Origin of the sequence: Luteimonas sp. 22616 (assembly GCF_052044325.1) — a bacterium.
Lineage (GTDB): Bacteria > Pseudomonadota > Gammaproteobacteria > Xanthomonadales > Xanthomonadaceae > Luteimonas.
The window spans coordinates 460,802-840,244 of the sequence record NZ_JBQEMW010000002.1 but is presented as its reverse complement, the minus strand read 5'-3'; the positions used below and the strand labels follow the sequence as shown (position 1 = coordinate 840,244).

Here is a 379,443-nt window from a genome sequence, read left to right as displayed (position 1 = left end):
CCCTCCCCCCCCCCCCCCCCCCCCCCCCCCCCCCCCCCCCCCCCCCCCCCCCCCCCCCTCCTGCGCGATTCCTGCCAACGCGCCGCCGACGCCGGGCGAGGTCGCGCTCAGCCAGCCGCCTTCTTGCCCGCTCGCTTGCGCGGCGGTGCGGCCTTCTTCGCCCGCACCGACAACGATTGCCCGTTCTTCTGCACCTCGAACAGCCCCGTTGCTTCGATCAGGTCGCTGAGCTTGCGATAGCCGTAGTTGCGTGAATCGAACGAGCCCTGGTTGCTGATGTGGCTGCCCACCGCGCCTAGATGCGACCAGCCGTCGTCGCCCTGTGCAGCGTCGACCGCGTTGCGCAGGATGCGCGCCAATGCGGCGTCGTCCTGCAGGTCGCGCGTGCTGCGTGCGCGCGGATTGGCGGCGCTCGCGTCGCGCGTTTCCTCCGGCGCGCCGAGCTTCTCCAGGTACAGGAACACCGAACACGCCTTGACGAAGGGCTCCGGCGTCTTCTCCTCGCCGAAGCCGTACACGGCCACGCCGTCGTTGCGCAGTCGCATCACCAGCGGGGTGAAGTCGGCGTCGCTGGAGACGATCGCGAAGCCGTCGAGGTTGCGCGCGTACAGCAGGTCCATCGCGTCGATCACCATCGCCATGTCCGAGGCGTTCTTGCCGGTGGAGTAGGCGAACTGCTGGATCGGCCGGATCGCGTAGGTGTGCAGGACCTTTTCCCAGCCGTTGAGGTGCTGGCTCTTCCAGTTGCCGTAGGCGCGGCGCACGTTGGCCACGCCGTGGCGCGCGATCTCGGCGAGGATGACGTCGATCTTCGATGCCGGCGCGTTGTCGGCGTCGATCAGCAGCGCGATGCGTTTTTCGTTGTCGGGCATGGCCGGGTTCCAGCGGGTGTTGCGGCGAAGCCTAGCGCAACCGGCAGCGATGCATCGCGACAGCCGATCGCGGCGTCGGGCGTCGACACGGGCCCCGGCGCCCGGCGATCTCCATGCACGCTTCGTGACGCGCCATCCGGCATCATTCGCGCATTCCCCGTGATCGCGAGTGGCCATGGACAGCGTTCCGAATCCGGACGGGACCGCGCTCCCGCACGTCGTCGTCATCGGCGGCGGCTTCGCCGGCCTGTGGGCGACCCGCGCGCTGGCGCGCGCACCGGTGCGCATCACCCTGGTCGACCGCGGCAACCACCATCTGTTCCAGCCGCTGCTGTACCAGGTCGCCACCGCCGGGCTGTCGGCGCCGGACATCGCCGCACCGCTGCGCCACATCCTGCAGTGGCAGCGCAACGTCACCGTGCTGATGGAAACGGTGGCCGGCATCGACAGCGAGGCGCGCGAGGTGCGGCTCGAACGCGGCGACACGCTGCGCTACGACTTCCTGCTGCTGGCCAGCGGCGCCACCCACGCCTACTTCGGTCACGACGAGTGGGCCGCGCATGCGCCGGGGCTGAAGACGCTCGACGACGCGCTGCACATCCGCCGCCGCATCCTGTCCGCGTTCGAGCGGGCGGAAGCGGAAAGCGATCCGGTGGCGAAGCGCGCGCTGCTGACCTTCGCCATCGTCGGCGGCGGCCCCACTGGCGTGGAGCTGGCCGGCACGCTGGCCGAGATCGCGCGGCACACACTGAAGCGCGAGTTCCGCAACATCGAACCGCGCGATGCGCGCGTGCTGCTGCTCGAAGCCGGGCCGCGGGTGCTGTCGACGTTCCCAGAATCGCTGTCGGAGAAGGCGCGGCGACAGCTGCAGGGCCTCGGCGTGGAAGTGCGCACCGGCACGCCGGTCAACGCCATCGACGCCGACGGCGTGCTGCTCGGCGACGAGCGCATCGCCGCGCGCACCGTGCTGTGGGCCGCTGGCGTGGCCGCATCGCCGCTGGCGCGCGCGCTCGGCGTACCGCTCGACCGCGCCGGCCGCGTGCCGGTGCAGCCGGATCTATCCGTGCCCGGCCGGCCGGACGTGTTCGTCGCTGGCGACCTCGCCTCCGTGCAGCAGGACGGCAGGCCGGTGCCCGGTGTTGCGCCCGCGGCCAAGCAGATGGGCCGCCACGTCGCCGCCGCGATCCGCGCGCGCATCGATGGCAGGCTGGCCGCGCCGTTCCGCTACCGCGACTACGGCAACCTCGCCACCATCGGCCGCATGGCCGCGGTGGTGCACCTGGGCAAGCTGAAACTTTCCGGCGCGCTGGCGTGGTGGTTCTGGCTGACCGCGCACATCTTCTTCCTGATCGGCTTCCGCAACCGGCTGGTGGTGATGCTCAACTGGACCTGGGCGTACTGGAGCTACCAGCGCGCGGCGCGGATCATCCTGGGGCGGGATGCGTGAGTTGATCCGGAGGCGCGGTGCTCTTGCAGGAGCGGCTTCTCAGCCGCGCGCTTGATGTGACCCCTCCCCCCGCGAAGGCAGGGGGAGGCTGGGAGGGGGTGTCCACAGATCACGGTGCTGCCTGAAGGCACCCCTCCCCAGCCCTCCTCTGCCTTCGCAGGGGAGGGAGCAAAGGCATCGCGGCTTCCGTCGCTCCTGCAAAAGCAAACGGCCCGGTTGCCCGGGCCGTTTTCAATCATCAATCATCAATCACCAATCACCAATCACCAATCACCAATCACCGCCTAGGCGGCAAACAGCGCCTTCATCTTCTTCAGCGCATTGGCCTCGACCTGGCGGATGCGTTCGGCGGAGACGCCGTATTCGTCGGCCAGTTCCTGCAGGGTGATCTTGTTCTCGTCGTCCAGCCAGCGGCGCTTGATGATGTCGCGCGAGCGTTCGTCGAGGCGGCCCAGGCCTTCGCGCAGCAGCTGCAGCTGGTGGTCTTCGCTGTCCATGCGCTCGTATGCCTGCGAGGGATCTTCCTCGTTGGTCATCAGGTACGCGGCCGGCGACGGCGGGGCGTGATCGTCGTCCTCGTCGGCGGGCGCGTCGAAGCCGATGTCGCGGCCTGACAGGCGCGACTCCATCTCCAGCACTTCGCGCTCGGAGACGTTGAGGTCCTTGGCCACGGCGGTGACTTCGGCGGCATTCAACCAGCCCAGGCGCTTTTTGCTCTTGCGCAGGTTGAAGAACAGCTTGCGCTGCGCCTTGGTCGTGGCGACCTTGACGATGCGCCAGTTCTTGAGGATGTACTCGTGCATCTCGGCGCGGATCCAGTGCACGGCGAAACTCACCAGGCGCACGCCGACTTCCGGGTCGAAGCGCTTCACCGCCTTCATCAGGCCGATGTTGCCTTCCTGGATCAGGTCGCCGAGCGGCAGGCCGTAGCCGTTGTAGCCGCGGGCAACGTGCACGACGAAGCGCAGGTGCGAATGCACGAGTTCGCGCGCCGCATCGAGGTCTTCCTCGTTGCGGAAGCGGTGGGCCAACGCCTGTTCGTCCTCGACGGAGAGCACCGGGATCTGATGCACCGCGCCGATATAGGCATCCAGCGAGCCGAGCGCGCTAGGCACCGGCAGGTTGTTGGCGACGAGGGGATAGGAGAGCGTGGTTGCGGTCATGGGCGTCATTTTAGCAGTGTCCATATGTGACTGCTAAGTCACGGCGAAGTTCCCGAGTGTTCCATCCGTGGAATGGATGCCCGAAATCCCCGCCAACCCGCGGCGACGTTCAGGCGCCGGAAAACCATTCAGCTTGCCTGGGCCTGCGGTTCCGGAAGTCTACCGTTGAGGGCGCCTGCAGGCGCTCAATCAAGGGAGTCGATCATGCCTGAATCAACGCGCTGAATATTCACGTAAATGTATGCGTGCGGATGCACATTTCCGCCTATTTATCCTGAATTCCCGGGACCTGCCCGGTAAAGTGAAGTGAAGAGGATGTGAAGCCTCTTGCCGATGCCAAGCGTCCTTTGGGGCGCTTTTTGCTGAGTGCAGCCGGCATTTCCGAAGGAGCCCTGTTACCACCCGAACGCTGGGGACACCATGACCATTACAGAGCGCGCATCCGACGCGCATGAGACTTCACTGCCCCGCAGGAGCTTCCTGCGCAGTTCCATCCTCCTCGCCTTGCCCGTGGTCGCGACCGCCACGCCCGCCGCGGCGGCGCTCATGAGCTCGCCGTTGCCGGCCTCGGTGGTGGCGGCCTTCGTCCCGCCCACCCGCGCACGCGGCAGCACCGAGATCAACGTCCGCAACCGGGGCGCGTATGGCGACGGCGTCCGCGACGACACCACCGCAATCCAGAACGCCATCAACGCCCTCCCCGCGGGCGGCGGCACCATCTACCTTCCCGCGGGTACCTACCTGGTCGACCCCACCCGGCGGATCAACCTGCGCAGCAAGATGCACCTGCGCCTGGCGTCGGGCGCCGTGCTCAAGGCCAAGGCCAACTCCGCCGAACGGGCCTACGTGCTGATGGTGCACAAGGTCAGCGACGTGGAAATCTCCGGCGGCGAGATCGAAGGCGATCGCGACCGGCACCTGGGCACCACCGGCCAATGGGGCCACGGCATCATGGTGCGCGGCGCATCGCGGGTCACGATCCGCGACATCCTGATCCGCCAGTGCTGGGGCGACGGCATCTCGATCGCGGCCACGTCGGACCAGATCGCCAGCGTCGACGTCGCGATCTCCAACATCGCCTGCATCAACAACCGCCGCCAGGGCATGTCGCTGGGCCAGGCGCGCGGCGTCAGGGTGTACGACTCGGAGTTCAGCTACACATCGGGCATCACGCCCGGTTGCGGCATCGACATCGAATCGGACTTCACCAATCCCGGCGCGTCCGACACGCACATCGAGAACTGCGTGTTCCGGCACAACCAGGGCAACGGCATCCAGGTCTACAAGCGCAGCGTGAACACCAGGATCCTGCGCTGCACGATCGAGAACAACCAGGGCTATGGCGTGCTGACGATGGGCGCCAGGAATTGCCTCGTCCGGCTCAACCGGATCAACAGCAACGGCTTGATCGGCGTCGGGATCCGCGCCAGTAGCAACGGCTGCAACGTCAGCCAGAATCATTTCTACAACAATGCCAGGCGGTTCCGTTCCCGCGACCTGACGAAACTGTCGCCGCCGAGGGAGCGCACCGGGAACGTCCTGGACCGGCACACCGAAGTGGCGGCCAGCTATGACATCAACATCTGGACCAACTTCTACTACGACAAGTGAGCAGGCACGCGCCGCACCCGGCGCGTGTCCGCAGCCATGGCGGAAGTGTTCCAGCGATCGACTCCATGCCCCGCCGACCAGGCGGGGCTTTTTTGTGGCCGAAGGCAGCTCCGGGGCCGCGTGTCGACTCGTCGGCGCCGGTGGCCGATCCGGTCCGGGGACGCCGGACGAACCAACCTTCCGCTTTCGCACCGCGGACACTGCGCCACCGCTAACGTTTGCCCGCTCCGGCGCCCCACGTCGCAGGGAATCGATCGATGAAGTTCGTGTTCTTCGCCAATACCGACTGGTACCTGTACAACTTCCGGCTGGCGACCGCGCTGCAGCTCAAGGCGCGCGGGGACGAGGTGGTGATGCTGTCGCCGCCGGGCGAGTTCGGCGCGCGCTTCGCCGCGCACGACATCCGCTGGATCACCCTTCCGATGGACCGCGCCAGCCTGAATCCCGCGCGCGAAGCGTGGACGCTCAATGCGCTGGTGCGGGTATTGAAGACCGAACGCCCCGACCTGCTGCACAACTTCACCGTGAAGTGCGCGGTGTACGGCGCGCTCGCCGCCCGGATCGCCGGCGTTCCTGCGGTAGTCAATGCGGTCGCGGGGATGGGCTATGTGTTCACCAGCGACCGTCCCAAGGCGCGGGCGTTGCGACCGATCGTCCGGGTCCTGATGCGCGGCACGCTCGGCAGCGGGCAGACGCGGTTGATCCTGCAGAACCCGGACGACGCGGATGCCTTCGTGTCGTCGCGGCTGGTTCCCCCGCGGATGATCCGCGTGATCCGCAGCTCCGGCGTCGACACCCGTCGATTCCGCCCGGCCGAGGCAGCGACCGCCGACCGGCGCCCCCTGCGCGTCCTGCTCGCCGCGCGGCTGGTGTGGGAGAAGGGCATCCGGGAATTCGCCGACGCGGCCGCCCTGCTCAAGGCGCAGGGACGGCAGATCGAATTCCTGCTTGCCGGCATGCCGGACCCGGGCAATCCGCGCTCGGTCGGGCGCGAACACGTGGAGCGCTGGCAGCAGCAGGGCCTGGTGCGCTGGCTCGGCCACGTCGACGACATGCCGGCGCTGTTGCTGGGCGTGGACGTGATGGCACTGCCCAGCTATTACCGCGAAGGTGTCCCCAGGAGCCTGCTGGAAGGCGCGGCGTGCGGACTCGCCCTGGTCACCACCGACCTGCCCGGCTGCCGCGAGATCGTGGCCCGCCACGGCATCGACGGCCTCCACGCAACGCCCCGCGACCCGGAGTCGCTGGCCACGCTGCTGGCCAGCCTGGACGATGATCGCGACCTGCTGCGGACACTTGGCGACAACGCCCGCAGGAACGCGGTCGCGCAGTTCGACGAGCGCCGGGTCATCGCGGACACCCTCGCGGTCTACGCCGAACTGCTTGGCGCGCCGCACCTGCATCCGGCCACGCCGTGACGCCGAGCCTCCGCCAAACTGCCACTGGCCGGCCGTCAATGCCGTGCGCTGGGTGCCAGGTATCCGAACTTGTCGACGAGCAGCCTGTCCCTGTCGCCGACCAGCTTCTCCGTGTCGGCATCGTAGTAGTATCCGGGCCCGTGCCTCTTCGATGAGGTGTTCGTCCTGGGGCGCGACCTCATCCCGGCGGCCACCCCGTCCGGGATCTCGACCTTCATCGAATGCAATGCATCGAGCAGGTCGGACTCCAACCGCTCGTTCCGGATGAAGTGGTCGATGAAGCAGTGCTCCCTTTCGTGCGCCGCCAGCTGTTCCGGCGTCGAGATGGAGCGCAGGTTGTCGAGCTCGCCCTTCCGGCAGGTGAAGATCTTCATGTAGCGGTAGGTCAGCAGCCCCGCGAACCGGTTCAATCCATACCGCCAATAGCCCTCGCCGACGTCGCGCCAGTAGGCCTCGTCATGCAGCATGTGCAGCCATTCCCTGAACGCCCCTGCGTCGTTGGCGTCGCGGAAGGTGCGCTTCCATTGTTCCGCATGCCAGTTGGGCCGGCTCTCGAGGAGCTCGATGAACAGCGAGACCGGATGCGCCTTCCAGCCGCGGTTCCTGAGCCGGATGCCGGTGGTGGTCACGTTGCTGAAAAAATCGCCGCGGTTGTCGCAGCCATAGGCCCAGAGCGAGACGTGCCAGTCCCATGGATCCCGGACCGACCCCAGGAAGACCCGGTCGTCCACGAACAGACGTGGATCGGCCTGGATATGCCTTTCGACGAACTTCCCGCCGACGACCTCCATGAGCAGGTTGCGGATGTGCGTGCATCCGGTCTTCTGCAGTTCCATGAACACGATCTTCTCGGAAACGAACATATCAACTCCGTCTTTGCCATCCTCGTTCGGCGAGCCATGCGCGCACGGGGGATTCACGCGTCGCGTGCGCGCGCCGGCATGAGGCCGGCGATGCGTTTTGTCAGCAATGCCACCGCATCGGCCAGCACCGCGCGACGCACTGAAATGAAGGTCCAGATGCCAAGGTGCCGGCGTGCCGCCATCAATCCGAGCACGTTGCCGGCAAGCGAACCCGCGCAGGAACCGAGCGCCACGCCGACCACGCCCGCGGTGTAGCCGCCGATGCTGCAGCAGAGCAACTGCACGGCCCCGGCCCCCATGGTGACGTGCAGGGTCTGGCGGCGCAGCCCGGTCATCGGCAGCACGACCTGCCAGGAGCCGGTCACGATGTTCGCGACCTGGCCGACGCCGAGGATCACCAGGATCGGATACGCGGCCTCGTAATGGTCGCCGAAGAGCAGCCCGAGCACCGGGCGCCCGGCCAGCACGATCAGCACCAGCACGACGATGCACGGCAGGCTGGCCAGGCCGCCGACCGCCTGGACGACGCGTTCCATGCGCTTGTTCTCGCCGCGTGCGTACAGCTCGGCCACGACCGGGGGCAGGAGCATGTTGACGATCGTCAACGGCGCCGTCATCAACAGCACGAAGCGCTCGGCGATCGCGAACAGCGCGACGTTCTCGGCGCTGTCGAAGCCGGCGGCGAACCAGCCATTGACCTGCGCGCGCACCACCGCGAGCAGGCTCGCCAGCCACAGCGGCCAGCTCTCGTGCAACAGTCTCGCGGCGCTCCAGTCTTCGTCGGGAACAGCCGGCGGCGGGAGGCCATCCATCGCGTGCAGGCGCCGCCATAGCGTCCAGGCCGCGACGATCACGACCAGCAGCGAGGCACACACGGTCGTTGCGAAGGCGGCGACGAGCGTCATCGCCCCCATCGCCCACAGGATCAGCACCGCGCAAGGGGTGACCAGGCTGATGAGGATGCCGTTGTTGCGGAAGCCGCCGAACAACGTGGCGCCGCGGATGTCGTTCAGCCCGCGGAAGGTTTCGGCGAGCTGCCGCTGCAAGGTGGAGAAGAACAGCCACAGCACCATCAGGCCGCTGAGCGCGATGGCGGATGGCATCTTCACGACCCGCGTGAAGAACCATGGGGTCAGCAGGTAGAAGACCACGCACAGCACCGCGGTCGACGCGAGCACCATCAACAGGCAGCGCCTGACCACCGCGCGCACGCCGTTCCAGTCGCCCATCGCCTTGCACGCGGCGATGAAGCGCACCGTCACCCGGTCCATGCCGAGGGCAGCCACCGTGGCGAGGATGATCATGGTGCTCATGACCACGAAATAGACGCCGTAGTCGGCGGGCGTCAGGCTGCGCGCCAGCACCAGGTTCAGCACGAACGCCGCTGCGATGGCGACGAGCCTGCCACCCGTTGCCCACAGGCCGCCATCGACCATGCTCTGCTTGAGCTCGTGACTCATGCGCCGCTCATCCGGTGCTGGTCCGCGTTCGCACAAGGCCGCCTGCGGCCCGCGCTTTTCATCTGTCCGGCGTGCCGCATGCAGGCGAGGAAGGCGGCAATCCTTGCCCACGGCCGCTGGTCTTCAGGTCGCACAATGGCTCGGGAGGATACCTATCCGGTTCGTTACAACGTGATGATGACGCACCACCAGGACGCACGTTCCGCGTCCCCGGCTGCGCTGCTTCCCGTGACCGACTGCTTTGGGCAAACGCACGATCCTGCCGGCAGGTCCGTGCGGTTCCAGCGTGCACTGCTGCTGTCGACGGGCACGGGCCACCTGTCCGCAGGCCGGCGATACGCGCCAGCCTGCGCGCATTAATGCAGGCGTCAACGGTCGCTTAAGGTTCGCCCTGCAATGCTCGCGAGGCATTTGTCGCGGGACTTCGAAGCTGACATGAATTCGAACCGGACATGAACATGAGGACGCCAGCGGTCGCGCACGACAATGCGCCTGGCCATGGCGGCCACGCGAAGCCCGCCCCGGTGAGCGTGGTCGTTCCCTGCTTTCGCTGCGCGGCGACGATCGACGATGCCGTCGCCACGATTGCGGCGCAGTCGTTGCGGCCCGCCGAAGTCCTGCTGGTGGACGATGGCAGCGGCGACGACACGCTGGCGCACCTGCACCGGGTCGCCGCCACCCACGAGCCCGGCTGGGTCAAGGTGGTCGCGTTGACGGCCAACGGCGGCCCGTCGCGTGCACGCAATACGGGCTGGCAGCAGGCCGAGCAGCCTTACATCGCGTTCCTCGACGCCGACGACAGCTGGGCGCCGCGCAAGCTCGAGTTGCAGATGGCGGCCCTCGACGCGGACCCGGAGATCGCACTGATCGCGCATCCGATGATCGTGCGCAAGCGCGGCAGCGCGTTTCCGGCGCTTCGGTCGCGCGTGCGGACGCAGATCGTTGGCCGGCGCAGGCTGCTGCTCCACAACCCGTTTCCGACCGCCTCGGTCGTCCTGCGCCGCGACCTGCCGCTGCGCTTCGACGAAAGCTTCCGGCGCTCCGAGGACTTCCTGCTGTGGTCGCAGATCGTCTTCTCCGGCTACCGCTGCGCCCGCATCAACCAGGTGCTGGCGATCTGGAACCGGCGCGCCGATGGCGCCAGCGGCCTGAGCGACGACCTCGCCGCGATGCGCCGCTCCAACCACGAGGCGCGCCACAAGCTGATGCGCCAGGGGTTGCTCAGCCGGCCCGAATACGAGTTCACCCGCGCCGTCAGCGTGCTGCGCTGGACGCGCCGCGACCTGATGTTGCGCCTGCGCCAGCAGGGCCCCTATCGGCCCACGCCTGCCTGATTCCATTTGCATTGCATCGCATCGAGACCTGCCCGTGCCACGGATCGCGTTCGATTCCAGCAAGCCAGCCGCCCGCAGACGGGCGCGGATGCGATCGGTTCGGGCCCCGTCGTGAAAAGCTTCTATTTCTCCGGCCAGCGGACGTTCGGCAACCGGGGCTGCGAGGCCATCGTGCGCAGCACCGTCGGATTGCTCAGGGCGCAGTTCGGCGAAATCCGGGTGCTGGTGCCGTCCGTCCACATCGAACGCGACCGCGCGCAGTGGCCGGATGCGGCCGCGGCAGGCGTCGAGTTCGTCAGCGCTTACCTGCCTCGCCACGCCCGCTACTGGGTCAATCTCCAGCGCCTGCCGCTGCCGCCGCTGAAACGCATGGGCTGGCCGTTCGCGATGCCGGGCTGGCTGAAGGAGCAGATCGCCGGCGTGGACGCGGTGCTGGCGCTGGGCGGGGACAACTATTCGCTCGACTACCGCATCCCCTCGCCGGTCATCGGCCTGGACAAGCTGGCGATGGACCTGGGCAAGCCTGTGATCCTGTGGGGCGCCTCGGTCGGGCCGTTCGAAAAGGAGCCGGACTTCGTGCAGCCGGTCACCCGCCATCTCGCACGCATGGATTTCGTCGCCGTCAGGGAATCGGCCAGCTACGGCTATCTCACGCAGACGCTCGGCCTGGACAACGTGGTGCAGATGGCCGATCCGGCGTTCACGCTCGACAAGGAAGCGATCGATCTGGCCGGCTTCTGGCCCACCGGCACGAACGGGATCCTGGGCGTCAACGTCAGCGCGCTGATCGAGCGCTACAAGCGCAAGGAGCAGGACCTTCGCGCCGAGGTCGCGGACTTCATCCGCCACGCGGTGCGCGAGCATGGCCTGGGCGTGCTGCTGGTGCCGCACGTCAATCCACTGAAAGGCCAGCATGCGGGCGGGGACGCCATCTACATGGCCGCGCTGCTGGCGCGGCTGCGCGATCTCGGCAGCGCGGTGACGATGATGCCCAACGGGCTGAACGCGTCGCAGGTCAAGTACGTCATCGGCCACCTGCGCTTTTTCATCGGGGCGCGCACGCATGCCACCATCGCCGCGCTTTCCAGCGGCGTCCCGACGGTGTCGATCGCGTACAGCGTGAAGGCCCGCGGCATCAACCGGGATCTGTTCGGACACGAGGACGCGGTGCTGGATACCCATGACCTGTCCATGCCGTCCCTGCAGGGGCGGCTGGAATGGCTGCTGCGCGAGGAGCCGGCGCTCAAGGCGGTGCTGGCGGCCCGGATTCCCCAGCTCCAGGATGCGGCCAGGCAGGCGGCGGCACGGATCCCGGGCGTGCTCGCATGACAACGCCGCGACGACTGCCGCGCGTGTCGCCGTTGGCCCAAGGGGCGTGACGATGAGCATGCAGGCGACGGACGAAACCAGGGCCGCGGGGCGTGGGCACGATGCCGGCGACGTCGCGCTTGCGCCGGTCAGTGTCGTCATTCCCTGCTTCCGCTGTGCGGGCGCGATTGCCGAGGCGGTGGCTTCGGTCGCCGCGCAGACCCTGCGGCCGGCCGAGGTCCTGCTGGTCGACGACTGCAGCGGCGACGACACGCTGCAAGCCCTGCACCGGGTCGCTTCGCAGCACGAAGATGGCTGGGTGAGGGTCTTCGCCCTGCCGCAAAACGGCGGGCCGTCGCGCGCGCGCAACGTCGGCTGGAAACACGCGAACCAGCTTTATATCGCCTTCCTCGACGCCGACGACAGCTGGCATCCGCGCAAGCTGGAGCTGCAGATGGCGGCACTGGACGCCGATCCGTCGATCGCGCTGATCGCGCACCGGATGACCGTGCGCGATCGCGATTCCGCGCTGCCCGCGTTGCGGCCACCGGTGCGCACCGCGATCGTGGGCCGGCGCAGGCTGTTGCTGAACAATCCGTTTCCGACCGCCTCGGTGGTGCTCCGCCGCGACCTGCCCTTCCGCTTCAACGAGAACTTCCGCCGCGTCGAGGACTTCCTGCTGTGGGCGCAGATTGCGTACTCCGGCTATCGCTGCGCGAAGCTCAACCAGGTCCTGGCCTCGTGGCACAAATCGAACTACGGCGCCGGCGGGCTCAGCGGGGATCTCGCCGCGATGCACGCGGCCGGACGCGAGGTCGGCCGCGAGCTGCTGCGCCAGGGCCTGGTCAGCCGCCCGGAACACTGCGTTGCCCGGGTGCTGGGCGCGGTGCGCAGGACGCGCCGCAACCTGTTGATGCTGGCGCGACGCCAGGCCGACCGCATCCGGCACCAGCGAACGGCATGACCATGACCACGCGACCCGTCGCCCCGCCCCCCCGCTATGGCAGCGCCACGACCGCGAATGCCGGCTTCGTCCTGAGCCTGATCCTGCTGTTCGCAGCGGCCGCGTTCGGCTGCTGGGTAGTGGGAACGCGCGGGCTGGACATCGGCACCGACACCAGCACCTACGCGGCGTTCTTCGAACGACTCGGCCAGGGGCCTTTCGACACCCGGTTGGAGCCCGGCTTCGTGTTCGTCAGCTACCTGCTGAGCCGGATCGGCCTGGGCGTAACCGGATACCAGGCCGCATTGTTCGCCCTGCTTCTGCTCACCGCCTGTCTGTCGACCCGCAGGTATTTCAACTACCTAGGCGCGACGCATGGCTACCTCACCTTCCTCAGCGCGTCGCTGATGCTGCTGTTCCTGTCGCCGATGTTCGTCAACGCGTCGATCAACGCGGTGCGGCAAGGGCTGGCGGCGCTGCTGGTCTTCGCGGCGCTGCTCTCGTTCCAGCAGCGCAGGTGGGTGCTGTTCGCCGTGTACGGGCTGGTCGCCGCGAGCCTGCATGTGTCCTCACTGCTGTACCTGGCGTTCGCTCCCGCGTTGTTCATGAGCGCACGCCTGCTGCGCTACGGCGCGGCGCTGGCCTTCGCGCTGTACTGCACGGGCCTGTCCCTGCTGCTGGTGCAAGCGCTGGTTCCCACGCTGTATACCGCGGTGATGACGTACACCGTCAATCCCGAGTACCGGGCCGGGGTGCGCATCGATTTCGCGGTGTTCTCGCTGTTCTGGTACGCGTTGCCGCTGCTGCTGGCGCCACTGGTGCAACCGCGATTCCGGGAACGGATCACCGACAGCACCGCGGTGTACCTGGTGATGCTGCTGCCGTTCTTCGCGATCGGCTGGGGGTACTACTCCAATCGCTACCTGCTGCCGGCCTGGCTGGCGACATCGTTGATCGTCGCCGCGATCCTGTGCCACAGCCGCCTGGCGGTATTGCGCAATCCATTGCTGATACGCCTTGGACTCGTCGCTGCGTGCGGCGTCTTCTATTTCTACGTGACCCGGGTGATCCTGATCTGAGACCGCGCACCGGGCCGACGTTGGCGCGCGCACGCGCCGTGCCGTCCCGCGTGCGCCGCTTCGTGCACGATCACCCCGGTCGTCTTCCTTTCCCGGCATCGCCTGCGCTGCCGGCAGAATCTCCCTGCAGTCCGGATGCCCATGTTGTCAGCCATCAGCGAATTCCTGGTCTCGCTCACGTATCCACCATTCCTGTCGCTGTGCCTGTTGCTGTGCGCCGCGGCTGCCGTGGCCCTGCGCTGGCGCAGGTCGGGGAAAATCCTGGCCGCGCTTGCGATCGCCTGGTCGTCGCTGTGGTCCATCCCGCAATGTGCGCAGTGGCTGCGCGCGCCGCTCGAGCTGCGCTATCCACAGATCGAGGCGAATGCCTTGCCGCGCGCCGACGCCATCGTGGTACTGGGCGGCGGCAGCTATGCCTGGCTCCGCCGCGCCGAGATCCGGCTGGAAGATCTCAAGAACAGCCGCCTCGCCACCGGTGCACGCGCCTGGCTCGCCGGGCGCGCACCGGTCGTTGTCCTTTCCGGCGGACGCGGCGGGAACGGCACGAGCGAGGCCGCCCTGATGGCGACTGCAATGGCCCGCATCGGCGTGCCGGCCTCGGCGCTCATGCTCGAGGAGCGCAGCCGCGACACGCGCGACAACGCCCTGTTCACCGCGCAGCTGGCCGGGCAGCACGACATCCGTCGTGTGCTGCTGGTGACTTCCGCAGTGCACATGCCCCGGGCTAGTTACTGGTTTCGCGCGGCCGGACTGGACGTCGTCCCCGTTCCCGTCCCCGAACCGCGGATCCGCGGGAGCTGGACGCGTCGCTGGCTGCCGTCGCGCGATGCTTTGTGGCGCAGCGGACGCGCATGGAAGGAGTACGCGGGTCTGCTGGAAGCGCATCTCGAGACCGCATTCAAAGGCCTGCCGCCGCACGATTCGCCGCAACCGTGAATCTGAATGCAAGCCATGTCCGGGCGGGCATTCTGCACGCGGATTTCACACGACCATCCGGCGGTCGCCGTAGCCTTTCGGACGTCATGTCGCCCCGATTGTGCTTGCCACAATTCCGGCCTGCCAGGAGCCGCCCCCATGCGAAGGCCATCCGCACGCCCGAGTGATTCATTAATTCCCTCCGTAATAGCAGAGCGACCGCCCGCACATCGCCTCGTCCATGCCGGCACGCTCGCTGCAGTCGTGGCGGTTGCCAGCTTCCTCGGCGGCTGTGCCAGCGGCGGGGGTTCCGGTGCGAGCCCCGGCGTCGGCGACCTGATCGACAGCGGCGATGTCCGGTTGGTGCAGATCACGCCCGAACTGGTGGCGGCGAACCGCCAGATCGAGCGCGATCCGGTGCCGAAAGAATTGCTTGATTACCGTCCCGAGTCCTATCGCATCAATCCCGGCGACACGATCAAGGTCACCGTCTGGGACCATCCCGAGCTCGACACCGGCGGCGGGGGCGGCCAGGACGTGCTGGCCAATGGTCGCCTGGTGCATCCCGATGGCACCTTCTACTACCCCTACGTCGGCACGCTCAAGGTCGACGGCATGAAGATCGAAGACCTGCGCAGCGCCATCACCAGCCGGCTCGCGCATTACCTGCAGTCCCCGCAGGTCGACGTCAACGTGGTCGGCTATGGCAGCCGCGTCACCCTGCAGGGCGCATTCAAGGACACCAGTTCGCAAAGCATCACGACCGTGCCGCTGACGCTGTCGCAGGCCGTCGGCGCGGCGGTCGTCGACGCCGAGCAGGCCGACCTGTCGGGGCTCGTGCTGACGCGCGACGGCAAGAGCCATCGCATCGACATGGACGCCCTGAGCAGCCATGGCAGTGCGATCCCGAACATCTACCTCAAGCCCGGCGATCGCCTGTACATGCCGTTCAACGATCGCAAGGAAGCCTACGTGATGGGCGAAGTGCTGCGGCCGCAGGCGATCACCTTCAAGACCTCCGACCTGACCCTGACCCAGGTGCTGGGACGCGTCGGCGGCCTCAATCCGGTCACCGCCAAGAGCGAAGCGGTCTACGTCATCCGCGGCGTCGACCTCGACAACATGGAACACAAGCCCGCGACGGTCTACCAGCTCGACGCCAGCACGCCGGCCGCCTACGCGCTGGCCGACGAGTTTTCGGTGAAGCCGGGGGACGTGGTGTTCGTCGGCGAAGCGGGGGTGACGCGCTGGAACCGCTTCCTGAGTCAGCTGCTGCCCTTGTCCGGCATCATCAGGAACGCCGCGGCGCCCACGGGCAACTGATGCGCACGCATCGCTCCGTGCCAACGCATGCAACGCGCCATGGGCCAGCCAGGCAGCGATAGCAGCGGCGTGCCCGGGCGCGTCCTGCTGGTCTGCGTCGGCAATGTCTGTCGCAGCCCGATGGCCGAATGCGTGTTGCGCGACCGGCTCGCGGATCCGGCCATCGTGGTCGAGTCCGCCGGCCTGTCCGCGCTGGCCGGCCAGCCGATCGATCCATGCGCCGGGTCCGTGCTCGAAGCGCATGGCCTGGATGCAACCCTGCACGTCGCGCGCCAGGTCGACGAGGCAATGGTCGATGCCGCGGACGTCGTACTGGTGATGGAGAAGGCGCAGATCCTCGCCGTGCACGCATTGGCGCCCAGCGCCGTCGGCAAGACCTTCCTGCTGGGCAAGTGGCTGGGCGCGGTCGACATCCCCGATCCGTTCCGGCGCAAGCAGGAACACTTCGAACATGTGTACCGGATGATCGAACTGGCGATCGGGAGCTGGTGCGAACGCTTTTCGTCCCGCGCCACGGACGAGGCCTCCGACCCCGCATGAGCACGGTGGCATCGAGCGCGCCAGATGAATGCGATGCGCTGACGATGCCGATTGCTGCGTGAACGGATCCGTCGATTAAGGTCGATTAAAAATGAATGGAGGTGCGGTGTCGTACCTTCATTTCCCGGTCACTGCGCGACCCTGATATTGCTACCCCCGCCGCACTTTTAATGTGCTCGCCGTTGCTTTCTGACCGGAGAAGTCGAGAAGCAGAAACCCTTGTGTATTTCGGCATTCTGGAACCCGACGTCGAGGTACAGCTGCTTTCCCGAGGTGCCGTATGGACCAGAGGTTTGTCGCAGCCGGTGCGTTCGCTGCCCTGGTCACGCTGTTCACGATCTTCAGCCTGCGTCGCCTGGCGCACCGTTTCGGGCTCGTCGACCGGCCGGACGAACGCAAATGGCATCGCGGCCGCGTTCCCGTCATCGGCGGCCTCGCCTTCCTGCTCGGTACCATCGTCGGCCTGGCGTACTTCGATTCGCTCGATCGCTTCCAGGTGTGCCTGCTGGCCACCGGTGCCCTGATCTTCCTGGTCGGGCTGATCGACGACATGGAGGAGATCAGCGTCCGCACCCGCCTGCTGGTGCAGGCCGCAACGGCCGGCATGGTGATCGCCTCCTCCGGCATCTACGTGGATCAGTTGGGCCACCTGTTCGGCATGGATGTTCGCCTGCATGCCCTGGGCATTCCGCTGACCATCATCGCCGTGGTCGGCCTGGTCAACGCGTTCAACATGCTCGACGGCATCGACGGACTCGCCGGCAGCATGGCCCTGGTCAGCATCCTGTTCACCCTGTCGTTCGCGAGCGCCGGCTGGCCTACGCCGGGCGTCGCATTGCTGCTGCAGATCCTGTCGGTGAGCCTGATTCCCTACCTGCTCGTCAATCTCGGCTGGCCGGATGGGCGCAAGATCTTCATGGGCGATGCCGGCAGCATGTTCATCGGGTTCCTGCTCGCGTGGAGCCTGATCTCACTCAGCCACCGGAGCGTTGCGCGGATCGCGCCGGTCGACGTGCTGTGGTGCATCGCGGTCCCGGTCATGGACACGGTGGCGGTGATGGTCCGGCGCATCAGTAGCGGTTGCTCTCCCTTCCATTGCGACCGGCGCCACATCCACCACCTGCTGATCGACTCCGGCTTTTCGGCCCGCGAGACGCTGGGGCTCATCGTCAGCGCCGGCATTCTCCTGGGCACGAGCGGCTACGCGCTGCGTCGCCTCCCCGAGACGGTGAGCCTGGTGGCGTTCCTGGTCCTGCTGGTGCTTTACGTCTGGCGACTGCCGCGCCTGCTGGAGCGCCTGGGCGCGAATCGTCCGGCAGCGCGCGCCCCCGTGGGCCATCCGCTGCGCGCCGCGAGTACGGCGGGCCACGCCGCGCACGCGGACCAGGTAGCCGGCGCGGCGGCGGCGGGAACGGCGCCGCAGAACGCCGCAGCAGCCGCGGCGCACCCGGCCCCTCCTGTGCCGGCGCCTGCGGCCGGCTCGATCACGATGCCGGTCTCCGCTCCGAAGGCCCGCGCGGCGCCGGTACCCGCGCGCTTGAAGGCGTTATGCGTGCTCGGCGCATCGTCGGGCGACATCGCACTGGCACCGGTCCTGCAACAGCTTTCCCGGGACGCGCGCTTCGAGGCCAGGGTCTGCGTGACGGCGCAAAGTCCGCGGACGATGCAGATGCTGCAGTTGTTCGGCATCCAGCCGGACCTAGATCTTGAGCTCGATCCCGGCATCGATGTCGCCACAGCGGATCCGGCGGGCCTTGCATCCGCGGCCCTGGCAAGGATGTCGCGCGTGCTGAACGAGTTCCAGCCGGACGTGGTGCTGATCCACGGCGACGCGCCGACGATGCTGGCCACGGCGATGGCGGCGCGATACGAGCAAGTGCCATTGGCGCGCGTGGATACCTGGATGCCGTTCGAAAAGCACTTCGCTCGGCGTATGGACGACCCGGGCCGCAGGCTCATCAGCACGCTGGCGTCGCTGCGCTCCGCATCCGCGCAGCGATCGGGGCGAATCCTGGTATCCGCCGGCATCCCCGAAGAGCGGATCACGGTCACGGGCAATTTCGCGGTTGATACCTTGCGCACCTCGGTGGAGATGATCGAGCGGGACGAGGCGTTGCGACGCGACCTGGCGCAGCGGTTCGCGTTCCTGCGTGCGGGCAGCCCGCTGCTGCTCGTGGTCAACCAGGCACCGCGCGACACCAACCGGGAGCTCGTCGACAGCGCGCTGCGGCAGCTGGCAAGCCAGCGTCCCGCACTGGACATCGTCTACCCGGCCGACGCGGTTCCGGCCGATGCGGAAGCCGCGGCGCGCAGGCCGCTCGATCCCCCGAACCTGCACCGGGTGGAAGCGCTCGACTACGTGGCCTTCGCCTACCTGCTCGACGCGGCGTACCTCGTCCTCACCAACTCCGAGGAGATTCGCGCGGAGGCAGCGATCCTCGACAAGCCGGCCATCGTGGTGCGCGATACCGGCGCCTCCGCGTCGCCCGATCCCGCGCCGTGGATCGTCGGCGACGAAAGCCAGATCGTGGAACGCGTGATGGCGTTGCTGACCGACGAGCGCGCCTACGCCGCCATGCGGGACACCACCGGGGTCGACGACATCGACGGCATGGAAGCGTGCCCGCCGTTCGTCGACGCACTGGCCAACCTCACGCACCGCGCGGCTTCCCTCGCAGCATGACACCCACCCCTTTCCCGCCCGCATCCACCCGGGATGCGGCAGATCCGATCCGGCCCCGCGGCCGCTGGAGGCTCCTGTGAACGAACTCATCGCGACCCAAGGCAAGGAGATCTCGTCGTTGCGCGAAATGCCGATGCAGCGCGACGACGACATCGACGTGCGCGCGCTGTTCGGGACGCTGTCCGACCACAAATGGCTGATCCTGGCGGGAACCGGGCTGTTCTTCCTCGCCAGCGTCCTCTACGTGCTGATGGCGACGCCGATCTACGAGGCGAGCGCCATGGTGCAGGTGGAAAAGAGCATGCCCAACGTGCCCGGCCAGCAACGGACCACGACCCCGATGGACGGACCCACGGGGTCGCAGGCGGTGACCGAGATCCCGCTACTTACCTCGCGCAGCGTCCTGGGCGCGGCGGTCGAGAACCTCTCGCTCGACATCCGCTCCAGCCCCAGGCGCTTTCCGCTGATCGGCGACTTCGTCGCCCGCCACTTCGCGTCGTCCCGGCCGGGCGAAGTGATGCCACCGTGGTTCGGCCTGGACCGCTATGGATGGGGCGGCGAACAGCTCGAGATCGCCCGGCTCGACGTACCCGATAGCCAGCGCGACGTGCCGATGCTGCTGGTGGCCGGGGCGCCCGGCGCTTACTCGCTGCAGGACGCCGAGGGCAACCTGGTGCTGCGGGGACGGGTGGGGCAACCCGCCAGCGCGCAGGGCGTGACGATGCTGGTGCGCAAGCTGCAGGCGAACCCGGGCACCCAGTTCGACGTCGTGCACCGCAGCGAACTTGCGGCCATCAACGAACTGGCCGGCAGCATCAGCGCGGTGGAGCGCGGCAGGGATTCGGGCATCGTGGCCCTGACCTACCGCAACACGTCTCCGCAGCTGGCGGCACGGGTGCTCGACCAGATCACCTCGGCCTACCTGCAACGCAACATCAAGCGCACCTCCGCGGAAGCGGAAAAGAGCCTGGCTTTCGTCAACGAGCAGCTGCCGAAGGTGCGCGCCGAACTGAACAAGGCGCAGGCGGCGCTGAACGAATTCCAGAAGCAGGTGGGCACCGTCGACATCAACCTGCAGACCAGCGCCCTGCTCAACCAGGTGGTGGCGCTCAACGGCAGCATCCAGCAGCTGCGCACGCAGCAGCCCGAGATCGCGCGCCGCTTCACCCCGAACCATCCGGCCTACCAGTCGCTGCAGAAGCAGATCGGCGGCCTGGAAGGCGAGAAGTCCCGCCTTCAGGCGCGCATCGCCGAGCTTCCCGACATCCAGCAGGGCCTGTTCCGCTATACCCGCGACGTCGAGGTGACCAACCAGACCTACACCAACCTGCTCGACCAGGCGCAGCAGCTCGACATCGCCCGCGCCAGCGCCGTGGGCAACGTGCGGCTGATCGACCAGCCGGCGGTGGATGCGATCAATCCGGTCTGGCCGCTGAAGCTGCCGGTGGTGGCCGGCGCCACCTTGCTGGGCGCGCTGGTGATGATCGGGTTCGTGTTCCTGCGCCAGATGCTCGATCGCGGCGTCGAGGACCCCGCGGACATCGAGCGGCTCGGCCTGCCGGTGTATGCCTCGATCCTGCTCAGCGCCCAGGAGCGCGCGAACGCGCTGCCGTCGCATCGGCGGCGGCGCCACCTGCGCCCCAACCTGCTGGCGCTGAGTGCACCGGCCGACCTGGCGATGGAGGCGCTGCGCGGCCTGCGCACCAGCCTGCACTTCGCGCGCAACGAGCCCAAGAACAACCTGCTGATGATCACCGGGCCGAGTTCGGGCGTCGGCAAGAGCTTCGTGGCTTCCAACCTCGCCGTCACCACCGCCCAGGCCGGCCAGCGGGTCATGCTGATCGATGCGGACATGCGCCGCGGCACGTTGCACCAGGTCGTGGGCACGCGTTGCGAAGACGGGCTGTCGGAGCTGATCGCGGACCGGATCACGCTGGAAACGGCGATCCGGCGCGTGGCCGGCACCGAGAACCTGTCGTTCATCCCGCGCGGCGAACTGCCGCCCAATCCGTCCGAACTGCTGATGCATCCGAACTTCGCCGCGCTCCTGGAACAGGTCGCGGCACGCTACGACCTGGTCATCATCGATACCCCGCCGGTGCTGGCGGTGACCGATGCGGTGGTGATCGGCAACCACGTCGGCACCAGCCTGCTGGTGGTGCGGTTCGGCTACAACCAGCAGCGGGAAATCGCGCTGGCCAAGCAACGACTCGAGCAGAATGGCGTGCAGGTCGAAGGCGCGATCGTCAACGGCGTCGAGAAGCGCGCCGGCGGGCTCTATTCCTACGGCTACTACGGCCATCGCCCGAAGGCGGCCTGAGCACGCGGAGGGCACGATGAACCAGCGCACGACCACCATTGCCGGTGGCTTCGGCTTCCCGCTCGCGCCGGAATCCAGCGTGGAAGACGCGCCGCGGCCGGCGCCACGCGTTGGCTCCGGGACCGCCGCGCACCGCCTCCAGATCGTCACCTCGCCCTACTACGGCTCGCCGGATTTTTCCGCGCTGGACGATGGCCACGCGGCCCGGGCCAGCATCGACCAGGTCTCGGTCGCCGACCTGCTGCGCAACGGCTTCGTCTACGCGCCGCACTCGATCTACAAGGACGTGAAACTGGTGACCACCGGCTTCGACCCACACCACGACATGCATGTCGCGCCGGAGTTCCGCTACCTGTTCCGCGACAGCGGGCATCGCCAGGCACGCAGCTCGCCCGGCACCGCTTGGGTGGAGAAATACCACCAGCTGCTGTGCGAGGCGTTCGAGAACGCCTGCGCGGAGATCACCTCGCCGTGGCTGCTGCAGAGCGGCGGCAAGGACTCCACGCCGCTGGCGATCGTGGCCGCCGAAGTCCGGCCCGATACGCGCTGCATCACCTATCTCGGCGGCAGCGAGGAGAACGAGGTCGATTCGGCGACGCTGGTCGCGGCCAAGCTCGGCCTGCGGCACGACACGCTCGAGTGCGACCCGGGGCGCGCCTACGACCGCTACCTGGCCATCATCGATCGCCTGCCGCTTCTGACCGCGGACTTCGCGCTGCTGTCGTACGTGGACCTGGCAACCGAGATCGCCGCCGACGGCGCCGACGGCGTCGTCGACGGCATGGGCGCGGACGGCTACTTCGGCCCGACCGTGCACGGGCGCGAGCGGGTGCTGTCATCGCTGGCGCGCAACCTGAGGCTGGCGCGCGCGATGACGGAACTGCCGTTGCTGGGACGCAACTTCGAGTTCTGCTATCTGCTGTCGACGCTGCAGATGGACCCGGTCGAGCGCGCCTTCCCCGGTTCGCGCTTCACCGACGCCGAGGTGGACGCCCTGTTCGGCCGCGCCATCGCACGCGAGTCCAAGGCGCGGCTGGAGTTGTTCCGGCCCGAGATCGCATCGGCGTCCAGCCTCGACGAACGCTGGGCGATGGCGAACTCGATCGCCGGCGTGAGCGGCAGCTTCGCCAAGGGCCTGTACACCGCGCGTGCGCTGTCGTTGCGCGCCGCGTATCCGTTCTGCGACTGCAACCTGCGCGAATGGGTGTACCGCCAGGTACCGTCGGACCAGCTGGTCGACCCGGTGACGCGCGCCAACAAGGTGCTGGTGCGCCGGCACATCGAAACGCGCTTCAAGCAGCTGCCCTACGTCGCGCGCAAGGGCAGCTTCCGGTTCGACCTGTGCGGGCTGGCACGCCAGCGTTTCGACGAAGTGCATGCGTATGCCGTGCAGGCAAGCGACATGCTGCCCGGCGCGACGGCGTGGCTGGAGCGCAACCGCGGCCGCCTGGACAACAAGTACCACGCCTCGAAGTTCTACCTGCTGGCGATCGTGCTGCCCTGGCTGGTGCGACACCGCGAGCGCTCGGATTCGCACCAGCAGCGCGTGCAGATCACGATGTCGCCCTACTACGGCAAGCCGGATTTCTCAGCGCTCGACGACGACATCAAGGGCCGCGCACGACTGGACCCGGTGTCGATGGCCGACCTGCTGCGCAACGGCTTCGTCTATCCGCCGCATTCGGTCTTCGAGGACGTCAAGCTGGCGACCTTCGGCTTCGATCCGCAGCACGACATGCACGACGCGCCGCAGTTCCACTTCGGATTCCGCGACAGCGGCAAGCGTCCCGATGGCGACGAGACGGACGCTGCCGTCGCCACCTACCACCGCCTGCTATGCGAGGCGCTCGATCGCTCGTGCGCGAAGATCCGCGCCCCGTGGCTGCTGCAGAGCGGCGGCAAGGATTCGACCACGCTCGCGATCGCCGCCGCGGAGGCGCGCCCCGACACGGTGTGCTTCACCTACCTCGGCGGACGCGAGGAGAACGAGATCGGGTCCGCGCATGCGGTCGCCAGGACCCTCGGCCTGCGCCACGAGGTCCTGGCCTGCGATCCCGGCCGCGCCTACGACCGCTACCTGGCGATGCTGCCCAGGATGCCGCTGCTGACCGCGGATTTCGCGTTCCTGTCCTACGCCGACATGGCCACGACGATCGCCGCGAGCAATGGCGACGGCACCGTGGATGGCCTGGGTTCCGACATCTACTTCGGCACGCCGATGCATTCGCAGCACTGGTTGCTGTCGTCGCTGGCGCGTGGCGTGCGCCTGCCGCGCTGGGCCACCGAGCTGCCCGGGATCGGGCACAGCTTCCGCCTGTGCTACCTGCTCTCGACGCTGCAGATGGATCCGAGCGAACGGCTGTTCCCCGGCTCGCGCTTCACCGACACGGAAGTCGACGCGCTGTTCGGCCTCGACATCGCGCGGCTGTCGAAGGCGCGCCTGGCGTCGTTCCGCTCGGAGATGGCGTCGGTGGCCAGCGGCGACGACTGGAAGGCGATCACCCTCACGATCTCCGAGGCGGCCGGCGGCTTCGCCAAGGGGCTGTACACGGCCAGCGCGCTGTCGCTGCGCGCGGCGTATCCGTTCTGCGACCGCGCCCTGCGCGAGTGGGTCTACCGCCAGGTGCCGTCGGACCAGCACATCGATCCGGTCACCCGGGCCAACAAGGCCCTGGTGCGGCGGCACATCGCGACCCGCTTCGAGCGGCTGCCCTATGTCGAACACAAGGGCTGCTTCCGCTTCGACCTGTGCGGGCTGGCGGAGCAGCGTTTCGACCAGGTCCATGCGATCGCCGCGCAGTCGCGCGACATGCTGCCCGGCGCGGTGGCGTGGCTGGAACGCAATCGCGGCCGCCTCGACAACAAGTACCACGCCTCGAAGTTCTACCTGCTGGCGGTGGTGTTGCCGTGGATCCACCACCACGGCGCCGAAGCCGTCGGCAGCGCGGAGGACGCGCGGTGAGGCACCGGACAGCCGATCCGTTCGCGCACGTGGTCGCCTCGCGCCGCGCATTCCTGCGCGGCAGCATCGGCGCGTCGGTGTCGCTGGCGCTGCTCGGCGGCGCGGCATGCACGATGTCCGCATCGGCGGCGACGCTGGTTCCGCCATCGCGCGCACGCGGCAGTGCGCGGACCAGCGTCCGCGACCACGGCGCGCGCGGCGACGGCGTGCACGACGACAGCGCCGCGTTCCAGCGCGCGATCGACGCCCTGCCCGACGATGGCGGCACGGTCGAGGTGCCGGCCGGCACGTATCTGATCGACCCGACACGGCGGACGAGCCTGCGCAGCCGGATGCACCTCCAGCTCGCGCCCGATGCGCAGCTCAAGGCGAAGCCCAACGCGGAGCAACGCGCCTACGTGCTGATGGCCGCCCTGGTCAGCGACGTCGAGATCTCGGGCGGACGGATCCTGGGCGATCGCGACGCGCACCTGGGCAGCACCGGCGAGTGGGGCCACGGCATCGCGCTGTACGGCGCCAGCCGGGTCACCGTGCGCGACATCCACGTCTCGCGCTGCTGGGGCGACGGCATCGGCATCGGCGGCAAGCGTCCTGGCGGGAAGAAGAAGCTGGCGCCGGTTCCCAGCCAGGACATCGTCCTGTCCGGCGTGACCTGCACCGGCAACCGTCGCCAGGGTCTCACCATCGGCCATTCGCGCGATGTCCGCGTCCACGACTGCGAGTTCAGCGACACCGCCGGCACCCTGCCGCAGTGCGGCATCGATATCGAGCCGGACGCGCCCGGCACGGCGGTGCGCGCGCACATCGAGAATTGCGTCGTGCGCGGCAATCGCGGCAGCGGCATCCAGATCTACAAGCGCAGCAGCGAGGTCACGGTCAAGGGCTGCACGATCGAGGACAACCGCGGTTACGGCGTGCTCGCGATCGGAACCACGGACGGCCTGATCGTCGACAACCTGATCCGCGGCAACGGGCTGAAAGGCATCGGCCTGCGCGGCGGCACCCGCAACTACCAGGCCAGCCGCAACGATCTTGCCGGCAACCGGCTGCGGCAGCGCAATCCGCCCGATGCCGAGAGGGGGAACGAGTGACCGCGATGACATCGACAACCGCGCCCTGACGCCGGCGTGCACACCGAAATCCTGAAGACTCTGGCACTGAAGCAGGCGCTAGACGCTGGGGGCTCAATGTCGTGATCGGCGGGGCGCCGGAAAAAAAACCCCGGGCGAACCCGGGGCCAAGGAAAAAAGAACGCGGCCCGCGTCGCCGGTGGCCATGCCGGGAGAAGGCCTGGCCGGCCGGAGGCGTGCGTCGCGCCGCCGGGGGAGCCGGCGACGCGGGCCGCGCAGGGGTTACAGGTCGACGCCGAAGCCGATGCCGGCCGAGCTGTCGTCGCTGCTGAAGGCGCCGCCGATCGAGAACGACGCGCGTTCGCCGATCTGCTTGGAGTACCCCACCGACAGCGCGCTCTCGCCGTTCTGCCAGCCGGCACCCACCGCCACCCGGCCGCGCTCGCTGCGGCCACCGGCGGCGTTCATCGCCATGTTCATCATTGCCGAGCTCATCGCTCCCATCCGGTCGATCCGCTTGTCCTGCTGGTTCAACCGGTTGCCGAGGTTGTCGCTGAGCTGCTGGAACTGGTCGTCCAGCGCGGTGAACTTGCTGTCGGTGTAGGCATTGGCCGAGGCCAGGGTCTTGGTCGCGGTGGTGTCGGTGTAGGCGTTGGCCGAGTCCAGCGTTTCCTGGTCGAGCGCTGCCGGGTTTGGCGCCTGCGCCACCGGGGCCGACTGGCCGCCGGTGACCGGGCCACCGGTGGATGGCGACGGGGTGCCGGTTGGTTCCGCGTCGCGCGACGGACCGGCTTGCGCATTGTTGCCGGCGTCATTGCCCGCGACACGGTCGTCGACCTGCTGCGTACTGCCGCTGGAAGCGGTCGCCGGTGCGGCGGCGTCCGTGGCCGTGGCGCCGTTCTCCAGCGCGCCCAGGCGGCTGTCGATGCCGCTGATCGCGCCGTCCAGCGCACCCAGTGCGTCGCCGACGTTGTAGTAGCTGCCGCCCTGGATCAGGTAGGTGGGGCCGCTGAAACCGTTCGCCCCCATCGACGCGCCGCCGCCGAGCGATTGCGCCATCGAATCGCCCATCCCGAACAGCTGCGCACCGTTCACAGCCTCGGTGCTGGTGGCCGACAGCGCGCCGGCGGCGACGTTGGCGATCGTGGTTCCACCCTCGCCTTCCAGGGTCAGCGTGGTCTTGTCCTCGTCGTCGTATTTCACCGTGCCGGCAAGATCCGCATCGACGTTGGCAAGCGCCGAGTTGAACTGGCCGAGGTTGACCGCATCGGTGTCCTGGGTGCCGGCGGCGACGTTGGTGATCTGCCGCTCGCCACCCACCGTGCCGACCGACACGCTGTCGGCGCGATCGGCGACCGAACCGGCGCCGAGCGCAACGCTGTTGCCGGCCGTGACCTGGGCGCGTGCGCCCAGCGCGGTGCCGTCGGTGGCTGCGTCCAGCACGCGGGCGTCGTAACCCACTGCACTGGAACCGGCGGCACGTGCCTGGGCGTTGGAGCCGATCGCCGACGATGTCGCCGCCAGTGCCTGGGTGTTGGCGCCCAGCGCAGTGGCGTTGGTACCGGCCGCGTTGGCGTTGCTGCCGAACGCCGAGCCGCTGACTTTCGCCGCCTTGCTGTTCGCGCCCACTGCGGTGGTGCCGTTGGCGTTGGCCACGCTGTTGGCGCCGGCTGCCAGCGCGCCCTGGCCGTTGACCAACGCATCGTCGCTGCCATCCTGCGCACCGCTTGCGGCGAAGTAGTGATTCGCCTCGCTGGCGCCCGCGGCGACTTCGTCAAGCTGCGCCTTGTTCACCGCATCGTTCGCCTCGGTACCGGCGGCGACGTTGGTGATCTGGCGCGTCAGGCCGAGCGCTTCGGAGCCCACCGACACCGTGTCGGCGCGCGTGGTCTCGGACGACGCGCCCAGCGCGACCGAGTTGTCGGCCGCCGCCCAGGAATGGGCGCCGAGCGCGACGCTGTCCAGGCCGCGCGACACCGACAGCTTGCCGATGGCGATCGCATTCTCGGCCTGGGCGAAGGTGCCGTTGCCGATCGCGATCGCCGAGACCGACTCGGCCTGGGCCCAGGTGCCGACCGCGAGCGCGTTCTGCGACTGCGCCGCGCTGCCCGCACCGACTGCCACGGCGTTGATGTCCATCGCCCGGCTGTTGCGGCCGATCGCCATGCTCCATTCGCCGTAGGCGCTGCCCCCGATCGCCAGCGACAGGTCGCCGGCCGCATACGAGGTGCTGCCGAACGCGACCGACGCGTAGCCCAGCGCCTGTGCGCCGGCACCGAGCGCGGTGCTTTCCTGCCCGGAGGCGAGCGTGGGCACGTTCTCGATCTCGCCGGTGTTGCCGTTGAAGATCTGCGCGTAGCCGCCGATCGCGGTCGAGCTGGTCCCGCTGGCTTCGCTGCCGGCGCCATAGGCGGTCGAACTGCTGCCGCTGGCGACGCTGTTGAAGCCACCCGCGGTGGTGTACTCGCCGACCGCCATCGCGCCGCTGCCGAAGGCCGAGGTGCCCAGCCCGATCGCGTTGGCGCCGTCGCCTGCGGCGGTGGCGTACTCGCCTTCCACATACGCACCCGCGCTGCCCTCGTCGCCGTCACTGGCCTTGAAGAAGTAGTCGGTGTTGTCCGCGGTCTTCTGCACCTCCTGCAGCTGGGCGAGGTTCACCGCGTCGGTGTCCTCGGTACCGGCGGCGACGTGGGTGATCTGCCGCTCCTCGGCGAAGCCGTCGATGTTGGGGCCGGCGCCGACCGAAACCGAGTTGGCGCGATCGGCAACGGCGCCCGCGCCGAGGGCGACGCTGTTGTCGCCCATGGCCTGCGCGTAGAAACCCACCGCCACCGCGCTGTCACCAGCGGCGAAGCTGGAGCCGCCGAGTGCGGTCGACCAGTGCGCGTAGGCGAATGCGGATTCACCGACCGCGGTAGCGCTGGTTTCGGTGGCGAAGCTGTTCCAGCCCAGTGCGGTGGACTGGATCCCGGTGGCCTGCGCCGACGAACCGAACGCGGAGGCGCGCTCGGCCGATGCGACGGTGGCGACGTGGCCCAGGTTCGGGCCAGCCGGGCGGCTGCCGCCGACCGCGGTGCTCTGGTCGCCGGTGGCCTGGGCGCTGTCGCCGACGGCCACCGCGCTTTCGCCTTCGGCATTCGCGCGCGAGCCCACGCCCGTGGACCACAGGCCGCTGGCACTGGCGTTGGCGCCGAGCGCGGTCGCAAGATCGCCGCCCGCCTGTGCACCGGCGCCGAATGCGCTGGCACCGATCCCGGTCGCCGCGGTGGTGCCTTCGATGGTGACGTCGCGCTTCAACTCCGCGTCGTAGTAGGTGTAGTGCAGTTCGCCGCCGGCGGCGGTGGACGAATCGCCGGCCGCCAGTGCGTTGAATCCGACCGCGGTGGCGTTGCCGGCAATCGCGTTCGCACCGCTGCCGAATGCCGACGCGCCCGCGCCGGTGGCATTGGTGGCCTCGCCCGCCGCGATCGCGTTGTCGCCTTCGACATACGCGCCGGCATCGCTGTCGTCGCTGCCGCTGGCCTGGAAGTACTTGCTGGTTTCGCCGGCCGTGTCAGCCACCTCGTTGAGCTGGGCCAGGTTCACTGCATCGGTGTCCTCGGTGCCGGCAGCCACATTCGTAATCTGGCGCGTGAGGCCGCGTTCGACCGAGCCGACCGAGACCGTGTTGGCGCGAACGGCGTCCGACAACGCGCCGAGCGCCACCGAGTTGTCCGCCAAGGCGAACGCCTCCGGCCCGAGCGCCATGCTCGATGCGCCGGTCGCGAAGCTCAGCGTCCCCAGCGTGATGGCATGGTCGCCGGACGCGAAGCCGCCACCGAGCGCGATCGAATACGCGCCGCTTGCCTGCGCGCCCGCGCCGAGCGCGATCGCGGTCTGGCCGGACGCTTCCGCGCCCTTGCCAATGGCGGTGCCGTAGCTGCCTGCGAAGGTGTTGCGGCCGACCGCCGTGGCACTGTCGCCGAGCGCGTTGCCCCCGACCGACACCGCCATCTCGCCGCCCGCATAGGCGCTGCTGCCGACCGCGACCGACGCGTACTCCAGGGCGTTGGCGCCGTTGCCGATCGCGGTGCTCTCCTGCCCCGAGGCGATGGTGGCGAAGCGTTCGAGTTCGCCGGTGTTGCCGTTCCAGACATAGGCGTAGCCGCCCAGCGCGGTCGAGCCGTCGCCCGTCGCCTGGCTGCCGGCGCCATAGGCGGTGGCGTCGGCGGCGCTGGCCACACTGCCCAGGCCGCTGGCGATGGTGTATTCGCCGATCGCGTTGGCGCCGCTACCGAATGCCGACGCGCCGAAGCCGATCGCGCTGGCGCCGTCGCCGGCGGCGGTGGCGTACTCGCCTTCCACGTAAGCGCCGGCGCTGTTCTCGTCGCCGTCGGTGGCCTTGAAGAAGTAGTCGGTGTTGTCAGCGGTCTTCGCCACCTCCTGCAGCTGCGCGAGGTTCACCGCGTCGGTGTCCTCGGTGCCCGCGGCGACGTTGGTGATTTGCCGCTCGTGGCCCGCGCCACCGACCGAGACGGTATTGGCGCGATCGGCCAGCGAGCCCGCACCGAGGGCGACACCGTTCTCGCCTTCCACGCGACTGCCGACGCCGAGGGCGACGCCGCTGTCAGCGGCGACCGCCGAACCGGTACCGATGGCGACGCCGTGTTCGGCCGCCACGCTGGTCGCATAGCCCAAAGCGATGCCGTAGTTGCCGCCGACCACGCTGCGACTGCCGATGGCGGTCGCGTAATCCGCGTCGACCGCGCTGATCGCGCCGAGCGCCATGGACATGTGGCCTTCGGCGACCGCGCCGGCACCCAGCGCCGAGGTCAGCGCGCCATTGGCGTAGGCGGCCGGGCCGAAGGCGCTGGCGCCCAGGCCGACCGCGGTGGTGCCGGTGAGATAACCGCTCGGGAATGCGCCGCCGCTCTGGAACAGCACGATGTCGCCGGGGCTGCCGACGGCGACCGAATAGTCGCCGGTGGTGTTGCTGCCGTAGCCGTAGGCGGACGAGCCCACGCCCGCGACCTGCGCGTAGCCGCCGGTGGCGGTGCCGAGATCGCCGGCGCTGCTGCGGTAGCCCATCGCCGTGGCCTGCACGCCGGTGGCCGCGGCCTCGACGCCGAATGCACTCGCGTATTCGCCGCTCGCCGATGCACCCGCGCCGGCCGCAATGGTCCAGGTGCCGGTCGCGCTGGCGCCCGCGCCCAGCGCGGTGGCGTCTTCGCCCGAGGCGACGGTGTTGGTCGTGACTTCGTTGCCGTCGCCGTCCTGCGTCGTGCGCGTGCCGCCCATGGCCACGCTCGATTCGCCGCTGGCCTCGGCATTGCTGCCATAGGCCGACGCATCGACTCCGCTGGCGGTGGCGCCGTAGCCGGTGGCTGTGGCGAAATCGGCCATCGCGGCTGCGCCGCTGCCGTAGGCCGACGCGCCCTCGCCGATTGCGTTGGCCGCTTCGCCTGCCGCGATGGCGTTGTCGCCTTCGACGTATGCGCCCACACCCGGGTTGTCCGGATCGTCGCTGGCCTTGAAGAAGTGGTCGGTGTTGTCCGCGGTCTTCGCCACCTCCTGCAGCTGCGCGAGGTTCACCGCATCGGTGTCCTCGGTGCCCGCGGCGACGTGGGTGATCTGGCGGTCGATCGCGGCGATCTCCTCCGGCCACTGGCCGTTGTGCGTGCGCGCCGGTGAACCGACCGAGATGCTGTTGTCGCGGTCGGCGTAAGAGCCGGCGCCCAGCGCCACCGCGTTGGTCACACCGGGCGCGACCTCGCTGTTGGCGCCCAGCGCCATGCTGCCGTCGGCGCCGGGGAAGACGATGCTGTTCCAGCCCAGCGCGACGCTCTGCACGCCGCCGGTGGCCGAGAGCCCGCCGAAGGCCAGGCTCTCGGTGCCTTCGGCCACCGACAGTCCGCCCATGGCAATGGTGCGGTCGCCGCGCGCCTGCGACCAGTTGCCGACCGCAGTGCTGAACACGCCATAGGCGCGCGCCTGCCCACCGATCGCCACGCTGTCGTCGCCGCGTGCGGTGGCGGCCTGGCCGAGCGCGGTCGCGCTCTGGCCGCTGGCCTCGGACACCACGCCCAGCGCGGTGCTGCCGTACTCGGTGGCGCGCGCGGCGGTGCCGATCGCGGTGGATTCCTGGCCGGACGCCGTAGTCGACCAGATCTCCTCTTCCCAGGTGTCGCCGTTGATCACCACCATCTGCCCGCCGATGGCGGTCGCGCTCTGGCCGGTGGCCTGGCTGCCGACGCCGTAGGCGCTGCTCCACTTCTCCGTGGCCACCGCGTTGTAGCCGGAAGCGGTGGCGAACTCGCCGACCGCGACTGCGCCGCTGCCGAACGCCGAGGCGCCCAGGCCCAGCGCACTGCTGGTGGCGCCGATGGCGGTGGTGTAGTCGCCTTCGGCCAGCGCGTCCGAACCCAGCGCGGTGCTGTCCTCGCCCAGGGCCGCGCTCTGGAAGCCGTTGGCGGTGCTGTCGAGGCCGTCGGCCACGCTCAGCGCGCCGGTGGTGGTGGCATTTTCGCCACTGGCCTGCGCGCCAGCGCCAACCGCGGTGGCGCCCTCGCCATCGGCGCGGGTCAACACGAATTCGCCGCTGCCATCGTCGAGATAATAGGCGCCACCCAGCGCCGTGCTGCCGGCCTGCGTGGCCCGCGAACCGGCGCCCAGCGCCGTGGCGGCGCGGCCGTCGGCAATGGCTTCGATGCCCAGCGCCGTGCTCTGGTCGCCTGCGGCAACCGCATTGCTGCCCAGCGCGCTGGCGTGATTGCCCAGGGCCGTCGCGCCCGGGCCAACCGCGAGGCTGCCCTCGCCTTCGGCGGTGCTGGCGATGCCGACCGCGACGCTGAACGCGCCGCTGGCATAGGACGCCGCGCCGAGCGCGGTGGCGTTGTCGGCGCTGGCCAGGGCGAAGTTGCCGACCGCGGTGGTGGCGAAGCCGGTCGCGCGCGCAACCGAACCCAGCGCCGCGCCGTAGTCGCCGCTGGCCTTGGCACCGGCGCCGACCGCGACGCCTTGGGCGCCGGTGGCGGCGGTGTATTCCCAGCCGGCAAAGGTATTGAACGCACCGCCGATCGCGACGCTGGAGCCGCCCTCGGCCGTGGCCTTGGCGCCCATCGCGACATCGCCCAGTCCGCTGGCCGTGCTTTCGCTGCCGACGGCGACCGACCACTGGTCGCCCGCATTGGCCTGGTGGCCCGTGGCGACGGAGCGGTAGCCGCTGGCGACGCTGCCGGCGCCGCTGGCCACCGCGTTCTCGCCCTCGGCCAGCGCGTCGTCGCTGCCGTCGGCAGCGCCGTTGGCGGCGAAGTAATGATCCGCGGCGGTGGCGACACGCTTCGGCGGCAACCTGCCGGCGCCGGGGGCAGAAGTGCCCGGTGCCGGCTTGATCGCGGCGGCGCAGTCGTCGTCCACCGGCTTGCGGCCATCGCGGCCGTCGGCTTCGGCCGTGAGGCAGGCATCGGCGGCGGACGGCGCAGGCGTTGCCGGCGTCGTCGCCGGGGTGGCGCGGGAGGTCTGCGACGCGGGGGACTGGGCCAGGGCGGGCTGCGACAGGACCAACAGCAGTGCGGCGTACAGCGGCGTACGGATCATCGTGTCTTCCCTCGGAATGGAACGTCAGGGGCCTGCGGGGGCAGGCGGGCTGCAACGAATGGCAACCACCGGACGCTGCCCGGCGACTCGCGGGCTGTCATTCCAGTTACATGACGATCTTGTTTCCGGGAGATTTCCCGAATCCGATCAGCCGCTTACAGGGCGGCGGCGGAGCTTGGCGGAAGCGGCGCCAGCAGTTCCGACGGGATCGGGCGCTCGCCCGCCAGCGCCCGCGCGCGCGCCAGCGCCGCTTCCCACTGCTCGTGCTGGCCGAGCCGGGCGTACAGCGCCACCTGCAGCAGCGCGAGTTCGAAATCCTGTTCCGCCCAGGGCGCGGTGCGGCCGGCCAGGCCGCCGGCTTCGGCAGTCTGGCCCCGGTCCAGCCGCCAGCGCGCGTAGGCGTCGACGGCCGCGGCGATCTCCTGCGGGATCGCGCGCTGCTCGGCCAGGTCGAGCGCGGCCCGAAAATCGGGCTCGCCGCCCGGGCCGGCCTGCAGCGCGCGCAGCAGCCGCTGCGGGACGTCGTCTCCGGCCAGTGCGCCACCGGCCTGCCCCGCGTCGGCAGGCGGCAGGTCGAGGGCCTGCGCGGCCTGTTCGCGCCGCAGCTGCAACCAGGCGCGCAACTGCGGCCGGCGGGCGGGCGGCCAGTCCGCGAGCGCGGCGTCGGCGATCTTCACCACCGCGCGCGGGTCGCCGGCCTGGCGCGCCAGTTCCATGCGCAGGTAATCGCGGCGCTTGTAGTCGCCGGGGACCACGCGCGCGGCCTCCGGCATCGCCAGCAGCCGGCCGGCCTCGGCCAGCCGGCCCACGGCCAGCAGCGCCTCGGCGCGACCGAGCAGGATGTTGGCGCGCTGGGCCGGGTCGCGGATCCGCGGCAACAGCGCCCATGCGCGGTCGCTTTCGGCCAGCGCGGCCTCCGGCTTGAGCAGCTGCAGCTGCGCGCTGAGCAGCATGCCGCTGATCCCGGCCAGTTCGTTGACCGCGCCCATCGATTCGAAGTCGCGCGCGGCTTTCTCGAAGTAGCCCACTGCCTGCGCCGGCCGTTCGCGATCCATCCCCAGATTGCCGAGGTTGGCGTCCACCCGCGCCACCGCCAGCGCATCGCCGCTGCGCAGCAGCTGCACCCGGGCGCGGCCCAGATCGGACAGCGCCTCGTCGAAGCGCCCCTGCGAGGAGCGCGTCACCCCGCGACCGTTGAGCGCGTGGCCCAGTTCGACCGGCGAGCCGTTGCGTTCGAGCAGCGCAATCGAGGCGTCGTAGCTGCGCTCGGCCTCGGCGTAGCGGTCCAGGCGGATCAGCATCGCGCCGCGCGAGTTGAGCAGGCGTGCGCGGAACATCGGATCGTCGCGCGCGGCGTCGCCGGCGAGCAGCGCGTCGAGCGTGGCCAGCCCGCGCTGGTACTCGCCGGCGCGGAAATCCACCTGCGCCAGCCGGTAGCGCAACTGCGGCTGCGCGCGCTGCAGCTCCGGCGCCTCGTTGAGGATGCGGCGCGCGGTGTCGAGTTCGTTGGCCAGCATCGCCGACTGCGCGCGCTGCAGGCGCTCGTCGAGGCCCGGCTCGGGCTCGCCTTCGGCGACGGTCGTGTCGCCGCCGAGCGCGGCCAGCAGGCGGTCGCCGGCGATGCGGGTGGCTTCAAGCAAGTCGCCGCCCTGCGCCTGGCCGCGCTGCACCAGGCCATGGCGATCGGTCGCACGCAGGCGCACCGTCCAGCGGCCATGGTCGCCGCTGGCGCGGCTCTCGACGATCCAGTCCACGCGCGCGGCGCGGCGCAGCTGCTGCACGTCCGGCGCCTGCTGTGCGCCGCCGGCGTCGCGCAGCAGGTTCAGCGTGGTGTCGCTCGGCAACGCCGGCAGGCCGCCGCGACGGATGCGGTCGGCGAGGTAATCCATCAGCCCGAGCCGCGCCCAAGCCACGTCGCCCGGGCCTTCGACGCGCGTGGGCAGCACCATGATCGCGCGCTGCGCCGCCGCGTCGGCGACGGCGGCAACCGCGGCCGGCTGCGCACGCCGCTGCCAGGCGAATGCGGCGACCAGCGCGACCAGGGCCAGCACCACCGCCGCGGTGGCCAGCGTCGTGAAGGGCGGCCTGCGGACAGGCCGCGGCACGGCCACGGCCAGCGGGCCGGCCGGCACGGCCTGTGCAGGTTCGGATCCGGATCCGGATTCGGGTCCGGCTTCCGGCGACGCCTGCGACAGCGGCGACGGCGCGGATGGCGCGCTGTGCGCGGGCGACCCGGCGAGAGGCGAAACCGGCTCCGCTTCGGCCACGCCGGGCGTGTGCTCCACCGTGGTCTGCGCGACCCAGCGGAAGCCGAAGCGCGGCACCGTGCGGATCATCCGCTGTTCCTGGCCGTCGTCGCCGATCGCACGCCGGCTGCGCAGGATGATCTGCGCCAGCTGCGCATCGGACACGTCGCTGCGCGAGAACACCGCGCGTGCGAGTTCGTCGCGGTCGACCGCGCGCGCGCGGTGTTCGATCAGGTGGGCGAGGCATTCGAACACCCGCGCCGGCAGCGCCACCGGCACCGCGTCGTGCAGCAGTTCGCGCTTGGCAAGGTCCAGCGCATGGCGCCCGAAGCGATAACGCACGTTCGTCATGGGATCAGGATGCCGCACCGGGCCTGCGCACGCATGGGCCGAACATCATCCCCCATTCGCGGCGGGGGCTGCGCGGGTCGTTCAGCGGGCAGGGTGGGTCCAGGATTGGGAACTGGGACTGGGAACTGGGGGAGCAGAACGCGGCATCCGCTCTCCCCTGCTGTCATCCGTGAACATAGCCCTCCCCTTCAAGGGGAGGGTTGGGTGGGGATGGGTTTCCCCGCAGCGCGAGCGGCACCACGCAATCCTCGCGCAGAGGATCCTGCCGGATCGCCACCAGTGCAGATCCCATCACTGCGCCGAGGCGACAAGGCCGGCCGCGGCGCGCCCTGTCGGCTGCCATTTGCGATCCGCTATTCCCGCCTGCCGCTTCCCGCTTCCCGGGCCCCGATTACCCGCACCATGCGGTCCAGCAGCGTCTCGACGATCGACGCGGGATCGGCGCTGCGCCCGGTATGCACCGGCGACATCTGGATGATCGAGCTGCGCCGCGCGGTCAGCCAGTGGAAGCGCGCGCGTGGCGGCAGTGCACCGATCGGCCCGCTGCCGGGGCCGCCGCGGCAGATCGTGGCGATCGCCTGCAGGTGCGCGCGCAGGGTGTCGAGGTCGATGTGCGGATCGAGCGCACGCACGCGCGCGGCGTCGAGCTCGATCCCGGCCTCGAGCAGGCCCGTCTGCTGGCACGACACCACCACGCCGACGTTGACGAACTCCTCGCGCTCGACCCGCGGCACCACGCGGATCACCGCATAGTCATAGATGGCCATGGGCACGGAGCGCCTCCTCGACGAATGCGCCGCGTTGCCGCAGCCGCGCGCGGAAATGTTCGACGTAGGCGCGGCGATGCGCGTGGGCATCGGCGAACGCGGACTCGCCGGCCAGCCAGGCGTCGGGCACCAGCGCGACGATGCGTTCGATGTCGTCGTCGGCGATGCGCGCCGACAGCGCCGCGTCGGCTTCGCGCAGGCGCGTCGCCAGCGGCAGCAGCACGTGCTGGGCGATGTGCGTGAACGGCGAACCGGCCGCCTGCGCGGCGCTGGCCCAGTCGTGGTGGAAGTACAGCGCGGCGCCGTGGTCGATCAGGTGCAGCTTGCGATGCCACATCAGCAGGTTGGTGTTGCGCGCGGTGCGATCGACGTTGCTGGTGAAGGCGTCGAACCACACGATCGACGACGCCAGCAGCGCGTCGGGGTGTTCGACCAGCGGGTCGAAGTTGATCGACCCCGGCAGGTAGTCGAGACCGACGTTGAGTCCGCCGCTGGCGCGGATCAGGTCCTGGATTTCCGGGTCGGGCTCGGTGCGCGCCAGGTCCGGGTCGAGTTCGACCAGCACGATCTCCGGGATCGGCAGGCCGAGCAGGTGCGCGAGTTCGCCGGCGATGACTTCCGCGACCAGCGCCTTCGCGCCCTGCCCCGCGCCGCGGAACTTCATCACGTACATGCCGTCGTCGTCGGCCTCGACCACCGCCGGCAGCGAACCGCCCTCACGCAGCGGGGTGACGTAGCGGGTGGCGATCACCGTCCTCACGGCAGCTGCAATTGCGCGCGCGGCGGCAGCGACCAGTCGATCGGCGCTAGGCCGTTGCGCGACAGGTAGTCGTTGGTGGCGGAGAAATGCCCGCAGCCCAGGAAGCCCCGGTGCGCCGACAGCGGCGATGGATGCGTGGTCTTGAGCACGCGATGGCGGCGCGGGTCGATCACCGCGCCTTTCTTCTGCGCGTAGCTGCCCCAGAGCAGGAACACCAGCCCTTCGCGCTCGCGGTTGAGGGTGTCGACGACGTGGTCGGTGAAGCCTTCCCAGCCCTTGCCCTGGTGCGAACCCGCGCGGCCTTCCTCGACCGTGAGCACCGAGTTGAGCAGCAGCACGCCGCGCTGGGCCCATGGCATCAGGTAGCCGTGATCCGGCCGCGCGATCCCGAGGTCGCGCTGGATTTCCTTGAACATGTTGTCCAGCGACGGCGGCACCGGTACGCCCGGCAGTACCGAAAAGCACAGGCCGTGTGCCTGGCCGGCACCGTGGTACGGATCCTGGCCGAGGATCACGACCTTCACCGCGTCGAACGGCGTGGCGTCGAACGCGGCGAAGATCTGCCGGGCGGGCGGGAAGATCCGTGCGCCGGCGGCGTGGCGCTCGCGCAGGAACCGCGACAGCGCCTGCATGTCGTCGCGCTGCAGCCAGTCGCCGATGCGCGCCTTCCAGGACGGTTCGAGCCTGATGCGGTCGTCGGGCATCAGGCTTTCCTCCACGCCCTTGCAGGAGATCCGGGTGCCGCGCCCATCACTCCGCGCCCGACCCGGCCAACCCCGCCAGCCGCAGCTGGAACAGCGTCTTGGTCACCAGCAGCCGCTCCTCGATCGGCTTGAGCACCAGGTCGTTGGCGCCCTCGCGCAGCAACGTCGACTGGTTGACGCGATTGAAATCGCCGGTCATCACCAGCACCGGCAGGCGGCGCTTGCCGTAGCCGAATTCGTTGCGGATCGCGGCGAGCAGGTCGTGGCCGCTGAGCTCGCCCTTCAGGTACACGTCGGTCAGCACCAGGTCGGCGCCGGGCGCGTCATCCGTCGCCGCATGCGCGTGCAGGAACTCCAGCGCGTCCTCCACGCTGGGCACGTGCGTGACCCGCATCTGCTGGGCCTGCAGCATGCGCGTGGTGGCGATGGCCACCGTGCGGCTGTCCTCGACGTACAGCACGTGCGCGCCCGGGATCGGCGCCGGCTGCACGTAGCCGCGGATGAACGCGGCCAGCGCCTGGTGGCCGTCGGCCTTGTCGAAATAGTCGGTCACATCCTCGGTGAAGCGCCGCGCCTCCAGGTGCGCCTGCGCGTCGCCCGACACCACGATCACCGGCACGTAGCGCTGGCCGGTGGCCTCGCGCACCGCGTGCGCCAGCTGCAGGCCGTCACCGTCGGGCAGCACCAGCGAGGTGGTGACCAGGTCTACCGGCGCGCCTTCCAGCGCCTGGCCCGCTTCGGCCAGCCCGCTGCAGCCGACGACTTCGACGTCCGGGAGCTCCTTGTGCAAAACGTCGCCGATCAGCCGGCGCACCAGCTTCGAACCGTCGACCACCATCACCCGCGGTGCGTCGCTGGCGACATGGCGCAGGTCGTGACTCCGTTTTTCGCGCGGCGCGCTGTTGCCGGGCACGCTGTCGCCGGGCCCGCTCATGTCTCGGTGGGTCGCGTCTGGCGCAGGTAGTGGCCGGTGACGAAGCCGGCGCCGAGCCAGCCCAGCACGGTGGCGCCGGCCAGCACCGCCAGCGCGACCATCGGCGTGAAGCCGGTCAGTTCGAACCGGCTGCCGTAGCTGGTGGCCAGTTCCGCCAGCGGCGCACGCAGCGCATGCCCGGCGGCGGCCAACAGCGCCAGCGCGATCGCACCGGCCGCGACGCCATACCACGCGCCCAGGTACAGGAACGGCCGGCGAATGAAGCCGTCGGTGGCGCCGAGCAGCTGCAGCACGCCGATCTCCTCGCGCCGCGACTGGATGTCCAGGCGCACCGTGTTGCCCACCACCAGCAGCGCGCCGAGGCCGAGCAGGAACGCCAGCACCCAGGCCACCCGGCCGCCGAAGCGCAGCCAGCCGTCGAGCCGTTCGCGCCATTGCGTGTCGTGCTGCACCAGTTCGGCCTCGGGCAGCTGCGCCAGGCCGGCGGCGAGCAGGGCCTCGTCGCCGGCCGGGGTCACGACCAGCACGTACGGCAGCGGATTCTCGCCGGCGGCATCGATGGCGTTCGCCGGCACGCCCTTGTCGCGCAGCGACTGCAGGCCCTGCTCCGGCGTGCGCAGTTCGACCTTGCCGACGTTGCGGCGCGCACGCAGCGAATCGGCCAGTGCGGTGGCGCGCGCGGCGGCGACGTCGGGCTTCAGGAATACGCTGATCTCGCGCGACTGCTGCACGCTGCTGGAGAAGCGCTCGACATTGCCCAGCACCAGCCACAGCCCCAGCGGCAGGGCCAGCGCCACCGCCATCACGCCGACGGTGAGCATCGTCGCCCACGGCTTGCGCAGCACGCGGCCGAGGCTGGCGACGAAGCTGTAGACGTGGTGGTCGAACCAGGTGCCGATGCGCGAGTTCCCGCCCTTGCTACTCATCCGCCAGTTCCTCCGGCGAGATGTCGTCGGCGAGCACGCCGTGGTCGAGCACCAGCACGCGCTTCTTCATGCGCTTGACCAGGCCCAGGTCGTGGCTGGCGACCAGCACGCTGGTGCCGCGTTCGGGCAGGGAGGCGAACAGCGCCATGATCTCGGCCGACAGCGTGGGGTCGAGGTTGCCGGTGGGTTCGTCGGCCACCAGCAGGCGCGGCTCGCTGACCACCGCGCGGGCGATGCCGATGCGCTGCTGCTCGCCGGCCGACAGCTGCGTGGGCAGCGCGCGTTCGCGCTCGCCCAGGCCCAGTTGCTCGAGCATCGAACGCACCCGCCGGCCGATCTCGCCGCGACGCATGCCGCGCAGGATCAGCGGCAGGGCGATGTTGTCGAACACGCTGCGGTCGGTGAGCAGGCGATGGTCCTGGAACACCACGCCGACATCGCGCCGATGCAGCGCGACGCGGCGGCCGCGCACCTTCATCAGGTTGCGCTCGGCAAGCAGCACAGCGCCTCGGCTGGGCCGCTCGGACAGGTGGATCAGCTTGAGCAGCGTGCTCTTGCCGGCGCCGGAATGGCCGGTGACGAACAGCATCTCGCCGTCCGCGACCTCGAAACTCACGTCCGACAGCGCGACATGGCCGCCCGGATATTGCTTGCTGACGTTATCGAAACGCAGGACGCTCATGAGAAGCCGGGAAGGGGGAGTCGGGCACAGGGTATCGGAAGGCTAATGCTTCCTCGCCCGATCCGCCACGTCGCCCCCGCACTTCGCGGGATCAACCGTCGCAAGCGACGATCATCACGGCGAACCGGGTGGCGAACCGGGCGTTCGCTTGTCCGGTTCCCCCGGCGCTGTCAGTGCTGCGTGTGCGGCGGCCGCGTGACCAGCTTGCGCAAGCCACGGCCGATGCGCGAGAACAACGACGCCTGCGCGCCCTTCGCCTCGCCTGCCGCTGGCGGCTGCGCCGGTTGCGCCGGCTTGTTCGCCGCGCGTGCGGGCCTGGCCTGGACCTGGCGCGGGCCGGCCGGTTGCGCGGGTGCGACTGGATGTTCGCCGCCGGCGGCCTGCTGGACCGCCTCGCCACCTTCGACGCGACGGCCGCCACGACGACGGCGACGCTTGCGCGGTGCGCGCGCGGGGTCGCCGCCAACATCGGATGCTTGCGTCGCACTGTCCGCATGCACGACCGTCGCTGCGGCGGCCGGCTCGGGGGCAGCAACGGCGCCTTCCCCGGCCTGGCGCGGCGGGCGCGGCGGCCTCGGGCCACGCTGGCCTTCGCCGGTGCCACTGCGGCCACCGCTGCGACCGCGGCCACTGGGCTTGATGCCGCGACGCGCGTCTTCGGCCGCGCGCTGCTCGCGCGCCTCGCGGAAGATCTCGCTGACGCTCTCGCCTTCGGCTGCGTCGGCCTCGACGCCTTCGCGCGGCTTGCGCGGCAGCGCCACCAGCAGGTCCTCGGTCACCGGTGCGGACGGGATCTTCTGGTCGATGTAGGCCTCGATGTCCGGCAGGCCCATCGCGTAACGCTCGCAGGCGAAGCTGATCGCGTCGCCCTCGGCGCCCAGCCGCGCGGTGCGGCCGATGCGGTGCACGTAATCCTCGGCGTCGAACGGCAGGTCGTAGTTGTAGACGTACTGCACGCCGTCGATGTGCAGGCCGCGCGCGGCCACGTCGGTGGCGACCAGGATCTCGAGCTGTCCGGCCTGGAACTTCTTCAGCAGCGACTCGCGCTTCTTCTGCGGCACGTCGCCGCTGAGCACGCCGACCCGGTAGCCGGCGCGCTCCAGCGCCCGCGCCACGCGTTCGACGAACGCCTTGGTGTTGACGAAGATCATCGTCCGCGCGCCTTCGCTGCGCGACAGCAGACCCAGCAGCAGCGGCAGCTTTTCCTCGTCGGACGGGTAGTACAGCTTCTGGCGCACGCGCGCGGCGGTGATCGTCTCGGTCTCGACGACGATCTTCTCCGGCTCGTTCATGTGCTCGTAGGCCAGCTCCAGCACGCGGTGGCTGAGGGTGGCCGAGAACAGCATCGTCTGGCGCTCGGTGCGCGCCGGCATGCGCCGCAGCAGGAAGCGGATGTCCTTGATGAAGCCGAGATCGAACATGCGGTCGGCCTCGTCCAGCACGCACACCTCGCAGGCGTGCAGCGAGACGACCTTGTGCTGCTTGACGTAATCGATCAGGCGGCCGGGGGTGGCGATGATGACGTCGGCGCCTTCCTGCAGCAGCTGGCGCTGCTTGTCGTAGTCGACACCGCCGTAGACCAGGGCGAACTTCAGGCCCAGCTCGGACCCGAACTTCACCGCGTCCTTGTGGATCTGGATCGCAAGCTCCCGGGTCGGCGCCAGGATCAGCGCGCGCGGGTCCTCGGGCTTGCGGTCGGCCAGCGCCGGGCTGGTGAGCAGGCGGTTCACCACCGTGACCAGGAAGGCCAGGGTCTTGCCGGTCCCGGTCTGGGCCTGGCCGGCAACGTCGCGCCCGGGCAGGGTGATCGGCAGGGTCAGCGCCTGGATCGGGGTGCAGCGGGTGAAGCCGGCGGATTCGAGCCCGGCCTGCAGCGCCGGATGCAGCTCGAACGAGGAGAAGGTGATGTCGGTAAGGGGCTTGTCGCTCATGCGTCAGATAGGGTCCGCGCGGCGGTGCGCGCTTGCGTGGGATGCGGTGGCCGAGCAGACTGCCGGCACCGGAAGGGAGTGCGGTCGCGGCCCCGAACGGTCCCCGTGCGGGCCATGGGCGTGTCCTTGAATCGACCGCGAATCGCCCCAGTTTATCAGTTAACCGGCGCCACCATGGCGCCGCCGGGCCCCCGGCCCGCATATTTGGTCCATCAGGAGATTTCCGTGAGCGAAAAGGTCATCCACGCCACCGACGCCGATTTCGACAGCGCAGTGCTGCAGTCGTCCGAACCCGTACTGGTCGATTTCTGGGCCGAATGGTGCGGCCCCTGCAAGATGATCGCGCCGGCGCTGGACGAACTGGCCGAGGCCTACGACGGCAAGGTCAAGATCGCGAAAGTGAACGTCGACCACAACCGCGGCACGGCCATGAAGTACCACGTGCGCTCGATCCCGATGCTGCTGCTGTTCAAGGACGGCCAGGTCCAGGCCACCCAGATCGGCGCCGTCGGCAAGGCGCAGCTGGCACAGATGATCGACAAGGCGCTCTGATTCGCTTTCCCGGCCAATGAGATGTCGCCGTGGGAGCGGCCGTGGCCGCGATCGGCATGAAGAACATCGCGGCAATGGCCGCTCCCACCAACCTGAATCGCGCCCGGCCGACCCGCGGCCCGGGCCGACATCGCTTGCCGTGGCCACGCATACGGTGCTAGTTTCTGTCCGACCCGGCGTGTTGTTTGCCTGATCCAGGCCCGCCGCACCCTTCTGAAGAACCCACTTCTCCCATCCCGCCCGCATTCCGTGGGCGCTCGCAGCTAGCGAGGAATTCGCACTTGTCCGACAACACCCCCGATTCCGGCGATACCGCCGAGAAGCGCGTGCGCAAGCCGCGCGCCACCAAGGCCGCCAAGGCCGCAGAAGCACCGGCAGCGCCTGCCGCGCCGACTCCGACGCCCCCCTCCAATCCGCCGCCGGCCCCCGCGCCCGCCGCCGAACCGCGCGCGGCATCCCCGGCGCCCTCGCCTTCCTCCTCACCCTCCTCCTCCCCGGCACCGGCCGCGGAATCCGGCGGCGGCAACCAGCCGAACGACGGCGGCGAGCCGCGCCAGCAGCAGGGCCAGGGCGGCGGCGGCCAGAACAACAACCGCCGCGACCGCTTCCGCAACCGCCGTGACCGCGACCGCGGTGGTGGCGGTGGTGGCGGTGGTGGCGGGCGCCACCGCGACGACGGCCTGCCGCGTGACGACAATGGCGACCAGGGCCAGCGCCTGCCGCCGCCCAACATCCCCGAAGGCTTCCCGCAGTACTCGCTCGGCGACCTCAAGCGGATGCCGGCGCAGAAGCTGCTCGACATCGCCGAACAGCTGAACATCTCCGACGGCGTCGCCCGCGCCCGCAAGCAGGACGTGATCTTCGCCCTGCTCAAGGTGCTGACCCGCACCGGCGAGGGCGTGCAGGCCGACGGCGTGCTGGAAATCCTGCCCGACGGCTTCGGCTTCCTGCGCGCGGCCGAGGCCAGCTATCTCGCCGGCCCGGACGACACCTACATCTCGCCCAGCCAGATCCGCCGCTTCAACCTGCGCACCGGCGATCATCTTTCCGGCCGCATCCGCTGGCCCAAGGACGGCGAGCGCTACTTCGCGCTGAACGTGGTCGACACGATCAACGGCGAGCCGCTGGAAGCGTCGAAGAACAAGGTGCTGTTCGAGAACCTGACCCCGCTGTTCCCGCGCAGGCGCTTCAAGCTCGAGCGTGGCGACGGCTCATCCGAAGATATTGCGGGCCGCATCCTCGATCTGATGGCGCCGCAGGGCAAGGGCCAGCGCGCCCTGATTGTGTCGCCGCCGAAGGCGGGCAAGACGATCATGATGCAGCAGGTCGCCACCGCGATCACCACCAACCATCCCGACGTGCACATGATCGTGCTGCTCATCGACGAGCGGCCCGAGGAAGTCACCGAGATGCAGCGCACCGTGCGCGGCGAGGTGATCAGTTCCACGTTCGATGAACCGGCTGCGCGCCACGTGCAGGTCGCCGAGATGGTGATCGAGCGCGCCAAGCGCCTGGTCGAGCACAAGCGCGACGTGGTGATCCTGCTCGACTCGATCACCCGCCTCGCCCGCGCCTACAACAACGTCGTGCCGAGCTCCGGCAAGGTGCTCACCGGCGGCGTCGACGCCAACGCCATGCACCGCCCGAAGCGCTTCTTCGGCGCCGCGCGCAACGTCGAGGAAGGCGGCTCGCTGACGATCATCGCCACTGCGCTGGTCGACACCGGCAGCGCGATGGACAAGGTGATCTACGAGGAGTTCAAGGGCACCGGCAACTCGGAAATCCACCTCGACCGCCGCATCACCGAGAAGCGCGTCTACCCCGCGATCAACGTCAACCAGTCCGGCACCCGCCGCGAGGACCTGCTGATCGAGCCGGAGCTGCTGCAGAAGATCTGGATCCTGCGCAAGCTGCTGCACCCGATGGACGAGATCGCAGCGATGGAATTCCTGCTCGACAAGATGAAGAGCACCAAGAGCAACGACGAGTTCTTCGCTTCGATGAAGCGATGAGCCCGGAGCCAGGCGCAATCGCCTGGCTACCGCTCGCACGAAAACGGAAAGCCCCGCAATGCGGGGCTTTTTCGTGGCCACGTGCATCTACAACATGAACCTGCCCGTGAATACGCCCCAGGTGAAGAACAGCGAGACCAGCATCCAGGCCACCAGCCGCGCGCGATCCGCCCGGTCGCTCCCGGTGGTCCGCAGCGCCATTCACAGGGCGAAGGGAATAATCGAATAGCGGTTCTCGACCAGCCATGACGAGGCGAGGTAGAGGATCGAGAACGGATAGACCAGCCAGGCCTGCGGAAGCGTGAAGCGGACGAAGGCGATGCTGCAGGCGGACAGCGCGACCACCGCGGCAAACGCCCATCGCTCCCAGCCACCGTGGCGCACGGTCTCGATGACCCAGTTGCGGATGAAGTAGTCGGTGAACTGGGTGTTGTCGTAGCTCCCCTTGAGTTTCACCAGCGCGAGCAGGGCGAGCGGTACCAGCAGCCACCACGGATTGCGGCGAACCGCCGCCGCGAAACGCTGCAGGCCCTTCCAGATATCGTTCGGGAAGAACACGAAGAACAGGAACAGCGAGAAGTACAGGTTGCCCACGTGCAGCCTGAGGTCCGGATGCCCGGCCGCCACGGTTTTCGACAGCGAAATCGTTCCGTTCCACGCCCAGTAGGCCAGGAACGCCACTACCGGCAGCAGGTATGGCCATGCAACTCGGGAAACCGTGGCGGCGCAATGCCAGGGACGCCATTGCGCTTCCTTGAGCGTCGGCCACAGCGCGAACAGCGGCATGAAGCCCGCCCACACCACATTGTTCTGGCGCACGCAGATCGCAAGGGTGAGGGCGAACGCCGCCAGCACGTGCCGGCGCTGCAGCGTCGCCAGCAACGCGCACAGGACGAACAGCAGCGACAGCACGTCGGTGTAGACCAGGAAGTAGTAGGGAAAGAGGAACGGCAGGAACAGCAGCAACAGCGCCGAACTGCAAGGCCGTGGATCGCCGACTTTCCGCCGGATGAAGAAGAACACCAGCGCAGCCACGATACCGAGGCCCAGGCCGATCGCGCGCATGGCTGCAATGGAATCCATCGCAAGCACTTTCAGCACCACCGCTACCAACAGGTGGTAGCCGGGAATCGTGGTCAACAGCGGATGGGCGTCGAACCGCCCCTGCAGAAACCATCGGATCTGCGGAACATGGACGCTTTCGTCGGCCACCAGCTGGCTCGCCGATTGCGCGAACAGCAGGGCAAGCAGGCAAAGTGCCCCGGCCACCGTGATCAGTGCTGCTTCTTTTTTCGTCGGCATCAGAATCCTGGCGCCCTTGTCATGCCGGACTGCATGCAATGCGCTGGATTCCCGCCTGCCTCACGCCCGCTATCGCATGCATGGCTGTCGACAGGACGGGGAGGTGCGGCCGACCGCAGGAAAGCCGCAGAGCCTTTTCCACGCTCAGCCCTGTAGCGGCGTCAGCAGCCTCGGGCCGGTTCCCACCATCTGCAACATACCGCTGGCCAGCGCATCGTTGCCGGCTTCGCCTTCGCGGCCTTGCAACCACGGCGCGCGCCGCTGGGGCCCCGGGAGATAGCCTTCCCACTGGCCATAGGCGACTTCCTTCTCGCCCCGGTAGCCGAAATCAACCGGCACCCGAACCGACCAGGACGCGTCACCTGCATGCTCCCCCGTACTCGGCGGACGGAAAGTCCACTCACGCGCTTTCTCGATCGCGGCCTCGGCAAGGCTGCGACGGAAACGCTCCATCTGGCGGTCGCTGGCGTACGTGGTGAGGTTTACCTGCTCGGCGACGACGTCCTCGACCACGCCCTGGCGGCCGACCTTCAGGACAAGGTACACGACGCCTTTTCCGCCCACGCGGGCGACATCCGGCGGGAACCTCGGCGGCTGCATTTCCAACTTCGTGATCGAATCCGTAGACGGTCCCTGGCTTTCGCCGAAACTCGCCCCGGCTATGTACAGCGAGAACTTGTCGTCACCGGAAGGCTCGGCGCGCATGCGCAAGCTCATCTTCGCCCGCGCCGGCACCGGCTTGCCGTCCACCAGCACCGGGCTGAAGCGCCAGGTCGGCACCCACTTTCCGATATTTGACAGGACGTACTCCGGCACCTTGTCCTGGTCGTCGATGTTGTAGCCACGGACACTGCCATCGGCCTCGATACTTATCGTGCCGGTGAGCAGCATGCTGGCCTCGACCTGCTTGCGCACTTCCTTGGGTGTTGCGGCAGTCGCGATATCCGCCATGCACAGCAGCGCCAGCCCGACGCCTGCCAGCCATGCGCGTGTCGATGCGTGGAATGAATTGCGGCTCATCGGCCCCCTCCTCCTGCCGGCTTCCCCGGCGCAATGATGTCGTCCTTCCTGGCAGCGCCCCCACTGTCCAGCGGTATTGGCAGGTTCGATGCTGCCGGCCCACACTCTAGCAAGCGACCTCGAGTGCCGCCCGGCGGTGTCCCTGCCAGCACCGCGTGCCGGTCCCGAGGCAGCGCTCAATCGCCGCCTATCGGCGTAAGCAGACGCAACTCGTGATCCACCTGGAACACGCCGGACCCGGGGAGCGCGTCGGGACTGCCGGCCAATCGTGTACCGGCCCACGGGGCCGGGCGGTACGGGCCGGGCACGTATGTCTCCCAGCGGCCGTAGTCGTCTTTGCCGGGGCCTGGTGCGCGTTCGAGCGTGTAGGAGATGGGCACGCGGACCTGCCAGCCATCGTCATCGGCCCCGGCACCGGCCACCGGGGGCCTGAATGTCCAGTTCTTCGCCGCCGCGATAGCGGACCTGGCAAACACGTCGCGCCAGCGTGTCATGGCGTTCTCGCTTGCAATGAAGGTGAGGTTCACCTGCTCGGCAACCACATCCAGCACTCGTCCGTCGCGACCGATTCGCGCCAATGCAATGACCGTGCCGGAGGCGCCGGCCTGCACCGCGCTCATCGGATAGTGCGGTGGCGGCATGCTCACCGCGCTGACGCTTTCACCAGGCTCTTGCTCCTGGTCGAACCTGGCGCCGCGGATCGACACCTGGAAACTGTCCTTGCCCATCCGCTTGGCCACGACGCGAACGCTCATCCGTGCGCGCACCGTGGCCTGCCTTTCATCTGCCTGCACCGGCTCGAACTTCCAGCCCGGAGCAAACCTGGCGAGCAGTTCGCGCACGCCGGCGGGAATCTCGTCCGCGCGATCGACGCTGTAACCGGACACGCTTCCATCCGGAGCGACATCGATCGTGCCGGTCACGACCATGCTCGACTCGATCTGCTTGCGCACCGCGCCGGGCCCCTGGGCCAGCGCCAGCGCCGGTATCGCGAGCAGTGCCGCGAACCACCATGCGAACAATGCCTTCATTCCCGTCTCCCCTTCGGTCCGGCGCACTCTAGCAGGCGCATGCGGCACATGGCCCCGCACGGGGACTCCTGCCTTGCTGGCCACGGCAATCAGGGGTTCTGGACGCAATCCCTTCCCTTTGGCATTTCACCAACGGCCGACAGCAGCCCCGGACCCTTCATCCAAGCCGCTCGAACGAGAACAACTCCGCCAGCGGATGCCGGCGGCGCTCGATCAGCGCCCGCAGCAGGCCGGCTCCAAGCATGCTGTAGGTGATGCCGTTGCCGCCGTAGGCCATCGCGAACTGCACTCGCGGGCCGTGCTGCGGATGCGGGCCGAAGAACGGCAGTCCGTCCGCGGTCTCGGCAAAGGTTCCGGCCCAGGCGAATGTCGGCTGCAACGGCAACTCCGGGAATCGCTTCCGCACCTTCTTCATCAGCATCCGCGCCTTGCGGTCCACCATTGCGTCGCGGCGCGCCGGGATGTCGATCGCGTCGTCCTCGCCGCCGACCAGCAGGCGGCCGTCATCGGTGGTTCGCAGATAGAGATAGGGACGCGCGGTCTCCCAAAGCATGATGTCGCGCAGCGGCCCGAGCGTGGCGGCGTCGATCGGGTCGGTCACGAACGCGTAGCTGCTGCGGTTGCGCGCGACCCGCTTGCGCAGCCATTGCTGGTTGGCATAGCCAGCCGCGAGCACCAGGTGCTTCGCGCGCACGACGTGGCCTTCAGTGGTCCGCAGCTGCACGCCGCGCGGCGCGACTTCGATGGCTTCGGCGCGGGTGCGGTCGAACACGCCCACGCCCTGCTTCGCCAATCGCGCGAACAGGCCATAGGCCATCCGGTAGGGATCGACCGTGGCCGCCAGGCGGCTGAGGATGGCCGCGGGCGCTTTGAATCCGTAGCGCGCCTGCACCGCGTCGGCCGGCAGCCATGCGACGTCCAGCCCGTGGCGCAGGCGCAGCGCGAACTCCTCCTCCAGGTCGTGGACATCGCGCCGCCGGCTGGCGAAGTACAGGCTCTGCATGCGCGCGAACCCGGTCCCGCGCAGCTGTCCCGCCAGTTGCCCGAGCATCGGGATCGCCTCGGCGCACGCACGATAGGCCAGCACCGCCGCCGCCTCGCCATGGCGTTTGGCCAGCTCGACCATCGGCGCGTCGATCTCGTACTGCAGCAGCGCCGTGCTCGCCGCGGTGCTGCCCCAGGCGATGTCGCGCTGTTCGAGCACCGCCACGTCGTGGCCGTGCCGCGCCAGTTCGTCGGCGACCAGCGCGCCGGTGATGCCGCCGCCAAGGACCGCGACGTCGCAGCGCAAATCACGCTGCAGCGGCGGGAACGCGCGCAACAGCCCGTTGCGGATCGCCCACCATGGATAGCCGCTCTTGAGATCCATGTCTCTTCGCCAACCGGGGAGATCCACATGGCGCCATCTCACGCGTCGCGGCAACGTGAGCGGGCATAATCGCCGGGGAGGTGCGCATGCACGGAAGTGGTCTCGAACTGGCGCTGGTGTTTCTGCTGGCCGCGGTCATCGCGGTGCCGGTGTTCAAGAAGCTCGGCCTCGGCGCGGTGCTGGCGTACCTGGCGGCTGGCGTGGTGCTGGGCCCGGACGGGTTCGGCCTGGTCCGCGACACCGACCGGATCCTCAACGCCGCCGAAATCGGCGTGGTGATGCTGCTGTTCGTGATCGGGCTGGAACTCTCGCCGGCGCGGCTGCGGGTGATGCGCCGGCCGGTCTTCGTCTCCGGCGGGCTGCAGGTGCTGCTCAGCGCGCTGGCGCTGGGTGCGATCGCGATGGCCGCGCACCTGTCATGGAAGGCCGCGCTGGTCATCGGACTGGGCCTGGCGCTGTCGTCCACCGCGGTCGGCCTGCAGCTGCTGGGCGAACGCAAGGAACTCAACACCGACTACGGCCGCCTCGCGTTCGCCATCCTGCTGTTCCAGGACCTGGTGGCGATCCCGCTGCTGGCCGCGATCCCGCTGCTCGGCGGCGCCAAGGAGCAGACCCTGACCTGGGCGATCGCGATGCAGGCCGTCGGCGCGGTGGCGCTGGTGGTGATCGGCGGCCGCTACCTGCTGCGCTACGTGTTCCGGGTGGTCGCGCGCACCAAGATGCCCGAGGTGTTCACCGCCACCGCATTGTTCGCGGTGCTGGGGTCGGCGTGGTTCATGCAGGAAGCGGGCCTGAGTGCGGGCCTGGGCGCGTTCATCGCCGGCGTGCTGCTGGCCGATTCGGAATTCCGCCACGAGCTCGAATCGCAGATCCAGCCGTTCGAGGGCCTGCTGCTGGGCCTGTTCTTCATCGCCGTGGGCATGGGCATCGACCTCGACCGCGTGGTCGCCGAACCGCTGCTGATCGCCGGCGGCGTGCTGGCGCTGCTGCTGGTGAAGTTCTCGATCCTGTTTGTGGTCGGCCGGCTGTGGCCGGGGCGGCTGCCGCCGCGCGAGGCGCTGGCGCTGGGCGGGGTGCTGTGGCTGGGCGGCGAGTTCGCCTTCGTGGTGTTCAACGAAGCCACGCGCGTGCGCCTGATCGACTCCGTGGTGCATGACCGCCTGGTGGCGATGGTCGGCATCTCGATGGCGCTCACGCCGCTGCTGCTGATCGGCATCAGCCGCCTGCTGCGGCGGATCCCGGTCGCGCCCGGTGGCAGCGGCGGTGGCCCCGACTTCGACGACATCGAGGATCACCGCCCCAAGGTGCTGGTCGCCGGCATGGGCCGCTTCGGCCAGATCGTCGCGCGCCTGCTGGTGGCGCAGCGGATTCCCTTCGTCGCCCTGGAAAGCAACCTCGATACCGTCGAGGGCCTGCGCCGGCTCGGCAACGAGCTGTACTACGGCGACCCCACCCGCCCCGACCTGCTGCGCGCCGCCGGCGGCGAGCGGATCAAGGTGTTCGTGATGGCGATGGACAACCCCGACACCAACACCAAGGCGGTGCGGCTGGTGCGGCGCATGTACCCGGATGCGAAGGTGTTCGCGCGCGCGCGCGACCGCCAGCACGCCTGGCGGCTGATGGACATGGGCGCGACGGTATTCCGCGAACTGTTCGGCTCCAGCCTGACGATGGGCGAAGAGGTGCTGGTGGCACTGGGCATGTCGCCGGAGATGGCCGCCGACCATGCCCGCCGCTTCCGCGAGCATGACAACAAGCTGCTCAGCGCCCAGCACCTGGTATACGACGACGACGTGGCGCTGCGGCAGACCTCACGCGAGTCGCGGGTGGAGCTGATGCAGCTGTTCGCGGCCGACTCCACCGGCTCCGACGATCCGGCGCAGGTGCCGCTGCCGGAGCCGCCGACGCGCGGTTGACGCGCCAACGGCACGTATCCGGACGGCCTGTATTTGTAGGAGCGGCTTCAGCCGCGAGCTGCTACTCCCGTCCAGCGCCCTCCTGCCCGCGCATGCGGAGGGCGGAATCGAAAGCTCGCGGCTGAAGCCGCTCCTACAGGAGCCGGGGCTCGCGGGGCGGCCTAGCCGCGGTCGCGCAGGAAGCGCGCCATCGACACGCCCGACTGCAGCGGCGCGAACTCGGCGGCGACGTCGACAAAGCCGCGCATCACCGCGATTTCGCGCGGGGTGCGGTTGAGCGCATCGCGCAGGTCCGGGTCGCAGCCGGCGCGCAGCAGGCGCTGGGTCATGCGCAGCTGGCCGTGGAGTGCGGTCAGGTGCAGCGGGCCGAAGCCGCGCGGGTCCTGGGCGTCGAGGCCGACTTCTTCGTCGAGCAGGTGGTCGAGCCCGGCCATCACCACGTCCTCGTCGCAGGCCGTGCCCGGTTCGGCGCGCGCGCCGAGCAGCAGCAGCAGCGGGGTCACGCCGCTGGCCGCCGGGGTGTCGGCATCGGCGCCGGCCAGCAGCAGGGTGTCGAACAGCGCAAGCAGGCGCGCGCGGTCGCGGCTGGTGAAGCCGTAGAGCGCGGCGCAATGCAGCGGCGTCAGGCCCTGCGCGTCGGCGGCCTGCACGTTGGCGCCGGCGGTGAGCAGGCGCGCGCACAGGTCTGGCAGGCCGAGCGCGGCGGCCAGCATCAGCACGGTGACATCGCCGGGAAGGCGCTGTTCGAGGGTGGCGCCGGCCGCCAGCAGGCGTTCGACGATCTCGCCCTGGTGCATGCTCACCGCCGCCGACAGCGGCGTGGCGCCGGTGTGCGCGGCGCACTGCGGGTCGGCGCCGTGTTCGAGCAGCCATTCGACCGTCTCGCGATGGCCGCCGCCGGCCGCGCGCAGCAGCGCGGTGCAGCCCTGCACGTCGACCGCGTCCACCGGCAGCCCGAGGCCGAGCAGGCGCCGCACCGCGTCGGTGTCGCCGACGATGGCCGCGGCCGGCAGGTCGGTGTCGCGCAGTGCGCGCCCGGGCAACGGCCAGCCGCGCCAGTCGAGCCAGTCGGCCAGGTCGCGGCGGCCGCCCGACAGCGCCACGCCCAGCGGCGTCTGGCCGTCGGCTGCGCGCACCGCGGGCGAGGCGCCGCGGCTGACCAGCAGTTTCAGCGCCGCCTCGCGCGACAGCGCCGCGCACAGGTGCAACGCGGTCATGCCGTGGGGGTCGCGCGCGTCGAGGTCGACGCCGCAATCGACCAGCCGTTCCAGCAATCGCATCCAGCCCAGCCGCACCGCCAGGGCCAGCGGCGGATCGCCTTCCGGCGAGGCCGCGAACGGATCGGCGCCGTGTTCGAGCAGGTCCAGCGCGCACTGCTCCAGCGCGCGCCCGGCCTGGTCGCCCCCGGCGCAGGCCTCGAGGAATCGCGCCAGCCCGCCCGCACCGGCCGGGGAGGCGCCGCGCCGCAGCAACAGCTGCAATGCCGGCAACGCTTCGTGGCCGCGGGCGAGCAGCGTGAACACCGGCGTGTCGCCATCGCCTGCGCGCACCTCGGGATCGGCGTCGTGGTCCAGCAGCCACTCGATCCGCGGCAGCGAAAGCGGCGCTTCGTCGTCGAGCAGGAGGCTGCCCAGTTCCCGCGGCGACAGCAGCGACAACAGTCGCTCATGGCCTTCGAAGCGCTCTTCGCGCAGCGCGTCTCGCAGCAGCGCGAGCGGCGCGCGGTCCGGCGGCGGCGTGTCGCCCGCATCCGCGGCCACCGTCGACGGCAGCGGGTAATCCGGGTCGAGCACCGCGACCAGCGACCAGCGGCCGGCGGCGGCGGCGTGGTCGATCGCGCGCTTGCCGTCGGCGTCGCTGCGGCCGGGATCGGCGCCGAGTTCGAGCAGCCGCCGCACCAGCGCCGACGACACCAGTTCGGCGCGACTGGCCAGCAGCAGCGCATCGCGGCCTTCGCCGTCGACCGCGCCGGCATCGGCGCGCGCGCCGACCAGCGCTTCGAGCGTGGCCAGATGGCCGCCGCGCGCGGCCTCCAGCACAGGCGTGCGGCCGGCGGCGTCGCAGGCATTCACGTCCGCGCCGGCATCGACCAGCACCGCGACGATCTCGGCATGGCCGGCGAACGCGGCCTGGTGCAGCGCGCTGCGACCGTCGCGATCGCGCGCGTCGGCCTTGGCCTTGTGCTTGAGCAGCAGGGCGACACCGGCCGGATCGTCCTCGTCGCCGCCGGCCGCGGCCAGCAGCGCGGGCGTGGCGTCGGCGGGTTCGGGATAGGCGCCGCGTTCGAGCAGGAAGCGCGCCAGCCGCCAGTTGCCGGCGGCGCAGGCCACGCCCAGCGGAGTCAGGCCCTCGTGGTTGAGCGCGGCCATCTCCGCCGCCGCGTCGCGCAGCAGCGCGGCCACGCCAGGGTCGGAACTGCGCGCGGCGTGGTGCAGCGGCGTGTTGCCCTCGGCATCGGCGGCGCGCGGATCGGCGCCGTTGGCCAGCAGCGTCATCACCGCTTCCGGGCGGCCATGCCAGCTGTCGCGAGTGGCCGCGAGCAGCGGGGTCATGCCGTGGTGCGCGGCGTTGACGTCCACGCCGCACGCGATCAGCGCACGCAGCAGGCGCAGGTCCGGCAGCACCGCTGACAGCACCGGCAGGCTGCGCTGGTCGCGTTCGTCCGCGGCCGGTAGCGCATGGGGTTCGGCGCCGGCGTCGAGCAGTTCCAGCGCGCGGTCGACACGGCCGCGGCGCGCGGCGTCGTAGAGCATCGCCTGCAGGTCGCCTTCGAACTCGACCGGCTGCGTCGCATCCATGCCGGCCATCTCGACGATCGGCATCGCCATCGGCAGCTGGTCCGGCGCCGGCATGCGCTGCAGGGCCGCGTGCAGCAACGGCCACGACACCACCGATACCGCGGCCAGCACCCAATGCATGGCCGGCGACAGCACGCCCGGCCACGCCTGCAGCAGCACCATCGCCAGCAGCGCGGCCACGCACGCGGCCGCGGCCACGCCGCGCCAGCCGCTGGTGTCGGCATCGCCCAGCGCGTGCCAGTGCCCGGGCAGCGCGCCGCCCTCGCGTTCGACCGCCCGCCACAGCGGCCAGGTCCGCCACAGCCCGATCACGCAGATCCCGGCCACCGTGCTCAGCGCCAGCGCCGCGCCCAGTCCGCCGCTTTCGAGCAACGCCGAGAGCGGCCAGGCGACCAGCAACACCGCGATCACCAGCCCACCGCCCCACAATCCGGCCAGCGCCAGGGTGTCGCTTTGCATCGCGGCGCGGTCGGGCGCCTGTGCGCCGCGCCGCCAGCGCAGCGCGAGCGCGAGCGCCGGCTGCGCCAGCCAGCCCGCCAGCGCCGCGAGCACGCCGCCAAACCCGCCGAGGGCCGCCAGCGCGAGGCCGATGGCCGCCGTGATGACCCACCGCCGCCGCTGCAGCAAGGACTCAGGCATCGGTGCCCCAGTCCTGCGACATCGGGTCGACGTCGAGTTTGGGCGGCAGCTGCAGGTGGAAGCCGCGCACGACCAGGTTTTCGCGCACAGTCGCCGCGTCCTCGCGCGCCAGCCTGCGTTCGGGCGTCAACGCCACGTCGAGCACGAACTCCAGCGCGCCCAGCTGTGCGCGCAGCTCCCCGGGGAGGCGTTCGAAATCATCTCGCGCGGCCAGATAGACGTAGGTGTCGGCCTTGCGCAGGCTCTTGTAGACGTAGGCATGCATCGGTGGAGCGGGGATTCCGGAGTGGGGATCGGGGATTCGGAACGGCAAAAGCACGGTTTCCGCATTCCCGGTGAAGCATAAGGCACCGCAGCCCGGGATTCCCCGAATCCCAGATGTCGAATCCCCACTCCCGATTCACGCCTGTTCAGTGATAGCCCGAATCCGCCGCCACCTTGCCGCGGAACACCGAGTACGACCAGTACGTGTAGCCCAGGATCGCCGGCAGCAGGATCACGATGCCGACCAGCAGGAAGCCCTGCGACGACGGCGGCGAGGCGGCCTCCCAGATCGACAGCGACGGCGGCACGATGTTGGGCCAGATGCCCAGCACCAGCCCGGCGAAGCCGAGCACGAAGAAGCACAGCGTCAGCACGAACGGCGCGGTGTCGCGGCCTTCGCGCATCGCCGCGCGCCACAGCGCGAACGCATTGGCCAGCGCCAGCAGCGGCACCGGCGCCAGCCACCAGAAATTCCCGCTCTCGAACCAGCGCGCCATGATCCGCGAGTCCAGGAACGGCAGCCACGCGCTCACCAGGCCCATGAACGCCACCACCACCAGCACCAGCGGCCGGGTCAGGGTGCGCGCGGTCTTCTGGGTGCCGCCTTCGGTCTTCAGGATCAGCCAGCACGAGCCGAGCAGCGCGTAGCCAAACACCACCGCCACCCCGGTCAGCATCGAGAACGGGCTGAACCAGCCGAACGCGCCGCCCAGGTACTTGCCGTCGGTCAGCGGCATGCCCTCGACCAGCGCGCCGAGGATCAGGCCCTGCGCGAACGCGGCGAAGATCGAACCCAGCGCGAACGCCGCGCCCCAGAACCGCTTCGCGCGCGTGGCCTTGAAGCGGAATTCGAACGCCACGCCGCGGAAGATCAGCGCGATCAGCATCAGCAGCACCGGCAGGTACAGCGCCGACAGCACCAGCGCGTAGGCCTTGGGGAACGCCGCCAGCAGTCCGGCGCCGCCGAGCACCAGCCAGGTCTCGTTGCCGTCCCAGATGGGCGCTGCAGTATTCATCATGTGGTCGAGCTGGCCCTCGTCCTCGGCGAACGGGGCGAGGATGCCCAGGCCCAGCACGAAGCCGTCGAGCAGCACGTACATCAGCACGCCGAAGCCGATCACCCCGAACCAGACCACCGGCAGCACGAGTTCGAGGGTCATGGCGCACCTCCCTGAGATGCGGGCGCCGCATCATCGGACTCATCGTCGCCCACCGACAGCGGCCGCGCCGCGGTCTGTTCACCGCCGGCGTGCTCGGGCGGCGTCTCGTCCGGATGCGGGCCGCGGCGGATCATCTTCAGCAGGTACCAGATGCCGGCGCCGAAGATGATCGCGTACGCGCAGGCGTAGGTGATCAGCGAGGACATCACCGCCGCGGCGGTGATGTTCGGACTGACCGCCTCGCTGGTGCGCAGCAGGCCGTAGACCACGTACGGCTGGCGACCGATCTCCACCACGTACCAGCCGGCCAGCAATGCCACGAAGCCGGCCGGACTGAGCAATCGCCAGCCCTGCCACAGCCAGCGCGCGCGGCCGGACTCGTCGAACATCCAGCCGCGCCACCACGCCCACAGCGACGCCAGCGTCAGCAGCAGCATCAGCACGCCCAGGCCCACCATCACCCGGAACGCCCAGAACACCGGCGCGACCGGCGGGCGCTCGTCGGCGGGCACCGCGGTCAGCGGCTGGATCGTGCCGTCCCAGCTGTGGGTCAGGATCACGCTGCCCAGCCGCGGCACGGCGACTTCATAGCGGTTGCGCTCGCCGTCCTGGTCGGGCAGTGCGAACAGCACTAGCGGCACGCCTTCGCCGGGCGCGCCCTCGTGCCAGTGCGCTTCCATCGCCGCCAGCTTCACCGGCTGGTGCTTGCCGACGTTGAGCCCGTGCAGGTCGCCGACGAAGATCTGCAGCGGCACCGCGATCGCCGCGAACGCCACCGCCAGCTTCAGCCCGCGCCTGCCGGCCGCGAAGTGGTCGCCGCGCACCAGGTACCACGCGCTGACCCCGCCGATCACGAAGCAGGTGGTGATGAACGCCGCCAGCACCATGTGCGCGAGCCGGTACGGGAACGACGGATTGAAGATCACCGCCCACCAGCTGGTGGGTTCGAACATGCCGTCGACGATCGCGTAGCCCTGCGGCGTCTGCATCCAGCTGTTGGCCGAGATGATCCAGAACGTCGACAGCAGCGTGCCCAGCGCGACCATGCAGGTGGCGAGGAAATGCACCTTGTGCGAGACGCGTTTCCAGCCGAACAGCATCACGCCGAGGAACGTGGCCTCGAGGAAGAACGCAGTGAGGACTTCATAGGAAAGCAGCGGCCCGAGGATGTTGCCGGCCCGTTCGCTGAGCACCGCCCAGTTGGTGCCGAACTGGAAGCTCATCACGATGCCCGACACCACGCCCATGCCGAACGACACCGCGAAGATCTTCAGCCAGAAGAAATACAGGTCGCGCCACAGCGATTCGCGGGTGCGCAGCCAGCGCCATTCGAGGAAGGCCAGCCAGTGCGCCAGGCCGATGGTGAAGGCGGGAAACAGGATGTGGAACGAGATCACGAATCCGAACTGGACGCGCGAAAGGAAAAGCGGCGACAGCAGGAGGTCATCCACGTGACGCGACTCCGCGGCGCGGGGGGATTGCCGCCGCGCGTATTGTGCGCCGCGACGGCAGGGTTCGCAAAAGTCGAGAACCGGGCATCCATGACCCGTGGCCCATGCACAGCGGTCCCCGCCTGCTACGCTGCGCGGGATTTTTCCCGCGGAATTCCACACCATGCGCCACCTGCTTGCCTGCCTTGCCCTGCTCCCGCTCACCGCCGCGTTCTCCGGCAATGCCCACGCGCAAACGACACAGCCGCTGACGCTGGCGCAGGCGATGGCCGATCCCGACTGGATCGGCAGCGGCGTGGAGGGCGCGTGGTGGTCGTGGGATGGCAAGCACGCCTACTACACGCGCAAGCGCGACGGCGGCAACATCCGCGACACGTTCTCGCAGGCTGTCGATGGTGGCGCGGCCGCGCGGCTCGACGGCACCGCACTGGCCGGCATCGACGGCGCGCAGCAGGTGGTCGACCCGCAGCGCGCACGCATGGCGTTCGTGCGCAACGGCGACATCTTCGTGCGCGACCTGTCGAGCGGTGCACTGACCCAGCTCACCCGCACCGACGCCGGCGAATCGCGCCCGCAGTGGGGCAGCGACGGCGCGCTGGTGTGGCGCGCCGGCAACGACTGGTTCCGCTGGACCGCGGCCGGCGGCGCCGCACAGGCCTCGCTGCTCAAGGCCGAGGACAGCCCGGACAAGAAGCCGGAAGCCGACGACCTGCGCGATCGCCAGTTCGACATGCTGCGCACCCTGCGCGACGACCGCGCGCGCCGCGACGCGGTGCGCGAGCAGAACCAGCAGTGGCGTCGCGCCGACCCGACCCGCGCGCCGGCGCCGGCCTATCTCGGCAAGGGCGTCGACATCGTCGACAGCGCGCTCTCGCCCGACGGACGCTGGCTGATCGCCGTGACCCAGGCCAAGGACGCCGACGGCGGCCAGGCCGGAAAACTGCCGAACTACGTGACCGAATCGGGCTACGAGGAGCTCGAGGAAGTGCGCACCCGCGTCGGCCGCAACGCACCGCTGCCGCAGAAAGTCTGGCTGGTCGATATCGCCAACGCCGGCGTGCGTGAACTCAAGTACGACCGCCTGCCCGGCATCGCCGACGATCCGCTGGCCGCGCTGCGCAAGGCTGCGGGCAAGGAACCGCTGAAGGGCAACCGCGACGTGCGGATCGAGACCGACGGCGACGGCATGGGTCCCGCGATCCACTGGAGCAGCGATGGCCGCAACGTCGCGCTGCTGGTGCGCGCGGTCGACAACAAGGACCGCTGGATCGCCAGCGTAGACCTGGCCAACGCAACGCTGCAGTCGCGCCACCACCTGCACGACGACGCCTGGATCAACTGGAACTTCAACGACTTCGGCTGGATGCCCGACAACCGCACGCTGTGGCTGCTGTCGGAGCAGAGCGGCTACTCGCAGCTGTATCTCGCCGACGGCGGCAAGGTGCGCGCGCTGACCTCGGGCAAGTGGGAAGCGTCGTCGCCGGTGCTGTCGCCAGACGGGCGCACGTTCTACTTCTTCTGCAACCGCAGCTGGCCGGGTGACTATGAGGTCTGCTCGGTGCCGGCGGCCGGCGGCGACGTGCGCGAGGTGACCGCGCTCGACGGCGTCGAGGGCTTCACCCTGTCGCCGCGCGGCGACCGCCTCCTGGTGGCCCATTCGACCAGCTACCTGCCGATCCAGCTGGCCGTGGCCAACGCCGACGGCAGCGGCGTGCGCGAGCTCACCGATACCCGCAAGCCGGAATTCAAGGCGATCGACTGGATCCAGCCCGAGTACGTGCAGGTCCCGTCGAAGCACGGCGCCGGCACCATCTGGGGCAAGTACTACGGTCCGAAGCAGCTAGAACCCGGCCGCGAGTATCCGATCGTGATGTTCGTGCACGGCGCGGGCTACCTGCAGAACGTCAGCGCGCGCTATCCGAACTACTTCCGCGAGCAGATGTTCCACAACCTGCTGGTGCAGCAGGGCTACATCGTGCTCGACCTCGACTACCGCGCCAGCGAAGGCTACGGCCGCGACTGGCGCACCGCGATCTACCGCAACATGGGCACGCCGGAACTGGAGGACTACCTCGACGGCCTCGACTGGATCGTGGCCAACAGGCAGGGCGACCGCGACCACGCCGGCATCTACGGCGGCAGCTACGGCGGTTTCATGGCGTTCATGGCGCTGTTCAAGCAGCCCGGCGTGTTCAAGGCCGGCGCCGCGCTGCGCCCGGTGTCGGACTGGTCGCAGTACAACCACGAGTACACGTCCAACATCCTCAACACGCCCGAGATCGACCCGGAGGCCTACGCGAAGTCCTCGCCGATCGAATACGCCGAAGGCCTGCAGGACCACCTGCTGATCGCCCACGGCATGATCGACGACAACGTGTTCTTCAAGGACTCGGTGATGATGGCGCAGCGCCTGATCGAACTGCGCAAGGACAAGTGGGAGATCGCGCCGTATCCGATGGAGCGCCACGGCTTCACCCATCCCGACGCGTGGTACGACGAGTACCGGCGGATCTACGAACTGTTCGAGGACACCCTGAAGTAATCGGGTTCACCGGCTCACCGGCGCATCCCGTGGGAGCGGCGACGGCTGCGACGCCATTCACGGGCAGCGATCGCGGCCATGGCCGCTCCCACAGGGCAACCGTCTTCGCGACCGGCATGACAGCGCGCCCGGGGGAGCCACGCCCGAATCGACGGCCGTCCGCTGCCGCTGTCGCCGGCTGATCCTGATCAACCGGCGTGGCGCGGTCGCCGCCTACAATGCGCCGCATGGAAGACATCGACCGCGTCCGCGACTACCTCACCGGCCTGCAGGACCGCATCTGCACCGCCATCGAAACCGCCGACGGCAGCGCCCGGTTCGCCGAGGACAACTGGGCGCGAGAGGAAGGCGGCGGCGGCCGCACCCGCATCCTGCGCGAGGGCGCGGTGTTCGAGCAGGCCGGGATCGGCTTTTCCGACGTTTCCGGCACGAAGCTGCCGCCCTCGGCGACCGCCGCGCGGCCGGAGCTTGCCGGCGCCTCGTGGCGCGCGGTCGGCGTGTCGCTGGTGTTCCACCCGCGCAACCCGCACGTGCCGACCACGCACGCCAACGTGCGCCACTTCCGCGCGGTGCGCGACGGCGAAACAGTGGCCTGGTGGTTCGGCGGCGGCTTCGACCTGACGCCGTTCTATCCAGCCATTGATGACGTGCTGCACTGGCACCGCACCGCGCGCGACCTGTGCGCGCCGTTCGGCGATGACCGTTACGCCGCGCACAAGCGCTGGTGCGACGAATACTTCTTCCTGAAGCACCGCAACGAGACGCGCGGCGTGGGCGGGCTGTTCTTCGACGACCTGCACACCGACTTCGACAACGACTTCGCCTACCTGCGCGCGGTCGGCGACGGCTTCCTCGATGCCTACCTGCCGATCGTCGAGCGCCGCCGCGATGCGCCCTACGGCGAGCGCGAACGCGCATTCCAGCTCTACCGACGCGGCCGCTACGTCGAGTTCAACCTGCTGTGGGATCGCGGCACCCTGTTCGGCATCCAGTCCGGCGGCCGCAGCGAATCGATCCTGATGAGCCTGCCGCCGCTGGTGCGCTGGGAATACGGCTATGCGCCGGAAGCCGACAGCCCGGAAGCGCAACTCCAGGACTGCCTGCGCCCGCGCGACTGGCTGGCCGAACTTTCCGCCTGAAAGGGTCGTCCGCCGGTGGCAGGGAAGGAATCCGGCTGTCGCCGCCCAGAAGAATTTCCTAGTTCGAGCCGCCGCCTCCGCCGTCGTTGACGAGGATGCTGATGCGGCCGTTGGTTTCCAGCATCGCCAGCTTGATGTGCTCGACCTCGTCGCAGCCTGCCTCGCGCATCGCCTCGCGGAAATCCGACTTGCTCACCAGTTCGCGCCGGAGCACGTCGCGGAAGATCCGGCCATCGCGCGCCAGCTCCACCGGATTGCCTTCGACCACGCGACGCATCCGCGGATACCGCGCGGTCGCCCACGCCACCACGTAGTTCAGCACGATCAGGCAGACCGCGAGGATCAGGGCACCGGTCAGCGAGTTGTCGCCGCCGTTCATGCCGTTCTGCACCGCGTTGCCGATCAGGATCAGCAGCACCAGGTCGAACGGAGTGAACTGGCCCACCGCACGCTTGCCGGACACCCGGACCAGCACCATCACGCCGAGATAGACCACCACCGCGCGCAGCACGAATTGCCACCACGGCAACGAAAGATCGAACAGGTCGGACATGGACGTCTCCCGGCAACTGCGGCGACCGTAGCGCACCGCCGCCGACGCCCATGTCGACGGGCGCCCGGGGCCGTGCATCGAACCCTCTCCGGATGCTGGAGAAAGACCATCAAGTCGCCCCGCAGGCGGGAGAGGGCTTCGTCAACCCGCTGGCGCTTCGCATCGATGGACAGCCGCCCCGGAAAACGGGCATAAAAAAGCCCCGCAGGCAGGGGGGCCGGCGGGGCTCGGGGAACGGGGCCTGGGGAGTGGCCTTCGTTCCCGGGGATCACTCCAGGGGAGGGAGAGATCAGTGACGGACGTTGCATCCGTCACGGGCTATATGACCACCCGCCGCATGGATAGTTCGTGAAGCCCGCGGTTAAGTTTCTGTTGGATTCAGCCGGCGTTTACTCCGTTCAGAAAACCCCCGTTTTTAGCGGATTTCCCGCAGGTTCCGGGCCTCAATGGGCCTCGTCCCAGTTGTTCCCGACCCCGCTGTCGACCACCAGTGGAACACGCAGTTCCGCCGCTGCGGACATCAGCCGTGGGGCTTCGGCCAGCAGGGTGTCGACGAAGTCCTCGTCGGCCTCGAATACCAGTTCGTCGTGCACCTGCAGGATCATCTTCGCTCGCTCCGCGTGCGGGGCTAGCCAGGCGTCGATGGCGACCATCGCGCGCTTGATGATGTCGGCCGCGGTGCCCTGCATCGGCGCGTTGATCGCGGCGCGCTCGGCACCGGCGCGCTGGCCCTGGGTGCCCTTCTGGATGTACTCCAGGTACAGGCGGCGGCCTGACACGGTTTCGACGTAGCCGCGCTCGCGCGCCTCGTTGCGGGTGCGTTCCATGAAGTCGCGCACGCCCGGATAGCGCGAGAAGTACAGCGCGATGTAGTCCTGCGCCTCGCCGCGGCCGATGCCGAGGTTGCGGGCGAGCCCGAACGCGCTCATGCCGTACATCAGGCCGAAGTTGATCGCCTTTGCCGCGCGGCGTTCGTTGCCGGTCACCTCGTCGAGCTTCCTGCCGAACACCTCCGCGGCGGTGGCGCGATGGATGTCGGCGCCCGAGGCGAACGCAGACAGCAGGCCCGGATCTTCCGACAGGTGGGCCATGATCCGCAGCTCGATCTGCGAGTAGTCGCAGGCAAGCAGCTTGCGCCCGGGCGGCGCCACGAACGCCTTGCGGATGCGGCGGCCGTCGTCGCTGCGGATCGGGATGTTCTGCAGGTTGGGATCGCTGGACGCCAGCCGCCCGGTGGCCGCGCCCGCCTGGTGGTAGCTGGTGTGCACGCGGCCGGTGTCCGGGTTGACCATCTCCGGCAGCTTGTCGGTGTAGGTGCTGCGCAGCTTGGCCAGCGCACGGTAGTCGAGGATCACCCGCGGCAGCTCGTGCTGGTCGGCGATCGCCTCCAGCGCTTCCTCGTTCGTCGACGGCTGGCCCTTGGGCGTCTTGAGCACCGCGGGCAGCTTCAGTTCGTCAAAAAGGAGCGCCTGCAGCTGCTTGGGCGAATCGAGGTTGAAGCTGCGCCCGGCCAGCTCCGTGGCGCGCTGCTGCGCGGCCAGCATGCGCCTGGACAGGTCGGCGCTCTGCCGGCGCAACTCGTCGGCATCGATCATCACGCCGTTGGCCTCGACCCGCGCCAGCACCGGCACCAGCGGCATCTCGATGTCGCGGTACACCGACGCAAGTCCCGGCTCGGCCGCCAGTTTCGGCGCCAGCACGCGGTGCAGGCGCAGGGTCACGTCGGCATCCTCGCCGGCATAGCGCGTGGCATCGTCGATCGCCACCTGCGAAAACAGGATCTTCTTGCTGCCCTTCCCGGCCACGTCTTCGTACTTCATCGTGGCGTAGCCGAGGTAGCGCGCGGCCAGCGAGTCCATGTCGTGGCGGGTGCGGCCGGATTCGAGCACGAAGCTCTCGAGCATGGTGTCGTCGGCATAGCCGGCCACTTCCACGCCGTGGCGCCGCAGCACGTGCAGGTCGTACTTGCCGTGCTGGCCGAGCTTCTTCCGCGACGGATCGGCGAACAGCGGCGCCAGCGCGGCCAGCACCTCGGCACGGTCGAGCTGCGCCGGGACGCCGGGATAGTCGTGCGCCAGCGGGATGTAGCAGGCGGTCCCCGGTTCGACGCAGAAACTCATGCCGACCAGGTTGGCGCGCATCGCGTCGAGCGAGTCGGTTTCGGTGTCGAAGGCGAACTCGTCGGCCGCGTGCAGGCGCTCGATCCAGGCGTCGAGCTGCGCCCGTTCCAGCACCGTCTCGTACGTGCCCGGCGCGGACAGCGCCGGGTCCAGCTCGGCCACGGGCTGCGGCACGGTGATGAACGACGCCCCGCGCGCGGCCTTGCCCGCCCCTGCCGCCGGCGCGGGCAAGGCGGCCGCATTGCCGTCGAGCTCGCGCAGCGCCTGGTTCATGGCGTAGCGGGTGAACATCGCGCGCAGCGTTTCGGCGGCGCGTTCGCGCAGCTTCAACGCTTCCGGGCCCACATCGAGCGCGACATCGGTCTTGATCGTCACCAGGTCGCGGTTCAGCGGCAGCCGTTCGAGCGCGCCGCGCAGGTTGTCGCCGATCTTGCCCTTGATCCCGGGCGCGGCCGCGATCACGCCATCGAGCGAGCCGTGCTCGCCCAGCCACTTGGCGGCGGTCTTGGGGCCGCACTTCTCCACCCCGATGACGTTGTCGACCGCATCGCCCATCAGCGCCAGCAGGTCGACGATCTGGTCGGCGCGCACGCCGAACTTGGCGATCACCGATTCGTCCGAATCCATGCGGCTGCCGCTCATGGTGTTGACCAGCGCCACGCTGCCGCCGGCATCGGAGCGGGCATCGTCGGAGCTGCGCACCAGCTGGGCGAAATCCTTGTCGCCGGTGGAAATGGTGACGTCGATCCCGGCGCTTGCGCCCTGCAGCGCCAGCGTGCCGATCACATCGTCGGCCTCCACCCCCGGTACGCGCAGGATCGGGATGCCCAGCGCCTGCACGATCTCCATCATCGGTTCGACCTGCGCCCGCAGATCGTCGGGCATCGGCGCGCGGTTGGCCTTGTAGTCGGGATACATGTCGTCGCGGAAGGTCTTGCCGGGCGCGTCGACCACGAAGGCGATGTACTCGGGTTGCTCCTTCAGGTGCGCGCGCAGCATGTTGACCACGCCGAACAGCGCGCCGGTCGGCTCACCAGCGGCATTGGACAGCGGCGGCAGCGCGTGGAAGGCGCGGTACAGGTAGGAAGAGCCGTCGATCAGGACCAGTCGTGTCATGCGCCGATTCTACCGGCGTGGCCTGTCGGCATGCCTCGCGGCTGCCCAATCAGGCGCCGCGGCGGCACGCGGCGAAGCCCGCCGAGGTGATCGCGCTCACCGCGTGGCGACCGCGCCGCGGTGCATACTGCCCGTGGTCCCCCGAGGAGCCGCGCCATGGCCCCGATCCATCCTGTCCCGCTGCGCATCGCCCTGTTGTCCACCCTGCTGGCCCTGTCCGCCTGCGCGGCGCTGCCCGCCGGCGACCCGGCCGCGGACATCCCGCCCGACGCCGTGCCGACCATCCGCACCGAAGCCAACGGCGACGTCGTCACCGAATACCGCGTCGCCGGCCAGCTGCGGGTGGTCAAGGTCGAACCCTCGCGCGGCCCGGCCTACTACCTCTACGACCGCGACGGCGACGGCCTGCCCGACAAGGAAGGCGACAACCCGCCGCAGACGTATTTCAAGCTGTTCGAGTGGAACTAGGACGCAAGGAATGGCGTGGGTCGGGCCTCGGGCGATACCCGTCATCGCAGCCTCGCTGGCCACGACACGATGGGAAGTCCCTCGCGGCTCAAGCTGTCCTGCACAGGCGCCTGGCTCGACCTAGCCGGTAAATGCCGGCAACGCCTGCTCGAGCTCGTCGAACCCGGCCCACGGATCCCTGCGCAGCCGCGCGGCGCGCTGCTTCGCCTTCGCCAGGTCGAATGCGTCGGGCCGCTGGATGCCGCCCAGGTCTTCCCAGCGCAGCGGCACCGCCACCGGCGCGCCCTTGCGCGCGCGCAGCGACCATGACGCCACGCTGGTCGCGCCGCGCGTGTTGCGCAACCAGTCGATGAAGATCTTCCCCGGCCGCTTCGCCTTCGACATCGTGGCCACGTAGCGCTCCGGCGCGTGCTCGGCCATCGCGCCGGAGAATGCCTCGCAGAATGCATGCACGGCGTCCCACGACGGCCCGCGCGCGATCGGAGCGACGACGTGCAGGCCCTTGCCGCCGGACAGGCGCACGAAGGACTGCAGGCCGGCCTGTTTGAGCTTGCCGCGCATGTCGCGCGCGGCGGCGACCACCGCCGGCCAGCGCACGCCCTCGCCGGGGTCGAGGTCGAACACCAGCCGGTCGGGCTGCTCTGGATCGTCGACGCGTGCACCCCAGGGATGGAACTCCAGCGTGTTCATCTGTACCAGGTCGATCACGCCCTCGATCGAATCCACGTACAGGTATTGCTCGCTGCCGCTCTTCTGCTTCAGCGCGATGGCGTGCACGTCGTCACCGAGGCTGTCGGCATGGTGCTTCTGGAAGAAACATTCGCCCTGGCTGCCACCGGGGCAGCGCAGCAGCGACAGCGGGCGATCGATCAGTTCCGGCAGCAGCCATTTGGCCACGCTGCGGTAATAGTCGGCGACGTCGCCCTTGGTATACGCCGCGCCCTCGAACACGATGCGTTCGGGGTGGGTGATCCGCGTGTTGTCCTTCGCTGGCTTGCGCTTCATCGGCGGTTCCTCGACTTGGATGTTCGATCCTGCGACCTGCGGCCCGACGTCGCGCGGCCGCTTGTCCGCGCGCAGGCGCTTAAAGCTGGCCTGGCGCAGCAGCCCTTCCTTGGCCCAGCCGCGGAACGCGACCTCTGCCACCAGTTTCGGCGCGACCCAGTGCACGCTGCGTTGCGGGAACGGCACGTGGGCTGGCAGTGCGACCGTCGCGGTCTTGCGCTCGATTGCCTGCAGGCGCTTGTGGATGGTGCGCAGGGCTTCGGCATCGAATCCGGTGCCGACGCGGCCGACGTAACGCAGCTTGCCACCCTCGTGTGTCGCCATCAGCAACGATCCGAAGGCGCTGCGCGCGCCCTTGGGCTCGGTATAGCCGACGACGACGAACTCGTCGGTGTCTTCGTGCTTGGCCTTGACCCAGTCGCCACTGCGACCGGCCCGGTAGCCGCTGTCGGCGCGTTTGCTGACCACGCCCTCGATGCCCTGCTGCCCGGTCTGCGCGAACACTTCCGCGCCGTGGCCGGTGACGTGGTCGCTGAAGGCGAGCACGCCGACCTTGCGGCCCAGCAGTTGCCTGAGCAACGCCTTGCGTGCCTGCAGCGGCGCCTTGCGCAGGTCGACACCGGCGAGTCCGGGCAGGTCGAACACCAGGTAGCGCAACGGCGCTTTCGACGTCCCGTCGATCACGCGCTGCAGTTCGGAGAAGTCGCTGCGGCCCTCCTCGCCCAGCACCACCAGCTCGCCATCGAGGCAGGCGTCGGCAACCGGCAGCGCCGCCACCGCCTTCGCCACTTCCGGAAACGTGTCGTCCCACTTCAGGCCGCCGCGCGAACGCAGCTTCGCGACGCCATCGACCAGGTCGACCATCAGCCGGTAGCCGTCCCACTTGATCTCGTGCAGCCAGTCGTCGCCGGCGGGCGGCGCCGCACGCAGCACGGTGAGTTCGGGGGCGAAGCCAACCGGCATGTGGCCGTCGCGCGCGCCATCGAGTGCGAGCGCACGCTTGTGCCAGGTCGAATTCGTCTTCGCCGTCTTCCTTGCGACCGCGGTCTTCTTCGCGTCGGCCGCCCTGCGTTTTCCCGGCTTCATTGTCGTGGCCGGCGTTGCGACGAGATCATCGGCCTCGCGGTCGGCGGCATGCGCGTCGTCGCGCTTGATCAGCAGCCACTGCTTCTGCTTGCCGCGCATGTTCGTGCGCACCAGCTTCCAGCCGCCCTGCAGCTTGTCGCCGCTGAGGGTGAAATCGAGCTTGCCGGCCGCAAGCGCTTCGAGCGGATCGCCGTCGCAGGCCCAATGGCCGTGGTCGAACACGTCGACGTGGCCGGCGCCGTAGTTGCCTTCCGGGATGTCGCCCTCGAAGGTGGCGTAGTCGAGCGGATGGTCCTCCACCTCCACCGCCAGCCGCTTCTCGCCCACGCGCAACGACGGCCCCTTCGGCACCGCCCAGCTTTTCAGCGCGCCGTCGATTTCAAGGCGGAAGTCGTAATGGCGCGAACGCGCGTGGTGCAGCTGCACCACGAAGATCGGGCGGTGGCCCGGGGCGCGGCCGGCGTCGGCAGCCGGTTCCGGCGTTCGATCGAAGCGACGCTTTCGCGTGTAGTCGCGCAGGCTCATGGCGGGTCACCCATGGCCAACATGGCGTACCACCCTAACCCGTCGTCTTGCGCTTCGCGGATTTTTTGGCTGCCTTGGCAGTCTTCTTCACGGGCGCCTTCTTCTTCGCGACCTTCCGGCCCGCCTTCTTCGCCGCCCCCTTCTTCGCCGGCGTGCGCTTGTTGCTGGCGATGCTCTTCTGCAGCAGCGACATGAAGTCGACCACGTTGGTGGCGGTGTCCTCTGCGGCCTCCGGCTCGTTGTCCTCGGCCTTGGCGAGCGCACCCTTCGATTTCATCTTCTTCTTGATCACCGCTTCCAGGCGCGCGCGGAATTCATCATGGTAATCGTCCGGCACCCACTTCCCCGACATGGAGCCGATCAGTTGTTTGGCCATGTCCATTTCCTTCGCGGTGATGCGATACGTCGAAGGCTTGCCTTCCGGCAGCTTGTAGTCGGCCGGGTCGACCAGTTCCTGCGGGTAGCGCAGCAGCATCAACAGCAGTGCATCGTCCTGGGGCATCACCGCCGCGAGATACTCGCGGGTGCGGATCACCACGCGCGCGATGCCGACCTGCCTGGTCGCCTTCAGCGTCTCGCGCAGCAGCACGTAACCCTTCTCGGCCTTCTTCGCGGGCACCAGCACGTAGGGCTTCTCGAAGAACTGCGGCGGAACCACGCCGGCGTCGACGAAGGCCTCCACCTCGACGGTCTCGTGGCTCTCCGGCGCGGCCGACTTGATGTCCTCCTCCTCGACCACGACGTAGCTGCCCTTGTCGTATTCGAATGCCTTGACGATGTCCTTCCACGGCACTTCCTCGCCGGTTTCGGCGTTGACGCGCTCGTAGCGGATCGGCTTCCTGTCGCGCGAATCGAGCATGCGGAAATGCAGGTCGACCTTGCGCTCGCCGGACATCAACGACACCGGGACGTTGAGCAGGCCGAACGACAGGGTGCCGGTCCAGATCGGGCGTGCCATCTCAGCGCTCCTTGCGTGGCGGCTGCGGCCGCCCGGCGATATCTGCAGGACATTGCGGGAACGTGGCCACGACGACCTCCGATTGCGACCGGGTTCCCGACCCTACGGCGGCAGCGGTGAGATCATGGTGAAGCGCCGCAGGTTCACGGGGCATGCAAGGCGCCCACGCGAGAATGCGCGCAGCGACCATCGACAGGACACGATATGTACGGCCGCGAACGACGCCAATCCGAAGACCTGGACACCGCCGCGCTGCGCGCGGGACTGACTCCCGCGCAACTGAATGCGCTGGAGACGCTGGAACAGTTCGGCTGGACCCTGCGCTTCGTGCGCAGGCCGATGTTCCGCGATCCGATCCCGGTGCTGTTCCACCGCGACGGCAAGCGCTTCGTGGTGCTGGAAGCCGACGGCACGCTGAACGAAACCCCCGACCTGGTGATCCGCGACTAGGCCATCGGCCTGTGGGAGCGGCCATGGCCGCGATTGCCGGCGGCAAGCCAAGCGGCTTGTCCGCCGCCATCACGCAGGTTTGCCCTCGACTTAACCCTGGCCGCCGCATCGTCGACGCAACGTCTGAAGACGATGCAACAGGAGGCCACCATGCCCTACGACCGCATCAGCGAACTGCCCGAATCGGTGCGCGACCACGTGCCGAAGCACGCGCAGGAAATCTACAAGGAAGCCTTCAATAGCGCGTGGGACCAGTACAAGGACGCCGACGACCGGCGCGGCGATGCCTCGCGCGAGGAAACCGCGCACAAGGTCGCCTGGGCCGCCGTCAAGGAGAAGTACGAGAAGGGCGACGACGGCGACTGGCACGCGAAGTAGCCCGCGCTCTTGTAGGAGCGGCTTCAGCCGCGAGCTCTTCCAGATAACGCCGGATCCGAGACAAAGAGCTCGCGGCTGAAGCCGCTCCTGCAAGATCAATCTACGCCGGCTGCAGGTTTGCGTACGCCAGCACCAGCCACTTGCTGCCGGCTTCGTCGAAATTCACCTGCACCCGCGCGTGCGCGCCAGCGCCTTCGATGTCGGTGATGATGCCGCTGCCGAACTTGGCGTGGGTGACGTTCTGGCCGAGCCGGATACCCGGATTCTCGTCGACCACCGCGTGGCCGAAGTTGCGCCGCGGCGTGCTGGCGTACATCGGCCGCGAGACCTGCACCTTCGGCCGCACCTCGTGGAGCAGCTCGGCGGGGATCTCGCGCAGGAAGCGCGACGGGATGCCGTACATGTCCTGGCCGTGCAGGCGTCGCGATTCGGCGTAGCTGAGCACCAGCTTCTGCCGCGCGCGGGTGATGCCGACGTAGGCCAGCCGGCGTTCTTCTTCCAGCCGCCCGCTCTCTTCCACCGAACGCGCATTCGGGAACAGGCCTTCCTCCATCCCGGCCAGGAACACCAGCGGGAACTCCAGCCCCTTGGCGCTGTGCAGGGTCATCAGCTGCACGCCATCCTCGCCGGCCTGGGCCTGGCCTTCGCCGGCTTCCAGCGCGGCGTAGGCGAGGAACGCGACCAGCTCGCTGAGCCCCGCGCTCTCGTCCTCGTCGCCGCGGACGAAGCGCGATGCCACCGACACCAGTTCGTCGAGGTTGTCGACGCGCGAATCGGCGGCGCCCTTGGATTCGTTGGTGTAGTGCTCGCGCAGGCCCGAGCGGACCAGCACGTGGTCGATCTTGTCCTTGAGCGGCAGCTCGGTGACCTCGCCGTCGAGCGCATCGATGAGGGCATGGAAGCTCGCGAGCGCGTTGCGCGCGCGTGCGGCCAGGAGGTTTCCGTGCGCGACGCGGATCGACGCCTCCCACAGCGACACGCTGTCGGCGCGCGCGCGCTGGCGCACTTCGTCGAGCGTGCGCTCGCCGATCCCGCGCGTGGGCGTGTTGACCGCACGCTCGAACGCGGCGTCGTCGGCGCGGTTACTCACCAGCCGCAGGTAGGCGAGCGTGTCCTTGATCTCGGCGCGCTCGAAGAAGCGTACGCCGCCATAGACCCGGTACGGGATCTGCTCGGCCAGCAGCGTCTCTTCGAACGCGCGCGACTGCGCGTTGCTGCGGTACAGGATCGCGCAGTCGCCGTGGCTGCCGCCGTCGCGCACCCACTGGCCGATGCGCTCGACCACGAAGCGCGCCTCGTCGACCTCGTTGTAGGCCGCGTACAGGTCGACCGGCTCGCCCTCGCCGCTGTCGGTCCACAGCTGCTTGCCCATGCGCGCGGGGTTGTGCGCGATCACCGCGTTGGCGGCGCCCAGGATGTTGGCGCTGGAGCGGTAGTTCTGCTCCAGGCGGATGGTCTGCGCGCCGGGGAAATCGTGCAGGAACTTCTGCACGTTCTCGACCTTGGCGCCGCGCCAGCCATAGATCGCCTGGTCGTCGTCGCCGACGACGAATACCTGCCCCGTGTCGCCGGCGAGCAGGCGCACGAAGCCGTACTGGATGCTGTTGGTGTCCTGGAACTCGTCCACCAGCAGCTGGCCGAAGCGCTGGCGATAGTGCGCCAGCAGCGCCGGGGTGTCGCGCAGCAGTTCGTGCGCGCGCAGCAGGATCTCGGCGAAGTCGACCAGCCCGGCGCGGTCGCAGCGCTCCTGGTACAGCGCGTAGCTTTTCAGCATCACGTCCGACCATTCGTCGCGGTCGGACTGGATGTGCTGCGGGCGGCGGCCTTCGTCCTTCTGCGCGTTGATCCACCACGCGATCTGCTTGGGCGGAAAGCGCACCTCGTCGAGTTCCAGCTGCCGCACCACGCGCTTGACCAGGCGCAGCTGGTCGTCGCTGTCGAGGATCTGGAAGCTTTCGGGCAGTTTCGCGTCCTGCCAGTGCAGGCGCAGCAGCCGGTGCGCGAGGCCGTGGAAGGTGCCGATCCACAGCCCGCGCGAGCCGTTGCGCAGCAGCGCGTCGGCGCGATGGCGCATCTCGCCGGCGGCCTTGTTGGTGAAGGTGACGGCGAAAATGCCGTGCACCGGCACGCCGAACACCTCGTTCAACCAGGCGATGCGGTGGGTGAGCACGCGGGTCTTGCCGGAACCGGCGCCGGCAAGCACCAGGTAGTGGCCCGGCGGCGCGGAAATGGCCTCGCGCTGGGCGTCGTTGAGCCCGTCGAGCAGGTGGGAAACATCCATCGCGGCATTCTACGCGAGGCGCCTTCGCAGCCTTGGCGACGGGTTCGCGCAATCCTGCAGGAGCGGTTTCAGCCGCGGGCTCTGTCCTGACGCCGGGGACAAGCCGGAAGCTCGCGGCTTAAGCCGCTCCCACAAGATGCTGTGTCAGTGCGCGGCGATCTGCTCGCGCTTGCTCGAAGTGCCGGTCATCAGCTTGTCGGTCCAGGCGATGCCGATCGCCGAGAGGATGAACACGCAGTGGATGATCGTCTGCCACATCACCCCGGCCTCGGTGAAACGGCTGCCCGGCGTGCCGAGCGTGCCGATCTCGATGAAGGTCTTGAGCAGGTGGATCGAGCTGATGCCGATGATCGCCATCGCCAGCTTCACCTTCAGCACGCTGGCGTTGACGTGGGAGAGCCATTCGGGCTGGTCGGGGTGGCCCTGCAGGTTCAGGCGCGAGACGAAGGTCTCGTAGCCGCCCACGATCACCATCACCAGCAGGTTGGAAATCATCACCACGTCGATCAGGCCGAGCACGATCAGCATGATCGCCACTTCCGCGGTCTGCTCGGCGCCGGTGGCTCCCGGCTGGGAGTGGCCGTCGAAGAACACCTGGTCGACCAGGTGCACCAGTTCGAGGCCGAACTGCCAGACGTAGATCGCCTGGGCGACGATCAGGCCCAGGTACAGCGGCAGCTGCAGCCAGCGCGAGCTGAAGATCAGGGCGGACATGGGGCTGAGGCGGGTCGAGCGAACCTGGGTCATGCGGGGGGGTCTGGCGAAAAAAGGAGGCGAAGGTTACCACCGCCCCGTATCACCGCTACCGGCGTCCCCCTTGCCGCGTTCCGGGGCCGGGCGGGTATCGAAACCCGTGCGCTCTGGCCCCGGATTTCGTCGCCGGACTGCCGCGGCGGCGAGGCCCGAATCGGTCCCGTCGTGCCTGCGTCTTGCCGTTTTCTTCGGCAGGTGTTGCCGTCTCTCCGGGGCGTTCCCGCTTCGCGCCAGACTTTGCCTCGTCGTCATCCCCGCCTGCGCGGGGATGACGGCCGTTGGGGTGATGGTCCGACTGGATGACCGCCGGCTGGACAATGGCCGATTGGCATCGCCGCAGCGGGGCGGAGGCCCGACCTACGGCTTGGCCGGCTTGATGGCGTAGCCCGCTGGCGGCTCCGCGTCCAGCAGGTGGCGGACGAAATAGTCCCAGCGCCGCCGCGTGACGTACATGCCGACCTGTCCGCTGCCGTAGCCGTGGCGTGCGTCGGGCAGCAACAGCAGGTCGAAATCCTTGTTGGCGTCGACCAGCGCCTGCACCACCAGCAGGGTGTTGGTGGGCGGCACGTTGTCGTCCATCAGCCCGTGGATCAGCAGCAGGTGGCCCTTGAGCTTGCCGGCGTGGTTCTGGTTGGCCTGGTCGTCGTAGTTGCTCGACCCGTCCTTGCCCACGATCGGCAGGCCCTGCCACTTCTCGGCCCAGTCGTCCTCGTAGCTGCGGTTGTCGTGGTTGCCGCTCTCGGCAATGCCGACCTTGAAAAAATCCGGGTAGCGGAACATCGCGCCGGCGGTGGCGTTGCCGCCGCCGGAATGCCCCCAGATGCCCGCGCGGTCGAGGTCGATCCACGCAAAGCGCTTCGCCAGTTGCTGCATCCCCGTGACCTGGTCGGGCAGCGTGTTGTCGCCGATGTCGCCGAAGTAGGCGTCGTGGAACGCCTTCGAGCGCCACGGCGTGCCCATCCCGTCGATGGCGACGACGACGAACCCGAGCTCGGCCAGCGCCTGGTTGTCGCCGTGCGAGGCGAGGAAGCTGCGGCTGCGTACCGAGCCCACCTGCGGGCCCGGGTAGATGTAGTTGATGATCGGGTACCGCTTCGCCGGGTCGAAATCCGACGGCTTGAACATCAGGCCGTACAGGTCGGTCCTGCCGTCGCGCGCCTTGACCGTGAACGGTTCCGGCGCCACCCAGCCGGCCGCCAGCAGGCGCGAGATGTCGCCGCGCGCGACCTCGCGGACCAGCGCACCATCGGCTGCGCTGCGCAGCAGCGTCACCGGCGCGGTGTCGGTCGTGGAGTACGTGTCGATGAAGTACGTGCCATCGGGCGAGAGCTCGACCTTGTGGTCGGCGTCCTCCGGCGTCAGCAGCACCGGCGAGCCGCCATCGAGCGACACCCTGTAGAAGTGCTGGTAGTACGGATTGCGGCCCGCTTCCCTGCCGACGCCGCGGAACCACACCGTGCGCGTCTCCGGATTCACGCGCAGCACCTCGGTGACGTTGCCCTCGCCCGTGGTCACCGCGTGCCTGAGCTTGCCGCTGGCCGCGTCGTACAGGTACAGGTTGCCCCAGTTGTTGCGCTCGCTGAACCACAGGATCTCGTTAGAGGCCGGCAGGTAGCGCCAGTTGACCGCGCCGTTGCCGCTCTCGAAGTACGTCTTCACCTTTTCGTCGAACACCGTGCGCACCGCGCCGGTGGCGGCGTCGGCGATCCGCAGCCAGGTCTGGCGATGGTTGCGCGAGGTGGAGGCGAAGGCGAGGGTGCGGCCGTCCGGCGCCCACTGCACGTCCTCCCAGCCGCCGCTGCAGCTGACGTCGTCGCACAGGGTGGAGCGGTGCTGGTCCGGCGGCATCTGCAGCCGCACGACCTTCCGCGCGGGTACGTCGATGATCACGCGCTCGATCATGGTCACGTGTTCGTCGCCGACGAAGGGATACTTCCAGCGTTCGACCTTCGGCGCGCCCACGTTCGTGCCGACCAGCACCATCTCGCTGGTCCTGCGCTGGTCCTGCCGGAACGTGGCGATCCTCATCGAGTCCGGCGACCACACCAGGATCGCCTTGTCGGTGTGCTTCCAGCCCGCGTTGTCGGTGGCGTAGCCGTAATCGGTCGCGCCGTCGGTGGTCAGCTGCGTTTCCGCGCCTGTGGCGAGGTCGCGGACCCAGAGGTTCCAGTCGCGGATGAAGGCTTCCCGCGTCCCGTCGGGCGAGCGCACGCCGGGCTCGCCGGTCTTCTCGACGCATACGCCCTTGCCGGACAGGTCGCAGCGATAGTCCTTGTCGAATGCGGACAGCGCGACGCGGCCGTCGTCGTCGATCGACCAGCGCTTGAGCGGCAGCTTGTCGGCCTTGACCGGCTTGCCGGCGGCCTTGCCCAGCGCGCGCGCGAGCTTGACGTGGTCGAAGGCCGGCACCACGCCTCCATTGGCCGCGTCCACGCGCAGGAAGCGGTCGCCTTCGGCGTCATGATCGCGATAGACGAACTGGCGGTCGTCGAGCCACGCAAGCAGCGTCGGCACGTGGTCCACCAGCGGCGCGGTGTTGTGCGGCAGGAATGTCTCCGCGCGCGCGTAATCGCCCGCATCCACCGCCTGTGCCTGTGCGGACGCGGATGCCGATGCCACCAGCCCCGCGACCATCCAGCCGGCCGTCTTCGCCAACCGCGCAGCGCGTGCGCGCCCGTCCCCGCCCATCGAATGCATGCAGTCCGTCCCGTGTCGAAAGTGGCGCATTCCACGTGCCATGCGCCGTCGCGGCCAATGCTAACCCGCTGCGGCATGACTTGCGGCCGATTGCCCGCGTCCGGTGCGCGGCGTAGGGTCGCGCAGACATTTCCTCGAGACCGACGCCATGAAGCCCCTCGTCCTTGCCATCGCCTTCGCGCTCGCCCTGCCCGCCGCCGTTTCCGCGCAGGCACCGGCGCCGCAGCCGGCGTCCGCGGCAGCCACCACGCCGGCGTGGGTCCAGAAGAGCAACGCCGACGCGCAGGTGTTGATCGCCGCGCAGGCGCAGTTCCAGCCCGAGGGCTTCTCGTTCTTCGGCATCCCCGGCTACGACGACAAGGTGGCCGACCTGGGCCCGGACAACGGCAAGCGCTTCCGCGCCGCGATGGCCGATGCGAAGGCAAAGCTCGAAGCGAAGCTGCAGGTGGAACGCGATCCCAACGTGCGCCAGGACCTGCAGATCATGATCCACGCCGCCGACGAGAACATCGAGGGCAGCGCGCTCACCGAACGCCTGCTGCTGCCGTGGACCGATGCGCCGCAGCTGGTGTTTTCGGGCATGCAGGGCCTGCTCTCCGACCAGACGCCGCCGGCGCGTCGCGCACGCGCGCTCGACCGGCTCAAGGCCTATGTCGGCATGGCGCCGGGCACGACTCCGATCGCGGAACTGGCGAAGGCCCGCTACACCGAGCGCGCCGGCGACAAGGCGCTGCTGCGACCGACCAGACTCGAGGTCGAACAGGCGCTGGGCAACGTCGACACCTACATCGACGGCATCCGCAAGCTGTTCGCGAAGTACCAGATCGCCGACGCCGAACCCGCGCTCGACGCGATGGCCACGCAGTTGAAGGACTACCAGGCCTGGGCGCGCAGCACGGTGCTGCCCGAAGCGCGCACCGACGCGAGGCTGCCGCCGGAGCTGTACGCATTCCAGCTCAAGCAGTTCGGCATCGACATCGATCCGCAGCTGCTGATCGATCGCGCGCAGGTCGAGTTCATGGAAACCCGCGCCGCAATGGGCCAGCTGGCGCCGCTGGTGGCGAAGGCCAAGGGCCTGACCGGCATCGACGACAACGATTACTTGGCGGTGATCCGCGCGCTGAAAAAGGACACGATTCCCAACGACCAGCTCGAGGCGCGCTACCGCAAGGTAATCGACGCGATCGACCCGATCATCCGCAAGCGCGGCATCGTCGACGTGCCGAAACGGCCAATGGTGATGCGCCTGGGCAGCGAGGCCGAATCCGCGGCGCAGCCGGCGCCGCATTTCCTGCCCGCGCCGCTGGTCGGCAATACCGGGCAGCAGGGGCAGTTCGTGCTGCCGGTGGCGGTGCCGAATCCCGATGGCTCGTCGCTGCAGTACGACGACTTCAACTTTGAATCCGCGGCATGGACGCTGTCCGCGCACGAAGGGCGCCCGGGCCACGAGCTGCAGTTCACCGCGATGGTCGAACGCGGCATCTCGCTGGCGCGCACGCTGTTCGCGTTCAACTCGGTCAACGTCGAGGGCTGGGCGCTGTATGCCGAGGCCGAGATGGTGCCGTACGAACCGCTCGACGGGCAGATGATCGCGCTGCAGCTGCGCCTGTTGCGCGCGGCGCGCGCGATGCTCGACCCGATGCTCAACCTCGGCCTGATCGACCGCGTGCGCGCCGGGCAGGTGCTGGAAAGCCAGGTCGGGCTGTCGAAGGCGATGGCCAAGCAGGAACTCGACCGCTACATGTTCAACGCACCGGGCCAGGCCGGCAGCTACTTCTACGGCTACAGCCGCATCCTGCAGCTGCGCATGGACACCGAGCTGGCGCTTGGCGACAGGTTCAGTCGCCTGGAGTTCAACAATTTCCTGCTCGACCAGGGCCTGTTGCCGCCTGACCTGCTGGCGAAGGCGGTGGAGGAGGAGTTCATCCCGGCGCGCAAATAGCGGTTTTTGTAGGAGCGGCTTCAGCCGCGAGCTTTTTCGATGGTCGCACGCGATTTCTGATCGCGATCGGCCTCGCGAATTGCCGGTCACGATTCAAGAGCTCGCGGCTGAAGCCGCTCCTACAAGGGCACGGGCGCCGTCAGAACGGCAGCTGCAGCTCCGGGTCCAGCGCCAGCAGCTGCTCGCGGAACGCCTGCTGGATGCGCTCGAGCGCTTCAGCCGAGTCGCCGTCGAAGCGCAGCACCAGCACCGGGGTGGTGTTGGAGGCGCGCACCAGGCCCCAGCCGTCGGGCCAGTCGACGCGCAGGCCGTCGATGGTCGACAGGCGCGCGTCATCGAACTGCGACCGCGAAACGAAGCGCTCGACGAACGCATGCGGGTCGCCATTGGGCGCGTCGACCTTGATTTCCGGCGTCGACATCCCGTTGGGCAGCGCATTGAGCACGTCGCCGGGCGACTGCGGGTCGGTGGCGAGGATCTCCAGCAGCCGCGCGGCGGCATAGATGCCGTCGTCGAAGCCGTACCAGCGCTCGCCGAAGAAGAAGTGGCCGCTCATCTCGCCGGCCAGCTCGGCCTCGGTCTCGCGCATCTTGGCCTTGACCAGCGAATGCCCGGTCTTCCACATCAGCGGGCTGCCGCCGTGGCGCAGGATGTAGCCGGGCAGGCGCCCGGTGCACTTGACGTCGAACAGGATCACCGCGCCCGGGTTGCGCTCCAGCACGTCGGCGGCGAACAACATCAGCAAGCGGTCGGCGAAGATGTTCTGGCCATCGCGGGTGACCACGCCGAGGCGGTCGCCGTCGCCGTCGAAGGCGATCCCGAGGTCGGCGTCGAAGCGCGCCACCGTGTCGATCAGGTCCTTGAGGTTCTGCGGCTCGCTGGGATCGGGGTGGTGGTTGGGGAAGTTGCCGTCGATCTCGCAGAACAACGGGATGACTTCCGCGCCGACCGCCTCGAGCACGCGCGGGCCGATCTCGCCGGCCACGCCGTTGCCGGCGTCGACCACCACCTTCAGCGGGCGCGCGATCTGCACGTCGGAGGCGATGCGGTGGATGTAGTCCTCGGCGATGTCGCGCTGGCTGTGGCCACCGGGCGACGACGCCTGGTGCAGGCGGTCGTCGGCGATGCGTGCATGCAGGTCGGCGATGGCGTCGCCGTAAAGCGTCTCGCCGCCGACCACGATCTTGAAGCCGTTGTAGTCGGGCGGGTTGTGGCTGCCGGTCACCGCGATGCAGCAGCCGGTATTGAGGTGGTAGGCGCCGAAGTAGACCACCGGCGTCGGCGCCATGCCGATGTCGATGACGTTGCGGCCGGCCTTGCGCAGGCCGCGCGCGAGGCCCTCGACCAGGTCCGGACCCGACAGCCTGCCGTCGCGGCCGACGACGATGTCCTCCAGCCCCTTTTCCTGCATCAGCGAACCGATCGACTGCCCGATCAGCTCGGCCACGCCGGTGTCGAGTGTCTGCCCGACCACGCCGCGGATGTCATAGGCGCGGAAGATGCCGCGGTCGATCCGCACCGGTGCGCGTTTGGGCGCGTCGCGCACGGCGACCGGCGCCGGCGCCTGGTCTTCCGGGGGGCCATCGACCAGCACCTGCGACAGCGTCGGCGCACTGCCGTCATCGGCGTGCTGCAACCTGCCGAGCCGGCTCGGCAGCCGCCACGACACGTAGGCCAGCAGCAACAGCACCAGCGCGGCGATGAACGAGCCGGCCACGCCGAGCCCGAACGGGCTGATCACCGCGGTCGGCACCGCCGCGGCGATGCGCAGCCCGGTGCCCGCGATCGGGACCGCGCGGCGCTCGGCGCGCTGCGCCAGCGCCGCATCGCCGCGCTCGATCAGGGTGAAGCTGCCCTGGCGCAGGGCCAGGTAGCTGTCGTCGGAGAGGCTGGCGTTTTCCAGCCCGGCGGTGGCGCGGGCCAGCGGCAGGCGCACGAGGGCGATGCCGGCCACCACGCCGTCCACCTCGGCCGGCGCGGCCAGCGCGATCACCGGCTTGCCGCGGTCGCGGATCGCCCACAGCACCGGCTTGCCGTCGGTCATCGCCGCTTCGGTCGCAGCGATGCGGCCGAAGCCGCTCTTCGGCAGGCCGGCATAGGCGTCCTGCAGGTCCGGCGGCAGCACCGCCGCGTCCTCGATGCCCTCCCAGCCCGCGCCGAGCGCGGTGCCGGCGGCGGCCAGGTCGCCGGCCTTGAGCGCCGACTGCACTTCTGTCGACGCCAAGCGCTGCGCGAGCTTGTCGAGGTCGCCTTTGAGCACATGCTGGATGGATTGCGCGACCGCGTCGCGGCCCTGCTCCAGGGTCGCGCGGCGGCTGTCGTCCTGGATCTGCCGCCAGCCGCTCCAGGCCAGCCACAGCGCCAACAGCGCCAGGATCGCCGCGAGGATCGGCAGGTACGGCCGCGCATGCGCCAACGCGGCGCCCAGCTTCCCCGGTTCGTGTTCGTCATGCATGGCCTGCCCCCCGACTGCCATTTTCAACGCACCCCGGTGTGGCCGAAGCCACCCGCCCCACGCGCGCTTTGCTCGAAAGTATCCACTACTTGCAGCGTTGCCCGCACGATCGGCGTCACAACCAGCTGCGCGATACGGTCGCCGGGTTCGATCGTGTAGGCCTCGCGGCCGCGGTTGAAGACGCTGATCATCAGCGGCCCCTGGTAATCGGCATCGATCAGCCCGGTGCCGTTGCCGAGCACGATGCCGTGCTTGTGGCCCAGGCCGGAGCGCGGCAGCACCACCGCGCACAGGGTCGGATCGTCGATGTGGATCGCCAGCCCCGAGGGCACCAGCGCGGCGTCGCCGGGCTGCAGCACCAGCGCAGTGTCCAGCGCGGCGCGCAGGTCGAGCCCGGCGCTGGCGTCGGTGGCGTAGGCCGGCAGCGGCCAGTCGCTGCCCATGCGCGGGTCGAGGATCTTCAACTGCAGGGTGTGGTGCATCGCAGGCCTGTGGCGGGGTGGATCGTGGCCCGCGAGCGTAACGCAAGTCGTGGCAACGCCTGCAGGAGCGCCCCATGGGCGCGAAGGCCTTGCCGGCGAAACGCAATCGCGCCCATGGGCGCTCCTAGAGGCGCTCGGCAACCAGGTCCAGCAGGTGGTCGGCCAGCTCGGTCTTCGGCGCCGGCCCCAGCGCGCGCTCGCCGCCGTTCCAGTAGACGACCAGCGCGTTGTCGTCGCTCTCGAAACCGCTGCCTTCGACGCCAACCCGGTTGGCCGCGATCAGGTCGAGCCGTTTCTTCGCCAGCTTGGCGCGCGCGTTGCTTTCGACGCTGCCGGTCTCGGCGGCGAAGCCGACCACCAGCCGCGGCCGCGCCGCATGCGCGGCGACGTCGGCGAGGATGTCGCGCGTGCGCACCAGTTCGAGCACCAGCCCGTCCTCGCCTTCGCGCTTCTTGATCTTTTCCGGCGCCACCCGGCGCGGAGTGAAGTCGGCGACCGCGGCCGCACCGATGTAGACGTCGGCCGGCAGCTGGGCGAGGACGGCATCGTGCATCTGCGCGGCCGAGCGCACGTCGATGCGCTGCACGCCGTCGGGCGTGGCCAATGCGCCCGGCCCCGCCACCAGCACCACCTGCGCGCCACGACGCGCCGCGGCGGCGGCGATCGCGAATCCCATCTTGCCGCTGCTGCGGTTGCCGATGAAGCGGACCGGGTCGAGGTCCTCGTAGGTCGGCCCGGCGCTGACCACGATGCGCAGGTCCGCCAGCGAGCCGGCGGTGGCCATCAGCGCAGTGCCGCGGCCAGTTCGGCCACGATCGCCTCGGGCTCGCGCAGGCGGCCGGGGCCGGATTCGCCTTCGGCCAGCGGGCCGTCGTCGGGGCCGATCACCTGCACCCCGCGTTCGCGCAGGGTGGCGATGTTGGCCTGGGTGGCCGGGTGCAGCCACATGCGGTGGTTCATCGCCGGCGCGACCGCGATCGGCGCGGTGGTGGCCAGGCACAGGGTGGTGACCAGGTCGTCGGCGAAACCGTGCGCCAGCTTCGCCAGGGTGTCGGCGGTGGCCGGGGCCACCAGGATGCGGTCGGCCCAGCGCGCGAGTTCGATGTGGCCCATCGCGGCCTCGGCCGCGGCGTCCCACAGGCTGGTGCGCACCGGCAGGCCGGACACGGCCTGGAAGGTCGCGGTGCCGACGAAATGCTGCGCGCCGTCGGTCATCGCCACCTGCACTGTGGCGCCGGCGTCGCGCAGGCGCCGCACCAGTTCGGCGGCCTTGTAGGCGGCGATGCCGCCGCATACGCACAGCAGGATCCGGCGTCCCTGGAGCTTGTCGCTGGCCTCGGCCATGTCAGGAAATCCCTACGCGCGAACAGGGCGCCAGCTTACCCGAACGGCCTCCGCGGCCCGACTGCGCCGGCGCGTGCGATGCGCTGCAATACCCCCATCGCCACCGACTGCAGCGGATCGCGCTTCTCCCCTGGAGCGAGCCGCGGCAGTCGGCGGCGAACCCCCTGCGCAAGGAGCCCCCCATGCACATCCGCGACTGGCCCGCCGGCGAACGCCCCCGCGAGAAGCTGCTCAAGCGCGGCGCGGTGGTGCTGTCGGACGCCGAACTGCTGGCGATCTTCCTCGGCTCCGGCCTGCGCGGGCTGGATGCGGTGGCCACCGCCCGCCAGCTGCTGGCCGAACATGGCCCGCTGCGCCGGTTGCTGGAACACAGCCCCGCAGACCTGGCGAAGCTGCCCGGCCTGGGGCCGGCGCGCGCCTGCCAGCTGTCGGCGGCGTTGGAACTGTGCAACCGCTACCTCGCCGCCGGGCTCGAACGCGGCGACGCGCTGACCGACCCGGCCGCCGCCGGCCGCTACTTCGCCCAGCGCCTGCGCGGCCATCCCAGCGAGATCTTCGCCGCCCTGTTCCTCGACACCCGCCACCGCGCGCTGGCATTCGAGGAGCTGTTCCGCGGCACCGTCGACGGCGCCGAGGTGCATCCGCGCGAAGTCGTGCGCCGTGCGCTGGCCCACAACGCCGCGGCGATCATCGTCGGCCACAACCACCCCAGCGGCAGCGCCGAGCCCAGCGCCGCCGACCGCGCGGTCACCACCCGGCTCAAGCAGTCGCTGGCGCTGGTGGACGTGCGGCTGCTGGACCACTTCGTGATCGGCGACGGCGCGCCGGTCTCGCTGGCCGCGCGCGGCTGGGTGTGAACGGCGCGCGGCGTCACCGTCTGGTTCACGGATGAAGCACGGAAACGTGCGGCACAAGGACGTGCCACCTCCGCTTTCCATGCACCCGTTTCCATGCACCCGCCCCGGCCACGCGGGCCTTCATCGCGCTCACGTACAATGCGGGGCCATTGAAACGCGACACCCCGTCCCCGTGAAATCCCAGCTCCGCGCCCTGATTGCCCAGGGCATCGATGCCCTCCGCGCCGCCGGAACCCTGCCCGCCGATCTCGCCGTGCCCGACTTCGTGGTCGAACGCCCGAAGGATCGCAGCCACGGCGACTTCTCGACCAACGCCGCGATGCTGTTGGCCAAGCCGGCCCGAAGCAATCCGCGGGCGCTGGCGCAGGCCCTGGTCGACGCGCTGCCGCTCAACGACGACATCGCCGCGGTCGAGATCGCCGGCCCGGGCTTCCTGAACTTCCGTCTCACCGCCGGCGCCTGGCAGCGCCAGCTGCGCGCGCTGCACGCCCAGGGCCACGCCTACGGCCGCAACGACAGCGGCCGGGGCCGCACCGCAGGCGTCGAATACGTCTCGGCCAACCCGACCGGCCCGCTGCACGTCGGCCACGGCCGCGCCGCGGTGATCGGCGACTGCATCGCGCGCGTGCTCGACGCCAACGGCTGGGACGTGAGGCGCGAGTTCTACTACAACGACGCCGGCGTGCAGATCGAGAACCTCGCGAAATCCGTGCAGGCGCGCGCCAAGGGCCTGACGCCGGACGACGCCGGCTGGCCCGAGGACGGCTACCGCGGCGACTACATCGCCGACGTCGCCCGCGCCTTCCTCGACCGCGCCAGCGTCGAGGTCGAGGGCCACGTCGTCTCCGGCACCGGCGATGCCGACGACCTCGACGCGATCCGCCGCTTCGCCGTGGCCTGGCTGCGCAACGAGCAGAACGGCGACCTGGCCGCGTTCGGCGTGTCCTTCGACGTGTACTTCCTCGAGTCGTCGCTGTACGCCGACGGCAAGGTCGAGGAAACGGTGCGCGAGCTGGTCGCCCACGGCCACACCTACGAGGACGGCGGCGCGCTGTGGCTGCGCACCACCGATTTCGGTGACGACAAGGACCGCGTGATGCGCAAGTCCGACGGCACCTACACGTACTTCGTGCCGGACATCGCCTATCACCTCTCCAAATGGCAGCGCGGCTACGAGCGCGCGATCACCGAGCTGGGCGCCGACCACCACGGCTCGCTGGCGCGGGTGAAGGCCGGCCTGCAGGCGCTCGATGCCGGGATCCCCGCCGGCTACCCGGAATACGTGCTGCACCAGATGGTCACGGTGATGCGCGGCGGCGAGGAGGTGAAGCTGTCCAAGCGCGCCGGCAGCTACCTGACCCTGCGCGACCTGATCGAGGAAGCCGGGCGCGATGCCACGCGCTGGTTCCTGGTCGCACGCAGGCCGGATTCGCAGCTGGTGTTCGACATCGACCTGGCGCGCAGCCAGTCGCTCGACAACCCGGTCTACTACGTGCAGCTGTCGCATGCGCGCATCTGCGGCCTGCTGCGGCAGATGGACGAACGCGGCCTGGCGTTCGACCTCGACCACGGCCTGGCGCAGCCGCTCGATCCAGCCGACGCCGCGCAGCGCGACCTGCTCACCGACCTGGCGCGCTGGCCGGAGGTGGTGGCCGCCGCCGGCGAGCAGCTCGAACCGCACCTGGTGACGACCTACCTGCTCGAACTGGCGCAGGCGTTCCAGACGTACTACAACGACCACCAGTTCCTGGTCGACGACGCCGGCGTGCGCGATGCGCGCCTGGCGCTGGCCCTGGCGGTACGCCAGGTGCTGGCCAACGGCCTCGAACTCATTGGCGTACACGCCCCGGAGAAAATGTAAGTGGCAGCAAGACGCGGCAAGTCGCAGGCGCGACGCAACTCGGGCAATACCGGCGGACTGCCGGGCTGGGCCTGGCTGATCCTCGGCATCGTGATCGCGCTGCTGGCGATGCTGGCCCTGCCGCGGGTGTTCAAGTCCGACGGCAACGACGGCTTCATCCTGCCGCGCCCGAACCCGGACGCGCAGCCGTCCGCGTCCAGCAACGCCGGCGACGACGCCGACCTGCCGGCGCCGGTCGCCGACGCGCCGAAGGCCGGCGCGAAGGGCGCCGACGACCGGGGCACCGACGAGGAGAGGCAATACGACTTCTACACCGTGCTGCCGGGGCAGGAAGTGGCGATGTCCGACGCCGAACTCGCCGCCAGCGCGCGCGCCGAAGCGGCACGCAAGCAGCAGCTCGCGCAGCAACAGCAGGCCGCGGCCGCTGCAGCCGCGTCGTCCGAAGACGCCGCCACGCCGGCATCGGCCGCGACAACGCCGGCCGCGGCCGCGCCCGTGCCATCGGCCCCGGCAGCGCCGGTGGCGACGAACACGGACAACCAGGCGCCCTACATCCTCCAGGCGGGCGCCTTCGGTGCGTCCGGCGACGCCGAGGCGGTCAAGGCCCGGATCGCCCTGCTCGGCCTGAACGCCCGCGTCGAGTCGGCGTCGATCAACGGCAAGACCGTCTACCGCGTGCGCATGGGCCCCTACGGCACCGCCACCGAACTGGCCGCGGCCAAGAACAAGCTCGCCAACGGCGGCCTGCCGGCGATGGCGATCAAGGTGAAGTAGGGCCGGGATTCGGGGTTTCCCCGAGCGATCCGCGACCGCCGTCAAACTGCGGTCGCGGCGGTTGAGAAGTCCCTGCGGCATGATGCTTTCCCAGAGGGAGAGCGCCGCCATGCCAATCGAAGCCGCACTGATCAAGCCCGTCGTCGACGCCCTGATGGGGCTGTTCAAGCAGGGCGAGAACCTGCGCTTGAAGCACAATGCCGAAGCCGCGCTGCGCGAGGCGATCCGCGAGCTGCTGCTCGCCAGCCCCGACGACAACAAGGCCGAGGCGCGCATCGCGATCGCCAAGGCCGCCGGGATCCTCTCCGAGGACGTGGTGCTGGCCGAGGACATGCTGAAGAAGCATCGCGCCACCAAGGCGCGCACCAGCGGCAAGGCGGCGACCGGACGCAAGCGCAAGCCCGCGGCCGCGAAGACCGACCAGCCCGCGCCTGCGAAGAAGGCCGCGAAGACGGCAACGAAGACCGCGGCGAAAAAGACCACGAACAAGGCGGTGAAGAAGGCCTGATCGCCACCCGCTGGCGCCACGGTTGCACTCCGCGCAGAATCGCCGGGCCGATGGACAAGCTCTTTCCCGCCGCGTGCCTGCTCTGGATTGCCAGCGAGATCTGGATCGGCTGGCGCCGGCGTTCGGGCGACGCCCTGCGCACGCGCGACGCCGGCACCCTGCGCCTGCTGCTGGTGGCGATCTGCGCCAGCGTCGCGCTCGCGGCCTGGTTCGATGCCCTCGACGTGGCGCGCTTCCCGGTCCACCTGCGTGCGCCGTCTTGGTGGGCCGGCATCGCGATGATGCTGGCCGGCATGCCGCTGCGCTGGTGGTCGATCCACGTCCTGGCGCGGCATTTCACCGTCGATGTCGCGATCCGCCCGGACCACGAACTGGTCCGCCGCGGCCCGTATCGCCGCCTGCGCCACCCGTCGTACACCGGCTCGCTGCTGACCTTCTTCGGCTTCGCCCTGTGCCTGGGCAACTGGCTGTCGTTGGCGGCGATGCTGCCGGTCGTCCTCGCTTTCCTGTGGCGCATCCACATCGAGGAAGGCGTGCTGCGCGAAGCGTTCCCGGAGCGCTGGCCGGCGTATGCGAGCGGGACGAAACGGTTGGTTCCGTACGTCTGGTAATCGGCTCCTACGCGGCCGCAGGCTTAGAATCGACGGATGACCAAGACCCTCCTCGTCACCGGCGCGAGCGCCGGCTTCGGTGCCGCCATCGTCGAACGTTTCGCCGGCGCCGGCTGGCGCATCGTCGCCACCGGCCGCCGCGCCGAACGCCTGCAGCAGCTGGTTGAGCGCTTCGGCGCCGACGTCGTGCATCCGGCCGCCTTCGACATCCGCGACGCCGACGCGATGCAGGCCGCGCTCGACGCGATCCCGGCGCCGTTCCGCGACATCGACGTGCTGGTCAACAACGCCGGCCTCGCACTCGGCACCGCCCCGGCGCAGCGCGCGGACCTGGCCCAGTGGCGGCAGATGATCGACACCAACGTCACCGCGCTGGCGACGATGACCCACGCCCTGCTGCCGACGCTGATCGCGCGCCGCGGGGCGATCTTCAACATCAGCTCCATCGCCGGCAGCTATGCCTACCCCGGCGGCAACGTCTACGGCGCCACCAAGGCCTTCGTCACCCAGTTCTCGCTCAACCTGCGCTCGGACCTGCACGGCACCGGCGTGCGCGTGACCTCGATCGAACCGGGGCTGGCCGAAACCGAGTTCACCCTGGTGCGCACCGGCGGCGACCAGTCCGCTTCCGATGCGTTGTATGCCGGCGCGCAGCCGATCACCGCCGGCGACATCGCCGAATCGGTGTGGTGGATCGCCAACCTGCCGCCGCACCTGAACATCAACCGCTTCGAGGTGATGCCGGTGAGCCAGTCGCTGGCGGGGCTGCAGATCCACCGCGGCGCCTAGAACCGGGCGGAATCCTGTAGGAGCGGCGGAAGCCGCGAGCTTGGGCTTCGCGGCTTCCGCGCTCCTACACAAGCGCAAGGCGGCTACGCCAGCGGCGTGTCGTCCAGGTACGTGTAACCGGTCAGCCCGGCTTCCAGCGCGTCGTTCAAACGCTGCGCCTCGTCGGCCGCCAGGTTCGCGGCGGCGACCTTGTCGCGATACGTCCGGCGCAGGTCGTCGATCTGGTAGCCGACGTAATCGAGCATCACGTCGGTGGTGTCGCCGCGACGCTGCTGGGCGATCGTGTAGCCGTCGCCGTCGACCTTGACCTCGATCGCGTCGGTGTCGCCGAACAGGTTGTGGATGTCGCCGAGGATCTCCTGGTAGGCGCCGACCAGGAAGAAACCGAGGCGATAGCTCTCGCCGTGGCGCAGTTCGTGCAGCGGCAGCGAGGTGTCGAGGTCCTCGTTCTCGACGTAGGTGTCGATCTTGCCGTCCGAGTCGCAGGTCAGGTCGGCGATGATGCCGCGGCGGGTCGGCGCCTCGTCGAGGCGCTCGATCGGCACGATCGGGAACACCTGGTCGATCGCCCACACGTCCGGCATCGATTCGAACACGCTGAAGTTGACGAAGTACTTGTCGACCAGCCGTTCGCTGAGCTCGTCGAGCAGCGGCCGGTGGCTCTTCTCGCGGTAGGTCAGGCGCGCATTCACCGCGTGGGCGATGGCGTAGAACAGGTCGTCGATGCGCGCGCGGTGGACCAGGTCGAGCTGGCCGAGCGCGTACAGCGACAATCCCTCGGCGTGGAAGTGCTGCGCTTCCTGGTACAGCTCCACCGCGGGCCGTTCGTCGAGCTCGGCGTGGATGCCGCGCAGGTGGCGGATCACCATCGGCTCGTCGTCGTGCTCGTCGGGCACGCGGCCTTCCGGCGCGGCCTCGACTTCGGAGACGTTGGCCACCAGCACCGCGTGGTGCGCGGTCATCGCGCGTCCGCATTCGGTGACGATGCGCGGCGCCGGCAGGTCGTTGGCGGCGCAGGCGTCGGCCAGCGGCTGGACGATGTTGGAGGCGTACTGGGCGATGCCGTAGTTGACCGAGTTGTAGCTGCGCGAACGCGTGCCCTCGTAGTCGATGCCGAGGCCGCCGCCGACGTCGACGTAGTCGATCACCGCGCCCAGCTGCGACAGCTCGACGAAGTAGCGCGACGCCTCGCGCATGCCGCGGGCGATGTCGCGCACGTTGGAGATCTGCGAGCCCATGTGGAAGTGCAGCAGCTTCAGCGCACCGCCCATGCCGGCGTCGCGCAGCGACTTCCACAGGTCCAGCAGCTGCCGCGGGCTGAGGCCGAACTTGGCCTTGTCGCCGCCGGAGTTCTGCCACTTGCCCGCGCCCAGCGACGCCAGCCGCATGCGCACGCCGAGGATCGGTTCCACGCCCAGCGCCTTGGCTTCCTCCATCACCAGCCGCAGCTCGGACGGCTTCTCGACCACGATGAAGGTGTTCATCCCCAGCTTGCGCCCGATCAGCGCCAGGCGGATGTATTCGCGGTCCTTGTAGCCGTTGCAGATGATCAGCCCGCCCGGGCGCGACAGCGCCAGCACCGCCATCAGCTCCGGCTTGCTGCCGGCTTCCAGGCCGAAGCCCTCGCCCGCGTGCGCGGCCAGCGTGCCGGCGACGCCGCGGTGCTGGTTGACCTTGATCGGATACACCGCGGTGTAACCGCCGGCGTAGTCCCAGTCGGCCTTCGCCTGCGCGAATGCGTCCTGCAGCATGCGCAGGCGGTCGCCAAGCACGTCGGGAAAGCGCACCAGCATCGGCAGGTTGGCGCCCTGCGCCAGTGCCTGGTCGATGACCTCGGGCAGGGCGATCGTCGGGCCGCCCGCGCCGCGTGGCCGCACCACGACCCGGCCACCGTCGTCGACGTCGAAATAGCCGGCCGCCCAGTGCGGGATCGAATAGGTCTTGCGGGCCTGGTCGGGTGACCACGCGGTCATGGCAGCAATCCGGGAAATCCAGCGGGACGCGCATTCTAGCGTCCGTTGGTGCAGGGACCGTCATCGGCCTTCGCTACAATCCACGCCTCACGATGTCGACCGAGCGATCCGCCATGACCGAGCCCACCTGGATGTACGAGAACTTCGAGCCCGCCGGCTCGGCGATCGGTTACCGCATCACCCGCAAGCTCGACGAGGTGCAGTCGCCGTTCCAGAAGATCGAGATCTTCGAATCGACCGACTGGGGCAACCTGATGCTGATCGACGGCGCGATGATGCTGACCACGCGCGACAACTTCCTCTACCACGAGATGATGTCGCACCCGGCGCTGTTCACCCACGCCGGACCGAAGCAGGTGGTGATCATCGGCGGCGGCGACTGCGGCACCCTGCGCGAAGTGCTGCGGCACCCGGGCGTGGAGCGGGCGGTGCAGTGCGACATCGACGAACAGGTCACGCGCATGGCGGAGAAGTATTTCCCCGAGCTGTGCGAATCCAACGACGACCCGCGCGCGCAGCTGCTGTTCGACGACGGCATCGCCTACATGGCCAACTGCGCGCCCGGCAGCCTCGACATCGTCATCGTCGACTCCACCGATCCGGTCGGCCCGGCCGAGGGCCTGTTCAACAAGGCCTTCTACGACAGCTGCTTCCGCGCGCTGAAGGATGACGGCATCCTGGTGCAGCAGTCGGAATCGCCGCTGGTGCTGCTGGATCTCATCAAGGAAATGCGCGGCGAAATGCGCAAGGCCGGGTTCACCACGTTCCAGACCCTGCCGTTCCCGCAGCCGTGCTACCCGACCGGCTGGTGGAGCTGCACGCTGGCGCGCAAGCATGCCGATCCGAAGCGGGGTGGCTTCGATTTCCGCGAAGCCGACGCCCGCGGCAAGGCCTTCGCCACGAAGTACTACAGCGCCGACATCCACAAGGGCGCGGCGACGCTGCCGCCGTTCGTCGCCGAGGCGCTGGGCGAATAAGCCACGCTCGTCGGGAGCATTGCAGCCCTGACGAAGCAACACTGCTAGGCCGCATCCGGGATCACGAGCCGTTCCGGGTCCGCCGCGCCTGAACGGGCGACGCCCGTCGGATAGCTCGCGGCGGCCGGCCGGCGCCTGCTGGTCGGCTCTTGCCAGCCTGGCACGGCAGGAAATTCCCCAAACCCCGTTGCGACCCGCACCACGGCGTGCAAACCGCCGCCGGATTGGTGCGCGCAGGGAAACGCTGTGTGGCACGCGCAGATGTCGGAAAGATGTCGGAACGGCGTTATTATTTATTGAACCGACCGGTACAGCATGTTCCGGCGGCGCCCCCGAACCCTAAGAGCGACGTGCAACGCGCCCCCCCGACGACGGCGTTGCGCAGATCCATCGATGACGACCCGCCCCTGCCCCTTCTCCATCCCGGCCGCGCCCGATGCCCGTGCACGCGTCCTCAAGCGCGGCACCCGCTTCCTCGAACCCGACGTCTATGTCGCCCGACTGGGCACGCGCCAGGCCGTGTTCAAGGATTACCGGCGCTATCGCCGGACCCCGCTGTCGCCGCTGGCGCGCCTGCTGGTCCGGCGCGAAGCCAGGATCCTCGAACGCCTCTCCGGCTGGGGCTACGCGCCCGCGCTGCTCGGCACGATCGGCGGCCTGGTGCTGGGGATGGAGTTCATCGACGGCCAGGTGCTCGGCCGCGACGTGGCGATGACGTCGGACGAGGTCTTCCGGCGCCTCAAGTCCGCGATCGCCACGCTGCACGCGGCCGGCATCGCGCACAACGACCTGCACGGCTCCAACATCCTGGTCAGCGGCGGGATCCCGCGGGTGGTCGATTTCGCCTCGGCGCTGCCGATGCCCGCCTGGCTGGCGCGCAGTCCGCTCGGGCGACAACTGCGCCGCAGCGACCTGGCCAACGTGGTGAAGCTGCAGTCGCGCCTGACCGGCACGCCGCCCTCGCCTGCCGAAGCGGTGGTGCTGGCCGAGCCACGCTGGGTGCGTGCGATCCGCGGGGCGTGGAAGCGCCTGTATCGCGGGAAGGCCTGACCGACGTCGGGCTACAGCGCGTCGCCGTCCAGCTCGCCGGTGCGGATCCGCACCACCCGTTCCAGGTCCCAGACGAACACCTTGCCGTCGCCGATCTTGCCGGTGCCCGCGGCCTTCATCACCGCCTCGACCACGGCGTCGGCCTGGTCGTCGGTCACCGCGACCTCGAGCTTGATCTTGGGCAGGAAGTCGACCACGTACTCGGCGCCGCGGTAGAGCTCGGTGTGGCCCTTCTGGCGGCCGAAGCCCTTGACCTCGGTGACCGTGATCCCGGCGACGCCGGCGTCGGAGAGCGCTTCGCGCACGTCGTCGAGCTTGAACGGCTTGATGATCGCCATCACCATTTTCATCGATTGCATTTCCCCGCTGCGGATGCGGCCAGCATAGCGCGGGCGTGCCGCAGTGGCGGCCGCGGTGGCGGCTGTGTCAGGCTTTTCCTACCCCACGTCGCGCCTTGCACCGATGGCGCCGGCACGGCTACCGCGACAAGCTGGGCCGACCCCAAGAGGAGCCATCCCCATGATCGATCTCAACCACATCGACGACCTTGCCCGCCGCCTCAGCAGCCTGGTGCCGCCGTCGATGCGCGAAGGCCGCGAGGAACTGCAGCAGAACTTCAAGGCGGTGCTGCAGTCGGGCCTGGCGCGGCTGGACCTGGTGACACGCGAGGAGTTCGACGTGCAGCGCGCGGTGCTGCTGCGCACGCGCGAGAAGCTCGACGCGCTGGAGCGGCAGGTGCAGGCGCTCGAGGCGCAGCTGGCCGCATCGCCGCTGCCGCCGCAAGCGCACTGAGGCCCGCGCCATGTCGCTTGCGCTCGTGCACGGACGTGCGCGCGCAGGAGTCCACGCGCCGGAAGTCCGGATCGAGGTCTACCTGGCCGGCGGCCTGCCGCGGATGAACATGGTCGGGCTGCCGGAAGCGGCGGTGCGCGAGTCGCGCGACCGCGTGCGCGCGGCGATCCGCTGCGCGCAGTTCGAATTCCCGCAGCGCGCGATCACCATCAACCTGGCGCCGGCCGACCTGCCCAAGGACGGCGGCCGCTTCGACCTGCCGATCGCGCTGGGCATCCTCGCCGCCAGCGGCCAGGTGCCGCTGCAGGCGCTGGCGCAGTGGGAATTCCTCGGCGAACTCGCCCTGACCGGTGAGCTGCGCGCGGTCGACGGCGTGTTGCCGGCAGCGCTGGCTGCGGCGCGCGCCGGCCGGCGGCTGGTGGTGCCGGTGGCCAACGGCGCCGAGGCCGCGCTCGCCCAGGATCTGGAAGTACGCACGGCGCGCACGCTGCTGGAAGTCTGCGCGATGCTCGGCGACAGCCGCGAGCTGCCGCTGGCGGTCGCACCGCCCGCGGTGTGCGCCGATGGCCCCGACATGCGCGACGTGCGCGGCCAGCTGCATGCACGGCGCGCGCTGGAGATCGCTGCCGCCGGCGGCCACCATATCCTGCTCGTCGGCCCGCCCGGCTGCGGCAAGACCCTGCTGGCCTCGCGCCTGCCCGGCCTGCTGCCGGAGGCCGGCGAGGCCGAAGCGCTGGAAACCGCCGCGATCGCCTCGGTCAGCGGCCGCGGCCTGGATCCCGCGCGCTGGCGCGAGCGTCCGTACCGTTCTCCGCACCACACCGCCAGCGCGGTGGCCCTGGTCGGCGGCGGCGCCGAGCCGCGCCCGGGCGAGATCTCGCTCGCGCACCACGGCGTGCTGTTCCTCGACGAATTGCCCGAATGGGACCGCCGCGCGCTGGAGGTGCTGCGCGAGCCGCTGGAGTCGGGCGTGGTGACGATCTCGCGCGCGGCGCGGCAGAGCGAGTTCCCGGCGCGCTTCCAGCTGGTGGCCGCGATGAATCCCTGTCCCTGCGGCTGGGCCGGCGACGTATCCGGGCGCTGCCGCTGCAGCCCGGATGCGATCCGGCGCTATCGCGGCCGCATCTCCGGGCCGCTGCTGGACCGCATCGACCTGCACGTCGACGTGCCGCGCCTGCCTCCGGCCGAACTGCGGCCGGATGCGCCGGAAGGCGAGTGCAGCGCGGACATCCGCGTCCGCGTCGAAGCCGCGCGGCAAAGACAGCTGCAGCGCGCCGGCCAGGCCAACGCCCGCCTCGGCCAGGCCGCCACCATGGCCGCCTGCCGCCTGTCCGATGGCGACCAGCAGCTGCTCGAACGCGCGATCGACGCCCTGCAGCTGTCGGCGCGCGCCATGCACCGCATCCTGCGCGTGGCGCGCACCATCGCCGACCTCGACGGCAGCGAACACATCGCCACCACGCACCTGACCGAGGCGCTGGGCTATCGCGGGCTGGACCGCGGCCTTGCGGCGCATGCGGCCTGAGCAGGCTTCGGCATCGCACGGCCCACGCATTTCGCCCCGGGCGAAGGTCGGGATCGCTGCGCTCTTGATCGTCATTCCCGCGGCTTTCAACGGACGCTTGCGTGGTCGCGCGGGAATCCGGCGTCCTTGATTTCAAACGCTCGAGGTCGCTGGATCCCCGCCTCCGCGGGGATGACGACGATTATCCAAGTCCTTCCCCAGGTGCCTGGAAACCGAAGACGCTGATGCGTCGTTGCGTTCGCACCACGCGCCCCTTCGTCATGCCGCGCGTCGCACTCGTCCCGCCCTTGCAGGAATGCCGATCGAGAAGTGGCACTTTCGAGCCTTCCTCAGCGGGCAGGCGCCATGCCGCCGGCGGGCGCCCCGGGATTCTCGATGCCGTCGCGCAGCACGACGGTGACGGCGTGGCCATCGACATCGAGCGTGCGCCCGGGCACTTCGATCGAACGCGCCTGCAGGTAACGCGCCTCCACCGTGCCCGCGTCGCGCCATTGCAGGTCAACGCCATACGCGCTGGCGTTGCGGGTCGCGCCATAGAGTTCGGCCGCAACCGGGCTGCCTTCCCACGCGCCGTCGTGCGCCACCACATGGATGCGGTAGACGAACGACGCCGTGGCCCCCGGGTTGTGCTCGGTCAGCACCGCATCGACTTCGCCATCGGGCGAAGCGACCCGTGCCACTTCCACGTCAGCGCCCCGCTGCGACGTGCCGCAGCCAGCCAGGCACGCCAGCGCCAGCGCGACGAGCAGCAACGCATGGCGCCAGGTACGCGCCATCGATCGCATGGAATGCATGTGCCTCGCTTGCCATCAGTGAGTGGATGCCGGTGTCACTCAATCCGACCAGACCCTGTACAGGCCCGAATTGTAGTACTCGTACCCTTCCTTGATCTGCTGCTGGTCGCGCGGATCGTCGCCATAGGAACCGCCGATGTCGATCGGGTTGCCCCACTCGTCCTTCGACGTACCCGCCTGCTCCTGGGCGAAGCCGGCGGCGCGCAGCGCGACATCCTCGGGGATGCCCATCGCCGCTGCGACCACGCCGTAGTGGAAGTTGCCGAAGTTCTCGTACTGCGCGCCCTGCTGCTTGAAGTCCCATTCGGCGCCGCCCTTGACCTGGTTGTAGAACCACGGCAGGTCCTGCGGGAACCCGTGCTGCTGGGCCTGCGCGATGTTGTCGTCCATCGACACGCCCGGCGGCGCGGCGGGCGTATCCACCAGCCCGGCGGCGGTCGCCTCGTCGCGGGTCAGCACCTGGCCCATCGCCTGGGCGACGCCGTCGACGAACGATTCCGCGCCGAACATCCCGACGTTGTCGCCCTGCATCGTCTTGAGCTGCGGCATCGCCGCTTCGAACACCGCCGTGCGCGTGGCCAGGTCGGTGCCCTCGGCCGCCTCGAGGATGCCGGTGAGCGCGGACGGATCGTAGCTGGTGGTTCCCGCGGTCCTGCCGGAGAAATCGGCGATGTAGCGGCGGCCCATGGCCACCGACATCACGTCCTGCAGCTGGTCCTGGCTGAGCGAGCCGACGGCCTGCTCGAACGCGGCCGGGTCGCCGTCGAGGCTGGCCAGGATCTTGCCGATCGCCGCCGTCTCCGCGTTGCCCCAGTTGCCCTGGGTCGCGCTGTACTCGCCGTCGATGCTGCCCTTGGTCGCCTCGATGAAGCCGGTCTTGGCCTCGATGCTGCCGTGGCTGGCGACGGCGTCGGCGAGCGCGCTGCGCCCGCCCGGGCTGCCGTCGAAGGCCTTCACGAAGCGCGCCATCTGGGTCGCGTCCATGCCTTCGGCCAGCTTGTTGAACACGTCGGCGCGCTCGCTCGCGCTCAACGAACCGCTCAGCCCGTCGATCTCCTGGGTCCAGTTCTTGATGTCGTCATCGCTGAGCTTGCTGATGAACTCGTTGCGCTCCTGCGGCGACAGGCCGTTGATCGCGCCGGTGATGTCGTCCAGGTCGCCCTTGCTGACGTCCCAGTCGAAGATGCCCTGCTCCAGGCGGTCCTTGGTGAGGCTTACCGCGGAATCGACGCTGCCCATCTGTTGAACTCCAACGTTGCAATGGGCAAAGCGTATTGGCGCATTCCTGCGCAGGCACTTTGGGGCAAACCCTAGTCGTGCACGTGTCGCCGGCATGCCGTGCAATCCGGCAACGCGTTGGCGCGCGCCTCGCGGGATCGGCGCGCATTGATGCGACGCCGATCCCACATTCGTCCGTGCGCGCGTGTTGCCTGGCGTTCAGGCTGCGCGGGTCGTGAACTGCGCTTCCTCGGTCGAGCCCTTCAGCGCCACCGTCGACGACTGCGCGCCCTGGATGGCCTGGGTGACGGCGTCGAAGTAGCCGGTGCCGACTTCGCGCTGGTGCTTGACCGCAGTGAAGCCCTTGTCGGCGGCGGCGAACTCGGCTTCCTGCAGCTCCACGAACGCGCTCATCTGTCGCCGCGCATAGCCGTGGGCGAGATTGAACATCGAGTAGTTGAGCGCGTGGAAGCCGGCCAGGGTGATGAACTGGAACTTGTAGCCGTAGGACGCGATTTCCTTCTGGAACTTCGCGATCGTGGCGTCATCGAGGTTGGCCTTCCAGTTGAAGCTCGGCGAGCAGTTGTAGGCCAGCAGCTTGCCGGGATACTTCGCGTGGATCGCCTCGGCGAACTTCCTTGCGAACGCCAGGTCCGGCTTGCCGGTCTCGCACCACACCAGGTCGGCAAACGGCGCGTACGCCAGGCCGCGGCTGATCGCCTGGTCCAGGCCGTTGTGTGTTTTGTAGAAGCCTTCGGGCGTGCGTTCGCCGGTGCAGAACGGCTTGTCGTTGTCGTCGACGTCCGAGGTCAGCAGGTCGGCGGCTTCGGCGTCGGTGCGGGCGACGATCAGCGTCGGCACGCCCATCACGTCGGCGGCCAGGCGCGCGGCGGTGAGCTTCTCGACCGCCTCGCGGGTGGGCACCAGCACCTTGCCGCCCATGTGGCCGCACTTCTTCACCGACGCCAGCTGGTCCTCGAAGTGCACGCCGGCGGCGCCGGCCTCGATCATCGCCTTCATCAACTCGAACGCGTTGAGCACGCCGCCGAAACCGGCCTCGGCGTCGGCGACGATCGGCTGCAGGAAATCGATGCCGTCGCCCTTGCCTTCGGCGTTCTGGACCTGGTCGGCGCGCAGCAGGGTGTTGTTGATGCGCTTGACCACCGCCGGCACCGAGTCGGCCGGGTACAGCGACTGGTCGGGATACATCTGCCCGGCGAGGTTGGCATCGGCGGCCACCTGCCAGCCGGACAGGTAGATCGCCTTCAGCCCGGCCTTGACCTGCTGCATCGCCTGGTTGCCGGTGAGCGCGCCCAGCGCGTTGACGAAGTCTTCGGTCTGCAGCGACTTCCACAGTTTCTCGGCGCCGAGCTTGGCCAGCGAATGCTCGATGTGCACGGTGCCGCGCAGGCGCACCACGTCCTGCGCGGAATAGTTGCGGGTGATGCCCTTCCAGCGCGGGTTGTTGCACCAGTCGAGGTTGAGCTGCTCGGCGGTTTGCAGGTTTTGCATCTTCATGGCGTCGATCCTCGGGGGCTTTGAAGCCCTCCCCTTCAAGGGGAGGGTTGGGAGGGGATGGGTTTGACGGCGGGGATTCGGCATTCCGGTGGCGGTGGGGGAACCCATCCCCACCCCGGCCCTCCCCTTGAAGGGGAGGGGGAAAATCTCGGTCAGGGCAGTCGTTCGTAGGCAGGCAGCGTCAGGAAGTCCTGCAGCACGTCGGCATGGGTCAGGCGGTCGAGCACGCCGATCGCCTCGCTGACCCGGCTGCCGCCGGGGAGCTTGCTGCGGTCGCCGAGCCGCGCCGGCAGGTTGAGCAGGGCGCGTTCGAGCAGCGAGAAATCCACCGCGGTGCTGTCGTCCAGGTGCAGGCCATCGCTGTGCAGCCACTGCCACAGCTGCGCGCGCGCGATCTCGGCGGTGGCCGCGTCCTCCATCAGGTGGTGGATCGGCACGCAGCCGTTGCCGTCGAGCCAGGCGGCGAGGTAGCGCACGCAGACCTCGACGTTGCCGTCGAAGCCGGCGCGGCTGATCGTGCCCTTCGACGGCGCGAGCAGGTCGGCGGCCGTCACCTGCACGTCGTCGCGGGCGACATCCTGCTGGTGCGGGCCGGGCATGTGCGCGTCGAACACCTCGCGCGCGATCGGGATCAGCGCCGGATGCGCCACCCAGGTGCCGTCGTGGCCGGCCTCGGCCTCGCGCAGCTTGTCGGCGCGCACCTTGGCCATCGCTGCATCGTTGGCGACCGCGGCACCGGCAGCATTCCCGCTGATGGGAATCTGCGCCGCCATCCCGCCCATCGCATGCGCGCCGCGACGGTGGCAGGTCTGGATCAGCAGTTCCGAATACGCCTTGAGGAACGGCTGGGTCATCGTCACCTGCGCGCGCTCGGGCAGCACCCGGTCGCGGTGCGCGCGCAGGGTCTTGATGTAGGAAAAGATGTAGTCCCAGCGGCCGCAGTTGAGGCCGGCGATGCGCCCGCGCAGCGCGTGCAGGATCTCGTCCATCTCGAACGCCGCCGGCAGCGTCTCGATCAGCACGGTCACCTTCATCTGCCCGCGCGGCAGGCCCAGCTGCCGCTCGACGTGCGCCAGCACGTCGTCCCACAGCGCGGCCTCTTCCATCGACTGCAGCTTGGGCAGGTAGAAGTACGGGCCGCGGTCCTTGCGCGCGAGCGCGGCGGCGTTGTGGAACGCGAACAGGCCGAGGTCGAACAGGCTCGCCGACATGCGTTCGCCGTCGACCAGCACGTGCTTCTCGTCCAGGTGCCAGCCGCGCGGGCGGACGATCAGCACCGCCTGCTGTTCGAACGGCTTGAGCGCGTAGGCCTTGCCGTTGCCTGCATTGAACGCGAGCGTGCCTGCGACCGCTTCGCGCAGCGCGCGCTGGCCTTCGACCAGGTTGGCCCAGGTCGGCGCGGTCGAGTCCTCGAAGTCGGCCATGTAGCAGTTGGCGCCGGAGTTGAGCGCGTTGATCACCATCTTCGGGTCAACCGGCCCGGTGATCTCGACGCGGCGGTCGAGCAGGGCGCGCGGGATCGGCGCCACGCGCCAGTCACCGTCGCGGATGGCGCGGGTGTCGGCGCGGAAGTCGGGCAGGCCGCCGCCGTCGAAGACCGCCTGGCGCTCGCGGCGCGCGGCCAGCAGTTGGCGGCGGCGCGACTCGAAGCGGCCGTGCAGGTCGGCCAGGAAGGCCAGCGCCGGCGGCGTCAGCAGTGCATCCTGGCCTTCGGCGCGGGCGGCGACCTCGATGCCGGTCGTGGCGGACGGGTCGCTGAGGACTGCGGACATGGCGGGTTCCTGTGGAGCGTGGGGAACCCGACCATCCGCTTGGGTACTGTATTTGACAACACAGTTTTTTCAATGCTAATCATTAGTTCTACTAATACTTGGTTTGGAAATGGCGGAAACACGCGCTTCAACGCCGCGCTTCGCCTACAAGGGCGACCGGCTCAAGCCCCTGCGCGCCTTCTGCCAGACCGCCCGGCTGGGCTCGGTCTCGCGCGCGGCCGAGGCCCTGTTCGTCAGCCAGCCGGCGGTGACCCAGCAGCTGCAGGCGCTGGAGCGGGAGCTGGGGGTGCGGCTGTTCGAGCGCAGCGGCCGGCGCCTGATCCCCACCCGCGAGGGCGAAACGCTGTACGAACTGGCGCGGCCGCTGGTCGAAGGCATCGATGGCCTGAATGGCACCTTCCACGAGCAGCTGCGCGGCCTGGATGCCGGCGAACTGCATGTCGCCGCGGGCAGCTCCACGATCCTCTACCTGCTGCCGAAGATCGTCGAAGCCTTCCGCGCCGCACAGCCGGACGTGCGCCTGATCCTGCACAACGTCACCGGTGCCGGCGGCCTGGACCTGCTGCGCTCGGACGAGGCGGACCTGGCGGTCGGCTCGATGCTCGACGTGCCGGCCGACCTCGACTACGCGCCGGTCTACCGCTTCGACCCGATGCTGATCACCCCGCCCGAGCACCCGCTGGCCGGCAAGCGCCAGCTGGCGCTCGAAGACCTCTCGCCCTACGGCCTGATCCTGCCGCCCAGGCGCCTGACCACCTACCGCCTGGTCGACCTGGTGTTCCAGCAGAACCGGGTGCCGTACACGGTGGCGCTGGAAGTCGGCGGCTGGGAGGTGATCAAGCAGTACGTGGCGATGGACCTGGGGATCAGCATCGTTACCTCGATCTGCCTGACCGACGCCGACCGCGAACGCCTCGCCGCGCGCTCGCTGGCGCGTTACTTCCCGCAGCGCAGCTACGGCGTGGTGATGCGCAAGGGCAAGTACCTGTCGCCGCAGGCGCGCGCGTTCGTCGACCTGATCAAGCCGGACCTGTTCACCCGCGAGCACGACGCGAGCGGGCATTCGGCGCGGTAGCGGGCCCGGATCCGTGCTCCGGTGGGAGCGGCATGACCGATGAAGTCCCTCGGAAAACCATCGCGGCCATGGCCGCTCCCGCGGGTTTACGCAGGTATTTCCGGGTCGCGCTAGTCGAACTCGATGCCCGGGTACCAGCCGCTTTTTTCGAGGAAGGCCTTGGGGTCTTCCATTTCCATGATGTCGCGCAATGCCTGGCGCTTGTCGGGCGCGTTCCGGTAATACGCCTTGGCGATCCGGTAGCCCACCCAGTAGCCGAGGTCGCCGGGGGCGTCGGGGGTGGTGTTGTAGGCCCAGTCGGACAGGTCGTTCTTGTCGATGTCCGCGGCGAAGCGGGTTTCGATCTCCAGTTCGCGCCCGGCCGCGGCGGCGGCATTGCGCGAATAGGCGACCTTGCCGGCGGTGAGCTCGGCGACAAACTCGGCGATGCCTTCGATCAGCGAGATCTCGAGCACGGTGGGCGATGGCTTGTCGCTGATCGCATCCGCGTGGACCTGCTGCACGTGCGCGTACTCGTGGGCAAGGACGTAGACGATGCGATCCTCGACGTCCGGGTTGAGCCAGTCGATCGCGCACAGCGCCTCCAGGCCGACCTGGATGCCGGTGTCCGACGCGCCGATCGCCACCGGCTTGCCACGCCCGATGGCCACGGTGACCGGCGGAAAGCGCGCCTCGGGATACAGGCGCGCGAGCTCGCGCAGCGCGGCCTCCAGGCGTTCGCGGGCAGGCGGCAGGGCGGACAGGCAGCGCTTCGCGCCGGTGTACAGGGACGGATTCTTCGCCAGCGCGTCGGCGATCCGCTGGCCGGTGACGTTGCGCTCCCGCGCCAGCACCTGCAGCCCGTCCGAGCCCTGGTCGAGGTAGTCGCGCTGGAGCTGTTCGGCGGTCGGATGGCCGCCGGCCGCGTCGTAGACGCGATAGAACAGGTCGACGTCGGTGGTCTGCACGACCGGCCCGGCTGCCGCGGCACGCACCGGTGCGGGTACCGCGTCTGCAGCCATGGCGGCGGGCGGCGCTAACCACACGCAAAGCACGGCACCAATGCCCATCGAGCGGATTGCTTGCTTCATGAAGACCCTACCGGTGGATTGTGCGAAGGCATCCAGCGCCAGGGAAGCGCCGCGCGGATATTAGCCCTCCCCTTCAAGGGGAGGGGCTTCCCGCAGGTCGTCCCTGACCCCGCCGGAATTACACCAGCTCGACGTCCTCGTCGTCGCGCGCTTCCTCCGCCTTCGCGCTGCGCTTCGACGCACGCGCCAGCTCGGCGTTGACCGTGGTCGCGCTGTCGGCGGCCTTCTTCGCCGCGATGCAGCGCGCGCGCGCGTCCGGGCACAGCACCTGCATGTAGTCCGAGTCGAAACTCAGGCGCTCGACCAGGAAATCGACGAAGGCGCGGATCTTGGGCGATGTCACCTGGCCGCGCGGGAACAGCGCGTTGAGCTCGTACTCCGGCCCGGTCCAGCCGGCGAGCACGCGGCGGATGTAGCCCTGTTCGGCATAGGCCTTGACCATGATGTCGCTGGCCAGCATCAGGCCCTCGCCGCACAGCAGCGCGCCGCGCACCGCGGCCGGGTCGTTGGCGACCATGATCGGCTCGATCGGATATTCCACCATGTTCTCGCCGTCGCTCAGCGGCCAGAAGTAGTGGTTGTTGCGGTGCATCTTCTGCATGCCCAGGGTGCGGTGGTGCTGCAGGTCGTCCGGGTGCAGCGGTTCGCCGTGGCGTTCGAGGTAGGCCGGGCTGGCGTAGACCTGGGTGCGCAGCACCGCGAGCTTGCGCGCGACCAGGTTGGAGTCGGGCAGGTTGCCCAGGCGCAGGGCGACGTCGATCTCCTTGTCGATCAAGTCGACCTGTTCGTTGGACAGCATCATCTCGACCCGCACCTCGGGATGGCGCGCGTGGAACTCGCCCAGCAGCGGCGCGATGCGTTCGATGCCCAGCGAATACGGCGCGGTGACGCGCAGCCAGCCGCGCGGACCGCCCTGCAGCTGGCCGACCGCGCTCTCGGCTTCGTCGAGTTCGCGTGCGATGCGCTGGCTGTGTTCGTAGTAGACGTTGCCCGCTTCGGTCAGACCGAGCTTGCGCGTGGTCCGGTGCAGCAACTGCGCGCCGAGGCGCGTTTCGAGTTCCTGCACCTTGCGGCTGACCGTGGTCTTGGGCAGGCGCAGGGTGCGGGCGGCGGCGATGAAACTGCCTTGCTCGACCACCTTGACGAAAACGAGGGTGTCGTTGAGATCGCGGGCCATGGGGGTGCTCCGACAGGTGCGTGGGCATTGGCCCAAGCGAGGGACAATTATTCCCCGATTCACCGGCTAATCAAGTGCCGGTTCGAGGCTTACCTTGTGCCGCATCCCGCCAAGCGAGCCCCGCCATGCGCCCCCCCGTCCGCCGTCGCCTGTTGCAGTCCAGCCTGGTCGCCTTCGCCCTGCTCGACCTGCTGCTGCTGGCTTCTTTCGTTTTCAATCAATGGTTTGAGGTCTCGTTCTGGGAGTCCATGGGGCTCGCTGCGCTGCTGGCGCTGCCGCTGACGATGCTGCTGTTGCCAGTGGTGGACGCGGTGCTGGCGGACCCCGACCGCGGCGAAAGGATGGGGTTTTCGGGAGACAAAATCCCGGGAGCGGGACAATGACCATTGTCCCGCGTCACAGTCTGGTGGTCCTGGGCGCGACCGGCGCCATCGGCGGCGCCGTGGTCGACGCCGCGTGCAAGGCCGGGCAGCCGGTGATCGCCATCGCCCGTGATGCCGGCGCGCTGTCGGCCTTGCGCGAGCGCCACCCCGACGCCGACATCACCCCCATCGACGCCTCGGTCGCCAGCGATGGCGAGGCCGCGTCGCTGGCGCAGCGGCTGCGCGACCTCGACCGGCCGCTGTCGGGCGTCGTTGCCGCGATCCGCGGCAGCATCGAGCGCGGGCGGCTGATCGACCAGCCGGAGGAATTCCTGCGCAGGCGCCTGGACGAAGACCTGCTGCCGCACCTGTTCGCCGCCCGCCACCTGCTGCCGCTGCTGGCCGGACACGGCCACGCCGGCTACGTGCTCATTGGCGGTCCCGGCGCCGAGCATCCGTGGGCCGGCTATGGCCATTACTCGATCGGCGCCGCGGCGCTGCGGATGCTCGCGCGGGTGCTGCACGACGAGGCCCGTGCGTTCCCGGTGCGGGTGCAGCTGTTGGCGATCGATTCGCCGGCGCGCACCGACGCCAATGCGCGCCACGCCTGCAACGCGTGGCCGAGCGCGGATTCGATCGCGCACCGGGCGCTGGAGATGCTCGACCCGCGCGAACGCCGGCCGGCACAGGCCGTGGTCAGTTACGCCGCCGCGCAGCCGCTGGGCTTCGACCCGTGGAGCGACGACCTCGACCACCCGGCGCCGCCCGCGCCACGCCATTCCGCACCCCTCCGCGCCTCGCATGTCGCGCCGCGGCGCGACCGTCCTCCTCTCCCGATGCCACCGCAAGAACCGGAACGCCAGCGCGACCTGCTGCCAGCACGCTGTCTGCAGGACGCGCGCACCCTGCTCGACCAGCTCGGTGGCCCCCATCCGAAATCCAACCAGGAAACCTCCCCCCGATGAAACGCCATCCCTCCCCCGCCCGCCGCTCTCCCGCCTTCCCGTCCGCAGTCCGTTCGGGCACCCCGGGCGGGCATTCCCGCCGCGCACCGGTGCGCACTTCGCTGGCGGTACTCGCACTCGCCTCGATGATCGCCGTGGCCGTTTCCGCCTGCGGCAGCAGCGAGGCCGCCCCAGGTGCCGGCATGCCGCCACCGCCCGAAGTCAGCGTCGCCACCGTGCTGAGCAAGCCCGTGCACCAGTGGGACACCTTCAACGGCCGCGTCACCGCGGTTGAAAGCGTCGAACTGCGGCCGCGCGTGAGCGGCTACGTGCAGCGCGTCGCGTTCAAGGAAGGCCAGGAGGTGAAGAAGGGCGACCTGCTGTTCGTGATCGACCCGCGCCCGTACCGCGCCGCGCTCGACCAGGCACAGGCGCAGCTGCAACGCGCCCGTGCCGAGGCAAAGCTGGCGCAGGCACAGGACACGCGCGCGCAGGCGCTGATCGAAGCGAAGGCGATCTCGCGCGAGGAGTTCGAGACCCGCAAGGCCGCCACCGCGCAGGGCGACGCCGGCGTGCGCGCCGCCGAGGCCGCGGTCGCGGCGGCCGCGCTCGACCTGCAGTTCACCCAGGTCCGCGCGCCGATCGACGGCCGCATCGGCCGCGCCATGATCACCGAAGGCAACCTCGCCCAGGCCGACGCCACGCTGCTGACCACGCTGGTCTCGCAGGACCCGATGTACGTGTACTTCGAGAGCGACGAGCAGACCTACCTGCGCTACGCCGACCTGGCGCGCAAGGGCGAGCGCACGCGTTCGAGCAACCCGGTGCGCATCGGCCTGGCCGACGAGCAGGGCTTCCCGCACGAAGGCACCGTGGACTTCGTCGACAACCAGGTCGACCCGGCCACCGGCACCATCCGCGCCCGCGCGGTCCTGCCCAACCCCGACCGCGTGCTCACCCCCGGCCTGTTCGCCCGCGTGCAGGTGCAGGGCAGCGGCGAGTTCAAGGCGATGCTGATCGACGACAAGGCCGTGCTCACCGACCAGGACCGCAAGTACGTCTACGTGCTCGGGCCGGACAACAAGGCGGTGCGCAAGGACGTGCAGCTGGGCCGGATGATCGACGGCCTGCGCGTGGTCGAATCCGGACTCGGCGCCAAGGACCAGGTGATCGTGCACGGCGTGCAGAAGGTGTTCATGCCGGGCATGCCGGTGGCGCCGAAGACCATCGCCATGGGTGCCGACGCGCCGGCACCGGAGCAACAGGTCGCGATGAAGTAGTCGCGACTTCACGCCGCGGACGCGCAGGCGCGAAGGCGCGCCTGCGCCGGTGACGCCCCCTCCCCCTCGTCGGGCAACGCCGGCCGCGGCAAAGGCCGCCGATCCTCCCCGTCTCTCTCCCCCTCCCCGGGGAGGATCGGCCAGGGCCGTTGATGCAACTCATGCCTGCCCCGCCACGTGCGGGGACGGCGCTCCATTCCCATCGCCGCGCGCCGGACGGCGCGCGCAAGGAACCGACCATGGACTTTTCCAGATTCTTCATCGACCGGCCGATCTTCGCCGCGGTGCTGTCGATCGTGATCTTCGCCGCCGGCCTGATCTCGATCCCGCTGCTGCCGATCGGCGAATACCCCGACGTGGTGCCGCCGTCGGTGGTGGTGCGCACCGTGTACCCGGGCGCCAACCCGAAGGTGATCGCCGAGACCGTGGCCACGCCGCTGGAGGAAGCGATCAACGGCGTCGAGGACATGATGTACACCAAGTCCGTCGCCGGCTCCGACGGCGTGTTGCAGATGACGGTGACCTTCCGTCCCGGCACCGATGCCGACGACGCCACCGTGCGCGTGCAGAACCGCGTCAGCCAGGCGCTGGCGCGGCTGCCCGAGGATGTGCGCCGGCAGGGCGTGACCACGCAGAAGCAGTCGCCCACCTTCCTGATGGTGGTGCACCTGACCTCGCCCAACGGCAAGTACGACACCCTGTACCTGCGCAACTACGCGCGCCTGCACGTCAAGGACGCGCTGTCGCGCATCACCGGCGTCGGCGACGCGCAGGTGTTCGGCGGCGGCGACTACGCGATGCGCGCCTGGCTCGACCCGGACAAGATCGCGTCGCGCGGCCTCACGGCAGGCGACGTGGTGCGCGCGATGCGCGAGCAGAACGTGCAGGTCTCGGCCGGCCAGCTCGGCGCCGAACCGATGCCCAGCAGCGACTTCCTCACCCTGATCAACGCACAGGGGCGCCTGCATACCGAACAGGAGTTCGGCAACATCGTGCTCAAGGCCGGCGACAACGGTGAAGTCGTGCGCCTGTCCGACGTCGCCCGGCTGGAACTGGGCGCCGGCGACTACACCCTGCGTTCCAAGCTCGACGGCAAGAACGCGGTCGGCATCGGCATCTTCCAGGCGCCGGGCGCCAATGCGCTCGAGATCCGCGATGCGGTGATCGAGACCATGGACGGGATGACGAAGACCTTCCCCGAAGGCATCAAGTACGAGGCCGTCTACGACACCACCATCTTCGTGCGCGACTCGATCAAGGCGGTGGTGACCACCTTGCTCGAAGCGGTGGTGCTGGTGGTGCTGGTGGTGATCCTGTTCCTCCAGACCTGGCGCGCGTCGATCATCCCGCTGATCGCGGTGCCGGTGTCGATCGTCGGCACGTTCGCCGCGCTGCACCTGCTCGGCTTCTCGATCAACACGCTAAGCCTGTTCGGGCTGGTGCTGGCGATCGGCATCGTGGTCGACGACGCGATCGTGGTGGTGGAGAACGTCGAGCGCAACATCGAGGAAGGACTGACGCCGCTCGCCGCCGCCCACCAGGCGATGCGCGAGGTGTCCGGGCCGATCATCGCGATCGCGCTGGTGCTGTGCGCGGTGTTCGTGCCGATGGCGTTCCTGTCGGGCGTCACCGGGCAGTTCTACAAGCAGTTCGCGGTGACCATCGCGATCTCGACGGTGATCTCGGCGATCAACTCGCTGACCCTGTCGCCGGCGCTGGCCGCGCGCCTGCTCAAGCCGCACGACGCGGCGAAGGACGCGCCAACGCGCCTGATCGACCGCCTGTTCGGCTGGGTCTTCCGCCCCTTCAACCGCTTCTTCAAGCGCAGCTCCGATGGCTACCAGGGCGTGGTCTCGCGCACGCTCGGCCGCCGCGGCGCAGTGTTCGTGGTCTACGCGGTGCTGCTGGCCTCCACCGGCCTGATGTTCAAGGCGGTGCCGGCGGGCTTCATTCCCACCCAGGACAAGCTGTACCTGATCGCCGGCGTGAAATTGCCGGAGGGATCGTCGATCGCGCGCACCGACGCCATGTTGTCGAAGGTGGCCGACATCGCGATGAACACCGAGGGCGTGGCGCACTCGATCGCGTTCCCGGGCCTCAACGCGCTGCAGTTCACCAATACGCCCAACACCGGCGTGGTGTTCCTGCCGCTGGAACCGGCCAACAAGCGCCACCGCAGCGCGGCCGAGATCAACGCCGAGATCAACCAGAAGATCGCCGGGCTGCAGGAAGGCTTCGCCTTCTCGCTGATGCCGCCGCCGATCCTCGGTCTGGGCAACGGCAACGGCTACCAGATGTTCATCGAGGACCGCGGCAATCTCGGCTACGGCGCGCTGCAGGACGCGGTGGCCGGCATGCAGGGCGCGATCTCGCAGACGCCCGGCATGGGCTTCCCGATCACCAGCTACCAGGCCAACGTGCCGCAGCTCGACGCGGAAGTGGACCGGGTCAAGGCCAAGGCGCAGGGCGTGCCGCTGACCGAGCTGTTCGACACCCTGCAGACCTATCTGGGTTCGGCCTACGTCAACGACTTCAACGAGTTCGGCCGTACCTGGCAGGTGATCGCGCAGGCCGACGCGCGCTTCCGCGACGACGTGCAGGACATCGGCAACCTGCGCACCCGCAATGACCGCGGCGAGATGGTGCCGATCGGCTCGATGGTGAAGATCCACCAGACCTACGGCCCCGACCCGGTGCTGCGCTACAACGGCTACCCGGCCGCGGACCTGGCCGGCGAAGCCGACCCGCGGGTGCTGTCGTCGGCGCAGGCGATGGGCACGCTGGAGCAACTGGCGTCGAAGGTGCTGCCCAACGGCATGCAGATCGAGTGGACCGACCTGAGCTACCAGCAGTCGACCCAGGGCAACGCGGCGCTGGTGGTGTTCCCGCTGGCGATCCTGCTCGCCTTCCTGGTGCTGGCCGCGCTGTACGAGAGCTGGACGCTGCCGCTGGCGGTGATCCTGATCGTGCCGATGTGCATGCTCTCCGCATTGCTGGGCGTGTGGCTGACCGGCGGCGACAACAACGTGTTCGTGCAGGTCGGTCTGGTGGTGCTGATGGGGCTGGCGTGCAAGAACGCGATCCTGATCGTGGAGTTCGCGCGCGAGCTCGAGATGCAGGGCAAGGGCATCGTGGAATCCGCGCTGGAAGCCTGCCGCCTGCGCCTGCGCCCGATCGTGATGACCTCGATCGCGTTCATCGCCGGCACCGTGCCGCTGGTGCTCTCGCACGGCGCCGGCGCGGAAGTGCGCTCGGCCACCGGAATCACCGTGTTCGCCGGGATGATCGGCGTGACCCTGTTCGGCCTGTTCCTGACCCCGGTGTTCTACGTCGCGCTGCGCAAGCTGGTGAAGCAGCCGCTCGTTCGCCACGACGCTGCGCCGGCGCACGCACCGCAGGTGCTGGATGCGTAGCGACCGCGCGCCACTGGGCGCAATCCAGGACAAGAAACAGATAGCGCCGCATGCGACACGCCGCGACGCTTGCCGACCCTCTCATTGAAATACGGAGTACTGACATGCACAACGAAAAGATCGCCCTGGTCACCGGCGCCACCCGCGGCATCGGCCTGGAAACCGTGCGCCAGCTTGCCTCCCACGGCGTGCACACGCTGCTGGCCGGGCGCGACCGCGGCCGCGCAGTGGACGCCGCGCTCGCGCTGCAGGCGCAGGGCCTGCCGGTCGAAGCCATCGCGCTGGACGTGACCGACGCCGACGGCATCGCCGCCGCCGCGCGCGAGGTCGAGCGGCGCCACGGCCGCCTGGACATCCTCGTCAACAACGCCGGCATCTTCCGCGACGACTTCGACAAGACACCGTCGGGGCAGACGCTCGAGGCCTGGCGCGAAACCTTCGACACCAACCTGTTCGGCGTCATCGCGACCACCCAGGCGTTCCTGCCGCTGCTGCGCAAGTCCGCGGCGGGCCGCATCGTCAACCTGTCGAGCGCGCTGGCGTCGCTGGCGCTGCACAACGATCCGGCATCCGACATCTACGACTTCAAGGTGCCGGCCTATGACGCATCCAAGACTGCCGTCAACGCCTGGACCGTGCACCTGGCGCACGAGTTGCGCGACACGCCGATCAAGGTCAACGCAGTCGATCCTGGTTCGGTGAAGACGGACATGAATCAGCACGGCGAACTCGACATCGCCACCGGCGCGCGCGGCAGCGTGCTGATGGCGCTGCTCGACGAGGCAGGACCGACCGGCAGCTACACCCACCAGGGCGAGGTGCTGCCATGGTGACCGCGAGGACATTGCTGCCATCGCTGCTCGCCGTCGCACTGTCGGCGTGCACCGTCGGCCCCGACTACGTGCGCCCCGACGTACCGGTGCCGGATACCTTCATCCAGTCGCAGGCCCCGGCCGATGCGAACGAAGCCGCGGCCGCGGTCGACCCCGCGTTCTGGCAGGCCTTCGGCGACCCGCAACTGACCGCGCTGGTCGAACAGGCGCTGGCGTCCAACCACGACCTGCGCATCGCGCTGGCCAATTTTGATCGCGCCAACGCGCTGCTGCGCGGCTCGAAGTTCGATTACTTCCCCACCATCACCGCCAGCGCCGAAGGCAGCGACAGCCGCGCCAGCGCCGACCAGGCACCGGGCGTGGCGCGCGGCGACCGCGACGGCGAAAGCTACAGCGCCGGCCTCGATGTCGCGTGGGAGCTGGACCTGTTCGGCCGCATCCGCCGCAACGTGGAAGCCGGCCGCGCCGGTGCCGCCGCCAGCGCCGCCGACCTGGAAGCGGCGCAGGTGGCGATCGTCGGCGAGGTCGCGCGCACCTACTTCGACCTGCGCGGCCTGCAGGAACGGCTGCGGGTGGCCCGCGGCAATGCCGACAACCAGCGCGAAACCCTGCGCCTGGTGGACGCGCGCCTCGACGCCGGGCGCGGCACCGAGTTCGACACCGCGCGCGCCCGCGCGCAGCTGGAAGCCACGTCGTCGCGCATCCCGGCGCTCGAAGCGCAGCTCGCGTTCGACATGCACCGGCTGGGCGTGCTGGTCGGCAGGACGCCCGACGCGCTGGTCGCGCAGCTGGAGCCCAGTCGTCCCCTGCCCGCGCTGCCGGCGAAACTCGATGCCGGCACGCCGGGCGAACTGCTGCGGCAGCGCCCCGACATCGCCGCCGCCGAACAGCGCCTGCACGCGGCCACCGCGCGCATCGGCGTGGCCACCGCCGACCTGTTCCCGCGCTTCACCCTGGGCGGGCTGATCGGCAGCCAGGCGATCGACACCAACATGCTGTTCGAACGCAGCAGCGAAACCCGGTTCGTGGCGCTGGGCATCGACTGGTCGTTCCTCGACATCGGCCGCGTGCGCGCGCGCATCGCCGCCGCGGACGCCGATGCCGAAGGCGAACTGGCCCGCTACGAACAAACCGTGCTGCTGGCGCTGGAGGAAACCGAGAACGCACTGGTGCGCTACGCCCGCGCACGCACCGAGGATGCGCACCTGGAACGCGCCGCCGCGGACAGCGCCACCGCCGCGCGCCTGGCGCGGGTGCGCTTCGACGCCGGCGCCGTCGACCTGTTCGAAGTGCTGGACGCCGAGCGCACGCAGCTGCAGGCGCAGGACGCCTTCGCCGCCAGCCGCACGCGCAGCGCGGTCGGCGCGGTGTCGCTGTACGTGGCGCTGGCCGGCGGCTGGCCGGACGCCTTGCCGATGCGCGAGGCGGTGGGCAAACGCTAGCGTCCGCCAGCCACGCCGCTTTCGCGTCGCGACATCCGCGCTGGCGTGCAGGCGACCTGTGGTGCGCGTCGGCGAGGGTGCCGGCGGAGCCGCGCGTGCATTCGCGCAGGCCGGTCGTGATGGCGTAGGGTTGCGCCTTCGCCCGTTATCCGGAGCCTGCCATGCGCCGCCAGCTCGTCATCGCCCTGTCCGCCTGCCTCGCCGCGCCCGCGCTCGCCGCCGCTGCGCCGCCAACGGCGCCGCCGGCCACGCAGGCGCTGCTGTACGAGATCGGCACCGCGCCTTCCGCCGCGCGCATCGAGGCCGACATCCGCAAGCTGGTGTCGTTCGGCACCCGGCATACGTTGTCGGAGACGAAGTCGGACACGCACGGCATCGGCGCCGCACGGCGCTGGATCCACGCCGAGTTCGAGCGCATCTCCGCACAGTGCGGCGGCTGCCTGGAGGTGATCGACGTGGCCGGCACGATCTCCGGCGAGGAACGCATCCCCGAACCGACCGAAGTGGTCAGCGTGCTCGCGATCCAGCGCGGCACGAGCGACCCCGGCCGCTACGTGATCATGAGCGGCGACATCGACTCGCGCGTCTCCGACGTCATGGACTTCACGTCCGATTCGCCGGGCGCCAACGACAACGCCTCGGGTGTCGCCGGCACGCTGGAAGCCGCGCGGATCCTGTCGCAGCGCAAGTTCGCCGGCACCATCGTCTACGCCGCGCTGTCGGGCGAGGAGCAGGGCCTGTTCGGCGGCAAGATCGTCGCCGCGAAGGCGCAGAAGGAAGGCTGGCGCATCGAGGCGATGCTCAACAACGACATGATCGGCAACATCGCCGGGCTCAACGGCGTGATCGACAACGCCACCGCGCGCGTGTTCGCAGAAGGCACGCGCGTGACCGAGACGTCGGAGGAAGCGAGGCAGCGCCGCTTCACCGGTGGCGAGGTCGACTCGCCCACCCGCAACCTGGCGCGCTACATCGACCGCATGGCCGACCTGTACGTGCCCAACCTCGACGTGATGATGGTCTACCGGCTCGACCGCTTCGGCCGCGGCGGCCACCACCGCCCGTTCAACGACCTGGGCTACCCGGCGGTGCGGGTGATGGAGACCAACGAGAACTACCACCGCCAGCACCAGGACCTGCGCACCGAGACAGACCCGCAAGGGCAGCGCATCGCCTACGGCGACGTGATCGAGGGCGTGGACTTCGACTACGTCGCCAAGCTGACCGCGCTCAACGCGGTGAGCCTGGCCGGCATGGCCTCGGCGCCGCCGCCGCCGGCGAACGTGTCGATCGAGGGCGCGGTGACCGCCGACACCACGCTCAAGTGGACGCGACCGCCGGCAGCACAGGCGCCGGACCTCGCCGGTTACAGGATCTACTGGCGGCTGACCACGCAGCCGCAGTGGACGCACAGCGTGTATGTCGGCGACGTGACGCAGCACATGCTCAAGAACGTGGTGATCGACAACTATTTCTTCGGCGTGGCGGCCGTGGGCAAGGACGGCTCGGAAAGCCCCGTGGTGTTCCCGGGCGCGGCGGGCAGCTTTGGCGACTACGGACCCATGCGCGACTGAGTGAAGTGAGGCGCTCCCTTCTCCCTCCGGGAGAAGAGCCTGCCCCCGCGAAGGCGGGGGTGCCCGCAGGGCGGATGAGGGAAAGGGCTTCCAGATCACATGCAGACGCGGATGCTGATGCTGATGATCTCTGCCCTCATCCGTCGCTTCGCGCCATCTTCTCCCTGAGGGAGAAGGAAAGCGGGATGTCACAGGGCGACGGGCTGGATCGTCAATCAGGCAAGGCACTCCGCCTGACCCCAAGGAAATCCCCATGAAGAACGAGAACACCATCCGCTACCCGCAGCAGGCCCCCGCCGTCATGCAGGTGCTGGCCCAGGTCAACCCGGCCATCAACGCCCTCGGACTCGACACCAGGCTCCACCACCTGGTCGTCCTGCGCGCCTCGCAGATCAACGGCTGCGCGCACTGCGTGAAGATGCACACCCACGACGCACGCAAGGATGGGGAAACCAGCGAGCGGCTCGACCGCCTGGTGGTCTGGCAGCACGTGGACGACTACAGCCCGCGCGAGAAGGCTGCGCTGGCGTTCACCGAGGCGATGACGCGGCTCGACGACCAGTCCGTGCTGCCGGAGCTTCGGGCCGCACTGCGAGAGCACTTCACCGAACAGGAGGTCGCCGCACTCGGCGCGGACGTGGCGATGATCAACTTGTGGAACCGCATCTCCATCTCGAACCAGTGAGCCGCGACCAGTGACGATGGACGCCCGCGATTGCCTCGCACAGTTCGAGCAGGCCCGCCCGGGCCTGCTCGGCCTGGCCTACCGCATCCTCGGCTCGCGCGCCGATGCGGAGGATGCCGTGCAGGACACCTTCCTCAAGTGGCAGGCCAACGACCGCACCGGCATCGACAACCCCGGCGCCTGGCTGACCACCGTCTGCACGCGCCACTGCCTGGACATTCTGCGCTCGGCCGACCGCGCGCGGGTCGAGTACGTCGGCCCATGGCTGCCGGAACCGGTGCAAACCGCCAACGACGACGTCATCGGACACGCGTCGGAACACACCTGGTCAGAGCACGCCTCGCCAGAGCATGCCGCCGCGCTCGCCTCCTCGCTCACCACCGCCTTCCTGCTCGCCCTGCAGCGGCTCACCCCGAAAGAGCGCGCGGCCTACCTGCTGCACGAGATCTTCGACATGCCCTACCCCGAGGTCGCGCACACCCTCGACCTGCAGGAGCCGGCGTGCCGGCAGCTGGTGGCGCGTGCGCGCGCGCATATCGAACAGGCGAAGGTGCGGCACGTCACCCCGCCGGAACGACAACGCCGGTTGCTCGCCGCGTTCGGCACCGCCATCGCCACCGGCTCGGTGGATGCGCTCGCCGGCCTGCTGTCCGACGAGGTGCGCCTGTCGGCGGACGGCGGCGGCAAGGTGTCCGCCGCGCGCCGCGTCATGCATGGGCCGGAGGAAGTGCTGCGCTTCGTCCAGGCCGGCCTGCACGCGTGGTGGGCGTCGGGACAGCTGGAGGAAGCGACGATCAACGGCAACCGCGGCTTCCTGTTCCGCGACGGCGACCACATCGACGCAACGGTGTCCTTCGCCTACGACGAGGCGGGCCTGCTCACCGACGTGTTCATCATGCGCAACCCGGACAAGCTGGCGCGGATCGGGACCGTGCCCGGGATCGCGTGACGATAACCGGAGGAGCCCTTCTCCCGCACGCGGGAGAAGGGCTTTGCCGCATCGCTGGCTACTTCAGCCCGCGGCTCTCCAGCAGCGGCTCCACGCTCGGATCCTTGCCGCGGAAGTCGCGGTAGAGGGTGGCGAGGTCGACGGTGTTGCCGCGCGAGAGGATCTTGTCGCGGAAGGTCTGGCCGTTCTCGGCGGTCAGGCCGCCGTGTTCCTTGAACCATTCGAACGCGTCGTCGTCCAGCACCTCGGACCAGAAGTACGCGTAGTAGCCGGCCGAATAACCGCCGCCCCAGATGTGGTCGAAGTAGCTGGTGCGGTAGCGCGGCGGCACTTCCGGCAGGTCGACCTTGAAGCGCTTCAGCGCGTCCGCCTCGAACTTGTCCACATCCTGCACCGGCGCGTCGGCTGGCAGCGTGTGCCAGGCCATGTCGAGCAGTGCGGCCGACAGGTATTCGGTGGTCGCGTAGCCCTGGTTGAAGGTGCGCGACTTCTTGATCTTGTCGACCAGCGCCTGCGGCATCGGTTCGCCGGTCTCGTAGTGCTTGGCGTAGTTGGCGAACACCTTGGGGTCGGTGGCCCAGTGCTCGTTGAACTGCGACGGGAACTCGACGAAGTCGCGCGAGGTGCTGGTGCCGGAGATCGACGGGTACTTCACGTCCGAGAACATGCCGTGCAGCGCGTGGCCGAACTCGTGGAACATCGTGGTCACGTCGTCGAACGACAGCAGCGCCGGCTGGCCGGGTGCGGGCTTGGTGAAGTTGGCGACGTTGTAGACCACCGGCTTGGTGCCGGTCAGGCCGTTCTGGTCGACGAACACGTCCATCCACGCGCCGCCGGACTTGCTGTCGCGCTTGTAATAGTCGGTGTAGAACAGCGCCAGCGAGCTGCCGTCCTTGTCGAACACCTCGAACACGCGCATGTCCGGGTGGTAGACCGGAATGTCCTTGCGCTCCTTGAACGTGATGCCGTAGAGCTGGGTGGCGGCGAAGAACACGCCGTTCTGCAGCACGTTGTCGAGCTCGAAGTAGGGCTTGATCTGCGCCTCGTCGAGGTCGTACTGCGCCTTGCGCACCTGCTCGGCATAGAAGTCCCAGTCCGATGCCGCCAGCTTGAAGCCGCCGCCCTGAGCATCGATCACCTTCTGCATCTCGGCGATCTCGCTGCGCGCCTTGGCGGTGGCGGCCGGCACGGTGTCGGTGAGCAGCTTGAGCGCGTTCTCCGGCGTCTTGGCCATCTGGTCGCCCAGCTGGTAGGCGGCGAAGGTGTCGTAGCCGAGCAGCTTGGCCTTCTGCGCGCGCAGCTGCGCCAGGCGCTGGATGGTCTTGCGGGTGTCGTTCTCGTCGTTGTGCTCGGTACGCGTCATCGAGGCCTCGAGGATCCTCGCGCGCAGGTCGCGGTCCTTCAGCGAAACCAGTACCGGCTGCTGGGTGGTGTTCTGCAGCGCGAACAGCCACTTGCCGTCGAGCTTGCGCGCCGCGGCGTCCTGCGCCGCTGCGGCGAGGTCGCCCTCGGACAGGCCGTCGAGCTTGGCCTTGTCGTCCACCACCACCGCGCCCTTGGCGGCGGCAGCGACCAGCATCGTGTGGAACTTCGTCGACAGCGAGCTCTCCTCGACGTTGAGCTTGCGCATCGTCGCCTTGTCGGCATCGGACAGTTGCGCGCCGGCGCGCACCAGTTCGTCATAGTCGCGTTCGACCAGGCGCTTCTGCACCGGGTCGAGCCCCAGCGTGTCGCGCTGGTCGTAGATCGACTTCACGCGCGCGAACAGCTTGGGATCGAGCGAGATCTCGTCCTGGTGCGCGGCGAGCTTGGGCGCGATCTCTTCCTGGATCTTCTGCCGCGCGTCGTTGGTGTCGGCCTGCACCAGGCCGAAGAAGATGCGGGCGACGCGGCCGAGGGTCTCACCGGTCTTCTCCATCGCCTCGATGGTGTTCTCGAACGTGGCCGGCTCCGGGTTGTCGGCGATCTTGCGCACCTCGGCCAAGTGCTGCTTCATGCCCTCTTCGAACGCCGGCAGGTAGTCGGCGTCCTTGATCTTGTCGAACGGCGGCGCCTGGAACGGCAGGGTGCTGGCGACCAGCAGCGGGTTCTCGGAGGCGGCGGGGGTCACGGCGGCAGACTCGGTCTTCTGTTCGGGGGACTGGGATTCGGGGGCCTGGCCGTTGCACGCCGCGAGGGCGAGGGTGACGGCGGCGGCGAGCGCGAGCGGTCGCATCATGGATGGCAACTCCTGTGTGGACGGGGCGGGGCCGGAAGCCGCACAGGGTAGCGCCCGGGCCGGGCCCGGGCATGTGCAATTGGTTCAGGCCGCCATTCAGGGCGTCAGGGCGCCGCCCATGCCGCCCGGCCCCGGCGCTGCGGCGCTGCCGGGCCCGGAGTCCCGATTCAGTCGCCCCGCACGGGCGTGAACAGCAGGTCCTGGTAGTCGTAGCTGAAGTCGGCCAGCGGCGACACCGCCTTCATCGTGATGCGCGCGACCTTGCCTTCGGCATCGAGGTTGAAGGTGACGTAGGCCGGCTCGATGGCCGCGTCGTCCCAGCGCGCGATGAAGGTGTCGTATTGGTAATGCTCCAGCGTGCCGGCCATGTTCGGCGTCTGCCTGAAGTCGATGCGCAGGCCCTGCCTGTCGCTTGCCTGCTGGTCGAACGCGACGGCGATCGGGCCGTACCAGTCATCCGCGTAGTCGCCGGCATATTCCCCGAGCGGCAGCGAAGGCTCCGTGTGCTTGCGCACGCCCGCGGTCGTCGCGTCGAGCGCGGCCACGCCATCGGCCAGTCGCTTGGTGTTCCATTCGCCGAATGCGGCGACCCAGTCGCGCTTCGGGAAGCCGAGGTAGTGGTCGAGCAGCTCGTTCATCACCCCGCGCAGCACCGGGTAATCCTCAGAGTTCATCTGCAGGGCAAAGCCGAGTTTGCGGTCCGGGACCAGCACGACCATCGTCAGCACGCCGAACACCGCGCCGCCGTGCTGCACCGTCTTGACCCCACGGTAATCCTGCACGCTCCAGCCGAGCGCGTAGCTGGAGAACTGCGGCGTCATCTCGCTGATCGGTGGCGGGTACGCGCGCACCGGGGTGAGCACCTGCGGCGTCCACATTTCGCGCGCACTGGCTTCGCTGTACAGGCGCTTGCCCTTGCCGCCGGGCAAGGCCCCCTGCCCCAGCTGGACCTGCAGCCAGCGCGCAAGATCGTTCGCGCTCGACGACAGCCCGCCCGCCGGCGCCGCGACCTGGCCCAGGCCCTCGCGTTCGGGCAGCACGACCTGCGTGCCCAGGCCGCGCACGCGGCCATCGATGCGCGCGTGCGGATGCGCGCGATTGGGGTTGGCGAAGCGCGCGGTCTCGTCGCTCACCGAGTCGGCCATTCCGGCCGCACGGAAGACGCGGTCGCGGATGAAGCTCTCCCAGCTCTGCCCGCTGACCGCCGCGACCAGTTCGCCGGCGACCACGTAAAGGATGTTGTCGTAGGCATAGCCGCTGCGGAAGCTGGCGGCCGGTGCGATGTGGCGCAATGCGCGCACCACGTCGGCGCGGCTGCGATTGGTGCGCGGCACGTACAGCAGGTCGCCCGCGCCGAGGCCCAGGCCGCTGCGATGCACCAGCAGGTCGCGCACGGTCATCTCGCGCGTGACCCAGGCATCGTGCATGCGGAAGTCGGGCAGGTGGTCGATGACCTTGTCGTCCCAGTCGAGCTTGCCTTCGTCGACGAGGATGGCGATCGCCGCCGTGGTCACCGCCTTGCCGGTGGAGCCGGTCGGGAAGATGGTGTCGGCGTCGACCTGCTCCGGCGAACCGAGCTTGCGCACGCCGTAGCCCTTCGCGTGCACCACTTCGCCGTCCTCGACGATGGAGACCGCGAAGCCCGGCGTGCCGTATTCCTGCATCGCGGCTTCGACGCGCGCATCGAGGTCCGACGGCGGTGCAGCGAGGGCGCTCGTGGCGAGCAGCAGCGATACCGCGAAGGTGGTGAACCGCAGGCTTCTGGGGATGGACAACATCTTGACCTCCTGGCCGGACCGGCAGTGAAGATTGCGACGGCTGTTGTGGGAGCGGCCATGGCCGCGATCGGAGCGAATCGCGGCCATGGCCGCTCCCACAAGAGCCCTTGGACTGCTCATGCCGCGGCAATCCGCTGCGGGCGCCGCCACAGCAGCCACACACCCCAGGTCATCAGCGGCAGCACATAGATGACCAGGAACACCCAGGTCAGCGTGCCGTAGCCCTTGGCGATCAGGTCGACCAGGCCGACCGCGCTGGCGGCATACACCGCAACCAACATCACGCCCACCGCGATCGCCGGCCGCAGGGCCTGCGGCATTGGCCGCCGCCGTTCCTCGTAGGATTTCGCCACGCGCTCGTTGATCGCGTGCAGCAGCGCCACGCCGGTGTCGACCAGCGTCAGCAGCACCGCGACCTGGAACGCCCACTCGAACCACGGCGCCTGCAGCCTGGCCAGCAGGAAGGCCGATGGCAGCGCCTCCGCACCGATCTCGTGGTAGTAGCCCATCATCGCGATGTAAAACACCACCCCCGGCAGCATGCCGAGCGGGCCGGCAAGCGCGCCGGCGACGAGCGCTTCGCGGCGGCGACCGAGATGGCGGATGCAGAACAGCACCGCGGGAATGGTGGCGACGTTGTAGCCGGCATAGGTGACGCCGGCCTCGAACCAGTTGCCGGTGACCGGTACCGACGCGAAGTTGGCTGCGATGCGGTCACCGAACGCGACCACGCTCCACACCACGAACACGAAGTAGACCAGGTACAGGTAGCCGACCGACACGGTCAGGAACTTCTCGATCACGGCGCTGTTGAAGAACAGCATCGCGCCGGTGGCGGCGATCATCGCCAGCGAACCGGCCAGCTTCGGCAGCCCGAACAGGCTGTGGAAAATCTCGCCAGCGGCCGCGCCCATCACCGCCAGGATCACGATCATCAGCAGGAAGTAGCCGATCTCGAACACGAACCAGCCGCGGCCGAGCAGCAGCTTGAAGAACGAGCGGTAGTCGTAGGCGCGCGCGACGCGGGCCAGCTCGAAGCTGGCCATCAACACCGCGCTCCACACCAGCATGCTCACCACCATGCCGAGCAGGCCGCCCCAGGGGCCCGCCGGCAGGAAGAACTCCACCAGCTCGCGCCCGGTGGCATAGCCGCCGGCGATCACCGCCGCCTGGAACACGAAGCCCGGCAGCAGGTAGCGCTGGAACCAGTTGGACTTTGCGGTCATGGCGCGCTCGCGTGCAATGCAATCCGCGCGGAGGGATTCCGCTGGCTTGTCCCGGCAAGATTCCTTACGGCGTCCGGAATGACAAGCCGGGTTTGTCCGGGCATTTCATCGATCGCGTCGCAGGCAGGCACGAGGCTCATACCAGGCAGTCCTCCACCAGCTGCTCGAAAGCCGCGCCGCCGCGCATCGGATCGGCGACCGCGCAGCCCAGGCGTTCGCTTTCGTTCGCGAGCAGGCGCAACGCATCCGCCTCGTCCAGGTGCGAGGTATTGAGACTGACGCCGGCGCAGCGGATCGCCGGATTGGTGCGGCTCCCGAGCTGCAATGCCAACGCGATGGTTTCCTCAATGCCCGGCAACGCGAAGCCCGGATGCCCAAGCACGCGCTCGCGCCCGGGCTGGTGGCAGACCACCACGACATCCGGCTGGCTGCCATGCAGCAGCGCCAGCGAGACGCCGGCATAGGCGGGATGGAACAGCGAGCCCTGTCCTTCGATCACGTCCCAGTGATCGGCGGCGGCATCGGGCGACAGCATTTCCGCGGCGCCGGCGGCAAAGTCGGACACCACGGCGTCCATGGGAATGCCGCCGCCGGCAATCAGGATGCCGGTCTGGCCGGTGGCGCGGAAATCGGCATCGATGCCACGCGCGGCGAACGCGCGCGCCAGTGCAAGCGCGGTGTACTTCTTGCCCAGTGCGCAGTCCGTTCCCATGGTCAGCAGCCGCTTGCCGCTGCGCTTGGCGCCGCTGGCCACCGGGATGTCGCGCGGCGGCTCGCGCAGGTCGATCAAGCGCCTGCCGAATCGTGTCGCGGCCCCGCTCAGCGCCGCGATGCCGCCCAACCTCGCGTGCATGCCGCCGACCAGGTCCAGGCCGGCTTCGAGCGCCTGCAGCAGCGACGGGAGCCAGCTGTCGGGGATCCGCCCACCGGGATTGGCGACGCCGATCACCAGCGACCGCGCACCGGCCGCACGCGCCTGCGCCGGCGTCATCGGCGCCAGGCCTGCACTGACGGTGCCGCCGTGGCAGGCGAATTCGCCGATGCACCGTTCGCGCGCCCAGTCGCGCAGGCCGAATGCGGTCTTGGCGTACGCCGGCTCGACGATGTCGCCCAGGAACAGCAGGTAGGGCTGCGGCAACCTTTCGATTTCACGCAACAGGGGAACGGCGGTCTGCATGCGGTGCTCGGGTCCTTGCACGGTCGGGCGCCGTCTGCCTTCGCGACGGCACGCGATCAGAATCGGTAATCGAACTCCAGTCCGAAGGTGCGCGGCTGGATCGGCACCGCGGAGAACTGATGGGTGATCCCCGTCACCGCGCCGGTCTGGTCGGCGATCGTCGAGTAGGCGCGCTTGTCGGCCGCGTTCTTGACGTATCCGCGCAGCGTCCAGCGGCCGTTGGCGAGCGATGCGTACAGATCGAGGGCGCCATAGCTGTCGATGGTCAAGGGCTTGGTGATGGTCGTGTCCAGCACCGTGCGAGGATCGGCGATCGCGATCACCTCCCGCTGGGTGGTGCCGTTGGTCCGGTCGTCGACCCAGCGGAAACCGCCGCCGAAGCCCGCGCTCCAGCCGCCGCGCAGTGCAACGTAGTAGTCGACCGTGGCCGACCACGTCAGGTCGGGCACGTAGGGCATGCGGTCGCCGCCAAGGCCGGTGTTGATCTCGAGCACGCCGCCGGGAAGGTCCGGATCCAGCGGCACGACGATGACCCGGAAGTCTTCGTCGAGCTTCGAATCGTTGTAGGCACCGTTGAGGCCGAGCGTCAGGCCCGCGAGCGGGCGCCACTGCAGCGAAGCCTCGAGGCCGCGACTGGTGGCCCTGCCGCCGTTGACCAGACCGCTGACGCCATTGACCAGCGACGCGACCTGGATGTCCTTCCAGTCGATCTGATAGGCGACGACGTCCAGCTGCAGGCGCCGCTCCTGGAACGCGGCCTTCCAGCCCAGCTCGTAGCTGGTCAGCGTCGAGGAATCGACGGCGGACGGCAGGCCCACGGCGACGATGTTGGGGCCGCCGGGCTGGTAGCCGGTGGAGGCCTTCGCGTACACCATCGAATCCGGGCTGATCTGGAACTGCGGCGTGATGCTCCAGGTGAACACGTCCTCGCTGGAGGTGTTGTCGACCAGGCCGAGGGGAATCAGCACGCCGCCGACCACGTTCTGCTGGAACTCCTGGTCGTTGCGCGAGAAGCGCACGCCGCCGCCGAGCTTGAACCGGTCGGTGAACCGGTACGAGGCGTTCGCGAACACCGCGACCTCCTCGAACGTGCTCGGGATGTGCAGCTCGCCGAGCACGCCGATGATGCCGTCCCAGGGCGCCGGCAGCGGCGAGCCGTCGAGCTGGTTCAGCGCGACATACTGGTAGTTGTTGCCGTCCTCGTTCGAGTAGAAGCCGCCGACCAGCCATTCGAACGGCTGGCCCGATTTCGACTGCAGGCGGAACTCCTGGGTGAACTGGGTGAGGTCGAGTACGTTGTCCATGTACACCGAACCGGCCTCGAGGGTCGGGTCCATGGCCTGGAAGGCGAGCGGGTATTCGCCGTAGCTCAGGCTCAGATCGCCGCGGGTGGCGGTATGGGTATCGGCGTAGCTCGTCGCCGAGATGACGTCGGCGAAACCCAGGTCCTTGTCGATGGTGAGCGAGTAATGGTCGACGTCCTTGCGGAACGGTTCGTCGACGTGGATCACATTGGCCAGGCCGGCGATCGGGCGCCGCGTGTCCGGGTCCAGCGCGATGGTCCCGTTGTTGTCGCTGTCGACCTCCTGCCGCATCACGGCGAACTGCACGCTCGACGTCTCGCCCTCCCAGCGCATCGAAACGCGCGCGCTGGTCTGCTCGCCCTCGTTGATGTCGCTACGGCCGTCGACCAGGTTGTCGACGTAGCCCGGAATTCCGTTCCGGGCGTAGCTCGCGCGGATCGCAAAAACATCCTCGACCAGCGGGAGATTCATGCCGAAGCGATAGCTGTAGCCGGTCGCACCGTCGCGGGGCGACGACAGCCCGCCGCCGATGCGGAATTCCTGCTGCGCGGTGTCGGGCTTGCGCATCGTGTACTTGATCAGGCCGCCCATCGCGCCTGCGCCGTACAGCGTGCCCTGCGGGCCGCGCAGCACTTCGATGCTCTCGACGTCGTAGGGCAGCAGGTCCAGCTGGTACAGCGTCGCCTGCTGGTAGAGGCTGTTGGAGCCGACCGGGGTCTCGTCGACGTAGGTGCCCACGGTCGACCCCGGCGACAGCGCCGCGATGCCGCGCATCGACACCTGCACCTTGCCCGGCGTGCCGCTCGACTGCACCTGCAGGCCCGGCACGTAACTGGCGTAGTCGGACATCTGCGTCGCGTTGAAGTTCTCGAGCTGCTGCTCGCCGATCCTGGTGATCGCGGTGGCGACTTCGCGGATGTTCTCCTGGCGCTTGTTCGCGGTCACGATCACGCGGTCGAGTTCCGTGGCCTCGGGGCCCGCGGGTTCGACAGGCGCCGCGGCCGCGGCCGCCGTGTCCTGGGCCAGCGCGGCGCCGGCGGTCGAGAGCGCCATGGCGGCGCCGATGGCGAGCGCCAGCCGTGAATGGCGCGTGCGTTCGATGGACCTGGATGCGGTCATGGCTCTTCTCCCCCGAGGCTGCGATCCTGATCAGGGATAATGATCCCAATCAGAGAATTGTCAACACGTATGGAAAATACCGTCTTCATGGGGGACGGGCTTATCGGCCTACCGGCTCCGCTGCGGGCCCGGGCCCGCGCCAGCCCGGCCCGCGCACCACCCGCCCGGGCGTGGCGCCGGTGTGCTCGCCGTCGCGCAGTACCTGCACCCCGTTGACGAAGACATGGTCGACGCCGGTCGCGTACTCCCGCGGCGCCGCATAGGTGGCGTGGTCGGCGATCGTCGCCGGGTCGAAGACCACGATGTCGGCGAAGCAGCCGGGGCGCAGGCAGCCGCGATCGACGAGCTTCCAGTTCGCGGCCGGCAGCCCGGTCAGGCGGTGGACGCCCTCCTCCAGCGACATCAGGCCGCGGTCGCGCACGTAGTGTCCGAGGAAGCGCGCCACGTTGCCGTAACCGCGCGGGTGCGTGCTCGACTTGAGGAAGACGCCCTCGGGTGCCGACGAGTCCGCGTCCGAACCCAGGGTCACCCACGGCTGGGCCAGGCCGAGCTCGACGTTGTCCTCGCTCATCAGGAAGTACGCCGCACCGACACGGGAATCGTCCTCGACGATCAGGTCGAGCACCGTTTCCTCCCCCGAGGTCCCGCGCTCGCGCGCGACCTCGGCGAGCGTGCGGCCGGTCAGCGGCTTGAGCGCCGGGTTCTTGAAGTCGATCAGGATCAGGCGCTCGTCGGAACCGGCGAGCAGGCGCAGGTTCTCCCAGTCGACGTCGGGGTCGCGCATCTCCGCGAGCACGCGCGCCCGGATGGCGGGGTCCTTCAGCCGCGCGACCATCGCTTCGTGGCCGCCGGCCTGCACCCATGGCGGGAGGGCGGCGGTCAGCCCGGTGGCGCCGGCGGTGTAGGCATACATGTTGGCGCTGATGTCGAGGCCTTCGGCGCGCGCCGCCTCGATTTTCGCGACCGCCTGCGCCATCTTCGGCCAGTTCTTCTCGCCCGCGGCCTTCAGGTGATAGGCCTCGGCGCGCTGGCCTGTGGTGCGCGCGATGGCGATGGTCTCGTCGAGCGCCTCGAGGAAGCGGTCGGCCTCGCTGCGCATGTGCGCGACGTAGCCGCCACCCGATTCCGCCGCGGCCTGCGCCAACGCGATCAGTTCCGGCGTTTCGGCGAACGCCGCCGGCGGGTAGATCAGGGAGCTGCCGACGCCAAGCGCGCCTTCGCCCATCGCCTCGCGCACCAGGTCCTGCATGCGGGCCAGCTGCTCCGGGGTCGGGTCGACATCGTCCTCGCCCAGTTCGTGGATGCGCACGGTGGTCGCGCCGACAAAGGACGCCACGTTCGGCGTGACCCCGCGCTTCTCGAGGAATTCGAGGTAGTCACCCAGCGTGGTCCATTGGATCGGGTAGCGGATATCGCCCTGCTGCTTGAGCGCATCGCGCTTCATGCGCGCATCGAGCGGCCCCATCGACCAGCCTTCGCCGAAGATCTCCAGGGTCACGCCCTGCCTGGTATCGCTCATGCCGCGGCCGTCGACGATCAGCGAATCGACCGCCCAGCTCAGCACGTTGATGAAACCCGGCGACACCGCGCGGCCCTGTGCGTCGAGCACCCGTTCGGCGGAAGCATCGCTGCCCGCCGGCAGCAGCGCCGCGATGCGGTCGCCGCGCACGGCCACGTCGACGCGTTGGGGCGCGGCGCCGCTGCCGTCGTAGACGGTGCCGTTGCGTACAAGCAGGTCGTAGCGCTCCGATGGCGCGTCGGCCACCGGCGTCGTGCCGCAAGCGGCCAGGGCAAGGGTGAGCAAGGCAAGCATCAGGCGCGGCATGGTCGGAGCTCCTTGGCGCAGTCGGTTCATGGCAGTGAGCGGATCGGCCGGTCCAGCCGCCACAGCAGCGCGGCCGCGGCGACGGCGAATCCCGCAAGCAACAGGAAGAAGGCCGGATGGCTCGCCTTCGACCACAGCGTGCCGACCACGCCGGCCAGCAGGCTGCCGCTGAAGATCGCGAGGAACCAGGACGCGACCGTGGTCGCGCCCAGGCGCGGTGGGGCGAGTTTCGCGAACAGGCCCAGGCCGGTGGGCAGGATGTAGAGCTCGCCAAAGGTCAGGACCACGAAGAACACGACCACCCAGATCCAGTCGACGCGCGTCTCGCCGGCGATCGCGGTCACCGCGGCCAGCAGCACGTAGGCCGCCGCGACCACCAGCGCGCCGATCGCCATGCGCATGGCCGGCGAGGTCTCGCGACCGGCGTCGGCGCGACGCCGCCACGCCATCAGCAGCAGAGGCGTCATCGAGATCACCAGCAGCGGGTTGAGCGACTGGAACCAGGTCATCGGGATGGTGAAGCCGAGCCACGCGCGGTCCACGCCGGTGTCGATCCACAGCGGCAGGGTGTTGCCGATCTGCTCGTAGGCGCCGCGGAAGATGGTGGCCGCGATACCTACGCCGAGCAGCATCCACCAGAGCCTGCGATGGCTGCGGCGCGCTTCGGGCGCGGTTGCGACCGCCTGCACCACGCGCGGCGGCTCCGGCGGCAGGTAGCGCCGGCCCGCAAGGTAGATCACCAGCCCCAGGAACATGCCGACGCCCGCCGCGCCGAAGCCGTAGTGCCAGCCGTAGAGCTCACCGAGCGTGCCGCAGACCAGCGGCGCGAGCAGGCCGCCGACGTTCAGGCCCACGTAGTAGACGTTGTAGGCGCGTCCGCGGCGCGGATCGTCGGCGGCGTAGAGATCGTTGATCTGGCTCGGCAGGCTCGGCAGGAACAGGCCGTTGCCGAGCGCGATCGTCGCCAGCGCGACGTAGAACATCGGCTCGAACGCCATCACGAAGTGGCCGATGGCCATGATGCTGCCGCCAATCACCACCGCGTTGCGCTTGCCCAGCCAGCGGTCGGCGATGGCGCCGCCGAGGATCGGCGTGAAGTACGCCATCGCGGTGTAGGTGCCGTAGATGAAGGACGCCTTGTCCTGCGCGAACAGCAGCTGCTTGGTCATGTAATAGACCAGCAGCGTGCGCATGCCGTAGTAGGAGAACAGCTCCCACATCTGGGTCAGGAACAGGATCGTCAGCCCGCGCGGCTGGCCAAACCAGGTCTTGTCGGCCACCGCGCCCATCAGGCGGCCCCCGGCCCCCAGACTTCGTCGCCGCAGGAAATGTAGCCGTCCTCGTAGCGGACGCCCGGCGTGCGGTCCTGCTTCAGGAACACCGGCCCGTCGAGGTCGACTACGTCGCAGAACTGGCCGAGCACGAACGCCGGTGCCATCGCCAGGCTGGAGCCGGCCATGTTGCCGACCATGACCTGCTTGCCCAGCTCGCGCGCGCGCCGTGCCATGCGCAGGCCTTCGCTGAGGCCGCCGCACTTGTCGAGCTTGATGTTGATGACGTCGAAGCGCGTGTGTCGCGCCTCGAGTTCGGCCAGGTCGAGGATGCTTTCGTCGGCGGCGAACGGCAGCAAGCGTTCGATGCCGTCGAGATCGGCCTCGTGCCCGCGCCGGCACGGCTGCTCGAGCAGCGACACGCCCGCCTCGACCAGCACCGGCAGCAACGCCGGCAGGGTGTCGGCGTCATAACCCTGGTTGGCGTCGACGCCGATCCACGCGCCCGGGCAGCGCCGGCGCACCGCGCGCACGCGCTGCGTGTCGAGTCCTGCTTCGCCGGTGAGCTTGAGCTTCAGCGCGCGTGCACCCACGTAGGCCGCCGCGCGTTGCGCCATCACGTCCGGGGCGTCGGCGCCGACGGTGAAGGTGGTCAGCAGCGGCCGCACGCCATCGAGCCCCGCCAGCTTCCACACCGGCACGCCGCTGCGCCTGGCATCGAGTTCCCACAGCGCGCAGTCCAGCGCGTTGCGCGCGCCGCCCGGCGGCAGCAGGGCATTGGCGGCGGCGCGGTCGATGCCCGCTTCGATGCGCGGGCGCAGCGATTCGAGCGTGGCGAGCATGCCGTCGGGGCGGTCGTCGTTGTAGTACACGCCGGCCGCTTCGCCGCGGCCGACGTGGTCGCCGTCGCGCAGGGTCACGATCGTCGCCGGCATGGCGTCGAAGACGTAGCCGGAGATGCGGAACGGTGCCGACAGCGGCAGCGGTTCGTTGTGCAGTTCGAGGTGCAGGCTCACGGGCATCCCGGCAGGGTGAGGATGCAGGCCGGCGAGGTGACGCCGGCCCGCATTCGGTCGGAAGCGGGGCTCAGTAGAAGGCGCCGTAACCGGGCAGGTGGTGCAAGATCCCGATCCACAGCAGGAACAGGCAGGCCAGCGCCAGCACGATGCTCCATGCCTTCGCCCAGCGGCGGCGCCGGCTGCGCAGCACTTGCCAGCAGCTCCACAGCGCGGCCAGCGCGCCGAGCGGCAGCACCACCAGCGCGAACAGGCGCATGGTATTGACCAGGATGTCGCTGCCGGGGCCCAGCCGCTCGAGGTCGCTCATCATGAAGAGCACCAGGCCAAACGCAGCGACCGTCACCACCAGCACCGCGAGCGCGGCGATGCGGACGATCCGGTGCGCGCGCGCATCGCTGCCGGAGAGCATGTACGACGCGCGGTAATGGCGGCGGACAAGGGCCGACAGCGGCCAAGCGAGCACGGTCGCGAGCAACGCCAGCAGGCTCAGCCCCAGCAGCGGCAATACCAGGCCCGGCGATTTCCACCAGGGCAGGCGCTGGAACACCATGATCGCCGCGTACGGCTCCATGCTGAAGCGCGTGACCTGGCCATCGGTCACGTCGGCGGCCAGGCGATCGCCGCTGGCAACGTCCTGCCACACGTACGGCGAGATCTCGCGCCACTTCTTCGGCGCTCCGGACGCATCGAGTGCCATCGACACGCTGATGGTGCCGTCCTCGTTCGGGAACACCTTGACCGAACCGAGCATGTTCACGATCGACATGAAGTTGCTGTCCGGGCGGCGGCTGCTGCCGTAGGCGCCGGCGACCTGCTGCGCATGCAGTTTTGCGTCGGCCGCGGACACGGCGGCCTTCGGCGCCGGCGGGCCGGGCAGGTAGCGGTCGGCGAAGCCTTCGCTGAGGTTGTCGCGGATCGCCAGCGGCGCACCATCACGGCCGGAGCTGTTCATCGATACGTACAGGCCGATGCCGTCGTCGAGGAACAGCTGCAGGTCGCTGTGGAACCAGCTCGTGTCGCCGCCATGCGAGATCGCGCGGTGGCCGTTGAGCGAGGTCTCGTAGAAACCCAGCATCATCCTGTTGAGCGGGCCCACCGATGCCTGCCCGGTGGTGTGCATCTGCCTGGCCGTATCCTCGCGGAGGATGCGGGCGTCGCCGTAGGCGCCGTCCTGCAGGTGCGCGATCATGAACTTCGCCATGTCGGTGCCGGTGGCGGCGAGGCTGCCGGCAGGCGCCAGGCTGATGAACTCGTAGTCGCGCGGCTTGCCGTCCGAGGCGCGCTCGTAGCCCTTGGACATGTCCGCCAGCAGTCTGGCCGGCAGCGGCTGGCGAAAACTGGAATGCGCCATGCCCAGCGGCGCGAAGATGTGCCGGTCGATGTAGTCGTCGAAGGTTTCGCCCGACACGCGCTCGATGATGTAGCCGGCCAGCGCGGTCGCGTAGTTGGAATACGCCGGCGTGGTGCCGGGTTCGTGGATGCGTTCTGGCACCCAGCGCTTGAGCGCCTCGCCGAGCGGCACGATTTCGTCCGGGTTGCTGGAGATCAGGCCGCGGATCTGTTCCTCGAAGCCGGCGGTGTGGGTCATGACCTGGCGCAGCGTGGCCGGCTTGCCGTCGCGCGGCGGAATTTCGAAGTCGATGTACTGGTTGAGGTCGGCGTCCAGGTCCAGCTTGCCCTGCTCGACCAGCTGCATCACCGCGGTCCAGGTGAACAGCTTGGAGATCGAACCCGGACGGAACAGGTGTTTCGCTGGATCCACCGGCGTGCGCTTGGCGAGGTCGGCGTAGCCGTAGCCCTTCTGCAGCAGCACCTCTCCGTCTTTGACCACCACGACCACGGCGCCGGCGATGTCGCCGGTCTGCAGGGCGTAGGGCATGTAGCCGTCGAGCCATGCTTCCAGGTCGGCGCGGGTGAGCGCGGGCCGACCGACGTCGGCGGGCGGCGGCGCCTGCACGGCATCGGGTTGCAGCACGGCCGTGGCCTGGGGCTGGGCCAGCTCGGGCACCTGCGCCGATGCCGGGCCTGCCAGCGCGAACTCCAACGCGAACCCCAAGAGAACCGCAACGATCCAGATCGCACGCATCGACATGTCTCCCCTTCATGCCCGTGGGCAGTTGGACCGGCAGGCGCGGAAATCCAGCCGCCACGGCTTGCCGGAATAATGCTCTGTTTCGCAATAATGATCCTGATTAGAGAATTGTCAACCCGTCTGGCAAATACGGCCACGGCGCGGATAATGTTCCCGACGGGCCCGATCGCCCGGCGCCGCCCCCGGCGCGCAGCACCGCAGGAGCCCCTACGCAATGACCCCGCAACACCCCACCATCGGCGGCCTGCTGCGCGCGCTGCGCGCCCGCAACGGCTGGACGCTCAAGGAAATGAGCGATCGCTGCGGCATCCCGCTGTCGACGCTGTCGAAAGTCGAGCACGACCGCCTGACACTCACCTACGACAAGCTGCTGCAGCTCAGCCAGCGACTGAACATCCGCATGTCGGAGCTGTTCGCCGAACAGGACGAGGCTGCCGAGCCGGCGGTGACCGCGCGCCGCAGCATCGGACGGATCGAGGACGCGATCCGCGTCAACACCCCGAACTACGACTACTACTACCTGTGCCCGGAACTGCGCCGCAAGCGCATGATCCCGGTGCTCACGCGCGTACGCGCGAAAAGCATCCGCGAGTTCGGCGACCTGGTCCGCCACTCCGGCGAGGAGTACATCCACGTGCTCGAAGGCAAGGTCGAGGTACACACCGAGTTCTACGACCCGATCGTGCTCGGGCCGGGCGAATCGGTGTACATCGATTCGAACATGGGCCATGCCTACACCGCCGCGGCAGGCTGCGACGAAGCGCTGCTGCTTGGCGTGTGTTCCAGCGCCGACGAGCAGCTGCTGGAGTCGCTGATGACACTGCACGGCGAGGAGACGGCGCCGCCGCCCGCGGCCAAGCGGATCACGTCGCCGGGCGCCACGCCGGCGAAACCGCGTGCGCGCCGCGCGCGCGCGGCCGGCGCCGCTGCAGGCAAATCCGAACCTGCGCGCTAAAGAAGATCCGGACAAGCCGGTCGCGTCGTTCCGGGCGCGACGGGAAATCTCGAAGCGTCAGCCGGGGCGGCCCGGTTCGCGCGGTTTTGAACGGCCCCGCGTATTCGAAACGGCGCAGCCTGCGCGCGCGCCTTCGACGACACGCCACTCAGGCCGTGCCGCGGTTCTTGCCCATCCACGGCCGGTACCACTCGCGGATCGCGGCCATGTCGGCGGCCATGTCGTCAGTGAGGTGGAACAGCGGGCCGAAACCGATGATGCGGTCGGGATAGTGGAAGTACATGCGCAGCACCGGCACGTCGGCGGCCTTGGCGATCTTCCAGAAGCCGGTCTTCCAGCGCTCCACCCGCTTGCGCGTGCCCTCGGGCGCCAGGCCGTACCAGAAGCGGTCGCTGCCGTGGATCAGCGCGGCGGCCTGTTCGACCACGCCCTGCGCGGCCTTGCGGTCCACCGGGATCACGCCCAGGTGCTTGAGCACGGTGCCGAGCACCGGGATCCGGAACAGCGAGTCCTTGCCCAGGACGCGGATGTCGACGCCCAGCGCCAGCTTGGCGGCGAACCCCCAGAGCCCGTCCCAGTTGGACGAATGCGGCGCGCCGATCAGCACCAGCCGCGGGATGTCCGGCAGGGCGCCAACCATGCGCCAGCCACCGAGCTTCAGGATCGTGCGCCCCAGCCAACGCGCGAAGCGGCTGGGCTTCACCCGCGGCGCGTTCGGCGGCAGTGGCAGGACCACGTCGTCGTGCGTTGGCGTCATGCGTTCCCCTGGCTTGCGCCTTCGGTCAATCCCAGTCGCGGCTGCCGCTGCCGCGGCCACGCTTGATGTTACTGCGTTCGCGCTTGGCGTCGAGGCGGCGCTGCTTCGACGCCCGCGTGGGCCGGGTCGCAAGCCGCGGCTTGGGCGCATGCAGGCCGGATTCGATGAAATGCGCCAGCCGCTCGCGCGCGTCCTGGCGGTTGCGCTCCTGGGTGCGGAAGCGCTGCGCGTTGAGCACCAGCACGCCGTCGCCGGTGACGCGGCGGTCGCGCCGGGCCAGCAGGCGCTCGCGCACCGGCTCGGGCAGCGACGGCGAGTTGACGATGTCGAAACGCAGCTCCACCGCGGTGGACACCTTGTTGACGTTCTGCCCGCCGGGGCCCGCGGCGCGCACGAAGCGCTCGACGATTTCGTGTTCCGGGATGGTGATCGCCGGCTGGGTCATGGGGGTCCTCCGCCGGCAATTGTAGGCGGCCGCCGCGATGCCGATGCGCGAAGCGCGCACCCCGGCACGGTTCGGGCGTGAAGTGCGCGCACCACGCGTTTGCCCGGGCCGCCGATGCGGCCGATGATGGATGTTCGATCAGGGAGGATTGGCGATGAAGGCATGCGGGCTGCCACGGGCCGGGTTGACGGCCCTCTCCACGACCACCGCGCTGGCATTGGCGTGTGGAACCGCGTTCGCGGCGCCGCAGGATCCGGCGCGCGTGGACGGTACGCAGGCCCGCGACCCGGCCGCGGTGTTCGCGGCCCCGCCGCCGCGTACGTCCCAGCGCCCGGCATCGCGCGGGGCCGGCCTGCTCTCGGGGCAGTCGTGGCACCGCATCGCGCCGCTCGTACCCGACCGCTATCGGCAGGCCTACGGCCGCACGGACGTACGCGACCGGCTGGGACGCACCTATGCATCCTCCGGGCCGGAGGGGCAATCCGGCTGGCTGGGCGGGCTGCTGTCGTCCGGCGACGTGTCGACGGGCCAGGACCTGCGCCTGCAACAGGGCGTGCGCGCCGCACAGGACGCAATGGACGAGATGGGCCGGCAACTGATGCCGGCAGTGCAGCGTCTTCAGCGCAGCTTCGACGAAGGGCTGGACCAGGCGCAGCCGTAGCGCACGGCCCGTGCCCTGGCTCCCCGCGGACCGTCGCGAAGGAGCTGATCCTTGTCTCGATCAGGCAAGCCTCCCGCTGCATTCGGGATGGCGTGGCTGCGCAACATCCTGCTTCTTCGAGCTGTACACGCTCTCCCGGCTGCGCCTCGACGGACTCACGGAAGAAGCGATGGGTTGCTGTCCACTGGCATCGGAACATCGCGCCCATGTTGCCTGGCGGTGTCGCGGGCGTAGCCCCGAACTACGACGTTTGGTGTTCGTCCTGCGAGTTCGCGACATCGCCGAACAGCGACAGGGCGCGCGCGAACTGCGCGTCGACCGGCGCCTCGACCACGATCCGGCGGCCGTCCTGCGGATGCGCGAACGCCAGCAGCTGCGCGTGCAGCAGCATGCGATGGATGCCGCGCATGCGGAACATCCGGTTGTGGCGGCCGTCGCCGTGGCTGGTGTCGCCGATGAGGTGGTGCGAGAGATGCTTGAGGTGGCGGCGGATCTGGCGGAAGCGCCCGGTCTCAGGCCGCGCACACAACAGCGCGTAACGCGAGGTGGGAAAGCCTGCCGACGGTTCGTCGAGCTCCATCGTCGCCAGCCGCTCGAAGCGGGTGAGCGCGGGCTTCTTCTCCGGCTTGCCGGGGCCGCCGTCGAGCGGATGATCGACCACGAACGCCGCCTCCGCCGGCCAGCCGCGGCACAGCGCAAGGTAGTCCTTCGACACGTCGCGCGACATCAGTGCCTTGCCCAGCGTCGAGGCGCTGTCGCGGTCGAACGCCAGCAGCAGGCAGCCGCTGGTGGCTCGATCGAGGCGGTGGACGAGGAAGATCGGCTTGTCGAACTGCTCCCGCAGGCGATCCGCGGCAAAGTCGGTCTCGCCGCGCGCCAGCTTGCTGTCATGGACCATCAGCCCGGCGGGCTTGTCGACGACGGCAAGGAACTCGTCGCGGTAAAGGACGGAAAGCTCTGGCCCCCTCCCCTGCGAAGGCAGGGGAGGGCTGGGGTGGGGTTGCGTGGGATCAAACATCATCTGACCGAGCCAAGATGCCGCAGGATTTCATCAAGCACATCCATCGCCCTCACCAGCACATCGTCGTTCCAGAACCGAAGCACGCGATAGCCATTGGCCTCCATCCTGCGCGTGCGGGCGGCATCCTCCGCAGAACGCTCCAGGTGCTGGCCTCCATCGAGTTCGATGACGAGCTTTGCTTCGATGCAGGCGAAATCGGCGATATGTCCGGCAATCGGGTACTGGCGGCGGAACTTGCAGCCTATTCGGCGACCGCGCAGATGCTGCCAGAGATGTCGTTCCGCGTCGGTTGCCTCGTTGCGCAGGGCGCGGGCGTGCTTCCAGATTTCTTCCATGAGACCGATTCCTTTCGGTGAGTACAGCGCGATCCGACGCAACCCCTCCCCAGCCCTCCCCTGCCTTCGCAGGGGAGGGGGCAAAAGCTAGCGCCGCGGCCATGCGGCGACCAGCGCCCACAGCCCGCCGATCCCAGCGATCCACGCCGCGGCAGGCACCGACAGCAGCCGCGGGCCGCCAGCCTCAAGCGCGTACAGCACGGCGGCGACGATCAGCAGCCCGCTGCCCAGGATCGCCGACACCGTGCGCCGCTGCACGCCCTTGATGGTGTGCACCAGTTCGGCCAGGTCCTTGGACCGCAACGCGAGTTCGTGCCTGCCCTGCACCTGCTGGGTCAACCAGGCATGCACCAGCCGCGGCACGTCGGGCGCCTGGGTGACCAGTTCCGGCAGCCGCTTGCGGAACTCGCCCATCAGCCGCTGCGGGCTGTAGCGTTCGACCAGGATGCGTTCGAGCACCGGCCGCGCGACTGCCCAGATGTCGATCTGCGGGTCGAGCTGGCGGCCGACGCCCTCGATGTTGAGCAGGGTCTTCTGCAGCAGGATCAGCTGCGGCTGCAGGGTCAGTTCGTAGCGCTGCGCGGTGCGGAACAGTTTCAGCAGCACCTCGGCCAGCGAGATCTGCGAGAGCGGGCGGGTGAAGTACGGCTCGCACACGGTGCGCGCGGCGGCCTCGAGTTCGTCGATGCGGATGTGCGACGGCATCCAGCCGGCCTGCACGTGCAGTTCGGCGATGCGGCGGTAATCGCGGTTGAAGATCGCCATGAAGTTCTCGGCGAGGTAGTACTGGTCCTCGCTGGAGAGCTGGCCCATGATCCCGAAATCCAGCGCGATGAAGCGCGGGTTGGCCTTGCGCGCGGGGTCGCTGTCGACCCAGATGTTGCCGGCGTGGGCGTCGGCGTGGAAGAAGTTGTCGCGGAAGACCTGGGTGTAGAACACGCGCACGCCCTTGGCGGCGAGCGCCTTGCGGTCGATGCCGGCGGCGTCGAGCGCTTCGATGTCGTCGCTGGGGATGCCGCGCACGCGTTCGATGGTCAGCGCGCGGCCGGCGCTGTGGCTCCAGATCGGCTCGGGCACGTAGAGGTCGTCGGAGCCTTCCCAGAACCGCCGCAGCACCGAGGCGTTGGCGCCCTCGCGCTGCAGGTCGAGCTCGGCCGCCAGCGTGCTCTCGATCTCGGCCACGATCTCGCGCGGGCGGATCTTGTCGGCCGCCGGATGGGTGCGGTCGACGAGGCCGGCGACGTTCTTCAGCAGCGCGATGTCGGCCGCGATCTGGCGCTCGATGCCCGGGCGCAGCACCTTGACCACGACTTCGCGCTGCGGTGCGTCGCCGTCCGCGCGCAGGGTCGCGGCATGCACCTGGGCGATGGACGCGGACGCCAGTGGCACGGTGTCGAAGTCCGCGTAGGCTTCATCGATGTTGCGGCCCAGCGACTGTTCGATGATCCGGCGCGCGGTGTCGCCGTCGAACGGTGCGACGCGGTCCTGCAGCAACGACAGCTCGTCGGCCACGTCCGGCGGCACCAGGTCGCGGCGGGTGGACAGGATCTGGCCGAACTTGACGAAGATCGGCCCCAGCTCCTGCAGCGCCAGGCGCAGGCGTGCCCCGCGCGACTGCGCGGCCAGCTCGCGCGGCGCGCGCGGCACGAAGGGCCGCATCAATTTGAGCCAGCGCTCCGCCGGGGTGCCGTCGAACAGGTCGTCGAGGCGGTGGCGCACCAGCACGCGGCCGATGCGCATCGCCCGCAGCGCGCCCTTCATCGCCTCGCTCCATCGATACGCGCTCCGTCGATACGCGCCCCGCCGACGCGCGCGACGCGTGCGGCCAGGCGTTCGAAGTCGTCGCGCAGCGCGTCGACATCGTCGTAAAAGGCGTCGAGTTCATCGCGGCCGACCACGTCGCGCGATTCCTCGACTACGTACTCGGCCGCGCTGCCGGCGAACTCCCCGCCCAGCGTGCGCGCCTGCTTCAGCGCGCCCGCGAATCCGTTGGCCACCTGCACCCCGACCACGTCGCCGAACACCGCGACGAACGGCTGCTGCCAGTCGGGATCGAAGCGTTCGGCCAGCCGCTGCAGGCGCCGCGCGAGATCGGCGTCGCCGGAGATGCGCATGCCGCCGATCGGCGGCGCGTCGTCGCGGCGCGAACCGAGCAGCGCGGGCAGCTGGCCGAGCAGTGCACCGAGCGTGCTGCGCACGGACAGGTCCGGCTCGTTGTCCTTCTCGACCGGGCCGACCACGAGCCGCTCACCGTCCACCCGCAGCTGCAGCGCCAGTGGCGGCGATTGCAGGGCCAGTTCGATCCGCCGGCCGTCGAGCGCGCGCAGCGCCTCGCGGGTGTCGGGATCGAGCGCCACGGCGCGATTGAGCGCGGCTTCCAGCACCCGCCCGGCGGCGGGCTTGAGGGCGTCCAGCGGCGAGGTCGGGGAAGGAGCGTCGGTCATGGCCCATTGTAGCCGTGGGCCGGTACAGGCCCGTGGGGCAGCAGCTCTTGCAGGAGCGGCTTCAGCCGCGAGCTCTTCATGGGGCCCGGGCAAACCCGGGAGCCTTCGGCCCAAGCCGCTCCTGCAGAACCAAAGCGGGCCCGTCGTGCGACGGGCCCGCGGGTATCGCAACGTGCAGCGTCAGACGCGCTTGCCGCGCAGCAGCGACACCACCGCCAGGATCAGGAACACCACGAACAGGATCCAGGCGATGTTGGTGGCGGCGCCGGCGATGCCCGAGAAGCCGAGCACGGCGGCAATGATGGCGATGACGAAGAAAACGATGGCGTAGTGCAGCATGCGAAGCTCCGGAATGACCGTTGTGATTGGCGGTCATCTTCCGCAGCACGCGGTCGTCAGCGGGTGATGGCAGCCGCGCGCTCGCATGAACGCTTCAGCTGGGTGAGCCCGTCGTGAAACGACACCCGCGGCCGGTAACCGAAGTCGCGCGCTGCAGGCGCCATGTCATACCAGTGCGTGGTGCTCAGCTGTTCGGCAAGGAAGCGCGTCATCGGCGGCTCGCCGCGCAGCGGCAGCACGGACCACAGCGCTTCGCACGCGGCGCCGACGGCATAGGCGACGCCGAATGGAATCGTCTTGTCGACCTCCGGCGCGCCGGCCGCGCGCAGCAGGCCGTTGACCACCTCGCGTACCGTCTTTGGTTCGCCGTTGCTGATGAAGTAGGCACGCCCGGCGCAGGCCGCGCCGGGGGCGAGATGTTCGAACGCATCGAAGTGCGCCTGCGCGGCGTTGTCGATGTAGGTGGTGTCGATGACGTTGTTGCCGTCGCCGACGAAGCGCAGGCGGCCCACCTTCGCGCGCTCGACCAGGCGCGGCAGCAGCTGGTTGTCGCCCGGCCCCCAGATCAGGCGTGGACGCAGCGCAACCGTCGCCAGGCTGGCGTCGTTGGCGGCCAGCACGGCCTTTTCGGCGATCGTCTTGGTGGCGGCGTACGCGGCCTTGAATCCCTCGCCGTAGGGCACGGTGTCGGCAGTGCCACCGGCGACCGGATGCGTCGCGCGATGGGTGACGCTGGGCGTGGAGGTGTAGACCAGCCGGTCGATGCCGTGGCTGCGGCACGCGGCCAGCACGTTGTCGGTGCCGATCACGTTGGCGCGATGGTAGCTGTCGTAGCTGCCCCAGGCGCCGGCCTTGGCGGCGTTGTGGAAGATCGCCTCGCAGCCCTGCGCCGCGGCGACCACGGCGTCGCGGTCGGCAAGGTCGCCGCGCAACTGGCGGACGCCGAGCGTGTCGAGCACCGGGTACAGGCCGCGGTTGAAACTCACGACTTCATGGCCGCGCTGGACCAGGCCGCGGCACAGCGCGCGGCCGAGGAAACCGCCGCCGCCGGTGACAAGGATCTTCATTCGCGCCTCCGCAGTTGTCTGGCCGCCCACGCGGCGAGTTTCTCGCGTCCGATCTTGGCGTTGTGCCGGATGTCGACCGGGAAGCGCGGGTGGAACAGGAACACTTCGACCTGCGCGGTATGCACGAAGCCTTCGCCGAGGTGGCGCAGCTCGTCGGCGATGCGCGGCTGCTGGCTGCGCGCAACACCGTCGCGCAGTTCGACGCACATCACCGCGCGCTGCGCGCCGCGTTCGCCGATGCCGACCAGCGCGGTGCGGCGCACTTCGGGGTGGGTGTTGAACACCGGTTCGACCTGCTCGGTGCACAGGGTGCCGCGGGCGGTGACCACGCGCTGCGACTTGCGGCCGCAGAACCAGAGCCGGCCGTGCGCATCGAAGTAGCCCAGGTCGCCCATGCGATGGACGATGCGGGTGCTTTCGCTCGCCTCGCCCGTGCCCTCACCCAGCTCCCACTGGCGGGAAATGAGCTCGTCGCCGGCTTCGTGCCCCGCGTCGACTCGCTCGCGGATCTTGGCCAGCTTCGTCTGTGCGTCGCGGTTGAAGTAGCTGTCGGTGGCGCTCGGACCGGCCACGGTGATCTCGCCGACCTGGCTGCCCTTGACCAGCAGTTCGTCCGACCAGTGTTCGATCGCCTCGTCGCTGACGCGGATGATGCGCACCTCGTTCGGCGCCACCGGCCGGCCGACGCAGGTACCGGCGCCCTGCTCGGTGCGCTCGCGCAACGTGAGCAGCTCGCGGCCCTCGATCGCGGCGACCGGCAGGCATTCGGTGGCGCCGTAGGGCGTCCAGAACTGCGCGTCGTCGGGCAGCAGCGCCTGCATCTTCGCCACCACGTCCGCCGGCACCGGAGCGCCGGCCGAGGTCGCGCAGCGCACGGTCGGCAGCGCCGCACCGTGCTCGGCCAGCACGCGCATCAGTGCCGGGGAACCGAACAGCTGGGTCACGCCGAAGCGCTCGATCGCCGACAGCAGCTTCTCCGGATCGGCCGCGGCCGGCCGCGTCGGGTCCATGTCGGGAATGATCGAGGTCAGGCCGAGCGCGGGATCGAACAGCGCGAACGGCGGGAAGGTCGGCAGGTCGATGCCGCCGGCCTGCATGCCGAACGCCGAACGCAGCATCTCCACTTGGGCGACGAAATGCCGGTGCCGGTACACCACGCCCTTGGGCACGCCGGTCGATCCGCTGGTGAACAGGATCGCGGCGACATCGTCCGGTTGCGTGTTGCACAACTGTGGCCCGGCATCGGCGCCGTCGCGTTCGACCTGCTCCAGCGTGGCGTCGGCCAGCCACGCCCGCGCGCCGGTGGTCACGCGCACGCGTGCCGACTTCGCCCAGCCCAGCAGCATGCGCGCCGCCATCGCCAGCGGGACGCCGATGAAGGCTTCCGCCTGCGCCTCGCCCAGGCACTGCTTCAGCGCGCGCCGGTCGATGCCCGGATCCACCAGCACCGGCACGGCGCCGGCCTTGAACAGCGCGAACATCAGCAGGAAGAACTCGGGCGTGGGCCGCACCATGACCACGGTGCGGGTCCCCCGGGTAACGCCGCGGCGGGCGAGCCCGGCGGCGATCGCGTCGCTGCGCGCGTCGAGCTGCGCGTAGCTCACGGCGATGTCGTAGCGGGGCATGCCTGCTCTCAGCCGCCGGCCGGGGCAGCGGATCGCGACCTGGTCGGGGCGCTCGGCCGCGAGCCGCGGCAGCGCGGCGGCGATGTTGCAGACAGGAGTCATCCGGGGATTATCGCTGCCTGTCCGCGCGACGGTGCAGGCGGCGGGGAGGATGGCGGCCCTGCCTGGCGCCGGGCAGCGCCCACGTGCAGGCACATTCCCTGCGTTCCCCTTTGAAGGGGGAGAACGAGCAGCCATGGCAACCTGCCCAATCCGTCGTCGCGCCCCCGGCCGGTGCCGGAACCGCGGTTCCGCCGAATACCCCTTGCGCGCCGCTGCGGAAGCCGCAAAATGCCGCACCCCCAACGCCACTCCCAATCCGACGCGAGCCGCACATGCCCCATCCGTGCCTGAGCTGTGGCGCCTGCTGCGCCCATTTTCGCGTCAGCTTCCACTGGTCGGAGGCCGACCCGGCGCTGGGCGGCACGGTTCCCATCGAACTGACCGAGCCGCTGCGCCGGCACGAGCGGGTGATGCGTGGCACCTCGCAGCCGCAGCCGCGCTGCATCGCGCTGGACGCGGAAATCGGGTTGCGCTCGCGCTGCAGCATCCATCCGGTCCGGCCGAGCGTCTGCGCCGCGGTGCCGGCATCGTGGGAATTCGGCCAGAACAGCCCGCAGTGCGATGTCGCGCGCCTGGCGCACGGCCTGCCGGTGCTGACGCCGGCCGACTGGATGTGGCGCGACGGCGCAGCCAACGACGACGGCACGCCGGACGACAACGGCAACACGCCGCCGGCCATGCCGCCGATCGCGGCGTGAGATCGCCGCGTGACGCCCGGGCCAGGCTCAGGCAAAACGCTGCCACAACACCTCGAACTGCTGCGCGAACGAGCGCACCAGGTTGGCATCGTCGGTGACGACGAGGTTTTCGTCGTTGCGGGCCGTGGCGCTGCGCGTCCAGTTGAAGCTGCCATTGGCGAGCAGGCGGCCATCGAACAGGGCGAACTTGTGGTGCATGTGGCTCGGGCCGGCATCCAGCCGCACCGCCACGCCGCGATCGACCAGCCGGGCGATGTCGCTGCCGCTGTCGTACTGCTTGTCGTCGTCGCTGACCACGCGCACACGCACGCCGCGCTCGTGCGCTGCGACGATCTCGTCGACCAGGCGGTCGTCGGCGATGGTGAACACGCAGATGGCCAGTTCCGTGCGCGCGGCACGCATCAGACCGCGCAGGTTGCGCAGGCAGGTTTCGCCGGGCGAGAACCAGGCGCTGGACACGACCGGGGCGGTTTCGCTGGCCGCCTCGAGGGTCTTGATCACCTGCTCGAGCCAGCGCAGCGCGTCGAGCGTGTCGGCCGGGCGTGCGGAGACCATCTCGCGCACCATGTCGAAACCGCGGTTGCGCAGGTAGCGGATGCGGTCGGCATCGAGTTGCCGACCGAGCTCGCGCAGCCCGGTCTTCTCCTCGCCGCTCAGCGTCAAGTCCTGGGCGCTGTCGCGCAGGGTGCGGTCCAATGCGGCGAAATCCATGGCGCGTGCCTCAGTCGGTGATCGGGTGCTCGTCGAGGAAACGCCGGATCGCCGGCACCAGCGTCTCGTGGCGGTCTTCCATGACGTAATGGCCGGCGTCGTCGAAGGCCATCACCTGCGCGCTCGGCAGCGCGTCGCGGAAGCCGGCGAGGAAGTGGCGGTCGAACACGAAGTCGCGCAGGCCCCAGCCGATGAAGGCCGGGTGGTCGGCGAACTCATGGAGCCGGCGTCCGGCCTCGGCCAGCAGCGGCCACGCGGCATCGCCTTCGCGCAGCGGGATGTCCTGCATGAAGCGCAGGGTGCTGATCGCGTTGGTCCAGCCGTCGTAGGGTGCGGTGTAGGCGCGGCGCACGCCGGCCGGCAGCCGGCGCTGCGTGCCCAACCACGCCGCGCCGCGCGCGAACAGGTTGAAGCGGCGGATCGCCCAGCCGCCGATCCGCGAGTCGCGCCCGAGCGACAGCTGCCAGGGCATCGGCTTGGCCGCCGGCAGCGGGAACGCGGCGGTGTTGGTGATCACCAGCCGCTTCACCTGTTCCGCATGCGACAGCGCCCAGCCGAAGCCGACCATCCCGCCCCAGTCATGCACCGCCAGCGTCACCGGGCCGGTAATGCCGAGGTGTTCGAGAAGCGCGGCCAGGTCGTCGACGCGCGACTGCAGGGTGTAGTCGTAGCGCGGCGAGGCATCGGCCGCGTCGTCGGGTTTGTCGGACAGGCCCATGCCGACGTGGTCGGGCACGATGCAGCGATAGCCCCTGCCAACGGCCGGCTTGCCCGCGGCGTGCCCGCGCAGGCCGAGCACCAGGTGCCGCCAGTAGTAGCTCCACGACGGGTTGCCGTGCAGCATGACGACGACATCGCCATCGCGCGGACCCTCGTCGAGGTACGACATCGCGATGCCGGGCCGCACTTCGAAGCGCTGCGGCGTGAACGGATAGTCGGGAAAGTCCATCGGCACCTGCACGAATGAAAAGGGCCGGCATGACCGGCCCTTGCGGGAATCCTGGCAGCGCGGCCTACCAGACCACTTCGGCCATCGAGCAGTTCAGGCCCGAGCCGATGCCGAGCAGGGCGATGCGGTCGCCCTTCTTCAGGCGCCCGAGCTCGCGCAGCTTGGACAGCACGATCGGCACCGAGGCCGGGCCGATGTTGCCGTGCTCGCCGAAGATGGTCATGACCTTCTTCGGGTCGATGCCCATGGCCTTGGTGAAGGCCGCGGTGTGCGCCTTGCTGACCTGGTGGATGACGAACTCGTCGAGTTCCTCCACCACCCAGCCCAGCGCGAGGCGCGCGGCGATGAAGGTCTTCTGTGCCAGTTTCACGCCTTCGATCAGCAGCGTGCGGGTGTCGGTGACCATGCCGTCGAGGTTGCCGCGGCACAGCTTGTTCCACTGCGTGGCGGCGCGGGTGACGCCGCCGCGGTAGCGCGGGGCGCCCGGCGCCAGTTCGGCGCGCGCCAGCACCATCGCCGCGGCACCGGAGCCGAGCGTCAGGGTGGCCAGCTCGTTGCGGAAGTCGGCCTCGGTGGAATCGGCGCGGGTCATGCGCTCGAGGGTCTTTTCGTAGGCGAGGTCGGCGGTCTCGCCGTCGACCACCAGCGCGTAGTCGATCTCGCCGCGCTCGATCATGCGGCTGGCGATGTCCATGCCGTTGAGGAACGCGAGGCAGGCGTTGGCGACGTCGAAGTTCTGGCACTCGTCGCCGAGGCCGAGGTTGCCGCTGACGATCGACGCGGTGGACGGCTCGAGGTAGTCGCGGCTGACCGAGGTGTTGACCAGCAGGCCGACCTTGGCCGGGTCGATGCCGGCATCGGCCAGCGCCTTGACCCCGGCCAGCGTCGCCGCGTCGGACGCGAGCACCGGACCATCCCACAGGCGGCGGGCGTGGATGCCGGCGACGTCCTGCAGCACGTCGGTCTTGATGCCGAGGCGGTCGAGGGTGGGCTTCAGCCGCGCGTTGATTTCGTCGCTGGAAAGCCGGCGCGGCGCATCGATATGGGCGAGGCCGGCGATGGCAACATGTTGGAAAAGCATGGGTTGGCCGCCGGAACGGGACAAAAGGGAACTCATATTACCGGCTCCCGGCCCCCCTCGCACCCAACGCCCCTACAGCGGGGCGCGGAACGGTCAGTTTCCGCAGCGCCACGCCGCGAATTGCTGGTCGCCGTTTGCCGGCGGGGCCAGCGGGCTGATGGTGTCGGCGCCGATCCCCGGCGCCTCGTTGCGGGCCAGGGTTTCGAGCTCCTCGCGCACCCGCAGGTCGTTGCGTTCGTAGACCAGCGCCACCTTGTCGGCCACCGACACGCTGATCTCGCCACGCTTCTCGCAGTTGGCCGGCGCGGTCGACGCCACCCGCACCGCAGAGGCCCCGGGTGCCATGTGCACCCAGGTGCAGCCGGACAGGCCGAGGATGGCAGTGGCAAGGACGGCAAGCGGCAAGATGCGCATCAATGGCTCCGGGCGTTGCGGGGACACGGCATTGTGGGCGGCCCGCCCTGAATGCGGCAAGCTGCGGCAGCGGTGCGCGCCTGCGGGAGCGGCTTCAGCCGCGAGCTGTTGCTGCCCCTCCCCCTGCGATGGCAGGGGGAGGGAGCCGGACACAACCTGTTATTCGCCCTTGGCCGCCGGCGCATCCGCCACCGGCTTGCCGTCGGCGTCGACGATGCTGACTTCGCCCAGGCCCAGCGCGCGCACCGGCTGTTCGATCTTCTCCAGGTCACCGACCACCACCCAGGTCAGCGCCTTCGGATCGATGGTGCCGGCCGCGGCCTGCACCTGGGCCGGGGTCAGCGATTCGACCTCGGCCTTGCGCTGGAACACGTAGTCGTCCGGGCGGTCGTAGCGGACGATGCCGCCAATGGTCGACAGCACCGAACGCGCGGTTTCGTAGGCACCCGGCAGGCCCCGGATCTCGGTGGCCTTGATCTTCGACACCTCGGCCGCCGTGGCCGGCTTGCTGCCGTCGACATAACCGTCGATCTCGTTGCGCATCTCCTTGAGCGAATCGACGGTCTTGTCGATCTGCACCGGCGCGTACGCCATCCACGGCCGCTGCCCGATCGCGCCGGACACGAAGCTGTAGGCGCCGTAGGCCCAGTGCTTGTCCTCGCGCAGGTTCATGTTCAGGCGCGACGAGAACTGGCCGCCCAGCACGTCGTTGGCGATCTCGAACTCCACCGCCTTCGGGTCCATCGTCGACGGCACCACCTCGCCGGTGAAGATGTTGGCCTGCACCGCGCCCGGCTGGTCGATCAGGAACACGCGCGGCTTGTCGGGGCGTGCCACCTCGGGCACGGCCACGGCCTGCGGCGCAGCGCCCTCGCCCTTCCAGTCGCCGAAATGCTTGTCGAGCACCGGCACGATGTCCTTGAGCGTGGTGTCGCCGACCACGATCACCGTCGCGTTCTCCGGACGCAGCCAGGCGTGCTGGTAGGCGAGCAGGTTGTCGCGGCCCAGCGCGGCGATCGAGGCCTCGGTGCCGGTGCCGCTGAACGGAATCGCATACGGGTGGCCCTCGCCGTACAGCAGCGGCGGCAGCACGCGCATGGCGGCGCCGTTCGGGCGCGCCTTCTCCTGCTTGATGCCGGCGATCCAGCTGGCCTTGACCCGGTCGATCTCGGCCTGGTCGAAGCGCGGCTGGCGCAGCATCGTGGCGAACAGCGCCACCGACGGGTCGAGGTTTTCCTTCAGCGCCGACAGGTAGGCGTTGCTGCCGTCCAGCGATGCCCCGGCGCCGAGGCTGGCGCCGAGCGATTCGGCGCGGTCGCCGAAGGCCAGCGAGCCGAGGTCGCCCGCGCCTTCGTCGAGCATGCCCATGGCGAAGCTGGCCGCACCGAGCGTGGCCTTGCCGTCGCTGGCCGAGCCGCCCTTGAACTCGTAGCTCATCTGCACCACGGGGATGTCGTGGCGCTCGGCCAGGATCACCTTCGAGCCGTTCTTGAGCGTCGCGCGCTGCAGCTCGGGGAACTTCAGGTCCGGGAAGCTCGACGGCACCGGCACGCCCTTGCTGCGGTCGACCGTGCCCGGTTCGACGGTGTACTTCGGATCGACCGGCGGCAGCGTCATCGGCGCCGGCTTGACCGTCGCCTCTTCGGCCAGCGCGGTGCGCTCGCCCGGCTCTACCACCAGGGTATGGCTGCCGACGCCGAGCCACTTGGCGCCAACCGCCTTGAGGTCGGCGGCGCTGGCGCCCTGGATGTTGGCCAGTTCTTCGCGGAAGCAGCCCGGGTCGCCTTCATAGATCGCGCACGAGGCCAGCGCGTCGGCCTTGCCGCCGAAACCGCCGATGCGCTCGATGCCACGGATGAAGCCGGCGCGGAACATGGTCTTGGCCTGCTCCAGCTCGGCCGGGGTGGGGCCTTCGGTGACGAGCTTCTTCAGCTCCTCGTCGATGATCGCCTCGACCTTCGCCGGGTCCACGCCCTGCTTGACGGTGGCGATGACCATGAAGTTGGAGCCCAGCTGCGACGGACCGACCATGGAGCTGACGCTGTCGACCAGCTTGTCCTGGTGCAGCAGGCGCTTGTCCAGCCGCGACGACTTGCTGCCGCCGAGCAGCTGCGAGAGCAGTTGCAGTTGATCGATGTCGGCGGTGCCGACCTGGGCCACGTTCCAGACCCGGTAGATGCGCGTCTGCGGCACCTTGTCCTGCATCACCTCGCGGGTGTCGGCGGGACGCTTGGCGACGTCGACCGGCGGCTGCGCCATGGTCGGCGTGGCCGGGATGTCGCCGAAGTACTTCGCGACCTTTTCCTTCGCCGTGGCGACGTCGATGTCGCCGGCCAGCACCAGCACCGCGTTGTTGGGGCCGTACCAGGTGCGGAACCAGTTCTTGACGTCCTCGAGCGAGGCGGCGTTCAAGTCGTTCATCGAGCCGATCACGCTGTGGTGGTACGGGTGGCCCGCCGGGTACAGCGCGCGGCCGAGCTTCTCCCAGACCTGGCCATAGGGCTGGTTCTCGCCCTGGCGCTTCTCGTTCTGGACCACGCCGCGCTGCTCGTCGAGGGTCTTCTGGTCGATCGCGCCGAGCAGGTGGCCCATGCGGTCGGACTCCATCCACAGCGCCATGTCCAGCGCGGTGGTCGGGATGTTCTCGAAGTAGTTGGTGCGGTCGGAGTTGGTGGTGCCGTTCATGTCGGTGGCGCCGGCCAGCTCGAACGGGTCGAAGAACTCGCCCGGGTGGTTTTCCGAGCCGTTGAACATCAGGTGCTCGAACAGGTGCGCGAAGCCGGTGCGGCCGGCCGGTTCGTCCTTGCTGCCCACGTGGTACCAGATGTTCACCGCCACGATCGGCGCCTTGCGGTCGGTGTGCACCACCACGCGCAGGCCGTTGGGCAGGGTGAACTGCTCGTACGCAATGTCGACCGCGGCGGTGCGGCCGGCATCGGCAAACACCAGGCCCGGCGCGAAGCTGCCCCCGAGGACGGTGGCCAGGGCGAGGCCGAGCACGGCGGCGCGGGGACGGCGGAGGTTGGCAAGGGACATGGGCACTCCTGTGCAGGCATGAATGGCGGGATTGTTCCACCATCGTAGCGGCTGTCCGGCAGCTGAACACTAGGCCACAAGTCGTGGCGGGCGAGCTGGCACCTCGAATCCGCGCTGCGGAAGCCGTGATTCGCGGAACCTCCGGGGGCATTTGTGGGAGCGGCCATGGCCGCGATTGGCGTCGCTTGCGACCTCTTCATCGCGGCCATGGCCGCCCCCACAAGGCGCCTCTATTGCCTGCAAACCTCCCCGGGGCGCCCGCACACGGCCCCTGAACGCGGTTCCTGACAGACTCCGCGCCATGACCCTCCGCCACTACCTCGTCACCGGCGCCAACCGCGGCGTCGGCCTGGAATTCGTCCGCCAGCTGCTGGCCCGCGGCGACCGCGTCGTCGCCACCTGCCGCCAGCCGGGCCGCGCCAGCGCCCTCAACGCGCTGGCCGGCGACCATCCCGGGCGCCTGCACGTGCTGCCGCTGGACGTGGCCGACCCGAAGTCCCACGCCGCGCTGGTCGCCGAACTGCCCTTGGTGCTCGGCGACGGCGGCCGGCTCGACCTGCTGGTCAACGGCGCCGGCGTGCTGCATTCGGGCGAACGCTTCGGCAAGGTCACCGCCGCGATCCTCGACGACAGCTTCCGCACCAACGCCGCCGGGCCGCTGCTGCTGACCCAGGCGCTGGCGCCGCTGCTGGCCGACGGCGCGCGGGTGGCGAACCTGTCCTCGGAACTGGGCTCGATCACCGATGCCGGCCGCTTCGGCACGCCCAGCTACTGCATCAGCAAGGCCGCGCAGAACATGGCCAGCGTGCTGCTCGCCCACGCGCTGCGCGACCGCGGGATCATCGTGGTCGCGCTGCATCCGGGCTGGGTGCAGACCGACATGGGCGGCCCGAATGCAACGCTGCCGGCGACCGAGTCGGTGCGCGGACTGCTGGCGGTGATCGACGGTCTGGCGCCGGAGGACAGCGGCAGCTTCCGCGACTGGCGGGGCGAGACGCTGCCCTGGTGAGCCGCCGTGGCGCGGGCAACCTCAGCAACCCGCAGGAACGGCTTCGGCCGCGAGCTTTTGGGCACCTCACATGCGCAGTCAAAAGCTCGCGGCTGAAGCCGCTCCTACGAGTCGTCAGAACGTCGTCGAGCCGATAGCGGCCCACCCCGCGCTATCCTCCCCACCCCGCGCCGTTGTCGGCGTTATGCGGCCGCAAGGCCGTATCAACGCCGACAGTTATTCCGGCGCCAAGCGCCGGAATAACAGTTGTTCGACGTCATCCTCCACCAGCCGGAAATCCCGCCCAACACCGGCAACGCGATCCGCCTGTGCGCCAACACCGGCGCGCGGCTGCACCTGGTGCGGCCGCTGGGCTTCGACATGGACGACCGCCAGCTGCGCCGCGCCGGCCTCGACTACCACGAGTACGCGCGCGTGCAGGTGCACGACTCGCTGGCCGCGGCGCTGGCCGCGATCGCCCCAACCCGCCTGTTCGCGCTGAGCACCCGCAGCGCGGTGCGCTACGACGCCCCGCGCTTCGCCGAGGGCGACGCCTTCCTGTTCGGCAGCGAAACCCGCGGACTGCCCGGCGAAGTGCTGGAAGCCGTCCCGGCGGCGCAGCGCCTGCGCCTGCCGATGCAGCCGGACAACCGCAGCATCAACCTGTCCAACGCGGTGGCCGTGGTGGTGTTCGAAGCCTGGCGACAGCAGGGATTTCGCGGCGAAGCGTGACCCTGCGCGGACGGGAAAGTTCCTGCACTGTCAAGTTCACTATTCAGGCCGCGTTGCCGCCGTGAGTGGACAATGCGCGTCACCGGTCCAGGCGTCGCCGTTTCCCCGACGGTCTCTCTCCCTCCCCTGACGCCTGGCCGGCCCTTTGCACAACAACAAGATTCCAGAAGGGTCCCCCGAATGAAGAACTCCCTGATTGCCGCCGCATTGCTGGCGGTGCCGGCCTTTGCCATGGCTGCGAATGCCTCGGCCGCCGACGACGTGTCCTACAACTATGTCCAGGGCGGTTACACCGCCACCAACGGCGACGGCAACGTCGATGCCGACGGCTGGGCAATCGACGGCTCGGTCGCCGTGCATCCCAATTTCCACCTGTTCGGCGCCTTCAACCAGCAGGAGATCGAAGACACCAACATCGACATCGACCAGTGGCGCGCGGGCGTGGGCTACAACCACGAGATCTCGCCCCGGGCCGACCTGCTCACCCGCATCGCCTACGAGAAGTTCGACGCCGGCAGCGGCCTGGACTTCGACGGCTACAGCATCGAAGCCGGCGCCCGCGCCGCGCTGACGCGCAACCTCGAAGGCTATGCGCTGGCGGGCTACGAGCACTACGACAGCGACGGCCTGCTGGCCGACGACAGCAACTTCTACGGCCGCCTCGGTGCGCAGTGGAAGTTCAACCGCAACTGGGGCGTGAGCGGCGACGTCAAGTTTTCCGACGGCGACACCGAGTGGTTCGTCGGCCCGCGCCTGACCTGGTAACCGCAGCGTCACCAACAAGCGATAACGTTTGACCCGCGATCGATCTCTCTCCCCGCATCGCGACCAGCCCGGCCAGAAATGGCCGGGCTTTTTAATGCGTTGGCCTTCGAGTTCTCGCAGGAGCGGCTTCAGCCGCGAGCTTTTCGCGAGTCGCCAATCATCAGCCCGGCCCCCAAGAGCTCGCGGCTGAAGCCGCTCCTACAGAATGCCCCGACAAGAGCCCGACAGGCTCTGCTTCAACGGATCCAAACCACCTGTGTCGATAGCAGACCCGGAGGGCGGCGCGCATGGATGTGCGGCGCCCTCCGGGTCTGCCGGCATCAGCAGCGCCGGGTGATTTGCAGGAGCAAAGAAGCAGCCGCAGCCGCTGAGACGACTACTGGCCCTCGCCCGCGGGGCAGAGCAGTTCGACCGGATACTCGGCCTTCTGTTCACGCGACAGCAGGCGCTGCAGCGCTTCGGCCGGGGTGATGTCGCCGTGCAGGACGGCGCGCACGTTCTCGGAAATCGGCAGCTCCACGCCGTGGCGCTCGGCCAGGCGCATCACCTCGTTCGCGGTCTGCACGGACTCGACCACCTGGCCGATCTCGCGCACCGCGTCCTCCAGCGTCTTGCCGCGTCCCAGCGCCAGGCCGAGGCGGCGGTTGCGCGACAGGTCGCCGGTGCAGGTCAGGACCAGGTCGCCGAGGCCGGCCAGGCCCATCAGGGTTTCGGCGCGGCCGCCGATCGCGGCGTTGAGCCGCAGCATTTCGTTGAGGCCGCGGGTGATCAGGCCGGTGCGGGCGTTGAGGCCGAGTTCCATGCCGTCGGCGGCGCCAGTGGCCACCGCCAGCACGTTCTTCATCGCGCCGCCGAGTTCGGCGCCGCGCATGTCGCTGCCGGTGTAGGCGCGGAATTCCGGGCCGTGCAGTACGTCGGCGACCTGCTGCACGAACACGGTGTCCTCGCCCTGCACGGTCAGCGCGGTCGGCAGGCCGAGTGCGACTTCCTTGGCGAACGACGGCCCGGTGACCACGGCCAGGGGCACGTCCGGGCCGAGCAACTCGCCGGCGACCTCGTGCAGGAAGCGCCCGGAACCGGGTTCGAAGCCCTTCGCCGCCCACGCCACGCCGGCGTGCGCGGGGCGCAGCGGCGCGAGCGAGCGCAGGGTTTCGGTAAACGCGTGCGACGGCACCACCACCAGCACCAGGTCGGCGCCGTGCATCGCGGCGGCGAGGTCGGTGGTGGCACGCAGGCTGTCAGGCAGGGCGATGCCGGGCAGGTAGCGCGGGTTCTCGTGGCGCTGGTCGATCGCTTCGGCGATGGCGGCGTCGCGCCCCCAGAGCACGGTCGGATGACCGTGCCTGGCGATCAGTGCCGCCAGTGCGGTGCCCCAGGAGCCGGCCCCCAGCACCGCGACCGACGATGTTGCTCCCGCCATGGCGGATCAGGCGTTGCCGGCGGGTTCGCTGCCGGCGAGGTCGCCGTCGCCACCCTTGGCCTGCTGCTCGGCGCGCTGGCGCAGGCTTTCGGCATACAGGGCTTCGAAGTTGATCGGCTGCAGCAGGAACGGCGGGAAGCCGCCGGCCTGGATCAGGTCGCCGATGGTCTGGCGCACGTAGGGATACAGGATGTTCGGGCAGTGGGTGCCGAGGATCGCGTCGAGCGCGGCATCGTCGAAGCCGGTCAGGCCGAACACGCCAGCCTGCTGCACTTCGGCCAGGTACGCGGTCTTGTCCTCGCCCAGGGTGCAGGTCAGGGTGACGCCGAGCACGACTTCGAAGGCGCTGTCGTTCAGGCGCTGCACGCGCTGGTTGAGGTTCATCTGCAGCTGCGGCTGGACCTGCTCGTTGAACACGCCCGGCGCGCCCGGAGCCTCGAACGAGACGTCCTTGACGTAGATCTTCTCGACGCTGAACTGCGGGCCGTTGGAGGCGGGCGCGGCGGCGCCGTTGCTGACGGGTTGGTCGGACATCTCGGAACTCCGGCTGGAAATGAAAAATATGGGAAAAGAGGCCGATTATGGCATGGCGGTCCGGGGTCGCCCGGCGGCCGCCGACCTCGCGGGCTCAGCCCTTGGCGCGGCCCTTGGCCAGCGGCAGGTCGGCCTGCTGCCAGCCGCCGATGCCGCCGTCGAGCACGTGCACATGTTCGAAACCGGCCTTCTTCAGGCGCTTGGCGGCGGTACCCGCGGTCTGGCCGGTCTTGCACACCAGCACCACCGGCAGCGCCTTCGCCGGCGCGAGCTGCTTGCTCTCCGGGTCGAACTGGCTCATCTGCACGTTCTTCGAGCCGGGGATGTGGCCCTTCTCGAAATCGGCGATCGGGCGCAGGTCGACGACCAGCGCGTTGTCGCGGTTGATCAGCGCGGTCAGGCCCGCGGGGCGCAGCACCCGGTAGCCGCGGAACAGCTGCGCGACCTCGTTGGCGATGATGGCGACGGTCAGGCCGACCAGGGCGATCGACAGCAGTTGGTGGCGGCCGGCGAAGGCCAGCAGTTCTTCGAAATTCACGGGATCTGACGGGGCAAGCCGGGAACTGGCGGGCGGCGATTGTCGCACAGGGCGCCGCGCGGCCGGGGCCCGGGGACGGCTGGCGCCGACCTGCGCTCTTGGGGACGCGGCTCCAGCCGCGAGCTTTCGTTCCTCCACTGGGGTGACGACCTGGAGGAAGCGCTCGCGGCTGAAACTGCTCCTATCAAAAGGAGCCCCGACCGGAAGCCTTGCCGCTATTCACCGCTCCACAGGTCCGGCAGGCCAGTCATCTGCCACCAGGTCTTGGCTTCGGGGTCGTAATGCCAGCGCTCGGTGTAGCGCATGCCGCGCTCGGTCATGGTGTGCTTGTTGATCACGCCCAGGTCGATCTCGCGCACCACGTCGCCGTCGGCCAGGGTCTGCGCGCCCAGTTCGTGGTAACGCGAAATGCCGACGTGCTTGTAGCGCTCGAACTCGACCGGCGTCATCGGATGCGCCTTGCGGTATTCGGCATCGACCAGGTTCCAGGCACCCTCGAAGTCGCCCCAGCGAATCGCCGCCGACCAGGCGTACTGCGCTTCGTGCAGCTTCTCGTTCTTGCCGCCGGTGCTGGCGCAGCCCACCGCCAGCAACGCAATGGCGACGGCCAGCCACCAGTGTTTCAACATCCGCATCGCGTCTCTCCTCCCCGGGTCCGGCGTGGCGCCAAGGGTAGCAACCCGGGGCTCACCCGCGCTTGCGCGCGATCGCGACGTAGCGTGCGCGGAAGGTCGTGGCGACGCCGCCGTCGGGCAGCGGAACGGTCGCGACCAGGGTGGTCCGGGCGCGGCCGCGCTCGCGCAGGGTGGCGATGAAGCCGTCCCACGACGCGCCTTCGGCAATCCGCGCCTGCGCGCGCAGGTCGGCGAACAGCGGTGCCAGGTAGCGCACCTCGCTGTCGGCGACGAACACGTCCGCGTCCAGCCCCGACTGCTGCACGTGCAGCGTCACCAGGCCCCACGACACCAGGGTCAGCAGCGACACCAGGCTGCCGCCGAACGCGCAGCCCTTGTCGTTGACATGCAGCGCCAGCGGCGCCTCGAGGGTCAGCGCGTCGCCGTCGTAACCGGCGATCCGGAGCTGCATCGCCGCGACGGGCGGCATGGCCTGGTAGTGGGCGTCGAGTGCGCGCAGGGAGTGTTCGACTTGCAACGGCGTGGTCCTGGCTGGAAGGGGGGTGTCTTCGCTGGAAGCAGGGTGGCAAGGCTTGCGACCACCACGACGACCGCCCAAGCTGGCCCCATGCGCGCTCAACCTCCGTCTCCAACGACACTGGCCGGATGCTACGTCATCTCGCTGCGGCCGGTGGACGGTCACGCGACAATCCGGCGCATGGCGGCCGCACGCGGCGCACGCGTGCTGGCGCTGTCGCCATGGAAGCTGGTCCTGCACGACAACCCCGTGGCCCGCGCCGGCCTGCGCGCGGCACTGGCCGCCGAGCGGGTGCTGGTGACCAGCCCGGCCGCGGTGCGCGCCGCGTGCGCGCTGCAACCGTTGCGCCGGCGACGTGGACAATCGTGGTTCGCGGTCGGCGCCGGAACGGCCGCGGCGCTGCGCCGTGCCGGAATCGACGATGTCGCCGCGCCCGCGCGGATGGACAGCGAAGGCCTGCTCGCGTTGCCCGGCCTGCGCAGCGTGCGCGGCAGCACGATCGGCCTGGTCACCGCTCCCGGTGGGCGAGGCCGGATCGTGCCGGCACTGCAACGCCGCGGCGCCCGCGTGCTGCGCGCCGATGTCTACGAACGCATGCCGATCGCGCCATCGCCACGCGCGGTGGCCGCGCTGCGCGCATTGGCGGCGCCGGCATGGCTGCTGCTGAGCAGCGGCGAGGCGCTGGCGCACCTGCTCGACGCCCTGCCCGACGACGCCATCGCCGCGCTGCGCCGCGCGCGCGTGGCTGCGGCCAGCGACCGTCTCGCGCGGCTGGCGGCCGAAAACGGCTTCGCCGGCATCGTCACCGCCGCAAGCGCGCGTCCGCGCGACCTGCTCGATGCCGCCGCGCAAGCCACCGCCACGTCCCGGAAACGGCGCTGATCCGATAGCATTTGCGCCATCCCCCGACGATCGTCGCCACCGGCCGCACGCCTTGAGCACTTCCCCCCCACCTCCCGCCGCTGGCCGCCGCCGCGGGGGTTCGGCCCTGGCCTGGCTGCTGGCGCTGCTGGTGCTCGCCGCCGGCGGCTGGTTCGCCTGGCAGGGGTGGCAGGCGCGCACGCAGCAGGCGCACGAGGTCGAGGCGCAGGCCACGCAGCGCCTCGGCGCGCTGGAACAGCGCATCGACGCCCTGCATGACGACCAGCGCGCGCAGGCGCAACGGCTGCAGCAGGCCGCCACCACCAACCGCGTGCTGCGCGACGAACTGCTCGGCATCGGCCAGCGCGCCGCGCTGCTCGAGGACAGCATCTCCGAGCTCGCCGACCCCGAACGCAACGGCGCGCAGGCGCTGCGCCTGGACGAACTCGAACTGGTGCTCGGCCTGGCGCAGCAGCGCCTGCGCCTGGCCGGCGACCTCGACGGCGCGCGCCGCGGCTACGCCTTGGCCGCCAACCTCCTCGACGGGATCCACGACCCGGCCTGGCTCAGCCTGCGCCAGACCCTGGCGCAGGAGCGCAGCGCGATCGGCGCGCTGGGCGAAGACCCACGCGCGATCGCCGCCGGCCGCCTGCAGGCGTTCGCCGCGGCGCTGCCGGCACTGCCGATCACGGTGGCGACGCGCGACGACGCGGCGCTGCCATGGTGGCGTCGCGCGTTCGCGCGCGTCATCGACGTGCGCCATGCCGACACCGCGGTGGCGATCGAACCCGGCGACCGCGCCGCCGGGCTGGCGGCACTGCAGCTCGAACTGACCCTCGCCCAGGCCGCGGCCGAACGTCGCGACCGCGACGGCTACCGCAACGCACTGGCGCGCGCCGACGCCTGGACCACGCGGCTGTGGCCGGACTCGCCGCAACTGCGCGAGCGCCGCCAGCGCCTGCGCGAACTGCGCGAATTGCCGCTGGCGATCGATCTGCCGACGCTGGGCACCACGCTCGGGCAGCTGCGCGCGATGCGCGCGGCGCCGAACTGAGCCGCGCCGCGGCGGTTCGACACCGTTCAGCGGCCCGATGCCGGGTTCACGCGGCACGCGTTATAGATACGGCACTCGAAATCGTTTGAGTGTTCCCATCTCCCTCGCCTGCTTCGCGATGGAGGGCAGGATGGGGAGTTGATCCGGACTGGCGCGGATGCGTTCCGGATCAACCGGGTCCCGATACACACGCGATACACACGGAGGGCGTGCGATGAACCTGTTCCGCAACCTGCTGTTCTGGATCGTGCTGGCGCTGGTCGGCGCGCTGTTGGCGCAACTGCTGCTGGCCGATCCGGGTTACGTGCTGGTGCGCTACCGCGGCATGGACTACACCACCACGGTGGCGGCGGGGCTGCTGATCCTGGTCGGCGTGCTGTTCGCGCTGTGGTTGCTGTGGAAGCTGGTGACCTTGCCGCTGCGCGCCTGGCGCGGGCACCGCGACCGGCAGTCGCGCGCGCGGCTGGGCGGCGGCCTGGAGGCGCTGCACCACGGCCATTACGCACGCGCGCAGAAACTGCTGGAACAGGCCGCGGACGACGACGACACGATCGCCGGCGTCGCCCGCAGTGCGGCGGCACAGGCCGCGCTGGCGCGCGGCGATCTCGCCGGCGCGAGCGCACAGGTCGATGCGATGGGCGAGCGCCACGCCGCCTCGCGCGCGATTGCCGCCGCCGAACTCGCGCTCGCCGACGACCGCCCCACCGACGCGCTGGTCGCGCTCGACGCGCCGGCCGCGCAGCCGTTGCCGCCGCGCGGGCTGGCGCTGCGGGCCGACGCGCTCGCCGTTTCCGGCCAGGGCGCGCAGGCCTACGGCATGCTCGGCCCGATGCGCCAGCAGCAGGCGCTGCCCGAAGCGCGCCTGTCCGAGCTGGAAACGCGCTGGGCCGAGGCCTCGCTGCACGAAGCCGGCGACGCCAACGTGCTGGCCGACCGCTGGGAATCGCTGCCGAAGCCGCTGAAATCCGAGCCGCGGGTGGTGATCGCCTACGCCGACCGCGCCGCAGACCTGCGCTGGGAAGATGCGTCGGCCAAGAGCATCGAGCAGGCGCTCGACGCGCGCTGGGACGAACGCCTCGCCGCGCGTTACGGCACGCTGCCGATCTCGCGCCTGGAACAACGCCGCGGCAATGCCGAGCGCTGGCTGCAGGCGCATCCGGCCAGCCCCGCGCTGCTGCTCACCCTGGCGCGGCTGGCGCGCGCGCAAGGCCAGTGGGCACCGGCGCAGGACTACCTGCACCGCGCATTGGCGCAGGGCGCCGGCAGCGAGGCCTGGGAAGAGTTCGGCCACGGCTTCGCCGGGGTCGGCGACGACGCCAGCGCCCGCATCAGCTACGCCAACGCCCTGCGCGCCGCGCGCGCAGAACCGGTCGAGGAGCTGCCCGGCCGCGACCTGCGGCAGAAGATCTATGACGAAGCGGTGATCGAGGAACGCGACGAGCACGGCATGCCGCGGCTGCGCGAATAGGTCTTGACGGGAAATCTTGCAGGAGGGGCTTCAGCCGCTCCTGCAAAAGCCGTCCGGTGCGGTAGGTCGGGGGGCTAAGTCCCGACGTCTGCCAGTCCCGCAGGCCACAAGGGCCTCTTGCAGGAGCTCACTGAGCACGCCCTTCGAAGAGATCGCGGCTGAAAAGCCGCTCCTACAAGAGGAGATGGTACGTCGAGGCGTAGCGCGCTTAGCGCTCCAGGATCGCCACCACGCCCATGCCGCCGGCGGTGCAGATCGACACCAGGCAGCGGCCGCCGCCGCGTTCCTTCAGTTCCTTCGCGGCGGTGGCGACGATGCGTGCGCCGGTCGCCGCGAACGGGTGGCCGGTCGCCAGCGACGAGCCGTTGATGTTGAGCTTCGCCGGATCGATCTTCCCCAGCGGCGCGTCGAGGCCGAGGCGGGTCTTGCAGTAGTCCTCGCTCTCCCACGCGCGCAGCGTGCACAGCACCTGCGCGGCGAAGGCTTCATGGATCTCGTACAGGTCGAAGTCCTGCAGAGTCAGGCCGTTGCGCTTCAACATCTCGGGCACGGCGACGGTCGGCGCCATCAGCAGGCCTTCGCCATGCACGAAGTCGACCGCCGCGGTCTGCGCGTCGCGCATGTGGCACAGCACCTCGTGGCCGTGCGCCGCGGCCCACTCGTCGGTCGACAGCAGGCAGGCGGCGGCGCCGTCGGTGAGCGGAGTCGAGTTGCCGGCGGTGAGCGTGCCGCGGCCGGAGGTCTTGTCGAATGCTGGCTTGAGCGTGGCAAGCTTCTCCAGCGAAGTGTCGGCGCGCAGGATGTTGTCGCGCGCCACGCCGCGGAAGCTCACCACCAGGTCGTCGAAGAAGCCGCGGTCATAGGCCGCGGCGAGTTTGTGGTGCGAGGCGACGGCGAGCTCATCCTGCGAATCGCGCGAGATGTTCCACTCCTTGGCCATGTCCTCGCAGTGGTCGCCCATCGACTTGCCGGTGCGTGGTTCGGCCACGCCCGGGAACTCGGGCTTGAGTTCGCGGAAGTGGAAGCCCTTGAACGCGGCGATCTTGTCGCGCGTGGTCTTGCCGCGCGCGGCCTCGAGCAGGCGGCGGCGCAGCTTCTGGCCGTAGACGATCGGTACGTCGGAGGTGGTGTCCGAGCCGCCGCCGATGCCGGCCTCGATCTGCCCGGTGGCGATCTTGTTGCCGATCATGATCAGCGCGTCGAGCGAGGTGCCGCAGGCGCGCTGCAGGGTGATGCCCGGGGTCAGCGGCGACAGGCCAGACGACAGCGCGGCCTCGCGGCCGAGGTTCCAGTCGCTGGGATGCTTGATCACCGAACCCATCGCCACCTCGCCCAGTTGCTGGCCATGTAGGCCGAACTTCTCGACCAGGGCCCCGAGCGTGCGCACCGACATGCCGAGGTTGCCGACGTCGGCGTAGGCGGTGTTCTGGCGGCAGAAGGGGATGCGGACGCCGCCGAGGACGGCGACGGGACGGCCATGGAGCATCAGGTTTGCCTCGTTGCGGGCCTGCCAGCGTGGCGGGCCATAATGGAATGGAGTCTAGCGCCGTGACCGTGCACGGCCAATCATGAGCAGGCGATGAGCGAAACGATTCTGCATGTCCTCGGTGCGCTGGCACTGGAACTGACCCCCGGCAGCAGCGCGGCGCGCGATACGCTGCCGCAGCGCGAAGCCGGCCCGCTGGCCGCGGCGATGGCGCGCGACCTGGCCCGCTTCGCACCGGAGGCCGCGGCGCTGGACCTGACCACCGCCGGCGCCCACTACGATCCGGTCGAACTGCTGCGCCCGGGTTGGCCGATCCACCAGGAGCTCGACCAGCTCGGCGCGCGCGCGCCCGGCGGCCGCGATGAAGGCAGCGGCCGGATCATCGCTTTCGGCAGCCACGACGGGCGCCTGCCCGGCGCGCTGTCGCCGTCCCCGGACTACGCCGGCGGCCCGCTGCGGCTGGTACCGTGGTCGCTGGCCGGCGCTGCGGGCATTGCCCGCAGCGTCGGCGAGGCCTGCGAGCGCGACCTGATGGAGCGCGGCATGGCCGGCGCCGACACCGCGCTGCTGGCGCAGGAGGCCTTCGGCCTGCAGGTCGAACACGCCCGCTACCTGACCATGCACGACCTGTGCGCGCTGATGGCGATGCAGTACGAGCACGCCGGCCTGGCGCCGCTGTGGCCGGTGCTGGAAACCGCGTTGCTGTCGCCCGACCGCGAAGCCTGGCTGGACGCCCCGCCCGAACCGCTGCTGCGCTACGCCGACCGCGAGGCGCGCATCGCCCTGCTGACGCCGACTGCCTGGCGCGCCCGCAACGCGGCTGCCGCCGATGGCAACGGCAAGGACATCGACGACGAGCGCCTGCAGCGCGCGTTCAGCCATTACGAAGCGCGGCAACGCCAGTTCGCCGCACTCCTGCGCGCGCACGGCGTGCCAGTGACGTTCGCGCATTGCCAGGGCGATCCCGCCGCGGAGCTGTAGGTCGGGGCTACGCCCCCGACACCCGGCGTCCCGACGATTGCGGTTGTAGGAGCGGCGGAAGCCGCGATGCTTTACCGGTAAAACCATCGCGGCTTCCGCCGCTCCTGCAAAGGCAGAATCGAAAGCTCGCGGCTGAAGCCGCTCCTACAACAGCGTTGATTCGAGGATGTCGTAGCCCGCATCCGCCATGCCGAGCGCCGCGTAGGTCGCGCGTGCATTGTCGTTGCCGCGCTCGACGTACAGCCGCAATCCGATCACACCGGGCGTCGCGCGTGCGAGGCCTTCCACGTGCCGGTACAGCGCCGCGAACACGCCGCGCCGGCGCTGTGACGGCACCACGTAGACGCTCTGGATCCACCACCAGTCACCGTTGCGCCAGTCGCTCCATTCGCGGGTGAGCATCAGGGTGCCGGCAGGCGCGCCGTCGGCGTCGGCTGCGATGAAGTAGCGCGCCTTCGCGGCGTCGGCGATGCCCGCGGCAATGCCCGCGCGCACGGTCTCGGCGTCGAGGCGCTTGTGTTCGGTTTCCCACGCCATCGCGATGGCGCAGTCGGCGAGCCAGTCGCGGTCGCCGGCAACGGCTTCGCGGATCGAATGCGTGGTCATCTGCGTTCCCCATGGCCGTTGTAGGAGCGGCTTCAGCCGCGAGTTGTTGCTCCCTCCCCTGCGAAGGCCCGGGGGGGGGGGGGGGGAGACCGCTTGCGAGCCGTGGGCTCGCGGCTTGACGAATGCCATCGCGCTGCGCTCGATGGCCGAGCAGGCTGGGGAGTGACGCCTTTGGCAGCACTCCGTGAGCACCCCCTCCCAACCTCCCCTCTGCCTTCGCAGGGGGAGGGGCAAGAGCAACGGCTCGCGGCTGAAGCCGCTCCTACAACAGTGCCCACCCGAAGCCGTCATCGCGGCCGGCGATTACATCGCCGGCGTAATGATCCCGCAGGCCACGCGCGCACCGGCGTTGCCGGCCGGCTGCGAGGTGTAATCGTCTGGCGCGGCGTGCACGATCACCGCGCGGCCGGCAATGTCGTTGGCCGCGCCGCCACCGAGGGTGACGCCGGCCAGATGGATGTTGATGTCCGCCACGCCCTGCGCGTTGGCGACGATGTTGTCCATGTCGCCGGCGTGATGGACCGCAGTGCCGGCGCGGCCGTGGGCGCTGCCGGCGGGATTGAAGTGGCCACCCGCGCTGCTGGCATCGGCGGCGCTGCAGTCGCCCTTCTCATGCACGTGGATGGCGTGGGTCTGGCTGGCACCGAGGCCACCGATTTCGCCGGTGATGTGCACGCCGTCGCCCATCGGCACGAGCGACAGCTTGCCACTGACCAGGCTGCCGGACGCCGATGCGAGATTGACGGTGGCCGATTCCGCGGTGCTGGCGCCCGGGGTGGCCGGTGTTGGCGACGACATCGGCGGCGCCGCTTTCTCGCCGGTGGTCGAACAGGCCGCAAGCGCGCAGGCGGCGGCGATGGCGAGCAGGTGATGGCGATGGCGCATGGACATGATGGTCTCCTGGCTGAAGGTCTCGCGCACGCTAGCGCGCGCAGGGTTCACGGTGGATGAAAGCACGATGGTTGAAGGCATGAGGGATGAAAGCCCGCCTGCGCGGCGCTTCAGTGACGCCGGCGCCCGGCGCCCAGCTTGCGGGTGAGTGTATTGCGGCCCAGCCCCAGGCGCTGCGCGGCCTCGGCGCGACGGCCTCCGGTGTGCGCAAGCGCCGCCTCGAGCAACGCGCGGTCAAAGCGCTCAAGCGCTTCGGCATGGATGCCGGTGTCGCCGCTGGCCAGGCGTGCGCTGGCCCACGCCGCGAGCGCATCGTCCCACTCGCGCGCCGGCGCGCGCCGCGAGGCGACCAGCATGCCGTCGAGATCGGCCGGCGTGATCGTGTCGCCGGGTGCGAGCGCGGCCAGCCGCCAGCACAGGTTCTCCAGTTCACGCACGTTGCCCGGCCAGTCGTGGCCGAGCAGGCGCTCGAGCGCGGGCTTGCCGAAGCGCTTGGGCGGCGCGTCGAATTTTTCCGCCGCCGCCAGCAGGAAGCGCTCGGCCAGCTTCGGCACGTCCTCGCGTCGCTCGCGCAGCGGCGGCAGGTGCAACCGCACCACGTCGAGGCGATGCAGCAGGTCGGCGCGGAAGCGGCCGTCGGCCACCAGCGCCTCGAGGTCCTGGTGGGTCGCGGCCACCACGCGCACGTCGACGCGGATCAGCTCGCGGCCGCCGACGCGGAAGAACTCGCCCTCCGCCAGCACCCGCAGCAGCCGCGTCTGCAGCGGCTGCGGCATGTCGCCGATCTCGTCAAGGAACAGGGTGCCGCCGTCGGCCTGTTCGAAGCGGCCGACATGGCGCCTGGTCGCACCGGTGAACGCGCCGGCCTCGTGGCCGAACAGCTCGCTCTCCAGCAGCTCGGCCGGAATCGCGGCGGTGTTGAGCGCGACGAACGGCGCGCGCGCACGCGGCGATTCGCGGTGCAGCGCGCGTGCCACCAGCTCCTTGCCGGTGCCGGTTTCGCCGGTGACCAGCACCGACAGCGGTGCCTGCGCGAGCCGGCCGATGGCGCGGAACAGCTGACGCATCGTCGGCGTGTCGCCGATCAGCGCATCGCTGCCGGGGTCCATCGATGACGCCGGTGCAAACTCTTCTTCGCCACTCGCGCCGCGCTGCGCCAACACGCGCTCAGCCAGCGCCACCGCGTCGTCTAGGTCGAACGGCTTGGACAGGAACTCGTGCGCGCCGCCGCGGAATGCGCCGGCGGTGCTGGCCACGTCTGTGTAGGCCGACATCACCACCACCGGCAGCTGCGGGTGCGCATGCTTGAGCCGGTCGAGCAGCACCAGGCCGTCATCGCCGGGCATGCGCACGTCGGTGAACAGCAGCCGCGGCGGCGGGCGCACGCCCAGCGCGTCGAGCACCGCGCCGGCCGAATCGAAACCGACCACGTCGAAGCCGGCCTCGCGCAGCGCGGTGGCGAGCACGAAGCGCACGCTGCGGTCGTCGTCGACGACCCAGATGGTGGGTTCATTTGCCATGGAGCGCTGGCCTGTTGTTGCTGTTGTTGTTGCTGTTGCTGCGGTTGCGGTTGTTCTTGATCGTCATTCCCGCGCAGGCGGGAACCCAGTGACTTTGCTTGTGGCGCTTGACCGGCCCTGTGACGCGGAAAGCCGACGTCCCTGGATTCCCGCCTGCGCGGGAATGACAAATCAAGGCGAGCCCCAGCTCGTCGAGCGTTATCTCGTCGAGCCTCATCTCGTCGAACATGATCGCGTCGGGCATCGCCACCTCAGGCATCGCCGCTCTCCCCGACCACCATCGGCAGCAGCATCGTGAACACCGTATGCCCCGGCCGCGAGCGGTAGGCCAGCGTGCCGCGATGCTCGCGCGCGACCTGCTGCGCCAGCGCCAGCCCCAGGCCGCTGCCTTCCGCGCGCCCGGAGACCAGCGGCAGGAAAACCTGCTCGGCCAGCGCTTCGGGCACGCCGCGGCCGTCGTCCACGATCTCCAGCCGCAGAGCAAGCGGATGCACGTCGTCGGCGATGCGCACCGCGTGCTCGACGCGCGTGCGCAGGGTGACGTTGGCGGCGCCGGCCTCGATCGCGTTGCGCACCAGGTTCCAGGTCGCCTGCACCAGGCGGTCGGCGTCGCCGGTGAGGTCCGGCAGGCTGGGGTCGTAGTCGCGCACCAGCTTCACCGCCCAGCCGGCATCGGATTCGGCCAGCCGCAGCACCCGCTCGAGCACCGCATGGATGTTCAGCGGCACGTGCGGCCGGGGCGGCGCCGGCGACAGCAGCCGGTCGAGCAGCTGGGTCAGGCGTTCGACTTCGGATTCGATCAGGCCGGTCAGCTCGCGCGAGGATGCATCCTCGACGCGTCGCGAGAGCAGCTGCGCGGCGCCCTTGAGCCCCGCCAGCGGATTGCGCAGCTCATGCGCCAGGCCCTTGAGCGCCGCCGACAGCGCCGAAGGCAGCGCGGCCACCGGATCCTCGCCGGGGAACTCGTCGACCGGGTGCGCTTCCAGCAGCCAGCCGCCCGGTTCGAGCGCACCCAGCCAGACATCGGCGAAGTGCGGCGTCATGCCGGGAAACGCCAGCGGCAGCCGCCGCAGGCGGATCTGCTCCTGTGGCGCGCCGCCCGCCAGCGCGCGCGCCAGCGCATCGCCTTCAAATTCCAGCGCGGCCAGCGGCAGGCCCGGCAGGCGCCGTGCCCCGACCCCGAGCCACCGCGCAAAGGCGAGGTTGACCGATTCCACGGCGCCGTCCGCCCCGGCCCGCGCCAGCGGCGTACTCAACAGGTCGTAGGCGTCTTCGGCGGGCATTGCACCAATATAGTGCAAGGACGTGCGGCGGTGTCCGTCGGCCGCATTCCAGATCCAGCCAGCAGGACCGCGGCGACGGTGCGGCGATTGCGCCAAGCCATCCCCACCGCAATCACAACCGCGGCCTAACACACCGGCAGGCAAGCTCTGCCTGAAGCAACAGCTCAAAGAACGCTGTCTTTCTCTCCTGACTGCCCCACACCGGGGCATTTTTTTGGCGCGCGCTTTCTGGCCGCTCGCTTTACTTGGATGCTCTCGGGGCGCCGACCGGCCCCGGCGCTACCGCGTCAGTGCATACAGGATCCGCGCATCCTGTTCGTCAAGCACGTCGTTCTCGTCGCCGCGGAAATGACGATGGAAGGCGCGCACGATGTCGGCGTGGCCTTCGCTGGCGTCCTGTTCGAGCGGATAGCCAAGCAGGCGCAGCGCCTGCCACGGGTCGAAGCCGGGTGGCGGTTCGGCCAGCGGTTCACTGGGCCAGAGGCCGAAGCCGGCATCCGCCAGCTGCTTCCATGGGAAGCGGAAACCCGGGTCGCGCTTGCGCGTCGGCGCGAAGTCGGCATGCGCGACGATCGCGGTGCGCGGGATACCGTGGCGGGTGCACAGGTCGTCGAGCAGGCGCAGCAGACCGTCGATCTGCGCGGCGGCGAACGGCGACTCGCCGTCGTTGTCCAGCTCGATGCCGATCGAGGCGGAGTTGACGTCGGTGATCGTGCCCCAGCGCCCCGGGCCGGCGTGCCAGGCGCGGCGCTCGTCGGAGACGAGCTGGTAGAGATCGCCGTCGCGGCCGATCAGGTAGTGCGCGCTCACCGGGCCGCCGCTGTTGGCGGTGCGCAGGGTATCGAGGCTTTCCTGCACGCCGTGCTGCTCGGTGGCGTGGATGACGATCAGGACCGGCTGGCGCGGGCTGTGGTTAGGCGACGGCACCCAGGTGGCCATCGGGTTGCGCGCGGGCGCATGGGTGCAGGCCGCCAGCGCGAGGGCCAGCAGGACGAGGACGGACAGGTGACGGTAGGACATGCGCCGCATTGCACCGCGTGGCAGCGTCGAATGCAACCGCATGGGGCCCAGCCGCACTGTCACGGTCGCAGGGCACCCAGGCGCCACATCGGAAGGCAGCGGTTGCAAGGCAGGCGGCGCGCACTCCACACGCTACGGCGCTGCCGGTTGCGGCGCGGGCGCGGCGGCATCGAGATAGCGCAGCGGATCGACCACTTCGAAATAGCCCGATTGCTGCGCGAACTGCCGCAGCAGCGGTGCGTGGCCGGCGCCATAGATCACCAGTACGCGCTCGCCCGGCCCGGCGATGCGGGTGAGGTTAGAGAAGATCTTTAAATTGCGGCCGTACCAGAACTGCAGCCAGTTGGCGCCGGGATAATCATCGTCGTCGGCGATGCGCGCGTAATCGAAGTAGGCAGCGTTGCTGTCGCGCAGGCGCTGCGGATCGTTCAGCCAGCGCAGCATGTCGGCGATGCTGCCTTGCTCCAGGTGTCGCTGGTCGACGGCTGCGCGCACCTTGAGCCGTGCGCGCAGCGCGGCGAGGAAGGCCTGCTGGCCCAGGCGCTGCGCACCGGCTTCGTAGTCGATGACCTCGATGCCGGTCACCGGTGGCATTTCGTTCCAGTCCACGGCGTCGATGCGCGGCAGCTCGCGCATGGCGGCGATGCGCAGGCCGAGCTGGTCGTCCTCGCTGCGGTCGAGGCTGTAATCGCCGGCGCGGTATCGGGCGTACCTGCGGTCCAGTTCGTGCTGCTTCGCGCGCGGCGACTCGATCGCGATGCGCGTGGGCTCGAACGCGGCCAGCGCGCGGGCCACCGCCTCGATCTCGCGCTGCCGCTGCGGCGAGAGCACGTCGTCTGCGTCGAGGTTGACCACGTCGCGGCCCGGGTTGTCCATGTGGTACAGGCCGACCACGAGCAGCTGCGGTTTCGGCGAGGGCGGATCGAGCGACAGCAGCGGTTCGGCCGCGCGGGACGCGTGGCCGGCGGACAGGCACAGTGAGAGCAGCATTGGCGCCAGCGCGTGCATCCTCATCGAATGCCTCCGTTCGGTGGGTAGATGACGACGCACTATCGCCGCGCGCATGCGCGATGCCGAGGCCGAAACGTCACCGGGACCATTGGCCCCCGCAAGAGCACACACGTTCGCCATCCCGCCTGCGCGGGGATGGTGCGCCAGAAAACTGGCGGCTATCCGGCTGGATCGCCGAGCAATGTCGCCAGCGCCTGTTGCAGCTGCGCCTGCCCGTAGGGCTTTTGCAGCACCGGTTGCTGACGGTAGCCGTCCGGCAATCCGGCGTCGCCGTACGCGGACGCGAACATGTAGGGGATCCTGCGCCGGGCCAGCAGGTCGGCGACCGGAAACACCTGTGTTCCCGCCAGGTTGATATCGAGGATGGCGCCGTCGATCGCTTCGGACTCCGCCAGCGCCAGCGCACCGGGCAGGCGCGCGGCCTTGAGGACCTTGTAGCCGGCATCGCCCAGGATGTCTTCGAGCATCATCGCCAGGTACATCTCGTCTTCGACGATCAACACGCAACGCCCGGGTGCGACGGTCTTCATGGCGCAGGCTCTTCGTTCGTCAACGGCACATCGATGCGGCAGGTCACGCCTTCGGGTTCGAATGCCAACGTCACCTCGCCGCCAAGCTCGAAGGCAAGGCCTTCGTTGATCAGGCGCGTCCCGAAGCCGCGCCGCGTGGGCGGCGTGACGGCCGGGCCGCCGCGCTCGGTCCATTGCAGGCGCAACCAGGCCTGTCCATCGACGACGCGCGTATCCCATTCCACCGCGACGCGTCCCTGCGGCTCCGACAGCGCGCCGTATTTGCCGGCATTGGTGGCCAGCTCGTGCAGCGCCATGCTCAGTGCCAGCGCGGCTTTCGGTTCGAGCGTCAGCGCGGCGCCGGCCAGGGTGGTGCGCGATGACCCGTCGCGCCGATAGGGCGCCAACTCGGCCAGCACGATTTCGCGCAGGTCGACGCCATTCCAGGCATCGTTGGCGAGCAGGTTGTGGGTGTTGGACAGCGCATGCAGGCGCTCCAGGAATGCGGTCTTGAAGCCGTCCAGGCTCGGCGCGCCGGCCATCGTCTGCAATGCGATCGCCTGCACGCTGGCCAGGGTGTTCTTGACCCGATGGTTGAGTTCGCCCAGCAACAGTTGCTGGTGTTCGGCGGCGCGGCGACGCTCGCTGATGTCCTGCAACACCGCCAGCACGCGCTCGGGCTTGCCATCCGAGCCGATGATCGCGGAAACGCTGTTGTCGACCCAGACCTCCGATCCGTCGGGCCGCAGATAGCGCTTTTCGATCCGGAATGGCGGGCCGCCGGCCAGCAGCGCCTGCAATCGCTGCAGATAGACCGGCACGTCGTCGGGATGGGTAATGTCATGCTTTCGCATCCCAGCAAGGTCTTCGGCACTGCGTCCGACGAGTTCGCAATAGGCCGGGTTGACCCGCAGGAAGCGACCCTGGAAGTCGGTTTCGGCGATGCCGACGGTGGTCTGCGCGATCAGTTGCGCCAGGTGCCGTTCGCTGGCCCGCCCGGCTTGCTCGGCGCGCAGGCGCTCGCCGATGTCGCGGGCGATCAGCGAACCGGCGATGACGTTGCCAGCGCTGTCGCGCACCGGAGAACACGTCACCTCCACCGGCACCTGGCTGCCATCCAGTCGCAGCCAATGCATTTCCATCTCGGCCGAGGCCCGCTGTTGCGTGCAGGCCTGCAACAGGTCGCGGGCCCGGACATCGTCCTTGCCGGCGACCAGTTGCGACAGCGACTTGCCCAGCATCCGGCCGGGCGGGTAGCCCAGGATGCGCCTGGCGCTGGCGTTCCAGCTGGTGATGGTGCCGTCCAGGGCATGGCCGATGATGATGTCCCGCGACGAGTCGACGATCGCTGCCAACCGGCCGCGTTCGACCTCGTGTTTCTGGCGTTCGCTGATGTCCATGAAGGTCAGCACCACGCCGTCGATGACATCGTCGACGGTGCGGTAGGGACGCATGCGCAACAGGAAGGTCATGTTCTTGTCGTCGTCTTTCAGCGACCGCTCCACGACCGCCAGGGTCCGCAGCACCTGGGTCACGTCGCCCTTGAGGTCGGGATACTCGATCCGCGCGGCGATCTCGGTCAGCGGCCGGCCGCGGTCGCTGTCGCGCAGGTGGTAGATCTCCGTCACTGCCGGGGTGAAGCTGCGCACGCGCAGTTGCGCGTCCAGGAACAAGGTCGCGACCTGGGTGCTGTCGAGCAGGTTCTGCAGGTCGCTGTTGAGGTGGTTCAGGGTTTCGTTCTTGCCCTGCACCTCGGCGTTGACGGTCTGCAGCTCCTCGTTGATCGATTGCATCTCCTCTTTCGAGGTTTCCAGCTCCTCGTTTGCCGACTGCAGTTCCTCGTTGACCGACTGGTATTCCTCGTTGGCCGATTTCATTTCCTCGCCAACCGTGGCCTGCTGCTCGACCGCGGCCTGCAGCTCGGCGCGGGTGCTGGCCAGTTCCTGCTCCAGGCCTTGCACGACGGCATTGCCGGCGGCGGCGTCGCCATCGGCGGTGCTGGCCGGCGCGGCTTCGAGTTCGTCGAAGGCCAGCACGCACAGGGTCTTTTCGCCCTCGATGTCGGACAAGCGCGTGGCGATCAGGCGCAGACGCTGGTGCCGGCCGCCGATGGCGACGCCCAGGCCTTCCTGCACCACCGGCCTGGCACCGGCCATGGCCTGCTTGACGGCCGCGCGCGCAGCCACGCGCAGGCCGCGATGCAGCAGGGCAAACAGGTTGAGGCTGGCCGCGCCGGACGATGGCCCCAGGTAACGCCCGGTGTCGCCGGAAAACCGCACGATGTCGTGGTTGCCGTCGATCACCACCCAGGCCGGTGTCCACGGCTCCATCACCATCCGCGCGCCGAGATCGATGCGATCCTCGCTGCCGGCGTGCAGCGGCGCCACCGTGCGACCGACCGGCGGCGCGCGACCACGCGGGCTGCGCTCGGGCATTACCGGGGCACCGACGCCGCTATCGTCGCGGCGCACGTACAGGCGGTGGCTCTTGTCGAGCGTGGTGAACAATCCGGCATTGCGCCCCAGGCCTTCCGAGCTCCCCAGCAGCAGATAGCCGCCGGGTTGCAGGGCGTAATGGAAAGTAGTCAGCAGGCGTTCCTGCAATTCCGGATTCAGGTAGATCAGCAGGTTGCGGCACGACACCAGGTCCATGCGCGAGAACGGCGGGTCCTTGATGGCACTGTGCGGCGAGAACACGCACATCTCGCGGATCGGCTTGACCACGCACCAGTCGTCGCCCTCCTGGCGGAACCAGCGTTCCTGGCGCTCCGGCGACACGCCGGTCAGCGGTGATTTGTAGCGCCCGGCGCGGGCGGCGTTGATCGCGTAGTCGTCGATGTCGGTGGCGAAGATCTGCACTTTCGGCGCGCCGCGCTTGCCGCGGTCACCGTCGCTCATGGCTTCCTTCAGCGCGATGGCGATCGAATACGCCTCCTCGCCGGTGGCGCAGCCGGGCACCCATACCCGCAACGTATCGGCCGCGCCCTTGTCGGCCAGCAGCTTCGGGATCGCGGTGGTCTGCAACGCCTCGAAGGCCTTGGGATCTCGGAAGAACTCGGTGACCCCGATCAGGACTTCGCGAAACAGGGCCTGGTGTTCTTCGGCATGTTCGCGCAGGTAGGCGATGTAGTCGGGCACGGTTTCGGCCTGGACCACGTGCATGCGGCGCTGGATGCGCCTGGTCAGGGTTTTTTCCTTGTACTGGCTGAAGTCGTGGCCGACCTCGAGGCGCAGCAGGCCACAGATCGTGCGCAGGTGCGCGGCCAGGTCCTGGCGTTCGCCATCGGGGCCCTTGTGGCTGTCGCTGAGCTGCAGGTGCTGCCCATGCGCCAGCAATCGCGCCGGCATGTCCCCCACCGGCAGGATGTGGTCGACCAGGCCGGTGGCGGCGGCACTGGCCGGCATCCCGGTCATCGCCGCATGGTCGAAGCCCGATTGGGCCAGCGTCAGGCCACCACGCTCCTTGATCGCACGCAGCCCGCGCGCGCCATCGCTGCCGGTGCCCGACAACACGATGCACACCGCGCAATCGCCGTGGTCTTCGGCCAGTGAAGTGAAAAAGGTATTGATCGGCCAGCGGTGCTGGCGCGGCGGCGCCGGCTTGCTGACCTGCAGTGCGCCGTCGCGGATGGTCAGGGTGGCATCGGGCGGGATCACGTAGACGTGGTCGGCCTGCACCGGCTCGCCATCGGTGGCCTCGACCACCGGCATCGCGGTGCTGCGCGCGATCAGTTCGGTCAGCAGGCTGTCGTGCTGCGGCGCCAGGTGCTGGACGAGCACGAACGCCATGCCGCTGTCGGCCGGCATCTTCGCGAAGAAACCCTTGAACGCCTCCAGCCCACCGGCCGAAGCGCCGATGCCGACGATCAACAGGGGTTGGTCGGGCCGCGGCGGCGCGGTGGCAGCCTGTCCTGTTGCAACACGCGCTGCGGCGGTGCGCGTCCGCCTTGCATCTGCGCGTTTTGCTGGGATGGACGGCATTTCCCGAGGCTTGTTCCGAGTCTCCTCGCAGTATGGCCTCCGGGCGGGGTCTTCATCGTGAAGCCGCATGCCGGGGATCGGGCGAAGCCGGTGGGAGCGACTTCAGCCGCTCCCACAAGGGTTCGCCGTCTCGCAATCGGAAACGGCGAAACGCATCTCTCGTTCCCCGTTCCCCGTTTCCGACTTCCCCCGTTCCCGCTCCTGCCCTCAGATCGCGTAGTACATCTGATACTCGAGCGGATGCGTCGCGGCGCGGAAGGCGGTGACTTCCTTCATCTTCAGGCCGATGTAGGCATCGATGAAGTCGTCGGTCATCACCCCGCCGGCCTTGAGGAACTCGCGGTCGGCATCCAATGCTTCCAGCGCCTGGTCGAGCGAGTGGCACACGGTCGGGATGCCCTTCTCTTCTTCCGGCGGCAGGTCGTACAGGTCCTTGTCGCTGGGGCCGCCCGGGTCGATCTGGTGCTTGATACCGTCCAGGCCGGCCATCATCAGCGCGGTGAAGATCAGGTAGCCGGAATTCATCGGGTCCGGGAAGCGCACTTCGATGCGGCGCGCCTTGGGATTGGCCACGTACGGAATGCGGCAGGAGGCGGAACGGTTCGACGCCGAGTACGCAAGCATCACCGGCGCCTCGAAGCCCGGCACCAGCCGCTTGTAGGAGTTCGTCGTCGAGTTGGCGAACGCGTTGATCGCACGCGCGTGCTTGAAGATGCCGCCGATGTACCACAGCGCCATCTGCGACAGGCCGCCGTAGCCGTCGCCGGAGAACAGGTTGACGCCGCCCTTGGCCAGCGACTGGTGCACATGCATGCCGCTGCCGTTGTCGCCGACGATCGGCTTGGGCATGAACGTCGCGGTCTTGCCGTTGCGGTGGGCGACGTTCTTGATGACGTACTTGGTGGTCAGCAGCTCGTCGGCCTTCTTCACCAGCGAGTTGAACTTGGTGCCGATCTCGCACTGGCCGGCGTTGGCGACTTCGTGGTGGTGCACCTCGACCTCGATGCCGACGGCTTCGAGCGTCTTGCACATCTCGGCGCGGATGTCGTGCAGCGAGTCGAGCGGCGCGACCGGGAAGTAGCCGCCCTTGATGCCGGGGCGATAGCCGGTGTTGCCGCCGGCGTACTCGCGCCCGGAGTTCCAGTGCGCCTCTTCCGAGTCGATGTGGAAGAAGGTGTGGCCCATCTCGTTGGCGTAGCGCACCGAGTCGAAGATGAAGAACTCGGGCTCTGGGCCGAAGAACGCCTGTTCGGCGATGCCGCTGGACTTGAGGAACGCTTCGGCGCGCCGGGCGATGCCGCGCGGGTCGCGGGTGTAGGCCTGCATCGTGGTCGGGTCGAGCACGTCGCAGGTGAGCACCAGCGTGGGGTCGGCGGTGAACGGGTCGAGGAACGCGGTGTCCGGATCGGGCAGCAGCACCATGTCGGACTGGTGGATACCGCGCCAGCCGCTGATCGACGAGCCGTCGAACATCTTGCCGTCCTCGAACAGGCCCGGCTCGATGATCGATTTCGGGAACGTGACGTGGTGCTGCACGCCGCGCATGTCGGTGAAGCGCAGGTCGACGAATTCGACCCTGTGGTCGGTGATGAGTTTTTCGATGTTCTCGATGGACATGGCGGACCCGGCGTTGAGTGGATGCGCTTGAACGATGCAAGCGTCATGCCAACCAGGCGTTCAAGGTAACTAATTGAATTTAAACGAATTTCTGAATCACTCTCCAAACATTCGCACCAAATCAAGGCAAACGTATAACTTAACGCACCAAGTTAGTGCGATTCGAGCCGAATGGTCGCTGCCTTGCTCTCCGGGGCCCCTCCGAAGCGGCGGAGACGGCGGGCCAAACCCCGCAGGGGCGCCGCACATGAGATGTGCGGCGTTTTCCGCGAGGGCAGGATGCCCTCTCGGTAGTTCCCACCGGCTCCGCGAACCCGATCCGCAGCATCGGGCGCGCAGGCGGGGTGTGCTTTCTTTGCGCCAGGTTTCTTTGCACAAGCAAAGAAAAGGTGGCTCGCGCCGTCACGGCGCGAAACGCTTTTGAAGTAGACGCCAAAAGCAGCTCGCTACGCTCGCGCCCTCATCCGCCCTCCGGGCACCTTCTCCCGCAGGCGGGAGAAGGGCTCGATGCGCCATGTTGTCTTGCACAAGCAAGATCGCGCCGTCACTGCATCCAACGCTCGTGAGCACGGAAGGCAAGTATCGACGCACCCGAAGGCCGGCAACCACGCGACACCCGGAATCCCGGAAGCGCTCTGCCCCGGCACGGGGACCACCGATGTTCTCCCGTATCCTGTGACGCTCCGCCCACCACAACACTTCGCACCCCGTGACCGACCTGCTCGCCGCCCTGTTGCTGGGCATCATCGAAGGCATCACCGAGTTCCTGCCGATCTCCAGCACCGGGCACCTGCTGATCGCGCAGCATTGGCTGGGCCACCGCAGCGACCTGTTCAACATCGCCATCCAGGCCGGCGCGATCCTCGCCATCGCGCTGATCTACCGACAGCGGCTGTGGGACCTGGCGATGGGCTTCGTCGGCCGCGGCGCGCCATCGGAGCATGATCCAGCCGGCATCGCGCTCCGTCCGTCGCAGGCGCGCGACTACGCGTTCAAGCTCGGCGTCGCGTTCGGCGTGACCTGCGTGCTCGGCGTGATCGTCAAGAAGCTGGGCTTCGAACTGCCCGACCGCGTGGAACCGATCGCCTGGGCGCTGATCCTCGGCGGCGTGTGGATGGCGGTCGCCGAACACTTCGCCGCCAAGCGCGCGCAGGCACTGGGCGAGCGCAGCACGATCAGCTGGACCGTGGCGATCCTGGTCGGCATCGCGCAGGTGGTCGCGGGCGTGTTTCCGGGTACCTCGCGCTCGGCGGCGACGATCTTCGTCGCCCTGTTGTTCGGCACCACCAGCCGGGTCGCGGCCACCGAATTCGCGTTCCTGGTCGGCATCCCGACGATGTTTGCCGCCACCGCCTATGAGCTGGCCGACGTCGTCTACAGCGGCCAGGCCGCGCACGAGGACTGGACCGCATTGGCGGTCGCCTTCGTCGCCTCGGCGATCACCGCCTTCATCTCGGTGAAATGGCTGCTGCGCTACATCCAGTCGAACCGCTTCACCGTCTTCGCGGTCTACCGGGTGGTCCTGGGCGTGGCGCTATTGCTGCTGTTGCCGGCGGCCACCGCGTCCGTCGGCTGAGCGTCGACCCCATCCCGAGCGCCCGCGCGTTTGCACGCACCCGCAAGGAGATCGATCGACATGAACAACACGATGCTGTTTCCGCTGCTGCTGGCCCTGGCCGCATGCACGCAGAATGCCCCGGCGCCCGAATCAGCGACGCCGACCCCGGCCGCCGGCCCGGCTGCCGCAGCCGACGCACCGGCAGCGACCGATGCCAAGGCGCTCGACGGCTATCGCTGGCGCCTGGAATCGGCCACCGATGCCGGCGGCGCACGCATCGACGCATTGTTCCCCGATGCCGGCCGCGCGCTGACGCTGGATTTCGCCGACGGCCGCGTGTCGGTCTCCGGCGGCTGCAACGGCCAGGGTGGCAGCTACCACACCGTCGACGGCGGAGCGCTGGAAATCGGCTCGCTGATGTCCACGCAGATGGCGTGCGATGCGCCACTGATGGACGCCGACACGGCCGTCGCCGCGCTGCTGGCACGGCCGCTGCAGTGGCGCATCGAGGAAAGTGCGCCACCGCGGCTGCGGCTGGTCGCCGCCGACGGCAGCAGCACGACATGGATCGGCGAGGCGACCGCACAAACCCGTTATGGCAGCCCCGGCGAAACCGTGTTCATGGAAGTCGCGCCGCAGCGCATCGCCTGCAGCCACCCGCTGATCCCGGACTACCAGTGCCTGCAGGTCCGCGAGATCCGCTACGACGCCGGCGGCGTCAAGCAGCCGCCCGGCGAGTGGCAGGCGTTCTACGGCGATATCGAGGGTTTCGAGTTCCGCGAAGGCGAGCGCAAGGTGCTGCGGCTGAAGAAGTTCAACAAGCCCGATCCGGTACCGGCCGATGCCTCGTCGATCGCGTACGTGCTCGACATGGTGGTGGAGTCGGAACTGGTGCGGTGACAGTGCGCATCCGCTCCGTTCGCCGACCATGCGGGTATGGATGCGGGTGACGGACGGCGCGTAGAGAATGACGCGCGAGCCGCTTCCCGAACGGTCTCCCGAGCGCAGCGCCGGATGCCGCTCTGGCGGCACTGAAGCAGGATCCCTCGCTGCGCCCGGGATGACAACGCAGCGGCGCACCGCGCGGCGATTCATCGCCGGTCGCGCATCACCCGACACGCCCGGCCTTCCATGCTCAAGCCACGGCGGCAGCGACGGCAGGATGCAGCGCGTACGTGCCATGCACCGAGGCCTCGGCCAGCACGTGGCCGTGCATGGCGCGGAACACATCGCCTGCGGCGAAGCGCTCCGGCAGTGCGAGCGTCTCCACGTCGAGCGCGAACAGGCGGAAGAAGTAGCGGTGCAGGCGCAGGTCGTTGGGCGGCGGGTACGGGCCGTCGTAGCCGAGGTAGTCGCCGCGCATGTCGTCGCTGCCGGCGAACCAGCCGGTGTAGTCATTCAGGCCCTGGCGGGCGCCGGCCGGGCCGGGCGGCGTGCGCTTGCCGCCCTTGTCGACGCCGTCGCTGCAGTTGCCCGCCGGGATTTCGCGCACGTCGGCGGGGATGTCCACCATCACCCAGTGGACGAACTCGCCGCGCGGGTGCGTGACCGGGATTTCCATGTCGTCCCGGCCGGCCAGCGACGGGTCGGTAGGTGCGTCGGCGTCGATGCACAGCAGCGCGAACGAATGCGTGCCCGCCGGCACCTCGTCCCAGGCCAGCTGCGGGTTGCGGTTGCCACCAAAGCCGGCCGCCGCGCCGAGCGCGAATTCCGCCGGGATCGGGCCGCGGGGTTCGAAACTGCTGCTGTGGATCTGCATGGCGTGCGCTTGCATGGCATGTCCTCTTCAAGCATCCAACCGTGATGTCATTCCGAGCATGGCGAGGAATCCGCTCTTGTCGTGGCCGTCCTGGCTGGAAGCAGGATCCTCGCCCGGAATGACGAACCTGCTTTTTTGCACCCCTTGGGATCAGGCTTCCGGATAGCCCAGCCGTTGCGCCACCGGCGCCAGCAGGGCGAAGGGTTCGGCCAGCACGCCAGCGAACTCGCGCCAGCGGCCCGCAGCAAAATGCGGCGGGCCGAAGATGCCGTCCGGCGGCGGTGCGATGTTGGCGCGCAACGCGGCGCCCAGTGCGGCAGCCATGGCGGGGCCGTCATCGTGGATCTCGTCGAGCTTCACCAGCGCATAAACCAGCGGCGAACGCTCGTGCAGCACCGCGACATGCTCGAGGTGACGCGCCAGCCACTGCGCCATCTGCAGCGGCGACTGGACCTGCAGCCGCAGCGGCGCGTCGAAGGCGAGCCAGTCGAGCAGCATGTCGCGCGGATCGCGCAGCGCGAGCAGCACATGAGCCTGCGGCAGCTGGGTCAGCAGCATCGGCAGCAGCGCGTTGTCCCACCACAGCAGCCAGTCGATCACCTCGCCGTTGGCCACGCCGCGCGTGGGCAGATGCTCGCGCCAGTCCGCCACGACGGCGGCGGCTTCGAGCTCGCCGCCGGCCAGTCGCGCGGGCAGGTTGAAACTCTGCAGCAGGTCCTGCGGCGTGCGCTGCGGGATGAAGCGGTCGCCGCGGAACGCAGGCATCGTTCCGGCCAGGATCGCGGCCAGGCGCTCGACGCCCGACCCCGGCGCGCCGGCCAGGAAGGCCACCGGCGGTGCGTCGGCGGCCGGCGCGACCAGCGGCGGCAGCGCGGCGTCCGCCACCGTCGGCTCGGGCAACGGCAGGCGGCGCGAAGTGGCCTCGACATGCAACCCGAGCCAGGTCGCGACCGCGGCGTCGACCCGGCCGACACGGTGCTGCACATGTCCAAGCCAGTTGCGCAGCTCGTAGCGCACCTCGGGGTCCTGTGTCTGCGCCAGCAACGATTCGATATGGGCGAAGCCGGCATCGGGGTCGCGCGCCACCATCCGGTCGGCGATGCGCATCTGCGCCAGCCGGTGCCCGGGCACGCGCGCGACGATGCGCTGCGCGATGGCCTCGGCGCCCTCGGCGTCGCGGCGCATGCCCAGCAGCGCCATGTTCGCCTCCAGCGCCGGCAGCGATTCGGGCATCTGTGCCAGCCAGCGCGTGGCGACGTCCAGCGCCAGCGGGTCGGCTGCGTCCTCCACCGCCAGCCGCGCCTGCCACAGTGCCTCCGCCTGCGGCGACGTCGCCAGCGCGGCGTCGAACACGTTGCGAGCCTGGTCGCGGTCGCCGTTGCGGCGCAGCGCCTCGTACAGCGCTTCGAGCGTGCGCGGGTCGTCAGGTTGTTCGGCTAGCGCGCGGCGCAGCAGCGGCAGCGCGCGCTCGTGACGGCCGGCGGTCAGTTCCAGCTCGCCGGCAAAACGGTGCAGCCCCGGCGTGGCGTCGTCGCGGCCGAGCAGCGGCGCCAGTTCGTCGGCAGCCTCGTCTGGTCGGCCCTGGCGGCGCAGCAGTTCCGCCAGCAGCGCGCGCAGCCCGCGCGCCGACGGCATCTTTTCCAGCGCGCTGCGGAAGGCCTGTTCGGCGAACGCCAGGTGGCCCTTCTTCAAATAGGCGAAACCGAGCGCATAGCGGATCTGGGCGTCGTCGGGCGCTTCCTGCATCGCTTGCGAGAGCAGCACCAGCGCGGTGTCGGCGTCGTCGCGCTCGAGTGCGATGCTGCCCTGGAGCAGGCGCGTCCACGGATGCTCCGGCGCTACGCGGGCGGCAAGCCGCGCCAATCGTTCGGCCTCGTCGAGGTCGCCGCGCATCAGTGCCATCTGCGCCTGCATGACATAGGCGCCGAACTGGTTGGGGTCGAGCTGCACGGTCTGCGACAGCGCCGCCTGCGCCGCTTCGAGCTGGCTGCCGTGGAGCAGGTAGCCGGCCCGGTGGAAATGCAGGTCCGCATCGTCCGGCGCCAGCGCGATCGCGCGGTCGATGCTCGCCAGGGCGGCATCGCCGTCGCCGCTGGCGCGCAGCGCCATGGCCAGCGCGCGGTGCGCCTGCGGGTCTTCGGGGTGGGCGGTGGTCGCGGCGCGGGCCAGCGACAGGGCGTCTTCATTCGCCCCGCGCCGAAGCGCGTCGAGGATGTCTGCTTGCATGGGAAAGGTGGTCGGCGGGCGGCGCCCGGAATCCGGCCATTCTAGCGGTCGCCCGCGGCGGCGCCTCAGTCCGCGGCGGCGGCGGCCAGCCGTTCGGCCACCCAGCGCTCGGCGAAGCCGTCCAGGCGCACGTTCTCGAGGAAGCCGCAGTGCCCGCCCCACTGCGAGATTTCCAGCCGCGCCCGCGCCGGCAGCACCAGGGCGTGGAAATCCTCGATCGGGATCACCGGGTCGTCGGCCGCCATCAGGATGTCGGTCGGCACCGCCAGCGGCGCCAGCCGGTCACCGGCGATCGAGTAACCGTCGAAGTAGTTGTCGAGGGTGCCGAAGTCGGTGTGCCGCTGCACCAGCCACTGCGTCAGCTCGCGCATGTGCAGCTTCAGCGTCGCGTCGTCGAAGTTGTGGCGCTCGGGGAACAGCCGGCGCTTGCGCTGCAGCGAGTCGCGCCACTTCTTCTCGAAATAGCGCATGTACATCGGCGTGCCGCGTTCCATCTGCAACATCGTCCGCGCCGGGTCCAGCACCGGGCAGACCGAGGCCACGCGCGCCAGCTGCAGCCCGGCCGACGGCGCGCGCAGCGCCAGGCGCAGCACGAAGTTGCCGCCCAGCGAATGCCCGGCCGCCACCATCGGCCGCGCCGGCCCGCCTGCGGGCAGGAAGCGGCGCGCGATGTCGCAGGCCGCGTGCACCACTTCGTCGATGCGGTTGGAGTGGAACAGCGCCTCGTTGAGGTGGTGGGTGTCGCCGTGGTCGCGGAAGTTGAGGCGGAACACCTCGAAGCCGCGCAGCAGCAGCTGCACCGCGGTCATGCGCATGTAGCTCGACTCGGTGCTGCCTTCCCAGCCGTGCAGCAGCAGGGCGAGCCCGCGCGGCCGCATCCCGGGCAGCGTGGTGTGCAGCCCATGCAGGCGTACGCCGTCGCCGCCGTCGATCATGTGCCCGGTGCTGACCGCGCCGATCCGCGCCAACCCGTGCGCACCGCGCATCCGCCGCAGCGGGCTGCCGGCGAGGATCGATTGCACATGGCGATTGCGCAGCCACAGCGGGGGCCGGTAATCAGAGGCGGCAAGCCGGGATTCCGCCGTGAGTTGCCCCGCGTCCGGCACATCGGGCGCCTGGCCGGTGGTTTCCGGGAGGTCGGACATCGCCTGCTATGCCCGGCGCCCGGGCTCGCGCGATTGGCCTGGTTCGTCGGGCTCGCCCGGCTTCCCGCCCTGCATGGCCGTGACGATGCGCGCGCGCGCGAGTTCGGCGATGCGCCGGCGGCCTTCGGTGTCGCCGGGCACGATCGGCGGCAGGAACACCACTTCCACCACCCGCGCCGGCTCCCCGATCAGGCGCAGGAAGTTGCCGAGGAAGCTTTCCTTCGGCCGGAACGCGACCACCGTCTGCGCGCTGGCGTCGGCGCCGTAGCGCAGCGCCACCGGCTGCACCGGGGCGCCGGCCTCGACCGCGGCCAGGAAGATGCGGGCGTGGAACGGGCCGACTTCAGTGCCGTCGCGGGTGCGCCCTTCCGGGAACACGCCCACCGAATGCCCGGAGCGCAGCCGCGCCAGCATGACCTGGAGCACGCCGCCGAGCGATTCGGTGCTGCCGCGCTGGTGGAAGATCGTTTCGCCGCGCGCCGCCAGCCAGCCCACCAGCGGCCAGCTCGCGATCTCGCGCTTGGCGACGAAGCCCATCATCCGCTGACTGTGCAGGGTGACGATGTCGACCCAGCTGACGTGGTTGGCGACGAACAGCGTCGCCTGCGGCACCGGCGTGCCGATGCGGACCAGGCGGAAGCCGAACACGCGCAGCAATCCGGACGACCAGGCGCGCACCGCGCGATGATCCAGGCGCGAACCGCCGAACTCGCTCGCACCCCACGGCGGCATCATCAGCAGCAGCACCACCGGCAGGTCGACCAGGATGTGCCACACCAGGAACGGCACCCGGTACAGATAGCGCCACGCGCGCACGAGGTTTCCTTCCGACACCGGTGTTCCGGGAAGGACGGGGGAAGGCTGCGAAGTCATCCGCGCACGATACCGGATGCATGCCGGGCGCGGAATCGAAACCCGCCGCAAGGCTGCCGCTCCCGCTGTCGGCCATGCAAGCGGAGGCTCCCGTGGGAGCGGCTTCAGCCGCGCACTCTGGACTCCTCCCCGCGAAGACAAAGGAGAGGGGTCAAGGCAAGAGCTCGCGGCTGAAGCCGCTCCTACAAGAGCTTCTCGGCTTCAGCCGCGCCGCGGCACCACCGCCAGGGTCAGGCGCGACACGCAGGCCAGGCGGCCGCGGTCGTCCTCGATGCGGATTTCCCACACCTGGGTGCTGCGGCCCACGTGCAGCGGCCGCGCGGTACCGGTGACGGTGCCCTCGCGCACGCCGGCCAGGTGGTTGGCGTTGATCTCGATGCCCACGCACATCGCGTCGTCGGCCACGCACAGGTTGCCGGCGCTGCTGCCGAGCGTTTCGGCCAGCAGTACCGAGGCGCCGCCATGCAGCAGGCCGTAGGGCTGGTGGGTGCGCGCATCGACCGGCATCGTGCCGCGCACGAAGTCGTCGCCGATTTCGGTGAACACGATGCCCAGCGCCTCCATCGCGGTGTTGCGCGAGGAGGCGTTGAGGGCTTCGAGGCTGGTGGCCTTGCGGAAGATCACGCCGGCACGACCGGCGCGGGACTGCGGCGGCTCACTTGAAGGTGAACATCCCGGGACGCCAGGCGCGGGTGTAGGTGCGCCGTGCGCCGTAGCCGCTGCTGCTGCCGTAGCCGATGCCGACGTCGCGCTGGCGGCGCGTGTGCATGCGGTCGACCAGTTCCTCGCGGCGGCTTTCCAGCCAGTCGGCCTGGCCGACGCTGGATGGCTCGACGCCGCGCTTGGTCGCCTCGTGGGCGCGGAACTCGCAGAAGTCGTCGTACGCGTCGAGCTCGTGGCGCAGCTCGCGCACGCACAGCTCGATCATGATCGCGTCGTCGAGGAAGCCGAGCACCTCGACGCTGTCCGGAATCACGTCCTTCGGATCGACGAAGTAGACCAGCGCCGACATCACCCGCTGGCGGTCCTCGTCTTCCATGTGCCAGCCCTGGTCGCGGACCATGGCGATCATGTCGTCGAGCTGCAGCAGCCGCTCGCGGACGAAATCCGGGATATGCACCTTCTGCGCATCGGCCAGCAGCGTGCCCGCCGCGGCCACGACCTCTTCGGGCGTCTTGCCCTCGGCGGTCTTGCGCGATGCCTGCATCGCCTTTTGGAAATGCTCGAGGTCGCGATCGCTGAGATCGATGGTCAATGAGATCGACATGGCGGGTCCGGAGGGCGGCAGGAAAGACTGCGAAGACTAGGGCGCCGCACGCGCATGCGTCAACAAAGCTGAAGCCGGCGACGATGCCCCGCGCCGCCGGTCGCGGCGGTCAACCGCACTGGAAGCGCGCGTTGCCCCAGTCCTTCACGTAGCGCTTGCCGCTGGCATAGCCGCTGCTGTTGCCGTAGCCGACGCCGAAGTCGCGTGCCGGGTACTGGCGGTACGCATTGGCCACGACCGGCTTGGCGGGGGCGACCGGAGCGCGCGGGAAGGTGCGCGGGAAGGACGAAGTTGAATGGGAATGCTGGGTGGTCATGGCGGTCTCCCGGCCTGTGTGATTTGGTGTGTTGGTAAACTACAACACCTAAGCAACGCCGCCATGGGCCGGAAGTCACCCCGCCTTCGTCACGGGCCGGCGCATGGCCGTTGGATCGCTGCCGTGCTGTCCTGGCTTGGATGCCGCGCGGGGGCCCGGCGGTTGCCATGACCAATGCCACGGTCGTGGCGGGCCGCCGTAATCGCGGACGGACGGGCGGCAGCCGGGGAAGCGGGGGCGTCCGCGATGCCGGCAGCGGTGGCCCGCTTGTTCGGCAGGCAGACCGGCGGGCGGGCAATGCGCCTGCCGGCGTGACGCGGCTACAGGATCGGCGCCAGCCCCGCGCCGAAGGCGGTGAAGATCCGGGTCATCAGCGACTTGAGGCCCAGGCTGACCTCGGGGAAGTCGCCCACGGGCTCGTAGCACTGGCGAAACCCCGGGTCCGACGGCGGCAGCGGCAGCGGGCAGTCGGGGCCGGGCACGAACTCGTAGCTGGTGGCATAGCGCACCGGCCACAGGTCGAAGATCGGCAGTGCCTCGGACACCTTCGCCAGCGAGTACTCCAGGCCGGAGAAAATCGGCGGCTTGTCGCGGCGGGCGATGGTCCAGGCGTTGGCCGGCGCCATGTCGCGGCGGATGCTGGCGGCGAGCTCTTTCGCGAACGCGGGGTCGTCGATCACCACCGCGCTCTCGGTGTTGTAGTGGTCGCCGCGCGGGTCGAAGTTGTGGGTGCCGACCACGCCGATGCGCTCGTCGATCACCATCGATTTCGCGTGCAGGCCCCAGCGCACCCCGCCGCGCGCCAGCGGCACCGGCTCGTTGGCCGAGAAGCCCGACCAGCGCAACGCCGAGTACTCGCGCCCCAGCGGCCGCCGGCCGCCGGCCTGCGGCACCTGGGTGAACACCGGCGTGCCGTCCTCCCGCCACGACACGCCGAACGCGCCGGTGGCCTCGGGATCGATCGGCGCATCGGCCGGGAACGGCTTGAACTCGTGGATCTCGAAGCCGAAGTCGCGCAGGTAGCGGCGCTTGTACTTGTACGACAGCGCATAGGTGATGAAGGCGTCGGTCGCCGCGAGGCTGTTGGTCGAGACCAGCACGTGCGGTGGATCGTCGCGGTCGTGCAGCTCGCGGAACAGGTCCTGCGCGGCCGGCGACAACACCAGGTACGGCGTCTGCAGCAACACCTCGGACCGTGCCGATGCGATCAGTTCGCGCAGGCCGTGGGTGGACGCGGCAACCTCGTCCTCGCTCGAGCGCCGGTGCTTGCGCGGCAGGTCGGCGATGAACTCGACCTCGCCCACCGGCAGCGCTTCCGACACCAGGCGCCGGTCGACCAGCGCATCGTCGGCGGCGTCGCGGGCCATCCGCTGCGCGCGCGCGGGCTGTTCGAATGCGGGGTGCGGCAGCGGCGGCACGCCCTCGCGCAGGAGGCGCTTGCCGACGTCGACCAGCTCGGCGATGCGGCGGGTGCGGCGCGCGTTCCAGAACGCCTCGAAGTTGGTGGCCATTTCGCGCGTCGCCGGCCCGGCCACCAGCACGTCGCGATCGCGGAAGTTGTAGACCGGATCCCAGTCGTAATAGTCGTCCTGGTAGTTGCGCCCGCCGGTGATGCCGACGATGCCGTCGATCAGCAGCAGCTTGCTGTGCATGCGCTGGTTCAGGCGCCGCCAGCAACAGGCCGCGGCCAGCACGTACTGCGGATAGTTGATGTGGGCGCGCCCGAGCACCGGGTTGTAGATGCGCAGTTCGAAATTGCGATGCGCGCCGGCCAGCGCGGCCAGGGTGTCGACGTGCCGCAGCGCCGAGAGCTGGTCGATCAGCACCCGCACGCGCACGCCACGCCGCGCCGCGGCCAGCAGTTCGTCGAGCACCAGCTGGCCGGCATCGTCCTCGTCGAAGATGTAGGTCTGCAGGTCGATGTCGCGGCTTGCGCTGCGGATCAGGTTCAACCGCGCCAGCAGCGAGTCCTGGCCGTAGTCGAGCAGCAGCGCGTAATGCCGCGGCGCCCCGGGCGAACTGTCCGCGTAGGCGCGGGTGCCCAGCGCGCGCAAGGGTGATGGATCGGCGCAGGCGTCGGCGCGTTCGCAGGTGTCGACGATGGACTGCGCCTGCGCCGCCACCTGCAGTGCCCGCTCGCGCTGCAGCGGCGACAGGCTGGTGCACGCGCCCGTCGCCAGCAGCAGGCCCGGCAGCAGCCAGCGCGCCCATCGCGAGGTGCATCGCATCATGCGTCGCTCTCGGGCACGGTCCGCACCCGCAGCGAGAACACCACCTTGTCCGACAGCGCGAAGCCCCAGCGGCCCATGCCGTAGTCGTCGCGATCGATGCTGCCCCTGGCGACGATGTCGCACTCCACGCCCGGGCGTTCGCAGACCGCGGGGCGGATGACGAAGCTCTCGCGCCGCTCCACGCCGCGGATCGTGACCCGGCCGCCGAGCCGGCCACCGTGGCGGGTCAGGTCGGTCGAGTACGGGTCGGACACGAATTCGACCCACGGGAAGCGGTCGGCCTCGAAGAAACCCTCGCCGCGGGTCAGGCGGGTGAAGGTGGAGCTGCCGTCGATCTCGACCTCGGCCGCGGCCAGCCGCAGCCGCACCTGGTGGCGGCCATCGGGCAGGGTCGCGACCTCGCCCTCGTAGCGCGGGAAGTGGCCGATCAGGGTTTTGCCCCAGCGCGTCTTCAGGGTGAAGCCGATGGCCGAGGCGGCCGGGTCGATCTCGGCTGCGCGCGCCGTGGCCAACAGCAGCGCGAGGGTCAGGCAGGCGGCGGCGAGCGCCGCAACGACATCCCGTGGGGTCACGGCCACCAGAACGCGGACAGGGTCGCGATGCCCGGTTCGATCTCGCCTTCCTTTGGCAGTGCCAGCACCGCGATGCCGCCCGGCGGCATGCCGCGGTAATCGCCGGACTGGCCGCTGTGCATCAGTGCGACCAGGCGTTCGAGCCCCGGGTTGTGCCCCACCACCAGCAGCCGGTCGACGGCCTGGTGGCGATCGACCAGGGTGGCCAGCGTGCCCGGCGAGGCTTCGTAGATGCCGTCTTCCAGGCGCTGGTCGACGTAGCCGATCTGCCCGAGCACCGATTCGAGCGTTTCGCGCGTGCGCCGCGACGGCGAGCACAGGGCCAGGTCGGGCACCAGCCGGTGCTCCTGCAGCCAGCGGCCGGCGGCCTCGGCCTCCGCGTTGCCTTCGGCCGACAGCGGCCGGTCGAGGTCGGACTGCCCCGGGGCGGGCGGCTCGGCGTGGGCGTGGCGCAGCAGGATCAGTTCGCGCATGGGAGTGCCGTGGTTCGTGATGGAGGAGGGATTCGGGCGAACGGGAAGCTTTCGGATGGTCCTCGGGCTGGAAGGCGCGACCGCCCTGCCAAGGCAGCCTTGCTGTGGCGAATCACCGATCCCGGATCGCCGGTCACGACTTCCGCAGCCACTTCAGCAGCGGCTGCCAGTCCTCCTGGTGGTCGCGAACCTGCGCCGAATGGTAGTCGAACAGGCTCTTGCCCAGCCCCACCAGCAAGACGTAGGCCTGGCTGTCGCGCAGCTGCGCGACCACCGGATAGGGCCACTGCGCGAGCAGCTCCAGCGCCTGTTGCGAGGCGTTGGTCCACGGCTTGAGCTTGTTGCCGACCAGGCCGACCCGCAGCTGGCCGCGGCGGATGCGCGGGTGCTTGGACAGCGAGTTGAGGAACGGCACGGTCGCATCGATGTCCAGCGACGACGGCAGCACCGGCACCACCAGCGCGTCGGCGTGTTCGAGGAAGCCGTCGAGCTCGCCGCGCATGGCGCCGGCCGGCGCATCGATGACCACGCGCTGGGTGTCCTCGGGCACCAGCCTGTGCCAGCCCTTGCGGGTGCCGTCGATCGGCAGCACCGCGCTTTCCAGTCCCGCCCGGCGCTCGGCCCAGCGGGTCGAGGATCCCTGCGGGTCGGCATCGATCAGGACCGTGCGCTGCCCCAGCAGCGCCGACTGCGCGGCGATGTGGGTTGCGATCGTGCTCTTGCCGACACCACCCTTGGAACTGGCCACCAGCACTGTCTTCATGCGCTTCCTCCAGGTCGACGAAACGATCCGCGAGGGTACACCGGCCCGGAGATGGCCGCGACCGCGTCGCCTCGACGCTGCGGCGCGGCCGTCGCTATCCTCCCGGGATGGGGAACCGACGGCACGGGGCGTGGTCTTGGAGTGTGATCTTGAACCAGGGACGAGGGCGCGAAGGACGCGCGACGGGGGCCACGCCATGATCGAACTGCAGCAGGTGCACCGTCGCTACGCGATGAGCGGGCAGACCGTGCACGCCCTGGCCGGGGTGGACGTGGCCATCGCCGCCGGCGAATTCGTCGCCGTCACCGGGCCCTCGGGCTCGGGCAAGTCGAGCCTGCTCAACATCCTCGGCTGCCTCGACCATCCCAGCAGCGGCCGCTACCTGGTCGAGGGCCGCGACGTGGCCACGCTCGACGACGAGGCCAGCAGTGACATCCGCAACCGCCGCATCGGTTTCGTGTTCCAGAGCTTCCACCTGCTGCCGCGGCTGTCGGTGCTGGAGAACGTGCTGCTGCCGCTGCGGTTCCACCGCCAGCCGCCAGCCGATGCACCCCAGCGGGCGCGCGAACTGCTGGACCGCGTGGGCCTCGGCGACCGCGGCGGGCACCGCCCGGGCGAGCTGTCCGGCGGCCAGATGCAGCGCGCGGCGATCGCCCGCGCGCTGCTGCTCAGGCCGGCGCTGCTGCTGGCCGACGAACCCACCGGCAACCTCGATTCGAAGAGCGCGGCGGACGTGCTCGGCCTGATCGACGAGGTGCATCAAGGTGGCCAGACCGTGGTGCTGGTGACCCATGACCGCGACGTCGCCGCGCACGCGCCGCGCGAGATCCGCCTGCACGACGGGAAGGTCGAAGCCGATGTCCGGCGCTGACCGCATGCCCGCCGCATGGCTCGCACCGACGCTGCTGGCACTGGCGCTGGCCGGATGGACCGCCACGGTCGGGGCGGTGGTGCTGACCGGCGAGGTCCGGGCGACCGACGCGCAGGCGCTCTACGTGCCGTTCTCCAACAGCTCGCCGGTGGTCATCCGGTTCTTCGTCGCCGAGGGCGAGGCGGTGAAGAAGGGCGACCCGGTGCTGCGCATCGATCCCGGCCAGGCGGCCTCGCAGCTGCCCGAGCTCGACGCCCAGATCGAACAGGCCGAAGCCACCGCCGCCAAGGCGCTGGCCGAACTACAGGTCAAGGCGCTGGAGGCCGAATCCGCGCTGGTCGACGCGCAGGCCGAGCTCGGCGCCGCCCGCCTCGATGCCGGGCTGCCGCGCGAACTGGTCTCCGGCCTGGACCATGACCGCTACCAGGGCGAGTTCGACCGCACCACCCGCGAGGCCGCGCTGAAGCAGGAACAACTGGCCGCCGCCCGCGCGGCGGTGGAACGCCAGCGCAACGACAGCGCGCTGGAGGTCAAGAAGCTGCAGCTCAAGCGCGACTACTACGCCACCCTGGCCGACAACGCCGAGGTGCGCGCCACCCGCGACGGCGTGGTGGTGCACGGCTACAACAACAACTGGCTCGGCGGCCGCATCGACGAGGGCTCCTCGGCCATGCCCGGCAACGAGGCCGGCCAGGTGGTGGCGCCGGGCAGCGCGATGCAGGTCCGCGCCTGGGCGCTGGAGCCGGACCGCCGCGGGCTGCAGGTGGGACAGGCGGTCCGGCTGGCCTTCGACGCCCTGCCCGGCCGCAGCATCGACGGACGCATCAGCGGCATCGCCGGCGCCCCCGAACCCCGCGCCGAATGGGGCACCGGCAGCTACTTCGTGATCGACATCGACCTGCCGCCGAAGACCGGCCTGGCGCTGCTGCCGGGCATGAGCGTGCGCGTCACCACCCCGTCGCCCGCCGCCGGCCAGGCCGCGGGAGCCGCGCCTTGAAGCGGCTGCTGGCCTGCCTGCTGCTCGCCGTGGCCCTGCCCGGGAGCGCGGCGACGCTGCGGATCGACGGCGAGGTCTATGCCCGCAGCAGCGCGCAGATCATGCCGCCGATGGTCGAGGGCATGTGGCAGTTCAACATCACCCAGCTGGCGCCCGACGGCGCGCCGCTGGAAAAAGGCGCGGTGGCGGTGGCCTTCGACGCCAGCACGGTGATGAAGTCGCTGGCCGAGAAGAACAGCAAGCTGCAGGAAAAGAAGCGCGAGCTCGACCGCCTGCAGCTGGAACTCGCCGAACGCGAGCGCAGCAGCCACCTCGAGACCGAGAAGGCGCGCGCGGAACTGGAAAAGGCCGCGCGCAAGACCGAGCAGCCGCAGGAACTGATCGCCGGCATCGAATACCGCAAGCTGGTGGTCGCGCGCGGCCAGGCCGAGCGCAAGCTGGCGCTGGCGCGCGAGCTCGAACGCGCCAACGCGCAGCAGCGCGTCCAGGAGCTGCGGCTGGTGCGCTCGGAGATCGCCCAGCTCACCGCCGACGTCGCGCGACTGGGCAAGGCCCAGGCCGGCCTGACCATCGCCGCGCCGCGCAGCGGCATCCTCATGCACCGCAGCAGCTGGAACGGCGACAAGTTCGACGTCGGCAGCCAGGTCTGGCGCGGTCAGACCATCGCCGAGATCCCCGACCCGGGCACGCTCGCGGTGCGCGCCGAGCTGCCCGAGCGCGACTACCTGCGCGTGCGCTCGGGCATGGCCGTGCGGGTGCGGGTGGAGGGCGGCGGCGGCGTGTTCCCGGCGAAAGTCGTCTCGATCGGGCGCACGGTGCGCAGCAAGTCGCAAGTCCAGCCGATCCCGGTGATAGACGTGGAAATCCGCCTCGACGACCCCGAGGCCCGGCTCAAGCCGGGGCAGGCAGTGCGGGTGGAGATGACCGTGCCCGACATCGCCCCGGCGGTGGCGTCGTGAGCGTCATGCGCCTTCCGCGAGGGCTGTGGCTGGCGGCGGTGCTGCTGCTGGCCGCGTGCGGCGACGCACCCGCGCCACCTGTGACCGAGACGGTTGCCGCCGGCCCGCTCATCCTCGAGGCACGCGGCGACGGCGTGCTGCGCTCGTCGAAGCCCACGCCGCTGCAGGTGCCCGGCACCGGCTGGTCCTCGCGCCGGATCGAATGGATGCTGCCGGAAGGCAGCCGGGTGAAGAAGGGCGAGGTGATCGCCCGCTTCAGCAGCGAGGAAAGCCAGCAGGACCTGGCCCAGGCGCTGGTCGACCTGCAGCGCAACGCGCTGGCGCGCGCGGCCAAGGGCGAGGAACTGGCCGGCGCGCAGGGGCGGGTCGGCGTGGACATGGCCCAGGTCGCCACCGGGCTGGCCATCGCGCGCCGCTACGCCGGTGCCGACTTCAGCACGCTGGCGCGCAACGAGGTGCTCGACGCGATCGAGGACGTGCACTACCTCGAGGCGCGCCAGGACACCCTGCAATGGCAGCGTGATCAGGCCGATGTCCGCGGCGGCGCCGAACAGGCGCTGCTCGACGCCCAGCGCGCGACCTTCGCCCTCGACGCCAAGGCCCGCCGCGAAGACCTCGACGCGCTGGAGCTGCGCGCACCCAACGACGGCGTGCTGATGCTCAGCGCCAGCTGGTCCGGGGTGAAGCCGGCGACCGGCGCGTCGTTGTACGCCGGCAGCGAATTCGGCAGCCTGCCCGACGCGAGCGCGATGGAAGTCGAAGTGTCTCTGCCACAGCTCGAGTCGCGCGGCGTGCGCGTGGGACAGGCGGTGGAGATGCATCCACTCGGGCGCCCCACGGACACCATCGCCAGCAAGCTGTCGTGGGTGGCGAGCGCACCGAAATCGCGCAGCCGCCGCGACCCGGTGAAATACCTGTCGATGCGCGCGCCGGTGCCGGCCGAGGCCGCGACGCGGCTGGGCCTGGTGCCCGGGCAACAGATGCAGGCGCGGATCATCCAGCTCGACGCGCCGAAGGCGATCAGCGTGCCGAACGTCGCCCTGCGCAGCCACGAAGGCGCGCTGGCGGTGCGGGTGCGCGACGGCGGCAGCTTCGCCTGGCGCAAGGTCAAGCTGGGCGCGCGCGGCGTCGCCCGCTCGCAGGTGCTGTCCGGCCTCTCCCCCGGCGACCAGGTGCTGCTGGCGAACGCGGCCGTGCCCGAGGACGACGCAAAGGACGCCGCCGCGGGCAACGACAAGCCGGGCACCGAAGCCGACGACGCAGAGGCCGCCGATGCCGGCGCCGATGCCACCGAAGACGACGCCCCGGAGGCGGACAGCCCATGAACCGCCTGCTCGCCGTCCTGCCCCCGATCTGGCGCGAAGCCGTCGAGGAACTCTGGCGCCGCCGCCTGCGCACCGGACTGACCCTGCTCGGGCTGGTGTTCGGCGTCGGCGCGATCGTGGCCATGCAGGCGGTGGGCGAAGGCAGCCGCCGCGAGGCGCTGCGGCTGGTCGAGAGCCTCGGCCTGCACAACCTGATCGCGCAGGCCCGGCCGCAGGACGAGGACGCGCGCCGCGAAACCCGCGAGCGCAGCCTCGGCCTGAGCGTGGCCGATGCGCGTGCCGCGCTCGCGGTGGTACCGGGCGCGGAGCGCTTTGCTGCCGAAAAGGCGATCAAGACCTACGCGGCCTTCAGCGACCACGGCCGCAGCGACGCCCAGGCCAGCGGCGTGAGCCCGGACTACTTCGCGCTGTCGTCGCTGCGCGTCGCCAGGGGCCGCGCGCTGACCGAGGCCGACGACGACGCGCTGGCCGCGGTGGTCGTGCTCGGGCACCAGGCGGCCGCCGACCTGTTCCCGGGTGGCGGCGATCCGGTCGGGCAACTGGTCAAGGTCAACCATGTCTGGCTGCAGGTGGTGGGCGTGCTGGCCGACCGCGACCTGGGCAAGGACCAGTTCGAGGGCGTCCAGCTCGGGCTGGAAAGCAACCGCATCTACCTGCCGCTGGCCAGCGCGCTGGCGCGCTTCCGCTTCCAGGCGCAGGAGGATCCGCTCGACCGCTTCCTGCTGCGGATCGACGACCCCGCGCGGCTGGCCGCCGGCGCCGGCGTGCTCGGCGCGGTGCTCGAGCAGCGCCACGGCGGCGAGGCCGATTACGAACTGGTGGTGCCGCAGCAGCTGTTCCGCCAGCACCAGCAGACCCAGCGCATCTTCCAGGTGGTGATGGGCGCGATCGCGGTGATCAGCCTGGTGGTGGGTGGCATCGGGATCATGAACATCATGCTGGCCAACGTGCTGGAGCGCCGCCGCGAGATCGGCCTGCTGCGCGCGCTGGGCGCGCGCCGGCGCGACGTCGTGGCGCAGTTCCTGCGCGAGGCCAGCGTGATCTGCATCTCCGGCGCGCTGCTGGGGCTGCTGTTCGGCACCGCGCTGGCGTATGCGATCGCCGCGTTCGCCGGCTGGCAGGTGGCGTGGGCGCCGGTGCCGATTCTGCTGTCGGCCACGTTCTGCGCACTGGTCGGGCTGGCGTTCGGCGTCTACCCGGCGCGGCAGGCGGCGCGCCTGGACCCGATCGCCGCGCTGCGGCACGAGTAGCGCACCGCCCCATCGCTCGCGCTCTTGTAGGAGCGGCTTCAGCCGCGAGCTCTGGCCCCTCCCCTGCGCAGGCAGGGGAGGGTTGGGGAGGGTGTCTTCAGCAGCACCGCGAGCCGTGGGCATCCCCTCAGAGGGAGGGGCCAAAGCAAAAGTTCGCGGCTTCCGCCGCTCCTGCAAAAGCTGGAGGAAGGCGGGCAGGCGGCGCCGCTCAGCGACGCGGCGGCTGCCAGCCCGCGGGCGGTTCCGGGGCGACGCCGGCTTCAGCCAGCACGCGCTCGATCAGGTCCTGTTCGCCTCGGACCGCCGGATCGCGCAGCAGGCGCACGAACTGTCCTGCGCCGCCATCGGGCTGGGCCCCGGCGATGCGGCCCCATTCCAGCATCTGCCAGTCGTGGCGCCGCCGCTGCGCCCGGGCGTCGGTCTGCTGTTCCGGCGTCGTCGCGGTGGCCTGCAGCAGGGCGATGCCGACCGAGGTGCCGAGGCTGGTGTCCGAGGTCTGCACGGCGGTCAGCGCGACCTGCCGGCAATCGGTGCGCCGCGTGGGCGTGGCCTCCAGGGCCTCGCCCCGGCAGGCTGCGGACAACGGCTGCAGCGCGGGCATCGCAACCGCGGCAAGGATCCCCGCGGATGCGACCGCCGCGGCGGCGTCCGGTGCCACGTCGTTGCCGCCGAACATCGCCTGTTCGTCGGCGCGCGGCGGATGCGCGGCGAGCGCGGCCTGCATCCAGCGCAGTTGTTCGTAGTAATGAAAGTCCAGCCGCGCATGGGCGCCCGCCTTCGGCAGCCAGGCGTCGACCTGGTCGCCGGCGACCAGCAGCGGCGCGAGGTTGTCCGGCTCCAGCCGCTGCCAGCGGTCAGCCGCCGCCGCGCGGATCGCCGCATCGACGCGGGTGTCGGCCTGCATCAGTAGCGCGTTGGCGAGCACGTCGCTGCCGGCGCGTGCCGAGGCCAGCTGGCGCCACTGTCCGACGCGCGCATCGCGCGGACTGGGCAGCGAGCGCGCATCGCCGCCCGGCGGTGCTTCCGGCGGGGACCAGTCGGCCAGCTGCAGCAGGGTGGCGGCGAAGGCCAGCTCGCGCGGCTTGCCGCTGGCGGCCAGCTCGGCCGCCGTGCGGGCGTAGTAGCCCCCGACTGCATCCTGCGCCGCCTGCAGCTGCGCGGCTTCCCCGGCATCCATCGCCTGGTCGTCGGGCGGCAGCTGCGCACCACAGGCGAAGGCGGCGCACAGCAGTATCGCGACCAGGCAGGCTGGGCAGCTCAGGCGTGGCGTCATCGGGCACGGCTCCGGATCAAGGCGGGATGGCGACGACGATAACCCGGGCCCGCCACGCGCACGCACCCCGTGCAGACCCCTAGGGTCCGTCCCAGCTGTTGCCGCGTTCAGGTTCTGCCTAGCCTGCGAGCATTCCATCCGTGTCGGAGACCGCAGATGCTCATCGCCCAGGAAAGCGCGCCGCAGTCGTACATCAGTCCGCTGCTGTCGCAGGCCAACCTGTTGCAGGGCCCGCGGCTGCAGCCGTTCCAGCCAGCCGACACGTATCCCAAGGGCGATGGCACGTTCAGCGGCCAGGCCGCCGGGACCCAGCCGCAGGCCGATCTCGACCAGCAGCTGGCGATGATGTCCAACGACGCCTACGCCGCCGACAACCCCAAGACCGAGCAGGCACTGCAGGACGCCGGCTGGAACCGGCTGGAACCCAACGAAGCCGGCAATGCGCTGGTCGACGCGCAGGGCCGCGAGATCCCGATCGACCCGGCGCTGCTGAGCACCGGCAACGGCTTCGACGCCGCCATCTACCAGAACGACCAGGGCCAGTACGTGGTCGCCTACCGCGGCACCGACAACTGGGGCCTGACCAATCCCGGCGACGCCGACGACAACGGCCTGCAGGGCCTGGGCTTCGAGACCGGGCAGTACAGCGACGCGATCGCCCTGGCGCAGCGCGCCGAGCAGGTGTTCGGCGACGGCAACGTCGTGGTCACCGGCCATTCGCTCGGCGGCGGCCTGGCCTCGGCCGCGGCGCTGGCCACCGGCGCGTCCGGGGTGACGTTCAACGCCGCCGGCCTGAGCAACGAGACCCTCGAATCGCTGGGCTTCAACCCCAACGCGGTGCGCGACTCGGTCGCCGACAACGGCCAGCTGCGCCGCTACATCGTCAACGGCGACCCGCTCAATGGTGCCCAGCAGGACATCCCGATCCTGCCGATCATCCCGGTGTCCCCGCCCAACGCGCTCGGCCACGAACTGCGCGTCGATCCGCCGGCCGGCATCGGCTTCGACCTGGCCAAGCTGCACGGCGGCGGCGGCGACGGCGCTTCGTATGTCGACGCGCTGGCCCAGAACACCCCGTACGACCCGGCCGACCGCCCCACCCTGCCCGAGCGCGCCGGCACCGCCGTCAATGACGGCCTCGATGTCGTCGGCGACCAGGCCGGCAACCTGATCTCCGACATCGGCCATGGCGCCGACCGCCTGCTCGATGGCGCCGGCTCGCTGCTGCGCGGCAACCCCATCCTGTTCCCGGGCGGCTGGGTCGCAGGCACCGTGCTCGACGGCGCCGGCGCCCTGATCCGCAACACCAGCGACCTCGCCGGTGCGGTCGTCGACGGCGGCCTGGACCTGCTGGGCAACGTTGCCGAGCCGGTGATCGGCTTCACCGGCAACGTCGGCCGCGACGCGCTCGAGAACCTCGGCGAGTTCAACCTCAACCAGCTCGGCAACCTCGCCCGCCAGGGCACCGACCTGTTCAACGACGTGCGCGGCAACGTCAGCGAGACCGTCGACGGGATCTCCGATGCGGTCAACAACGAATTCGCCAAGGGCGACCTCGTCGAAGGCACCTTCGACGTGGTGGGCAGCGTGCTCGACGGCGGCATCGACACCCTCGGCGACGCCGCCTCCAGCCTGCTCGGCTTCGGTGGCGACAGCGTGCAGAACGCGACCAACGCCGGCGGCAACATGCTGCGCGACCTCGGCGAGGAGCTCGGCCTCGAAACCCCGTTCGACGCCGTGGCCGGCTTCGTCGAAGGCACCGGCAAGGTGGTCAGCGACGTGGCCGATGGCGCCGGCAAGGTGGTCGACACGGTCACCGACGTGGTTGGCGATGGCGTGGAGGCGGTGTCCGGCTTCGTCGGCGACGTCGGCCAGGGCATCTCGGACGTGGCCGGCAAGATCAATCCGCTGAAGTGGTTCTGAGCGATGGGCCCGGCCGCGGCCACTGCCGCGGCCTGACGGTGTAACTTGCGGCCATGGCTGCAACCTCCATCCCCGGCACCCGCGCCGGCACTTTCGTCTCCATCCCATCCCGGTATCGCCGGCCTGTCACGGTGCTGCTGCTGGCTTCGCTTATGCTGGCGTCGATGACCGGCTGCGCCGGAGAGGGCAACGACTTGAACGACGGCAAGACCTTCGCCAATCCCACCCATGTCCAGTTCGCTGCCGCGGTCCGCAACGGCGACGACAAGCTGGCGCGCGAGCTGGTCGCCGCCGGTGCCAATCCCGATGCGGTCGACGACAAGGGCGTGCCTCTGCTGCAGTGGGCGATGCTGCAGCAGGACCGCGGCGCCTACCGCCTGCTGCTGGACCTGCACGCCGACCCCGCCCGCGGCAACGCCGATGGCCAGACCGCGCTGCACCTGGCGGCGATGGGCAAGGACGAGTTCTGGCTCGACGACCTGCTCGAGCGCGGCGTGAGCCCGGACGTCCCGAACACCGTCACCGGTGCGCCGCCGCTGTTCGACGCGCTACGCGCAAGGCTGCCGGACAACGTCGACCGCCTGCTCAAGGCCGGCGCGCGGCTCGACACCCATGACCGCAGCGGCACCACGCCGCTGCACCAGGCCGCGCTGGTCAACGATCCCGCGTCGGTGCTGAAGTTCCTCGAAACCGGCGCCGACCCGCGTGCCACCGATCGCAACGGCGCGACCTTCCAGGACTATCTGTACGACGGCGATCCGGCAGTACTCAACGCACCCACGCGCAAGGCCCTCGCGGCGATCAACGCCTGGCTGCGCGCGCACAGTGTCCCGGTCAAGGACGCAGCGGCGCGGTAACCCGCTTTCTTGCTCCTTGCAGGAGCGGCTTCAGCCGCGAGCCTTTCGGAACGTCCACAGCGGAATCAAGAATTCGCGACCGAAGCCGCTCCTGCCGCGCGCACCGGGAGCGCGCGCAACGTGAGATCGCTCAGGGCCAGCTCGGCGGCGCCGCGCGCCAGGCGGCGGCGACTTCAGCCAGCTTGGCGCGATCGGCTGCGTTCCAGTCCGGCAGCAGCGTCGGCAGGTTGGCCGGATCGTTCCAGCGCAACGGCTCGGTGCGCACCGCGGCGGCGTACCACTGCACCGCCTCGTCGCGGCGGTCGAGCGTCCACAGCCCCAGCGCCAGCGTCGGTGGCACCCAGGACGGATTGTTGTAGGTATCGATGCCGGCTTCGCGCCAACGCGCCAGCGCGCCTTCGGCATCGCCGCTGCGATACAGGTCCCAGCCGTGGTTCCACAGCAGCGGCGCGCGCAGCTGGCTGTTGTTGCCAAGGGCGGATAGCACCCGCGCATACAGCGCCTGGCCGGTTTCCGCGCGGCCGCTGGCATAGGCGATATGCGCCAGTTGCGCGGTGGCCAGTTCGGCATTGCGCCCGTGGCCCTTCATGGCCTTGAGCAGGCGTTCCTGGACCGCGGCATCGTTGCCGGGGAGCAGGACCAGTGGCTGGGTGGTGGCGCCGCTCCCGTCGAAATAGAACTCCTTGGGCGCGGGCAGCGACTGGGCGTGCAGCGCAAGCGGGAGCAGGAGCGGGAGTACGAACAGCACTGCCGACAGAGACGGCAGAGCGAGTGCGCCGGTGCGGCGCCTGATGGACAGTTTCATTGCGACTTCAAGTGGCGGGGCAACCCCTTCCCCGGCGCGCATGGTAGCCGCTGGCGCGCCGCGCGGCCAATCGCGACCGCGCGCTGCCAGCGGTGGGACCCGCCAGCGCGCGGTCTTGGCGGCCAGGTCACCGCCGGGCCGCAGCAGGGCCACTGTTACAATTTCGCGCGTTTTTCAGTGCCATCCGGCCCCATGCCCATGGCCCCAGCCCGCGACCCCGGTCGCCCGCCAGACGATGCCCGCCGCCATGACCAGCACCGCCGAACTCTCCTCGCCCGCCTCCGCCAACATCGCGCTGACCAACAGCGCGCTGGACCTGGACTACACGCTGGAGGACAAGTTCACCCGCACCCAGGGCCGCATCTACCTGTCCGGCGTGCAGGCGCTGGTGCGGCTGCCGCTGATGCAGCGGCTGCGCGACCAGGCCGCTGGCTTGAATACCGGCGGTTTCATTTCCGGCTACCGCGGCTCGCCGCTGGGCGGCTTCGACCTGGAACTGTGGCGCGCGAAGAAGCATCTCGAAGCCGCCGGGGTGAAGTTCACCCCCGGCCTCAACGAGGACCTCGGCGCGACCATGGTCTGGGGCACCCAGCAGACCAACTTGTTCCCCGGCGCCAAGGTCGATGGCGTCTATGCGATGTGGTACGGCAAGGGCCCGGGCGTGGACCGCTGCGGCGACGTGTTCAAGCACGGCAACGCCGCTGGCACCTCAAAGCACGGCGGCGTGCTGGCGCTGGCGGCCGACGACCACGCCTGTCGCTCGTCGACGCTGCCGCACGGCAGCGAGGGCGAATTCACCAGCGCGATGATCCCGATCCTCAACCCGGCGGGCGTGCAGGACATCCTCGAACTCGGCCTGCTGGGGTGGGCGATGAGCCGCTACACCGGGCGCTGGGTCGGCTTCAAGACGATCGCCGAGACGGTGGAGTCGTCGGCGTCGGTCGACGTCAATCCGTTCGCGCTACAGATCGTGACCCCGGACGATTTCGAGATGCCGGCCGGCGGCCTCAACATCCGCTGGCCCGATCCGCCGCTCGACCAGGAGATGCGCCTGCACCGGTACGCGGTGAAGGCGGCGCAGGCGTTTGCGCGCGCCAACCGCATCGACCGCGTGGTGATCGATTCGCCGAATGCGCGCCTCGGCATCGTCACCACCGGCAAGAGTTACCTCGACGTGCTGCAGGCGCTGGAATACCTCGGCCTCGACGCGCGCGCCTGCGCCGAGCTGGGCATCCGCGTCTACAAGGTCGGCATGACCTGGCCGCTGGAGCCGGTCGGCATCCGCGCCTTTGCGCAGGGGCTGGAGGACATCCTCGTTGTCGAGGAGAAGCACAGCTTCATCGAGAGCCAGATGAAGGAGCTGTTCTACAACTTCGAGGGCCGCCGTCCTTCGATCGTTGGCAAGTACGACGAGTCCGGCGCGTGGATCCTGCCGAGCACCAACGAGCTCACGCCCGCGACCATCGCCGCGGTGATCGCGCGCCGCATCCAGCGTTTCATTCCGTTGGAAGCGAGTGACTCGGAACACATGCGCGACGTGCTGCGCTGGATGGAAGAGAAGGAGGGCGCGCTGGCGCTGCCGCGCGCGCAGTTCCCGCGCGTGCCGCATTACTGCTCGGGCTGCCCGCACAACACCTCGACGGTGGTGCCCGAAGGTTCGCGCGGCCTGGCCGGCATCGGCTGCCACTACATGGTGACGTGGATGGACCGCGACACCGACACCTTCACCCAGATGGGCGGCGAAGGCGTGACCTGGTGCGGGCAGGCGGCGTTCACCGAAACGCAGCACGTGTTCCAGAACCTCGGCGACGGCACCTACTTCCACTCCGGTTCGCTGGCGATCCGGCAGTCGGTCGCCGCCGGCGTCAACATCACCTACAAGATCCTCTACAACGACGCGGTGGCGATGACCGGCGGTCAGCCGGTCGACGGCACGCTGTCGGTCCCGCAGATCGCGCACCAGGTGCGCAGCGAAGGCGTGCAGGCGATCGTCGTGCTGTCCGACGAGATCGAGAAGTGGAGCGACCGGTCGATCTTCCCGAACGGCGTCGAATTCCTTGACCGCCGCGAACTCGACGCGGTGCAGAAGCGCCTGCGCGAGGTCAAGGGCGTGTCGGTGTTGATCTATGACCAGACCTGCGCCACCGAGAAGCGTCGCCGCCGCAAGCGCGGCAAGATCGTCGATCCGCAAAAGCGCGTGTTCGTCAACACGCTGGTGTGCGAAGGCTGCGGCGACTGCGGGCAAAAATCGTTCTGCGTATCCGTGCTGCCCAAGGACACCGAGTTCGGCCGCAAGCGCGAGATTGATCAGTCCAATTGCAACAAGGACTACAGCTGCGTCGAAGGCTTCTGCCCGAGCTTCGTCACCGTGCACGGCGGCACGCCGCGCAAGGGTCGCAAGGTCAACGCTGCCGAACGCCTCGCCAACCTGCCGGCACCGACCTTCTCGACCGACTTCTCGCGCCCCTGGAACATCCTGATCACCGGCGTCGGCGGCACCGGCGTGGTCACCATCGGCGCACTGCTCGGCATGGCCGGGCACCTCGAAGGCCGCGGCTCGACCGTGCTCGACCAGACCGGCCTGGCGCAGAAGGGCGGCGCGGTCACCACCCACATCCGCATCGCCAAGACGCCCGGCGACATCCACGCCGTGCGCATCGCCGCCGGCGAAGCCGACCTCGTGCTCGGCTGCGACATGGTCGTGGTCAACGACTACTGGACGCTGTCCAAGATCCGCGCCGAACGCACCCAGGTCGTGCTGAACACCTACGAGGCGATGCCCGGCAGCTTCACCACGCGCCCGGACATGCAGTTCCCGGCCGCCGACATCGTCGCCGCCGTGCAGCACGCGCTCGACGGCGCCGCGCCGTCGCAGATCGACGCGACCCAGCTCGCGACCGCACTGATGGGCGACGCCATCGCCGCCAACCTGTTCATGCTCGGCTACGCCTGGCAGCGCGGGCTGGTACCGCTGTCGTTCGACTCGATCATGCGCGCGGTGGAGTTGAATGGCGCCGCGATCGAGATGAACAAGACCGCGTTCGCCTGGGGCCGTTTGGCCGCGATCGATCCGAATGCGGTATTCGAGGCCGCCGGCGTGGTGCGCAACGCGCCGACCGCCGCCGAAAGCACCCCGGGTGTATTGCAGTCGCTGCCGCCGGGCGAATGGGAAAGCACCGAGTGGGGTTCGACCTCGGCGCCGAAGTCGGCCCGCGCCGAGGACGAACTGCGCCACGTGCCCGCACACGGCGACGACAACGTCGCCTTCCTGCCGCTCGACGACAGCCGCCTGTCGCGCTCGCTCGACGAACTGATCGCGCGCCGCGGCGCCTTCCTCACCGACTACCAGAACGCCGGCTACGCCAAGCGCTACACCGATTTCGTCGCAAAGGTGCGTGCCGCCGAACAGGCGAAAGCCCCGGGCAGCACTGACCTGTCCGAAGCGGTCGCCCGCTACTTCTTCAAGCTGATGGCCTACAAGGACGAGTACGAGGTGGCGCGCCTGTACACCAGCGGCGACTTCCGCAAGAAACTCGAACAGAAGTTCGACGGCGACTACAAGCTGCACTTCCACCTCGCCCCGCCGCTGCTGGCCAAGCGCAACGCCAAGGGCGAGCTGCAGAAGAAGGAATACGGGCCGTGGGTGTTCACGGCGTTCAAACTGCTGGCGAAGCTGCGCGGCCTGCGCGGCGGCGCGCTCGATGTCTTCGGCTACACCGAAGAACGGAAGATGGAGCGCCAGCTGATCGCCGATTACGAGAAGACGATCGGCGGCCTGCTCGACACCCTCGACGGCGGCAATGTCGATCTCGCCGCCGAGATCGCCGGCATCCCCGAGCAGATCCGCGGCTACGGCCACGTCAAGGAAGCGCACCTGCACAAGGCCAAGGCGCGCGAGGCCGAGTTGCTGGCCGAATGGAAGAATCCGCTGCGGATCGTGCAGGCTGCATGAGCCCTGCAAGAGCGGCCTCAGCCGCGAGCTTTCTGCCATCGCCACCATCGGCGGCAGAAGCTCGCGGCTGAAGTCGCTCCTGCAACAGTTGCCTAACTCGGGCTGAGGATCTTCGTCAGGTAATCCGGCGTGCCCTCGATGCGTTCGAGGTGTGGGTAGCGCAGGCCATCGTGGTAGTCCACGTCGATGGTGCGGAAGCGATCGAACTCCTTGACCATCAGCCGGATCGGCGCCTTGCCGTCCTTCGCCGCCTTGATCGCGTCTTCCAGGGCGTCCTTGCCGTATTCGATGTCGTTGACCGCAACGATGTTCATCCCGGTGCCGACGCCGGCGTCGAACGCCGGGCTGTCCCAGCGCACTTCGGACACATTGCCGCCCTTGTCGATGTTCAACCCGATGGAATAGATGAAGCTCGCGGCGCCGTTGCCGTCCTTCATCTGGGCCTTGGCATAGGCGCTGGGCTCGTCCTTGTAGACCAGCTTCCAGCCGCTGGCCTCCAGACCACCGGTCAGCGGCGCCTTGCCGTCGAGGCGGTCGCGCAGGAAGGTCGCCCAGTCGTCGTGCGCCACCCCGTCGAGCGTCGCGACCACGTCGTCGAAGGTGTAGGTGGCCTGCTGCTTCCACTCGCCGTCCTCGATGCCGAAGAACGCACGGGCGAAATCGTCCAGCGATTTCCTGCCGCCGCTGAGCTTGCGGATGCGTGCGTCAGCCTCCAGCCACATCATCTGCCCGCCGGAGTAGTAGTCCTCGCTCATCTGGTAACCGCGATACGGCTTGGGCCGGCGCCGGGCGACGATCGGGTCGTTGGTGGTGTCCTGCAGCGCGCGCCATTCCAGGCCCGGGCGGTTGTCGGCATAGGTCGCCGCCACCAGCGCCAGCGCATCGCGCGAGGCCTCCATCGGCCGCAGCCCGGCGCGCGCGGTCAGCACGTTGCCCCAGTACTGGGTCTGGCCTTCGTAGACCCACAGCAGGCTGCCCTGCATCGGCACGTTGTAGTTGGGTGTCCACAGGTCGGCGGGGCGGCGGAACTTGCCGTTCCACGAATGCGTGTACTCGTGCCCGAGCAGGTCGTCGCTGCCGGCCTTCTTGTCCCAGCCGGTGAAGTAATCGGTGCCGAGGCCGTTCTCGCTGGAACGCTGGTGCTCCAGCCCGTTGCCGCTCATCTGCTTCGACAGCGAGAACAGGAAGTCGTAATGGTCGTAGTGCTGCGAGCCGTACAGCTTGAGCGCCTGCTTCACCAGTTCGCGATGCTGCTCGATGTGCTCGGGCTTCGCTTCGAGGTATTTCGCCGCATCGGCGACGACGTTCAACCGCACCGGCACCTTCGCCCCCGGAGCGAGGTCGATCGTCTTGAAGTAACGGCCCGCATACACCGGCGAATCGACCAGGATGTCCAGCGACACCGGCCGGTACTGCACGGTGTCGCCGGCGCGGCCGGCGACATCGAGCGCGCTGGCGGCCTGGAAACCCGCCGGGTACTTCACCGACGCGGCGTACTGGATGCGGCTGGCGTAGTGCCCGGCCGGATACAGCACCACCGCATTCCACTGCAGGTTGAGCATGTTCGGCGTCATCACCACCCGGCCCTGGTCGCGGCCGGTGGGCGTGAGGTACTGGTATTGCATCGACAGCGACGACACACCCTGCGGCACCTCGACGTGGAAGGCGAACACGTCGAGCGGGTCGCGCTTCCAGTCCAGCCGCTGGCCGTTGGCGGTGATCTCCAGCCCTGCGATCTTGTCGATCGGGCCCGATGCGGCGTGGTTGCCGGGCAACCAGGCCGGGAACAACAGCGTCAGCGGGCCGGCCTGCACCGGCATCGTCTGCTTCACCCGGAAGATGCGCTGCGCGGTATCGGTGGCATCGACGTCGATGGTGACCGTGCCTGGATACGCAACGTCGGCCGGCGGTGGCACTTCGGCGTGCACGGACCGCATAGCGAACGGCGACGACAGCGCGAGGGCGACGGCAAGCGACAGGCTGGCGAGATGCGAACGGGACATGCGTGGATTCCTGTGTGAAGCGGGACGGTTTCACGGCCGGCGGCAGCGAGCCATCCCCAATCCTCGCCGCTGCGTGCCATTCGTACCCCTGCCATTGGGCATGGTCGGCTGATCGTGGTGCGCGGTTCGACCCGGCGCCGCGCCGATGTTAGCGTTTGCGCCCCGCCGCCACGGTCTGCCCCGATGGATCCGACGAACGAATCCGCTGCCACGTTGCCGGCCGCGACCGCGAAAGCCGATGCCACGCGCCGCACCGAACTGTTCATCGGCGCCTGCGTCGTGCTGATCTCGCTGGTTTCGCTGTTCGTCGCGGTCAGTGCCAACCGCACCCAGGAGCGCCTGCTGGCCGCCAGCACCTGGCCCAACCTGCAATACAGCTCCAGCAACGCGAATCGCGAGGGCAAGCGTGCGATCTCGTTCAACCTGCTCAACAACGGCGTCGGCCCGGCGCGCATCCGCTCGTTCGACCTGCGCTATCACGGCAAGTCGATGCGCAACTCGTCCGAGCTGCTGCGCGAATGCTGCCTGCGCGACGCCTCGCAAACAGCGCCGACGACCACCGTCAGCACGGTGCGGCGGCGAGTACTGGCGCCAAACGAGGAAGTCACGTTCCTGCGCGTTCCGCTGCAGGCCTCCACCGAAGCGACCTGGCAGGTGCTCAACCGCGAAGCCTTCAACGTGCAGCTGCGCGTGTGCTACTGCTCGGTGCTCGACGACTGCTGGATGCTCGACACCGGCAAGCCCGAGCCCGAACCGGTCAAGGCCTGCCCGGCCACGCCCGCCGGCAGCGGCTGGGAGAACTGATGGTCGCGGCGGAAAAGAAGATGCGCAGGTCGGGGGCCACGCCTCGACGGCTTTCAACGCGTCGATGGCGCGATCTTGAGCAGGAGCCGTCGGGAACGTAGCCCCGACCTACGTGCGCTGCAGCAACCGCAGCCCGAACCAGTCCTGCGGATCGTTCCAGGCGCGCACGACCTTCAATCCGGCCTGCGCCGCAAGCGCAGCCAGGCCCGCATCGGTGTACTTCTGGCTGTACTCGACCTGCATCGCCTCGCCGGCGTCGAAATGGAAACCGCGCCCTTCGACGGTCACGTCCTGCGCGCGGCGACTGACCAGGAAGGTTTCGATGCGCCCGGCGTCGGCGACGTAGTCGGCGCGATGTTCGAAGCCGTCCAGGTCGAAGTCGCTGCCGATGTCGCGGTTGAGCCGCGCCAGCAGGTTCAGGGTGAACTTCGCGGTCACGCCGTTGGCGTCGTTGTAGGCCGGCTCGATGATCGCCGGCGATTTCTGCAGGTCGATGCCGAGCAGTGCGCCACCGCGGTCGCCCATCGTCTGGTGCATCGCCCGCAGCAGACGCACGGCCTCTTCGTCGGTGAAGTTGCCGATCGTCGAGCCGGGGAAGAACACCAGCGCGTGGTCGGCCGTGCGTTCCGGTCGCGGCAGCGGCACCGGCTGGGTGAAGTCGGCGCACACCGGCAGCACTTCAACGTCGCCGAATTCGCGGTCCAGGCGTTCGACGCTGGCCAGCAGCGCGCTGCGCGAAATCTCGATCGGGGTGTAGGCGACCGGGTCGTCGAGCCCGTCGAGCAGCAGCCGGGTCTTGCGCCCGCTGCCGCTGCCGTACTCGACCACGTGCGCGCGCGGACCCACGGCCTCGGCGATCTGCGCCATGCTCGCTTCCAGCAGTGCCAGCTCGATGCGCGTCAGGTAGTACTCCGGTTGGCGGGTGATCTCCTCGAACAGTTCGGAGCCGCGCCGGTCGTAGAAGTATTTGGATGGCAGGCGCTTCGGCGTGCGCGACAACCCGGCGAGCACGTCGCCGCTGATGTCGTCGGGCGTCGGCTGCAGGTCGGTCAAGTTGAGTACTGCATTCACGCGGAATCCTTTGCAAGCCGCAGGCCGGAGAACTGCCAGCGCGCCGGTGGCGGGAAGAAGTTGCGGTAGCTGGCGCGCACGTGGTCGCGCGGCGTGGCGCAGCTGCCGCCGCGCAGGATCCACTGCCCGCTCATGAACTTGCCGTTGTATTCGCCGAGCGAACCGGGCAGCGACCGGAAGCCCGGGTATGCCGTGTAGGCCGAGGACGTCCACTCCCAGACGTCGCCGAACAATTGCTGCAATCCGCCGCCGCCATCGGCCGCCTGCGGATGCAGCGCACCGGTCTCGACGAAGTTGCCATCGACTCCAACGCCATCTGCGGCCTGTTCCCACTCGGCCTCGGTCGGCAGGCGCGCGCCGGCCCAGCGCGCGAACGCGTCGGCCTCGTAATAGCTCAGGTGACAGGCCGGCGCGTGCGGGTCGCATTCGCGCCAGCCGGCCAGGGTGAACTCGCGCGTGCCGTCTTCGTGCCAGTACAGCGGCCGTTGCCAGCCCTCGGCCCGCAGCAGCGCCCAGCCGTCGCTGAGCCACAGTTCGGCGTTGCCGTAGCCACCGTCGGCGACGAACTGCGCGTACTCGTCGTTGCTCACCGGCCGGCTCGCCAGCGCGTGCGCCGGTACCAGCACGCGGTGGCGCGGGGACTCGTTGTCATAGGCGAAGCGCGATGATGCCGGCCACGGCGCGGCGCCGATCTCGACGATGGCCTCGTCACGCGCGATCCAGCGCAGCGGCGTGGCTCGTCCGGGATTGTCCGGCAGGTCATCGCGGTAAGCCGGCCCAAGCGGATTGCACCACAGCGCATGCTTGATGTCGGTCAACAGCAACTCCTGGTGCTGCTGCTCGTGGTGGGTGCCGAGCAGGATGATGCGCGCGGCTTCCTCGTCGAGGTCGCCGGCCTCGAATCGCCGCGCCATGCGTGCATCGACCTGTTCGCGGTACTCCAGCACCTCGATCAGCGACGGCCGCGACACCAGCCCGCGCCGCGGCCGCGCGTGCATCGGCCCGACGCTGTTGTAGTAGCTGTTGAACAGGTAGTCCCACTGCGCGTCCACCGGCACGTAGCCGGGCTGCGCGCCGAGCACGAAACGTTCGAAGAACCAGGTGGTGTGGGCGAGGTGCCATTTCGTCGGACTCGCGTCCGGCATGCTCTGCACCATCGCGTCCTCGGCCGACAGCGGCGCTGCCAGCGCGATGCTGCGCGCGCGCACCGCGCGGTAGCGTTCGGCGAGCGTGGAGGCTTCGCGCGGCGCACCGCGGCTTGCGGCGAGCGGGGCGGGAGACACGGACATGCCGCGAGGATAACGCGACCGGTCGAACGCCAGGTGACGGGCGCCCCAACCGGCGACCTGCGCCTTCTCCAGTACAGTGTGCGCATGACTCCGTCGCGCGCCACGACCGCCGGACCCGCCGCCACCGCGCTCGCCGACCTCGCCGCCGCCGCAAGCGCATTCATGCCTTCGGGCGACGTGCTCTATCTCGACTGCGCCGCGCAATCGCCGCGGCTGCGCGCGGCGCAGGCCGCCGGGCTGGCCGCTCTCGAATCCGGCGGCAGGCCGTGGCAGGCACCCTCCGAATCCCCGGAAACGCAGCTCGAATCCCTGCGCGGCGCCATCGCGCGACTGCTCGATGGCGATCGCGATGCGATCGCGGCGGTGCCATCGGCGTCCTACGGGCTGGCCACCGCGGCGCGCAATCTGCCGCTCGATGCCGGCGATGCCGTGCTGGTGCTCGACGGCCAGTTCCCCTCCAACCTGCTGCCGTGGCAGCAGCGCTGTGCCGAACGCAATGCACGCGTGGTCGGCGTGCGACGCGGCGCGGGCGAGGACTGGACGAATGCGGTGCTGGCCGCGCTCGAATCCGAGCCATCGCCGCGCATCGTCGCGTTGCCGCAGGTGCGCTGGGACGACGGCGCGCTGCTCGACCTCGACCGCATCGCATCGCGCGTGCACGCCATTGGCGCCGCGCTGGTGCTGGACCTGAGCCAGAGCCTCGGCGCGCTGCCGACGGACCTCGCACGCTGGCGCCCGGATTTCGTGGTGGCGGTCGGCTACAAGTGGCTGCTCGGGCCACTCGGCCTGGCCTGGCTGTGGGCGGCGCCACGCTGGCGCGAGCGAGGCATCGCGATCGAACAGCACTGGTCGGCGCGCGACGCCGGCGAAGGCTGGCGTTTCCCCGTCGATGTCGTACGCCCGCATCGCGACGGCGCGCGCCGTTTCGACGCCGGCGGGCTCGACGATCCGATGCGGCTTGCGATGGCGGACGCGGGCCTTGCCCAGGTCCACGCCTGGGGCGTGCCGGCCATCGCCGATGCGCTGGGCGAGCGCACGCGTGCACTGGATGCCGCGCTGGACGCGCACGGCCTCTCGTCGTGGAAAACGCCGGGCCACGCGCCGCACATCACCGCGCTGCGCCCGCCTGCGGAGCGGCTCGACGCGGTGTTCGCGGCGTTCGGGCGCGAGCGCATCGTCTGCACGCGACGATACGGGCTGCTGCGGATCGCGCCGCATCTGCATGTCCGGGCGGAGGACATGGCGCGCGTGGCCGCGATCGCGGCCGCCGCAGCTTGAGCAGCCCACCGGCATTTGTAGGAGCGGCTTCAGCCGCGAGCTTTTGCCGTTGCCCCTCCCCAGCGAAGGCAGAGGGTGTCCACGGTTCGCCGTGTTGCTGAAGACACCCCTCCCCAACCCTCCCCTGCCGCAGGGGAGGGAGCCAAAGCTCGCGGCTGAAGCCGCTCCTACAAGAGCAGGCGCTAGGCGCGCGCGGCGATCCGCAGCCCCCGCGGCGTCAACAACCGTTCCACAAGCTCAAACACGCCCTGCACCAGCAGCGCCAGCACCGCCGCGGGCACGGCGCCTTCGAGGATCAGGCCGATGTCATCGAGGCGGATGCCGGCGAGGATCGGCTGGCCGTAACCACCGGCACCGATCAGTGCGCCCAGGGTCGCGGTGCCGACGTTGATCACCGCCGCGATCTTGATGCCGGCCAGGATCGTGCGCAGCGCCAGCGGCAGTTCCACCCGCCACAGTCGCGTGCGCGGCGGCAGGCCGATCGCGGCAGCAGTCTCGCGCAGTTCGCGCGGGATGCCGGTCAGGCCGGCGTGCGTGTTGCGCACGATCGGCAGCAGGCTGTAGAGGAACAGCGCCGCGATCGCCGGCCTGGCGCCGATGCCGAACAGCGGAATCATGAACACGAACACCGCCAGCGACGGCAGCGTCTGCAGCACCCCGGTCAGCGACAGCACCACCTGCCCCAGCCGCGGCCTGCGCGCGGCGAAGATGCCCAGCGGCAGGGCAACCAGCAATGCCAGCCCGAGCGAGATGCCGACCAGCGCCAGGTGCTCGCGCGTGCGCTGCCAGATGCGCGCCGTGCGTCCGCTGGCGGTGGGTGCATCGACGCCGAGCCAGCCGGCGGCGACGTCGGCCTCCTTCTCGTGATCGAGCTTCACCTGCGCATTGAGGCGCTGCATCGTCGCCGCGTCGATGCGCCCCGCCATGCCCTGCAGTGCGGCCACCCACGCCGGCGCGCGCTGCGCGAGGTCGGCGCGGTACAGGTACACCGCGTCGTAGGCGGGGAAGTAGTGGCGGTCGTCGTCGAGCACCACGAGCTTGTAGTACGGGATCTCCGCATCGGTGCTGTAGAGATCGGTGACGTCGATCGCACCGCTGGCGAGCGCGCGATAGGCGAGATCGTGGTCGAGTCCGTCGGGCTTCTGCGGCAGGCCGTAGGCAGCGCGCAGTCCCGGCCAGCCGTCGGCGCGCTGCATGAATTCGTTGCTGAGGCCGAGCTTGAGCTGCGGGTGGGCGCGCAGGTCCGACACCGTCGCGATCCCCAGCGCCTTCGCGCGCTGCTCGCGCATGCCGAGCGCATAGGTGTTGTCGAAGCCGATCGGGTCGGTCATCGCCAGCCCGCGTTGCGCCAGCGCCTTGCGCAGCGTGGTGTGGTCCGCGCCGGGCATCTGCAGCAGTTCCTCGGCAAGCGTGCCGATGTACTCGGCGTAGGCATCGATCTGCCCGTTCTCCAGCGCGCGCCAGAGGATGCGGGTGCCGCCGAGCTGGCGCCTGTGCTCGACCTCCAGCCCGCGTTGCCGCGCCAGGCCGGCGCCGATCTCGCCGAGGATCACGGCTTCGGTGAAGTTCTTGGAGCCGATGACGAGGTGTGTGTCGGGCTTGGCCCGTGGCGGAACGTTCTGCGGCGCATCAGGCACCTTCGCCGATAGCGGATTCGACATGCCGATGGCGAAGCCGAAGATCACTGCCAGGACTCGCCATCCTCCGGTCGTCATTCCCTCAAAGGCGGGAATGACGAGCAAATGCATCAACCGCGCCTGAAGCAACGCCGGGACCCCGGCCGTCGCGGAGAAGTTCACGCCACGTCCCCGACGCTGCGCTGCGCGGTCATGAACTCGCGCACGAACGGATCCGCCGGCGCCTCCAGCAGGTCGCGGGCGCAGCCCTGCTGCAGCACGCGGCCGGCACGCAGCAGCACCAGCGTGTCGCCGAACCAGGCCGCCTCGGCCACGTCGTGCGTCACCAGCACCACGGTCTTGTCGAGCGTGTCGAACAGCTCGCGCATCTGCGTCTGCAGCTCGTGGCGCACGATCGGGTCGAGTGCGCCGAGCGGCTCGTCGAGCAGCAGCACCTTCGGGTCGAGCACCAGCGCGCGGATCAGGCCGACGCGCTGGCGCTGGCCGCCCGACAGTTCCGCCGGGTAGCGCGACAGCGCCGCGAACGGCAGCCGGCACAGGTCCGCCAGCTCACGCAGGCGTGCTTCGATGCGCGGGTGGTCCCAACCCAGCGTGCGTGCCAGCAGTGCGGCGTTGCCGGCGCCGGTAAGGTGCGGAAACAAGCCGCCCTCCTGGATCACGTAGCCGATGCGGCGGCGCTGTTCGAGCAGCGTCGCGCGACACAGCGGCTCGCCGTCGAACCGCACCTGCCCGCTGTCCGGCCATTCCAGACCCACCAGCATCCGCAGCACGCTCGACTTGCCGGCACCGCTGGGGCCGATCAGCGCCGTGGTGCGGCCGGCCGCGATCGACAGGTCCAGCGCGTCGAGCGCGATCGTCGGCCCGTAGCGTTTCGAGACCTGGCGCAGTTCGAACATCGGACCAGAATAGCGTAGCCCCGACTACCGTTCCCGCCGCCAGGCCAGGCAGCGGTTGTTGGCCGGCATCGCCACGTCGGCGACCCGTTGCAATCCGATCGCCCGCGCCAGCGCATCCACCGCCTCGACATCGCGGATTCCCGAACGCGGGTCGCGCGCCTTCAGCCAGCCATCGAACTCGCGGTTGCTGTCGCTGGTGTAGGCACCGCCGTCGTTGAACGGGCCGTACACGACGACACTCGCCGAATCCGCCAGCACGCCGGCCATGCCGGCAAACAGCGCCACCACATCCGGCCAGCCCATGATGTGTAGCGTGTTGGCGCTGAACACCGCGTCGAACCCGGGCGCCGGCCATGGCCCACGCGCCACGTCGAGTTCCAGTGGCGGCGGCGTGTTCGGCAATCCGGCTTCGTCCAGCCACATCCGGATGCCCGGCAGATGCTCCGCACGATCCGAACACTGCCATTCCAGCCATGGCATCGCCGCGGCGAAGTACACCGCATGCTGTCCGGTGCCGCTGCCGATCTCGAGCACGCGGTGGCGGCGTGCGAAGTGTTCGCGCAGCACGTCGAGGATCGGTTCTCGGTTGCGTTCGCAGGCGGGGGCGAAGGGCTTGTCGATGATCGTGGCTCCGTGGCAGCGCGCGGGCCGGCATCGCGGTGGTGCGTTGCGCGGGCCCGACGCATCATGGCGCCATGACGACGATCGCGCACACCTCCAGCATCGTCCTGCCCGTGCCAGCGGAGTGCTGGCCGCCGCCGGGCGCCGGTGCCCGCCTCGACAACCTCGCGTTCGACCCCAAACCCGAGCTCCACGTCACCCTGGTCGGCACCTGCCTGGGCCGCGAGCTTCAGGCGACGTTCGGTGCAACCATGGCCGCGCGGATCCGCGAGGCGCGGGATGCGCTGGACTGGCATTTCGAACGCAGCGGCCGCTGCCTGCTGCTGCGCAAGTCCTGCGTCGAACACGGCCATGTCCGCATCGCGCACTCGGTCATCGAACTGATCGACCTGCCGGCGATGGCGCCGTTCCAGCGCGCACTCGGGCGCATGCTCGGGCGCCAGCTGCCGGTGCCGCCGCCGCACGTGACGCTGTACACCGCCGGCTGCGCGCAGGGCATCGGCGTGTCGAGCCCGGCGCGGCTGCGCGCGTTCGCGGTGCGCAGCCTCCTGCCCGGCGAGCCGGACTGACGGCGCGGCCGACCCGCCGACGCGATCGCGACCGCGCACGGCTCCCGTCTCACCCGCTGCGACGCGCTTCCGCTCCACTGCCCGCACTTCACGAGGGCGGCAGATGGCACAGGCACTGGCACGGCGGGTCGAGGACGAAGAGCGCGCGCTGGCGCTGGGCGGCGATGGCCGGCGCACCGGCGACGGCGCGGCGCTGACCCGGGCGCTGTCGCGGCGCTACGGCGACCGGATCACCGGCAGCTTCACCATCCCCGGCCGCGAGGGCGCCTACGCGTCGATCCCCGACGACGTGCCCGAAGCATTGAAGTCGGCGCTGCGCGCACGCGGCATCGAACGGCTCTATTCGCACCAGGCGCAGGCCTGGCACGCGGCGCAGCGCGGCGAGCACGTGGCGATCGTGACGCCCACGGCGTCGGGCAAGTCGCTGTGCTACACGCTGCCGGTGGTGGCCGCGGCGATGACTGGCCGCGCGAACGTGCTGGCTGCAAAAGCGCTCTTCCTGTTCCCGACCAAGGCGCTGGCCCAGGACCAGGTGGCCGAGCTGCTGGAGTTGAACCGCGCCGGCGAACTGGGCGTGAAGGCCTTCACCTTCGACGGCGACACGCCGGGCGACGCGCGCCAGGCGATCCGCCTGCACGGCGACATCGTGGTCAGCAACCCGGACATGCTGCACCAGGCGATCCTGCCGCACCACACCAAGTGGGCGCAGTTCTTCGAGAACCTGCGCTACGTGGTGATCGACGAGGTCCACACCTACCGCGGCGTGTTCGGCTCGCACGTGACCAACGTTCTGCGGCGGTTGAAGCGGGTGTGCGCGTTCTACGGCGTGAGTCCGCAGTTCATCCTGTGCTCGGCGACGATCGGCAACCCGCGCCAGCACTGCGAGGCGCTGGTCGAGGCGCCGGTGCACGCGATCACCGAATCCGGCGCGCCCAGCGGCGACAAGCACGTGCTGCTGTGGAACCCGCCGGTGGTCAACAAGGACCTCGGCCTGCGCGCGTCGGCACGATCGCAGTCCAACCGCATCGCACGCATCGCGATCAAGTCGGGATTGAAGACGCTGGTGTTCGCGCAGACGCGGCTGATGGTTGAGGTACTGACCAAGTACCTGAAGGACGTGTTCGACCATGATCCGCGCAAGCCGCCGCGGATCCGCGCCTATCGCGGCGGCTACCTGCCCACCGAGCGCCGCGCCGCCGAGCGCGACATGCGCGCGGGCCGCATCGACGGGATCATCGCGACCTCGGCGCTGGAACTCGGCGTCGACATCGGCAGCCTCGATGTGGTGGTGCTCAACGGCTATCCCGGCACGGTGGCGGCGACCTGGCAGCGCTTCGGCCGCGCCGGGCGCCGGCAACGGCCGAGCCTCGGCGTGCTGGTGGCCAACTCGCAGCCGCTGGACCAGTACGTGGTGCGGCATCCGGACTTCTTCGCCGATGCCACGCCCGAGCACGCGCGCATCGCACCGGACCAGCCGCTGGTGCTGTTCGACCACATCCGCTGCGCCGCGTTCGAGCTGCCGTTCGATGTCGGCGACGGATTCGGGCCGGTGGATCCGGAGGTTTACCTCGAAGCGCTGGCCGAAACCGACGTCGTGCACCGCGAAGGCGCGCGCTGGGAATGGATCGCCGACAGCTATCCGGCGCAGGCGGTGTCGCTGCGCTCGGTGGCCGACGGCAATTTCGTCGTCGTCGACCGCACCGACGGCGCGCAGAAGATCATCGCCGAAGTCGACTACTCCGCTGCGGCGCTGACGCTGTACGAAGGCGCGATCCACATGGTGCAGTCCACGCCCTACCAGGTGGAGCGGCTGGACTGGGAAGGCCGCAAGGCGTTCGTGGTGCGCACCCACGTCGACTACTACACCGACAGCATCGACTTCACCAAATTGAAGGTGCTCGACCGTTTCGACGGCTGCGAGGCGGGTCGCGGCGACGCCCATCACGGCGAAGTGCACGTGGTACGGCGCGTGGCCGGCTACAAGAAGATCCGCTACTACACCCACGAGAACATCGGCTACGGCCCGGTCAACCTGCCCGACCAGGAGCTGCACACCACCGCGGCGTGGTGGCAGCTGCCGCAGGCGGTGCTGCTCGCTGCGTTCGCGTCGAAGCAGGACGCCCTCGACGGCTTCCTCGGCGCGGCGCACGCGCTGCACGTGGTGGCGACGGTGGCGGTGATGGCCGACGCGCGCGACCTGCAGAAATCGGTGGGCAACGGCGACGGCGCGTGGTCCGCCACCCAGGACGGCAGCGGCCGTGGACGGGCACAGGATGCGGACGGCAAGCCCGTTGCGATCGTCGAAGACGCGCCCGTGGCGGGACCCGCGGCCGACGGCGCGCTGATCGAAACCGCGGGGTTCGTGCCGACGGTGTACCTGTACGACAACTTCCCCGGCGGCGTGGGCCTGAGCGAACCGCTGTGGCAGCGCCAGGCCGAGCTGGTACGGCGCGCGCACGAACTGGTCGCACGCTGCGACTGCGCGAGCGGATGCCCGGCCTGCGTCGGCCCGGTGCTGGCGATCGACGAGGCGAAGGCCGAGGCGACACCGAAGCAGCTCGCCCTGCAGGTACTGGCCCTCTTCGAAGCGGCCGCATGACGCCGCACAAGAAAAGCTCGCGGCTGCCGCCGCTCCTGCACAGGCAGGGACGATGAGCGTTTCGCTGCAGAAGCTGCGCGCGCTGCGCCGCGAGGTCGGAAGCGCTTTGGCGCCTTCCCCGGCTAAAGCAGAAGGAGGTTGGGCGGAGGTTGCATCGAATCCCGCACAACTTTCCGCGAGGAATGCGCGCGCGCACGCAATCCCTCCCACGCCAGCCCGGCTCGCCAGCACGGCTGGCACGGGTTCATCGGCACACTCCATCGAATCCCTGCGGCGCCTGCTCGGCGTGCGCGCGCGCAGCGTGGTGGCACTCCCTCCGCGCGGACCGGTGGACCGGTCGCTGCCCGGCATCGAGATCGCACCTGGCCTGCGGCTGGTCGAGACGCACCTGCCGATGGCGCTGCCGACGGCAACTCTTTCGCTGGCGTTCGCCGCGTGTCGCACACCGATGCGCGGTCGTGCCGGGGCCATCGCCAGCGCGATGCCCGAAGCAGCCGACCCGCGCGACCTGCTGTTCTTCGACACCGAGACCACCGGCCTGGCCGGCGGCACCGGCACCCGCGCCTTCATGATCGGCGCGGCGGATTTCCACCGCCATCCCGGGCACGGCGACGGCCTGCGCGTGCGCCAGCTGCTGATCGCGACGATGGCCGCCGAGGCCGACATGCTGCGCGTCTTCGCCGATTGGCTGTCGCCGTCCACGGTGCTGGCCAGCTACAACGGCCGCTGCTACGACGCGCCCTTGCTGAAGACGCGCTACCGGCTGGCGCGCCAGCCCGATCCGCTGCGCGACCTGCCGCACGTCGACCTGCTGTTCCCGTCGCGACGGCGCTGGCGCGGACGCTGGGAAAACTGCCGGCTGGCGACGATCGAACGCGAGGCGCTGGGCGTGCTGCGCGACGACGACCTGCCCGGTTCGCAGGCGCCGGCAGCATGGCTGCAGTACCTGCGCGGCGGTTCGTCGTCGATGCTCGGGCGCGTCGCCGCGCATAACCACCAGGACGTCGTGACACTGGCCCTGCTGATGAGGAAACTGGTGGCGCTGCATGCCGAAGACGCGACGGCCGCCGGTTAACGTTTTGCACACGGCGGCGCCGGCACGCTCGCGGTTCCCGACATGGAGCACGCCGATGGCCACTTTCTCCCGCCCGTTCTTCCTCGTTTCGCTCGCGGCGGTCCTGGCACTCTCGTTGGGCGCCTGCGCCTCGAGCCAGGACGACACCGCGCCATCCGCGCCGCCCACATCGGCCACGGAGGCGACGCCGGCAACCCCGCCCGGTGACGCAGCGGCGCAGTGCAACGCCGGCGCCGCGCAATCGTTCGTCGGCCAGGAGGCGACCGGGGCCACCGTGGCCGAAGCACAGACCGCCGCCGGGGCCACGGGCGCGGTGCGCGTGATCAAGCCGGGGCAGGCGGTGACGATGGACTTCCGCGGCGACCGGCTCAACGTCGAAGTCGACGAGCGCAACGCCATCGTCCGGATCACCTGCGGCTGACACCGGAGCGACCGCGCCGCCCGCATTGCCGCTGGCGGCGCTCGCTTCCCGGCCACCCCCCTGGCCGCTTCTCCTCACCTGGCAACTTCCGGAACGACGCGATGCGACGCAACGCCTGGCTCATCATCGGACTGCTGCTGGCCGGGCTGTGGGCGTGGTCGCAGTACGGCGCGCAGACCACGGCGCCTGCGGCGGGTGCACCGTCCGCGAACCAGCGGGCCGGCAACCACGAGCCGCGCGCATTGCCACCGGATGCCAGCGCGCGGGAACGGCCTGCGCGCGTCGCGTATCCCGGCTGGCTGCCCGCCGAGGCGCTCGACACCCTGGCCCTGATCGAACGCGACGGCCCGTATCCGCACCGCCAGGATGGCAGCACGTTCCAGAACCGCGAACGCAGGCTGCCGTCGCAGCCGCGCGGCTACTACCGCGAGTTCACCGTGCGCACGCCCGGTTCGCGCGACCGCGGCGCGCGCCGCATCATCAGTGGCGGCGCGCCGCCGGTGGAGTTCTTCTACACCGCCGACCACTACCGCACGTTCCGCCGCTTCGCGCCCGCGGAGTCGCGCCAGTGAGCGCGCTGGAGCTGCGCGCGCTGCTCGCCGACGCGAGCCAGAACGGCGCCTACTTCGTCGACGTGCGCGACCGCGAGGGGCTCGAAGAGGTCGCCCGCGAACTCGGGTTCGCGGTGGCCGCGATCGACTTCGCCGGCTGCAGCGGCAAGGACGAGGTGCTGGAACGCTTCGCCGCGGCGCTGCGCTTCCCCGACTGGTTCGGCGGCAACTGGGATGCGCTCGCCGACTGCCTCGGAGACCTGTCGTGGTGGCCGGCCGAGGGTTACCTGCTGCTGCTGGACCATGCCGGCGCGTGGCGGGCATCGGAGCCGCACGAGTTCGCCACCCTGCTCGAGATCCTCAACGAGGCCGCCATGTCGTGGTCGGCACAGCGCCTGCCGTTCTGGGCACTGGTGGCGCTGTCGGCGCCTGCGCTGGACGACGTGCTCGAACCCGGCTGAGCTGCACCGGATCGGCCGCTGCCGCATCACGCTCCGATCCGCGCGCGCAGCATGAATCGCACGCAACGCGCAGTGCGACGGGGCGCCGGTTCCACGATTTCATTCGTGAAAACTAACAATACGGCTACATGCCGCTGCGCAGACTGGCACCGTCCCACGACGACGAGGAACACCCATGAGACGCGCCATTTTCCCCATTGCGGCAGCGACGGCCCTGCTGGTCCTTGCCGCCTGTGGCAAGAACGACGACGGTGTGATGTCGCCGGAGGCCGTGCCACCGGTGGAGCAGACCACGCCGGCCGACACGCCGCCCGAACCCGAACCGGCGCCACCGGCAGACGACACCATGACCCCGCCGCCCAGCGACGAGACCATGCCGCCGGACACCACGATGCCGCCCCCGGTCGACACCCCGACCGATCCCGAGAACCCGGACACGCCGACCGACTCCACGGCGCCGCCCGCGGGCTGACCGCACTCTCTCTCCAAGGTTCAGCTCATTGCCCACCTTCCCGCGCGGAAGGTGGGTTTTCTTTGTCCCGGCCACGCGGACGTTGGCGACTGCGTCGTCGCCGGGTGGACGTCAGTCCTTGTCGCCGCCGCCGCTGAAGTCGAGCGGTTCGCCCTGCTGCTTGCCTTCACTGCTCCAGGTCGCTTCGCGCGTGCGCTCGCATTCGGCGGACACCGGCTCGCCGGGCCGGTTGGGCGCGCTGGCGCACAGCGGGTTGGCATCCACCGCAGCGTTGCTGTCGCGGTACTCCACGCCGCTGCATGCGCTTGCGGACAGGGTGATGGCGAGCAGGACGACAGCGTGCAGCGCGGTGGCGTGCAAGGCGGCGGTAGGTGCGATCGGAAGGCGCATGGCGGAACCCCGGTTCGTGCGATGGCGTGGACCGGGATTGTGCCGCATCGTCGGCACGAGCCGCGCCCGGTCGGTCACGGTCGAGGTGGACGCGGCTGACGCCGCGCCCACAAGGACAGGGACGGGCGTGTGCAAGCAGCGCATGCCCGTGCGATGCGGGCGCGCCGTCAGTTCCCGCCGATCAGGCGCGCGGCGGACACCGCCAGCTGTTCGGCGGCATTGCCGAGCGCGTCGTGGCCGCCCTCGGCGTACACGCCGCGGCCGTCGGCCATGCGCGTCGCCACGTCGCGCGCGATCTGGCTGCCCTGGTCGAACGCACCGCGCACGGCGCCGTCGAACGCCGATGCCGCGTCGGTCGCGCTGGAGAATTCGCCACTCGCCAAGCCACTGAACGTGCCGCGGGCCACGTCGGTGAGCCCGGTGATGGCGCGCGCCACGTCGCCGACATCGGCCGCCGACGGGACCTGGCTGCCCAGCACACCGCTGGCGAGCGAGCTGATCGTGCCCTGCAGGTTGCCGGCATTGAACGCGCCGGGCACTCCCTGGGCGAACGAGTTGATGGCCATGTCGGCCACCGCCTGCATGGCCGCCGGCATGCCGCTGGAGGCCACCGCGTCGTGCGCCGCTTCGCTGAGCGAACCGCCGATCAGGCCCTGCGCCACCGCCGCGACCGCGCCCGGCAGGCCGCCGGTGATCGCCCCGACCACCGCCGCGCCGATGATCCCCTGCATGTCCTCGGCGCTGATCCCCAGCGCCTGCCCGAGCTGGCCGAGCGCCTGCGACAGACCGACATTCTCGGCCATCGAACTGACCGCGCTGCTGACCGCCGACGACAGTGCATCGACGGCCTGGCTCACCGCATCGGCGACGGCGCTGGCCGCCTCCGCCGCACTCGCGGCATCCGCGCCGCTGTTGCTGCTGTCGCCCGCGCCACTGGCGCCACCGGCGCCACCGCTTCCATCGCTCATGGTCGTGTCCTCCGAACCGGGAATGGCCCGAAGGTAGGCGTCCCGCGCCGTGGATTGAACCTAGTGCCGACCCGAGGGCGCGGGTGATCGCGGTTCAGCCGCCGATCCCGCGGCCGCGGCGCGATGCGGGCGTAACGCCCATGACGGCGGCACGGCGCCGCCGCGATCAGGGCCGGCACGCCGATGGGCGCTGCCCACGCAGCGTCGGCAGACCCCCGGGCTAGCGCCCGGTCTTGTCGAGGAAGCGCAGGAACTCGGCGCGGGTGCGCGCGTCGTCGCGGAAGCCGCCGAGCATCTTCGAGGTCACCATGCTCACGCCTCGCTTGTGGATGCCGCGCGTGGTCATGCATTCGTGGCTGGCCTCGACCACCACGCCGACGCCACGCGGCCCCAGCACGTGCTGGATGCAGTGCGCGATCTGCGCGGTCATCTTTTCCTGCACCTGGAAGCGCCGCGCATAGGTCTCGACCACGCGCGCGAGCTTGCTGATGCCGACCACCTTGCCGTCGGGCAGGTAGCCGACGTGGGCCTTGCCGATGATCGGCGCCATGTGGTGCTCGCAGTGGCTCTCGAACTCGATGTCGCGCAGCACGATCATCTCGTCGTAGCCGGCCACTTCCTCGAAGGTGCGTTCCAGGTATTCGCGCGGGTCGTCGGCATAGCCGCTGAACCAGTCGCCATAGGCATCGACGACGCGCTTGGGCGTGTCGAGCAGGCCTTCACGCGCCGGATCGTCGCCGGCCCAGCGCAGCAGCGTGCGGACCGCATCCTCGGCCTGCCGGCGGCCGACGCCGTTGCGTTGTTCGTCGGGGTCGGCCATCGCGCTGCTCCTGTCGGGGAACGCGCATGGTACCGCGTCGCTGCCGCGCGTCGGCGTCCACCCCTCTTCCCCTTTGTAGGAGCGGCTTCAGCCGCGAGCTTTTCTTTTCGGCCGGTGGACCGGAAAGAGCTCGCGGCTGAAGCCGCTGCTAGAAGTACAAGTGCGACGGCGGGCGACCCACTCAATGCCCGCGGCGCGCGGCGCCAGGTTCGACGTCGCCGTGATGGCGCCATGCGTCTCGCACGGCGCCGCGCGCTTCGGTCCAGAGCAGTCGCGAGTCGGCCTTGCAGCGCAGCCAGTCGCGCGCCAGCTGTGGTTCGACTTCCTCGAAGCGCTCGTCCGGGTGCTCGTCGCGGGCGATGTGCCCGTAGCGGTACGCCGGGGCGTAGTCGCGCCAGTTGCGGCCGGTGGAGTAGTACGGCGCGTCGCGGAAGACCGCACGGTAGTGCTCCTCGTCGTAGCGCTTCGGGTGCGGCTTGGGATGGGGGGAATGACGTTGCATGATCGCGCCATTGAAAGACGTTGGCTGTGCCTGTCCGGGGCCTGACGGCCTGGCCGAATGTTCGTTCGTGCGCAGGCTATCGTTGGTTTGGTCGCGTGGTCGTGAAGCTTCATGCTCGAGGCTGAATGTGACGATGCGCACTGCCTTTTGTTCATGCCGGCTTTCGATGCAGCACCGCTCCCGGCCCATGACCTTTCGCCATGGCCGCGCGAGCGTTCCGTCCGCACAATGCCCGATCACCCCGCTCAGGAGAGCCTCGTGCAGCCTGTATCCGCCCGCACTTCCCTTGCCATCGCCCTGGCGCTGGCCCTGCCCCTCGGCCTGGTTGCCTGCAAGCAGCCGGCGGCGGAGGCCACGTCCGCCAGTGCCAACGCCAACGCGGACACCACCGCCGCGAACGACCGGCAAGGCGAAACCGCACGCCTCAACGCCTGGTTCGACAAGAAGTACGAGGAACAGCTCCAGTTCAGTCCGACCCAGCTGACCTTCCTCGGCCGCAAGGATCTGTACGACCAGATCGACGACGCATCCGAGGCCGGCATCCGCAAGCAGGTGGCATGGCTTGAAGCATCGGTGAAGGAAATGGAAGCGGGCTTCGACTACGACAAGCTCGATCCCGAGGCGCAGCTGTCCTGGGATCTGTGGAAGAAGCAGTACGAAACCGCGCGCGACGGCCTGCCGTTCCTGGTCGACAGCTATTCGTTCGACCAGATGAATGGCATGCAGAGCCAGGCACCGACCTTCATGATCAACTTCCACCGGGTCGACGACGAGAAGGACTACCAGGCCTACGTCGCGCGCCTGCAGAAATTCGGCACGCTGTTCGACCAGCTGCTCGAGCGCGCCCGCGCTTCGTCGGCCAAGGACATCCGCCCGCCGAAGTTCGCCTACGAAGGCGTGATCGACCAGTCGAAGAAGGTGATCTCCGGCGCGCCATTCGACGCGGGCAAGGACAGCGCGCTGTGGGCCGATGCCCAGGCGAAGGCCGACGCGCTGGCGAAAGACAACAAGATCACCGCCCAACGCGCCACCGAGCTGAAGGAACAAGCGCGCAAGGCGCTGCTCGAGGACGTCAAGCCCGCCTACGAGCGCGTCATCGCCTTCGCCAGGGAAGAGCTGCCCAAGGCGGCCGAGAACCCCACCGGCGTCGGCAAGACCCATCCCAACGGCGCCGCGTACTACGCCTACCAGCTGAAGAAGAGCACCTCCACCGACATGACCGCCGAGCAGGTCCACGAACTCGGCCTGTCGGAGGTCAAGCGCCTGCGCGGCGAGCTGGAGGCGCTGCAGGAGAAGATCGGCTTCGAGGGCGACCTCCAGGCCTTCTTCGCGCACGTGCAGAAGGACCCTGCGCGCCTGTTCCCGAACACCGACGCCGGCCGCCAGGCCTACATCGACGAGGCCACGCAGAAGATCGCCAACATCAAGCAGCACCTGCCCGAGTACTTCGGCCTGCTGCCCAAGGCGGATCTCGTGGTCAAGCGCGTGGAAGCGTTCCGCGAACAGGACGGCGCCGCCCAGCACTACTACCCCGGCACGCCGGACGGCTCGCGATCGGGCATCTACTACGCGCACCTGTCGGACATGAATTCCATGCCCAAGACCGAGCTGGAGGTGATCGCGTACCACGAGGGCATTCCCGGCCACCACATGCAGATCTCCATCGCCCAGGAACTCAAGGGCGTGCCGCAGTTCCGTACCCAGCAGTTCGACACCGCCTACACCGAAGGCTGGGGCCTGTATTCCGAATGGCTGGCCAAGGAGATGCCCGGCACCTACAAGGACCCGTATTCCGAGTACGGCCGGCTGATGTCGGAGATGTGGCGCGCGATCCGGCTGGTGGTCGACACCGGCATGCACGCCAAGGGCTGGACCGAGCAGCAGGCGGTGGACTACTTCCGCGCCAACAGCTCGGTGCCGGACGCGGCGATCAAGTCGGAGATCCAGCGCTACCTGGTCTATCCCGGCCAGGCCACCGCCTACAAGATCGGCATGATCCGGATCCAGGACCTGCGCAGGAAGGCCGAAGCCGAACTGGGCGACAAGTTCGACATCCGCGGCTTCCACGACACCGTGCTCGGCGGCGGCGCGATGCCGCTGGACCTGCTCGAGCGGCGCGTGGACCGCTGGATCGCGGAGAAGAAAACCGCGGCCTGACCGCTGCGTGGGACGATGCGAAAGGCCGGGCGCATGCCCGGCCTTTTTTTTAACGCGCGCGCCCTTGTAGGAGCGGCTTCAGCCGCGAGCTTGTACTGCTTCCCGCTGCGAAAGCAGGGGCTGGGGAAGGCCGCTTGCGAGCCACTGGCTCGTGGCCTGACGAACGCCATCGCGCTGTGCTCGATGGCCGCGCGGGTTGAGAAGGGCGCCTTTGGGATCAGCGCGAACCGTGGACACCCCCTCCCAACCTCCCCCTGCCTTCGCAGGGGGAGGGGCAGCAGAGAAAGCTCACGACTGAAGCCGCCGCCACGGGTTCGCGGTCGACTCCTGCGATGATGCACGCATGACCACGCCCCCCGCCTTCGCATCACTCCCACTCTCACCGGCCCTGCTGCAGGGCGTCGACGCGCTCGGCTACACCGCGATGACGCCGATCCAGGCGCAGGCGCTGCCGCCGATCCTCGAGGGGCGCGACGTGATCGCGCAGGCGCCGACCGGCAGCGGCAAGACCGCGGCGTTCGGACTGGGCCTGCTGCACCGGCTCGATCCGGCGAATGGCGACACCCAGGCGCTGGTGCTGTGCCCCACGCGCGAGCTTGCCGACCAGGTCGGCAAGCAGGTGCGGCGGCTGGCCACGGGCATCCCCAACCTCAAGGTCTCGATCCTGTGCGGCGGCATCCCGCTCGGCCCGCAGCTGGCCTCGCTCACGCACGCACCGCACGTGGTGGTCGGCACGCCCGGGCGCGTGCAGGAACTGGTGGCCAAGGGCGCGCTGTCGCTCAAGGCAGTGCGCACGCTGGTACTGGACGAAGCGGACCGCATGCTCGACATGGGCTTCGAGGATGCGATCCGCGACCTGGTCAAGCGCACGCCGAAGGACCGCCAAAGCCTGCTGTTCTCGGCCACCTTCCCCGACGCGATCCGCACTCTGGGCAAGGCGATGCTGCGCGACACGCTGGAGATCAGCATCGACGGCGGCGCGCAGCCGGCCGCGATCGAACAGCTCTTCTACGAAGCCGACCCCGCGCGGCGAGCGCCGCTGCTGGCCGCGCTGCTGCTGCGCCACCGCCCGGAGTCGGCGGTGGTGTTCTGCAACACCCGCGCCGATACCGTGGAAGTGGTCGGCTCGCTCGCGCACTACGGCTTCTCCGCGCTCGCCCTGCACGGCGACATGGAGCAGCGCGATCGCGACGAGGTGCTGGTGCAGTTCGCCAACCGCAGCTGCAGCGTGCTGGTGGCCAGCGACGTCGCCGCGCGCGGGCTGGACGTGGAGGACATCGGCGCCGTGGTCAACTTCGAGCTGCCCACCGATACCGACACCTACCTGCATCGCATCGGCCGCACCGGGCGCGCCGGACGCAACGGGCTCGCGCTGAGCCTGTGCACCCCGCGCGAACTGCCGCGCGCGACTGCGATCGAGGAACGCCAAGGCCAGCCGCTGCGCTGGGAGAAACTGCAACCGCTGACGGGCAAGGCCAGCAACGTGCCGACCGCCACGATGGCGACGCTGCGCATCGACGCCGGGCGGAGCGACAAGCTGCGCCCCGGCGACATCGTCGGCGCGCTGACCGGCGACGCGGGATTGCACAAGGACGCGATCGGCAAGATCGACGTGTTCGCGACGCGCAGCTACGTGGCGATCGCGCGGGCGAAGGCAGCACACGCCGTGGAGCGCCTGCGCGCGGGCAAGATCAAGGGACGCAAGTTCCGCGTGCAGCGGCTGTAGGCATGGGCGCACAACCCTGCAGGGTTGCCCTTCCCGCGCCGGGAACCTTGCCGCACCCGCTCTTGTAGGAGCGGCGGAAGCCGCGAGCTTTGCTGTTGCCCCTCCCCCTGCGAAGGCAGGGGGAGGTTGGGAGGGGGTGTCCACGGATTGCGGTGCTGCTGAAGGCACCCCTCCCCAACCCTCCCCTGCCTTCGCAGGGGAGGGAGAAAAGTTCGCGGCTTCCGCCGCTCCTACGAAAGCACGGCCGACAGCCTGCCTACTCCGCCGCTTCCGGCACGCCCATGTTGCCCTTGCTGTACATCCCCGAGCGATCGAAGCAGCAGGCGCGGCGCATGCCGGACGCGAGCTTGTCGCAGGCGGTGTCGATGCGCTTGACGCGCGTCTCGGCCTTCTTGCCCGAGACGATCCAGGCGATCCAGTCGCGGCGCGCCACCGGCGTGATGTCGGCCCAGGTCGCGTGCGCGTCCGGGTTCGCCGCGAGCGCCTTGCGCAGGTCGGCGGGCACCCTGGGTTCGGGTTCCACTTCCACCGGCGCGATCTCCAGCGCGACCGTGTCGCCCGCGACGGCCTTGGCGGCTTCGCGCAGGGCCTTGTCGACCTTGAGCCAGTGGCTGCCCTGCCCGTCCGGCTCGAGCGTGGCCTGGAAAGACGCGCCGTTGAGGGTGCCGTCGACCGTCGTCATGCTCCGCGTCGGCAGCTTCGCGCTGGCCGTCCCGGGCAGGACGAGGAATGTCCACGCCGCGCCCTTCGGGCTCGCCGGGCGCAGCAGTTTCGCCTTGAAGCGGATCTTGCCGGTGACCTGTGCCATGGCGGCAAACGTTACCACTGCACCGATGATCCTTCAGTCGTGAATCCCGGGTGCGCCCTATGGCGTGATCAGCCAACGCAGGGCGGAACCGCCGAAGGTGTTTTCGCCGCATGTGCGTGGCCGGGTACCGTCGGCAAGAATCCGGCATTTGGCGGAATCCGCTTTGCGGGTTCCGCCCTACGCTTCAGGCAGTCGCCGGTGTTGCGGCGCGCGGCCGCCAGCCGAGCAGGCGCGCCGGCAGCATCAGCATTGCGGACAGGAACGCGAACAGCGCCGAGAACGTGAGGCCGACCAGGCGGAACGGCAGCAGCACCAGCCAGACCAGCGGCCACAGCAGCAGGGCCAGCAGCGCCAACGGCCAGCACAGGACAAACAGCACGCACCACGCCAGCAGGGCGATCAGGGTCTTCATGGTCGGGCCTCGCATGGATCACATCGCTGCACACGCAGCACGGACCAAGGTGCCGGGCGGTGGCCCGCACCCGCAAGCGCAATGCGACGAAACGCCGGATGCGGCGACGAATGCGGGCACGAGGCGCCGTGCAACCCGCTTCTCAGGCGCGCAGCAGCACCTTGCCGTTGCGGCCGGGCTGCAGGCTCGCGACGGCGGCCTGCGCGGCGTCGGCAAGGTCGTACACCGCGTCCACCGGCAGCTGCAGGTCACCGTCCAGCGCGCGCTGGATCAGTTCGCCGACCAGCCGGCGCTTGTCGGCCACCGCCATGTCGCGGCTGACCTTGCTGCCCCAGAAGCCTTTCATCGTCACGCCCCGGAAGATCGCGTCGCCAGACGGGACGTGCATCGGTTCACCGCTCATCGCACCGAACGACACCAGCGCGCCGTTCTCACCCAGCAGCGCCACCAGTTCGGCGCTGGCCCGACCGCCGACCGAGTCCACCGCCACGCTGGCCAACCCGTCGCCGAGCAGCGTCTTCGCCGCGTCGATCCAGCCCGGCGTCGCCGTGGAGATCACGTCATCGATGCCCAGCGCCGTCATCTCCCCGACGCCCGCATCGCGGCGCACAAGGCTGAGCACGCGCACGCCGCGCGCGGCCGCGAGCATCGCCAGGGTCTTGCCGACCGCGCCGTTGGCCGCGTTCTGCACGATCCAGCCGCCGCGTTCCACCTGCAGGAACTCCAGCAGCATCAGCGCACTGAGCGGCATCGCGATCAGCTGCGCGGCCATCTCGTCGGCGATGGCCGCGGGCATCGGGATGACCATCCGTGCCGACGCGACGAAGTACTCCGCCCACGTGCCGCGTCCCGACGCCGCAGTGACGCGCTGCCCCACCGCAAGCCCCTCGACGCCCGCACCGAGCGCATCGATCACGCCCAGCCCCTCGCTGCCGCCGATCGCAGGCAGCGCCGGCTTGTAGCCGTACTGCCCGCGGATCGTCCACAGGTCATGGTTGTGGATCGGCGCCAGCTGCATGCGGATCCGCACCTCACCCGGGCCGGGTTCGGGCACCGGGCTGTCGCCGGTGACGAGCACCTTGGCCGGATCGCCGAACCTGTGATGCATGGCGCTGCGCATGTCGATCTCCCGGCAAGCTATTGATTGCCACCCAAGCTACACGACGCAGCCCGGGCAAGCCCGGACCGCACCCGGAAGCGCCGCCGCGGCTTGCCGCCGAAGCAGACGCTGCATTTACCCGGGCTACGCCGGCTCGACCCGTTCCCGCGCTCCTGGTGCATCCGTGCGTGGCCATGGCCGCGAACGGCCGCCAGCAGATGGCGCGTGGCGCCTGTCCACCGTCACGACTGCCAGGCCGGCGTCGCGAACGCCTTGGCCAGGAAATCGACAAGGCGCCGGGTCTTCATCGGCAGGTGCTTGCGCGAGGCGTAGACGACGTGGATGCCCAGCTCGAGCGAGCGCCAGCCGGGCATCAGTTCGACCAGGTCGCCGCGGCGCAGGTCGTCGCCGACCAGGAAATCCGGCTGCAGGATCACGCCCTGCCCGTGCAGCGCGGCGATGCGGCAGGTGTCGCCGCTGTTGGTGTGGATGCGCGGCTGCACGCGCACGCGCGCTTCGCCGTCGGGGCCGGTGAAGCGCCAGTCGTCGCCGCCGCTCCAGTAGGCGTAGGACACGACCCGGTGCGTGGCGAGCTCGCCCGGATGCGAGGGCGTGCCGTGCGCGGCGAGGTAGGCCGGCGACGCGCACAGCACGATCCGGGTGGTGGCCAGCCGCCGGCTCACCAGCTGCGAGCTGGGCAGGTTGGTGATGCGCACGGCGACGTCGTAACCCTCTTCCACCAGATCGACGAGGCGGTCGTTCAAGGTGATGTCGAGCGCGACCTTCGGATTGGCGGCCAGGAAATCGGGCCACAGCGGCGCCAGGTGCAGGTTGCCGAAGGTCAGTGGCGCGTTGATCCGCAGCACCCCGGCCGCCTCGCCGCTGCCGGCGCTGGTTTCCAATTCCAGTTCGTCGGCCGCCGCGAGCAGGTCGGTGGCGCGGGCGTGGAAGCGCTGGCCATCGTCGGTCAGCGACAGCCGCCGGGTGGTGCGATGGAGCAGGCGCACGCCCAGTTGCGCTTCCAGATCGGTGACGTGCCGCGACACGGCGGCCTTGGACAGGCCCAGTGCGTCGGCCGCGCCGACAAAGCTGCCGGCGTTTACCACCGCGACGAAGCTGGCCAGTTGCTGGAGGTCGAGCATGGTTGGATTGTTCCTGCTTCATTGACAATTAGTCAATTGAATCGCTGTTTATCTCTGGATTGCTGGCCAATAGAGTACTCCCCGTGCTCGATCCCATCACCTCGACCTGGATCAGCGCCGCTGATCCCACACACATCCACAGGAGCCCTCCCATGAACGCCACTTCCTCGCTGCTCGGCCGCCTCGGCCTGTCACTGATCTTCATCATTTCCGGCTGGGGCAAGATCGCCGGCTACGCCGCCACCCAGCAGTACATGGAGGCCATGGGCGTACCCGGCGGCCTGCTGCCGCTGGTGATCGCGCTCGAACTCGGCGGCGGCCTCGCCATCCTCGGCGGTGCGTTCACGCGCTGGATCGCGCTGGCGATGGCGGCCTTCTCGCTGGCCTCCGCGGCGCTGTTCCACGGCAACCTCGGCGACGCCGCCCAGGCGATCCACTTCTGGAAGAACGTGGCCATGGCCGGCGGCTTCCTGATGCTGGTGGCCAACGGCGCTGGTGCGCTCAGCCTCGACGCCATCTGGGCCCGCCGCCGCGCCATCCCGGCCGCGCCGCTCGCCACTGCCTGACCCATTCCCGATCCTCCCGGCCCCGGGCGCGCATGCGCCCGCAGCCTTTTTCCTCGGAGCCGCCATGCACCTCGCCCCGTCCCTCTTCATCTCCCACGGCTCGCCGATGTGGGCGCTGGAACCCGGTCTGCTGGGTCCCGCGCTGCAGCGGCTCGGCCGCTCGCTGGCCGACGTCATCGCGGTCGTGGTCGTGTCGCCGCACTGGCAAACCCAGGGCGTGCGCGTCGCGGCCACCGCCGCGCCGGACACCATCCACGACTTCAACGGCTTCCCCGCGCCGCTGTACGCGCTGCAGTACACGCCACCGGGCGCGCCGGCGCTGGCGGCCGAGGTCACGCGGATGCTGGTCGACGCCGGCTTCGCGGCCAGCATCGACGCGCGTCGCGGCCTCGACCACGGCGCCTGGGTACCGATGCGCTATCTCAAGCCCGATGCCGATGTGCCGGTGCTGCAGGTGTCGCTGCCGCACGACATCGATACCGCCGGCGCGCTGCGCCTGGGCCAGGCACTGGCGCCACTGCGCGCGCGCGGCGTGCTGGTGGTCGGCTCCGGCAGCCTCACCCACAACCTGTACGAGTTCCGCCAGCACATCCGCGACCCGGAATACGCACAGGCGTTCGCCGACTGGGTCGCCGACGCGGTGCGTCGCCACGACGTCGACGCGCTGGTCGACTACCGCGCACGCGCCCCGCACGCCACGCGCGCGCATCCCAGCGAAGAGCACTACCTGCCGCTGCTGGTGGCGATCGGTGCCAGCGGCGCCAATGAGGCCGCCACGCTGATCGAAGGCGGCATGACCCATGGCGTGCTGTCGATGGATTCGTTCGGCTTCGGCCTGCCCGACGGCAACCCGTTGCGGGAGGCCGCATGAGCGCGCCGTCCGCGCCATTGCACTTCCCCGGCATCGCCCCGATGTCGATCATTCCCCCAGGGAGCACAAGCCCATGAAGATCGCCCTGATCGGCGCCTCCGGCCAGGCCGGTTCGCGCCTGCTGCGTGAACTCTCCGGCCGCGGACACAGCGTGACCGCCATCGCCCGCAACCCGTCGCGGATCGCCGCATTGCCCGGCGTCACCGCGAAAGCTGGCGACGTGTACGACGCCGACGCCCTCGCCGCGCTGCTCGCGGGCCACGACGCCGCGATCAGTGCCGTGCATTTCGTGGCCAGCGATCCTCGGCTGCTGATCGACGCGGTCAAGCGTTCCGGCGTGCCGCGCTACCTGGTGGTCGGCGGCGCCGGCAGCCTGGAAGTCGCGCCGGGCGTACCGCTGGTCAGCACGCCGGATTTTCCCGCCGCGTATCGCGACGAGGCGCTGGCCGGTGCGGCCTTCCTCGACCTGCTGCGCCAGGAACCGGACCTCGACTGGACCTTCCTGTCGCCGTCGGCACTGTTCGTGCCCGGCGAGCGCACCGGGCAGTTCCGGCTCGGCAAGGACCAGCTGCTGGCCAACGAAAGCGGCAGCAGCATTTCCTTCGAGGATTACGCGATTGCGATGGCGGATGAGATCGAACGCCCGGCGCATCGCCGCCAGCGCTTCACCGTCGGCTACTGACGGGCGCCAGGGCCGATGTCCCACGACGACCAACCGGAGACGACATTGCAACCATTCTCCGATCCCCAGGCGGTTGCCCGCTATGCCGAAGGCCCGGTCAGGCTGGTGCCCGGGTTCCACGGGTTGCAGGAGATGGCGTCGATCCTGCTGGCCGAGCGCGTCGGCGCGGCCGGGCGCGTGCTCGTCCTGGGTGCCGGCGGCGGCCTGGAGCTGAAGCTGTTCGCCGAGCGGCATCCGGGCTGGCGCTTCCTCGGCGTGGATCCGTCGGCGGAGATGCTGGCACTGGCCCGTACGACGCTGGGGCCGCTGGCCTCGCGCGTCGACCTGCACGCGGGCTACATCGACACCGCGCCGGTCGAACAGTTCGACGGCGCCACGTGCCTGCTCACGCTGCACTTCATCCCTGCCGCCGAACGCCTGCGCACGCTGGTCGAGTTGCGACGACGCTTGAAGCCGGGCGCGCCGCTCGTCGTCGCCCACCACAGCTTTCCGCACTCAGAGCCCGGGAAGACGCGATGGCTGAAGCGCTACGCCGCGTTCTCGGTTGCTTCCGGGGTTCCCGCGGACAACGCGGACAGGGCCATCGAAGCGATCGGTGCGCGGCTGCCGGTCCTGTCGCCGGAAGAAGACGCAGCGCTGCTGCGGGAAGCCGGCTTCGAAACCGTCGAACTGTTCTACGCCGGATTCACGTTCAAGGGATGGGTTGCGTACCAGCAGGCAGGCTGAGACAGCCTCGTTTCTCCGGCCCTGCAAGCCGGCCAGTCAATCGACGATCGATTCGACCAGGCCATCGCCGATCCACTGACCCAGCAGCGCACCCGCCGCGGCCCGCCCTTCTGCCTCGCCCAGTCGATCCATCGCGAGCACGCACACCTGGCCGAACGATCCCCGCACCGCGACGATCGAGAGCGCCTGCGCCTCCATCGGCGCGAGCCGGAAAGTCGGGCACTCGGTTACAACGCCGCGGCGGCTACCAGCGCAGCAGCCGCGGACCGAGCAGCGCGCCGATGCCGGCCGCCAGCGCGATCCCCAGGCTGTACCAGGTCAGCACGAACAACGCCGACACCTCCGGGCAGTGCAGGCAGTAGAGCGTCGCGGCCCACGCGCCAGCGGCAAGGCCCGCCACCGCCCCCGCCGCGCGCAGGCGCGTGGGCGCCAGCCGGCGGAAGGACCAGAGCAAGCCGATGAAGATCGGGACCGCCAGCAGCAGCACCAGCAGGGCGCAGACCTTCCACGTCTGGCCCAGCCACATCGCGAACCACTCGCCCGGCGGCGCGTTGGCCAGTTCGCCGATGCCGATGCCGGCCAGCACCAGCACCGGCACCGCGAGCCACCACAGGGCGCGCAGCGAACCAGGATCGGGGCGCGACAGGCGGGCGACGCCGTACGCCGCACCGACGCCGAGCGACATCGTGTAGGTCCACTTCATCCAGAAGGAAAAGCCCTGCATGGCCACCTGCAGGTCCGGACGCACGCCCAGCACCAGCGTCACCAGCACCATGCTGGCCAGCCCGCCCGCCACCAGGCCGATGACGACGCGCCGGGCCAGCGCATGCCGGGACACGCGCGGCACGTCGCGGCTCAGTTCCCGAATCAACTGCTCGGTGTTCATGCCCGACTCCCCCGTATCCGCCCGGCCAGCGACTTGAGGCCGCGGTGCACGGACACCTTGACGTCGGATTCGCCGATGCCCGCCGCCTCCGCCGCCTCGGCGATGCTCTTGCCGTCGACGTGCGTGTCGCGGATCGCGCGCGCCTGCTTGGGCGACAGCGTGTCCAGCAGCCTGTCCACGTCCATGCGCGCGCTGGTCGCGTCCTCGAATCCTTCGGCGGCCAGGATCGTCTCCACGTCTTCCAGCGGGACGTGCACCTTGCGCCGGCGGAAATGATCGGCCAGCTGGTGGCGCGCCACCCCATAGAACCACGCAGTGAACGGCCGGTCACGGTCGTAGCTGGCGCGGCGCGTGTGGATCGCGATCAGCGTCTCCTGCACAAGATCCTCGATGTCTTCCTCCGCGCCGCGCATGCGACGCCGGTAGAACGAATGCAACAGCGGCACGAGCGCGCCCAGCAACGCGGAGTGGGCGCTGGCGTCGCCGCCCAGCCCCGCCACCATCAACGCCTTGAGCTGATCCTCATTCGTGATCATCCGCTTCCCTGAAGGGCCTACGCGGCAAGTGCCAGGCCGGTTACACGCGGCCATCGGTCATGCGCCACTGTAACCGCCGCCGGGCCTTGAACCTGAAGCCGCCAGGGGCCCGCCATTTTTTTCCGCGGGCCCCGCACCCGGATCAACTAAACAGGCTCTTGCCGGTTTCCCAGAGGTCTTCCAGGCTGGGCCCGCTCGGGACGAGGTTATGGTCCGTGAAACGATCGAACAGGTTGTCGTCGTCCTGGGACTTGATGTCGCGCGAATGGATGGCATCGAGCACCGTGCCGATGCCGTGCGCATCCTTCGGGTTGCCCTCGAACAGATCCGGGTTCTCCAGCGTGATCTCGTAGCCCAGCGCATCGGCCAGCGGGCTGTCTCCGCCGGGGAGGTAGTCGGGCAACGCGTTGGCCCAGCCCGTTCCTTCCTGGATGTTGGTGAGGAAATCGTTTTCGACGTTGTAGCGGCGAACCAGGCCGTCGCTGGCGGTGTCCGATGCATCCCCGCGCGAAAGGCCCAACTGGTCCAGGGTTTCCGGGCCAACGCCGGCGGAATTGAACGTCACCGCGGGGCTGTCCGTGGCGAGCGCAGCCGCCGTCGCCAGGCCGCCGCCCAGCGAATGGCCGGTGAACACCACGTTCTGCTTGCCGAAGGCCGCCGTGACCTTTTCCCCCAGCGCGATGGCCTGGTTGTACTGCCCGGAGTCGAAACCCCCGGCCTCCTGCGCGTTGGCGAGCCAGTCGTCGAAGTTGAGCCCGTCGGTACCGGCGAACGCAACCACCACCTGCCCCTCTTCATTGGCGTAGACCGCCGCCTGGAAGCCGGTGTCCGGGTCGACCAGGTCCGTCGGGTAGATGCCCGCTTCACTCAGGGTTGCCTGGTCGACCGGGGTCCACTCCCCGTCGCCGATGGGGCCCGTGCCGGGGCCGCCGTAGACGTCCTTCGACAGCTCGGCCAGGTCGGTATCGAGCGTCCACTGCGGATCGGTCCCGTAGGCGTCCCGGGCAAAGCCGGTATCCGTGAGCGGATTGGGCAACGTGGCGCCAAGCGCAACGATGGGCGAGGTCACGAAGCTGGAAGAAATGGAGAAAGACATGGGAAGTTCCTTCGTCGGTGGTGATCTTCCGTACGTCGCGGGTCGCAGCGCGGTTACATAGGGGGAAACCCCAGGTCGGAAGGAACAAGCACTCGCACGCCGTGCCAACGCATCGGTGACCACCTCCGCGCTGCCTGCCACATGCAGGTGAAACACCTTCTCCGATTCCCGAATGCCGCGTGATCGGGCGCCCCGACCCGATCAAGTTCCCGATGGCCGGCGCGTTACGATGCCGCACCCCACGTCGTACCTCGTAGAACAAGAATGAAGGCTCGCCACTCCGAAGCACCTCCGGCGGCATGAGCATGGCGTCGCTTCGAGCGGGCTCCGGGGCCCAGGACCGGGCCGCGCGCCTGCAACCCTGGGTTGCCGCGCTCCTGACGGCGCTGCTGCACCTGCTGTTGCTGCTGCTGGTGATGCTGGCGCCCCCGCCGATCACCATGACCGAGCCGCAAGGCGGGGCGGCCGGCAGCCCGATGGAAGTGGTCTACATCGACGACTCGCTCAACGTCCCGCCGCCGGCGCAGACCACGCCCACGCCGCGCAAGGCGCCACCACGCCAGCCCCGCAAGGCCGCGCCCGCGGCGACGCGCATCCAGACCACGCCGGTCCCGCAGGCCGACGATGCCGATTCGCTGCGCGTGGTCGACATTCCCGACAGCCCGGCGACGTCGCCCGCCACCGAGCCCGAGCAACCACCGGGCGAGCCGGCGTCACCGCCACCCGATGCGCCGAAAGTCCCCATGAAACGCCCCGACCTCGCGTGGGGACGGCCGCCGGGCATGCTGCCGGAAGACCTCGCCCCGGTGAACGCGGGGCGGGCCCGGAGCCCCGCCGTCAACCGCGGCCGCAACGACGCCGGCCCTTCTTCCGGCACCAGCATGGAAGTGGGCGGCTATCAGGTGTACTACGACCTGCTCGACGAAGCCCGCCTGCGCGCATGGCGCGACCAGGGCATGACCGAACTCTTCCTGCCCCTGCCGGGCACGCGGCGGCTCATGGTCTGTCCGCTCGAAATCGCGCTGCATCGCGACTCCGGCGCATGTCGCCTGGTCGAACCGGACGCACCGGAACTCGAAGCCATCGGCGACGCACGCGACGTCATCACCATGGAGCGGGTCTACCGGCTGGGCGAAGTGCTGTGGCGCGGGCCGGGGGCATACCGCTGAGCCACGAAACCATCCTGGCCATGCAGCAGCAGCGCGACACGGCGGCGGGAACCCAGCCCGGAAACGCGCAGGCACAATGTGCGTTTCCCCACCCGTTCGAGGCCGCCATGAACCGCACACCGCTTTCCGTCCTGATGGCCACGCTGCTGGCAGGCGCGATGCTTTCCGGCTGCTCGCAACCGCAGCCCGAAGCCGTGGACACCACAGCCGCCGCGTCCGGGACCACGCCGTCCGGGACCGCGCCGTCCGAAACCGCGCCGTCCGAGAGCAGCGCCGATGCGTTCCGCTTCAACATCGGTGCATTGGAAGCGGTGGCGCTCAAGGACGGCGACCTCGAAGCGCCCAACGATGGCACGACCTTCGCCATCGGCCAGCCGGTCGAACAGGTCGCCGCACTGCTGGCCGCCGCCGGCGAGCCCACCGACGTGCTGCACCTGGGCATCCAGCCACTGCTGGTGCACGCCGGCGACCGCGTCCTGCTGTTCGACACCGGCGCCGGGGACGTGGAGTGGGCGCGCGGTGGCCGGCTGCCGGCGTCGCTGCGCGCGGCGGGCGTGGCGCCGTCGCAGGTCACCGACATCTTCATCTCGCACCGCCACGCTGACCACGTCGGCGGCCTGCTCGCGCGCGACGGCGCGCTCGCGTTCCCCAACGCCACGGTGCACCTGACGACGACCGAATGGGCCGGCATGCAGGCCGACGCCGATGCCGCGGCCCTGGTCGCCGCGATCGCACCGAAGGTCGCGGCATTCGAGCCCGGCGCCGAGCTTGTCCCGGGCACCGTGACCGCCGTGGTCGACAACGGACACACGCCCGGGCATTCGGCGTACCTGATCACCTCCGGCGACGACCGCCTGCTCTACATCGGCGACACCGCGCACCACTTCGTGGTCTCGGTCCAGCGCCCCGAGTGGACGGTCGACTACGACATGGACGCACCGCTCGCACAAACCCGCCGCCGCGAACTCCTGCAGCGCGCGGCCGACGACGGCACGCGCGTGTACGCCGTGCACTTCCCGTTCCCCGGCCTGGGGCGTTTCGAGACGCAGGGTGAAAGCTTCGTCTGGGTGCCCGAGCGCTGAGCATCGTCATCGCGCATGACTGGTTGAAAGGAATCAGTGAAAGCTGGCGGAAGAAACCTGGGCGCGTCTTGATTGCCTCCGCCTCCTTCTGTTCTTTTGTGCTTTTCCTTCCGCTGCCCGGGATCAGCGCGGCAGCAGCGTGATGTTCGGATGCGCGCCGATGATCTCCAGCACGATGTCGAAGTAGGTCTGCCCCGTCCCGGCCTCCAGCGCATCGAGTGCGCGCTGGAAGTGCGCGCTGTTGAAGCGCTCGGGCTGCGCCAGCTTGCCGAGCAGGTATTGTCGCGTCGTCTCGATGCCGAGCGCCTCGCGGTTCGCCTCGAACTCCGTCCAGACCAGCGTCGCCGGCGCATCGCCATCGAGTGCGCCATAGCCGCCATACAGCATGTCGTCGAGCGCATCGAGGCTGGGGCCGAGCGTCCAGCCGACGCCGACCATGAAGATCCGGTTGATCTCGTCGTAGAACGACGGGATGTCGCGGATGCGTGTGCCGTCGAGGGTGAGGGCCTGGGTCATTGCAGCGCAAATCTACGCGCAACGGCCGGCCCGCAGGGCGAGCGAAGCGAGTCATTCCGTGACATTGGCGGATCGCGCGCGCGCCGCCACGCCGTCATTCCCCGGAATCACCATTGCGCTGCAGGTAGCGCTCGAGTCTGTCCTTGCGCTGAGGAATTCCGGCGTCCATGTCGAGCTGGATCACCTTGGCGCCGGTATGTGCCAACGCCGCGCGCACTGAAGGCATATGGATGCTGTCTGCCGCAACGTAGACGCGCGCGTTGGCGAGGAGTCCAGGCCTCACGCGCTGCGCTTGCTCCGCCAGCGCACCTCCGATCCCGCGAAGTGAGCCTGCCCCCGCGCTCGCACGGCCACCGCACGCGGCCGCGACCGCTCCGACCGCAAGCCCCGGACCCTTGCGCGCAAGGGGTCGGGGCTTGCCCCCGAACCAAAAAGTCCCGACCGCCAACGAAAAGAGCTTGCGCGCAAGTCCAGAAGCCCGGCGCGCCAATCAAATTGCCCGGCGTTCCGGCTAGAAGCCCCCGCGCGCAAGCCCGCCGGACCCCGAACCGCAACACTCGTTACTCCAATCGCAAGCCGGAACGCCTTGCGCGCAAGGGATCCTGATTCGCGCCCCGACCAGAACGGTCGGGCGTCCAACGAAACTGGTCGGCGTTCGGACCGCCGCGGTCGAAGCCCGGCACTTTTCGGCTTGCGCGCAAGGCTCGGACCCTTGCGCGCGAGCCTCGCAACATCCTTCATCGCGCGCCCGAAACCCGGCCTCACCCGGCCAGGCCTTAGGTGGGCACTTGCCGGCGGTGGCAGGCGCCCAGCTCTCGTTCGCAACAACAACCGGCCTAGCAAAAGGAGTAGGGAGCGGCCTTGCCGAAGTGCTGGCCAAGGAAGCGACGGCTTCTTTCCAACGGGGCATTCCAGAAGTGAACCCAACCCGTTCTTGGTCCCGAAGTAAACCCGACCCCGTTCTTGCCTTAAGCTCTACATTCTAGCTGCCCGTGAGGAAGCAGCAGGTTCTGGCAGCGCCGACAACGACGCGATTTACAGACCATTGCACGCACATCGTGGGGGACGATGATGTACGTATCGGCAGACACACTAGACGACCTTTTGCACAAAGTTCTAAGCGATCTGCTGCGGTCGCGTGGCTCCGCCGTATCAGCTAGCCGAGGCGCAACGAGAGAGAGAAGTGGAGTTCTGCTGAGGCTACGGAACCCACGCGCTCGACTTAGCCGTACTTCGCGAAGAACGCAAGTCTTTAGTTGTGTAGGCGAGCTCGCTTGGTACTTGGCAAAATCCGACCGGGTTAAGTTCATCTCCTACTATATCCCCAAGTATCGGGAAGACTCGGAAGATGGGCTTACGATTCCTACTGCGTATGGGCCGCGAATTTTCTCGAATAATGGTGAAGATCAGCTTGGAAATGTAGTTGATCTTCTTCACAAGCGCCGAAGCTCCCGTCGCGCCGTGATCCAGATTTATAGTGCAGGCGACATTCATCGCATTCATGACGTCCCATGCACTTGCACACTTCAATTCCTAGTGCGTAAGTCTCGGCTACACATGCTGACCAGCATGCGTTCGAACGATGCTTACCTTGGTCTGCCGCACGACATATTCTCGTTCACGATGCTTCAAGAGATCGTGGCCCGGGCGCTCGGTATCGAGCTGGGCGAGTACAAGCACTTCGTCGGGAGCTTACATCTCTACGACGAACACATGTTGGCGGCTTCGTTATATGTTGACGATGGTTACCAAGAGCGTGTTGCAATGCCCGCAATGCCGTTTGGAAACCAGTTTCCCAACATTAAGATGTTTCTCAACTACGAGCGAAAGATACGTAATGGCAGAAGCCCCAACCTCGATCGTCTCGGAATGGATCCCTACTGGGAGGATCTGCTTCGCTTGCTCCGCGCTTATCGCTTCTTCAAAGATAAGGATTCGACTGGAATGACGAGGCAGGTCAGCAAGTTGCACTCCGAGGTGTACGCGCACTACGTCGAACTAAAAAGCAAGCGCGTTTCAACACGGGCATCGTCTGTACCGGCGCAGGAAAGCTTGTTCACCGAACAAGTCGGTTGATCGACTCCATATATAAGGTATGTCTTTGTGAGAGATAGAGACAAGCAATTGGCCGAACAGTTCCGTGGGCGTATCAACGAGTTCGAAAGAACCCATGGCTTGCTGCCGGGAATCGAAGACTTCGCAGGACGTGAAGCCCTTGTAGAACAGATGATCGAAAGCGTACGTCGAATAAAGTTCGTCACAACTGTGAGGGCCAGACCCCTTGATGCGCGACGGACTGATCCGACGAGCGATATCTATGATCCAGTTCGAGCAGCAATTGTTTTCGATAAGGCGGGAGAAGTCGACGAAGCTGCTTGGCAGATCTTTCTTTCAGTTCACTTCGGCCACAGCCTGACATCAAAGTGGCGCCTTCCACGAGACATCTACGGTCGTCTCGGTTCGGGGCGACTGTGGGGCTGGAGGGAGGTGAGTACAGGCGTTCTGGCCTTTCGCATGTGGCTCGATGCTAACCAAGCGACACTGAAAGGAGGCGATGGCGTCGTGCGGCGCTTTGGAAACCACAGAAAGTACACGTCATTAGACGCCTGGAAGGACAACGGAACAGGCGACGCCGTGGCGTCGTACGTGGAGTGGGTTGTTGCAGCGGGCGGACACGCCGCTTTGTTCAACAAGGCCATTGCAGCAGCCCACGGCGACCCCAAAGAAACATTCGGGCATCTCTACGACGCCATGTCGGTCGTGAAATCTTTCGGCCGTATCGCGCGCTTCGACTATTTAACAATGGTTGGAAAAACGCAGATCGCGCACATTGAGCCGGATTCTGCGCATCTGGCCGGCGCCACTGGCCCGCTTACCGGCGCGAAGCTTCTATTCGGACCCGGAAAGCGTATTGCCGACTACGATCGCCTCGCACGGGCGTTTGGAAATGCCATTGGCGTGAATATGCAGGTTGTCGAGGATTCGATCTGCAACTGGCAAAAGAGCCCTTTGAAGTTCATCCCATTTCGAGGTTAGCTCTCCACCTGTACCGACGCTTTAGCGAATTGAGCTGGTTGTGGCGAAGCAATCCGGCATGCTGCAGCTGCCCGACAATGACGCCAGGCGCGATGCCTATTTTTCGCGCAAAGCGAACGATTGCATACCGCGATGAACCCAGTGAAACAAGCTCGTTCCGAAATTCGGGAGGAATCAGGGCCGCTGAGGCAAACACGTTGGCCTCTTCTTCGCGAGGGTCTTCCAGAGACGGCGTCGATTCGACAATCAGGCTCTCACCATGCAAGAGGACATGCCCTGCTTCGTGGAAAAAGCTAAACCAAAAATGGTCGTCTCTCAGATGTCTCGAGCTAAGGATCACGAGCGGGTTCTTTCCGGGCGCGCGGTATGTGACACCGCTAGCCGGGCAGCCAGAAGGCGCTCGCATCACTACTACCGCGACACCGGCGTCAGCGCACCTTCGTTGGAGTTCTGGCAAGAAAGCTGACGGATCTTTCTCCCGCGTCAATTCACGAAGTTTGGGAAGAGCTTCAGAGAATTTCATTGGCTGCCATTGCGCCGTCTCAATGCAAGACGCCGCCATCTGGCCTGCACGGAACCAAACTGCGAGCGCTCCGAGCTGAGTGTGGAAGGAACCCGAGCGACGGAAGGAAAGCGCCGCTTCGAGCTCACCGTACTTCTCTTCGAAGTCGTCAGCTGTTGATATGCCGAGGAAGCGCGCACATGCGGCCATGTCGCCATCTCCGCGGATGAACCCTCGGAGCCAGCCAAATTTACGGACATCCGCTACTGGCGTTTTTATTTTGTGGAGCAGACGACTGACTGTCAGCGCGAGGCTATCGCGATAGTCTTGCTCGCGGCGTATCCAGAATTCTTTGGTCGAGCCCAAGTGCGCCTCAAGCCCGGTAGCTAGTTCGTCACCGATCTCAAGGCGCCCGCACAGCAAGTCAGCAACGCTCTCGCTGGAAAGAGACAGCGAAGCAGCCAGTTCACACACATCACTGCCGCGTGCTGCGACCAGATCAGAGATGGTGCGGCCAGGCACTGAAGCCCAATCCGGTAGAAAGACCTGCTCATGCATTGAGATCACCGATTTGGAGAATCTTAATATTGGCCACCGACCGGGGAGACCCGCCGTCTCGTGTTTCAAACTGCAGACTGAACCGGGAAGTCAGGAGGATCGAATAGCGCTGATTTTGCCCCCCGTCAAGCAGCACTAGCGGGAAGGGAAATTCTTCCAAGTTCTTGGCTGCTCTTAGGTCGGCAAGTCTCGCTTGCAAGGCCAATGCGCATTCCGCGCCGAACGATTGAAGAGCCTGACCGCCTCGCTCGCAGAGCTCTCGGACTGCAGGGGTGCCAAAGGTCAGGTGCATCGGCGGGCATCCTACGCTACTGGAGAGGATGGCTGTCGAGCGGAGAATGCAAGTTAGTCGCCTAGCGGATTCGGCTTGTCGAAATTCTACTTGTACTAGTATTTCGCCCGCGCCACATTCTTCCCACGTTACCTCCCTTCCGTACTCGCGGACTTGGCTGGCGTAGCTGCGGACATCGTCGGTTACGGCAACGATGGCCGAACCGGCGCGGCCATGCGGCAAAGAAGTGAGATGCGGGACGCGCTGGGTGCCTCGAAAAGAACGGGGCAGGCCTACTTTTCACCGCAACCGCCACGCCAACCCCGACCACCGACTCGCATGTCGCCCCAACGCGGCCTCGATCACCTCCGCACTCCCCGCCACATGCAACTCCCGCCGCGCACGCGTGATGCCGGTATAGACCAGCTCGCGCGACAGCACGCGGCTGTCGCGGGCGGGGAGCAGCAGCCAGACTTCTTCGAATTCCGAGCCCTGGGCCTTGTGCACGGTCATGGCGAAGGCGCTGTCGTGCGCGGGCAGTGCGGCGGGGTGGAAGGCGCGCGGCGTGTCCGGGGTGTCGCCGGGGAACCAGGCCATGACGGTGCCGTCGTCGTCGCGCAGGCAGATGCCGATGTCGCCGTTGAACAGGTGGTGGCGGTAGCTGTTCTCGGTGATCAGCAGCAGGCGGCCGTGGAAGTGTCCGGGGCCTGCGCCGCGGCGCGGGCCGTGGGTGCCGGTTTCGGCGAGCAGGGTTTCGATGCGGGCGTTGAGGGTGCGCGCGCCCTGCGGACCTTCGCGCACGGCGGTGAGCAGGCGCAGGCGCGAGGCGAGCGCGAGTGCGTGGGCCGGGCTGTCGGCGTCGGCGAGCGAGCGCCAGTGGGCGAGCAGGTGGTCGCGGTGGGTTTGCAGCGGGTCGGCGAGCGCTTCGTGGAAGTGGATGTTGGAGAGGGTGCCGCTGCGCAGCAGCGACAGCGCGGTGGCGCTGTCGCCTTCGCGCACGGCGGTGGCGAGGGGGGCGAGTTGCAGGGCGTCGTGCTGGCGCCAGCCGCGTTGGAGGTGGATGCGGCGGCCGGGGAAAAGAGCGCCCTCACCCGCGCCTTCGGCGCGACCTCTCCCGCGCGCGGGAGAGGTGCTTTCATCGATGGCCGCGGCTTCCGGGGGCACGCCGAGCAGCGGCTGCAATGCATCGGCATCGTCGCGCGTGAGCTGCGTGCCCTCGCCGGCGGCGCGGAGGATGCCGCTGAGGACGTCGCCGGCTTCCACGGAGGGCAGCTGGTCGGGATCGCCGAGCAGGACCAGGCGTGCGCCGTCGGGGACGGCTTCGACCAGCTTAGCCATCAGCGGCAGGTCGATCATCGAGGCTTCGTCGACGACGACCGCGTCGAACGGCAGCGGGTTGTCGGCGTGGTGGCGGAAGCGCGGGCTGTCGGGGATGGTGCCGAGCAGGCGATGCAACGTGGTGCCGGTGGTGGGCAGGGCGTCGATGAGGGTTTGGTCGATGCCTTGCGCGGTGAGTGCCTGCAATGCGGTGCGGACGCTTTCGGCCATGCGTTCGGCGGCGCGGCCGGTGGGGGCGGCCAGGGCGATGCGGGGCGCGGGGTGATTGGCCTGGCGTGCTTGCGCGGCGAGCAGGGCCAGGAGGCGGGCGATGGTGGTGGTCTTGCCGGTGCCGGGGCCGCCGGTGATGAGCAGCAGGTTGTGGCGGAGGGAGAGGGCGGCGGCGCGGGCTTGGTGATCTTGGCGTGGGAGATCAAGAGCGCCCTCATCCGCCCTTCGGGCACGTTGACTCGCGCCATCCATGGCGCTCGCCCTGCGGGCGGCTTCGCCGTCCAAACTGGCAGTCCTTGCCAGTTTGTCTCCCGCAGGCGGGAGAAGGGCTAGTTGCGGCGAGGGTTCGAGTTCCTCCGCTGCTTGTGGGGCAAGGGGTGGGTCGGCGGTGGTCGCGGGGAACAGTTGTGCGAACAACGGCGCGAGCGTTTCGATGTTCGTTGCATCGGGCTGCTGCATGCCGATGCGTTGCAGACCCGCGGCGAGGCGGCGCTCGTATTCGCGGTAGCGGCGGAGGTAAAGCAGGCCGTGTTCGAGCGCCAGGGGGCGGGTGGCGTCGGCGGTTTGCGCGGGGTCGGTGGGGGTGGCGACCCAGCGTGACGCTGCCAGCTGTTGTTGCCAGGCGTCGGCGTCGGGCCAGGGGATGTCGGGGCTGTCGATCAGCGTGCGTGGCGACGCGGGGTCGAAGCCGGCGTGGCCCTGGGCGACGGCGAGCGAGGCGAGTGCGGCGGCGGCGAGGACGACGTCGGGGGTGGCGGGGTCGAGGCGGCGCAGGCTTTGGGCGAGGGCGTGGTCGAGGGTGCGCAGGGTGCCGGTGCGCCAGAGGGCGTCGAGCAGGGGCGTGGGCTGGGTGGTCATGTGGGCGACCTTTGCTGCGCGGGTTCCGCCGTACCCTCACCCCAACCCCTCTCCCGAGGGGAGAGGGGCTTTTCTGGATCGCCGGCGAACAGGGCGTCGAGGGCGTGGACGAGTTCGGGGGTGAAGCGGTGGGCGTGGACGCCGGGTTGCGGTTCGTCGGCGCGCGCTTCGGCGTGCAGGTCGAGGCCGCGGCAGAACACGTAGCGGATGCCGCCGAAGTCGCGGGCGTAGTCGTAGCCGCCGTGACCGGACGCGCTGCCGAGGCGGAAGCGCAGCCAGCGATGCAGGGCGAGGGTGTAGATCAGCGCCTGCAGGTCGTACTCGCTGTGCGCCATCGCGTCGCGCAGCGCGGCGGCGTCGTAGCGCGGCAGGCGGTTGGACTTGTAGTCGAGCACGTACCAGCGGCCCTCAAACTGGTAGGTGAGGTCGATCAGGCCGGTCATCAGGCCTTCGAGCCGCTGGCGCAGGCCGAAGCCGTGGCGTGACGCGACCACGCCGTGCGTGTGCAGCAGCTGCAGCAGCGCGTCGACGCGGGTGGGCTGCAGGGCGAACTGGAATTCGATTTCGGCGCGGCGCGCGTCTTCGGGCACGTCGCACAGTTGCGCGCCCTCGGGCAATGCGACGCGCAGGGTGTGGCCGATCATCCGCGTGACCAGCGCGATGCCGTCGTCGAGCACGTCGGCGGCGTAGCCTTCCGCGCGCAGGGCGTCGGCGATGAGGCGGGCTTCATCGGCCGGTGCGTCGTCGCCCGGTTGCCAGCCGCGCCAGGCGGCGAAGTCGGCGTGTTCGAGCGCGGCGTGCAGGGCAACGCCGAAGCGGGGGCCGGCGAAGCGCGGATCGAAGGCGTCGGCATCGGGCGCGTCGTCGGATGCGTCGGCTTCGAGCGTGGCCGGTTCGTCGCGGCCGCCGGGCACGGGCAGCGTGGCGGCGGCGGACGGATCGTTGTCGGCGTCGGCGTTGGACAGCTGGGTGAAGCTGTAGACCCACCAGTCGTGCGACAGCGCGCGCGTGGCGATACGCGCGGGCGGCACGGTGGCGTCGGATTCGGGTGGCAGGCGCGGCAACTGCGCAGGTGACGTGGTGTCGTCCAGAACGATGCCCGGCACCGCGGCGAGCGCATCGAAATCCCGCAGCATCGGCGCCAACGCGGCCTTGTCGTGGTGCGAGAACAGGCCGGTGGCGATCCACAGCGCGTGCTCGGCGCGGGTCATGCCGACGTACAGCAGGCGCGCGTCCTCGGCGCGCTGTTCGGCCTTCCACTTCGCTTCGGCGTCATCGCGTTTGGCTTCGGGCAGGGCGATCTTCCAGTGCAGGCGGCGGCCGTGTTCGTCGTCGTGCGCGATGCAGCCGCGGCCGGGCGATCTGTCCGGGCGGCCGATGCCGGCGAACGGCAGGAACACCAGCGGGTACTCCAGGCCCTTGCTCTTGTGCAGGGTGACGATCTGCACCCGGCGCGCGTCGGACTCGAGCCGCAGCAGCTGGGTTTCGTCGTCGGGATCGGCCTGGGCGATGCGCCGGCCCAGCCAGTCGACCAGGCCGTGCAGGCCAAGCGCGAGCGCCTGCGCTTCCTGCAGCGCTTCGGCCAGCTGCAGGTAGTTGCTGACGCGGCGCTCGCCGTCGACCAGGCCGAGCAGGCGCTGCGCGTGCGCGGCGCACAGGTCGCCGACCAGCGCCAGCGGGCCGCCGCGCAGCAGGCGTTCGCGCCAGGCCAGTGCCTTGCGCTGCCACTCGCGGTGCGCGTCTCCGTTTTGCTCGAGCGTATCGATGGCCGCCGCGTCCTCGCCGACCAGCACCGTGGACAGCGCCGCGCGCAGGCGGCCGTCGTCGCCGCCCTGCAGCAGTGCGAGCAGCAATGCGTGCAACTCGCGCGCCTCACTCGTGGCGAACAGGCTTTGCTTGCCGGCAGCGACCGCGGGGATGCCGGCGGCAGCGAGCGCCTGCTGGATGCGGGTGGCTTCGAAGTGGGTGCGCACCAGCACCGCGATGTCGCCGGGTTGCACCGGCGCGTCGTCGAGCGTGGCGCGGCCGTCGCGCGCGTCGCGCAGCACGGCGTGGATCGCACCGACGCAGGCGGCGGTGGCGAGCGCGCGCGAGTCGTCGGCGTTCCAGGGTTTGGTGTTGCCCTTCGAATCCGGCGGCGGCGTGGGAGCCTGCCACAGGGTGAGCGCGGGTGCGGGCGCGCCATCGCGCAGGAAGTCGGCATCACTGCGCCGGCCGCCGGCGGCAACCTCGCGGAACCTGATGCGCGGATCGACGAACGCGCCCTCGCCCGCCTGCGCGTACAGCGCGTCGACCGCCGCAAGCACCGACGGCCGCGAGCGGAAGTTGTGGGCCAGCGGCGGCGCTTCGATCGCGGTGTCGCGCGCGGCAAGGTACGCGTGCACGTCGCCCCCGCGGAAACCGTAGATCGCCTGCTTGGGGTCGCCAATCAGGAACAGCGCCGGCCCGCTTTCAGCAAGTCCGGCACTGCCGCTGCCGAACACGCGGTCGAAGATCTTCCACTGGCGCGCATCGGTGTCCTGGAACTCGTCCACCAGTGCCACCGCGTACTGCGTCCGCAGGCTGCGCGCGAGCGCGTCGCCGCGCGGGCCGTCGAGTGCATCGGCGACGCCGTCGATCAGGTCGTCGTAGGTCTGCACCCGGCGCTGCCGCTTGAGCATGGCCAGGCGCGTGCGGGCGTCGTCGCGCAGGCGGTGCATGAGCCCGACACGGCGGCGGGCGAGGTATTCGTCGCAGGCCTGCAGCGCGTCGAGGTACGCCGGCACCAATGCGCACAGCGGCGAGTCGGGCGTGCGTCCCGCGTGTGCCTTGTTGGTCCTGGCCTGCAGTGCTTCGGGCGCCAGGCGCGCAAGGCGTTCGTCCAGTTGCGCGACAAAATCGCCGGCTTCGCACCATGCATCCAGCTGTGCCCACAGCGCGCGGATCCACTCGGCCTTGTAGCTGTTGCCGTTGAGCACCTTGCGTTCGACGGCAGCCAGCAGCGCGGCGAGGAAGTCTTCGCCGTGCGCGCGGAAGCCATCGGCCAGCGCCTGCCCCGCCGCGTGCAATGCGGGCGTGGGATCCGGCGGCAGCGGCGCGTCCGGTGGCAGCAGCACCGGCTCGCGCAGCAGCACGCGCAGGTCTTCGCCGAGTGACGACGGGCCCTGGCTCCAGAGCGCGGCGAGGTCGTCGGCGCCGGCGGCGTCGCGCCCGTGCGCGCGCCACAGGTCGGCGGCGAGTTCCTCGCGCAGGTCGCGGTCGTTGGCGAGCAGGTCCGGCGGATCGAAGCCCTGCCCACTTTCCAGCGCATGCTCGCGCAGCACGCGGGCGCAGAAGCCGTGGATGGTGAAGATGGCGGCGAGGTCGACTTCCAGTGCGGCCTGCCGCAGGCGGCGGCGAAGTGTGTCGTCGCCGCGCTGCGGGTCGCTTTGCTTTTGCTCGCCTTGTTCACCGTATTCGCCATGCGCACGCAGGATCTCGCGCGTCAGCGTCATCTCCGCGCTTTCGTTCTCGCCCACGGGCGCATCGACCAGTTCCAGCGCTAGCTGCAGGCGTTCGCGGATGCGCTTGCGCAGCTCCTGCGTGGCGGCCTCGGTGAAGGTCACGGCGAGCACCTGGCCGACGCGCAGGCCGCGTTCGACCACCAGCCGCGTCACCAGCGTGGCCAGGGTGAAGGTCTTGCCGGTGCCGGCAGACGCTTCTACCAGGCGCACGCCGTCGAGCGGCAGGTCCAGGTATGGATCGCGGACGGAAGCGTCGCTCATGCGGCGTCCTCGGCGTCGTTGTCGGCGGGCGGTTCGAATCCTTCGGGCGCCATGGCCGCCTGGCCCTCCACGACCGCGCCGTAGATGGCGAACGTGGTGTCGGCGAAGTCCTGCAGGGATTCGGCATCGACGAACGGGTCGCGCCCGCGCAGCGCCAGGCGCAGCGCCTCGCCGTCGCCCTCGGCCCACGTGCGGGCGCTGCCGCGCCAGCGGTTGGCGGCGGCACGCGCGCCGCGCTGGGGGTCCGGGGCCTTGAACAGTTCCCAACCGCTGTATGGCGCAAACGGCAGTGGTCGGCGCAGGCCGTAGGCGCGCAGCGTGAGCAGGCCGCGCAGTGCTTCGATGGCGGTGTCGCGCTGCAAGGCCGGGCGCGGATATGCGCCAACGCCGTGGTCCGGGTCGTCGTGGAATTCGACCAGCGGCATCTCCACGCCCGCGGCGGCGGCCAGCAGCCAGTCCAGTCCGTGGCGGATCGCCGATGGTCCGTTGCGTTCGCCGAAGCGCAGCCGCGCGATGCCCTGCGGCCAGGTGTCCTTGATGCGGCCGTGCAGGCGCACGCCATCGATCTCCACTTCCAGCGGCAGCGATTGCGGCTGCGCCTCGCCGCGCCACTGCGCGAAATGTTGCGCGTACGGCCGCACCTCGCCCAGCACCTCGGCCAGCGCGCGCCGGCCGAGCGGGCCCGACGGCAGCAGGCCGCGCGCGCGCAGCGCCGGGTGCATTGCGTCCGCGTTACCGCCGGCGAGCAGCGCGTCGAACACCGCGCGCTGCAACTGGCTGCGTTCGAGTCCGCGGCCGGGCGCCTGCAGCGGTTCGACGTCCTCGCCCGTCGCGTCCAGTTCCGCGAGGCGCAGGCCAAGGCGCTGGCGCAGGAACTGTTCGGCCGGCGCCATCAGGAAGCGGCGCAGCGCGTCGAGCGAGAGTTCGGTTTCGATTTCGGGCGGCGGCGCCAGCGCGGCGGCCGCGTCCATCCACGGTGCCAGCGCGGTGCGCGCGCCGGACAACCGGCCGGCCGCGGGATGCCAGTGTTCGCGATAGCTGAAATGGCGCGCATCGTCGCTGCCGAACGCGGTCGGTGAGAACGGCTGCAGCGGATGCCGCAGCACCAGCACCTCGGCGATCTCCGCCCTCTTCTTCGCCCGCTCCGGATCGTCCACCGCGACGTGGTAGTCCGCCGCCGCGGCGAGCAGTTCGGACACCACCGCCGACGGCTCGCGCGCGCTGCCGTCGCGCGGGTCGGCGCCGAGCCAGCTGACGTAGAACACGTCCTGCGCGGCGGAGAACAGCTGCAGGAACAGGTAGCGGTCGTCGTCGCGGGTGGAACGGTCGCCGTGGCGGCGCTTGTCGGTGCCGAGCTCGGCGGTGAGGCGGTTGAGGCCGGCGGCCGGATCGCGACGCGGGAAATCGCCGTCGTTCATGCCCAGCAGGCAGATCGCGCGGAACGGCAGCAGCCGCATCGGCACCATGCGCGCGAAGCTGACGCCGCCGGTGAGCAGCGGCGCGCGGGTGTCGGCTTCGCCCAGCACGGTGGCGAAGTGCGCGCGCACGACCTCGCCCGGCACCGGCGCGTCGAATCCGGCGCGTTCGGCCTGCATGGCGAACGCATCGATCAGCGAGCGCAGGCGGTCGAGCGCGCGCTGGCCGCTGGGCGTTGAAGGCGGTCGCGGCAGCAGCGCGTCGAGCAGTTCGAGCAGCCGCTCCCGCCAGCGTGCCGGCGACATCGCTTCGCCGAACACGCGCTGGTGACGGGCGAGCACGCGCAGCAGCCGCACGAGGGTGTCGAGCGCGTCGAGCGCGCCGCCTTCGAGCTCGGGCCACGGCGCGACGACCTGCGCATCGCCGTCGATGTCGACGTCGTCGCCGCTGGCGTGGCCGAGCAGCAAGCGGTCGAGCGCGAACTGCCAGGTGTAGGCGTCGTCGTCCGGCGCGCCCTGGCGCGCGCGGTGCGCGGCATCGATACCCCAGCGCGCGCCGGCGGCGTGCAGCCAGTTGTGCAGGCGTTCGAACGCGCCGGCGTCGAGTCCCGCGGCCTCTGCCAGCGGCGGGCTGGCGAGCAGGTCGAGTGTTTCGTCGAGGCCGAAGCGCGAGACCGGCAACGCCAGCAGGCGCAGGAAGGCGGCGGCCAGCGGTTCGCCGGCCAGCGGGCTGGCGTCGGCCATCGCCCAGGGGATGGGCTGCCCGGACGCGCCATCGCCATGGCCGTGGCCGCCGAACACCGCGTCCAGGTACGGCACGTAGGGATCGATGTCCGGCGCCAGCACCGCGATCTCGCGCGGCTGCAGCGGCGGGTCGAAGCGCTTGTCCTCGAGCAATGCGCGCAGGCGGTCGTGCAGCACCTGCAGTTCGCGCAGGCGGGTGTGGCAGGCGTGGGCCTGCAGGCTGGGGTCGTCGCGATCGACCTCGGCGCGCGGCGTGCCGGACGGCTGCGCGCGGCGGTGGAACAGGTCGGCCTGCATCCGGTGCAGCAGGCTGTCGCGCAGCCCGCCTTCGGCGAGGGTTGGCGCAGTGGAGGTTTCCGGATCCGCGTACGCGGCGATCTCGCCGGAGGGATGCACCACCTCGTAGCTGCCCAGCAGCGCCATGAAGTCGCGCCCGGCCGCACCCCAATCGCGCAGCAGCGGATTCTCGGCGGCTTCGTCGCCGAACGGATCCGTACCCGCGCGCAGCCGCGCGCCGAGCGACTGCAGGTCGCCCCAGTATTCCTTCGTCGGCGTGGGCAGGTAGAAATGCAGCGTGCCGGCGCGGGCCTGGGTGGCCAGGACCCGCAGCACGTCGGGTGAGACATTGAGCGTGCCGAAGGCGAACAGCCGCGGCGGCAGGCCGGCGGGCGCGGCGCCGGTTTCGTCACCGAAGCGAGCGAGGTAGTCCTGGATGCGGCGCGCGCGGTGGTCGCGGCCAGTGGCGACGCTGCGCCACAGGATCGCCTGCGGGTCGTCGCGGTCGGCGCCGGCTTCCCAGCGCAGCAGCCAGTCACGGCGCCAGGCCTGGTACTTGCCGAACACGCCGGCCAGCTCGCCGGCCAGAGTCCAGGGCTTCAGCGGATCATCGCCGTCGAGGTAGGCGGACAGCTGCGCCAGCGCGGGGCGGGCGCGCAGGGCCGGGTCGAGCAGCGCGGCGTACAGGTGCCAGTGCAGGCTGTCGGCGCCGAGCTCCTCGTCGGCCGCGTTCGCATCGGGCGCCGGGTTGGCGGCCAGCGCGCGAGCGACGAATTCGCCGGGGGTCAGGAATTCGAGGTTGGCGGCGATGCCGTGGCGCGCGGCCAGCGTGGCCTGCAACCAGCGCCGCATCGCCACCTGCGGGATCAGGATGGTGTCCGGCGCCAGCAGCGGCTGCCCGGGCGCGGGCGCGCGCAGTTCTTCGGCCAGCAGGGCAGCCAGCACGTCGAGGGCGTTGGAGTGGTAGAGGCGGAAGTCGCCGGTGCGCGCGGCCATGCGGTCATGATGCCGGAGCGCTGTCGCAACCCGCGATACGAATATGTCCGACAGGCCCGCGCTGCCCTGGCTCCCGTGGGAGCGGCTTTATTCGCGGAGATTTTTGCCTGGCTCCTCCCCCTGCGACGGCAGGGGGAGGTTGGGAGGGGGGTCTCCATGGTTTGCCGTGCTGCTGAAGGCACCCCTCCCCAGCCCTCCCCTGCCTTCGCAGGGGAGGGAGCAAAACGCTTACGGCTGGAGCGGCTGCCTCAAGAGCGCCCTCCCCTTCGAATTGCGCCATAATTCCTGTACCGCCCGGTTCACCCACTCCGGCCCTGTTCAGCCGGTTTTGTCCAAGCTGCGCGGGATTTCGTCCGCATGATTGCGGTCCCCCGCTTCCGAGCCTCCCCCGCATGCCCGTCGCCACGCCAACGCAAGACATCGCCGTGCGCCTGTCCGACGTCCGCCTCGACCGCGGCGCGCGGGTGGTGCTGTCCGGCATCGACCTGACGGTGCCGCGCGGCAGCATCACCGCGGTGCTGGGGCCGTCGGGCAGCGGCAAGTCGACCCTGCTCGCGGCGCTGACCGGCGAGCTGGTGCCGGCCGCGGGCTCCGTCGAGGTGCTGGGCCAGCCGGTGCCGCAGCGCCAGCGCGCGTTGCTGGAACTGCGCAAGGGCATCGGCGTGCTGCTGCAGGGCAATGGCCTGCTGACCGACCTGACCGTGGCCGAGAACGTGGCGCTGCCGCTGCGCACGCACACCCGGCTGCCGCGCCCGGTGATCGACCGGCTGGTGGCGATGAAGCTGCATGCGGTCGGCCTGCGCACCGCCGGCGACCTGTATCCGCGCGAATTGTCCGGCGGCATGGCGCGGCGTGTCGCGCTGGCGCGGGCACTGGCGCTGGACCCGCCGCTGATGATCTACGACGAACCGCTGACCGGGCTCGACCCGATTGCGTCGGGCGTCATCATGAGCCTGATCGCGCGCCTCAACGCCAGCCTCGGCCTGACCAGCATCATCGTCACCCACCACGTGCACGAGACCCTGCCGGTGGCCGACCGCGCGATCGTGATCGCCAACGGGCGGATCGTGTTCTCCGGCACGCCTGCGGAGCTCGAAGCCACCACCGATCCGCTGGTGCTGCAGTTCCTGCGCGGCGAACCCGATGGCCCCATCGCGTTCGATACCGCCGAACGCAGCCGGGAGACCGCGTGATGCCGTTCGTCGCCGCCACCCGCTCGCTCGGCCGCGCCGGCCTGTTTTCGCTGTCGGTGCTGCGTGCGTCGAAGCCGACCGCGGACTTCTTCGCCGAACTGGTGCGCGAGATCTACAAGATCGGCGCGCGGTCCTTGCCGATCATCGCCGTCGGCGGCGCCTTCGTCGGCCTGTCGGTCACGCTGCTGGGTTACCGCGCGCTGGAAACCTACGGCGCGGCGAACCAGATCAGCGCGCTGGTCGGCCTGGGCCTGTACCGCGAGCTGGCGCCGGTGCTGACCGCGCTGCTGTTCATCGGCCGCGCCGGTTCGTCGATCGCCGCCGAACTGGGATTGATGCGCGCCACCGACCAGATCACCGCGCTCGGGCTGATGGCGATCGACCCGGTCGCCAAGGCGGTCGCACCGCGGTTCTGGGCGGCGGTGATCTGCGTGCCGCTGCTGACCGGCTTCTTCTGCAGCCTCGGCATCAGCGCGAGCTATTTCGAGGCCGTGCACGTGATCGGCATCGATGCCGGCACGTTCTGGCAGGTGCTGCGCGACGCGGTCGATTATCGCCACGACTTCCTGGTCGCGTTCGAGAAGTCGGCGGTGTTCGGCGGCACCGCGGCGCTGGTGGCGTCGTACGTCGGCTACCACGCCGAGCCGACCATCGAGGGCACCTCGGTCGCCACCACCCGCGCGGTCGTCAATGCGTCGTTGCTGGTGCTGATGTTCAACTTCGTGCTGTCGGCGCTGCTGTTCCGATGAGCCGCTTGCACGCGCTCCTTGCTTTTGATCGTCATTCCCGCGCCGGCGGGGTTGACGACAACATGAAATCCCTGAGGACTCCAACATGACAACCCGCGGTCCACGTCTCGAATTCGCGGTCGGCGCCTTCCTGCTGCTGGCGCTGGCGTCGCTGCTGGTGCTGGCGATCGCCTCGACCAACGGCAAGTTCGGCTTCGGCGGCGACACCTACGAGCTGACGGCGCGCTTCACCAACATCGGGCCGCTGCGGCCGATGGCGCCGGTGAAGATCGGCGGCGTCACCATCGGCCGGGTCGGCGACATCACCCTCGATCCGGTCAAGCTCGACTCGGTGGTCACGCTCGACATCGACAACCGCTACCAGGACCTGTCGGCGGACACGTCGGCCGGGATCCTGACCAACGGCCTGCTCGGCGAGAGCTACATCGGCCTGCAGCCGGGCGGCGACGTCGAGACCTTGAAACCGGGCGAGGAGATCGCATTCACCACGCCTGCGGTCGACATCATCCAGATGGTCGGCAAGTACATGTTCAGTGGCGGCGGCAAGCCCGCGGCCGAGCAAGGCGCAGCGGCCGGCGATGACGCCGGCGCGACGCAATCCCCCTCCTCCACGGAAGCCCCCCAGCCATGAACCGCAAGCTCATCCCCCTTCTCGTCGCCGGCGTGCTGCTGGCCACGGCGCCGGGCCTGGTGCCGGTGCAGGCCGCTCCGCAGGCCGCGGCCGCGGCCACCACCCAGGGCTCGCCCAGCAAGATGGTGCTCGACAACAGCCAGCGCATCCTGTCCACGCTGGAAAGCCGCCGCGCGGAGTTCACGAAGAACCCGGCCGCGCTGCGCCAGTTCGTCAGCGGCGAGTTCAACTCCATGTTCGACCGCGACTACGCGGCGCGCCAGGTGCTCGGCCGCCACGGCCGCGGCGCGTCGGACGCCGACATCAAGACCTTCGGCGACGCGCTCGCCGACAACCTGATGCAGCGCTACGGCTCGTCGCTGCTCAACTTCAACACCAAGCTGCGTGTGCGGGTGAAGTCGGAAACCCCGCTGCCGCGCGGCCTCGGCGTGAAGGTGGCCAGCGAGATGCTGCGCAGCGACGGCGACGCGATCCCGGTCGACTACCTGATGCGCCAGTCCGGCGGCCAGTGGAAGGTGTTCGACGTGATGGTCGAAGGCGTGTCGTTCGTGCAGACCTTCCGCCAGCAGTTCGACCAGCAGCTGCAGACCAAGTCGATCGCGCAGGTCGCCGCCGAACTGCGCAACGGCCAGCTGCAGGCCGATGCCGACAAGTAACGCCGGCCTCCGCCGCGACGGCGACGCGCTGGTGTTCACCGGCGCGCTGCTGCGCGACGACGTTGCCGGGTTGTGGCGGCAGGCGTCGGCAACGCTCGACAGCGTGCGCCGTTTCGACCTGCAGGCGGTCACCCGCATCGACAGCGCCGGCCTTGCGTTGCTGGCCGAGCTGGCCGCGCGCGCCGGCGGCGGCATCACCGTCGACGGCACGCCCGCCGGCCTGGCCGAACTGCGCGCAGCCTACCGGCTGGACCCGGCGCTGGGCTTCGCGGCCTGAGCGCGGCGGCCACCGGTCCGATGCGCGTGCGTTTCCTTCCCCCGATTCCAGCGAGTCCCGCCCCCATGACCCGCCCTGCCGCTTTCCGCGCCACGTTCTGCCTCCCGCTGGTGCTGGCGCTGGCCGCCTGTGCCAGCCACAGCGGCGTGCGCGACGACGCACCGCCGCCGCCCGTGGGCGCCGCCGAGACGGTCCAACCCGTGGTCCAGCCGCAGGCGCTCGATGCGTCCGCTTCGGCCACGCCGCAGGTCGGCGATGCTTCCGCCGCAGATGCCGTGGCCGACGACCTCGCCGTGCCGGCAGCGGACACCGACGCCACCGCGGCGGTCGACGGGCAGGCGGAGACCACCGCGCCGACCCAGGCCGAGCTCGACTACGCCGCGCTCTACGGCGAGCCGCCCTACAACCCGGTCTACGACGCCACCCTGCCCGCACCGGCGCAGCTGCCCAACAGCTATGACCCCTGGGAAGGGCTCAACCGTCGCGTGCACACGTTCAACAACGCCGTCGACCGCGCCATTGCCAAACCGCTGGCCAAGGCCTACGTGAAGGTGGTGCCGCGGCCGGTGCGGCTGGGCGTGAGCAACTTCTTCCACAACCTCGGCCAGCCGGTCAGCGCGTTGAATGCGCTGCTGCAGGGCAAGCCGAAGCAGGCGGCGCAGTCGCTGGGACGCTTCGCGCTCAACAGCACGCTGGGCATCGGCGGCATCTTCGATCCGGCCAGCGACGCGAAGCTGCCGAACAAGAGCGAGGATTTCGGCCAGACGCTGGGCGTGTGGGGCTGGAAGACCTCGCGCTACGTCGAGCTGCCGCTGTTCGGCCCGCGCACCGTGCGCGATACCTTCGGCCTGGTCGGCGATGGCCAGCTGTCGCCGATCCGCCAGGTCGAGGACGACAAGACCCGCGTGTTCCTGCAGGGCCTGCAGCTGGTCGACGTGCGCACGCAGCTGTTCGCCGTGGACAGCATGCGCGCCGGCGCGGTCGACGACTATTCGCTGGTGCGCGACGCCTGGCTGCAGCGCCGCAATTACCAGATCTTCGGCGACCGCGAACGCAAGACCGAAGACGATGCGCTGCCCGACTACCTGCGCGAGGACAACGGCAACCCGACCGTGCCGGTGGACGTGATGCCGATCATCCCGGGCGCGCCGACGAACTGACGGCGCTCTGTCTCACGGGCCATCGAAGGTCCTGTGGGAGCGGTTTATTCGTCGTCATCGCCGAGCAGTTTCTGCGCCTCCGCGCCCGGCAATGTCTCCACGCCCTTGAGCTGCCGTTCGATCGCCCGCGTGCGCACGCCGGCGGCCTTGATGCTGTTCTGCACGGTGTCGAGCTGCCCGCTCGCCCTTTCCAGCACAGTCGCGAACTTGCCGAATTCGCCTTTCACAGCGCTGAGGATTTTCCACACCTCGCTGGAACGCTTCTCGATCGCCAGCGTGCGGAAGCCCATCTGCAGGCTGTTGAGCAGCGCGGTGAACGTGGTCGGTCCGGCCAGCACTACGCGATGTTCGCGCTGCAGCAGGTCGACCAGCCCCGCGCGACGGATAGTTTCGGCATAGAGGCCTTCAGTCGGCAGGAACATCACCGCGAAGTCGGTGGTGTGCGGCGGGATGACGTATTTCTCGCTGATCGACTTCGCTTGCGTACGGATGGCGCGTTCCAGCTGCAGCGCACAGCCCTTGATGGCGTCGGCGTCGCCCTTGTCCTGCGCGTCGATCAGCCGCTCGTAGTCCTCGCGCGGGAATTTGGCGTCCACCGGCAGCCACACCGGCGTGTCGTCGTCTGCCCGTCCCGGCAGGCGGATCGCGAAATCGACCGTCTCACTGCTGCCGGGTCGCACGCGAACGCTGCGCTGGTACTGCTCCTGGGTCAGCGTCTGCTCGAGGATATTGTCGAGCTGCACCTCGCCCCAGCCGCCTCGATCCTTGACGTTGGCCAGCACGCGTTTGAGGTCGCCGACGCCCGTGGCCAGCTGCTGCATCTCGCCGAGCCCTCGCTGCACCTGTTCCAGTCGCTCGGACACAATCTTGAACGAGGCATCGAGCCGCGCGTTGAGCGTGGACTGCAGCTTCTCGTCGACGGTGGCGCGCATCTGTTCGAGCTTTGACGCGTTGTCGGCCTGCAGCTTCTGCAGCTGCGATTCGAGCGTGGCGCGCATCTCGCCGATGCGCTGCTCGTTGCGCTGGGTCAGTTCGGCCAGCCGCTGGCCCAGGGTGTCGGCGAATCGCTGCTGCAGGTCGGCGCCTTCGCTGCGCGACTTGCGCGCGTCCTCGGTCAGCGCCTCGCGCAGCACGTCCAGGCGCTGGTCGGTGCGGGTGCTGAATTCGGTCAGGCGCGCGCCGAAGCCTTCGATGCGCTGCGCCTGCGCCGCGGACAGGCTGTCGAGCTGCTGGCGCAGTTCGCCTCGGCCGTCGCGCTGTTCCTCGCGCAGTGCCGCTTCCAGCGCGCGTTCGGGCTTGCGCAGCAGCAGGACCACCAGCAGGACGATCGCCGCGAACACGGCGACCAGCAAGAGCAGCAGGAGTTGGGTGTCGGACATGCCGCCAGTGTAAGCGCGGCCGTCGCAGTGGTTGCGATCCGGCGGGCGCGCTGGCGCGTGCGGTGCGGCGGCGCGACAATGCGCGGGAGCTCCGCTGTCCCGGGAGAACCCCGATGCGATCGCACTTCGTGCTGCTGGCGGCCTACAACCGCTCGATGAACACCCGCCTGTACGCCGCGGCGGGCTCGTTGCCGGCCGCGGAGCTGGCGCACGACCGCGGCGCGTTTTTTGGCTCGATCCTCGGCACCCTCAACCACCTGGTCGTCGCCGACACGATCTGGCTGCAGCGCTTCGCCGGCCTGCCCGCGCGCCACGCGGAACTCGATCCGGTCCGCGCGCTGCCGCCGCCCGCGGCACTCGACGCGCTGCCGTTCCCCGAGTTCACCGCGCTTGCCGCGCACCGCCGCTGGCTCGACGCCATCATCGAGCGCTGGGTGTCCGTGCTGGACGACGACGACCTGCGCCACGTGCTGCACTACGCCAAGACCCGCGGCGGCGGGTTCCGGCGCGAATTCGCCGCGCTGCTGCTGCATTTCTTCAACCATCAGACCCACCATCGCGGCCAGGTGACCACGCTGCTGTCGCAGGCCGGCGTGGACGTCGGCGTCACCGACCTGGTGGCCATGATTCCGGATGCCGCTGCGGACACCGCCGCGGCGCCCGACCCGCATTGAGGACACCACCGTGGAGCTGCGCAGCAAGCGTGCCTACCTGCCGCCCGACGACGACGACGGCAACCGCATCCTGGTCGACCGGCTGTGGCCGCGCGGCCTGTCGAAGGAGAAACTCGGCGACGTCGCCTGGGTCAGGGACGTGGCGCCGAGCGACGCGCTGCGCAAATGGTTCGGGCACGATGCGGCGAAATGGGACGGATTCCGAGAGCGCTACTTCGCCGAGCTCGACGCCAACCCCGAAGGCGTCGCCGCGCTGCGCAAGCAGCTGTTGGCGAAAGGGCGCAACACGCTGCTGTTCGGGACCCGCGAGGAAGCACACAACAATGCCGTCGCGCTGTGCGAGTACCTGCGCGCGCACCGCAAGCGCTAGGACGGGCCGACACGCGGAAGCGTTTCGCGCCGGGTCCGCGGGATCGCAAGATAGGGCGAAGGTAGCTGCAGGTTCCCGTAGGCGCGGCTTCAGCCGCGAGCTTTTTGAAGAAGAGCGGCGAAGATCGAGAGCTCGCGGCTTCCGCCGCTCCTGCATGGCTGCGGCGCGAAGGGCAGCACCGGCATGCAGGCGCGTGCCGGCCTGTTGTATCGACGGCGCGGGTCAGAGCTTGACCAGTTCCACCCGACGGTTCTGCGCGCGCCCGGCCTCGGTGCCGTTGTCGGCCACCGGCCGGCTGTCGCCGTAGCCATGTGCCTGCAGGCGCGCGGCATCGATGTCGCGGGCGGCGATTGCGTCCACCACCGACTGCGCACGCCCTTCGGACAGGGTCTGGTTGTGCCGAGCATCGCCGGTGTTGTCGGTGTGCCCGTCGATCGACAGCCGCAGCACCGGATCGTCCGAGAGCAGCTGCACGACCTGGTCGACCTGCGGCCTGGACGCCGGCTCGATCCGGGTGCTGTCGGTTGCGAAGTTGACCTGCAGCGCGACCTTGCCGGTCTCGTCCAGGCGCTTCTTCATTGCGCCGGCATCGATCAGCTTCGCGCTCGCCTCGAACGGCTTGGTCTCCATGATCAGCCAGTTGCCCATCGCACTGTTGGTCACGAAGTGGACCCAGATGTTGCGGTCGGCCCTGCGGATGACGTAGACGGTCGCCGGTTCGTTGTAGATGTCGCCGATGCCTTCGATATGGCCCTGGGTCACGTCCTCTTTGAGGGTGTCGTACTGTTCCTTCGGAATCCGCGACGACGCCACCTTGACCGCACCGACGCTGTCGAGAAGCGTCTCGAGGTTCTTGCGCAGCTCGAACTCGGACCAGGTCTTGCCGTCCGCCGTATCGATCGAGGCCTCGTAGCTGCGGCCTTCCACCCATTCGAAGCCTTGTCCGGTCCAGAACGGGAAACGGGCGTAATCCATCTCCACCGGCCGGTTCATCGGCTCGTAGCCGGCAGGCAGCGAGAAGTACGGGAACTCGCCCAGCGCAGCGTCGGACACCGGCACGCTTTCGATGTCGAAGCTGGCGATGGCGGCCTCGGTCGGCGTCGCAGCATCGGCGGCAGGTTCGGCATCCGAAGTCGCGGGCGTTGCTGCCGGCGCGGTGGCGGCCGCTTCGGCGGCTGGCGGGGCGGGCTTCTGGCAGGCTGCCAGCAGCGTGGCCAGTGCAAACACCGGCAGGAAGCGGACGATCGATTTCAAGGGAGAACTCCTTGTGGTCGGCAGGGTCACCGGCGACGGATCTGTGTCGCCGGGCGGAACGTCAGTCCAGCACGCGGCAGAAGGCCGCCTTGAGGTAACGCGATTCGGGCACGTTGGCCAGGAAGGGATGGTCCGGCCCGGCGCCGGCCACCTTCAGCACCTGGATCGTGCGTCCGGCGTAGAACGCCGCGCGGCGCAGCATGTCGAGGAACTGCTCCTCGCTGACCAGCCCGGTGCACGAGAACGTCGCGAACAGGCCGCCGGGCTTCACCACGCCGAGTGCGAGCTTGTTCATGTCGAGGTATTTCTTCAGCGCCGGGATCACCTGTTCCCGGTCGCGGGTCATCTTCGCCGGATCGAGGACCACCACGTCGTACAGGTCGCCCGCGTTGCCGGCGTCGCGCAGCCACGGGAAGATGTCGGCCTGCACGAAGCGGATGCGCACGTCGTTCAATTTCGCGTTGCCGCGGGCGATGTCGAGCACGTCCTGGTCGATGTCGATGCCGACCACCTCCTGTGCGCCGCGCGCCGCGGCATAGACGCCGAAGCCGCCGGTGTTGCAGCACAGGTCGAGCACGCGGCGACCTTCGACCTGGTGCGACAGCCATTCCCGGTTCTCGCGCTGGTCGGCGAAAAACCCGGTCTTGTGCGCGCCGGCGGGATCGGCGCGGAAGCGGATGCCGTGTTCGGTGATGATCGCCGGCTCCGGTGCCGAGCCGCTGCTGCTCACCGGACGGTAGTCGAAGCTCTCCTGCTTCTGCACGTGCTCGTCGGCGAAGCTGTAGAAGCGCGCGCCGGGGAAGTGCGCCTTGAGCGCCTCGTAGATCCACTCGCGGTGGCGGAACATGCCGGCGCTGAAAAACTCGACCACCAGCAGGTCGCCGTAGCGGTCGACGACCAGGCCGCTGAGGCCGTCGCCCTCGCTGTGCACCACGCGCCAGGCGTCGGAGACGGCGTCGAGTTTCAGGATGTCGCGGCGCAGGCGCACCGCCTCGCCGATGCGATGCGCGAACCACGCGGCATCGACGGCGACGTCGGGATCGGCTTCCAGCATGCGCAGCGCGATGCGCGAATGGCCGTTGTAGAAACCGCGCCCGATCCAGGTGCCGTCGACGCCGACCACGTCGACGATGCTGCCGGGCCTGGGCCGCTGCGCTGGTTTTTCCACCAGCTTCTGGAAGATCCACGGGTGGCTGCCACGCCAGGCATTGCGCAGGCGGACGGTGGGGATGGCGTCATTCATGCGCGCATTATCGCGCAACGGGTTGCTGGATCCGTGGCCTTGCCCCGGCGCATGGTCGCCACGGCTCGTGTAGGAGCGGCTTCAGCCGCGAGCTCTTCGCCCGATCCGAAGAGCAAGAGCTCGCGGCTGAAGCCGCTCCTACCGGTACGTTTCACTCGAAGACCGGTCACCGCCATCCGTGGCGCAACGACGCAGGCTCAGGAACGTCCGGCCCGGCCATCCATGGCCGGGCGTTCGCGACCGCAGCCGATGCCGATAGGGCATCGGCTAAGCGCGGTCGCTCACCCCCCCGGGTTGAAGCCGATGGTGCGGCGGGTGGTGACCGGGGCGCCGATCGGTTCGAAGCGCCAGCGCTTGACCGCGGCCACCGCCTCGCGGTCGAACACCCGCGGCGGGTTCGATCGCACCACGCGGGCGCTGGTGACCGAGCCGTCGGCGGCGACCGTGAATTCCACCTGCACCTCGCCCGACTGGCCGGCGCGCAGGGCGTCGATCGGGTAGCGCGGCGCGGGGGTGCTGATCGGACGCAGGTCGTTCGCCGATACCGTCGCCTTCTCGACCGGCTTCGGCGTCTGCTGGGCGGCACGCTGCTGCGCAGCCTTCTGCTCCGCTTCGCGCTCGGCCGCGGCCTTCTGGTCGGCCTCGCGCTTGGCGGCGGCGGCCTGCTCGGCCTGCTGGGCGGCAAGCTTTTCGGCCACCTGCTGCTGCTGCAGCTGCTGCTGCGCGGCGCGTTCCTTCTCGAGCTGTGCCTTCTTCGCCGCTTCCTCTTCGGCGGAGAGTTTCTGCTCTTCGGCGCGCTTGATCTCGGCGTCCTGCGCGGTGGCGATGCTAGCCTTCAGCCGTGCCAGCGACGGATGGTCCTTGTCGGCCTTCTCGATCAGGCCGAACAAACGCTGCGCCTCGTCGAAGTCGCCGCGGTCGCGGCTCTGTTCGGTGGCGATCACGGTCATCGGCAGCAGGTCGGTCAACGCACTGGACACGCCGGGGTCGCCGGGCAGCTTGTCGCGCAGCGCGAGGTAGTACTCCATCGCGTTGTCGCCGGCCGGGGCGTAGAGCTTGCTTTCCTGGTAGGCCTGGGTGGCCTTCTTGCGCAGGTCGTCGGCGCTGAGCGCGGCGACCTCCGCCGACACGGCCTGCGCCGGCGGCTGGGCCGGCTGCGTCGCGGCGGTGGGCGTCGCGCCGCCGGCGGCGGGCGCGGCGTCTTCCTTCTTGCCGCAGGCGCTGATCGCGATGACCAGCAACACCCCGAGCGCCAGGCGCAGGTGTGCCGGCCGTGCGTCGGGCGCAAGCGGTGACATGGACTGTGACAAAGACATCGGTACTCCCCCTGGATGTGCGATTGGTGCACTTGCGTAGGACGCGATAGTACAACCGGTTTGTCAACTCCCCGGCCGCCTGAACGCGCTGCCGCGCTACTTGCCGATGCAGAAGCTCGAGAAAATGTGACCAAGTAGGGCGTCGGGCGCGACCCGGCCGGTGATCTCGCCCAGGGCCTCGTGGCCGGCGCGCAGGGCCTCGGCGGCCAGGTCCAGGCTCTCCGCGGCAAGGGCCTGGCGGGCGGCCGCGAGCTCGGCCGCGGCGCGGCGCAGGGCGTCGACGTGGCGGGCGCGGGCGGTGAAGGCACCCTCGGTGGCGTCCGCGGTGCGGCCCTGCCACAGCGCGCGCAGGCGCTCGTGCAGCTGCTCGAGCCCGGCGCCGGTGCGGGCGGAGACCTGCAGCGCGTCGTCCATCCCGGCCGGCGGTGCCGCGGTGCCCGGCAGATCGCTCTTGTTGAGCAGCCAGAGCCGGGTCGGGACGCCCGCGACCGCGGCGACCAGTTCGGCGCGCCCGGCCTCCGGCGTGCGCGCATCGAGCACGACCAGGGCGATGTCGGCGCGTCCGAGTTCGTCGCGTGCGCGGCGCATGCCTTCGCGCTCGATCACGTCACCGGATTCGCGCAGCCCGGCGGTGTCGACCAGGGTGAGTTCGACGCCGTCGATGCGCACCGTCTCGTGCAGCAGGTCGCGGGTGGTGCCGGCGATGTCGGTGACGATGGCGCGGTCGCTGCCGGCCAGCGCGTTGAGCAGCGAACTCTTGCCGGCATTGGGCGGGCCGACGATCACCGCGTGCAGGCCGTCGCGCAGCTTGCGGCCGCGTTCGGCGTCGGCGAGCAGCGCATCGAGCAGCGCGATCGCGTCGTCCAGTCGTCGCCGCAATGGCCCGCCGCCGAGGGTGTCGAGCGGTTCGTCGGCGAAATCGATCGCCGCCTCGACGTGTACCCGCAGCGCCAGCAGTTCGGCGGCGATGGCGTCGATGCGGCGCGAGAACTCGCCGTCCAGCGCGCGCCGCGCCGCGCGGGCGGCACGCTGGTCGCCGGCGGCGATCAGGTCGGCGACGGCTTCGGCCTGGGCCAGGTCGAGCTTGCCGTTGAGGAACGCGCGTTCGCTGAACTCGCCCGGCCGCGCGCCGCGCGCGCCCAGCGCCTGGCAGCGTTCGACCAGTTGCTGCAGCACGGCGCGACTGCCGTGCGCCTGCAGCTCCACCACGTCCTCACCCGTGTAGCTGGCCGGCGCGCGGAAATACAGCGCGATGCCGTCGTCGATCGTCGCCCCGTCCGCATCGACGAAGCGCACGTGCCGCGCCAGCCGCGGCTTTAGCGCCTTGTCGCCGCATACCTCGCGTGCGATGTCGCGCGAACGCGGGCCCGACAGGCGCACGATGCCGACCCCGCCGGCACCCGGCGCGGTGGCGATGGCGACGATGGTGTCGTGAGCGTCGGTCATGACGGACATGTTCGCAGACCCGGCCCGCAACGCGGACCCCGGATGCGCAAGACCCGCCTTGCGGCGGGCCTGCGGAATCAACTTGCCGGACCCACCTGCGTGGATCAGCCTGCCTTGATCAGCTTTTCTCCACCAGCGGCTTCGGCGGCGGCTCGGCGTACTTCCTGGTGATCACCCACTGCTGCAGCAGGCCCAGGCCGCCGTTGGCCACCTGGTACAGCACCAGGCCGGCAGGCAGGAAGGCCAGGACTACGCCGAAGATGATCGGCATCGTCTGCATCATCTTCTGCTGCATCGGATCCATGCCGCTCATCGGCGTGAGCTTCTGCGTGGCCCACATGATCGCGATGTTGAGCACCGGCAGGATGAAGTACGGGTCGCGCGCGGTGAGGTCCTGGATCCACAGCGTCCACGGCGCCTGGCGCAGCTCCACCGATTCCATCAGCATCCAGTACAGCGCCATGAAGATGATCATCTGCGGCAGCACCGGCAGGCAGCCGCCGACAGGATTGATCTTCTCCTTCTTGTAAAGCTCCATCATCGCCATCTGGAACTTCTGCTTGTCGTCGCCGTAGCGCTCCTTGAGCTGCGCGATGCGCGGCTGGAAGCGGCGCATCTTGGCGGTCGACTTGTACTGCGCCGCCGACAGCGGGAACAGCACCAGCTTGAGCATGCAGACCAGCGCGACGATCGCCCAGCCCCAGTTGCCGAACAGCGCGTGCAGCTTGGCCAGCACCCAGAACAGGCCCTGCCCGAGCACCGCGAAGACCTTGAAGCGGCTGTAATCAACCGCACGCTCCAGGCCCTTGACGTCCTGCGCGGCCAGCTGCGAAACCAGCTTCGGGCCGACCCACAGGCGCGCGTCGCTGACCGCCTTCTCGCCCGGCGCGAGCGAGAACGACGGCCCCATCGCATGGATGCCGTCGACCGCGCCGGCCGTGGTCAGGCCGAAGCGCGCGGCCTGGTCCTTCTGCGGGATCCAGGCGGTGAAGAAGTGGTGCTGCAGCAGCGCGATCCAGCCGCCGGTGACGGTGATGTCGAGCGGGCCGTCCTCGACGAAGTCGTTGAACTTGCGTCCGTCATAACCGTCGGCGGCGCTGAACCACTTGGCGCCAGCGAAGCTGTACGACGCCGGATCGGTCATGCCGCTCTTCTTCTCGGGCGGGATCCGCGCCAGCTGGCGGTAGATGTAGCCCTGCCACGGCTTGCCGGACTCGTTGACGACCTCGTCATGCACCGCGATCGCGTAGCTGCCGCGCGACAGGGTATAGGTGCGACGGATGCGCACCGCCGCGTCGGGCGGCGAAACGAAGCTGACCTGCACCGTCGGCTGGCCGCTGGCCAGCGTGATCTCGCGCTGCTGCGGTGCCTCCGGCACCAGCGCCGGCACGGTCGCTCCACCCTGCCCGACCCAGCCACTCTTGGCGACGTAGTAATGCGCCGGGTCGTCATCGAGCAGCTTGACCGGCGGGCTGCCCTCGGTCCGGGCCTGCGGATACTGCAGCAGCTGCGCGTCGAACACGTTGCCGCCGTCGAGCGACAGCGTCAGCACGTCTGTGGTGATCGTGACCCGATGGTCGTCGGCGATCGGCGCGGCCACGACCGCAGCCACGGCGGCGTTGCCGGTGCCGGCCGGTTTCGCGCTGGGGATCGCGGCAGCGGTATCACCCGGCGCCATGCCCGGCAGCGCGCCGGCACTGGGCAGCGCCTGCTGCGTGGTCTCGGCCGCCGCGGGCGCTGGATTCTTGTCCTTGCCCCACTCCATCCACAGCAGCACCGCCACCATCAGCCAGGCGAAAATCAGGAACGTACGGGTCTGGTTCATCAGGCAGGCAGGCTCGAGCCGTCGGGTCGATCGTCCGACGCGGGATGGGAAGGAGGGGCAGCGGGCGCCGCGGGGGGGATTGTGCCGTCCGCGCCAGCCTGCGGCAATGCGCCGGCGCGCTGCAGCAGGCTCAGCAAGCCTTCGCGCAGGGCCGCGTTCTGGCTCTGCGCCGCGGCCTTGCGCGCGACCACGACATAGTCGCCGTCAGGCAATTGCGGCCGCAGCTGGCGGAAGACATCGCGCAGGACGCGCTTGATGCGGTTGCGGCCGACCGCGTGCGGATCGACCTTGCGCGAAACGGCCAGGCCCAGCCGCGCCGGCGGCGGACCGGCGACGAAATGCAGGGAAAACAGGGGCGATGCGGTGCGCCGGCCCTGCTGGAAGGCGCGGTCGAACTCGGCGCGTGCGCGTACCCGCACGTGGCGCGGGAAGCGGGCAGTCATGGGCAAAGCGATGCAATCGCGGCCGTTGGCCGGCCGGAGCGAAACGGCCTCAGGCCGTCAGGCGCTTGCGACCCTTGGCGCGGCGACGGGCCAGGATCTTGCGGCCGTCGGCGGTCTTCATGCGGGCACGGAAGCCGTGGTCGCGCTTGCGCTTGAGGTTGCTGGGTTGGTAGGTGCGCTTGGTGGCCATGGCGGGACTCGAGCGAATACGCGTCGGAAAGAACCGGCGATTTTACTGTGCCTGGATTTGGCCGGTCAAGCCGGATCGGCCCGGGCCAGGCGTCCGGCCGCCCTGGCGCGGCCCCGGCGCAGTGGCCGCGGTGCGGTCGTGCGCCTGCCCGGGTGCGGTGGTAGTCTGCCTGTCCCCTTGCTGCCGCGACCGTTGCGCGCCCGATCCGGACGCACGACGCGGCGCTGTCATTGCGCAGAACCGAACGTATGGATGCCTGGCCCCGTTGCCTTGAACGCCTTGAAGCCGAGTTTCCCGCCGAGGACGTCCATGCCTGGCTGAAGCCGCTGCAGGCGACCTGGCGCGACGACGCCACCGTGCTGTACGCGCCCAACGCCTTCGTCCGCGACGAGGTCCGCACGCGCTACCTGGGCCGGATCCGCGAGCTGCTCGGCCACTTCGCCGGCAACGAGGAAGTCACCCTGGAAATCGGCTCGCTGCCACGGATCGCCACCGAGCGGGCCGCGCCGATGGCATTCCCGGCGCGCAGCGCGCACGAGGCGGTCGCCTTCGCCGGCAACCTCGACAGCCACTACACCTTCGACAACTTCGTCGAGGGCCGCAGCAACCAGCTTGGCCGCGCCGCGGCCTGGCATGCGGCGCAGGATCCCGGCAATCGCGCCCACAACCCGCTGCTGCTGTACGGCGGCACCGGCCTGGGCAAGACCCACCTGATGTTCGCCGCCGGCAACGAGATGCGCCGCCACAACCCGGGCATGCGCGTGCTGTACGTGCGCAGCGAGCAGTTCTTCAGCGCGATGATGAAGGCGCTGCAGGACAAGGCGATGGACGGCTTCAAGCGCCAGTTCCAGCAGGTCGACGCGCTGCTGATCGACGACATCCAGTTCTTCGCCGGCAAGGACCGCACCCAGGAAGAGTTTTTCCACACCTTCAACGCGCTGTTCGACGGCAAGCAGCAGATCATCATGACCTGCGACCGTTTCCCGCGCGAAGTCGAAGGCCTCGAGCCGCGGCTCAAGTCGCGCCTGGCCTCGGGCCTGAGCGTGCCGATCGACCCGCCCGACTTCGAGACCCGCGCCCAGATCGTGCTGTCGAAGGCGCGCGAGCGCGGCGCCAACATCCCCGAGGACGTCGCCTTCCTGATCGCCAAGAAGATGCGCTCGAACGTGCGCGACCTCGAAGGTGCACTCAACACGCTGGCGGCGCGCGCCAACTTCACCGGCCGCGCGATCACCCAGGAGTTCGCCCAGGAGACCTTGCGCGACCTGCTCCGGGCGCAGCAGCAGGCGATCAGCATCGCCAATATCCAGAAGACCGTGGCAGACTACTACGGGTTGCAGATCAAGGATTTGCTGTCGAAACGCCGGACCCGTTCGCTGGCCCGCCCCCGCCAGGTGGCGATGGCGCTGGCGAAGGAGCTGACCGAGCACAGCCTGCCCGAGATCGGCGACGCCTTCGCCGGGCGCGACCACACCACGGTGCTGCACGCATGCCGCCAGATCCGCGGCCTGCTCGGCACCGACGGCAAGCTCCACGAGGACTGGGACAAGCTGATCCGCAAGCTCAGCGAGTGAACCAGGCCACGGTCCGTCCGGAAGATCGCGGCGAACGACGGCAGGTGTGGATCGGCCAGGGCGGTGGATGAAACGTGGAAAACTTGTGGACAACCCGGGGGCGAAGATTGGGGCCAAAAGTTATCCACAGATTGCCCCAATGTGGTCCGGCGGTTATCTACGGGGTCACGAGCCTGTAAAATCCATTAAATTCAAAGTGTTACCTGTGTTACAACCAGATTTCCGCGACTCCAACACCACCAGCTTTTGTATTTATCCCATTCTTAGAGCAAGGGCATAGGGGAAACAAACAGCATGCGTTTCAGTCTGCAGCGCGAAGTGTTCCTGAAGCCGCTGGGCCAGGTGGTCAACGTCGTCGAACGGCGCCAGACCCTGCCCGTGCTGGCCAACCTGCTGGTCCAGGTCAAGGACGGGCAACTGTCGCTGACCGGCACCGACCTCGAAGTCGAGATGATCGCCCGCAGCGCCGTCGATGACGCCCAGGACGGCGAGACCACGATCCCGGCACGCAAGCTGTTCGACATCGTCCGTGCCCTGCCCGACGGCAGCAAGGTTTCGGTCTCGCAGACCGGCGACAAGGTCACCGTGCAAGCCGGCCGCAGCCGCTTCACCCTGGCCAGCCTGTCGGCCAACGACTTCCCGTCGGTGGACGAGGTCGAGGCGACCGAACGCGTCAGCGTGCCGGAAGCCGCGCTCAAGGAGCTGATCGAGCGCACCGCGTTCGCGATGGCGCAGCAGGACGTGCGCTATTACCTCAACGGCCTGTTGTTCGACCTCGGCGACCGCCGCCTGCGCTGCGTGGCCACCGACGGCCATCGCCTGGCGTTGTGCGAGACCACGCTGGAAGCGGACGTGCAGACCAAGCGTCAGATCATCGTCCCGCGCAAGGGCGTGCAGGAACTGCAGCGCTTGCTCGAGGGCGGCGACCGCACGCTCGAGCTGGAGATGGGCCGGAACCACATCCGGGTCAAGCGCGACGATGTCACCTTCACCAGCAAGCTGATCGACGGCCGCTTCCCCGATTACGCGGCGGTGATCCCGATCGGTGCCGACCGCGAGGTCCGCATCGACCGCGAAGTCCTGCGTGCGGCCCTGCAGCGCGCGGCGATCCTGTCGAACGAGAAGTATCGCGGCGTGCGCCTGGAGGTCTCCCCCGGCCAGCTGAAGATCAACGCCCACAACCCCGAGCAGGAAGAGGCACAGGAAGAAGTCGAGGCCGATACCAAGGTCGACGACCTGGCGGTCGGCTTCAACGTCAACTACCTGCTCGACGCGCTCAGCGCCCTGCGCGACGAACACGTGGTGATCGCCCTGCGCGACGCCAATTCCTCGGCGCTGGTGCGCGAGGCCTCCAACGACCGCTGCCGCCACGTCGTGATGCCGCTGCGGCTGTGAGCCATCCGGTTTGTTTCACGTGGAACAACGACGCCCGGCCCGCTCCGGGCGTTTTGTTCTGCGCGGGTTGACCCTGCATGCGCCTGTCGCGGCTTGAAATCCGGCGGCTGCGCAGCCTGGCCGAGGTGGCGCTTGCGCCCGGTCGCGGCCTGAACCTGCTCGTCGGCGGCAACGGCGCCGGCAAGACCAGCGTGCTCGAAGCGGTCCACCTGCTGGCCTACGGGCGCAGTTTCCGCGGCCGGGTGCGTGACGGGCTGGTGGCCAGCGGCGCGCCGGCGCTCGAGGTCTATGTCGAATGGGAGGAAGAAGCCGGAACGCGCCGCCGGAAGGCGGGCCTGCGGCACGGCGGGCAGGCCTGGGAGGGTCGCCTCGACGGACAACAGGTCGCCTATCTCGGCGACCTGTGCGCGGCGCTGGCGGTGGTCAGTTTCGAGCCGGGCAGCCATGCCCTGGTCAGCGGCGGCGGCGAGCCGCGGCGCCGCTACGTCGATTGGGGGCTGTTCCACGTGGAACACGACTTCCTGCCCCTGTGGCGCCGCTATGCGCGCGCGCTCAAGCAGCGCAACAGCCTCCTCAAGCAGCGCGTCCGCGACGACCAGCTCGACGCCTGGGACCACGAACTGGCCGAGGCCGGCGAGCCGATGACGCGCCTGCGCGAGTCCTACCTGGCCCAGCTGCAGGCGCCGCTGGGCGCCATTTCCGGCGAACTCGCACCGATGCTCGGCTCCGCCAGCATCGAGTTCCAGCCCGGGTGGCGCCGCGACGAGCTTCCGCTCGCAGACGCGCTGCTGCTGGCACGCGATCGCGACCTGCAGGCCGGCTTCACCTCGGTCGGCCCGCACCGCGCGGATTGGCGAATCCGGCACGCCGCCCTACCCAATGGCGAGACCCTCTCCCGCGGCCAGGCCAAGCTCACCGCGCTGACCTGCGTCCTCGCCCAGGCCGAGCATTACGCCGGCGTGCGGGGCGAGTGGCCGGTGGTGCTGCTCGACGACCTGGCCTCGGAACTCGATCGCGGCCACCAGCGGCGGATCCTGGCGCGGCTGGCGGCCGGCAATGCCCAGGTCTTCGTCACCGGCACCGAACTCCCGGCCGAAGACGCGCTGCGCGAGCATGAATACGCCTTGTTCCACGTGGAACAAGGCCGGGTCGGCCCCGCCTGAGCGCTTCGCGCAGGCAGCAGAAACGGCGTCGAACCCCGCGAATTGCTATAATTCGAGCATCCATAGCTAATGTGTCTCGGTGCCGGCCAACGCCGCCGCCGCGGGAGTCTTGAGCCGAATGACCGAATCCAACCTGGGCGCCGAGCAGGGCCAGAACAACGTCTACGATTCCAGCCGGATCACCGTGCTGCGCGGCCTGGAAGCGGTGCGCAAGCGCCCGGGCATGTACATCGGCGACGTCCACGACGGCACTGGCCTGCACCACATGGTGTTCGAGGTGGTCGACAACTCGATCGACGAGGCCCTGGCCGGCCACGCCGACGACGTCACCGTGACCATCCACGAGGACGGTTCGGTATCGGTGTCCGACAACGGCCGCGGCATCCCGGTCGACATCCACAAGGAAGAGGGCGTCTCGGCGGCGCAGGTCATCATGACCCAGCTGCACGCCGGCGGTAAGTTCGACGACAACAGCTACAAAGTCTCCGGCGGCCTGCACGGTGTCGGCGTGTCGGTGGTCAACGCGCTGAGCGAGAAGCTCACCCTCGACATCTGGCGCAACGGCTTCCACCACCAGCAGACCTACGCGATGGGCGAGCCGGTCGCGCCGCTGGCCGCGCTCGAGGCCTCGGACAAGCGCGGCACCCTGGTGCGGTTCTGGCCGGCGACGGTGACGTTCAGCGACGTCGAATTCCATTACGACATCCTGGCCCGGCGCCTGCGCGAGCTGTCGTTCCTCAATTCGGGGGTGAAGATCACCCTGGTCGACGAGCGCGGGGAAGGGCGCCGCGACGTGTTCCAGTACCAGGGCGGCATCGCTTCGTTCGTCGAGCACCTGGCGCAGCTCAAGACCCCGCTGCACCCCAACGTGATTTCGGTCAGCGGCGAGGAAGCCGGCATCACCGTGGACGTGGCGTTGCAGTGGACCGATTCCTACCAGGAAGCGATGTTCTGCTTCACCAACAACATTCCGCAGAAGGACGGCGGCACCCACCTGATCGGGTTCCGCGCCGCGCTCACGCGCACGCTGACCAACTACATCGAGCAGAACGGGATCGCCAAGCAGGCCAAGGTCAACCTGTCCGGCGACGACATGCGCGAGGGCATGATCGCGGTGCTCAGCGTCAAGGTGCCGGATCCGAGCTTCTCCTCGCAGACCAAGGAGAAGCTGGTCTCATCGGAGGTGAGACCGGTCGTTGAGCACACGTTCGGCGCACGTTTGGAGGAGTTCCTGCAGGAAAACCCCAATGAAGCCCGTGCGATCGCCGGCAAGATCGTCGACTCCGCCCGCGCCCGCGAGGCCGCGCGCAAGGCCCGCGACCTGACCCGCCGCAAGGGCGCGCTGGACATCGCCGGGCTGCCCGGCAAGCTCGCCGACTGCCAGGAAAAGGACCCGGCGCTGTCGGAACTGTTCATCGTCGAGGGCGACTCTGCCGGCGGTTCGGCCAAGCAGGGCCGCAACCGCAAGAACCAGGCGGTGCTGCCTTTGAGGGGCAAGATCCTTAACGTCGAGCGCGCGCGCTTCGACCGCATGCTGTCCTCGGACCAGGTCGGCACCCTGATCACCGCGCTGGGCACCGGCATCGGCCGCGACGAGTACAATCCGGACAAGCTGCGTTACCACCGCATCATCATCATGACCGACGCCGACGTCGACGGCGCGCACATCCGCACCCTGCTGCTGACGTTCTTCTACCGGCAGATGCCGGAGCTGATCGAGCGCGGCTACATCTACATCGGCCTGCCGCCGCTGTACAAGATCAAGCAGGGCAAGACCGAGCTGTACCTGAAGGACGACGCGGCGCTCAACGCCTACCTGGCCAGCAACGCGGTCGAAGGCGCGTCGCTGATCCCGGCGCAGGACGAGCCGGCGATCGAGGGCGCGGCGCTGGAAAAGCTGCTGCTGGCCTATGCCGGCGCGCGCGACGCCATCGCCCGCAACGCGCACCGCTTTGACCCGCTGGTGCTCGAGTCGCTGATCGACTTCACCCCGCTCGACGCCGAACACCTGGCGCAGAACACCGACGAGCGCCACGAACTCGACGCGCTGGAAAAGCGCCTCAACCGCAGCGGGCTGGGGAAGCCGCGCTACTCGCTGGAACTGCAGGCGGCGGACGAAACGCGCCCGGGCGCGCTGCTGGTCAAGCGCAAGCACATGGGCGAGGAGTTGATCCAGGTGCTGCCGTTCTCGGCGTTCGAGAGCGGCGACCTGCGCCCGTTGCGCGACACCGCCGCGCTGCTGCACGGCCTGATCCGCGATGGCGCGCAGATCGTCCGCGGCAACCGCGCGCAGCCGATCGCCAGCTTCGCCGAGGCGCAGGCCTGGCTGCTCGACGAGGCCAAGAAGGGCCGCCAGATCCAGCGCTTCAAGGGCCTGGGTGAAATGAATCCCGAGCAGCTGTGGGACACCACGGTCAATCCGGACACGCGCCGCCTGCTGCAGGTGCGGATCGAGGACGCGGTGGCCGCCGACCAGATCTTCTCGACCCTGATGGGCGATGTCGTCGAACCGCGCCGCGAGTTCATCGAGGACAACGCGCTGAAGGTCTCCAACCTCGACGTCTGACGGTCGCCTGACGCTTGGAGGTTCGCGCCGACAGCATCACTGCGCCGCCGCCGTTGCCGGCGCAGCCGTGGCGGCAGTCGCTGGCCGCGTTCGCGGTCGACCTGGCGCTGGCCACGGGGCTGGTATTCGGCCTCTCCATCGCGGGGGTCGTGGCCTGGGCCATGGTCCGGGGCATGCAGCTGGGCCTCGACGGCGGAGCGGCGGGCGATCCACGACAGCTCGCGGCGCAAATCGGGGAACCGCAGGGCATGGCCCTGGTCGTCATCAGCGTCGTGGCCACCGCGGTTGCGGCGCTGCTGCTGTATTTCTGGCGCCGCCGCGCCGCCATCGGCGAGCGCATGGCCTCGCACGCCGCCGCACGGCGGCTTTCGACCTGGGGCTGGGCCGCATTGGCCGGCCTTGCGGCTTTCGCCTTCAGCGCGGTGGCCACCACCCTGGGCCAGCAGGCCGGCATCGAGCAGGTCCCGACCAACCAGCCGCTGATCGAGGCGGTGGGTGCCCAGCATCCGGCCTGGCTGCTGCTGTTCGTCGTGCTGCTGGCGCCCGTCTACGAAGAACTGCTGTTCCGGCGCGTGCTGTTCGGCCGCCTCTGGGCCGCCGGCCGGCCGCTGCTGGGCCTGGTGCTGAGCAGCGCGGCGTTCGCGTGCATGCACGAGCTGCCGGGCACCGGCGGCAACGGGCTGCTGGCCGGGACGCTGCTATGGACCTGCTACGCGGCGATGGGCGCGCTGTTCGCCTGGGTCTATCGCAGGACCGGGACCCTGTGGGCCGCGATTGGCGCCCATGCCGTCAACAACCTGATCGCCAGCGCGCTGCTGCTGTCGGGTGTGCATTGACGGGCCGTTGATCCACACTCGACTACAACGACCGATTCGATGCCAAGGAACGTCCCGTCATGAAGAAGCCCCTGCTCGGCCTTGCCGTCGCGGCCGCCGTCGCCGCCTGTGCGACCACCACGTCGCCGACCGGCCGCACCCAGTACGTCGGCGCGGTCTCGCAGGACCAGCTCAACCAGATGGGCGCGCAGGCGTTCGCCGAAACCAAGGCCAAGACCCCGCAGAGCAAGGACGCGCGCCAGCTTGCGTACGTGCGTTGCGTGGTCAACGCGCTGACCCGGGAGCTGCCGGCCGGCAGCGGGCAGGGCACGGCCTGGGACGCCGCGGTGTTCGTCAACGACGAGCCCAACGCGTTTGCGCTGCCGGGCGGCAAGGTCGGCGTCTATACCGGCATCTTCAAGGTGGCGAAGAACCAGGACCAGCTGGCGGCGGTGATCGGCCACGAGATCGGCCACGTGATCGCGCACCACCACGACGAGCGCATCACCCGGCAGCTGATGGCGCAGGGCGCTCTGGGCGTGGCCGGCAGCCTGGCCGGCGCCGGCTATGGCGAAAACGCGGCCAATGCCACCACCCAGCTGGGCAGCATCGCCGCGCAGGGATTCTTCTTGCTGCCCAATTCGCGCGCGCAGGAGACCGAGGCCGACGTCGTCGGCCAGGACCTGATGGCCAAGGCCGGTTTCGACCCGCGCCAGGCGGTGAATTTGTGGCAGAACATGATCGGTGCCGGCGGCAATCGCCCGCCGCAGTGGCTGTCGACCCACCCCGACCCTTCGGCCCGCATCGGCGAACTACAGGCACGTGCCAACGGCCTGTTGCCGCGCTACCAGCAGGCACGTGCCGATGGCCGCGCACCACGCTGCGGCTGAAGTTTTCGTTAATCCGAAATAGCGCGCCTGTAAGCGGTTTCTGCTAGCTTTCGCACCCCGGCTGCGGCTGCGTGCCGTCCCCTCTTGCAACGAACGTCAGGTGATCCCCATGTCGAAGACCTTCCCCGTCCGCCACGCCCTGAGCGCCGCCGTGCTCGCGCTGTTCCTGACCGGCGCCGCGACCGAGACCTTCGCGCAATCCGCATCCGATGCGTTCAATTCCGGGCGCAAGGGACGCAAGGCGGACAAGGAGCAGCAGGACAAGGAATCGACCGCCAAGGTCGAGGCCAAGTATCCAAACGCCACCCGCGAAGAGCCCGAGGCCAAGGCGTCGGCCAAGCTGAGCTCGAAGCTCAAGAAGATCTTCGACGCCTACGGCGAGAACGATGTGGCCAAGGTCGTCCCGCTCGCCGACGAGATGATCGCCAACGACAAGGCCAACGCCTATGAGCGCGCCATCTCCGCGCGCCTGGCCGCCGCCAGCCTGATCGGCGAGGACGACGCCAAGGCGATGGCCTACCTGCAGAAGGCGCTGGACTTCAACGGCCTGAGCAACAACGAGCACTACGACTCGATGCTGATGCTCGGCCAGCTGCAGATGCAGGGCGACGACGACGCCAAGGGCCTGGCGACGGTCGACAAGCTGATCGCCGAGACCAAGACCACCAGCCCCGACGTGCTGGCGATCAAGGGCAATGCGCTGTACCGGCTGGAGCGCTATCCGGAGGCGATCACCGCCCTGCAGCAGGCGATCGATACCGCCGGCGCCGAAGCCAAGCCCGAATGGCAGCAACTGCTGATGGCGTCGTACTTCGACAGCGACCAGCCCGCCAAGGCAGCGGAGATCGCCGAAGCCGCGCTGGCCAAGAACCCCGACGACAAGAAGCTGCAGATGAACCTGGCCTCGATCTACATGCAGGCCGAACAGAACGACAAGGCCATCGCGCTGCTCGAGAAGATGCGCGCCAAGGGCCAGCTCACCGAGGACCGCGACTACCGCAACCTTTATGCGATGTACCTCAACACCGAGGGCCGCGAGAAGGAAGGCATCGCCGTGATCAAGGACGGCCTGGACAAGGGCGTGATCAAGCCCGACTACCAGACCTACCTGGCGCTGGGCCAGGCCTATTACTTCACCGACCAGCCCGCGCTTGCGATCGAGAACTATCAGAAGGCCGCCCCGCTGGCGCCGGATGGAGAGGCCTACCTGAACCTGGCCCGGATCCTGTGGGGCGAGGACCGGCTGGGCGAGGCCAAGCAGGCCGCGCAGAAGGCACTCGACAAGGGCGTAAAGAAGCCCGAGGAAGCCCGCAAGATTCTTGCCCAGAAGGGCTGATGATCCATTCGACCAAGGTGGGAGTTGTTGGTATCGACCGCCTTGATTGGTATAAGCTTGGAAGTTCCCGCGGCCGAAAAAGCCACGGACCAACAACACCCGGGGCGCTGCGGCGTCCGGCCCTATTTTGAGCCCGCTGCGCATGACGGAACAGTTGCCGATCCACCACAAGCACGACCGCGAGGATGACGACGGCCTGAACTGGCCGCGCATCGCCGGTATCACCCTGGCGATCGCGGTCCACGTCGCGGCACTGCTGCTGATGCTGGCGCCGGTGACCCCTCCCGGTGGGGCGCAGGACGAGGAAGAGGTGACCCGCGTGGTCATCATCGAGCCGCCGCCGCCGCCGCCACCGCCGCCGCCGCCGCCGCCGGAACCGCCCAAGCCGCAGGAGATCAAGCAGCTGGCGCCGCCGCAGCCCACGCCGTTGCCGCCGCCGCCGGAAGAGCCGCCGGTGGTGTTCGACGAGCCGTCGCCGATGGACACGCAGGCGCCGCCGCCTGCACCGCCTGCACCGCCCGCGCAGATCGCGGATATCGGTGCCAGCGTCGACATCTCGTCGAAGAACATGAACCCGCCGAAGTACCCGCCCGCCGCTGCGCGTTCCGGCATCGAGGGCACGGTGATCCTGATCATCGACGTCGATGCCAACGGCAACGTGATCGATGTGTCGGTGGAGAAGTCCAGCCGCAACCGCGACCTCGACCGCGCCGCGATCGCGGCCGCCAAGAAGTGGCGCTTCAACCCGTCGATGGTGAACGGGCAGAAGGCCGCAGGCCGGGTCCGCGTCCCCGTCGACTTCAACCTCGGCGGCTGACCACCCGGTCAGCACCCGACATCCGCTTCCATTCGCTATACCCGTCCCACCGATCCAACCAAACTCCAAACCACAACATCCAAAGGTAAGCGTCATGCTGCAGGAAACCACCACCGCCGCCCCCGGAGGCGACGCCGCCGCTGCTCTCTCCCAGATGGGTGTCGACCATCTGATCAACGAAATGGTCACCAACCCCGGGCCGATGGCGGTCCAATGGGTGGTGGCGCTCACCCTGATCCTGATGTCCGTGATGTCGATCTACTGGATCGTCGTCAACTTCCTGAAGAACGTGAGCCTGCGCCGTCGCGGCGACTCGGTGACCGCCACCTTCTGGGAAACGACCAACGCGCAGGACGCGATCCGCTACATGGAAGAACAGCCGCGCAGCGAGCCGTTCTCCAAGATCGCGCTCGACGCCGCCCAGGCCGCAGCACACCACCAGCAGAGCGAAGGCTCGCGCCTGGTCGAGTCGCTGAACCGGTCCGAGTTCGTTGATCGCGCGCTGCGCCAGGGCGTGACCCGCGAGTCGATGAAGCTCGAAAGCGGCCTGACCGTGCTGGCTACCGTCGGTTCGACCGCGCCGTTCGTCGGCCTGCTCGGTACCGTGTGGGGCATCTACGGCGCGCTGATCCGGCTCGGTGCCGGCGGCCAGGCCTCGATCGACGCAGTGGCCGGCCCGGTGGGCGAGGCGCTGATCATGACCGCGGTCGGCCTGTTCGTCGCGATCCCGGCGGTGCTCGGCTACAACTTCTTCGTGCGCCTGAACCGCGTCACGAACAACAAGTTCGACACCTTCGCGCACGATCTGCACGACTTCTTCGCCACCGGCGCACGCGTTGGCGAGTTGAACCAGACCAAGCGCTGATCCACTGAACTGACGGAGTTCGACCATGGCCTTCAGTACTGGCGATGACGCTGGCGCACCGATGTCCGAGATCAACGTCACGCCCCTCGTGGACGTGATGTTGGTGCTGCTGATCATCTTCATGATCACGGCGCCGCTGATGTCGCACAAGATCAAGGTGGAGCTGCCGCAGGCCAACCTCGACACCATCGAAGATGGCCCGAACAAGGTGCAGCCGATCACCCTGGCGATTACCGACGCCGGCCAGGTCTACTGGAACGACCAGCTGGTGACCCCGGCCGTGCTCGAAAGCCAGCTTGCGGTCGAGGCACAGAAGACGCCGCAGCCTGCGATCAACATCCGCGGCGACAAGACCACCAAGTACCGGGCAGTCCAGGACGTGGTCAACACCGCCCAGGCGCAGGGCATCCGCAAGGTCGGCTTCGTGGCGACCAAAGAACAGAACCACTGAGGACACGGCACCATGGCATTTGCATCCGATTCCGGTGGCGGCCCCATGGCCAACATCAACGTCACGCCCCTGGTGGACGTGATGCTGGTGCTGCTGATCATCTTCATGATGACGGCACCGATGCTGTCGTACCCGATCGACATCGACCTGCCGCAACGGTCGACGACCCCACCGCAGAACCCGCAGGATCCGCCGGAGCCGATCCGGCTCCGGATCGACCAGTCCGGCACCATCTTCTGGAACGACAGCCCGACGCCGATGTCGGCGCTGCGCAACATGATGGAGTCCGAGGTCCAGCGCGACGTCAACAACCAGCCGACACTGGAGATCGACGTCAACGCGGAAGCCGAATACGGCATCCTCGCCAAGGTCCTGGCCACGGCCAGGAACGCGCAGATGCAGAAGATCGGCTTCGTCAAGAAGTAACCGCTCCACCGGGCTGGCGCACCTGCAGCGCGCCGGTCCGGGCTTACCTTTGAACGCCGCCCTCCCGGGCGGCGTTTTTTTGTGCAGTCGTTTCGTGCAGCCGCCTTCACATGGCCGGGCGTAGCGTCGTTTGAACGACGGCCGGCAGGGGAGGTGCGACATGGCGTTCGCAATCGGATCCATGCAACGGGAACAGGCGCAGATCAACATCACGCCGCTGGTGGACGTCATGCTGGTGCTGTTGGTGATCTTCATGGTCGCGGCGCCGGTGCTGTCGCGTCCGATCCCGCTCCAGCTGCCGCAGGCCGGGCCGGTGGACGTCGAGCCGCCTCCGCGGCCGGAACCGGTGCTGCTGCGCATCGATGCGGCCGGCGGGCTGACCTGGAACGGCGCGGCCACATCGCTGCAGGCATTGCCGGCGCTGTTCGCGGCCGAGGTCCGCAAGGCGAGCGACACGCCGCCGATGCTGCAGATCGATGCCGACGGCAACAGCGACTACGACACCTTCGCCAAGGTGCTGGCCGAGGCCAACGGCGCGGGCCTGCATGAGATCGGGTTCGTGCGGCGGCCTTGAGCCGACAGGCTCGACGGCCGCTCAGGCCAGCAAGGCGAGGTAGCGGCGAACCGTGGCGGCCAGGCCTTCGTACAGGGCTTCGCCGATCAGCGCGTGGCCGATCGACACCTCCAGCACGTTCGGCACCGCGTCGAGGAAGGTGGCGAGGTTGGCCTGGCTCAGGTCGTGCCCGGCGTTGACGCCGAGCCCCGCCGCGGCGGCGGCGCGCGCGGTGTCGGCGTAGGCGGGCAGCGCCGCAGTTGCCGATCCCGCGGCGAAGGCTTCCGCATACGGACCGGTGTACAACTCCACGCGCGCGGCGCCGATTGCCGCGGCGCGTGCCACGTCGGCGCCGGTGTCGGCGAACAGGCTGACCCGGCAATCCAGTGCCCGCAGCGCGGCGACCAGCGGCGCCAGCGAATGGGCATCGCGCGCGAAATCGAAGCCGTGGTCGGAGGTCAGCTGCGCGTCGCCGTCCGGCACCAGCGTCGCCTGTGCGGGGCGTGCCTGCTCGCACAACGCGAGGAAGCCGGGATAGCCGGCGCGCGGCGGCGCGAACGGATTGCCTTCGAGGTTGAACTCGACCCCGTACTCGCGCGTCAGCTCCGCCAGTGCGTACACGTCGTCGGCGCGGGTATGGCGTGCATCCGGACGCGGATGCACGGTGATGCCGTGTGCGCCGGCGTCCAGGCAGGTGCGCGCCGCGCGCAGCAGGTCGGGCTCGTCGCCGCCGCGCGAGTTGCGCAGCACCGCGATCTTGTTGAGGTTGACGCTGAGGACGGTCACGTGCGGCGGCCGCTTACGCTGCCGGGGGTTCGCTGCCGGCGGCGGCCCGGCGGGCCTGGGCCTGTTCGCGCAGGCGGCGGAGCTCGGCGGGATCCAGGATCAGGCTTTCGTCGCGGCTCTGGCTGCCGATGCGGCGCGCCAGCAGGCCCAGCACGGTGGCCAGCACAAAGCCCAGCGCCGCCAGCAGGCAGATCACCGACAGCGCGATCGATGTCGACTTCAGCGCCACCGCGAATGCAGCCAGCGCCAACAGCAGGTAGAGCCAGACCATGCGCCGTCCCTCGGCCGTGGAAACGCCGACAGTCTAACCGCCCGGACGTGGCCGCCGGGGCGCCGCCGGGCGCGTGACCGCGCGCACTCGTCGGCTCACAGCAGCGGCGAGCCCAGCCGCGCCAGTGCCTCGGGCAGGCGAGCGCGCAGCAGCGGCCGCTGGCGGTCGTCACGCACCCGTGGCGCGTTCGCGAGGTCGTGCTCGAACAGCGCCGCCAGCTCCGCCGCGATCGCGGTGTCGTGGAACAGCACCGAGAGCTCGAAGTTGAGCCGGAAGCTGCGGTTGTCGAAGTTCGCCGAACCGATCAGCGCAAACGCGTCGTCGACCAGCAGCGCCTTGGTATGCAGCATGCGCGGCCCGTACTCGTACACCTTCACGCCCGCGGCGAGCAGGTCGTCGAAGTACGAGCGTGCGGCCAGCGTCACCAGCAGGCTGTCGCTGCGCCGCGGCACCATCAGTCGCACGTCGAGCCCGCCGAGCGCGGCCGAGGTCAGCGCCATGGTCGCCGCTTCGCCGGGCACGAAGTACGGCGTCGACAGCCACACCCGCTCGCGCGCGGCATGGATCGCGGACACGTGCAGGCGGTGGATCGACTCCCACGACGAATCCGGGCCGGACGGCAGCACCTGGGTCGAGACGGTGCCGGGGCGGCGCGGAAGCGGGTTGCGCGTCAGCTCCGCCAGCAGCGCGCGGCTGCGGGTGGCGTACATCCAGTCCTCGACGAACACCACCTGCAGCGCCCGCACCGCGTCGCCATCGATCCGCAGGTGCAGGTCGCGGAAGGCATCGTCGCGCAGCGAGTCGTTCTCGTCGTCGGTGATGTTGATGCCCCCGGTGAAGCCGATGCGGCCGTCGATCACCACGATCTTGCGGTGGGTGCGCATGTTGACCCAGGTGCGCGTCCAGATCCGGCCGAAGCGCGCGGGATGGAACCAGGCGAACTCGCCGCCAGCGGCCAGCAGCGGACCGAAGAAATGCTTGGTCGCCTTGGCCGAACCGACGGCGTCGAGCAGCAGCCGCACCTTGACCCCGGCGCGCGCGCGTTCGACCAGCGCTTCGAGCAGGGCGTTGCCGGTGCTGTCGGGCTGGCAGATGTAGTACTCGAGATGGATGTGCTCGCGGGCGTCGCGGATGGCCTCGAGCAGGGCGGCGTAGGTGGCCGCGCCATCGACCAGCAGCCGTACCGAATGCGCCGTCGACGGCGGCAGCCCGGTCGTCGCCGCGCCCAGCCGCGCCAGCTCTGCCGCATCGTCGTGCGCACCCTCCAGGTCGGCATCCTCGCGCGGCATCCGGCTGCCGCTGCGGCGCAGGCGATGACGCTTGATCTTCTGCGGCCCGAACACCTGGTAGACCAGGAAGCCGACCACCGGCAGCGCCGCCAGCCCCAGCAGCCAGCTCAGCGTCGCCACCGGCTCGCGCTTCTGCAGGACGATCCAGCCGCCCAGCCAGACCAGGTAGGCGATCCAGACCGCGGCCACGTAGAGGCGCAGGTGCGGGATGGCGATGAACGCCTGCCAGGCGGCGTGCAGTGAATCGAACATGCAGTGGGTTCCTTAGCCACGGCGGCAGGCGGCGCGATGTCGCGGTCGCTGCGACGCTGGTTCGCTAGCCTAAGCGGATGCGTGACGATGGCAACGTGAAGCTGGCGGTCCACGGTGCGCCCAGGGGGCGCGGCGCCGCGTCCTACGTGAGCGGACGTTTCGAAAAACGCGTGGCGCGCAGCGAGGACGACGGTTGGGGCTCGACCTGGGACCTGTCCGACGCTGCCGGCGCCGACGACGACCCGCCGTCGCACCCCGACACCCGCGTGACCGAAGAGCGCGCGCGCAGCGTCATCAGCCGCAACCAGTCGCCGGACGTCGGCTTCAGCCAGTCGGTCAATCCGTACCGTGGCTGCGAGCACGGCTGCGTCTACTGCTTCGCGCGTCCGTCACATGCCTACCTCGACCTGTCGCCGGGGCTGGATTTCGAGACCCGCCTGTACGCCAAGACCAATGCCGCCGAACAGCTGCGGATCGAACTGGCGAAACCCGGTTACCGCTGCAACGCGATCGCCCTGGGCATCAACACCGATGGCTACCAGCCGATCGAGCGCCGCTACCGCGTCACCCGCGCGCTGCTGGAAGTGCTTGCCGAATGCCACCATCCGGTCAGCATCGTCACCAAGAGCGCGCTGGTCCTGCGCGACCTCGACCTGCTCGCGCCGATGGCGCAGCGCGGCCTGGCCAGCGTGTACCTGTCGGTCACCACGCTCGACAACCGCCTCGCGGCGAAGATGGAACCGCGCGCCTCCGCACCGCACACGCGGCTCAAGGCGATCCGTGCGCTGTCCGAGGCGGGCGTCCCAACCGGGGTGCTGGTCGCACCGGTGATCCCGATGATCACCGACCGCGAGCTGGAAGCCATCCTCGAAGCCGCGCGCGCCGCCGGCGCGCAGTCCGCCGGCCACGTGCTGCTGCGCCTGCCGCACGAGCTCAAGGACATCTGGCGCGAATGGCTGCAGCTGCACTATCCAGAGCGCGCCGCGCACGTGATGAGCCTGGTCCGGCAGATGCGCGGCGGCAAGGACTACGACGCGGAATTCGGCAAGCGCATGCGCGGCGAGGGGCCATTCGCCGACCTGATCGCCGCGCGCTTCGCCAGGGCGCACCGGCGGCTGGGTTTCGGCCGCCTGCCGCCGCTGGACACCGCGCAGTTCGTTGCGCCGCGCAAGCCGTCACCGCAAGGTGAGTTGTTCTGAGGAAAGCGCGATCCGTCCGGCTGTTGCTGCCTCTGCCTCTGCTCTTTCTGGGTCAATGAATCCACACCGCATCTCCGCAGATCCGGAGGGCGGCGCACATGGATGTGCGCCGTTTTTCTATGAGGCAGGAAGCCGATTAGAAAAATCCCTGCGCAACCCAGCGTCGCTGCGGGAGGTGTGTACGGGAAAGCGTTTTCTTTGGTTCGTTTCTTTGACGCTTATCAAAGAAATGAACTCGGCCGCGCAGCGGCCGAAACGCTCTTGATCCTTGGATTTTTTTGCAGACTCTTCCGGGAAAAAGCGAGGCAAAGATCGATAGCCAAGGCCAGAAGCTTTCGCCTTCGGCGACTTCATTTCTTTTGATAAGCGTCACTGCGCGCGCAGGAGCGCGCGCGAACAGTGAAGCTGGCCCCGAAGGGGCGAGCGCCATGGATGGCGCGAGTCAAAGAAACGGAAGCAAAGAAAAACGCTTCCCCGTACAGAGCTAACCGGGCAATTCGTTGACGCAGGGATTTTTCTAAGGGGCATCCTGCCCCGTAGAAAAACGCCGCACGTCCTGTGCGGCGCCCTCCGGGTCTGCGAACAGCCATGTCCCGTCACGATCTTCAGAAGCGAAGAAGCGAAGAAGCGAAGTGGCAACGGGGCGATGAACTTGCCGCCAGCCATAACCACAGAAGAGCTCGCGACTGAAGTCGCTCCTACGAGCTAAAAGGCCGATGCGCAGCATCGAACCGCGGCCAGCACGCGATCAACCGCCCGCGAACGGCAGCAGCGGCCCGCCCAGCCACAGCCAGCGCGTCATCCACGCGCACACCAGCGCGAGCAGCACCGTCAGCGGCGCACCGATCTTGATGAAATCGGAGAACCGGTACTGGCCGGGGCCGAGGATCAGCAGGTTGCCGTGGTGCCCGATCGGGGTCAGGAACGCCACCACCGCGCCCAGCGCGGTGCAGACCACGAACGGCGTCGACGGCAGCCCGAGCGACTCGGCCAGCGCCACAGCGATCGGACCGAGCAGCACCGTCGTTGCCGAGTCGGAGAGAATCTGGGTCAACAGCGCAGCCGCGGTGAACATCACCAGCAGGATCGGCAGCGTCGGCCAGTCATGCACCAGCGGCAGCAGGGCGTCGGCGAGCAGCTTCGCGGTGCCGCTCTGCTCCATCGCGATGCCCAGCGGAATGACGCCGGCGATCATCACGTACACGCGCACGTCGATGCTGCGGTAGGCCTGGCCGATCTCCACGCAGCGCAGCGCGACCATCGCCACCGCGCCGAACAGGAATGCCATCGGCGCCGGCAGCCAGCCGGTAGCCGCCGCCAGCACGGTGGCGCCGAGGATCGCCAGCGCCAGCGGCGCGCGCACGCGGCGCTTGGCCTCGCCGGCGAACGGCACCAGCATCAGGAAGCCGTGATGCGTGGCGAGGTCGGCGAAGTCGCCGGGCTTGCCCCACAGCACCAGCAGGTCGCCTTCGCGCAGGCGTGCGTCGGACAGCCGCTGCGCGATTCCGCCGTCGCGGCGCCACAGCCCGGCGATCACCGCCTGGACCTGGCGCGAGAACTCCAGCTCGCGGATGCTGCGGCCGATGAATTCCGAACCCGGGCCGATCACCGCCTGTACCAGCTGCGCCTCGCCGTCATCGGCCTTGCCGCCGTAGCGCGCGACCGGCGCGAGCATGATCCCCGGATCGTCGTGCAGCGACGCCAGCGCATCGGCCGATGCCTCCACCAGTAGCACGTCGCCGCTGAGCAGGGGATTGCCCTTGCCCAGGTCGCTGCGCAACTTGTCGTCGCGCAGCCAGCCGACCAGGCGGAACTTGTCGCCCAGCGCCTTCTGCAGCTCGCCCAGCGGACGGGTGTTCCAGCGCGAGTCCTTCACCACCAGCAGTTCGGTGCGGTAGCGGTCCAGGCGCAGGTATTCGTCGTCGCCGGACTTGCCGGTGCGCTTGGGCAGGATCCAGCGCGCCAGCAGCATGTAGGCCACGCCGAACACCACCAGCGCCAGCCCGATCGGCGTGATCGAGAAGATGTCCAGGCCGGTTTCGCCGGAGCGCTCGAGCAGGTTGTCGGCGAGCAGGAATGCCGGTGCGCTGACCAGCGTCAGGCAGGTGCCGAGCGAGGCGGCGAACGACATCGGCATCAGCAGACGCGACGCCGACAACCCGTTCGCCTTGGCGAAGCGGGTGAGGATCGGCAGCATCATCGCGGTGACCATCACGTGGTGGGTGAACGATGCCATCGCCGCCACCGCCGGCATCGTCACCGCGATCGCGCGACCCTCGCTCTTGCCCGACGCGCGGCCGATCCACTGGCCGATGTGCTCGGTGATGCCGGTCGCCGCCAGGCCGCCGGAAATCACGAACACCGCCGCGACGATGATCGCCGGCTCGCTGGCGAACCCCGACAGCGCCTGGTCGCCGTCGAGCACGCCGGTCACCACCAGCGCCAGCAGGATCAGCATCGCGCTGACATCGATGCGCACGCGCTCGCTGACGAACAGGTAGAGTCCGCCGGCGAGGATGAGCAGGAACAGGATCTGGTCCAAGGCCATTGGCGCATTCTGCCTGCCCGGGCCTTCACGGTGTCTACACCCCGCCGAGACGCCGGCTTGATACCTTCTTCACAGGATGCAGGATCCGGCAATGGCGAGCGCGCAGACCCCCAACGACACCCTGGGTGAGGAGGTCTTTCGCCTCGCGATGGCGTCATCTGCCAGCGGCATGGCCATCCTCGACCCGGAAGGGCGCTGGCTGGAGGCCAATCCCGCCTTCGAGCGCCTGCTGGGCCGTCCCGCCGCGCGGCTGGCCGGCGAACGGATCACTGCGGCGGTGGCCGCGCGCGACGTGGAGGCGGTTCGCGACGCGCTTGCCGCGAGCACGGGCACACCGCAGCGGCTGACGATGGTGTTCGTGCACGCGGACGGCCATGAGATCCGCGCGCGCATCGAGGTCGCACCGATGCGCGATGCCAGCGGCCGCGTGCGCGCGCTGGTCATGCACGCGTTCGCGGCCGGCGCCGCGCCCGACGCGGGCACCGACGCCGACGCGATTGCGCAGCGGCTGGCCGAAACCGAAACCGCGCTGGCGGCGCTGAACCGGCTGCAGGCGTCGTTCGCGCACGGCGTCTCTCACGACCTGCGCGCCCCGCTGCGCGCGATCGACAGCTTCTCGGCACTGCTCGCCAGCCACCTGGACGGCGACCTCGACGACACCGCGCACGACTACATCGCGCGGATCCGCGCCGCCAGCGGACGCATGGCAACCCTGATCGATTCGCTGCTCGAACTGTCGCGGGCGCAGCGCGCGGAGCTGCACGCGACACCGGTCGACCTCGGCCTGCTGGTCGACTGGGCCCACGCCGAACGCGCCGACGCCGACCCCGGGCGCGAGGCGCGGATCGACGTGCAGCCCGGCCTGCAGGTGCTGGGCGACGAACGCCTGTTGCGCCAGCTGGTGGGGCAGCTGCTGGACAACGCCTGGAAGTTCTCGCGCGACCGCGATCGCGTGCGCGTGGAGATAGACGGCGAACGTCGCGGCGAACGCCTCGTGGTGCGCATGCGCGACCACGGCTGCGGATTCGACATGCGTTATGCTGACAAGCTGTTCGAGCCGTTCCAGCGCCTGCATGGGCCGGAGCAGGCCGCCGGCAACGGCATCGGCCTGGCCATCGTGCGCTGCATCGCCGAACGCCACGGCGGCCGCGTCTGGGCGCAGTCCGAGCCCGACGCCGGAAGTACCTTTTTCGTTGAATTGCCGGCCGTGCCGGATACCGGGGACCCGGCATGAGCCAGAAAGAGATCCTGCTGGTCGAGGACAATCCGGACGATGTCGAGCTCACGCGCATCGCCTTCGCCGAGGCCAAGGTCGCCAACAACCTGGCCGTGGTCGGCGACGGCGCCGAGGCGCTCGACTACCTGTTCGCGCGTGGCCAGTACGCGCACCGCGACCCCGACGACCTGCCCTCGATCGTGCTGCTCGACCTCAACCTGCCCAAGGTCGACGGCCGCGAGGTGCTGCAGGCGATCCGCGCCAACGAGAAGACGCGCGCCCTGCCGGTGGTGGTGCTGACCACCAGCACCGAGCCGTTCGACGTCGAGGCCAGCTACGCGCTCGGCGTGAACAGCTACATCCGCAAGCCGGTGGATTTCGAACAGTTCGTGTGGGCGGTCAAGCAGGTCGGCCTGTACTGGCTGGTGCTCAACCACCCGCGCGAAGGCGGCTGAACCCCGGAATCTTGCGGGAGCGGCTTCAGCCGCGAGCCTTTTCGTTTCACCCGGTGATCAAGAGTTCGCGGCCGAAGCCGCTCCTGCGGGAAGGTTGCCCGTGGCTCTACGCCCCGCAGCACTTCTTGAACTTGCGCCCGCTGCCGCAGGAGCAGGGCGCATTGCGCTCCGGGGTTTCCGCCCGCCGCAGCGGCACGCGCGGGGTGAGCATGGCGATGCGGTGGTGCTGCAGGTCGGCCAGCATGCCCGGCAGCGCGGCGATGGTGTCGATGCGCTCGCGCCAGGTCAGCGGTGTCGACGGCGCGGCCGGGTTGTCGTCGTCGAGCACTTCGCCGCTGGCGAGCTGGTCGAGCAGGCCGAGGATCGCGGCGATCCACTCGTCCTCGTCCAGCCAGGCGTCCCACGCCGCTTCGCGCAGGTCGACCGCGCGCAGGAAACCCTCGGCCCAGTCGCTGCCGGCGTCGAGTTCATCCGGGTGCGGGGCGTCGGGATCCTCCGGGAGCCACAGCAGCGGCGTCAGCCGGTCGGGCAGCACGTCGCCGTCGTGGCAGGCGCGCTGCAGCGCCAGCTCCCGCGCCTCGGCCAGCAGCGCGGCGACTTCCGCTGCCTCCGCGTCGTCGTTCCAGCGCGGCGCCCGCCCGCCCCAGACCACCGCCTGCCATTCGGCGTCGGGAATCGCGTCGGGCCCCACCGCCAGCGCGGAAAAGAATCCATCCAGTGCTTCCAGGCCGAGTCCGCCGAACGGCACGGCGCGGCGCTCCAGCAGCCCGGCGAGCTGTTCGATGCGGTCGTCCTGCAAAGGCGGGAATGTGGTCATGGGTGCATCGTAATGTGGCGAGCCCGTTTCGTGCAGGCGTGGGCGGGCCCGGGGTGACCGGGGGGCGGGCGACCGGGGCAGGGCGCGCGGCGGCGGAAGAGCCGGCTTCATCGATAATGGCGCATGGGCCTTGGAGGAGATCCCGGACATGTCCACCACCGCCTGCCCCTGCGGTTCTGGCCTCGCTTTCGCCAGCTGCTGCGGCCCGCTGCTCGCGGGCACCGCCATGGCGCAGACCGCCGAGCAGCTGATGCGTTCGCGCTACTGCGCCTATGTGCGCGGCGCGCGCGATTACCTGCTCGCCAGCTGGCATCCGTCCACTCGTCCGGCGGCGATCGAACCCGACGATGGCGTGCGCTGGCTGGGCCTGTCGGTGAAGCGGCACGAACAATCCGGCCCGAATGCGGCGGTGGTCGAATTCGTGGCCCGATACCGGGTCGGCGGTGCTGCCGCGGTGCGGCTGCACGAGGTCAGCCGCTTCGTGCGCGAGGGCGAGCGCTGGTACTACGTCGATGGCGAGTTCCGGGAACGCTGATGCGCCCGCAAGCCCTCCTACGGGAGCCGGTCCAGGAAACTATTGCCTTGCGTCGTGCTCGCGGTGGTAGCGGGTGGCTTCCTCCACCTCCCGCTTCGAGCCCAGGAACACCGGCACCCGCTGGTGCAGCTGTTCGGGCGCGACGTCGAGCAGGCGCGCGCGGCCGTTGGTGGCTGCGCCGCCGGCCTGTTCGACCAGCATCGACATCGGGTTGGCCTCGTACATCAGCCGCAGCTTGCCGGCCTTGGACGGGTCCTTGCGGTCCCACGGGTAGATGAAGATCCCGCCGCGGGTGAGCAGGCGATGCACGTCGGCCACCATCGAGGCGATCCAGCGCATGTTGAAGTCCTTGCCGCGCGGCCCTTCCTTGCCGGCCAGCAGGTCGCGCACGTAATCCTGCATCGGCGCCTCCCAGTGGCGCTGGTTGGACATGTTGATCGCGAACTCCTTCGTCTCCTCGGGAATCCGCATGCCGCGCTGGGTCAGCACGAACGAGCCCTGCTCGCGATCGAGCGTGAACGCGTGCGTCCCATGGCCCAGGGTCAGGACCAGCATCGTGCTGGGCCCGTAGATGCAGTAACCGGCGGCGACCTGGTCGCGGCCCGCCTGCAGGAAGTGCTGGTCGCCGACCTCGGCCACGCCCTCCGGGCTGCGCAGCACCGAGAAGATCGTCCCGACGCTGACGTTGACGTCGATGTTGCTGCTGCCGTCGAGCGGATCGAACAGCAGCAGGTAGTTGCCGCGCGGGTAGGCGTCGGGGATCGGCTGGCTATGGTCCATTTCCTCGGACGCCAGGCCGGCGAGGTGCCCGCCCCAGGCGTTGGCTTCGAGCAGGATCTCGTTGCTGAGCACGTCGAGCTTCTTCTGCGCCTCGCCCTGCACGTTGATGCTGGCGCCGTCGCCGCCCGCCGCGACCGCATCGCCGAGCACGCCGCCCAGCGCGCCCTTGCCGACCGCCACCGAGATGCGCTTGCAGGCGCGCGCGACCACTTCGATCAGCAACCGCAGCTCGGGGTTCAGGTGCCCGGCACGCTGCTCCTCGATCAGGAAGCGGGTCAGCGAGCGGTGCGTGGCCGAAGGTGCAGGGGAGGGTGCAGGAGAAGCCGCGTGCGGCATGTCGGAGATCCTCTGTGTCGAGGCCGCCATTGTCTCATTTGTCCGCCGTGCTTTTGTCCGTGTGCTGACGCCATGCTGTCAGCAGCGGGCGCGCAACCTGTCCCGGTGCGACATGCACGCCGACCGCAGGAGACAGCGCAATGCTCAACCCCAACGTCCCGGCCTGGTTCGAGATCCCGGTGGCCGACCTTGACCGCGCCCAGGCCTTCTACGAAGGCATCCTCGACACCACGCTTGCCCGTGAGCAAATCGGCGAAGGCGAGCTGGCCGTCTTCCCCTACGCCGGCAAGCCCCACGCCTCCGGGGCGCTGATGGCGCACCCGCGGATGGCACCGTCCACCACCGGCACCACGATCTGCCTGTCGGTCGACGACGTGGCGCCGGTGCTCGAGCGCGTGGCCCGCGGCGCCGGCGAGGTCGTGATCCCGCGCACTCCGCTGCGCGACGGGCTCGGCGTGTTCGCGCAGTTCCTGGACAGCGAAGGCAACCGCGTCGGCCTGTGGTCGCGGCAGTGAGGTTTCGCCGCCCGCTGCTGATCGGGGATCATGATGCCGCATGCGCCGCGCCGACCGCCTGTTCCTGATCATCCACGCCCTGCGCGGGCGCCGGGCAGCGCTGCCCGCGCGCAGCCTGGCCGAGACGCTGGGCGTGTCGCTGCGCACGATCTATCGCGACGTCGCCGACCTGCAGGTGTCCGGGGTGCCGATCGAGGGCGAGGCCGGCGTGGGCTACATGCTGCGCAAGGGCGCCGACATCCCGCCGCTGATGTTCAACGCCGCTGAACTCGAGGCGCTGGTGGTGGGCACGCGCTTCGTGCGCGCGTTCGGCGGCGAGCGGCTCGGCGTGGCCGCGCGCGCCGCGCTGCTGAAGATCGAGGCGGTGCTGCCGCCGGACCTGCGCGAGCGCAGCCGTCGCACCCGCATCTTCGCGCCGGTGATCCCGGGCCGCCACGAGGCACGCGGGCCGGTCGACCGCCTGCACGCCGCGATCGAATCGCGCGCGCTGCTGCAGCTCGACTACCGCGACGTCGACGGCCGGATCACCGCGCGCGAGGTCGAGCCGCTGTGCCTGGCGTTCTGGGGCGGCGTGTGGACGCTGGGCGCGTGGTGCCGGCTGCGCGCGGACTTCCGCAACTTCCGCCCCGACCGCATCGCGGCGATCCACGACACCGGCCGCAGCTTCGACGACGATCCCGCGCGCGGCCTGGAGGCCTACCTGCGCGCGGCCGACCCCTGCTGAGTCCTGGCGCACACAACCGTCGTTATTCCCGCTTGACCAGACATGCGTCTGTTGAGAGCCGCAGGATGATGGTCAGCGGAGTGCCGGAATCTCCCGCCAATTTCGCCCCCCGCCCTCAGATCACCCGCAGCGTGATCGCCTTGAGCACCGCGCGGGTGCGGTCGCGGGTGCCGAGCTTGTCCAGGATCACCGACACGTAATTCTTCACCGTGCCTTCGGCCAGGAACAGCGAGCGTGCGATCTCCTTGTTCGAGTAGCCGCCGGCGAGCAGCCGCAGGATCGCCACCTCGCGCTCGCTGAAGGTGTCGACCGGCGACGCATCGTCGCGGAAACGGAACCGGGCGCGCACCGGATCGGTGCTCACCGGTTGCAGTAGCGAGTCGCCGGCGGCGACGCGGATGATTGCTTCGCGCAGGTCCTCGGGCGCGGCGTCCTTGAGCAGGAAGCCCTGCGCGCCGGCCTCGGCCGCGCGCAGCGGCAAGTCATCGTCATCGAAGGTGGTCAGCAGCAGCACCGGGGTCGCGTCGCCGCGTTCGCGCAGCTTGTGCAGCATCGCGATGCCGTCCATGCCGGGCATGCGGATGTCGCTGAGGATCGCGTCGACCGGCGTCCGCGCTACCTGGGCGAGCAGCGCGCCGCCATCGTCCACCTCGAAGGCGACGACGATGCCAAGGTTCTCCAGTAGCGCGCGCAGGCCCGCGCGGACCAGCGCCTGGTCGTCGGCCAGTGCCACCCGCAGCGGCGCGGTCACGGCGTTGCCTCCCGCGGCGATGGCAGCCGCGCGTCGATGCGCAGCGCACCGCGCACGCCGGTGCCGAGGCGGAGTTCGCCATGCAGCGCGTCGATGCGTTCGCGCATGCCGGCCAAGCCATTGCCCTCGACGATCGCACCGCGCAGGCGGCCGTCGTCCTCGATGTGGACCATGATCGCGTCGCCGTCGCGCGCCAGGCGCACCTGCACCACGTCGGCATCGGCGTGGCGGGCGCTGTTGGTCAGCGCTTCCTGCACCAGCCGCAGGATCGCCTCGGCCACCGCCGGGCTGGTGACCTGCACGTCGTCATCGATCGCCAGCCGCAGCGACGGACGCGGCAACGGTGCGGCCAGCGCACGCAGCGCGGTGGCCAGGTCCAGCCCGCGCGCGTCGCGCAGCGCCTGCACCACGCCGCGCAGGTCGCCGAGCAGCTCGCGCGCCAGCTGCTGTGACACGCGCACTTCCTCGCGCCCGGCCAGCAGCGGATCGGCGGCCAGCGCGCGCAGGTTCAACGTCATCGCGGTGAGCTTGTGGCCGGCGACGTCGTGCAGTTCGCGCGCCACCCGCACGCGTTCGGCATTGCGCGCGCTGTCGGCGAGCAGCGCGCGCGTGGCCAGCAGGTCGGCATTGACCCGCGCCAGGCGATCGCGCGCCTGTCCGGCGCTGTGCGCGTAATGGGCGCACAGCGCGGCGAAGATCTGGAAGCCGACGTTGAGCAGCGTCACCACCATCGGGCTGGCGTGGCCATGGGCGACGAAGACCAGGTACATCGCGACATCGGCCGCGAGCACGACCAGCGTCGCGCGCAGCGGCGACCACGCCGTCACCACCTGGGTGATCCACACCACCAGCAGCACCTGCGCCGCACCGGGCTGCGGATCCAGCCACATCAGCGCCAGCGCCAGTGCAGGTTCGAACAGCAGCAGGCATGCGCGCAGCGCCGCATGGCCCTCGCGCAGCAGGATCTCGGCGAGGAAAACAGCCAGGAACAGCAGCAACAGGCTCCAGCCCAGCACCACATGGGCCGGGCTGAGGAAATGCAGCGACAGCGCCACCGCCAGCCAGGTGACGACGCCGGCGACCACCAGCGTGTGCATCAGCGGCCGCAGCGCTGGATGCAGGATGAAGGGCGGGAAGCGCATGCCTGCATGCTGCGGGGTGCGCGTTGCGGCTGCAATGCGCGTAACGCAAGTCATGACTTCCGGCAGGTCGGGAAATGACGACGGCACGGCGCGGCCGCGCAGCGGCGGCGCCGGATGAAGCTGTCAACGGACTTGCGGAGTCCTGCTCTTGCTGTCATCCCGCGTGCAGCGAGGGATCCTGCCGCAGCGTGCGCAAAGTGCGCGGACGCGCCAGGAGGCCCTACACGTCGCCGTCGTCGCTCCAGCCTTCACCGCTGCCGCGCTGATAGACCTTGTCGCTGTCGAGCACCGTGCCGGCCGGGATCGAATCCTGCTGCGCCAGGCGCGCGTAGATCGGCGTGAAGTCCGGCGCGGTCGCTTCCATCAGCTGCTCGAAGCTGTCGATCACGAAATAGGTCTTCTGGTAGGTGTCGATGCGGTAGCGGGTGCGCATGATGCGCTCGAGGTCGAAGCCGATGCGGTTGGGGGCACCGGATTCCAGCGAATGGATCGACTCGCCCTTTGACGAGACGATGCCGCTGCCGTAGATGCGCAGCCCGTCCTTCTGTTTGATCAGGCCGAACTCCACCGTGTACCAGTACAGTCGGGTCAGGTTCTGCAGCGCGTCGGGGCCGATGCCATGCGCCTTGACCCCGCCGCGGCCGTAGGCCTGCATGTAGTCGCCGAACACCGGATTCATCAGCAGCGGCACGTGGCCGAACAGGTCGTGGAACAGGTCCGGTTCCTCGATGTAGTCGATCTGTTCGGGCTTGCGGATCCACCACGTGACCGGGAAGCGGCGGTTGGCGAGGTGGTCGAAGAAATCCAGCTCGGGCAGCAGTCCCTCGACGCCGATCAGGGTCCAGCCGGTGGCATCGCGCAGTACCTCGTTGAGGTCGGAGAACTTCGGGATGCGGTCGGGCGTCATGCCCATCGCGTCCTGCGCCTGGATGAATTCGTCGCTGGCGCGGCCGGCCAGCACCTCGCGCTGGCGCGCGTACAGCGTCGCCCAGGTCGCGTGGTCGTCGGCCGAATAGTCGTCCCAGGGCTGTTCAACGATGCCGGTGGCATAGACCGGCACCTTGCCCTTGTCGGTGTGCAGGTTCTCGACGCGGCGGGGGGTGGCGGACATGGCGGCGCTCCGGGAGACGACTTCAAACTCTAACCGCGGAATGGCGCAACAGGATTGCAAAGTTGCGCTTCATGCCTGAGTTGGCGCACGATTCTTGCGTTTAATTAACGAAAGACGCATCCAATGGCCGCCACCGAACTCGACCGCACCGACCTCCAGCTGCTCGCCGAACTGCAGCGCAGCGGGCGCCAAACCAACGCCGAACTCGCAGAACGGGTGCACCTGTCGCCCTCGGCCTGCCTGCGCCGGGTGCAGCGCCTGGAGCGCGACGGCGTGATCGCCGGCTACCACGCAGAGGTCGAGCCCGACCGCCTCGGCCTCGCGCTGCAGGCCTTCGTCCGCGTCCAGCTCAACCACCACGACGCCGAATCCGTTGCCGCCTTCGCCCGCTTCGTCAACGAATGGGACGAGGTCGTCGCCTGCCACGCGCTTACCGGCGACATGGACTACCTGCTGCAGGTCGCCGTCCGCGACCTCGAGCACTTCTCCCGCTTCCTGCTCGACCACCTGCTCGCCCAGGCCGGCGTCGCCGACGTCAATTCCAGCTTCGTGCTGCGCACGGTGAAGGCGTTCCGGGGGATGCCGCTGCCAGCGGCGTGAGTTGCCGGCGTTCGCCGGCATCGGTGCATGACGCCTTGGGGGAGGCGCTTCAAACCATCAACGACGCGACCGCATCAAAACCACAGGTCATCGCGTCGTGAGGTCGAGCATGCTGTATTCCAGACCGTTCGCCATGGTCCTGATTCTCCTTGCGGGCCTTGTCGTTGCCGATACCGACGCGCAGGCCAGCCAGCCACGCGCCGATCTCCTGTTCATTGGCAGCTACCACATGAACAACCCGGGGCGCGACGTGCACAACATGGAAGCAGATGACGTCCGCAGCGGGAAGCGGCAGCGCGAAATCGCGGAGGTCGTGCGCCTCATCAAGCGTTATCGGCCGACCAGGGTGATGGTGGAAGCCGATGTGGCGCGGCAGGAGGAGATCGGCAAGGCGTTCACGGCCTCATGCGAAGGCGCCCGTCCGCTCACCAGGAACGAGGTCGAGCAACTCGGATTCAGGATTGCCTGCGACGTGGGGCTGGAGACCGTGCATGCGGTGGACTGGAACGGCGATGGTCCGATCAAGGACGAGGGCAGCATCGATTACGTCAAGGCCGTCGAGCGCCACCACCAGCAGGCGCAGTACGACAAGCACATGGCGATCGGCAAGGCGATGAACGACCAGGACCAGGCCGTCCTCAACGATGGGACGATCCTGGACATGCTGAAGCGTCTGAACTCGGACGCCTGGCTCGCGGAGAACGCGCAGGCCTACTACAGGATCGGGATGTTGGGCACGCGATCCGATCCCGTGGGGGCGAACTGGGTGCAGTCGTGGTTCGGAAGGAACCTCTACATCTTCAATGACATCGTCAGAAAGACACGGGAAGGCGACAGGGTGCTCGTCATCTATGGCGCCGGCCACGGCAACCATCTGCGTCAACTGGCGGCCGACTCCGGGGTCTATCGCGTCCATGACCCCATGGAGTGGCTATCCGAATGAGAGGGCGGGCAGTTGAAGCCGTCGGCTGGATGGGGCGTCGCGACACTCATTGATCCGACAACGGTACGATGGGTATCGCCAAGCTTTCCCTCTACGGCTGCTACCCCGGAGCCGGCCCTCCATCCGCACCAGGACCCTTCGCGTGCCAAGGCGCCCCCTTCGCTGGCTGTTGCTTTGCGTCGCCCTCACCGGCTGTCAGTCCGTTCCCGTAAAGCGGGAGGACAACACACGTGACGTGGCCGCGATCGAGCAGGTCGTCGAGGCGTTCAGGACGTCGCTCGTCAACAAGGACAAGGCGGCCTACATGCGCCTGTTCTTCTCCGACAAGCCGGAGGACATCGGCTGGCAGTTCGTCTCCGAAGACGCGCGGCTCGAGCACATACGGGAAACGAAGCCGGATGCGATCAAGGCCCGGCAGATCCCGGGCAACAATTTCGTCAGCCTGATCGATGGTGCCGTCGCCACGAAAGAGCAGCGGGAAGAAACCTTTTCCAATGTCAGCATCGATACCGACGGCGAAATCGCCTCGGTCTCGTTTGACTACACCTTCCTGGCGAACGGGAAGAAGACGAACTGGGGCCGCGAGATGTGGCAGCTCGTCCGCACCGAGGATGGCTGGAAGATCTTCTCCGTCGTCTACACCATCCGCGACCAGTGGTCCGGTGGCGGCGGATAGGCCACAGGACGGGTCGAGCGCGGCGACGCCCCTCGATCTTCAAGTGGCACAGGCACGGCATTGACGTTGCAGGGCGCTTGCGATGGGGGCAGCTGCGCACTGGTTCGTCGTTCATTGGAAGGCATGGCCGCAATCGGTGCCGCATGCATCGCGTTTCGCTGCCGGCCGCATGCACTTGCCGGGGATGGGGCACCATGCCGGAGCCCGATGCCCGCAATGACACGTTGCATCAACCCAAGGGGAGTGGCTGTGCGCGAATTTCGCATGTTGTTGGTCTTGATCCTGGCACTCGCGCCAGCGCTTGCGGCCGCGGCCGATGGTCGCGACGCCCCACCCGGGTACGCGCGCGCGCCCGACCAGGCGATCGACCAGACCTACACCGACCTGATCACGAAGTACACGACCGACCCTGCGCTCAACTCGCCCCTCACCGACTACCTGCCCGCCTCGGACACGGTGCCGACGCCGCTGCAGGTCTTCGGCAAGATCGCCGGCGCCGAAGGCTGGCTGCCCTACAGCGCCGACGTGCACCGCTACTTCCGCGAGCTGGAGAAAGCCAGCCCGCGGGTGCGCGTGCTTCACATCGGCGACAGCGAGGAAGGCCGCGAGATGATCGCCGTGGCGATCGCCGACGAGGCGCTGATCGCCAACCTCGACGCCAACGCCGCGCGCCTCTCGAAGCTGGCCGACCCGCGTCGGATCGACATGGACGACGCGCAGGCCGAAGCACTGATCGCGCAGTCCACGCCGGTCTACTACATCACCGGTTCCTTGCACTCCACCGAAACCGGCTCCCCGACCGCGCTGATGGAGCTGGGCTACCGGCTGGCGGTGGACGAGGCGCCGTACATCCGCAAGATCCGCTCCAGCGTCATCACCCTGATCACGCCGGTCGTGGAAGTGGACGGACGCGACCGCAAGGTCGACGTCTACAACTGGCACCTGGCCAACCCCGGCAAGACCTATCCCTCGCTCGCCTACTGGGGCCACTACGTCGCCCATGACAACAACCGCGACGCGATGGGGCTGACGCTCAACCTCAGCCGCAGCGTGCTCGATACCTACGTCGGACAGCGTGCGCAGGTGATCCACGACCTGCACGAGTCGTATGCATTCCTGTACGACAACACCATCGGCACCGGCCCGTACAACGCCTGGATCGACCCGATCCTGGTCGGCGAGTGGCAGCAGCTGGGCTGGAACAACGTCCAGCAGCTCACGCAGATGGGCATGCCGGGAGTGTGGACGCACGGCGAGTTCGACACCTGGAGCCCGGGCTACCTGATGTTCATGGCGGCCACCCACAACGGCATCAGCCGGCTCTACGAAACCTACGGCAACGACGGCGCGGACACGGTCAAGCGGATCCTGCGGCCGAATGAGTACTCGCGCACCTGGTACCGGCCCAACCCGCCGTGGCCCGAGGTGCTGTGGTCGGCGCGCAACAACAACAACTACCAGCAGTCTGCATTGCTGACCGCGTTGCACTATTTCGCGGACAACGCGCCGATGTTCCTGCGCAACTTCTACGCCAAGAGCAAGCGTTCGATCGAAAAGCCGCTCGAATCGGGTCCTGCCGCCTACGTCTTTCCGGCCAGCGAGAAGCGCAGCGGATCGCAGGCGCGGCTGCTGCGGATCCTGCAGCTGCAGCATGTGGAAGTCAGCCGCCTGGCATCGGCGGCCACGGTGAAGGAGCCGGAACGGAAGAACGAGGCCGGCAAGGAAACCGGCGCCGCCGCGGGCAAGCGCACGTTCCCCGCCGGCAGCTACGTGGTCCGCATGGACCAGCCGTATTCGCGCATTGCCGACACCCTGCTCGACCGCCAGTACTGGTCGCCGAAGGACAAGTACGACGCGCCGTACGACGACACTGGCTGGTCGATGGGCGACCTGTTCGACGTGCAGCTCACCCGGGTGACGGACGCCTCGCTCCTGGACGCGCCGATGAAGCCGGTCGACGACCCGATCGCCATTCCGCAGGGGCTGGCAAGCGTGGACGTGCCGGCCGCCGGCGAGCCGCTGCCGCGCATCGCGCTGATGCACACCTGGCTCAGCACCCAGACCGAAGGCTGGTGGCGGATGGAGCTGGACAGGATGCAGGTGCCGTACACCTACATCAGCACCCAGGACATCACCCACGACGCCAGCCTGCGCGCGAAGTACGACGTGATCCTGTTCGCGCCGGTCGGGCGCGGCAACACGCGCCAGATCATCGACGGCCTGCCGATGTGGGGCAACGCGCTGCCCTGGAAGAAGACTGACCTCACGCCCAACCTCGGCCGCATCGATGCGACCGACGACATGCGCCCGGGCATGGGCGAGACGGGCGTTGCCAACCTCAAGAAGTTCGTTGCCGAAGGCGGCCTGCTGGTCGCGGCGGGGGACAGCGCGGTGTTCGCGATCGACGTGGGGCTGGCGCCCGGCGTTTCCGTTGCGCCCACCGAGAAGCTCAAGGTCGTCGGCAGCGTGCTGCAGGCGGACTTCGTCGATCGCAAGCACCCGGTGGCCGACGGTTACAACCGCGACGAGCTGGCGGTCTACAGCGAAGGTGGCCTGTCGTTCCAGGTCTCGAATCTGGCGACGCCGGGCGGGGCGCCGTCGAAGCGCGGGCTGGCGACCGCCAGGGACTTCGAGCGGCCCACCGGCCGTGGCAGCAAGCAGGACGTCGACATGCCGCAGGGCCGGCCGTTCGTGGCCGCGGCGGCGTTGCCCGACCCCAAGCGATGGGAAGCCACCGCGCTGAACGAGGAACAGGCGCGCAACAACCCCTGGGTGATCCCGACCGCTCAGCGGCCGCAGGTGGTGCTGCGCTTTGCCGATGCCGAACAGCTGCTGGTGTCCGGCCTGCTCGACGGCGCCGACGAACTCGCCGGGCGCGCCGCGGTGGTCAACGCGCGCTACGGAACCGGCAACGTGCTGCTGTTCGCGATCAACCCGATCTGGCGCGGCGGCACGATCGGCAGCTATCCGCTGGTGTTCAACGCGATCCTCCACCACGACCGGCTGGGCGAGTCGCGCGGGCCGGCGCGGGGTGAGGCGGGGCAGCGGGAGTCCGGACAGCGGTAAGCTGTGGCGATATCGGGCGTCGGCGCTCATGGATCGCAGCGCCGATGGAACGGACGGGTTCCGCGCGGCTGCGTCGGGACCCGCGCAAGGGAGGACACCGGATGACGCGCTATGGAACCTCGCGAAAGCTGGCCGCCATGCTGGCCGCGATCGGCTGGCTGGCCATGTTCGCCTGCGTGGCGCTGGCCATCCTCATGGGCACGCGCCTGGCCCGGACGGAGATGCTGCTGACCCTGCTGATCCCGATGTGCGCCGGTTTCGCCGGCGGCCTGGTGCTGGTGGTGCTGGCCCATCTCGCGCGCGCGGTGTTCGATATCGCCGATCGCATTGCAGGCCCAGGCCGGGGCGAGATCACAATCGAAACCAGGCCGGATGCCGATCCGGAGTCACTGGGAGATCGCGCAGAGTGAAGCGTCTGTTGCCATTGGCCATCGTCACCACGCTCCTGGTCGCAGGCCCGGCCTGCGCCGCCGAGCCAGCGCTGCCCGCCGCGGATGACGCGGCCGCCTCGGTGTTGGCTTGCCACGCGCAGTACGCGGGCAAGTATGCGAAGTCGACGCAGGCTTCGGCGGCCGAGATCGCCGAGGGCGCGTTCGCCGGCTGCAAGCACGAGATGGATGCCTACGAGACAGCGGCGCTGGAGCGCGCAAAAACGCAAACGGCGGTTGCGATCGGCATCGCGGGTCCGCAGGATTACCAGCGCGAGGACATCGCCCGCTTCCGCGAGTACCTGCGCAGCTACACCATCGACGCCGTGCTCAAGGCGCATGCGCTGTTCTGAGCGACGTCGCAGGATGGGTTGAGCCAGGGCGCAGCCCATCCCGTGACTGGCTTCGTGGTGTCAGAAGCTGTTGTCACCGTCCAGCAGCCGCCCGATCCCGCCCAGCACCGAGCCTTCACCGCGATCCTTGCCGCCCGACTGCGGCGCCGCGGCCAGCATGCGCCCGGCCATGCGCGAGAACGGCAGCGATTGCAGCCACACCGTGCCCGGGCCGGTCAGCGTGGCCAGGAACACGCCTTCGCCGCCGAACAGCATGCTCTTGATGCCGCCGACCGCCTTGACGTCCATGTCGACGCTGGAATGGAACGCGACCACGCAACCGGTGTCGACGTCGATGCGTTCACCCGCCGCGAGCTGCCGTTCCATCACCGTGCCGCCGGCGTGCACGAATACCCAGCCATCGCCCTCGAGCTTCTGCATGATGAAGCCCTCGCCGCCGAACAGGCCGGTGAGGATCTTGCGCTGGAAATGGATGCCCACCGACACGCCGCGCGCGCCGGCCAGGAAGCTGTCCTTCTGGCAGATCAGCCGGCCGCCATGTTCGGACAGCTTCATCGCCATCACCGTGCCGGGGTAGGGCGCGGCGAAGGCCACCTTCGCCTTGCCGCTGCCGGCGTGGGTGAACATGGTGGTGAACAGGCTTTCACCGGAGACCACGCGCTTGCCGGCCGACAGCAGCTTGTTGAACACGCCGCCGCCCTGGCCGGCGTGCGAGCCGTCGCCGAACACGGTGTCCATCTGCACCACCGCGTCCTTGTACATCAGTGCGCCGGCTTCCGAGATCGCGCTCTCGCCGGGATCGAGTTCGATCTCGACGAACTGCATGTCGCCGCCGACGATGCGGTAGTCGATCTCGTCGGCCTGGCCGCGGCCGGAGCCGGTCGACGGCAGCGGCGGCATCGTCGCCGGCGGCGCATTCGCGGATGGCGCCAGTTCCGGCACGTCGCCGACCGGCCGCCACGCCGGCATGCCTTCGCGCCAGCACAGATCCTCGGGATGCTGCTGCGCATGGGCGTGCGCGGCGTTGTCGTCGAGCGGGCCGACGCGCGGGCTGTTGCTGCCGGAGCTGAAGTACCACTGGGCCATGGGGCGAGTCCTTCGGGGATGGAAGGCCGAGTTTACGGCGGCTGCGACAGCCAACGATGTGCCACAGGTCGGGGCTGCGCCCCGGCGGCTTGTTCGCGAAGAGACGGCGGTTTCCGGGAGAGTGTTTGCAGGTGAATGTCGGGGGCGTAGTCCCGACCTGCGGGATCCCTGCCGGCACTTGCACCCGGATGTGGCGGCAAGAAGTCGAGTTACCGCGCCTTGCGGACGAAGTACTCGTCGCTGCCCTCCAGCGTGCAGCCGCCATCCGTGGCGCGGCAGCGCACGTCGACCCGGTCGCCGAGGGCAAGGTCCACATCGCGCGTGCCCCAGATGGCCCGCGACCAGCCGCGCATGGTGACGACCTTCAGGCCGTTCACCGACACCGAGCATTCGCCGTCGGCGAAGCAGCCGTTGTCGATGCCGCTCACCTGGCCGGACAGCGTCATCACCTGCCCCGAAGCGTCGACCCCGATCGTGGCCGGTTCCGATACGGGCGCCGGTGGCGCTGTTGCGCATCCTGCGAGCAACACGGCGACAAGGAGGCAGGGCGCGGCCATTGGCCGGATCGGCTTCACTGGCCGCCCTCGCCATTGGTGCCGCGGGCGAACATCTCGCCGAAGAAGTCGCCGTCATTCCATCGCGGCCGCTCGGCGGCGTCGCCGACCAGCTGCCCGATGCGCGCGTTGAGCCGCGCCATGCGCGCGGCGTCGCCGTACTGGATCGGCTGGGTGTCGGCGTCGTCGCAGGGGCGGTGGTAGCAGTTGCGCAGGAAGTAGCGCAGCGCCACCTTCGGGTCGCGCCCGCCTTCCGCGTCGGCCGACACCACGCCGCCGGTCAGGTACACCGCCGGCACGCCGGCGCGGATGAAGGCGTACTGGTCGCTGCGCACGAACACGCTTTCCTCCGGGAATGGATCCGGCGACAGCGCCACGCCCACGTCCTTTGCCGCCGCGTCCAGCGTCGCCTTCAAGGTGGAGTGCTCGACGCCGATCGGCACCACGTCGGTGGTCGGTGCCATCAGCACCGGCATGTCCATGTTGATGTTGGCCACCATCGAGTCCGGTGGCACGGTCGGATGGGTGGCGAACCATTCGGCGCCGAGCAGGCCCTTCTCCTCGGCGGTGACGGCGACGAACAGCGCCGAGCGCTTCGGCTTGTCCTTCGCCGCGGCCAGCTGCTGCGCGGCTTCGAGCATGATCGCCACGCCCAGCGCGTTGTCGAGCGCGCCGTTGTAGATCCTGTCGCCCTCCACCGGCGCGCCGATGCCAACGTGGTCCAGGTGTGCGCTGTAGATCACGTGCTCGGCGCCAAGCGCGGGATCGCTGCCCGGCAGCCTCGCCACCACGTTGCGCGATTCGATGGGTTCGACTGTCGTGCGCGATGCCAGCGCGATCGTCCCGGGCAGGGCGAAGCCCTTGAGCGTGCCGTCGCGCGCGGCGTCGAACAGCTGCGCCGCGGTCCGCGGGCCGTCAGCCAATACCAGGTCGGCTGCTGCTGCGCTCACAGACGCCACCACGCGCAGCTGCGGGAAGGTGTCGATGCCGCGGCCATCGGCGTCGCGCAGGCGCATCGCCGGCTTGTCCCAGTTGGCGGCGTGCTGCGCCCACGGCGAACCCGCCTCGTCCTGCGCGGTGTTGACGAACACCGCGCCGATCGCACCATGCGCCACCACCGCGCGCAGCTTCTCGCGATACGAGGAATGGAACGCGCGGCGGTCGTCGTCGAAGCGCGCCGGCGCGCCACCGAACAGCACCGCGATCTTGCCCTTCAGCGCCAACCCCTTGAAATCGTCCACGCCCAGCGCTGGCGCATGCACCGCCTGGCCGACGAACACCGCCGGCGCTTCCACCGCGGCCTGCGGCGCGTTGAAGTCGGGCGACGGCAGGAACTGGTCCCGGAACCGCAGCGCGATGCTGCGCCCGTTGCGCTTGACGGCGAACGTCGCACCCTCGCGCTCGCGCACGGCCTTGAGCAGCGGCACCTGCTGGAAGAACGTGCCGCCATCGCCGGCCGGCTGCAGGCCGATCGCGGCGAACCGCTTGGCGACATGATCGGACGCCATCGCATAGCCGCGGGTGCCGGTTTCGCGGCCCTCCATCGCGTCGTCGGAGAGCGCGCGCACGTCGGCCTCGATGCGTTGCGCGGACGGGTCGTCGGCCCAGGGCGCCGGCGTGGCGTCCTTCGCCGGTGCGGTGTCGGCGGCCGGCGGCGGCGCTTCGCGGTTGCATGCGGCCAGGCACAGCAGGGTCAGGAGGCAGGCGGTGGTGGCGCGGCGCATCGCGGCGGTTCCGGCTTGGAAAGCCGCGACGCTAGCACAGCATGCCGCCACCGGCTTGCCTCGCGGGCACCGTGCGGGGATGGCTTCAGCCGCGCGCTTTTTTCATCGCGACTGACGCAGACAAGCGAAGGGAACCAGCACATCGGCCAGGAGATCGATCTGCCCACGACCAGCCGCCAGGAGATTGCGGCTGAAGCGGCTACCACGAGTTGCAGGGATGCACTGCGGCTATGCTCGGCAACGAGCCGCATCCGGACCCGCCATGACCGCAGCAACCCATGCCATCGCCGTGCCGCCCGGCCGCATCGAACGCGTCTTCCTGATCACCGTGGTGGTGCTCGCGCTGGGGTGGTCGCTGGTCATCGCCCGCGACCGGCTGACCTGGCTGCTCGAGGTGGTCTGGGTGATTGCCGCGCTGCCGCTGCTGGCATGGCGCTGGTCGAACTTCCCGCTCACGCGCCTGCTGTGCTGGCTCCTGGCCGCGCACGCGCTGGTGCTGATCTACGGCGGCGCCTACACCTACGCGCAGACGCCGCTCGGATTCTGGCTGCGCGACCTGTTCGACTTCGAGCGCAATCCCTGGGACCGCGTCGGCCACCTGATGCAGGGCTTCGTGCCGGCGATCCTCGCGCGCGAACTGCTGCTGCGGCTGACGCCGCTACGCCGCGGCGGCTGGCTGGTCTACCTCGTGCTCGCCGCATGCCTGAGCTTCAGCGCCTTCTTCGAACTGATCGAATGGTGGAGCGCGCTCGCCTTCGGCGCCGATGCCGACGCCTTCCTCGCCACCCAGGGCGATGTCTGGGACACGCAGTGGGACATGTTCCTGTGCCTGCTCGGCGCGATCGCATCGCTGCTGCTGTGGTCGCGGCTGCACGACCGGCAGCTGGGCCCTGCGGTCACGGCGAACGGCCCCCATGGGTTGGGCGAAGCGTAGGTCGGGGTTACGCCGCCGACGGCTTTCTCGCGAAGGCGGCAGGAGATTTCGCGAAAGCGCTTGCGTGTCGGGGACGTGGCCCCGACCTACGTGGACTACTGGGACGGCGAATCCGGCAGGTACAGTTCGGCGATCTTCAACGCCAGCCGATACGGCTCGGGATCGTTGCGATTGGTGAGCACCACCACGGTGAAATGCCGCTTCGGCCAGCGCACGATCACGTTGCGCCCGCCGATCGTCTCGCCCGAGTGCCACAGCACGTCGCCGTGGATGCGCCAGCCGTAGCCGTAGCCGTCGACATCGGCTTCGTCGTGGATCGGCGTGTGCAGGGTGAAGGCGTCGGCACGCGAGGCGTCGCTGAGCAGGCGGTCGTCGTACAGCGCCGCGTCCCACTTCACCAGGTCGGCGATCGAGGAATAGATGCCGCCGTCGCCGAGCACCGCGCTGGTCGAACTCTGGTCGGTGCGCGTCCACTTGCCGTCGACCAGGCTGTGGCCGTAGGCGCGGTTGGCCACGGTGGAGATGCCGTTTTCGTGGGCCACGGTGTGCGCCATGCCCAGTGGCTGGAAGATCCGCTCGCGCAGGAACGTGGCGAAATCCCGGCCGGATGCCTTGCCCACGATCAGCGCCAGCAGCGCGTAGGCACCGTTGCTGTAGCGGTAGCTGCTGCCGGGCGCGAAGTACAGGCGATGCTCGCGCTCGAGCAGGTGCAGCACGTCGATGTCATGCACTTGCCCGGTCGCGTCGGGCGCCATCAGGTCCTCGTAATCGACCAGGCCCGAACTGTGGGTGAGCAGGTGGCGCAGGGTGATGGGCTCGGCGACGGCGGGCAGCGAGGGCAGCCACTTGCGCACCGAATCATCGAGCGACAGCTTGCCGTCCTGCGCCAGCAGCACGATGGCGGCGGCGGTGAACTGCTTGCTCACCGAGGCCAGGCGGAAATTGGTGTCGGGCGTGACCGGCGTGCCGGCTTCGAGGTCGGCCAGGCCGTAGCCGCGCCGCACCAGCGGCTCGCCGTCGCGCAGCACCAGCACCGCCGCGCCCGGCACATCGCCGGTGTAGTCGCGCATCAATGCGTCGACGGAAGACTGCATCGTGTCGCCTCCGGTTGCGCAGCCGCCCAGCAGCGTGGCCAACAGGAGCGAAAGGGGCGTAGCGAAGCGCATGGACCGATTGTAAGCACAAGCCGGTAGGCCCGGGCGCGCCCTCGTAGGAGCGGCTTCAGCCGCGAGCTCCCTGCCTGGCCCCTGAAAAAGCAAAGGCTCGAGGCTGAAGTCGCTCCCACAAAAGCTATGGGGCGTCCTTCCGCCGCGGGAACCGCAGCACCACGCCGCGTTCCTCCTCTTGCTGCTGTCGTTGCCACAGTACCGGCACGTCGCGTGGCGGTGCGGTCTCGAACTGGTCGCGTTCGGCCTCGGCGGCCTGGGCGTCGAGCGCGGCCTGCTCTTCCTCGATCTCCCAGCTGTACTTGCGCCGCGGCGCCTGCGGGTCCTTGCGCCGGAACGCGAACGCGGCGAGCACGCCGGCCACCGCGCCGCCGAGGTGCGACTGCCAAGACACGTCGATCTCGCGCGGCAGCACCGTGAGCAGCATGCCGCCGTAGAGGAACAGGGCGATCATCGCCGCGGCGATCGAGGCGCGGTCGCGGCGCAGCAGGCCGAGCACGAACACCAGGAACAGCAGTCCGTGGCCGAGTCCGCTGGCGCCGAGGTGGTGCGAACCCGCGGCGCCGAGCAGCCATGCGCCCAGGCCGGAGCCGAGCCAGATCAGCGGCAGTGCGCGCAGCGTCGCGCGCGGATAGACGCTGCCGGCGAGCGTCCCGAGCAGCAACAGCGACACCGCGTTCGCGCCCAGGTGGCCGGGCGAGCCATGCAGCAGCGGTGCGGTGAGCAGGCCGAGCAGGCCGGCCGCGGTCTGCGGGATCACCGCGAATGGCCGCCAGTCCAGCGACTGCTGCGCCGAGAACACCACCGTGAGCAGCAACACGAAGGCGAGGCTGGCCTTGAGCGCGCGCAGCAGGCGCGCGCGGTCGTGGCGGCGCTGGGCGGCGGCGTCGAGCGGCGGTTCGGGCGTGTCCAGGTGCATGGCACGAGGATGGCGGCGAATCGTGGCGATGCAAGGGTGGGGCGGGCCGGCCGTGAGATGGACGGCCCGTGGAATCGGAGCCCATGTAGGAGCGGCTTCAGCCGCGAGCTTCTGGCTCCTTCTCCTGCGAAGGCAGGGGAGGGATGGGGAGGGGTGTCGTCAGCAGCACCGTGATCCGTGGCCACCCCCTCCCAACCTCCCCCTGCCTTCGCAGGGGGAGGGGTAAAGACAAATCTCGCGGTTGAAGCTGCTTCTACAAGTGCAACGGACGTGCCCTCAGGTCGAGATCGCCAGCCGCTCCTGATGGTAGCGACGCGTCGCCGCGAACCACAGCAGTGCCGCCAGGCCGAAGCCGGCGCCGAAGTACACCGCCCATTCCAGCGCCGCGACCTGTTCGCTGCGGATCACCTTCAGCAGCATCTGGTTCTGGGCCAGGAACGGCACCGTGTACTGCCACAGCTGGGTGCGGATCGGGCTGACCATCAGCATCACCGTCGGCACGATCGGCAGCAGCATCAGCATCGACATGTAGCTCTGCGCTTCCTTCACCGACTTGGCGCCGGCGGCGATGAAGGTCAGCAGCGCGGTGCCGATGAACAGCATCGGCAGCAGGATCAGCAGCATCTTGACGATCGCCAGCAGGCGCACGTCCATCATCTTGCCGATGCCGGGCACGAACTGCGCGCCGATCTTCAGCGCCAGCAGGGTCAACAGCAGCGTCGCCAGGCCCACCAGCGAGGCCGCCAGGATCTTGCCGCTGACGATCGCGCCGCGCGAGGCCGGCGTGGCCAGCAGCGGTTCCAGCGACTGCCGTTCGCGTTCGCCGGCGGTGGTGTCGATGATCAGGTAGGCGCCGCCGATGAAGGCGCTGAGGATCAGCAGGTAGGGCAGGAACGCCATCACCATGCCGCGCCGCGCTTCGGGCGTCGACAGGTCCTTGTGGGCCACCGACAGCGGCGCGGCCACCGCCGGGTTGACCCCGCGCGCCAGCAGCCGCAGCGCACCGACCTGCTGGCCGTAGCGCTGCAGCGCGTTCTCGATCCGCTTCACCGGGATCGCGGAATCCTGCCGCGTGCTGTCGTGCACGATCTCCACCAGCGCCGGGTTGCCGGCCTGCCAGTCCTTGCCGAAACCGTCGCCGATGCGTACGTAGGCGTCCTCGTCCTGGCTGCGGATTGCGGCGTCGGGATCGCCGGCGAGCTGCTTGCGTTCGATGCCCTCGGCGGCGAGCCACTTCACCAGTTCCGGCGCGCGGTCGGCGCCGACGATGGCGATCTGCAGCGGCTTTTCGATCTGGCTCTTGGCGCGACTCTGGGCCAGGGTCAGGATCCCGAACAGCAGCGCCGGCACCAGCAGCGGCCCCATCACCAGCGCCAGCAGCAGCGTGCGGCGGTCGCGCGACAGCTCGCGCAGTTCCTTCATGCAAACCGTCCACAGCGCCTTCATGCGTGCAGCCCCTCTTCCGAACCGATCAGTGTCACGAATGCGTCCTCGAGGTTGTCGTGGCCGGCCTGCGCGCGCAGCTCGTCGGGCGTGCCTTGCGCGGCGACGCCGCCGTGCGAGATCACCACGATGCGATCGCACAGGGCCGCGACCTCCTGCATGATGTGGCTGGAAAAGATCACGCAGCGGCCTTCGGCGCGCAGGTCCTTGAGGAAGCCGCGCAGCCCGCGCGTGGTCATTACGTCCAGGCCGTTGGTGGGCTCGTCGAGGATCACGTTGCGCGGGTCGTGCACCAGCGCGCGCGCGATCGCGGTCTTGGTGCGCTGGCCCTGGCTGAAGCCCTCGGTCTGGCGATCGAGGAAATCCTCCATCTGCAGCGCCGCGGCCAGCGCGCCGATGCGCACGTCGACCTGCGCCCGCGACAGGCCGTGCAGCTCGCCGAAGTAGCGGATGTTCTCGCGCGCGGTCAGGCGCTTGTAGACCCCGCGCGCATCGGGCAGCACGCCCAGCGCGCGGCGCGCGGCAACCGGATCGGCGGCGACGTCGCGGCCGTCGACCACGATGCGCCCGCTTTCCGGCGCCATCAGCGAATACAGCATGCGCAGTGTGGTGGTCTTGCCGGCGCCGTTGGGGCCGAGCAGGCCGGTGATTTCCCCGTCGCGCGCCTCGAAGCCGACATCGTCGACCGCGACCACGGGGGCCTTGTCCTTGCCCTTGCCGGGGAAGGTCTTGCGCAGGTGTTCGGCAACGATCATGGGATTCGGGATCCGGGATTGGAGATGTGGAAAAGCGCGGTGGTCATGGGAAAAGAGGAGTCGCTTCGGGCGCCATCCAGTCCCGAATCAGGGATCCCCGTTCCCAGCCTCACGGGCCCCACCCGTTGAAGCTCGTGAACGGCGGCGTGTACGCCAGCTTGTCGAGGCACTTCGCGTCGAGGCCCCTGGCGTCCGTGTTGTCCAGGAACTGCGCGAACAGCTTCGGCATGCAGCCGGCGCCGATCACGTTGTGGCCCTGGCCGCGCAGCACCAGCGCGCGTCCCTTGGGCAGGGTTCTCACCACCCGCGCCGCGTAGGCGGGCGGGGTGACCGGGTCGAGCTCGCCCGACAGCAGCAGCGCCGGCACGTCGCTGGCCAGCGGCGCGTGGAAATCATCCGGGCGCTTGCCCTTCGGCCACGCGTCGCACTGCGACACCAGGCCCGCGACCAGCGAGTTACCCAGCAGCGAGGCGGCCATGTCGGGGTCGTCCTTCAGCCCGTCCGCGTCCTCGCTGCAGATCACCGACAGCTGCATGCCGTAGGCCATCTGGTCCGACAGCTGGCTGCCGAGCATCTTCGACAGCGCCATCAATCCGTCGTAGCGGCCTTGCGCGCCTTCGTGGATCAGCAGCGGCAGGATCGACGACACCATCGGCGAATAGGCGTACATCCGCGCCAGCCCGGCGATGTGCGCGGGCAGCAGGCGCTCTTGCAGCGACTGCCCGGTGGAGGCGTCGCGATAGGTGACCAGCGGCGGATCGGCCTTGAGCCGTGCCATCAACGCGTCGAGCTGTTCACGCGGGTTGCCCAGCGCCTTGGCGCAGGCCGGGATCTTGCCGCAGCGGGCGAACTGCAGGTCCAGCGCCGATTCGAGGTTGCGGGCGAAATCGTTGCCGAGATACAGGTCGTTCGGCGCCACCGAGTCGAGCACCAGCGTGCGCGTGTGCCGTGGATACGCACGCGCATACTGCTGCGCGACGCGGGTGCCGTAGGAGATGCCGAGCAGGTTGATTGTCTCGGCGCCGATCGCCTGGCGCACCGCGTCGAGGTCGCGGACCGCGTCGGTGGTGGTGTAGAAGCGCAGGTCGGCGCGCTTCGACAGCGCGTCGCGGCAGCGCTCGACTGCCACCAGCATCGCCTGCTGCATGGCTGCCTCGTCGAGCGACGGCTCGCCTTCGGCGATGTCCTCACACTGCAGTGGGTTGGACTTGCCGGTGCCGCGCTGGTCCACCAGCACCACGCCGCGCTGCTTGAGCACGTCCTTGAATGCCGGCGCCACCGCGGGATAGCTGGCGGTGGCCGACTGCCCCGGGCCGCCGGCGAGCAGGAACACCGGATCGGGCGCCTTCTCGCCATCCTCATCGGCCGGGACCCAGGCGATGTTGAGCACCACCTTGCGTCCCTGCGGCATCGCAGGGTTCTCGGCCACCGGCAGCGAACCGCACTGCGCTTCCACTCCTGGCGCGCCAAGCTGCGAGGGCAGCGTGCAGGGCGTGAACGCGAGGCTGCCGAGCATGCGTGGTTTGGCCGGCGGCGCCGGCTTAGCCTTGGTCGCTGCCGCGCCATTGGCGGACGTGCTGCTCGCGGGTGTGTCGTCGGCGGACGCGTCGCGGGCGTGGTCGCGATACTGGCGGTAGCCGAAGAACGCGAGCAGCAGCAGCGCGACGAGGATGAAGCGGACTTTGCGGGACATGGCAGCCTGCGGGAGCGGGGCGGAAACGAAGGGGTCAGAATGACACGACCCGGCTTGGCGGCGGATGTGACAGGAGTTGGCCCTCGCCCCGCAGGAGCGGCGGAAGCCGCGAGCTTTTCTCCCTCCCCTGCGAAGGCAGGGGAGGGTTGGGGAGGGGTTGCGTAGGCGCACGCGAAATTCTCCGGAAAATCCGTCGGTGCCTGCGCGCCCTCCCGGCCTCCCCCTGCCTTCGCAGGGGGAAGGGCAAGAGCAAGCTCGCGGCTTCCGCTGCGCCTACTTGGAGGACACGTATTTCTCGCGCCGGATCTGCGGCACGGGCAGCCCGTGTTCCTTCAGCGCCTCGAAGCAGGCATCGACCATGTTCGGGTTGCCGCACAGGTAGGCGATGTCGCGCTGCGCGTCGGGCGCGAACTCGGACAGGAACTGCTGCACGTAGCCGTGGCGCACGTCCGCATGGGCGTGCGGCGAGCCCGGTTCGGGCAGTTCGCGCGACAGGCAGGGCAGGTAGCGGAAGCCCGGATGGGCGTCGGCGAAGGCACGGAACTCGTCGCCGTACAGAAGTTCCTGTGGATTGCGTGCGCCGGCCAGCAGGACCACCTCGACCCCGCGTTCCGCCATGGCCCGCGCAAGCTGCGGCAGCATCGCCCGGTACGGGGTGATGCCGGTGCCAGTGCCGATCAGCAGGTAGCGCGCGTTGGCGTCGGCGGGCGTCAGGCAGAAGCGGCCATACGGGCCGCTGGCCTCAATGTGGCCGCCTTCGTCCAGGCCCTCGAACAGCGCCGTGGCCGCGCCGCCGGCGACGTAGCTGACCGCGATCTCCACCGCATCCCCGGGGGCCAGCGCGTGGTCGTGGATGGTCGCCAGCGAATAGCTGCGCTTGGTCGCGGTGCCGTCGGCGTACTCGAAATGCACCTGCACGAACTGCCCGGGGATGAAATCCAGCGGCTGGCCGTCGTCGCGCACGAACGACAGGTGCGCGACCGTCGGCGCCAGCATGCGCCGTCCGGTGAGCCTTAATGGGAAGCGCTTGATGGCGGACAAGGATCGGACATTGTGTTGCCGGAGCGGGCTCCGCAGGGCGCCTATAATACCGGCTTGCCGCGACACCGCGGCTCCAGGAAGCCCCATGACCGCATCCACGCAGCCCCTCGCGGGCGCATCGGCGGCGTCGCCTCCGGCGCTGTCGGTACGCGACCTGCGCAAGACCTACGACAACGGCGTCGAGGCCCTCAAGGGCATCTCGCTGGACGTGCATCCCGGCGATTTCCACGCCCTGCTCGGCCCCAACGGCGCCGGCAAGTCGACCCTGATCGGCATCGTCTCCTCGCTGGTGAACAAGACCTCCGGCGAGGTGAACGTGTTCGGCGTCGACCTGCACGCGCACCGCGACGAGGCCATGCGCCTGATCGGGCTGGTGCCGCAGGAGCTGAACTTCAACATGTTCGAGAAGCCGCGCGACATCCTGGTCAACTACGCCGGCTTCTACGGCATCCCGCGCGCCGAGGCGCTGGTGCGCGCGGAAGAGGAGCTCAGGCGCGCGCAGCTGTGGGACAAGGCGCAGATGATCGCGCGCACGCTGTCGGGCGGCATGAAAAGAAGGCTCATGATCGCCCGCGCGATGATGACCCGGCCGCGGCTGTTGATCCTCGACGAACCCACCGCCGGCGTGGACATCGAGATCCGCCGCGACATGTGGAAGACGCTGCGCGAGATCAACGCCGCCGGCACCACCATCATCCTCACCACGCACTACCTCGAGGAAGCCGAGAACCTGTGCCGGCACCTGGCGATCATCGACCGCGGCGTGATCGTCGAGCAGGGCCCGATGCGCTCGCTGCTGGCCAAGCTCGACGTCGAGGGCTTCCTGTTCGACATCGACGGCGCGCTGCCCGACACGCTGCCCGCGATCGACGGCGCGACCCTGGTCGCGATCGATCGCCACACCCTGGACCTCGACATGCCGCGGGCAATGGACCTCAACCGCGTGTTCGCGGTGCTGGGCGCCGCCGGCATCCGCGTGCGCTCGATGCGCACCAAGTCCAACCGGCTCGAAGAGCTGTTCGTGCGCATGACCGGCCCCAATGCCGCCTCGCAGCAGCCGGAGAAGGCAGCATGAGTTCGCCCGCCACCGCCACGCCCGCCACCACCGCCGCCAGCGATGCACGTCGCAACTGGACCGCGCTGTACACCGTGGCCCGCCGCGAGGTGGTCCGCATCCTGCGCATCTGGGGCCAGACCCTGGTGCCGCCGGCGATCACCATGACCCTGTACTTCCTGATCTTCGGCGGCCTGATCGGCTCGCGCGTGGGCGAGATGGACGGGATCAGGTACATGGATTTCATCGTCCCGGGCCTGGTGATGATGAGCGTGATCCAGAACAGCTACGGCAACATCTCGTCGAGTTTCTTCGGGGCCAAGTTCGGCCGCCACGTCGAGGAACTGCTGGTCAGCCCGATGCCGAGCTGGGTGATCCTCGGCGGCTACGTCGCCGGCGCGGTGCTGCGCGGGCTGATGGTCGGAATCATCGTGCTGTGCATCGCGATGCTGTTCACCAAGGTGCGCATTCCGCATCCCTTCGTCACCCTGACCACGGTGTTGCTCGGCGCCACCATTTTCTCGCTGGCCGGTTTCGTCAACGCGGTGTACGCGAAGAAGTTCGACGACGTGGCGATCGTGCCGATCTTCATCCTCACCCCGCTGACGTACCTGGGCGGCGTGTTCTATTCGATCAAGCTGCTGCCCGAATGGGCCCAGGCGCTGACCCACGCCAACCCGATCTTCTACATGGTCAACGCGTTCCGCTACGGCCTGCTCGGCGCCAGCGACGTGCCGCTGTGGGTGGCGTACGCGCTGATGCTGGGCTTCGTCGTCGCGCTGGCCGCGCTGGCGCTGTGGCTGCTCAAGCGCGGGGTCGGGCTGCGCAGCTGATCAAAGGGTCGACGCCGCCGGTGGAGTAGGATGCGGCGCAGGGAACGGGGACCACGAAATGGCGGGTGAGCAGGAGATCACCAGGCTGCTCAAGCTGGCCGAAGCGGGCGAGCCGCAGCAGCTCGCGGCGGTGTTCGATGCGTTGTATCCGCAACTGCGCAACCTGGCGGCATCGCGCCTGCGAGGCAACGAATCCACGTACACCCCGACCGCGCTGGTCAACGAGTTCTACCTCCGGCTCAGTGCCGGCGAACCGCTGTCGCTGGTGGACCGCCGGCACTTCTTCGCCACCGCGGCCAAGGCGATGCGCTGGATCGTGGTCGACCACGCGCGACGTTGCAGCGCCGACAAGCGCGGAGGCGGATTCGCCCCGGTCACGCTCAGCGAGCGCCTGGCCGCCGGCACCGAAAGCAGGGAAGTGCTGGCCCTGCACGACAGCCTGGAAGCGCTGGACCAGATCAACCCGCGCCAGCGCGAGCTGGTGGAGCTGCGCTACTTCATCGGCCTGGAATTTTCCGAAGTCGCCGAACTGCTGCAGTGTTCCGAGCGCACCGCCAAGCGCGAATGGGAACGGGCGCGCGCCTTCCTGTACGCGCAGATGGCCGAGGCCTGAGCCGTGCTGCCGGCCGAGCGCGAAGCGTGGCGGCAGGCGGATCGGATCCTCGAGCAGATTCTCGACCTGCCGCCCGCGCAGCGCACGCAGCAATTGGCGCTGCTTGCGCCGGACGCGCACCTGCGGCAACGCGTCGAACGCCTGCTGGCCGCGCACGCCGGGACCAGCGGGCCGCTGGAGCAACCGATCCCGCTCGCACTGCTGCCGGACGTGCATCACGCACTGACCGGGCGCCGGCTCGGCCGCTGGCGGCTGCTGGAGGAGATCGGCCGCGGTGGCATGGCGGTGGTTTACCGGGCGGTTGCCGACGAAGGCGACGCGGCCGGGCAACAGGCCGCGCTCAAGGTGCTCAGCATCGGCACGCTGGCCAGCGATGGCCGCGAGCGCTTCGTGCACGAGCAACAGGCGCTGTTGCGCCTGCGCCATCCATATCTCGCGCAGTTGTACGACACCGGCGTGGCCGAGGACGGCACGCCGTGGCTGGCGATGGCGCTGGTCGAGGGCGAGCGCATCGACGCCTGGTGCGAGCAGCGCGGGCTCGGGGTCGAGGCGCGCGTGCGGTTGGTATCACAGGTCTGCGGCGCACTGGCCTACGCCCATCGCAACCTGGTCATCCACCGCGACATCAAGCCTTCGAACGTGCTGGTCGACCACGACAGCCACGTGCGCCTGCTGGATTTCGGTATCGCGCGCCTGGCCGACCACGCGGGCGATGAGCGCACCGCCACGGCGATGCGCGCGCTGACCCCGGAATATGCCGCGCCGGAACAGTTCGCAGGTGCGCTGCCGAGCACGACGATGGATGTCTACGGCCTGGGCGCATTGCTGTACCGGCTGCTGGCGGAACGGCCACCGCGACCGCGCAACGGCCTCGACACCGGCCCACCGACCGAGCGCCCTTCGCGCGCGGTGCAGGCGGCCGCGCACATTCCGCAAACCGAACGCCGCCAGCGCGCGCAGCGGCTGCGCGGCGATCTCGACACGGTGGTGATGAAGGCGCTGGCCGAGAAGCCGGAGAACCGCTATCCCAGCGTCGAGGCGCTGGCCGAGGACCTGCGCCGCTGGCTCGCGCAGCGGCCCGTCCTCGCGCATCCGCCGAGTCGGCGTTACCGGCTCGGCAAGTTCGTCGCGCGCCACCGGCTCGGCGTCGCGGCCGCGGCGTTGCTGTCGCTGGCGCTGGTTGCCGGCATCGCCGGCACGCTGTGGCAGGCGCGGCTGGCGCAGCAGCAGGCCGCGCGGGCGACGGCCGCCGCCGAACAGTCGCAGGCGCAACTGGCCTACCTGGACAGCGTGCTCGAAGTGCTCGCGCCGAGCACGGAAGATGCGCGCGAGCGCGACAAGCGGCAGATGCTGGCCGAGATCGCGCAGCGTGCGCAGCGCGAGTTGCGCGCACGCCCGGAGCTGCTGGCAACGGTGGAACTCAGCCTCGGCGGCGTCGCGGAGCGCATCGGTGATTACACCCAGGCCGCGGCGCTCTACGCATCCGCGTTGCAGCGCCGCAGTCGTCTGTTCGGCGCGGACAGCGCGGATGCCGCGGAAGCGCAGGCGCGCTGGGGCAAGGTGCTGGACCTGCGCGATCCTCCCGACCCCGATGCCGCCGAAACGCAGCTGCGCGCAGCCACCGCCACGCTGCGCCGTACCCGGCCGGCCTCACCGGTGCTGGTCGAAGCCCTGACCGGCCTGGCGAGCACGCTCGGCGACCGCGACCGTTACGACGAGGCGCGCGCGCTGCTGGTCGAAGCCGGCGGCCTGTGCACGCAGGGTGCCCTGGGCGAAGCGCAGATCTGCGAACAGGTCTGGTTGATACAGGGCATGATCGCCGCGCGCACCGGACGCAACGACGAGACGATCGCACCGTTGAAGGCGTTGTTGACGCTGCGCGAGCAGCGCTACGGTGCCGACCATGCCCAGACCCTGTTCGCCGCGGGTGAGCTGGGCAAGGCCTATGTCCGCAACGGCCAGGCCGAGCGTGGGCTGGCGATGGTCGAACACGTCCACGCGCAACAGCAACGCATCTACAGCGCGCCGACCCGGGAGACATTGCGCACGCTGGAGGACCTGTCCGGGCTGCTCGGCGAACTCGGGCATTACGACCGCGCACTGGTGCTGCGCGAGCGCCATCTCGAACAGGCGCGCGCACTGTTCGGCGAGCGCCACGGCGATGTCGCGGTGGGTTACGCCAACCTGGGCACGCTGTACTTCACCGACGGCCGTTACGCCGACGCCGCGGTCGCTTACGAGAGAGCGCGGCAGACCTACGCAGAGGTGTATGACGCCCGGCACGCCGGCGCGGTCATCAGCCGCGCCAACTATGCCGACGCGCTGCGCGAACTGGGTCGCGCCGACGAATCCCTGCCGATGCAACGCGACGCCGTGGAGGCGACCGCGGCGCTGTTCGGCGCCGATTCGCTGCGCGTGGCGTCGCGCCTGAGCAACCTGGCGCGCACGTATGCGGTTCTCGGCGAGCATGCGCAGGCGCTGGTCCAGTACGACCGCAGCCTGGCGATCTATCGCGCCCGGCAGGCGCCGGGCCAGTACCACGCCGCGGTGGTGCGCGCCTATCGCAGCCAGGCGCTGCTGGGCCTGGGCCGTGCCGCCGAGGCGACGCGCGAAGCGCGTGCCGCGCTCGACGAAATCGCCACCAAGGCCGGCCGTGAGCATCGCTTCTACTGGGAGGCGCTGGCGATCCACACGCAAGCCGCATGCGCGGCCGGGCACGGGGACTGCGCCGGCCAGCGCGAACGCGTGGACCAGGGCTTGCGCAGCGGCCGCATGCCCGGCGGCGCACGCCTGAAACTGCAGGCCGCCCTGGCCGCGGCCGGAACCGTCGCCCGGCGCTGATCCGCGCCGCCGTTCCTGCTTGGGCGGGGCACGTCATCGCTCCCGCCTGCGCGGGAATGGCGATCAAACGCCGTGGACGGGCTCGACTCCTCGCCGCCCGTCGGGTCCGCCTGCTGCTGCAGGCGCGGATCCGACCGGGCATCGCAGGTGGCTGTCACTTTCTCCACCCCGATTCCGAGTGTCTCTGGCAGGGGGCGCTGCAAGCGTGGCCCACGGCGTCAGGGCCGGCCGCGCGCGGCCCTGCTGAATTGGACGGGACACATCATGAAGCCTTGCACCCGCAAAGCCGTTCTGGCGCTGGCGCTCGCGCCAGTATTGGGCCTGACAGCGCTTCCGACCATGGCTGGAGACGTTTGCGACACCACGACGGCTGGCGAAGACGGCGCCGGCTCCACGGCGGTGGGGACGGGCGCATTTGCCTGCGGTGTCAACAACACCGCGTCAGGCGCGAACAGCGGCGCCTTTGGGCGCAACAACACCGCGTCGGGCGACCGCAGCAGCGCCTTTGGTTACGTCAACACCGCGTCGGGCACAAACAGCGTCGCCGTCGGGGCTTTCAACACCGCGTCGGGCGTACAAGGCAGTGCCATTGGGTATTCCAATAACGCAACAGGCGATTTCAGCAGCGCGGTCGGCAATGGCAATGCCGCGTCCGGCTACGCCAGCGCCTTCGGGCTGAACAACACCGCGTCGGGCGGCGCCAGCAACGCCTTCGGGGATTCCAACACCGCATCGGGCTTTCACGGCAGCGCCTTTGGGGCCTTCAACGTCGCGTCGGGCGAAAGCAGCAGCGCTGTCGGGTATGGCAATACCGCGTCAGGGCTGACCAGCAGCGCCTTCGGGTTCCAGAACATCGCGTCAAACGCCTACAGCACCGCCTTTGGGCGTCACAACGTCGCGTCGAACGCCTACAGCATCGCCTACGGGTTGAACAACGTCGCGTCCGGGGACCACAGCAACGCCTTCGGGAATCTCAACGCGGCGGCGGGCGACAACAGCAGCGCTTTTGGATTCTTCAACACCGCATCAGGGGTCAACAGCAGCGCGTTCGGCAGTTACGGCCAGGTGCTGGGCGATCCGCTGGGTTCGCAGTACTCGATCGCCATCGGCGGCGGCAACGATGCCGCCACCGGCGCGGCGATCGGCACGGCGGGCGGGGCCGGCGCGGAGGCGGCCATCGCCATCGGTCGCTCGGCGACGGTCGCCGATGGTGCGGACAATGCCATTGCCATGGGGACCGGCGCCGGCGTTGCCGCTGGCGCCAGCGATGCCATCGCGATCGGTTCGGGCAGCACTGCCAACGGTGCCAGCAGTACCGCGGTCGGCGGCTGGATCGATGCCAACGGCGACGGTCTTGTCACCAGCGACGAAGCGACCGTTGCGGACGCGCTTGGTGCCAGTGCGTTCGGCGCCGGGGCCCAGGCCAGCGGCGCCCTGGCGACTGCGTCGGGCTTCCAGAGCCTGGCGAGCGGTCTCGGCAGCGTGGCCATCGGCAGCCTCAGCGCCGCCACCGGCGAGGAGGGCGTTGCCGTGGGCAACGCCAGTGTCGCCAGCGGCGCCGCCGCCGTCGCCCTGGGCCGTTACAGCGATGCCGCGGGCAACTTCGGCACCGCGATCGGCGCCGGCAGCCTCGCCAGTGCGGACAACAGTGTCGCGCTGGGTGCCGGCTCGGTGGCCGACCGCAGCGACACTGTCTCGGCAGGTGCGGCAGGCAGCGAACGCCAGATCGTCAATGTCGCCGCCGGCACCCAGGACACGGACGTGGTGAACCTGGCCCAGCTCCATCCGTTCGCGACCGCGTTCGGTGGCGGCGCCAGCTATGCCGGCGGCGCCTTCACCGCGCCCACTTATGTCATCCAGAGCCTGAGCTACCACGATGTTGGCGCCGCGTTCGTCGCCGTCGACGGCCGCATCACCGACCTGTACAGCCGTATCGGCACCGGCGGCGGTACGCCCGGGCCACAAGGCCCGCAGGGACCGGCGGGACCGGCTGGACCGGCCGGCCCGCAGGGACCCGAAGGCCCGGCCGGCGGCGGGCCGCGCGTGGTGACCTACGACCAGGACGCCGGCGACACCCTGACCCTGAAGGGCGAAAACGGCACCGTGATCGCGAATGTCGCCGATGGCGTTGCCGCCACCGACGCGGTCAACAAGGGCCAGCTGGAGGCGGGTGACGCGGCCACGCTGCAGTCGGCCAACGACTACACCGACACCACGGCCACGCAGACGCTGTCGGCGGCCAATGCCTATACCGACAGCCAGCTGCTCGGCCTGACCGAAAGTTTCGACGCCTTCCGTGACGGCGTCGACCGGCGCCTGTTCGAGCAGGACCGTCGCATCGATCGCCAGGGCGCGATGGGTTCGGCGATGTTGAACATGGCGATCAATGCCGCCGGCAGCACCAGCCCGCGCGGCCGCATTGCGGTGGGCGCGGGGTTCCAGGGCGGCGAGCAGGCACTCTCGGTCGGTTACGGCAGGCGCGTCGGCACGCGTGCGTCGTTCTCGCTGGGTGGCGCCTTCAGCGGCTCGGAAAAATCCGCCGGCATCGGTTTCGGTATCGATCTCTGAACGCGGAGCGCAGGAAGCCATGAACACGAGACATCTCATCACCTCCGCGGCCCTGATCCTCGCCACGTTGGTCGCGGGGACAGCCGCGGCGCAGAGCTTCGGCGACGTGCTCAAGCGCACCGCACAGCGCGCGGTGCAGGGCGAGACGCAGCGCAAGGTCGACGAGCTGGCGCGCGACGCCACGCGTTGCGCACTCGGCGACGAACGCTGCGCGCGCGCGGCGGAGCAGCGTGGCGACGTGCCGGCGGCCGCGAGCGACGACGGCGCAGCGGGCGGTGCCGACCACCCGCTGGTCCCGCGCTACGAAGGCGCGCGCATGATCCGGCGCGAGTCCGACGCGTTCACCGATTACCCGCTGCGCACCGGCAAGGCCCGCGCCACCGGAACACGCACGCTCGAAGGCGCACTCACGCGGCTCACCTACGAGGGGCCGCGCGACCGCTCGGTGCTGGAGGTGTTCCGCAACTACGAGGCGGTGCTGCGGCAGGCCGGTTTCGAGACGCTCTACAGCTGCACTCGCGCGGAGTGCGGCGACATCCGCAAGGAGATCGAGAGCGGGGAGCGCTACATGCTGCTGTGGGGCGCCGGCGACCACCGCTACCTCGCCGCAAAGCTTCCCCGGCGCGAAGGCGATGCCTACGTCGCCCTGTACGTCACCAGGAATGGCGGTGGCGGTCCGGCCAAGGGCCGCGCGATGGTGCAGCTGGACGTGATCGAGGCGCGGCCGATGGAGGACCGCATGGTGGTGGTCGATGCGGACACGCTGCGGGGCGACCTCGCCCGCGACGGACGCGCCACGCTGTACGGCATCCAGTTCGATTTCGACCGGGACACGCTGCAGCCCGGCTCCGCCGCGCAGATCGGCGAGATTGCGGGCTTGCTCCGGCACTCGCCGGCACTCGCCATCCGCGTGGTCGGCCACACCGACGGCAAGGGCGCGTCCGACTACAACATGGCGCTATCGCAGCGGCGCGCCACGCGCATCGTCGACGCGCTCGCGCGCGAGCACGGCATCGCACGCGGTCGCATGGACGCGGTCGGTGTCGGTGCCACCGAGCCCGTGGCAAGCAACGACACCGAAGAGGGGCGCGCCCTGAACCGTCGGGTCGAGATCGTCGAACGTCGGCCGGACAGCCGGTAGGCCGGTGTGAGCTGCGTCGCCATCGCCGATGTCTTCCTGCGCATCCACCGCTGTCCGAAAGGCGAATCCCGAGTCGGGATGCGCGTGAACGACGTCTCCGCAACGGTGCACATGGGTCTGTGCGCAGGCGCGCGCGCAAGGGCGCGTGCCGGCTGGATCCTCTGCCTGTTGCTGCTGCTTTGCTGTGCATGGGTTCCAGCGCGTGCCAGCTTCGGCGACTGCGCCGACCCGGCCTATCGCGCACGCTTCGACCCGCGCTTTGCCACCCGCGAGTACGACTGCGTCGAGCGGCTGCGGGTGCCGGTGGCCACCGCCGATGGCACGCGGCAGATCCGCCTGGTCCACGATCTCAACGCCGACTGGATCCTGGAGCCGGCGTCGATGCGCGATTTCGAGCGTGGCGTGCGCGCCAGCGTGGCGGCGCTGGGGACCCTCGGCCGCTACAGCATCGGTGACGTCACGATCCTGCTGGCCGACGATTTTCCGCCGCCGTCGGCCACCGAAACCTTCAGCGGCATCATGGCGATGGCCAACGGCACGGCGGATTCGTCCGAATGCCAGATCGTGCTGTACCTGATCGGTTCCGGCGCCAGCCGCGAGGAAGCCGCCACCACGCTGGCCCACGAGATCTTCCACTGCGTGCAGGCAGCCACCTACAGCCCCGGCCAGTACGGCGCCTACCGGAGCGAGGGCGGCGCGGCGTGGTGGATCGAGGGATCGGCCGAGTGGTTCGCGTCGTTGGCATTGCCGGATGATTCCATGTACCAGTCGCGCGTCGACATGTTCGACGCGCTGTCGCCGGACACGCCGCTGCACCGGATGAGCTACAGCGCGCTGCCGTTCTTCCTGTGGCACGCGCAGCGCCACGGCAACCCGGCCACGATGCTGTTCCTCAGCGGCATGGCCGACTCGCCGGACGAAGCCGAACAGCTGCGCGCCATGGAAGCGTCGCTGCCGGCAGACCAGTGGCTGCGTTTCGCGCAGGATTATTTCGATCGGGAGATCCGGCGCCCGCACGGCACGCCGCTGCGGTTCTCTCCGCTGCAGGGCGACAGCTGGCACTGGACCGCCAGCCATGTCGAAACCGCGCGACTGCAGCCGTTCGTCATCACGCGCAGCCTGATCGAGATCGACTGCGGCGTCTGGATTGTCGCGGCGACGCCGACGCGGGCCCACAGCAGTCGCACCAGCCGCGCGACCGGCGGCGCCTGGGGCGGGTTTCCGCCGCGGATCGACATCAGCGGTGGCGACCCGCCCCAGCGCCTGTTCGTCGGGTTCAATGCCACGGCCACGCCGCTGGCGCTGCGGATCCGGGTCGACCAGGCCACCGGATGCAGCGCCTGCGCCGGCGTCAGTTCCAGCGATGCCTGCCTGGTCGGCACCTGGCGCGAAATCTCGGGCGGTGCCGCGCAGTGGATGCGCGACAACCTCCGCGGTGTGCGCGTGGAATCCGAAATCGCCCGCCAGGTGATGACGTTCGGCGCCGACGGAAACTTCTCGACCGAACCGCTTGGCGGCACGTTCTCGATCGAGAACGACGGCGTGCGCGGCGAAGGCGCGGTGGCCAACGTGCAATCCAGCGGGCGCTGGTCGTCGGCCGGAGGCCGCCTGCATCTGTGCCCCGCGACCCTGACCCACGACATCCGCGGCCGGCTGGTCAGCCGTGACGGACAGTCGGTGCCGATTCCCTTCCCGGCGGCGTCCGCACCGGAGCCTAGAACGATGGCCTACACCTGCGCGGGCGACACGCTGACGACGCAGGTTCCTGTGCCGGGGATGGAACCGATTCGGACCACGTTCGGGCGGTCCAGGTGAGGGCGCAGGCATCGAACCGGGCAGGCCCGGCAGCCCATGCCAAAGCAACGGAAGAACAGCAGATCCGCACCGCTTCAAAAAACCCGTCGCCACGCTGTCGTCTCCGGGACGACCCGGGGATGGCGCCGATCGAACAACCAGGAGAACCCGCCATGACCGTACCGGCCTTCGCCCCACCCGTGTTCCGCAGCCTGCTCACGCTTGCCCTCGTTGCCGCCTGCGGCGTTGCCGCGGCGCAAGTCGTCGTCACGCCACCACCGCCTCGCGAGGGAGAGCCCGCGCCGCCGCCGGCGAAGCGCGCCGGCGTGGTGGTCACCCCGCCGGCCGCACGCAACAAGGCCACGGTGGTCGTGCCACCGGCCACGCGCAGGGGCGTGAGGGTCTTGCCGGCTGCCGCAATCAAGGACGACGGCGCGAAACCTGCCGATCTGCCAACCGATCTGCCAATCTGGTCATCGGCGCGGGCGCGCAATACGGGCCTGCGCGATAGCGGCAACACCGCGGTCAATCCGGCACTGCCCGCGGCCTTCGCGTTGAACGGCTTCTCGCTGAAGTTCGACAACGGCGACCACAAGCTCCGCCGCATCGGTGTTCTCGGACGCGGTCGCTTCACCGAACTGGCCCTGGCCGACAGCAATGGCGACGATCCGTTCACCGCCAGCGCGAACTACACCATCTTCACCGGCAACGGCGCCGGCCCGATCGTCGCCGGGCAGGTCATCGCCGAGGGCGGCGGCAAGTTCGAGATCCCGTTGCGCGGCAATGCGCCGGCCAACTCCACCCTGGTGCTCAGCGGCTTCGCGTTCCAGCGCGAGGACGGCAGCGATGCCAACCTGCGCAACATCGGGGTCTGGCTGGACAGCGATCGCAAGGTCGCGCGGGTCTCGCTGATGGACGACCAGGGGGTCGATTTCCGCGGCTTCGAGTCCACCATCGGCGCCGCCTTCCTCAATGGCGTGCTGCCCGGTGCATTCGAGGTCGTGCTCGCGACCAACGTGCCGCGCGCGGTTCGCGGGATCCGCAGCGCAGGCAAGTACCGGCCGTACCGGGTGACCGTGCAGTACGCGTGGATCCCGAATGCGATCGTGGAGCGGGAGTCCGCGATGTCGGGCACCGACCGGCAGCGCCGCCAGCGGCCGCCGTCCAGGATCGATGCGCTGCAGGGGTTCGAAGTCATGTTCACCAACAGCGACCACCACCTGCTGGGGCTGGGCGTGAATCCGTCGGGCAACGGCGGCGTCCTGTTCCAGGACAACAACAATGACGATCCGATGCAGTGGACGATGGCCTACGTGACGTTGAAGCCGAACGTGCCCTGAGGCGTCGCCGGGAAGGCCGGGGGCAGCTGCGCCAGGAATACGGCCGCTCGCTGGGAACAGATCAGTGGTGCGCGCCGCAATTGGATTGCGCTGTAAAGCGCGGTCCGCCGCGAGGTGGTGCGCATCCTGCGCAACCGGGGCCGGCCGCGGGGCCCCGGCGCGGTGCCGCGCGGGCGGATTGGCCTGCGCGCTGGTGCTAGGCTTTGTCGTCGTGCTGGCCGCGCCGGCGCTGCGCGGTGTCGGGTTGCGCAGCCGGGCTTGGCGGCGCGCGTTCCGCAGGCCGGGGCATCGATCGCGAAGAATTCCGGGAGGCTGCAAGACGATGAGAATCCTTGTCCTCGGCGCGGGCGGCACCGGCGGCTACTTCGGTGGGCGGCTGGCGCAATCGGATGCCGACGTGACGTTCCTGGTGCGGCCCGCGCGCGCGGCGCAGCTGCGGCGCGACGGCCTGCGCATCCGCAGCCCGCTCGGCGATGCCGACCTCGAGGTCGCGCATGCCACCGCCGATGCGTTGCCCGCGCTGGTCGCACGTGCACCGTTCGACCTCGTGCTGCTGAGCTGCAAGGCCTACGACCTGGACAGCGCGATGGACGCGATCGCGCCCGCGGTCGGGCCGGGCACGGCGATCCTTCCGATCCTCAACGGCCTGCGCCATTACGTCGCCCTCGACGATCGCTTCGGCGCGGAACGGGTGATCGGTGGCCTGTGCTTCATCAGCGCCGCGAAGGGCGCCGACGGCGAAATCCTGCACCTCGGCCACCCGGCCTCGATCACCTTCGGCGAGCGCAGCGGCGATCCCGGCAGCACGCGCACCCGGGCGTTTTCGGCGCTGTGCGCGCATGCCGGTATCGACCACCTGTGCAGCCCGCGCATCGCGCGCGAGCTGTGGAGCAAGTACAGCTTCCTCGCCGCGCTCGCTGCCGGCACTTGCCTGATGCGCGCCAGCGTCGGCCGCATTGTTGCCGGCGACGGCGGTGCCGCGTTCATGGACGGGCTGCATCGCGAGTGCCTGGCTATTGCCGAAGCCGAAGGCGAGCCGGTGCCCGACGCAGCCGCGGCAAAGGCGCGCGACACGCTCACCCAGGCCGGGTCACCGCTCACCGCCTCGATGCTGCGCGACCTGCAGGCCGGCCAGGCGATCGAGGGCGAACACATCGTCGGCGACCTGGTGCGCCGCGCCCGCGATGCCGGGCTTGAAACCCCGCTGCTGGCGACGGCGTGGGTGCACCTGCAGGCCTACGAATCGCGGCGCGCGGATCCGCCTGCAGCCTGAGGCCCGGGCCTTGTAGGAGCGGCGGAAGCCGCGAGCTTTTCGCACAGTTGCAGGATGGCCAAAAGCTCGCGGCTTCCGCCGCTCCTACGAAAGCCTCCTTCCCTGAGAAGGCAGGGGTGCGGGAGGTCGTTTGTGAACCGTGCCGCCCGTTCTGCGCCTTTGCGGGAGTGGGGCCGATGCAAGTGCTCGCGAAAGCAGGCAGGCGTTGGGCTCAGCCTTCTGCCGGCGCCGGATGCGAGGAGCGGTGGCGGAACTTCCTCGCCATCCATTCGCCCACGTCGTCGATCACGGTGAACGCCGCCGGGATCACGATCAGGCTCAGCAGCGTCGACGTGATCAGGCCGCCGATCACCGCGATCGCCATCGGCGCGCGGAAGCTGGAGTCACCGGAGAAACCCAGCGCGATCGGCATCATGCCCGCGCCCATCGCCAGCGTGGTCATGATCACCGGCTGCGCGCGCTTGCGGCAGGCGTCGATCAACGCGTCGTGCTGGCTCAGCCCATGCTCGTCCTCGGCCATCACCGCATAGTCGACCAGCAGGATCGAGTTCTTGCTGGCGATGCCGATCAGCATCAGCAGGCCGATCAGCGCCGGCAGCGACAGCATGTTCTGGGTCAGCAGCAGCGCGCCGAACGCGCCGCCCGCGCACAGCGGCACCGCGGTCAGGATGGTCAGCGGCATCAACGCATGGTTGAACAGCAACAGCAGCACCATGTAGATGCACAACAGGCCGGCGACCATGGCGATCGCAAAGCCGACGAACAGCTCGATGAACACCTCGGAATCGCCGGTGTTGAGGAAGCTCACGCCGTCGGGCAGCTGCTGCACGCCTGGCAGCGCCTGCACTTCGGTCATCACCTCGCCCAGTGGGCGGCCATTGAGCTCGGCGGTGAAGGTCACGTTGCGCTGGCGCTGGTAGCGCGAGATCTGCGAAGGCCCGCTGCCGGCGCGGATATCGGCCACCGCGGCCAGCGGCACCGGGCCGTCCTTGCCGCGCACGCGCAGCTGGCCGATCAGCGCCGGGTTGGCCAGCGTCGACTCCGCGAAGCCGACCCGGATCGGCACCTGGCGCTCGGGCAGGTTGAGCTTGGCCAGCCGCTGCTCGTAGTCACCGGCGGTGGCGATGCGCGCGGCCTCGGCGATGTCGGCGGTGGCGACGCCCAGGTCCGCGGCACGCGCCGGATCCGGGATGATCACGATTTCCGGACGCAGCAGCGACGCCGACGAAGTCACGCTGCCGAGGCCGTCGATGCCGCGCAGATCGCGTTCGAGCGTGGTGGCCGCGGACTGCAGGCGCTGCGGGTCGTCGCCGGCCAGCACCAGCTGCATCATCTCGCCCGGCTCGGTGCTGATGTAGCTCACGCGCACGCCCGGCAGGTCGGCGATCTTGCTGCGGGCGATCCGCTCAAGGGTCTTCTGGTCGCGTTCGCGATCGTCGGCCGACCCCCAGTCGAGGATCAGCGTCGCCTTGCGCGGCTCGCCGACGCCGGACTTCGACGGGTCGCCGACATCGAGCACGCTGCCGACGGCGGTGTAAACCTGCTTGAGTTCCGGGATGCTTTCCAGCTGCCGGCGCGCGCGCTCGGCCACCGCGGTGGTGTCCTGCAGGGTGGTGCCGGGCGGCAGTTCCAGGCTGAGGTTGCTGCGGCCCAGGTCCGAGGTCGGGATGAAGGTCGCGGGGATGAAGGGCACGATCGCCAGCGAGGCGATGAACAGCCCGGTGGCGATCCACAGCGTGCGCCCGCGATGCCGAAGCGCCGCGTCCACCCAGCCCAGGTACCAGGTCATCAGCTTCGACTCCGCCTTCTCCTCGCCGTGCGGCTTGAGCAGGTAGGCGGCCATCATCGGCGTCAGCAGGCGCGCGACCAGCAGCGAGAACATCACCGCGGTGGCCGCGGTCCAGCCGAACTCGCGGAAGAACTTGCCGGCGATGCCGGGCATGAACGCCACCGGCACGAACACCGCCGCCAGCGTCAGCGAGGTCGCGATCACCGCGGTCCCGATTTCGGCGGCGGCATCGCGCGCGGCGTCGATCGGCTTCTTGCCCATGCGCAGGTGGCGCACGATGTTCTCGATCTCGACGATCGCGTCGTCGACCAGGATGCCGACGACGACCGACAGCGCCAGCAGTGTGATCAGGTTGAGGCTGAAACCGAACCAGTGCATCACCGCGAACGTCGGGATGATCGACAGCGGCAGCGCCACCGCCGAGACCCAGGTCGCGCGCCAGTCGCGCAGGAAGAACCACACCACCAGCAGCGCCAGCAGCGCGCCTTCCCACAGCATCGTCATCGACGATTCGTAGGAGCGCTCGGTTTCCTCGATCACCGTGGTGACGAGCTGGAAGTCGACGCCGGCGTGGTCGGCCTTGAGCTGTTCGAGCGCCCGTTCCACGCCCTCGGCAACGGCGACCTCGCTCGATCCACGGGTGCGCGACATCGAGAACGCCACGACCGGCTTGCCGTCGAGCAGGGCGGCTTCGGTGGGGTCGGCCGCGGCATCGGTGATCCGCGCCACCGCCGACAGCCGCACCGAGCGGCCGTCGGGCAGGCTGATCGAGTAGCCGCGCAGGGCGTTGGCGTCGGCGATGGTGCCGACGGTGCGGATCACCTGCTGCTCGCCGTCGAGCTCGGCCTTGCCGCCGGCGCGCTCCACCTGGATCCGCGCCAGCTGCTGCGAGACGTCGCCGGCGGTGACGCCGAAGGCCTGCAGCGCATCGGGGTCGAGGTCGACGCGCACCTGGCGGTCGACGCCGCCGACGCGCTTGACCTGGGCGACACCCGGCACGCCGTACATCGCCCTGGTGACCTCGCGGTCGACGAACCAGCTCAGTTCGTCCGGCCGCAGCTTCGGCGCGACCACCGCGTAGGTCATCAGCGAACCGCCGATGTCGACCTTGGAGATCACCGGCTCCTGGATGTCCTGCGGCAGGTCGGTGCGGATCCGGGTCACCGCATCGCGGGTGTCATCCAGCGCGGTGGCGAGATCGGTCTCGAGATGGAACTCGATGCTGGTGGTGCTCACGCCCTCGCTGACGTTCGACATCACCCGCTTGATGTTGGGGATCGTCGCCACCGAGTCCTCGACCCGGCGCGTGACTTCGGCTTCCAGCTGGCTCGGCGAGGCGCCGGGCTGGGTGATGGTCACCGTGGTCATCGGGAAGGCGATGTCAGGGAAGCGCGCTACCGGCAACTCGTGGAAGCCCCACAACCCGGCCACGCACAGCACGAAGAACAGCATCAGCGCCGGCAGCGGTCGCTGGATCGCCCAGGCGGAGAAGTTCATGGCGTGGTCGCCGCGCCGGCGGCCGCCTTCGCCGGCGCTGCCGGCTTGTCCGCCGCGACCACGCGCACGGTGTCGCCGTCGCCGAGGAAGCCGGCGCCCTGTTCGACCACCGCATCGCCCGCCTTCAGGCCCTCGATGATCTCGACCTGGCCGCCGACCTTGGTGCCGGTGCCCACGCGTACGCGATGCGCGACCTTCTTGTCATCGAGGGTGAACACGTAGGCGTGGCCGTCGCGCTGCACCACCGAGGCGGCGGGCACGGTGAGCGCGTTGCCGGCGCCGGTGACGATGCGGCCTTCGACATAGCTGCCCGGCTGCAGCGGGCCGGGCTCGGGCAGGTCGGCGTAGACGGTGCCGGTGCGGGTCTGGCTGTCGACGCCCGGGCTGACCGCGCGGATGCGGCCGGTGACGGGGCCGGCGCTCGACGGCAGCTGCACGGTGGCGCCGGGTTCGACCCGCGCCAGGTCGTCTTCCGGCAGCTCGGCGCGCCATTCCAGGCGGCCGTCGCGGATCAGCCGCAGCAGCTCGCTGCCGGCGGCGACCACCTGCCCGGGCTGCACCAGTCGCCTGGAAATCACGCCGTCGGCGGGGGCGCGCAGCTCGGCGAAGTCGCGCCGAAGCTGCGCCGCGTCGCGGGCCGCGCGGGCGGTGTTGCGCCGCGCTTCGGCCTGGGTGCGCACGGCGCGCAGCTCGTCGAGCTGCGAGGCGCTGATGAACTTGTCCTGCACCAGCCCCTCGCCGCGGGCGAGGTTGGCGCGCGCCAGCGCGACGCCGGCTTCGGCCTCCGACAGCGCCGCATTGGCCTGCTGCAGTTCGCTGTCGAGGCTGCGATGGTCGAGTTCGAGCAGCACCTGGCCCTTGCGGACCTGCTGGCCGACGTCGACGTTGAGCGCGGTGACGCGCGCGCCGCTGATCTCGACGCCCAGCTGCATCTCCTCGAAGGCCGCGACCGGGCCGGAGACCACCACCGTGCGCTGGATCGGGCGCATTTGCGCGCGGACCAGGGTGACGGCAAGGGTGGAGGCGGGGGCGTCCTGGCCGGTGTCCCCGGACTTGTCGCCACAGGCGGACAGCAGGAGGGCCAGGCAGGCGGCGACAGCAGCGGCTCTGGGGGCGTGCATGCAATGTTCCCGGGGGGAGGGGCACCACCGGGCGGCAGCGCGGGCGCTATTGTACTGGTAAGTTCAGTAATTGACGGGAATTAGCATTACGCTTTGACCAGCTCGGTTCGGCCCGCGACCGGCTCGCCGGTGCCGAGCCGCTTGCCGATGGCGGCCGGCCCTCGCCGCCGTCGCGGAACCGGGACGACGCATCTCAGGGGCCATGGGCCCGGTTCGCGGCGCGGATCTGGTCTAGGCTCAGCGCTTCGCTCGTGGCCGGCGGCGGCAGGCCCGTCTTCTTGCAGAAGGCGACCAGGCGCGAGTCGTCACGGGCGCGCAGGATGATCGGGTCGCTCAGCATGAACAGGAGGTCGCCGGTCGGCGCGCGTTCCAGCCAATCCACGGTGCCGTCGAAATCGCCGCGCAGTGCATAGGCCTGTGCAACCAGATAGGGGCTGGTTTTCGCCCAGGTCCTGTCGGCGAGAACCTTTGCCAGCGCCGCATCCGCCGCCGCGCGATCCGGCGACATCTGCGTTGCAATGGCCAGGTCCATTTCCCGCCACGGCGAAGGCCGGTGTCGGGCGACACCCAGCGCGGTCGCCGCGTCGCCGCGCGCGATGGCGACATACATGGACTGGATCAGTGGAGACGATTTCGGCTGCGACAGGCTTTCGGCGATGCGAAGGTACTTTTCCGCCGCGTCCAGCCGGCCGGTCGCCATCAGCAATTCCGCGTATCGGAGATAGTTGACGGTGTACAGCGGCTCGATCGAAAGCAGGCGCTCCCGCAGCGCGATCGCCTCGTCCAGCCTTCCAATCCCGGCCAGCGTGTAGCCGCAGCCATTGAGGACCGTGCCATCGTCCGGCGCCAGCTGCACGGCACGGCGGCATCCGGCCAACGCGCCGCGGTAATCGAAATCGTAGAACAGCAGGTAGGCGCGGGCCGCGTGGGCCGGTCCCAGCCCGGGCGCCAGCTGCAGCGCCTTGTCCGCCGCGTGGCGCGCAATGCGCATGTGTTCGCGAGCCGCCGCGGGCGCCTCGTTCGAGAACGTGGCGACGGTACTCCACGATCCCGACAGGTGCGCCCACGCCATCGCATAGCCCGGGTCGAGTTGCACGGCCCTGGCCATGTATTCGGCGGCCCTGGGGAAATCCTCGTCGTGCCAGTGCTTCAGGCCCTGCAGGTAGGCGTCGTAGGCGTCGATGTTGCCGCTGGGTGGCCGGTCGTCATGCCTCGCGGTTTCGCCGGGCGACAGAAGCTTCACCTGCAACGCATCGGCGACGGCGGCCGTGATCTCGTCCTGCAGCGCGAACAGGTCCTTGTATGGGCGATCGTAATGCTCGGCCCACAGCGTGCTGCCGTCGGCGGCTTTGGTCAGTGCAGCATTGATGCGCACCACATCGCCCGCACGCTGCACGCTGCCGCCGAGCAGGTAGGCCACGCCGAGCTTGCGGCCGATGGTCGCGCTGTCGGCCTTGCCGTCGCGGAACTGGAAGGCCGAAGTGCGACCGATCACCTTCAGTCCCTCGAACCGGGACAGCGTGTCGATCAGGTTCTCCGAAAGACCATCGGAGAAGAATTGCTGCTCCGCGTCGTTGCTGGCATTGACCAGCGGCAGCACCGCAATGCTGCGCTCCATCGCGGGCAGGGCCGCTGCGCCGGCGGCGGCCGGCGGCATCGTGTCCGGCCACCATCTCCAGCTGGCGAAGGCGAGCAGCGCGAGCAACGGCAACGACCACAGCGCGAGGCGCGAAAACGCGCGCGACCGGTCGCCGGCGTGGCGTACTGGTGATGGCGCGGCGGCGGGCGGCGTTGCAGGCGGCGGGGTTGCTGGCGGGGTTGCAGGCATCGGTGCCTGCGCCGCTTCCGCCGCGACTTCAGCCGCAGGCCCGGGAAGATCGAAGCGATAGCCGACGCCGTGCAGGGTATGCAGCAGGCGCGGGTGGTGGGCGTCCTCGCCCAGCGCCTGCCGCAGCAGGGTCATGATCCGGTTCAGCACCCCCGGGGTGACGTGGCGGTGGCCCCAGACGGCGTCGAGGATCCCGTCGCGGGTGAACACCTGCCCCGGTGTGCCGGCAAGCAGCGCGAGCACGTCGAAGGCCTTGGGCTCCAGCGGCTGCCCGACGCCCCCGCGGACCAGCCGCCGCCCGGCGAAATCGATCAGCACGTCGTCGAAGGCAAGGCTGGCAGGAGCGGGCTGCTGCATGGAGGCCTGCGCGGGTAAACCGGGGGCGCAGCCGAGAATACGCGCAAAGCCGCCGCGATCGGCCCCAAGCATTTCCCAAGCTTTCCAAGTAAAGCCAAGCGGCGGCCAAGCCACGGCCTCAAGACCTGCGCCGGCATGCGGCGGACTCTGGTGGCGCCGGTAGCCGCCGGTATCTGCCGGTGCGTCCGGTCAAGGAGATCACCATGAACTGCATCCACAAGCATTCCGTCCTCGCCGCCGCCGTGGCAGCCACGCTGGCCTGCGCTGCGCCCGCAGCCTTCGCCGGCCACGCCTCGCACGGCTATGGCCCGTGGGGTGCCGCGCAGATGCTGCCGCCCGCGGTCGACACGCCCGCCGCCGCCGAGGGCTGCCCGATCGAATCGCCGGACGGACGCGAGCTGTACATCGCCTCCAACCGCAGCGCGCCCGGCGCGCAGGGCAAGCTCGACATCTACCGCTCGCGCCGCGGCAAGGGTCGCTTCGCCGACTGGGGCACCCCGCGCAACCTCGGCACGCCGGTGAACTCGACCGAGTTCGACTACTGCCCCACGCCGCTGGCGGGCCGCTGGCTGATGTTCGTCAGTTCGCGCGCGCACGCCGACGACTGCGTCCCCGGCGACGCCCCGCCGCCGGCGCCGGCCGGCGGTCCCGCGCCCGGCGATATCTACTTGAGCCGCGAATTCCGCCCCGGCCACTGGCTTGCGCCGCTGCACCTGGGCTGCGCCCCGCACGGCCCCAACACCGCCGGCGCCGAGTTCAGCCCGTCGCTGGTCCACACGTCGGCTGGCACGTTCCTGTACTTCTCCAGCAACGGCTATCCCGGCAGCCAGGGCCAGGACATCTACGCCAGCCGGGTGCTGCGCGACGGCACCGTGCTGCCGGGCCGGCGCGTGGCCGAGCTGAGCTCGCCGTTCGACGACCGCATGCCGAACGTGCGCAAGGACGGCCTGGAGATCGTCTTCAGCTCCAACCGCGCCGGCGCGGAGGCGTTCGACCAGGACATCTACGTCGCCACCCGCCGCAGCGTGCGCGCGCCCTGGTCGACGCCGGTGCGGATTGCCAACGGCGACATCAACACGCCCGGCTCCGAAACGCGGGCATCGCTGTCGGCCGACGGGAGGCGGCTGTACTTCGGCCGCAAGCTGACCGCCGCCGATCCGGGCGACGTGTACGTCAGCACCCGGCGCCCGAAGCCCTGATCGCTAGGGAGCCGGCAGGCCGAAGAATGCGCGCGTCGTCGCCGTGGCGTTGGCCGCGGCGACGGTCGCGTCCTCGCCGCGGTCGTGCGCGAGTTCCCGGGCGATGTGGGCCAGGTACATCGGCTCGTTGCGGCGGTGCGAGGGCGCGGGCTTCACCGTGCGCGGCAGCAGGTAGGGCGCGTCGGTCTCGATCATCAGCCGGTTGGCGGGGATCGACTTCACCAGTTCGCGCAGGTGCTGGCCGCGGCGTTCGTCGCACAGCCAGCCGGTGATGCCGACGTGCCAGTCGCGGTCGAGGTAGTCGAACAGCTCCTCGCGGCTGCCGGTGAAACAGTGCACGACCGCCAGGCCGAGGCGGCCGTCGAACTCGCGCATGATCCCCATGAAATCGACATGCGCTTCGCGCTGGTGGAGGAACAACGGCTTGCCGGTCTCCGCCGCGATCTGCAGCTGGCGTTCGAACGCCTTGCGCTGCGCCGGTCGCGGTGAGAAGTCGCGGAAATAGTCCAGCCCGCACTCGCCCACCGCGACCACTTCCGGATGCGCGTGCAGCGCGCGCATCTCCGCGTCGCACTCGGCGGTGTACTCGGTGGCATGGTGCGGATGCACACCGGCGGTGGCGAACAGCTCGCCCGGGTGCGCCTGCGCGAGCGCCAGCGCCTGCGGCGAATGCTCGCGGCTGGCGCCGGTGACCACCATCTGCACCACCCCGGCATCGCGCGCGCGCTGCAGCACGGCGTCGCGGTCGTGGTCGAAGCTGTCGTGGGTGAGGTTGGCGCCGATGTCGATGAGTTGCACGGGATTCGCGATGGGGGATTCGTGGTGGGCGAAAGCATAGCGGCTCGCGATGCGCAGGGCCTGCGCCTGCGCGCGTGCGCATCCAGGATGGTCGCCCCCGTATCCTTGCCGCGTGGACGAACCCGAATTCCCCATCTCGCCGTTGCTGCCGGACATCCGTGCCTCGCTCGCCGCGCATCCGCGGCTGGTGCTCGAGGCGCCGCCCGGTGCCGGCAAGACCACGCAGGTGCCACTGGCGCTGCTCGATGCGCCATGGCTGGCCGGCCGCAAGATCGTGATGCTCGAACCGCGACGCGTCGCCGCGCGTGCCGCGGCCGGGTTCATGGCGCAGCAGCTCGGCGAGGCGGTCGGCGAAACCGTCGGCTACCGCATCCGCTTCGAGAGCAAGGTGTCCGCGCGCACCCGCATCGAAGTGGTCACCGAAGGCATCCTGACGCGGATGCTGCAGGACGATCCGACCTTGGGCGAAGGCCGGCCCGACGGTATCGGCGCGCTGCTGTTCGACGAGTTCCACGAACGCCACCTAGCCGGCGACCTCGGCCTGGCGCTGGCGCTGGACGTGCAGGCCGGCCTGCGTGAGGACCTGCGCATCGTGGTGATGTCGGCCACGCTCGACGGCGAGCGCCTGGCGCAGTTCCTCGACGCACCGCGGCTGTCGAGTGCGGGCCGCAGCTTTCCGGTCGAGGTCGCGCACTTCCCCGCGCGGCGTGAAGAATCGATGGAAGCGCAGGCACGGCGCGCGGTCGAACACGCCCTCGCCACGCATCCCGGCGACGTGCTGGTGTTCCTGCCGGGCCGCCGCGAAATCGCACGCGTGCAGGCGGCTTTGAGCCCCTCTCCCGCCGGGAGAGGGGTTGGGGTGAGGGTACGGCGAAGCGACGGCAGTCCAGACATCGATGATTTCGCCGCACCCTCATCCGGCGCTGCGCGCCACTTTCTCCCGGAGGGAGAAGGGCTGCATCGTGACTTCGAGGTGCTCCCGCTGCACGGCGACCTCCCGATCGACCAGCAATCGCAAGTCCTGCAATCCGATCCCCACGGCCGTCGCCGCGTGGTGCTTGCCACCAACGTCGCCGAATCCAGCGTCACCCTGCCCGGCGTGCGCGTGGTGATCGACAGTGGTCTCGCGCGCGAGCCGCGCTACGACCCCAACAGCGGCTTCTCGCGCCTGGACGTGGTGAACATCAGCCAGGCCTCGGCCGACCAGCGCGCCGGTCGCGCGGGCCGCGTGTCCGCAGGCTGGGCCTACCGGCTGTGGCCGCAGTCGCAGCGGCTGGAACCGCAGCGGCGCGCGGAGATCGCGCAGGTCGAACTGGCCGCGCTGGCGCTGGAACTCGCGGGCTGGGGCAGCGACGCGCTGCGCTTCGTCGATCCGCCGCCGCCGGGCGCGCTGGCCGCCGCGCGCGACCTGCTGCAGCGGCTCGGCGCACTCGACGACGCGCGCGCGATCACGCCCCTGGGCCGGCGCATGCTCGCGCTCGGCACCCATCCGCGGCTGGCGGCGATGCTGTTGTCCGCGCCCGACGACGACGACCGCGCACTGGCCTGCGACCTCGCCGCGCTGGTGGAGGCGCGCGACCCGCTGCGCGGCCGCTCCGATGCGCTGGCCGAGCGCTGGCGCGCACTGGCCGCGTTCCGCGGCGGCCACGTGCCGCACGACGCCAACCGCGGTGCGCTTGCCGCCATCGATGCCGCGGCCAAACAGTGGCGTCGCCGCCTGCGCGTGGAGCGCAAGCCGCCGCGCGAGGTCGAGGCGCACCGGCTCGGCGACCTCCTGGCCCACGCCTTCCCCGATCGCATCGCCCATCGCCACGCCGGCGACCTGCGCCGCTACCAGCTCGCCAACGGCCGCATGGCGAAACTGTTCGACGACAGCGCGCTGGTCGGCGAGCCATGGCTGGTCGCCAGCGAACTGCGCTTCGAGGCGCGCGATGCGTTGCTGCTGCGTGCGGCGCCGGTCGACGAGCGGCTGCTGCGAACCGCGTTCGCCAGCCACTTCTCCGATCGCGACGAAACCCGCTGGGACGCCGCGCGCCGCGCGCTGGTGGCCGAGCGCGTACAGCGCTTCGACGGCATCGTGCTCGACGCGCGCCCGGCGGGCCGGGTCGATCCCGCGCAGGCGGCGCAGGCACTGACCGACGCCGTGCGCGAACTCGGTCTCGACGCGCTGCCGTGGAACGATGGCCTGCGCCAGTGGCGCGCGCGCGTGCAATCCCTGCGAGACTGGATGCCGGACCTCGGACTGCCCGACCTCGGCGACGCCGCGCTGCTCGCCTCGCTCGACGACTGGCTGCGGCCGGCGTTCGCAGGCGCGACGCGCCTGGATGCGCTGTCGGCCGAGGCGCTGGCCGAAGCGTTGAAGTCGCCGTTCGACTGGTCGCTGCGCCAGCGCATCGACCGGCTCGCGCCGACCCAGGTCGACGTGCCATCGGGGATGCAGCGCCGCATCGAATACGCCATCGGCGACGACGGCCGCGCCACGTCGCCGGTGCTGGCGGTGAAGCTGCAGGAACTGTTCGGCCTAGCCGATACCCCGCGCATCGCCGACGGCCGCGTCGCGCTGACCGTGCACCTGCTCTCGCCCGCCGGCCGCCCGTTGCAGGTCACCCGCGACCTGCGCAGCTTCTGGGAGAACGTGTACCCCGAAGTGCGCAAGGAGATGAAAGGGCGGTATCCGAAGCATCCGTGGCCGGAAGATCCGTGGAATGCGGTCGCCACCCATCGCGCCAAGCCGCGCGGGACGTGACGGGCATCGCCGGGTAACCGATCGCGAACGAAGCAGCGACGCCGCTCGCCCGGACGAAGAATGAAGAAGCGGTGGGAGCGGGTATAGCGGTGATCCCCGTGCATCGCGCATGCAAAAAAGCGATCGCGGCCATGGCGCTTCCGCAGGGCGCACGGATTTGCCGGATGCCGGCAACGGCGGATAAATCGGCATCCAGGCGAGTGGCCACGCTCACGCCGATTCAACGCCGCGCCCGCGAAACTGGCGGCCGGCCAATACTTCCAGGCATCGCCCCATGAGCAAGCTTGAATCCCTGTCCGGCCGCGCGCTGGAACTCGCCGGCAGCGTCGGTGACACCCTCCGCGAGCGCGTGCCGGATCGCGCCATCAAATGGATCGAAACAGGCGCCGCGCTCGGCGCGCTGAAGACCGGCAGCCGGGTGGCGACGAAGTTCGTGCGCCGCAATCCCGCGGTCGCGGTGGCCAGCGCGGTCGGCGCCGGCCTGCTGCTGTACGCGGTGCGTCGCCACCAGCGCAAGGCGCGCGAGCAGGCGATCGCAGGCAAGGCCACCCGCATCGAGGCGAAGAAGGCGCCGCCGCGCGCGCGCGCAGCCAGCAAGCGCGCAAGCAAGACCGCCGAGGATTGATCCACCTCCCCTGATCCACCCCACCTTCGTAGGAGCGCGGGGGCGGCTTTCAGGCGCCGTTCGCCGTCGCCGCCTCGGGCAGCTCGATCACGAAGCGTGCGCCGCCGCCGTCGCGGTCCTCGTACCAGAGCTGGCCGCCAGCGTTGCTGACGATCTGCCGCGCCAGCGACAACCCCAGCCCGCTCGACAGGCCACCGGCCGGATCCACGTCGCTCAGGCGCGAGAACGGCTTGAACAGCTCGCGCTGCCGCGTCGCGGGAATCCCCTTGCCGCGGTCTTCCACCAGCAGCTGCCAGAATCCCGGCGCGCTGCTGCGCACAGAGATCTCGATGTCGCTGTCGGGCGCGTACTTCATGGCGTTGCTGACCAGGTTTTCCGCGACCTGGCGCAGCACCAGGTCGTCGATCGCCACGGGCCGGCACTGCGCCGGTGCCTGGACATGCAGCCGCAGGCCGCGGCCTTCGAGCTGCAGGCCGTAGCGATGCGACAGCCAATCGAGCACTTCGGGCAACGGCGCAGCGGCCGCGCGGGCTTCGGCATCCTGCCGCGACAGCAGGCCGTCGGCCTGCGCCTCGAGGTAGCGCCGGATGTAGCCGAGTGCGTCGTTGGCGCTGTCGTGGATCATCTCCAAGTAGCGCGGGATGCGCTCGGGCCGGGTGCCGTTGTGGATCAGGATGTCGCTGGCGAACAGCACGCTGGTCAGCGGATTCTTGAGGTCGTGCGCGACCAGGTTCACCAGCTCCTGGCGTTCACGCGCGACGCGTTCGAGGCGGTCGCGGGTCTGCTTCAGGCCGACGTGCGCGTTGACCCGTGCGAGCAGTTCCTCGGGCATGAATGGTTTGGTGACGTAATCCACGGCGCCGGCGTCGAACGCGCGCAGCAGCAGTTCGCGGTCGTGCGCGGCGGTGAGGAACACCACCGGCAGGCGCAGCAACTCGGGCCGCTGCTTGATCTGTTCGAGCAGGGCGAAGCCATCCATGCCGGGCATGATCATGTCGAGCAGCATCAGGTCGGGCGTCTGCTCGGAAGCGATCGCCAGCGCTTCCTCGCCGCTGTCGGCGGTGATGACCTCGTAACCGTGGCGCGAAAGCAGGGTGCTGACCACCCGCAGGTTGGCCGCCTGGTCGTCGACCACCAAGATGCTGCCGGACGCGTTGGCCGTCTTGCTCGTCATGCCAGAGTCGTTCCGTTGCCCCAATAGAACTGAATGCGATCTGCCGCGTTGATCACGTTACCAGAATCAATCGATGCAGCCGCGCGGAAAGTTGCGCGCCGACGCAGACAAGCGCTTGAGCCTGAACGAATTCAGGAAAGTGAATCCGGCAACGCGCGCCATTCGCCCGGTGGCAACGCCTGCAGCTGCCAATCCCCGATCGCCACCCGTATCAGTCTCAACGTCGGCAGCCCCACCGCAGCGGTCATGCGCCGCACCTGGCGGTTGCGGCCTTCGGCGATACCCAATTCCAGCCACGCATCGGGCACGTTCTTGCGGAAGCGCACCGGCGGATCGCGCGGCCAGAGCGCGGGCGGCGCATCCAGTTGGCGCGCGCGGGCCGGGCGGGTGCGGCCATCGTTGAGTTCGACGCCATCGCGCAGCGCCTGCAGCTGCGCATCGGTCGGCGTGCCTTCAACCTGCACCAGGTAGGTCTTGCGCAGCTTGTGGCGCGGATCGGTGATCCGGTGCGCGAGCGCGCCGTCATCGGTGAGCAGCAGCAGTCCTTCGCTGTCGTGGTCGAGCCGCCCGGCCGGATAGACGCCGGGCGGCAAACCGAACTCCGCCAGCGTCCGCCGCGGCGGCGTGCCGCGATCGGTGAACTGGCACAGCACGTGGAAGGGTTTGTTGAGGGCGATGAGCATCCTGCGTCAAGTGCGCGCAATGGTTTGCCTTGCACAAGCCGCGCGCGCGGCCTCCGTTTCTGCCTGGTGTCCGGTTACGACTGGGCGGGCTTCACGAACCGCAGCGTCATCCGGTCGCTCTCGCCGATCGCCCGGTACTTCGCGTCGTCGGCGTCTTCGTGTTTGTTGGTCGGCGGCAGCGTCCACACGCCACCGGGGTAATCCTTGGTGTCCTTCGGGTTGGCGTTGATCTCGCTTTGCGCGTCGAGCTTGAAGCCCGCCGCCTCGGCCATCGCGATCACCTGCTGCTGGCCGACGTAGCCGGACTTGTCGTCGTCGCCGACGTCGCCGTTGGCGCGATGCTCGGCAACGCCCAGCACGCCGCCGGGTTTCAGCACCGCGAAGAAGCCGCGGAACATGCCTTCGGCCTGGCCGTTGGAGCGCCAGTTGTGGACGTTGCGGAAGGTCAGCACCCTGTCGGCCGAACCGGGTGCGCCGAACACCGGCGCGTTCGGGTCGTAGGCAACGACCTCGGCCTTGTCGAACTGCGCCGGCGCGGCGGCGAACTTCGCCTCCAGCCCCGACTTCGATTTTTGCTGGTAGTTGCGGCTGCCGCCTTCCTTGACCGCCATCGGATCGACCACCGCGGCGACGTAATGGCCATCGTCGCGCAGCAGCGGCGCCAGGATCTCGGCGTACCAGCCGCCACCCGGGGTGATCTCGATGACGGTCTGGCCCGGCTTCACGCCGAAGAAGGCCAGGGTTTCGACGGGATGGCGATAGCGGTCGCGCAGGACGTTGTCCGCGTCGCGCCAGCTGCCGGCGACGGCCTGCTGCAGCGCCGCATCGGCATCGGCCTGCGCGGGCACGGCGGCGGCCTGGCCGGTGGTGGCTTGCGCGGCGACCGCCGCGGCGACGGAAACACTCAGGCCCGCGGCCAGCGCGCAGGCAATCAGGACGTGTCGCATGGGGGTTCTCCGGGACGGGAGGCGACAGCGTGCCACATCGGGAAACGGAGGATGACGAAGCGGCATGGTCATTCGCTCGTCTTCTACAACAACGTCCCGCTCAGGATCGCCGAGGCGATGCTGAAATAGATCACCAGCCCGGTGACGTCGACCAGGGTGGCCACGAACGGCGCCGACGCGCTGGCCGGGTCGAAGCCCAGCCGCTGCATCGCGAACGGCAGCATCGAGCCCGACAGCGAGCCGAACGTGACGATGCCCACCAGCGCCGCGCCCACGGTGGCCGCGATCAGCATCCAGTGCACGCCGTAGTCGTGGAAGCCGGCCAGCTGCCAGACCGCGATGCGCACGACGGCGATGACGCCGAGCAGGGTACCCAGCAGCAGCCCGGTCGGCACTTCGCGCAGCGCCACCCGCCACCAGTCGCGCAGGCGCACTTCGTGCAGCGCCAGTCCGCGGATCAGCAAGGACGTCGCCTGCGAGCCTGAGTTGCCGCCCGAGCTCATGATCAGCGGGATGAACAGGGTCAGCACGATCGCCTGCGACAGCGCGCCCTCGTAGTGCTGCATCGCGCTGGCGGTGAGCATCTCGCCGAGGAACAGCGCGCACAGCCAGCCGGCACGCTTGCGGATCATGTGGCCGAAGCCGATCTGCATGTAGGGCTTTTCCAGTGCCGCCATGCCGCCGAACTTCTGCACGTCCTCGGTGGTCTCGGCGATCATCGTGTCGATGATGTCGTCGACGGTGACGATGCCCAGCACGTGCCCGGCCTCGTCCACCACCGGGATCGCCAGCAGGTCGTGGCGGCGGATGAGGCGCGCGATCTCCTCCTGGTCGAGCAACGGTGCCACCGTCACCGGCGCGGTTTCCTGGGCGACGTCGAGGATCGACGCGCCGGGATCGCCGCTGATCAAGCGGCGCAGGCTGACCATGCGCAACAGGGCGTGGGTCTGCGCATCGAGCACGTAGATCGCGTACACGGTTTCGCGCGAGCGTTCGACGTGGCGGATGTGCGCCAGGGTCTCGGCGACCGTCCAGTGCGCCGGCACGCTGACGAACTCGGTGGTCATCAGGCTGCCCGCGGTGCCCGCCGGGTAGTGCATCAGCTTGCGGATCGACGCCAGTGTGCCCGCGCCCAGGCGCCCGACCAGGGTCGCGCGGGTGGCGTCGTCGAGTTCGACGAAGACGTCGGCCGCGCGGTCGTCGGCCATGCCGTCAAGCAGGCGCGCGGCGACATCTTCGGGCAGCAGCGCGGCGATGGCGCTGGCGTGCTGCAGCTCGGAGCGGTCGAACATGTCGACCACGCGCGGCCACGGCAGGGCGAGCACGGTGGCCACCGCCTGCGCGGGCTCGAGTGCGTTCAGGCGTTCGATGCTGTCGGCGATGTTGAGGCCGGCAAACGGCGCGGCGAGGCGCGCGGCGGCGTCGGTGCCGGAGGTGTTGCGGGGAGGTTCGTTCATGGGCTCACCTGGATGCAGCTGCCGTCATCGGCAGCGCGGTGGGCCCGACCGGAAAGGTCAGTCCACGACGTCCGATGACGGCAGGAACGATCGACTGTGACTGTCGCTGGGCATGGGAAAGGATTCCGGGGAAAGACGCGGACGCGAAGGTGCAAGCGACCGCGGCGCGGCGGCAGTCTGGCCCGTGGGCATCGTGGGGTCAATTGCGCGCACGGACTTCGCGATGCAGCGCGCGCGGGCCCGATGCGGCGGGCCGGCGGGTTCAGTCCGGTTTCCCGGCGTGCGCCAGCGCCACCGCCGGCATCGCCTGGTCCATGTGCGCGGCGTGTTCGCTGGCCTGCCGGTGCAGCCAGTCGCGGAATGCCAGCAGGCCACGATGCGTGGCCGAGCGCGGCGGATACACCAGGTAATGCGCGTAGTCGGTCTTCAGGCGTTCGCGGGTCAAGGCCACCAGCTGCCCGGAATCGAGTAGCAGGCGCGCGCGGGTGATGCGTCCCAGGGCCACGCCGACGCCATCGAGCGCGGCGCGATGGTGGGCCTCGGAATCGTCGAACGAGGCCGCGTAGCGCGCTGGCGGCTGCCCGCCGTGCTGCGCGAACCAGCGGTTCCATTGCCCGTCGGGGTCGCCGAGCAATGGCCAGTCCGACAGGTCCGACGGTGCGGGTTCGCCCATGCGCGCCACCAGCGCAGGGCTCGCCATCGGCACGATCCATTCGTCGAACAGGGGCTCGGCGGTCACGTCCGGCCACTGCCCCAGACCAATGCGCAGGGCGGCGTCGATCTGCAGTTCGCGGCTGAAATCGACGACCAGCGGGCTCGATTGCAGGCTGAATTCGATCTGCGGATGCGCGGCGAGGAAGCTGCCCAGCCGCGGCACCAGCCACGCCGACGCCATCGACGGCGTCACGCTGACGGTCAGCCGGTTGTCGTGTCGCGCCGCGAACGGCTGCATGGCCTGGCCGATCGCGTCGAGATGGGGCGCGATGCGGTCGAGCAGGCGCTGGCCGTCGGCGGTCAGGCTGACGCCGCGCGAACTGCGCAGCAGCAACTGCTGGCCCAGCCGCTCTTCCAGCCCGCGCATCTGGTGGCTCAGGGCGCTGACGGTGAGATGCAGCGATTCGGCCGCGCGCGACAGGTTGCCCAGCCGCGCCGCGGCAACGAAGCCCTGCAGGGCATGGAGCGGGGCTCGGCTCACGTGGGTTCCCTCGATCGGTTATACTTGAAGCTAATTCAAGAAAAGCTTGCGAAATTGTCGCTTTTCTGCCGGTAATCATGCGCCTATCTTTCATCTCACTCAAGTGAATGCAGGGATATGCCATGAACATCTACACCGGATTGCTGTTCCTGGACGGGCATATCGCCGACGCCAGTCTCGCCGTCTCGCTGTCGGACGGTCCCCCGGGACCGGACGCCGCGGACGGCGGGCAGGCCGCGCGCGGCCACGCGCCCTCCGGACCCGCCCGCGGCGCGGACCGCCGCCCACTCCCCCAACCCATGCGGAGGCATGCCATGAATCTTTTCCAGACCCTGATGTTCCTCGGCGGACGGCCGATGACCGCCGGCAACAACTACGACATCGGCGAACCCTTTCCCCAGACCTACGGCAATCGCGCCGCTTCCGAGCGCATGTTCAAGCGCCTCGGTGCGCGCAAGCGCGGCGAAGCCGGGCGACAGTCGCAGCCGCGCCCCTGCACCCAGAGCTGAGCCCAGGCGCCACGGGCCGCCTTTGAAAGGCGGCCTTCGAGCGGCCGGCAGGCTGCGGAAGCGGCCCGGCCAGTCATTGCCGATCTCAGGCCGGGGGATCGCGCCGCCGGGTCTTCGAAACGCCCGCGACGATCCCGATGCCCAGCAGCACCACGGCGCCGACCGCAATCCACTGCGTGGACAGGCCCGCCAGTGATGCGCCGTAGGCGAGTCCCCCGATGATGACCAGCATTCCGACCAGGTAAAGCGCGAACGACGACATGCGGCGGCTCCTTGCGATGGAGCCGGGAGCGTAGACAGGCGCGGGTGTGGGATGCATGAAGTCGGAGGGAGCGCGGCGGCGCGGTTGCATCCGGCCGTCCGTGTTTCCTTCCCTTCAAGGGGAAGGCAGGGATGAGGGTTGCGTCGGCAGTTTGCGCGGGCAGGAAACCCATCCCCACCCAACCCTCCCCTTGAAGGGGAGGGCCATGGACTTCGCTGTGCCCGCGCGATCCCCTTCGCTCTTCTCCTTCCCCTTCAAGGGGAAGGCCGGGATGGGGATGGGGTTGCGTCGGCAGCTTGCGCGGCAGTGCCGCGCGCAGACAGTCCGCCCTCACCCCTTGAGGGGGAGGGCTTCATGCTCGATCAGCCGAGCGTCTGCAGGGCGGCGTTGAGCGTGGCGCTGGGGCGCATCGCCGCGCGGGCCTTGGCAACGTCGGGGCGGTAGTAGCCGCCGATGTCCACGTGTTTGCCCTGCACCGCGGCCAGCTCGGCGACGATCCTTGCTTCGTTTTCCGCCAACGCCTTGGCCAGCGGCGCGAAGGTGGCCTTCAGCCCGGCGTCGTCGTCCTGCGCCGCCAGCGCCTGTGCCCAGTACAGGGCCAGGTAGTAATGGCTGCCGCGGTTGTCGATGCCGCCGAGCTTGCGCGTGGGCGACTTGTCGTTGTCGAGGAACTGCGCGTTGGCGGCGTCGAGTGCGTTGGCCAGCACCTTCGCGCGCGCGTTGCCGGTGGTTTCCGACATGTGTTCCAGCGACGCGGCCAGCGCCAGGAACTCGCCCAGCGAATCCCAGCGCAGATAGTCCTCGGCCACGAACTGCTGCACGTGCTTGGGCGCCGAACCGCCGGCGCCGGTCTCGAACAGGCCGCCGCCGGCCATCAGCGGCACGATCGACAGCATCTTGGCGCTGGTGCCCAGCTCCATGATCGGGAACAGGTCGGTGAGGTAGTCGCGCAGCACGTTGCCGGTGACCGAGATGGTGTCCTCGCCGCGGCGGATGCGCTCGAGCGAGAGCTTCATGGCGTCGACCGGCGGCAGGATGCGGATGTCCAGGCCGCTGGTGTCGTGGTCGGCGAGGTAGCGTTCGACCTTGCGCGCGACGTTGGCATCGTGCGCGCGCTGCGGGTCGAGCCAGAACACCGCCGGGGTGTGGCTCAGGCGCGCGCGGGTCACGGCCAGCTTCACCCAGTCGCGGATCGGCGCGTCCTTGGCCTGGCACATGCGCCAGATGTCGCCGGCGTGCACCTCGTGCGTCATCAGCGCGTTGCCGGCCTCGTCGAGCACGCGCACGGTGCCGTCGGCGGGAATGCGGAACGTCTTGTCGTGCGAGCCGTACTCCTCGGCCTTCTGCGCCATCAGGCCGACGTTGGGCACGCTGCCCATGGTCGCCGGATCGAACGCGCCGTTGGCCTTGCAGTCGTCGATCACCGACTGGTAGATGCCGGCGTAGCAGCGGTCCGGGATCAACGCCTTGGTGTCCTGCAGCTTGCCGTCGGCGTTCCACATCCGGCCGGAGTCGCGGATCATCGCCGGCATCGAGGCGTCGACGATCACATCGGACGGCACGTGCAGGTTGGTGATGCCCTTGTCGGAGTTGACCATCGCCAGGCCCGGGCGCTGCGCGTACAGCGCTTCGATTTCCGCGGTGACCTGCGCAGCCACTTCCGCCGGCAGCGACGGCAGGCGCGCGTACAGGTCGCCGATGCCGTTGTTGGGGTCGAAGCCGGCGGCTTCGAGTTCGGCGCGATGCTTGTCCAGCACCGGCTTGTAGAACGCCTCGACCGCGATCCCGAACATGATCGGGTCGGAGACCTTCATCATGGTCGCCTTCAGGTGCAGCGAGAACAGCACGCCCTGCGCGCGCGCATCGTCGATCTGCTCGCCGATGAAACGCGACAGCGCCGCCGCGTCCATCACCGCCGCGTCGATCAGCTCGCCGGCCTGCACCGCGATGCCGGTCTTGAGCATGTGGCGGCGGCCGTCGCTGCCTTCGAGTTCGATGCGCACCGAACCGGGCTGCGCGATCTCCACCGACTGCTCGCTGCCGTAGAAATCGCCGCCGTCCATGTGCGCGACGTGCGACTTGCTGTCCGCGCTCCACGCGCCCATGCGGTGCGGATGCTTGCGCGCGTAGGCCTTCACCGAGGCCGGTGCGCGGCGGTCGGAGTTGCCCTCGCGCAGCACCGGGTTGACGGCGCTGCCCTTGGCGCGGTCATAGCGCGACTTGGTCTCGCGTTCGGATTCGTCCCGCGGCTCGTCGGGATACGCCGGCAGCGCGAAGCCCTGCGCCTGCAGCTCGGCGATCGCCGCCTTGAGCTGCGGCACCGAGGCGCTGATGTTGGGCAGCTTGATGATGTTGGCTTCCGGCGTGGTGGCCAGCTTGCCCAGTTCGGCGAGGTCGTCGGCAACCCGCTGCTCCTCGCGCAACGCCTCCGGGAACTGCGCCAGCAGCCGCGCGGCCAGCGAGATGTCGCGGGTCTCCACCGCGATGCCGGCGGTGGCGGCGTAGGCCTGCACGATCGGCAGCAGCGACTGCGTGGCCAGCCAGGGCGCTTCGTCGGTCAGGGTGTAGAGGATCGTCGGGGTTTCGGACATGTCGTGTCGGCTCGCTTGCGGGAGATTGCGGATGGCGGATCCGGGCGCACGGAATCGCGGTGAAGGCATTCCGCGCTGATCGGCGCAGTGGCGCGCGGATCGGGCCCGCCATTGTCGCCCGCGGCCCGGGTGCGGGCAAAGCGGCGTGGCGGATCGGTGTGTCGCGTGGACCGGCCGGGATGCCGGCGGCGAACAGGGTGCCGTCCGCATCGCGTCTTTCCGGCGGCGCAAGGGGGTTCGCGTTCGATCGCGGCCGCGCCGGATAAAGAAACGCCCGCGCAGGGCGCGGGCGTGGGTGGCTTGCTGGATCCCCGCTGTCGCGGGGATGGCGCGCCGGCAAGGGCGCCCGCGCTACGCGCGGACGCGCCGATGCGTCACTTGACCTCGAAATCCGAGCTCTGCACGACGCTGCCGTCCAGGGAGATCTCGACCTTGTACTTGCCGGCCGGGAGGCCATTGGGCTGCGAGATGTGGAACTCGGTGTCGCCCGGGCCGCTGAGGTTGACGTCCTTGGACTCCTCGTTGACCACCTGGCCGTCCTCGAACGTCCACTTGGCGGCGAGCTTGGCCGGGATGCTGGCGGCCGGGTCGCTGGTGCTGGTGGCCACCGAGGCGTAGATCGTGTCCTTCGGCGCGAATGTGGCCGACGGCGTGGCGACCTTCATGTCGGCGCCCACGGCGTTGCCCAGGCTGACTGCGGTCACCGAAGCGGTGGCGGCCGGCGCGGGTGCGGGCTCGGGCGTCGTCGGGGCCGGTGCCGGCTCGGTGGTGGCCGGCGGCGGCGTCATCGCCGCGTCGTCCTGGTTCTTCTTGCAGCCGACCAGTGCCAGCGAACCGAACAGGGCAGCGGCGATCGCGATATTGAGCGTCTTGCGGGTCATGGAATCTCTCCGTATGGGAAGGGGTAGGCGGAAGCCGGGATGCGGCCGCACCGGGTCAGTCGGCCTGTGCGGGAATCTTCAGCACCTGGCCGGGCTTGATCAGGTCCGGATTGTCGAGCTGGTCGCGGTTGGCCTCGAAAATCTGGTTCCAGGCGTTGGCCTTGCCATAGAACTGCTTGGCGATATGCGACAGCGTGTCGCCCTTCTGCACGGTGTAGGTCTGCTCGCCGATCGATTCCTCGGTGCTGCTGGAGCCACCCTGGACGTTGCTGAAATCGGCCTTGGGCTTCGATGCCGGAGCTTCCGTGCTGCTCGAGCCGCCCTGTACGTTGGAGAAATCGGCCTTCTTGCTGCCACCGCTGGGGGCGAGCGACAGCGAATCGGGGTCGTTGGGATTGTTGGGGTTGCTCATGGGGCCTCCTGTGCCGCGTTTGCGGACGGCAGCGTCCCACGGAGACTGTTAAGAAAATATCGCGTCGCGGAAAAGGCTGAAGCGCCCGTTCATTGCCGCAGGTCGCGCGCAGCGGTTGGCGCATTCATCCCGGGCAGGGTGCGCCAGGGATTGATGTCGAGGCCGCCACGGCGCGTGTAGCGCGCTTCCACCGACAGTGTTTGCGGGCTGCAGCGCGCCAGCACGTCGACGAAAATGCGTTCGACGCACTGCTCGTGGAACTCGGCGTGCTCGCGGAACGACACCAGGTAACGCAGCAGCCCGGCGCGATCGATGCGCGGCCCGCGATAGGCGATGCGCACGCTGGCCCAGTCCGGCTGGCCGGTGACCGGGCAGTTGGACTTGAGCAGGTCCGAACGCAGGATCTCGTCGACCACGGCCGAGTCGTCGGCGGCGAGGAACGTCGGATCGGGCGCGTCGTAGGCGTCGCAGTCGAGTTCGATCGCATCGATCGACACCGCATCGTCGTGGCCGGCGGCTCGCGTGTCGATGGGCGGCAGCCCGAACACGACCTCGACCGGCGCGCCGGCGGCCTGCGAGAGGTCGTCGGCGATGCGCTGGCGCACCGCCGGGGCATCGTCGAACCGCGCGGCGTTGAGCGAGTTGAGGTAGAGCTTGAGCGACTTGGATTCGATCAGCTGCGGCGATTGCGCCGGCACCGTGATCGTGGCGGTGGCGACGACCGGCTTGCCGCGCGCGTCCAGCCAGCCCAGCTCGTAGGCATGCCAGCGGTCCTTGCCGACAAAGGGCAAGCCGCCGTCGCCCAGGCCGAGGCCGGCGCGGCCGTGCGCGCGCGGGATCGGGAACAGCAGCGTGGGATCGTAGCCGCGGGGATAGTCGACCGCGCGGCCGAGCGGAAGGTCTGTGGACGCCATGTGGCGATTTTACGCGGATACGGGCGCAGGAAACGGAGTGTGCGGTTGGCGGCGAGGCGTCATCGTGCGCATCGCTTCGCAACGGATCGAACCACCATGCTGACCTTCCACGACTACCTGCCGTCGCAGAACGCCTGGAAGGTGCGCCAGTTGCTGCACCATCTGCAGCGTCCGCACCGCACCCGATACGTGGGCATCTTTGCCGGCGAAGGCCGGCGCGAGGCATTCCTGCGCCTGAGCCCGACCGGCACGGTGCCGGCGATCGAACTCGACGACGGCCGCGCGCTGGCCGAGTCGAACGCGATCCTGTGCTTCCTCGCCGACGGCACGCGCTACCTGCCTGGAGACGCGTTCGGACGGGCGAAGGTGTGGCAGTGGCTGTCGTTCGAGCAGGAGCGGATCGAAAGCCAGGTGGGCGCGCTGCGCCACTGGACGCTGACCGGCAAGCTGGCCCGACGTGCGCCCGCCCTGGTGGAGGCGAAACGCAACGGTGCGCTGCGCGCGCTGGAGATCCTCGATGCGCAGTTCGCGCAACGCGACTTCATCGCCGGCGAAGCGTACACCATTGCCGACATCGCGCTGTTCGCCTACGCCAGCCGCGCCGACGAGGCCGATGGCCTGTCGCTGCGGCCGCATGCGCACCTGCGTGGCTGGATCGAACGCGTGCGCGCGCAACCGCGGTTCCTCGACGAGACGTTCGGGTACTCGATCGATCCGCATTCGGCGAACGAGCTGCCATAGGTTGCCGGCCCCGTGCAGGAGCGGCGGAAGCCGCGACCGCGGTTTGCGATCGGCAACAGGTCGCGGCTTCCGCCGCTCCTGCGGGAGGGGTCAGGTCTGCGCGGCGCCGTTGAGATAATCCAGCGTCACCTGCAGCATCGCGCGCAGGCCGATGTCCAGCGACGACTCGTCGAGCAGGAACTTCGGCGAATGGTTGCTCGGCGCGGTCGCCGGGTCGGTGCCCTTCGAGGTGGAGCCGACGAAGAAGAACATCGACGGCACTTCCTTCGCGTAGTACGCATAGTCCTCGGCGCCCATCTGCAGCGGCGGCTCGTAGACGTTGCCGGCGCCAACCACCGCCTGCAGGCTCGGCAGCATGCGCGCGGTCAGCGCGGGATCGTTGACGGTTACCGGATTGCCGGCCCGGTCGGGCACGTTGGCCTCGGCGGTCGCGCCGTGCGCGGCGGCGACGTGCTGCGCGACGTTCTTCAGGTCGGTGAAGATGTCCTGGCGCATGCCCTCGTCGAAGCTGCGGATCGTGCCGACCATCTCCACGCTGTCGGGGATGATGTTGTAGCGGATGCCGCCGTGGATCGCGCCGAAGGTCACCACCGCCGGCAGCTTCGAAATGTTGGTGCGGCGGCTGACGATGCTCTGCGTGGTGGAGATGAGGTCGGCGCTGGCGACGATCGGGTCGATGCCGTTCCACGGCGCCGAACCGTGCGTCTGGCGGCCGGTCACGGTGATGTTGAAGCGGTCCGACGCCGCCATCAGCGGCCCGCCGCGCACCGCGATCTGCCCTGCCTGCACAGACGAGAACACATGCAGCCCGAACATCGCATCGGGCTTGAAATCCTGGAACAGGCCGTGCTTGAGCATCAGCGAGGCGCCGCCTTCCTCCTGGCCCGGCGCGCCCTCCTCCGCGGGCTGGAACACCAGCATCACCTCGCCGGGCAGCTCGGCCTGCATCGCCACCAGCGCATCGGCCACGCCGAGCAGGATCGCGGTATGGGCGTCGTGGCCGCAGGCGTGCATCACCCCGGTCTGCTGGCCATTGAAGGTGGTGGTGACTTTCGACGCGAACGGCAGGCCGGTCTGTTCGGTCACCGGCAGCGCGTCCATGTCGGCACGCAGCGCGACCTTCGGCCCGGGCCTGCCGCCCTTGATGATCGCGACCACGCCGTGGTGGGCGACGCCGGTGCGCGGCTGCAGGCCAAGTGCGCGCAGGTGTTCGGCGACCTTGGCCGAAGTGCGCTCTTCCCGGTTGGACAGCTCCGGGTGCGCGTGGAAGTCGCGGCGCCACTCGACCACCGGCTGCAGCAGCTTCTGCGCAGCGGCGGCGACCTCGGGGCGCTGTGCCGGCGCGGCGTCCTGGGCGACGGCCGACAGGGGACCGGCAAACAGGGCCAACAGCAGGGGACTGATGCGGTGGGCAAGGCGCATGGCGGGGATCCTTCGACGGGAATGGCGTCGATGCTACCCCGGGAGCGGTGGCACCACGGTCGGCCGGCCGCGCGCATCGAGCGCGATCATCACGAAACGCCCGCGCGTGCACAGTTCGCGCTCGCCGCTGAGCAGGTCTTCCGCAACCAGCTCCACGTCCACCTGCATCGAACTGCGCCCGACCCCGGCCACGCGGGCAATGGTCTCCACCAGTTGCCCCTGGCGGATCGGCAGCCGGAAATCGACCTGCTCCGAACGCGCCGTCACCACCGACCGCCGGGCATAGCGCGACGCGGCGATGAACGCGGCCTTGTCCATCCACGCCAGCGCCTGGCCGCCGAACAGCGTGCCGAGATGGTTGGTGTGGTCGGGGAAGACCATTTCGAGCAGGCGGGCTTCGGTGGGTGCGGGGTCGGACATGGGGGACTCGCTAGAGACAGGTTTCGGTGGATTCCGTGGGCGCGGCTGAAGCCGCGCCCGCAAGTGGTCAGAACGCGTGGTCGAAGCCGACCTCGCCCTGCACGCCCACCTGGTAGGCCGACACGCGGCGCTCGAAGAAATTGGCCAGTTCCTGCACGTCCTGCAGCTCCATGAACGGGAACGGGTTGCGCGCGTTGAAGTGCTTCGGCATGCCCAGCTGCGCCATGCGCTGGTCGGCGCAGTACTCCAGGTACTGGCGCATGTCCTTGATCGACAGTCCGGCAACGCCGCCGCTCAGGGTGTCCTCGGCGAATGCGACTTCGCAGTCCACCGCCTCGGTCATCATCTCCACCACCTGCGCCTTGAAGGCGTCGTCGACCAGGTCCGGCTCTTCCTCGCGCGCGGTGCGGATCACCTCGAACGCGAACGCCATGTGGCAGCTCTCGTCGCGGAACACCCAGTTTGTGCCCGATGCCAGTCCGTGCAGCAGCCCGCGCGAACGCAGGTAGTACACGTAGGCGAATGCGCCGAAGAAGAACAGGCCCTCGATGCAGCCGGCGAAGCAGACCAGGTTGAGCAGGAACTGGCGGCGCTGCTCGCGGGTCTCGATGCGTTGGAGGTCCTGCACGCTGTCGATCCACTTGAAGCAGAACTCGGCCTTGCGCCGGATCGACGGGATGTTCTCGGTCGCGGCGAACGCCCTGGCGCGCTCGTTCGGGTCCGGCAGGTAGGTGTCGAGCAGGGTCAGGTAGAACTGCACGTGCAGTGCTTCCTCGTACAGCTGCCGCGACAGGTACATGCGCGCTTCGGGCGCGTTGATGTGCTGGTAGAGGTTGAGCACCAGGTTGTTGGAGACGATCGAGTCGCCGGTGGCGAAGAACGCGATCAGGCGTTCGATCAGGTGGCGCTCGGCTGGGCCGAGCCGGGTTTTCAGGTCGGTGGTGTCGAGCGAGAAGTCGACCTCCTCCACCGTCCAGGTGTTGCGGATGGCGTTGCGGTACATCTCGTAGAACTGCGGGTAGCGCATCGGGCGCAGGGTGAGCTCGAAGCCGGGGTCGAGCAGGAGCTGGCGGTTGTGGGTGGACATGGTGGTCTTCCTGGTTGCCTTTTTCTGGCCCCTCTCCCGCGTGCGGGAGAGGGGTTGGGGTGAGGGTGCAGCTTTTCGAAAAGCGCCCTCATCCGCCCTTCGGGCACCTTCTCCCGCAAGCGGGAGAAGGGCTGGGCGACTGCTGCGCGGCTACTGGCAGGCCTCGCAACTCTCCGGATTCTCAAGCGAGCAGGCGACGGCTTCGGCCGGGGTGTACTCCTGCTTCGCAAGCACGCCGTCCGCACTCCCCACCGTCGCCTTCGCGATCCTCGTCGCCGGCCGCGAGCGCAGGTAGTACGTGGTCTTGATGCCCTGTTTCCACGCATGCATGTACATCGACGACATCGCGCCGATGTTCGGGCTCTCCATGAACAGGTTGAGCGACGCCGACTGGTCGATGAACGCGCCGCGGCCGGCGGCCATGTCGATCAGCGAGCGCATGGGGATCTCCCACGCGGTGCGATAGATCGCGCGCAGCGGTGCGGGCAGCTGCGACAGGCCCTGCACCGACCCTTCCGCGTGCTTGATCGCGTCGCGTGTTTCCGGCGTCCACAGGCCGAGCTTCTTCAATTCATCGACGAGGTAGCGGTTGACCTGCAGGAAATCCCCGGACAGCGTCTCGCGCTTGAACAGGTTGGACACCTGCGGCTCGACGCACTCATAGCAGCCGGCGATCGAGGCGATGGTCGCGGTCGGCGCGATCGCGATCAGCAGCGAGTTACGCAGGCCGTTGGCCTGGATGCGTTCACGCAGGCTGTCCCAGCGCTCGCGGTCCTGCGGTACCACGTCCCAGGCGTCGAACTGCAGCTCGCCGCTGGCCGCGCGCGTATCGGCGAATGCCGGGTGCCGGCCGCGTTCCTGCGCCAGTTCGCAGGAAGTCTCCAGCGCGAAGTAGTAGATGGTCTCGGCGATCCTGGCCGACAACGCGCGCGCGGCTTCACTGTCGAACGGCAGCCGCAGCTTGAAGAACACGTCCTGCAGGCCCATCACGCCCAGGCCCACCGGGCGCCAGCGCAGGTTGCCGCGGCGCGCGGATTCGATCGGATAGAAATTCAGGTCGATCACGCGGTCGAGTTGGCGCACCGCGAGGCGCACCGTTTCGGCGAGCTTGTCGAAATCGAACGCGCTGTCTTCGTCGAAATGGTGCGAGAGATTGATCGAGCCGAGGTTGCACACTGCGGTCTCGTCGGCGGACGTGACTTCCAGGATCTCGGTGCACAGGTTCGACAGGTGGATGACGTTGCCGGTCCTGGCAGTCTGGTTGCTGGCGCGGTTGCACTTGTCCTTGAACGTCATCCAGCCGTTGCCGGTCTGCGCCAGCGTGCGCATCATCCGCAGGTACAGTTCGCGCGCCTTGATCGTCCTGACCGCCTTGCCCTGCGCCTCGGCCTGTTCGTAGACGCGCTCGAAGGCGTCGCCGAACAGGTCGGTCAGCTCCGGCACCTTGCTCGGGTCGAACAGCGACCAGTCGGCATCCATCTCGACGCGCCGCATGAACAGGTCGGGGATCCAGTTGGCGAGGTTGAGGTTGTGGGTGCGACGTGCGTCATCGCCGGTGTTGTCGCGCAGTTCGAGGAATTCCTCGACATCCGCGTGCCACGGCTCCAGGTACACGCAGGCCGCGCCCTTGCGCTTGCCGCCCTGGTTGACCGCCGCGACCGAGGAATCCAGCGTTTTCAGCCACGGCACGATGCCGTTGGAATGGCCGTTGGTGGACTTGATCAGCGAGCCGCGCGAACGCACGCGGGTGTAGCTCACGCCGATGCCGCCGCTGAACTTCGACAGCTGGGCGATGTCGCCGTACTTCTGGTAGATCGATTCCAGCGAGTCCTGCGGCGAGTCGAGCAGGAAGCACGACGACAGCTGCTCGTGGGTGGTGCCGGCGTTGAACAGCGACGGCGAGCTTGGCAGGTAGTCGAGGCTGCCCATGCGCCGGTACAGCGCCAGCGCCTCGGGCACGTCCTCGCTCAGCGCGCAGGCGATGCGCAGGAAGAACTGCTGCGGCGTCTCGATCACCTTGCGCGTGTGCGGATGGCGCAGCAGGTAGCGGTCGTACAGCGTGCGCAGGCCGAAGTAGTCGAAGCGCAGGTCGAGCGACACGTCGATGGCATCGTTGAGCTTGCGCGCATTGGCCTGCACGAAGCCGAGCAGGCGCTCGTTGATCAGCCCGACATCAAACCCGCGCGCGACCGACTGCGAGAACGCGTGGATCTCCTGGCCGGCGACTTCCTTGGCGATGACGCCGGCGAGCAGGCGCGCGGCGAGACGGCTGTACTCGGGTTCCTCGGCGGTCAGCAGCGCGGCGGTGCGGATCGACAGCTCGTCGAGTTCGCGCGTGCTCGCGCCGTCGTACAGGCCGGAGATCGTGCGCGTGGCCACGCGCATCGGATCGACCGCGTGCAGTCCCTCCGCGCAGCGCTGCACCGCGCGCACGATCTTGTTGAGGTCGACCGGTTCACTGCCGCCGTTGCGCTTGTTGACGCGCATCGCGGTGGCGGTGGGGGGCGGGGTCAGCAGGAAGGACGCGTCCTCCTGTGTCGTGTCCGCGGCGGCACTCGTGGCGACGGCGGTGTCGTTCTGGTTCATGGCATGGCTCCTCGCGATGGCGCACCGTCACCTCTCCCGCGGAGGCGGCGAAGGAACGCGATTGGGCGGCGGCGAGTTGAACGCCACCACGCGACCGCGCCCGACCGTGTCGCTGCAACGCAAGGGGCGTTGCAGCGGCGTGCGGCGTCTTCGCAGGGTGTGGGCGCGGTGTCGCAGTGACCGCGACCGTCGCGGAGGCGAGGCCGGGCTTGCGTCACCAGCCATCTCCCCCTCGGAGATTCCGCGGCCGGCACCGCGCGGCGTGCATGCGCGCGGCTGTCGGCAGGTCTTCGGACTCGTGGACGCGAGGGGTTGTCCTACAACAACCAACTCCACCTACTGGCCGTCGCTTCCCGGGATCGAATCCATCCCAGTGCTGTGTGACGGCGGTCGTTTCCACATACCGCTGCGGGGCAGTGCCGGATTCCAACCGGCTTCCCTTTTCATCCGATGGCGCGAGCCACCGGAACCGACGGGCACAACATAGTGTGGTCACCGTGATCGGTCAACACAAAATGATGTGGAGTCGCGAATCTGCTCGCACGCCGGCCGATCGTTGCGCACAGGGCCGGGGACGACGGTTGCGAAACGCCCGGTCAGGCCGCTCCGCTCCGGGCATGCGCTCCGGGCACGCCGACTAGAATCGGGTTCATGCCGACAATGCCGAAGACGGAGCCACGATGACGAGCACACGCCGCCTGCGCCTGCACGCACGCCAGGATCCCGCGCTGGAGAGCGGCATGGCCGACATCCAGCGCGAGCTGGGCCTGCCGTCCGCGTTTCCGCCGGAGGTCGAGCAGGCCGCGGCTGCCGCTGCCGCCCATTCGCGATTGCCCGACGAGGATCGCAGCGACATCGCCTTCGTCACCATCGACCCGCCCGATGCGATGGACCTCGACCAGGCGATGTTCGTCGAGCGCAACGGCGACGGTTATCGCGTGCACTACGCGATCGCCGACGTGGCCGCGTTCGTCAGCGCCGGCGATCCGATCGACCTCGAAGCCAACCGCCGCGGCGAGACGCTGTACGGGGCCGACGCCAAGATCCCGCTGCATCCGAAGGCCTTGTCCGAAGACGCCGCGTCGCTGCTGCCCGACCAGCTGCGCCCGGCACTGCTGTGGACGATCGAGGTCGACGCCAGCGGCGAGGGCATCGCGGTCGACGTGCGCCGTGCGCGGATCCGGAGCCGCGCCAAGCTCGATTACACCGGCGTGCAGGCCGACATCGATGCTGGCAAGGCCGATCCGATGTGGGCGGTGCTGCGCGAGATCGGCGAGCTGCGCAAGCAGCGCGAGCAGCGCCGCGGCGGGGTCAGCCTGCCGCTGCCGGAGCAGGAGATCCGGGTCGAGGATGGCCGCTGGGCACTGGAGTTCCGCGCCCGCCATCCGGTCGAGGACTGGAACGAGCAGATCTCGCTGCTGACCGGCATGGCCGCGGCGCACCTGATGGTGGAGCACCGCATCGGCCTGCTGCGTACGTTGCCCGAAGCCGACCCGCGTGCGATCGCACGCCTGCACCGCACCGCGCGGGCGCTCGGCATCGACTGGCCGCAATCGCGCGGCTATCCGGATTTCATCCGTTCGCTGGATCCCGCCAACCCGCACCACGTGGCGATGATGACCGCCTGCACCACGGTGCTGCGCGGCGCCGGCTACGTCGCCTTCGACGGCGCCGTGCCCGAACACTCGCAGCACGCGGCGCTGGCCTCGCAGTACGCGCACGTGACCGCGCCGCTGCGGCGGCTGGTGGACCGCTACACCGGCGAGGTCTGCGTGGCGCTGTGCGCGGGCACGCCGGTCCCGCAATGGGTGCTCGATGCCTTGCTCGGATTGCCGGCAACGATGCAGGAATCCGCGCGCCGCGCCGGCCGCTACGAGAACGCGGTGCTTGATCTCGCCGAAGCGGCGGCGCTGGCGCCGCGCGTGGGCGAGACGTTCGAAGGCGCGATCGTCGAGGTCGAGCAGAAGGTTCCGCGCCGGGGCGAGGTGATGCTGCGCGAGCCGGCGATCCTGGCGCGCGTCGAGGCCGGCAGCGAGTTGCCGCTCGGCGAACAGGTGCGGGTGCGGCTGGTCGAAGCCGATCCGGCCAGTCGCCGCATCCGCTTCGAGCTGGCGGAAGTGGCGGCGCCGGAGAAGCCGGGCGGTTTCTAACCCGGGTATTGGATGTTGTAGGAGCGGCGGAAGCCGCGATGCCTTTTCGGTAGAGCTACCGCGGCTTCCGCCGCTCCTACAACAGCAGGATCACGGGCGACAAATGCCGCTTCGCCTCAGTCACGGTGCTCGCGCGCCAGGTATTCCTCGCTGCGCATCTCGATCAGGCGCGAAGCGGTGCGTTCGAACGCACCGCGCAGGCGTTCGCCTACGTATAGCAGCGGCGGCGTGGCGTCTGCGGTGCAGACCAGGTTGACGTGGCGGTCGTAGAGCTCGTCGACCAGGGTCACGAACCGGCGCGCCGCGTCGTCGTCGTTCGCGCCCATCACCGGCACGTTGCCGAGCAGCACGGTGTGGAACTCGCGCGCGATCTCGATGTAGTCGCCGGCCGCGCGCGGGCCTTCGCACAGGGCGGCGAACTCGAACCAGGCCATGCCCTTGCAGCGCGCGCGGGTGGCGATCCTGCGGCCCTCGAGCTCGATGCTGCCATCGCGGTGTGCGTCGTCGCCGCCGAGCGCATGCCAGCGCGAGTCCAGCCACGCTTCGGATTCGCCATCGAGCGGCGCGCGATAGACCGGCGAACGGGTCAGCTCACGCAGGCGGTAGTCGGTGTCGCTTTGCATGTGCATGACATGGCAGTACCGCTCGAGCAGCGCGATCGCAGGCATGAAGCGCGCGCGCTGCAGGCCGTCCTTGTACAGGTTCCCGGGCGCGGTGTTGGAGCTGGTCACCAGCACCACGCCTTCGGCGAACAGGCGCTCGAGCAGGCGCCCGAGCAGCATCGCGTCGCCGATGTCGCTGACGAAGAATTCGTCGAGCACCAGCACCCGCAGCTGCGCGCGCCATTCGCGCGCGATCACCGCCAGCGGGTCGCGCTCTCCGGCGTGCGCGCGCAGGCGTTCGTGCACGCTGCGCATGAAACGATGGAAATGGGTGCGGCGCTTGCCGTTGCGGACGTCGCCGCCGGGCTTGCTCTCCGGCAGCGGCAAGCCGGCGTAGAACAGGTCGATCAGGAAGGTCTTGCCGCGGCCGACCCCGCCCCACAGGTACAGGCCGCGCACCGGCCCGGGTTCGGCGCGGCCGAACAGCTTGCCCAGCAATCCGCCGCGCGCAGGCCCCTGCAGCAGGGCATCGTGGATGCGGTCGAGTTCGCCGAGCACCGCGCGCTGGGCGGGATCGTCGCTCCAGTCGCCGCGCGCGACGCCGGCGGCGTAGTGCGATGAAGGCAGGCCGCTGGCGGCCGCGATGTCGCCGTCGCTCATCGGCACTGCGCCGGCAACGATGATCCGGGCGCGCAGTCGCGTCCGTGGACGGGGTCTTGCACGGGCCTCATGTCGCCGCGGGCAAGTAGGCCTTGACGCCGTTCTTGATCGCGCCGCGCAGGTCGATCAGCTTGCGATGGAAGAAGTGGCTGGTGTCGGACATGCGCACCAGTTCGGCCTGCGCCTTCGACTGCTCCAGCCAGTCGTAGACCGCCTGCGGGTCGACCACCTCGTCGTTCTCGCCCTGGATCACCAGCCACGGCATGGTCGGCAGCTCGATGCTGTCGAAGTCCCAGCGCCCGGCGGGCGGGGCGATGCTGATCAACAGGTCCGGCTTCAGCGAGGCCGCCGCGCGCAGCGACACGTACGCGCCGAAGCTGAAACCGGCCAGCCACAGCGCGTCGCCCGGCCGCTGTTCGCGCACCCAGGCCGCGACCGCATGCAGGTCGTCGACTTCGCCGCGGCCCTCGTCGAACGTGCCGGCCGATTCGCCGGTGCCGCGGAAGTTGAAGCGCACGGTGGTCGCGCCGAGTTCGCGCAGGGCGCGCGCGGCCATCGTCACCACCTTGTTGTGCATCGTGCCGCCTTCGGTCGGCAGCGGATGGCAGACGATGGCGACCAGCGGCAGCGGGGTCGCCTCGTCGCCCGGCAGGTCGACGTGCAGCTCCAGCGCGCCCGCCGGACCGGCGAGGGTGACGGGGCCCGAAGCGTCGGGAAAGGAGGGATTGGCCATGGGTGGAATGATAGGCGCTGCGCCGCCGTGGCGCGCAGCGGACCGAGAAGGCCAGATGCGGCCAAGTGGAACGATCGGGCCCGTGGACATGCTTTTCACGGTCGATCGGGGCGCGATTGCAGAAGTTCCACTTCGCGCCTGGAGCCCGGACACGAAAACGCCGCCCGCAGGCGGCGTTTTCGAAACGCGTCGGGCGGGGCGCCTACTTGAGGTTGCCCAGCATCCAGTCGACGGTGGCCTTGACCTGGTCGTCGGTCAACGCCGGGTTGCCGCCCTTGGGCGGCATGATCCCGCCGTCCGGGCCGGTGTAGCCCTCGATCGCATGCTTGTAGAGCGTTTCGGTGCCCTGGGTGATGCGTGCGGTCCAGTGCGCCTTGTCCATGGTGGGCGCGTTGCCGGCACCGGAGGTGTGGCAGCCGGTGCACAGGTTGCCGAAGATCACCGAGCCGTCCATCGTGCCGCCGTAGGCGACCTGCGCTGCGGCTGCTGCACTGGCCGCGGCGGCCGCGGCCGCCTGCGAGGCGGCACCGGTGGCGCCGGCATACACGTCGCCGGCCGGCGAGATCCGCGCCTGCGTGGCGCGCTGCGCAGCGGGCGAGACCTCGGGCGGGATGACGCCATTGAGGTGATAGGCAAACATCAGCAGCGCCAGCGTGACCACCGCCAGGAAGCCGATCACCATCGAGAAATGCTTGAGAAAATCGAGGTCGTAATTGCGCACGTTTCACCCTTGGCGGCCGCTCGGAGGCCGTGCTTGTCGCACAGAAGTATAAAGTCTGGCGCGCCTGGAGGGATTCGAACCCCCGACCAATGGCTTCGGAAGCCACTACTCTATCCGGCTGAGCTACAGGCGCCCGGTCGACTATTGTCCATGATCGCGTGCGGCGGCGCGAGTCGCGTACGCTTGCCCGGCTTCGCTGTTGAAGGCTGCCATGTCCTACGAACGTTTCCAGCCCGCCCCGGTGCCGCGGTGGCGCGAGCGGCTGGGCCAGTACTGGAAGTTGACCCGCGGCGACCGACCGATCGGCTGGCTGCTGCTGCTGTGGCCGACCTGGTGGGGGCTGTGGGTGGCCGCGGAGGGCGTGCCACCGTGGTGGACGCTGGCGGTGTTCTCGCTCGGAGTCTGGCTGACCCGCTCGGCGGGCTGCGTGATCAACGACTACGCCGATCGCTGGTTGGACCCGCAGGTCCAGCGCACCAAGGACCGGCCGCTGGCCACCGGCGCGGTGCGCGGGCGCGAGGCGCTCGCGCTGTTCGCGGTGCTGATGCTGGCCGCGTTCGCGCTGGTGCTGACGATGAACCGGCTCACCATCCTGATGAGCATCGTCGGCGTGCTGCTCGCGGCCAGCTATCCGTACCTGAAGCGATACACGTACCTGCCGCAGGTGTACTTGGGGATGGCGTTCGGCTGGGGCATCCCGATGGCGTTCGCCGCGGTGCAGGGCTCCGTGCCGCCGGTGGCGTGGCTGCTGTACGGCGCCAACATCCTGTGGTCGACCGCCTACGACACCTGGTACGCGATGGTCGATCGCGACGACGACATCCGCATGGGCGCCAAATCGACCGCGATCCTGTTCGGCGACGCCGACCTCGCGATCCAGAGCGTGCTGTACGCGCTGGTGTTCGCCGCGCTGGCGCTGGCGGGCCAGCAGGCGGGGCTCGGCGCCTGGTACTTCGGCGGCCTGGGCGTGGCCGCGCTGCTGGTGGCGTACGAATTCATGATCGCCCGCCACCGCGACCGCGACGCCTGCTTCCGCGCCTTCCTGCACAACCACTGGGTGGGGATGGCGGTGTTCGCCGGGATCGCGGCGGACTACGCAGTGGCCGGCGCCCGGCTGTCGCCGTTGTAGGAGCGGCGGAAGCCGCGACCGCAGCCCGGCCCCCGTTGCAGTTCCGCCGCTACCGCAGGCGGGAGCACGCCGCGAGCCCGGCGCACGGGCACCCCGATACATGCCTTCGCCATCGAAGATGCCGATGTGCCGGACGCCGATGCCCGGACTTGCGCTTCAATAGCCGAGCCTGACCGCCTTGACCTCGGTGAAGTGCTCCAGCCCGATCCGGCCGTTTTCCCGACCGTAGCCTGACTGCTTCACGCCGCCGAACGGCAAGGTCGCGCCGCCGCCGCCGCCGTTGACGATGACCTGCCCGCTTTCCAGCAGGCCGACCAGCGCATGCACCGTGCCGATGTCGCGGGCCCAGAGCTTTGCCGAAAGGCCGTAGCGTGAATCGTTCGCCAGCGCGGCGACGGCTGCCGGCGAGGCGTCGTCGTCGAACGGCGTCACCGTCAGCACGGGCGCGAAGATCTCCTCCCGCGACACCTGCATGTCCGCGGCCGCGTCGACCAGGATCCCCGGCTCGAAGAAGTAGCCGTTGCCCGGGCGGGCGTGCCCGCCGCGCAACAGGCGCGCCCCGGCGGCCACGCTGTGGCCGATGATGTCCTCGGCGCGTCCGCGTTGCGCGGCCGAGATCATGGGCCCCATCTGGGTTGCTTCCTCGTAGCCGGGGCCGATGCGCAGGCCGTCCATCGCCGCCAGCATGCGCTGGAGCAGGGGCTCGTACACGGATCGCTGCACGAAGACCCGCGAGCCGGCCGCGCAGTACTGCCCGCACTTGAACGTGATCTCGCCGACGATCGCGCTTGCCGCGCGGTCCAGGTCGGCGTCGGCGAACACGACCACGGGGGACTTGCCGCCCAGTTCCAGCACCACGCGCTTGAGGTTGCCCTGCGCGGACGCGGCCATGATCGACTTGCCCACCGGGGTGGAGCCGGTGAAGCTGATGATGTCGACGCCTGCATGGTCGGCCAGCGCCTGGCCGGCGCTGGGCCCGGTGCCGGTCACGATGTTCACCACGCCATCCGGAATGCCGACCTGCCGGCACAGGTCGCCGATCAGCAGGGCAGACAGCGGCGCCAGTTCGGCCGGCTTGAGCACGGCGGTGCATCCGGTGGCCAGCGCCGCGGCGAGTTTCTGCAGCACCATCAGGAAGGGCGCATTCCACGGCGTGATCAGGCCGGCGACGCCGATCGGCTCGCGGAGGAAATAGTCCATGCCCGGTTGCGAGGCCGGGTGCATGGGCACCTCGCCGGTGAGCTTGTTGGCCCAGCCCGCGCAGTCGCGCAGCGCCCGCAGGCCCAGTGGCAGATCGCCGTTGCGCACGGACGCGATGGCGTGGCCGGCATCGAGCGATTCCAGCAAGGCGAACGTCTCGCGACGCGCCTCGATGGCGTCGGCCAGCGCCTGCAGCAGGGCCGCGCGCTGCCAGGCCGGAAAGCGTGGCCACGGGCCCTCGCGGAAGGCGCGGCGGGCGGCGGCCGCCGCGCGCTCGATCTCGGCCTCGCCGCCGGCGGCGATGGTGGCGATCGGCTCGCCGGTGGCGGGATCGTCGACCTGCAGCGACTCCCCGGATGCGCACGCTTGCCACTGGCCATCGATGAAGACTGCCGGTGGACGGTCCAGGAGCTGGCGCCGCAGGTTCGGGAGCATCGACGCGGCGAGCTCCGCGAGGGGTGTCGGGTTCGGCATGGCAGGGTAGGTCCTGGCGGGTCGGCGCATCGGAGATGACAATATCAACGATTGTTACATCAGTTGATATTATCAACAAGCGCGCCGCTCCTTACTCCTGGTCAGGCGATTCCAACGGCGCGAGCCGTCCGAGCAGCGTCTCCAGCTGTGCGCATTGGCTGGCGTCGAGGCCGGCGACCAGCTCGCGCGCCGTGTCGGCGCGCAGCGACTCCGCGCGCAGATGGACGGCGGTTCCGGAGGCCGTCAGCGCCAGCGGCTGCGCGCGGCGCCCGCCTTCGGCCGGGTGGCCCACGAACTCGCGCGCGCGCAGGATCTTGATGATGCGGGCGATCTGCGCCTTGTCGCGGCCGCTGGCGCGGACGATGTCGCTTTGCGTGCATCCCGGGTGGCGGGCGATGAAACGCAAGGTGCGCGCTTCCATCGCTGCCAGGCCGACACAGGCCTCGCGCAGCAGGCGCTGCATGCGGGCCGTGCTCCGCCGTTCGACGGCATTGACCAGGTTGAGGATTTCGATTCCGGGTTGAACCGCCATGCGCGCCTGCATTCCATCTGGGTCCCGGCGGGCGGAAAGCACGTGGCCGGTGGGACTCTATCGTACGTCTGCCGGCGATGGCCGTCGGCTACGGCGCCCGCGCGCACACCCAGGCGTCGACGCGCGCGACGCCGGCGCGACGCAACGCATTGGATGCCGCGTGCAGCGTGGCGCCGGTGGTCATCACGTCGTCGACTAAGGCGACGTGCACCGGCAGCCGCGCGCCCGGCGCGATCGCGAACGCGCCGCGGAGGTTGCGCCGGCGGCGCGTGGCATCGAGTTCGGACTGTGGCGCCGTGGCGCGCGTGCGCACCAGGGCATCGGGCAGCAGCGGGAGGCGCAGCGCGCGCGCCAGCGGCCGGGCCAGTTCGAGCGCCTGGTCGTAGCCGCGCTGGCGCAATCGCGCGCGGTGCAGCGGTATCGGCAGCAGCGCCTGCGGGCGTTCGGCCCCGGCCAGGGACTGCGCCATCAGCTGCGCCAGCAGACGGCCGGCGGCCAGGTCCTGGTGGAACTTGAAACGCGGCAACAGGCGGTCGAGCGGCGCGGCGTAGACGAAGGTCGCGCAGGTCGCCCGCAGTGGAGGAGGTTTCCGCAGGCATGCCCCGCAGTGCGGGCCGCCGGTGCTGGCGTCATCGTTAGCGGCCGGCAGCGGGATCGCGCAGCTGGCGCAGGCGTGGCGATTCCATGGCAGCGATGCGAGGCAGGCCGCGCACAGGTCGTGGCCTGATTGCCCCGCTTCGGCGCAGGCCAGGCAGCGTCCCGGCCAGACGTGGCCCAGCCAGCGTCGCCAGCGGCCGTCAACATCCGGCAGTGCGATTCGGTTGACAGGCATCGACATGCTTTCCAGACTGCCCAACTTGCCTTGCACTGTCAGTCAGGAAACCGCCATGCCCACCGTCAGTGAACCCCGCGACCGCGCCGCCGCGCCGCTGCGCCACGACTGGAGCCGTCGCGAGGTCGAGGCGCTGTTCGACCTGCCCTTCACCGAACTGCTGTTCCGCGCCGCCAGCGTGCACCGCGAGCACTTCGATCCCGCCGAGGTCCAGGTCAGCACCCTGCTGTCGGTGAAGACCGGTGGTTGCCCCGAGGACTGCGCCTACTGTCCGCAGGCGCAGCGCTACCACACGGGGGTCGAGGCCCAGAAGTTGATGAGCACCGACGACGTGCTGGCGAAGGCGAAACAGGCGAAGGACGCCGGCGCCTCGCGCTTCTGCATGGGCGCGGCGTGGCGTTCGCCGAAGGACCGCGACATTCCGAAGGTCGCCGAGATGATCCGCGAGGTGAAGGCCCTGGGCCTGGAAACCTGCGCCACGCTCGGCATGCTCAGTGGCGAACAGGCCACGGCGCTCAAGGCCGCCGGCCTGGACTACTACAACCACAACATCGACACCGATCCCGAGTTCTACGGCGACATCATCCACACCCGCGAGATGCAGGACCGCTTCGACACGCTCGCCCACGTGCGCGACGCGGGCATGAAGACCTGCTGCGGCGGCATCGTCGGCATGGGCGAGTCGCGCCGCCAGCGCGCCGGCCTGCTGCAGACCCTGGCCACGCTGCCCGCGCATCCGGATTCGGTGCCGATCAACCGCCTGGTGCAAGTGGAAGGCACGCCGCTGCATGGCACCGCCGAGCTGGACCCGTTCGAGTTCGTGCGCACGATTGCGGTGGCGCGCATCCTGATGCCGCGCTCGATGGTGCGGCTGTCGGCCGGGCGCGAGCAGATGAGCGACGAGCTGCAGGCGCTGTGCTTCGCCGCCGGCGCCAACTCGATCTTCTACGGCGAGAAGCTGCTGACCACCGGCAACCCCGACACCGAACGCGACCTGGCCCTGTTCGAACGCCTGGGCCTGCGGCCGATGCAGGTGACCGTGGACACCGAGGGTCATGACTACGGCGGCACGGTGCACGCCGACATCGTCGAAACCGCCCGGACCTGCGCCGCCTGACGGCGGATGGAAGCCTGACATGCCCTGGTACGGATGGGCCTACCTCGTGTTGCTGTGCCTGATCGGCGCCGGCGGATTCGTCACCGGCCTGCGCAGCGGGCATTCGCGGATGGCATGGCTGCAGCTGGCCGCGGTCACCGTGCTCGGCTGGGGCGTGGCGCTGTACTTCCGCGGCGAAGGCGCCGGTATCGCCTACGGCCTCGCGCTGCTGTGCGCGATCGCGGTGCTGGCGCAGAAGTCGTTCGCCGATACGCGCATCGCCGAACGCGAGCGCATCGCGCCCGCCGGTCGCCTGGGCATGGCGCTGGGGCAGCTGCTGTTGCTGCCCGGCGCGCTGCTCGGCGCGCTCGCGTTCTGGGCGCAACGAGGTGTCTGAGCGCCCCGACCTGCATGCCCGCATCGCCGCGCAGCGCGAGCAGCGTGCGGCGCTCGGGCGCACGCGCGTGCGGCGCACCATCACCCGCCGCGACGGCATGCGCGTCGAGGTCCTCACGGCGGATGGCACGTCGCGCTGGCTGCTGAACTTCTGCAGCAATGATTACCTCGGCCTGTCGCAACAGTTCGCGGTAGTGGGTGCGCTGCAGGACACGGCCGCGCGCGAGGGCGTGGGCAGCGGCGCCTCGCACCTGGTTTGCGGCCACCACGCCGTGCACGAGGCGCTGGAGCATGAACTCGCCGACTGGATTGGTGCGCCGCGCGCGCTGCTGTTCGGCAGCGGATTCCTCGCCAACCTGGCGGTGGTGCAGGCGCTGCTCGGCGATGACGACCTGTGCGTGCAGGACCGCCTCAACCACGCCAGCCTGGTCGACGCCGCGCGCCTGGCCGGCTGCCGCCTGCGCCGCTATCCGCACGCCGATGCCGACGGCGCGCTGCGCCAGCTGCGCGGCAATCCCGACGGCGCCGCGTTGCTGGCCACCGACGGCGTCTTCAGCATGGACGGCGACATCGCGCCGCTGCGCGAACTGGCGCTGGCCGCGCACGCGCAGCGCGCAATGCTCTATGTCGACGATGCGCACGGCGTCGGCGTGGTCGGCCCCGATGGCCGCGGCAGCGTCGCCGCCGCACGGCTGGCGAGCGCCGCGCCGCTGCAACTGGTGACGCTGGGCAAGGCGCTGGGCGGTTATGGCGCAGCAGTGCTCGGCGATGCGGACGTGATCGAACACCTGGCCGAAACCGCGCGCCCCTACGTCTACACCACCGCGCTGCCGCCGCCGTTGGCCGCCGCGTCGCTGGCGGCGGTGAAGCTGGCGCGGCGCGAAGGCTGGCGCCGCGACAAGCTGCTGGCGCAGGTCGCGCAGTTCCGGCGCCTGGCCGCGCGGCGCGGACTCGACCTGCTGCCATCCGACACCCCGATCCAGCCGCTGCTGTGCGGCGACGACGCGCAGGCGGTGGCGATGGCGGCCGCGCTCGAAGAGCATGGGTTCTGGGTCGCCGCGATCCGCCCGCCGACGGTGCCCGAAGGCCGCGCGCGCCTGCGCGTCACGCTGTCGGCGCTGCACACGCCGGAAGACATCGAGGCGCTGGTCGACGCGCTGGCGGTCGTCGCCGACCGGGCCGGCGACCTGTCCGGCGCCGCGGTGCAGGATCCGGGCAACGCCCTGCGCGACGCGCGGCCGCGGCCATGAGCGCTGCCGTCGACACCCGCCGCGCGCTGGCGGCGATCGCGATCGCGTTGGCGTCCGGGCTGTTCTTCACCCTGACCTACGTGCTCAACCGCGCGAGTGCGACCGATGGCGGGCACTGGGCGTGGACGGCCTGCCTGCGCTACCTGATCACGCTGCCACTGATGCTGCCGCTGATGCCCTGGCAGGGCGGGATCGCGCCGGTGTGGCGCGCGATCCGCGCGCATCCCTGGGCCTGGCTGCGCTGCAGCGCGATCGGCTTCGTCGCCTTCTACCTGCTGCTGGCCTACGCGGCCGGCAGCGGGCCGTCGTGGCTGGTGGCCGGCAGCTTCCAGTTCACCGTGATCGCCGGGATGCTGTGCGCGCCGCTGATCTATCGCGATGCAAGGCGGCGCGTCCCGCCCGCGGCGCTGGGCATCGGCGCGATGATTTTCGCCGGGGTGCTGCTGCTGCAGTTCGGTCATGCGCGCGGCGCGCTCGACCGCGCCGGCTGGATCGCGCTGGCCTGCGTGCTCGGCGCCGCGGTGATGTTTCCGCTCGGCAACCGTCTGCTGCTGCTGCACCTGGAGCGCACCGGCGAAGACCTCAACGCCACCCAGCGGGTGTTCGGCATGACCCTGGCCAGCCAGCCGCTGTGGATCGCGATCGCCGCCGTTGCCTGGCACGAGACCGGCCTCCCGCCTGCAGGCCAGGTCTGGCTCGCAGGTGCGGTCGCGCTGAGCGCGGGCGTGATCGCGACGATCCTGTTCTTCCAGGCCACCGGCATGGTCCGCGACAATCCGGCCGCGCTCGGCGCCACCGAAGCGATGCAGGCGGCCGAGCTGCTGTTCGCCACGGTGCTGGGCGTTGCCTTCCTGCACGAGGCCTGGCCGCGCGGCATTGCCGTCTGGGGCGCGGTGCTGGTGGTGCTGGGGATCGTCGCGTTCGCGCTGCTGGTGGCGCGCCGCAGCGCCGGCAGCCTGCCGCGGACGCGCGCACTGCGAACGGACCGGGGCGCATGAACGACACGCTTTACATCGAGCAGACGGGAGAGGGTTCGCCGCTGGTGCTGCTGCACGGCTGGGCGATGCACGGTGGCGTATTCGCGCTGCTGGTCGAGCGCCTGCGCGAACGCCATCGGCTGTTCGTCGTCGACCTGCCCGGCCACGGCCGCAGCCGCGACAGCGCGGTGCCGCTGGCGCCGGAAGCCTGTGTCGAAGCGATCGCCGCGCGGGTGCCGCGCGCGCCGTGGTGCGGCTGGTCGCTGGGCGGGCTGATCGCGCTGCACGCCGCGGCCACGCGTCCGGACGTGGTGCCGGGCCTGGCGATGCTGTGCGCCAGCCCGCGCTTCGTGCGTGGCGATGGCTGGCGATACGGAATGTCGCCGGAGGTTTTCCGCGACTTCGCCGCTGGTCTGCGCAACGACTACCGCGGCACGCTCGACCGCTTCATCGCGCTGGAGGCGTTCGGTTCCGATGACGCGCGCGGTGAACTGCGTACCCTGCGCGCCGAAGTGTTCTCGCGCGGCGAACCGGCCGCGCACGTGCTCGCCGACGGGCTCGAACTGCTGGAAACCGCCGACCTGCGCGACGCACTGTCGAAGCTCGCGGTGCCGAGTCTGTGGATCGCCGGCCGCCGCGACCGGCTGGTCGACCCGCGCGCGATGCGCGAGGCCGCCGATGCGGCGCCGGATGCGGCGTTCGCGGTCGTCGAGCACGGCGGGCACGCACCGTTCCTCACCCATGCCGACGAAGTCGCTGCGCTGCTCGACGGCTTCCTGCAAGGACTGCCGGCATGAGCACGGTATTCGACCCGCGCCAGGTGCAGCGCGCGTTCTCGCGTGCGTCGGCCAGCTACGACGCGGCGGCGGCGTTGCAGCACGAAGTCGAGGCGCGGCTGCTCGAATCGCTCGACTACCTCGAGGACCGCGTGCCGGAGACCATCCTCGATCTCGGCTGCGGGCCCGGTCACGCCGCCGCGGCGATGCGCAAGCGCTGGCCGCGTGCGCGCGTGATCGCGATGGACCTGGCGCTGCCGATGCTGCAGCAGGCGCGGCCGCGCAGCGGCTGGGGCGCGCTGTCGTGGAGCGGTTTGCACAAGCCCATCGACCGCATCAACGCCGACGCGCGCGCGCTGCCGCTGGCCGATGGCAGCGTCGACGTGCTGTTCTGCAACCTGTGCCTGCAGTGGGTCGAGGATCTGCCGGCCGCATTCGCAGGCTTCCGCCGCGTGCTCAAGCCAGACGGCCTGCTGCTGGTCTCGACCTTCGGCCCCGAGACCCTGCAGGAGCTGCGCGAGGCTTTCGCCGCCGCCGACAATGCGCCGCACGTCAGCCCGTTCGCCTCGATTGCGCAGTTCGGCGACGCGCTGGTGCACGCGGGTTTCCGCAACCCGGTGCTCGACCGCGACGTGTTCGTGAACGGCTACGACGACCTGCCGGCGCTGATGCGCGAGTTGCGCGCGATCGGCGCCACCAATGCACTGGCCTCGCGCCGGCACACGCTGACCGGCAAGGCGCGCTTCGCCGCCGCCGCGAGCGCGTACGAACGCGAACGCCGCGATGGCCGCCTGCCCGCGACCTGGGAAGTGATCTACGCCCAGGCGTGGGCACCGCAGCCGGGCGCACCGATTCGCGAAGGTGGGTATGACGTGACCTCGATCCCGGTGGCCAAGATTCCGATCCGTCGCCGCTGAGACGCAATCGATGCCGGCGAATGCCCAGCGCTCTTGCAGGAGCGGCTTCAGCCGCGAGCTCTTGTTTGATTGGCGATGGCGGTTGAAAGAGCCGCGCCCCGGCTGTGGTGATGCCGTCTCGAGCGAGCGAAGGATCCTGTCGAGAAGGAGCAGATCCCTCGCTGCGCTCGGGATGACAAGCACGGGCATCGGGATTCTTGCCAATCCCCAATCCCCAATCCCGGACCATACACCGCAGGTTGCCGTCGTCAGAAGATGGCGGCTGAAGTTGCTCCTGCAAGGGCAACTGCCCGTACGCCGCGTCGATTCAGGCGCGGCCGCCTACACTCGCCGCGTTCGCTTTCCCGGAAACGCCCGCCCATGCTCCTCCGCCTCCACGCTGCCCTTTTCCTCCTCGCCGGCGTACTGGCGGCGGCGCCCGCCCTCGCGCAGGACGAATACGTCGTCGACCTGTCGCAGATCGACCCGGGGGCACTGCTCGCCAGCGCCGGCGACGTGCTGATGCGCGCGCCCGACACCGCCATCGACGACCTGTTCCAGGCCACGCACGCGGCCGCGCAGTCGCCGCGCGACGCGAAGATCCTGTGCACGCTATTCGACCCGCACGCCGACCGCAGCTTCGAGGCGCTTGCCGCCACCGCCAACCGGCTCGGTGCCGACAGCCGCGAGCGCTTCGCCATCGCCCTGGCCAACATCGCCGCCGGCGGCCTGCAGAATCCGCGGCAGCCCTATGACGCCGCCGCGGCGAAACAGACGCTCAAGTCCGCCGGCGTGACCGCGATGCTGCTGCACGATGATTTCCTGGTCGGCATGACCGCCGAAGGCAACGACGTCGCCGCCCGCGATGCGCGCTGCCGCTCGTTCGGCTGGATGCTCGATGCGCTCAAGGATGTCCCCGCGGCCCAGCGCGTCGCGGCGACGCGGCTGATGCTCAACGAAGGCCTGGCGCAGCTGGGGCCGCGCTGAAGCGCCAACCTTTGTAGGAGCGGCTTCAGCCGCGAGCTCTTGGGGCGTGGATCGATGGTCGATGATCTGGTGGGGCCGCTCCCACGGATCCCGGTTCAATCAACAATCGCCAATCACGGCTCGCGACTCTCCAAAGAGCTCGCGGCTGAAGCCGCTCCTACAAGTGCGGGTGTGTCACCACGGCAATGCGTCGAAGTCGACGTTGCCGCCCGACAGGATCACGCCCACGCGCTGGCCCGCGAAGCGCTCGCGGTTGCCCAGCACCATCGCCAGCGCGATCGTCGACGACGGCTCCACGACCAGCTTCGTGCGCTGCCACAGCAGCCGCATCGCCGCGATCGTGTCGGCGTCCGCGACCGTGAGCACTTCGACCCGGTGTTCGCGCAGCAGCTCGAAATCCGGCGCGCCCAGCGTGCCGCGCAAGCCGTCGCAGATCGTGTCGGGGACGACATCGGTGACGCGCTCGCCGCGACGCAGCGATTCGAAGGTGTCGGCCGCGCCCGCGGGTTCGGCGCCAAACACGCGGCAATCGGGCGCCAGTGCGCGCGCGGCGATCGCGGTGCCCGACGCCAGCCCGCCGCCGCCGACCGGGATCACGATCGCGTCGAGCGCACCGGCGGTGCCGAGCAATTCCATCGCCGCGGTGCCCTGGCCCGCGATCACGCGCGGATCGGTATAGGGATGCACCAGTTCGGCGCCGGTCTCGGCCTGGACCTGCGCGCACATGGCTTCGCGCGCGGCGATGGTCGGTGCGCAGCGATGCAGGACCGCGCCGTAGCCCTCGATCGCGGCGAGCTTGGCGACCACCGCGTTGTCCGGTACCACGACGTGGCAGGGGATGCCGCGCGTCTGCGCGGCCAGCGCCAGCGCGCCGCCGTGGTTGCCGGAGGAGTGGGTGACCACGCCGCGCGCCGCCGTTGCGTCGTCCAGCGACCACACCGCGTTGCAGGCGCCACGGAACTTGAACGCCCCCGCGCGCTGCAGCGGCTCGGCCTTGAAGTGCAGCGTGCAGCCGGCAAGGGCGTCGAGGCCGCGCGACCGCAGTACCGGGGTGACGTGCGCGTGCGGCGCAATGCGCGCGGCGGCGGCGAGGATGTCGCTGAAGAGGATGTCGGTGGACACGGGCAGCGCGGTGGGATCCATGCGCACAGCGTACGATGGGCGTGGCCGTTCAGCTAACGCAACGCCATTCCGGCGGAATTAAGCACGGATTCAATGCCCAAAGCCGATGCTGCGGGCAGATAAACAGGGGGACGCTGCCATGCTTCGCCAACTTGCCATCCTCATCGCCGCCGCCGCGCTGGCCGGTTGCGCCACCGATTACAGCTATCGGGGCGGCGCCGGGGGCGATTATTACTACGGACGCCCCTCGGTCGAGTACTACGACTACGGCTATGGCGCGCCCTACGGCAGCGCCTACGGCTATCCGGGCAGCTGGTATGGCGGCATCGGATACGGATACGGCTATGGATACGGGGGTTACGGTTATCCCTATCACTATTACGGTGGTGGCTATTACCCGCCGTACTGGTGGTACCGGCCGCATCGCCCGCACCGTCCCGACAAGCCGCCCCAGGACGACACCCCGCCACGGGTGACGGGCGGCCACCTGCCGCCCAACCGGGTCGTCGGCAGCCAGCCGCCGCGCAGCCCGGCGCAGGTGATGCCGCGCAATGGCGAGCGGCCAATGCTGCCGCCGCGTCGGGAAGCGCCCTGGCGCGGTCGCGCCGACGCCGGTCCGCCGCCGATGTCGCGGCCCGCGCCGCAGGTCGTGCGCCCGCCGTCCAGCAGCCCGCGGCCTGCGCCCAGCAATCGACCGGCATCCGCGCCGCGTCCGGCACCCCCGGTATCGCGCCCCTCCCGGCCCACATCGACGCCGACTTTCCGGGAACGTGAACCCGATCGTAAACGCGAGCGCTGATGCGCTTGCGTCCGGCGCAAAGTGGACGCAAGCTAGACGCGACTGACCGGTTGCGTCCTTTTTGGACGTAATGTGGACTGACCAATGTCGACACCCGGCGGGGTAATCCGGATCCCCCCTGTTCCGCTCCCCGCCGGGCGTCGGCGCCTAGTCCAGGCGCCCCTGTGGCGCATCCCGAAAAGAAAAGGGGCCGAATGTCCCCCGACATTCGGCCCCCGTTGCTACCCCGTCGTGCGCTTGGCCGGCCCTGTTCCGATTTCCAGCCTGCGCCCCCTCGCGCTTGCCACGCCGGGTGCAACGGGACAAGTTGCAGGAAGCGTGCCAACTTTCGCGCCACGTCGCGTCCGCCCGCCAGGGCCTAGAATGTCCTCCCCCTGTTTTGTGGCCGTGCGCACAGTTCCGCTGTCGCTCGCGGCATCGCTTCCTTTTCGCGCGCTGCCCGGCATCGCATGACCGACTCCTTCCATCGCTACGATGTCATCGTCATCGGCGGCGGCCACGCCGGCACCGAGGCCGCGCTTGCGTCCGCGCGTGCGGGTGCGCGCACGTTGCTGCTCACCCACAACATCGAGACCGTGGGCGCGATGAGCTGCAACCCGGCCATCGGCGGCATCGGCAAGGGCCACCTGGTGCGCGAGATCGATGCGCTCGGCGGAGTGATGGCGAAAGCCGCCGACGCGGCCGGCATCCAGTGGCGCCGGCTCAACGCGTCGAAGGGACCGGCGGTGCGCGCGACGCGCTGCCAGGCCGATCGCGGCCTGTATCGCGCCTTCATCCGTCGCGCGGTGGAAGCGCAGCCGAACCTCACCATCTTCCAGTCGGCGGTCGACGACCTGTTGATCGAGCCCGATGGCAGCGGGAACGACCGCGTGCGCGGCGCGCTCACCAACACCGGGCTGCGCTTCGAGGCGCCGGCGGTGGTGCTGACCGCGGGCACCTTCCTGGCCGGCAAGATCCACGTCGGACAGACCCAGTACGCGGCGGGGCGCATGGGTGATCCGCCGGCCACCACGCTCGCCGCGAAGCTGCGCGAGCGCCCGTTCGTGGTTGACCGCCTCAAGACCGGCACCCCGCCGCGCATCGATGGCCGCACGCTTGATTACTCGGTGATGGACGAACAGCCCGGCGACGACCCGCGCCCGGTGTTCTCGTTCATGGGCTCGCGCGCCGACCATCCGCGCCAGGTGTCGTGCTGGATCACCCACACCTCCGAGCGCACCCACGACATCATCCGCGGCGCGCTGGATCGCTCGCCGCTGTACTCGGGCCAGATCGAGGGCATCGGCCCGCGTTACTGCCCGTCGATCGAGGACAAGGTGGTGCGTTTCGCCGAGAAGGCTTCGCACCAGATCTTCGTCGAGCCCGAGGGGCTGGACGTCAGCGAGATCTATCCCAACGGCATTTCCACTTCGCTGCCGTTCGACGTGCAGCTGGCGCTGGTGCGCTCGATCCGCGGTTTCGAGAACGCGCACATCACCCGCGCCGGCTACGCGATCGAGTACGACTTCTTCGACCCGCGCGGGCTGAAGGCCTCGCTGGAAACCAAGGCCGTCGCCGGCCTGTTCTTCGCCGGCCAGATCAACGGCACCACCGGCTACGAGGAGGCCGCGGCGCAGGGGCTGGTGGCCGGGCTCAATGCCGCGCGCGTCGTGCAGGAACGCGATGCCTGGTCGCCGCGCCGCGACCAGGCCTACATCGGCGTGCTGATCGACGACCTGATCACCCAGGGCACGATCGAGCCCTACCGCATGTTCACCTCGCGCGCCGAATACCGGCTGCAGCTGCGCGAGGACAACGCCGACCTGCGCCTGACCGGCATCGGTCGCGAGCTGGGTCTGGTCGACGATGCACGCTGGGCGTCATTTGCCCGCAAGCGCGACGCGGTGGCCGCGGAGACGCAGCGCCTCGGCGCGCTGTGGGCGTCGCCCAACAACGCGACCGGCCGCGACGCGGTGGCCACGCTGGGCATCGAGCTCAGCCGCGAGAGCAGCGGGCTCGACCTGCTGCGCCGTCCGGAACTCGACTACGCGAAGCTCACCACGGTGGCGGCGTTCGCGCCGGCCGCGGACGACCCGGCGGTGGCCGAACAGGTCGAGATCGAGGCCAAGTATTCGGGTTACCTCGAGCGCCAGCGCGAGGAGATCGCGCGCGCGCAGCGCCACGAAGGCATGGCGATCCCCGACGGCTTCGACTACGCGGCGGTGCGCGGGCTGTCGGCCGAAGTGCGGCAGAAGTTCGAACGGGTGCGGCCGCAGACCGTGGGCCAGGCCCAGCGCATTCCCGGCGCCACCCCGGCGGCGGTCTCGCTGCTGCTGGTGCACCTGTCGCGCGCGCACCGCGAGGTGGCGTAGGTCGGGGTCATGCCCCCGACGCTTGTATCCGCGCGCCCCGACTCAGGACGCTGCGCGTCGGGGGCGCAGCCCCGACCTACGGGTTCCGCGGGCAGCACCTGATTCGTTGCAGGAGCGGCTTCAGCCGCGAGCTTTTCTCGCGGCGACCGGAATGGCAAAAGCTCGCGGCTGAAGCCGCTCCTACAGAATGCGCAGCGGCTTCTAGCCGCCGCGGGCCTTGGCGAAGGCGGCGGCCAGCGCGTTGTCCGGCGGCGGTGTCGCCGGCTTCTGCGGGCGAGTGTCGCGCCGCGCGCCGCGCTCGTTCGTGCCACGTTCGTTGGCACCACGCCCGCTCGCGCCGCGCTCTTCGCGCGGCTTGCCTTCGCCCGGCGCGTCGTCCAGCCGCCGCGTCAGCGCGATGCGCTTGCGCGCCACGTCGACCTCCAGCACCTTCACCTTGACGATGTCGCCGGCCTTGACCACCTCGCGCGGGTCCTTGACGAAGTGGTCCGCCAGCGCCGAGATGTGCACCAGGCCATCCTGATGCACGCCGATGTCGACGAAGGCGCCGAACGCGGCGACGTTGCTCACCACGCCTTCGAGCACCATGCCGGGCCTGAGGTCCTTGATGTCCTCGACGCCCTCGGCGAAGCGTGCAGCCTTGAACTCGGGGCGTGGGTCGCGGCCGGGCTTCTCCAGCTCCTTGAGGATGTCGCGCACGGTCGGCACACCGAAACGTTCGTCGGTGTAGCGCTCGGCCTTCAGCGCGCGCACGAAGGCGCCGTCGCCGATGATCTGCGCAACAGCGCGACCGCTCTCGCGCACGATGCGTTCGACCACCGGGTAGGCCTCCGGGTGCACCGCGGACGCATCCAGCGGCTGGTCGCCGTCGGCGATGCGCAGGAAACCGGCGCACTGTTCGAAGGTCTTTTCGCCAAGCCGCGGCACTTTCAGCAGTTCGCTGCGGCGCTTGAAGGGGCCGTTGGCGTCGCGGTGCACGACGATGTTCCCGGCCACCGTAGCCGACAGCCCGGATACCCGCGCCAGCAGCGCGGCGGATGCGGTGTTGACGTGCACGCCGACCGCGTTCACGCAGTCCTCCACGCGCGCGTCGAGCGCGCGCGCCAGCCGGTACTGGTCGACGTCGTGCTGGTACTGGCCGACGCCGATCGACTTGGGATCGATCTTCACCAGTTCGGCCAGCGGATCCTGCAGCCGGCGCGCGATCGACACCGCGCCGCGCAGCGAGACGTCGAGGCCGGGAAACTCGTTCGCCGCCAGTTCCGAGGCCGAGTACACCGAGGCGCCGGCCTCGCTGACCACGATCTTCTGCAGCTTGAACTCGGGGTGGCGCTGGATCAGTTCGCCGGCTAGCTTGTCGGTCTCGCGGCTGGCGGTGCCGTTGCCGATTGCGATCAATGCCACGCCGTGCGCCTTGCACAGCTTCGCCAGCGATTGCAGCGACTGTTCCCACTGCCTGCGCGGTTCGTGCGGATAGATGGTGTCGGTGGCGACCAGCTTGCCGGTGGCATCGACCACCGCGACCTTGACCCCGGTGCGCAGGCCGGGATCGAGGCCCAGCACCGCCTTCGGCCCGGCGGGTGCGGCCAGCAGCAGGTCCTTGAGGTTGTCGCCGAAGATCGTGATGGCTTCGGCTTCGGCTTTCTCGCGCGCCTGGTTGAACAGGTCGAGCATCAGGTGCAGCTGCAGTTTCGCGCGCCAGGCCAGGCGGCAGGCATTCGCAAGCCAGGCGTCGGCGGCGTTGTCGCGCACGCGGATGCCGGCATGCAGCGCGACACGGCCTTCGGCATAGGCGTTGCCGGCCTCGACGTCGGCACCGGGATCGAGTTCAAGCTGCAGAAATTCCTCGCGCCGGCCGCGGAACAGCGCCAGCAGGCGGTGCGAGGGGATCTTCGCCAGCGGCTCGGCGTGGTCGAAGTAGTCGCGGTACTTGGCGCCGGCGTCCTGCTTGCCTTCGGCGACGCGCGCGCGGATCACACCGTTGGCCGACAGCCACTCGCGCAGTTCGCCGACCAGCGCGGCGTCCTCGCCCCAGCGTTCGATCAGGATCGCGCGCGCGCCGTCGAGCGCGGCCTTCGCATCGGCCACGCTGCGTTCTGCATCGACGAAGCCGGCGGCGAATTCCTCCGGCACGCGGGTCGGATCAGCCAGCAGGCCGTCGGCCAGCGGTTCCAGCCCCGCTTCGCGCGCGATCTGCGCGCGGGTGCGGCGCTTGGGCTTGTACGGCAGGTACAGGTCTTCCAGCCGCGATTTGCTGTCGGCGGCTTCGATCTCGGCGCGCAGCGCGTCGTCGAGCTTGCCCTGCTCGTCGATGCTGGCCAGGATTGCGGCGCGGCGGTCCTCCAGCTCGCGCAGGTAGGCCAGCCGCGTCTCCAGGTTGCGCAGCTGGGTGTCGTCGAGGCCCTCGGTGACTTCCTTGCGGTAGCGTGCGATGAACGGCACGGTTGCGCCTTCGTCGAGCAGCGTGACTGCGGCTTCGACCTGGGCGGGCCGGGCGCCGATTTCGTCGGCGATGGTGGCGGCGATCTTGCGCGCGAGCGCGGGGGAAGGAGCCTGCATCGTGTCCGGGTTCCATGCGACATCCGTCGCGGTAGCCGCATTGTCGCAACGCAGCGCGCGCGGCGACAGGTTGACAACGCGAGGATTGACGGCAGCGCGAATGGGCCGCGCGAAGCGGGCGTCAGAGCCGGCGCTGGGCGCGGTCGTCACGCGCGCGCCGCCGCCGCCACGGCAGCGGGATCGCGAACAGCATCAGCGCCAGCCACGCCAACCGGCTGGACCAGCTTTCGCGGTCGGGTGCCTGCAGCGCGCGCGCTTCGTCGCCGTCGGCGTCCAGCGCATATTCGCCGGCGTCCATCGCCCGCAGCACGCTGCGCGCACGCTCGGCATCGCGGTCGGCCACGCGCAGTTTCACCCCGCCCACTGCCAGCCGCCATTCCCAGTTCGCCATCGCCAGGTGCTCGTCGCCAAGATGCGCGTCGATGCCTTCGGACTGCAGCCGGCCGCGCGCCAGGTGCGCTTCGATCGGATCGGTGTAGTGGGCGACGGTGGTGAACATCGGTGTACCGATGATGCGCTGACGCGGCCGATCGTGCCATGCCGCCTGAATCCGGCAACTCGCGCTGGCAGGCCGGGCCCTTGGGGGCTTCAGCCGCGATCTCTTCTAAGGCTGACGATCCGCGCAAAAAAGTCGTGATCGGCGATTCGAAATGTCACAGCGCCGCCTTCTGTCTTCCCGAGCGCAGCGAAGGATCTGATCCATGGCCAAGAAGGATCCCTCGCTGCGCCCGGGACGACGGTGGTGATGACGGAGATTCGCTCCTCAAGCTGCCAATCACGAATCTCATCGATCATCGCCGCAGAAGTTCGCGGCTGAAGCCGGTCCTGCAAGGGCCGTCGCTCCGGACTGTGCCCATTGGGGCCGTGAAACGTCGGGGAATATCCCGTTGTGCCTGCTTGGAGTAGGCTTGGGCGCCATGAAAAACACGCTTTTCGTCCTGACCGCCGCATGCGCGCTGCTGGCCGGTTGCCAGCAAGCGCCGCAGCCGGAAACCACCACCGATGCCGCCGGCAATACGCTCACGCAGTGGCCGCTTCCCGCCGCGGCGGGATCCGCGCAGCCGGACCTGTCGCTGGCGCCCGATGGCCGCCTGCTGCTGAGCTGGATCAAGCCGTTCGACAAGACCCGGCACGCGCTGCAGTACACCACCTTCGATCGACAGGGGCAGTGGCAGTGGGCGCCGAAGACGATCGCGGTGGGCGCGTCGATGGTGGTCAACTGGGCCGACACGCCGCACATCGCGGCCACCGCCGATGGCACGATCTGGGCGCACTGGCTGCAGAAGACGCGGGGACAGGGCGACGGTGTGGCCTACGCCATCATCGTCTCGCATTCGACCGACGACGGCATGACCTGGAGCGACCCGGTGCGCGCGCATGACGACGGCAAGCCGGTGGAACACGGTTTCGTCTCGTTCTGGCCGGCGGCGCGCGACCGGCTCGGCATGGCATGGCTGGACGGGCGCAACACCGCGGGGGGCGCGCACGCCGGCCACGATGGCGGCGCTGCCGATGCCGCGCCCGAAGGGGCCGGCATGACCTCGCTGCGCGCGGCCACCATCGACACCGCGTCGCGGATCGCCGATGCGGTGGAAGTCGATCCATCGGTCTGCGACTGCTGCGGCACCGATGTCGCCGTTACGGCGCACGGGCCGTTGCTGGTCTATCGCGACCGCACTGCCGGCGAGATCCGCGACATCTACGCCACGCGTCTGGAAGACGGCGCCTGGCAGGCACCCAAGACGGTGCACGCCGACGACTGGACCATCGCCGCCTGCCCGGTCAACGGCCCGGCGGTCGCCGCCGCCGGCAACGACGCCGTCGTCGCCTGGTACAGCGCCGCCAACGACGTGCCGAAGCTGCAGCTCGCGCGCAGCGCCGATGCCGGCGACAGCTTCGGCGCGCCGGTCGTCGTGGACCAGGGTGACGCGGTACAGGGGCGCACGGACGTGGCCCTGGATGCGAAACAGGTCTGGGTCACGTGGCTGCACGAGGATGCCAAGGGCCAATCAGTGTGGCTTGCGCGCTACGCGCCGGACCTGTCACGCGAACTCTCACGCACCGAAATCGCGAAGCTGCAGGGCCGCGGCCGCGGCACCGGCTTCCCGAAGCTGGCCGTGCGCGACGGCGAGGCATTCGTCGTCTGGACCGACATCATCGGCGGCGCGCCGCAGCTGCACGGGATGCGGGTCCGGCCGCCGCGCTGAAGACGGCCGCGGTCGGGTCCCTGCAGGAGCGGCTGAAGCTGCTCCCGCTGGTAGGCATGCACGCTCGGCTGGCCTGAGTCACGCGGGTGGCCGTTCATTGCCCATCTCGAAGATTTCCGCTCATCCTCGCTCGCCGCATGGGCCTGCTTTTCCTTGCGCCGATGGGTCGTCTCTGATTTCTCCCAGCCGATCGAACCGACTCCGAGGTCGAGCGGATGTCTGAGTGAGGGTAGCTCGCCTGCGCAACCTCAGCGCAGCAATTCGAACACCGCGTTGACGGTCTCTGTGTATTCGACTTCGGGTTGCACGTAGCGCCCGCGCTGGATCCGCGATCCGGTCACTTCGACCCGGTCCAATGTGGTGGCGCCGTACTGGTTCTCGAAACGCGAATTGATGCTGCCGATGCTGTACACGGGTCCCAGTCGCGTGCCGAATGCGTTGGCCATTTCCATGGCCTTGGCGCGTGCGTCGGCAACCGCCTCCTTCCGCGCCTCCTCGCGTAGCGCGTCCTCGCGGCTGGATTCGAACGCGACCGAGCCGATGCCGTGCGCACCCGAGGCCAGGCCGTTGTCGAGGAAGGCGTTGAGCCGGTCGACGTCCTTCAGCAGTACGGTGACGCTGCGCGAGGCGACGAAGCCGTTGCTGGTGCGCTTGCCTTCGTCGTCGTAATCGACGTCCTCGGAGGCGTCGAGGCTGGAGGCGGTGATGTCATCGTCCGCGACACTATAGGTATCGAGGCTGTCGAGCAGCCGATTGACCGCGGCATCGACACCCTGCTTGGCCGGCAACGGTTGCGCCGCACGCTGCTCGAAATCGAACTGCACGCGCGCGGTGTCCGGTTTCACGGAGACCTTGCCCTGGCCGGAAGCGACGACGTGCGGGGCGTCCGGTAGCGGGGTGCCGGCGAAGGTAGTGGTGCAGACCAGCAGCAGGAGGGCGGCGGACAGTGTGCGCATCGGAAAGGCTCCAGGCGGTGGTTGGCGTGTTGGCAAAGGGTGGATCTTGTCTTATGGGAGCGGCTTCGCCGCGAGCCTTTTGCAAGGCTTTCCAATGAATCAGGAGCTCGCGGCTAACGTCGCTCCTGCAAGGAGGCCGGCCGCCCCAGCCTACTTCTCCTTTCGCCAGTTCACCGAGCCGCGATTCTCCACGCTGCTCGATTCGACTTCGATGTCGAAGCCCTTTTTCAGCAGGTACTTGAGCGTCAGCACCTGGCCGGTGCCGAGCAGCGAGACGCCGAAGCCGACGTACAGCCGCGGCGAGAGCTGCTTGCCGATGCCCAGCACGCTGCCGCCGAGTGCGCGCGACTCCATCACGCCGGCGTCGTCGAGGCCGATCTTGCTGCCGATCTGCCCGGCCAGCAGGCTGCCGCCGGCGTTGAGCGCGGCGGTGGCGGCGTTGAGCTGGTTGCTCTCGTCGCTGGACAGGTTGGAAGTCGAACGCCCGAGCGCGAGGTAGGACAGCGCTTCGGAATCGTTGGTCGCCGGGTCCGTCCACACCCTGGCCTGCGGCGAGGAGGCGCGGCCGGTGACGTCGATGCCGGCGGTGATGCCCTGGGCCTCGATCCGGCGTTCGGCGCGGATGTCGAGGATCGGGTCCGACACCGGCCCGTTCGACCACACCAGGTGGCCGCGGCTGATCTGCAGCTTCTGCCCGTAGGCGGCGTACCGGCCGCCGACCTCGAGGTTGCCGATCGCGGTCATCTCGCGCCCCGGCACTGCGCGCACGCGCAGGTCGCCGCCGAGGGTGCCGTCGAGGCCGAAACCCTTGAGCTTGACGTCGTCGCCCATCACCAGGGTCAGGTCGAGGTCGAGCGGCGAGGCGCCGGTGCGTTCGGGGTCGACCGGGTCGAGCACCACCACGTCGGGCGAGGCCGACACGCCTTCGTCGAGGCGCTCCAGGTCGATCAATGCGCTGGGCACCGTCACCTTGCCGGTAACGCTGAGCGGCTGGCGCGCGGCGTAGCGCACGGTGATGTCGGGGTCGGCGATGGCGCGCAGGTCGCGGGTGTTGGACAGCAGCACGTCGTCGCCGTGCAGCCGGATCACCAGCGGGGTGTCGTCGCCGCGCCAGCCGAGGCTGCCGTCGACCTGCAGGATGCCGGCCTGCGCGGCGCTGTCCGGTGGCGCGGAACGCACGCTTCCGGTGATGCGTGCGGTGCCGTCGGCCAGGGCATCGAGGCGCACGTTGCCGCTGTCGAGCAGGATCCCGAGCGCCGGCAGCTCGGTGCTGAAATCGCTGAGTTGCGCCTGCCCGCCCAGCGAAGGCGCGGCGCGCGTGCCGGCGAGGGTGACGTGGCCTTCGAGCTTGCCGGTCGGTTCGACGATGTCCTGCGAGAACAGCTCCAGCCAGGTCAGCTCGTCGGTGTCGATGTCGACCTCGCCGGCGAGCGGCGAATCGCCGTCCCAGCCGGTGGCCACGCGGGCATCGATGCGGCCATCCCCGTTGAACGCGCTGGCGAGCGTGGCGTTGATGCGCTGCGGGTTGAAGTCGGCGTCGAGGCTGAGGTTGCTGTAGCCGATCACGTCGCGGCGCGAACGCTGGCTCATGCGCAGCCCGCCATCGGCGGAGGAAACCTTCACGCTGCCCTGCCAGGCGTTGCCGGCCGGGCGCAGCTGGCCGTCGATCGCGATGTCGCCGCGCAGGATCCATGGCCGCCCGTCGCCGCGTTCGGGCAGGTAGGGCGTGGCCAGCGACAGCGGCAGGCCACGGCCCTCGACCGCAAGCCCGCGGCGCGGCCAGTCGGCGCTGGCGCACAGCGAGCCGCCGTCGGTGGCCGCGAAGCAGCTTTGCGACAGCGTCCAGTTGCGGCCGCGCTGCGCGTAGCGCGCCGGCGACTGCAGGCGCCAGGCCGCGCCCTTGGCCGGAGCGAGCTGCAGCGAGGCCAGCGTGCCCTGCCAGTTCGCACCGTTCTTCGTGGCGCTGCCGGCCAGGTCGAGCGCGCCGATCTCGCCGCGCGCGCTGGCGTCGAGCTGCAGGTCCTCGACCGCACCGCTCGCGTCGATGCGCACGCTGTCGAACGCGACGCCGGCATTGATGCCGGTTGCCGACAGCGCCAGCGCACCGTTGCCGCGACGCCAGGGCAGGCGTCCCTTTGCGACCAGCGCGGCGGCGGTGTAGTCGCCGTACTTCAGGCCGCTGCCGGTGAGGTCGGTTTCGACGTCGGGTGCGTTGCGCGGGCCGGCGAGGCGCAGCGTGCCTTGCAGCGTGCCGGCGGCGTCGGGCAGCAGGTCGTCCAGGTGCAGTGGCGAGAGGCGCGCGTCGATTGCGATCACGTTGGCCACGCGGCCCTCGGCATCGATGCGGCTGTTGCCCGCGCTCAGCGCAACCTCGCCCGAATAGACCGGCTGCACCGTGGGGCTGGCCAGCGCCTTCAACTCGGCGCGGGCGCGGCCCTTCAGCGCACGGCCGCGCAGCTGGCCGCCGATGCGCGGGATGTCGACGGTGGCGTCATAGCCGCCGTCTTCGCGTGCATTGCCCTGGCTGGCGATGTCGGCGTCGACCGTGCCTTTCCAGCCGTCGACGAAGAAGCCCGGATCGAAGCCGTCGAGCGTGGCGCGGGCGTCCCAGTGCAGCCGTGGTGCGGTGCCGGCCTCGCCTTCGACGTCGATGCGGCCGCGGTCGAGCGCGAGATTCACGGTCCCGGAATACGTTTCGCCGCGCGCCGTGATGTCGGCCTTGCCTTCGAGCGCGCGGCCGCGCAGCGTGCCGGTGAGCGCGGGCACGGACAGCGTCGCGTCGAAGCCGCCGCTGTCGAGCGCGCGGCCTTCGGTGGCCAGCGTGCCATCGATGTCGCCGTCCCAGCCGGCGGCGAAGTAGCCGGGGTCGAAGCCGTCGAGGGTGGCGTTGAGCTTCCAGCTGGTCGTCGGGCTCCACGCAATGTCGCCGCGCGCATCGAGCGTGCCGGTCGGCGTCGTCGCCCGCAGCGTCCTGAGCGTCATGCGGCCATCGTGGCCGCGGCTGTCGAGCGTCACCGCTGCCTGGTCGCCGTTGCGGGTGATGCCGGCTTTGCCCACCGCGGCCCAGGCGGCGGTGGTGCCGGCGAGGCCGAGGTCGGCGTCGACCGCGATCACCGGCGTGGCGTCGGTGCCGGCGACCGGATCGGCCGGCGCGCCGCCGAACCGCAGGCCGCGTGCGTTGAGCGCGTAGCGGAACGTGGCGTGTCGCGGGTCGCTGAAATCGCCGCGCCCGCGCGCGGTGACGGTGCCGCCAAAGATCTCCACCACCAGCGGTTCGAACGCCAGCACCTTCTCTTCAAGCACCAGTTTCGAGGGCCGCACGATGGCGCGCAGGTCGCCTTGCTCGAAGCGGCCCTGCACGGTGGCGGTACCGCCCACGCCGTCGGCGCTCAACTGCAACGAGGCCGGCGTCGGGCTCGGTTCCTTCGCACCGGCCAGCAGCGCAGTGTCGAGCCTGTCGGCCTGTGCGCGCAGCTGCCATGTGGGCGTGTCCTTGCCGCGCAGCTGCAGGGTGGCGCGCACCGGGCCGGGCAACGCGCCGCCGATGCCGACGTCCATGCGCTGCAGGTTGCCGCGCGCCACCAGGCCAATGCGCAATGGCGCGCGTCGGAGCGGCGACGCGCTGTTGCCGGCGACCGGGATGACCGCGGTGGCGGTCAGGTCGGTGCGGTAGTCGTCGCGCGGCGCGTAGTCGCCGTGCGCGGTGAAGCGGCCACGGTCGCTGTCGACCACGACCTGTTCGAGATGCAATGTCTGCTCGCGCGCATCGAGGCCGCCACGCACGCTGCGGATGTCGATCATCGGCTCGCCCACCTGCGAGATGCGCAGGCCGTCGATGCGGATCGCGTCGGCCTGCAGGCCGATCGGCGGGGTGATGTCGGGCAGCACTTCGGGCCAGGTCGGCAGTTCGAACGGCGAATCGGTTTTCGGCAGGTCGAGCGTGGCGCCCTCGATGATCATCGTGTCCAGCCGCAGCAGCTTGCCCAGCAGTGGCCGGATGTCGGGGTCGATCACGATCCGGCGCGCGGTGAAGGTCAGCGTGCCCGGGTTCGCGCATTGCCCGTAGGGCACCGGCTCGCCGCCCTGCTGCGGGCAGGTCTTCTGCACGAAGCGAACGCCATGCATCGTCAGCGGGCCGCTGGCCGGCCCTTCGGCTCGGCTCCATGACAGGCTGGTACCGGCCGGCAGCCGCGCCCTGACCTGCGCAAGCAGGAAGTCGCGCCCACCCAGCGTGGTCAACAGCCACCACGCCACCACCAGCACCAGCAGCGCGAGGCCCACGGCAGTGAACGCACTGCGCCGCGCCAGCACCCTGGCCCGTGCCCGGCGGCGCGCGCGCAATTCGGCGATGCGCGCCTCGCGTTGCTCGGGCGTGAGATCGGGGTCGACGCGTCGGCGTCGGCGGAAGGTCGGCGCCATGCTCAGAACTCCGCCCCGATGCTCAGGCCGATCGTGAACGGCGAATCGGGATGGTCGAGGCCGCGCGCGATGTCGAAGCGCAGCGGGCCCACCGGCGATTTCCAGCGCACGCCGACGCCGACGCCGGTGTGCCAGTCGACGTCGGTACCGTCGAACGCGCTGCCGCTGTCGACGAACACCGCACCGCCCCAGCTGTCGTTGAAGTAGTGCTCGAACTCGCCGCTGGCGGTGACCACGTTCTTGGCGCCGATCGAGAAGTCGCCGATGCGCGGGCCGACCTCGCGCCATTCGTAGCCGCGGATGCTGCGGTCGCCGCCGGCGTAGAAGCGCAGGCTCGGCGGCATCGCGGTCAGCGCGTCGGTGAAGGTGTGGCCGAACTCGCCGCGCACGATCAGCCGGTTGCGCTCGCCCAGGCCCTTGAACCAGCTCGCACGCGCGTGCACCTGGGCGAAGCTGGCATCCGAGCCCGCGCCCTCGACCCCGCCGCGCAGGACGACCGAGCCGCCGATCCCGCGGCGCGGGAACAGCTTGTCGTCGACGTCGATGTACTCGGCCCGCAGCGCCGGGAACGCGAACGTCGCGAAGCGATACTGGGTGGGCGTATCCGGGTCGCCGTCGTCCTCGGCCACGTAGGCCCAGCGCTCGCGCAGCACGTGCAGCGAGGCGACCAGGTTGAGGTGGCGGTTGTACTGGCCGCTGCGGCTGGCCACGAACTCGACCCGGCGCGAATCGATGTAGTCGGTCTGCTCGTCGGCGAACTGCAGGCTGGCGGTGTACCAGCCGTCGAGCCAGGCGAACGCGGGGATCCGGTACTGCAGCGTGAGCGTCTTGCGCTTCTGCGCGTAATCCACCTGCGCCAGCGCCTTGTGCCCGCGCTGGTTGACGTAGCGTCGCTCCAGGCCGAAGCGCACGCCCGGGCCGCTCTCGGTGCCGTAACTCAGGCCGGCGGTGTAGATGTCGCGCTTGGCCGGCGTGAGCGCCACCTGCACCGGTACCCGCCCGTCGACTGCTTCCCCGGGTTGCGGCTGGATGTCGATGCGGCTGAAGTAGTCCAGTGCGATCAGCGACTGGCGCAGGCGGTCCAGGCGACCCTGGTGGTAGTACTGGCCTTCCTTCCAGTACACCAGCTTCTCCAGCAGCCTGTTGCCCACCACCTGCCTCGGCGTCTGGGTGAAGGTGGTCGCGCCCATGTCGTAGCGCTCGCCGCTGGTCCAGACCAGGTCGATGTCGGCGGTGTTCTGCGCCCGCGTCACCTCGACCCGGTGCGAGGCGAAGTCGGCGTCGAAGTAGCCGCGCTCGGCCAGGCGCCGGGTGATGCGGGTCTTGCTGGCCTCGTACAAGGCGTGGTTGAAGACGTCGCCGGTGTTGGGCCTGAACTTGCCCAGGTCCTGCTTCAGGTAACGGTCGCGGCCGCCCTCGCCGAGGATCGCGATGTCGGCGTCGCGCACCCGCACCGGTTCGCCCGGCTGGATCGTGATCACCACGTCGGTGCCGCCGTCGGTGCGGTTGCGCTCCACCGTGATCTGCGGCGAGTAGTAGCCGAACGGCTCCAGCGCCTCGCGCGCCTCGTCGTCGGCCTCGCGCACCAGGTAGCCCAGGCGCCTGCCGGCGAGGTCCTTGCCGATCGCATCGACCAGCGACAGGGAGACGCGCACGTTCTCGGTCATGACGTCGTCGAGGCCGTGGATCTCGACCGAGCGCACGGTCGCCGCGTCGGCGGCGCCGCAGGCGAACAGGAGCAGGGCTGCGGCGGCGATGCGGGGGAGGGCCGGGGGCATGCGGGGAGAATAACCGGCATGCGTCAAAAGGCGATTAACGGGTAGATCACAAGACCAGGCGAATGTCATGTGCGAGCGGCTTCAGCCGCGAGCCGTTGTCCTGGCGCTTGCGGTGGCGAGGCGCTTGGGATGGCTTGGTGTTCGGAATGGCTTGGCATTTGTAGGAGCGGGGGGGGGGGGGGGGGGGGGGGGGGGGGGGGGGGGGGGAGGGGGGGGGGAGGGGGGAGGGAGA

General features: G+C 69.5%; 311 protein-coding genes, 1 tRNA gene, 3 pseudogenes and 1 riboswitch. Of the genes and pseudogenes, 141 read left to right on the top strand and 174 right to left on the bottom strand.

Translation table 11 applies throughout. The annotated features are described in order from the left end of the window. Window positions 1-107: 107 nt before the first annotated feature. Complete coding sequence (locus ACTJIL_RS16060) at window positions 108-872, bottom strand: NYN domain-containing protein (protein ID WP_440756608.1); 765 nt, start codon at window positions 870-872, stop codon at window positions 108-110. 175 nt (window positions 873-1,047) lie between these two features. On the opposite strand from ACTJIL_RS16060, the gene ACTJIL_RS16055 reads away from it, so the two are divergent. Next, window positions 1,048-2,319: an NAD(P)/FAD-dependent oxidoreductase gene (locus ACTJIL_RS16055; RefSeq protein ID WP_440756607.1), complete on the top strand. Its 1,272-nt coding sequence runs from the start codon at window positions 1,048-1,050 to the stop codon at window positions 2,317-2,319. A 284-nt stretch (window positions 2,320-2,603) separates the two neighbouring features. On the opposite strand, the gene rpoH is transcribed toward ACTJIL_RS16055, so the two are convergent. After that, window positions 2,604-3,482 (bottom strand): RNA polymerase sigma factor RpoH, encoded by an 879-nt coding sequence (rpoH, locus tag ACTJIL_RS16050; RefSeq protein WP_440756606.1) that lies wholly within the window; start codon window positions 3,480-3,482, stop codon window positions 2,604-2,606. A gap of 420 nt (window positions 3,483-3,902) precedes the next feature. On the opposite strand from rpoH, the gene ACTJIL_RS16045 reads away from it, so the two are divergent. Next, window positions 3,903-5,093, top strand: a complete 1,191-nt coding sequence (locus tag ACTJIL_RS16045; RefSeq protein ID WP_440756605.1) for a right-handed parallel beta-helix repeat-containing protein — start codon at window positions 3,903-3,905, stop codon at window positions 5,091-5,093. Between the two features lie 257 nt (window positions 5,094-5,350). Beyond that, window positions 5,351-6,511: a glycosyltransferase family 4 protein gene (locus ACTJIL_RS16040; RefSeq protein WP_440756604.1), complete on the top strand. Its 1,161-nt coding sequence runs from the start codon at window positions 5,351-5,353 to the stop codon at window positions 6,509-6,511. Window positions 6,512-6,546: 35 nt separating this feature from the next. Here the strand turns inward: ACTJIL_RS16040 and ACTJIL_RS16035 are convergent, their stop codons facing one another. Both ACTJIL_RS16035 and ACTJIL_RS16030 read right to left on the bottom strand, forming a co-directional pair. Then, entirely contained in the window at window positions 6,547-7,347 is an 801-nt protein-coding gene (locus tag ACTJIL_RS16035) for a hypothetical protein (RefSeq protein WP_440756603.1), read from the bottom strand. Between the two features lie 80 nt (window positions 7,348-7,427). Beyond that, a complete protein-coding gene (locus ACTJIL_RS16030) occupies window positions 7,428-8,834 on the bottom strand; it encodes a lipopolysaccharide biosynthesis protein (protein ID WP_440756602.1) in 1,407 nt (468 codons plus the stop codon). Between the two features lie 458 nt (window positions 8,835-9,292). Here ACTJIL_RS16030 and ACTJIL_RS16025 point away from each other — a divergent pair, with 458 nt between their 5' ends. The 11 genes from ACTJIL_RS16025 (at window position 9,293) to ACTJIL_RS15975 (ending at window position 25,332) form a co-directional block, all read left to right on the top strand. Continuing rightward, a complete protein-coding gene (locus ACTJIL_RS16025) occupies window positions 9,293-10,168 on the top strand; it encodes a glycosyltransferase family 2 protein (protein WP_440756601.1) in 876 nt (291 codons plus the stop codon). 111 nt (window positions 10,169-10,279) lie between these two features. Continuing rightward, window positions 10,280-11,497 (top strand): polysaccharide pyruvyl transferase family protein, encoded by a 1,218-nt coding sequence (locus tag ACTJIL_RS16020; RefSeq protein WP_440756600.1) that lies wholly within the window; start codon window positions 10,280-10,282, stop codon window positions 11,495-11,497. Between the two features lie 52 nt (window positions 11,498-11,549). Continuing rightward, window positions 11,550-12,440 (top strand): glycosyltransferase family 2 protein, encoded by an 891-nt coding sequence (locus ACTJIL_RS16015; protein ID WP_440756599.1) that lies wholly within the window; start codon window positions 11,550-11,552, stop codon window positions 12,438-12,440. A 2-nt stretch (window positions 12,441-12,442) separates the two neighbouring features. Continuing rightward, window positions 12,443-13,498 carry an EpsG family protein gene (locus ACTJIL_RS16010; protein ID WP_440756598.1) on the top strand — a complete coding sequence of 352 codons (1,056 nt, stop codon included), beginning with the start codon at window positions 12,443-12,445 and terminating at the stop codon, window positions 13,496-13,498. Window positions 13,499-13,639: 141 nt separating this feature from the next. Beyond that, window positions 13,640-14,434, top strand: coding sequence for a YdcF family protein (locus tag ACTJIL_RS16005; RefSeq protein WP_440756597.1), 795 nt, complete (start codon window positions 13,640-13,642; stop codon window positions 14,432-14,434). A gap of 243 nt (window positions 14,435-14,677) precedes the next feature. Continuing rightward, window positions 14,678-15,736, top strand: coding sequence for a polysaccharide biosynthesis/export family protein (locus tag ACTJIL_RS16000; RefSeq protein ID WP_440756596.1), 1,059 nt, complete (start codon window positions 14,678-14,680; stop codon window positions 15,734-15,736). 39 nt (window positions 15,737-15,775) lie between these two features. After that, complete coding sequence (locus ACTJIL_RS15995) at window positions 15,776-16,276, top strand: low molecular weight protein-tyrosine-phosphatase (protein WP_440756595.1); 501 nt, start codon at window positions 15,776-15,778, stop codon at window positions 16,274-16,276. 496 nt (window positions 16,277-16,772) lie between these two features. After that, window positions 16,773-18,959 carry a UDP-N-acetylglucosamine 2-epimerase gene (locus ACTJIL_RS15990; protein WP_440756594.1) on the top strand — a complete coding sequence of 729 codons (2,187 nt, stop codon included), beginning with the start codon at window positions 16,773-16,775 and terminating at the stop codon, window positions 18,957-18,959. 76 nt (window positions 18,960-19,035) lie between these two features. Further along, entirely contained in the window at window positions 19,036-21,279 is a 2,244-nt protein-coding gene (locus ACTJIL_RS15985; RefSeq protein WP_440756593.1) for a polysaccharide biosynthesis tyrosine autokinase, read from the top strand. 16 nt (window positions 21,280-21,295) lie between these two features. Continuing rightward, window positions 21,296-24,241: an asparagine synthase-related protein gene (locus ACTJIL_RS15980; protein ID WP_440756592.1), complete on the top strand. Its 2,946-nt coding sequence runs from the start codon at window positions 21,296-21,298 to the stop codon at window positions 24,239-24,241. After that, on the top strand, window positions 24,238-25,332 hold the full coding sequence (locus ACTJIL_RS15975; protein WP_440756591.1) for a right-handed parallel beta-helix repeat-containing protein: 1,095 nt from the start codon (window positions 24,238-24,240) through the stop codon (window positions 25,330-25,332). Before ACTJIL_RS15980 ends, ACTJIL_RS15975 begins: the two co-directional genes overlap by 4 nt. A 261-nt stretch (window positions 25,333-25,593) precedes the next feature. Here ACTJIL_RS15975 and ACTJIL_RS15970 read toward each other — a convergent pair whose 3' ends face one another. The 9 genes from ACTJIL_RS15970 to rhlB form a co-directional block, all read right to left on the bottom strand. Continuing rightward, window positions 25,594-32,886, bottom strand: coding sequence for a hypothetical protein (locus ACTJIL_RS15970; RefSeq protein ID WP_440756590.1), 7,293 nt, complete (start codon window positions 32,884-32,886; stop codon window positions 25,594-25,596). A 155-nt stretch (window positions 32,887-33,041) separates the two neighbouring features. Then, entirely contained in the window at window positions 33,042-35,483 is a 2,442-nt protein-coding gene (locus ACTJIL_RS15965; RefSeq protein ID WP_440756589.1) for a winged helix-turn-helix domain-containing protein, read from the bottom strand. Between the two features lie 353 nt (window positions 35,484-35,836). Next, entirely contained in the window at window positions 35,837-36,250 is a 414-nt protein-coding gene (locus tag ACTJIL_RS15960) for a DUF3037 domain-containing protein (RefSeq protein WP_440756588.1), read from the bottom strand. After that, window positions 36,237-37,010, bottom strand: coding sequence for a HipA family kinase (locus ACTJIL_RS15955; RefSeq protein ID WP_440756587.1), 774 nt, complete (start codon window positions 37,008-37,010; stop codon window positions 36,237-36,239). Before ACTJIL_RS15955 ends, ACTJIL_RS15960 begins: the two co-directional genes overlap by 14 nt. Continuing rightward, window positions 37,007-37,714, bottom strand: coding sequence for a uracil-DNA glycosylase (gene ung / locus ACTJIL_RS15950; RefSeq protein ID WP_440756586.1), 708 nt, complete (start codon window positions 37,712-37,714; stop codon window positions 37,007-37,009). The genes ACTJIL_RS15955 and ung overlap by 4 nt, the downstream gene beginning before the upstream one ends. Window positions 37,715-37,760: 46 nt before the next feature. Further along, window positions 37,761-38,648 (bottom strand): response regulator, encoded by an 888-nt coding sequence (locus ACTJIL_RS15945; protein ID WP_440756585.1) that lies wholly within the window; start codon window positions 38,646-38,648, stop codon window positions 37,761-37,763. After that, window positions 38,645-39,574 carry a permease-like cell division protein FtsX gene (gene ftsX / locus ACTJIL_RS15940; protein WP_440756584.1) on the bottom strand — a complete coding sequence of 310 codons (930 nt, stop codon included), beginning with the start codon at window positions 39,572-39,574 and terminating at the stop codon, window positions 38,645-38,647. The genes ACTJIL_RS15945 and ftsX overlap by 4 nt, the downstream gene beginning before the upstream one ends. Continuing rightward, window positions 39,567-40,256 carry a cell division ATP-binding protein FtsE gene (gene ftsE, locus ACTJIL_RS15935; protein WP_440756583.1) on the bottom strand — a complete coding sequence of 230 codons (690 nt, stop codon included), beginning with the start codon at window positions 40,254-40,256 and terminating at the stop codon, window positions 39,567-39,569. Before ftsE ends, ftsX begins: the two co-directional genes overlap by 8 nt. Before the next feature lie 170 nt (window positions 40,257-40,426). Further along, window positions 40,427-42,187, bottom strand: coding sequence for an ATP-dependent RNA helicase RhlB (gene rhlB, locus ACTJIL_RS15930; RefSeq protein WP_440756582.1), 1,761 nt, complete (start codon window positions 42,185-42,187; stop codon window positions 40,427-40,429). A gap of 225 nt (window positions 42,188-42,412) precedes the next feature. Here rhlB and trxA point away from each other — a divergent pair, with 225 nt between their 5' ends. Beyond that, complete coding sequence (trxA, locus tag ACTJIL_RS15925) at window positions 42,413-42,739, top strand: thioredoxin TrxA (protein ID WP_440756581.1); 327 nt, start codon at window positions 42,413-42,415, stop codon at window positions 42,737-42,739. Between the two features lie 281 nt (window positions 42,740-43,020). Then, a complete protein-coding gene (gene rho / locus ACTJIL_RS15920) occupies window positions 43,021-44,751 on the top strand; it encodes a transcription termination factor Rho (protein ID WP_440756580.1) in 1,731 nt (576 codons plus the stop codon). A 201-nt stretch (window positions 44,752-44,952) separates the two neighbouring features. Here the strand turns inward: rho and ACTJIL_RS15915 are convergent, their stop codons facing one another. The 4 genes from ACTJIL_RS15915 to ACTJIL_RS15900 form a co-directional block, all read right to left on the bottom strand. Next, on the bottom strand, window positions 44,953-46,053 hold the full coding sequence (locus ACTJIL_RS15915; protein ID WP_440756579.1) for a hypothetical protein: 1,101 nt from the start codon (window positions 46,051-46,053) through the stop codon (window positions 44,953-44,955). A 144-nt stretch (window positions 46,054-46,197) separates the two neighbouring features. Further along, window positions 46,198-47,073, bottom strand: a complete 876-nt coding sequence (locus ACTJIL_RS15910) for an energy transducer TonB (RefSeq protein WP_440756578.1) — start codon at window positions 47,071-47,073, stop codon at window positions 46,198-46,200. Between the two features lie 176 nt (window positions 47,074-47,249). Beyond that, window positions 47,250-48,104 (bottom strand): energy transducer TonB, encoded by an 855-nt coding sequence (locus ACTJIL_RS15905; RefSeq protein ID WP_440756577.1) that lies wholly within the window; start codon window positions 48,102-48,104, stop codon window positions 47,250-47,252. A gap of 157 nt (window positions 48,105-48,261) precedes the next feature. Continuing rightward, entirely contained in the window at window positions 48,262-49,473 is a 1,212-nt protein-coding gene (locus ACTJIL_RS15900) for an NAD(P)/FAD-dependent oxidoreductase (RefSeq protein WP_440756576.1), read from the bottom strand. 86 nt (window positions 49,474-49,559) lie between these two features. Here ACTJIL_RS15900 and ACTJIL_RS15895 point away from each other — a divergent pair, with 86 nt between their 5' ends. Then, window positions 49,560-51,389: a monovalent cation:proton antiporter-2 (CPA2) family protein gene (locus tag ACTJIL_RS15895; protein WP_440756575.1), complete on the top strand. Its 1,830-nt coding sequence runs from the start codon at window positions 49,560-49,562 to the stop codon at window positions 51,387-51,389. Between the two features lie 161 nt (window positions 51,390-51,550). Here the strand turns inward: ACTJIL_RS15895 and ACTJIL_RS15890 are convergent, their stop codons facing one another. From ACTJIL_RS15890 to ACTJIL_RS15875, 4 genes are all read right to left on the bottom strand, one after another. Beyond that, window positions 51,551-54,826 (bottom strand): ankyrin repeat domain-containing protein, encoded by a 3,276-nt coding sequence (locus ACTJIL_RS15890; protein ID WP_440756574.1) that lies wholly within the window; start codon window positions 54,824-54,826, stop codon window positions 51,551-51,553. Then, window positions 54,819-55,091, bottom strand: coding sequence for a YcgL domain-containing protein (locus tag ACTJIL_RS15885; RefSeq protein ID WP_440756573.1), 273 nt, complete (start codon window positions 55,089-55,091; stop codon window positions 54,819-54,821). Before ACTJIL_RS15885 ends, ACTJIL_RS15890 begins: the two co-directional genes overlap by 8 nt. A gap of 145 nt (window positions 55,092-55,236) precedes the next feature. Next, window positions 55,237-56,250, bottom strand: a complete 1,014-nt coding sequence (gene cydB / locus ACTJIL_RS15880) for a cytochrome d ubiquinol oxidase subunit II (protein ID WP_440756572.1) — start codon at window positions 56,248-56,250, stop codon at window positions 55,237-55,239. Beyond that, window positions 56,247-57,686, bottom strand: coding sequence for a cytochrome ubiquinol oxidase subunit I (locus ACTJIL_RS15875; protein ID WP_440756651.1), 1,440 nt, complete (start codon window positions 57,684-57,686; stop codon window positions 56,247-56,249). Before ACTJIL_RS15875 ends, cydB begins: the two co-directional genes overlap by 4 nt. A gap of 205 nt (window positions 57,687-57,891) precedes the next feature. On the opposite strand from ACTJIL_RS15875, the gene ACTJIL_RS15870 reads away from it, so the two are divergent. Both ACTJIL_RS15870 and hemF read left to right on the top strand, forming a co-directional pair. After that, window positions 57,892-60,243, top strand: a complete 2,352-nt coding sequence (locus ACTJIL_RS15870) for a prolyl oligopeptidase family serine peptidase (RefSeq protein WP_440756650.1) — start codon at window positions 57,892-57,894, stop codon at window positions 60,241-60,243. Between the two features lie 227 nt (window positions 60,244-60,470). Further along, window positions 60,471-61,382: an oxygen-dependent coproporphyrinogen oxidase gene (gene hemF, locus ACTJIL_RS15865; RefSeq protein WP_440756571.1), complete on the top strand. Its 912-nt coding sequence runs from the start codon at window positions 60,471-60,473 to the stop codon at window positions 61,380-61,382. 58 nt (window positions 61,383-61,440) lie between these two features. On the opposite strand, the gene ACTJIL_RS15860 is transcribed toward hemF, so the two are convergent. Together ACTJIL_RS15860 and polA are read right to left on the bottom strand one after the other, a co-directional pair. Then, complete coding sequence (locus ACTJIL_RS15860) at window positions 61,441-61,935, bottom strand: DUF421 domain-containing protein (RefSeq protein WP_440756570.1); 495 nt, start codon at window positions 61,933-61,935, stop codon at window positions 61,441-61,443. Window positions 61,936-62,378: 443 nt separating this feature from the next. After that, window positions 62,379-65,171 (bottom strand): DNA polymerase I, encoded by a 2,793-nt coding sequence (polA, locus tag ACTJIL_RS15855; RefSeq protein ID WP_440756569.1) that lies wholly within the window; start codon window positions 65,169-65,171, stop codon window positions 62,379-62,381. 156 nt (window positions 65,172-65,327) lie between these two features. On the opposite strand from polA, the gene ACTJIL_RS15850 reads away from it, so the two are divergent. Further along, window positions 65,328-65,639: a DUF2782 domain-containing protein gene (locus ACTJIL_RS15850; RefSeq protein ID WP_440756568.1), complete on the top strand. Its 312-nt coding sequence runs from the start codon at window positions 65,328-65,330 to the stop codon at window positions 65,637-65,639. A gap of 120 nt (window positions 65,640-65,759) precedes the next feature. On the opposite strand, the gene ligD is transcribed toward ACTJIL_RS15850, so the two are convergent. Both ligD and ku read right to left on the bottom strand, forming a co-directional pair. Further along, window positions 65,760-68,255, bottom strand: coding sequence for a DNA ligase D (gene ligD / locus ACTJIL_RS15845; RefSeq protein WP_440756567.1), 2,496 nt, complete (start codon window positions 68,253-68,255; stop codon window positions 65,760-65,762). A gap of 34 nt (window positions 68,256-68,289) precedes the next feature. Then, window positions 68,290-69,213, bottom strand: coding sequence for a non-homologous end joining protein Ku (ku, locus tag ACTJIL_RS15840; RefSeq protein WP_440756566.1), 924 nt, complete (start codon window positions 69,211-69,213; stop codon window positions 68,290-68,292). Between the two features lie 204 nt (window positions 69,214-69,417). On the opposite strand from ku, the gene ACTJIL_RS15835 reads away from it, so the two are divergent. Further along, window positions 69,418-69,663, top strand: a complete 246-nt coding sequence (locus ACTJIL_RS15835) for a hypothetical protein (protein WP_440756565.1) — start codon at window positions 69,418-69,420, stop codon at window positions 69,661-69,663. A 150-nt stretch (window positions 69,664-69,813) separates the two neighbouring features. Then, complete coding sequence (gene chaB, locus ACTJIL_RS15830) at window positions 69,814-70,041, top strand: putative cation transport regulator ChaB (RefSeq protein WP_440756564.1); 228 nt, start codon at window positions 69,814-69,816, stop codon at window positions 70,039-70,041. A gap of 100 nt (window positions 70,042-70,141) precedes the next feature. Here the strand turns inward: chaB and uvrD are convergent, their stop codons facing one another. The 3 genes from uvrD to ACTJIL_RS15815 all read right to left on the bottom strand — a co-directional run bounded on the left by uvrD (window position 70,142) and on the right by ACTJIL_RS15815 (window position 75,709). Beyond that, window positions 70,142-72,322, bottom strand: coding sequence for a DNA helicase II (uvrD, locus tag ACTJIL_RS15825; RefSeq protein ID WP_440756563.1), 2,181 nt, complete (start codon window positions 72,320-72,322; stop codon window positions 70,142-70,144). 144 nt (window positions 72,323-72,466) lie between these two features. Further along, window positions 72,467-73,036: a TIGR00645 family protein gene (locus ACTJIL_RS15820; protein ID WP_440756562.1), complete on the bottom strand. Its 570-nt coding sequence runs from the start codon at window positions 73,034-73,036 to the stop codon at window positions 72,467-72,469. 396 nt (window positions 73,037-73,432) lie between these two features. Further along, window positions 73,433-75,709, bottom strand: a complete 2,277-nt coding sequence (locus tag ACTJIL_RS15815; RefSeq protein ID WP_440756649.1) for a DPP IV N-terminal domain-containing protein — start codon at window positions 75,707-75,709, stop codon at window positions 73,433-73,435. A 211-nt stretch (window positions 75,710-75,920) separates the two neighbouring features. On the opposite strand from ACTJIL_RS15815, the gene ACTJIL_RS15810 reads away from it, so the two are divergent. Next, a complete protein-coding gene (locus ACTJIL_RS15810; RefSeq protein WP_440756561.1) occupies window positions 75,921-77,714 on the top strand; it encodes a DUF885 domain-containing protein in 1,794 nt (597 codons plus the stop codon). Between the two features lie 139 nt (window positions 77,715-77,853). On the opposite strand, the gene ACTJIL_RS15805 is transcribed toward ACTJIL_RS15810, so the two are convergent. The 3 genes and pseudogenes from ACTJIL_RS15805 to coaBC form a co-directional block, all read right to left on the bottom strand. Next, a complete protein-coding gene (locus ACTJIL_RS15805) occupies window positions 77,854-80,169 on the bottom strand; it encodes a phosphomannomutase/phosphoglucomutase (RefSeq protein ID WP_440756560.1) in 2,316 nt (771 codons plus the stop codon). 23 nt (window positions 80,170-80,192) lie between these two features. Further along, on the bottom strand, window positions 80,193-80,651 hold the full coding sequence (gene dut, locus ACTJIL_RS15800; protein ID WP_440756559.1) for a dUTP diphosphatase: 459 nt from the start codon (window positions 80,649-80,651) through the stop codon (window positions 80,193-80,195). 124 nt (window positions 80,652-80,775) lie between these two features. Then, a pseudogene (gene coaBC, locus ACTJIL_RS15795) lies at window positions 80,776-81,995 on the bottom strand (bifunctional phosphopantothenoylcysteine decarboxylase/phosphopantothenate--cysteine ligase CoaBC). A 182-nt stretch (window positions 81,996-82,177) separates the two neighbouring features. On the opposite strand from coaBC, the gene radC reads away from it, so the two are divergent. The 6 genes from radC to ACTJIL_RS15765 all read left to right on the top strand — a co-directional run bounded on the left by radC (window position 82,178) and on the right by ACTJIL_RS15765 (window position 87,395). Then, entirely contained in the window at window positions 82,178-82,852 is a 675-nt protein-coding gene (radC, locus tag ACTJIL_RS15790) for a RadC family protein (RefSeq protein ID WP_440756558.1), read from the top strand. A gap of 172 nt (window positions 82,853-83,024) precedes the next feature. Next, window positions 83,025-84,713, top strand: coding sequence for an arginine--tRNA ligase (argS, locus tag ACTJIL_RS15785; RefSeq protein ID WP_440756557.1), 1,689 nt, complete (start codon window positions 83,025-83,027; stop codon window positions 84,711-84,713). Beyond that, entirely contained in the window at window positions 84,714-85,487 is a 774-nt protein-coding gene (locus ACTJIL_RS15780; RefSeq protein ID WP_440756556.1) for an SPOR domain-containing protein, read from the top strand. Window positions 85,488-85,596: 109 nt separating this feature from the next. Continuing rightward, entirely contained in the window at window positions 85,597-85,995 is a 399-nt protein-coding gene (locus ACTJIL_RS15775) for a hypothetical protein (protein ID WP_440756555.1), read from the top strand. Window positions 85,996-86,045: 50 nt separating this feature from the next. Further along, window positions 86,046-86,606, top strand: coding sequence for a methyltransferase family protein (locus ACTJIL_RS15770; RefSeq protein WP_440756554.1), 561 nt, complete (start codon window positions 86,046-86,048; stop codon window positions 86,604-86,606). 36 nt (window positions 86,607-86,642) lie between these two features. Next, window positions 86,643-87,395: an SDR family NAD(P)-dependent oxidoreductase gene (locus tag ACTJIL_RS15765; RefSeq protein ID WP_440756553.1), complete on the top strand. Its 753-nt coding sequence runs from the start codon at window positions 86,643-86,645 to the stop codon at window positions 87,393-87,395. 83 nt (window positions 87,396-87,478) lie between these two features. Here ACTJIL_RS15765 and speA read toward each other — a convergent pair whose 3' ends face one another. Next, window positions 87,479-89,368, bottom strand: a complete 1,890-nt coding sequence (speA, locus tag ACTJIL_RS15760; protein ID WP_440756552.1) for an arginine decarboxylase — start codon at window positions 89,366-89,368, stop codon at window positions 87,479-87,481. A 113-nt stretch (window positions 89,369-89,481) separates the two neighbouring features. On the opposite strand from speA, the gene speE reads away from it, so the two are divergent. Both speE and ACTJIL_RS15750 read left to right on the top strand, forming a co-directional pair. After that, window positions 89,482-90,345 carry a polyamine aminopropyltransferase gene (gene speE / locus ACTJIL_RS15755; RefSeq protein WP_440756551.1) on the top strand — a complete coding sequence of 288 codons (864 nt, stop codon included), beginning with the start codon at window positions 89,482-89,484 and terminating at the stop codon, window positions 90,343-90,345. A gap of 393 nt (window positions 90,346-90,738) precedes the next feature. Beyond that, the gene (locus ACTJIL_RS15750; RefSeq protein ID WP_440756550.1) at window positions 90,739-91,395 is read left to right on the top strand and encodes an RIO1 family regulatory kinase/ATPase domain-containing protein; all 657 of its coding nucleotides are present in this window, start codon (window positions 90,739-90,741) and stop codon (window positions 91,393-91,395) included. Window positions 91,396-91,406: 11 nt separating this feature from the next. Here the strand turns inward: ACTJIL_RS15750 and ACTJIL_RS15745 are convergent, their stop codons facing one another. Next, a complete protein-coding gene (locus ACTJIL_RS15745; protein WP_440756648.1) occupies window positions 91,407-91,745 on the bottom strand; it encodes a P-II family nitrogen regulator in 339 nt (112 codons plus the stop codon). Between the two features lie 169 nt (window positions 91,746-91,914). Here ACTJIL_RS15745 and ubiK point away from each other — a divergent pair, with 169 nt between their 5' ends. Both ubiK and ACTJIL_RS15735 read left to right on the top strand, forming a co-directional pair. Beyond that, complete coding sequence (gene ubiK / locus ACTJIL_RS15740; protein ID WP_440756549.1) at window positions 91,915-92,187, top strand: ubiquinone biosynthesis accessory factor UbiK; 273 nt, start codon at window positions 91,915-91,917, stop codon at window positions 92,185-92,187. A 10-nt stretch (window positions 92,188-92,197) separates the two neighbouring features. Next, window positions 92,198-93,712 (top strand): YifB family Mg chelatase-like AAA ATPase, encoded by a 1,515-nt coding sequence (locus ACTJIL_RS15735; RefSeq protein WP_440756548.1) that lies wholly within the window; start codon window positions 92,198-92,200, stop codon window positions 93,710-93,712. Between the two features lie 329 nt (window positions 93,713-94,041). On the opposite strand, the gene ACTJIL_RS15730 is transcribed toward ACTJIL_RS15735, so the two are convergent. From ACTJIL_RS15730 to aceB, 4 genes are all read right to left on the bottom strand, one after another. After that, window positions 94,042-94,497, bottom strand: a complete 456-nt coding sequence (locus tag ACTJIL_RS15730; RefSeq protein ID WP_440756547.1) for a hypothetical protein — start codon at window positions 94,495-94,497, stop codon at window positions 94,042-94,044. A gap of 48 nt (window positions 94,498-94,545) precedes the next feature. Beyond that, window positions 94,546-95,745, bottom strand: coding sequence for a polymorphic toxin type 44 domain-containing protein (locus ACTJIL_RS15725; protein WP_440756546.1), 1,200 nt, complete (start codon window positions 95,743-95,745; stop codon window positions 94,546-94,548). Between the two features lie 198 nt (window positions 95,746-95,943). Further along, window positions 95,944-97,236: an isocitrate lyase gene (gene aceA / locus ACTJIL_RS15720; protein ID WP_440756647.1), complete on the bottom strand. Its 1,293-nt coding sequence runs from the start codon at window positions 97,234-97,236 to the stop codon at window positions 95,944-95,946. 158 nt (window positions 97,237-97,394) lie between these two features. Next, window positions 97,395-99,014: a malate synthase A gene (gene aceB / locus ACTJIL_RS15715; RefSeq protein ID WP_440756545.1), complete on the bottom strand. Its 1,620-nt coding sequence runs from the start codon at window positions 99,012-99,014 to the stop codon at window positions 97,395-97,397. A gap of 109 nt (window positions 99,015-99,123) precedes the next feature. Between aceB and ACTJIL_RS15710 the strand changes: the two genes are divergently transcribed. Further along, a complete protein-coding gene (locus ACTJIL_RS15710; protein WP_440756544.1) occupies window positions 99,124-100,089 on the top strand; it encodes a LysR family transcriptional regulator in 966 nt (321 codons plus the stop codon). A gap of 110 nt (window positions 100,090-100,199) precedes the next feature. On the opposite strand, the gene ACTJIL_RS15705 is transcribed toward ACTJIL_RS15710, so the two are convergent. Continuing rightward, the gene (locus tag ACTJIL_RS15705; protein ID WP_440756543.1) at window positions 100,200-101,090 is read right to left on the bottom strand and encodes a DUF2268 domain-containing putative Zn-dependent protease; all 891 of its coding nucleotides are present in this window, start codon (window positions 101,088-101,090) and stop codon (window positions 100,200-100,202) included. Between the two features lie 187 nt (window positions 101,091-101,277). Next, entirely contained in the window at window positions 101,278-102,336 is a 1,059-nt protein-coding gene (locus ACTJIL_RS15700; RefSeq protein WP_440756542.1) for a LysR substrate-binding domain-containing protein, read from the bottom strand. A gap of 125 nt (window positions 102,337-102,461) precedes the next feature. Here ACTJIL_RS15700 and ACTJIL_RS15695 point away from each other — a divergent pair, with 125 nt between their 5' ends. The 9 genes from ACTJIL_RS15695 to sigJ all read left to right on the top strand — a co-directional run bounded on the left by ACTJIL_RS15695 (window position 102,462) and on the right by sigJ (window position 113,818). After that, a complete protein-coding gene (locus tag ACTJIL_RS15695) occupies window positions 102,462-102,719 on the top strand; it encodes a hypothetical protein (protein ID WP_440756541.1) in 258 nt (85 codons plus the stop codon). After that, window positions 102,716-103,663 carry an SDR family NAD(P)-dependent oxidoreductase gene (locus ACTJIL_RS15690; protein ID WP_440756540.1) on the top strand — a complete coding sequence of 316 codons (948 nt, stop codon included), beginning with the start codon at window positions 102,716-102,718 and terminating at the stop codon, window positions 103,661-103,663. Before ACTJIL_RS15695 ends, ACTJIL_RS15690 begins: the two co-directional genes overlap by 4 nt. Window positions 103,664-103,788: 125 nt before the next feature. Then, a complete protein-coding gene (locus tag ACTJIL_RS15685; protein WP_440756646.1) occupies window positions 103,789-104,922 on the top strand; it encodes an efflux RND transporter periplasmic adaptor subunit in 1,134 nt (377 codons plus the stop codon). A gap of 239 nt (window positions 104,923-105,161) precedes the next feature. Further along, on the top strand, window positions 105,162-108,335 hold the full coding sequence (locus ACTJIL_RS15680; protein ID WP_440756539.1) for an efflux RND transporter permease subunit: 3,174 nt from the start codon (window positions 105,162-105,164) through the stop codon (window positions 108,333-108,335). Window positions 108,336-108,439: 104 nt separating this feature from the next. Further along, a complete protein-coding gene (locus tag ACTJIL_RS15675; protein WP_440756538.1) occupies window positions 108,440-109,168 on the top strand; it encodes an SDR family oxidoreductase in 729 nt (242 codons plus the stop codon). Next, window positions 109,162-110,610 carry an efflux transporter outer membrane subunit gene (locus ACTJIL_RS15670; protein ID WP_440756537.1) on the top strand — a complete coding sequence of 483 codons (1,449 nt, stop codon included), beginning with the start codon at window positions 109,162-109,164 and terminating at the stop codon, window positions 110,608-110,610. The genes ACTJIL_RS15675 and ACTJIL_RS15670 overlap by 7 nt, the downstream gene beginning before the upstream one ends. Before the next feature lie 161 nt (window positions 110,611-110,771). Continuing rightward, on the top strand, window positions 110,772-112,184 hold the full coding sequence (locus ACTJIL_RS15665) for a M28 family metallopeptidase (protein WP_440756536.1): 1,413 nt from the start codon (window positions 110,772-110,774) through the stop codon (window positions 112,182-112,184). A 253-nt stretch (window positions 112,185-112,437) separates the two neighbouring features. Then, window positions 112,438-112,869 carry a carboxymuconolactone decarboxylase family protein gene (locus ACTJIL_RS15660; protein ID WP_440756535.1) on the top strand — a complete coding sequence of 144 codons (432 nt, stop codon included), beginning with the start codon at window positions 112,438-112,440 and terminating at the stop codon, window positions 112,867-112,869. 16 nt (window positions 112,870-112,885) lie between these two features. Next, window positions 112,886-113,818, top strand: a complete 933-nt coding sequence (gene sigJ, locus ACTJIL_RS15655) for an RNA polymerase sigma factor SigJ (protein ID WP_440756534.1) — start codon at window positions 112,886-112,888, stop codon at window positions 113,816-113,818. Window positions 113,819-113,876: 58 nt separating this feature from the next. On the opposite strand, the gene dcp is transcribed toward sigJ, so the two are convergent. The 9 genes from dcp to ACTJIL_RS15610 form a co-directional block, all read right to left on the bottom strand. Next, a complete protein-coding gene (gene dcp / locus ACTJIL_RS15650) occupies window positions 113,877-116,036 on the bottom strand; it encodes a peptidyl-dipeptidase Dcp (RefSeq protein WP_440756533.1) in 2,160 nt (719 codons plus the stop codon). 167 nt (window positions 116,037-116,203) lie between these two features. Further along, complete coding sequence (locus ACTJIL_RS15645) at window positions 116,204-117,814, bottom strand: serine hydrolase (RefSeq protein ID WP_440756532.1); 1,611 nt, start codon at window positions 117,812-117,814, stop codon at window positions 116,204-116,206. 116 nt (window positions 117,815-117,930) lie between these two features. Next, entirely contained in the window at window positions 117,931-119,040 is a 1,110-nt protein-coding gene (locus tag ACTJIL_RS15640; RefSeq protein WP_440756531.1) for a YkvI family membrane protein, read from the bottom strand. Window positions 119,041-119,176: 136 nt separating this feature from the next. Beyond that, complete coding sequence (locus tag ACTJIL_RS15635; protein ID WP_440756530.1) at window positions 119,177-120,217, bottom strand: DUF1611 domain-containing protein; 1,041 nt, start codon at window positions 120,215-120,217, stop codon at window positions 119,177-119,179. A 56-nt stretch (window positions 120,218-120,273) separates the two neighbouring features. Then, complete coding sequence (locus ACTJIL_RS15630; protein ID WP_440756529.1) at window positions 120,274-122,640, bottom strand: TonB-dependent receptor; 2,367 nt, start codon at window positions 122,638-122,640, stop codon at window positions 120,274-120,276. 100 nt (window positions 122,641-122,740) lie between these two features. Continuing rightward, a complete protein-coding gene (locus ACTJIL_RS15625) occupies window positions 122,741-124,465 on the bottom strand; it encodes an N-acyl-D-amino-acid deacylase family protein (protein ID WP_440756528.1) in 1,725 nt (574 codons plus the stop codon). Between the two features lie 26 nt (window positions 124,466-124,491). Continuing rightward, window positions 124,492-125,754, bottom strand: coding sequence for a peptide MFS transporter (locus ACTJIL_RS15620; RefSeq protein ID WP_440756527.1), 1,263 nt, complete (start codon window positions 125,752-125,754; stop codon window positions 124,492-124,494). Beyond that, a complete protein-coding gene (locus ACTJIL_RS15615) occupies window positions 125,754-126,758 on the bottom strand; it encodes a dipeptide epimerase (protein ID WP_440756526.1) in 1,005 nt (334 codons plus the stop codon). The genes ACTJIL_RS15620 and ACTJIL_RS15615 overlap by 1 nt, the downstream gene beginning before the upstream one ends. A 64-nt stretch (window positions 126,759-126,822) precedes the next feature. Then, a complete protein-coding gene (locus tag ACTJIL_RS15610; RefSeq protein ID WP_440756525.1) occupies window positions 126,823-128,841 on the bottom strand; it encodes a serine hydrolase domain-containing protein in 2,019 nt (672 codons plus the stop codon). A 220-nt stretch (window positions 128,842-129,061) separates the two neighbouring features. Here ACTJIL_RS15610 and ACTJIL_RS15605 point away from each other — a divergent pair, with 220 nt between their 5' ends. Continuing rightward, the gene (locus ACTJIL_RS15605) at window positions 129,062-129,802 is read left to right on the top strand and encodes a helix-turn-helix domain-containing protein (protein WP_440756524.1); all 741 of its coding nucleotides are present in this window, start codon (window positions 129,062-129,064) and stop codon (window positions 129,800-129,802) included. A gap of 148 nt (window positions 129,803-129,950) precedes the next feature. On the opposite strand, the gene ACTJIL_RS15600 is transcribed toward ACTJIL_RS15605, so the two are convergent. Next, window positions 129,951-130,559, bottom strand: a complete 609-nt coding sequence (locus ACTJIL_RS15600) for a lysophospholipid acyltransferase family protein (RefSeq protein ID WP_440756523.1) — start codon at window positions 130,557-130,559, stop codon at window positions 129,951-129,953. Between the two features lie 25 nt (window positions 130,560-130,584). After that, window positions 130,585-131,004, bottom strand: coding sequence for an alternative ribosome rescue aminoacyl-tRNA hydrolase ArfB (gene arfB / locus ACTJIL_RS15595; protein WP_440756522.1), 420 nt, complete (start codon window positions 131,002-131,004; stop codon window positions 130,585-130,587). Window positions 131,005-131,158: 154 nt separating this feature from the next. On the opposite strand from arfB, the gene ACTJIL_RS15590 reads away from it, so the two are divergent. Further along, entirely contained in the window at window positions 131,159-131,665 is a 507-nt protein-coding gene (locus ACTJIL_RS15590; RefSeq protein WP_440756521.1) for a hypothetical protein, read from the top strand. Window positions 131,666-131,906: 241 nt separating this feature from the next. Here ACTJIL_RS15590 and ACTJIL_RS15585 read toward each other — a convergent pair whose 3' ends face one another. From ACTJIL_RS15585 to ACTJIL_RS15555, 7 genes are all read right to left on the bottom strand, one after another. Further along, window positions 131,907-132,647: a pseudouridine synthase gene (locus tag ACTJIL_RS15585; protein WP_440756645.1), complete on the bottom strand. Its 741-nt coding sequence runs from the start codon at window positions 132,645-132,647 to the stop codon at window positions 131,907-131,909. A gap of 35 nt (window positions 132,648-132,682) precedes the next feature. Beyond that, on the bottom strand, window positions 132,683-133,021 hold the full coding sequence (locus tag ACTJIL_RS15580) for an endonuclease domain-containing protein (RefSeq protein ID WP_440756520.1): 339 nt from the start codon (window positions 133,019-133,021) through the stop codon (window positions 132,683-132,685). 87 nt (window positions 133,022-133,108) lie between these two features. Continuing rightward, window positions 133,109-134,782 (bottom strand): ubiquinone biosynthesis regulatory protein kinase UbiB, encoded by a 1,674-nt coding sequence (ubiB, locus tag ACTJIL_RS15575; protein ID WP_440756519.1) that lies wholly within the window; start codon window positions 134,780-134,782, stop codon window positions 133,109-133,111. Continuing rightward, on the bottom strand, window positions 134,779-135,465 hold the full coding sequence (locus ACTJIL_RS15570; RefSeq protein ID WP_440756518.1) for a ubiquinone biosynthesis accessory factor UbiJ: 687 nt from the start codon (window positions 135,463-135,465) through the stop codon (window positions 134,779-134,781). The genes ubiB and ACTJIL_RS15570 overlap by 4 nt, the downstream gene beginning before the upstream one ends. Before the next feature lie 180 nt (window positions 135,466-135,645). Continuing rightward, the gene (locus tag ACTJIL_RS15565; RefSeq protein WP_386709776.1) at window positions 135,646-135,804 is read right to left on the bottom strand and encodes a DUF1328 domain-containing protein; all 159 of its coding nucleotides are present in this window, start codon (window positions 135,802-135,804) and stop codon (window positions 135,646-135,648) included. A gap of 56 nt (window positions 135,805-135,860) precedes the next feature. After that, a complete protein-coding gene (gene oleD, locus ACTJIL_RS15560; protein ID WP_440756517.1) occupies window positions 135,861-136,871 on the bottom strand; it encodes a 2-alkyl-3-oxoalkanoate reductase in 1,011 nt (336 codons plus the stop codon). After that, the gene (locus tag ACTJIL_RS15555; RefSeq protein WP_440756516.1) at window positions 136,868-138,598 is read right to left on the bottom strand and encodes a fatty acid CoA ligase family protein; all 1,731 of its coding nucleotides are present in this window, start codon (window positions 138,596-138,598) and stop codon (window positions 136,868-136,870) included. Before ACTJIL_RS15555 ends, oleD begins: the two co-directional genes overlap by 4 nt. A 272-nt stretch (window positions 138,599-138,870) precedes the next feature. Between ACTJIL_RS15555 and ACTJIL_RS15550 the strand changes: the two genes are divergently transcribed. Beyond that, window positions 138,871-139,296, top strand: a complete 426-nt coding sequence (locus ACTJIL_RS15550) for a YkgJ family cysteine cluster protein (protein WP_440756515.1) — start codon at window positions 138,871-138,873, stop codon at window positions 139,294-139,296. Window positions 139,297-139,323: 27 nt separating this feature from the next. Here ACTJIL_RS15550 and ACTJIL_RS15545 read toward each other — a convergent pair whose 3' ends face one another. The 5 genes from ACTJIL_RS15545 to ACTJIL_RS15525 form a co-directional block, all read right to left on the bottom strand. Next, the gene (locus ACTJIL_RS15545) at window positions 139,324-140,007 is read right to left on the bottom strand and encodes a phospholipase D-like domain-containing protein (RefSeq protein WP_440756514.1); all 684 of its coding nucleotides are present in this window, start codon (window positions 140,005-140,007) and stop codon (window positions 139,324-139,326) included. A 10-nt stretch (window positions 140,008-140,017) separates the two neighbouring features. After that, window positions 140,018-140,956 carry an alpha/beta fold hydrolase gene (locus ACTJIL_RS15540; protein WP_440756513.1) on the bottom strand — a complete coding sequence of 313 codons (939 nt, stop codon included), beginning with the start codon at window positions 140,954-140,956 and terminating at the stop codon, window positions 140,018-140,020. Between the two features lie 64 nt (window positions 140,957-141,020). Continuing rightward, window positions 141,021-142,037, bottom strand: a complete 1,017-nt coding sequence (locus ACTJIL_RS15535; RefSeq protein WP_440756512.1) for a 3-oxoacyl-ACP synthase III — start codon at window positions 142,035-142,037, stop codon at window positions 141,021-141,023. Window positions 142,038-142,130: 93 nt separating this feature from the next. Then, window positions 142,131-142,451 (bottom strand): DUF4156 domain-containing protein, encoded by a 321-nt coding sequence (locus ACTJIL_RS15530; RefSeq protein ID WP_440756511.1) that lies wholly within the window; start codon window positions 142,449-142,451, stop codon window positions 142,131-142,133. A gap of 159 nt (window positions 142,452-142,610) precedes the next feature. Further along, complete coding sequence (locus ACTJIL_RS15525) at window positions 142,611-145,487, bottom strand: M16 family metallopeptidase (RefSeq protein ID WP_440756510.1); 2,877 nt, start codon at window positions 145,485-145,487, stop codon at window positions 142,611-142,613. Between the two features lie 301 nt (window positions 145,488-145,788). Between ACTJIL_RS15525 and ACTJIL_RS15520 the strand changes: the two genes are divergently transcribed. The 3 genes from ACTJIL_RS15520 to ACTJIL_RS15510 all read left to right on the top strand — a co-directional run bounded on the left by ACTJIL_RS15520 (window position 145,789) and on the right by ACTJIL_RS15510 (window position 147,972). Next, window positions 145,789-146,496: an SDR family oxidoreductase gene (locus ACTJIL_RS15520; RefSeq protein WP_440756509.1), complete on the top strand. Its 708-nt coding sequence runs from the start codon at window positions 145,789-145,791 to the stop codon at window positions 146,494-146,496. Window positions 146,497-146,742: 246 nt separating this feature from the next. Next, window positions 146,743-147,207 (top strand): tRNA (cytidine(34)-2'-O)-methyltransferase, encoded by a 465-nt coding sequence (locus ACTJIL_RS15515; RefSeq protein WP_440756508.1) that lies wholly within the window; start codon window positions 146,743-146,745, stop codon window positions 147,205-147,207. A 180-nt stretch (window positions 147,208-147,387) separates the two neighbouring features. Beyond that, the gene (locus ACTJIL_RS15510) at window positions 147,388-147,972 is read left to right on the top strand and encodes an outer membrane beta-barrel protein (protein ID WP_440756507.1); all 585 of its coding nucleotides are present in this window, start codon (window positions 147,388-147,390) and stop codon (window positions 147,970-147,972) included. Between the two features lie 376 nt (window positions 147,973-148,348). Here the strand turns inward: ACTJIL_RS15510 and ACTJIL_RS15505 are convergent, their stop codons facing one another. The 5 genes from ACTJIL_RS15505 to ACTJIL_RS15485 form a co-directional block, all read right to left on the bottom strand. Then, window positions 148,349-149,392, bottom strand: a complete 1,044-nt coding sequence (locus ACTJIL_RS15505) for an NAD(P)H-dependent glycerol-3-phosphate dehydrogenase (RefSeq protein ID WP_440756506.1) — start codon at window positions 149,390-149,392, stop codon at window positions 148,349-148,351. Window positions 149,393-149,398: 6 nt separating this feature from the next. Then, the gene (secB, locus tag ACTJIL_RS15500) at window positions 149,399-149,926 is read right to left on the bottom strand and encodes a protein-export chaperone SecB (protein ID WP_440756505.1); all 528 of its coding nucleotides are present in this window, start codon (window positions 149,924-149,926) and stop codon (window positions 149,399-149,401) included. A 94-nt stretch (window positions 149,927-150,020) separates the two neighbouring features. Further along, on the bottom strand, window positions 150,021-150,464 hold the full coding sequence (locus ACTJIL_RS15495) for a rhodanese-like domain-containing protein (RefSeq protein WP_440756504.1): 444 nt from the start codon (window positions 150,462-150,464) through the stop codon (window positions 150,021-150,023). 215 nt (window positions 150,465-150,679) lie between these two features. Beyond that, window positions 150,680-151,099 (bottom strand): hypothetical protein, encoded by a 420-nt coding sequence (locus tag ACTJIL_RS15490; RefSeq protein ID WP_440756503.1) that lies wholly within the window; start codon window positions 151,097-151,099, stop codon window positions 150,680-150,682. 52 nt (window positions 151,100-151,151) lie between these two features. Continuing rightward, on the bottom strand, window positions 151,152-151,616 hold the full coding sequence (locus ACTJIL_RS15485; protein ID WP_440756502.1) for a YiiD C-terminal domain-containing protein: 465 nt from the start codon (window positions 151,614-151,616) through the stop codon (window positions 151,152-151,154). Between the two features lie 180 nt (window positions 151,617-151,796). Here ACTJIL_RS15485 and ACTJIL_RS15480 point away from each other — a divergent pair, with 180 nt between their 5' ends. From ACTJIL_RS15480 to ACTJIL_RS15470, 3 genes are all read left to right on the top strand, one after another. Further along, window positions 151,797-152,498, top strand: a complete 702-nt coding sequence (locus ACTJIL_RS15480; RefSeq protein ID WP_440756501.1) for a uroporphyrinogen-III synthase — start codon at window positions 151,797-151,799, stop codon at window positions 152,496-152,498. A gap of 52 nt (window positions 152,499-152,550) precedes the next feature. Next, window positions 152,551-153,531, top strand: coding sequence for a uroporphyrinogen-III C-methyltransferase (locus ACTJIL_RS15475; RefSeq protein WP_440756500.1), 981 nt, complete (start codon window positions 152,551-152,553; stop codon window positions 153,529-153,531). A gap of 214 nt (window positions 153,532-153,745) precedes the next feature. Further along, window positions 153,746-154,999 (top strand): heme biosynthesis HemY N-terminal domain-containing protein, encoded by a 1,254-nt coding sequence (locus tag ACTJIL_RS15470; RefSeq protein ID WP_440756499.1) that lies wholly within the window; start codon window positions 153,746-153,748, stop codon window positions 154,997-154,999. A gap of 208 nt (window positions 155,000-155,207) precedes the next feature. Here ACTJIL_RS15470 and ACTJIL_RS15465 read toward each other — a convergent pair whose 3' ends face one another. Next, complete coding sequence (locus ACTJIL_RS15465; RefSeq protein ID WP_440756498.1) at window positions 155,208-156,485, bottom strand: acetyl-CoA C-acetyltransferase; 1,278 nt, start codon at window positions 156,483-156,485, stop codon at window positions 155,208-155,210. Window positions 156,486-156,578: 93 nt separating this feature from the next. On the opposite strand from ACTJIL_RS15465, the gene ACTJIL_RS15460 reads away from it, so the two are divergent. Continuing rightward, window positions 156,579-157,466 (top strand): hypothetical protein, encoded by an 888-nt coding sequence (locus ACTJIL_RS15460; RefSeq protein ID WP_440756497.1) that lies wholly within the window; start codon window positions 156,579-156,581, stop codon window positions 157,464-157,466. Between the two features lie 144 nt (window positions 157,467-157,610). On the opposite strand, the gene ACTJIL_RS15455 is transcribed toward ACTJIL_RS15460, so the two are convergent. From ACTJIL_RS15455 to glnA, 10 genes are all read right to left on the bottom strand, one after another. Beyond that, window positions 157,611-158,072, bottom strand: coding sequence for a GNAT family N-acetyltransferase (locus ACTJIL_RS15455; RefSeq protein ID WP_440756496.1), 462 nt, complete (start codon window positions 158,070-158,072; stop codon window positions 157,611-157,613). 303 nt (window positions 158,073-158,375) lie between these two features. Next, complete coding sequence (locus ACTJIL_RS15450) at window positions 158,376-158,957, bottom strand: superoxide dismutase family protein (protein ID WP_440756644.1); 582 nt, start codon at window positions 158,955-158,957, stop codon at window positions 158,376-158,378. Between the two features lie 116 nt (window positions 158,958-159,073). Further along, complete coding sequence (gene ntrC / locus ACTJIL_RS15445) at window positions 159,074-160,483, bottom strand: nitrogen regulation protein NR(I) (RefSeq protein ID WP_440756495.1); 1,410 nt, start codon at window positions 160,481-160,483, stop codon at window positions 159,074-159,076. Continuing rightward, window positions 160,473-160,742 carry a hypothetical protein gene (locus ACTJIL_RS15440; protein WP_440756494.1) on the bottom strand — a complete coding sequence of 90 codons (270 nt, stop codon included), beginning with the start codon at window positions 160,740-160,742 and terminating at the stop codon, window positions 160,473-160,475. Before ACTJIL_RS15440 ends, ntrC begins: the two co-directional genes overlap by 11 nt. Beyond that, window positions 160,735-161,766 carry a two-component system sensor histidine kinase NtrB gene (locus ACTJIL_RS15435; RefSeq protein WP_440756493.1) on the bottom strand — a complete coding sequence of 344 codons (1,032 nt, stop codon included), beginning with the start codon at window positions 161,764-161,766 and terminating at the stop codon, window positions 160,735-160,737. Before ACTJIL_RS15435 ends, ACTJIL_RS15440 begins: the two co-directional genes overlap by 8 nt. 279 nt (window positions 161,767-162,045) lie before the next feature. Continuing rightward, window positions 162,046-162,786 (bottom strand): N-acetylmuramoyl-L-alanine amidase, encoded by a 741-nt coding sequence (locus tag ACTJIL_RS15430; protein ID WP_440756492.1) that lies wholly within the window; start codon window positions 162,784-162,786, stop codon window positions 162,046-162,048. Between the two features lie 132 nt (window positions 162,787-162,918). Next, window positions 162,919-163,800, bottom strand: a complete 882-nt coding sequence (locus ACTJIL_RS15425; protein ID WP_440756491.1) for a DUF5694 domain-containing protein — start codon at window positions 163,798-163,800, stop codon at window positions 162,919-162,921. A 155-nt stretch (window positions 163,801-163,955) separates the two neighbouring features. After that, complete coding sequence (locus ACTJIL_RS15420) at window positions 163,956-164,327, bottom strand: response regulator (protein WP_440756490.1); 372 nt, start codon at window positions 164,325-164,327, stop codon at window positions 163,956-163,958. After that, entirely contained in the window at window positions 164,324-168,175 is a 3,852-nt protein-coding gene (locus tag ACTJIL_RS15415; RefSeq protein ID WP_440756489.1) for a chemotaxis protein CheB, read from the bottom strand. The genes ACTJIL_RS15420 and ACTJIL_RS15415 overlap by 4 nt, the downstream gene beginning before the upstream one ends. A 318-nt stretch (window positions 168,176-168,493) precedes the next feature. Then, complete coding sequence (gene glnA, locus ACTJIL_RS15410; protein WP_440756488.1) at window positions 168,494-169,903, bottom strand: type I glutamate--ammonia ligase; 1,410 nt, start codon at window positions 169,901-169,903, stop codon at window positions 168,494-168,496. A 709-nt stretch (window positions 169,904-170,612) separates the two neighbouring features. On the opposite strand from glnA, the gene ACTJIL_RS15405 reads away from it, so the two are divergent. Further along, window positions 170,613-171,479 carry an undecaprenyl-diphosphate phosphatase gene (locus tag ACTJIL_RS15405; protein WP_440756487.1) on the top strand — a complete coding sequence of 289 codons (867 nt, stop codon included), beginning with the start codon at window positions 170,613-170,615 and terminating at the stop codon, window positions 171,477-171,479. A gap of 60 nt (window positions 171,480-171,539) precedes the next feature. Further along, window positions 171,540-172,361, top strand: coding sequence for a DUF4377 domain-containing protein (locus ACTJIL_RS15400; protein ID WP_440756486.1), 822 nt, complete (start codon window positions 171,540-171,542; stop codon window positions 172,359-172,361). Window positions 172,362-172,596: 235 nt separating this feature from the next. Here the strand turns inward: ACTJIL_RS15400 and ACTJIL_RS15395 are convergent, their stop codons facing one another. From ACTJIL_RS15395 to ACTJIL_RS15345, 11 genes are all read right to left on the bottom strand, one after another. Next, window positions 172,597-173,220: a YbhB/YbcL family Raf kinase inhibitor-like protein gene (locus ACTJIL_RS15395; protein WP_440756643.1), complete on the bottom strand. Its 624-nt coding sequence runs from the start codon at window positions 173,218-173,220 to the stop codon at window positions 172,597-172,599. Window positions 173,221-173,370: 150 nt separating this feature from the next. After that, the gene (locus ACTJIL_RS15390) at window positions 173,371-175,446 is read right to left on the bottom strand and encodes a tetratricopeptide repeat protein (protein WP_440756485.1); all 2,076 of its coding nucleotides are present in this window, start codon (window positions 175,444-175,446) and stop codon (window positions 173,371-173,373) included. 65 nt (window positions 175,447-175,511) lie between these two features. After that, window positions 175,512-176,591: a YheT family hydrolase gene (locus tag ACTJIL_RS15385; RefSeq protein ID WP_440756484.1), complete on the bottom strand. Its 1,080-nt coding sequence runs from the start codon at window positions 176,589-176,591 to the stop codon at window positions 175,512-175,514. A 6-nt stretch (window positions 176,592-176,597) separates the two neighbouring features. Next, window positions 176,598-177,464, bottom strand: a complete 867-nt coding sequence (locus ACTJIL_RS15380; RefSeq protein WP_440756483.1) for a lysophospholipid acyltransferase family protein — start codon at window positions 177,462-177,464, stop codon at window positions 176,598-176,600. Window positions 177,465-177,665: 201 nt separating this feature from the next. Further along, on the bottom strand, window positions 177,666-178,028 hold the full coding sequence (locus tag ACTJIL_RS15375; protein ID WP_440756642.1) for a hotdog fold thioesterase: 363 nt from the start codon (window positions 178,026-178,028) through the stop codon (window positions 177,666-177,668). A 91-nt stretch (window positions 178,029-178,119) separates the two neighbouring features. Then, a complete protein-coding gene (locus tag ACTJIL_RS15370) occupies window positions 178,120-178,731 on the bottom strand; it encodes a YkvA family protein (protein ID WP_440756482.1) in 612 nt (203 codons plus the stop codon). Between the two features lie 109 nt (window positions 178,732-178,840). Next, entirely contained in the window at window positions 178,841-179,047 is a 207-nt protein-coding gene (locus ACTJIL_RS15365) for a hypothetical protein (protein ID WP_440756481.1), read from the bottom strand. Between the two features lie 320 nt (window positions 179,048-179,367). Next, entirely contained in the window at window positions 179,368-181,278 is a 1,911-nt protein-coding gene (locus ACTJIL_RS15360) for a phospholipase D family protein (RefSeq protein ID WP_440756480.1), read from the bottom strand. Continuing rightward, window positions 181,275-181,856, bottom strand: coding sequence for a YceI family protein (locus ACTJIL_RS15355; protein WP_440756479.1), 582 nt, complete (start codon window positions 181,854-181,856; stop codon window positions 181,275-181,277). The genes ACTJIL_RS15360 and ACTJIL_RS15355 overlap by 4 nt, the downstream gene beginning before the upstream one ends. Further along, window positions 181,847-182,323 (bottom strand): SixA phosphatase family protein, encoded by a 477-nt coding sequence (locus ACTJIL_RS15350; RefSeq protein ID WP_440756478.1) that lies wholly within the window; start codon window positions 182,321-182,323, stop codon window positions 181,847-181,849. Before ACTJIL_RS15350 ends, ACTJIL_RS15355 begins: the two co-directional genes overlap by 10 nt. A 133-nt stretch (window positions 182,324-182,456) precedes the next feature. Next, window positions 182,457-183,086, bottom strand: a complete 630-nt coding sequence (locus ACTJIL_RS15345; protein WP_440756477.1) for a nucleotide-binding protein — start codon at window positions 183,084-183,086, stop codon at window positions 182,457-182,459. A gap of 196 nt (window positions 183,087-183,282) precedes the next feature. Here ACTJIL_RS15345 and ACTJIL_RS15340 point away from each other — a divergent pair, with 196 nt between their 5' ends. From ACTJIL_RS15340 to ACTJIL_RS15320, 5 genes are read left to right on the top strand one after another with little or no spacing between them, the layout of a single operon-like run. After that, window positions 183,283-183,957 (top strand): ABC transporter ATP-binding protein, encoded by a 675-nt coding sequence (locus tag ACTJIL_RS15340; RefSeq protein ID WP_440756476.1) that lies wholly within the window; start codon window positions 183,283-183,285, stop codon window positions 183,955-183,957. Further along, complete coding sequence (locus tag ACTJIL_RS15335) at window positions 183,944-184,954, top strand: HlyD family secretion protein (RefSeq protein WP_440756475.1); 1,011 nt, start codon at window positions 183,944-183,946, stop codon at window positions 184,952-184,954. The genes ACTJIL_RS15340 and ACTJIL_RS15335 overlap by 14 nt, the downstream gene beginning before the upstream one ends. Continuing rightward, complete coding sequence (locus ACTJIL_RS15330; RefSeq protein ID WP_440756474.1) at window positions 184,951-185,913, top strand: HlyD family secretion protein; 963 nt, start codon at window positions 184,951-184,953, stop codon at window positions 185,911-185,913. Before ACTJIL_RS15335 ends, ACTJIL_RS15330 begins: the two co-directional genes overlap by 4 nt. Window positions 185,914-185,918: 5 nt before the next feature. Continuing rightward, a complete protein-coding gene (locus tag ACTJIL_RS15325) occupies window positions 185,919-187,238 on the top strand; it encodes an efflux RND transporter periplasmic adaptor subunit (protein WP_440756473.1) in 1,320 nt (439 codons plus the stop codon). Beyond that, window positions 187,235-188,488 carry an ABC transporter permease gene (locus ACTJIL_RS15320; RefSeq protein ID WP_440756472.1) on the top strand — a complete coding sequence of 418 codons (1,254 nt, stop codon included), beginning with the start codon at window positions 187,235-187,237 and terminating at the stop codon, window positions 188,486-188,488. Before ACTJIL_RS15325 ends, ACTJIL_RS15320 begins: the two co-directional genes overlap by 4 nt. 208 nt (window positions 188,489-188,696) lie before the next feature. Here the strand turns inward: ACTJIL_RS15320 and ACTJIL_RS15315 are convergent, their stop codons facing one another. Next, the gene (locus ACTJIL_RS15315; RefSeq protein ID WP_440756471.1) at window positions 188,697-189,761 is read right to left on the bottom strand and encodes a hypothetical protein; all 1,065 of its coding nucleotides are present in this window, start codon (window positions 189,759-189,761) and stop codon (window positions 188,697-188,699) included. 156 nt (window positions 189,762-189,917) lie between these two features. Here ACTJIL_RS15315 and ACTJIL_RS15310 point away from each other — a divergent pair, with 156 nt between their 5' ends. Next, complete coding sequence (locus ACTJIL_RS15310; protein ID WP_440756470.1) at window positions 189,918-191,684, top strand: Mbeg1-like protein; 1,767 nt, start codon at window positions 189,918-189,920, stop codon at window positions 191,682-191,684. Window positions 191,685-191,737: 53 nt separating this feature from the next. Continuing rightward, window positions 191,738-192,541 carry an ankyrin repeat domain-containing protein gene (locus ACTJIL_RS15305; RefSeq protein ID WP_440756469.1) on the top strand — a complete coding sequence of 268 codons (804 nt, stop codon included), beginning with the start codon at window positions 191,738-191,740 and terminating at the stop codon, window positions 192,539-192,541. Between the two features lie 130 nt (window positions 192,542-192,671). Here the strand turns inward: ACTJIL_RS15305 and ACTJIL_RS15300 are convergent, their stop codons facing one another. Beyond that, window positions 192,672-193,346, bottom strand: coding sequence for a tetratricopeptide repeat protein (locus ACTJIL_RS15300; RefSeq protein ID WP_440756468.1), 675 nt, complete (start codon window positions 193,344-193,346; stop codon window positions 192,672-192,674). Between the two features lie 313 nt (window positions 193,347-193,659). Here ACTJIL_RS15300 and ACTJIL_RS15295 point away from each other — a divergent pair. After that, window positions 193,660-197,298, top strand: a pseudogene (locus ACTJIL_RS15295) (indolepyruvate ferredoxin oxidoreductase family protein); the annotation flags it as partial. Window positions 197,299-197,390: 92 nt separating this feature from the next. Here ACTJIL_RS15295 and ACTJIL_RS15290 read toward each other — a convergent pair. Beyond that, window positions 197,391-199,301, bottom strand: a complete 1,911-nt coding sequence (locus ACTJIL_RS15290) for a M61 family metallopeptidase (RefSeq protein ID WP_440756467.1) — start codon at window positions 199,299-199,301, stop codon at window positions 197,391-197,393. Window positions 199,302-199,484: 183 nt separating this feature from the next. On the opposite strand from ACTJIL_RS15290, the gene ACTJIL_RS15285 reads away from it, so the two are divergent. Then, window positions 199,485-200,105: a hypothetical protein gene (locus tag ACTJIL_RS15285; RefSeq protein ID WP_440756466.1), complete on the top strand. Its 621-nt coding sequence runs from the start codon at window positions 199,485-199,487 to the stop codon at window positions 200,103-200,105. Between the two features lie 108 nt (window positions 200,106-200,213). On the opposite strand, the gene egtD is transcribed toward ACTJIL_RS15285, so the two are convergent. Then, the gene (gene egtD / locus ACTJIL_RS15280; RefSeq protein ID WP_440756465.1) at window positions 200,214-201,176 is read right to left on the bottom strand and encodes an L-histidine N(alpha)-methyltransferase; all 963 of its coding nucleotides are present in this window, start codon (window positions 201,174-201,176) and stop codon (window positions 200,214-200,216) included. Continuing rightward, window positions 201,173-202,465 carry an ergothioneine biosynthesis protein EgtB gene (egtB, locus tag ACTJIL_RS15275; protein ID WP_440756464.1) on the bottom strand — a complete coding sequence of 431 codons (1,293 nt, stop codon included), beginning with the start codon at window positions 202,463-202,465 and terminating at the stop codon, window positions 201,173-201,175. The genes egtD and egtB overlap by 4 nt, the downstream gene beginning before the upstream one ends. A gap of 84 nt (window positions 202,466-202,549) precedes the next feature. Between egtB and ACTJIL_RS15270 the strand changes: the two genes are divergently transcribed. Continuing rightward, complete coding sequence (locus tag ACTJIL_RS15270) at window positions 202,550-203,743, top strand: aminotransferase class V-fold PLP-dependent enzyme (RefSeq protein ID WP_440756463.1); 1,194 nt, start codon at window positions 202,550-202,552, stop codon at window positions 203,741-203,743. A gap of 182 nt (window positions 203,744-203,925) precedes the next feature. Here ACTJIL_RS15270 and ACTJIL_RS15265 read toward each other — a convergent pair. From ACTJIL_RS15265 to ACTJIL_RS15255, 3 genes and pseudogenes are all read right to left on the bottom strand, one after another. Continuing rightward, a pseudogene (locus tag ACTJIL_RS15265) lies at window positions 203,926-205,329 on the bottom strand (ABC transporter permease/substrate-binding protein); the annotation flags it as partial. A gap of 209 nt (window positions 205,330-205,538) precedes the next feature. Continuing rightward, complete coding sequence (locus ACTJIL_RS15260) at window positions 205,539-206,276, bottom strand: ATP-binding cassette domain-containing protein (RefSeq protein WP_440756462.1); 738 nt, start codon at window positions 206,274-206,276, stop codon at window positions 205,539-205,541. Window positions 206,277-206,300: 24 nt separating this feature from the next. Next, entirely contained in the window at window positions 206,301-206,900 is a 600-nt protein-coding gene (locus ACTJIL_RS15255) for a DUF938 domain-containing protein (RefSeq protein ID WP_440756641.1), read from the bottom strand. A 71-nt stretch (window positions 206,901-206,971) separates the two neighbouring features. On the opposite strand from ACTJIL_RS15255, the gene ACTJIL_RS15250 reads away from it, so the two are divergent. From ACTJIL_RS15250 to ACTJIL_RS15220, 7 genes are all read left to right on the top strand, one after another. Beyond that, window positions 206,972-207,466: a hypothetical protein gene (locus ACTJIL_RS15250; RefSeq protein WP_440756461.1), complete on the top strand. Its 495-nt coding sequence runs from the start codon at window positions 206,972-206,974 to the stop codon at window positions 207,464-207,466. Window positions 207,467-207,569: 103 nt separating this feature from the next. Then, a complete protein-coding gene (locus ACTJIL_RS15245; RefSeq protein WP_440756460.1) occupies window positions 207,570-210,065 on the top strand; it encodes a DEAD/DEAH box helicase in 2,496 nt (831 codons plus the stop codon). Between the two features lie 286 nt (window positions 210,066-210,351). Then, entirely contained in the window at window positions 210,352-211,140 is a 789-nt protein-coding gene (locus ACTJIL_RS15240) for a ribonuclease H-like domain-containing protein (RefSeq protein ID WP_440756459.1), read from the top strand. A 55-nt stretch (window positions 211,141-211,195) separates the two neighbouring features. Beyond that, window positions 211,196-211,561 (top strand): I78 family peptidase inhibitor, encoded by a 366-nt coding sequence (locus ACTJIL_RS15235; RefSeq protein WP_440756458.1) that lies wholly within the window; start codon window positions 211,196-211,198, stop codon window positions 211,559-211,561. A gap of 101 nt (window positions 211,562-211,662) precedes the next feature. Next, complete coding sequence (locus ACTJIL_RS15230; protein ID WP_440756457.1) at window positions 211,663-212,133, top strand: ribonuclease domain-containing protein; 471 nt, start codon at window positions 211,663-211,665, stop codon at window positions 212,131-212,133. Next, on the top strand, window positions 212,130-212,573 hold the full coding sequence (locus tag ACTJIL_RS15225; RefSeq protein ID WP_440756456.1) for a barstar family protein: 444 nt from the start codon (window positions 212,130-212,132) through the stop codon (window positions 212,571-212,573). Before ACTJIL_RS15230 ends, ACTJIL_RS15225 begins: the two co-directional genes overlap by 4 nt. A gap of 175 nt (window positions 212,574-212,748) precedes the next feature. Then, window positions 212,749-213,045: a hypothetical protein gene (locus ACTJIL_RS15220; protein WP_440756455.1), complete on the top strand. Its 297-nt coding sequence runs from the start codon at window positions 212,749-212,751 to the stop codon at window positions 213,043-213,045. Between the two features lie 111 nt (window positions 213,046-213,156). Here ACTJIL_RS15220 and ACTJIL_RS15215 read toward each other — a convergent pair whose 3' ends face one another. From ACTJIL_RS15215 to ACTJIL_RS15200, 4 genes are all read right to left on the bottom strand, one after another. Beyond that, entirely contained in the window at window positions 213,157-213,435 is a 279-nt protein-coding gene (locus ACTJIL_RS15215) for a hypothetical protein (RefSeq protein WP_440756454.1), read from the bottom strand. 167 nt (window positions 213,436-213,602) lie between these two features. After that, entirely contained in the window at window positions 213,603-214,403 is an 801-nt protein-coding gene (locus tag ACTJIL_RS15210; RefSeq protein ID WP_440756453.1) for a hypothetical protein, read from the bottom strand. A gap of 220 nt (window positions 214,404-214,623) precedes the next feature. Then, complete coding sequence (gene folE / locus ACTJIL_RS15205; protein ID WP_440756452.1) at window positions 214,624-215,223, bottom strand: GTP cyclohydrolase I FolE; 600 nt, start codon at window positions 215,221-215,223, stop codon at window positions 214,624-214,626. A 181-nt stretch (window positions 215,224-215,404) separates the two neighbouring features. Further along, complete coding sequence (locus tag ACTJIL_RS15200) at window positions 215,405-215,725, bottom strand: hypothetical protein (RefSeq protein WP_440756451.1); 321 nt, start codon at window positions 215,723-215,725, stop codon at window positions 215,405-215,407. Window positions 215,726-215,983: 258 nt separating this feature from the next. Here ACTJIL_RS15200 and ACTJIL_RS15195 point away from each other — a divergent pair, with 258 nt between their 5' ends. Together ACTJIL_RS15195 and dbpA are read left to right on the top strand one after the other, a co-directional pair. Continuing rightward, window positions 215,984-217,882 carry a DUF885 domain-containing protein gene (locus tag ACTJIL_RS15195; protein ID WP_440756450.1) on the top strand — a complete coding sequence of 633 codons (1,899 nt, stop codon included), beginning with the start codon at window positions 215,984-215,986 and terminating at the stop codon, window positions 217,880-217,882. A 343-nt stretch (window positions 217,883-218,225) separates the two neighbouring features. Next, a complete protein-coding gene (dbpA, locus tag ACTJIL_RS15190) occupies window positions 218,226-219,608 on the top strand; it encodes an ATP-dependent RNA helicase DbpA (RefSeq protein ID WP_440756449.1) in 1,383 nt (460 codons plus the stop codon). A gap of 256 nt (window positions 219,609-219,864) precedes the next feature. Here the strand turns inward: dbpA and ACTJIL_RS15185 are convergent, their stop codons facing one another. The 4 genes from ACTJIL_RS15185 to ACTJIL_RS15170 all read right to left on the bottom strand — a co-directional run bounded on the left by ACTJIL_RS15185 (window position 219,865) and on the right by ACTJIL_RS15170 (window position 223,069). Next, on the bottom strand, window positions 219,865-220,416 hold the full coding sequence (locus ACTJIL_RS15185; protein WP_440756448.1) for a YdeI/OmpD-associated family protein: 552 nt from the start codon (window positions 220,414-220,416) through the stop codon (window positions 219,865-219,867). 184 nt (window positions 220,417-220,600) lie between these two features. Continuing rightward, window positions 220,601-220,828, bottom strand: a complete 228-nt coding sequence (locus ACTJIL_RS15180; protein WP_440756447.1) for a hypothetical protein — start codon at window positions 220,826-220,828, stop codon at window positions 220,601-220,603. A gap of 142 nt (window positions 220,829-220,970) precedes the next feature. After that, a complete protein-coding gene (locus ACTJIL_RS15175; RefSeq protein ID WP_440756446.1) occupies window positions 220,971-221,948 on the bottom strand; it encodes a zinc-binding dehydrogenase in 978 nt (325 codons plus the stop codon). Window positions 221,949-222,169: 221 nt separating this feature from the next. Beyond that, a complete protein-coding gene (locus tag ACTJIL_RS15170; RefSeq protein WP_440756445.1) occupies window positions 222,170-223,069 on the bottom strand; it encodes a LysR family transcriptional regulator in 900 nt (299 codons plus the stop codon). Between the two features lie 152 nt (window positions 223,070-223,221). On the opposite strand from ACTJIL_RS15170, the gene ACTJIL_RS15165 reads away from it, so the two are divergent. From ACTJIL_RS15165 to ACTJIL_RS15150, 4 genes are all read left to right on the top strand, one after another. Then, window positions 223,222-223,635: a DoxX family protein gene (locus tag ACTJIL_RS15165; RefSeq protein WP_440756444.1), complete on the top strand. Its 414-nt coding sequence runs from the start codon at window positions 223,222-223,224 to the stop codon at window positions 223,633-223,635. A gap of 64 nt (window positions 223,636-223,699) precedes the next feature. Further along, window positions 223,700-224,506 carry a DODA-type extradiol aromatic ring-opening family dioxygenase gene (locus tag ACTJIL_RS15160; protein ID WP_440756443.1) on the top strand — a complete coding sequence of 269 codons (807 nt, stop codon included), beginning with the start codon at window positions 223,700-223,702 and terminating at the stop codon, window positions 224,504-224,506. Between the two features lie 73 nt (window positions 224,507-224,579). Beyond that, complete coding sequence (locus ACTJIL_RS15155; RefSeq protein ID WP_440756442.1) at window positions 224,580-225,188, top strand: NAD(P)-dependent oxidoreductase; 609 nt, start codon at window positions 224,580-224,582, stop codon at window positions 225,186-225,188. Window positions 225,189-225,233: 45 nt separating this feature from the next. Next, a complete protein-coding gene (locus tag ACTJIL_RS15150; protein ID WP_440756640.1) occupies window positions 225,234-225,914 on the top strand; it encodes a class I SAM-dependent methyltransferase in 681 nt (226 codons plus the stop codon). Window positions 225,915-225,950: 36 nt separating this feature from the next. Here the strand turns inward: ACTJIL_RS15150 and ACTJIL_RS15145 are convergent, their stop codons facing one another. The 4 genes from ACTJIL_RS15145 to ACTJIL_RS15130 all read right to left on the bottom strand — a co-directional run bounded on the left by ACTJIL_RS15145 (window position 225,951) and on the right by ACTJIL_RS15130 (window position 228,432). Next, window positions 225,951-226,112 carry a hypothetical protein gene (locus ACTJIL_RS15145; protein WP_440756441.1) on the bottom strand — a complete coding sequence of 54 codons (162 nt, stop codon included), beginning with the start codon at window positions 226,110-226,112 and terminating at the stop codon, window positions 225,951-225,953. A 46-nt stretch (window positions 226,113-226,158) separates the two neighbouring features. Next, a complete protein-coding gene (locus ACTJIL_RS15140; protein WP_440756440.1) occupies window positions 226,159-226,800 on the bottom strand; it encodes a DUF1109 domain-containing protein in 642 nt (213 codons plus the stop codon). Next, window positions 226,797-227,336: a sigma-70 family RNA polymerase sigma factor gene (locus ACTJIL_RS15135; protein WP_440756439.1), complete on the bottom strand. Its 540-nt coding sequence runs from the start codon at window positions 227,334-227,336 to the stop codon at window positions 226,797-226,799. The genes ACTJIL_RS15140 and ACTJIL_RS15135 overlap by 4 nt, the downstream gene beginning before the upstream one ends. Before the next feature lie 142 nt (window positions 227,337-227,478). Continuing rightward, window positions 227,479-228,432, bottom strand: a complete 954-nt coding sequence (locus tag ACTJIL_RS15130) for an Mbeg1-like protein (protein WP_440756438.1) — start codon at window positions 228,430-228,432, stop codon at window positions 227,479-227,481. A gap of 305 nt (window positions 228,433-228,737) precedes the next feature. Between ACTJIL_RS15130 and ACTJIL_RS15125 the strand changes: the two genes are divergently transcribed. Then, entirely contained in the window at window positions 228,738-229,601 is an 864-nt protein-coding gene (locus ACTJIL_RS15125; RefSeq protein ID WP_440756437.1) for a type II toxin-antitoxin system RelE/ParE family toxin, read from the top strand. A 107-nt stretch (window positions 229,602-229,708) separates the two neighbouring features. Then, on the top strand, window positions 229,709-230,683 hold the full coding sequence (locus ACTJIL_RS15120) for an MBL fold metallo-hydrolase (RefSeq protein ID WP_440756436.1): 975 nt from the start codon (window positions 229,709-229,711) through the stop codon (window positions 230,681-230,683). A 123-nt stretch (window positions 230,684-230,806) separates the two neighbouring features. Here the strand turns inward: ACTJIL_RS15120 and ACTJIL_RS15115 are convergent, their stop codons facing one another. Both ACTJIL_RS15115 and ACTJIL_RS15110 read right to left on the bottom strand, forming a co-directional pair. Beyond that, window positions 230,807-231,199, bottom strand: a complete 393-nt coding sequence (locus tag ACTJIL_RS15115; RefSeq protein WP_440756435.1) for a barstar family protein — start codon at window positions 231,197-231,199, stop codon at window positions 230,807-230,809. Between the two features lie 94 nt (window positions 231,200-231,293). Then, on the bottom strand, window positions 231,294-231,482 hold the full coding sequence (locus tag ACTJIL_RS15110; RefSeq protein WP_440756434.1) for a hypothetical protein: 189 nt from the start codon (window positions 231,480-231,482) through the stop codon (window positions 231,294-231,296). Between the two features lie 785 nt (window positions 231,483-232,267). Here ACTJIL_RS15110 and ACTJIL_RS15105 point away from each other — a divergent pair. Both ACTJIL_RS15105 and ACTJIL_RS15100 read left to right on the top strand, forming a co-directional pair. Continuing rightward, window positions 232,268-233,275, top strand: a complete 1,008-nt coding sequence (locus tag ACTJIL_RS15105; RefSeq protein WP_440756433.1) for a thymidylate synthase — start codon at window positions 232,268-232,270, stop codon at window positions 233,273-233,275. Between the two features lie 48 nt (window positions 233,276-233,323). Next, entirely contained in the window at window positions 233,324-234,235 is a 912-nt protein-coding gene (locus ACTJIL_RS15100) for a hypothetical protein (protein WP_440756432.1), read from the top strand. Here ACTJIL_RS15100 and ACTJIL_RS15095 read toward each other — a convergent pair. The 5 genes from ACTJIL_RS15095 to recC all read right to left on the bottom strand — a co-directional run bounded on the left by ACTJIL_RS15095 (window position 234,216) and on the right by recC (window position 245,146). Next, window positions 234,216-235,295, bottom strand: a complete 1,080-nt coding sequence (locus ACTJIL_RS15095; RefSeq protein ID WP_440756431.1) for an ImmA/IrrE family metallo-endopeptidase — start codon at window positions 235,293-235,295, stop codon at window positions 234,216-234,218. The genes ACTJIL_RS15100 and ACTJIL_RS15095 overlap by 20 nt on opposite strands. Continuing rightward, entirely contained in the window at window positions 235,288-235,587 is a 300-nt protein-coding gene (locus ACTJIL_RS15090; protein WP_440756430.1) for a hypothetical protein, read from the bottom strand. The genes ACTJIL_RS15095 and ACTJIL_RS15090 overlap by 8 nt, the downstream gene beginning before the upstream one ends. A gap of 279 nt (window positions 235,588-235,866) precedes the next feature. Beyond that, window positions 235,867-237,972, bottom strand: a complete 2,106-nt coding sequence (gene recD, locus ACTJIL_RS15085; RefSeq protein WP_440756429.1) for an exodeoxyribonuclease V subunit alpha — start codon at window positions 237,970-237,972, stop codon at window positions 235,867-235,869. Further along, window positions 237,969-241,715, bottom strand: a complete 3,747-nt coding sequence (locus ACTJIL_RS15080; protein WP_440756428.1) for a UvrD-helicase domain-containing protein — start codon at window positions 241,713-241,715, stop codon at window positions 237,969-237,971. The genes recD and ACTJIL_RS15080 overlap by 4 nt, the downstream gene beginning before the upstream one ends. Continuing rightward, the gene (gene recC / locus ACTJIL_RS15075; RefSeq protein WP_440756427.1) at window positions 241,712-245,146 is read right to left on the bottom strand and encodes an exodeoxyribonuclease V subunit gamma; all 3,435 of its coding nucleotides are present in this window, start codon (window positions 245,144-245,146) and stop codon (window positions 241,712-241,714) included. Before recC ends, ACTJIL_RS15080 begins: the two co-directional genes overlap by 4 nt. A 392-nt stretch (window positions 245,147-245,538) precedes the next feature. Between recC and ACTJIL_RS15070 the strand changes: the two genes are divergently transcribed. From ACTJIL_RS15070 to ACTJIL_RS15045, 6 genes are all read left to right on the top strand, one after another. Continuing rightward, window positions 245,539-246,339 carry an ABC transporter ATP-binding protein gene (locus tag ACTJIL_RS15070; RefSeq protein WP_440756426.1) on the top strand — a complete coding sequence of 267 codons (801 nt, stop codon included), beginning with the start codon at window positions 245,539-245,541 and terminating at the stop codon, window positions 246,337-246,339. After that, window positions 246,339-247,088 (top strand): MlaE family lipid ABC transporter permease subunit, encoded by a 750-nt coding sequence (locus ACTJIL_RS15065; RefSeq protein ID WP_440756425.1) that lies wholly within the window; start codon window positions 246,339-246,341, stop codon window positions 247,086-247,088. Before ACTJIL_RS15070 ends, ACTJIL_RS15065 begins: the two co-directional genes overlap by 1 nt. Window positions 247,089-247,173: 85 nt before the next feature. Next, window positions 247,174-247,719 (top strand): outer membrane lipid asymmetry maintenance protein MlaD, encoded by a 546-nt coding sequence (mlaD, locus tag ACTJIL_RS15060; RefSeq protein WP_440756424.1) that lies wholly within the window; start codon window positions 247,174-247,176, stop codon window positions 247,717-247,719. After that, window positions 247,716-248,375 carry an MlaC/ttg2D family ABC transporter substrate-binding protein gene (locus tag ACTJIL_RS15055; protein WP_440756423.1) on the top strand — a complete coding sequence of 220 codons (660 nt, stop codon included), beginning with the start codon at window positions 247,716-247,718 and terminating at the stop codon, window positions 248,373-248,375. Before mlaD ends, ACTJIL_RS15055 begins: the two co-directional genes overlap by 4 nt. Then, window positions 248,362-248,652, top strand: coding sequence for an STAS domain-containing protein (locus ACTJIL_RS15050; RefSeq protein ID WP_440756422.1), 291 nt, complete (start codon window positions 248,362-248,364; stop codon window positions 248,650-248,652). Before ACTJIL_RS15055 ends, ACTJIL_RS15050 begins: the two co-directional genes overlap by 14 nt. Before the next feature lie 65 nt (window positions 248,653-248,717). After that, a complete protein-coding gene (locus ACTJIL_RS15045) occupies window positions 248,718-249,812 on the top strand; it encodes an MlaA family lipoprotein (protein WP_440756421.1) in 1,095 nt (364 codons plus the stop codon). A gap of 44 nt (window positions 249,813-249,856) precedes the next feature. Here ACTJIL_RS15045 and rmuC read toward each other — a convergent pair whose 3' ends face one another. Continuing rightward, entirely contained in the window at window positions 249,857-251,191 is a 1,335-nt protein-coding gene (rmuC, locus tag ACTJIL_RS15040) for a DNA recombination protein RmuC (protein WP_440756420.1), read from the bottom strand. A 113-nt stretch (window positions 251,192-251,304) separates the two neighbouring features. Between rmuC and ACTJIL_RS15035 the strand changes: the two genes are divergently transcribed. Together ACTJIL_RS15035 and ACTJIL_RS15030 are read left to right on the top strand one after the other, a co-directional pair. After that, a complete protein-coding gene (locus ACTJIL_RS15035) occupies window positions 251,305-251,865 on the top strand; it encodes a DinB family protein (protein WP_440756419.1) in 561 nt (186 codons plus the stop codon). A 10-nt stretch (window positions 251,866-251,875) separates the two neighbouring features. Continuing rightward, on the top strand, window positions 251,876-252,235 hold the full coding sequence (locus tag ACTJIL_RS15030) for a DUF488 domain-containing protein (protein ID WP_440756418.1): 360 nt from the start codon (window positions 251,876-251,878) through the stop codon (window positions 252,233-252,235). A 222-nt stretch (window positions 252,236-252,457) separates the two neighbouring features. Here ACTJIL_RS15030 and ACTJIL_RS15025 read toward each other — a convergent pair whose 3' ends face one another. The 7 genes from ACTJIL_RS15025 to rpmH all read right to left on the bottom strand — a co-directional run bounded on the left by ACTJIL_RS15025 (window position 252,458) and on the right by rpmH (window position 259,952). Beyond that, on the bottom strand, window positions 252,458-253,489 hold the full coding sequence (locus ACTJIL_RS15025) for an OmpA family protein (RefSeq protein ID WP_440756417.1): 1,032 nt from the start codon (window positions 253,487-253,489) through the stop codon (window positions 252,458-252,460). A 61-nt stretch (window positions 253,490-253,550) separates the two neighbouring features. Then, window positions 253,551-254,732 (bottom strand): class I SAM-dependent rRNA methyltransferase, encoded by a 1,182-nt coding sequence (locus tag ACTJIL_RS15020; RefSeq protein ID WP_440756416.1) that lies wholly within the window; start codon window positions 254,730-254,732, stop codon window positions 253,551-253,553. 281 nt (window positions 254,733-255,013) lie between these two features. Then, window positions 255,014-256,030 carry a TonB family protein gene (locus ACTJIL_RS15015; RefSeq protein WP_440756639.1) on the bottom strand — a complete coding sequence of 339 codons (1,017 nt, stop codon included), beginning with the start codon at window positions 256,028-256,030 and terminating at the stop codon, window positions 255,014-255,016. A 114-nt stretch (window positions 256,031-256,144) separates the two neighbouring features. Further along, window positions 256,145-257,494 (bottom strand): tRNA uridine-5-carboxymethylaminomethyl(34) synthesis GTPase MnmE, encoded by a 1,350-nt coding sequence (gene mnmE, locus ACTJIL_RS15010; protein WP_440756415.1) that lies wholly within the window; start codon window positions 257,492-257,494, stop codon window positions 256,145-256,147. A 118-nt stretch (window positions 257,495-257,612) separates the two neighbouring features. Further along, window positions 257,613-259,319, bottom strand: a complete 1,707-nt coding sequence (yidC, locus tag ACTJIL_RS15005; RefSeq protein WP_440756414.1) for a membrane protein insertase YidC — start codon at window positions 259,317-259,319, stop codon at window positions 257,613-257,615. Further along, the gene (gene rnpA / locus ACTJIL_RS15000) at window positions 259,319-259,762 is read right to left on the bottom strand and encodes a ribonuclease P protein component (protein WP_440756413.1); all 444 of its coding nucleotides are present in this window, start codon (window positions 259,760-259,762) and stop codon (window positions 259,319-259,321) included. The genes yidC and rnpA overlap by 1 nt, the downstream gene beginning before the upstream one ends. 49 nt (window positions 259,763-259,811) lie before the next feature. Continuing rightward, window positions 259,812-259,952, bottom strand: coding sequence for a 50S ribosomal protein L34 (gene rpmH, locus ACTJIL_RS14995; RefSeq protein WP_013536759.1), 141 nt, complete (start codon window positions 259,950-259,952; stop codon window positions 259,812-259,814). 248 nt (window positions 259,953-260,200) lie between these two features. Here rpmH and dnaA point away from each other — a divergent pair, with 248 nt between their 5' ends. From dnaA to ACTJIL_RS14935, 12 genes are all read left to right on the top strand, one after another. Beyond that, a complete protein-coding gene (gene dnaA, locus ACTJIL_RS14990; protein WP_440756412.1) occupies window positions 260,201-261,526 on the top strand; it encodes a chromosomal replication initiator protein DnaA in 1,326 nt (441 codons plus the stop codon). Window positions 261,527-261,820: 294 nt separating this feature from the next. Continuing rightward, window positions 261,821-262,921: a DNA polymerase III subunit beta gene (dnaN, locus tag ACTJIL_RS14985; protein WP_440756411.1), complete on the top strand. Its 1,101-nt coding sequence runs from the start codon at window positions 261,821-261,823 to the stop codon at window positions 262,919-262,921. A 77-nt stretch (window positions 262,922-262,998) separates the two neighbouring features. After that, a complete protein-coding gene (gene recF / locus ACTJIL_RS14980; protein WP_440756410.1) occupies window positions 262,999-264,084 on the top strand; it encodes a DNA replication/repair protein RecF in 1,086 nt (361 codons plus the stop codon). A gap of 118 nt (window positions 264,085-264,202) precedes the next feature. Beyond that, window positions 264,203-266,650 carry a DNA topoisomerase (ATP-hydrolyzing) subunit B gene (gyrB, locus tag ACTJIL_RS14975; RefSeq protein WP_440756409.1) on the top strand — a complete coding sequence of 816 codons (2,448 nt, stop codon included), beginning with the start codon at window positions 264,203-264,205 and terminating at the stop codon, window positions 266,648-266,650. A gap of 14 nt (window positions 266,651-266,664) precedes the next feature. Further along, window positions 266,665-267,486, top strand: coding sequence for a lysostaphin resistance A-like protein (locus ACTJIL_RS14970; RefSeq protein ID WP_440756408.1), 822 nt, complete (start codon window positions 266,665-266,667; stop codon window positions 267,484-267,486). Window positions 267,487-267,545: 59 nt separating this feature from the next. Then, window positions 267,546-268,355, top strand: coding sequence for a M48 family metallopeptidase (locus tag ACTJIL_RS14965; protein WP_440756407.1), 810 nt, complete (start codon window positions 267,546-267,548; stop codon window positions 268,353-268,355). A 109-nt stretch (window positions 268,356-268,464) separates the two neighbouring features. After that, a complete protein-coding gene (locus tag ACTJIL_RS14960; protein WP_440756406.1) occupies window positions 268,465-269,691 on the top strand; it encodes a tetratricopeptide repeat protein in 1,227 nt (408 codons plus the stop codon). Window positions 269,692-269,833: 142 nt separating this feature from the next. Further along, on the top strand, window positions 269,834-270,508 hold the full coding sequence (locus tag ACTJIL_RS14955) for an energy transducer TonB (RefSeq protein ID WP_440756405.1): 675 nt from the start codon (window positions 269,834-269,836) through the stop codon (window positions 270,506-270,508). Window positions 270,509-270,602: 94 nt separating this feature from the next. Beyond that, window positions 270,603-271,373, top strand: coding sequence for a MotA/TolQ/ExbB proton channel family protein (locus ACTJIL_RS14950; protein ID WP_440756404.1), 771 nt, complete (start codon window positions 270,603-270,605; stop codon window positions 271,371-271,373). A gap of 25 nt (window positions 271,374-271,398) precedes the next feature. Continuing rightward, window positions 271,399-271,824 (top strand): ExbD/TolR family protein, encoded by a 426-nt coding sequence (locus ACTJIL_RS14945; protein WP_440756403.1) that lies wholly within the window; start codon window positions 271,399-271,401, stop codon window positions 271,822-271,824. Between the two features lie 12 nt (window positions 271,825-271,836). Further along, window positions 271,837-272,250 (top strand): ExbD/TolR family protein, encoded by a 414-nt coding sequence (locus tag ACTJIL_RS14940; protein ID WP_440756402.1) that lies wholly within the window; start codon window positions 271,837-271,839, stop codon window positions 272,248-272,250. Window positions 272,251-272,431: 181 nt separating this feature from the next. Further along, window positions 272,432-272,824 (top strand): ExbD/TolR family protein, encoded by a 393-nt coding sequence (locus tag ACTJIL_RS14935; RefSeq protein ID WP_440756401.1) that lies wholly within the window; start codon window positions 272,432-272,434, stop codon window positions 272,822-272,824. 21 nt (window positions 272,825-272,845) lie between these two features. On the opposite strand, the gene ACTJIL_RS14930 is transcribed toward ACTJIL_RS14935, so the two are convergent. From ACTJIL_RS14930 to cls, 3 genes are all read right to left on the bottom strand, one after another. Beyond that, complete coding sequence (locus ACTJIL_RS14930; RefSeq protein WP_440756400.1) at window positions 272,846-273,589, bottom strand: pyridoxine 5'-phosphate synthase; 744 nt, start codon at window positions 273,587-273,589, stop codon at window positions 272,846-272,848. Window positions 273,590-273,602: 13 nt separating this feature from the next. Then, window positions 273,603-273,860 carry a hypothetical protein gene (locus ACTJIL_RS14925; RefSeq protein ID WP_440756399.1) on the bottom strand — a complete coding sequence of 86 codons (258 nt, stop codon included), beginning with the start codon at window positions 273,858-273,860 and terminating at the stop codon, window positions 273,603-273,605. A gap of 95 nt (window positions 273,861-273,955) precedes the next feature. Next, entirely contained in the window at window positions 273,956-275,401 is a 1,446-nt protein-coding gene (gene cls / locus ACTJIL_RS14920; protein ID WP_440756398.1) for a cardiolipin synthase, read from the bottom strand. A 101-nt stretch (window positions 275,402-275,502) separates the two neighbouring features. Between cls and ACTJIL_RS14915 the strand changes: the two genes are divergently transcribed. After that, window positions 275,503-276,600 carry a PA0069 family radical SAM protein gene (locus ACTJIL_RS14915; protein WP_440756638.1) on the top strand — a complete coding sequence of 366 codons (1,098 nt, stop codon included), beginning with the start codon at window positions 275,503-275,505 and terminating at the stop codon, window positions 276,598-276,600. 748 nt (window positions 276,601-277,348) lie between these two features. Here ACTJIL_RS14915 and ACTJIL_RS14910 read toward each other — a convergent pair. Continuing rightward, a complete protein-coding gene (locus ACTJIL_RS14910; protein WP_440756397.1) occupies window positions 277,349-279,148 on the bottom strand; it encodes an SLC13 family permease in 1,800 nt (599 codons plus the stop codon). Window positions 279,149-279,239: 91 nt separating this feature from the next. Between ACTJIL_RS14910 and ACTJIL_RS14905 the strand changes: the two genes are divergently transcribed. Together ACTJIL_RS14905 and ACTJIL_RS14900 are read left to right on the top strand one after the other, a co-directional pair. Beyond that, window positions 279,240-280,382 carry a sensor histidine kinase gene (locus tag ACTJIL_RS14905; RefSeq protein WP_440756396.1) on the top strand — a complete coding sequence of 381 codons (1,143 nt, stop codon included), beginning with the start codon at window positions 279,240-279,242 and terminating at the stop codon, window positions 280,380-280,382. After that, on the top strand, window positions 280,379-280,819 hold the full coding sequence (locus ACTJIL_RS14900) for a response regulator (protein WP_440756395.1): 441 nt from the start codon (window positions 280,379-280,381) through the stop codon (window positions 280,817-280,819). The genes ACTJIL_RS14905 and ACTJIL_RS14900 overlap by 4 nt, the downstream gene beginning before the upstream one ends. 106 nt (window positions 280,820-280,925) lie before the next feature. Here ACTJIL_RS14900 and ACTJIL_RS14895 read toward each other — a convergent pair whose 3' ends face one another. Beyond that, entirely contained in the window at window positions 280,926-281,636 is a 711-nt protein-coding gene (locus ACTJIL_RS14895) for a UPF0149 family protein (protein WP_440756394.1), read from the bottom strand. Window positions 281,637-281,784: 148 nt separating this feature from the next. Between ACTJIL_RS14895 and ACTJIL_RS14890 the strand changes: the two genes are divergently transcribed. Further along, on the top strand, window positions 281,785-282,171 hold the full coding sequence (locus tag ACTJIL_RS14890; protein WP_440756393.1) for a YchJ family protein: 387 nt from the start codon (window positions 281,785-281,787) through the stop codon (window positions 282,169-282,171). 39 nt (window positions 282,172-282,210) lie between these two features. On the opposite strand, the gene ACTJIL_RS14885 is transcribed toward ACTJIL_RS14890, so the two are convergent. Beyond that, entirely contained in the window at window positions 282,211-283,287 is a 1,077-nt protein-coding gene (locus tag ACTJIL_RS14885; protein WP_440756392.1) for a class 1 fructose-bisphosphatase, read from the bottom strand. A 140-nt stretch (window positions 283,288-283,427) separates the two neighbouring features. Between ACTJIL_RS14885 and ACTJIL_RS14880 the strand changes: the two genes are divergently transcribed. Together ACTJIL_RS14880 and ACTJIL_RS14875 are read left to right on the top strand one after the other, a co-directional pair. Next, window positions 283,428-283,802, top strand: a complete 375-nt coding sequence (locus ACTJIL_RS14880) for a VOC family protein (RefSeq protein ID WP_440756391.1) — start codon at window positions 283,428-283,430, stop codon at window positions 283,800-283,802. A 40-nt stretch (window positions 283,803-283,842) separates the two neighbouring features. Next, the gene (locus ACTJIL_RS14875; RefSeq protein ID WP_440756390.1) at window positions 283,843-284,526 is read left to right on the top strand and encodes a helix-turn-helix transcriptional regulator; all 684 of its coding nucleotides are present in this window, start codon (window positions 283,843-283,845) and stop codon (window positions 284,524-284,526) included. A 115-nt stretch (window positions 284,527-284,641) separates the two neighbouring features. On the opposite strand, the gene ACTJIL_RS14870 is transcribed toward ACTJIL_RS14875, so the two are convergent. The 3 genes from ACTJIL_RS14870 to phhA all read right to left on the bottom strand — a co-directional run bounded on the left by ACTJIL_RS14870 (window position 284,642) and on the right by phhA (window position 287,530). Then, window positions 284,642-285,277 (bottom strand): response regulator, encoded by a 636-nt coding sequence (locus tag ACTJIL_RS14870; RefSeq protein WP_440756389.1) that lies wholly within the window; start codon window positions 285,275-285,277, stop codon window positions 284,642-284,644. Continuing rightward, a complete protein-coding gene (locus tag ACTJIL_RS14865) occupies window positions 285,274-286,473 on the bottom strand; it encodes a sensor histidine kinase (protein WP_440756388.1) in 1,200 nt (399 codons plus the stop codon). Before ACTJIL_RS14865 ends, ACTJIL_RS14870 begins: the two co-directional genes overlap by 4 nt. 166 nt (window positions 286,474-286,639) lie before the next feature. Continuing rightward, window positions 286,640-287,530 carry a phenylalanine 4-monooxygenase gene (gene phhA, locus ACTJIL_RS14860; protein ID WP_440756387.1) on the bottom strand — a complete coding sequence of 297 codons (891 nt, stop codon included), beginning with the start codon at window positions 287,528-287,530 and terminating at the stop codon, window positions 286,640-286,642. Window positions 287,531-287,653: 123 nt separating this feature from the next. Between phhA and ACTJIL_RS14855 the strand changes: the two genes are divergently transcribed. The 6 genes from ACTJIL_RS14855 (at window position 287,654) to ACTJIL_RS14830 (ending at window position 293,596) form a co-directional block, all read left to right on the top strand. After that, window positions 287,654-288,130: an Lrp/AsnC family transcriptional regulator gene (locus tag ACTJIL_RS14855; protein ID WP_440756386.1), complete on the top strand. Its 477-nt coding sequence runs from the start codon at window positions 287,654-287,656 to the stop codon at window positions 288,128-288,130. 133 nt (window positions 288,131-288,263) lie between these two features. Further along, window positions 288,264-289,073, top strand: a complete 810-nt coding sequence (locus ACTJIL_RS14850) for a DUF5694 domain-containing protein (RefSeq protein WP_440756385.1) — start codon at window positions 288,264-288,266, stop codon at window positions 289,071-289,073. Between the two features lie 235 nt (window positions 289,074-289,308). Then, a complete protein-coding gene (locus ACTJIL_RS14845) occupies window positions 289,309-289,749 on the top strand; it encodes a nuclear transport factor 2 family protein (RefSeq protein ID WP_440756384.1) in 441 nt (146 codons plus the stop codon). A gap of 264 nt (window positions 289,750-290,013) precedes the next feature. Further along, on the top strand, window positions 290,014-292,815 hold the full coding sequence (locus tag ACTJIL_RS14840) for a M14 family zinc carboxypeptidase (protein WP_440756383.1): 2,802 nt from the start codon (window positions 290,014-290,016) through the stop codon (window positions 292,813-292,815). 137 nt (window positions 292,816-292,952) lie between these two features. Continuing rightward, entirely contained in the window at window positions 292,953-293,225 is a 273-nt protein-coding gene (locus tag ACTJIL_RS14835) for a hypothetical protein (protein WP_440756382.1), read from the top strand. Further along, entirely contained in the window at window positions 293,222-293,596 is a 375-nt protein-coding gene (locus tag ACTJIL_RS14830; protein ID WP_440756381.1) for a hypothetical protein, read from the top strand. Before ACTJIL_RS14835 ends, ACTJIL_RS14830 begins: the two co-directional genes overlap by 4 nt. 60 nt (window positions 293,597-293,656) lie before the next feature. Here the strand turns inward: ACTJIL_RS14830 and ACTJIL_RS14825 are convergent, their stop codons facing one another. The 3 genes from ACTJIL_RS14825 to ACTJIL_RS14815 form a co-directional block, all read right to left on the bottom strand. Next, window positions 293,657-294,682, bottom strand: a complete 1,026-nt coding sequence (locus ACTJIL_RS14825) for a TIGR00266 family protein (RefSeq protein ID WP_440756380.1) — start codon at window positions 294,680-294,682, stop codon at window positions 293,657-293,659. 209 nt (window positions 294,683-294,891) lie between these two features. Further along, window positions 294,892-295,128, bottom strand: a complete 237-nt coding sequence (locus ACTJIL_RS14820; protein WP_440756379.1) for a hypothetical protein — start codon at window positions 295,126-295,128, stop codon at window positions 294,892-294,894. A 125-nt stretch (window positions 295,129-295,253) separates the two neighbouring features. Then, window positions 295,254-296,960 (bottom strand): M20/M25/M40 family metallo-hydrolase, encoded by a 1,707-nt coding sequence (locus ACTJIL_RS14815; RefSeq protein WP_440756378.1) that lies wholly within the window; start codon window positions 296,958-296,960, stop codon window positions 295,254-295,256. A 262-nt stretch (window positions 296,961-297,222) separates the two neighbouring features. On the opposite strand from ACTJIL_RS14815, the gene ACTJIL_RS14810 reads away from it, so the two are divergent. Then, the gene (locus ACTJIL_RS14810) at window positions 297,223-297,894 is read left to right on the top strand and encodes a DUF2238 domain-containing protein (protein WP_440756377.1); all 672 of its coding nucleotides are present in this window, start codon (window positions 297,223-297,225) and stop codon (window positions 297,892-297,894) included. Window positions 297,895-297,989: 95 nt separating this feature from the next. On the opposite strand, the gene ACTJIL_RS14805 is transcribed toward ACTJIL_RS14810, so the two are convergent. The 6 genes from ACTJIL_RS14805 to ACTJIL_RS14780 form a co-directional block, all read right to left on the bottom strand. Continuing rightward, window positions 297,990-299,060: a serine hydrolase domain-containing protein gene (locus tag ACTJIL_RS14805; protein ID WP_440756376.1), complete on the bottom strand. Its 1,071-nt coding sequence runs from the start codon at window positions 299,058-299,060 to the stop codon at window positions 297,990-297,992. 124 nt (window positions 299,061-299,184) lie between these two features. Further along, window positions 299,185-299,979 carry a rhomboid family intramembrane serine protease gene (locus ACTJIL_RS14800; RefSeq protein WP_440756375.1) on the bottom strand — a complete coding sequence of 265 codons (795 nt, stop codon included), beginning with the start codon at window positions 299,977-299,979 and terminating at the stop codon, window positions 299,185-299,187. Between the two features lie 276 nt (window positions 299,980-300,255). Beyond that, window positions 300,256-301,425 carry an ABC transporter permease gene (locus ACTJIL_RS14795; RefSeq protein WP_440756374.1) on the bottom strand — a complete coding sequence of 390 codons (1,170 nt, stop codon included), beginning with the start codon at window positions 301,423-301,425 and terminating at the stop codon, window positions 300,256-300,258. After that, window positions 301,422-302,177 carry an ABC transporter ATP-binding protein gene (locus ACTJIL_RS14790; protein WP_440756373.1) on the bottom strand — a complete coding sequence of 252 codons (756 nt, stop codon included), beginning with the start codon at window positions 302,175-302,177 and terminating at the stop codon, window positions 301,422-301,424. The genes ACTJIL_RS14795 and ACTJIL_RS14790 overlap by 4 nt, the downstream gene beginning before the upstream one ends. Before the next feature lie 109 nt (window positions 302,178-302,286). Then, window positions 302,287-303,870: an alpha/beta hydrolase gene (locus ACTJIL_RS14785; RefSeq protein WP_440756372.1), complete on the bottom strand. Its 1,584-nt coding sequence runs from the start codon at window positions 303,868-303,870 to the stop codon at window positions 302,287-302,289. Window positions 303,871-304,143: 273 nt separating this feature from the next. Beyond that, window positions 304,144-304,998 (bottom strand): ferredoxin--NADP reductase, encoded by an 855-nt coding sequence (locus tag ACTJIL_RS14780; protein WP_440756371.1) that lies wholly within the window; start codon window positions 304,996-304,998, stop codon window positions 304,144-304,146. Here ACTJIL_RS14780 and ACTJIL_RS14775 point away from each other — a divergent pair. The 9 genes from ACTJIL_RS14775 to panE all read left to right on the top strand — a co-directional run bounded on the left by ACTJIL_RS14775 (window position 304,997) and on the right by panE (window position 318,368). Further along, on the top strand, window positions 304,997-305,986 hold the full coding sequence (locus tag ACTJIL_RS14775; protein WP_440756370.1) for an ATP-binding cassette domain-containing protein: 990 nt from the start codon (window positions 304,997-304,999) through the stop codon (window positions 305,984-305,986). The genes ACTJIL_RS14780 and ACTJIL_RS14775 overlap by 2 nt on opposite strands. Beyond that, window positions 305,983-306,798 carry an ABC transporter permease gene (locus tag ACTJIL_RS14770; protein ID WP_440756369.1) on the top strand — a complete coding sequence of 272 codons (816 nt, stop codon included), beginning with the start codon at window positions 305,983-305,985 and terminating at the stop codon, window positions 306,796-306,798. The genes ACTJIL_RS14775 and ACTJIL_RS14770 overlap by 4 nt, the downstream gene beginning before the upstream one ends. Before the next feature lie 58 nt (window positions 306,799-306,856). Beyond that, window positions 306,857-307,411 carry an ECF-type sigma factor gene (locus ACTJIL_RS14765; protein ID WP_440756368.1) on the top strand — a complete coding sequence of 185 codons (555 nt, stop codon included), beginning with the start codon at window positions 306,857-306,859 and terminating at the stop codon, window positions 307,409-307,411. A gap of 3 nt (window positions 307,412-307,414) precedes the next feature. Then, the gene (locus ACTJIL_RS14760; protein WP_440756367.1) at window positions 307,415-310,252 is read left to right on the top strand and encodes a protein kinase domain-containing protein; all 2,838 of its coding nucleotides are present in this window, start codon (window positions 307,415-307,417) and stop codon (window positions 310,250-310,252) included. 72 nt (window positions 310,253-310,324) lie between these two features. Next, complete coding sequence (locus ACTJIL_RS14755; protein ID WP_440756366.1) at window positions 310,325-312,820, top strand: YadA-like family protein; 2,496 nt, start codon at window positions 310,325-310,327, stop codon at window positions 312,818-312,820. Between the two features lie 19 nt (window positions 312,821-312,839). After that, window positions 312,840-313,961 (top strand): DUF4892 domain-containing protein, encoded by a 1,122-nt coding sequence (locus ACTJIL_RS14750; RefSeq protein ID WP_440756365.1) that lies wholly within the window; start codon window positions 312,840-312,842, stop codon window positions 313,959-313,961. Between the two features lie 84 nt (window positions 313,962-314,045). Beyond that, window positions 314,046-315,776 (top strand): DUF6055 domain-containing protein, encoded by a 1,731-nt coding sequence (locus tag ACTJIL_RS14745; RefSeq protein WP_440756364.1) that lies wholly within the window; start codon window positions 314,046-314,048, stop codon window positions 315,774-315,776. Window positions 315,777-315,928: 152 nt separating this feature from the next. After that, entirely contained in the window at window positions 315,929-317,095 is a 1,167-nt protein-coding gene (locus ACTJIL_RS14740) for a hypothetical protein (RefSeq protein ID WP_440756363.1), read from the top strand. 322 nt (window positions 317,096-317,417) lie between these two features. Then, complete coding sequence (panE, locus tag ACTJIL_RS14735) at window positions 317,418-318,368, top strand: 2-dehydropantoate 2-reductase (protein ID WP_440756362.1); 951 nt, start codon at window positions 317,418-317,420, stop codon at window positions 318,366-318,368. 211 nt (window positions 318,369-318,579) lie between these two features. Here the strand turns inward: panE and ACTJIL_RS14730 are convergent, their stop codons facing one another. The 3 genes from ACTJIL_RS14730 to ACTJIL_RS14720 form a co-directional block, all read right to left on the bottom strand. Further along, the gene (locus ACTJIL_RS14730; RefSeq protein WP_440756361.1) at window positions 318,580-321,654 is read right to left on the bottom strand and encodes an efflux RND transporter permease subunit; all 3,075 of its coding nucleotides are present in this window, start codon (window positions 321,652-321,654) and stop codon (window positions 318,580-318,582) included. Further along, window positions 321,651-322,775 (bottom strand): efflux RND transporter periplasmic adaptor subunit, encoded by a 1,125-nt coding sequence (locus ACTJIL_RS14725; protein WP_440756360.1) that lies wholly within the window; start codon window positions 322,773-322,775, stop codon window positions 321,651-321,653. Before ACTJIL_RS14725 ends, ACTJIL_RS14730 begins: the two co-directional genes overlap by 4 nt. Before the next feature lie 193 nt (window positions 322,776-322,968). After that, window positions 322,969-324,960, bottom strand: coding sequence for a winged helix-turn-helix domain-containing tetratricopeptide repeat protein (locus tag ACTJIL_RS14720; RefSeq protein ID WP_440756359.1), 1,992 nt, complete (start codon window positions 324,958-324,960; stop codon window positions 322,969-322,971). Between the two features lie 203 nt (window positions 324,961-325,163). Between ACTJIL_RS14720 and ACTJIL_RS14715 the strand changes: the two genes are divergently transcribed. Beyond that, entirely contained in the window at window positions 325,164-326,159 is a 996-nt protein-coding gene (locus ACTJIL_RS14715; protein ID WP_440756358.1) for a hypothetical protein, read from the top strand. A gap of 3 nt (window positions 326,160-326,162) precedes the next feature. Here the strand turns inward: ACTJIL_RS14715 and ACTJIL_RS14710 are convergent, their stop codons facing one another. Beyond that, window positions 326,163-326,957 (bottom strand): TatD family hydrolase, encoded by a 795-nt coding sequence (locus ACTJIL_RS14710; RefSeq protein ID WP_440756357.1) that lies wholly within the window; start codon window positions 326,955-326,957, stop codon window positions 326,163-326,165. A gap of 112 nt (window positions 326,958-327,069) precedes the next feature. Between ACTJIL_RS14710 and hrpB the strand changes: the two genes are divergently transcribed. Both hrpB and ACTJIL_RS14700 read left to right on the top strand, forming a co-directional pair. Further along, a complete protein-coding gene (gene hrpB / locus ACTJIL_RS14705; RefSeq protein WP_440756356.1) occupies window positions 327,070-329,703 on the top strand; it encodes an ATP-dependent helicase HrpB in 2,634 nt (877 codons plus the stop codon). Between the two features lie 274 nt (window positions 329,704-329,977). Next, on the top strand, window positions 329,978-330,328 hold the full coding sequence (locus ACTJIL_RS14700) for a hypothetical protein (RefSeq protein ID WP_440756355.1): 351 nt from the start codon (window positions 329,978-329,980) through the stop codon (window positions 330,326-330,328). Window positions 330,329-330,377: 49 nt separating this feature from the next. On the opposite strand, the gene ACTJIL_RS14695 is transcribed toward ACTJIL_RS14700, so the two are convergent. The 5 genes from ACTJIL_RS14695 to ACTJIL_RS14675 form a co-directional block, all read right to left on the bottom strand. Beyond that, window positions 330,378-331,502 carry a hybrid sensor histidine kinase/response regulator gene (locus ACTJIL_RS14695; RefSeq protein ID WP_440756354.1) on the bottom strand — a complete coding sequence of 375 codons (1,125 nt, stop codon included), beginning with the start codon at window positions 331,500-331,502 and terminating at the stop codon, window positions 330,378-330,380. Window positions 331,503-331,633: 131 nt separating this feature from the next. Continuing rightward, window positions 331,634-332,185, bottom strand: a complete 552-nt coding sequence (locus ACTJIL_RS14690) for a pseudouridine synthase (protein WP_440756353.1) — start codon at window positions 332,183-332,185, stop codon at window positions 331,634-331,636. 74 nt (window positions 332,186-332,259) lie between these two features. After that, window positions 332,260-333,132, bottom strand: a complete 873-nt coding sequence (locus ACTJIL_RS14685; protein WP_440756352.1) for a class I SAM-dependent methyltransferase — start codon at window positions 333,130-333,132, stop codon at window positions 332,260-332,262. 83 nt (window positions 333,133-333,215) lie between these two features. Beyond that, window positions 333,216-334,589 (bottom strand): magnesium transporter, encoded by a 1,374-nt coding sequence (mgtE, locus tag ACTJIL_RS14680; protein ID WP_440756351.1) that lies wholly within the window; start codon window positions 334,587-334,589, stop codon window positions 333,216-333,218. A gap of 262 nt (window positions 334,590-334,851) precedes the next feature. Continuing rightward, window positions 334,852-335,784, bottom strand: a complete 933-nt coding sequence (locus tag ACTJIL_RS14675; protein ID WP_440756350.1) for a LysR substrate-binding domain-containing protein — start codon at window positions 335,782-335,784, stop codon at window positions 334,852-334,854. A 122-nt stretch (window positions 335,785-335,906) separates the two neighbouring features. On the opposite strand from ACTJIL_RS14675, the gene ACTJIL_RS14670 reads away from it, so the two are divergent. Further along, window positions 335,907-336,293 (top strand): hypothetical protein, encoded by a 387-nt coding sequence (locus ACTJIL_RS14670; protein WP_440756349.1) that lies wholly within the window; start codon window positions 335,907-335,909, stop codon window positions 336,291-336,293. 85 nt (window positions 336,294-336,378) lie between these two features. Here the strand turns inward: ACTJIL_RS14670 and ACTJIL_RS14665 are convergent, their stop codons facing one another. From ACTJIL_RS14665 to queF, 5 genes are all read right to left on the bottom strand, one after another. Next, a complete protein-coding gene (locus ACTJIL_RS14665) occupies window positions 336,379-336,555 on the bottom strand; it encodes a hypothetical protein (protein WP_440756348.1) in 177 nt (58 codons plus the stop codon). Between the two features lie 362 nt (window positions 336,556-336,917). Then, window positions 336,918-339,146, bottom strand: a complete 2,229-nt coding sequence (locus ACTJIL_RS14660) for an NADP-dependent isocitrate dehydrogenase (protein WP_440756347.1) — start codon at window positions 339,144-339,146, stop codon at window positions 336,918-336,920. Window positions 339,147-339,520: 374 nt separating this feature from the next. Beyond that, the gene (locus tag ACTJIL_RS14655) at window positions 339,521-340,027 is read right to left on the bottom strand and encodes a hypothetical protein (RefSeq protein ID WP_440756346.1); all 507 of its coding nucleotides are present in this window, start codon (window positions 340,025-340,027) and stop codon (window positions 339,521-339,523) included. 55 nt (window positions 340,028-340,082) lie between these two features. Beyond that, entirely contained in the window at window positions 340,083-340,439 is a 357-nt protein-coding gene (locus ACTJIL_RS14650; RefSeq protein WP_440756345.1) for a LysM peptidoglycan-binding domain-containing protein, read from the bottom strand. Between the two features lie 89 nt (window positions 340,440-340,528). Further along, window positions 340,529-341,353 carry an NADPH-dependent 7-cyano-7-deazaguanine reductase QueF gene (gene queF, locus ACTJIL_RS14645; RefSeq protein ID WP_440756344.1) on the bottom strand — a complete coding sequence of 275 codons (825 nt, stop codon included), beginning with the start codon at window positions 341,351-341,353 and terminating at the stop codon, window positions 340,529-340,531. Between the two features lie 96 nt (window positions 341,354-341,449). Between queF and ACTJIL_RS14640 the strand changes: the two genes are divergently transcribed. Then, window positions 341,450-342,094 carry a glutathione S-transferase family protein gene (locus ACTJIL_RS14640; protein ID WP_440756343.1) on the top strand — a complete coding sequence of 215 codons (645 nt, stop codon included), beginning with the start codon at window positions 341,450-341,452 and terminating at the stop codon, window positions 342,092-342,094. Between the two features lie 90 nt (window positions 342,095-342,184). Here the strand turns inward: ACTJIL_RS14640 and ACTJIL_RS14635 are convergent, their stop codons facing one another. The 4 genes from ACTJIL_RS14635 to ACTJIL_RS14620 all read right to left on the bottom strand — a co-directional run bounded on the left by ACTJIL_RS14635 (window position 342,185) and on the right by ACTJIL_RS14620 (window position 347,510). Beyond that, the gene (locus tag ACTJIL_RS14635) at window positions 342,185-343,516 is read right to left on the bottom strand and encodes an amidohydrolase (protein ID WP_440756342.1); all 1,332 of its coding nucleotides are present in this window, start codon (window positions 343,514-343,516) and stop codon (window positions 342,185-342,187) included. 33 nt (window positions 343,517-343,549) lie between these two features. Beyond that, window positions 343,550-343,936 carry an acyl-CoA thioesterase gene (locus ACTJIL_RS14630; protein ID WP_440756341.1) on the bottom strand — a complete coding sequence of 129 codons (387 nt, stop codon included), beginning with the start codon at window positions 343,934-343,936 and terminating at the stop codon, window positions 343,550-343,552. A 67-nt stretch (window positions 343,937-344,003) separates the two neighbouring features. After that, the gene (locus ACTJIL_RS14625) at window positions 344,004-345,023 is read right to left on the bottom strand and encodes a ribonucleotide-diphosphate reductase subunit beta (protein WP_440756340.1); all 1,020 of its coding nucleotides are present in this window, start codon (window positions 345,021-345,023) and stop codon (window positions 344,004-344,006) included. Between the two features lie 150 nt (window positions 345,024-345,173). Continuing rightward, complete coding sequence (locus ACTJIL_RS14620; RefSeq protein ID WP_440756637.1) at window positions 345,174-347,510, bottom strand: ribonucleoside-diphosphate reductase subunit alpha; 2,337 nt, start codon at window positions 347,508-347,510, stop codon at window positions 345,174-345,176. 363 nt (window positions 347,511-347,873) lie between these two features. Then, a riboswitch (cobalamin riboswitch) is annotated at window positions 347,874-348,098 on the bottom strand. A 191-nt stretch (window positions 348,099-348,289) separates the two neighbouring features. Between ACTJIL_RS14620 and ACTJIL_RS14615 the strand changes: the two genes are divergently transcribed. Next, window positions 348,290-349,759, top strand: coding sequence for an RNB domain-containing ribonuclease (locus ACTJIL_RS14615; protein WP_440756339.1), 1,470 nt, complete (start codon window positions 348,290-348,292; stop codon window positions 349,757-349,759). 116 nt (window positions 349,760-349,875) lie between these two features. Here the strand turns inward: ACTJIL_RS14615 and zapE are convergent, their stop codons facing one another. The 4 genes from zapE to ACTJIL_RS14595 all read right to left on the bottom strand — a co-directional run bounded on the left by zapE (window position 349,876) and on the right by ACTJIL_RS14595 (window position 352,608). Further along, window positions 349,876-351,021, bottom strand: coding sequence for a cell division protein ZapE (zapE, locus tag ACTJIL_RS14610; RefSeq protein ID WP_440756338.1), 1,146 nt, complete (start codon window positions 351,019-351,021; stop codon window positions 349,876-349,878). 67 nt (window positions 351,022-351,088) lie between these two features. Further along, complete coding sequence (locus ACTJIL_RS14605; RefSeq protein WP_440756337.1) at window positions 351,089-351,754, bottom strand: alpha/beta hydrolase; 666 nt, start codon at window positions 351,752-351,754, stop codon at window positions 351,089-351,091. 202 nt (window positions 351,755-351,956) lie between these two features. After that, the gene (locus tag ACTJIL_RS14600) at window positions 351,957-352,475 is read right to left on the bottom strand and encodes a c-type cytochrome (protein ID WP_440756336.1); all 519 of its coding nucleotides are present in this window, start codon (window positions 352,473-352,475) and stop codon (window positions 351,957-351,959) included. Between the two features lie 56 nt (window positions 352,476-352,531). Continuing rightward, window positions 352,532-352,608, bottom strand: a tRNA-Arg gene (locus ACTJIL_RS14595). A 78-nt stretch (window positions 352,609-352,686) separates the two neighbouring features. On the opposite strand from ACTJIL_RS14595, the gene ubiA reads away from it, so the two are divergent. Further along, a complete protein-coding gene (gene ubiA, locus ACTJIL_RS14590) occupies window positions 352,687-353,604 on the top strand; it encodes a 4-hydroxybenzoate octaprenyltransferase (protein WP_440756335.1) in 918 nt (305 codons plus the stop codon). 156 nt (window positions 353,605-353,760) lie between these two features. On the opposite strand, the gene ACTJIL_RS14585 is transcribed toward ubiA, so the two are convergent. The 3 genes from ACTJIL_RS14585 to ACTJIL_RS14575 form a co-directional block, all read right to left on the bottom strand. Then, entirely contained in the window at window positions 353,761-355,278 is a 1,518-nt protein-coding gene (locus ACTJIL_RS14585) for an aldehyde dehydrogenase family protein (protein ID WP_440756334.1), read from the bottom strand. 91 nt (window positions 355,279-355,369) lie between these two features. After that, on the bottom strand, window positions 355,370-355,822 hold the full coding sequence (locus ACTJIL_RS14580; protein ID WP_440756333.1) for a MarR family winged helix-turn-helix transcriptional regulator: 453 nt from the start codon (window positions 355,820-355,822) through the stop codon (window positions 355,370-355,372). Window positions 355,823-355,898: 76 nt separating this feature from the next. Then, entirely contained in the window at window positions 355,899-356,642 is a 744-nt protein-coding gene (locus tag ACTJIL_RS14575; RefSeq protein WP_440756332.1) for a double zinc ribbon domain-containing protein, read from the bottom strand. Between the two features lie 55 nt (window positions 356,643-356,697). Here ACTJIL_RS14575 and bioB point away from each other — a divergent pair, with 55 nt between their 5' ends. The 7 genes from bioB to ACTJIL_RS14540 all read left to right on the top strand — a co-directional run bounded on the left by bioB (window position 356,698) and on the right by ACTJIL_RS14540 (window position 363,020). Further along, the gene (gene bioB, locus ACTJIL_RS14570) at window positions 356,698-357,759 is read left to right on the top strand and encodes a biotin synthase BioB (RefSeq protein WP_440756331.1); all 1,062 of its coding nucleotides are present in this window, start codon (window positions 356,698-356,700) and stop codon (window positions 357,757-357,759) included. Between the two features lie 19 nt (window positions 357,760-357,778). Then, window positions 357,779-358,135 (top strand): hypothetical protein, encoded by a 357-nt coding sequence (locus tag ACTJIL_RS14565; RefSeq protein ID WP_440756330.1) that lies wholly within the window; start codon window positions 357,779-357,781, stop codon window positions 358,133-358,135. Continuing rightward, entirely contained in the window at window positions 358,128-359,384 is a 1,257-nt protein-coding gene (gene bioF / locus ACTJIL_RS14560; protein ID WP_440756329.1) for an 8-amino-7-oxononanoate synthase, read from the top strand. Before ACTJIL_RS14565 ends, bioF begins: the two co-directional genes overlap by 8 nt. Beyond that, entirely contained in the window at window positions 359,381-360,382 is a 1,002-nt protein-coding gene (locus ACTJIL_RS14555; protein ID WP_440756328.1) for a multidrug resistance efflux transporter family protein, read from the top strand. Before bioF ends, ACTJIL_RS14555 begins: the two co-directional genes overlap by 4 nt. After that, a complete protein-coding gene (gene bioH / locus ACTJIL_RS14550; RefSeq protein ID WP_440756327.1) occupies window positions 360,379-361,158 on the top strand; it encodes a pimeloyl-ACP methyl ester esterase BioH in 780 nt (259 codons plus the stop codon). Before ACTJIL_RS14555 ends, bioH begins: the two co-directional genes overlap by 4 nt. Further along, window positions 361,155-362,054 carry a malonyl-ACP O-methyltransferase BioC gene (bioC, locus tag ACTJIL_RS14545; protein WP_440756326.1) on the top strand — a complete coding sequence of 300 codons (900 nt, stop codon included), beginning with the start codon at window positions 361,155-361,157 and terminating at the stop codon, window positions 362,052-362,054. The genes bioH and bioC overlap by 4 nt, the downstream gene beginning before the upstream one ends. Before the next feature lie 360 nt (window positions 362,055-362,414). After that, complete coding sequence (locus ACTJIL_RS14540; RefSeq protein ID WP_440756325.1) at window positions 362,415-363,020, top strand: hypothetical protein; 606 nt, start codon at window positions 362,415-362,417, stop codon at window positions 363,018-363,020. Window positions 363,021-363,194: 174 nt separating this feature from the next. Here the strand turns inward: ACTJIL_RS14540 and ACTJIL_RS14535 are convergent, their stop codons facing one another. Beyond that, on the bottom strand, window positions 363,195-364,163 hold the full coding sequence (locus ACTJIL_RS14535) for a pyridoxal-phosphate dependent enzyme (RefSeq protein WP_440756324.1): 969 nt from the start codon (window positions 364,161-364,163) through the stop codon (window positions 363,195-363,197). Between the two features lie 118 nt (window positions 364,164-364,281). Between ACTJIL_RS14535 and ACTJIL_RS14530 the strand changes: the two genes are divergently transcribed. After that, entirely contained in the window at window positions 364,282-364,941 is a 660-nt protein-coding gene (locus ACTJIL_RS14530) for a hypothetical protein (RefSeq protein ID WP_440756323.1), read from the top strand. Window positions 364,942-365,390: 449 nt separating this feature from the next. Then, the gene (gene mnmG, locus ACTJIL_RS14525) at window positions 365,391-367,292 is read left to right on the top strand and encodes a tRNA uridine-5-carboxymethylaminomethyl(34) synthesis enzyme MnmG (protein WP_440756322.1); all 1,902 of its coding nucleotides are present in this window, start codon (window positions 365,391-365,393) and stop codon (window positions 367,290-367,292) included. Window positions 367,293-367,493: 201 nt separating this feature from the next. Here the strand turns inward: mnmG and ACTJIL_RS14520 are convergent, their stop codons facing one another. From ACTJIL_RS14520 to ACTJIL_RS14510, 3 genes are all read right to left on the bottom strand, one after another. Beyond that, on the bottom strand, window positions 367,494-369,851 hold the full coding sequence (locus tag ACTJIL_RS14520; RefSeq protein ID WP_440756321.1) for a Tex family protein: 2,358 nt from the start codon (window positions 369,849-369,851) through the stop codon (window positions 367,494-367,496). Window positions 369,852-369,972: 121 nt separating this feature from the next. Beyond that, the gene (locus tag ACTJIL_RS14515) at window positions 369,973-370,350 is read right to left on the bottom strand and encodes a putative signal transducing protein (protein ID WP_440756320.1); all 378 of its coding nucleotides are present in this window, start codon (window positions 370,348-370,350) and stop codon (window positions 369,973-369,975) included. Between the two features lie 89 nt (window positions 370,351-370,439). After that, window positions 370,440-370,646 carry a hypothetical protein gene (locus ACTJIL_RS14510; RefSeq protein WP_440756319.1) on the bottom strand — a complete coding sequence of 69 codons (207 nt, stop codon included), beginning with the start codon at window positions 370,644-370,646 and terminating at the stop codon, window positions 370,440-370,442. 122 nt (window positions 370,647-370,768) lie between these two features. On the opposite strand from ACTJIL_RS14510, the gene ACTJIL_RS14505 reads away from it, so the two are divergent. Beyond that, window positions 370,769-372,058: a hypothetical protein gene (locus tag ACTJIL_RS14505; protein ID WP_440756318.1), complete on the top strand. Its 1,290-nt coding sequence runs from the start codon at window positions 370,769-370,771 to the stop codon at window positions 372,056-372,058. A 248-nt stretch (window positions 372,059-372,306) separates the two neighbouring features. Here ACTJIL_RS14505 and ACTJIL_RS14500 read toward each other — a convergent pair whose 3' ends face one another. The 3 genes from ACTJIL_RS14500 to ACTJIL_RS14490 form a co-directional block, all read right to left on the bottom strand. Next, a complete protein-coding gene (locus tag ACTJIL_RS14500; RefSeq protein WP_440756317.1) occupies window positions 372,307-373,014 on the bottom strand; it encodes an SIMPL domain-containing protein in 708 nt (235 codons plus the stop codon). A 150-nt stretch (window positions 373,015-373,164) separates the two neighbouring features. After that, the gene (locus ACTJIL_RS14495) at window positions 373,165-377,433 is read right to left on the bottom strand and encodes a translocation/assembly module TamB domain-containing protein (RefSeq protein WP_440756316.1); all 4,269 of its coding nucleotides are present in this window, start codon (window positions 377,431-377,433) and stop codon (window positions 373,165-373,167) included. Between the two features lie 2 nt (window positions 377,434-377,435). After that, entirely contained in the window at window positions 377,436-379,211 is a 1,776-nt protein-coding gene (locus ACTJIL_RS14490; RefSeq protein ID WP_440756315.1) for an autotransporter assembly complex protein TamA, read from the bottom strand. Window positions 379,212-379,443 lie beyond the last annotated feature (232 nt).

Coding starts and splice junctions, on each gene's coding strand:
- ACTJIL_RS15385 (WP_440756484.1), bottom strand. CDS start 176,591: ATGTCCGACCTCCCGGAAACCACCGGCCAGGCGCCCGATGTGCCGGAC.
- ACTJIL_RS15125 (WP_440756437.1), top strand. CDS start 228,738: ATGGCGTCGCTTCGAGCGGGCTCCGGGGCCCAGGACCGGGCCGCGCGC.
- ACTJIL_RS14900 (WP_440756395.1), top strand. CDS start 280,379: ATGAGCCAGAAAGAGATCCTGCTGGTCGAGGACAATCCGGACGATGTC.
- dcp (WP_440756533.1), bottom strand. CDS start 116,036: ATGATGCGACCGCTCGCGCTCGCCGCCGCCGTCACCCTCGCCCTCGCG.
- ACTJIL_RS15165 (WP_440756444.1), top strand. CDS start 223,222: ATGAACGCCACTTCCTCGCTGCTCGGCCGCCTCGGCCTGTCACTGATC.
- ACTJIL_RS16040 (WP_440756604.1), top strand. CDS start 5,351: ATGAAGTTCGTGTTCTTCGCCAATACCGACTGGTACCTGTACAACTTC.
- ACTJIL_RS15695 (WP_440756541.1), top strand. CDS start 102,462: ATGCGCCCCCCCGTCCGCCGTCGCCTGTTGCAGTCCAGCCTGGTCGCC.
- hemF (WP_440756571.1), top strand. CDS start 60,471: ATGGAAGACATCGACCGCGTCCGCGACTACCTCACCGGCCTGCAGGAC.
- ACTJIL_RS14805 (WP_440756376.1), bottom strand. CDS start 299,060: ATGCGCTTCGCTACGCCCCTTTCGCTCCTGTTGGCCACGCTGCTGGGC.
- ACTJIL_RS15460 (WP_440756497.1), top strand. CDS start 156,579: ATGAGCGAAACGATTCTGCATGTCCTCGGTGCGCTGGCACTGGAACTG.
- ACTJIL_RS14800 (WP_440756375.1), bottom strand. CDS start 299,979: ATGCACCTGGACACGCCCGAACCGCCGCTCGACGCCGCCGCCCAGCGC.
- ACTJIL_RS15625 (WP_440756528.1), bottom strand. CDS start 124,465: ATGCCGCGCCTGATGCTTGCCTTGCTCACCCTTGCCCTGGCCGCTTGC.
- ACTJIL_RS14650 (WP_440756345.1), bottom strand. CDS start 340,439: ATGAGCAACCCCAACAATCCCAACGACCCCGATTCGCTGTCGCTCGCC.
- ACTJIL_RS15965 (WP_440756589.1), bottom strand. CDS start 35,483: ATGACGAACGTGCGTTATCGCTTCGGGCGCCATGCGCTGGACCTTGCC.
- ACTJIL_RS16035 (WP_440756603.1), bottom strand. CDS start 7,347: ATGGAACTGCAGAAGACCGGATGCACGCACATCCGCAACCTGCTCATG.
- dnaA (WP_440756412.1), top strand. CDS start 260,201: ATGGATGCCTGGCCCCGTTGCCTTGAACGCCTTGAAGCCGAGTTTCCC.
- ACTJIL_RS15675 (WP_440756538.1), top strand. CDS start 108,440: ATGCACAACGAAAAGATCGCCCTGGTCACCGGCGCCACCCGCGGCATC.
- ACTJIL_RS14720 (WP_440756359.1), bottom strand. CDS start 324,960: ATGCAGCAGCCCGCTCCTGCCAGCCTTGCCTTCGACGACGTGCTGATC.
- ACTJIL_RS15535 (WP_440756512.1), bottom strand. CDS start 142,037: ATGCTTTTCCAACATGTTGCCATCGCCGGCCTCGCCCATATCGATGCG.
- rpmH (WP_013536759.1), bottom strand. CDS start 259,952: ATGGCCACCAAGCGCACCTACCAACCCAGCAACCTCAAGCGCAAGCGC.
- ACTJIL_RS15860 (WP_440756570.1), bottom strand. CDS start 61,935: ATGTCCGACCTGTTCGATCTTTCGTTGCCGTGGTGGCAATTCGTGCTG.
- ACTJIL_RS15570 (WP_440756518.1), bottom strand. CDS start 135,465: ATGACCGACGCTCCTTCCCCGACCTCGCCGCTGGACGCCCTCAAGCCC.
- ACTJIL_RS14865 (WP_440756388.1), bottom strand. CDS start 286,473: ATGACTTGCGTTACGCGCATTGCAGCCGCAACGCGCACCCCGCAGCAT.
- ACTJIL_RS15145 (WP_440756441.1), bottom strand. CDS start 226,112: ATGGAGGCGCAGGCGCTCTCGATCGTCGCGGTGCGGGGATCGTTCGGC.
- ACTJIL_RS14880 (WP_440756391.1), top strand. CDS start 283,428: ATGCTCAACCCCAACGTCCCGGCCTGGTTCGAGATCCCGGTGGCCGAC.
- ACTJIL_RS14500 (WP_440756317.1), bottom strand. CDS start 373,014: ATGCGCACACTGTCCGCCGCCCTCCTGCTGCTGGTCTGCACCACTACC.
- ACTJIL_RS15735 (WP_440756548.1), top strand. CDS start 92,198: ATGTCGCTTGCGCTCGTGCACGGACGTGCGCGCGCAGGAGTCCACGCG.
- ACTJIL_RS15335 (WP_440756475.1), top strand. CDS start 183,944: ATGTCCGGCGCTGACCGCATGCCCGCCGCATGGCTCGCACCGACGCTG.
- ACTJIL_RS15320 (WP_440756472.1), top strand. CDS start 187,235: ATGAACCGCCTGCTCGCCGTCCTGCCCCCGATCTGGCGCGAAGCCGTC.
- ACTJIL_RS15765 (WP_440756553.1), top strand. CDS start 86,643: ATGACCAAGACCCTCCTCGTCACCGGCGCGAGCGCCGGCTTCGGTGCC.
- ACTJIL_RS14660 (WP_440756347.1), bottom strand. CDS start 339,146: ATGTCCGAAACCCCGACGATCCTCTACACCCTGACCGACGAAGCGCCC.
- ACTJIL_RS16060 (WP_440756608.1), bottom strand. CDS start 872: ATGCCCGACAACGAAAAACGCATCGCGCTGCTGATCGACGCCGACAAC.
- ACTJIL_RS14855 (WP_440756386.1), top strand. CDS start 287,654: ATGGCCGCCACCGAACTCGACCGCACCGACCTCCAGCTGCTCGCCGAA.
- ACTJIL_RS14850 (WP_440756385.1), top strand. CDS start 288,264: ATGGTCCTGATTCTCCTTGCGGGCCTTGTCGTTGCCGATACCGACGCG.
- ACTJIL_RS14885 (WP_440756392.1), bottom strand. CDS start 283,287: ATGCCGCACGCGGCTTCTCCTGCACCCTCCCCTGCACCTTCGGCCACG.
- ACTJIL_RS15180 (WP_440756447.1), bottom strand. CDS start 220,828: ATGAAGACCCTGATCGCCCTGCTGGCGTGGTGCGTGCTGTTTGTCCTG.
- ubiA (WP_440756335.1), top strand. CDS start 352,687: ATGTCCTACGAACGTTTCCAGCCCGCCCCGGTGCCGCGGTGGCGCGAG.
- panE (WP_440756362.1), top strand. CDS start 317,418: ATGAGAATCCTTGTCCTCGGCGCGGGCGGCACCGGCGGCTACTTCGGT.
- ACTJIL_RS14840 (WP_440756383.1), top strand. CDS start 290,014: ATGTTGTTGGTCTTGATCCTGGCACTCGCGCCAGCGCTTGCGGCCGCG.
- ACTJIL_RS15905 (WP_440756577.1), bottom strand. CDS start 48,104: ATGAAGGCATTGTTCGCATGGTGGTTCGCGGCACTGCTCGCGATACCG.
- ACTJIL_RS15545 (WP_440756514.1), bottom strand. CDS start 140,007: ATGGATTTCGCCGCATTGGACCGCACCCTGCGCGACAGCGCCCAGGAC.
- ACTJIL_RS14695 (WP_440756354.1), bottom strand. CDS start 331,502: ATGACGAGCAAGACGGCCAACGCGTCCGGCAGCATCTTGGTGGTCGAC.
- ACTJIL_RS15490 (WP_440756503.1), bottom strand. CDS start 151,099: ATGCGGATGTTGAAACACTGGTGGCTGGCCGTCGCCATTGCGTTGCTG.
- ACTJIL_RS15630 (WP_440756529.1), bottom strand. CDS start 122,640: ATGACCGCATCCAGGTCCATCGAACGCACGCGCCATTCACGGCTGGCG.
- ACTJIL_RS15315 (WP_440756471.1), bottom strand. CDS start 189,761: ATGACGCCACGCCTGAGCTGCCCAGCCTGCCTGGTCGCGATACTGCTG.
- ACTJIL_RS14895 (WP_440756394.1), bottom strand. CDS start 281,636: ATGACCACATTCCCGCCTTTGCAGGACGACCGCATCGAACAGCTCGCC.
- ACTJIL_RS14950 (WP_440756404.1), top strand. CDS start 270,603: ATGCTGCAGGAAACCACCACCGCCGCCCCCGGAGGCGACGCCGCCGCT.
- ACTJIL_RS15345 (WP_440756477.1), bottom strand. CDS start 183,086: ATGAAGACAGTGCTGGTGGCCAGTTCCAAGGGTGGTGTCGGCAAGAGC.
- ACTJIL_RS15505 (WP_440756506.1), bottom strand. CDS start 149,392: ATGGCGGGAGCAACATCGTCGGTCGCGGTGCTGGGGGCCGGCTCCTGG.
- ACTJIL_RS15230 (WP_440756457.1), top strand. CDS start 211,663: ATGCGACGCAACGCCTGGCTCATCATCGGACTGCTGCTGGCCGGGCTG.
- ACTJIL_RS15020 (WP_440756416.1), bottom strand. CDS start 254,732: ATGAATGACGCCATCCCCACCGTCCGCCTGCGCAATGCCTGGCGTGGC.
- ACTJIL_RS15285 (WP_440756466.1), top strand. CDS start 199,485: ATGGATCCGACGAACGAATCCGCTGCCACGTTGCCGGCCGCGACCGCG.
- speA (WP_440756552.1), bottom strand. CDS start 89,368: ATGACCGCGTGGTCACCCGACCAGGCCCGCAAGACCTATTCGATCCCG.
- bioB (WP_440756331.1), top strand. CDS start 356,698: ATGCCCACCGTCAGTGAACCCCGCGACCGCGCCGCCGCGCCGCTGCGC.
- ACTJIL_RS14625 (WP_440756340.1), bottom strand. CDS start 345,023: ATGTCCACCCACAACCGCCAGCTCCTGCTCGACCCCGGCTTCGAGCTC.
- ACTJIL_RS15700 (WP_440756542.1), bottom strand. CDS start 102,336: ATGGCCCGCGATCTCAACGACACCCTCGTTTTCGTCAAGGTGGTCGAG.
- ACTJIL_RS15160 (WP_440756443.1), top strand. CDS start 223,700: ATGCACCTCGCCCCGTCCCTCTTCATCTCCCACGGCTCGCCGATGTGG.
- aceA (WP_440756647.1), bottom strand. CDS start 97,236: ATGCAAAACCTGCAAACCGCCGAGCAGCTCAACCTCGACTGGTGCAAC.
- ACTJIL_RS14775 (WP_440756370.1), top strand. CDS start 304,997: ATGACCGCATCCACGCAGCCCCTCGCGGGCGCATCGGCGGCGTCGCCT.
- ACTJIL_RS15045 (WP_440756421.1), top strand. CDS start 248,718: ATGACCCGCCCTGCCGCTTTCCGCGCCACGTTCTGCCTCCCGCTGGTG.
- ACTJIL_RS14690 (WP_440756353.1), bottom strand. CDS start 332,185: ATGCTCATCGCCCTCAACAAACCCTTCCACGTGCTGTGCCAGTTCACC.
- ACTJIL_RS15945 (WP_440756585.1), bottom strand. CDS start 38,648: ATGAGCGGGCCCGGCGACAGCGTGCCCGGCAACAGCGCGCCGCGCGAA.
- ACTJIL_RS14810 (WP_440756377.1), top strand. CDS start 297,223: ATGACCGCAGCAACCCATGCCATCGCCGTGCCGCCCGGCCGCATCGAA.
- ACTJIL_RS15895 (WP_440756575.1), top strand. CDS start 49,560: ATGCACGGAAGTGGTCTCGAACTGGCGCTGGTGTTTCTGCTGGCCGCG.
- mnmG (WP_440756322.1), top strand. CDS start 365,391: ATGACCGACTCCTTCCATCGCTACGATGTCATCGTCATCGGCGGCGGC.
- ACTJIL_RS15555 (WP_440756516.1), bottom strand. CDS start 138,598: ATGACTCCTGTCTGCAACATCGCCGCCGCGCTGCCGCGGCTCGCGGCC.
- ACTJIL_RS14495 (WP_440756316.1), bottom strand. CDS start 377,433: ATGGCGCCGACCTTCCGCCGACGCCGACGCGTCGACCCCGATCTCACG.
- ACTJIL_RS14890 (WP_440756393.1), top strand. CDS start 281,785: ATGTCCACCACCGCCTGCCCCTGCGGTTCTGGCCTCGCTTTCGCCAGC.
- ACTJIL_RS15690 (WP_440756540.1), top strand. CDS start 102,716: ATGACCATTGTCCCGCGTCACAGTCTGGTGGTCCTGGGCGCGACCGGC.
- ACTJIL_RS15635 (WP_440756530.1), bottom strand. CDS start 120,217: ATGCAGACCGCCGTTCCCCTGTTGCGTGAAATCGAAAGGTTGCCGCAG.
- ACTJIL_RS15175 (WP_440756446.1), bottom strand. CDS start 221,948: ATGCGCAGCGCCATGCATCACAGGTTCGGCGATCCGGCCAAGGTGCTC.
- ACTJIL_RS15310 (WP_440756470.1), top strand. CDS start 189,918: ATGCTCATCGCCCAGGAAAGCGCGCCGCAGTCGTACATCAGTCCGCTG.
- ACTJIL_RS15290 (WP_440756467.1), bottom strand. CDS start 199,301: ATGTCCCGTTCGCATCTCGCCAGCCTGTCGCTTGCCGTCGCCCTCGCG.
- ACTJIL_RS15590 (WP_440756521.1), top strand. CDS start 131,159: ATGAAGGCATGCGGGCTGCCACGGGCCGGGTTGACGGCCCTCTCCACG.
- ACTJIL_RS15080 (WP_440756428.1), bottom strand. CDS start 241,715: ATGAGCGACGCTTCCGTCCGCGATCCATACCTGGACCTGCCGCTCGAC.
- ACTJIL_RS15390 (WP_440756485.1), bottom strand. CDS start 175,446: ATGCAAGCAGACATCCTCGACGCGCTTCGGCGCGGGGCGAATGAAGAC.
- ACTJIL_RS14825 (WP_440756380.1), bottom strand. CDS start 294,682: ATGGCCCAGTGGTACTTCAGCTCCGGCAGCAACAGCCCGCGCGTCGGC.
- ACTJIL_RS15425 (WP_440756491.1), bottom strand. CDS start 163,800: ATGAGGATGCACGCGCTGGCGCCAATGCTGCTCTCACTGTGCCTGTCC.
- mnmE (WP_440756415.1), bottom strand. CDS start 257,494: ATGACCGACGCTCACGACACCATCGTCGCCATCGCCACCGCGCCGGGT.
- aceB (WP_440756545.1), bottom strand. CDS start 99,014: ATGTCCGCAGTCCTCAGCGACCCGTCCGCCACGACCGGCATCGAGGTC.
- ACTJIL_RS15525 (WP_440756510.1), bottom strand. CDS start 145,487: ATGTCCCTTGCCAACCTCCGCCGTCCCCGCGCCGCCGTGCTCGGCCTC.
- ACTJIL_RS16015 (WP_440756599.1), top strand. CDS start 11,550: ATGAGCATGCAGGCGACGGACGAAACCAGGGCCGCGGGGCGTGGGCAC.
- ACTJIL_RS15710 (WP_440756544.1), top strand. CDS start 99,124: ATGGCGGAAACACGCGCTTCAACGCCGCGCTTCGCCTACAAGGGCGAC.
- ACTJIL_RS15155 (WP_440756442.1), top strand. CDS start 224,580: ATGAAGATCGCCCTGATCGGCGCCTCCGGCCAGGCCGGTTCGCGCCTG.
- ACTJIL_RS15450 (WP_440756644.1), bottom strand. CDS start 158,957: ATGCGCCATCGCCATCACCTGCTCGCCATCGCCGCCGCCTGCGCGCTT.
- ACTJIL_RS15115 (WP_440756435.1), bottom strand. CDS start 231,199: ATGACCCAGGCCCTCACCCTCGACGGCACACGCATCCGCGACATCCCG.
- ACTJIL_RS14640 (WP_440756343.1), top strand. CDS start 341,450: ATGCTGACCTTCCACGACTACCTGCCGTCGCAGAACGCCTGGAAGGTG.
- ACTJIL_RS16030 (WP_440756602.1), bottom strand. CDS start 8,834: ATGAGTCACGAGCTCAAGCAGAGCATGGTCGATGGCGGCCTGTGGGCA.
- ACTJIL_RS15900 (WP_440756576.1), bottom strand. CDS start 49,473: ATGGATCTCAAGAGCGGCTATCCATGGTGGGCGATCCGCAACGGGCTG.
- ligD (WP_440756567.1), bottom strand. CDS start 68,255: ATGAGCCTGCGCGACTACACGCGAAAGCGTCGCTTCGATCGAACGCCG.
- ACTJIL_RS15365 (WP_440756481.1), bottom strand. CDS start 179,047: ATGACCACCCAGCATTCCCATTCAACTTCGTCCTTCCCGCGCACCTTC.
- ACTJIL_RS15645 (WP_440756532.1), bottom strand. CDS start 117,814: ATGTTGTCCATCCCCAGAAGCCTGCGGTTCACCACCTTCGCGGTATCG.
- dnaN (WP_440756411.1), top strand. CDS start 261,821: ATGCGTTTCAGTCTGCAGCGCGAAGTGTTCCTGAAGCCGCTGGGCCAG.
- ACTJIL_RS15065 (WP_440756425.1), top strand. CDS start 246,339: ATGCCGTTCGTCGCCGCCACCCGCTCGCTCGGCCGCGCCGGCCTGTTT.
- ACTJIL_RS15465 (WP_440756498.1), bottom strand. CDS start 156,485: ATGCTCCATGGCCGTCCCGTCGCCGTCCTCGGCGGCGTCCGCATCCCC.
- oleD (WP_440756517.1), bottom strand. CDS start 136,871: ATGAAGATCCTTGTCACCGGCGGCGGCGGTTTCCTCGGCCGCGCGCTG.
- ACTJIL_RS14795 (WP_440756374.1), bottom strand. CDS start 301,425: ATGAAGGCGCTGTGGACGGTTTGCATGAAGGAACTGCGCGAGCTGTCG.
- ntrC (WP_440756495.1), bottom strand. CDS start 160,483: ATGGCAAATGAACCCACCATCTGGGTCGTCGACGACGACCGCAGCGTG.
- ACTJIL_RS15400 (WP_440756486.1), top strand. CDS start 171,540: ATGAACAACACGATGCTGTTTCCGCTGCTGCTGGCCCTGGCCGCATGC.
- ACTJIL_RS14490 (WP_440756315.1), bottom strand. CDS start 379,211: ATGCCCCCGGCCCTCCCCCGCATCGCCGCCGCAGCCCTGCTCCTGTTC.
- ACTJIL_RS14665 (WP_440756348.1), bottom strand. CDS start 336,555: ATGTCGTCGTTCGCGCTTTACCTGGTCGGAATGCTGGTCATCATCGGG.
- rnpA (WP_440756413.1), bottom strand. CDS start 259,762: ATGACTGCCCGCTTCCCGCGCCACGTGCGGGTACGCGCACGCGCCGAG.
- ACTJIL_RS14565 (WP_440756330.1), top strand. CDS start 357,779: ATGCCCTGGTACGGATGGGCCTACCTCGTGTTGCTGTGCCTGATCGGC.
- ACTJIL_RS15120 (WP_440756436.1), top strand. CDS start 229,709: ATGAACCGCACACCGCTTTCCGTCCTGATGGCCACGCTGCTGGCAGGC.
- ACTJIL_RS14960 (WP_440756406.1), top strand. CDS start 268,465: ATGTCGAAGACCTTCCCCGTCCGCCACGCCCTGAGCGCCGCCGTGCTC.
- ACTJIL_RS15370 (WP_440756482.1), bottom strand. CDS start 178,731: ATGTCGATCTCATTGACCATCGATCTCAGCGATCGCGACCTCGAGCAT.
- ACTJIL_RS15140 (WP_440756440.1), bottom strand. CDS start 226,800: ATGAACACCGAGCAGTTGATTCGGGAACTGAGCCGCGACGTGCCGCGC.
- ACTJIL_RS15050 (WP_440756422.1), top strand. CDS start 248,362: ATGCCGACAAGTAACGCCGGCCTCCGCCGCGACGGCGACGCGCTGGTG.
- ACTJIL_RS14630 (WP_440756341.1), bottom strand. CDS start 343,936: ATGTCCGACCCCGCACCCACCGAAGCCCGCCTGCTCGAAATGGTCTTC.
- ACTJIL_RS14925 (WP_440756399.1), bottom strand. CDS start 273,860: ATGGTCTGGCTCTACCTGCTGTTGGCGCTGGCTGCATTCGCGGTGGCG.
- ubiB (WP_440756519.1), bottom strand. CDS start 134,782: ATGAAGGGCGCGCTGCGGGCGATGCGCATCGGCCGCGTGCTGGTGCGC.
- queF (WP_440756344.1), bottom strand. CDS start 341,353: ATGGCGTCCACAGACCTTCCGCTCGGCCGCGCGGTCGACTATCCCCGC.
- ACTJIL_RS15260 (WP_440756462.1), bottom strand. CDS start 206,276: ATGTTCGAACTGCGCCAGGTCTCGAAACGCTACGGGCCGACGATCGCG.
- ACTJIL_RS16010 (WP_440756598.1), top strand. CDS start 12,443: ATGACCACGCGACCCGTCGCCCCGCCCCCCCGCTATGGCAGCGCCACG.
- ACTJIL_RS15835 (WP_440756565.1), top strand. CDS start 69,418: ATGTACGGCCGCGAACGACGCCAATCCGAAGACCTGGACACCGCCGCG.
- ACTJIL_RS15035 (WP_440756419.1), top strand. CDS start 251,305: ATGCGATCGCACTTCGTGCTGCTGGCGGCCTACAACCGCTCGATGAAC.
- ACTJIL_RS15250 (WP_440756461.1), top strand. CDS start 206,972: ATGACGACGATCGCGCACACCTCCAGCATCGTCCTGCCCGTGCCAGCG.
- ACTJIL_RS15820 (WP_440756562.1), bottom strand. CDS start 73,036: ATGTCCGCCCTGATCTTCAGCTCGCGCTGGCTGCAGCTGCCGCTGTAC.
- ACTJIL_RS15105 (WP_440756433.1), top strand. CDS start 232,268: ATGATGTACGTATCGGCAGACACACTAGACGACCTTTTGCACAAAGTT.
- egtB (WP_440756464.1), bottom strand. CDS start 202,465: ATGTCCGTGTCTCCCGCCCCGCTCGCCGCAAGCCGCGGTGCGCCGCGC.
- ACTJIL_RS15770 (WP_440756554.1), top strand. CDS start 86,046: ATGGACAAGCTCTTTCCCGCCGCGTGCCTGCTCTGGATTGCCAGCGAG.
- polA (WP_440756569.1), bottom strand. CDS start 65,171: ATGACACGACTGGTCCTGATCGACGGCTCTTCCTACCTGTACCGCGCC.
- ACTJIL_RS15350 (WP_440756478.1), bottom strand. CDS start 182,323: ATGCGCGAACTGATCCTGCTGCGCCACGCCCACGCCGAGCCGCCCGCC.
- ACTJIL_RS14750 (WP_440756365.1), top strand. CDS start 312,840: ATGAACACGAGACATCTCATCACCTCCGCGGCCCTGATCCTCGCCACG.
- ACTJIL_RS16055 (WP_440756607.1), top strand. CDS start 1,048: ATGGACAGCGTTCCGAATCCGGACGGGACCGCGCTCCCGCACGTCGTC.
- ACTJIL_RS15640 (WP_440756531.1), bottom strand. CDS start 119,040: ATGACCGCAAAGTCCAACTGGTTCCAGCGCTACCTGCTGCCGGGCTTC.
- ACTJIL_RS15750 (WP_440756550.1), top strand. CDS start 90,739: ATGACGACCCGCCCCTGCCCCTTCTCCATCCCGGCCGCGCCCGATGCC.
- ACTJIL_RS15200 (WP_440756451.1), bottom strand. CDS start 215,725: ATGCAACGTCATTCCCCCCATCCCAAGCCGCACCCGAAGCGCTACGAC.
- ACTJIL_RS15725 (WP_440756546.1), bottom strand. CDS start 95,745: ATGGGCAGCGTCGATTCCGCGGTAAGCCTCACCAAGGACCGCCTGGAG.
- ACTJIL_RS15730 (WP_440756547.1), bottom strand. CDS start 94,497: ATGCGATCGATGGCGCGTACCTGGCGCCATGCGTTGCTGCTCGTCGCG.
- yidC (WP_440756414.1), bottom strand. CDS start 259,319: ATGAACCAGACCCGTACGTTCCTGATTTTCGCCTGGCTGATGGTGGCG.
- ACTJIL_RS15395 (WP_440756643.1), bottom strand. CDS start 173,220: ATGCAGATCCACAGCAGCAGTTTCGAACCCCGCGGCCCGATCCCGGCG.
- ACTJIL_RS15055 (WP_440756423.1), top strand. CDS start 247,716: ATGAACCGCAAGCTCATCCCCCTTCTCGTCGCCGGCGTGCTGCTGGCC.
- ACTJIL_RS14535 (WP_440756324.1), bottom strand. CDS start 364,163: ATGGATCCCACCGCGCTGCCCGTGTCCACCGACATCCTCTTCAGCGAC.
- ACTJIL_RS15070 (WP_440756426.1), top strand. CDS start 245,539: ATGCCCGTCGCCACGCCAACGCAAGACATCGCCGTGCGCCTGTCCGAC.
- rpoH (WP_440756606.1), bottom strand. CDS start 3,482: ATGACCGCAACCACGCTCTCCTATCCCCTCGTCGCCAACAACCTGCCG.
- ACTJIL_RS15090 (WP_440756430.1), bottom strand. CDS start 235,587: ATGCACCTGACCTTTGGCACCCCTGCAGTCCGAGAGCTCTGCGAGCGA.
- ACTJIL_RS15360 (WP_440756480.1), bottom strand. CDS start 181,278: ATGATGCGATGCACCTCGCGATGGGCGCGCTGGCTGCTGCCGGGCCTG.
- ACTJIL_RS14945 (WP_440756403.1), top strand. CDS start 271,399: ATGGCCTTCAGTACTGGCGATGACGCTGGCGCACCGATGTCCGAGATC.
- gyrB (WP_440756409.1), top strand. CDS start 264,203: ATGACCGAATCCAACCTGGGCGCCGAGCAGGGCCAGAACAACGTCTAC.
- ACTJIL_RS14785 (WP_440756372.1), bottom strand. CDS start 303,870: ATGTCCCGCAAAGTCCGCTTCATCCTCGTCGCGCTGCTGCTGCTCGCG.
- ACTJIL_RS15245 (WP_440756460.1), top strand. CDS start 207,570: ATGGCACAGGCACTGGCACGGCGGGTCGAGGACGAAGAGCGCGCGCTG.
- ACTJIL_RS14555 (WP_440756328.1), top strand. CDS start 359,381: ATGAGCGCTGCCGTCGACACCCGCCGCGCGCTGGCGGCGATCGCGATC.
- ACTJIL_RS15510 (WP_440756507.1), top strand. CDS start 147,388: ATGAAGAACTCCCTGATTGCCGCCGCATTGCTGGCGGTGCCGGCCTTT.
- ACTJIL_RS15600 (WP_440756523.1), bottom strand. CDS start 130,559: ATGACGCCAACGCACGACGACGTGGTCCTGCCACTGCCGCCGAACGCG.
- ACTJIL_RS15305 (WP_440756469.1), top strand. CDS start 191,738: ATGGCTGCAACCTCCATCCCCGGCACCCGCGCCGGCACTTTCGTCTCC.
- bioH (WP_440756327.1), top strand. CDS start 360,379: ATGAACGACACGCTTTACATCGAGCAGACGGGAGAGGGTTCGCCGCTG.
- ACTJIL_RS15805 (WP_440756560.1), bottom strand. CDS start 80,169: ATGCATGACGAACACGAACCGGGGAAGCTGGGCGCCGCGTTGGCGCAT.
- ACTJIL_RS15185 (WP_440756448.1), bottom strand. CDS start 220,416: ATGGCACAGGTCACCGGCAAGATCCGCTTCAAGGCGAAACTGCTGCGC.
- ACTJIL_RS14580 (WP_440756333.1), bottom strand. CDS start 355,822: ATGCAGGCGCGCATGGCGGTTCAACCCGGAATCGAAATCCTCAACCTG.
- ACTJIL_RS14875 (WP_440756390.1), top strand. CDS start 283,843: ATGCGCCGCGCCGACCGCCTGTTCCTGATCATCCACGCCCTGCGCGGG.
- mgtE (WP_440756351.1), bottom strand. CDS start 334,589: ATGAACGAACCTCCCCGCAACACCTCCGGCACCGACGCCGCCGCGCGC.
- ACTJIL_RS15565 (WP_386709776.1), bottom strand. CDS start 135,804: ATGCTGCACTACGCCATCGTTTTCTTCGTCATCGCCATCATTGCCGCC.
- ACTJIL_RS15220 (WP_440756455.1), top strand. CDS start 212,749: ATGAGACGCGCCATTTTCCCCATTGCGGCAGCGACGGCCCTGCTGGTC.
- ACTJIL_RS14635 (WP_440756342.1), bottom strand. CDS start 343,516: ATGCGCCTTGCCCACCGCATCAGTCCCCTGCTGTTGGCCCTGTTTGCC.
- ACTJIL_RS16005 (WP_440756597.1), top strand. CDS start 13,640: ATGTTGTCAGCCATCAGCGAATTCCTGGTCTCGCTCACGTATCCACCA.
- ACTJIL_RS14510 (WP_440756319.1), bottom strand. CDS start 370,646: ATGATCGATGAGATTCGTGATTGGCAGCTTGAGGAGCGAATCTCCGTC.
- ACTJIL_RS15430 (WP_440756492.1), bottom strand. CDS start 162,786: ATGTCCTACCGTCACCTGTCCGTCCTCGTCCTGCTGGCCCTCGCGCTG.
- ACTJIL_RS15135 (WP_440756439.1), bottom strand. CDS start 227,336: ATGATCACGAATGAGGATCAGCTCAAGGCGTTGATGGTGGCGGGGCTG.
- ACTJIL_RS15420 (WP_440756490.1), bottom strand. CDS start 164,327: ATGAAGACCGTCGCACCCGGGCGTTGCGTGTTGATCGTCGAAGACGAG.
- ACTJIL_RS15810 (WP_440756561.1), top strand. CDS start 75,921: ATGAAGCCCCTCGTCCTTGCCATCGCCTTCGCGCTCGCCCTGCCCGCC.
- ACTJIL_RS15580 (WP_440756520.1), bottom strand. CDS start 133,021: ATGGAAGAAATCTGGAAGCACGCCCGCGCCCTGCGCAACGAGGCAACC.
- ACTJIL_RS15435 (WP_440756493.1), bottom strand. CDS start 161,766: ATGCCCGCCGAAGACGCCTACGACCTGTTGAGTACGCCGCTGGCGCGG.
- ACTJIL_RS15915 (WP_440756579.1), bottom strand. CDS start 46,053: ATGCCGACGAAAAAAGAAGCAGCACTGATCACGGTGGCCGGGGCACTT.
- ACTJIL_RS14815 (WP_440756378.1), bottom strand. CDS start 296,960: ATGCGCCGCGCCACCACCGCCTGCCTCCTGACCCTGCTGTGCCTGGCC.
- ftsX (WP_440756584.1), bottom strand. CDS start 39,574: ATGAGTAGCAAGGGCGGGAACTCGCGCATCGGCACCTGGTTCGACCAC.
- ACTJIL_RS14530 (WP_440756323.1), top strand. CDS start 364,282: ATGCTTCGCCAACTTGCCATCCTCATCGCCGCCGCCGCGCTGGCCGGT.
- ACTJIL_RS14505 (WP_440756318.1), top strand. CDS start 370,769: ATGAAAAACACGCTTTTCGTCCTGACCGCCGCATGCGCGCTGCTGGCC.
- ACTJIL_RS15550 (WP_440756515.1), top strand. CDS start 138,871: ATGCCCCATCCGTGCCTGAGCTGTGGCGCCTGCTGCGCCCATTTTCGC.
- ACTJIL_RS14790 (WP_440756373.1), bottom strand. CDS start 302,177: ATGATCGTTGCCGAACACCTGCGCAAGACCTTCCCCGGCAAGGGCAAG.
- cls (WP_440756398.1), bottom strand. CDS start 275,401: ATGTTCGATTCACTGCACGCCGCCTGGCAGGCGTTCATCGCCATCCCG.
- ACTJIL_RS16045 (WP_440756605.1), top strand. CDS start 3,903: ATGACCATTACAGAGCGCGCATCCGACGCGCATGAGACTTCACTGCCC.
- ACTJIL_RS15815 (WP_440756649.1), bottom strand. CDS start 75,709: ATGGTCGCGGGGCTGGTGGCATCGGCATCCGCGTCCGCACAGGCACAG.
- ACTJIL_RS15705 (WP_440756543.1), bottom strand. CDS start 101,090: ATGGCTGCAGACGCGGTACCCGCACCGGTGCGTGCCGCGGCAGCCGGG.
- arfB (WP_440756522.1), bottom strand. CDS start 131,004: ATGACCCAGCCGGCGATCACCATCCCGGAACACGAAATCGTCGAGCGC.
- ACTJIL_RS14965 (WP_440756407.1), top strand. CDS start 267,546: ATGAAGAAGCCCCTGCTCGGCCTTGCCGTCGCGGCCGCCGTCGCCGCC.
- ACTJIL_RS14905 (WP_440756396.1), top strand. CDS start 279,240: ATGGCGAGCGCGCAGACCCCCAACGACACCCTGGGTGAGGAGGTCTTT.
- ACTJIL_RS15470 (WP_440756499.1), top strand. CDS start 153,746: ATGAACCTGTTCCGCAACCTGCTGTTCTGGATCGTGCTGGCGCTGGTC.
- ubiK (WP_440756549.1), top strand. CDS start 91,915: ATGATCGATCTCAACCACATCGACGACCTTGCCCGCCGCCTCAGCAGC.
- secB (WP_440756505.1), bottom strand. CDS start 149,926: ATGTCCGACCAACCCGTCAGCAACGGCGCCGCCGCGCCCGCCTCCAAC.
- ACTJIL_RS14575 (WP_440756332.1), bottom strand. CDS start 356,642: ATGCCTGTCAACCGAATCGCACTGCCGGATGTTGACGGCCGCTGGCGA.
- ACTJIL_RS14955 (WP_440756405.1), top strand. CDS start 269,834: ATGACGGAACAGTTGCCGATCCACCACAAGCACGACCGCGAGGATGAC.
- folE (WP_440756452.1), bottom strand. CDS start 215,223: ATGGCCGACCCCGACGAACAACGCAACGGCGTCGGCCGCCGGCAGGCC.
- ACTJIL_RS14585 (WP_440756334.1), bottom strand. CDS start 355,278: ATGCCGAACCCGACACCCCTCGCGGAGCTCGCCGCGTCGATGCTCCCG.
- ACTJIL_RS15530 (WP_440756511.1), bottom strand. CDS start 142,451: ATGCGCATCTTGCCGCTTGCCGTCCTTGCCACTGCCATCCTCGGCCTG.
- ACTJIL_RS15610 (WP_440756525.1), bottom strand. CDS start 128,841: ATGCGTGCGATCTGGATCGTTGCGGTTCTCTTGGGGTTCGCGTTGGAG.
- ACTJIL_RS15605 (WP_440756524.1), top strand. CDS start 129,062: ATGACCCCGCAACACCCCACCATCGGCGGCCTGCTGCGCGCGCTGCGC.
- ACTJIL_RS15670 (WP_440756537.1), top strand. CDS start 109,162: ATGGTGACCGCGAGGACATTGCTGCCATCGCTGCTCGCCGTCGCACTG.
- ACTJIL_RS15970 (WP_440756590.1), bottom strand. CDS start 32,886: ATGATCCGTACGCCGCTGTACGCCGCACTGCTGTTGGTCCTGTCGCAG.
- ACTJIL_RS15890 (WP_440756574.1), bottom strand. CDS start 54,826: ATGCCTGAGTCCTTGCTGCAGCGGCGGCGGTGGGTCATCACGGCGGCC.
- ACTJIL_RS14740 (WP_440756363.1), top strand. CDS start 315,929: ATGACCGTACCGGCCTTCGCCCCACCCGTGTTCCGCAGCCTGCTCACG.
- ACTJIL_RS15885 (WP_440756573.1), bottom strand. CDS start 55,091: ATGCATGCCTACGTCTACAAGAGCCTGCGCAAGGCCGACACCTACGTC.
- cydB (WP_440756572.1), bottom strand. CDS start 56,250: ATGACCCTCGAACTCGTGCTGCCGGTGGTCTGGTTCGGGGTGATCGGC.
- ACTJIL_RS15995 (WP_440756595.1), top strand. CDS start 15,776: ATGGGCCAGCCAGGCAGCGATAGCAGCGGCGTGCCCGGGCGCGTCCTG.
- ACTJIL_RS16025 (WP_440756601.1), top strand. CDS start 9,293: ATGAGGACGCCAGCGGTCGCGCACGACAATGCGCCTGGCCATGGCGGC.
- dut (WP_440756559.1), bottom strand. CDS start 80,651: ATGCACCACACCCTGCAGTTGAAGATCCTCGACCCGCGCATGGGCAGC.
- ACTJIL_RS15455 (WP_440756496.1), bottom strand. CDS start 158,072: ATGACCACGCATTCGATCCGCGAAGCCGTTGCCGGCGACCGCGACTGG.
- ACTJIL_RS15910 (WP_440756578.1), bottom strand. CDS start 47,073: ATGAGCCGCAATTCATTCCACGCATCGACACGCGCATGGCTGGCAGGC.
- ACTJIL_RS15300 (WP_440756468.1), bottom strand. CDS start 193,346: ATGAAACTGTCCATCAGGCGCCGCACCGGCGCACTCGCTCTGCCGTCT.
- ACTJIL_RS14770 (WP_440756369.1), top strand. CDS start 305,983: ATGAGTTCGCCCGCCACCGCCACGCCCGCCACCACCGCCGCCAGCGAT.
- ACTJIL_RS15270 (WP_440756463.1), top strand. CDS start 202,550: ATGACTCCGTCGCGCGCCACGACCGCCGGACCCGCCGCCACCGCGCTC.
- ACTJIL_RS15745 (WP_440756648.1), bottom strand. CDS start 91,745: ATGAAAATGGTGATGGCGATCATCAAGCCGTTCAAGCTCGACGACGTG.
- ACTJIL_RS15665 (WP_440756536.1), top strand. CDS start 110,772: ATGCGCCGCCAGCTCGTCATCGCCCTGTCCGCCTGCCTCGCCGCGCCC.
- ACTJIL_RS14540 (WP_440756325.1), top strand. CDS start 362,415: ATGCTCCTCCGCCTCCACGCTGCCCTTTTCCTCCTCGCCGGCGTACTG.
- rhlB (WP_440756582.1), bottom strand. CDS start 42,187: ATGAGCGACAAGCCCCTTACCGACATCACCTTCTCCTCGTTCGAGCTG.
- ACTJIL_RS14715 (WP_440756358.1), top strand. CDS start 325,164: ATGAACTGCATCCACAAGCATTCCGTCCTCGCCGCCGCCGTGGCAGCC.
- ACTJIL_RS15685 (WP_440756646.1), top strand. CDS start 103,789: ATGATCGCCGTGGCCGTTTCCGCCTGCGGCAGCAGCGAGGCCGCCCCA.
- ACTJIL_RS15980 (WP_440756592.1), top strand. CDS start 21,296: ATGAACCAGCGCACGACCACCATTGCCGGTGGCTTCGGCTTCCCGCTC.
- ACTJIL_RS14940 (WP_440756402.1), top strand. CDS start 271,837: ATGGCATTTGCATCCGATTCCGGTGGCGGCCCCATGGCCAACATCAAC.
- ACTJIL_RS14615 (WP_440756339.1), top strand. CDS start 348,290: ATGACGAGCACACGCCGCCTGCGCCTGCACGCACGCCAGGATCCCGCG.
- mlaD (WP_440756424.1), top strand. CDS start 247,174: ATGACAACCCGCGGTCCACGTCTCGAATTCGCGGTCGGCGCCTTCCTG.
- ACTJIL_RS15215 (WP_440756454.1), bottom strand. CDS start 213,435: ATGCGCCTTCCGATCGCACCTACCGCCGCCTTGCACGCCACCGCGCTG.
- ftsE (WP_440756583.1), bottom strand. CDS start 40,256: ATGAGCGTCCTGCGTTTCGATAACGTCAGCAAGCAATATCCGGGCGGC.
- ACTJIL_RS15325 (WP_440756473.1), top strand. CDS start 185,919: ATGCGCCTTCCGCGAGGGCTGTGGCTGGCGGCGGTGCTGCTGCTGGCC.
- sigJ (WP_440756534.1), top strand. CDS start 112,886: ATGGACGCCCGCGATTGCCTCGCACAGTTCGAGCAGGCCCGCCCGGGC.
- ACTJIL_RS15680 (WP_440756539.1), top strand. CDS start 105,162: ATGGACTTTTCCAGATTCTTCATCGACCGGCCGATCTTCGCCGCGGTG.
- ACTJIL_RS15130 (WP_440756438.1), bottom strand. CDS start 228,432: ATGTCTTTCTCCATTTCTTCCAGCTTCGTGACCTCGCCCATCGTTGCG.
- ACTJIL_RS14725 (WP_440756360.1), bottom strand. CDS start 322,775: ATGCACGCCCCCAGAGCCGCTGCTGTCGCCGCCTGCCTGGCCCTCCTG.
- ACTJIL_RS15850 (WP_440756568.1), top strand. CDS start 65,328: ATGGCCCCGATCCATCCTGTCCCGCTGCGCATCGCCCTGTTGTCCACC.
- ACTJIL_RS14515 (WP_440756320.1), bottom strand. CDS start 370,350: ATGTTCACCACCGTCGCCCACTACACCGATCCGATCGAAGCGCACCTG.
- ACTJIL_RS14935 (WP_440756401.1), top strand. CDS start 272,432: ATGCAACGGGAACAGGCGCAGATCAACATCACGCCGCTGGTGGACGTC.
- ACTJIL_RS15540 (WP_440756513.1), bottom strand. CDS start 140,956: ATGGACTTTCCCGACTATCCGTTCACGCCGCAGCGCTTCGAAGTGCGG.
- ACTJIL_RS15015 (WP_440756639.1), bottom strand. CDS start 256,030: ATGTCACCGCTTGCGCCCGACGCACGGCCGGCACACCTGCGCCTGGCG.
- recF (WP_440756410.1), top strand. CDS start 262,999: ATGCGCCTGTCGCGGCTTGAAATCCGGCGGCTGCGCAGCCTGGCCGAG.
- speE (WP_440756551.1), top strand. CDS start 89,482: ATGACCGAGCCCACCTGGATGTACGAGAACTTCGAGCCCGCCGGCTCG.
- ACTJIL_RS14700 (WP_440756355.1), top strand. CDS start 329,978: ATGAGCAAGCTTGAATCCCTGTCCGGCCGCGCGCTGGAACTCGCCGGC.
- ACTJIL_RS14730 (WP_440756361.1), bottom strand. CDS start 321,654: ATGAACTTCTCCGCCTGGGCGATCCAGCGACCGCTGCCGGCGCTGATG.
- ACTJIL_RS15235 (WP_440756458.1), top strand. CDS start 211,196: ATGGCCACTTTCTCCCGCCCGTTCTTCCTCGTTTCGCTCGCGGCGGTC.
- ACTJIL_RS15480 (WP_440756501.1), top strand. CDS start 151,797: ATGGCGGCCGCACGCGGCGCACGCGTGCTGGCGCTGTCGCCATGGAAG.
- ACTJIL_RS15170 (WP_440756445.1), bottom strand. CDS start 223,069: ATGCTCGACCTCCAGCAACTGGCCAGCTTCGTCGCGGTGGTAAACGCC.
- dbpA (WP_440756449.1), top strand. CDS start 218,226: ATGACCACGCCCCCCGCCTTCGCATCACTCCCACTCTCACCGGCCCTG.
- bioC (WP_440756326.1), top strand. CDS start 361,155: ATGAGCACGGTATTCGACCCGCGCCAGGTGCAGCGCGCGTTCTCGCGT.
- ku (WP_440756566.1), bottom strand. CDS start 69,213: ATGGCACGCCCGATCTGGACCGGCACCCTGTCGTTCGGCCTGCTCAAC.
- ACTJIL_RS14820 (WP_440756379.1), bottom strand. CDS start 295,128: ATGACGCTGTCCGGCCAGGTGAGCGGCATCGACAACGGCTGCTTCGCC.
- ACTJIL_RS14780 (WP_440756371.1), bottom strand. CDS start 304,998: ATGGGGCTTCCTGGAGCCGCGGTGTCGCGGCAAGCCGGTATTATAGGC.
- ACTJIL_RS14835 (WP_440756382.1), top strand. CDS start 292,953: ATGCTGGCCGCGATCGGCTGGCTGGCCATGTTCGCCTGCGTGGCGCTG.
- ACTJIL_RS15375 (WP_440756642.1), bottom strand. CDS start 178,028: ATGGAGGCGCTGGGCATCGTGTTCACCGAAATCGGCGACGACTTCGTG.
- glnA (WP_440756488.1), bottom strand. CDS start 169,903: ATGTCCATCGAGAACATCGAAAAACTCATCACCGACCACAGGGTCGAA.
- zapE (WP_440756338.1), bottom strand. CDS start 351,021: ATGAGCGACGGCGACATCGCGGCCGCCAGCGGCCTGCCTTCATCGCAC.
- ACTJIL_RS14605 (WP_440756337.1), bottom strand. CDS start 351,754: ATGGCCAATCCCTCCTTTCCCGACGCTTCGGGCCCCGTCACCCTCGCC.
- ACTJIL_RS14655 (WP_440756346.1), bottom strand. CDS start 340,027: ATGACCCGCAAGACGCTCAATATCGCGATCGCCGCTGCCCTGTTCGGT.
- ACTJIL_RS15340 (WP_440756476.1), top strand. CDS start 183,283: ATGATCGAACTGCAGCAGGTGCACCGTCGCTACGCGATGAGCGGGCAG.
- ACTJIL_RS15440 (WP_440756494.1), bottom strand. CDS start 160,742: ATGCCTGAGGTGGCGATGCCCGACGCGATCATGTTCGACGAGATGAGG.
- recC (WP_440756427.1), bottom strand. CDS start 245,146: ATGGCCGCGCGCACCGGCGACTTCCGCCTCTACCACTCCAACGCCCTC.
- ACTJIL_RS15620 (WP_440756527.1), bottom strand. CDS start 125,754: ATGGGCGCGGTGGCCGACAAGACCTGGTTTGGCCAGCCGCGCGGGCTG.
- radC (WP_440756558.1), top strand. CDS start 82,178: ATGCACATCCGCGACTGGCCCGCCGGCGAACGCCCCCGCGAGAAGCTG.
- ACTJIL_RS15380 (WP_440756483.1), bottom strand. CDS start 177,464: ATGACTTCGCAGCCTTCCCCCGTCCTTCCCGGAACACCGGTGTCGGAA.
- chaB (WP_440756564.1), top strand. CDS start 69,814: ATGCCCTACGACCGCATCAGCGAACTGCCCGAATCGGTGCGCGACCAC.
- ung (WP_440756586.1), bottom strand. CDS start 37,714: ATGCCCGACGACCGCATCAGGCTCGAACCGTCCTGGAAGGCGCGCATC.
- uvrD (WP_440756563.1), bottom strand. CDS start 72,322: ATGGATGTTTCCCACCTGCTCGACGGGCTCAACGACGCCCAGCGCGAG.
- ACTJIL_RS15210 (WP_440756453.1), bottom strand. CDS start 214,403: ATGAGCGATGGAAGCGGTGGCGCCGGTGGCGCCAGTGGCGCGGGCGAC.
- ACTJIL_RS15615 (WP_440756526.1), bottom strand. CDS start 126,758: ATGCCCGTGAGCCTGCACCTCGAACTGCACAACGAACCGCTGCCGCTG.
- ACTJIL_RS14620 (WP_440756637.1), bottom strand. CDS start 347,510: ATGCGCGTCAACAAGCGCAACGGCGGCAGTGAACCGGTCGACCTCAAC.
- phhA (WP_440756387.1), bottom strand. CDS start 287,530: ATGTCCGCCACCCCCCGCCGCGTCGAGAACCTGCACACCGACAAGGGC.
- ACTJIL_RS15660 (WP_440756535.1), top strand. CDS start 112,438: ATGAAGAACGAGAACACCATCCGCTACCCGCAGCAGGCCCCCGCCGTC.
- ACTJIL_RS15520 (WP_440756509.1), top strand. CDS start 145,789: ATGACCCTCCGCCACTACCTCGTCACCGGCGCCAACCGCGGCGTCGGC.
- ACTJIL_RS14910 (WP_440756397.1), bottom strand. CDS start 279,148: ATGGCCTTGGACCAGATCCTGTTCCTGCTCATCCTCGCCGGCGGACTC.
- ACTJIL_RS15960 (WP_440756588.1), bottom strand. CDS start 36,250: ATGGCCATCTATGACTATGCGGTGATCCGCGTGGTGCCGCGGGTCGAG.
- ACTJIL_RS14670 (WP_440756349.1), top strand. CDS start 335,907: ATGAACATCTACACCGGATTGCTGTTCCTGGACGGGCATATCGCCGAC.
- ACTJIL_RS15775 (WP_440756555.1), top strand. CDS start 85,597: ATGCCAATCGAAGCCGCACTGATCAAGCCCGTCGTCGACGCCCTGATG.
- recD (WP_440756429.1), bottom strand. CDS start 237,972: ATGACCACCCAGCCCACGCCCCTGCTCGACGCCCTCTGGCGCACCGGC.
- ACTJIL_RS14685 (WP_440756352.1), bottom strand. CDS start 333,132: ATGCGACACGTCCTGATTGCCTGCGCGCTGGCCGCGGGCCTGAGTGTT.
- ACTJIL_RS14520 (WP_440756321.1), bottom strand. CDS start 369,851: ATGCAGGCTCCTTCCCCCGCGCTCGCGCGCAAGATCGCCGCCACCATC.
- ACTJIL_RS14765 (WP_440756368.1), top strand. CDS start 306,857: ATGGCGGGTGAGCAGGAGATCACCAGGCTGCTCAAGCTGGCCGAAGCG.
- ACTJIL_RS15095 (WP_440756431.1), bottom strand. CDS start 235,295: ATGCATGAGCAGGTCTTTCTACCGGATTGGGCTTCAGTGCCTGGCCGC.
- rmuC (WP_440756420.1), bottom strand. CDS start 251,191: ATGTCCGACACCCAACTCCTGCTGCTCTTGCTGGTCGCCGTGTTCGCG.